The 461,373-nt window shown below is 34.8% G+C and carries 397 protein-coding genes, 6 tRNA genes, 2 other RNA genes and 1 pseudogene (2 of these 406 cut by a window edge); 172 read left to right on the top strand and 234 right to left on the bottom strand.

The window, feature by feature from the left end; all coding sequences use genetic code 11:
• A protein-coding gene (locus PBT91_RS05540) for a porin (protein ID WP_270060788.1) crosses the window boundary here: on the top strand, positions 1-1,054 show its 3' portion. 122 nt of this gene lie to the left of the window's left edge; the window shows 1,054 of its 1,176 coding nt (coding positions 123-1,176); the start codon falls outside the window, past its left edge; the stop codon is at positions 1,052-1,054.
• Between the two features lie 484 nt (positions 1,055-1,538).
• On the opposite strand, the gene PBT91_RS05535 is transcribed toward PBT91_RS05540, so the two are convergent.
• From PBT91_RS05535 to PBT91_RS05500, 8 genes are all read right to left on the bottom strand, one after another.
• The gene (locus PBT91_RS05535) at positions 1,539-2,321 is read right to left on the bottom strand and encodes a DUF4138 domain-containing protein (RefSeq protein WP_270060787.1); all 783 of its coding nucleotides are present in this window, start codon (positions 2,319-2,321) and stop codon (positions 1,539-1,541) included.
• A 95-nt stretch (positions 2,322-2,416) separates the two neighbouring features.
• Positions 2,417-3,394 (bottom strand): conjugative transposon protein TraM, encoded by a 978-nt coding sequence (gene traM, locus PBT91_RS05530; protein ID WP_270060786.1) that lies wholly within the window; start codon positions 3,392-3,394, stop codon positions 2,417-2,419.
• Between the two features lie 18 nt (positions 3,395-3,412).
• Positions 3,413-4,045 (bottom strand): conjugal transfer protein TraK, encoded by a 633-nt coding sequence (locus PBT91_RS05525; RefSeq protein WP_270060785.1) that lies wholly within the window; start codon positions 4,043-4,045, stop codon positions 3,413-3,415.
• Positions 4,046-4,066: 21 nt separating this feature from the next.
• Positions 4,067-4,942, bottom strand: a complete 876-nt coding sequence (locus PBT91_RS05520) for a hypothetical protein (protein ID WP_270060784.1) — start codon at positions 4,940-4,942, stop codon at positions 4,067-4,069.
• A complete protein-coding gene (locus PBT91_RS05515; RefSeq protein ID WP_270060783.1) occupies positions 4,942-5,481 on the bottom strand; it encodes a conjugal transfer protein in 540 nt (179 codons plus the stop codon). Before PBT91_RS05515 ends, PBT91_RS05520 begins: the two co-directional genes overlap by 1 nt.
• A 269-nt stretch (positions 5,482-5,750) precedes the next feature.
• Positions 5,751-8,153 carry a TraG family conjugative transposon ATPase gene (locus tag PBT91_RS05510; protein ID WP_270060782.1) on the bottom strand — a complete coding sequence of 801 codons (2,403 nt, stop codon included), beginning with the start codon at positions 8,151-8,153 and terminating at the stop codon, positions 5,751-5,753.
• The gene (locus PBT91_RS05505) at positions 8,140-8,442 is read right to left on the bottom strand and encodes a hypothetical protein (protein ID WP_270060781.1); all 303 of its coding nucleotides are present in this window, start codon (positions 8,440-8,442) and stop codon (positions 8,140-8,142) included. Before PBT91_RS05505 ends, PBT91_RS05510 begins: the two co-directional genes overlap by 14 nt.
• Positions 8,442-8,735, bottom strand: coding sequence for a hypothetical protein (locus tag PBT91_RS05500; protein ID WP_270060780.1), 294 nt, complete (start codon positions 8,733-8,735; stop codon positions 8,442-8,444). Before PBT91_RS05500 ends, PBT91_RS05505 begins: the two co-directional genes overlap by 1 nt.
• Positions 8,736-9,373: 638 nt before the next feature.
• Between PBT91_RS05500 and PBT91_RS05495 the strand changes: the two genes are divergently transcribed.
• Complete coding sequence (locus PBT91_RS05495; RefSeq protein ID WP_270060779.1) at positions 9,374-9,550, top strand: hypothetical protein; 177 nt, start codon at positions 9,374-9,376, stop codon at positions 9,548-9,550.
• Between the two features lie 184 nt (positions 9,551-9,734).
• Here PBT91_RS05495 and PBT91_RS05490 read toward each other — a convergent pair whose 3' ends face one another.
• From PBT91_RS05490 to PBT91_RS05400, 19 genes are all read right to left on the bottom strand, one after another.
• The gene (locus PBT91_RS05490) at positions 9,735-11,228 is read right to left on the bottom strand and encodes a calcineurin-like phosphoesterase family protein (protein ID WP_270060778.1); all 1,494 of its coding nucleotides are present in this window, start codon (positions 11,226-11,228) and stop codon (positions 9,735-9,737) included.
• 61 nt (positions 11,229-11,289) lie between these two features.
• Complete coding sequence (locus tag PBT91_RS05485) at positions 11,290-12,738, bottom strand: hypothetical protein (RefSeq protein WP_270060777.1); 1,449 nt, start codon at positions 12,736-12,738, stop codon at positions 11,290-11,292.
• Between the two features lie 19 nt (positions 12,739-12,757).
• On the bottom strand, positions 12,758-15,562 hold the full coding sequence (locus tag PBT91_RS05480) for a M16 family metallopeptidase (RefSeq protein ID WP_270060776.1): 2,805 nt from the start codon (positions 15,560-15,562) through the stop codon (positions 12,758-12,760).
• Positions 15,563-16,051, bottom strand: coding sequence for a hypothetical protein (locus tag PBT91_RS05475; protein ID WP_270060775.1), 489 nt, complete (start codon positions 16,049-16,051; stop codon positions 15,563-15,565).
• A complete protein-coding gene (locus tag PBT91_RS05470) occupies positions 16,038-17,459 on the bottom strand; it encodes a RagB/SusD family nutrient uptake outer membrane protein (protein WP_270060774.1) in 1,422 nt (473 codons plus the stop codon). Before PBT91_RS05470 ends, PBT91_RS05475 begins: the two co-directional genes overlap by 14 nt.
• A gap of 9 nt (positions 17,460-17,468) precedes the next feature.
• Positions 17,469-20,831, bottom strand: a complete 3,363-nt coding sequence (locus PBT91_RS05465) for a SusC/RagA family TonB-linked outer membrane protein (protein WP_270060773.1) — start codon at positions 20,829-20,831, stop codon at positions 17,469-17,471.
• A gap of 65 nt (positions 20,832-20,896) precedes the next feature.
• Positions 20,897-22,060, bottom strand: a complete 1,164-nt coding sequence (locus tag PBT91_RS05460) for a FecR family protein (RefSeq protein ID WP_270060772.1) — start codon at positions 22,058-22,060, stop codon at positions 20,897-20,899.
• 121 nt (positions 22,061-22,181) lie between these two features.
• On the bottom strand, positions 22,182-22,802 hold the full coding sequence (locus tag PBT91_RS05455) for an RNA polymerase sigma factor (protein ID WP_270060771.1): 621 nt from the start codon (positions 22,800-22,802) through the stop codon (positions 22,182-22,184).
• A gap of 199 nt (positions 22,803-23,001) precedes the next feature.
• Positions 23,002-23,661 (bottom strand): ATPase, encoded by a 660-nt coding sequence (locus tag PBT91_RS05450; RefSeq protein WP_270060770.1) that lies wholly within the window; start codon positions 23,659-23,661, stop codon positions 23,002-23,004.
• On the bottom strand, positions 23,645-24,322 hold the full coding sequence (locus tag PBT91_RS05445; RefSeq protein WP_270060769.1) for a hypothetical protein: 678 nt from the start codon (positions 24,320-24,322) through the stop codon (positions 23,645-23,647). The genes PBT91_RS05450 and PBT91_RS05445 overlap by 17 nt, the downstream gene beginning before the upstream one ends.
• The gene (locus tag PBT91_RS05440; protein ID WP_270060768.1) at positions 24,319-24,609 is read right to left on the bottom strand and encodes a helix-turn-helix domain-containing protein; all 291 of its coding nucleotides are present in this window, start codon (positions 24,607-24,609) and stop codon (positions 24,319-24,321) included. Before PBT91_RS05440 ends, PBT91_RS05445 begins: the two co-directional genes overlap by 4 nt.
• A gap of 937 nt (positions 24,610-25,546) precedes the next feature.
• Entirely contained in the window at positions 25,547-26,365 is an 819-nt protein-coding gene (locus PBT91_RS05435) for an endonuclease/exonuclease/phosphatase family protein (protein WP_270060767.1), read from the bottom strand.
• Between the two features lies 1 nt (position 26,366).
• Positions 26,367-27,140, bottom strand: a complete 774-nt coding sequence (locus PBT91_RS05430; protein WP_270060766.1) for a 3-keto-disaccharide hydrolase — start codon at positions 27,138-27,140, stop codon at positions 26,367-26,369.
• A gap of 10 nt (positions 27,141-27,150) precedes the next feature.
• Positions 27,151-28,506: a Gfo/Idh/MocA family protein gene (locus PBT91_RS05425; RefSeq protein WP_270060765.1), complete on the bottom strand. Its 1,356-nt coding sequence runs from the start codon at positions 28,504-28,506 to the stop codon at positions 27,151-27,153.
• 23 nt (positions 28,507-28,529) lie between these two features.
• Positions 28,530-30,170, bottom strand: a complete 1,641-nt coding sequence (locus tag PBT91_RS05420; RefSeq protein WP_270060764.1) for a RagB/SusD family nutrient uptake outer membrane protein — start codon at positions 30,168-30,170, stop codon at positions 28,530-28,532.
• A gap of 10 nt (positions 30,171-30,180) precedes the next feature.
• Complete coding sequence (locus PBT91_RS05415) at positions 30,181-33,498, bottom strand: SusC/RagA family TonB-linked outer membrane protein (RefSeq protein WP_270060763.1); 3,318 nt, start codon at positions 33,496-33,498, stop codon at positions 30,181-30,183.
• A 79-nt stretch (positions 33,499-33,577) separates the two neighbouring features.
• Positions 33,578-34,510 carry a FecR family protein gene (locus PBT91_RS05410; RefSeq protein ID WP_270060762.1) on the bottom strand — a complete coding sequence of 311 codons (933 nt, stop codon included), beginning with the start codon at positions 34,508-34,510 and terminating at the stop codon, positions 33,578-33,580.
• 105 nt (positions 34,511-34,615) lie between these two features.
• Complete coding sequence (locus tag PBT91_RS05405) at positions 34,616-35,200, bottom strand: RNA polymerase sigma-70 factor (RefSeq protein WP_270060761.1); 585 nt, start codon at positions 35,198-35,200, stop codon at positions 34,616-34,618.
• A 122-nt stretch (positions 35,201-35,322) separates the two neighbouring features.
• A complete protein-coding gene (locus PBT91_RS05400) occupies positions 35,323-36,069 on the bottom strand; it encodes an RteC domain-containing protein (RefSeq protein ID WP_270060760.1) in 747 nt (248 codons plus the stop codon).
• Between the two features lie 357 nt (positions 36,070-36,426).
• Here PBT91_RS05400 and PBT91_RS05395 point away from each other — a divergent pair, with 357 nt between their 5' ends.
• The 4 genes from PBT91_RS05395 to PBT91_RS05380 all read left to right on the top strand — a co-directional run bounded on the left by PBT91_RS05395 (position 36,427) and on the right by PBT91_RS05380 (position 38,786).
• On the top strand, positions 36,427-36,795 hold the full coding sequence (locus tag PBT91_RS05395; protein WP_270060759.1) for a DUF7793 family protein: 369 nt from the start codon (positions 36,427-36,429) through the stop codon (positions 36,793-36,795).
• Positions 36,796-36,830: 35 nt separating this feature from the next.
• Positions 36,831-37,784, top strand: a complete 954-nt coding sequence (locus PBT91_RS05390; protein ID WP_270060758.1) for a helix-turn-helix domain-containing protein — start codon at positions 36,831-36,833, stop codon at positions 37,782-37,784.
• A gap of 154 nt (positions 37,785-37,938) precedes the next feature.
• On the top strand, positions 37,939-38,436 hold the full coding sequence (locus tag PBT91_RS05385) for a MauE/DoxX family redox-associated membrane protein (RefSeq protein ID WP_270060757.1): 498 nt from the start codon (positions 37,939-37,941) through the stop codon (positions 38,434-38,436).
• A 95-nt stretch (positions 38,437-38,531) separates the two neighbouring features.
• Positions 38,532-38,786, top strand: coding sequence for a DUF6520 family protein (locus PBT91_RS05380; protein WP_270060756.1), 255 nt, complete (start codon positions 38,532-38,534; stop codon positions 38,784-38,786).
• A 58-nt stretch (positions 38,787-38,844) separates the two neighbouring features.
• Here PBT91_RS05380 and PBT91_RS05375 read toward each other — a convergent pair whose 3' ends face one another.
• From PBT91_RS05375 to PBT91_RS05365, 3 genes are read right to left on the bottom strand one after another with little or no spacing between them, the layout of a single operon-like run.
• Positions 38,845-41,709, bottom strand: a complete 2,865-nt coding sequence (locus tag PBT91_RS05375; protein WP_270060755.1) for a M16 family metallopeptidase — start codon at positions 41,707-41,709, stop codon at positions 38,845-38,847.
• Positions 41,696-43,090: a RagB/SusD family nutrient uptake outer membrane protein gene (locus PBT91_RS05370; protein WP_270060754.1), complete on the bottom strand. Its 1,395-nt coding sequence runs from the start codon at positions 43,088-43,090 to the stop codon at positions 41,696-41,698. The genes PBT91_RS05375 and PBT91_RS05370 overlap by 14 nt, the downstream gene beginning before the upstream one ends.
• A gap of 5 nt (positions 43,091-43,095) precedes the next feature.
• Positions 43,096-46,107 (bottom strand): SusC/RagA family TonB-linked outer membrane protein, encoded by a 3,012-nt coding sequence (locus tag PBT91_RS05365; protein WP_270060753.1) that lies wholly within the window; start codon positions 46,105-46,107, stop codon positions 43,096-43,098.
• A 575-nt stretch (positions 46,108-46,682) separates the two neighbouring features.
• Here PBT91_RS05365 and PBT91_RS05360 point away from each other — a divergent pair.
• The 6 genes from PBT91_RS05360 (at position 46,683) to PBT91_RS05335 (ending at position 53,661) form a co-directional block, all read left to right on the top strand.
• Positions 46,683-46,958: a helix-turn-helix domain-containing protein gene (locus PBT91_RS05360; protein WP_333474236.1), complete on the top strand. Its 276-nt coding sequence runs from the start codon at positions 46,683-46,685 to the stop codon at positions 46,956-46,958.
• A 208-nt stretch (positions 46,959-47,166) separates the two neighbouring features.
• Positions 47,167-48,768 carry a class I SAM-dependent DNA methyltransferase gene (locus tag PBT91_RS05355; protein ID WP_270060751.1) on the top strand — a complete coding sequence of 534 codons (1,602 nt, stop codon included), beginning with the start codon at positions 47,167-47,169 and terminating at the stop codon, positions 48,766-48,768.
• A 4-nt stretch (positions 48,769-48,772) separates the two neighbouring features.
• A complete protein-coding gene (locus PBT91_RS05350) occupies positions 48,773-50,167 on the top strand; it encodes a restriction endonuclease subunit S (protein WP_270060750.1) in 1,395 nt (464 codons plus the stop codon).
• A complete protein-coding gene (locus tag PBT91_RS05345) occupies positions 50,164-51,834 on the top strand; it encodes a restriction system-associated AAA family ATPase (RefSeq protein ID WP_270060749.1) in 1,671 nt (556 codons plus the stop codon). The genes PBT91_RS05350 and PBT91_RS05345 overlap by 4 nt, the downstream gene beginning before the upstream one ends.
• 55 nt (positions 51,835-51,889) lie before the next feature.
• Positions 51,890-52,894 carry a hypothetical protein gene (locus PBT91_RS05340; protein WP_270060748.1) on the top strand — a complete coding sequence of 335 codons (1,005 nt, stop codon included), beginning with the start codon at positions 51,890-51,892 and terminating at the stop codon, positions 52,892-52,894.
• A gap of 293 nt (positions 52,895-53,187) precedes the next feature.
• Positions 53,188-53,661 (top strand): hypothetical protein, encoded by a 474-nt coding sequence (locus PBT91_RS05335; protein ID WP_270060747.1) that lies wholly within the window; start codon positions 53,188-53,190, stop codon positions 53,659-53,661.
• A 5-nt stretch (positions 53,662-53,666) separates the two neighbouring features.
• Here PBT91_RS05335 and PBT91_RS17645 read toward each other — a convergent pair whose 3' ends face one another.
• The 5 genes from PBT91_RS17645 to PBT91_RS05315 all read right to left on the bottom strand — a co-directional run bounded on the left by PBT91_RS17645 (position 53,667) and on the right by PBT91_RS05315 (position 57,959).
• Positions 53,667-53,735 carry a hypothetical protein gene (locus tag PBT91_RS17645; protein ID WP_443089643.1) on the bottom strand — a complete coding sequence of 23 codons (69 nt, stop codon included), beginning with the start codon at positions 53,733-53,735 and terminating at the stop codon, positions 53,667-53,669.
• A 165-nt stretch (positions 53,736-53,900) separates the two neighbouring features.
• Positions 53,901-55,124, bottom strand: coding sequence for a site-specific integrase (locus tag PBT91_RS05330; RefSeq protein WP_270060746.1), 1,224 nt, complete (start codon positions 55,122-55,124; stop codon positions 53,901-53,903).
• A gap of 399 nt (positions 55,125-55,523) precedes the next feature.
• A complete protein-coding gene (locus PBT91_RS05325) occupies positions 55,524-56,735 on the bottom strand; it encodes a site-specific integrase (protein WP_270060745.1) in 1,212 nt (403 codons plus the stop codon).
• Positions 56,736-56,949: 214 nt separating this feature from the next.
• Positions 56,950-57,023, bottom strand: a tRNA-Pro gene (locus PBT91_RS05320).
• Between the two features lie 87 nt (positions 57,024-57,110).
• Entirely contained in the window at positions 57,111-57,959 is an 849-nt protein-coding gene (locus PBT91_RS05315; protein ID WP_270060744.1) for an aldo/keto reductase, read from the bottom strand.
• A gap of 165 nt (positions 57,960-58,124) precedes the next feature.
• Between PBT91_RS05315 and PBT91_RS05310 the strand changes: the two genes are divergently transcribed.
• From PBT91_RS05310 to PBT91_RS05300, 3 genes are all read left to right on the top strand, one after another.
• Positions 58,125-59,108, top strand: a complete 984-nt coding sequence (locus PBT91_RS05310) for a PAS domain S-box protein (RefSeq protein ID WP_270060743.1) — start codon at positions 58,125-58,127, stop codon at positions 59,106-59,108.
• A 118-nt stretch (positions 59,109-59,226) separates the two neighbouring features.
• A complete protein-coding gene (locus tag PBT91_RS05305) occupies positions 59,227-60,504 on the top strand; it encodes a YaiO family outer membrane beta-barrel protein (RefSeq protein WP_270060742.1) in 1,278 nt (425 codons plus the stop codon).
• Position 60,505: 1 nt separating this feature from the next.
• Positions 60,506-61,684, top strand: coding sequence for a hypothetical protein (locus PBT91_RS05300; RefSeq protein ID WP_270060741.1), 1,179 nt, complete (start codon positions 60,506-60,508; stop codon positions 61,682-61,684).
• Here PBT91_RS05300 and PBT91_RS05295 read toward each other — a convergent pair.
• From PBT91_RS05295 to recR, 17 genes are all read right to left on the bottom strand, one after another.
• On the bottom strand, positions 61,681-63,726 hold the full coding sequence (locus PBT91_RS05295; RefSeq protein ID WP_270060740.1) for an LTA synthase family protein: 2,046 nt from the start codon (positions 63,724-63,726) through the stop codon (positions 61,681-61,683). The genes PBT91_RS05300 and PBT91_RS05295 overlap by 4 nt on opposite strands.
• 125 nt (positions 63,727-63,851) lie before the next feature.
• Positions 63,852-65,201: a 30S ribosomal protein S12 methylthiotransferase RimO gene (rimO, locus tag PBT91_RS05290; protein ID WP_270060739.1), complete on the bottom strand. Its 1,350-nt coding sequence runs from the start codon at positions 65,199-65,201 to the stop codon at positions 63,852-63,854.
• A 95-nt stretch (positions 65,202-65,296) separates the two neighbouring features.
• Positions 65,297-65,548 (bottom strand): hypothetical protein, encoded by a 252-nt coding sequence (locus PBT91_RS05285; RefSeq protein WP_270060738.1) that lies wholly within the window; start codon positions 65,546-65,548, stop codon positions 65,297-65,299.
• A gap of 213 nt (positions 65,549-65,761) precedes the next feature.
• The gene (locus tag PBT91_RS05280; RefSeq protein ID WP_270060737.1) at positions 65,762-66,640 is read right to left on the bottom strand and encodes an aminotransferase class IV; all 879 of its coding nucleotides are present in this window, start codon (positions 66,638-66,640) and stop codon (positions 65,762-65,764) included.
• Between the two features lie 122 nt (positions 66,641-66,762).
• Positions 66,763-69,999 carry a S41 family peptidase gene (locus PBT91_RS05275; RefSeq protein ID WP_270060736.1) on the bottom strand — a complete coding sequence of 1,079 codons (3,237 nt, stop codon included), beginning with the start codon at positions 69,997-69,999 and terminating at the stop codon, positions 66,763-66,765.
• 415 nt (positions 70,000-70,414) lie between these two features.
• Positions 70,415-72,073, bottom strand: coding sequence for an amidase family protein (locus PBT91_RS05270; protein WP_270060735.1), 1,659 nt, complete (start codon positions 72,071-72,073; stop codon positions 70,415-70,417).
• 86 nt (positions 72,074-72,159) lie between these two features.
• A complete protein-coding gene (gene ftsY / locus PBT91_RS05265; RefSeq protein WP_270060734.1) occupies positions 72,160-73,110 on the bottom strand; it encodes a signal recognition particle-docking protein FtsY in 951 nt (316 codons plus the stop codon).
• A gap of 139 nt (positions 73,111-73,249) precedes the next feature.
• A complete protein-coding gene (locus PBT91_RS05260; RefSeq protein ID WP_084842706.1) occupies positions 73,250-73,399 on the bottom strand; it encodes a DUF4295 domain-containing protein in 150 nt (49 codons plus the stop codon).
• Between the two features lie 8 nt (positions 73,400-73,407).
• Positions 73,408-73,590 carry a 50S ribosomal protein L33 gene (gene rpmG, locus PBT91_RS05255; protein WP_270060733.1) on the bottom strand — a complete coding sequence of 61 codons (183 nt, stop codon included), beginning with the start codon at positions 73,588-73,590 and terminating at the stop codon, positions 73,408-73,410.
• A gap of 26 nt (positions 73,591-73,616) precedes the next feature.
• On the bottom strand, positions 73,617-73,856 hold the full coding sequence (gene rpmB / locus PBT91_RS05250) for a 50S ribosomal protein L28 (protein WP_013070732.1): 240 nt from the start codon (positions 73,854-73,856) through the stop codon (positions 73,617-73,619).
• Between the two features lie 141 nt (positions 73,857-73,997).
• Positions 73,998-75,248 carry a CinA family nicotinamide mononucleotide deamidase-related protein gene (locus PBT91_RS05245; protein WP_270060732.1) on the bottom strand — a complete coding sequence of 417 codons (1,251 nt, stop codon included), beginning with the start codon at positions 75,246-75,248 and terminating at the stop codon, positions 73,998-74,000.
• Positions 75,248-75,586, bottom strand: coding sequence for an Hpt domain-containing protein (locus PBT91_RS05240; RefSeq protein ID WP_270060731.1), 339 nt, complete (start codon positions 75,584-75,586; stop codon positions 75,248-75,250). Before PBT91_RS05240 ends, PBT91_RS05245 begins: the two co-directional genes overlap by 1 nt.
• Positions 75,587-75,600: 14 nt before the next feature.
• Positions 75,601-76,215 carry a fumarylacetoacetate hydrolase family protein gene (locus PBT91_RS05235; RefSeq protein ID WP_270060730.1) on the bottom strand — a complete coding sequence of 205 codons (615 nt, stop codon included), beginning with the start codon at positions 76,213-76,215 and terminating at the stop codon, positions 75,601-75,603.
• Positions 76,216-76,226: 11 nt separating this feature from the next.
• Positions 76,227-77,171 (bottom strand): carboxypeptidase-like regulatory domain-containing protein, encoded by a 945-nt coding sequence (locus PBT91_RS05230; protein ID WP_270060729.1) that lies wholly within the window; start codon positions 77,169-77,171, stop codon positions 76,227-76,229.
• A 2-nt stretch (positions 77,172-77,173) separates the two neighbouring features.
• Entirely contained in the window at positions 77,174-77,947 is a 774-nt protein-coding gene (locus PBT91_RS05225; RefSeq protein WP_270060728.1) for a 3'-5' exonuclease, read from the bottom strand.
• 95 nt (positions 77,948-78,042) lie between these two features.
• The gene (locus PBT91_RS05220) at positions 78,043-79,368 is read right to left on the bottom strand and encodes a dihydrolipoamide acetyltransferase family protein (RefSeq protein WP_270060727.1); all 1,326 of its coding nucleotides are present in this window, start codon (positions 79,366-79,368) and stop codon (positions 78,043-78,045) included.
• 184 nt (positions 79,369-79,552) lie between these two features.
• The gene (gene recR, locus PBT91_RS05215) at positions 79,553-80,170 is read right to left on the bottom strand and encodes a recombination mediator RecR (protein ID WP_270060726.1); all 618 of its coding nucleotides are present in this window, start codon (positions 80,168-80,170) and stop codon (positions 79,553-79,555) included.
• Positions 80,171-80,253: 83 nt separating this feature from the next.
• Here recR and PBT91_RS05210 point away from each other — a divergent pair, with 83 nt between their 5' ends.
• Entirely contained in the window at positions 80,254-81,717 is a 1,464-nt protein-coding gene (locus PBT91_RS05210) for a sodium:solute symporter (RefSeq protein WP_270060725.1), read from the top strand.
• On the opposite strand, the gene PBT91_RS05205 is transcribed toward PBT91_RS05210, so the two are convergent.
• Complete coding sequence (locus PBT91_RS05205; protein ID WP_270060724.1) at positions 81,688-82,050, bottom strand: CoA-binding protein; 363 nt, start codon at positions 82,048-82,050, stop codon at positions 81,688-81,690. The genes PBT91_RS05210 and PBT91_RS05205 overlap by 30 nt on opposite strands.
• A gap of 393 nt (positions 82,051-82,443) precedes the next feature.
• Between PBT91_RS05205 and PBT91_RS05200 the strand changes: the two genes are divergently transcribed.
• Positions 82,444-84,798, top strand: a complete 2,355-nt coding sequence (locus PBT91_RS05200; protein WP_270060723.1) for an outer membrane beta-barrel family protein — start codon at positions 82,444-82,446, stop codon at positions 84,796-84,798.
• A gap of 100 nt (positions 84,799-84,898) precedes the next feature.
• Here the strand turns inward: PBT91_RS05200 and PBT91_RS05195 are convergent, their stop codons facing one another.
• A complete protein-coding gene (locus PBT91_RS05195) occupies positions 84,899-86,515 on the bottom strand; it encodes an ABC-F family ATP-binding cassette domain-containing protein (RefSeq protein ID WP_270060722.1) in 1,617 nt (538 codons plus the stop codon).
• Between the two features lie 167 nt (positions 86,516-86,682).
• Here PBT91_RS05195 and PBT91_RS05190 point away from each other — a divergent pair, with 167 nt between their 5' ends.
• A complete protein-coding gene (locus tag PBT91_RS05190; RefSeq protein ID WP_270060721.1) occupies positions 86,683-88,098 on the top strand; it encodes a TlpA family protein disulfide reductase in 1,416 nt (471 codons plus the stop codon).
• A 124-nt stretch (positions 88,099-88,222) separates the two neighbouring features.
• Here PBT91_RS05190 and fsa read toward each other — a convergent pair whose 3' ends face one another.
• The 3 genes from fsa to ffs form a co-directional block, all read right to left on the bottom strand.
• Positions 88,223-88,879: a fructose-6-phosphate aldolase gene (gene fsa, locus PBT91_RS05185; protein WP_270060720.1), complete on the bottom strand. Its 657-nt coding sequence runs from the start codon at positions 88,877-88,879 to the stop codon at positions 88,223-88,225.
• 68 nt (positions 88,880-88,947) lie between these two features.
• Entirely contained in the window at positions 88,948-89,766 is an 819-nt protein-coding gene (locus tag PBT91_RS05180) for an SDR family oxidoreductase (RefSeq protein WP_270060719.1), read from the bottom strand.
• A 42-nt stretch (positions 89,767-89,808) separates the two neighbouring features.
• Positions 89,809-89,907, bottom strand: an RNA gene (gene ffs / locus PBT91_RS05175) — signal recognition particle sRNA small type.
• Between the two features lie 88 nt (positions 89,908-89,995).
• On the opposite strand from ffs, the gene PBT91_RS05170 reads away from it, so the two are divergent.
• Both PBT91_RS05170 and PBT91_RS05165 read left to right on the top strand, forming a co-directional pair.
• The gene (locus tag PBT91_RS05170) at positions 89,996-91,063 is read left to right on the top strand and encodes a glutaminyl-peptide cyclotransferase (RefSeq protein ID WP_270060718.1); all 1,068 of its coding nucleotides are present in this window, start codon (positions 89,996-89,998) and stop codon (positions 91,061-91,063) included.
• A 1-nt stretch (position 91,064) separates the two neighbouring features.
• Positions 91,065-91,478 (top strand): acyl-CoA thioesterase, encoded by a 414-nt coding sequence (locus PBT91_RS05165; RefSeq protein ID WP_270060717.1) that lies wholly within the window; start codon positions 91,065-91,067, stop codon positions 91,476-91,478.
• Here the strand turns inward: PBT91_RS05165 and PBT91_RS05160 are convergent.
• Together PBT91_RS05160 and PBT91_RS05155 are read right to left on the bottom strand one after the other, a co-directional pair.
• Positions 91,475-91,918 (bottom strand): hypothetical protein, encoded by a 444-nt coding sequence (locus tag PBT91_RS05160; RefSeq protein WP_270060716.1) that lies wholly within the window; start codon positions 91,916-91,918, stop codon positions 91,475-91,477. The genes PBT91_RS05165 and PBT91_RS05160 overlap by 4 nt on opposite strands.
• A complete protein-coding gene (locus PBT91_RS05155) occupies positions 91,908-92,489 on the bottom strand; it encodes an RNA polymerase sigma factor (protein ID WP_270060715.1) in 582 nt (193 codons plus the stop codon). The genes PBT91_RS05160 and PBT91_RS05155 overlap by 11 nt, the downstream gene beginning before the upstream one ends.
• 145 nt (positions 92,490-92,634) lie before the next feature.
• Here PBT91_RS05155 and PBT91_RS05150 point away from each other — a divergent pair, with 145 nt between their 5' ends.
• Positions 92,635-92,976, top strand: a complete 342-nt coding sequence (locus PBT91_RS05150) for a DUF6249 domain-containing protein (RefSeq protein WP_270060714.1) — start codon at positions 92,635-92,637, stop codon at positions 92,974-92,976.
• Between the two features lie 59 nt (positions 92,977-93,035).
• Here PBT91_RS05150 and glyA read toward each other — a convergent pair whose 3' ends face one another.
• Positions 93,036-94,310, bottom strand: coding sequence for a serine hydroxymethyltransferase (gene glyA / locus PBT91_RS05145; RefSeq protein ID WP_270060713.1), 1,275 nt, complete (start codon positions 94,308-94,310; stop codon positions 93,036-93,038).
• 108 nt (positions 94,311-94,418) lie between these two features.
• Here glyA and fahA point away from each other — a divergent pair, with 108 nt between their 5' ends.
• Positions 94,419-95,708 carry a fumarylacetoacetase gene (gene fahA / locus PBT91_RS05140; protein WP_270060712.1) on the top strand — a complete coding sequence of 430 codons (1,290 nt, stop codon included), beginning with the start codon at positions 94,419-94,421 and terminating at the stop codon, positions 95,706-95,708.
• Positions 95,709-95,762: 54 nt separating this feature from the next.
• On the opposite strand, the gene PBT91_RS05135 is transcribed toward fahA, so the two are convergent.
• The gene (locus PBT91_RS05135) at positions 95,763-95,978 is read right to left on the bottom strand and encodes a hypothetical protein (protein WP_270060711.1); all 216 of its coding nucleotides are present in this window, start codon (positions 95,976-95,978) and stop codon (positions 95,763-95,765) included.
• Between the two features lie 121 nt (positions 95,979-96,099).
• Positions 96,100-96,573 (bottom strand): bacillithiol system redox-active protein YtxJ, encoded by a 474-nt coding sequence (gene ytxJ / locus PBT91_RS05130; protein ID WP_333474231.1) that lies wholly within the window; start codon positions 96,571-96,573, stop codon positions 96,100-96,102.
• A 101-nt stretch (positions 96,574-96,674) separates the two neighbouring features.
• Between ytxJ and clpB the strand changes: the two genes are divergently transcribed.
• A complete protein-coding gene (clpB, locus tag PBT91_RS05125) occupies positions 96,675-99,278 on the top strand; it encodes an ATP-dependent chaperone ClpB (protein WP_270060710.1) in 2,604 nt (867 codons plus the stop codon).
• 80 nt (positions 99,279-99,358) lie between these two features.
• Here the strand turns inward: clpB and PBT91_RS05120 are convergent, their stop codons facing one another.
• On the bottom strand, positions 99,359-99,544 hold the full coding sequence (locus PBT91_RS05120; protein ID WP_270060709.1) for a CsbD family protein: 186 nt from the start codon (positions 99,542-99,544) through the stop codon (positions 99,359-99,361).
• A 114-nt stretch (positions 99,545-99,658) separates the two neighbouring features.
• Here PBT91_RS05120 and PBT91_RS05115 point away from each other — a divergent pair, with 114 nt between their 5' ends.
• Positions 99,659-100,759: an esterase-like activity of phytase family protein gene (locus PBT91_RS05115; protein WP_270060708.1), complete on the top strand. Its 1,101-nt coding sequence runs from the start codon at positions 99,659-99,661 to the stop codon at positions 100,757-100,759.
• Between the two features lie 3 nt (positions 100,760-100,762).
• Entirely contained in the window at positions 100,763-101,305 is a 543-nt protein-coding gene (locus PBT91_RS05110) for a SixA phosphatase family protein (protein WP_270060707.1), read from the top strand.
• 75 nt (positions 101,306-101,380) lie between these two features.
• On the opposite strand, the gene PBT91_RS05105 is transcribed toward PBT91_RS05110, so the two are convergent.
• Positions 101,381-102,781, bottom strand: coding sequence for an NAD-dependent succinate-semialdehyde dehydrogenase (locus PBT91_RS05105; RefSeq protein WP_270060706.1), 1,401 nt, complete (start codon positions 102,779-102,781; stop codon positions 101,381-101,383).
• A 233-nt stretch (positions 102,782-103,014) separates the two neighbouring features.
• Between PBT91_RS05105 and PBT91_RS05100 the strand changes: the two genes are divergently transcribed.
• Positions 103,015-103,776: a class I SAM-dependent methyltransferase gene (locus PBT91_RS05100; protein WP_270060705.1), complete on the top strand. Its 762-nt coding sequence runs from the start codon at positions 103,015-103,017 to the stop codon at positions 103,774-103,776.
• Positions 103,721-104,308, top strand: a pseudogene (locus tag PBT91_RS05095) (DUF4269 domain-containing protein). Before PBT91_RS05100 ends, PBT91_RS05095 begins: the two are co-directional and overlap by 56 nt.
• Here the strand turns inward: PBT91_RS05095 and PBT91_RS05090 are convergent.
• Positions 104,300-105,043 (bottom strand): DUF6503 family protein, encoded by a 744-nt coding sequence (locus PBT91_RS05090; RefSeq protein WP_270060704.1) that lies wholly within the window; start codon positions 105,041-105,043, stop codon positions 104,300-104,302. The pseudogene PBT91_RS05095 and the gene PBT91_RS05090 overlap by 9 nt on opposite strands.
• 143 nt (positions 105,044-105,186) lie before the next feature.
• Here PBT91_RS05090 and smpB point away from each other — a divergent pair, with 143 nt between their 5' ends.
• The gene (smpB, locus tag PBT91_RS05085; RefSeq protein WP_270060703.1) at positions 105,187-105,648 is read left to right on the top strand and encodes an SsrA-binding protein SmpB; all 462 of its coding nucleotides are present in this window, start codon (positions 105,187-105,189) and stop codon (positions 105,646-105,648) included.
• Positions 105,649-105,681: 33 nt separating this feature from the next.
• On the opposite strand, the gene PBT91_RS05080 is transcribed toward smpB, so the two are convergent.
• The 4 genes from PBT91_RS05080 to ruvX all read right to left on the bottom strand — a co-directional run bounded on the left by PBT91_RS05080 (position 105,682) and on the right by ruvX (position 107,756).
• Positions 105,682-106,026, bottom strand: a complete 345-nt coding sequence (locus PBT91_RS05080) for a hypothetical protein (RefSeq protein ID WP_270060702.1) — start codon at positions 106,024-106,026, stop codon at positions 105,682-105,684.
• Positions 106,027-106,248: 222 nt separating this feature from the next.
• Positions 106,249-106,671 (bottom strand): DUF5606 family protein, encoded by a 423-nt coding sequence (locus PBT91_RS05075; protein ID WP_270060701.1) that lies wholly within the window; start codon positions 106,669-106,671, stop codon positions 106,249-106,251.
• A 57-nt stretch (positions 106,672-106,728) separates the two neighbouring features.
• Positions 106,729-107,319, bottom strand: coding sequence for a peptide deformylase (gene def, locus PBT91_RS05070; protein WP_270060700.1), 591 nt, complete (start codon positions 107,317-107,319; stop codon positions 106,729-106,731).
• Positions 107,320-107,351: 32 nt separating this feature from the next.
• On the bottom strand, positions 107,352-107,756 hold the full coding sequence (gene ruvX, locus PBT91_RS05065) for a Holliday junction resolvase RuvX (RefSeq protein ID WP_270060699.1): 405 nt from the start codon (positions 107,754-107,756) through the stop codon (positions 107,352-107,354).
• 88 nt (positions 107,757-107,844) lie between these two features.
• Between ruvX and PBT91_RS05060 the strand changes: the two genes are divergently transcribed.
• Genes PBT91_RS05060 through PBT91_RS05050 form a run of 3 tightly spaced genes read left to right on the top strand, consistent with a single transcriptional unit; the run spans position 107,845 to position 110,773 of the window.
• Positions 107,845-108,660 (top strand): 2,3,4,5-tetrahydropyridine-2,6-dicarboxylate N-succinyltransferase, encoded by an 816-nt coding sequence (locus tag PBT91_RS05060; RefSeq protein ID WP_270061429.1) that lies wholly within the window; start codon positions 107,845-107,847, stop codon positions 108,658-108,660.
• The gene (locus PBT91_RS05055) at positions 108,660-109,712 is read left to right on the top strand and encodes a glycosyltransferase family 9 protein (RefSeq protein ID WP_270060698.1); all 1,053 of its coding nucleotides are present in this window, start codon (positions 108,660-108,662) and stop codon (positions 109,710-109,712) included. Before PBT91_RS05060 ends, PBT91_RS05055 begins: the two co-directional genes overlap by 1 nt.
• Positions 109,709-110,773, top strand: coding sequence for a UDP-N-acetylglucosamine 2-epimerase (locus PBT91_RS05050; RefSeq protein ID WP_270060697.1), 1,065 nt, complete (start codon positions 109,709-109,711; stop codon positions 110,771-110,773). Before PBT91_RS05055 ends, PBT91_RS05050 begins: the two co-directional genes overlap by 4 nt.
• A 5-nt stretch (positions 110,774-110,778) precedes the next feature.
• On the opposite strand, the gene PBT91_RS05045 is transcribed toward PBT91_RS05050, so the two are convergent.
• Entirely contained in the window at positions 110,779-111,534 is a 756-nt protein-coding gene (locus tag PBT91_RS05045) for a lipopolysaccharide kinase InaA family protein (protein ID WP_270060696.1), read from the bottom strand.
• Between the two features lie 84 nt (positions 111,535-111,618).
• Here PBT91_RS05045 and PBT91_RS05040 point away from each other — a divergent pair, with 84 nt between their 5' ends.
• Entirely contained in the window at positions 111,619-112,743 is a 1,125-nt protein-coding gene (locus PBT91_RS05040; protein ID WP_270060695.1) for a CDP-glycerol glycerophosphotransferase family protein, read from the top strand.
• Here the strand turns inward: PBT91_RS05040 and PBT91_RS05035 are convergent.
• Positions 112,718-113,533 carry a glycosyltransferase family 2 protein gene (locus PBT91_RS05035; protein WP_270060694.1) on the bottom strand — a complete coding sequence of 272 codons (816 nt, stop codon included), beginning with the start codon at positions 113,531-113,533 and terminating at the stop codon, positions 112,718-112,720. The genes PBT91_RS05040 and PBT91_RS05035 overlap by 26 nt on opposite strands.
• 211 nt (positions 113,534-113,744) lie before the next feature.
• Here PBT91_RS05035 and PBT91_RS05030 point away from each other — a divergent pair, with 211 nt between their 5' ends.
• The 5 genes from PBT91_RS05030 to PBT91_RS05010 are packed head-to-tail and all read left to right on the top strand — an operon-like array spanning position 113,745 to position 118,473.
• Positions 113,745-114,314, top strand: a complete 570-nt coding sequence (locus tag PBT91_RS05030; RefSeq protein ID WP_270060693.1) for an L-threonylcarbamoyladenylate synthase — start codon at positions 113,745-113,747, stop codon at positions 114,312-114,314.
• A gap of 3 nt (positions 114,315-114,317) precedes the next feature.
• Complete coding sequence (locus PBT91_RS05025) at positions 114,318-115,757, top strand: CCA tRNA nucleotidyltransferase (RefSeq protein ID WP_270060692.1); 1,440 nt, start codon at positions 114,318-114,320, stop codon at positions 115,755-115,757.
• Between the two features lie 45 nt (positions 115,758-115,802).
• Positions 115,803-116,828, top strand: a complete 1,026-nt coding sequence (locus PBT91_RS05020) for a COX15/CtaA family protein (RefSeq protein ID WP_270060691.1) — start codon at positions 115,803-115,805, stop codon at positions 116,826-116,828.
• Between the two features lie 24 nt (positions 116,829-116,852).
• Positions 116,853-117,365 carry an IS1096 element passenger TnpR family protein gene (locus tag PBT91_RS05015; protein ID WP_270060690.1) on the top strand — a complete coding sequence of 171 codons (513 nt, stop codon included), beginning with the start codon at positions 116,853-116,855 and terminating at the stop codon, positions 117,363-117,365.
• Between the two features lie 49 nt (positions 117,366-117,414).
• Entirely contained in the window at positions 117,415-118,473 is a 1,059-nt protein-coding gene (locus PBT91_RS05010) for a nucleoid-associated protein (protein WP_270060689.1), read from the top strand.
• 78 nt (positions 118,474-118,551) lie between these two features.
• On the opposite strand, the gene PBT91_RS05005 is transcribed toward PBT91_RS05010, so the two are convergent.
• On the bottom strand, positions 118,552-119,616 hold the full coding sequence (locus PBT91_RS05005) for a hypothetical protein (protein WP_270060688.1): 1,065 nt from the start codon (positions 119,614-119,616) through the stop codon (positions 118,552-118,554).
• A gap of 235 nt (positions 119,617-119,851) precedes the next feature.
• Between PBT91_RS05005 and PBT91_RS05000 the strand changes: the two genes are divergently transcribed.
• The 5 genes from PBT91_RS05000 to PBT91_RS04980 all read left to right on the top strand — a co-directional run bounded on the left by PBT91_RS05000 (position 119,852) and on the right by PBT91_RS04980 (position 127,503).
• Complete coding sequence (locus PBT91_RS05000) at positions 119,852-120,754, top strand: ABC transporter ATP-binding protein (RefSeq protein WP_270060687.1); 903 nt, start codon at positions 119,852-119,854, stop codon at positions 120,752-120,754.
• A complete protein-coding gene (locus tag PBT91_RS04995; RefSeq protein ID WP_270060686.1) occupies positions 120,754-121,587 on the top strand; it encodes an ABC transporter permease in 834 nt (277 codons plus the stop codon). Before PBT91_RS05000 ends, PBT91_RS04995 begins: the two co-directional genes overlap by 1 nt.
• Before the next feature lie 70 nt (positions 121,588-121,657).
• A complete protein-coding gene (locus PBT91_RS04990; RefSeq protein ID WP_270060685.1) occupies positions 121,658-124,069 on the top strand; it encodes a T9SS type B sorting domain-containing protein in 2,412 nt (803 codons plus the stop codon).
• Positions 124,070-124,135: 66 nt separating this feature from the next.
• Positions 124,136-126,142: an excinuclease ABC subunit UvrB gene (gene uvrB / locus PBT91_RS04985; protein WP_270060684.1), complete on the top strand. Its 2,007-nt coding sequence runs from the start codon at positions 124,136-124,138 to the stop codon at positions 126,140-126,142.
• A 131-nt stretch (positions 126,143-126,273) separates the two neighbouring features.
• Positions 126,274-127,503, top strand: coding sequence for a hypothetical protein (locus PBT91_RS04980; protein WP_270060683.1), 1,230 nt, complete (start codon positions 126,274-126,276; stop codon positions 127,501-127,503).
• A 146-nt stretch (positions 127,504-127,649) separates the two neighbouring features.
• Here the strand turns inward: PBT91_RS04980 and PBT91_RS04975 are convergent, their stop codons facing one another.
• The 8 genes from PBT91_RS04975 to PBT91_RS04940 all read right to left on the bottom strand — a co-directional run bounded on the left by PBT91_RS04975 (position 127,650) and on the right by PBT91_RS04940 (position 135,470).
• The gene (locus tag PBT91_RS04975) at positions 127,650-128,816 is read right to left on the bottom strand and encodes a sigma-54-dependent transcriptional regulator (protein ID WP_270060682.1); all 1,167 of its coding nucleotides are present in this window, start codon (positions 128,814-128,816) and stop codon (positions 127,650-127,652) included.
• Positions 128,816-129,721 (bottom strand): DUF6268 family outer membrane beta-barrel protein, encoded by a 906-nt coding sequence (locus tag PBT91_RS04970; protein ID WP_270060681.1) that lies wholly within the window; start codon positions 129,719-129,721, stop codon positions 128,816-128,818. Before PBT91_RS04970 ends, PBT91_RS04975 begins: the two co-directional genes overlap by 1 nt.
• A 1-nt stretch (position 129,722) precedes the next feature.
• Positions 129,723-130,616, bottom strand: coding sequence for a mechanosensitive ion channel family protein (locus tag PBT91_RS04965; RefSeq protein WP_270060680.1), 894 nt, complete (start codon positions 130,614-130,616; stop codon positions 129,723-129,725).
• A 1-nt stretch (position 130,617) separates the two neighbouring features.
• Positions 130,618-131,913 (bottom strand): ABC transporter permease, encoded by a 1,296-nt coding sequence (locus PBT91_RS04960; RefSeq protein ID WP_270060679.1) that lies wholly within the window; start codon positions 131,911-131,913, stop codon positions 130,618-130,620.
• Positions 131,906-132,835 (bottom strand): ABC transporter ATP-binding protein, encoded by a 930-nt coding sequence (locus PBT91_RS04955; protein WP_270060678.1) that lies wholly within the window; start codon positions 132,833-132,835, stop codon positions 131,906-131,908. The genes PBT91_RS04960 and PBT91_RS04955 overlap by 8 nt, the downstream gene beginning before the upstream one ends.
• 136 nt (positions 132,836-132,971) lie before the next feature.
• Positions 132,972-133,511 carry a fasciclin domain-containing protein gene (locus tag PBT91_RS04950; protein WP_270060677.1) on the bottom strand — a complete coding sequence of 180 codons (540 nt, stop codon included), beginning with the start codon at positions 133,509-133,511 and terminating at the stop codon, positions 132,972-132,974.
• A 209-nt stretch (positions 133,512-133,720) separates the two neighbouring features.
• Positions 133,721-134,848 (bottom strand): molecular chaperone DnaJ, encoded by a 1,128-nt coding sequence (gene dnaJ / locus PBT91_RS04945; protein ID WP_270060676.1) that lies wholly within the window; start codon positions 134,846-134,848, stop codon positions 133,721-133,723.
• Between the two features lie 34 nt (positions 134,849-134,882).
• On the bottom strand, positions 134,883-135,470 hold the full coding sequence (locus PBT91_RS04940; protein ID WP_270060675.1) for a nucleotide exchange factor GrpE: 588 nt from the start codon (positions 135,468-135,470) through the stop codon (positions 134,883-134,885).
• 168 nt (positions 135,471-135,638) lie between these two features.
• Here PBT91_RS04940 and PBT91_RS04935 point away from each other — a divergent pair, with 168 nt between their 5' ends.
• Positions 135,639-136,313 carry a YceI family protein gene (locus PBT91_RS04935; RefSeq protein WP_270060674.1) on the top strand — a complete coding sequence of 225 codons (675 nt, stop codon included), beginning with the start codon at positions 135,639-135,641 and terminating at the stop codon, positions 136,311-136,313.
• Between the two features lie 75 nt (positions 136,314-136,388).
• On the opposite strand, the gene PBT91_RS04930 is transcribed toward PBT91_RS04935, so the two are convergent.
• From PBT91_RS04930 to PBT91_RS04920, 3 genes are all read right to left on the bottom strand, one after another.
• On the bottom strand, positions 136,389-137,291 hold the full coding sequence (locus PBT91_RS04930; RefSeq protein WP_270060673.1) for a TIGR01777 family oxidoreductase: 903 nt from the start codon (positions 137,289-137,291) through the stop codon (positions 136,389-136,391).
• A gap of 72 nt (positions 137,292-137,363) precedes the next feature.
• On the bottom strand, positions 137,364-138,035 hold the full coding sequence (mnmD, locus tag PBT91_RS04925) for a tRNA (5-methylaminomethyl-2-thiouridine)(34)-methyltransferase MnmD (RefSeq protein WP_270060672.1): 672 nt from the start codon (positions 138,033-138,035) through the stop codon (positions 137,364-137,366).
• Positions 138,036-138,039: 4 nt separating this feature from the next.
• Complete coding sequence (locus PBT91_RS04920; RefSeq protein WP_270060671.1) at positions 138,040-138,567, bottom strand: DUF4920 domain-containing protein; 528 nt, start codon at positions 138,565-138,567, stop codon at positions 138,040-138,042.
• A 105-nt stretch (positions 138,568-138,672) separates the two neighbouring features.
• Here PBT91_RS04920 and PBT91_RS04915 point away from each other — a divergent pair, with 105 nt between their 5' ends.
• A complete protein-coding gene (locus tag PBT91_RS04915) occupies positions 138,673-139,740 on the top strand; it encodes a branched-chain amino acid aminotransferase (protein ID WP_270060670.1) in 1,068 nt (355 codons plus the stop codon).
• 305 nt (positions 139,741-140,045) lie between these two features.
• Positions 140,046-141,752 carry a hypothetical protein gene (locus PBT91_RS04910; protein ID WP_270060669.1) on the top strand — a complete coding sequence of 569 codons (1,707 nt, stop codon included), beginning with the start codon at positions 140,046-140,048 and terminating at the stop codon, positions 141,750-141,752.
• A 1-nt stretch (position 141,753) separates the two neighbouring features.
• Here PBT91_RS04910 and PBT91_RS04905 read toward each other — a convergent pair whose 3' ends face one another.
• Positions 141,754-142,140 carry a nucleoside triphosphate pyrophosphohydrolase family protein gene (locus PBT91_RS04905; RefSeq protein WP_270060668.1) on the bottom strand — a complete coding sequence of 129 codons (387 nt, stop codon included), beginning with the start codon at positions 142,138-142,140 and terminating at the stop codon, positions 141,754-141,756.
• A 281-nt stretch (positions 142,141-142,421) separates the two neighbouring features.
• On the opposite strand from PBT91_RS04905, the gene PBT91_RS04895 reads away from it, so the two are divergent.
• The 5 genes from PBT91_RS04895 to PBT91_RS04875 all read left to right on the top strand — a co-directional run bounded on the left by PBT91_RS04895 (position 142,422) and on the right by PBT91_RS04875 (position 146,869).
• Positions 142,422-143,468 (top strand): GyrI-like domain-containing protein, encoded by a 1,047-nt coding sequence (locus PBT91_RS04895; RefSeq protein ID WP_270060666.1) that lies wholly within the window; start codon positions 142,422-142,424, stop codon positions 143,466-143,468.
• Positions 143,461-143,835: a fluoride efflux transporter CrcB gene (gene crcB, locus PBT91_RS04890; RefSeq protein WP_270060665.1), complete on the top strand. Its 375-nt coding sequence runs from the start codon at positions 143,461-143,463 to the stop codon at positions 143,833-143,835. The genes PBT91_RS04895 and crcB overlap by 8 nt, the downstream gene beginning before the upstream one ends.
• Before the next feature lie 172 nt (positions 143,836-144,007).
• Positions 144,008-144,346, top strand: a complete 339-nt coding sequence (locus PBT91_RS04885) for a P-II family nitrogen regulator (protein ID WP_270060664.1) — start codon at positions 144,008-144,010, stop codon at positions 144,344-144,346.
• A gap of 33 nt (positions 144,347-144,379) precedes the next feature.
• Complete coding sequence (locus PBT91_RS04880) at positions 144,380-145,594, top strand: ammonium transporter (RefSeq protein ID WP_270060663.1); 1,215 nt, start codon at positions 144,380-144,382, stop codon at positions 145,592-145,594.
• 162 nt (positions 145,595-145,756) lie between these two features.
• Positions 145,757-146,869, top strand: coding sequence for a porin (locus PBT91_RS04875; protein WP_270060662.1), 1,113 nt, complete (start codon positions 145,757-145,759; stop codon positions 146,867-146,869).
• Between the two features lie 65 nt (positions 146,870-146,934).
• On the opposite strand, the gene PBT91_RS04870 is transcribed toward PBT91_RS04875, so the two are convergent.
• From PBT91_RS04870 to PBT91_RS04860, 3 genes are all read right to left on the bottom strand, one after another.
• Positions 146,935-147,546, bottom strand: coding sequence for a DUF1684 domain-containing protein (locus PBT91_RS04870; RefSeq protein WP_270060661.1), 612 nt, complete (start codon positions 147,544-147,546; stop codon positions 146,935-146,937).
• 6 nt (positions 147,547-147,552) lie between these two features.
• Positions 147,553-149,016 (bottom strand): hypothetical protein, encoded by a 1,464-nt coding sequence (locus PBT91_RS04865; RefSeq protein WP_270060660.1) that lies wholly within the window; start codon positions 149,014-149,016, stop codon positions 147,553-147,555.
• Between the two features lie 104 nt (positions 149,017-149,120).
• Positions 149,121-149,318 (bottom strand): DUF1328 domain-containing protein, encoded by a 198-nt coding sequence (locus PBT91_RS04860; protein WP_270060659.1) that lies wholly within the window; start codon positions 149,316-149,318, stop codon positions 149,121-149,123.
• A 190-nt stretch (positions 149,319-149,508) separates the two neighbouring features.
• On the opposite strand from PBT91_RS04860, the gene PBT91_RS04855 reads away from it, so the two are divergent.
• Positions 149,509-150,402 (top strand): class I SAM-dependent methyltransferase, encoded by an 894-nt coding sequence (locus PBT91_RS04855; protein ID WP_270060658.1) that lies wholly within the window; start codon positions 149,509-149,511, stop codon positions 150,400-150,402.
• Here PBT91_RS04855 and PBT91_RS04850 read toward each other — a convergent pair.
• On the bottom strand, positions 150,395-150,844 hold the full coding sequence (locus tag PBT91_RS04850) for an Lrp/AsnC family transcriptional regulator (protein WP_270060657.1): 450 nt from the start codon (positions 150,842-150,844) through the stop codon (positions 150,395-150,397). The two genes, PBT91_RS04855 and PBT91_RS04850, sit on opposite strands and share 8 nt — an antisense overlap.
• A gap of 118 nt (positions 150,845-150,962) precedes the next feature.
• On the opposite strand from PBT91_RS04850, the gene PBT91_RS04845 reads away from it, so the two are divergent.
• On the top strand, positions 150,963-151,346 hold the full coding sequence (locus tag PBT91_RS04845) for a hypothetical protein (protein WP_270060656.1): 384 nt from the start codon (positions 150,963-150,965) through the stop codon (positions 151,344-151,346).
• A 13-nt stretch (positions 151,347-151,359) separates the two neighbouring features.
• Here PBT91_RS04845 and PBT91_RS04840 read toward each other — a convergent pair whose 3' ends face one another.
• Together PBT91_RS04840 and PBT91_RS04835 are read right to left on the bottom strand one after the other, a co-directional pair.
• A complete protein-coding gene (locus PBT91_RS04840) occupies positions 151,360-151,974 on the bottom strand; it encodes a MarC family protein (protein WP_270061428.1) in 615 nt (204 codons plus the stop codon).
• Between the two features lie 188 nt (positions 151,975-152,162).
• Complete coding sequence (locus PBT91_RS04835; protein ID WP_270060655.1) at positions 152,163-155,609, bottom strand: methylmalonyl-CoA mutase family protein; 3,447 nt, start codon at positions 155,607-155,609, stop codon at positions 152,163-152,165.
• A 167-nt stretch (positions 155,610-155,776) separates the two neighbouring features.
• Between PBT91_RS04835 and purU the strand changes: the two genes are divergently transcribed.
• From purU to PBT91_RS04820, 3 genes are all read left to right on the top strand, one after another.
• A complete protein-coding gene (gene purU, locus PBT91_RS04830) occupies positions 155,777-156,628 on the top strand; it encodes a formyltetrahydrofolate deformylase (RefSeq protein WP_270060654.1) in 852 nt (283 codons plus the stop codon).
• 102 nt (positions 156,629-156,730) lie between these two features.
• Positions 156,731-157,435 carry a DUF4197 domain-containing protein gene (locus PBT91_RS04825; RefSeq protein WP_270060653.1) on the top strand — a complete coding sequence of 235 codons (705 nt, stop codon included), beginning with the start codon at positions 156,731-156,733 and terminating at the stop codon, positions 157,433-157,435.
• A 128-nt stretch (positions 157,436-157,563) separates the two neighbouring features.
• Entirely contained in the window at positions 157,564-157,767 is a 204-nt protein-coding gene (locus PBT91_RS04820) for a Lacal_2735 family protein (protein ID WP_270060652.1), read from the top strand.
• On the opposite strand, the gene PBT91_RS04815 is transcribed toward PBT91_RS04820, so the two are convergent.
• Genes PBT91_RS04815 through prfA form a run of 3 tightly spaced genes read right to left on the bottom strand, consistent with a single transcriptional unit; the run spans position 157,725 to position 160,454 of the window.
• On the bottom strand, positions 157,725-158,516 hold the full coding sequence (locus PBT91_RS04815; RefSeq protein ID WP_270060651.1) for an ABC transporter substrate-binding protein: 792 nt from the start codon (positions 158,514-158,516) through the stop codon (positions 157,725-157,727). The genes PBT91_RS04820 and PBT91_RS04815 overlap by 43 nt on opposite strands.
• A gap of 3 nt (positions 158,517-158,519) precedes the next feature.
• Positions 158,520-159,341 carry an orotidine-5'-phosphate decarboxylase gene (pyrF, locus tag PBT91_RS04810; RefSeq protein WP_270060650.1) on the bottom strand — a complete coding sequence of 274 codons (822 nt, stop codon included), beginning with the start codon at positions 159,339-159,341 and terminating at the stop codon, positions 158,520-158,522.
• A 36-nt stretch (positions 159,342-159,377) separates the two neighbouring features.
• Complete coding sequence (gene prfA, locus PBT91_RS04805; protein WP_270060649.1) at positions 159,378-160,454, bottom strand: peptide chain release factor 1; 1,077 nt, start codon at positions 160,452-160,454, stop codon at positions 159,378-159,380.
• 442 nt (positions 160,455-160,896) lie between these two features.
• Here prfA and PBT91_RS04800 point away from each other — a divergent pair, with 442 nt between their 5' ends.
• A complete protein-coding gene (locus tag PBT91_RS04800) occupies positions 160,897-161,547 on the top strand; it encodes an ATP-binding cassette domain-containing protein (RefSeq protein WP_270060648.1) in 651 nt (216 codons plus the stop codon).
• 13 nt (positions 161,548-161,560) lie between these two features.
• Here the strand turns inward: PBT91_RS04800 and PBT91_RS04795 are convergent, their stop codons facing one another.
• The 3 genes from PBT91_RS04795 to PBT91_RS04785 form a co-directional block, all read right to left on the bottom strand.
• Positions 161,561-162,250: a hypothetical protein gene (locus PBT91_RS04795; protein ID WP_270060647.1), complete on the bottom strand. Its 690-nt coding sequence runs from the start codon at positions 162,248-162,250 to the stop codon at positions 161,561-161,563.
• A 121-nt stretch (positions 162,251-162,371) separates the two neighbouring features.
• Complete coding sequence (locus PBT91_RS04790; RefSeq protein WP_270060646.1) at positions 162,372-163,550, bottom strand: AIR synthase related protein; 1,179 nt, start codon at positions 163,548-163,550, stop codon at positions 162,372-162,374.
• Between the two features lie 185 nt (positions 163,551-163,735).
• Complete coding sequence (locus tag PBT91_RS04785; RefSeq protein ID WP_270060645.1) at positions 163,736-165,922, bottom strand: glutamine synthetase III family protein; 2,187 nt, start codon at positions 165,920-165,922, stop codon at positions 163,736-163,738.
• Positions 165,923-166,147: 225 nt separating this feature from the next.
• On the opposite strand from PBT91_RS04785, the gene PBT91_RS04780 reads away from it, so the two are divergent.
• Positions 166,148-167,158 (top strand): glutamine synthetase beta-grasp domain-containing protein, encoded by a 1,011-nt coding sequence (locus PBT91_RS04780; RefSeq protein WP_270060644.1) that lies wholly within the window; start codon positions 166,148-166,150, stop codon positions 167,156-167,158.
• Positions 167,159-167,412: 254 nt separating this feature from the next.
• Here PBT91_RS04780 and PBT91_RS04775 read toward each other — a convergent pair whose 3' ends face one another.
• On the bottom strand, positions 167,413-168,360 hold the full coding sequence (locus PBT91_RS04775; protein ID WP_270060643.1) for a calcium/sodium antiporter: 948 nt from the start codon (positions 168,358-168,360) through the stop codon (positions 167,413-167,415).
• Between the two features lie 113 nt (positions 168,361-168,473).
• Between PBT91_RS04775 and PBT91_RS04770 the strand changes: the two genes are divergently transcribed.
• From PBT91_RS04770 to PBT91_RS04755, 4 genes are all read left to right on the top strand, one after another.
• The gene (locus PBT91_RS04770; protein ID WP_270060642.1) at positions 168,474-169,469 is read left to right on the top strand and encodes a carboxypeptidase-like regulatory domain-containing protein; all 996 of its coding nucleotides are present in this window, start codon (positions 168,474-168,476) and stop codon (positions 169,467-169,469) included.
• 79 nt (positions 169,470-169,548) lie between these two features.
• Positions 169,549-169,908, top strand: a complete 360-nt coding sequence (locus PBT91_RS04765; protein ID WP_270060641.1) for a BlaI/MecI/CopY family transcriptional regulator — start codon at positions 169,549-169,551, stop codon at positions 169,906-169,908.
• A gap of 47 nt (positions 169,909-169,955) precedes the next feature.
• Entirely contained in the window at positions 169,956-171,824 is a 1,869-nt protein-coding gene (locus tag PBT91_RS04760; RefSeq protein WP_270060640.1) for a M56 family metallopeptidase, read from the top strand.
• A gap of 70 nt (positions 171,825-171,894) precedes the next feature.
• A complete protein-coding gene (locus tag PBT91_RS04755) occupies positions 171,895-172,047 on the top strand; it encodes an SsrA-binding protein (RefSeq protein ID WP_270060639.1) in 153 nt (50 codons plus the stop codon).
• Here PBT91_RS04755 and PBT91_RS04750 read toward each other — a convergent pair.
• From PBT91_RS04750 to PBT91_RS04735, 4 genes are all read right to left on the bottom strand, one after another.
• On the bottom strand, positions 172,044-172,700 hold the full coding sequence (locus tag PBT91_RS04750) for a response regulator (RefSeq protein WP_270060638.1): 657 nt from the start codon (positions 172,698-172,700) through the stop codon (positions 172,044-172,046). The genes PBT91_RS04755 and PBT91_RS04750 overlap by 4 nt on opposite strands.
• Positions 172,685-174,712 (bottom strand): tetratricopeptide repeat-containing sensor histidine kinase, encoded by a 2,028-nt coding sequence (locus PBT91_RS04745; protein ID WP_270060637.1) that lies wholly within the window; start codon positions 174,710-174,712, stop codon positions 172,685-172,687. Before PBT91_RS04745 ends, PBT91_RS04750 begins: the two co-directional genes overlap by 16 nt.
• A gap of 135 nt (positions 174,713-174,847) precedes the next feature.
• Complete coding sequence (locus PBT91_RS04740; protein WP_270060636.1) at positions 174,848-175,051, bottom strand: hypothetical protein; 204 nt, start codon at positions 175,049-175,051, stop codon at positions 174,848-174,850.
• Positions 175,052-175,260: 209 nt separating this feature from the next.
• The gene (locus PBT91_RS04735; RefSeq protein ID WP_270060635.1) at positions 175,261-176,115 is read right to left on the bottom strand and encodes a M57 family metalloprotease; all 855 of its coding nucleotides are present in this window, start codon (positions 176,113-176,115) and stop codon (positions 175,261-175,263) included.
• Between the two features lie 194 nt (positions 176,116-176,309).
• On the opposite strand from PBT91_RS04735, the gene PBT91_RS04730 reads away from it, so the two are divergent.
• Positions 176,310-177,536, top strand: coding sequence for an MFS transporter (locus PBT91_RS04730; protein ID WP_270060634.1), 1,227 nt, complete (start codon positions 176,310-176,312; stop codon positions 177,534-177,536).
• Between the two features lie 163 nt (positions 177,537-177,699).
• On the opposite strand, the gene PBT91_RS04725 is transcribed toward PBT91_RS04730, so the two are convergent.
• The 6 genes from PBT91_RS04725 to PBT91_RS04700 all read right to left on the bottom strand — a co-directional run bounded on the left by PBT91_RS04725 (position 177,700) and on the right by PBT91_RS04700 (position 189,461).
• A complete protein-coding gene (locus tag PBT91_RS04725; RefSeq protein ID WP_270060633.1) occupies positions 177,700-179,802 on the bottom strand; it encodes a protein-disulfide reductase DsbD family protein in 2,103 nt (700 codons plus the stop codon).
• Positions 179,803-179,822: 20 nt separating this feature from the next.
• On the bottom strand, positions 179,823-181,229 hold the full coding sequence (locus tag PBT91_RS04720; RefSeq protein ID WP_270060632.1) for an alpha/beta hydrolase family protein: 1,407 nt from the start codon (positions 181,227-181,229) through the stop codon (positions 179,823-179,825).
• A gap of 6 nt (positions 181,230-181,235) precedes the next feature.
• The gene (locus PBT91_RS04715; RefSeq protein ID WP_270060631.1) at positions 181,236-183,215 is read right to left on the bottom strand and encodes a TlpA family protein disulfide reductase; all 1,980 of its coding nucleotides are present in this window, start codon (positions 183,213-183,215) and stop codon (positions 181,236-181,238) included.
• Between the two features lie 53 nt (positions 183,216-183,268).
• Positions 183,269-184,684 carry a RagB/SusD family nutrient uptake outer membrane protein gene (locus PBT91_RS04710; RefSeq protein WP_270060630.1) on the bottom strand — a complete coding sequence of 472 codons (1,416 nt, stop codon included), beginning with the start codon at positions 184,682-184,684 and terminating at the stop codon, positions 183,269-183,271.
• Between the two features lie 9 nt (positions 184,685-184,693).
• Entirely contained in the window at positions 184,694-188,236 is a 3,543-nt protein-coding gene (locus PBT91_RS04705) for a SusC/RagA family TonB-linked outer membrane protein (RefSeq protein WP_270060629.1), read from the bottom strand.
• 85 nt (positions 188,237-188,321) lie between these two features.
• A complete protein-coding gene (locus tag PBT91_RS04700) occupies positions 188,322-189,461 on the bottom strand; it encodes a FecR family protein (protein ID WP_270060628.1) in 1,140 nt (379 codons plus the stop codon).
• Positions 189,462-189,560: 99 nt separating this feature from the next.
• On the opposite strand from PBT91_RS04700, the gene PBT91_RS04695 reads away from it, so the two are divergent.
• Positions 189,561-190,148 carry an RNA polymerase sigma factor gene (locus tag PBT91_RS04695; protein WP_270060627.1) on the top strand — a complete coding sequence of 196 codons (588 nt, stop codon included), beginning with the start codon at positions 189,561-189,563 and terminating at the stop codon, positions 190,146-190,148.
• A gap of 102 nt (positions 190,149-190,250) precedes the next feature.
• Here the strand turns inward: PBT91_RS04695 and PBT91_RS04690 are convergent, their stop codons facing one another.
• From PBT91_RS04690 to PBT91_RS17640, 3 genes are all read right to left on the bottom strand, one after another.
• Complete coding sequence (locus tag PBT91_RS04690) at positions 190,251-190,691, bottom strand: DoxX family protein (RefSeq protein WP_270060626.1); 441 nt, start codon at positions 190,689-190,691, stop codon at positions 190,251-190,253.
• Between the two features lie 118 nt (positions 190,692-190,809).
• Positions 190,810-190,998, bottom strand: coding sequence for a peroxiredoxin family protein (locus tag PBT91_RS04685; protein WP_270060625.1), 189 nt, complete (start codon positions 190,996-190,998; stop codon positions 190,810-190,812).
• A 134-nt stretch (positions 190,999-191,132) separates the two neighbouring features.
• The gene (locus PBT91_RS17640) at positions 191,133-191,240 is read right to left on the bottom strand and encodes an IS3 family transposase (protein ID WP_443089642.1); all 108 of its coding nucleotides are present in this window, start codon (positions 191,238-191,240) and stop codon (positions 191,133-191,135) included.
• An 865-nt stretch (positions 191,241-192,105) separates the two neighbouring features.
• Between PBT91_RS17640 and PBT91_RS04680 the strand changes: the two genes are divergently transcribed.
• The 7 genes from PBT91_RS04680 to PBT91_RS04650 all read left to right on the top strand — a co-directional run bounded on the left by PBT91_RS04680 (position 192,106) and on the right by PBT91_RS04650 (position 199,338).
• Positions 192,106-192,645: a glutathione peroxidase gene (locus PBT91_RS04680; protein WP_270060624.1), complete on the top strand. Its 540-nt coding sequence runs from the start codon at positions 192,106-192,108 to the stop codon at positions 192,643-192,645.
• A gap of 158 nt (positions 192,646-192,803) precedes the next feature.
• Entirely contained in the window at positions 192,804-193,115 is a 312-nt protein-coding gene (locus PBT91_RS04675; protein WP_270060623.1) for a DUF6660 family protein, read from the top strand.
• A gap of 67 nt (positions 193,116-193,182) precedes the next feature.
• The gene (locus tag PBT91_RS04670) at positions 193,183-195,351 is read left to right on the top strand and encodes a TonB-dependent receptor (RefSeq protein ID WP_333474230.1); all 2,169 of its coding nucleotides are present in this window, start codon (positions 193,183-193,185) and stop codon (positions 195,349-195,351) included.
• A gap of 167 nt (positions 195,352-195,518) precedes the next feature.
• Positions 195,519-196,670, top strand: a complete 1,152-nt coding sequence (locus PBT91_RS04665; RefSeq protein ID WP_270060622.1) for a hypothetical protein — start codon at positions 195,519-195,521, stop codon at positions 196,668-196,670.
• Between the two features lie 122 nt (positions 196,671-196,792).
• On the top strand, positions 196,793-197,203 hold the full coding sequence (locus PBT91_RS04660) for a Fur family transcriptional regulator (RefSeq protein ID WP_270060621.1): 411 nt from the start codon (positions 196,793-196,795) through the stop codon (positions 197,201-197,203).
• Positions 197,204-197,300: 97 nt separating this feature from the next.
• Entirely contained in the window at positions 197,301-198,494 is a 1,194-nt protein-coding gene (locus tag PBT91_RS04655; protein WP_270060620.1) for a GTP-binding protein, read from the top strand.
• 34 nt (positions 198,495-198,528) lie between these two features.
• A complete protein-coding gene (locus PBT91_RS04650; RefSeq protein ID WP_270060619.1) occupies positions 198,529-199,338 on the top strand; it encodes a hypothetical protein in 810 nt (269 codons plus the stop codon).
• A gap of 177 nt (positions 199,339-199,515) precedes the next feature.
• Here the strand turns inward: PBT91_RS04650 and PBT91_RS04645 are convergent, their stop codons facing one another.
• Positions 199,516-200,928, bottom strand: a complete 1,413-nt coding sequence (locus tag PBT91_RS04645; protein WP_270060618.1) for an alkaline phosphatase — start codon at positions 200,926-200,928, stop codon at positions 199,516-199,518.
• Between the two features lie 284 nt (positions 200,929-201,212).
• Between PBT91_RS04645 and PBT91_RS04640 the strand changes: the two genes are divergently transcribed.
• Entirely contained in the window at positions 201,213-201,539 is a 327-nt protein-coding gene (locus PBT91_RS04640; protein WP_270060617.1) for a DMT family transporter, read from the top strand.
• Between the two features lie 427 nt (positions 201,540-201,966).
• Entirely contained in the window at positions 201,967-202,350 is a 384-nt protein-coding gene (locus PBT91_RS04635; RefSeq protein ID WP_270060616.1) for a DUF805 domain-containing protein, read from the top strand.
• 842 nt (positions 202,351-203,192) lie between these two features.
• Here PBT91_RS04635 and PBT91_RS04630 read toward each other — a convergent pair.
• The 6 genes from PBT91_RS04630 to PBT91_RS04605 all read right to left on the bottom strand — a co-directional run bounded on the left by PBT91_RS04630 (position 203,193) and on the right by PBT91_RS04605 (position 207,167).
• Positions 203,193-203,266: transfer RNA gene (locus PBT91_RS04630), tRNA-Arg, on the bottom strand.
• 185 nt (positions 203,267-203,451) lie between these two features.
• A complete protein-coding gene (locus PBT91_RS04625; RefSeq protein WP_270060615.1) occupies positions 203,452-203,721 on the bottom strand; it encodes an ATP-dependent Clp protease adaptor ClpS in 270 nt (89 codons plus the stop codon).
• Positions 203,722-203,777: 56 nt separating this feature from the next.
• Positions 203,778-204,611, bottom strand: a complete 834-nt coding sequence (prmA, locus tag PBT91_RS04620) for a 50S ribosomal protein L11 methyltransferase (RefSeq protein ID WP_270060614.1) — start codon at positions 204,609-204,611, stop codon at positions 203,778-203,780.
• 3 nt (positions 204,612-204,614) lie between these two features.
• On the bottom strand, positions 204,615-205,367 hold the full coding sequence (gene tpiA, locus PBT91_RS04615) for a triose-phosphate isomerase (RefSeq protein ID WP_270060613.1): 753 nt from the start codon (positions 205,365-205,367) through the stop codon (positions 204,615-204,617).
• Between the two features lie 132 nt (positions 205,368-205,499).
• Positions 205,500-206,594 (bottom strand): BT_3928 family protein, encoded by a 1,095-nt coding sequence (locus tag PBT91_RS04610; protein WP_270060612.1) that lies wholly within the window; start codon positions 206,592-206,594, stop codon positions 205,500-205,502.
• A 24-nt stretch (positions 206,595-206,618) separates the two neighbouring features.
• The gene (locus PBT91_RS04605; protein WP_270061426.1) at positions 206,619-207,167 is read right to left on the bottom strand and encodes a DUF1599 domain-containing protein; all 549 of its coding nucleotides are present in this window, start codon (positions 207,165-207,167) and stop codon (positions 206,619-206,621) included.
• Positions 207,168-207,258: 91 nt separating this feature from the next.
• Here PBT91_RS04605 and folP point away from each other — a divergent pair, with 91 nt between their 5' ends.
• Both folP and cdaA read left to right on the top strand, forming a co-directional pair.
• Positions 207,259-208,083 (top strand): dihydropteroate synthase, encoded by an 825-nt coding sequence (folP, locus tag PBT91_RS04600; protein WP_270060611.1) that lies wholly within the window; start codon positions 207,259-207,261, stop codon positions 208,081-208,083.
• 37 nt (positions 208,084-208,120) lie between these two features.
• The gene (cdaA, locus tag PBT91_RS04595) at positions 208,121-208,900 is read left to right on the top strand and encodes a diadenylate cyclase CdaA (RefSeq protein ID WP_270060610.1); all 780 of its coding nucleotides are present in this window, start codon (positions 208,121-208,123) and stop codon (positions 208,898-208,900) included.
• A gap of 31 nt (positions 208,901-208,931) precedes the next feature.
• Here the strand turns inward: cdaA and PBT91_RS04590 are convergent, their stop codons facing one another.
• From PBT91_RS04590 to truA, 4 genes are all read right to left on the bottom strand, one after another.
• Positions 208,932-209,741: a hypothetical protein gene (locus PBT91_RS04590; RefSeq protein ID WP_270060609.1), complete on the bottom strand. Its 810-nt coding sequence runs from the start codon at positions 209,739-209,741 to the stop codon at positions 208,932-208,934.
• A gap of 64 nt (positions 209,742-209,805) precedes the next feature.
• Positions 209,806-210,645, bottom strand: a complete 840-nt coding sequence (locus tag PBT91_RS04585) for a hypothetical protein (RefSeq protein ID WP_270060608.1) — start codon at positions 210,643-210,645, stop codon at positions 209,806-209,808.
• A 175-nt stretch (positions 210,646-210,820) separates the two neighbouring features.
• Entirely contained in the window at positions 210,821-212,590 is a 1,770-nt protein-coding gene (locus PBT91_RS04580) for an ABC transporter ATP-binding protein (RefSeq protein ID WP_270060607.1), read from the bottom strand.
• Positions 212,580-213,332 (bottom strand): tRNA pseudouridine(38-40) synthase TruA, encoded by a 753-nt coding sequence (gene truA, locus PBT91_RS04575; RefSeq protein ID WP_270060606.1) that lies wholly within the window; start codon positions 213,330-213,332, stop codon positions 212,580-212,582. Before truA ends, PBT91_RS04580 begins: the two co-directional genes overlap by 11 nt.
• Before the next feature lie 102 nt (positions 213,333-213,434).
• Here truA and PBT91_RS04570 point away from each other — a divergent pair, with 102 nt between their 5' ends.
• Entirely contained in the window at positions 213,435-213,932 is a 498-nt protein-coding gene (locus PBT91_RS04570; protein ID WP_270060605.1) for a metallophosphoesterase family protein, read from the top strand.
• 180 nt (positions 213,933-214,112) lie between these two features.
• Here PBT91_RS04570 and PBT91_RS04565 read toward each other — a convergent pair whose 3' ends face one another.
• Positions 214,113-214,523 (bottom strand): DUF4293 domain-containing protein, encoded by a 411-nt coding sequence (locus PBT91_RS04565; RefSeq protein WP_270060604.1) that lies wholly within the window; start codon positions 214,521-214,523, stop codon positions 214,113-214,115.
• A gap of 193 nt (positions 214,524-214,716) precedes the next feature.
• Between PBT91_RS04565 and rho the strand changes: the two genes are divergently transcribed.
• From rho to PBT91_RS04550, 3 genes are all read left to right on the top strand, one after another.
• Positions 214,717-216,387, top strand: a complete 1,671-nt coding sequence (gene rho / locus PBT91_RS04560; protein ID WP_270060603.1) for a transcription termination factor Rho — start codon at positions 214,717-214,719, stop codon at positions 216,385-216,387.
• Between the two features lie 119 nt (positions 216,388-216,506).
• The gene (locus tag PBT91_RS04555; RefSeq protein ID WP_270060602.1) at positions 216,507-217,220 is read left to right on the top strand and encodes a response regulator transcription factor; all 714 of its coding nucleotides are present in this window, start codon (positions 216,507-216,509) and stop codon (positions 217,218-217,220) included.
• On the top strand, positions 217,204-218,562 hold the full coding sequence (locus PBT91_RS04550) for a HAMP domain-containing sensor histidine kinase (protein WP_270060601.1): 1,359 nt from the start codon (positions 217,204-217,206) through the stop codon (positions 218,560-218,562). The genes PBT91_RS04555 and PBT91_RS04550 overlap by 17 nt, the downstream gene beginning before the upstream one ends.
• Positions 218,563-218,912: 350 nt before the next feature.
• Here the strand turns inward: PBT91_RS04550 and PBT91_RS04545 are convergent.
• Positions 218,913-218,985 (bottom strand) — tRNA-Gly (locus tag PBT91_RS04545).
• A gap of 394 nt (positions 218,986-219,379) precedes the next feature.
• Here PBT91_RS04545 and PBT91_RS04540 point away from each other — a divergent pair.
• Positions 219,380-219,928, top strand: a complete 549-nt coding sequence (locus tag PBT91_RS04540) for a ClpP family protease (protein ID WP_270060600.1) — start codon at positions 219,380-219,382, stop codon at positions 219,926-219,928.
• Positions 219,929-219,933: 5 nt separating this feature from the next.
• Complete coding sequence (locus tag PBT91_RS04535; protein WP_270060599.1) at positions 219,934-220,221, top strand: GNAT family N-acetyltransferase; 288 nt, start codon at positions 219,934-219,936, stop codon at positions 220,219-220,221.
• Positions 220,222-220,279: 58 nt separating this feature from the next.
• On the opposite strand, the gene PBT91_RS04530 is transcribed toward PBT91_RS04535, so the two are convergent.
• Complete coding sequence (locus tag PBT91_RS04530) at positions 220,280-221,041, bottom strand: murein L,D-transpeptidase catalytic domain family protein (RefSeq protein ID WP_270060598.1); 762 nt, start codon at positions 221,039-221,041, stop codon at positions 220,280-220,282.
• A 379-nt stretch (positions 221,042-221,420) separates the two neighbouring features.
• Between PBT91_RS04530 and gpmI the strand changes: the two genes are divergently transcribed.
• The 6 genes from gpmI (at position 221,421) to PBT91_RS04500 (ending at position 226,189) form a co-directional block, all read left to right on the top strand.
• The gene (gene gpmI, locus PBT91_RS04525; RefSeq protein ID WP_270060597.1) at positions 221,421-222,941 is read left to right on the top strand and encodes a 2,3-bisphosphoglycerate-independent phosphoglycerate mutase; all 1,521 of its coding nucleotides are present in this window, start codon (positions 221,421-221,423) and stop codon (positions 222,939-222,941) included.
• Positions 222,942-222,952: 11 nt separating this feature from the next.
• Complete coding sequence (locus tag PBT91_RS04520) at positions 222,953-223,501, top strand: thioredoxin family protein (RefSeq protein ID WP_270060596.1); 549 nt, start codon at positions 222,953-222,955, stop codon at positions 223,499-223,501.
• A gap of 55 nt (positions 223,502-223,556) precedes the next feature.
• A complete protein-coding gene (locus PBT91_RS04515; protein WP_270060595.1) occupies positions 223,557-223,967 on the top strand; it encodes a BT0820 family HAD-type phosphatase in 411 nt (136 codons plus the stop codon).
• Between the two features lie 12 nt (positions 223,968-223,979).
• Complete coding sequence (gene map, locus PBT91_RS04510) at positions 223,980-224,795, top strand: type I methionyl aminopeptidase (RefSeq protein ID WP_270060594.1); 816 nt, start codon at positions 223,980-223,982, stop codon at positions 224,793-224,795.
• The gene (locus tag PBT91_RS04505) at positions 224,788-225,354 is read left to right on the top strand and encodes an HNH endonuclease signature motif containing protein (RefSeq protein ID WP_270060593.1); all 567 of its coding nucleotides are present in this window, start codon (positions 224,788-224,790) and stop codon (positions 225,352-225,354) included. The genes map and PBT91_RS04505 overlap by 8 nt, the downstream gene beginning before the upstream one ends.
• 67 nt (positions 225,355-225,421) lie before the next feature.
• On the top strand, positions 225,422-226,189 hold the full coding sequence (locus PBT91_RS04500; RefSeq protein WP_270060592.1) for a class I SAM-dependent methyltransferase: 768 nt from the start codon (positions 225,422-225,424) through the stop codon (positions 226,187-226,189).
• Here PBT91_RS04500 and PBT91_RS04495 read toward each other — a convergent pair.
• The 8 genes from PBT91_RS04495 to PBT91_RS04460 all read right to left on the bottom strand — a co-directional run bounded on the left by PBT91_RS04495 (position 226,186) and on the right by PBT91_RS04460 (position 233,648).
• The gene (locus PBT91_RS04495) at positions 226,186-227,214 is read right to left on the bottom strand and encodes an FAD:protein FMN transferase (protein WP_270060591.1); all 1,029 of its coding nucleotides are present in this window, start codon (positions 227,212-227,214) and stop codon (positions 226,186-226,188) included. The two genes, PBT91_RS04500 and PBT91_RS04495, sit on opposite strands and share 4 nt — an antisense overlap.
• Entirely contained in the window at positions 227,192-227,551 is a 360-nt protein-coding gene (locus tag PBT91_RS04490; RefSeq protein WP_270060590.1) for a Na(+)-translocating NADH-quinone reductase subunit F, read from the bottom strand. Before PBT91_RS04490 ends, PBT91_RS04495 begins: the two co-directional genes overlap by 23 nt.
• Positions 227,552-227,647: 96 nt before the next feature.
• On the bottom strand, positions 227,648-228,934 hold the full coding sequence (gene nqrF / locus PBT91_RS04485; RefSeq protein WP_270060589.1) for an NADH:ubiquinone reductase (Na(+)-transporting) subunit F: 1,287 nt from the start codon (positions 228,932-228,934) through the stop codon (positions 227,648-227,650).
• A gap of 16 nt (positions 228,935-228,950) precedes the next feature.
• The gene (gene nqrE / locus PBT91_RS04480; protein ID WP_270060588.1) at positions 228,951-229,565 is read right to left on the bottom strand and encodes an NADH:ubiquinone reductase (Na(+)-transporting) subunit E; all 615 of its coding nucleotides are present in this window, start codon (positions 229,563-229,565) and stop codon (positions 228,951-228,953) included.
• Positions 229,566-229,589: 24 nt separating this feature from the next.
• A complete protein-coding gene (locus PBT91_RS04475) occupies positions 229,590-230,348 on the bottom strand; it encodes an NADH:ubiquinone reductase (Na(+)-transporting) subunit D (RefSeq protein WP_270060587.1) in 759 nt (252 codons plus the stop codon).
• Positions 230,349-230,350: 2 nt separating this feature from the next.
• Positions 230,351-231,094 (bottom strand): Na(+)-translocating NADH-quinone reductase subunit C, encoded by a 744-nt coding sequence (locus PBT91_RS04470; protein WP_270060586.1) that lies wholly within the window; start codon positions 231,092-231,094, stop codon positions 230,351-230,353.
• A gap of 5 nt (positions 231,095-231,099) precedes the next feature.
• Complete coding sequence (locus tag PBT91_RS04465; RefSeq protein ID WP_270060585.1) at positions 231,100-232,290, bottom strand: NADH:ubiquinone reductase (Na(+)-transporting) subunit B; 1,191 nt, start codon at positions 232,288-232,290, stop codon at positions 231,100-231,102.
• Between the two features lie 11 nt (positions 232,291-232,301).
• A complete protein-coding gene (locus PBT91_RS04460; RefSeq protein WP_270060584.1) occupies positions 232,302-233,648 on the bottom strand; it encodes a Na(+)-translocating NADH-quinone reductase subunit A in 1,347 nt (448 codons plus the stop codon).
• A gap of 167 nt (positions 233,649-233,815) precedes the next feature.
• Between PBT91_RS04460 and PBT91_RS04455 the strand changes: the two genes are divergently transcribed.
• The 3 genes from PBT91_RS04455 to apaG are packed head-to-tail and all read left to right on the top strand — an operon-like array spanning position 233,816 to position 236,575.
• Positions 233,816-235,069 (top strand): type IX secretion system plug protein, encoded by a 1,254-nt coding sequence (locus tag PBT91_RS04455; RefSeq protein WP_270060583.1) that lies wholly within the window; start codon positions 233,816-233,818, stop codon positions 235,067-235,069.
• Between the two features lie 17 nt (positions 235,070-235,086).
• On the top strand, positions 235,087-236,181 hold the full coding sequence (locus PBT91_RS04450) for a DUF3667 domain-containing protein (protein ID WP_270060582.1): 1,095 nt from the start codon (positions 235,087-235,089) through the stop codon (positions 236,179-236,181).
• Positions 236,182-236,188: 7 nt separating this feature from the next.
• Positions 236,189-236,575, top strand: a complete 387-nt coding sequence (gene apaG, locus PBT91_RS04445; RefSeq protein WP_270060581.1) for a Co2+/Mg2+ efflux protein ApaG — start codon at positions 236,189-236,191, stop codon at positions 236,573-236,575.
• Here apaG and PBT91_RS04440 read toward each other — a convergent pair.
• Positions 236,567-237,286, bottom strand: a complete 720-nt coding sequence (locus PBT91_RS04440; protein WP_270060580.1) for an NRDE family protein — start codon at positions 237,284-237,286, stop codon at positions 236,567-236,569. The two genes, apaG and PBT91_RS04440, sit on opposite strands and share 9 nt — an antisense overlap.
• 138 nt (positions 237,287-237,424) lie before the next feature.
• Here PBT91_RS04440 and pruA point away from each other — a divergent pair, with 138 nt between their 5' ends.
• Positions 237,425-239,053 (top strand): L-glutamate gamma-semialdehyde dehydrogenase, encoded by a 1,629-nt coding sequence (pruA, locus tag PBT91_RS04435; protein ID WP_270060579.1) that lies wholly within the window; start codon positions 237,425-237,427, stop codon positions 239,051-239,053.
• 282 nt (positions 239,054-239,335) lie between these two features.
• Positions 239,336-247,759, top strand: a complete 8,424-nt coding sequence (locus tag PBT91_RS04430) for a LamG-like jellyroll fold domain-containing protein (protein ID WP_270060578.1) — start codon at positions 239,336-239,338, stop codon at positions 247,757-247,759.
• A 36-nt stretch (positions 247,760-247,795) separates the two neighbouring features.
• Here the strand turns inward: PBT91_RS04430 and rsmG are convergent, their stop codons facing one another.
• Positions 247,796-248,425 (bottom strand): 16S rRNA (guanine(527)-N(7))-methyltransferase RsmG, encoded by a 630-nt coding sequence (rsmG, locus tag PBT91_RS04425; RefSeq protein ID WP_270060577.1) that lies wholly within the window; start codon positions 248,423-248,425, stop codon positions 247,796-247,798.
• 103 nt (positions 248,426-248,528) lie between these two features.
• Between rsmG and PBT91_RS04420 the strand changes: the two genes are divergently transcribed.
• Positions 248,529-249,635, top strand: coding sequence for a fatty acid desaturase family protein (locus PBT91_RS04420; protein WP_270060576.1), 1,107 nt, complete (start codon positions 248,529-248,531; stop codon positions 249,633-249,635).
• A 24-nt stretch (positions 249,636-249,659) separates the two neighbouring features.
• Positions 249,660-250,850, top strand: a complete 1,191-nt coding sequence (locus tag PBT91_RS04415) for a pyridoxal phosphate-dependent aminotransferase (RefSeq protein WP_270060575.1) — start codon at positions 249,660-249,662, stop codon at positions 250,848-250,850.
• 79 nt (positions 250,851-250,929) lie between these two features.
• Here the strand turns inward: PBT91_RS04415 and PBT91_RS04410 are convergent, their stop codons facing one another.
• Positions 250,930-252,426 (bottom strand): TrkH family potassium uptake protein, encoded by a 1,497-nt coding sequence (locus PBT91_RS04410; RefSeq protein WP_270060574.1) that lies wholly within the window; start codon positions 252,424-252,426, stop codon positions 250,930-250,932.
• Entirely contained in the window at positions 252,426-253,775 is a 1,350-nt protein-coding gene (trkA, locus tag PBT91_RS04405) for a Trk system potassium transporter TrkA (protein ID WP_270060573.1), read from the bottom strand. The genes PBT91_RS04410 and trkA overlap by 1 nt, the downstream gene beginning before the upstream one ends.
• A 137-nt stretch (positions 253,776-253,912) precedes the next feature.
• Between trkA and ubiE the strand changes: the two genes are divergently transcribed.
• A complete protein-coding gene (gene ubiE / locus PBT91_RS04400; protein WP_270060572.1) occupies positions 253,913-254,644 on the top strand; it encodes a bifunctional demethylmenaquinone methyltransferase/2-methoxy-6-polyprenyl-1,4-benzoquinol methylase UbiE in 732 nt (243 codons plus the stop codon).
• A gap of 4 nt (positions 254,645-254,648) precedes the next feature.
• Positions 254,649-255,368, top strand: a complete 720-nt coding sequence (gene porT / locus PBT91_RS04395) for a type IX secretion/gliding motility protein PorT/SprT (RefSeq protein ID WP_270060571.1) — start codon at positions 254,649-254,651, stop codon at positions 255,366-255,368.
• Between the two features lie 147 nt (positions 255,369-255,515).
• On the opposite strand, the gene PBT91_RS04390 is transcribed toward porT, so the two are convergent.
• Complete coding sequence (locus PBT91_RS04390; protein WP_270060570.1) at positions 255,516-256,238, bottom strand: TrmH family RNA methyltransferase; 723 nt, start codon at positions 256,236-256,238, stop codon at positions 255,516-255,518.
• Between the two features lie 38 nt (positions 256,239-256,276).
• On the opposite strand from PBT91_RS04390, the gene tamL reads away from it, so the two are divergent.
• The 6 genes from tamL to PBT91_RS04360 all read left to right on the top strand — a co-directional run bounded on the left by tamL (position 256,277) and on the right by PBT91_RS04360 (position 264,915).
• Positions 256,277-258,844 carry a translocation and assembly module lipoprotein TamL gene (gene tamL / locus PBT91_RS04385; RefSeq protein WP_270060569.1) on the top strand — a complete coding sequence of 856 codons (2,568 nt, stop codon included), beginning with the start codon at positions 256,277-256,279 and terminating at the stop codon, positions 258,842-258,844.
• 45 nt (positions 258,845-258,889) lie between these two features.
• Positions 258,890-259,957, top strand: coding sequence for a class II fructose-bisphosphate aldolase (gene fbaA / locus PBT91_RS04380; RefSeq protein ID WP_270060568.1), 1,068 nt, complete (start codon positions 258,890-258,892; stop codon positions 259,955-259,957).
• 116 nt (positions 259,958-260,073) lie between these two features.
• Positions 260,074-260,937, top strand: a complete 864-nt coding sequence (gene accD / locus PBT91_RS04375) for an acetyl-CoA carboxylase, carboxyltransferase subunit beta (protein ID WP_270060567.1) — start codon at positions 260,074-260,076, stop codon at positions 260,935-260,937.
• 112 nt (positions 260,938-261,049) lie between these two features.
• Positions 261,050-261,319: a 30S ribosomal protein S15 gene (gene rpsO, locus PBT91_RS04370; RefSeq protein ID WP_270060566.1), complete on the top strand. Its 270-nt coding sequence runs from the start codon at positions 261,050-261,052 to the stop codon at positions 261,317-261,319.
• Between the two features lie 244 nt (positions 261,320-261,563).
• A complete protein-coding gene (locus tag PBT91_RS04365) occupies positions 261,564-263,768 on the top strand; it encodes a polyribonucleotide nucleotidyltransferase (protein ID WP_270060565.1) in 2,205 nt (734 codons plus the stop codon).
• A 283-nt stretch (positions 263,769-264,051) separates the two neighbouring features.
• The gene (locus PBT91_RS04360; protein WP_013070425.1) at positions 264,052-264,915 is read left to right on the top strand and encodes a sigma-70 family RNA polymerase sigma factor; all 864 of its coding nucleotides are present in this window, start codon (positions 264,052-264,054) and stop codon (positions 264,913-264,915) included.
• A 151-nt stretch (positions 264,916-265,066) separates the two neighbouring features.
• Here the strand turns inward: PBT91_RS04360 and PBT91_RS17635 are convergent, their stop codons facing one another.
• Positions 265,067-265,168, bottom strand: coding sequence for a hypothetical protein (locus tag PBT91_RS17635; RefSeq protein WP_443089634.1), 102 nt, complete (start codon positions 265,166-265,168; stop codon positions 265,067-265,069).
• Between the two features lie 632 nt (positions 265,169-265,800).
• Between PBT91_RS17635 and PBT91_RS04355 the strand changes: the two genes are divergently transcribed.
• Positions 265,801-266,235 (top strand): BLUF domain-containing protein, encoded by a 435-nt coding sequence (locus tag PBT91_RS04355; protein ID WP_333474258.1) that lies wholly within the window; start codon positions 265,801-265,803, stop codon positions 266,233-266,235.
• Here the strand turns inward: PBT91_RS04355 and PBT91_RS04350 are convergent.
• Complete coding sequence (locus PBT91_RS04350; protein WP_270060564.1) at positions 266,232-267,230, bottom strand: lipoate--protein ligase; 999 nt, start codon at positions 267,228-267,230, stop codon at positions 266,232-266,234. The genes PBT91_RS04355 and PBT91_RS04350 overlap by 4 nt on opposite strands.
• 131 nt (positions 267,231-267,361) lie before the next feature.
• Here PBT91_RS04350 and rpe point away from each other — a divergent pair, with 131 nt between their 5' ends.
• The 3 genes from rpe to PBT91_RS04335 all read left to right on the top strand — a co-directional run bounded on the left by rpe (position 267,362) and on the right by PBT91_RS04335 (position 269,935).
• The gene (rpe, locus tag PBT91_RS04345) at positions 267,362-268,024 is read left to right on the top strand and encodes a ribulose-phosphate 3-epimerase (RefSeq protein ID WP_270060563.1); all 663 of its coding nucleotides are present in this window, start codon (positions 267,362-267,364) and stop codon (positions 268,022-268,024) included.
• Complete coding sequence (locus PBT91_RS04340; RefSeq protein ID WP_270060562.1) at positions 268,011-268,982, top strand: YpdA family putative bacillithiol disulfide reductase; 972 nt, start codon at positions 268,011-268,013, stop codon at positions 268,980-268,982. Before rpe ends, PBT91_RS04340 begins: the two co-directional genes overlap by 14 nt.
• A 206-nt stretch (positions 268,983-269,188) precedes the next feature.
• Entirely contained in the window at positions 269,189-269,935 is a 747-nt protein-coding gene (locus tag PBT91_RS04335) for a DUF1835 domain-containing protein (protein ID WP_270060561.1), read from the top strand.
• Positions 269,936-269,989: 54 nt separating this feature from the next.
• Here PBT91_RS04335 and PBT91_RS04330 read toward each other — a convergent pair whose 3' ends face one another.
• A complete protein-coding gene (locus PBT91_RS04330) occupies positions 269,990-270,349 on the bottom strand; it encodes a hypothetical protein (protein WP_270060560.1) in 360 nt (119 codons plus the stop codon).
• Between the two features lie 275 nt (positions 270,350-270,624).
• On the opposite strand from PBT91_RS04330, the gene PBT91_RS04325 reads away from it, so the two are divergent.
• Complete coding sequence (locus PBT91_RS04325) at positions 270,625-271,947, top strand: sugar porter family MFS transporter (RefSeq protein WP_270060559.1); 1,323 nt, start codon at positions 270,625-270,627, stop codon at positions 271,945-271,947.
• Between the two features lie 97 nt (positions 271,948-272,044).
• On the opposite strand, the gene PBT91_RS04320 is transcribed toward PBT91_RS04325, so the two are convergent.
• The 12 genes from PBT91_RS04320 to PBT91_RS04265 all read right to left on the bottom strand — a co-directional run bounded on the left by PBT91_RS04320 (position 272,045) and on the right by PBT91_RS04265 (position 289,518).
• Positions 272,045-273,013 carry a glycoside hydrolase family 43 protein gene (locus PBT91_RS04320; RefSeq protein WP_270060558.1) on the bottom strand — a complete coding sequence of 323 codons (969 nt, stop codon included), beginning with the start codon at positions 273,011-273,013 and terminating at the stop codon, positions 272,045-272,047.
• Positions 273,014-273,023: 10 nt separating this feature from the next.
• The gene (locus PBT91_RS04315; protein WP_270060557.1) at positions 273,024-274,025 is read right to left on the bottom strand and encodes a glycoside hydrolase family 43 protein; all 1,002 of its coding nucleotides are present in this window, start codon (positions 274,023-274,025) and stop codon (positions 273,024-273,026) included.
• A gap of 9 nt (positions 274,026-274,034) precedes the next feature.
• Entirely contained in the window at positions 274,035-274,235 is a 201-nt protein-coding gene (locus tag PBT91_RS04310; RefSeq protein WP_270060556.1) for a hypothetical protein, read from the bottom strand.
• Positions 274,236-274,320: 85 nt separating this feature from the next.
• On the bottom strand, positions 274,321-274,545 hold the full coding sequence (locus PBT91_RS04305) for a hypothetical protein (protein ID WP_270060555.1): 225 nt from the start codon (positions 274,543-274,545) through the stop codon (positions 274,321-274,323).
• Positions 274,546-274,891: 346 nt separating this feature from the next.
• Positions 274,892-276,031 carry a glycoside hydrolase family 43 protein gene (locus PBT91_RS04300; protein ID WP_270060554.1) on the bottom strand — a complete coding sequence of 380 codons (1,140 nt, stop codon included), beginning with the start codon at positions 276,029-276,031 and terminating at the stop codon, positions 274,892-274,894.
• Positions 276,032-276,046: 15 nt separating this feature from the next.
• Entirely contained in the window at positions 276,047-277,273 is a 1,227-nt protein-coding gene (locus PBT91_RS04295; RefSeq protein WP_270060553.1) for a DUF2264 domain-containing protein, read from the bottom strand.
• Positions 277,274-277,279: 6 nt separating this feature from the next.
• Positions 277,280-278,128 (bottom strand): glycoside hydrolase family 16 protein, encoded by an 849-nt coding sequence (locus PBT91_RS04290; RefSeq protein ID WP_270060552.1) that lies wholly within the window; start codon positions 278,126-278,128, stop codon positions 277,280-277,282.
• A 149-nt stretch (positions 278,129-278,277) separates the two neighbouring features.
• Positions 278,278-281,445, bottom strand: a complete 3,168-nt coding sequence (locus PBT91_RS04285; protein ID WP_270060551.1) for a glycoside hydrolase family 2 TIM barrel-domain containing protein — start codon at positions 281,443-281,445, stop codon at positions 278,278-278,280.
• Between the two features lie 32 nt (positions 281,446-281,477).
• Positions 281,478-282,722, bottom strand: coding sequence for a glycoside hydrolase family 88 protein (locus PBT91_RS04280; protein WP_270060550.1), 1,245 nt, complete (start codon positions 282,720-282,722; stop codon positions 281,478-281,480).
• Positions 282,723-282,737: 15 nt separating this feature from the next.
• Complete coding sequence (locus PBT91_RS04275) at positions 282,738-284,045, bottom strand: BNR repeat-containing protein (RefSeq protein ID WP_270060549.1); 1,308 nt, start codon at positions 284,043-284,045, stop codon at positions 282,738-282,740.
• Positions 284,046-284,269: 224 nt separating this feature from the next.
• Positions 284,270-286,264 (bottom strand): RagB/SusD family nutrient uptake outer membrane protein, encoded by a 1,995-nt coding sequence (locus PBT91_RS04270; RefSeq protein ID WP_270060548.1) that lies wholly within the window; start codon positions 286,262-286,264, stop codon positions 284,270-284,272.
• An 11-nt stretch (positions 286,265-286,275) separates the two neighbouring features.
• Positions 286,276-289,518, bottom strand: coding sequence for a SusC/RagA family TonB-linked outer membrane protein (locus PBT91_RS04265; RefSeq protein ID WP_270060547.1), 3,243 nt, complete (start codon positions 289,516-289,518; stop codon positions 286,276-286,278).
• A gap of 257 nt (positions 289,519-289,775) precedes the next feature.
• Between PBT91_RS04265 and PBT91_RS04260 the strand changes: the two genes are divergently transcribed.
• The 3 genes from PBT91_RS04260 (at position 289,776) to PBT91_RS04250 (ending at position 296,070) form a co-directional block, all read left to right on the top strand.
• On the top strand, positions 289,776-293,867 hold the full coding sequence (locus PBT91_RS04260) for a hybrid sensor histidine kinase/response regulator transcription factor (protein ID WP_270060546.1): 4,092 nt from the start codon (positions 289,776-289,778) through the stop codon (positions 293,865-293,867).
• A 25-nt stretch (positions 293,868-293,892) separates the two neighbouring features.
• Complete coding sequence (locus PBT91_RS04255) at positions 293,893-295,077, top strand: DUF4861 domain-containing protein (RefSeq protein ID WP_270060545.1); 1,185 nt, start codon at positions 293,893-293,895, stop codon at positions 295,075-295,077.
• 99 nt (positions 295,078-295,176) lie between these two features.
• On the top strand, positions 295,177-296,070 hold the full coding sequence (locus PBT91_RS04250) for an alpha/beta hydrolase (RefSeq protein ID WP_270060544.1): 894 nt from the start codon (positions 295,177-295,179) through the stop codon (positions 296,068-296,070).
• A 52-nt stretch (positions 296,071-296,122) separates the two neighbouring features.
• Here the strand turns inward: PBT91_RS04250 and PBT91_RS04245 are convergent, their stop codons facing one another.
• From PBT91_RS04245 to tgt, 6 genes are all read right to left on the bottom strand, one after another.
• On the bottom strand, positions 296,123-296,545 hold the full coding sequence (locus PBT91_RS04245; RefSeq protein WP_270060543.1) for a secondary thiamine-phosphate synthase enzyme YjbQ: 423 nt from the start codon (positions 296,543-296,545) through the stop codon (positions 296,123-296,125).
• A 43-nt stretch (positions 296,546-296,588) separates the two neighbouring features.
• Positions 296,589-297,836: an asparagine synthetase B gene (locus PBT91_RS04240; protein ID WP_270060542.1), complete on the bottom strand. Its 1,248-nt coding sequence runs from the start codon at positions 297,834-297,836 to the stop codon at positions 296,589-296,591.
• Positions 297,837-297,882: 46 nt separating this feature from the next.
• Positions 297,883-299,439 (bottom strand): replicative DNA helicase, encoded by a 1,557-nt coding sequence (dnaB, locus tag PBT91_RS04235; protein ID WP_270060541.1) that lies wholly within the window; start codon positions 299,437-299,439, stop codon positions 297,883-297,885.
• 168 nt (positions 299,440-299,607) lie between these two features.
• Positions 299,608-300,561: an acetyl-CoA carboxylase carboxyltransferase subunit alpha gene (locus PBT91_RS04230; protein WP_270060540.1), complete on the bottom strand. Its 954-nt coding sequence runs from the start codon at positions 300,559-300,561 to the stop codon at positions 299,608-299,610.
• Positions 300,562-300,646: 85 nt separating this feature from the next.
• Positions 300,647-301,723: an LptF/LptG family permease gene (locus tag PBT91_RS04225; protein ID WP_270060539.1), complete on the bottom strand. Its 1,077-nt coding sequence runs from the start codon at positions 301,721-301,723 to the stop codon at positions 300,647-300,649.
• 12 nt (positions 301,724-301,735) lie between these two features.
• A complete protein-coding gene (gene tgt, locus PBT91_RS04220; protein WP_270060538.1) occupies positions 301,736-302,866 on the bottom strand; it encodes a tRNA guanosine(34) transglycosylase Tgt in 1,131 nt (376 codons plus the stop codon).
• 174 nt (positions 302,867-303,040) lie between these two features.
• Between tgt and PBT91_RS04215 the strand changes: the two genes are divergently transcribed.
• The 3 genes from PBT91_RS04215 (at position 303,041) to PBT91_RS04205 (ending at position 305,585) form a co-directional block, all read left to right on the top strand.
• On the top strand, positions 303,041-303,886 hold the full coding sequence (locus tag PBT91_RS04215) for a transketolase (RefSeq protein WP_270060537.1): 846 nt from the start codon (positions 303,041-303,043) through the stop codon (positions 303,884-303,886).
• Between the two features lie 26 nt (positions 303,887-303,912).
• Entirely contained in the window at positions 303,913-304,866 is a 954-nt protein-coding gene (locus PBT91_RS04210; RefSeq protein WP_270060536.1) for a transketolase family protein, read from the top strand.
• Between the two features lie 125 nt (positions 304,867-304,991).
• Positions 304,992-305,585, top strand: a complete 594-nt coding sequence (locus PBT91_RS04205; RefSeq protein ID WP_270060535.1) for an outer membrane beta-barrel protein — start codon at positions 304,992-304,994, stop codon at positions 305,583-305,585.
• 67 nt (positions 305,586-305,652) lie between these two features.
• On the opposite strand, the gene PBT91_RS04200 is transcribed toward PBT91_RS04205, so the two are convergent.
• Positions 305,653-306,651 carry an FKBP-type peptidyl-prolyl cis-trans isomerase gene (locus PBT91_RS04200; RefSeq protein WP_270060534.1) on the bottom strand — a complete coding sequence of 333 codons (999 nt, stop codon included), beginning with the start codon at positions 306,649-306,651 and terminating at the stop codon, positions 305,653-305,655.
• Positions 306,652-306,732: 81 nt separating this feature from the next.
• Here PBT91_RS04200 and PBT91_RS04195 point away from each other — a divergent pair, with 81 nt between their 5' ends.
• Positions 306,733-307,131, top strand: a complete 399-nt coding sequence (locus PBT91_RS04195) for an RNA-binding S4 domain-containing protein (protein ID WP_270060533.1) — start codon at positions 306,733-306,735, stop codon at positions 307,129-307,131.
• An 11-nt stretch (positions 307,132-307,142) separates the two neighbouring features.
• Entirely contained in the window at positions 307,143-307,643 is a 501-nt protein-coding gene (locus tag PBT91_RS04190) for a phosphoribosyltransferase family protein (protein WP_270060532.1), read from the top strand.
• On the opposite strand, the gene PBT91_RS04185 is transcribed toward PBT91_RS04190, so the two are convergent.
• A complete protein-coding gene (locus PBT91_RS04185; protein WP_270060531.1) occupies positions 307,636-308,160 on the bottom strand; it encodes a shikimate kinase in 525 nt (174 codons plus the stop codon). The two genes, PBT91_RS04190 and PBT91_RS04185, sit on opposite strands and share 8 nt — an antisense overlap.
• Before the next feature lie 125 nt (positions 308,161-308,285).
• On the opposite strand from PBT91_RS04185, the gene PBT91_RS04180 reads away from it, so the two are divergent.
• The 3 genes from PBT91_RS04180 to PBT91_RS04170 all read left to right on the top strand — a co-directional run bounded on the left by PBT91_RS04180 (position 308,286) and on the right by PBT91_RS04170 (position 308,614).
• Positions 308,286-308,358 (top strand) — tRNA-Lys (locus tag PBT91_RS04180).
• 33 nt (positions 308,359-308,391) lie between these two features.
• Positions 308,392-308,464, top strand: a tRNA-Lys gene (locus PBT91_RS04175).
• Between the two features lie 66 nt (positions 308,465-308,530).
• A tRNA-Leu gene (locus PBT91_RS04170) sits at positions 308,531-308,614 on the top strand.
• A gap of 235 nt (positions 308,615-308,849) precedes the next feature.
• Here the strand turns inward: PBT91_RS04170 and PBT91_RS04165 are convergent.
• The 3 genes from PBT91_RS04165 to sbnA are packed head-to-tail and all read right to left on the bottom strand — an operon-like array spanning position 308,850 to position 313,133.
• Positions 308,850-310,292 carry a Y4yA family PLP-dependent enzyme gene (locus tag PBT91_RS04165; RefSeq protein WP_270060530.1) on the bottom strand — a complete coding sequence of 481 codons (1,443 nt, stop codon included), beginning with the start codon at positions 310,290-310,292 and terminating at the stop codon, positions 308,850-308,852.
• A complete protein-coding gene (locus PBT91_RS04160) occupies positions 310,282-312,093 on the bottom strand; it encodes an FAD/NAD(P)-binding protein (protein WP_270060529.1) in 1,812 nt (603 codons plus the stop codon). Before PBT91_RS04160 ends, PBT91_RS04165 begins: the two co-directional genes overlap by 11 nt.
• A 41-nt stretch (positions 312,094-312,134) precedes the next feature.
• The gene (gene sbnA / locus PBT91_RS04155; protein ID WP_270060528.1) at positions 312,135-313,133 is read right to left on the bottom strand and encodes a 2,3-diaminopropionate biosynthesis protein SbnA; all 999 of its coding nucleotides are present in this window, start codon (positions 313,131-313,133) and stop codon (positions 312,135-312,137) included.
• A gap of 485 nt (positions 313,134-313,618) precedes the next feature.
• On the opposite strand from sbnA, the gene PBT91_RS04150 reads away from it, so the two are divergent.
• From PBT91_RS04150 to PBT91_RS04130, 5 genes are read left to right on the top strand one after another with little or no spacing between them, the layout of a single operon-like run.
• Positions 313,619-314,512, top strand: a complete 894-nt coding sequence (locus PBT91_RS04150; RefSeq protein WP_270060527.1) for a MerR family transcriptional regulator — start codon at positions 313,619-313,621, stop codon at positions 314,510-314,512.
• 1 nt (position 314,513) lies between these two features.
• Positions 314,514-315,977: a phytoene desaturase family protein gene (locus PBT91_RS04145; RefSeq protein WP_270060526.1), complete on the top strand. Its 1,464-nt coding sequence runs from the start codon at positions 314,514-314,516 to the stop codon at positions 315,975-315,977.
• Between the two features lie 4 nt (positions 315,978-315,981).
• The gene (locus PBT91_RS04140; RefSeq protein WP_270060525.1) at positions 315,982-316,821 is read left to right on the top strand and encodes a phytoene/squalene synthase family protein; all 840 of its coding nucleotides are present in this window, start codon (positions 315,982-315,984) and stop codon (positions 316,819-316,821) included.
• Positions 316,822-316,837: 16 nt separating this feature from the next.
• Positions 316,838-317,293, top strand: coding sequence for a sterol desaturase family protein (locus tag PBT91_RS04135; protein WP_270060524.1), 456 nt, complete (start codon positions 316,838-316,840; stop codon positions 317,291-317,293).
• A 9-nt stretch (positions 317,294-317,302) separates the two neighbouring features.
• Entirely contained in the window at positions 317,303-318,445 is a 1,143-nt protein-coding gene (locus tag PBT91_RS04130; protein WP_270060523.1) for a lycopene cyclase family protein, read from the top strand.
• Here PBT91_RS04130 and PBT91_RS04125 read toward each other — a convergent pair.
• The 5 genes from PBT91_RS04125 to PBT91_RS04105 all read right to left on the bottom strand — a co-directional run bounded on the left by PBT91_RS04125 (position 318,442) and on the right by PBT91_RS04105 (position 324,980).
• Complete coding sequence (locus PBT91_RS04125; protein ID WP_270060522.1) at positions 318,442-319,005, bottom strand: TlpA family protein disulfide reductase; 564 nt, start codon at positions 319,003-319,005, stop codon at positions 318,442-318,444. The genes PBT91_RS04130 and PBT91_RS04125 overlap by 4 nt on opposite strands.
• An 86-nt stretch (positions 319,006-319,091) precedes the next feature.
• Positions 319,092-321,359 carry an aconitate hydratase gene (locus tag PBT91_RS04120; protein ID WP_270060521.1) on the bottom strand — a complete coding sequence of 756 codons (2,268 nt, stop codon included), beginning with the start codon at positions 321,357-321,359 and terminating at the stop codon, positions 319,092-319,094.
• 379 nt (positions 321,360-321,738) lie between these two features.
• The gene (locus PBT91_RS04115) at positions 321,739-322,692 is read right to left on the bottom strand and encodes an AAA family ATPase (protein WP_270060520.1); all 954 of its coding nucleotides are present in this window, start codon (positions 322,690-322,692) and stop codon (positions 321,739-321,741) included.
• A gap of 13 nt (positions 322,693-322,705) precedes the next feature.
• Positions 322,706-324,157, bottom strand: a complete 1,452-nt coding sequence (locus tag PBT91_RS04110) for a peptidylprolyl isomerase (RefSeq protein WP_270060519.1) — start codon at positions 324,155-324,157, stop codon at positions 322,706-322,708.
• Positions 324,120-324,980, bottom strand: a complete 861-nt coding sequence (locus PBT91_RS04105) for a peptidyl-prolyl cis-trans isomerase (protein ID WP_270060518.1) — start codon at positions 324,978-324,980, stop codon at positions 324,120-324,122. Before PBT91_RS04105 ends, PBT91_RS04110 begins: the two co-directional genes overlap by 38 nt.
• A gap of 250 nt (positions 324,981-325,230) precedes the next feature.
• Between PBT91_RS04105 and PBT91_RS04100 the strand changes: the two genes are divergently transcribed.
• Positions 325,231-325,788, top strand: a complete 558-nt coding sequence (locus tag PBT91_RS04100) for an OmpH family outer membrane protein (RefSeq protein ID WP_270060517.1) — start codon at positions 325,231-325,233, stop codon at positions 325,786-325,788.
• 67 nt (positions 325,789-325,855) lie between these two features.
• Here the strand turns inward: PBT91_RS04100 and guaB are convergent, their stop codons facing one another.
• The 5 genes from guaB to PBT91_RS04075 all read right to left on the bottom strand — a co-directional run bounded on the left by guaB (position 325,856) and on the right by PBT91_RS04075 (position 332,000).
• Positions 325,856-327,328, bottom strand: a complete 1,473-nt coding sequence (gene guaB / locus PBT91_RS04095; RefSeq protein ID WP_270060516.1) for an IMP dehydrogenase — start codon at positions 327,326-327,328, stop codon at positions 325,856-325,858.
• A gap of 75 nt (positions 327,329-327,403) precedes the next feature.
• The gene (locus PBT91_RS04090; RefSeq protein ID WP_270060515.1) at positions 327,404-329,293 is read right to left on the bottom strand and encodes a tetratricopeptide repeat-containing sensor histidine kinase; all 1,890 of its coding nucleotides are present in this window, start codon (positions 329,291-329,293) and stop codon (positions 327,404-327,406) included.
• A 61-nt stretch (positions 329,294-329,354) separates the two neighbouring features.
• Entirely contained in the window at positions 329,355-330,212 is an 858-nt protein-coding gene (locus PBT91_RS04085) for a hydroxymethylglutaryl-CoA lyase (protein WP_270060514.1), read from the bottom strand.
• A 107-nt stretch (positions 330,213-330,319) separates the two neighbouring features.
• The gene (locus tag PBT91_RS04080; protein WP_270060513.1) at positions 330,320-330,934 is read right to left on the bottom strand and encodes a LysE family translocator; all 615 of its coding nucleotides are present in this window, start codon (positions 330,932-330,934) and stop codon (positions 330,320-330,322) included.
• Positions 330,935-330,971: 37 nt separating this feature from the next.
• The gene (locus tag PBT91_RS04075) at positions 330,972-332,000 is read right to left on the bottom strand and encodes a quinone-dependent dihydroorotate dehydrogenase (RefSeq protein WP_270060512.1); all 1,029 of its coding nucleotides are present in this window, start codon (positions 331,998-332,000) and stop codon (positions 330,972-330,974) included.
• Positions 332,001-332,274: 274 nt separating this feature from the next.
• Between PBT91_RS04075 and pepT the strand changes: the two genes are divergently transcribed.
• Positions 332,275-333,507, top strand: coding sequence for a peptidase T (gene pepT / locus PBT91_RS04070; RefSeq protein WP_270060511.1), 1,233 nt, complete (start codon positions 332,275-332,277; stop codon positions 333,505-333,507).
• Between the two features lie 111 nt (positions 333,508-333,618).
• On the opposite strand, the gene yajC is transcribed toward pepT, so the two are convergent.
• The 4 genes from yajC to PBT91_RS04050 all read right to left on the bottom strand — a co-directional run bounded on the left by yajC (position 333,619) and on the right by PBT91_RS04050 (position 336,588).
• A complete protein-coding gene (gene yajC / locus PBT91_RS04065) occupies positions 333,619-333,927 on the bottom strand; it encodes a preprotein translocase subunit YajC (RefSeq protein WP_270060510.1) in 309 nt (102 codons plus the stop codon).
• Positions 333,928-333,945: 18 nt separating this feature from the next.
• Entirely contained in the window at positions 333,946-334,413 is a 468-nt protein-coding gene (locus PBT91_RS04060; RefSeq protein WP_270060509.1) for a DUF1573 domain-containing protein, read from the bottom strand.
• A 42-nt stretch (positions 334,414-334,455) separates the two neighbouring features.
• A complete protein-coding gene (locus PBT91_RS04055; protein WP_270060508.1) occupies positions 334,456-335,400 on the bottom strand; it encodes a transcription antitermination protein NusB in 945 nt (314 codons plus the stop codon).
• An 84-nt stretch (positions 335,401-335,484) separates the two neighbouring features.
• Positions 335,485-336,588 (bottom strand): Glu/Leu/Phe/Val family dehydrogenase, encoded by a 1,104-nt coding sequence (locus tag PBT91_RS04050; RefSeq protein WP_270060507.1) that lies wholly within the window; start codon positions 336,586-336,588, stop codon positions 335,485-335,487.
• A 138-nt stretch (positions 336,589-336,726) separates the two neighbouring features.
• Between PBT91_RS04050 and PBT91_RS04045 the strand changes: the two genes are divergently transcribed.
• From PBT91_RS04045 to PBT91_RS04025, 5 genes are all read left to right on the top strand, one after another.
• Positions 336,727-338,484 (top strand): ABC transporter ATP-binding protein, encoded by a 1,758-nt coding sequence (locus PBT91_RS04045; protein ID WP_270060506.1) that lies wholly within the window; start codon positions 336,727-336,729, stop codon positions 338,482-338,484.
• Between the two features lie 76 nt (positions 338,485-338,560).
• Complete coding sequence (locus tag PBT91_RS04040; RefSeq protein WP_270060505.1) at positions 338,561-338,938, top strand: PUR family DNA/RNA-binding protein; 378 nt, start codon at positions 338,561-338,563, stop codon at positions 338,936-338,938.
• 78 nt (positions 338,939-339,016) lie between these two features.
• Positions 339,017-341,536 (top strand): M14 metallopeptidase family protein, encoded by a 2,520-nt coding sequence (locus PBT91_RS04035; RefSeq protein ID WP_270060504.1) that lies wholly within the window; start codon positions 339,017-339,019, stop codon positions 341,534-341,536.
• Positions 341,537-341,759: 223 nt separating this feature from the next.
• On the top strand, positions 341,760-343,523 hold the full coding sequence (locus tag PBT91_RS04030) for a TrkH family potassium uptake protein (RefSeq protein WP_270060503.1): 1,764 nt from the start codon (positions 341,760-341,762) through the stop codon (positions 343,521-343,523).
• A gap of 7 nt (positions 343,524-343,530) precedes the next feature.
• Positions 343,531-344,238, top strand: coding sequence for a potassium channel family protein (locus PBT91_RS04025; RefSeq protein WP_270060502.1), 708 nt, complete (start codon positions 343,531-343,533; stop codon positions 344,236-344,238).
• Between the two features lie 5 nt (positions 344,239-344,243).
• Here the strand turns inward: PBT91_RS04025 and PBT91_RS04020 are convergent, their stop codons facing one another.
• Positions 344,244-344,579 carry a tRNA-binding protein gene (locus tag PBT91_RS04020; RefSeq protein ID WP_270060501.1) on the bottom strand — a complete coding sequence of 112 codons (336 nt, stop codon included), beginning with the start codon at positions 344,577-344,579 and terminating at the stop codon, positions 344,244-344,246.
• A 67-nt stretch (positions 344,580-344,646) separates the two neighbouring features.
• Between PBT91_RS04020 and PBT91_RS04015 the strand changes: the two genes are divergently transcribed.
• A complete protein-coding gene (locus tag PBT91_RS04015; RefSeq protein WP_270060500.1) occupies positions 344,647-345,207 on the top strand; it encodes a thioredoxin family protein in 561 nt (186 codons plus the stop codon).
• A gap of 154 nt (positions 345,208-345,361) precedes the next feature.
• Positions 345,362-346,003 (top strand): peroxiredoxin, encoded by a 642-nt coding sequence (locus PBT91_RS04010; RefSeq protein WP_270060499.1) that lies wholly within the window; start codon positions 345,362-345,364, stop codon positions 346,001-346,003.
• Positions 346,004-346,070: 67 nt separating this feature from the next.
• On the opposite strand, the gene PBT91_RS04005 is transcribed toward PBT91_RS04010, so the two are convergent.
• From PBT91_RS04005 to PBT91_RS03985, 5 genes are all read right to left on the bottom strand, one after another.
• The gene (locus PBT91_RS04005; RefSeq protein ID WP_270060498.1) at positions 346,071-347,003 is read right to left on the bottom strand and encodes a peptidylprolyl isomerase; all 933 of its coding nucleotides are present in this window, start codon (positions 347,001-347,003) and stop codon (positions 346,071-346,073) included.
• A 43-nt stretch (positions 347,004-347,046) separates the two neighbouring features.
• The gene (locus PBT91_RS04000) at positions 347,047-348,672 is read right to left on the bottom strand and encodes an amidohydrolase (RefSeq protein ID WP_270060497.1); all 1,626 of its coding nucleotides are present in this window, start codon (positions 348,670-348,672) and stop codon (positions 347,047-347,049) included.
• 95 nt (positions 348,673-348,767) lie between these two features.
• Positions 348,768-349,892, bottom strand: a complete 1,125-nt coding sequence (locus PBT91_RS03995; protein ID WP_270060496.1) for a hypothetical protein — start codon at positions 349,890-349,892, stop codon at positions 348,768-348,770.
• A gap of 215 nt (positions 349,893-350,107) precedes the next feature.
• Positions 350,108-351,841, bottom strand: a complete 1,734-nt coding sequence (locus PBT91_RS03990) for a TonB-dependent receptor (RefSeq protein ID WP_270060495.1) — start codon at positions 351,839-351,841, stop codon at positions 350,108-350,110.
• A gap of 33 nt (positions 351,842-351,874) precedes the next feature.
• Complete coding sequence (locus PBT91_RS03985; protein ID WP_270060494.1) at positions 351,875-354,898, bottom strand: tetratricopeptide repeat protein; 3,024 nt, start codon at positions 354,896-354,898, stop codon at positions 351,875-351,877.
• A gap of 252 nt (positions 354,899-355,150) precedes the next feature.
• Here PBT91_RS03985 and PBT91_RS03980 point away from each other — a divergent pair, with 252 nt between their 5' ends.
• Positions 355,151-355,834, top strand: a complete 684-nt coding sequence (locus PBT91_RS03980; RefSeq protein WP_270060493.1) for a cell division ATP-binding protein FtsE — start codon at positions 355,151-355,153, stop codon at positions 355,832-355,834.
• Between the two features lie 141 nt (positions 355,835-355,975).
• Here the strand turns inward: PBT91_RS03980 and PBT91_RS03975 are convergent, their stop codons facing one another.
• From PBT91_RS03975 to typA, 8 genes are all read right to left on the bottom strand, one after another.
• Positions 355,976-356,938 carry a transporter gene (locus PBT91_RS03975; protein WP_270060492.1) on the bottom strand — a complete coding sequence of 321 codons (963 nt, stop codon included), beginning with the start codon at positions 356,936-356,938 and terminating at the stop codon, positions 355,976-355,978.
• Positions 356,939-356,963: 25 nt separating this feature from the next.
• A complete protein-coding gene (locus PBT91_RS03970) occupies positions 356,964-357,818 on the bottom strand; it encodes a cytochrome-c peroxidase (RefSeq protein WP_333474227.1) in 855 nt (284 codons plus the stop codon).
• Positions 357,727-358,008, bottom strand: coding sequence for a cytochrome c peroxidase (locus PBT91_RS17605; protein ID WP_333474226.1), 282 nt, complete (start codon positions 358,006-358,008; stop codon positions 357,727-357,729). Before PBT91_RS17605 ends, PBT91_RS03970 begins: the two co-directional genes overlap by 92 nt.
• Before the next feature lie 88 nt (positions 358,009-358,096).
• On the bottom strand, positions 358,097-358,900 hold the full coding sequence (locus PBT91_RS03965) for an MbnP family protein (protein ID WP_270060491.1): 804 nt from the start codon (positions 358,898-358,900) through the stop codon (positions 358,097-358,099).
• 125 nt (positions 358,901-359,025) lie between these two features.
• Positions 359,026-359,397: a hypothetical protein gene (locus PBT91_RS03960; protein WP_270060490.1), complete on the bottom strand. Its 372-nt coding sequence runs from the start codon at positions 359,395-359,397 to the stop codon at positions 359,026-359,028.
• Positions 359,398-359,418: 21 nt separating this feature from the next.
• Positions 359,419-359,856 carry a hypothetical protein gene (locus tag PBT91_RS03955; RefSeq protein WP_270060489.1) on the bottom strand — a complete coding sequence of 146 codons (438 nt, stop codon included), beginning with the start codon at positions 359,854-359,856 and terminating at the stop codon, positions 359,419-359,421.
• 65 nt (positions 359,857-359,921) lie between these two features.
• Positions 359,922-360,257, bottom strand: coding sequence for a hypothetical protein (locus tag PBT91_RS03950; RefSeq protein WP_270060488.1), 336 nt, complete (start codon positions 360,255-360,257; stop codon positions 359,922-359,924).
• A 386-nt stretch (positions 360,258-360,643) separates the two neighbouring features.
• The gene (gene typA, locus PBT91_RS03945; RefSeq protein ID WP_270060487.1) at positions 360,644-362,446 is read right to left on the bottom strand and encodes a translational GTPase TypA; all 1,803 of its coding nucleotides are present in this window, start codon (positions 362,444-362,446) and stop codon (positions 360,644-360,646) included.
• A 399-nt stretch (positions 362,447-362,845) separates the two neighbouring features.
• On the opposite strand from typA, the gene kdsA reads away from it, so the two are divergent.
• From kdsA to PBT91_RS03890, 11 genes are all read left to right on the top strand, one after another.
• Positions 362,846-363,664 carry a 3-deoxy-8-phosphooctulonate synthase gene (kdsA, locus tag PBT91_RS03940; protein ID WP_270060486.1) on the top strand — a complete coding sequence of 273 codons (819 nt, stop codon included), beginning with the start codon at positions 362,846-362,848 and terminating at the stop codon, positions 363,662-363,664.
• A gap of 234 nt (positions 363,665-363,898) precedes the next feature.
• Entirely contained in the window at positions 363,899-365,818 is a 1,920-nt protein-coding gene (locus PBT91_RS03935; protein ID WP_270060485.1) for a TlpA disulfide reductase family protein, read from the top strand.
• A 148-nt stretch (positions 365,819-365,966) separates the two neighbouring features.
• Complete coding sequence (locus tag PBT91_RS03930; protein ID WP_270060484.1) at positions 365,967-367,130, top strand: porin; 1,164 nt, start codon at positions 365,967-365,969, stop codon at positions 367,128-367,130.
• A gap of 134 nt (positions 367,131-367,264) precedes the next feature.
• Positions 367,265-368,425, top strand: coding sequence for a hypothetical protein (locus PBT91_RS03925; protein WP_443089633.1), 1,161 nt, complete (start codon positions 367,265-367,267; stop codon positions 368,423-368,425).
• A gap of 16 nt (positions 368,426-368,441) precedes the next feature.
• Positions 368,442-370,067, top strand: a complete 1,626-nt coding sequence (locus tag PBT91_RS03920) for a BCCT family transporter (RefSeq protein WP_270060483.1) — start codon at positions 368,442-368,444, stop codon at positions 370,065-370,067.
• Positions 370,060-370,917, top strand: a complete 858-nt coding sequence (locus PBT91_RS03915; protein ID WP_270060482.1) for a universal stress protein — start codon at positions 370,060-370,062, stop codon at positions 370,915-370,917. The genes PBT91_RS03920 and PBT91_RS03915 overlap by 8 nt, the downstream gene beginning before the upstream one ends.
• Positions 370,918-371,028: 111 nt before the next feature.
• Complete coding sequence (locus PBT91_RS03910; protein ID WP_270060481.1) at positions 371,029-371,631, top strand: hypothetical protein; 603 nt, start codon at positions 371,029-371,031, stop codon at positions 371,629-371,631.
• Between the two features lie 22 nt (positions 371,632-371,653).
• Positions 371,654-371,959 (top strand): winged helix-turn-helix domain-containing protein, encoded by a 306-nt coding sequence (locus tag PBT91_RS03905; RefSeq protein ID WP_270060480.1) that lies wholly within the window; start codon positions 371,654-371,656, stop codon positions 371,957-371,959.
• Positions 371,960-372,005: 46 nt separating this feature from the next.
• Positions 372,006-372,323 carry a hypothetical protein gene (locus PBT91_RS03900; protein ID WP_270060479.1) on the top strand — a complete coding sequence of 106 codons (318 nt, stop codon included), beginning with the start codon at positions 372,006-372,008 and terminating at the stop codon, positions 372,321-372,323.
• A gap of 2 nt (positions 372,324-372,325) precedes the next feature.
• Positions 372,326-373,099 (top strand): oxygenase MpaB family protein, encoded by a 774-nt coding sequence (locus PBT91_RS03895; protein WP_270060478.1) that lies wholly within the window; start codon positions 372,326-372,328, stop codon positions 373,097-373,099.
• A gap of 54 nt (positions 373,100-373,153) precedes the next feature.
• Positions 373,154-373,630: a hypothetical protein gene (locus tag PBT91_RS03890; protein ID WP_270060477.1), complete on the top strand. Its 477-nt coding sequence runs from the start codon at positions 373,154-373,156 to the stop codon at positions 373,628-373,630.
• 90 nt (positions 373,631-373,720) lie between these two features.
• Here PBT91_RS03890 and PBT91_RS03885 read toward each other — a convergent pair whose 3' ends face one another.
• From PBT91_RS03885 to PBT91_RS03875, 3 genes are all read right to left on the bottom strand, one after another.
• Positions 373,721-374,545: an endonuclease/exonuclease/phosphatase family protein gene (locus tag PBT91_RS03885; RefSeq protein WP_270060476.1), complete on the bottom strand. Its 825-nt coding sequence runs from the start codon at positions 374,543-374,545 to the stop codon at positions 373,721-373,723.
• Between the two features lie 157 nt (positions 374,546-374,702).
• Positions 374,703-376,727 (bottom strand): M13 family metallopeptidase, encoded by a 2,025-nt coding sequence (locus PBT91_RS03880; protein WP_270060475.1) that lies wholly within the window; start codon positions 376,725-376,727, stop codon positions 374,703-374,705.
• Between the two features lie 59 nt (positions 376,728-376,786).
• A complete protein-coding gene (locus PBT91_RS03875) occupies positions 376,787-377,986 on the bottom strand; it encodes an NAD(P)-dependent oxidoreductase (protein ID WP_270060474.1) in 1,200 nt (399 codons plus the stop codon).
• A gap of 430 nt (positions 377,987-378,416) precedes the next feature.
• Between PBT91_RS03875 and ssrA the strand changes: the two genes are divergently transcribed.
• The 3 genes from ssrA (at position 378,417) to PBT91_RS03860 (ending at position 383,929) form a co-directional block, all read left to right on the top strand.
• Positions 378,417-378,818: a transfer-messenger RNA gene (gene ssrA / locus PBT91_RS03870) on the top strand.
• A gap of 307 nt (positions 378,819-379,125) precedes the next feature.
• Complete coding sequence (locus PBT91_RS03865) at positions 379,126-379,449, top strand: hypothetical protein (protein ID WP_270060473.1); 324 nt, start codon at positions 379,126-379,128, stop codon at positions 379,447-379,449.
• Between the two features lie 1,231 nt (positions 379,450-380,680).
• Positions 380,681-383,929, top strand: a complete 3,249-nt coding sequence (locus PBT91_RS03860) for a T9SS type B sorting domain-containing protein (RefSeq protein ID WP_270060472.1) — start codon at positions 380,681-380,683, stop codon at positions 383,927-383,929.
• A gap of 263 nt (positions 383,930-384,192) precedes the next feature.
• Here the strand turns inward: PBT91_RS03860 and PBT91_RS03855 are convergent, their stop codons facing one another.
• The 8 genes from PBT91_RS03855 to PBT91_RS03820 all read right to left on the bottom strand — a co-directional run bounded on the left by PBT91_RS03855 (position 384,193) and on the right by PBT91_RS03820 (position 402,858).
• Positions 384,193-385,212 (bottom strand): family 43 glycosylhydrolase, encoded by a 1,020-nt coding sequence (locus PBT91_RS03855; RefSeq protein WP_270060471.1) that lies wholly within the window; start codon positions 385,210-385,212, stop codon positions 384,193-384,195.
• Between the two features lie 81 nt (positions 385,213-385,293).
• On the bottom strand, positions 385,294-389,328 hold the full coding sequence (locus tag PBT91_RS03850) for a two-component regulator propeller domain-containing protein (RefSeq protein ID WP_270060470.1): 4,035 nt from the start codon (positions 389,326-389,328) through the stop codon (positions 385,294-385,296).
• 26 nt (positions 389,329-389,354) lie between these two features.
• The gene (locus PBT91_RS03845; protein ID WP_270060469.1) at positions 389,355-392,321 is read right to left on the bottom strand and encodes a glycosyl hydrolase 115 family protein; all 2,967 of its coding nucleotides are present in this window, start codon (positions 392,319-392,321) and stop codon (positions 389,355-389,357) included.
• Between the two features lies 1 nt (position 392,322).
• Positions 392,323-393,390 (bottom strand): acyltransferase family protein, encoded by a 1,068-nt coding sequence (locus PBT91_RS03840; RefSeq protein WP_270060468.1) that lies wholly within the window; start codon positions 393,388-393,390, stop codon positions 392,323-392,325.
• Positions 393,391-393,467: 77 nt separating this feature from the next.
• Positions 393,468-395,693, bottom strand: coding sequence for an alpha-N-acetylglucosaminidase (locus PBT91_RS03835; protein ID WP_270060467.1), 2,226 nt, complete (start codon positions 395,691-395,693; stop codon positions 393,468-393,470).
• 44 nt (positions 395,694-395,737) lie between these two features.
• The gene (locus PBT91_RS03830; RefSeq protein ID WP_270060466.1) at positions 395,738-398,047 is read right to left on the bottom strand and encodes a GH92 family glycosyl hydrolase; all 2,310 of its coding nucleotides are present in this window, start codon (positions 398,045-398,047) and stop codon (positions 395,738-395,740) included.
• 98 nt (positions 398,048-398,145) lie between these two features.
• On the bottom strand, positions 398,146-399,777 hold the full coding sequence (locus PBT91_RS03825) for a RagB/SusD family nutrient uptake outer membrane protein (RefSeq protein WP_270060465.1): 1,632 nt from the start codon (positions 399,775-399,777) through the stop codon (positions 398,146-398,148).
• Between the two features lie 21 nt (positions 399,778-399,798).
• Positions 399,799-402,858 carry a SusC/RagA family TonB-linked outer membrane protein gene (locus PBT91_RS03820; protein WP_270060464.1) on the bottom strand — a complete coding sequence of 1,020 codons (3,060 nt, stop codon included), beginning with the start codon at positions 402,856-402,858 and terminating at the stop codon, positions 399,799-399,801.
• A gap of 531 nt (positions 402,859-403,389) precedes the next feature.
• Between PBT91_RS03820 and PBT91_RS03815 the strand changes: the two genes are divergently transcribed.
• Positions 403,390-404,898 carry a S41 family peptidase gene (locus tag PBT91_RS03815; protein WP_270060463.1) on the top strand — a complete coding sequence of 503 codons (1,509 nt, stop codon included), beginning with the start codon at positions 403,390-403,392 and terminating at the stop codon, positions 404,896-404,898.
• Between the two features lie 228 nt (positions 404,899-405,126).
• Here the strand turns inward: PBT91_RS03815 and PBT91_RS03810 are convergent, their stop codons facing one another.
• The 19 genes from PBT91_RS03810 to nusG form a co-directional block, all read right to left on the bottom strand.
• Positions 405,127-407,493, bottom strand: coding sequence for a GumC family protein (locus PBT91_RS03810; RefSeq protein WP_270060462.1), 2,367 nt, complete (start codon positions 407,491-407,493; stop codon positions 405,127-405,129).
• Between the two features lie 12 nt (positions 407,494-407,505).
• Positions 407,506-408,267: a polysaccharide biosynthesis/export family protein gene (locus PBT91_RS03805; protein ID WP_270060461.1), complete on the bottom strand. Its 762-nt coding sequence runs from the start codon at positions 408,265-408,267 to the stop codon at positions 407,506-407,508.
• 41 nt (positions 408,268-408,308) lie between these two features.
• Positions 408,309-409,088, bottom strand: coding sequence for a glycosyltransferase family 2 protein (locus PBT91_RS03800; RefSeq protein WP_270060460.1), 780 nt, complete (start codon positions 409,086-409,088; stop codon positions 408,309-408,311).
• 10 nt (positions 409,089-409,098) lie between these two features.
• Entirely contained in the window at positions 409,099-410,064 is a 966-nt protein-coding gene (locus tag PBT91_RS03795) for a UDP-glucuronic acid decarboxylase family protein (protein WP_270060459.1), read from the bottom strand.
• A gap of 15 nt (positions 410,065-410,079) precedes the next feature.
• Positions 410,080-410,673, bottom strand: a complete 594-nt coding sequence (locus tag PBT91_RS03790; protein WP_270060458.1) for a WcaF family extracellular polysaccharide biosynthesis acetyltransferase — start codon at positions 410,671-410,673, stop codon at positions 410,080-410,082.
• On the bottom strand, positions 410,639-411,838 hold the full coding sequence (locus tag PBT91_RS03785; protein ID WP_270060457.1) for a glycosyltransferase: 1,200 nt from the start codon (positions 411,836-411,838) through the stop codon (positions 410,639-410,641). The genes PBT91_RS03790 and PBT91_RS03785 overlap by 35 nt, the downstream gene beginning before the upstream one ends.
• Positions 411,816-412,997, bottom strand: coding sequence for a glycosyltransferase family 4 protein (locus PBT91_RS03780; protein ID WP_270060456.1), 1,182 nt, complete (start codon positions 412,995-412,997; stop codon positions 411,816-411,818). Before PBT91_RS03780 ends, PBT91_RS03785 begins: the two co-directional genes overlap by 23 nt.
• A gap of 6 nt (positions 412,998-413,003) precedes the next feature.
• On the bottom strand, positions 413,004-414,320 hold the full coding sequence (locus tag PBT91_RS03775; RefSeq protein ID WP_270060455.1) for a hypothetical protein: 1,317 nt from the start codon (positions 414,318-414,320) through the stop codon (positions 413,004-413,006).
• Positions 414,321-414,329: 9 nt separating this feature from the next.
• A complete protein-coding gene (locus PBT91_RS03770; protein WP_270060454.1) occupies positions 414,330-415,571 on the bottom strand; it encodes a glycosyltransferase family 4 protein in 1,242 nt (413 codons plus the stop codon).
• Between the two features lie 22 nt (positions 415,572-415,593).
• Complete coding sequence (locus PBT91_RS03765; protein WP_270060453.1) at positions 415,594-416,733, bottom strand: hypothetical protein; 1,140 nt, start codon at positions 416,731-416,733, stop codon at positions 415,594-415,596.
• Complete coding sequence (locus tag PBT91_RS03760; RefSeq protein ID WP_270060452.1) at positions 416,690-417,208, bottom strand: acyltransferase; 519 nt, start codon at positions 417,206-417,208, stop codon at positions 416,690-416,692. The genes PBT91_RS03765 and PBT91_RS03760 overlap by 44 nt, the downstream gene beginning before the upstream one ends.
• A gap of 100 nt (positions 417,209-417,308) precedes the next feature.
• Complete coding sequence (locus tag PBT91_RS03755) at positions 417,309-418,400, bottom strand: glycosyltransferase family 4 protein (protein WP_270060451.1); 1,092 nt, start codon at positions 418,398-418,400, stop codon at positions 417,309-417,311.
• A 1-nt stretch (position 418,401) separates the two neighbouring features.
• Positions 418,402-419,505, bottom strand: a complete 1,104-nt coding sequence (locus PBT91_RS03750) for a glycosyltransferase family protein (RefSeq protein ID WP_270060450.1) — start codon at positions 419,503-419,505, stop codon at positions 418,402-418,404.
• 12 nt (positions 419,506-419,517) lie between these two features.
• Positions 419,518-420,465 (bottom strand): NAD-dependent epimerase/dehydratase family protein, encoded by a 948-nt coding sequence (locus PBT91_RS03745; protein ID WP_270060449.1) that lies wholly within the window; start codon positions 420,463-420,465, stop codon positions 419,518-419,520.
• Positions 420,466-420,491: 26 nt separating this feature from the next.
• Positions 420,492-421,346: a glycosyltransferase family 2 protein gene (locus PBT91_RS03740; RefSeq protein WP_270060448.1), complete on the bottom strand. Its 855-nt coding sequence runs from the start codon at positions 421,344-421,346 to the stop codon at positions 420,492-420,494.
• Between the two features lie 21 nt (positions 421,347-421,367).
• The gene (locus tag PBT91_RS03735) at positions 421,368-422,246 is read right to left on the bottom strand and encodes a putative nucleotide-diphospho-sugar transferase (RefSeq protein WP_270060447.1); all 879 of its coding nucleotides are present in this window, start codon (positions 422,244-422,246) and stop codon (positions 421,368-421,370) included.
• Position 422,247: 1 nt separating this feature from the next.
• A complete protein-coding gene (locus PBT91_RS03730) occupies positions 422,248-423,141 on the bottom strand; it encodes a polysaccharide pyruvyl transferase family protein (protein WP_270060446.1) in 894 nt (297 codons plus the stop codon).
• Positions 423,113-424,429: a lipopolysaccharide biosynthesis protein gene (locus PBT91_RS03725; protein ID WP_270060445.1), complete on the bottom strand. Its 1,317-nt coding sequence runs from the start codon at positions 424,427-424,429 to the stop codon at positions 423,113-423,115. Before PBT91_RS03725 ends, PBT91_RS03730 begins: the two co-directional genes overlap by 29 nt.
• Before the next feature lie 47 nt (positions 424,430-424,476).
• Positions 424,477-424,950, bottom strand: a complete 474-nt coding sequence (nusG, locus tag PBT91_RS03720) for a transcription termination/antitermination protein NusG (RefSeq protein WP_270060444.1) — start codon at positions 424,948-424,950, stop codon at positions 424,477-424,479.
• A gap of 462 nt (positions 424,951-425,412) precedes the next feature.
• Between nusG and PBT91_RS03715 the strand changes: the two genes are divergently transcribed.
• From PBT91_RS03715 to PBT91_RS03655, 13 genes are all read left to right on the top strand, one after another.
• A complete protein-coding gene (locus PBT91_RS03715) occupies positions 425,413-426,132 on the top strand; it encodes an energy transducer TonB (RefSeq protein WP_270060443.1) in 720 nt (239 codons plus the stop codon).
• A gap of 143 nt (positions 426,133-426,275) precedes the next feature.
• Entirely contained in the window at positions 426,276-426,698 is a 423-nt protein-coding gene (locus tag PBT91_RS03710) for a hypothetical protein (RefSeq protein WP_270060442.1), read from the top strand.
• Between the two features lie 93 nt (positions 426,699-426,791).
• Positions 426,792-427,412: a TetR family transcriptional regulator gene (locus PBT91_RS03705; protein WP_270060441.1), complete on the top strand. Its 621-nt coding sequence runs from the start codon at positions 426,792-426,794 to the stop codon at positions 427,410-427,412.
• Positions 427,402-428,730 carry a TolC family protein gene (locus PBT91_RS03700; protein ID WP_270060440.1) on the top strand — a complete coding sequence of 443 codons (1,329 nt, stop codon included), beginning with the start codon at positions 427,402-427,404 and terminating at the stop codon, positions 428,728-428,730. Before PBT91_RS03705 ends, PBT91_RS03700 begins: the two co-directional genes overlap by 11 nt.
• Positions 428,731-428,744: 14 nt before the next feature.
• Positions 428,745-429,827, top strand: coding sequence for an HlyD family secretion protein (locus PBT91_RS03695; protein ID WP_270060439.1), 1,083 nt, complete (start codon positions 428,745-428,747; stop codon positions 429,825-429,827).
• A 3-nt stretch (positions 429,828-429,830) separates the two neighbouring features.
• Entirely contained in the window at positions 429,831-431,426 is a 1,596-nt protein-coding gene (locus PBT91_RS03690; RefSeq protein WP_270060438.1) for an MDR family MFS transporter, read from the top strand.
• A 195-nt stretch (positions 431,427-431,621) separates the two neighbouring features.
• Positions 431,622-432,035: a response regulator gene (locus PBT91_RS03685; RefSeq protein WP_270060437.1), complete on the top strand. Its 414-nt coding sequence runs from the start codon at positions 431,622-431,624 to the stop codon at positions 432,033-432,035.
• 4 nt (positions 432,036-432,039) lie between these two features.
• A complete protein-coding gene (locus PBT91_RS03680; protein WP_270060436.1) occupies positions 432,040-432,600 on the top strand; it encodes a heme NO-binding domain-containing protein in 561 nt (186 codons plus the stop codon).
• Positions 432,578-434,947 carry a PAS domain S-box protein gene (locus PBT91_RS03675; RefSeq protein ID WP_270060435.1) on the top strand — a complete coding sequence of 790 codons (2,370 nt, stop codon included), beginning with the start codon at positions 432,578-432,580 and terminating at the stop codon, positions 434,945-434,947. The genes PBT91_RS03680 and PBT91_RS03675 overlap by 23 nt, the downstream gene beginning before the upstream one ends.
• The gene (locus PBT91_RS03670; protein ID WP_270060434.1) at positions 434,944-436,083 is read left to right on the top strand and encodes an FIST signal transduction protein; all 1,140 of its coding nucleotides are present in this window, start codon (positions 434,944-434,946) and stop codon (positions 436,081-436,083) included. Before PBT91_RS03675 ends, PBT91_RS03670 begins: the two co-directional genes overlap by 4 nt.
• Before the next feature lies 1 nt (position 436,084).
• Complete coding sequence (locus PBT91_RS03665) at positions 436,085-437,131, top strand: sensor histidine kinase (RefSeq protein WP_270060433.1); 1,047 nt, start codon at positions 436,085-436,087, stop codon at positions 437,129-437,131.
• A 7-nt stretch (positions 437,132-437,138) separates the two neighbouring features.
• On the top strand, positions 437,139-437,465 hold the full coding sequence (locus PBT91_RS03660; RefSeq protein WP_270060432.1) for an Hpt domain-containing protein: 327 nt from the start codon (positions 437,139-437,141) through the stop codon (positions 437,463-437,465).
• 10 nt (positions 437,466-437,475) lie between these two features.
• A complete protein-coding gene (locus PBT91_RS03655; RefSeq protein ID WP_270060431.1) occupies positions 437,476-438,186 on the top strand; it encodes a LytR/AlgR family response regulator transcription factor in 711 nt (236 codons plus the stop codon).
• Between the two features lie 503 nt (positions 438,187-438,689).
• Here PBT91_RS03655 and PBT91_RS03650 read toward each other — a convergent pair.
• From PBT91_RS03650 to PBT91_RS03615, 8 genes are all read right to left on the bottom strand, one after another.
• Positions 438,690-439,103, bottom strand: coding sequence for a hypothetical protein (locus tag PBT91_RS03650; protein ID WP_270060430.1), 414 nt, complete (start codon positions 439,101-439,103; stop codon positions 438,690-438,692).
• 144 nt (positions 439,104-439,247) lie between these two features.
• Positions 439,248-440,096: a 3'-5' exonuclease gene (locus PBT91_RS03645; RefSeq protein ID WP_270060429.1), complete on the bottom strand. Its 849-nt coding sequence runs from the start codon at positions 440,094-440,096 to the stop codon at positions 439,248-439,250.
• Positions 440,093-442,531, bottom strand: a complete 2,439-nt coding sequence (ligA, locus tag PBT91_RS03640) for an NAD-dependent DNA ligase LigA (RefSeq protein WP_270060428.1) — start codon at positions 442,529-442,531, stop codon at positions 440,093-440,095. The genes PBT91_RS03645 and ligA overlap by 4 nt, the downstream gene beginning before the upstream one ends.
• A gap of 20 nt (positions 442,532-442,551) precedes the next feature.
• Positions 442,552-442,917, bottom strand: a complete 366-nt coding sequence (locus tag PBT91_RS03635) for a DUF1304 domain-containing protein (protein ID WP_270060427.1) — start codon at positions 442,915-442,917, stop codon at positions 442,552-442,554.
• 16 nt (positions 442,918-442,933) lie between these two features.
• Complete coding sequence (locus PBT91_RS03630; RefSeq protein WP_270060426.1) at positions 442,934-443,584, bottom strand: VOC family protein; 651 nt, start codon at positions 443,582-443,584, stop codon at positions 442,934-442,936.
• Positions 443,585-444,193, bottom strand: a complete 609-nt coding sequence (locus PBT91_RS03625; RefSeq protein WP_270060425.1) for a TIGR00730 family Rossman fold protein — start codon at positions 444,191-444,193, stop codon at positions 443,585-443,587. It abuts the gene before it with no gap.
• A 14-nt stretch (positions 444,194-444,207) separates the two neighbouring features.
• The gene (gene prmC, locus PBT91_RS03620) at positions 444,208-445,059 is read right to left on the bottom strand and encodes a peptide chain release factor N(5)-glutamine methyltransferase (RefSeq protein WP_270060424.1); all 852 of its coding nucleotides are present in this window, start codon (positions 445,057-445,059) and stop codon (positions 444,208-444,210) included.
• A 214-nt stretch (positions 445,060-445,273) separates the two neighbouring features.
• Complete coding sequence (locus PBT91_RS03615) at positions 445,274-445,759, bottom strand: GNAT family N-acetyltransferase (RefSeq protein WP_270060423.1); 486 nt, start codon at positions 445,757-445,759, stop codon at positions 445,274-445,276.
• A gap of 29 nt (positions 445,760-445,788) precedes the next feature.
• On the opposite strand from PBT91_RS03615, the gene ribD reads away from it, so the two are divergent.
• Genes ribD through PBT91_RS03600 form a run of 3 tightly spaced genes read left to right on the top strand, consistent with a single transcriptional unit; the run spans position 445,789 to position 448,083 of the window.
• Positions 445,789-446,829, top strand: a complete 1,041-nt coding sequence (gene ribD / locus PBT91_RS03610) for a bifunctional diaminohydroxyphosphoribosylaminopyrimidine deaminase/5-amino-6-(5-phosphoribosylamino)uracil reductase RibD (RefSeq protein WP_270061423.1) — start codon at positions 445,789-445,791, stop codon at positions 446,827-446,829.
• Positions 446,822-447,433, top strand: coding sequence for an HAD family hydrolase (locus PBT91_RS03605; RefSeq protein WP_270060422.1), 612 nt, complete (start codon positions 446,822-446,824; stop codon positions 447,431-447,433). Before ribD ends, PBT91_RS03605 begins: the two co-directional genes overlap by 8 nt.
• Positions 447,434-447,468: 35 nt before the next feature.
• Positions 447,469-448,083, top strand: a complete 615-nt coding sequence (locus tag PBT91_RS03600) for an IMPACT family protein (protein ID WP_270060421.1) — start codon at positions 447,469-447,471, stop codon at positions 448,081-448,083.
• A gap of 257 nt (positions 448,084-448,340) precedes the next feature.
• Here the strand turns inward: PBT91_RS03600 and PBT91_RS03595 are convergent, their stop codons facing one another.
• A complete protein-coding gene (locus tag PBT91_RS03595) occupies positions 448,341-448,733 on the bottom strand; it encodes an acyl-CoA thioesterase (RefSeq protein WP_270060420.1) in 393 nt (130 codons plus the stop codon).
• A 207-nt stretch (positions 448,734-448,940) separates the two neighbouring features.
• Here PBT91_RS03595 and dnaA point away from each other — a divergent pair, with 207 nt between their 5' ends.
• Genes dnaA through PBT91_RS03580 form a run of 3 tightly spaced genes read left to right on the top strand, consistent with a single transcriptional unit; the run spans position 448,941 to position 451,618 of the window.
• Entirely contained in the window at positions 448,941-450,368 is a 1,428-nt protein-coding gene (gene dnaA, locus PBT91_RS03590; protein WP_270061422.1) for a chromosomal replication initiator protein DnaA, read from the top strand.
• A 54-nt stretch (positions 450,369-450,422) separates the two neighbouring features.
• Positions 450,423-450,893, top strand: a complete 471-nt coding sequence (locus PBT91_RS03585; protein WP_270060419.1) for a low molecular weight protein-tyrosine-phosphatase — start codon at positions 450,423-450,425, stop codon at positions 450,891-450,893.
• Positions 450,893-451,618, top strand: a complete 726-nt coding sequence (locus PBT91_RS03580) for an SAM-dependent methyltransferase (protein WP_270060418.1) — start codon at positions 450,893-450,895, stop codon at positions 451,616-451,618. The genes PBT91_RS03585 and PBT91_RS03580 overlap by 1 nt, the downstream gene beginning before the upstream one ends.
• 11 nt (positions 451,619-451,629) lie before the next feature.
• On the opposite strand, the gene PBT91_RS03575 is transcribed toward PBT91_RS03580, so the two are convergent.
• From PBT91_RS03575 to dapF, 4 genes are all read right to left on the bottom strand, one after another.
• Positions 451,630-452,301, bottom strand: coding sequence for a peptidoglycan-binding protein LysM (locus tag PBT91_RS03575; RefSeq protein ID WP_270060417.1), 672 nt, complete (start codon positions 452,299-452,301; stop codon positions 451,630-451,632).
• Between the two features lie 213 nt (positions 452,302-452,514).
• Positions 452,515-453,558, bottom strand: a complete 1,044-nt coding sequence (gene mltG, locus PBT91_RS03570) for an endolytic transglycosylase MltG (RefSeq protein ID WP_270060416.1) — start codon at positions 453,556-453,558, stop codon at positions 452,515-452,517.
• Complete coding sequence (locus PBT91_RS03565; RefSeq protein WP_270060415.1) at positions 453,548-454,081, bottom strand: GNAT family N-acetyltransferase; 534 nt, start codon at positions 454,079-454,081, stop codon at positions 453,548-453,550. Before PBT91_RS03565 ends, mltG begins: the two co-directional genes overlap by 11 nt.
• Entirely contained in the window at positions 454,075-454,866 is a 792-nt protein-coding gene (gene dapF, locus PBT91_RS03560) for a diaminopimelate epimerase (RefSeq protein WP_270060414.1), read from the bottom strand. Before dapF ends, PBT91_RS03565 begins: the two co-directional genes overlap by 7 nt.
• Before the next feature lie 137 nt (positions 454,867-455,003).
• Here dapF and PBT91_RS03555 point away from each other — a divergent pair, with 137 nt between their 5' ends.
• The 6 genes from PBT91_RS03555 to PBT91_RS03530 all read left to right on the top strand — a co-directional run.
• The gene (locus PBT91_RS03555; RefSeq protein WP_270060413.1) at positions 455,004-456,401 is read left to right on the top strand and encodes a S1C family serine protease; all 1,398 of its coding nucleotides are present in this window, start codon (positions 455,004-455,006) and stop codon (positions 456,399-456,401) included.
• 255 nt (positions 456,402-456,656) lie between these two features.
• The gene (locus PBT91_RS03550) at positions 456,657-457,247 is read left to right on the top strand and encodes a hypothetical protein (protein WP_270060412.1); all 591 of its coding nucleotides are present in this window, start codon (positions 456,657-456,659) and stop codon (positions 457,245-457,247) included.
• 45 nt (positions 457,248-457,292) lie between these two features.
• Complete coding sequence (trmD, locus tag PBT91_RS03545; protein WP_270060411.1) at positions 457,293-457,973, top strand: tRNA (guanosine(37)-N1)-methyltransferase TrmD; 681 nt, start codon at positions 457,293-457,295, stop codon at positions 457,971-457,973.
• Between the two features lie 117 nt (positions 457,974-458,090).
• Positions 458,091-458,444 (top strand): 50S ribosomal protein L19, encoded by a 354-nt coding sequence (rplS, locus tag PBT91_RS03540; protein WP_270060410.1) that lies wholly within the window; start codon positions 458,091-458,093, stop codon positions 458,442-458,444.
• 195 nt (positions 458,445-458,639) lie between these two features.
• Complete coding sequence (locus PBT91_RS03535; RefSeq protein WP_270060409.1) at positions 458,640-460,862, top strand: NADP-dependent isocitrate dehydrogenase; 2,223 nt, start codon at positions 458,640-458,642, stop codon at positions 460,860-460,862.
• Between the two features lie 164 nt (positions 460,863-461,026).
• On the top strand, positions 461,027-461,373 hold the start of the coding sequence (locus PBT91_RS03530; RefSeq protein ID WP_270060408.1) for a multidrug effflux MFS transporter. Its footprint extends 877 nt past the window's final position; only the first 347 of its 1,224 coding nucleotides appear in the window; it begins with the start codon at positions 461,027-461,029; the stop codon falls past the right edge of the window.

Genomic DNA, 461,373 nt, shown 5'->3' with positions numbered 1-461,373 from the left:
ATATAACAATTTATTACAGAGTAATCCGGATTTAGGCTGCCAGCAATGCGATGAACATTGGGGAGATGATGGCGGAGGACTTTCCCTTAGGCGCGTTCGATTTAAAATTAAAGGACAAATTACGCCACGTATATTTGTTTACTTTCAGCCTGATTTCGCTAAATCTATTGAAGAGGATCATCATGTAGGAAAACTCAAAGATGCCTATATTGATGTCGGTCTCGATAAAAAAAATGAATTTCGTATCCGCATAGGTCAAAGTAAAGTGCCATATGGCTATGAGGATATACAATCCAGCAGCAATAGACTTCCACTAGATAGGAACGATGCTTTTAATAGTGGTGTAAAAGACGAACGTGATTTAGGAGTCTTCTTTTATTGGGCGACTGAGGAAAAAAGAACGCTTATCAGCCATTTAAGAAAGGCGGGGTTAAGCGGTGGTGATTTTGGCCTTTTCGCTTTAGGGTTTTATAATGGACAAACTGCAAATCACTATGATGAAAATGATAATTTTCATATTGTATCCCGATTTTCCTATCCAATACAAATAGGAGATCAAGTTATAGAACCAGGTATTCAAGCTTATACCGGCAAATATGTGATTATGAAACATAGTCCAGAAATTGCGGTAAATCCAAAAGGTTATATTGATGAAAGAGCAGCATTATCATTTATCCTTTTCCCTCACCCCTTCGGTATTCAAGCTGAGTATAACATCGGTCGAGGACCAGAGTTTGATAATTCAACCAATACCATTCAAGTCAAGAGACTGCATGGTGGCTATGCTACTTTTTCATACTTTTTAGAAAAATGGCATCAAAAATTTTATCCATTCGTTCGCTTCCAATATTATAATGGAGGAAAAAAGCATCAATTAGATGCCAGAAGCTTTAAGGTGAAAGAAACCGAAATTGGTATCGAATGGCATCCTTTACCCCACTTCGAATTTTTAGCTGAATATACAATATCTGATAGGAGATATGAAGATTTCCAAAACCCTATCAATCATCAAGCAGGCAACCTAATGCGATTACAAGCGCAGGTCAAATTTTAAATCAACAAATGGTATCCCATTAAATCTTCAAAATGTTGTAAAAAAACAAATCAATTAAAATGATTTACTGAAAATTCCTACCAATGATTATTGATCATTGTAGGAATTTTCTTTTTTCAGACTAAATATCTCTAGAGTCGTTTTTAGTATCAATAAAATATCAACTTTGATTTTAGGAACTCTAAAAATACGAACCACAAAGACTGATTTGTATCGCCAACAATTAATAACTCAGAAACGGGAAATTGAAAATTAATATTCAAATTCTAACACCTTTAGTTTTTGCCCAAGACTCTAATTCAAAAAAAGTAATGATTTTAAACCGCTTTAGAGCTTTTTTTATTTTTATAAGAATTATAATCATCAAAGACCAAGTTTATTAAAATAGATATATAGGCTTTCGTTAGTACTGCTTTGAGTTTTAAAAACGAGTCGAGCCTTGCACCGATGCTCATATGAATGTAATGAAAACCAGAAGATAAGGCTATAAAACCTTTTTCTTTACTAGCTGAATATTCCTTCGTCCACCGTTTTCTTTTATTTCAATACTAAGTTGCCAATTTTTAGGTATAGTAAATTTTGGAACCATAAGAATGAAATTAAATTCATCTCCTTTATACATAATTTCAGGAACCTGAAGCTTGTAATTGATTGGCAAAAGCTGGCGCTGCATAGATTTTCGTTTAGCCTGTTTTCTGGTTTCGATTGAAATTGTAATTTCTCCAGGTCTAAAACTAACCTTAGATCTATTGCTCAAATTTATTTTCATAAAAGCTTTCTCATTAAAATATTGAACGGCAAACAATTTCATTTGAATCCCATCTTTATGCATTCTTTTCATCACTTTTAGATCACGATCCAGGAGATAGCAGGCAAAATTCTTAAATGCGCTCAAAGAATCAGAAGATGCTATTTGCAAATTGCTTGATGAACTTTTTGGAATCAATGTATCCTTTAGCTTAAAAATAGCATCTTCGGGTGTAAAAAAGTAGTTCAGGGTCGAGAGTTGCGACTGATATTTTAGCAAAAAGGAATAGACATTTTGATCCTGATCAATCACCAGTAGATTACTTGATTTTCCGGGAGTAGCTTTTAAAACCCCAAAGCGCTGAGGATAGTCTTTATTATAGGTAAAGTTCATTTGCGAAGCGCCAGTAATAGCTTGTTGTATAGGTTTTGGAAAAAATAGTGCTACCTGCATCTGCTCATTGGCGTATAGGGTATCTATACTTTTCATTTGAGCAGTACCAAGGTATGGTGCTGTCATCAAAAGAAGTAAGAAACAGAAACGACCATAATGACGCAGATAAAAAGACGAATAAAAAAAAGAATAAATGAATTTCATAATTTTAAATTTGAAGGTTAGGGTTTTAAAAGCAGTCGATAATGATTTGCGATGGTCACTTTAATATTGCGATTATGCTTACGGAAAAGATTTTTCAGTCCCCCCACCTGAGGTACGGAGGGGATATTAATATCTTGAATAACATCATCTAATATTTCGCGAGAAGCTTCAGCTCGAAAGTTATTTACTACATAAATCCCTTCATTACCATCTTGCAGATCATAAGCGCTTAAGCTTACGGGATCTGCCATTATATTTGTTATTTTTAGGAAAACCCGGTTTGGACCAAAACTCACAAACCCATAAATTGGAGTGAATGCAGGATATACTTTTCCTTTAAATTGAATTTCCCGGAGCAGGTAAAGCTCTACTCTTGAATTGGATTGTACCTTCTGCGTTTTGGAAACCGCTACAGGTATAGGTGAAATCATGGTATTCTTTGCGATAGTGGTATTCACATGATTATAGCTAAACAAAGCTTCCTGACGAAGCCTGATCTCCTGTTGCCATGATTTTGTTATGGCATTAGAATCAGCATCATTATTAAATCTTTTTTCCGAGGAAACATTATCCGCTGCTGTCGAAGGAATTTCAGCTGCACTCAACGTATCCTCTTGCTCCTGAAAACTCCAGGAATCCATAGTCCAACCCGGCTGCTTTTGCTTTTCTTCTATTGAGTTAACCTGATCTTTCTGCTGCTGCTCATTATTGTCAGATTCATAAGGCAAAGAATCCGGAGTCTCTTCAATCTCGTCATATAGACTGGGCACAGTGGAAGGTTTCTTTTCTTTAAGTTGATCCACAGCTTCTCTTCTGGAATTAAAGTCGTTCTGCGGATCTTTTAGCGCCGGTATATTTGGATTTTTTGGTACATTATCTCTAGTTTGCTCTTCGGTATCCTCTGTCCAGACCAACACCGTGTAGGCGAGAGTAAATAATAAAATACAAAGCAGTACCGATCCAAAAACAATGGTCTTTTTATCAAGTTTTATCATGGCATAGGATTTATAGGTTTATTTATTTTCAGTATTCGTTCTTTTCTGTAATCGGTTTTCGTAGAATTCTGTAATCATAAGGCCATGAGGGTTCCTGGGAAAACTTCGTTTTACCGGCAACAATTTACCAGAGGTCGTAAGCAAATAGTGCTCTTTGACATTTCCACGGTGAATACTAAAAAATACCTGAGTACGGAACGGATATGGAGCCTGCTGGGAATCCAAAGTAGATTTTATACTATCCACCTTTTGTACCAGTGCATATTGCAGGATGCGATTGTAAACACCATCGGCTTTTTTCTGTCTATAGACTTCATCTACTGAAGAATTTCCGAGCCATAATGCTTTTTCCAGTTGATCCTCATAGGTATCTGGAGTCAGACCATAAAAAGCATAATGAAAGCGCTCTAGATGTGCTTTAGCTTCAATTTCCAACTGCTCGCTTCGTTCTTGCCACAGCAAGGGAATTACCTGTCCACTTTCAGTAATTGCAAAGGCATTATGCAGTGCTTCCTGGTGCATTTTATAAACCAAAAATCCGGAAAGGATGCAAGCCGTAAATGCGCCAATACTTACACAAATACTAACCAGTCGATTGATACGCAATACGGAGTAAATATTTTGATACGGAGATTTTTTTGTATAGTTCATTACAATAGAATTAAAAAGTTATCAGTCTGTAAATAAGCGCATGGTAAAAGAGGTTGCTCTTTTATAGAGTTTAAATTTGAGCAAAACAATAAAGGCAACTGATGCTGCTTCGATGAGTCTTTTTATGATCACATTATCAGGAACGGTTCCCAGCAGGTATTCAAAGAAATCCTGATTGATAGCGACATACAGGGTATTAATAAAAATATTGACTAAGAAAAATGCAGGCACTAGCATATAGACTGCGATATATAAACGGAAAAATGTATACGCCATTCCTCGGAATTTTTCAAATACGCACAGACTAATAATCAGTGGAAAAAAGACCTGAAGCAGCCCAAGAATGAAAAAGCGTTCTGCCAAGAAAAGCGGATAAATAAAAAGATCTAATATCCATAGAAACACCCCAGAAATAAAGGACAGCACCTGCAGTGCATAAAACGGACTCATTAAAGCTTCATAAATTGCGGTCATGGCTTTAGTCATGGCATCGAAGGCGCCGATCTCTTCCTCCATTTCGACTTCCTGCAATTGCATCGGCACCAGTGCCGGAGTGGTCTCCAAAAATTCTGTTTCTATACTCACGAGCACCCCGTCCAATAAACTAAGGATCTGAGGCGCTATAAAAACCAGGATTACAACCCCAAAATTCCTTATTAAATCCGTAGGTTGCAATCCCCAGGTGGTTCCCTCCTGTTTAGCTGCACCTTCCTGATATTTTTTGAGAAGGTTGACCAGAAATAAGAGCACTGCCAGTGTTTTCATACCTGTAAGGGTATAGCTAATCAGATTGGTTTCTTTAAGAATTTGAAAAATGCTATCGATATACTCCAGACCTAAATTCATAATGGGAAGCAGATTATAATGTTGAACAAAAGGCAAAAGATTTGCAATCATTAATTCTTGGGAACTCGGGTATTCACTATATCCTGAAGCTCCCTAAAAGCGATAATATTTCGGTAGCGTCGTAATTGCTGTTTAGCCTGAGCAAGTACTTCCCGGGATTTTTGCTCCTTCTTTTGCAGTAATTGCGTGCGATCATTATCGCTCATTTTAAATACATTACTGGAGAGTACCTGATCAATAAAATCCAGATCTTTCAAGGAGAGTTCAATCATGGCCTCAAAATGGTCCGAGATACGACGAGCCTCATTGGGATGCATAAAAGGAGAATCAATAAGCTCCCTAACATCAGTTCGTATGGTTTCATACAATCGTTGATGATTATTGGTGAGCTCACGAACCGCCTGAAGCTGCTGCACTACCCGACTGACTTTTTCAATATTTTCCTTTTGCTTCTTTAAAAATTCTACCGTTTTTAAAAGATTTGAAGTTTGCTTAGCCGATTCGATTAATTGTTTGGCCAGGCTAAGGAAATTTGTGTTATCATAAACAGGCATTCCCTGAGAAGAAGCCTTATTTGAAATCAAAAGCATAAGGACTATCATAACAGTGGCAAACATCGATTGGAAACGAGATCTGCATTCCGATGAAGTTATCCAATGAATTGATCGACCAGCACTGCTAAAAATGTGCATATCCTTAGGGTGAGGGTTTATTCTATTTTTGAAAAATAAAGTCATGACAAATAAGGTTTTAAAAGGTTCATAACACAAGAAACAGGTTATACAAAAAAGACGTAGAGTTCGTCATCAAACCCAAAAAGGGATGTTATGAAGCGAGTAATGTGATGTAGATGATCTAATTAAGATGAAGGCTTTGATAAAAACTCAAGGATGGCCTGTTCCATATTTCCTAACTTACGAAACTGTCTTAAGATTTCTTCATTCTCTTTCCCATCGGTCAGGTAGGCGGCATAAGCCTCGGGAGGCACTTCTAATCGATAGACATTACTTTGTCTTCCTATTTTGATAAATACTTCCGTATATTTTTGCTTTCCGCTTAGCTTATTGGTAATCGATTTTAGCTGGTTATGGTCATGCGATGATAATTTCAATCGGGATACCAATTCCTCATATCCTTTCTCATTACGTAAGCTGTAAATCACCTGTGTATTCTCTAGAATACTAGCCGCTGTACTATTATGAGGAAGCTGATTTATAGACTGTAAAATGATACCAATGGCGCCATTTTGTTTACGTATAGCCTGATAATAGAACTCTACACTTTCCAGTACATTTGGAAACTTTAATTGTTTAGCAAACTCATCAAACAGTATAATCCCTTTTTCTTCCCGCTTGCTCCATATCGAACGCTGCACTGCGGTTTTAATAAGCTTTAGCATGACTGCCAGAATCTCTTTGTTATCTCTCACCTCATCGAGTTCAAAAATGATCAGGCGTTTATCTTCCAATCGATACTCCTTGATTCCCGGCTCGAACAAATAACTATAAATTCCATCCCCGACATACTCCGAGAGAATATGCAAAAATCGTTTACGATCAAGAAAAGTATCTTTATTAGCTGATGTAGTCATTTCATCAGTAACATTCTTCTCTCCCATTTGCATCAGAAAGTGATAAAAACTGTGCATATTATAGGGAGCGGTCTTATTCTTATAATAGCTTCTTAGCCAGTTTTTCAGCGTTACACTTTGCGCTTTAGAATTGGTATCAAAAGCCGTTAGTTCCAGTAGGAATAAACTTAGTTCTTCCAATAGTTCTGGGGAAGGATGCCCATCATCACAATAAAAAGGATTTATTCCGAGAGATTTTCCGGGCTCATAACGTAAGATCAGATGCTCCTCCGGATATAATTGGGCAAATTTTGAATAGGAACCTCCCAGATCAATAATCACCAGCCGGATACGTTCTTCAAAATACTGGCGAAGAATATTATTCGCCAAGAAAGATTTCCCCTCTCCAGTTGGTGCAAAAATTGCAAAATTTCGAGCTTTAATTCGTTTTTTAGCCTCATCCCAAACATCCTTTTTAACCGGGAGGTTGTACTGCCGATCATTAAAAATGATGCCGGTGGCATCGGACTCATAATTTCCGGTGTGAAGCCAGAGACAGAGGGCATGTTTCAAATCTGTAACATAGGTATCAGACATTCCGAAGTTAGAGGTAAAACCAAAATAACTATTCAATACGAAATGTGGAAGCGCCTGACCTGAGGGCAGATAAGGACGAATATCCAACTGTTTACATTCCGCCATTAGTTTCCCGGTTATTTCCTTAAGATACTCTTTATGCTCATGCCAGAAAACAACATTCAACTGACCACGTATCAATCGAGATTGCTCATCGCGCACAATAGTATCGAGCACGGCTTCCAGTTTCTCACAGGTAATCACATTCTGGGAGCTAAAATTAGCACTCTTCTTTAAAGATTCTATGCGCTTCTCCAATGCCCGTTGCCATTTTTTAGTATCTTCAATAATCAGCAATTGATTAACCATATGGTGCTCATAAAGCTGTAATCCAAAGCCATCTATAAACCCCTGATAAAAATTAAAATCATCAGCCGTAAATGTCGCATGTGGACGAGAACTTTTAAGCTCATCCTGAAAGCAGGATTCATGCTGGAATACCAGTGATTGAAAGTACTGATTTCCTAATTGAAGTGCATTAGAGCTGATTTGGATATCAGTATCATAATCGGCGACAAAGCCGTTCCAAAAATCTTTACTAAAGCCTCTTATTTCCTGAGCAATCATTCGTTCTACTTTTAATTTTCCCGATTGATTCAAATAGGCTACGACATCGAGGACATGGCGTTCAAAATGTTTCCATTCCTGATTGGATTGGTCTACTTTAGCTTTAGACAGTGCAGCAAAAGGATTTCGATATTTGGAACCGGCCAGTTTATTGTTTTTCGGCAGACTAAAAAAAAGCAAACATTGATGATCCAGATGTTCCCGTCCTTTAAAATAATCATGGGTTGCCTGTTGCAAAAAACTTTTCATTGGGAGATCATTTGCCTGATAAGCTTTTTTCAAAAACACATCCTGTTTATGAATATAAGTTCCTACCGGAAGACTTTTAATCGTCTGAAACCAACTAGAGTGTAACTGATCAAAATCAGTTTCAGACAGCGAATAAACCTCTGGCAAATGCACCCGATAAGCCAGACAAAAATTACCATTGGCAAAAAATACAGAATTGTTCTGCACATCAGCGATAGGGGGATATTTATAGAGATTCATAGGGTTCGATAAGTTTTTGATGAAACACCGTGATTTGTTTAGTACTCAAGTGCTTAGGAAATACGTGAAAAAACTGCAGGTTGGCCATGAGTTTCTTGAGATTCATTAAAATCAGGTACAGCAGGATATTGCTGCTGCACCCGATAATCAGTGTCATCCAACCGAAAGCAAAAATAATGATCAGTAAGCCAATGATGACGGCGATCATTTGCACGGCAAATAGGTAGACGGGAAGTCCAAAGATGAGTGCCTCCTTTCGGATATCACGGTATGGTATAAATTTTTTCATTATACCGCCATACTGATCAGATACGTAAAGATGCCCACTACGGCACCCGTAATCAGTACGAAGACCAGCACCCGACTGATTCCTTTTTTGAGATCAGCATTTTCCCCAAAGAAGTGTCCTGCGTTGAATAGAAAACCTACCAGGAAGATAACCCCGAGAAGAATGGGAAAGATTGCTCGGATCGTATCTGAAATTTCTGCAACAGAATCTTCGATACCTCCAATTTGGGCAGAAGCCGAGGATGTAAAAAGCAGGCTAAAAATAATAGTGCTAAAGGATAGTAATTTTTTCATGAGTACAAGGTTTTAGGTGAAACAATAATTCATAAATGATTTACTGATCTTAAGCTACCAAAACCAAGTACTCAAATCATGACACTTTATTAATCTGTGAATAACATAATTTTTGATGGTATTTGACAAGAAATAATGGCAATCGAATACAAATTATAGCTCCCCAAACGAAAATTTTGTTAATAACTAAAAATCAAAGAATTGTAATCCAATCATAAAACGTCGAATAGGCTTTTTCTAGCGCTAAAAAAACTTCGATTAGTCATTAAAAATAAATCATTTATTTACCAAAAAATATTCTTTATCGCTTTCATAAATTTTAACTTTTAGAGGTAAAATTTTTCATAACATCATTAAAATATTTGATATTTTTAGCTCAATAATTGTTCAACAAAATGAACCTATATTTATGAGAAACAAATCAATAGGACTTCTATTCATCCTTTTAGGTTTAAGAACTTTAGATTGTGAAAAAAGATGATATTGAGAATGAACAAGACAATTTTTATCGTAATGCGTAGTAGTAATCTATATACTATAAGCGAAAATGATTAATTCATGAAACAACGGAACAAATTAATTATTCTTCTGCTTCCGCCTGGTCTGATACTAAAATTATACCCCCACAAGGAAATGTTATGATTAATATTTCCGAAAACGCAGTTTATTCTTCTGATCATTTCAAGCTATTGGCCTCATTTAAAGAGCCGTATTTCCTTCCCAGTCTAAGTCGAAATGGCAAAGTGATTTACGGAAGCAACAATAATCCGGAATGGTTTCCAAATGAAGAATCAGCACATGAGAAGGTAGCCTAAATTTCCAACTAGCAAACCAAAACATTATCCAGCATTTCAACATTAGGATATCCTATGCTCATTTTTGAAAGTAATAGAGGAGATATTATAAGTTTATCAGCAGGAATGAAACGAGATAAACTAAGCACAGAAGTTCCAAAGCCAGATTTATTCGTTGAAATAATAAAGTAATAATGATTCAAAATTACATCCTGCTATTCCAAAAATTAACAGAATAATTAAATGATTCTATGAATGGATCGTTAATTTCGATTCTCAATGAATTAAATTCTTCAGATTTAAGATTCTTCATATCCATAGTCCAAATGTGAGAAGAAGGTGTACTCAAATATGGAGATTTTTTACTCAGTTCATTAGGATAAATATTTTCATCCTGAAATCTCTTTATACGAGCTATATAAGGATCTACCATTCTATGCTTTTCCATGTTACCTATATGATGATTTCCAGAATACACTTTAATTTCAGTTTTTTCGGAGCCAGCAAAAAAGTTTAGTATAAATTTATTGCTAATAGAATCTATAGTGTTTGCGACGAACCTATTATTTAAAGATCCAAACCAGAAATTCATTTGCTTCCCGGGATCCAATCCTACAGCTTTATAGTTTAATTTATAATTGTTATCAAACACTGAAACCTTAAAATAACCTCTTGGCGATCCATCCTTCATTAATGCTAAGGGAAGAGCTTCCCAATTTTTCTGACCTGTCCACCAGTTTCCGGACACAGCCCCACATACTACTTCCTGAATATCTGATCTACCATTTCTTTCATAAAAATAACGACTAATACTATGGGTATGTCCGCTAAGCACTAAAACCTCATGGTCTATATTAAGCAAATCCAAAAATTCATTTTTATTTTTCATCCAGCGTAATGGGATGTGCTGGTTGATGATAATCAATTGATTTTTCTTAAGCACCTTACCAAGAAGCTCTTTAACAAAAGAGATGGTCTCAGCCTTGTAAATCCCTTTATATCCATATTTCCCAACCGGATAAATTGAATTTAAGGTAATAAAAAGAACATTACCTCTTTCAAATGCATAATTTTTAGGACCAAAATCAGTCTCAAAAGGTTTATCCTGTAAATCATGTGATGCACCATGCTCCCAGTCATGATTTCCATAGACTACTCTATATGGTTTGGAAATGCTGTTCAAGGATTGTAATAGAGGATGAAAAATTTTTGTATTATCATTCACCAAATCTCCAAGATACAATCCAAAATCATAGTCATCCCTATTAGCTATTTCACGAAAAAAGCTGACATCAGCCATGTTCATTTCTTCTCTGGAGCCTACCTGTACATCTCCTATAGCTAGGAAATTAAAATTTTTATCTTGACTTTCTTTCTGAAGTTCGAAATTTATTTGTTCCCCATCCTTTGGAATAGATCGATACCATGAGGTATTGTCCATTTTATAGCCACCGGGAACTATGACAAAAAAAGGTGATTCTGATTGTATTTTAGCATTAAAATTTCCGGATTTATCTGTTTTAAAAATATGTTCTCCATCGGATAAATAGATCCCAGCTATTCCCCTGGCCATTGTATTTTGCAGATGATTATTCTCTTTGAGATATACTTTTCCACTTATAGTGCGGTATTCCTGAGAAATTAGTGCATTAACACTAAATCCAAAGAAAAATATTAAAATGCATAGTTTTTTAATCATGGCTATTATACTAGAATATAAAAGGCGGAAAAAATCCGCCTTTTTATATCATTAAATTAAATTACTGATTATCCGGAGAATCATATTTATGCAAATAAAGTTGATTACCTACTGTATAAGCAGCATATCCTATTCCATTTGCGGCATATTCCAATTCTAAATCATCAGCTTCATTATTTGATAATACCACTGGAGAAGCCCAGTTGTTCACTTCATCATCAAATGCTAGTGTTGTAGGATTATCAGATGCATTTCTATATAAAACCATCGGGTTATCATAAGCATCAACAGCGATATCAAATGATCGGTAAGAAGCATCTGGAAGAACATCTCCTAAAATTGACCAAGAATTACTAGCTGCTGCATACTTTTTCACTTTAACCTGATAATCTGTTCCTGCAGCTGCATCATCTTCTGCATATGCTAAATAAACATTTCCTTCAGTATCCACATCCATAGCTATTCTGTAAGTTCTTATAGCATTTTCAGGAGCTTCTTTCATTTGATCTGCCAGTGTCGTCCAGTTTCCGTTTTCATACTTGAATACAGATACACTCTGAAGAGTCGTTCTGTCTATTGTTGCTACGTATAAAGCACCATTTTCGTATACTACATCAAGATCGACACTTGGAGAATTTACTCCTGAAATGGCAATAGTATTCCATGCAGTCCCATCATAAGCTTTTAATTTTAGTTGACGCTCATTATCTATGTAAAAGTTATAAATAGTGCCATCTTCCCCAGTTACTAATGCTGATTCTCTATAACTTCTTTCTCCTTCGGAGATACCAGGTTGACCTACATAATTCCAGGAATTCTCTGTATATTCCATTAAAGAAACCTGAGATGGATCCAGTGAATAATCTCCAAAAGATACTATTGCATTACCCTCATTTGAGAAAGCAAGATCAGGATCTGCTGCTCTTGCTGAATTAAAGTCAGCTGCACCTATTTGACTCCAAACATCATTCTGGTAAAAAATAAGGTTTAATCTTCTATCCTCATATTCCTCTGGATTCGAAATAAACCCGATATAAGGCATAGCATTTGTAGGGTTGATACTTAAGGCAATATCTCTCACCTCTTGGTCGTAAGCGGCTAATTGAGACCATACCGCATTAGCCATTTTTGTTACAGTCACCGTGTATATTTCATTGGTATTTTCCTCACTAAGAAGATATTCTACCGCTGCACTATAATCATTTGTAGTCTCTCCACTGACTTGTGTAGCGCCTCCAACGGTCACAATATCATTTTCGGTGGTTGTAAATCTGGCTACCAGGTTTGTTACATCAACCTGTTCAGGCAGAGCGAAACTGATTGATTTTCCTGATACATTTTCCAGGATATAATCCTGAACTAATTGATCATTATCTTCCTGATAAAAGCCGAAAGACATCATTCCCACTTCTGCAGGCTCTGGTGGCAAAGCATCGTCATCACTGCTACAAGAGTTTAAAAATCCTGTACAGGCTATTAAAAGTAAAAGTAAATTAATTTTAGTTTTCATAAAGTTTAAATTAGAGTAATTATTGATTATTATTCGATTCATTTTCAGGCCATAAAATTGCTTTAATAGTTGGTGATTTCTTAAAGTACACCTGTATGGCTTCAGCAATTTCATTCTTACTTAGGGAATCTATCCATTCCTTGTAATGGGTAACGGCCTCCCAATTTGGAAAATGGTTGAAATAGTGTTCCCGTATTGCTTTTGTCCAATAGGTATTTCGCTGCTTTAGCAAATCATCCATTTTCTTTAGGTTCGTTTTTATTTTTAAAAGTTCTTCCTCCGAAAAATTTCCTGCAGCCATAGCAGAAAGAATTTTTTCGGTTTCATCAATCAATTTATCTACATCTTTTGGTTCGCAAACAAAACTAATACTCTGTCTACTCAACGTTAGGGGTTGTTTAGTAGAGCTTGCCGAAACCGAAACGCTATACACGGCTCCCATTTCTTCCCTAAGCTTTTTTAGTAAACGATTTCTTATCAGGTTTTTAACCACTTGATTCAAAAGGTCAGTCTCGGGCAAAGATTTCAGAATAGTATTCTGCTGATAAATCAATGATACGGTCGCTTTTGGACTATCACCATCTTTTTGTTCTACCACAACATCATCTTTCAAGACATGACTTGGCTGATATCGGTATTTAGTAGCTGCTTTTCCTTTAGGTAAAGTACCTATGTATTGCAAAACATCGGATTTAAGATCTTCGAAAGGCTGATCTGATATGAGACTAATATTATAATCTTTGGCATTACCAAAAAACTGATGGTACGTATCTATAATTTTCGAAGCATCCAACTCAGATTCGATCTCTTCTGCTTTCAATTTTCTGGTGACATAGTCTTCCCCCTTTAAAGCTTTTTTTATTTTTTCACCAAATAAGTCTCCTGGTTTCGATATTTCATTTTGTTTGGCTTCGATTGTTCGTGATTTAATTTCTTCGAAAATTTTCTCATCCATCCTGGGAGCCGTCCATTTTAAATACAAAAGTTGAAATACTGTTTTTTGATCTCTTTTATCGGCGCTGGCATAAAAACCCGTTCTGGTTTTATCTGCTAGTAATGTAGCCTTAGCACTATTCCCGGCAAGAAACTGACTTAAGGCATCTCTGGTAAAATCACCATAACCACTAAGAGAAATTACAGGAGCCGCATAAAGTCCGGTGATATAATCTCGTTCTTTAAGTGCGTAATATCCGCCTTTTCTGAACCCACTAATTATAATTGCATTTTTATCCAGGTCAGTCTGTTTATAAATTAATTTCACTCCATTAGACAGTAAATATTCTGTAGCATCAACTTCAGGAATATACTTTTTCGAGGTAATTTTACCTGGATCAGGTATTGTAGAGAGTAGGTTTTCTGGTACATCTAAATTTCTTTCGTAAGTTTGAATCTCACTATCTTCAAAATTTAAATACTTAAAAAATTCCGATACTTTCGGTAAAATCTGTTCATCCGCTTTATTTGCAGTCAAAATGTATTTTGTTTGTTCCGGTTTTCTTATCTGTTTCAAGTAGTTTAATAAACTTAAGGAATCAACAGATTTTAAACTTTTTTGGGTTAATTCGAACTCTTTTTCCGGGGTCACTATAGCGTTTCCATAGAAAAATTTCTGATACATTTCCTTAATCATTTTTCCTGAAGACGGCTGCTCTTTATTTTCAGCGTTATTTCGTAATTGTTGTAGCAGTTGTTTTTTAATCTTCGAAATCTCCATGGAAGTAAAGCCGTATTGAAAGATTTGCTCCACATCATACCAGTACTGTTCCAATCCTTTAGCGACCGAATCCTTCTGAAGCTTTACTGTATACATAAGTGCAGCTTTCACGGGGAAGTAATTTCCCAGGCTTATACTTGCTCCTTCGTAAGCAGGATTCAAGAAAGACTTATTATCCAGACGTTCCTGAAATAGATCATTAAGCAGATTTTTTTGAAGAAAGAAATAAAACTCATTTTCAGTTTTAATATCTCTAAAGGGTTCTAATAACTGAACACCTGTGAGTTCAATTTTCTTGGTTCCCTCATCAGTTATCACGGTATACTCAAATTCTTCGAAATCATTTATGGGATAAGAAGTATCTGTGATATTCTTAGAAGGGATATCCTTAAAGTTTGTCTTAATTTGTTTGAGCACATCATCAGTATCAAAATCACCAGCGACTGCTATAGCCATTAAAGAAGGATCGTACCATGAATTATAAAAATCAAGAATATCTTTCCTATTGAAGTTTCTCAACGTGGTGGTATCACCGATTACTTTTCTATGGCTATACCTGGAATCATTCAATAACAGCTCTAAAAAAGCTTCATTTGTTTTCTGACTAGCGTTTTGTTTAGAGAGCCATTCAGAAAGTACCACTCCCCTTTCCTTCTCAATTTCAAGACTATCTAAACTTATTCCTTCTATCCAATCTTTTATAATAACCAGCGTAGAGTCAACGACACTTTTCTGTTTTGTTGGAATTTTTAATTTATAGATAGTTTCCCCGTAGCTAGTATGAGCATTAAGATCATGACCAAATTTAGCTCCATTACGTTCCAGAAAATCAATTAGAGTATTCCCCGGGAAGTGTTTAGATCCATTAAAAGCCATATGCTCCATGAAATGAGCAAGTCCTCTTTGCTTATTGCTTTCCTGAAGTGAGCCTGCCTTTAGAAACATCTGAAATTCTGCCTGTCCCTTTACTCTATCGGTTTTGTATAAAAAGTACTGTAAACCATTATCTAATTTTCCCGAAATCAGATTAGAATCCTCCTCTAGTTGTTGACCGAGAATAACAGTGGGGTACAGTAAAAAAATGAAGATTAATTGTGTAAAATATCGCATTTAAGGGTTTACTTTTTGTATTAGAAATGCACTTTGATTTTTTGCTGGGCCTGGCAACCCTATGGCAACATTATCAATATTTGTATTTTCTATTGTGATGGTTATTGTGTTGTCCAAGCTTTCATCTAGTTCACGTTCCAGCCATCTTATTTGAATAGGTCTTTGATATACTCCTGATGGAAAACGTAGCGGATTTTCAGTAGTAATAACCTGATAATCTCTACCTTCCTTAAGTCCATTTCCAGGCTCAATTCTATAGTTCACCATAAGATCTTTATTAGTGGCAGGTGTACTATAGTAGATATAGTAAGTAGCAATATCCTTTCTATTGGAATTTACAGTGATAATATTAGACTCATTTTGCATGATATGTACATACGCATCTTGAAAGTCTTCTATATTATCTTTATTACAGCCTATCAATGAAACTATACCCATTGCATAAACAACTATAAAAAAGAACTTTAAAGCACATTTAGTAACCTTCATTTTGTATAATATTTTCGTTAGCATTAATTTCCCTTAAAGGAATGGGCAGCGCAAAAAGGTGGCTGGGATAGGCTAATTCTTTGACATTGGAAGGGGTGTTTTCATCCCTGTTCAGGTTGTGGTGCCATCTGGTAATATCAAAAAGTCGCTGCCCTTCAAAATTTAGTTCCTTTATTCTTTCTTTTTCTAAAACCGCTAGTAATTCATCTTTGGTATTTAGATTAATTTCTAAGCTATCCTTCGGGACACCTAAAGCCCTTGATTGAATTTGGATAATATCTTCTTTCGCCGCCACGAAATCATTCAATTCTATGGCTGCTTCAGCATGTATCAATAAAATTTCAGAAGCTCTTAAAACATAAAGGTCACTTCCATATTCCGTCTGATTAACATCGGGACGAGAATATTTCAATGTTTGATAAGTACCCGATTTCTCACGTAATAAATCCAGTCTTACATCAGATGTATCAGAAAACACATCTATTAATTTTGATGAAGCCGTAGCGACAGGATCGGCGGTTGCATAAAATAATCCTACACTTGATTTTTTTTGTTCACCGCTCAACATAAAAATAGCCTCAGCTCCAGGTTCTAAGGTTCTGAACATTTCGACATATTCATCATGGACTGTTAACTTCATAGTACTTAATACAATATTTGCTTGCTCACTTGCACTCTCCCATTCATTCATATAAAGAAAAATCTTTGAAAGTAAAGATCTCGAAGCCATTTCAGATCCTCTATAAGGCATAAGTTCCGTTTCCGGGAATTCCGAAAAAAGATCAATTGACTCCTGTAAATCGGTAATGATTTGATCATATACGATAGCTGTTGTATTTCTGGCATTCAACTCATTTTCTGCCGGTGTTAAAGTAAGAGCTGGAATACCAATATGAGATGCATCCTCAGTATAAGTATAAGTTTGTGCATACGTTCTTACTAAATCAAAATGAATCAAGGCTCTTAAAAACAAAGCTTCAGCTCTAATTATTCGCAAATCATCGGAACTGTTTGGGAATTTTTCCAACAAAACAGGTTGGTATTCGAGTATATTATTCACATTAGCCAAGGCTTCATAACCTTTTGCCCAAATATGTCCAACTGCTGTTGCTTCCTGATCTGGTTCAGAGACAAAATTATATTGCGAAAACATTTTTACATTTTCTCCTATAGCACTTAGCTGTAATAAATCACCAGCAACCTCCGGATAGAGATAAAATTCAGAATCATAATACTCATATACCCGGCTATAGCTTCCAATAATAGCTGACGTTATACCATCAACATCAGAAAAAAACACAGGGATTGAAGCTCGACCAGCATTATCTCCTTCAAGAAAATTCTCACATCCTGAAAATAACAGAAGGTTGAAAAATACAATTGCGCCAAATTTTAAATTTCTTAGCATAATTCTTTTTTAAAATTGAATATTTGCCCCTAAAGAAATCATGGTCTCTAGTGGATATCCACTCATGTTATTTCGATAGGAGTTTTTATTATTATTATCATATGGTGTCCAGAGCCCCAGGTTATCTCCAATTAGGGACAACCCAAATTGCTGAACACCTAATTCTTGCGTTATTTTATCTGGAAAAAAATAATTTAACGCTACGTTTTGCAATCTAATATTGGTTTTATTAAAGAGATATCTAGTAGAGTTCATAGTCGATCGCGTACTTACTCCCCACATTAATTGCGGAATAGAAACAACATCTCCAGGACGTTGCCATCTGTTTAACTGATCAATAGATTGATTTCCATCCATAATATTTAAACCATCAGAATTCACATCCCTTCCAAAGGGGCTGAAAGAATAACCTCCAATTGTATATGATGCTTGAATTGATAAGCTAAAGTCTTTATATTTGAAAGTGTTTCTCAAACTTCCATATACTTCTGGTGTCGAACTTTTATATTTCACCCTATTATTGGCACTATACTGTCTGGTTACGTTGCCTTCAGTGTCATACCACAATGGATATCCATCTCTGGGATCAACTCCTGCCCATCGAATTAGATAGAAAGTATTTATATCAGCTCCCTCTTCCCATCTTGTTGTATTATTATTTTTAGGTATATTATTGTATAATTCTAGAATTTTGTTTTCATTTCTTGAAGCGATTAGTGTGGTATTCCATTGAAACTGATCGGTTATTATATTTTGAGTTCTGATCGTTGCTTCCAAACCTTTATTTTCAATAGAACCAACATTCCTAAAAATTTTTAATGCTCCGATAGTCCTACTTACATCTAACTGGCTCAACAAATCAACTGTTTTATTTCGATAGCCTTCCAGAGCCAGATTAATTCGCTGATTAAATAATCCTAAATCCAAACCTAGATTGGCCATGTAAGTAGTTTCCCAACTTAGATTAGGATTTGCAGGGGTAGTCATAGTAGCTCCTGGCTTACCATTATAATAATAACTATCCCCAATATCATATACCCCATTCGATTCCTGTGAACCTATACGGCTGTTTCCATTACTTCCGTAAGAAGCTTTAAGTTTCAAGAAATTAACAATTTCGCTTTCAAAGAAGTCCTCATTATGAATATTCCATGATACCCCAGCTGATGCGAATTCAGCCCAGCGAACATTTTTTCCGAAATTAGAATTTCCATCCCGTCGAAAACTCAAGCTAGCATTGTATCGATCATTATAATTGTAGGACATTTGAGCCAAATAAGAGAGGCTATTTCGCTCATAATAATTACCGGATCCAAATCTATCTTCAGCCAGAGAAACTCTTCTTAGATAGTCATTAACAAATCCTGTACCTCTTGCACCTGTAAAATTATTTTCGGAAGAATTCATTTCAAATCCTACTACTCCACTAATATGATGCTTATTTAATTGTTTCTGAAAATTCAGTCTATGAATCATTGTCCAGTTCAAAAAATTGGATTGGTTACTATAGGCCTCACCAAGCGGGTTACCATTAGCATCCTTACCTGACCAATTTTTGATTGACCTATAGATCTCCTCTGTGTTGCTCTGATAATCCACTCCAAACTGTCCTGTATATTTTAATGCTTCGATTGGAGTATAAGAGAATTTGAAATTTCCCTGAAAAGCAAAAGCTTTTTGATTATTATCATTTTGTTCCCGCTCTGCTAAAGAATTATAGAATCTCTTATCTACCCATTTTGGAGAACCATCAGGGTTACTACCTTCAATAACACTATAATATTGTCTAAAAGTCCCATCAGGATTATATGGTGAAATTATTGGAAGATTTTCATAGTAATCAGATCCCGGATTAAATATTTGGTTCAGGTTATAGGAAGCCGACAACGAAAGATCTATATCCATCTTAGAAGTGATCTGGGCAGTATTACGGGTACGTAAAGCGAAACGCTGTGTATCATTACCAACCACTGTACTTTCATCGTTGAAATAAGAACCTGAAATATAATATGTCCCCTTTTCATTCCCTCCTTTTGCCGATATATTCAATAATGAATTACTCCCTATATCATAGAATGTATCGTACCAATCGGTATTTGTGGTACTATATTGGTTAGATTCATTATCTGTAAAAGGAAAATACCGCATATCATTCCCAGCATTTTCAAAAGACTCACGAGCTAAATCCAAATATTGATTTCCATCGAGTACTTTAAAACGAGTAGCATCATTAATGAGTGATTGTCCTCTGCGAAGCGATACATCAAATTGCAATTTACCGCTCGATCCTCTTTTAGTTGTAATAAGAATAACACCATTAGCCCCATCTGCACCATATATAGAGGTGGCTGCAGCATCCTTCAAAACTCTGATACTTTCAATATCTTGGGGGTTGATGTACGAAAGAGGACTTACGCTAGTGCTAAGCCCAGTAATCATATTAGTTTTTCCTCCCGTATGCATTCTGGTTCCATCGATTATCCAAAGAGGCTCATTAGAAGCGCCCAATGATGCTTCTCCCCGAATAGTTACTGAATACCTTGATCTAGTACTACTCGCGCTTTGACTTTGCGGGTTATACTGTAAACCTGGTACGATCCCATCCAACATCTTATCGATTCTTTGCTGAGGCAAACTTTTTAGTTGCTCAGCCTCAACTGTATAGCTACTGCTAACTTCGTTTTCTTTTTTCACCTTGGTCCCATAGCTACTAGTAATGATCACCTCTGACAATTGTGATCCAATCTTCATTTTCACATCAAATTGAGATTTAGTACCCACCAGTATTTGTTGTTCTTTATAACCAATAAAACTAAAAACAAGAGTATCGCTTGGCATCGTTCTTATATTAAACTCGCCATCCATATTCGTAACGGTACCCCGGCTGCTTCCTTTAACGATCACATTAACCCCGGGGAGCAAAAAATTTTCTTCATCTTTTACTACCCCCTTTACATTCTTTTGTTGCTGAATTAAGTTGATACTTGAATCAGGCCTATTTTCCTGAGCTGTTTTTTTACGTATAATAATTTGACTTTTGAATCTTTTAAAAATCAAATTATCGTTAGGAATAATTTGATTAAGAAGGCTAATGATTTCTATATCTTCAACATTGACATCAACCTTTCTTTTAATATCAAAATCATCTATACTATAAACGAAGCGATAATCAGTTTCCTTCTCAATTCTGTCAAACAAATCCTGAATACTGATTTGTTTAGCTTTGATTGTTATAGATTGATTTTGAAGTTCTTTCGAGTAAGCGTTATTACTGGTCATAAAAGAAAAGACCAGTACAAAAACACCAACTATTTTACCAAGAATTTGAACAATAGTCGTCCAATCTACTTTAGAAAGTAGAGATTTTTTCATATTTTTATTTTTTATTATTTTGCTTGCTACAAGCATTTTACCAATAGGGAATGAGCCACCATTCCCTATTTTTCTTTGATTGTCACCAGATTATTATTAATTGTATATTTAAATCCATAGATTTCACTTAAATATTTCATGACTTCATCTATAGGTTGATCTCCAAAATTAGCATTTAGCGTTTTAGATTCAATTTCCTTATAATTATTATCAATTTGTATATTAAAATGCCGTTCTAACTTTGTCAGTAAGTGCTTTACCTCCACATTTCTATAAACTAAGTTATCGAACCTCCAGGCCACATAATTCTGCACATTATCTTCTTTCGTTTGGATTCCTTTATCTTCTTTGCTATAATTTCCAACAAACCCTGGACTTAAAATCTTAGCATATTCATCGGTATTATTCTGTTGATTAAACATTTTTACAGCACCTTCCAATAAGGCTACGGCGATATTCTTATTTTCCTGATAAGCATTAATATCAAATTTTGTCCCCAGGACCTGTACATTCAGTTCATCCGTTTTTACTATAAAAGGCTTTTGTACATCATGGGCGATATCAAAAAAGGCCTCACCTTTCAGTTCTACCATTCTTTCTTCAGATTTGGAGAAGTTTATCGGGTAGGTTAACGATGAACCAGAATTCAGATGAACGATGGAACCATCAGAAAGGGCTACCTGAAAAGTTTTGCCAAACGGCACGCGAATAGTATTGTTTCCTAAAATCTTCGAATTTTTGTCATATCGTATTAAATTCCCCTGTGTGATCCTAATAGTATCACCTGCAGAGGAAATTATTTTAGTTGACTTAAGCGTATCCAAAATTAATTGCTCACCATTCTGCTGCTCTAAAACAACATGCTCAGAGGAAAAACTATTGCTCGTATTGTTCTCATTCTTCCATTGATTCCACAGACTGCCCCCTATAAATAAACCTATAAAGATAGCGGCAGCACTAAAAATTTTACGCCGCGTCCATCTTTTCCTAAAAACTTTCTCTTTATGGGCATGTTTCAAAATATTTTGAAAAACTATTTCCGATGTTTCTTTAGAAATAGTATTATTTCTCTTTTCTTCCAGGAGATGATCGGAAAGCTCTGATTCCTTCAGGTAATTTGCACAAGCAGGATCTTGAAGTAATTCAAAAAATTCATCAAACTCTTCCCTTGAGCAGGAATTATTGAGATATTTTTCTAATAGATATGTAAACCTTGCGTTCTTATTCATTTATTAACAGCTTCATTAATAATACAATCAAAAAAGAGATAAGGGTGATCGAGGAAAGAATATTTTTTAAAAAAAATTAAAAGAAATCATACAACTAATTAAAAATCAATTGTTTAATTAGTTAAAAAAATATAAAAAAAAGTAAAAAAATAAGGTCTATATCTGTATTTTTTGAAAAATATTCTCTTATACTCTGGAGTGCTTTTTTTATCTGAGTTTTTACAGTATTGATAGATATATCCAATTCCTCACTAATTTCTTGATAAGATTTTCCTTCTTCTCGTGACAATAAGAATATTTTTTTTCGCCCGGAGGGTAATGAAGCAATTGCTTTATTCTTCAGCTCTTCATATTCCTTACTAAGAATATATTCATTCGTAGTACTTCTTTGCGTTTCTAAATTTTCGTAGATCTTATTTCTAAAATTTAAATCGGTAGCTGCTTTATTTAAGATATTTAGCGAGAGATTTTTGGTGATCGTAAGAATAAAAGACTTAAAACTTTTAGTCTCATCTATGGCATCGCGAGTTATCCATATTTTCATGAAGACGTCCTGAACTACTTCCATCGCATGATCCTTTGATTTAAGTAAACTCAAGGAAAAATGGTATACATCCAATAGATATTTATCGTATAATCTATTAAAAGCTTTTTCATTTCCCTTTTTCAATTGGAAAATTAAAAATTTATCATCCTCAGCATCATAGCTCATTTGCTCTTCTTTAATACCAAAACTTTTCAATATTACTAATTTTCATAAAGTTGAGTTGCACTATGCGAATGATTCCCTTATAATTTATTGAATATGTTTTTTTTGGTTTAAAAATTAAATATATTTTAAATATACTAGGATATTATTTAAAAATTAATTTTATTATTTCAACCTAATTACTTCATCATTTTCTAAAAATTTTAAAATTTAAAGCTGTTTTATTTTAATATTATCGTTTATCAGCACTCTCATTATTAAAAGATATCAGATTAAATAGCTCTCTCATTCGGCTACGTACCCGATTGCCATAACGGTCTTCAAGTTCTGCTGCGTTAAGGTTCGTTGTGGCATATGTTTTTAAACGTCCTTTTGTATGTATAAAAAGCTCGTATCTGGAAAGTAACACCTCGCCCATCACGTTAGCATCTTTTCCATAAAATCGTCCAAAAGGTTCGAGCCCCAGATCATCAAAACAAAAACTTCCTGAATCCCCGTACTCCTGTACGGTTTTAAAACCCAAATGATTGAAACTAAATACAACATTTCGTGAGGGAATCATTTCGTAAGGCATTTTTTTCGGAACGATATAGCGCAATACTTTCATTAAGCTGGTTTTTCCACATCCCACAGGACCACTGAGCAATATTCCTTTTTTAAGAATTATATTATAGCGCTTACAGGATTTTTGATCGTTGATAAAATAGGCGCATAGTTTTCGGATCAAGGGACGATCTTTTTTATAGATTTTAAAATCCTCACCGTATAGCATTTTTCCTTTTACTTCCAAATATTGAAGTATTCTATAGAAATCATAATGTATGGTGGATCCATCAAAATCACCCAGGCTATAGGTTACGCCATTTTCCACAATATTAGAGGGGTTGTTCATAATTTTTATTTTTCGAGGTTTTCAAATAATCAGGTTGTTCCTTTTTTTCTTTTCGCCAGCGATAACAGCGGTTCATCCATTTTTCGGCGGCTCTTTTCCAATCAGTGATAAAAATCCCTTTGGCTGTTTTCCAGTGTTCTTTCTGGTAATAAGCATAGTATTTTTCTGCTTCTTCCAATGGCCAGTTTTGAGTTTTAAAAAACTTATAAATTTCATTTTCAACGGGGGTGGTCGTACTGTTTATGTTTGTTATCGTTTTATGTTTATTATTGTTTATATAAGGTTCGTCTACTGGTTCATATTTGGGATAGTAGTGTTCTGCTACTTGTTCCAATATGGGATCCCTGTGATCTTGTACTGGTTTGCTACTTGTCCTAAAAGTGAACATCTTCACGCGGCTCCCCTGATAAGGATTATGCGAAGGCATATATTCCAGATAGCCAAAACAATCCAGTTCGCGGATGCAGCGATGATACCCGGATCTGGATCGAACCTTGGAAGATCGCATCAGTTGTTGCCGATTGATAAAGAGTTCTTCCGGGAATCTTGCTGCATTCCATTCCTGAAATAGCGCCATATAAAGGCTAATATGCGATGGATTCAGGCGTTCATCTTCCAAAAACTGCTGGTACACCAGTTGAAGGTGTCGGATATAGTTCATTTGGAAAAACCGGTATTACGGTGGATACGGTGGGCATCCATTGCCTTTTGGATATCTGCAGCTTCATAATAGATCAGCCCTTTGATTTTCACGAATGGCAAAGTACCATTGATCCGAAGCTGCTGTAAAGTTCCGGGGCTGATTTGCAAGAGATCCATGACCTCCGAAGATTTGAGATATTTTTTAAGTGTTCCTCCTTCTCTTTTTTTCATTAACTCGCGGAGTTCTTTGAACAGTTGTCGTTTAAACTCCCGGAGATCATCAGTTGTAAGAATTGTTGCTGGCATAAGTTTAAGTTTTAAAAAATCCCACCGTCTATTTTAAAGATCTTCACATCAAAACGGTGGGATAGGTTGATTTGACTTTCATTACAAAGCTGAAAAGAACAATTAGAAATCTTTCGTAGTACGAAGCGCACTACGATAAAATTTAACATTATAGCAAATGATACTAAATGTGTTTGTTCAATAACTAAACTAGGCTAAAACATCACTAAAATCTCTCATAATAGAAAAAACGCATCTATAGAAATAATTTGCGATAATTATCGTAGTACGAAAGAATTTAATATTCAAATGATTATGAACGACTAGTTAATTTTGGGCTCTTAATAAAAAGCTTCCACTAGAAGAAATCCGCGTATTTTAGCCTTCTAAATCCCCTATGATCCATGAGTACTATTCAAAAGATCAAAAAATCAAAGCATTTTTAGCGGTGCACCCCGATGCCACCGTGAGAAACGAATTTCATTTTCCAGAGCATCAATATCAGCATAAGAGCATTACTTTTAGAGAGTTATGATGAATTGGAATTTTTTAGTGATCATATAGAGGCTTATGATTTAATTTCGAGCAGTAAATATGAGGCTTTGTTCTCCAAGCATGTAAACTTATCTATACGCAGCCAGCCAAAATTGAATTTCTATACCGAACCTCCGATGAATTAGTTTACTAAAGGAGCCTTATAAAAAAACTCAAAATTTAAACTTTAATCGCAATAATTTCTTAAGGTTTGCTGGTATCGCGCTTCGATAGCATTTTCTGCTTTATCTTCCAGGTTCGCTGTAAATCTTGATTGACAAATTTCCTTTTTTATGACTTAAAATGAAATAACTTCAAAGGCTTTTCAAATTTTCATAACTTCCAACTACCGTGCATAAAGATTTTAAAAAACAGTAAAGCCAGTTAAAAAAACTGGCTTTACTAAGTGACACAAAAGTAAATTCTAATAAAATAACAATCTGGACAGAACAGGTAAATGATCCGATGGAAATGGCTCCAATAATACCTGATGATTTATACTTCGTAATCCTTTTCCTGCGTACAATATATAATCAATTGTTTTTGAAGGAGAATTTGAGGGTGAAGTAAAAGCACATTGATTTTTACAGGTCGAAGTAAATTCTTCGAATATAAACTCCATAGAAGCACTTGAAGGCACCACATTAAAATCCCCGGTTAAGATCGTAGAAATATCATTCTGAGAAAGATGATTTCTAATAGCTTTGACCTGGTCAAGATTATTCGTCTCATTGGTATAATCCAGGTGCGTATTTCCAAAGCGCAGCTTTAAACTATCATTCAAATGTACCGTAGCAAGGGATAAAGATCGAGGTTCTGCATTTTCAGGATTTGGCAAGGCTAGCGTAAGGGTATCCGAGATAGGAAATTTTGAAAGAATCGCTGTTCCATAAGCGCCACCTTGAAAATCAATAGATTTTGAAAAATACCAATATGTGAATCCAGCCAATTCTGCCAAAGAGCGCGCCATATGCAATTGCTTCCCCGAACGTTCGGTATAAACATCTACTTCCTGCAAACCTACCACATCTGCTTTACTCTGTTTTAGAACGTCAGCTATGGCATTTAAATTTATAATATCAGATTGAGAAGGTGGATTTGAATGATGAATATTATAGCTTAGAACTTTAATTTCAGTGTTCATATCGCTAAGATTTCCATCTTCATTGATCTCATCCGGACTACTATCATGACAACTATATACTAGTAATATACATGCCAACAATTTTGATACAAATTTCATACTAAAGTTCCTTTATCCTAATATTACGAAACCAAATTTCGCTTCCATGATCCTGTAGACCTATAAGTCCTGTTTTGGATTGTCCGTAATGTGGATAGTTCTTCCATTTTCCTTCAGATTTTCTTCTTTTCCAATCTTCCGTCCATGGCCTAAAACTCAGGGTTTTCTTTCCATTTAGCCAATAGGTAACTTCATTGGCTGTAAATCTGATTGTAGAGGTATTCCACTCACCCGTTTTCTTCAAGTCCTTTTCCTCAAATTTAGGATTATACATGGCATAATCTGCACCTATCGATTGCCAGGGTTCCAACTTTTGAGGAAAACCTACCTGATCTATAATTTGATATTCAGGAGCAGTATAATATGGTGCTTTATAAGCATCAGCTTCTAAGATGTGATAGAATATACCGCTATTTCCACCTTTGGATAATTTCCATTCTAATTGAAGTTCAAAATTATCAAACTCTTTTGATGCAAAGACAATATCACCGCCAATATCCGCTCCTTCTCCACTGGAATAAAGCTCTCCGTCTTTTATAGACCATCCCTGGGGTAATTTTTTCTCTGTAGAATTATACCCTCTCCAATGGTGCTGATGTTCTTCATCCAGTAGATTTATCCATTGCTTTGAATCATTTAAATCTGCTGTATCACTTTCAAAATCATTAGTTATTGCAGAAGCTTTAACTCCGTTTTTTTGTTCCTTTTCGTTATTATTTTTACATGCACCTAGTGTTATGATACTTAGACACATGATTAATCCACTTATTCTCATTAGTTTATTTTTATATTATTTTCATTTTTTCAGGATCCCAGCCTAAAATTTTATTTTCCAAATAACTTTGATTACAAAGCAAAGCAGGAGCTGCGGCACGAAAACCAAACTCCGGATCTTCTATAAGAGTATTTCCATTCCTAATGGCCTCAAAGAAATTGGAAAAATGATCATAATGTGCTCCCTTATATCCTTTCTCTGCTTCATAAATTATTTCTGGTGGCGGAAGCATTTTTTTTCGTTGCTCGGAGGTCACAACCTGGCCGGATTTTTCTTTTGAAAATGGATCATCCATGGATATCGGCTCGTTCTTTCTAAGCACCACCCGGTCCCATTCAATATCCATAGCTCCTTTATCCCCTACTAGCCGTAGATATGTATTTCCACTAGTTCCGTCTACAAAATTGCATCTTAATGATAAATTAAATCCTGGATGCTTTTTTGTTGATGGATAATCAAACATTCCAAGTAATACATCGGGCACTTCCCTTCCATCTTTCCAAAACCGTAATCCTCCCATCGCAGCTATTTTGGTGGGGCCTAAAGAATTTGTTATAAAATGAAGGCTTGAAAACAAATGAACGAATAGATCTCCCGCCATACCAGTTCCATAGTCCAGATAATTTCTCCATCGAAAGAAACGAACGGGGTCGAATGAATGATTTGGTGCCTCTTCAATAAACCGTTTCCAGTCAATATTATCCGGTGAAGCATCTTCGGGTATAGGGTATTGCCATGCTCCAATAGGAGAATTTCGCGCCCAAAACCCTTCCGCATAATTCAGATTTCCGATAACGCCTTCTTCAAGCAATTCCTTAGCTTTTTCATTTCCCAATGAAGATAATCCCTGGCTTCCCACCTGATACATCTTTCCTGATGTTTTCCAGGCTTCTACCAGCTCATTTCCTTCATTTATACTATGAAGCATGGGCTTTTCACAATACACATGTTTATCGGCTTTTAAAGCATCAACACTAATTTTCTTATGAAGGTGATCTGGTGTAGCAATAATTACGGCATCTATATCCTCATTTTGCAGAAGCACATTATAATCTGTAGTGGTCAAGATAGTATTTCCCCACAATGACTTTGCCTTCTTTAGCCTTTCATGATATAAATCACAAACTGCAATCAAACTAATTTCCGGAACCTTTAAAGCCGTTCTCACATCTGATATTCCCATACCACCTGCTCCAATTAAGCCAATTTTAATCGGTGTTTTTCCTTTTACCCGGAATTGATGATTTGGAATTACTAAAGTTTGCCGATTCATTGATTTTTCTCTTGAATGGATCAGCTGCGTAGAAGCTCCGGCCGCACCTAAAACCCCTAAGTCTCTTATAAACTTTCGTCTATTATTTTTCATTTTATTAAGTTTAAATTGTTAGCTTACCAACCCGGGTTTTGTTCCAAATCGGGATTTCTTTCTAATTGAGGTAGCGGTACCGGCCATAAATAATGTCTCTCCGGATCGAAAGTTCTTCCTGTATGAGCTATCAAAAATCCATTACTATCGGTTCGAAGATTGGATGCTGCTTCCGGGTTTGGCAACCAATTAATATTAGTTCCCTTTACATCCTCTCCTAAAACATCTGCTATTCTCCAACGTTTTAAATCAAAATAGCGTTGTCCTTCAAGTGCCAGTTCTATTCTGCGTTCTCTACGAATTTCATCCTCTAAGTTTAATCCATTCTGTTCTATTTTCTGGATATTCATAGGGATCATACCTACTCGTGCTCTCAACAAGTTGACAGTATTATCCACATCTTTTTGAGTTAAGGTACCCAGTTCAAGCTTGGCTTCGGCGTAAGTCAACAATACTTCTGCATATCGTAGAAGATGAATATCATTATCATCCCTGTTATAAGTAGCTACAGCATCAACATCAGCATACTTAGTGAAATAATAACCTGTTAAGGTCACCGCCCCCCGTCGATCGGACTGAAATTTAGGTACTTCAAAAATTTCAGGATTATCATTCTCCTCCCGACCATCATAGCGACCTCCCCAAAGACTACCGGGCTCAAGGATTGTTTGGGTCATCCTGGGATCTCTGTTTTCAAAAACATCTTCGTAGGAACTTATATCATATAGTGGTGATTTTTCAATAGGCAGTCCATCTGCCATAAGGTAATCATCAATTAAAGATTTGGTAGGATTCCATCGAATGACCTGATCTGGCACTTGAATTTCACGACTTAAATTATGCATCGCAACGTCAGATAAAGCCAATCTAGCAATAATAGTTTCCCGGTTATTACCGACAGATAATTTTCCTCGATCGGTAAAAAGAGCATTATAATTTTCCTCCGGATTATCGATATCAAACAATTCGTATACCCCCATTTCCATCACTCTACGTGCAGCATCTTCTGCTACATCATATCTTTCATTATATAAAGCTATACGCGCTTTTAAAGCAAGAGCAGCACCTCGGTTCATTCTCCCTAAGTTCTCTCCTGTTGGAATTTCAATTGGTAGCGCTTCTGCAGCTACTTCTAAATCTTCCATAAGAAAATCAACAACCTGTTCTTTCGGAGTTCTGGCGACCATTAATTCATCAATATTCAAGGTTTGGGTCACCAGAGGAACATCTCCCCAGAAATTAACCAGGTAACTATACATTAAAGCTCGTACTACACGAACCTCTCCGGCCAATCTTTCAGCCAGTTCTGGATTGACATTTGCCTTATGATAATTTTCCAAAAAAGCATTAGCCTGGCGTACTCCGCGGTATTGAGTGGTCCACTCTGTATTAATTGTATTTTGATCGGGACCGTAGTTACCACTGCCAATTTGCTGATATTGTGTACTTGATGGCCATAAGGTATTATCACCCATATTTTCCATATCTACAGTATTCTTCGCTTTTACATTCGCATATAATGCATTGGCAGCTAAAATCAATTGTTCTTCATTCTCCCAAAAATTAGCATTGGTCAATTGATCCTGAGGAGGACGTTCTAAAAAGTCATCATTGCAGGAAACAAAGAAGGAAATGAAAGTCAGAAAAAATATTTTTTTAATCATGACGATATTGTTATTGTAAATTAATATTCAGGCCTAAAACAAAAGTTTTTAATTGCGGATAAAAGCTCCCACTACTTACCGGGGATTCAGGATCATTTCCATCGAAATAATTGGTTATGGTTAATAAATTATCCGCAGAAACGTATGCCCTTAACTTATTGATTCTAAATTTTCGAGTTAATGAAACCGGTAATGTATATCCTAATTGAACATTCTTTAAACGTATATAGGATGCATCTTCCAACCAATGAGTTGATAAGCGCTGATTATAAGATTGCTGATAGGTTAATCGAGGATAACTTGCGCCGGTATTTTGAGGTGTCCACCGATCTAAATGTATATCCTGAGGCATAGCACTTTCCGTAATGAATGCGTGACGCGCGGGACCTGTCAGAAGTCCATCGACTTTCCCTACCCCTTGAAAGAAAAAACTGAAATCTATCGCTTTATAATTCATTCCGCCGCGAAACCCGAAAGTAAACCTTGGAATATGACTACCAATAACCTTACGATCATTTACCAGATCCACTTCTCCATCTCCATTTAGATCACTGTAAATCAAATCTCCGGGCTGAACAGGATCTCCTTCAATAACCGGAAAATTCGGTGTATAGGTATCGGTTGCCGCATCATATGTAAAATCAGATTCCTGAGCGATTCTTTCCGCAACTAACCCGTAAAATGCATCGAGAGGTTCGCCTATCATTCTAACACGATCTCCGACCGTTGGCTCTGTTCCCCCCAGATCGGTGACCTGATTTTTTACATCAGAAAAATTTATATTAAAATTATAATGAAAATCTTTAATCTGATCCTGCCATCCTAATTGTATTTCCCAACCTTTATTTTCTACAGCTCCAGCATTTTGATAGGGATAATCCGGACCGCCAAATACATCAGGTATTGGTAATCTAAGTAGAATATTATCAGTTTTATTCACAAAATAGTCACCGGTAATATTAAGCCTTCTATCAAAAAAAGCCAAATCCATTCCAATGTCCAATTTCTCTGCAGATTCCCAAGTTAAGAGTTCATTACCTACACTTGTCTGACGGTATCCAATGGTTAATTGATTCCCAATAGGCATCGTACTAACCGGTCCTAAAATATCCAGGTAAGCCAAATCGGCAATACGATCATTTCCCTGGGCACCGTAGGAAAATCTTATCTTACCGAAATCCAAAACCTTTGTGTTTTCAAAAAAGCTTTCCTTTGTAAAAACCCAACCAGCAGAAGCAGCTGAAAATAAATCCCAACGAACATCATCCGAAAATCTTGAAGAGCCGTCATATCTAAAATCCAGTTCTAAAAGGTATTTATCATTGAAGCCATAATTGAATCGGCCAAAAACCGATCTTAAAGCATTTTCGGCATGTCCTCCGCTGTTCAGTTGATTTTCGGTACCAAGATTTATGTGTCCATTTGAAGAGGAAGCAACATTAGTTCTGGAAGCATTTAAATCATCATTGATTGTTTCCTCCTGGGAAGCCCCTGCTAACAGCTTAATTGCGTGCTTCTCTAAAGTTTTCTCATATTCCGCCGTCCCGATTAAGGTCTTATAGATTCCCTTATAACTACTTGTAGTAATTCTATTGGGATATCCCGTTTGCCATAATAAGTCTCCGGTTTCCGGACTATAATAATTGATGGTTTTTTCAAAAACATTTCTTCTCGAATTATATTTTACATGTCCATATCTTGCTTTCAATTTAAAATCATCAGTGATATTAAGAATAGCTTCTATATTTCCAGTAAATTCTTCCGAGTCAAAATCATTGGTGCCAGCGTCATTTGCGACCGCTACCGGATTGCTTGATCCTCCAATATATCCCCAACCTCCATCAGTATTTCTTACCGGCACCAAAGGTATAATAGTGAGCGCATTATAAAGTGGCCCCGTACCATTGGAAGAGCCTGTATATGTTCTATCAATATAACCTATATTGGCATTGATATCAAGACGGTCAAAAACTGTTGTATTCAACTTTAACCGCACGTTATGACGTTGAGATTTAAAGTTATCACCAATAACCAACCCACCTTCCTTCAAATAGCCATAGGATAAATAATAGTTAACATTATCCTTTCCTCCATTAACTGTGAGGTTGTGGTTTTCCTGTGGTGCGTAATCTTCATAGACCTCTTCGATCCAATTGGTATTGGCATAGTTATTTGGATCACTTCCATTCCTTGCAATTTGAATTTCCTCCTCGGTATAAGTTGGATTTCTACCCACATTTATCTGGGATTCATTAAGTAATTCCATGTACTCTGGAGAACCCAAACGAGTTGGTAATGCGGTAGGATTTTGAAAACCATAATAAAAGTCATAAGTCAGGTTTGGAGCGCCGGTGTTTCCTTTTTTTGTAGTTATAAGAATCACCCCGTTTGCTCCCCGAACTCCATAAATCGATGAGGAGGCTGCATCTTTTAATACTGAAATACTTTCAATGTCTCTAGGATTTAAAATATTCATGTTCCCTCCAGGAATACCATCAATTACAACCAAAGGATTCGAATTTCCCCAGGTACCAATACCTCGAATTCGAATACTGCCTGCATTATTTCCGGGGGTGCCTGAAGCACCGGTAATGGTTACGCCCGGCATCAATCCCTGTAAGCCTGAATTTATATTGGTTATCGGTCTACTTTCAAGATCTTCTTTAGTAACCTGGGAGACGGCTCCGGTTAAATTTGCTTTTTTTTGCGTTCCATACCCGACAACCAACACTTCGTCCAATGAATTCTGATCAATTGTCAGACTTACATTTACCACGTTACTTCCTTTTAATTCAATTTCTTTTGTGACATAACCTACATAAGAAAATTCAAGAATCGCATTCGGATTACTAACCTCAATATTAAAATTACCTTCAAAGTCCGTTACTACGCCATTTTGAGTTTCTTTTTCTCTAATTGTAACCCCTGGAAGTGGTAAATTTTGGTGATCGAGGACATTTCCATGAATAGAATTCTGTTCTAATTCTGTTTTTTTATCTTTTTTTACGGGCAAAAGATAAATTTGACTTCCTACAATCTTGATTTCTAACTTAAGTTCATCCTTTATTTTCTTTAAAAATTTATCCAATCTATATTTACCTGCAGGTAGATCGAGCAATCCCTGTAAATCAATTTCATCGGTATAGGCAAAACTGGCAGGTATTTGTTTTTCTATTTCACCAATAATATCCAGGAGCCTATTTGTAGAAATTTGAATCTCATATTTTTCCGGATCCAAAGTTTGGCTTGCATAGCCATAATTTATCCCGTTACATAGAACAAGGCCAGTAAAAAGGATAATAAATTTTTGCATTACAAAATTCTTCATAATTTTGTTTTAATTGTTTTTTGAGGGGAGTTTAAAGCCGCCAAGCATAATACTCCTCTCTTCTTTTTAAAATTTAATTTTAACGAGTTTGAATTTTTAATTCCTGCGATTTCACGTCTATTTCATATTGATAGGGGGTTAAAAGGGTTAAACCATCGACTATTTCATAAATACTTGTTGTTCCACTATAGCTTGCTGTTATTTTTTTCTGAAGATTTAGAGAAGTCTCATTTGGTACCACAAGCGTAAGATTATATCGCGCGCTTATACTGTCAAGAGCTGCATCCAGTGTTATATTTTCAAAAATCAATTTTTTGGGGCTCCAATATCCTTTATCGGAAAATGCTTTGATTCCTTTTTTTATTTTCCCAGGTAGTATTTCAAGGTAGGTGTTCGCTTTTAGATCCACATTATCAAAACCGGTATTGGAACTCACCCGCACGCTTCCTTCCTTAACGGCTACTTTCTGTAGTATTTTATTCCTATTACTAACGGAAAATTTCGTACCGGTCACCAATACTTCGTGCTGATCGAAATCAACTATAAACGGTTTATTTGCATTGCGTTTAACATTAAAAAAAGCTGCTCCATCAAGTTCTATTTTCCTGGAAGTAGTAAAACTTTTATGATAAAAAAGCTTTGAATGGCTATCAAGCCATATTGTGGAACTGTCGGGTAGGATAAAGTATTCAGGAGAATCTTTTGTCTGAAAGCTTAGCCGGCTATTATTTAATATAGGATAATAGTATAGTGTCAAAAAAGCAGTACCAATCAGAATCGCTATCACGGCAGCAATCCTAAGCCATGGGAATCCTGATTTATGAACATTTCTATTTACAACCCGATAAATTTCATTTTTGATCCTGCTTTTATGGTCTTCATCCTTAAAAACATTGGATTTATTCCTATCAAACAGGAAATTTTCAAAGTCTTCAATGTATTTGTATTCCTTTTCACTAGATTCCTTTTTCAGGAACTTAGTAATAATTGATTTAAAAGATTTCTCATTCATGCGATGGTGCGTTTACTCTTAAATACCTTTCGGTAAATAGAACTCACACCAATAATCTGACACTTAAAATTTTGTTAACAGCAGATAGGATAGCTTAACAATTAATTAAATCAGGTATAATGAAAATATAACAAATGCTAATTCATGTCCTTTCAGATCGACACGTAATTTTTTTAAAGCAATAGAGATTTGATTTTCAACACTTCTTTTGGATATATTTAAGGACTGCGCTATCTCATCATTTGTATAGCCTTCCATCCTACTCATTTTAAATATAGCTTTACAGCGCTCCGGTAAATTGTTAATAGCATCTTCCAGAATTTTCCCTAACAATTTATCTTTTTCTAATCCATCTATAGAAAATTCGTCTTCCTGGATGAATTGATCAAGAGCTTCAACATGCACCTTATTGAATTTTGTATTTCGCAAGTAATTCAGGGATTTGTACTTGGCAGCCTGAAAAAGATAGGCACGTATATTTATGGGAGAGATCGTTGTTTTACGATTCCAATAATCTATCCAAATTTCCTGAAGTATATCCTTGGCTGCATGTTCATCCATAACAATGCTTTGCGTATGCCTGTATAATGGCTCCCACAGCGAATCGAACAATTTCTTATAAGCCAGAGTACTTCCATTTTTTACCTGGGAGGCTAATAAATTAAAATCATTTATTTGGATCGATTTCATTGGCAACAAATAAAATAAAATCTCTCAAAATCCATATTAAGGATTTGTAAACTTCAAGTAATGAATTAGCATTCCGGGCTAAAGGAGATATAGATTACCAATAAGTTAATATTATAGTTCCCTCACCTACCATCCTCCGCTTCCATCTTTAATTGAAATTTAATTCCCAGTTCATCCAGATATTTGGTTTTACTTCCTTTACGAGCTTTAATTTCCATATACGTCTTGGAAATATTATCCAACCGAATATTGAACACCTCTTCCAGGGCATGGGTGATTGTATTGAGATCAGATTTACCATAATTAAAAGCTTCGTTATTATGCAGCGCATAGATGAGTTCTACCAGAGCCGTTTTACTATTGGTCCAGACCAGCACCCGATGCTTTTTATCAATCGAAAATTCCAGGTCTTTCCCGTGGAGTTTTTGGAGTTGTTCCCGCAGGTAATGAATATAGCGATATACTGCTTGAATTTTTGCCCAAAGCAGATCATGAGAGGTTGTAAAATCCGGATCGAAATACTGGTTTTCTGTAGGATCCATAGGAAACTTTTCGATTCCACGACGGGTAAAGAAAGTATGATCCAAATACGTGTAGCCCTGTTCCATATAGTAAGTAAAGTCCGTATTTTTCGCGAAGAATTTATTGACTTTTCTCATCTCTTTTTCCAGAAATCGGATTTTATATTGTTTTCCGGCCTTAGGTTTATGGAGCTCACAGCTACGGACGTAAGTATAATAAATTAAGTAGCTCATGGGTTGAGGTTTGATTTCTTTAAAGAAATGGATTTCTTCCGGTACACTTTCGAAGTCTTCTTCCTCCACCTGACTTTTCAATTCTATCAGTATTTCCCGACAAAACTGAATCATTTCAATGGAGTGTTTCAAATAATCCTGGGTGCCTTGCTGTTCTTTCCTCACCTCATCATGAAATCTCTGCAGTATCATTTCAAACATGACATAAGCATTTAAAAATTAGACATTCATCCTATTGTTTAACATTAAAAAAAGGAAATCATAAAGTATATAAAAAGTTTGGGCAAACGTTTAAAATAACCTGTCCGAACTAATAAATTGACCTAATTAGAATATTTTTTAGACCTAACAGATAATAAGAAGTAGGGATATCAAAATCGGTTAAATAAATAAAATTTATATATTTATGAAGGAATTTTCTCTCACCCAGGTATTAAAACACATTAAATACTGTTTTTAAATCCATGAATTATGCGGAAGGAGACGAAGTATACGGAAATGTGGATTAATGATGGAATTTTATATTTTAAATACAAACCGATTCCAGAAATTAATCTCCGAAAAGCAAAGGTTATTGTTGCTCAAAGATTGTTGTTTCAGAATGAAAAACTATATCCTATTTTATGCGATATGCGCAAAATAGGTAACATCACCGATGAGGCCATGTCATTTTTAGCCAGTGATGGCACTGTGATGATAAAAGCTTTAGCCATTATTGCACACTCCTCTTATGAGCATTATATGGGGAAAATTTTTATCGATTTTCATCACCCCCATATTCCTACCAAGTTATGTTTCAAGCAGCATGAAGCAATAGAATTTCTTAAGCCTTTTAGGTAATAAGTTTATTTCTCTAATCGCAAAATATCAAGGCTATGCCAAAGCGACTATTTTCAGACCCAAGATATCATCTATTGGTAGAAGCACTACTGAAAGCCTCTTCTGGAACATTCTCTTACAGACTTCCGATTTCAGAAAAGAAAGATGAGATTGATACACTATCATTACTCTTCAACCATGCAAGTTTATATCTGGCAAAAATGTTTAGAGATTTACAAACCAAATCATATCAATTCATACAACCACGTCTTCTCATCCAAATTGACCATAATCATATGATTGAAGGGTACATAGGAAATGAAGATTTTTTATCCAAGCCTGATATAGAATCGCCACACTTACCACAGTATTTAAGTAAATCCTCCCGGAAAAAATACAAACGTTGTTTTAAAGGAGTTCCGAAATCCACTAATCAGGGATTTGATTTTGGAATTTTAGATTTCAAAAGCCCAGCTGGTCTACTACTTCCATTAAAAGTACAGGTATGTAAACTTAACATGTGGAATCAGAAAAACCGATATATCATCACAGGCTACAATCCTGAAGAGGATATCCCTGAAGTCAATATTAATTCAAAACATTCCATCCATTCCAAAGCGCTAGCTTCTCCCCTTGCTCTAAAGGTCATGGAAAGTGATTCTAAGAATATTTATGACTACCAGTTGGCTCAAAAATTACATCGTATTATTATGGATGGATTGCATCATACCATCCCTTCACTACCCGATATAGCATTTAAAGCCGGAGCCAGTCTTAGTAGAATCAAACGAGTTTTTAAAGAACATTACGGTAAATCGATTCTTCAATATGACATGCAAAAACGTTTAGAAGGAAGCCTGGTCATACTTGAAGGAGGAGGAATGAGTATTAAACAAATAGGGAATCATTTTGGGTTTAAGACCGCCGCCCATTTCACTCAGCGCTTTAAACGACATTTTGGAGTTACTCCATCTCAATATCGGAAAGATTACTTCAGCGGAAGAAATTAAAGCTGCACAAGTCTCGTATTGAATTTAAAAGCCAATCAGGACAATCGCACCCCACTCCGCAATAGTTTAAATCATGACATTTACTAACAAATAGTATGGAAATGCATCAGTATCAATAGAAGCATCCATAGACCTGATATAAAAGTAAATGATCATGAGCGACAATCTATTGCAGCACAATGACAAAGATGTTAAGACTGGGAAAGCAAAGCTTTATCAAATTTTCCGTGGTGTTTTATTATTCTATTTTGTTGTCTTGTTAAGTTATGCCGGTATCAGTAAATTTATTGAAGGTAACAGTCTATATATCGCACTGATCAATGCTCCATTATATCTTAATAAAGCAGCAGCCGATCTTTTAAAATGGTGGATACCGATCATAGAAATTTTACTAGCCATAAGTATAAGCTTTAAAACTACTCGAAGGATCGGCTATTTAAGTATTGCTTTATTATTTATTTTTCTAAGCCTTTATGCCGGCTGGATTACCTGGTTTTTACCCAACAAGCCCTGTAGTTGCGGGGGACTGATCTCCTTGTTGAGTTGGAAGCAACATGTGGTATTTAACCTGGTTAATCTTATACTAAGCTTAGTAGCCTGGTATATTACGAAACGACCGGTTAAGGTGACTACCAAAAAAATACAATCATAAAAATAAAACCCTATAAAGAATTTCACGCGTGAGTGCAGCGAGAAGGTCTATCTGTTTAAACTAGGACTATTTTATAAATTCAAAACTTACATGTTATGAAAACCAAATTTTTAATCCCGGCACTAGCCTTTGTTAGTGCGATCGGAATGTCGTTTACAACAGCGAATCAGCAAGAAAGCGATTATATTCGTGTTGATGATCAATGGGAAGCTATTCCTGAAATTAATTGTTCGCCACAATCCAATGATTGTTTAGTGACAAGAAGGGGTGAAGGACCATTTGATGTTTATGATACCATGGATTTAAACTCCAAGAAAGAAGGAGACGGTAGCATTACTGTTTTACCTTAATAATAATCTAATTTTCTAAAAAATGAGGCACACTACATCACAGTGTGCCTCTTATTGTTTAATACATAGTAAATTTAAATAGGTGTTCTTCCTTCAAAAAATCTTCAGCAAAGCTTTTAATTTCATCAATGGTCAATGATTGCAGAAATTCAAGTTTCTCCGCTTTTTTAAGAAAATCTTCTTGATAGTAATTCTTGTTATAATACTGATAAAAATCGTTTAATGAGCGCGGACTTTCTGATGCTAAACTGATTCTTTTTTCAATTTCCTGGTATACTTTCGTATATAAATGATTTTCTATTTTTCCTGCCCGTAAGTCCTTAAAAATTATACCGGTAGCTTCTTTAACCTGCTCAAATTCTTCCTGGGTACAATCCATTTTTGTCATCAATTTATATCGGTGTAGTACGTCATCATAAAACCCACCCCCTATAAGATCATACAATGCGAAATCTTTATCGAATCTCAGCGCAAAAGTCTTTTCTAGCAGGATATTCCCAAGAAATTGAACTTTTAAGTTTTCTTTCCAGGAGAAGGGTTTAGGCTCAGTAAAAGATATCGTAGAAAATATTATATTATCACTAGGCTTGAAGGACTGAAATTCCACTTCATGACTTTTTAATGTCATAACATCCTTTCTATTGTAAATATTAATTTCTTTTAATTTTACAGGAATTACCGGTAAATTCCCCAAATACTTCTGTGACAATTTTAGCATAATTTCTTCATCATAATCCCCGTAAATGATGTAGGTGAACCGCTCACTTTGCAAAAACAATTTGCTGTACGCTTCTAGCATTCTACCCAAATTAAGTTTTTGTACCTGTTCTACAAAAGTACTTCCCATATGGAAAGCGATATCGTGGGTTTTCATATATTCCTTAATATGATTTGAAAAGTTAATTCCACGCAGGTTGTATGTAGGATCTAATAAGCTTTTTGCTATGCTGTTCTTCCAATCGTCAAATGCAGCTTTATCCTTACGTGGTTTGGATACGGATAAAAAAATCAGTTGCATTAAATTTTCAATATCTCTACTATTTGCTGTAACTTTTATGCCTGTCTCATTGGGATTTATATACTGGTAGTAATTTAACCCCTTATATTTGTTGGTAAGATGCTCTAGTTGAAATTTATCAAAATTTCCAATCCCGGAATGTTTTACCAATCTGGGGGCATACGAAGCAGCGTAAAAATCTCGCTCCGGCAAGCTTAAGGCTCCTATAGGGCTAAAGCCATGAATTTCAACTTTGTTTTTTAACGTGGTATCGTTAACCAAGATAACCTCTAATCCATTATTTAACCTGTAGCGATTATATTTCGTGGAATCCTGAATTTGGGTATATGCCTTTGGCTCTAAACTTTGTTTCAGTGAATCGGACATTAGAACTTCAGAAATTTCATTGTTTTTTCTAATTGAAGTTTTATGTTCTTTCAGTGTGTTGTCAATTAGGTTTGATATATAATTTTTAGCAATAGATTTCTTGTGCCCCTTAGCCACCATAATCATCATATTCTTCGGTTTCTTTCCAAAAAAAGTTTCTATTTGGGAATTAAAATCCCTGTATGACAATTTTTGCAACCAGTACTTAATCATTGTTTCCTTTCCATCGACAAGCAATTCCTCATGCAAGAAATTATTTAGGATTTCTTTTTCCCAATAATATAGTGGTGCATTTTCCTTCTTTTTGAGCATTGATAATTTTCGATTTTTAAGAACATCCCACTCTTCCTTTGAAACCCCAAAAGATCTAAACATATTTATGTTGTCAAATACCGTTTCCAAGGTGTATTCTACATCCTCGGGATCTGTCATAATCTCCATCCAGATCAGTGATGGTGAGTTCATAAAATTAGAATAGCCCTTTATTAAAAAGTCAAATTTCGGGTTATATACTTCTCTCAAAGATGCCATTTCCTTTTGGAAGGCTTCGGCCATTAATTCTTGTATAATTTTCTGTTTTAATCTATCGATCCTTTCCTGAGTAGATATTGGTTTATCCTTATAAGGCTCATCTCGATAAAACAAGTTTATGCTGACCCTGTGATCATCTACCTCTAAGGGTACCAAGCGTTCCAAAACTTCAAATTGTGACACTCCGGATGGATCAATAACACTGCAAGCTTCTAATTTTACTTTGGAATTTGAGTTTTTTAATTCCCCAAACATGAGTTTGATCTTGTTAATAAGGATTTCCGGTTCTACCACATTCCCTACGATTCTTATGGCCAGGTTTTGTGGCTGATAATAATCCTTGTAAAACCTTTTAATGTCACTAAGTTGTACAGCATCTACTTTCTTATCATATTCATATTTATTGGCCATACAAGGAAATACATTCTGAAACAAAAGAGATTTATTGACCGATTTAGCGGAGGATTTAAGCGCATTTTCCTGCTTAACTAATTCCTTCTCAATTCGTATATCTTTTGAGGATAATTTCAATCCCTCTGCGATATCCCTAAACCAGATGAGTCCCGTCTCCATACTTTGATAATTTCCGACATTTGCGTTATATGTATAGGAAACCTCTTCATAGCCTGTAAAAGCATAAAAATCTCGTCCAATACCTCGATTGCCTATTGCCGTGAGTAAACTATCGGAATTTGCGATGCCATTCGGAAAATGTTCACTTTCCCTTAATGACAAATGTTCAAGAAGGTGGGCTACTTCGTACTGATTTTTATCTTGAACTATCGATCCTGCTTTAACTATAAGATTCATATGCAATTTAGTTTCCGAAGGGATCGATTTTATATAATACCGTAAACCATTGGATAGACTTCCCTGAATAAGGTTATCTTTAGCTTTGGTCACCTGGGCTATGCTCTCCACCGGAAAAACCAATCCTAGTATCATCCAAATTGAAATAAACCAACCTATGTATTTATTTACTTTGCGCATCATTCTAGTATCCCTCATTTTGAGTTAAATTGGAATTTATCCGGCGTTCTTCAGCAGGAATTGGATAGTAACTATCAGTGGATTGCCAGGAGGTTTTCTTAGGGGATAACACCTCGGTAGTTTTATTCATTCTTTTTAAATCAAACCATCGATGTCCCCATTCGGTAAAAAGCTCCCTTCGTCGTTCTTCCAGTATTAGGGATTGTAGGGTTTCCATATTCCAAGAACTATTCTTATCTAAAGCCTCAATACCTGCCCTAGTTCGTATTTTGTTAATATCATCTATAGCAAGATTGATCTTATTCTTCATTGCCCTGGCTTCGGCACGAATTAAATATTGTTCGGCCAAACGAAGAACCATTGAATATTCGGTAACATTCCCGGTGCTGTAGCGATCTTTATATTTATGTGCGAAATAGACAGACTCTACTTCACTAAAGTCTATCCATTTAATCAGCCGCGAATCATTTTCCGCAAACGTATCTATTAAATCCTGGGTAAGTGCCAGATTATAACTTGCTGATGCTCCCGGCTCAATAATGTATAGCGCTCCCTCATAGGTCTGTGTAGTAACCTCGCCATTTCCCAATGGCGAAATTTGCCATATGGCTTCCCTATTATTCATCAGAAACACTTCATTTAAATCAGATAACAATTCATAAGAACTTGTTTTTGAGATCACGCGATTACTGTAATCTAATGCCATTTCCCAGTTTTCCAGGTATAAATAAACCCTGGCCATCAAAGCATAAACCACATTTTGATTAACGTAGGTTCTTTGATTCTGAACATATTCCTCGGAAAGCAAAGACGCTGCATCTTCCAAATCTCTAATAATCTGATCATATACTTCCGTTGCTGAAATTCTTGGAGCTTGAGCATTATAAGTATAGTCTGTAGTTAACAGCAACGGTACATCTCCATACAGGTTCACCAGATTGAAATAGGTGAACGCTCGAATAAAAAGAGCCTGTCCCTCCACAGCTTGCTTAAAGTTTTCATCTAAGGAGGATTCTTCTAAGCCTTCCAGTAAGGAATTAGTTAAATAGATCAAATTATATGCACTCGACCATAAAGAAAGATTTCTGCTATTATCCGGTAAAATTTCATTTTCCTGAAACTCTAAATAAGTAGGATTACTTTCACGAATTAATCGAAGATTATCAGCGGATAATGCGGTGAGATTGGTGACGCTATTCTCAAATCCATTACTAAAAGCAAGTACGAAAAGTTGATTATATATACCTTGCATAGCACTTTCGGCAGCGGTTTCATCTTCGAAAATATCAGCTCGCACCATTTTGTTGTTTGGTGCCTCGATACTCACAAAGTCTTCGCAGCCTGCCAGGATTACACATAGGACTATAGCGATATATTTTGCAATGTTTTTTGTATTCATAATTATTAAAAATTAAGTTGAATTCCAGCTGTAACGGTTCTAAGTCCCCCATAGGAATTCCCTGTCTGGGGTCTTTCCGGATCAAGACCTTTATACGGCGTGATGGTAATTAAATTTTGTCCATGAATAAATAGATTCGCTTGTTGTATGGCCAAAAACTCCAATATACTCTTTGGTATTTTATAATTAAGAGAAAGCGTTTTTAGCCTCAGAAAAGAGGCATCTGTATAGAAAAAAGGACTGTTCTGTACATTGGCATAAGCAATAAGACCAAATATCGATTGTGAGGCCATTTGATATGGGCTGTCAGCATTTAAAGTTTCCAATGCCTCCTGGCGTTGATTACCAATTCGACCAGCGTCCATAAAAAGGAGCGTTCCCTCCTGCTTTACAAACTGCCACAAAAAGTCTAAAGAAAAATTTTTATAGGTAATCGAATTGTTTATTCCACCATAATATTCCCTTACCAGTGCTTTAGATTCTATACGGTCATTATAATCATAACGACCATCACCATTTATATCTGCAATAGCATAGTATCCCGTCTCAGGATCTATACCTTCATATTGGTAAAGCCACCTAATACTTAAAGGTTCTCCAATCTGATAGGTGTTCTGATAGCTGGAATTTTCCAGATCGGGAAAAGCGATAAGCTTGTTTTCCGGGAAACTTATATTAAAGGAAGTTTGCCAATTGAAGCCTTTGGATTGAATATTACGCGTATTCAATTCAATCTCCCATCCCTTATTCTCTACTGTCGCCGGCAAATTGGCCTGAACAGAATTAAATCCCGTCATTGCAGGCAGTGAAAGCCCTACCAATTGATTAGAAGATCGATTTCGATACCAGCTGATGGCCAAATTGATTCGGTCTTTTAAAAAACCGAGCTCGATTGCCAGTTCTAACTTTTTATTGGTTTCCCAGGAATAGTTAGGATTAAAAAGTTGTGTAGGATATAATCCCGAAGGGCCCATGGTTACTTCATAAGCATCCAGGTATCCATAATCCCCAATCTGATCATTCCCTGTCGTACCGTAACTTCCTCGAAGTTTTCCAAAACTTAACCAGGAAAGTTTATTTCTAATCAATGACTCTTCTGAAAAAATCCAGGCAGCCCCTATTGCTCCAAAATTAGCAAAACGTTTTCCGGGACCAAACCGAGAAGAGCCGTCCCTTCTTCCAGTTAAGTTCAGGTAATATTTATCCTGCCATTTAAAACCAAGGCGACCAAAAATTGCATTGTACTTATACTCTGTATCCAGATAAGAATTTCCTGTGATAGATTCTGCCGCGGCCAGGTTTCCGATAAGAACATCAGAAACATAGCCAACACCTGTTAGTTGCTCCGAATGACCGGCATTCTTCTGGAATGTCGTTCCTAAAATGGCATTTACTGTTCCTCCTAAAATGTTCTTTTCATATAATAACTGAGGCTCAATAATCCAGGAAGATCGGTTAACATTCGTATGTGTTGATTGGTGTGCTCTATTATAATTGGGATTGTAAGAATAAGAAGGCATTTTTTGAATTTCCCGGCTTTGCAGATCGGTATATCCCATACTGGTTTTAAAGTTTAATCCTTCCAGCAGTCGATAGGAAATACTTAGATTAGCCATAAAGTTATTCACACGGCTTGTAGTATTATTAAAATAACCTGATAGTGGATTATTTTGTCCAACAGCGAGCCAGTCATCCCAATTAAGACTACCATCTTGATTTAATACTGATGGCGCGTTAGGCGGAATCGAAAAAGGAAAAGATAGAAGGCTAGTTGCTCCTACCAGATCGTTACGGTCAATCCCATAATTTACGGCAAGGTTAAGCTGAAGTTTATCATCTTTGCTTCTATGATTTAGATTTAAATTCCCTGTTACTTTTTCATACTTAAAATCTGTAGGATAAATCGTTCCCTGGTTAAGATAGGTTCCTCCAAGGCGAAAACCAGTTTGACTACTTCCCCCCGAATATTGCAAACTCGCATTAGTAACCGGGGCGGTACCCCCTAAAAAGTATTCCTGCCAATCGGTATACCCATTTTGCTCCCATACTAAAAGATCGTAAGCATTCGAGTTGGTAGGTTCTACCCCATCATTTTCAAAAGCAGCCTTTCGCACCTTTAAATATTCCTGGGTATTAAGCATTTCCATAGGATTGGGAAGACTTGACGCTCCGGTATAAAAACGCGCTTCAAGCTGACCTTTAGCGGTCGTTCCTTTTTTAGTTGTTATAAGGATTACTCCATTAGCACCCCGGGAACCGTAAATAGCGGTAGCATCAGCATCTTTAAGCACTTCAATACTTTCGATATTAGACAGTCCAATGGTATTTAATGGATCTGCCCCTCCTCCATATTGGCCTATCAGAGAAACGCCATCAATTGGCGCTGAATTAATGGGAATACCATCAACTATATAAAGAGGCAGATTCCCCTCTTCCCTAAGACTATTAGTCCCACGGATTTGAATACTTGAAGATGCTCCTGGAATCCCTATAGTTGGTGTAATTTCTACCCCGGCCATTCTACCCTGTAGGGCCTGCAAGGGATTAACTAACGGCTGATTTTCTATCTCAGCAGCACTTACTTTTACGATATTCCCGGTACGTTCCCGCTGGGTGGTATTATAATACCCGGCATTGATGACCACTTCCTCCAGCGCATCAATAGAACTTACTAAAGTGATATCACCAGAAAAGGTTTCAGTTACCTGAACTTTAAATGCTTTAAATCCAATATAAGAGTACACCAGGGTATCCCCTACACTGGCGGTAATGGTATATTCACCATCCAGATTGGTCATAGTACCGGTAGATGATCCCGAGACAATGACATTAACTCCGGGAATAGGAACACCTTCCTTATCTGTTACGGTTCCGGTAATTTGTTGTTGAACAAAAAGTTTAGGTTTATAAGTAGAAAGATGATAAAAAGGGCTTGCATTCATCTTCCCTAAAAAGAAAAATGAACATAAAAGGGGTATTAGCACTGCAATATTGCAGCGCTTGTAATTATTTTTCATAATTTCGCTGTGGTTTTGTGTTACTTTAATAGTTCATCAAGCCATAAGCCTTCCCCAATGCTTCCAACACGCGGGAAGGCTTTTTTTAGCTTAAAGCCTAGCCTAAGGCTAATTCAAATGTGTGGTTTTGCTTTCTTTTATTCTTATAGATTTTATTTTAGATTACACAATCATTACATCATTTTAGGGCATACCTCACCCACCCATCACCACAGCAAAATTTAGGGTTTGCTGCGATTCCCGGAATAACCACTAGGAAGCTCCCAATGGATTACCAATAAAAAAGTAGGGTCTTAAAACTGCAAAACCAGTATTAATATTTATAAGAAGAAAAGCTTTGAATGAAGTCTAAAAAAAGAAAGGGCATGGTGACTTACTTATGCTATTGAGGCACTGGTATACCTGTGTACAATAAGCAAGCCCACGCCCGGGTCGTGAGCATTATGCTTATCCTCTCGTACACATAAAAATTACCAGTTTTCAATAGCGAGATTCAAAGCGAATGCTTCTAATATTTTACTTTAAGAAGTTTCGCAAATTAATAATTCAATGCTAATATAGCAATTTTATTAATTATGCGGATTTTTGTCCGCATAATTCTTATGTTAAAATTTTTCTTTTGTTCTATGCAAAAGATTTATAGGGACATTAATAGTTGTATTTCAGTTTGGATTAAAAATGCCAAATCAAATCGTGAATTTGCAATAAGTCATAATATTGATGAAAAAACAGTAAGACGATTATTAGATGAAAAAGAATATCGAATATCCATTGGTACTCTGCAGAAGATATGTGAATCCAGAAATCTTTCCCTTTCCGATTTTTTTAAATTAGTTGAAAAATTACGGTAAAATAAACGTTTACATGATTTTATAATTAATAACTTTTCATGTTTGTTGATTATTAAATTTTAAAATTCTTCTGTCAAAACTAAATATTACATTTAAATTATTCATTTTCTTTCCCGAGATTAGGATCAGTCGTTCAGTTTAGTAAATTTGCCTTTAACCAACTTTAGGTTTAAATACTAAAGGGCTTATTATTTCTAATCTGTAATATATGCTTTCAAGAGAAATACAAAATAAAGTTCAAAACTTATGGGATCGTCTCTGGTCGTCTGGATTTGCGAATCCTATATCAGCCATAGAACAAATTTCCTATTTGTTATTCATGAAACGATTGGAAAATTTCAATTCTTCTGTTGGTGATAATTATAAATGGAGTAATTACAGTAAACTCAAAAATGACAATGAGTTAGTTAGTAGAGTTAAAAATGTCTTTCAGTTCATTAAAACTGAATTAAGTAAGGAGGATGAACCTTTTGCTCAAGCAATGTCTAACGCTTCATTTGACATAGATAATCCAAACTTGCTTAGAAATGCTATTGAATTTATCGATTCTATATACGAGGATATCGATAATGAAATAAATAACAAGAATCAGCACTTTCATGATATACAAGGTGATGTTTATGAGCATCTTTTAAAACACACATCTGAGGCAGGAAAAAATGGGCAATTCCGAACCCCTCGGCATATCATTCATATGATGGCTGAATTACTTGATCCAGATTTGGATGGTAAAATTTTAGATTTAGCTTCTGGTTCGGGAGGTTTTTTGGTTGGAGCTTTTCAGTACCTAATCACCAAGTATTCTAAATCTGTTAAACCAGATGATGATGGTTTAATGAAAGGAACAGACGGAAGTAAACTAACCAAAAACCAAAGAAAGAAATTAGAGGAAGAGACTTTTTACGGTTTTGATATTGACCGAACTATGGTTCGTATTGGTGTGATGAATTTAATGATGCACGGCATCTCAAAACCTCATATTGTTTACTTAGATTCTCTATCTACTGCTTACGAAAAATGGGAAGCCGATCGTCTATCCATTACTTTAAATATAAGAGACAAAAGTTCTTTAGCAAATCCAGCTTTGCAAGGACAGTTTAAGTACATAATGGCAAACCCTCCATTTACAGGAAAAATTGATAGTCCTAGAGTAAGCGAAAATTTAGATCGTATTTACCCGCCTGCGTATGAAGATAGAGAAGAAACTAAACGCAAAAAACAAACAGTACAGTCTGAATTGCTATTCTTGGAAAGGATGGTTTACATGTTGGAGGAAGGCGGACGAGCTGCTGTTATTGTTCCGGAAGGAGTTCTGTTTAATTCAGGAAAAGCACACAAAGCGGTGCGTGAAGTTCTAATGACTGACTGTAATTTAGATGGTGTAATCTCAATGCCAAGTGGAGTTTTTCAGCCTTATACTGGGGTAAAAACTTCTATCCTATTATTCACAAAACGTAAATGGAAAAACGGTTCTGACAAACCACAAAACACAGAGGTATGGTTCTATGGAATGGATTCAGATGGTTACACCTTGGACTCTAACAGAAAAAGATTGAAGGAGTCTCCTTTACCCATGGTTATAGAGCATTGGAATAACAAACCGCGAGAAAATCAATCAGATAGAAAATTGATTCATTTTAATATTCCTTTCAAAGAAATTAAGGATAATGGATTCGAATTGAATTTCAACTTGTACAAGGACTTTATTTATGAACCACAGGAGTTTGAACCCTCTGAAAAGATTCTAAAGAAGATCACGGAATTGGAATTAGAGATTAACCAAGGACTTGAAGAGTTAAGAAATTTTTAGTGCTATGGAGTTTGTAGAATATACTATCGGTGAGCTAGCATTAGAAGTGAAAACAGGTAAAACACCTCCGACCTCCAATCCCGAGTATTTTGATGGAGAGAGACCTTGGATTGGTCCATCAGACTTAAAAGGACAGAAACTTGCTAACGATTCTGAAAGAAAAATTTCTGAAATAGCCTTGGAAGACAAGAAGGCGTTTTTATACCAATCAGGAACAGTCCTTATTTCTACGATAGGAGATATCGGGAAAACGGCAATTGTAAAAAAGCCTGTTGCGTCAAATCAGCAATTGACAGGAATACTAGTGAATGAAGAAATCATTCTTCCTGAATTATTTTATTACTGGATTAGATTGAATAAAAGGGTTTTGGAAAACAAGGCCAATACTTCAGTATTGTCAATGCTTAACAATAAACTCATCAAACGAATTAGAGTTGTTTTCCCAAAAGACTTTGAAGATCAATACAAGATTGTCGGTCGACTTAATAGAATCCAAGAACTCATTGATAAACGAGTAGATACAAATCAATTACTTGATAAATATATCCGATCTGTTTTCCTAGAGATGTTTGGTGACCCTGTTTTGGACAATAAAAAGATCGGAAAGAAGCCTCTTTCCTTTTTTGGTGAATGGAAAAGTGGAGGAACCCCTTCCAAAGACATTCCTTCCTTTTTCACAGGAAATGTACCATGGTACACATCTGGAGAATTAAATAATACTTTTTTAAAGGAAAGTCTAAAGAGAATTAGTGATGAAGCAATTTCAAACTCAAGTGCAAAATATATACAAAAGAATAGTTTATTGATTGGTATGGTTGATACCGCAGCCTTGAAATTAGGCATAACTACAACTATATCTGCATGTAATCAAAATGTAGCCTTTTCAAAATTAGATCCTAGCAGATGTACGACTGAATTCATCTATTATTCTATTCTTTTGGGTAAAGAATATTTTTTAACCAAAAGAATTGGAGCAAGGCAAAAAATATTAAGTGTTTCAAAAATTAAGAACCTTGAAGTCACAAATCCCAGTTTAGAACTTCAAAAAAGATTTACACATAAAAATGATTCAGTTGAAAAAATGAAAGGTTTATTAAACCAATCACTGAATTCATTAAAAACCCTTTTTCAAGCAACACTTCAAGATTCTTTTAATGAAGAAAGTCAAATAAACGAAGAGGAAGTATTTGAATCTCTTTTGCAAACATTCACTAAAGAAGACTTAAAACAAGGCGAACGTTTAGAACACCTTTTGAAATGGATTGATTGTAAAGAACCTCGATTCTCTGAGTTTGAATCTTATGATCTTGCTTGGGACAGGTTAAGAGAGTTGCTAGAAGATGGAAGCATTGAACAGGTATTGGATGGAAATGAAATAAAACTCAAAGTTGTAGAATGAAGCTTCTAAAATTACATATCAATTCAGATTATGGAAGTATTAAAGAAGGCTTTAAACTACAATTCAGAACTCCATATGAAGATCAAATTCCTAGTCAACTAGATTGGACTGATTTTCACCCTTTCTGTTTCGCAGGACTAAATGGAAGCGGCAAATCAAATGTTTTAGAAGCACTTGCTAATATCTTCTATCATATTGAGAGTTGTGCAAATGTCAATCAACCCGAAAACTTTCAAGACAATTTTAGGCCTGAAATCTGTAAACCCAATGCTTTTGGATTGGAGTATTATATATGTCAGGATAAGGAATATAAAATTGAGAATTTAATCAAGGTTTGTATTAGCAAGAAAGAAAAAAGAAAAAAGGATGATGGTCTTCCGGTAATGACTTATCAGCCCTTTCCCTTTGACAAGGAGCCTATACCCGTTTCAGTCGTTGCAGAAAAGTTTGCTTCCAAACCTGCACCTGCTAAACGTTATTTACCAGATTTGGTAATTGGGTATTCTTCGGGTGAAAATGAAATTTTAAGTATTCCGTTTTTGAAGACTCGTCTTCTTCACTTTGATGAATACCGAGTTGCTCTAGAAAAGAAAGCAGAATATAAAGAGCCCGAAAGTAGCTTGCTATACGTTGATTATGAAATGAGTCAAGCTGTTCTTTTAGCTAATTTAATATTTCAGAAAAAAGAAGTCCTAGAACCTTTGCACAAAGAATTGGGAATTGCTGATATTATTCGTTTTCGAATGAATCTTAATCTACATCTCCATGAGAACAAGAGGATTCTTGAACAATACAAAGAAGTTATAGATGCTTTTAAACGGTGTGCTACGACATGCTACGAAGAGAAAGATAAACTGACTCTAGATTTTTGGATAAACTCGGCTAGTAAAGAGACTTTCAAAGCCAACTTTTCAAACAACCCTTTTAAATTATTTCAGGCTTTTCAAATTCTTTATACCCTAAATTATCGAACCGTAAAACCTGAAATTAAATCAGATGTATATCAATCTAAAGGATTTTACACGGATGGGAAAGTACCAAATCCTGAACCTCAGGAAAAAGTATTCTTTTTTCTAGACTACTATATCAAGAAAAAATATCCTGATTCTAAAGAAGCTGTTCCATTGCTCATGAAAAATCTTTCAGATGGCGAACAACAATTTCTTCATACAATGGGGATTTGTCTGATGCTGAAAGACAAAAGTGCTTTGTTACTATTAGATGAACCTGAAACGCATTTTAATCCTGATTGGCGATCAAAGTTTATCCGAACTCTAAAGAAGAGTTTGGATCACTCACAAAGTAACAACCTTATGACAGATATTCTGATAACATCTCATTCGCCTTTCATTATTTCAGACTGCTATCCTGATAAGGTAATTGCTTTTGAAAAGAATAAACAACCGATAAATGCAAGGGATATGAACTTTAGAACGTATGGTACTTCCGTTGATATCATCATGGAAAACATTTTCAAAAAGCGAAATACAATTGGTGATCTTTCCAGAAAAGAAATAGAAGACATACAGAAGGATATTGCAAAAAGAAAGAAATTATCCCCTCAAGAAGTTCAGGAATATAAATTGCTTACAAACCATCTTGGTGATTCAATGGAAAAAATACTATTGTTCGCACGACTAAATGAATTAGAAGATACTGATGCTTAGAGTCTATAAGTCCATATCACATGACATTTACAAAGCTCATAACTTGATCGAGTATTTGGTTAATGAGGTATGGTGTAAGGCAGATAAAAAGCAATGTAAGAGCAAACTCAATGATGAACTAAAAGCCTTATACGAAGATCAACCCTGGTTTCAAGAACAGGTTAAGGCTATTTACAAAGTTTGTAAATCACTAACAATTCAGGAAAAAGAGGATTTTAAAAATGCATTTGCCCACAATAATAGGATTGAAGAACTATGTGCTGGAACAATTACTCCTATAGCCCTGAGTACTCTAAATGAAGGTCTAATCAAAGTCCTAAAACCTTTCTTCAAAGAGCTATACACCAGATTTTTAGGTTGGAAAGTAATTCGGGATACATATGGAGAAAAGAAAACCTACTATGATGAATTGAACTTGAAGAATGGTTTCGTTGATTGCCCTTGCTGTGGTTTCGGGGACTTGAAGACAATTTACTCAAAAGGGAGGTCAGCATTTGACCATTACCTTCCACAAAAACACTATCCCTTTTCTTCAACGAATTTTAACAATCTGGTTCCAATCTGTACAACTTGCAATTCAGATGAAAAAGGAGAAGTAGATGTACTCAAGGAGGGCAAACCAGCTTATTATCCCTTTGCTAAAACTCATCCAAGTATTGAAGTAACTGTTAATGTGGACAAAAAAGCCTTAAAAAAACTAATTGAACCAACAGACGATCTAAAAAGTAAAATCACCAAATCGGAAATCAAAGTAGATTTTAATTTGAAAGATGATAAAACTGAATCGTGGGATAGAATATTTGACATCAAATCAAGATACTTTGAAAGAATTAGCAGTAATAGAATTGGTTGGTTTACTAAAGTTGACAAACATTACAGAAAGTATAAAGAAAAGATTAATAATTACTCAGTAGAAAATGCCTTTGATGACGTAATAGAGGATGATTCTGATGATCAGTTGGGCTTCTTAAAAGCACCTTATTTAGAAAGTTTAAAATCTAATAGGCATTTAGTAAAAGCGATTGGAGAGGTGGCTGGAAGCTCGAAAATTAATGATTAGCCAACGCAAGTTCAAGCACATTGCATTCCTCGTTCCTGCGGTTGCAAAGAGCTTTCTCGCCAACGCTAGAAACGAAATTAAAGAAATAAACAAAACTACAATTTAGACCATAACCGCATTTTTGGCTTAACCAGCTTCTTTAGAGATAATAATCTTATTGCAGGTAGTATTATAGAAGTTGAGGTATCCCAAGAACAAATAAAAATTAAACTAAACAACATTGAGCCAGTATTAGAGAACGAGGAAGAAGAGGACGATGAAACTTTATCGATATGTCGGGCTTATCCTCCCAAATGAAAGGTAATATTGGCGAAGATTGGGCAAAAGAAATCATTTTATTGTACAGCCAGGGCTTGCTCAATGTCTACAAACCTGTAATTGATGATAGGGGGATCGATCTCATCGTATTAAAAGAAAAGCTCTACACACCAATCTATTTACAGGTAAAAACACGCTTTAATGTACACAAACGTAACCGTTTAATCTTAACCATTAACGGCAACACCTTCAAACCCCATCATTCCTATTATATCGTTGCATTTAGCTTCGATCAAAGCAAAATGAAAATGAGTGATAAGATACTACTTATCTCTTCGGAAGAAATCCCAACTTTAGGCAGTCAACTTTCAGATGGTAATTGGCGTATTAGCGTGTCTATGACCGGTGGCAAAACCACCGGGAAATATAAAAATTATTTAGTGAGCAAAGAGGAGTTTGTAAACACACTTTTAGAACGTATAGAAACCATTAGTTCGATTATAAAGTAAATGTTCTATTTATAAAGACTAACAGCCGATTCTAGCTTCCTTTTGATGTTTCTTCTAAGAACCCGTGGTGCCAATACTTCCAGGCTATCACCAAAACCTAAAAGCTATCGCTCCAATTAAAAGTTATGATTTACTACATCATACCTATCTATTTTAAAAATGATCATTGAAATTCTTTGAGTTCTAACTTAAATTAAAATACACTCAGCCTCACACATTGAGGCTTAGCAATTAAAATTTCAACTATCAAGCCTCTTTCTCAAATCCTCCATATCCTTACTTATTTTATCTTCTAAAACACGAGCATAAATTTGTGTCGTTGCTATTTTGGTATGTCCCAATAGTTTCGATACTGTTTCTATAGGCACTCCGTTGCTTAAGGTTACTGTGGTCGCAAAAGTATGTCGAGCCATATGAAAGGTTAAGTTCTTTTTAAGGCCGGCAAGAATAGCAAGTTCTTTAAGGTATAAATTTACTTTTTGATTGCTGCATTGTGGTAATAACGTATCAGTAACCTGGGTAATAGGATGATCTCTATACTTTTCTAAAATTTTGAGAGCTGGTGCTAGTAAAGGTACTTTAACAGCGCTATTCGTCTTATTCCGTTTTGTTATAATCCAGGCTTTTCCATCTATTCCTACACTTATTTCATCTTCCAATAATTCTATCAAATCTCCGTAGCTTAAACCTGTATAGCAACTAAAGATAAATAAGTCCCGAATGCGATCTAGCCGATCAAGCGGAATCTCCATATGTTGTAGATTTGACAATTCGTTCTTAGAAAGAAAATCCCGCTCCCTTTTTTCAAAGGTCATTTTCCATCGTCTAAAGGGATCTTTATCGAGCCATTCTAAATGAAAAGCCAAGGTTACCATTTTACGCAAGCGCTGGATATGTTTCATCACCGTATTATGGCTCATCGCTTTATGATGACCTTTGGGATAGTAATTAAAAAGAAAAGCTTCAAAATCACTCAGAAACTTATAGTCTAATTGTGAGAGGTAAATATTTGTTGTCCGCAGCCTTTGATGTACATATTCCTTAATATACTTCTCACTTACTTTAAAATTCCGAATACTCCCGGCACTATGCGTATTCCTAATTTTATCCTGATGATATTCGATAAGCTCATTTAAGGTTTTGGAACTCCCTCCTTCCCCATTGAATTCAGCTTTAACCAAATCTGAAGTAATCAACTTTCCTTTGAATTTAAGATCTTGATAAATTTGATGGAATCTTGCATAATTCTGATCTAGGAATTCATTGATCTCAAGGGTTTTCTTAGAATTCCCTTTTAAGCGCTTCGTTTTAGAATTCCAAAGATCTATTGAAGCATATCGCTTTAAACTAATATTGGCCCGTTTCGAATTTACGGTAATACGGGCATAGATTAGACTTTGATTATTTTTGACTTTCTTTTTATTAAGCCAAAAAACTACCGAAAATGTTTTTGATGTACGCATAATAATGCATTTTTAAAGTGAATAATTCAGTTTCTGGAAGTCAAATCCACCTTTAAAAATTATAACATCTAAAATCTATAAAATACACCTGAGGTGTACTTTTAATTTAGAGGTATACTTTAGCTACCAAATAGAATGAAATCATACCATTTTAAATGTTCCTCTAAAAACGCGAAAACCACGCAATTCCTAGGATTTGCGTGGTTTTATAATCATTTATCTTCTTCAAAAGTGACCCCCGCAGGATTCAAACCTGCAACCTTTATTATTTGATTTCATTTAAAGATAAATAGGTCAAATGAATTTAAAAATCATCATAAAAAAAGAAACACAAAAGGACTTCCTCATATATTGAAAAAAATATCATCCGTTTAATTTTAAATCAACAAACATCAGGATTTATAATATATCTTTCAACTTCTCCATATCGTCCGAAATTTTGGAATCAATTACCCTTGCATAAATTTGAGTTGTGGAAAGCTTTGTATGTCCCAGAAGTTTAGATACTGTCTCAATTGGGATTCCGTTTGACAAAGTTACCGTGGTTGCAAAAGTGTGACGAGCTACATGAAATGTAAGCCTCTTTGATATTTTGGATTGCTTTGCTAACTCTTTTAAATACTGGTTGATTTTCTGATTGGAATATACAGGGAGTAAAAACCCACTGACTTTAGATTCACTTTGATATTTTTTGAGAATGGCTTTTACCCTCGGCAGCATCGGTACTTTAAAAAGTTTGCCGGTCTTTTCTCTCTCTTTTACAATCCAATTATTCCCATCAATACCTTTTACAATATGTCTTCGTTCCAATGATTTAGCATCGCCATAAGATAATCCGGAATAACAGGAAAATATAAAAATATCTCTTGTTCTGGATAGGGTTTCTCTTTCCAGATTTAAGTTTGCCAAAGTTTCAATTTCTCTTTGAAGCAAATAATCTCTTTCCTTATTCTTAAAATGCAACGAATATCTCGCAAAAGGATCTTTTTCGATCCATTCCATTTTTAAAGCAAGATTGCTTAGCTTTTTTAAGCGTTCCAAATGTTTCATCACCCCATTATTGGTTGGTCGTCGTCGATGTGTTTTTGGTTTATAATTGCGAAGGAAATGTTCAAAATCAGTGATAAAACGATAATTAAGTTGTTTTAGATAAATATCTTTGGTATTCATCTTCTTGTTCAGGAATTCTAATACGTACTTTTCAGTCGTATAGTAGTTTTTCATCGTTCCTGGTTTTAATACCGAAGTCATTTTGGTATTATGATAGGTCATAAGTTCGGCTAAAGTCTTATAGGAATCATCTAATCCCAAATAACGAGCTTTAATGCTTTTAGCGCTTAAATGCTTATTTTCTTCCTGAAGTTGCCTAAAGGCCTCGTAAATTTTATTGAAGATACGATCTAAGGATTTGTTAACCTGTAAACTCTCTTCGCTATAGCCTTTTAGTCGGCTACGCTTCTCATTCCAGAGGTTTAGAGTAATCCTGCGTTTAAGACTGAGTTCAATACGTTCTCCATTTACGGTAATCCGTGCATACAACGGAGCAGTACCATTTTTTGCTTTTGACAATTTTGGAGTAAAAATAATTCCAAAACTTACGGCATTTTTCATAGTGTTTCGTTTTCAAATTAGACAAAAAGGCGTGAAAACGAAAGTCAAATCAATATGAGCTACAATATACTTAAAAAAAGGTCACCGAATAGGTCACCGAATCGGACTCATTTTTAATGATTGCAAATGATATGATAAAGTACCTTAAAAGTAAAAAAACCTTGAAAATCAATAGATTAACAAGGTTTTTGATGCCATTTATATATGGCCTAAGTCGGGATGACAGGATTTGAACCTGCGACCCCACGCCCCCCAGGCGTATACGCTACCAGACTGCGCCACATCCCGATTTAAGAAGCACAAATTAAATAGTATAGTTTATATTTTCCAAAATATTTTATAAAGATATAATTGAAAGATTTTAAAATTATTTTATTACTTTTTAGCAAAATGCTCCATAAAATGATCGGGATGTGCGCCTGTTCTTTCATTATTGTCTAACGAATCAATTTCCTTCACCTCATCTACCGATAATTCAAAATCAAAAATAGCAGCATTTTGTTCAATTCGATCTTGATGAACACTTTTTGGAATAGTAATCACTCCTTTTTGCAAATCCCAGCGAAGGACTATATGGGCAGGCGATTTTCGATGTTTTTCAGCAATATTTTTAATAATCTGATTATCTAAAATTTGTCCACGCATTAATGGTGACCAGCCTTCGTACTGAATGTTTTTTTCAGCGCAATAATCAAGCATATTTTGCTGAAGCAATTTTGGATGAAACTCATTCTGCAGCACCATTGGTTTTATACTTCCGTTTTCGATAACTTCATCCATTTGATGTTCTACGCAATTACATAAACCAATAGCTTTCACTTTACCAGACTTGTAAATTTCTTCCATTGCGCGCCAAGTTTCAGTTAAAGTATCGGGTACCGGCCAATGGATTAAATAAAGATCCAAATAATCCAAATTCAATTTTGCCAAGCTTTTATCAATCGCTTTCAAAGTACCTTCATAACCTTGATCATCGTTCCAGACTTTACTTGTTATAAAGACATCCTCCCTATATAATCCGCTTTCTTGAATGGCTTCTCCTACACCATCTTCATTTTTATAAAAACTAGCTGTATCGATATGGCGATATCCAGCATTTAAAGCGTAATTTATAGCATTTTTCACCTCTGCACCATCTTTAGTTTTATACACCCCCAGCCCTAAATAAGGCATTTTTAAACCATTGTTAAGACTTACAGTCCCATTCACATCTGTAATTTTCATATACTTTTTCTTTAGTCTAAGATCGAAAATTTGGATTGAAAATTAAAATGATATATTAACAGATAAATGCATCGCACACGAGTAATTATTCGTTTTTTTGTTATCGCTTTAAAATGAAACAATTCTTGCTATCTATTCTACATTAACGATGTTATGAACAAAAGTATGCCCTACGAAATACTTTCGATTTCTAATCTCGATAATAAGCCATTAAACCTGGGGTATTATTTAGACAGTGATATTATCTCTACTAAATTAAATTGCGTATATAATGCCGAGCAAGCGATCTCCTTCATTAAAAAATTTAGAACACATATAATTTTTATAGACCTAGATAGTTTTAAAGACGATGGTTTAGAAGAACTGGAAAGCATTTTTTCGTTTACCACCGCCATTCCGATTATAATTATTAGCAATAAGCTAAATCAAAAATTTAGAATGTTATGTTTAGAAAAAGGTGCATCAGACTATCTTGTAAAAAAACATTTAGATTCATTTGCTATTTACAATGCGCTGAGACAAAATATTGATCGTCCCAATTATTTTAATGCCTTAGAAGAAGCAAAATCGAGCTACAATCAATTATTTCAATTGTGTCCTCAGCCAATATTTGTTTACGATCTTGAAACTTTACGTATTATTGATATTAATGAAGCCGTTCTAAGAAAGTATGGGTACACTTATCAGGAGTTTTTATCCAAAACAATGGATGATATTCGATCTGATGATACAATCACTGAGACGGTAAAAAAAGCATATGAGAATAATAAGTATTTAAGAAAAAGCTACCGTGGCATTTTAAAGCATTGTACTAAAAATGGTGAATTATTAGATGTAGAAGTGCATACCAGCATAATCACTTTCGGAGGAAAACAAGCAAGAATCGTAATTGCGATCGATATAACAAAACAACTTACTTACATTAAAGCCATAGAAAATCAAAACAAAAAACTAGAAGAAATTGCTTGGACCCAAAGCCACGTAGTTAGAGCTCCTTTAGTAAGAATGATGTCTTTAGTGTATATGCTTGGCGAGAATTTTGAAGATAATACCGATTTCTATTTAAAAGAAATAACCAAATCTGCTGAAGATCTTGATCAAATTATTCATGAAATTACGGCAAAAACAAATCCAGATTTTGAAATTTAGATAATCTAACAGAAAATTCCCTTCAAAATCTCTAATTAGAATCCTTTATCTAATAAATTTACTCATTAAATTGTTATAAATTTTTATATTCATAGTACCCAAATTTCATGAGTAAACTATGTATGCTACCAAAATGAATCTATTAAAGAAATCTACCTTCAATTACTTAACAGTAATTTTATTTTATTTATGCTTGCAAACTAATGCATTTTCGCAGAATTATAGTTCAGATGAATTGTTTACAATGGCTAGAGAAGCTGCTTTTGAGGAAGACAATTATCCAAAAGCAATTAAATTATCTAAGCAAGCTCTAGTTCAAAGTCCAAATTATACGGGTATTCGTGTTTTTTTAGGTAGATTGTATACTTGGAGCAAGAACATAGATAGTGCTCGTGTTGAATTTGAGAAAGTCCTAAAAAACAATCCAGGTCACGAAGATGGATCTTTTGCTTATGGAAGTTTAGAATACTGGAATGATGACTCAAAAAAAGCTTTAAATATTATAAATAATGGTTTAGAAGCGCATCCGGATTCTGAAAATTTATTACTACTGAAAGCAAAAGTACTTAAAGATCTAAAAGAATATAAATTAGCTCAGGAAGCAAATAGCCGACTTTTAAAAATCAATCCCGGTAATACTGAAGCTCGTTCTTTAAGTCAGCGCTTAACGACTCTTTCAGCAAAAAATCAAATTGGATTAACTTACGATTTTGTTTATTTTGATGAGCAATTTGATGATCCATGGCATCTTTCCAGTATCGATTATAGCCGGCAAACAAAATTAGGGTCTGTAGTTGCAAGAGTAAATTATGCAAACAGATTTCGCACCAATGCTTTTCAGTTTGAAGTAGATGCTTATCCCAGTATTTCTAAAACATTTTATGCATACGTAAATGCAGGAATTTCAGATAAAGAAGGAATATTCCCAGACTATCGCGCGGGATTTTCATTATATGCTAATCTCCCATGGGCAATGGAAGCAGAGGCTGGCTTTAGACTCCTTGGCTTCGATGATGAAACTTGGATTTATACCGCTTCTGTAGGGAAATACTATAAAAGCTTTTGGTTTAATTTCAGGACTTTTTTAACGCCTTCAAACAGTTCAGTATCTCAATCTTTTAGTTTAATTACTCGTTATTATTTAGGAGGTGCTGATGATTATCTAAATTTAAGAATTGGTACAGGTCTTTCCCCAGATAATCAAACCAACAATATTTTATATAATAACGGAAATCAATATCGTTTAAAATCGAATAATATTTTTCTGGGCTATCGTAAGACATTATGGTCTACAAATGTAGTTTTTATTGAAGGCGGACTAGAGAATCAGGAATATAGACAAGGAGAAACTGGCAATCAGTTTACAATTGGAGTAGGATATTTAAAACGTTTTTAAAATGCTAAAAAAGCGTTTAAAACACATCATCTTAATTTTAATATTATTAACTCCGGTTTTTATGTTTTTGGCGTGGTTTTTTACGCCCAAAACAAAGATGGTTGCAGCCATTATAGATAAAACTGTTTTAACTAAAGAGGGCCAGGAACATATTTCTTTAGACTGGATTCTTAATTATAAAAAATACACCAAAACTTCAACCAAATTCTATAAAAGAAGCGCAGATTATTTTGGTTTTTTCCCGAAACAAAATGAAGAATTTGAACTTAAAGGTCTAGAACGATTCCCTTCAAACAAAATTGAACAACTAAGCAATGATGCCGATTTGGTGTATTTTACTGATACCTACGGAATTTATACCAACGAGTGGTATGAGCAAAAAAATCAAACAGAGCGATCGGGTATTGTGTATGGCGGATTGAAGGAGAATGATATGGAGTTGCTTCAGAAAATGAAAGATAAAAACAAATTGGTTATTACCGAGTTTAATACGTTTGCATCCCCTACCGCTTTCGATATCCGTAGAAAATTTGAACGGACTTTTGGTATCCAATGGACAGGCTGGACTGGTCGTTATTTCGATAATCTGGATACTTTGGTTAACAAAGAATTACCGCGTTGGCTTATTAAAAATTACTTAAATCAACATGGTAATAAATGGCCGTTTAAAAAATCGGGAATTGCTTTTGTACACGAGAGTGACCAGGTAACCATTTTAGAAGACAGTATACACTTAGAACGTGAAATCCCGCAGATTTTAAGTAATGACTACGGAAGAAAACGCTTCTCCCTGCCAGAGGAAATGAAATATCCATTTTGGTTCGATATTGTTCAAAACAATTCGGCAATCAATAAAACCGCTGCAAATTATAAGCTTTTTACCACTGAAAAAGGCAGCCAGGAATTAAAGAAATATGGTATTCCAAATTCGTTTCCAGCGGTAACTTATCATGTAGATAACGATTACGAATTTTATTATTTTTCCGGAGATTTTTGCGATAATCCAATTACCATGGGAACCTCATATTTTAAAGGAATTGGTGTTTTTAAGCGATTATTTTATAATGATAGGGATAAAACTGAAAGAGCTAGCTTCTTCTGGAAATTTTACCGCCCAATGCTTCAAACTATTTTAGAAGATTACCAAGCAAAAATTAGCAGCAAAAATAACGAATCTTAGTTGGCATATTTCGCATAAACTGAATCCGGAATTATTTTCCCTCCGTTGGTAATTATCGCGTTCTTTTGCTTAAATCCATTGTAAGCATCCAAAATGCTTTGTTGCTGCTCGGGATCGTTTACTGGTCTCGATCCCATATTTTCAAGAATCTCATACAGGCGATCACCATTAAGATGGTATTTTCCAACTATGTAGTCTTTCATATTTACTTTTGTTTGGATTAATGGAATGCGATGAACATTTCTAAAATTTACCACAGTGTCTAAGCCTTTTCCTAACCAACTATAGTTTTCGGGAAGATCCATTTTATAATTCGATTTCAGCAAATTTAAAAGACTGGGGGTAACATCTTGGTGTGAGGATATCGAAGCTATTTCTGAAGTTCTGCTAAGCATTGGAGAATACATAATTAAAGGTACATGATATCGATCTATAACAGTAGCCATCGGGATTTCGGGTAAACGGTGATCGCCTGTTATTAAGAAAATAGTATTCTCAAAATCTGGTCTTTTCTTGTAGCTATCAAAAAATTCTTTCAGCATTTCATCGGTATACAAAATACTGGCGTATTGATCGCGATAAGAACGGTAATCTTGCTTTTGAGAATCGGTAAACTCCAATTGCTCCATACGCTGTTCAAAGCGATCGTAATACTCCTGCTGATGATTAATTTTAAAAGGGTTATGGGACGATACTGTAAGTAAAACGCCTAATTGTGGCTTTGCAGCGCTATCTGAAGGTCTTGTTTTTAAATATTCTGTATAAAGTGCTTCATCATCATATCCCCAGGTAAATCCGTTTATTTCTGGTAATAATCCTTCTTTTGTAGAAAACTCATCTTTGTCGATTAGATCATCAATATTATTTCTTCTTAAATACAGTTCCATATTATCGAAACTCGCATTACCACCGTAATAAAAAGAGGTTTCATAACCATTATGCTTTAAAAGATTAAGTAACGAAAGCTGATCGGGCATTTGTTCTCCCAATCCCAAATAACCACTTTGCGCAAATGGCAGTGATCCCAAAATAGAAGGTAGTACAGCAAAAGTACGCCCACCCTGACTAAGAAAATTTTTCCAATACAAACTCTTAGTAGAAAGCGAATCTAAGAAAGGCGTCCAGTTTCCTAAATATGCACCTTTATTTGTAAATGCGCGTCCTAAACCTTCGACCAAAACAATAATAATATTCGGCTTTTTTTCATTCAAATTAAAAAACGGAGAAAGAACATCGCTATCTAATTCGATGTGATAAAATGGATAATTTACTTCATCTAAATATTCAAATGCGACAATCGAGTTATCAAGATTATCGTAAATACCAATATAATTATCAGCATAAATATCTACATCGTAATCTGTTTTTGGGAAAAAGTAATAATAGAAGCTCGTAAAAAAATAATCAGATTTATTGGTGACCAGATTACTAGCATAAGTGGTTTGTAAACTTATCTGCTCCCATCCTGAAATGTCTGGTGTAAAAAATACAATAACAGAAGCTAAAGGATAGATCACGGAGACAAACAATGGTAATTTTATGAATTTTGGTAACCACCACAAAATAGCTATACAAAAACCAATAACGACTAAAAATTGAAGTATCGCTATAAAACTCAATCCACCAGAAGCTCCCAATGTTTGCTGAACATCTCCTAAGGAGTAACTAAAAAGATCTGCCCCAAGTAAGTTTAAAGAAGTAGTAAAATATAAAACCAAACCGGTTTGTATAACTGCTGCGATACAAATAAAAGTTTTAAAAATAGCTTTAGCCGATTTAGGATGAATTACATAAAGAATCGCATAAAAAATATAACAGAAAACGCCCAATTTCAGCCAAAGTAGAACATCCATCCAGCAGCTGTAAAACAGTAAATCGAAGAAGTTTTCTGGTAAAGAATGCAATGCTTCATTGTACAAAAGCTCTAAAATACTTAGCAGAAATAACAACAAAAGCCAAACTAGTGAAATTGAAAAAAAATCTCTGGTAGCATTTATCAATTTCTCTCTAAAACTTAGATGTTCAAATTGTTCCTGGTACATGCAAGTATTTTGTATACTACCAAAATATTAAAAAAACACCTCAATGTTAAAGAAACTGCATAAAAAAAAAAGGATTCCGACCTAAAAAAATCGAAATCCTTTAATATTTCCTATAATAATTTACGCTAAACCGTTTTTACTTTTAATTCTTTACGGGTTGGTTTTGCTTCTGCATTAAGAGGCGTTCCGTACAAATCAAAGTCGGCAGCATCTGTTATTTTAATATCGTAATATTCGCCAGTTTTCAGATAAATTTCCGTAGCATCAATTAAGACTTCATTATCTACATCTGGAGAATCAAATTCGGTTCTACCAATAAAATAATTTCCTTCTTTTCTATCGATGATCACCTTAAAGGTTTTCCCAATTTTCTGCTGATTCAATTCCCAGGAAATTTGAGACTGAATTTCCATGATCTCATTAGCGCGCTCTTGCTTAACGTCGTCTGGAACATCATCTTCAAGATTATAAGCATGTGTGTTTTCTTCGTGAGAATAAGTAAAACAACCCAAACGCTCAAAACGCATTTCTTTAACCCATTCTTTTAATTCCTGAAAATGTGCTTCGGTTTCTCCCGGATAGCCAACAATAAGAGTTGTTCTAATCGCCATCTCTGGTACTATTTCACGGAATTTATATAGAAGGTCTGTGGTTTTTTTGTGAGTAGTACCTCGACGCATCGACTTTAATAGCTCATCTGAAATATGTTGTAACGGGATATCAAGGTAGTTACAGATCTTAGGCTCACGCTTCATGATCTCTAATACATCCATAGGGAAACCGGTTGGGAAAGCATAATGTAAACGAATCCATTCAATACCTTCAACTTTCACCAAATTCTCTAGTAATTCAGCCAAATTTCTTTTCTTATAAAGATCAAGACCATAATAAGTAAGATCCTGCGCGATAAGAATTAACTCTTTTACACCGTTTGCCGCCAGTTTTTTAGCTTCAGTCACCAAATGTTCGATTGGCGTAGATTTATGACCACCGCGCATTAACGGGATAGCACAAAAACTACAAGGACGATCACAACCTTCAGCAATCTTTAAATAGGCATAATTTTTTGGTGTTGTAGTTAAACGCTCACCAATAAGCTCATGTTTGTAATCGGCTTCCAAGGCTTTTAGCAAACCAGGAAGTTCTGTAGTACCAAAATATTGATCTACATTAGGAATTTCCTTTTGTAGATCTGGCTTATAACGCTCACTTAAGCATCCGGTTACAAAAACCTTATCTACATCGCCCTGCTCTTTTTTCTCTACAAACTCTAAAATTGTGTTTACCGATTGTTCTTTGGCATTGTCTATAAATCCGCAAGTGTTTATTACTACGATGTTACCTTCTTGCTCGTGAACAACCTCTTTATTATTCGCTTTTAACTGCCCCATCAACACCTCGCTGTCGTAAACATTTTTACTACAACCAAGGGTTACTACATTTATCCTGTTCTTTTTTAGCGATTTAGTCCTCATGTACAATCTTCGTTTAGGAGTGCAAAAGTAGTGAAGATGAACGAAATACTAAGGATCTCATGGAAAAATTAGCGCTTTCACTCTATTTATAGCTTTTAATCTTCTTCAGTATTGGATTCTTCTTTTGGTTTCTTCCAAAGGCTCAAGCAAATACCTGCTGAAATTAATAAGGAAACTACAATGCCTACAATTAAAATTCCGTAGCCATCTCCTGTTAAACGATCCATATCGTAATCCATAAATAGAAATAGATAGCCAATAAAAAGTATATCCAGAGTAAGTTGTATAATCCAGTACGCAGTTTTTCCTTTACGGGTTAGCTTTTTAACGATAAGTAGGTCTAACATAAAATAATTCTAATCTTTGATTTTGGTTTCTTAAAACGGTGCAGAAATTCAATTATTATTTAAGAAAATAAAAAATCAATTTATCAACCTTCTAATTTTAACTATCTCATTGTAAATTAAATTAGCTAAGGCATACCCATAAAACATTTATCAGAAAATTATTCAATATTTCGAGGCAAGCCCCGTAGCATTTGATCACGATTATCGAGTAAACTATAAAATAGTTATTCCTAGTTGCTTTTTAACTTCTTCGGAAAATAATTGCTGAAGTCTTTTGGTTACTTTCCCAATTTCATCTCCAAAATTCAAAATTTTATCTGGAAAATGTAGATTCTTAATAGCAGTGATCTGAGTAGTTGTTCCGGTGATAAAAACTTCGGTTACTTCATCTAATTCTGAAACCGAAAGCGCTTTTTCAACAATTTCAATATTGTTCTCTTTACACAATTTTATCAATAAATTTCGGGTAATTCCCGGTAAAATAAAATGTCCTTTTGGATGCGTATAGACCGTTTTATTTTTGACAAAAAACAGGGAAGAATGCGAACCTTCAGTAAAAAAACCGTCTCTAATCATTATATTTTCAGCAAAACCACCTTTTTTAGCTTCGGTATTAGCAAGAATATTGGCCATTAAGGAAACCGATTTTATATCGCAACGATGCCAACGCAGGTCGTTTGACACCACCACATCCTTAAATTCCTGCTGAAAACCTTTAAGATTGGTTTTATAGGCATACATAAGCACTGTAGCATCGTATTTTTCAGGAAAAGAATGTGTTCTTGGCGCCATTCCCCTGCTCACCTGAATGTAAATTGCGCCGTCTTCCTGGTTTAATTCAGCCAGATCGATCCCTTTTAAAATTAGTGCTTCAAAATCACCAATATTGCATTTCAGCTCGACTTCATTTAGAGAATATTTTAATCGGTCTAAATGTTCCTTCAGCAAAAACAACTTTCCGCTGTAAAAAGGAATGACTTCGTAAATGCCGTCACCAAACAAAAAACCACGATCAAAAACAGAGATTTTCGCCTCTTCAGGCTTCAGCCATTCTCCATTTAAATAAACTTTGCTGGGGTAAGTTAGCTTCATATTGAAATGCAAAACCTAAAAATAAACTATTGTTGGGTATAAAAAAACTGCCCCGTAAAAAATTTTACGAGGCAGTTCTTAATTTTGATTTTAGATCGAAATCGACTAAGTTTTTAAAAATCTTATTCGGTTTCCTTTAAAAGTTCTTTTACCGCGGTTTGCAGCTGTGGATCTTCTCCGCTTAAAAATTCGTTATAAGGTAAAGCTACTTCGATATCAGGCTGCAATTCCATATTTTCAGTTGGTTCTCCTTCGGCTCCGATAGTGGCCACCATAGGGATCCCAAAAACGATCGAAGGATCTATTTGTCGCTCCCACCAAACTGCCGTACCGGTGCCGGCAACAGGCATTCCTACCAGTTTGCCAATTCCGTTTTGTTTGTACACATAAGGGAAGATAAAAGCATCACTATAGTTTCCTTCGCTCATTAGAACAATGCTTGGCTTTGTCCATCTAGCCATTGGTTCACCACCGCTAATCACTTCTCCCTGTGGCGCGAATTTTAGATATTCTTCTCCGCTTAAAAAAGTATTAAGATCGTCGTGTAACCAACCACCACCATTAAAACGAGTATCTACCACAAGACCTTCTTTTTCTAAATTCTTACCAAGTGCATTTTCAAAAACATCTCTAAAACTTCCGTCATTCATTCCCTGAATATGTACGTAGCCCAATTTACCATCACTAAGGCTATCGGTTTTGCGCTCCATAGTTCTTACCCAACGTTTATACATTAAACTACGAATAGCTCCTTCTGAAACCGGTTTAATAGTTTCTTCAAAAGTTGAATTGCCACTCCTAATCGTTAGCAGTGTATTTTTATCCTGAATATTATTTAGATACTTATTCCAGTTTTCATCAGATTCGATGGTTTTGCCATTGATCTTTGTAATAATATCACCAGCTTTTATTTTACTATCGGCATTATCTAGTGGCCCTCCAGAAATAACTTCGGAAATTTTAATTCCGTCGCCCATATAAGATTCGTCATATAACAATCCTAAAGAAGCAGTGTGATCTCCGTTAGCGCCTGAAGCATAATAACGCCCACCGGTGTGGGACGCATTCAATTCGCCTAAAAGTTCACTTAACAATTCCTGAAAATCGTAATTATTGTTGATATGCGGTAAAAACTTAGCGTATTCATCATGGTACATTTGCCAATCGATACCATGAATTTCTGGATCATAGAATTTCTTGGTTACTTGTCTCCACATGTGTTTAAACATATATTCTCTTTCTGCAGCAGCATCTATTACCATATCTCCGTTAATGGCAATATTATCTACTTTACCACTTTCAGCATCCACTTTTACCAATCTGCCGTTATTACTCAAAAATAATGATTTCCCATCTTCGCTAATTTCGATTCCGCTTGGCGAACCGCCCATTTTAGCCAAGATCTTAGTTTCTCTTGTTCTAGGTTCAGTTACCCAAAGGTCATATCCTTTTTCAAATGAAGCCAGGTAAAAAACCTTACTCGCATCTTTATTTAGCACATAATCACTAATGCTAGCCGAATTGATCGTAAGTTTTACTTTACGGATATCCAGATTATCAAAATCGAGCTTTAAAGGCTCGTCTTTTTTATTATCTTTCTTCTTTTTAGACTTTTTATCGTCTTCTTCAGCTTTTTCCTTTTCTTCTTTCTCCTTTTTCTCACGCTCTTCTAAAAGCTTGAATTCTTCTTCGCTTAAAGTGTAACGATCGTAAGCTTTTTGGTCGAAAAAAACCGCATAGATATCCTGCTCTGTACTTCCCTGTAGTGCTAAAGATTTTCTACCTTCACGACTACTGGCGTACGTCATCATCTTACCATCCATTGCCCATTTGGCATTCGATTCTCCAAATCCGCTATTCACTGGATGAAAAATTTTACCACTACCATCAGCTTTGACCAAGGCGGTATTGTTAAGGAAGAAATAGCCTTTTTGATCGTCTACCATTAACCAACGGCTATCTGGACTCCATTGAAAAGACCAGTCTCCATCGCTGTAAGAATGATTTCTACCTTCAGGAAGAATAACTCTTTTCTTACCCGATTTTAGATCCATTACCTTCAAGATATTTCGCTCTTCTACAAAGGCGATTTTGGATGAATCTGGGGCTATTTTTGCCTGAAATTCTTCAGCTTCAGTATTAATTAATGGCTTGATATCTACAATGGTCGAAGCATAAAAATATTCTTCCTGAGGTCGATTTAACGTCGCTTTATACACATTCCAGCTACCATCCCTCTCTCCGGAAAAAATAAGTTCTTTTCCATTTGGAGACCAACTGATCATTCGCTCTTGCGTAGAGGTATTGGTAATTCTTTTGGTACGAGAATCATCTACACCCGTAACAAAAACTTCCCCACGGTTTACAAAAGCAATCTCTTTATTGTTCGGACTAACAGCAAACTCGGTTACGCTGCTTATATCCATATTTTTGATAGCTTCAAAAGCAGCATCATCCAAAACTTTGATCGCCAATTTTTTAGGCTTAGATCCTGGCATCAATGTATAAACCTCTCCTTTCCAAGAAAAAGACAGTTTATCATTATCTGAAATACTTAAATGACGAACCGGAAAATCTTTAAAATTTGTCAGTTTTTCTTCTGAACCGGAATTTAGGGTTTTCACGTAAAGATTTTGTGTACCGTCTTTTTCATTCAGATAAAATACTTTTGAAGCATCTGTACTGAATACCGGCTCGCGATCTTCACCTTCAAAATCACTAATTTGCTTATACGAATCATTTTCTACATCGTACAACCAAATATCCCTGGTCACTGCTGAAGTATGATGTTTTCTCCAGGCATCTTCGTAACCTTTTCTATCCTGAAATACCAAATGCTCTCCATCTTTACTGAAATGAGCTTCTTCAGCTCCTGCGGCGGTAAGCAATTCTGGTCTTCCTCCTTTTACAGGAATGGTATATAAATTTTGAAACAATCCCGGATTAGGAAATCTTACACTGGAAGCTGGTGCGTTGCGCCCACTTCCGTAGAGAATTTTATCATCTTGTGGTGTAAAATCATAAGGAAAATCATTGGCGCTATTAAAGGTTAATCGTGTTGGTGTGCCGCCAGTTGCCGGCATGGTATACACATCAAAATTTCCGTAGCGATCACTAGCAAAGGCGATACTTTTACCATCATTACTCCAAACAGGACGCATATCGTAAGCATCTCCTGTAGTTATGGCAATAGCCACACCACCATCGCTACTAACGCGATAAAGGTTTCCCATGTATCCAAAAATGATGGTCTTACCGTTCGGCGAAATCGACGGATATCGTAGCCATTTTGCATTTTCTTGTGCCGAGACTGCCAGGCTTACAAACAGTAGCAGTATCAGCAAGTAAAATTTTCTCATAAAGTAATTGAATTATATTTAGATAATTTTCAGAGAGGCACTAAGATAGCAACTATTGCAAATTAATTGTAATAAAAAAAACCATCAAAACTTTCGTTAAGATGGGTTTTCCTTGTAAAACGATATGATTTTAAGCTTTAAGTGCTAAAATATTCATGCAGACCTAATAACCAGCCTTGTTCATAATACCTAATAATACTTATAAGAATTGCAGAAATGATCACATATAGCCAATTGTACTTTTTAATCTTTACAAAATAAGCTCCTAATAGCCCCAATATTAACACCGGAAAAGCCATAATTAGATTTGCATAAAGCCAAGCACCTTGGAAAACGGCTAAAACTTTCATGAAAACATAAAAAAGACAGTAAATAAATATTAATTTGGATAATATTATCAAATATCTTCTTTTCATTATTTTATATAATCTTTTGGAGGTTTACGTTGTTTAGATTCCTTTTCATAGGCATAAGCCCAACGTAGCAAATTCTGCTCTGAATATGGAACAGAGATAAACGTTAAGCCTTTTGGTTCTCCATACTTATCGTACCCCATCGGTAACGTAATTGCAGGATATTCTGCTGCTGCTGCAAAACCGGCATGATAATTATTGATAGAGACAATACCATCTAGTTGGTGCTTTTTCATAGGTGCATTGAAAAATTTTCTACCTCTTGACTTTAGCGTATCTTTAATTGCCTGTAATTCTTCTATTGAAGCTGAATCTTTTACAACACCTTCGAGTAAAGCTTGTCCATATGGAATGCGCTGTACAGAATCTTCTGTATTAAAAACAACAATATCTTCTATAGTTTTTACATCTACTCTCTTCGCGTAGCGTTCTAAATAGGCTGATAAGTCGTTTTTCATATCCAGACTTAAAAGTCTCTTAAAATCTGATAATTCGACATTCTCGGCTTTAAAAATAACGATTTTAGCTCCTATTTTTTTAAGTTCATTTAAAGCTTTGCTATAAAGTGAATCCTTCATCAATTCTTTAATAGCACCTAACCTTACTCCTCTAAGACTCGTAGTGTCTGTTAAAGCTGAATAATAATCTTTTTTGATTTCAAGAGAATCAGCATACACCTTACTATCCAAGGTATCTCTTCCGGCCATTGCGGATAGTAGCACTGCATTATCTCGTACTGTTTTGGTTATTGGACCGGGAGTATCTAAGGTACTTGAAATTGGAACAATCCCTCTTCTACTTAACAAACCTACCGTTGGCTTTAATCCTACAAGACTATTTTGACTAGCAGGAGAAAGAATAGAGCCAGAGGTTTCTGTTCCTACAGCCAATGGAGAGAAATTGGCAGCAACAGCAACTGCACTACCAGAGCTTGATCCTCCGGTATCAAAAAGTCTCCTACCATATGGATTTAAAGTTTGTCCTCCAATTGCAGAATATCCACTTGGGCAATCGTTACAGAAAAAATATGCCCATTCACTAAGGTTCGCTTTCCCTAATATTAAAGCGCCCTCCTTTTCTAATTGAGCTGCAATGAATGCATCTGGAGTGGTATTACCTTGCAATGCAACGGCACCGGCAGTTGTTGCCATGGTAGCGGTATTAATATTATCTTTTAACAAGACCGGCATACCGTAAATCGGGCTTTTATCTTTAGTATTTTTGTAATTTCTATCTCTTAGACGAGCATTACTTAAAACATCTGGGTTTAATGCTATAACAGAATTCAATGCCAGTTCATTCTCTCTATCCAACTTACGCATTCTGTAAAGATAGAATAAGGTTAACTCCTCATAGGTGAGACTGTCTTGCGCAATACTATTTTGTAATTCTGCAATATCTTTTTCTAGAATGATTGTTTTTAAACTATCATATTTTTTCTCAGTTATCTTATATAATTCAATCTCAAAAGGAGACCACATTACATTTTTTTCAAGATATTTAGAATCTAAAACTTTAAATTGTAAAATTACATCACCTTGATAATCGCTTGTTCCGGTTGAATCTGAGACAACGATATCTTGCGTATCTTCACTATTTTTTTTATCCTTTCCGCAGCTTATTATAGCCAATATCATACATAAGAATAAGATCTTTTTCATATGGGGTTTACTTAAATTGTTTGGGTTATTTGCTAATTATTAGATCTTTATTCTCGTTACGGAATAAATAGTTAAAATCACTGATATTATTTAAAGAAAGAGTCTACGAATTCAATTTTATTAAAAACTTGTAGATCTTCTACACGTTCACCAACACCGATATATTTTACCGGAATCTGAAATTGATCGCTTATACCAATTACTACTCCGCCCTTAGCGGTACCATCTAATTTGGTTACTGCTAAAGAGGTAACTTCGGTAGCTGCAGTAAATTGCTTAGCCTGCTCAAAAGCATTTTGACCAGTAGAACCATCTAAAACTAATAAAACTTCGTGTGGCGCATCTGAAATTACTTTTTGCATTACTCGCTTCACCTTAGAAAGTTCTTTCATCAGGTTAATTTTATTATGCAGCCTTCCAGCAGTATCTATTAAAACAACATCAGCATCCATTTGCACAGCTTTTTGCACGGTATCGAAAGCTACGGAAGCCGGATCACTGCCCATTTCCTGACGTATAATCGGTACATCTGTACGATCGGCCCAAACTTGTAATTGATCTATAGCTGCAGCTCTAAAGGTATCGGCTGCGCCTAATACAACCTTTAAACCTCTATTTTTAAATTGATTGGCAAGCTTTCCTATTGTAGTTGTTTTACCAACACCATTTACCCCCACAACCATCATCACATAAGGTTTCTTATTCGGGATAACAAAATCAGTCGCCTCACCAGAATTTGTTTCAGAAAGTAAACCTGAAATTTCTTCTCTTAGAATTTTATTTAGCTCTTCTGTTCCTAAATATTTATCTCTGGCAACACGATCTTCTATACGATTTATGATTTTTATCGTAGTAGCAACTCCTACATCACTGCTTACTAAAACATCTTCAAGATCGTCTAAAACTTCATCATCCACCTTAGATTTACCAGCAACAGCTTTACTCATTTTAGATAAAAAGCTGCTTTTACTTTTCTCCAGCCCTTTATCTAGAGTTTCTTTTTTTTCTTTCGAAAATATCTTTTTAAATAAACTCATTTTTCAAAGTTGGTTTTAATGAGAATAGTCTTTTTAGCCAAAAGACTTTGTAATTAGGGGCAAATATACATAAAAAGAAAAAGCCGTCCCGATAAGAAATCAGAACGGCCTTTTAAAAAAATTATAATTTTTTATCCAATTACTTTTTCAAGTAATCGTTAACTTCTTCAGGAGCCATAATAGCTTCAACGAAAGTATATGCACCTGTTTTAGGAGATTTAACCATCTTGATAGCTTTAGTTAATCTCTTAGATCCTGTTTGTAATGCTGCTACTGATTTCTTTGCCATGACTCAAATTATTTAATCTCTTTATGAACCGTCATTTTTTTCAAGATTGGGTTAAATTTCTTTAACTCCATTCTATCCGGCGTATTCTTTTTATTCTTAGTAGTAATATATCTAGATGTACCTGGTTTACCAGAACCTTTATGCTCAGTACACTCTAAAATAACCTGTACTCTGTTTCCTTTCTTTGCCATCTTACTTTATTTTTATAGGTAAAGGATTATTTCTGAAGAAATCCTTTTGCTCTAGCCTCTTTGATCACGGCAGAGATTCCTTTTTTGTTAATATTTTTAAGCGCAGAGGTAGATACTTTTAAAGTAATCCATTTATCCTCTTCAGGAATAAAAAAACGTTTTTTTACCAAATTGGCGTTAAATTTACGCTTGGTTTTATTCATTGCGTGAGAAACATTGTTCCCAACCATCGCTTTTTTACCTGTAAGTTCACAAACTCTTGACATTGCTCTATACTTTATCTCGTTATTTCAAAACAGGGTGCAAATTAACGGTTTTTCTACCTAATTCACAACACATTTTGAGAAAAAAATTTACATTTTTTATTTCTTCAATATTGAGTATTAAATTATTGGCTAAAAACCAAATTATTTAAGAGCGTAAATTTCATCTAATATGAGCTCTAAGCTTTTATTTACAGCCTTTCCAACGACCTTTTCACGATGGTTTCCAAAGCTATATTCTTTTGCGTAAACAGTTTCTGGAGTGGCTATCGCTATAAAAACCGTACCTACCTGAGCATTGCTATCCCCCTTCTCGGGACCCGCATTGCCGGTGGTTGCGATCGCATAATCGGTTTGGTATAAAGCTTTTACTCTTTTTGCCATTTCACAAGCCACCTGAGTACTAACTACGGAATATTCTTCAATAAGTTTTTTGGGAACTCCTAAAATATTCACCTTCGCTGAAGTTGCGTAAGCTACCACACTACCTTTAAAAAAGGCTGAAGATCCAGGATACTCTGTAAATAATGAGGCTAATCTCCCACCGGTAAAACTTTCAGCAGTAGCTAAGAAAGCATTTTTTTTCTTCAGTAAATTACCAATTTGAACTTCTATTGGATCTTCTTCTTCAATTCCTCTTATAATCTCTCCAATAATATTTTTTAAAGAATTTATCTGCTCATCAATCTCTTGCTCCATTTTGGCAAGATCCTTTCCTTTTGAACTCAGCCTTAAACGTACTTTACCAAGATTTGGCAAATAGGCTAAACGAATATGCGAAGGCAAAGCATCTTCCCAGGCTTCAATCTTTTCAGCAATTGCGCTTTCCCCCATTCCGTAGGTAAGTACGGTTTTGTGCAAAATCACCGGTCTTTTAAATCGATCTATAATTCGTGGAATCACTTCGTCCTCCATTAAAGATTTCATCTCGTAAGGAACACCAGGCATGGATACAAAGATTGTTTCACCTTTTTTAAGCCACATTCCTGGAGCAGTGCCAAACCTATTCATAAGCACTTCAGCTTTAGAAGGAACTAAAGCTTGCATTCTATTTAAATCTGAAATTGGAGTGTCTATATATTTCTCAAAAAGCTCCTCTACGTGAGCAAGAACTTTCTCATCTTGCACCAACTCATCATCAAAAAACTTACAAAGACATTTTTTAGTAATATCATCTTTTGTTGGGCCTAGACCTCCGGTGATAATTACAATATCTGCTCTTTGTTGTGCATCTTTGAGTGTGTCTAAAATATGATCCCAATCATCTTCTATAGAAGTTATTTGATGAATACTTACGCCTATTTTATTAAGCGATTTGGCAATATATACCGAATTAGTATCGATAATTTGGCCGATAAGAATTTCATCGCCAATGGTTATAATTTCTGCGTTCATTACAGATTAAAATCTTCTTTTAATTCTTTACATACCTGATCGACCTTGGTAGTTATAATGCTACCTGCCTCTGGTACATCTTCATTATTTTTTCCTTGTTTAGACCAATGCTCTATAGTTGTGATTTGTGGCATTAGATCTAAGCCAAACAATTTAAGGTTTGGTTTCATTTTGTGAGCATATCTATAAGCCAGCGTTGCATTACCGTTAGCTATAGCTTCATTCATCGCGGCTGCATCTGGCGGAACTTCTTCAAGAAATGTTTGCACAACAACCAGTAGAAAATCCTGATCGCCATCTGCCATTTCTTCAACATCTTTTAGATTATAGGTACTCATAAGGATTATAGAGTTTATTTGATATTTATAGAGAAAATTTCTTCATTTTCAATAAAACCTGTTAACTGATCTTCTGGAGCCACTGGCCCAACTCCTGCGGGCGTACCGGTAAAGATCACATCACCGATCTTAAGGGTAAAGTATTTTGAAATATAAGAAATTAGTTCATCAATCTTCCACAACATCAACGAAGTATTACCTTTTTGAACAATTTCTTCGTTCTTCTTTAAGCTGAAATTAATATTATTTAAATCTGAAAATTGATTTTTATCCAACCATTTTTCTCCTATCACTGCTGCTCCATCAAAACCTTTTGCTTTTTCCCACGGAAGGCCTTTTGCCTTTAATTGAGATTGAAGGTCTCTTGCAGTAAAATCTATTCCTAAGCCTATCTCGTTATAGTATTTATGAGCAAATTTAGGCTGAATATGTTTCCCTACACGTACAATTTTAACCAAAAGCTCTACTTCGTAATGCACATCATTAGAAAAATCTGGAATAAAAAATGGCTGTTTTTTTAACAATATCGCCGTATCTGGTTTCTGAAATACCACCGGATCATCTGGCTTTTCATTTTCCAATTCAGCAATATGATCGGTGTAATTTCTACCTATGCAAATAAGCTTCATCTACAATTCTTTTAATCTGTTAATATAATTTTGAATGCTGGTACAGGTAATTTGCCTGAAAATGCATCATTCGAATTATCTAAAGTATTCATTTTCCTCCAACCACTGGTGTCTTTGTAATATGAGCTAAAATTAGGAGAATACTCTTCTAAAACTCCTTTAAAAACTGGCCCGTATTTTCGTAATTCTACGTTTTTATAAATTATCGTATCATTTACACGATAATCTTTCTTTTCGTAATAACTATTCTCCTTTATAAAAAGATGCTCTACAGCTACAAAAAAACCACTTTCCGGAACAGGAATTTTATAAGGAAGCATATCAATTTTTGTCTTAAATTGATTTGGTGCTTTTTCTATAATTATACCATCACTTAAAAGATCATAAGATGGCTTTCCATTTTGATCTACAGCCATAATTCGCAAACGATACTTTGCGTTTCCGTAAAGTGTTTCTTCTACTGAAAAATATCGTACTTCAATTTGTTTTATAAAACACCCCTCTTCAAATTTAGCAGGTTTCTCATAATATCTGGCCACGATACTTGGATATTGACCGCCGCTAAAGTTTCCCAAACCTATTGATTCCCCGATTCTAAAATCGTTGATCCTCTTTGTTTTTTTATTCTGAATCGTATATAAATAGACCTCAGCCAAACCATCTATTGATGGCGATAACTTAACAATCTTCCCTTTTAAATCTTTTAATTTAACGTATTTAGATTGGTAACCAACATAACTAAATTTGGCTTCAGTCTTATCTGAAATATCCTTTATTACAAAAGTATACCTTCCTTTTTCGTCGGTGGAAATTCCTTTTCTTGCTTCTTCCAAAACAATATTAACGTAAGGTAAAGGTTCTAATGTTTTAGTATCTACCACCTGCCCTACTGCTCTAATTGTCTGCGCAAAACTGCTAACAGAAATAAATAAAAATACAGTGAAAAGGGGACGCATCTTTAAAGTTTGGTATTTAATTTACGCAATTTGATCGCCGTTAGTACTTTTTTTGTGTACAAAGGAAAATCTGCATTTTGAAGCCAGCCAAAATAACCTGGTTCTTTTTCTAAAACTTCTTCTACCAGTTTGCCACGATACTTCCCAAAGGAGAAGACTTCCTGACCTTTTTTATTGAACGTGATAAAGCCTGCAAAATCTGCAAAAGTTTTTCTAGCACTATATTTAGACAACCATTTGATATCGTTTTCTAAATCGTCGTATCTATCTAGCTGAGACTTTAAAACTTCAAAAGTAGCTTCAGTATCAGCAGCGGCACTGTGCGCATCGATAAGATCTTTTCCGCAGTAAAATTTAAAGGCGGCTGCTAAAGTTCGCTGTTCTTTTTTATGGAATATGGTTTGAACGTCTACAGCCAACATATTCTTCATATCAAAATCGATATCTGCACGTAATAATTCTTCAGCAAGAAGCGGAATATCAAATCGGTTCGAGTTATAACCTCCTAAATCGCAACCTTTAATCATATCGTAAACTTGCTTAGATAATTCTTTAAAAGTAGGTTCGTTGGCCACTTTTTCATTTGAAATACCGTGAATATCGATAACCTCTTTAGGGATTTCCATCTCAGGGTTTACCAGCCAGGTTCTACTTTCTTTATTTCCGTTAGGAAAAACTTTTAAAATTGCGATTTCTACAATCCTATCTTTAGCCAAATTCGTTCCTGTGGTTTCTAGGTCGAAAAAACAGATAGGTTTTGTAAGGTTTAATTCCATGATATTTTTTTGTTTTCTTAATAGCAAGATAAAAATAAAACCGGAACCACTTGATAAAAGCAGCTCCGGTTTTTAATCTAATTCTTAATAATTAATTATAGTTCTCTGTTTTTATCGAATCCTTCCAAATATTGTGCTACTCTTTGTACAAATTGGCCTCCAAGGGCTCCATTTACTACACGGTGATCGTAGCTATGGGATAAAATCATTTTATATCGAATCCCAATAAAATCTCCTTCAGGAGTTTCGATCACTGCCGGCATTTTACGAATGGCTCCTAAGGCTAAAATTCCTACCTGAGGTTGATTAATAATTGGTGTCCCCATAATGCTTCCAAATGTTCCTACATTGGTTACGGTATAAGTCCCGCCTTGTATATCGTCTGGCTTCAGTTTATTTTGTCGCGCTCTACTTGCAAGATCATTCACTGCTTTTGCCATTCCTACAAGATTCAATCGATCGGCATTTCTGATAACCGGAACTATAAGATTTCCATCTGGAAGCGCTGCGGCCATACCAAGATTTATATCTTTTTTCTTAATTACTTTGTCGCCATCTACAGAAATATTGATTAGTGGGAAATCGCGAATAGCTTTTGCAACGGCTTCCATAAAGATTGGTGTGAAAGTTAGCTTCTCCCCTTCTTTTTTCTGAAAAGAATCTTTATGCTTATTTCTCCAATTCCAGATATTTGTTACATCGGCCTCTATAAAAGATTGTACATGGGCTGAAGTTTGCACACTATCAATCATGTGCTTACTAATCATTTTACCCATTCGGCTCATCTCGATAATTTCATCTTCTCCTGAAGCCACTACGCTTTCCTGATTTTTAAAAGCAGGTTCTAATTGATTTGAAGAGGAAGACGAAACTTTTTCAGCGCTCTTGTTCTCTGTTTTATTTGATCGATTTTCAACGTAAGCTAAAATATCGTCTTTAGTTACACGTCCATCTTTACCAGTACCCTCTATACCCTCTAATTCTTCGAAGCTAATATTTTCTTCTTTAGCTATATTTTTAACTAGCGGAGAATAAAAACGATCTGAATCTGAGTAATCTTCACTGCCTGCTGTTTCTTTTGCAGTTTCCACAGCGCTTTCGGCTTGTGCTGCGTGTTGCTCTAAATCCTCATCTTCCTTGGTATCTATCTCAAATTCGTCTTCTTCCTGCTCAATTTCACTTTCTGTTTCAATAATCGCGATGGTTTGGCCAACTTCAACTACATCATCGGTATCAAAAAGTATTTCTAATATTTTGCCATCAACCTCACTCGGCACTTCGCTATCAACCTTATCGGTCGCAATTTCAAGTACAGGTTCATCAGCTTCAACGGTATCGCCTACTTCTTTTAACCAGCTGGTTATGGTTGCCTCAGCAACACTTTCTCCCATTTTAGGTAATTTCAGTTCAAATTTTGCCATATCTATATTCGAAAGCTATTTTTTATTATTTTGTTTGCGAATTTACTTAAAATAAAGGTTTTTAAATATTAAAAAATCAATAAAATATAAATTCACTGAAAATATTTTTACGTCTATCTTAAAAAATTTGCTGTGTAAAATTACAATTTCATCTATCAACCCAAAAATAATAGACTTATACATTTTAATTTTTTAGACTATTTTCAAAAGGTATGCGATTAGTAATACTCCTACCTAGTGTAACCTCATCGGCATACTCCAATTCATCACCAACACTAATTCCCCGTGCAATGGTGGACGTCTTTACGTTGGTACCTTCAAGCTGTTTGTAGATATAAAAATTGGTGGTATCACCTTCCATTGTACTACTTAAGGCGAAGATAATCTCTGTTATCTTTCCGTCTTTCACTTTATCTATCAAAGGTTTAATAGTAAGTTGCGAAGGTCCTATCCCATCCATAGGACTTATTTTTCCGCCTAATACATGGTACATCCCGCGATACTGACCCGTATTTTCTATAGCCATAACATCACGTATATCTTCTACCACGCAAACTACTTCTTCCTGTCTGGAAGGATTGGCGCAGATATCGCACAATTCGGTATCGCTAATATTAAAGCAATTTCGACAACGTTTTACTTCCGATTTCAGTTTAGATAGTGCCTTTGTTAACTGCTCAGTTTGTGTTTCTGGCTGCCGTAATAAATGTAATACCAGCCGTAAGGCGGTACGTTTTCCTATACCGGGCAACTGTGACATTTGATCTACAGCCTGCTCCAATAATTTCGAAGAAAAATCCATAGCGACAAATTTACGATTTTTAAATCGATGCTAATAGTTACGATTATGCTAAGTTTGCAAAGCATTTGGTTAAATTTATAGATATGGAGCCCATACACATTGTCCTGCTTATCGTTATTTATTTTGGAGTTTTAATGCTCATCTCTTATTTCACTGGTAAGGAAGATAGTAATGAAGCTTTTTTTAAGGCTGAAGGTAAATCGCCATGGTACATCGTAGCTTTTGGTATGGTTGGCGCTTCTCTATCTGGCGTGACATTCATCTCGGTTCCCGGTTGGGTTAGAGATTCCCAGTTTAGTTATATGCAGGTAGTAGCAGGTTATTTATTTGGCTATCTGGTTATTTCATTTGTATTGCTTCCTATTTACTACAGCCTCAATGTAACTTCAATTTATCAATATTTGAATAACCGATTCGGAATTGTAAGTTACAAAACCGGTGCTTTTTTCTTTTTTATATCTAGAGTTTTAGGAGCTTCATTTCGACTTTTTCTGGTAGCTACCGTATTGCAATACTTTGTTTTTGAAGCATGGAATGTTCCTTTTGTGGTAACCGTAGTCCTTTCTATATTACTTATTTGGATCTATACATCGCGAGGCGGTATTAAAACAATTGTTTATACCGATACGCTACAAACCTTATTTATGCTAGGTTCTGTAGGTATTGCAATCTATTTTATTTCAACCGAATTAAATTGGACGTTTAACGACTTTTTTACCGCACCGGAACTTGCTCCTTACACTGAAACTTTTCATTTTGATAACTTCCTTGAAAAGGATTATTTCTGGAAAGCTTTTTTTGGCGGTATGTTTATCACAATTTGTATGACGGGACTCGACCAGGACATGATGCAGAAAAATTTAACCTGCAAAAGCCTAAAAGATGCTCAGAAAAACGTGATGTCCTACAGTTTAGTATTTATTCCGGTTAACATATTATTTCTTTTTCTAGGAGCCTTATTGTTTATTTATGCTGAACAAAATGGGATTAATATTCCTATGCTGGATGGTAAAGAAAAAACCGATCTTCTTTTTCCCGAAATTGCTTTAAATGCTGAAATGGGAATAGGACTGGCCATTATCTTTTTGCTTGGCCTTATTGCAGCTGCATATTCTAGCGCCGATAGCGCACTTACCAGTTTAACCACCAGCTTTTGTGTAGACTTTCTGGATATAGAAAAACGAGAAGTAAGTGACCAAACCGGTATTAGAAAGCGAGCACATATTTTAATAAGCATACTGCTTGTAATTGTGATTATGGCTTTTAAATATCTTCTAGACAGTAGCGTGATTGATCTTTTGCTAAAAGCGGCTAGTTATACCTATGGCCCTCTACTTGGACTGTTTGCCTTTGGGATTTTCACCAAAATGAAAATCAAAGATCACCTGGTATGGATCGTTGCCATAATCTCTGTAGCCTTAACTTTTGTAATTGGTAATATACCACCAGAATATCTTGGCGGTTATGTATTTAATTATGAATTGCTAATTGTAAACGGCGCAATAACTTTCTTAGGTTTAGTATTGATTCGTACCAAGCATCACTAAAGTACAGGCATTCTGAAATTCTATATTATTTTGTTTCAAAATTTTATATAATTCAGGATTTTCTGTCCCAGGATTAAAAATTACTCGATTTGGATTTAATGCTACCAGATACTCGTAATATTCCGGCTGATTTCTTGGTCCAACATATAATGTGACCGTATCAATATCAGAAAAAATTATTTTTTCATTTTCGATCTTTACTCCATCAACTTCGCCTTCTCTTAATCCAAGAGCTACTGTAGGTTGCTGTTTGCTTTTCAACTTTTTAATAGCCATATTAGAATATCTGGCTGGATTAGTTGAAGCGCCTATTACTAAAGTCTTTTTCTTCATATTATTAATTAACTAAGGGCAAGCCCATGATTTTTTTGTAATTTATTTTTATGTCGAGGCAAATCTCAACATGTCATCTCGATTATCGAGTAAAAATACTTTTTAAAAATTACTGTAACAAGTTTAAAACTTATCAGTCTTTATAGTAAGACTAGTCTAAAAATGCTGTTGCTATCTTTTTTTGATGGTTAGAAGATAGCAATGCTTTTAAAGTTCGCGCTGGTTGCAAGGCGCGAACTTTTTTTTAAAAATTAATTCAGGTTTTCTGTAACATTAATTTTTTAGCGTCGTCTTTATAGTAGAAATCATCAATATTATAAAAATATACGTGTTCGTATTATGTAATACAAAGTATTATCTATAACAAAACAACATCAAAACATCAATCAAAAAATGAAACAGTTTTTCGTAATCATCATCCTTACATTATCCTCTTTTCATTCAGTTGCAAATAATGATCCATTTGCAAGAATTTCAGGAACTATTATGGATTTAGACTTACAGGAACCTGTTCCTTATGCCACAATTAGTTTACAGGATACCGAAGGAAAAATCATCACAGGAACTACATCAGAGGAAGACGGGTCATTCATCATCAAAAAAGTAAAACCGGGCAATTATACGCTGGGGATTCAATTTATCGGTTACAACAAATTCTCAAAGGAAATTGAAATCACGCGAAATTCCGGAGCAATAGATTTAGGAATCATTAACCTTGAAGCTGCTGTTGCTGAAATGGATGAAGTAACCGTGGTAGGCGAACGCTCAACGATCGAACAGCGAATTGACCGCAAAATTATTAATGTAGGGAAAGATCTAACCACTACCGGAGCCACCGCTTCAGAAATAATGAATAATGTATCATCTGTAAATGTAGATCAGGACGGTAACATTGCACTTAGGGGAAATTCTAACGTAAGAATTTTAATTGATGGCAAACCAACAAATATGGATCCTGCCCAGTTGTTAAAGCAGATCCCTTCTACTTCAATCAAAAAAATTGAATTAATCACTAATCCTTCAGCAAAATATAATCCTGAAGGTATGAGCGGAATAATCAACATTGTGCTGCATAAAAATGCGAATAACGGATTTAATGGAAATTTAAATACCGGACTAACCTATGGTGAAAATGCACGTTTAAATGGTTCTTTGGATCTCAACTATCGCCAGGGAAAATTTAATTTCTACGCCAACCTAGGAAGCAATTTTGGAAAACGCGAAAACATTAACAATATCAATCTTGTAGGAAGAGACGCGAAGCAAAACCTGGATATGCTGAACGATAACAATTCTTATATCTACAAAGTTGGCGTTGATTATTTTTTAGACGATAATAATACTTTTAGCTTTTATACCAATCAAAACATTTTTGATGGTGGCCTAGATGCCACAATTAATGCAATATATCTAAACAATCCTTCTAATAGTTTTGACCAGCTTCTAAATATTGATTTTGAAAGTAATAATGCTACTTACAATTTCGCATATAAGCATTTGTTTGCTAAAGAAGGTCACGAAATTCTATTTGAAGCAGATTATAATGATTATGACGGTAATGAAGATTTTACTGCAAATTTCAGCGAAAACGCTTCTTTTGATTCTTATACTGAAGATGTAATTGAAGATCGAGGAACTTTAATCACTAATATTGATTACACCTTACCTATTGGAGAACGTTCTAAATTTGAAGCAGGCGCTGAAGCAAGAATCCTAAATAACGAACAGGATTATGATACTAATAATCCATTAGCACAAGATTCAGACTATAGCTACGATCGTAATATCTATTCGCTTTACGGCACATTTGGCCAGAATTACGAGAAATTTTCTTATCAAGTAGGAGCGCGTTTAGAAAGTTTTGATATCGATGCAGAGGTATATGGAGAAAACGTCTTTGAGGATGATTATATCACATTGTATCCTTCTGGGTTTTTCAACTATACGCCAAACGAAAAAAACACCTATCAGATAAGTTATAGTCGAAGGATTGATCGCCCGAGTTTGAGCCAGGTAAGTCCCGTAAGACAGATTAGTACTCCTACAATTACAGTTTTAGGAAATCCAGATTTACAACCACAGTTTACAAATTCGATAGAATTCAATTATACCAGAAATCTTAAAAACGGAAGTTTTACGGGAGGTGTTTTCTTCAGAAATATTAATGATAATATTAATCAACTAATTGAAGAAGATCCATCAGATCCTGCAAGCCTATTTATTTCCTTTGCTAATTTTGATGACACGAATGCTTATGGTGTTGAATTATCTTCTAACTATAAATTTACTGAATGGTGGAGCGCAAATGGCAGTTTCGAATTGTACCAACAAACCCAAAGTGGTGTCGTAGGAAGCGATTTTGTTGAAGTAGACAATACTGTTTACACTGCCAGAATTAATAATAGCTTTTCTGTCACCGAAGATTTGACTTTGCAGTTATTTGGTTTTTACAGAGGCCCAAGCCAGGAACTTCAGTTTAAAAATGAAGATGTATTTTTTGCGAATATTGGCGGACGCTATTCGTTTTTGGATAACAAAGCTACAGTTAGTTTAAACTTTAATGATGTTTTTGGAACGCAAGAATATAAGTTTAGCACTACCAGACCTTACGAACAAAATGGAATTTTTAAAAGTGAATTTCAAAACGTATATGTAGGATTCAGCTATCGTTTTGGAGGTAATAATGCTAAGAAATTAAAAAGAAAACAAAGAGATAACGATGAAGCCCAAGGCGGCGGAATGTTTTAAAAAAAACAAGTTATATCATTTGATAAAATTTGTTTGTTTAGCCAGAAAAGCCTGAAGTAGAACTTCAGGCTTTTTATATTTTATAGTCAAATTCCTTAATTTAAGAATACATTTTATCACGTTGTTCTTTAATTTTAGAATCACTCATATATTCATCAAAAGTCATATAACGATCTATTACCCCGTTTGGCGTAAGCTCTATAATTCTATTTGCTACAGTTTGTGCGAATTCGTGGTCATGAGTGGTAAGCATTACTGTTCCTTTAAAATTCTTCAAAGAATTATTGAAAGCGGTAATAGATTCCAGATCCAAATGGTTTGTTGGCTCGTCTAACATCAACACATTGGCTCTCATCATCATCATTCGGCTTAACATACAACGTACTTTTTCACCACCAGATAATACGTTACTAGTTTTTAATGCTTCTTCCCCACTAAACAACATTTTCCCCAAGAAACCACGAATAAAAACTTCTTCTCTCTCTTCTTCTGTTTTGGCATATTGTCTTAACCAATCGACAAGGGTAAGATCGTTTTCAAAAAACTCTGAGTTATCTAGGGGAAGATAAGATTGTGAAGTAGTTACACCCCAATTATATTTTCCTGAAACTGGCTCTTCTTTTCCGTTTATAATTTCGTAAAACGCAGTAGTTGCCCGGCTATCTCTAGAGAAAACAACTACTTTATCTCCTTTAGATAAATTAATATCTACGCCACTAAATAAGGTTTCTCCCTCGATAGAAGCTTCGAGCTTTTCTATATTTAAAATTTGATCTCCTGCCTCGCGATCCCTATCAAAAATAATAGCAGGATAACGTCGACTAGAAGGCTTAATTTCTTCAATATTAAGCTTATCGATCATTTTCTTACGAGAAGTTGCCTGTTTCGATTTTGCAACATTGGCACTAAAACGCTGGATAAACTCCTGAAGCTCTTTCTTTTTCTCTTCAGCTTTCTTATTCTGCTGAGCACGTTGTCTTGCAGCCAATTGTGAAGATTCGTACCAAAAAGAATAATTACCACTAAAGTGGTTTATTTTACCAAAATCAATATCAGATATATGAGTACAAACGGCATCTAAAAAGTGACGGTCGTGAGACACCACGATAACAGTATTATCATAATGAGCAAGGAAATTCTCCAACCAACTAATAGTTTCATAATCCAAATCGTTAGTAGGCTCATCCATTATTAAAACATCCGGATTACCAAAAAGAGCCTGTGCTAATAACACACGTACTTTTTGCTTACCATCAAGGTCTTTCATTAATGTGTAATGATGCTCAGTTTTAATTCCTAAATTGGATAAAAGCGAAGCGGCTGCACTATCGGCATTCCAACCATCCATTTCTTCAAACTGCACCTGCAGTTCTCCAATACGTTCGGCATTCTCATCTGAATAATCTGCATATAATGCATCGATTTCAGTCTTGATTTCGAAAAGTGGTTTATTCCCTCTCAACACAACTTCTAAAACCGGGTAATCGTCAAATAAATTGTGATTTTGCTCCAGTACAGACATCCTTTTACCAGGCTCTAAATGTACATGCCCAGAGGTTGGATCTGATTTCCCTGATAATATTTTTAAAAATGTAGATTTACCGGCACCATTGGCACCAATAATTCCATAGCAGTTCCCTTCAGTAAAAGTGGTATTCACTTCATCAAAAAGAACTCTTTTACCAAACTGAACCGAAAGATTTGAAACTGAAAGCATAAATTCCTTTAAATTTTTGGCAAAAGTAGCATATATTGTACACTTTCTAAAAGATTAACGTTTATAAAATTCCTTTTAACTCGTACTTAACATGCAAGGTTTTTGGCACAATCTATATTTGCTGTTAATAGAAATCAGTTTTAGCTATGGTTATATAATTTTTTAGGATGAGAAAATTTTTACTTTTCAGTATTATTTCTTCAGTGATCTTTTTCATTAGCTGCAAAAATGACAGAGCTAGTAATGAGAACATTTATATTGGGGGTAAAATTATTAATCCAAATACTAATTATATAATAATTTCTAAGGGTCAAAAACCGGTAGATACCGTCCAGCTAAACGAAAATAACGAATTCGGAAAATATCTTCCCAAACTAGATGCCGGGATTTACACTTTTCAGCATAATCCCGAAAATCAGATTGTATATCTAGAACCCGGTGATAGTATTATTGTATGGGTTAATACTTACGATTTTGACCAATCCCTTAATTTTAGCGGTAGAGGAAGCGAAGAAAGCTCTTTTTTACTTGATTTATTTTTAAGGAATAGAGCGAACAACAATCTGGTATTAGACTACTATAAAATTAAACCTGAAAAGTTTAAAAAAATTAGCGATTCTATACATAAAACCAGAATGACTGAATTTAACCAAAAGGTTAAAGATTACGATCTAAGCGAAAACTTTTTAGAATTAGCGAAACAAAGTATCGATTACGAATTTTACGACCTACGCGAGCGCTACACTTATCTTATCAAGAAATATAATTCAGATTATACAGATCTTATTCCCGAAGATTTCAACAGCTATAGAGATTCTATAGATTTCAATAATAAACTTCTTCAAAATTACTACGTTTATACCAATACGATTGATGATTACCTGCGTACAAGAGCTTTGGAATATTGTATAGAAAAACATAAAGATAGAGATTGTTACAATATTTCTAATTTCCAAAATGTAAAACGAAGAGCTACGCTTATAGATTCACTTTCGAATACACCTTCAATCAAAAATAAATTTCTTGATATACTTCTGAGTAAAGCAGTTACCATGACTTCTAATGAAGAAGACTTGGAAAGGGTGTTAAATTTTGCTAAATCGATAAATTATGCAAATCTTGCTGAAATAAATAAGCTTGCTGAAATTCAGACCAATTATTTTATAGGAAAATCTATAGCAGATTTCACTATCCTAGATGATAATGGAAAAGAGATGACTTATAAGGATATTATAGATAGAAAAACAATTGTATACTTTTGGTCCACCAATAATGCGAGACGTTATTTATGGCAATTTAAAACCATACAAGATTTGCGAGAAAAATATCCTGAATTAGATTTTATAGGAATAAATCTAGATATAGGACAGCATAAAAAATGGCTACAGGTTATGGAAGAAAATAATTACGATACCTCCAACCAATATCAACTATCAAATAGATCATTTGATGAGCATGTTGCTACTAAATATTTATATCGAATTAACTTCTTAGACAAAGATGCCGTTATCGTAAAAGGTGATGAAGCACTAAGCACCTCAGCTGAATTTGAATCTAAACTTCTGGAATTTATAAATAACTAAAAAAGAAAATTACTTATAAACTTCACTTTTTAATTAACTTACAACAAAACTGATTAATTAAAAAGTAGCATATAAAAAAAGCTGCCAAAAGGCAGCTTTTTCAATGTATATATTTGAGTAAATACTACTCGTTTCCTTTTTTATAATCAGCTAAGAATTTCTCCAATCCTATATCTGTTAAAGGGTGTTTTAATAATCCTTCGATAGAAGAAAGTGGTCCTGTCATTACATCTGCTCCAATTTTTGCACAATCAATAACGTGCATGGTGTGACGTATTGATGCTGCTAAGATTTCTGTTTCATAACCGTAGTTATCATAAACCAATCTAATTTCTTCAATCAAGTTAAGACCATTAGTAGAAATATCATCTAAGCGACCAAGGAAAGGAGACACATAAGTTGCTCCCGCTTTTGCAGCTAATAACGCTTGTCCTACAGAAAATACTAAAGTACAGTTAGTCTTAATCCCTTTATCGCTAAAATATTTAATAGCCTTAATACCTTCTTTAATCATTGGCACTTTAACGATAATCTGATCGTGAAGTGCAGCAAGCTCCTCACCTTCTTTTACAATTCCGTCAAAATCTGTAGAAATAACCTCAGCACTAACATCACCAGTTACGATTTCACAGATTTTTTTATAATGATTAATAATGTTTTCTCTTCCAGTAATTCCTTCTTTAGCCATCAAAGAAGGGTTGGTTGTTACACCATCTAAAACACCTAATTCTTGAGCTTCTCTTATTTGATCAAGATTAGCTGTATCAATAAAAAATTTCATATTACAGATTTTTTTAAGTTTATTATCAATTCAATTTAAGTGTAAAAATAACACTTTATCTATACAATTTATAATTTGTAATGATTCATTAGCATCTTCTCGTATGCTTTGTCTGGTAAAAGCTTTTTAAGAACAATACTTGCTTTTTGTAATAAATCACCAACTTTATAATGTCCTTTAGGCTCTTTTTCTTCTATAATTTTTAAAACAGCCTTGGCCATCATTTCTGGGTCCTGACCTTCATCCACATGCTCATTCATCAATTTAAGAGAATCTCCATAAGATTTAGCATAAGGGGAATCTTCTAAAACCGGGGCATGATATCGACCAGAAGCGATATTAGTCGCAAAATCTCCAGGAGCAACACACGTCATTTTTATATTAAACCCTTTCACTTCCATCCTAAACGCTTCTGTAGCAATTTCTAATGCCGCTTTAGAAGCCGAGTAGATTCCGCGATAAGGTAATCCCATATATCCTGCTATCGATGTTATATTAATTATAAGGCCATTGTTTTTTTTGCGCATAGCTGGTAAAACCGCTTTACAAACATTTATAGGACCGTAAAAGTTAGTTTCAAAAGCGTTACGAATTTCCGATGTCGGGGTTTCTTCTATAGGCCCTGTAATTCCTACACCCGCGTTATTAATCAAAATATCAATTCGACCTTCTTTATCTAAAACTAAATTTACTGCTTTAAAGATACTATCTTCCCGAGTAACATCTAAATCTATTAGATTAAAATTTGATGATTTTCCGGTAGAATTTCTACTAGTGCCGTAAACCTTAAAATTATGCTGAGTTAGATAGTCTCCTATTGCTTTACCGATACCTGAAGATCCGCCGGTAATTAAAACTACTTTTTGAGAGAAAGTATCTGTTTTCATAGCGCAAATATGCGATTATTTTTCTTAAATCCCAGATACAAAAAAAGGCAAGTAACCCACATCACACCGCTGCGACCACTTACCCTTGCTGCGTTCCCGCCCTGGGGGATTCAGCAGGAGCTGGTTGTGTGGGACTTGCCGGGTGCAAATATACAATCTTTAGTACTTCTGGCAAGCATTTTTTAAACAGAATTAGTTAATTTAGCCATATAAAATAGGACTTTAAAAGATGATGAAATTTAAATCTCTGTTAATCTTAACATTAGCTTTTTTATATTTTTCCTGCGGAAGCAATTCGGGATCAAAAAATTCTTCATTTAAGATAAAAATTGAAGGAAATAAAAAAGAATTTAAACTCGGCGAACGCATTTCAGGACAAATTGAAAACAAAAAAGAGTTCAAAATAGATTCAGTTGTTGTGCATTTAAATACTGAAAAGGCTACCGCAAAAGCACCAAACTGGTCATTTAATTTTTCTTTGGAAGACGAGAAATTAGGTAATCAAACCCTAGAAGCTGAAGTTTTTTATGAAGGTAAAAAGGATACCACTACCAAATCGATCAAAATTTATAATAACGCAGCTCCAAAAGCTTACACTTTCGAAATCGTAAATACCTATCCTCACGATCCTGAAGCTTATACACAAGGTCTAGAATTCTTAAACGATACTTTATATGAAAGTACCGGCGAATATGGCGAATCTGATCTTAGAAAAGTAGATCTAAAAACCGGGAAAGTTCTGGAAATTATAAATCTGGACGATTCAGTTTTTGGTGAAGGGATGACCATTTTTAAAAATCAAATTATTCTTTTAACCTGGAGAGCAAAAGAAGGTTATATCTATAATCTGAATACTTTTGAGAAAACAGGAACCTTCAGTTACAATCAAAGTAAAGAAGGCTGGGGATTATGCCATGACGGAGAACACATTTATAAAAGTGATGGTACCGAAAAAATCTGGTTACTAAATCCTGAAACTTTAGCTGAAGAAGATTACATACAAATTGCTACTCATAAAAATATTGTTTCTAAAATGAACGAATTGGAATGGGTAGATGGTGAAATTTATGCCAACACCTATCAAAAAGATGGTGTAGCAATCATCAATCCTAAAAATGGTGCTATAGATGGGCTTATCGATTTTAGAGGCTTAAGAGATAAATTAGGAAACAAAAACGAATTGGATGAAGCGAATCATGTTCTAAATGGTATCGCTTACAATCCTCACACCAAGCAATTATTTGTTACCGGAAAACATTGGGATAAATTATTTGAAGTGAAAATCATAGAAAAATAAAATGATTACCAAACCCCAAATTTTTGAACTAGAATTAAAAGTTACTGAATCTGATCTTGATGAACAACAGCACGTAAATAACGTGCAGTATGTGCAATGGATACAGGATGTAGCAAAAGGGCACTGGGAAGATCGAGCTTCCGCAGCTCAAAAAAAGGAATATTTTTGGGTGGTCGTTAGGCACGAAATCGATTATAAGCAACAGGCTTTTCTAGATGATGAGATTTTACTACAAACTTATGTAGATGAAATTACCAATGTCACTTCCATTAGGCACGTACTTATCAAAAACAAAAGCACCGATAAGGTTTTGGTAAAAGCGAAAACAGTTTGGTGTTTACTAAAGCATGGTTCTAACAGACCGGCAAGAATTGATGAAGAAATGAAACTTTTATTTCAGGAAAAATCAGTTTAATTAAATCGTTTATTTATTATCCAGTTATTCAGTAGAAAAATTTCGAGTAAAAAATAACTCGTAAAAAGTGCTACGGAAATTGCCAAAAGATCGCTATTTAAGATATCGATATTAGACATTTCAAAAGAGAAATTAAAAACAGATTTAAATTCACTCCATTTATTGATCAATTTTTCTGAAGCTCCTACTGTTGAAGAAAAATACGAAGAAAGCAATAATATCGCCACAAAGGCTGCGATCATTACCCAACCTTTTTTAGAAATTAGTGGTTCATATTTAATTTTATTTGCTGAAGTTTTGCCGGTTGTTGCTTCGGCTATTTTAATTTCAGGAAGATTGGTCATTACCTTATCGGTAAAATTATAAGAAGGAGTTTCCAGGCTGGATCCCTTGAAAATTTTCTTCGTAAATTCGTCTAATTTCCTTTCTTTATTTTCCATAATTCAGCAACATATCATTCGACAATCTTCTCTTTAAAATAACCGCTAATTGCTTACGGCTTCGGTATAATTTCACTTTCACGTTGGATACAGAAAGATTCATGATTTTAGCTATTTCTTTAACCGACTGATCTTCGTAATAATGTAAAGTTAGCAAAAAAGCATCGTCTTCATTCAGCATATTTATACAGCTAAGAATAGCCATTTTCCGCTCTTTTTCTTCTAAATTATTAATCGCATTATCAATATCTTCAATTTCAAAACCATTGTAAGCATCTACACTTAACTCTTTAAACCTACGCTTCTTAGCCTTTAGGAAATCGAGACAATTATTGTAAGTTACTCGATACACCCAGGTCGAAAATTTTGCCTCTCCTTTAAATTTACTCAAGGATTTATAGATTTTCACAAAACTTTCCTGCGCCACCTCTTCGGCTTCTTCCCTATTTTTAAGCAATCTTAAACACAAAGTAAAGACCATATTTTTATAACGATCTACCAGCACCGAGAATAATAGCTTATCTCCGCCCAGGATTTGATCGATGAGTAATTGGTCTTTTTTGATGGTCATTTAATTGTAGGACGACAACTAGGTAAATCTGGTTACAATAAATTTCTTCTTTCTTTTTCGAAATTATTTGTAACCTATTTTTGTAAAGTATCGTCTTAATTTTAGAAAGCGCTTAAAAATTCATTAATCATATAAAATTAAAAATATGGAACCTGTTATTATATGTATTTCCCTTTTTGCCTGCATCTTTGGTATTTTCTTCCTCTTTTTTCAAACGAGAAATAAAGAACGTCTTGCCCTTATCGAAAATGATAAAGATGCTTCGATATTTAAAGTAAGAAAAGATAGATCGTCACCTGTTTGGGCAGTTATCCTACTTAATTTGTCACTTGTTTTAATGGGTGTAGGTTTTGGTTTTCTAATAGGTAACTTATTCGAAGCTTATACGGTACTAAACGATGATTTAGCATATATTGCCAGTTTATTCTTTACTCCCGGAGCATTTTTACTTTTAGGTTTTTACCTAACGCGTAAGATGAAATTATAAACGAACAAAAAAAGCTACCAAATTGATAGCTTTTTTTATATAATATCGACAAATATCGCTTAAGCTTTAAATAACGGACGACCGTGCATTAAAGAATTTACTTCAGATTTTACTTCAGCTAATTTTGCATCATTATCGATATTCTTAATTACTTTATCAATCAATTCGACAATCTTAGGCATATCTTCTTCAATCAATCCTCTAGTGGTTACCGCCGCAGTACCAATTCTAATTCCTGAAGTTACAAAAGGGGATTTATCATCAAACGGCACCATGTTTTTGTTTACTGTGATATCGGCTTTAGTCAACGCTTCTTCCGCTTCTTTACCACTTACTTCTTTGTTTCTTAAATCGATAAGCATAGAATGGTTATCGGTTCCGCCAGAAATGATCTGATAATTTTTTTCAACAAAAGCCTCCGCCATTTTCTTTGCATTTTTCTTAACCTGCACAGCATAATGTAAAAACTCATCTGTAAGAGCTTCTCCAAAGGCTACTGCTTTTGCGGCAATAATATGCTCTAAAGGCCCACCCTGGTTTCCTGGAAAGATGGCACTATTTAAAAGTGAAGACATCTTTTTAAGATTTCCGTTCTTCAACTTCAAACCAAATGGGTTATCAAAGTCTTTACCCATCATAATAATTCCACCTCTTGGCCCACGAAGTGTTTTATGAGTTGTAGAAGTTACGATATGGCAATGTGGCATTGGGTCTCCAATTACGCCTTTTGCAATAAGCCCGGCAGGATGTGCAATATCGGCGAACAAAATAGCACCAACGCTATCTGCAATTTCTCTAAAGCGTTTATAATCAATTTCACGAGAATAAGCCGAGGCACCAGCAATAATCATTTTTGGCTTTTCCTTTTCTGCAATTTCAGCTACTTTATCATAATCGATAAGTCCGGTTTCTTTATCTACTCCATAAAATACAGGTTCGTATAATTTACCAGAAAAATTTACAGGAGAACCGTGTGTTAAGTGTCCACCGTGAGAAAGATCAAAACCTAAGAATTTCTCACCTGGTTTTAAACATGCCTGGAAAACTGCAGTATTGGCTTGTGATCCAGAATGTGGCTGCACATTTGCATACTCTGCTCCAAAAAGTTCCTTTAGGCGATCGATGGCTAACTGCTCTACTTCATCTACAACTTCACATCCACCGTAATATCTTTTACCGGGATATCCCTCTGCGTATTTATTGGTAAGTACAGATCCGGCAGCTTCCATTACCTGATCACTAACAAAGTTTTCACTCGCAATAAGCTCTAAACCATGCAGTTGACGTTCTTTCTCCTTCTCGATTAGATCAAAAATTTGTGTATCTCGTTGCATCTTAATTATTTACGTTAAATATTAATCAAAAGTAATAAATACATTCGGTTAATTACAGGAAAATAATATATTTGAATCAACTAGATTTTAACAAATTCTCATTTTTATATGTCTATTACCGCAAACGATCCTAACAGAAAAACCTGGCTAGATATTTCAAAGGATACCGATTTTCCAATTCAGAATATCCCTTTTGGTGTTTTTTTAACCAGAGATGATATTATCACTATCGGAACCAGAATTGGGGATTTTGCGATCGACCTTGGTGCATTACATCAACTAGGCTATTTTGAAGGTATTCCTTTAACCGATGATATTTTTCTTCAGGATACTTTAAATGATTTTATTTCTGATGGTAAAAAAACTTGGCGATTGGTAAGAAATCGTATTGCTGAGATTTTTGATGAGAAGAACGAAACTTTAAAAAATAATCAGGAACATCGCAATGTGGTTCTATTCACTTTAGATGAAATAGAAATGCAAATGCCCGTACAGGTTGGTGATTACACCGACTTTTACTCCAGCAAAGAGCACGCTACAAATGTAGGCAGTATGTTTCGTGATAAAGAAAATGCGTTATTACCAAACTGGCTGCACATTCCTGTAGGTTACCATGGTAGAAGTTCCTCAATAGTAACCAGCCACATCCCGATTCATCGTCCTAAAGGACAAACAATGCCTGAAGGTGCAAGCGAACCAGTATTTGGCCCCTCTAAGCAAGTAGATTTTGAAATGGAAATGGCTTTTATTACCACCGATGCCAATTTGCTGGGAGAACCAATTCCTGTGGATGAAGCTGAAGAATATATCTTTGGAATGGTAATGTTTAATGATTGGAGCGCACGCGATATCCAAAAATGGGAATATGCTCCACTAGGTCCATTTTTAGCCAAAAACTTTGCCTCTTCTATTTCGCCATGGATCGTTACCATGGATGCTTTAGAACCCTTTAGAACTGAAGGACCAAAACCTGAAAAAGAGTTGATGTCTTATCTAAAATATACTGGAAATAAAAGTTTTGATATAAAACTGGAAGTATATTTAAAACCAGAGAACGGAGCTGAAAATTTACTTTCTAAAACAAACTATAAATACTTGTATTGGAATATGAGCCAACAATTGGCGCATCACACTATTAATGGATGCCCGGTAAATTCTGGCGACATGATGGCTTCAGGAACTATTTCAGGAGCAACACCAGATACCTATGGCAGTATGCTGGAACTTTCCTGGAAAGGTGAAAAACCAATAGCTTTAGCAGATGGCAGCTCACGCAGTTTTATTAAAGATAATGACACCGTAATTATGCGAGGACACTGCGAAAATGAAAGTATAAGAATAGGTTTTGGTGAAATTAACACCAAATTATTACCAGTTTTTGAACCTAAAAAGAAGTAATATAACTTTAGTATATAAATAAAAAAAGCTGCCAAATTTGGCAGCTTTTTTTATTTATCCGATTCTACTATAGCTTCGAAATTCTCTCGACTCGCGCATGGTAGCTTCTAAAGCTTTTTTATCGTCGATGCTTCCACCACTCTTTCTATCCTCTGGAAGATTTACTTCGCTGTGGTCTTGGAATTCTCGATCTTCTCTATTGGTTTCTTGACTCTTTTTAATGGCTTCCCATCTTTTTTCAAGTTCCTTAAAATCTATCTCTTTATCCATAACTTTGATTAATCTTTTTCGTCTGTTCAAAATTACGAATGATCATAATTTTTGCCAGATTGATTAATAATGTTTAACAATGGTTTCTAAAAATAAATTAAAAAAACTAATTATTCAAATTTTATAAAAAATCTTTAATATTCTGCACTTCTATATCTTGATGCGAACTGTGATGAACAACTTTTTTGCCCTGAAGTACGATGAGCTGTGGGCTTTCGTGTCTTACCTTAAATCTTTCTGCAATTTCGTTAGAAATATCACGATGACTTAGCAGGTCTAAAAAGTATAATTTCACCTCTGCATCTTCAGGAATATCGTAAGAATTTTCGAATTGTTTTAACACCATCCGGCTAATTCCGCAGCGAGTAGAGTGTTTCAAAATCGCCACCAATTGGTGTTGAGATTCCATTTCTGCAACTTCTAATTGTGAAATATCAGTTAATGCAGTCCAATTCACCTTAGATTCATTTTTCGATTCCTTATCGCCTGCACCAAACATTTTATCAAAAATTCCCATACTTGTTTTTTTTGCAAAGATAAAACCTTCAACCCGAATGCTTAACCCAAAAACCAATGTTTTATATATAATTAGCATTTATGACGTTTTGTCTTAAAATTCATTAAAAATAATGCCATTTTGTCTAATTATCGTTAGGGTATAGCATTTGCTATTTACAATCTGAAAAAGAAAAGACCATGAACTTTAATAATTTTACCATAAAATCACAGGAGGCTATCCAGCAAGCGCAACAGCTTACTCAGGAGATGGACCATCAGCAAATTGAAAATGAACATTTGTTTAAAGCAATTACCATTGTAGATGAAAATGTAACGCCATTTTTGCTGAAAAAATTGAACATTAACGTTAACCTTTTTACGCAAATTCTGGATAATACATTACAGAGTTTTCCAAAAGTTAGCGGCGGAGATATTATGTTGAGCCGAGAAGCCGGTAAAACAGTAAATGAAGCATCTAGCATCGCCAAAAAAATGAACGATGAGTATGTTTCTGTAGAACATTTAATTCTGGCTATTTTTAAATCATCTAGTAAAGTTGCACAAATTTTAAAAGATCAAGGTGCTACTGAGAAAGGATTAAAAGCAGCTATTGAAGAACTTAGAAAAGGAGACCGTGTAACTTCCCAAAGTGCAGAAGAGACATACAACTCCTTAAATAAATATGCAAAAAACCTTAACCAATTAGCTGAAACGGGGAAGCTGGATCCGGTAATTGGGCGTGACGAAGAAATTCGTAGAATTCTACAAATCTTATCGCGTAGAACCAAAAACAACCCAATGTTGGTTGGGGAGCCTGGTACCGGTAAAACTGCAATTGCAGAAGGTTTAGCGCATCGTATTGTAGCTGGCGATGTACCCGAAAATTTAAAAGACAAACAAATTTTCTCTTTAGATATGGGTGCCCTTATTGCCGGCGCTAAATTTAAAGGAGAGTTTGAGGAACGCCTAAAAGCGGTAATTAAAGAAGTTACCGGCAGCGACGGAAACATTGTTCTTTTTATTGATGAAATTCATACCCTTGTTGGTGCCGGTGGTGGCCAAGGTGCTATGGATGCAGCAAATATTTTAAAACCAGCACTTGCCCGTGGTGAGCTTAGAGCAATTGGTGCGACCACTTTAGATGAATATCAAAAGTATTTTGAAAAAGATAAAGCATTAGAGCGTCGTTTCCAAAAGGTAATGGTAGCAGAACCCGATACGGAAAGTGCAATTTCAATACTGCGAGGTATTAAAGAAAAGTATGAGCAACACCACAAAGTACGCATTAAAGATGAAGCTATTATTGCGGCGGTAGAATTATCGCAACGCTACATCACTAATCGATTTTTGCCAGATAAGGCTATTGACTTGATGGATGAAGCTGCTTCTAAACTTCGGATGGAAATTAACTCGAAGCCGGAAGAATTAGATGTGCTAGATCGAAAAATCATGCAGCTGGAAATTGAGATTGAAGCTATTAAGCGTGAGAAAGATGAAACAAAATTAAAATCATTACACGCCGATTTAGCCAATCTTAAAGAAGAACGCAACGAAATTCATGCACAATGGAAAAATGAAAAAGAAGTTGTAGATAATATTCAGAATGCAAAAACTGAAATCGAACAATATAAGCTTGAAGCCGATAAAGCGGAACGCGAAGGCGATTACGGAAAAGTAGCTGAATTACGTTACGGAAAAATAAAAGATGCGCAAGAAAAATTAGAGCGTCTTCAAAAAGAAGTTCAAAAAAAGGAAAGTGGTAAATCTTTAATTCAGGAAGAAGTTACCAACGATGATATTGCTGAAGTTGTTGCTAAATGGACAGGAATTCCTGTAACCAAAATGCTGCAAAGCGAACGCGAAAAATTACTTCGACTAGAAGATGAATTACACCGCCGTGTTGTTGGACAGCAAGAAGCTATAGTAGCTGTAAGTGATGCAGTACGTAGAAGCCGTGCCGGTTTACAGGATCAAAATAGACCTATTGGTTCGTTCTTATTCTTAGGTACAACCGGTGTAGGTAAAACGGAGTTAGCCAAAGCACTGGCCGAGTATTTATTTGATGACGAATCGGCCATGACTAGAATCGACATGAGTGAATATCAGGAACGCCATTCGGTAAGCCGATTGGTTGGTGCACCTCCGGGATATGTGGGTTATGATGAAGGCGGACAGTTAACGGAAGCAGTGCGACGCAAACCCTATTCAGTAGTTCTTTTAGATGAAATTGAAAAAGCACATCCAGATACTTTTAATATTTTATTACAAGTGTTAGATGAAGGGCGATTAACAGATAATAAAGGTCGTCTGGCAGATTTTAAAAATACCATCATCATTATGACTTCAAATATGGGAAGCCAAATCATTCAGGATAAATTTGAAAATATCCCTGATGTAGAAACTGCCATGGAAGCTGCAAAAACAGAAGTTCTTAGCTTATTAAAACAAAGTGTTCGCCCAGAATTCATCAACCGGATCGACGATATTGTGATGTTCTCTCCATTAGCGCAACAGGACATTAAACGAATTGTTGACCTTCAATTAAAAGGCGTGAAGAAGATGCTGGCAAAACAGAATATTGTTTTAGATGCTACTGAACAGGCATTGGAGTTTTTGGCCAAACGAGGATTCGATCCGCAATTTGGTGCCAGACCAGTAAAGCGAACCGTACAAAAAGAGGTATTGAATAAATTATCGAAAGAGATTCTTTCAGGAAATATAAGCACAGATAGTATTATTCTCTTAGATGAATTTGATGATAACTTGGTGTTTAGAAATCAGGAAGAATTAACTGAATCTTAATTTTTATAAATTAAAAGATTAATCATAAAAAAGGGATCGCGATTGCGATCCCTTTCTTTTTTTAAGACTATCCGTCTTAATTACCACCTGTCAATTTCAGTTTTCAATTCTTCTTTAGATTTACCGGTTCTCTCCTGTAATCTACCAAGCATTTCATCAAATTTCCCTTCAGAATAGGTTGCATCGTCATCGGTTACTTTACCGTACTTCTGTTTAAATTCACCTTTTATCTGCTTCCATTTTCCTTCTAACTGATCATTATTCATAACATTTGTTTTTACTGGTTAACACTATAAAAGTACAACTAGAATTAACTGATTAATCATAAGGATTCGCCATATTTTACTTAAGCTTTTGTTATTTTTACCCTGAAAAAAATTATGATGAAGAAATTACCAATTTTAGCCATTTTAGGACTCCTTTTTTATTCCTGTGCCACAACAAATAAAATCGAAAATGATAGATTAAAAATCCGCTTTTTAGATGAATATGTAATCGATAAAGATCTAAAGGTAGATGGCACTAAAGTTGGCGGATTATCTGGAATCGATTATAAAAATGGCAAATATTACCTTATAGTTGATACACCCTCTGATGCGCGGTTTTACGAAGCTGAAGTTGATATTTCTTCAAATAAAATTGATACGGTAAAATTTAATAAAGCTGTTTTTATTGAAAAATCGGCTGATTTTTTTAAAGATCATCCCTTAGATCCCGAATCAATTCGGTTTTTACCAGAAGAAAATCAGGTTTATATCACTAGTGAAGGGAACATCAATAACATACAAGATCCTTCTATTTTTATCTTAAACGAAAATGGAAATTTTGAAGACGCCTTTAAAATCCCAGAACATTTTACAGCTACTGGCGAGCAGAAACCAAGACATAACGGTGTCTTTGAAGGTTTATCTGAAACAATAGATAAAAAAGGCATCTGGGTTTCTACAGAATTACCTTTAGAAAAAGATGGGCCTAAGCCAAAATTATTCCCTACAAAATCATTTACCAGAATCACATATTTTGATAAAGATTCCAAAAAAGCCAGCAAACAATTCGCTTATAAACTAGACGGAATTTCTAAAATCCCTTGGCTATATTTTGCAATTAATGGCGTTACCGAAATTTTAGAATATAAAAAAGATAACTTTTTAGTTTTAGAACGTGCTTATTCAGCAGGACATGGCTCTAAAAGTAATACCGTAAAGATATTTGATGTTGATGCTGAAAATGCTACTAATATTTTAAATCAAAATTCATTAAAAAAAGGCAATTTCAATTCTGCTAAAAAAAGATTAGTTTTTGATTTTAAATCGGTAAGAGATCAATTAACAGATAAGATTATTGATAATATTGAAGGTATTTGCTTTGGACCAAAATTACCGAATGGTAAACAGTCTCTACTTTTAATTTCAGATAATAATTTTAATAGCTTTACTAAGCAGCTCACACAGCTGATTTTATTAGAAATAGATATAAAATAAATCATGACCAGATCGATCACGTTATTAGTGCTTATGCTCACATTTTTGTTTTCCTGCCAAACTACGCCCGGAAATAAGAATGATATTAGCCAAAATAAGTCAGAGAAATCAACAACGTATTATTTTATAAGACATGCTGAAAAAGATACTTCAGACGCTAATAACAAAAACCCTGAATTAACTGCGGAAGGAAAACAGAGAGCTGAACATTGGAAGAATATTTTTGCTGAAGTAGACTTTGATTCGATCTATAGTTCAGATTTCATTAGAACAAAAGAAACAGCACTTCCTACTGCTGAAAGTAAAAATCTTTCAATAAAAATCTACGACCATAAAAATCTGAATTCAGCAGAATTCAGAAAAGCAACATTGGGTAAAAAAGTATTGGTAGTTGGTCATACCAATACTACTCCATATTTTGCCAATCGCACTTTAGGATACGTTCATTTTGAAACTGATATTGACGAATCTGAACACGGCAAATTATTTATCGTACAGGTTAATCCTAACGGAAAAAATTCTATCCAGAATCTTACCGTTAACTAAAAAAGCCGTGATATAGATCACGACTTTTTTCCAACCAATTGCGCTGCAACTAAATCCAGCGTCTTTTTATTTAGATTATCCTTCTAGGATATTGATTGCCTTAGTATTTACAAATTCTTTAATACCAAAACCTCCGTGTTCTCTACCATAACCAGAATTTTTAACTCCTCCAAAAGGCATATTTGGTTGTGCTACACCAAATGAGTTAATAAACACCATTCCGGTATCAAAATGCTTCTCGGCTAGTTCGATCGCTTTTTTCTCATCTTTAGAGAAAATTCCGCCACCTAGTCCAAATCTACTATCGTTAGCAATTCGCATAGCATCTTCATCATCTTTTGCTTTAATTACAGATGCTACTGGCCCAAATAATTCATCGTCGTAAGCAGGTTGTCCTGGATTTACGTTCGCCAGTACGGTTGATGGGTAAAAGAATCCATCACCATCTGGAATTCCGCCACCACATAACACTTTGGCTCCGTTCTTTACACTTTCTTCAACTTGGTTGTGTAATTTCTCTCTTAGATCTTCACGAGCCATCGGTCCAATATCAGAATCTTCATCTGTTGGATCGCCCATTTTTACATTCTTCATTTTCTCTACAAAAGCTTCTAAGAAAGCATCATAGTTTTTCTCTGTAACTACAAATCTTTTTGCTGCAACGCAAGTCTCACCATTATTATAGGTTCTACCCTTTGCACTCCAATTTACAGCAACATCGATATCTGCATCATCTAAAACTAAATAAGCATCATTAGAACCAAGCTCTAGTACTGTTTTCTTTAAGTTTCCTGCTGCTTTCTTAGCTACAGCCCTACCACCGTCGGGACTTCCTGTAAAAGTTACACCTCTTACAAAGTCATTATCAATAATATCATCAGACTGATCGTGATCGATAATCAATACAGTAAATAAGTTTTTAGGCAATCCGGCTTTTTCAAAAATTTCCTGAAGCATCAAACCAGATCCTGTTGTACCCTCAGCATGCTTAAGCAATACTCCGTTACCTGCCATCAAATTAGCAATAGCATAGCGCACTACCTGATATGCAGGGAAATTCCATGGTTGGATTCCGTAGATCACACCAATAGGAGAATATGTAATTATCCCGCGTCCTCCTCCTGGAAGTTTGCGTTCTGGCTCATTCGCCAATTCTTTTTGTCCGGTTTCTGCAGTATAATCACAAATACCTGCGCAAAGTTCAATCTCTTCTTGTGCCTGAGAAACAAGTTTTCCCATCTCGCTACTCATTAGCTTAGAGAACTCATCTTTATAGTCTTTTAATGTGCTTCCTATCTTTTTTAGAACTTCTGCTCTATCGGCTAAAGAATAATGTTTCCATTTTACAAAAGCTTCGTGACATTTTTTAACCGCTTCACTCGCTTCTTCATTCGTCATTAACGGATAATCCTTAAGACTTTTACCAGTCGTTGGATTAACCGTTGTAATCGTTTTGTTTTCAATTAATGTACTCATAGCTTTTCAATTTTTTTCTAAATTACGCCGAAGTGAGTAGCTTTGCTTATAAAGCCCCGTTAAAGCTTTTTGAAATTGAAGTTAATTGAGATTTATTAACATAAAACGCACGTTCCTTAAATCTTATTTTGGATAATGAAGCTCGGTATTTTTGCTTAATTTGATTTTATATAAAACACGGAATTTCTAAAAGAGTTCCTCTATACGATACTCTAAAACTTAAATTTAAAAACATGGCAACCTGGGATGCAACCTTATATAACACAAAGCACGATTTTGTTTTTCACTACGGAAGTTCACTAATCGAACTTTTAAAACCGAAAGCAGGAGAACAAATTTTAGATTTAGGATGCGGAGCAGGACAACTAACCCAGCAAATTGCAGATGCCGGTACTAAAGTTATTGGAATGGATGCTTCTGAAACGATGATTGAAAATGCGAAAACTCATTTTCCAAATATAAAATTCGAAGTTGGCGACGCAGCAAACTTTAGGTTCCCTAAAAAGTTCGATGCCATCTTTTCTAACGCTACCTTACATTGGGTGAAAAATTACCGTGCTGCAGCAAATTGCATGTTTGAAAACTTAAAGAAGAACGGCCGACTAATAATAGAATTTGGAGGTAAAGGAAACGTACAGAAAATCGAGCAAACATTAAAAAAAGTTCTGTTAGAAAAAAACTATTCTAAACAGGCCAATATCGAGTTGTGGTATTTCCCCTCTGTTTCTGAATATACACAGATTTTAGAACAGGCTGGCTTTGAAGTACGCTTAGCAGAATTATATGATCGTCCCACAAAACTGGCCGATCCTGAAAGTGGAATTACAGATTGGCTTTCAATGTTTGGCAAAACTTTTTTTGAAGGTATTCCTGAAAATGAATGCGACATCATCAAAAATGAAGTACAATCCAGATTACAGTCTGAACTTTTAAAAGAAGATGGCTGGTATGCCGATTATCGCCGATTGCGAATTATTGCTTACAAAAATAGCTAATATCGATTTTAAGGATCTGGAATATTTAAGGACTGGAAGTGAAATCCAAAAGCTTGCGTATAAGGAAATTTTAGATCTAAAAATCATGGCCATATTAGGCGAATTTCAGCCTGTACTTACAGGAACCATCCCATTAGATATTGCGATCGCTTCCAGTGACCTTGATATTTCATGCTATGTAGAAAACCATTCTGAATTTCAGGAAAAACTAATCGCTAATTTTGGTAATAAGGATGACTTCAAATTATGGGAAACTTCAAAATTTACAGAATTAGCCACCGTTTGCAGTTTTAAAACTCGCTGTTTTGAAATTGAGATCTTTGGCTAAAATCTACCTGTAAATCAGCAAAATGCTTATCGGCACATGGTTATTGAGCATAAGATGCTTCAGGAAAAAGATAAGAACTTCCGAAGCGAAATTATAAAACTTAAAACCGAAGGCTTAAAAACCGAACCTGCTTTTGCAAAATTACTTCAACTGGAAGGTAATCCCTACCAATCTTTATTAGATATCGAAAATCAATTATTCTGAAAGATCAACTTCAATATCTTCAGTAATAATTTCAGAAAATAATTCGAGTTCCCCAGCCTGATACAGATCGTCCAACTTTTCTAAAGGCGTAGAAAGATCTTTTTCAGCATAGTTTTTATAATCTACAAATCGCAATCCGTTAACTACTCTTGGATTAAACGCTTCTCGAAATCGTATCCCACCGCCATTTACATGATAACTATAGGCCAGATAATCTACGGTGAAAGAATCGGTGTTTATCCAATACATATATTCGTCTTCGTAATCGGTGCCGCCACCTTCCTGATCAAAACTTACTTTAATTTCGTAATACTCCTTATTTTTAATGCTATCCTTACCTATTAATTCTTTGTTTACAGCATCGCCTTCAAGTCCAAAAGGTAATTGCACAAAATAATGCACTGAATTTACTGAATTGGAGTACTTTTTAATTTCACGATTAGATAAAGAAACTGTGGTATCATTTACAATTCTTACAAAACCTTCATTACTTAAACGATCTGAAATAGTGTTCCCTAAAGAATCTATATGAAAACGGTCTAACTGATATTCTCCATTTTTCCGTTTACTTCTATATTTTTTATCTCTAAACTGAAATGTTATTTCTGCAGTTTTATAATTAGCTCCTCCAGAAGCTTCTATGGCTTTATTTACAATCTGAGCCGGGGTAAGTTTTTTTTGATTGCAGGAAACAATAAATAGGATAACAATTATAAGTAGGGTATTTTTTCTCATAGACTAAAATTGTCGGCAAATATAGTAAATCCTTTCAGCAGACTTATATTTGAATTGAAATCGACCAGATTTATTACTTTTGTTTGTTACGATTTTTGTAAAAAGACCCAATATTCGTTTAAAGCTTAGTATTTTTGCTGACTATGAAGCAGGCAAACACAATCAATATAAAAAACCGTAAGGCTAAATTTCAATATGAGTTTCTGGACAAGTATGTCGCAGGAATAAAATTAGCCGGAACTGAAATAAAAGCTATTCGACAGGGTAAAGCTTCAATTGCCGAGAGTTTTTGCGAATTTCAGGATGGCGAGCTATATGTAATTAACATGCATGTAGAAGAATACTCGCACGCGACGCATTTTAATCACAATCCAAAAAGTGAGCGTAAACTCTTATTACAAAAAAGAGAACTTAGAAAATTAGAGAAAGAAGTAAAAAATGGTGGTTTAACGATCATTCCGCTTCGCCTTTTTATAAACGATCGCGGCCTTGCTAAATTACAAATATCCTTAGCTAAGGGTAAAAAGCTCTATGATAAACGTGAGACTTTAAAGGATAGAGACAACAAACGGAAATTAGACCGCATAAAAAAGGAGTATAATTAAAACTATACTCCTTTTTAGTTTGGAAAAAATAATCTACTCTAACTCTCCGTAACTAAAAGCTTTTTCTAAATTGGCTTTTAATGTTTTACGATGGATAAAAAAGTCTTTATCATCAGTTCTTTTTAAGACCGCATAAGTTCCTTTTCTAGTCTCTTCTAAAGAAACAACTTCTACTTCAAGACCATTAAGTTTCTTATAATTTGGTCGTTCTCCCTGTTTAACTAAAAAATTAAGCTTCGGAAGTTTTAAAGATTGAAATTTCACATTACTTGATGATTTTAAAGTAAATGTATCTCCTTTTTCTACATTTTCAGGCTGCTGTGCAAAACCTAAGCCTGAAACAATTAAACATAAACTGAATAAAATTATAGTTCTCATTGCCTTCTTGTTTTAAATCAAAACTAACCGTCTAAGCTTAAAATATTATTGGATTCAGATTAAAATAACATTAGAAATCGTTAATTTATTAATAAAATAAAGTAATTTTTATCAAATCATCAACATTAAAGAATATAAGTGTTTGACTTTCAGTTAAATAAAAAACCTGCTTTAGTTTTCACTAAAACAGGCTTTTTGCTGTCTTGAAATCGATTTTTAGGTCTATTCCTCTTCGTCTTTAGTTTCTACATTTTCTTCCTTAGAAAAATCTGTAAAACCATTTTTAGTAAGAAGATTATACCATTGGATGATCTTTTTTATATCACTAATATACACGCGATCTACGTCATAATCTGGCAATACTTCAGCAAAGTAGCTCTCTAGTTCATTTTTAGAAGATTTGTGGCTAATGGCCTCTCCCCCATCTTCTTTTTCTTTTATATTTTGTAGAACCTGGCCAAGAGGTACTTCCTCAGTATATGTATAAATTGCAATTTCGCTAAGAATGCTCACATTGTGACGCATATTTACAGCAATTTTCTTTCCATCCAAGATTGATTTTGCAATAAATCCACCTCTAGTTTGTGCAGCAAGCTCATACAAACCTGGTTTTCCTGATATTGCTAAAATTTTATCTAATCCCATATTGTGTTTTGAATTTGGGTGGCAAATATCACACCCCGCTTTAAAATATCAAAAATATTAACGACCTTTTTTTGCGCTTGGAAAACGCATTCTATAGTCAACTTTTATTTTTCCTGAAGAAATCTTTTTTAAACGCCCGTTAATCAGTCGTTTTTTAAGACTTGAAATCTTTTCAGTAAAAAGAATTCCCTCGGTATGATCGTATTCGTGTTGAACTACACGAGCCGCTAAACCGGTAAAAGTTTCTCTCTTAGTCTCAAAATTCTGATCCTGATATTCTATAGTTACTTCAGGTTTTCTAAAAATATCCTCTCTTACATCTGGAATACTCAAACATCCCTCAGAAAAAGCCCACTCATCTCCTGTCTCTTCGATGATCTGGGCATTAATAAATACCTTCTTAAATGACTTTAATTGCTCTTTTTCAGAATCACTTAAATCGTCATCTTCAGCAAAAGGAGCAGCATCTATAACGAATAATCGAATTGGCACTCCCACCTGTGGTGCAGCAAGACCTACGCCGTAAGCATTGTACATGGTATCCCACATATTAGCAATTAGTTCTTCTAATTTGGGATAATCTTTATCAATTTCTTTTGCCTTCTTTTTTAAAACGGGATCACCGTAGGCAACTATTGGTAAAATCATATAATTATAATCTTTAATGTCTTTATTGTACCTTAATACAGATAGGATTGAAGTATTATGGTAGCACTTACTTCGTCTACTAAAGCTTTATCCTGACGCTTCTTTTTCTTGAGACCGCTATCGATCATTGTTTGAAAAGCCATTTTACTGGTAAAACGCTCGTCTACTCTTACAAGTTTAATGCTTGGAAATTTTTCAGTAAATTTCTTTAAAAATTCTGTAATAAAAACTTCACTTTCGCTGGCCGAATTATCCTTTTGTTTAGGCTCTCCTACTACAACAGTTTCTACCTTTTCTTTTTTGAAATAATCTTCCAAAAACTTCAAAAGCTCTGAAGTAGCTATTGTTGTAAGACCACTGGCAATCATTTGGAGCTCGTCGGTAACAGCTATTCCCGTTCTCTTTACTCCGTAATCCAATGCCATTACTCTTGCCATACTTCAAATTTTATGCAAAGGTAAGGTTTATATCCATAGCGCCCCAAAAATTACAATGAAGCTGTTATATTTGCTAAAAATAAGATTTATGGATCACTTAAAATCGAAAATTGAAGCAGCCTGGGAAAACCGTGAGCTATTAAAAGATAAGGAAACTACCGATGCCATTAGAGAAGTAATTACGCTTCTTGATGAAGGTAAACTAAGAACTGCCGAGCCAATTGAAGGTGGATGGCAAGTTAACGAATGGGTAAAGAAAGGCGTTGTACTTTATTTCCCTATCCAAAAAATGGAAACTTTAGAAGCTGGTATTTTTGAATATCACGATAAAATGCCATTAAAAAAAGGCTACAAAGAGAAAGGAATCCGTGTAGTACCAAATGCTGTGGCAAGACATGGAGCTTATATCTCTAGCGGAGTGATAATGATGCCTAGCTATGTAAATATAGGAGCCCATGTTGAAGAAGGTACAATGGTAGACACTTGGGCTACAGTAGGTAGCTGTGCACAAATTGGTAAAAATGTTCACCTAAGTGGTGGCGTTGGTATTGGTGGTGTTTTAGAGCCATTACAAGCATCTCCTGTAATCATCGAGGATAATGCGTTTTTAGGCTCACGTAGTATCGTTGTAGAGGGTGTTCGTGTAGAAAGAGAAGCTGTTCTTGGAGCTAATGTTGTTCTAACAGCTTCAACAAAAATAATTGATGTTACTGGCGACGAACCTGTAGAGATGAAAGGTATTGTTCCTGCAAGATCTGTAGTTATTCCTGGTAGCTATACTAAAAAATTCCCAGCAGGAGAGTATAATGTGCCTTGCGCTTTGATTATTGGGAAACGTAAAGAAAGCACCAATAAAAAAACTTCTCTAAACGATGCGCTTAGAGAATATGATGTCGCGGTGTAATGAAAATACTGGTAATACAGCAAAAAATGATTGGGGACGTTCTTACGTCCTCAATCTTATTTGAGGCACTCCGGGAAGCTTATCCCGAAGCGAAGTTGCATTACCTAATTTATCCACACACTAAAGCGGTTGTAGAAAACAACCCATTTATTGATAAGCTGATATTTGGTAAAAATGAACTTCCTTTTTATAGATTATTGCAGGAAATTAGATCTGAAGAATACTACGCTATTATCGATGCATATTCTACGGTAAAGACTTCAATTATCACCAATTTATCTGGTGCGAAATACAAAATTGGATTCGATAAAAAATACACCCGGCCATTCTATACACATATTTTTAGTAGAAATATACAGGCGAAAACAAATGCGGGCGCAGCAATAGAAAAAAGGATGCAGTTACTAAAACCCATCATCAAAGATGCGCCAATCCAAATAAAGCCTAAAATATATTTGAGTACTGCTGAAAAGGACAAAGCAAAGGAAAGGTTAATTAAGGGAGGAATAACACTTACAGATTCAATTTATATGATTGGAGCTTTAGGAAGTTCAGAAAAGAAAACCTATCCCCTCCCCTATTTGGCCAAGCTTTTAGACCAGATCGCAGCCAAAGAAAAAACGGCTATTTTATTCAATTATATCCCAAGCCAAAAAGAACAAATTTCAACATTAATTGGCTATTGCAATGCGCAAACCAAACATAAAATCTATCTTGATATCTACGGAAAAAGCCTGAGAGAATTTTTAGCGCTAACCAGTTTTTGTGACGCAATCATTGGGAATGAAGGTGGCGCTATAAACATGGCAAAGGCGTTAAATGTTCCATCTTTTGCAATATTTTCACCTCCATTAAACAAAGCGAACTGGAATATTTATGAAGATGGAAAGCAGAATGTTTCAGTTCATTTAAAAGATTTTTCTCCGGAATTATTTGCTGAAAAAAAAAATCAGGATGATTTGCACAAAGATGTGTTTGAGCTTTACGAGAAATTTTCACCCGCTTATATTGAAGAACATCTGGATCAATTCCTAAAACTGAACACTAAATGACCTATCGCTTTTTAATTTACATAAGTCATACTTACGCGTTGCCGATTGGTTTACCGCTTCAGGAGGAAATCAGGAAAAGAGACTATGAGGTTAAATGGTTTACAGAGCTAAATCCTCCAAAATCCTATTTTCCTGAAAATGGTGATTTAATAGAACATATAGATGACGCTATTAAATACGAACCGCACATCGTCCTTTGTATTACAGATGTTGTTGCCGATTTTTTACCCGGTTTGAAAGTTCAAATATTCCATGGATTTTTAGCCAACAAACATAGCGATGCAAAAGGGCATTTTAGAATTAGAGGGTTATTTGATCTTTATTGCACGCAAGGACCGTCGACTACTATTCCTTTTAAAGAAATTCAGCAGAAAAAGAAACATTTTTTAGTACGCGAAACGGGATGGTCTAAAGTAGATCCATTATTCAAAATTGAAGAAAAAGAACGACGTAAGCCTACTATCCTTTTGTCTTCTACCTTCTCTCCAAAATACAGTTGGTTGTATAATGAAGAGGTGATCGCTGAAATAAAAAGATTATCTAAAACCGGCGAATTTGAATTTCTGGTTGTGCTGCATCCTAAAATAGCTAAAGAGAAAATTGAGATCGTTAAAAAAATGCAGCACGAAAACTTCAAATATTACGATACCACAGATATTATTCCGCTGTTTCGCCAGGCAGATATCATGTTTTCAGATACTACCTCAGCGATAACAGAATTTATTCTTCAGAAAAAACCAGTAGTTACTTTCAGAAATAATAAACCCGCTCCTCACCTTATTAATATTACCAATCCTGGAGAAATCGAAGATGCAATACGAAAAGCTATATCATATCCAGAAGAACTACTAACTAATATTGATGCTTACATCCATGAAACTCATCCCTACTTTGACGGTAAAAGCAGTGAACGTGTGATTTCGACTTGTATTGAAGTATTGCACGCCGAAAAGCCAGATTTAGCAAAAAAACCACTGAATTTAGTAAGACGATATCAACTAAGAAAAAAACTAGGGTACTTTACATTGAAAAGCTATAGGAAACCTTTTACGCTAAATTAAAAAGATTAGTTTTTCCAAAACTTAAGCTGTTTTTTTAGTCGTTTCTTGCGATAAAATTTCTCCTGAAATTCTTGTGTGAATTGCCACATGGTTTCAAATACTTCTTGCTCGTTCCAGGCGGTAAGTGTAGCATATTCGTTTGCTATGATTTCAATAATTTCCTTGCTTGGCGTTAAACGTGAGAAATTTTTCATGCGCTGTTTAAAATCTAGACGCTTAAAATTCATTCGGTTTAAATCAACCAAAAAGAATTCAAAATGATCACCATTTATACGTATTAGTGTATTACCTGGAGAGTGATCTAGAAACTCAATATTTTTTTCATGGATATCGTAGGTAAAGCGTGTAAAGGCTCTTAAAACCTCTTCTTTTTGTTCTTTATCTTCAAAATTTTCGATATCCCTAAAGGTGAAATCGTATTCTAAGTGATCACAAATATAAAAGCTATGACCTAAGCTTAACCATTTACATTCTTCGGCATAAGCTACGGGAAAGGGCGTTGCTATTTCACGAGATAGGAGATATTGTGCATAGCTAAAACTACGCTCTGCTTTTGATTTACGAAAAAATCGATAAACAATTTTATTGATTAGATTTGGGACTCTAAAAGACTTTACGTTTACTTGCCTCCCATTTAGATCGAAGGTTTTAATAGTATTTCGGCCGCTGCTAAGAGTTTTTCCGCTTTCAGAAAAATCAGCTAAAATTTGTTCTATTCTTTTTGCTTCCCCCTTAAAAGCATCTGCATATTCGATTTTCATACTACAAAATTATAATTATAAATTTGTATCCATACACAATTGGGCAATATTTCATTTATTTATTACTCTTTTAAAATCGCTTAGATGCAAAAATTAAAAATTGCTTTTCTTTTTTTAGATGAAATTCATCATGTTTCTCACTTTATCAGTGTGGCTAAAGAATTATCTAAAAATCATGAAGTAAAGATTCTTACTTATAAAAACGCAACTCAATATTTGTACGACAGAGTAAAAACTATAAAGGCTGAAGATGTAAAAATTGAAGAGCTACCCACCAAGCGATTTCGGGCATTTACAGATAAACTAAAGGATATAAAAATTCCCAGAAAAGGATTCTGGATAAAGAAAAACCTGGATTATCTACTACAATTTGATGCTGTAATTTTTACAGATTATTTTCACAAATATTTACAAAAAGCACGTGGCGAAAAAAAACACCCCAAAGTAATCAAATTAAATCACGGCATACCGGGAAGAGCCTACGCATTTAAAGCAGCCCAAAGTGAGTTTGACATGCAGGTGTTAGTAGGAAGTTTTCAGCAAAAAGTTTTAAGCGAGAAAAATATATTAGCTAAGAATCATGCAATTGGCGGTTACCCCAAGTTAGATGTGGTTAAAGAAATACCTGCAAAGCGCTATTTTGAAAACGAAAAACCAATAGTTCTATATAATCCTCATTTTGATGCTGAATTTAGTAGTTGGGATAAATTTGGAGTTGAAATTCTGAAATACTTTTCTCAACAAAATACTTACAATCTCATATTTGCTCCACATTTACATTTATTTCAGCAAAAAAAAGGAAATAGAAATATAGATGAAATCCCTCAGGAAATTTATGATTTTGGAAATATCTATATTGATCTTGGCAGCAGCGATAGTGTAGATATGCAATATACCCGTGTGGCAGATTTATACCTTGGTGACGTGAGCAGCCAGGTTTACGAGTTTATAATAAATCCCAGACCTTGCTTATTCCTGAATCCTAGCGCTATCAATTACGATAATAAATTTGACTATCGATTTTGGCAAAGTGGACCGGTTATAGAAAATTTAGAAGATTTTACTTCAGCTCTAAAAATGGCTTTCAAAACTTTTAAAGATTTTGAACCCATTCAGTCCAAATTAAATTCTGAAAACTTTTTTATACCGAAAGATAAAACCGCTTCAGAAAATATAGCTGAAATTATTTCGGAATACTTGAAGGAGTAGCATTTTCTAGATATTTAGAAACTCCATTTTCGCATCTTTTCGATCGATTTTCTATAGATTCGGCTTGAATTTTTGTGTTCACCACTTCTTTCGCTCTGCATGCATTTTTATGCCAAATATGGTACACAATGGCATTATAACGCATTCGCTTACCATAAATATTATTGTTAAGTAGCCTTATCACAAATTCAGAATCTTCTTTTCCCCAGCCGGTCATATCTTCGTTATAACCGTTCACTTTTAAAAAATCCTCGCGCCAATAAGAAATGTTGCAACCACGAACTTTAGAACTCAACTCTGGGGATTCTTTATACAATTTCGCTAAGAAATCAATATGTAAATTTCTGGTACGTTTTGTAATTCGTTGATCAAAGAAATCAAATTCAGTTTCTTTATTTTTAAAAATTTCTTCCAAGCAACTCTCTTTAAGATTAACTCTACTCCCAAATAGAAATCTATTTTTCTTTGCATGTTGAACATGATCTCGCACAAAATTGTGGTGCATTATACAATCACCATCTAATTGAACGATGTAATCTGCATTTGTAGCGGCCAGAGCTTTATTTAAAATCACTGTTCTCCTAAAACCTTTGTCCTCATGCCAAATATGCTTTAGTGGTAAATTGTATTTCTTTTGATATTTGGTAATAATAGACTTGGTTTTATTTTTAGAACCATCATCGGCAATCAAAATCTCATCGGGCATAAGGCTTTGTTTAGCAGCACTTTTAAGTACCAACTTCAATGCTTTAGGCCAATTATAAGTAGAAATAAGAAGAGCTATTTTCATTAAATTTTAGATTCTAATCTTTTTATCGATTAAGTAATAAAAGGTACAAATTTATAATCTTTGTTTAAAAATTTAGAAATACATTTCTCCAATTTAATTTGTAAGGACTTAATATCGATTGCTTCTAAACCTTCAAACTAAAGCTTTTCTTACAAAATCCCTGCCTTTTATTTTTTCTGAAGTACCTTTGCAGGTCGTTAGCAAGGAAATTATGGAAGATAAAAAGACTGAAATTCAAAATTGTTTAGCCATTTTAAAAAAAGGCGGACTTATTCTTTACCCTACAGATACAGTTTGGGGGATTGGCTGTGATGCCACCAATGCAGATGCTATTGATAAAATTTTTGCACTTAAAAAAAGGGCAGAAAGCAAATCTATGATTTGTTTAGTTTCAGATTTTAAAATGCTGAATGAGTATGTTGAAGAAGTTCCTGAAGTAGCTTATGATATACTGAAATATGCCGCAAAACCAACTTCTATTATCTACGATGATCCCATTAGAGTAGCTGAAAATTTAATTGCTGAAGATAATTCACTTGCAATACGAGTTACAAAAGATCCATTTTGTAAAGAACTTACCAGAAGATTTCGACGTCCAATAGTTTCTACATCTGCTAATATTAGTGGAGAAAACACACCAAATTCATTTTCGCAAATTAGCCCTGAAATTTTAAAAGGTGTGGACTATGTAGTAAATTTGCACCAGTCTAAAAAATCATCAAAACCTTCAGCTATAATAAAACTGAATAATGATGGAAAGGTTAAAGTGATACGGAAATAAAACATGCCCAATTTACAGAATTACAAAAAAGCTTTAGATCATCAGATTTTTAAGGTAATTTCTCAGGCTGCCGAAGAACTACAATTAGAAAGTTACGTTATTGGTGGTTTTGTAAGAGATTTTATCTTGCAACGCGGCAATGCCAAAGATATTGATATTGTTGCCGTAGGCAGCGGTATCGATCTTGCATTAAAAGTATCAGAACTTCTACCGCATAAACCCAAAGTACAGGTTTTTAAAAATTACGGTACGGCAATGCTGCGTGCTTTCGATATGGAAATCGAATTTGTTGGCGCAAGAAAAGAAAGTTATTCTGAAGATAGCAGAAATCCCGTAGTGGAAAACGGAACGCTGGAAGACGACCAAAATCGCCGTGATTTTACCATAAATGCATTAGCATTAAGTTTGAACAAAAGCAGTTTTGGCGATTTGCTTGATCCTTTTAACGGACTCGAAGATTTAAAAACACAATTACTTAGAACTCCGCTAGAACCAGGAATCACTTATTCAGACGATCCTTTGCGAATGCTAAGAGCCATTAGATTCGCTTCACAACTTAATTTTATTATTCAGAAGAAATCATTAGATGCTATTAAAGAAAATTATAAGCGCATCAAAATCATTTCTAACGAAAGGATTACTGAAGAGTTACACAAAATATTATTATCCGACAGACCTTCTAAAGGTTTTGCACTTTTACATAAAACTAAGCTTTTAAAAATTATCCTTCCTGAACTTACTGCTTTAGAAGGAATCGATGAAATTGAAGGCCAGCGCCATAAAGACAACTTTTGGCACACTCTTGAAGTAGTTGATAACATAAGCGAGAACACCGATAATCTTTGGTTGCGATGGGCTGCTTTGCTACATGATATTGGTAAAGCGCCCACCAAGAAATTTCATAAAAAGATTGGATGGACATTCCATGGGCATGAATTTATTGGTTCTAAAATGGTGTTTAAATTATTTAAGCGCCTAAGAATGCCATTGAATGATAAAATGAAATTTGTACAGAAAATGGTGTTAATGAGTTCGCGACCAATTGCGGTAGTAGATGATAATGTAACCGACTCTGCAGTGCGCCGTTTAATCTTTGATGCCGGTGAAAATATAGACGATTTGATGACCTTGTGCGAAGCCGATATCACCACTAAAAACCCTCGTCGTTATAAAAAATACCATAACAATTTTAAAATTGTTAGACAGAAGATGAAAGAGGTTGAAGAACGAGACCATGTTCGCAATTTTCAACCACCGGTAAGTGGTGAAGAAATTATGGAAACCTTCAATATAAAACCTTGCCGAGAAGTAGGTATTATAAAAGATGCCATTAAAGAAGCTATTTTAGAAGGTGATATCCCAAATGAGCATGCCGCTGCAAAAGAACTTATGCTTAAAAGAGGTAAAAAACTTGGATTAAAAGAAATATCAAAACAAGATTAAAATATCAGGAAATTCCCAATAATTCACTTTTAAAAAATTGAAATTGTGTATCGAAATTCGGTAAAAATTGCACTGGTTTTAGTGTACCTTGTGATCATCGCAGGTGCAGTGGTAAGAATGACGGGAAGCGGAATGGGATGTCCAGACTGGCCTAAATGTTTTGGTTATTACATCCCTCCTACCCAAGAATCTGAACTTCTTTTTCAGACAGATCGAGATTATGAAAAAGGGCAGGTAATTATTGTAGACGAAAGTTTAAAAGTTGCCAAAAGCGATTTTACTTCCGCAGAAAATTATAATCCTAATAATTGGGAAAACTACACCAAACACGATTACGCAATATTTAATCCGCTGCATACCTGGACTGAATATATTAACCGATTAGTGGGCGCTTTAGCCGGTTTTGCTGTCTTAATCATGGCCATCTTATCTTTTAGAAAATGGAAAACCAGAAAACGGCTTACGATCCTATCTTGGCTTTCAGTTTTTTTAATGGTATTTCAGGCCTGGCTTGGTGCTACTGTAGTGTATTCAGTTTTAGCGCCAGTTAGAATTACCTTACACATGGTAATGGCGCTGGTAATTGTAGCGATCTTATTCTATATTCTGGCAGATTCTTCAACAAAAATATACGACTTCAAAGTTTCTAAAACTTTTAAAAAAGTTGTACTTATTTCGATTATTTTGAGTTTGATCCAGGTAGTTTTAGGAACACAGGTACGACAATTTGTGGACGAGCAGGTAAAAATTTTAGGATACGGAACTCGCGATCTATGGCTTAACAATCCTGATGTTTCATTTTATATTCACCGCTCATTTTCGATTTTGGTCTTTTTAGTGAATCTTTTTATCTGGTGGAAAAACAAGCAAAAATTTTACAATCTTAACTTAACCAACTGGATCCTTTTTCTAATTGTGATCGAAATTTTTACGGGAATGGCCATGTATTATCTGGATTTCCCGTTTTTAAGTCAGCCACTACACCTGGTAATTGCTTCGGTATTATTTGGGGTACAGTTTTATTTATTATTAGAATGTTTTAAAAGTGGCAAAACGCTTAAAACTTCTTAACTTTGACGCTCAAATTTTTCAATTATGGTTTACAGATTTAGAGTAATTCTCGACACGGCAGAAGATGTTTTTAGAGATATTGAAATTTTAAAAACCGATACGTTAGAAGACTTACATAACTCTATTGTACAGGCTTTTGGCTTTGATGGATCTGAAATGGCTTCTTTTTATATAAGTGATGATGAATGGAATCAAGGAGAAGAAATTCACCAATTTGACATGAGTGGTGCCGATAATGATATCCGGTTAATGAACGAGACAGCTTTAGACAGTGTACTTTCTGAAGACCAGACCAAACTGCTTTACGTTTACGATTTCTTCAATATGTGGACCTTTATGGTAGAACTTGCTCAAATTGCTGAAGTTGAAGAAGGTAGAGATTATCCTAATTTGATGTTTGTACACGGGCAAATTCCATCAAACGCACCAGATAAAGAATTTAAAGCGGAAGGTGATCCTGAAGCTGATGAAAACTTTAATGATGATTTTGATGTAGACGATTACGACAGCTTTTCTTTTGACGAGAACTGGAATTAATACGCTATATTTTTCTAGCTAATTTTATCGATTTTAACTTTTACACGAAATGATCAATTTATATAACGCCCAGATAGAATCTCTATCGATTCATCGTGTGGGTAACAAAAGTCGTAATGAAAATATCTTTCTTTCGGCTGCACCCTTTCAGTTAAACGACGAGATCACCCCTTTAATCAAGGAATATTTCTTAAAACCCTTCAGAGAAAAAGAAGAGAATTATTACAAATTTCAGCATGAAACAGATATAGAGTTCAATGAACTTTATAATCTTGCGAATGCGATTTTTGATAATCCTGAAAATATCCACGAAGCTTCAAAAAAAATAACAACATTACTTTTTGAGCAATCTGCACATCCTCACATTAAAAGTGGTGAAGTATATGTGGTTTATTTTGAAAATGCACAGCTGGATAACGAAAAACTTCCTGCGATTGGAATTTTTAAATCTGAATTGAAGCATGATTTCTTGCAATTTCAGGAAAAAGGAAGCATTCTCGAAATGATTGTTCAGCAAGGGATTAATCTTCAAAAATTAGATAAAGGCGCCTTAATCTTCAACAAACAAAGAGAAGAAGGATACAAGATTTTATCGATCGATTCTAACAAATATGACACTAAATATTGGTTAGAAAACTTTTTGGGAGTTGATGTTATGGCAGATGAAAATTACTACACTAAAAAGTATTTAAAATTCTGCCAGAATTTTGCTAAAGACGTGGTGTTGCCTGCGGAAGATAAAAAAGAGGAAGTGATGTTTATGAACCGAAGTATGGATTACTTCGCAAAAAACGACGATTTTGAAGAATCAAATTTCCTTAATTCGGTGATCGATAATCCAGATTTGGTTCCTGAATTTCAGAATTATAAAACAGAAAAAGCACCAAAATATAAGATCGAAGATCTAACCACATTCCCAATTGCGAACAAAGCGGTAACCGATGCACGTAAAAAGCTGAAAAACGTAATTAATCTAGATACGAATATTCAAATTAAAATGGATTTTGTAAATGCAGATTCTGCCGACAAATTCGTTGAAAAAGGTTGGGACGAAGAAAAACAAATGTATTATTACCTGGTTTATTTCAACAAAGAAGAAAAAAGCTAGATAATTAAATAGCGAAAAAACAAAGGCCGAAATTATCGAATTTCGGCCTTTGTTTTTTTAGAATTTATAAAATGTGATTTATTGCAATAGGCGTTTCATATTTACATCCTCATAATTTCGTTGGACAAAATCGAGAGCGGTTCTTAAAATCTGTCCCATCGTACTGGCGCGCTTAAATTTCACATCTTTGGTAAAATGATACAACTCTGTTCGCAGCTGGTGCACATTTTCTTTTGTAGAAACGTGATCGTTGCTCATACACTTTATCAATCGCTTAAACCTTGCCTGCGTGTTTATCATTCTTTTGGCCAAAAGTGAGCGCTCTTCTTTTCGATACTGCTCTATAGACGATAATTGCAAACGTTCTGAAACTAATTTTACCATCTTATAATTCTCTTTAAAGAACTGTGGACGGTAAACCTTAAATTTTCCTTCAAAACATTGTTGATCAAAATCTATTGCTCTTATCTGGTATTGCACGTGATCAAAATCATGCGTTGGAATCACGACATAATTATAAGACCGCATATCGCCCAAAAGCCTTACCGTACAGCGTTCGTTAAACTTTACAAATTGTTTGGCGATCTGTGCTTTTTCCCATTCGCTTAATTTTGGTAAATGATCTTCTATAAAAACATCACCGGGAATTCCTGCAATATGAGCTTCAATTAATGTGTCTTTATAGACCAAGAATGTGATTCGATGCGGTGAAAGCAAATGCTCTAATTCGAGACCATAAATTCGGGAAGCATCAGCTTTTTTCACGTAAAAATAAGTGAAGACGTCATTCAAAATATTCCGTACTTTTATACGAAAAGGTTTAGAATTTCCAAAGGTGCAATAATCTATCGCATCCACCGCTAAAAACTCTAACATGTCGTCACTACCATCAGAATGCAAAATGTTATAAATCTTTTTCAGACTTTCATCAATCTCCTGCCGCTCAAATTCAGGATAATAACAGCGCACCCAAAACGTATCTTCATCATCTTGATCGTAAACGACTATCGAGCCTGAAAATCGCAATAAATCCTCGTAAAAAACAGGGATTTTCGTGTTTCGATTATAGCGTGCCAGATATTTATTGAAACGTTCGTTTACGGCAAAAGAAGGTTTCTTTTTAGACATCAGTTTAGGTTCCATATTCTTGCGCTTTGATTAAACTCTTCCGTAGAAAGTTTATAAAATTTTAAGTATAATACAATTCTTAAATTGGATTAGAGCCATTACTAGAAAAAACGTTTTTAGAAAAATATTGTTCAAGACTTTTTCTTAATCCCGTTTAACTTTCTATTATCGAGTAAAAATAACGATACTACTGCGGATAATGTAACAAAAATGTATATTAGTCGTCGTACAAGAAAAGAAACCATCTATTTTGGAAACAATCCTTAGCATTAATCAATTAACAAAAGTCTATGGGCCGTTGAAGGCCGTAGACAATCTTTCCTTTACAATAGAGAAAGGAAACGTGTACGGAATTTTAGGTCCTAACGGAAGTGGAAAATCGACCACTTTGGGAATGGTACTTAATGTGGTGAATAAAACCTCTGGAGATTTTAAGTGGTTTGAAGGTAGCGAATCTACACACGAAGCCTTGAAAAAAGTTGGAGCTATCATCGAGCATCCTAACTTCTATCCTTACATGACGGCATCTCAAAACCTTAAACTGGTTTGTAAAATTAAAGGTGTTCCCGAGCATAAAGTTGAAGAAAAATTAGAAGTTGTAGGACTTTTAGATCGAAAAGACAGCAAATTTAAAGCTTTCTCTTTAGGGATGAAACAACGTTTAGCCATTGCCTCTGCGCTGTTAAACGATCCTGAAATTTTAATTTTAGATGAACCTACTAATGGATTGGATCCACAGGGAATCCATCAAATTAGAGAAATAATTCGAAACATTGCTGCTGGCGGTACTACTATTTTATTGGCTTCGCATCTTTTAGATGAAGTTGAAAAAGTGTGTAGCCACGTGGTAATTATTAGAAAAGGTGTAAAATTATATAGTGGCCCGGTAGATGGAATTAACGCCAGCCATGGCTTTTTTGAATTGGAAGCTGAAAATACCGAATTACTTCAGCAATTGCTACGTGAACATCCATCCATAGGAAAAGTAACGCTAAATGGCACCCTTGTGACTGCCATCATCGAAAATCCTATGGGAGCTTCAGAAATCAATAGTTATCTTTTCGAAAAAGGACTTTCTTTAAGCTACCTGATTAAGCGTAAAGAAAGCCTGGAAGAACAATTCCTTCAACTAACCAATCAAACTACCGCGTAATGTTACGACTCTTAAATATAGAATATCTTAAACTTAGATATAGTAGATCTTCGAAGATCTTGATTTGTACCTATTTTATTTTAATCACTTTTATTGCCCTCATAGCCTCAATCGAATTTCCTATTGGGCAAGTTAATTTTAGAATTGCCGATCAAGGAATTTTTAATTTTCCATTTATATGGCATTTCAATAGTTATATTGCTGCGACTTTGAAATTATTTTTGGCAATTGTGATTGTCTCGATGATGTCTAATGAATACAGCAATAGAACGCTGAAACAGAATCTTATCGACGGCCTGTCAAAAAAAGAATTTATTTTATCGAAATTCATCACGGTAATGGTATTTTCTATAGTTTCGACCATTTTCCTTTTTGTAGTTTCGTTGATTCTAGGACTTTCTTTTTCAGATTACAATGAGTTTTCTATTATCTTTTCTGATCTTGAATACATCTTGGCATACTTTGTAAAATTAACCGGATTCTTTGCATTCTGTTTGTTTTTGGGAATTTTGGTAAAACGCTCGGCATTCGCGCTTGGATTCTTATTTATCTGGTGGATTATAGAAAGTATTTTATACGCTGTTTTAAGATGGAAAATTTTTGGAACTGAAATAGCAGATAAAATCGTTCAGTTTTTTCCGCTAGAATCAATGAGTAATTTGGTGAAAGAACCATTTTCCCGACTGAATGCAGTACAATCTGCCGCTAATCAATTAGGATCTGCTTTTGAAAAAGATTATTCTATACACTGGTATCAGATTTTTATCGTTTTGGTATGGACTGCTCTCTTTGTCTATTTCTCTTATGCTTTATTAAAGAAAAGGGATTTATAGACTAAAACGTTAATTTTTCAAATTTTTAATTTTCCTTTTATAACTTGAGGAGTTATCTAATTATTTGTCGATGCCCAAAGTTTACACGCTCCTAATCGTTATATTATTAGGAGCATTACCGCTAGTTTGTAACGCTCAAAATAAACTGCCCAACGATTGTAGTAACGCTATTTTAGTTTGTGGCAATGGGGCGATATCTTCTAATGCTATTGGAGCCGGCATAGAAGAGATCAATAGTTTAAATAGCTGCAACAGTTACGAGCATAACAGTATCTGGTTAAAAATTGAAATTGTCCAAAGCGGTACTTTAGGTTTTACATTAACACCTACCAGTAGAAATATTCAAGTAGATTACGACTTTTTTATTTTTGGCCCTAATGCCACCTGTGATAATTTAGGAACAAGTATTAGATGTTCTACTACCAATCCCAATGCAGCAGGAAGTTCGAGTAATATTACAGGAATGAACGAAACCAGTCCTGAATATTTTGAAGGTCCGGGACCCGACGGCGATAATTTTGTTAAAAATTTGGAAGTAAAAGAAGGGGAAACTTATTTTCTAGTGATAGACAGGCCTATAGGAAACAGCACTTTTGATCTGGAATGGAATGGTACTGCTATGCAAGACGGAAATGCATTCCCAGAAGGTGTGACAGCAAATACCCCAGATCCCATGATAGCTTGTGCTATCGAAAATCAAGCTGAATTTGATCTTTTTAGTAAAATAGATGAGATTAGAACAAACAAGACTGATAATGTTATCTTCTATTCTTCTCTAGCCGATGCAAATGATAAAATCAATGCTCTCGATCAATATTACAAAACTGCCAATTCTACCACAATTTTTGCTAGAGTTTCTAATCCACAAGTAGAATGTTACGAAATTGTGGAGTTAGATCTTGAAGTAAATCACGGTCCCGTTGTGCAGGAGAATGTGACGCTCACTACATGCGATATTGGTAATAATGGCGAAGAAATTTTTGACCTGAATTCTATTTCATCTGAAATTTTAAATAATTTAAACAAAAATGATTATCACGTAAGCTTTCATAAGGATAGTATTTCAGCAATAAATAATACAAACTTGTTAGCAGAAAATTATACCGCAAATCCAACGGAAATTTATGCTCGTGTTACTGAACTTGATGATTTGGGTTGTTTCAGTATATCAAATATTTCTTTGGAACTCACCCCTACTCCGATTGTTAACGATTATACGTTAATTCAGTGCGATGTAGATTTGGGAAATTCGACAGATGGCCTTACTCGTGTTAATTTAACTGAAGCTAATAGCTTTATAGCTTCTTCAGATTCTTCGTATGTTTTTTCATTTTTCAAAAACCAGTCTGATTTTAATAACAACAATCCAATAGAAAATCCTGAGCGTTTTTCAAATAATATTCCTTTTCAACAAAATCTGTTAGTGCAAATTTTAAATGAGAAAACTGGTTGCTTTTCTACATCAAACTTATTACTTCAGGTAGAACCTACTACTGCGAGCTTACCAGAAATCGGCCCGTATTATAGCTGTAATATTAGTGAAAGTGATGAACAAATTTTAGGCATTTTTAATCTGGACAAAATTGCTGAAAGCTACCAAAACTTAGAAGTCAATTTTTATGAAACTCTTGAAAATGCTTCGCTAGAAATTGATGCTTTAGGTAATGAATTTATAACAAGCACCACAAGTATTTATGCAAGATTAGAAATAGACAATCAATGCCAGGGTATCGAAAGTGTAGAATTAATTGTACGCGAAAATCCTAAAATTCAATTAAAAGATCTTTATAATTTGTGTCTAAATAAAGGTAATTTACAGATAAAGGCGGCAGACTTTATTAGCTACGAATGGCAAAAAGAATCTTCAGGATCATTTATCAGTTTAGGTTCTGGAAGTTCTATAAATATTACAGAAACTGGCACTTATCGATTGATTGTTACAAATACAGCTAACGGACTTTCGTGTTCTTCAGAAAAAGAATTTAAGGTAGAGGTATCGAATATTGCCAAAATAGCCAGAGATCCAGAAGTAAAAGATATCTCAGATAATAACATCGTTACAATATTTGCAGAAGGTGAAGGTAACTATGAGTATGCTATCGAGAGCCCAGAAAATTTTCAGGATCATAATGTTTTTGAAAATGTTCCTTCGGGATTTGTTACTTTTTTTATTCAGGATAAAAATGGTTGCGGAATTATAGAAACTGAAGTGGCTATAATAGGCTATGATAAATTTTTCACACCTAATAACGATGGCAGTAATGATTATTGGAGGATAAAAGGAATAAATTCTAAAATAGAAGCCAAAAGCGACATTCAGATTTATGACAGGTATGGTGTTCTGGTCGCAAGATTACAACCTGGAGATGAAGGATGGGATGGAACTTTTAAAGGTAAAACACTTCCGGAAGATGATTATTGGTTTAAGGTAGAATTAGAAAATGGGAAGATTTTTAAAGGTCATTTTAGCCTAATACGATAAATTTCTAAGCCGTATTTGAATAGGCACATTTATTGCTTAACTTCGTAAGGCTAAGAAAAAGAACGCATGAAATTTAATATTGAATCTGAATATAAACCTACCGGAGATCAACCCAACGCGATTAAGCAATTGGTAAACGGAATAGAAAGAAACGACCAGTTTCAAACTTTACTTGGTGTTACCGGATCGGGTAAAACTTTCACCGTTGCAAACGTTATTGAAGAAGTGCAAAAGCCTACCCTGGTGCTAGCCCATAACAAAACACTTGCAGCCCAGTTGTATTCAGAATTCAAACAATTTTTCCCAAATAATGCGGTAGAATATTTTGTTAGTTACTACGATTATTACCAACCGGAAGCGTTTATTCCCTCATCTGGTACCTATATTGAAAAAGATCTTTCGATAAACGAAGAAATTGAAAAACTACGATTAAGTACCACTTCTTCTCTACTTAGCGGAAGGCGTGATGTGATCGTTGTCGCTTCGGTTTCCTGTCTTTATGGTATTGGTAACCCGGTTGAATTTAAAAAGAATGTAGTTTCCATTGAAAGAGATATGGAAATTTCCCGAACCAAATTTCTGCACAGCCTGGTACAGAGTCTATACTCTCGAACCGAAGCAGAATTTGTTCACGGAAATTTCAGAATAAAAGGCGATACCGTAGATGTATTTCCTAGTTATGCGGATAATGCTTTCAGAATTCATTTTTTTGGAGATGAAATTGAAGAAATAGAAGCTTTTAATCCGGCTACTAATGATATTCTTGAAAAATACGAACGATTAAATATTTACCCTGCAAATATGTTCGTAACTTCACCTGATGTTTTACAAAATGCAATACGTAGCATTCAGGATGATTTAGTAAAACAGGTTGATTATTTTAGAGATATTGGTAAACATCTTGAAGCGAAAAGACTGGATGAAAGAACCAATTTCGATCTTGAAATGATTAGAGAACTTGGCTATTGCTCGGGTATAGAAAACTACTCTCGTTATCTTGACGGTCGCCAACCGGGAACCAGACCTTTCTGCCTTTTAGATTATTTCCCAGATGATTTTTTAATGGTGGTAGACGAGTCTCACGTAACCATACCGCAAGTACACGCGATGTACGGTGGTGACCGTTCTCGAAAAGAAACATTAGTAGATTATGGATTTAGACTTCCCGCAGCGATGGACAATCGTCCATTGAAATTCGAAGAATTTGAGATGCTTCAAAATCAAGTGATTTATGTAAGTGCTACTCCTGCCGACTATGAACTTCAGAAAAGTGAAGGTGTTTACGTGGAACAGGTGATACGACCTACTGGATTATTAGATCCAGTTATTGAAGTGCGTCCCAGCCAAAACCAAATTGATGATTTAATTGAAGAAATTCAAATAAGGGTTGAAAAGGATGAAAGAACTTTAGTTACGACCTTAACTAAAAGAATGGCGGAAGAATTAGCTAAATATTTAACCAGAATCGATGTTCGATGCCGCTATATTCATAGTGATGTAGATACCTTAGAGCGTGTTGAAATTATGCAAGATTTACGCCGTGGCTTATTTGATGTTTTAATTGGAGTAAACCTTTTAAGAGAAGGATTGGACTTACCTGAAGTTTCCCTTGTTGCCATAATTGATGCTGATAAAGAAGGATTTTTAAGAAGTAATCGCTCGTTAACGCAAACTATAGGACGTGCCGCCCGTAATGTTGAAGGAAAAGCTATTTTGTATGCTGACAAAATTACAGATAGTATGCAAAAAACTATGGACGAAACCGAATATCGTCGTACAAAGCAAATAAATTATAACAAGGCTCATAACATCACTCCTAAACCGCTAACGAAAAAATTAGAGACGTCCACTCTTGTAAAGAAGAAACTAGAGATTTTTGAAGGTGATAATAAGCCGCCAATGCAAGCTGCAGAAGAAGAAGGTGCTTATTTAACAAAACCGCAAATCGACAAAAAAATAAAAGAAAAGAGAAAAGCCATGGAAACTGCTGCTAAAGAACTTGATTTTATGGAAGCCGCCAGATTGCGAGATGAAATAAAAATTCTTCAGGATAAATTGAAGGAATTAGCATAGTTTTATAAAAAATTAAAATAGAATTAACGCACAACACATTGATTAGAAGGTTTTTATAATATAAATTAGAAGAAATTCTCTGCATTACCCAAAAAACCGAGGCTTTATAAGTAATTTAAAATTAACTACTTATGAAAAGTCAATTCTTTATTTTTTCGTTGTTCGCTCTTATTATTTCCACTAATGCTCAGGTAGGTATAAATACAGATGATCCTAAAGCTTCTTTAGATATTAAAAGTTCAGATGCGAAAAATCCTTCTGTTACAGACGGAATATTGATTCCGCGTATATCTAAATTTCCCTCTAATAATCCCGCCGATGCACAAGATGGAATGCTCATTTATCTTAATACCGATATTCAAAATTACGCTAAAGGCTTTTACTTTTGGAATGCTGAAGAGATCACATGGGCACCTATAAAAGGTAAATTTTCTGAAGCAAATTTTTACGGAATTGACACCTCGGAACCCCCAAATAATATTGAAGATCCTCTCTATAGAACCGGAAATGTTGGTATTGGCACCGATGAAGTTGAGTCTAAAATACAGATTGAAGTGCGCGAAAACGAAGATGATTCTATAAAAAAAGGAATAGAAATAGACAATCAAAATTCTGAAGAAAATGTAAAGACCACTTATGGGATAGAAAATACCAACCGAAGTGCTACTAACGGAACAAAATACGGAATTAAAAATAACGTAAACGGAACAGGATCTGGAGTTCATTACGGTATTTTCAATGAAACTTTTCAGAATACAGGAACAAACGACATCTATGGATTCTTTAATCGCGTTGGGCGTACATATGGAGCGAAAAGCAATAACTATGGCATGTATTCAATAATTGGAAGTTCAACCGCACAGGGTAATATTTACGGAGTTTATGCAATGGCTGAAGGCGATCGGAACGCTAATGTGTTTGCAGGCTATTTTGCGGGGCGATTAGGGATTGGTGCAACACCTTCTGTAGAATATATTTTTCCTGCGGAAAGAGGATTAGAAAATATGATCTTAGCACTTGCTGAAGATGGAAAATTAAGATGGCGACCACCAACTTTCTACCCGTACGTCTCTTCAACCAGCACTACCGGAACTTTTATTATACAAGAAGATCTAGGTGCTTTAAGGATCAATAATAGTTTAAGTAGCATCAGAATTCCCGATGCTTCAGAAAATAAAGGCAGAACAATTATTTTGGCCTGCTGGTCTACTACTTCCGATAAGCCATTGGATTTTGTTAACGGAGATGACTTATTTGACGTTACCACTAATAGTACAGTTTCAAACATAGAAGGTGGAACTGTGCTAACCATTTTGAGTGCAGGCAATAGGTGGATAGTAATTAATAAATACGCTCAGTAAATTTCTCCGGGGCAAGCCCACGGAGCATTTTAGCTGAACGCGTTTTCAAACTTTAAAAATTTACTAACGAGACAAGTCTCGGGGTATTTATCCTCCTAGAATAAAAAAGCCGAATCTTAAGATTCAGCTTTTTTATTTTTTATAGATCATACTTTACTCGCGAAGAGACTTACATCTTCTTCTGTAATCTCTTTACCACCAAGAATTAATAAACGTTCTACAACGTTTCTTAGCTCCCTAATGTTACCCGTCCAATCGTATTGTTTCAATTGATTAAGTGCCTCTGTAGTAAAAGTCTTTTTATTGGTTCCTTGTTCCGTAGCAATCTTTTCAGAAAAGTAATCTATTAGCAGCGGAATGTCTTCTCTTCGATCATTAAGAGATGGAACTTCGATAAGTATTACCGCTAACCTGTGATATAAATCTTCCCTGAATTTTTTTTCTTCAATCTCTTTCTTAAGATCTTTATTGGTAGCCGCCACCACACGTACATTTACTTTTATATCCTTATCACTACCAACTCTGGAAATTTTATTTTCCTGCAACGCACGAAGTACTTTGGCCTGTGCAGAAAGGCTCATATCTCCAATTTCATCCAAAAAAATGGTACCGCCGTTAGCAGCTTCAAATTTTCCCGCGCGATCTTTATTTGCTGAAGTAAAAGCTCCTTTCACATGACCAAAAAGTTCACTTTCTATTAATTCTGAAGGTATCGCCGCACAGTTCACTTCAATCATAGGACCTTTAGAACGATCACTCTTTTGGTGCAACCAATGTGCAACAAGTTCTTTTCCGGTTCCGTTTGATCCTGTAATTAATACTCGGGCTTCAGTAGGCGCAACTTTTTCAATAATATCTTTAATTCGGTTAATCTCTTCAGATTCACCAATCATTTGGAAGTTCTTGCCCACTTTCTTTTTAAGTCGGGCATTTTCCTGTACCAATTCTTTTCTATCTAATGCATTACGAACAGCATTAAGGAGTCTGTTTAAATCTGGCGGTTTAGAAATATAATCAAATGCGCCCATTCTCATGGTTTGTACCGCAGTATCTAAATCCCCATGTCCAGAAATCATTAGAAAAGGAATTTCAGGCTTTATTTTATTTGTTGCTTCTAAAACCTCTACGCCATCCATTTTAGGCATTTTAATATCACAAAGTACAAGATCAAAGTCTTCTTTTTTGATCAATTCCATTCCTATCAAACCATCTTCGGCTTCAGTAACGTTATAGTCTTTATTTTCTTCGTGTAGAATTTTAACTAGCACCCGTCTAATGGCTGCTTCATCTTCTATTAATAAAATTTTTGACATTAAAATAAGCTAAATTTAAGTCCGCTTCGTGCATAAAAAGTATTTACATCATTAATTGTATAAACATCTTCTCTATCATCATCACGTAAGCGAATATCATTCATAAGTGTATGGCCTGCATAAATATAAAAGGCTAGATGCTCTGTGATACTATATTCGTATCCTAAACCTGCCAAAACAATTGTCATCGACATACTATTGGCATGATTATCCCCTTGATCAAAAGGAGTAGCATCAAAATTATCCTGAACGTTTGCATAAAAGCCATCTAAAGTTACAAAAGCCTGCAAGACATTTTGGTCATTTAGGTTATATTTTATATTAGTTTTAGGAATTCCAAGCATGTACGACCATTGGGGTCGAAATTCTTTGTAATAATTGACTACTGGTAACGGAAATGGAAATCCTGCTGTTGTAGAATAATTTAAGCCTAAAATTAATCGAGTAGGCTTTTCGATATTTTCCCCTTTTTTAATTTTAATCAGATAAATGGCTCCTTTATAAATTAAATCATCATTGAGCAGTTTGTTTGTAGAAAAATTTGAAGCTGCCTTCGCTCCGGTTTGTATGGCTACTTTCCAGTTTTCATTCCAATTAAAAACATAGCCGAGCGTTGCGGTAAAAGATTGAAATCTATTTAGATGATAGGTTCCAAAATCGGTATTATCTTCAAACTTAAAATTTACATTTCTATATTCTAAGCCGGGTACTAAATATGTTCCTTCTTTACCTAATTCTATGGGGAAATTGGCGAATGTTCTAAACCTTCTAAAAGAATTATCTGAGCTTGATTGTGGAAAATAAGTATATTCTACTCTAGCCAAATCAGATAACTGAGCCTTTGCTGAAATTGAACCAAACACAATCAATGCTAAAAATAAAAGCTTCTTTAAAGGTTTTTTCATATCATTCTTTTTCGGTATTATTTGGATAGAACATGTGGACATCTCTTTGCGGGAACGGGATTGTAATGCCGTTTTGCCTAAAACTGTCGTCTATTTTAAACCGTAATTCACTTTTAACTTTAGGATCTGTGAAACTATCACTTAAATAAAAGTAAAGCCCGAAGAGTAAAGCTGAATCTCCAAAATCTTCGAATAGAACAAACGGTTTTGGAGTTTTTAGGATACCTTTTTGTTTTGCAACACAGTCTAACAAAAGTTGTTGCACTTTCTTAGTATCGCTACCATAGGCAACACCAACCTTTACATTCTCTCTTGTTGTTCTATGATTTTGGGTATAATTATAGACTGTATCGCTAATAAATTTATGATTGGGGATAATCATTACCTTATCGTCCCTTGTAAGTGCACGAGTGGTTCTTAATTTAATTTCGAAAACTCTGGCCACTTTATTATCGACTTCGATAATATCACCAACCAATAAAGATTTATCTAAAATGATAAAAATACCACCAATTATATCCTGAAATAATTCTTGCAATGCAAGACCAACACCAACAAATAATGCAGCTGAAGCAGTAAGTAATATCGAAATATCAATACCGGTAGAGCTCAAGGTGATTAAAATTACGATGAGATAAACCACATATTTTACAAACTTAAAGACACTTATAAACTTTAATTTATCCTCATCTAAAAGTTTCCCAGCAATGAAATTACGAATAACACGCAATAACACTGAGGTTAATACGAAAACAAAAATTACTAGAATCACCGTACCTACGGTTAATTCAAATGGTTTTTGAAGTATAGGAAAATTTAAGAAGTTTTTGATATTACCCCAAATGTCCTGCTCTAATACTTCAGAAATTTGATTTGCTGTATCGTTGTTTTGCATTTTAATATTTCAACCACTTGTAAATTTCTTTATAACTGGCTTTTTTACCATACATTAATATACCAACGCGATAAATTTTAGCTGCAAGCCATACCACTCCGGCATTGGTTATAAGCAATATAAGAATAGAAAGTGAAATTTCCCACCATGGCACGCCAAATGGGATACGCATTAACATAACAATAGGAGAAGTAAGCGGAATCATAGAAAAAATGGTACTTACCGTTCCATGCGGATTTTCAATAACCGCGAAAAAACCAACATAGATCCCCAGCATTAGCGGAATAATTACCGGAAACATAAACTGCTGCGTATCGGTTTCACTATCTACCGCAGCTCCTATCGATGCATAAATAGCACTATACAAGAAGTATCCTCCCAAAAAGTAGATAAGAAAATAAATGATTAAACTCAAGATTGGCAGATTGAGTACATCTGCTACAATTTGGTTTATTTCCGGAATATTTATTTCATTAAGGTTTGCTTGCGAAGGTTGCGCATTCATTAGATCAATCCCGAAGTATAAACCAGCAATAGTATACAAGATTCCTCCTAAAATCACCCAAATTGTAAACTGTGTAATTCCTGCTAGAGATGTTCCCAATACCTTTCCTAGCATTAGCTGAATTGGTTTTACAGAAGAAACTATAATTTCTATAATACGGTTGGTTTTCTCTTCAATCACCGAACGCATTACCATATTCCCATAAATAATAATAAACATCATTAGTAAATAACCAGCTGCACCACCAAAAAACATCCTGAGGTAATTCACCATTTTCGAAGTACGCTCTCCCGAGAAATTTTGTATTTCTACGTTCACTTTTGTTTTTGCTGAATCGATCTGACTTACATCTATACCTCTAGAAATAAGTTCATTTCGTTGCAATTTATCTGCAATTATTTTCTCGATATGCTGTACGGTTCCTAAACCTGGCGATTCTTCACCAAAAAATTCAACCTTACCGGTAAGCTCATTATGATTATCGGCGTTAGGAATATGGATAAGACCATAATATTCATTTTCACGAACAATTTTTTTAGCCTCTGTTAATTCTTTATCTGAAAAATTCAGGTATTGCAAGTTTTCATCATCCTGAAATTCCTTCAGAAACAAACCTGTTTCATCATGCAATCCTATGATACGCTGTTCGCTGCTATTCAACATACTCAAATAGGCAATCAATGCAAACATTCCCACTAAAATTACAGGACTCAAGAATGTCATTACAATAAAAGTTCTATTGCGAACTCTTGCTAAATACTCTCTTTGTATGATAAGTTTTAAACTACGCATTATGGGTCACTGTTTTGATAAAGATATCGTTTACAGAAGGTATAACTTCTACAAAATGATTTATTCTAGCTTTAGTTAACAAATATTGAATTAAATCATTAGGATTATCCATGGGATTAAGTTGAATACTAATTTTTAAATCGTCGTTTATACTTTTAAAATTCGCTTTCCCAATTTTAAACTTATCCTGTAATTCTTGCAATAGTGCTTCTTCATTATTGGTTTCCAACCCAACCTCGAAAGTATTATTTTTATATTCTTTTTTAATTTCTGAAACTTTACCGTCTAGCAATTTATTGGATTTATTAATCAAAGCCATATAATCGCAAAGCTCTTCTACACTTTCCATACGATGGGTAGAAAATAAAATTGTTGCTCCCTTTTCTTTCAGCTCCAAGATTTCACGCTTTATAATATTAGCGTTTACAGGATCAAATCCACTAAAAGGTTCATCAAAAATCAATAATTTGGGATCATGTAAAACGGTTATCACAAACTGAACTTTTTGTGCCATTCCTTTAGATAATTCCTGAATTTTTTTGTCCCACCATTCGGTAATCTCCAATTTTTCGAACCAGTATTTTAAACGCTCTTTTGCTTCAGCTTTAGAAAGTCCTTTTAGTCTCGCTAAATACATGGCTTGCTCTCCAACCTTCATAGATTTATAAAGGCCCCGCTCTTCCGGCAAATAACCGATATGCCGAATATCATCTTGATGCAAAGGTTTTCCATCTAAATATACGCTACCTTTATCTGGCATCGTTATTTGGTTAATGATTCTAATAAAAGTTGTCTTACCCGCTCCATTTGGCCCTAGCAAACCAAAAATGCTGCCTTTTGGTATAGTAATCGAAACATTATTAAGTGCAGTATAACCTCCAAACTGTTTGTAGACATTCTCTGCAACCAAGAGATTTTCCATAAATTTATTTTGAAGGTGTAAAGATATTCAAATCCTCATAGACACTTAAAAAATGCATGGAATATTTAATTTCAGCATTAAATAAAAAAACCTGCTCTGTGAAGGAGCAGGTTTTTTTATCTAAATTTTTAGAATTTTAGTAAGAACTTGAGAAATAATCTGTTGCAGTTAGCAACTGATCGATCACATGTATTATTCCATTGTTGGTTTCGATGTCACTGCCTATAATGTTAGCACCCCCGATTGATACACTATTTCCATTCATCTCTGTATTAATTTTAATGGCTTGATCGTCTGACACACTAATTACCTGGGAATCGTTAAATTGATTCTTATACACCTTTTCTGGCACAATATAATGCTTTACAAATTCGATCAATTTCGCTTTATTATCGGCACTTGTAAGTTCTGACAATTTATTCACTTTCATCTCGCCAAAAGCATCATTGGTGGGCATAAATATTGTAAACCCATCAGCATACTCCATGGAAGTATCTAAACCAGATGCTTCTAAGAAACTTAAAAATATAGAAAATTGATCGTCATTTTGTGCCAGTTCTAAAGCTGAATAATTTTCAGTATCATCTACAGAAGAGAAGAATTCTTTTTCCTGAGCGAATGTAAGAGTTGTTATAAATCCTAACAACATCGTTAAAAGTAAAGTTTTCTTTTTCATGATTTTATTTTTCAGGAAATTAAAAAACAAAAACCATTAAAAAAGAATTTTTAAAGCAGGTTTATAATAGGTTTAACGAGATTGTTAAAAAACAAAACCCACCCTCAAAAAAATTAAGGATGGGAAAAAAATTGCTATGAAAAAGAAAAATTATCACTAAAAGTCTTAGTGAGAATCAAATATATAAATTTTTTCTTAAAATCAAGGTTCTAAGAAAACATATCTTTAACTTTTTCAAAAAATGATTTATCACTTTTTTCGGGATTTGGCTGAAAGTTCTCGTCATTAGCCATCTTCTCGAAAAATTCTTTTTGTTCTTTTGTTAGCGTTTTTGGCGTCCAAACATTTACATGAACCAGTAAATCCCCTTTTCCGTAACCATTCAAATTACTTACACCTTTGCCTCTTAACCTAAGTATTTTTCCAGACTGAACTCCGGGTTCTACTTTAATTCGTACTTTACCATTAACGGTTTGAATTTCTTTGGATGCACCTAATGCAGCTTCAGAAATACTTACATAGAGATCGTAATGCAAATTATCACCTTCCCGTTGAAGGCTATCATGTGGTTTTTCTTCTATAGCTACTAAAAGATCTCCTGCAATACCATTACCTGGCGCTTCATTACCTTTTCCAGAAACTTTTAATTGCATCCCATCTTCAACACCAGCAGGTATTTTGATAGAAACCATTTCTTCCTGTACTTTTAGACCTTGTGCATCGGCATCAGCAGGCTTTTGATCAATCATTTGTCCACTACCTCCACAAGTTGTACAAGGTGAAGCAGTTTGCATTCTTCCGAGGATAGTATTGGTTACACGTGTTACCTGCCCTGTACCATTACAAGTTGAACAGGTTTTGTAGGTTGTGCCAGCTGCCTGAACTTTTCTCTTAACTTTTATCTTTTTCTCGACACCATTAGCGATTTCTTCTAAGGTTAGGGAAACACGAATTCTTAGATTGCTACCTTTGGCACGACGTTGACCACCGCCGCCAAAACCACCAAAACCAGAGAATCCGCCGCCGCCAAAGCCGCCGCCACCGAAGATATCACCAAATTGGCTGAATATGTCGTCCATATTCATACCACCTCCGCCGCCTCCGCCGAAGCCGCCGTCGAAAGCCTGATGACCAAATCGATCGTATTTTGCGCGTTTTTCTTCGTTTCCTAGAACTTCGTAAGCTTCAGCTGCCTTTTTAAATTTATTCTCAGCTTCTGTATCACCTGGATTTTTATCAGGGTGATATTTGATCGCCATCTTTCGATAAGCTTTCTTTATTTCAGCTGCAGATGCCCCTTTACTTAAACCTAATATGTCGTAATAATCTTCTTTCATGTCTAAAATTTGTTATTTTTCAAGCTGTTTCGGTTTACTTACCGGTAACAACTTTTGGATAACGAATTATGCGCTCCCCTAATTTATATCCTTGCTCTACAACATCAACGATTTTACCTTTAAGATCGTCACTAGGAGCCGGAATTTGAGTTATCGCCTCGTGAATATCAGCATCAAAAACATCTCCTTTATTGACTTCTACAGGTTCTAAACCTTTATTTTTAAGCGTTTCACTAAATTTAGTATGAATAAGCTCTACGCCTTTCAAAAGGTTTTTGTCTTCTGTCTTTTTAATTTCAATTAAAGCTCTATCAAAATCATCTAAAACTGGCAACATGGCAATCATTACTTCTTGATTGGCGGTTTTAAAAAGCTCTAATCTTTCTTTAGAAGTACGCTTTTTGAAATTTTCAAATTCAGCAAAAAGGCGTAAAAACTTGTCCTTTTCTTTTTGTACTTCTTCCTTTAATTTATCGGTTTCAGAAATTTCTTCTTCAGCATTATCGTTATCTTCAGCCTTTTCGACTTTCTCGTTCTCTACTTCTTCGATTGCTTTATCGATATTTTCCTCTACCTGATCTTTTACAGAATTTTGATCTTTATCGTTAGCTTTCTTTGTCATTGTCTTATATCAATTTTTTGATGCAATAGTATAGACAAATTTATTGCCATTCCTAGGATTGTGTCAAAATGTCACAGATATTTTTTAATATTATTTTAGTACTATTATTTTTATTTCATTGTACTTTTGCCGCTCAACCAAATTGCAAAAAACTAAATTTCTAAAAAGATGAAGAAAAACATTGTAAAAGGATTTATGGCGTTAAGCCTTATCGTAGGTCTAGGAAGTTGTAAAAATAACAACGGCCAAGAAACATCTGCTGAAGATGCTAAAGAAGCGGCAGAAGCAACTGCTGAATCTATGGAATATACAGTAGATACTACTGCATCTACAATTAGCTGGATTGGAGAAAAACCAACTGGACAACACACTGGAACTATCCAGGTATCAGAAGGTACTTTTATGGCTAATGATAGCATTATCGAAAGCGGAAACTTTACTATCGATATGACTTCTATCGAAGTTACGGATTTAGAAGGTGACGATAAGAAAAGCTTAGAAGCTCACTTAATGGGTACTGTTGAAGGTAAAGAAGGTGATTTCTTTAACGTGAACGAATATCCTGATGCTTCTTTTGAAGTAACTGGAATTTCTGAAACTGAAGGGAAAATGATGTTAGAAGGTAATCTTACAATCAAAAATGAAACTAAAAATATTTCTTTCCCAGTATCTATTAACAAAACTGATAACGGATACGAGATCTCTAGCGAAGAGTTTAAAATCGATCGTACAAACTGGAATGTAAATTACGGTTCTAAATCTGTATTTGATGGTTTAGGTGATAAATTCATTTATGATGACATCACTTTAAAGCTAGATATTAAAGCAAATAAGAAAGCTTAATTTATCTAAGTTAAGATTATAAAAAAAGGCTAGTAATTTAAATTGCTAGCCTTTTTTTATTACTATTTTTTGAATTTAGAGTAAATCATGTAAAGCGGGTTGTAAATGAAGGTATTGAAAATGGTACCCCTGCTCTTCGATTTTCTTACTACTTACTAATTGGCTGGAAAGTAAAAGCGTTGCCATTTCACCAAAATAAGTTTTTAGCACAAAACCGGGTACACTAGGCAACCAAAGTGGTTTATTTAATTGTTTAGCCACCTCTTTAGTCATTTCTTTATTAGTCACTGGATTTGGTGCTACACCATTAAATGTTCCAGTAAGTCCGTTTTCTAGAACATACATAAAAATATTTGTTAGATCACTTATATGAATCCAGGATTGCCATTGTTTTCCATTACCTAAAGGAGCGCCTATATTAAAATTCACAGGTTCTTTAAGCCTTTCTAGCATTCCGCCATTTTTCGCCATTACAAGCCCAATTCTTATCTTAGAAACTTTTAAGCCCAAATCTTTAAAGTTGTTCACAGCGCTTTCCCATTTAACCACAACTTTACCTACAAAAGAGTCGTCTACTCCATCTTCGTCCTCAAAATAAAGTTTCTGTAAAGAACTTGGATAAACTCCAATAGCGCTGGCAGATACTATTTGCTTGATTTGATGCTCGTTTTTAGAAAGCGTGTCGAACAAAAGATTGGTGCTTTCTACCCGACTATCTAAAATTTTACGCTTGTTTTCATCTGTCCATCGTTGTGCTATACTGGCGCCAACCAAATTTATGATAGCATCTACATTTTCAATCGCTCGCTTATCTATTTCACCTTTTTCAGGATTCCACAAAAATCCACGATAATGATCTTTATGCTCAATTTTATCTTTGCTTGTCGTAAGATAATTTACATCAATGCCTTTCTCATGACATAAAGATGAAATTTTAGACCCGATAAGACCAGTCGCCCCAGTTATTAATACTCGCATTTTTTTCTTTTGAAGGTAGTGCTTATCAATTAATTTTAAAATTGATTTAGCGAGGTTTAACAGCTAATGATCTCAATTTTTAACGGCTCTTAACATTTCCCTTTTTCCTGGAGGACCAGGCAAACGCTCTACCTGAAATCCTACGGCCTGCATAGCTCTACGCACACTACCTTTAGCAGCATAAGTAACCAAAACACCATTAGTTTTTAAGGCCAAAAACATTTTCTCAAAAATAACATCGGTCCATAACTCTGGCTGCACTCTAGCGCCAAAAGCATCAAAATAGATAAGATCATAAGATTCTTTATCTTTGATTTCCTGAAATGTTTTTTCCTGTTTTCTTAAACTGAAATTTGATTCTATCTCACTAAATTCTTCCCAGTTTATTTGATGCATTTTATCGAAAATACGTTCAGCTTTTTCAAAATTTGGTAAAACTGATGCATAGTCTAAAACCGCCAATTCTTCAGGTTTTACCGGATATGCTTCAACTCCCGTATACTGCACTTTAAGATTAGTGCTATATAAATTAGTAAGTAGCGCGTTTAAACCCGTGCCAAAGCCTATCTCCAAAATAGAAATTTCAGATTTTTTATTTTCGGCAACCCAAAAATCCAAGCCCATTTTAATAAAAACGTGCATTGCCTCCTGCAAAGCTCCGTGTTTAGAATGGTATTGCTCATTCCATTCTGGGATATGGATTGTAGAAGAACCATCGCCGGTTTTTATGATCTTTCGCTCCAAAAAATTAGTTTTTTAAAAGAACACCGTTTGCCATAAAAGCAAATTCGTGCTTAGGTTCTTTAATTGCTTCAATCTCTTCTTCAGTTTTCCCCGCATCTTTTGCATAATGCTTTTGATCTTCAACAGAGACTTCCTGAATAAATGCTACCCCTTCAACTACAGCTTCTTTGCCTTCTATATCTTTTGGTACAAAAAATCCATAATCTTTAAATTTTACACTCACAACTTCATCCCCGGGAATTTCTAAATTCATCCAACAACCCTTCTTTTTGCAAACCGCGTTTACTGTAGATCGAAAGCTTGTAGCAATCGTATCGCCGGGTTTCAGCTTTTTGTAATCGGCAGCAATAGCTTCTGCATCCAAAGCATCTTCCGCAGAAATTTCTTCTCCATAACTTGCGTATGCAACATCTTTAGTTTTTTCGTTTTCTGAAACTTCGACGCTGTTTGTATCTTCAACTTTATTTTCTTCTGAATTTTTGCAAGCTAATATCGAACAGAAAATCAGTGCTGAATAGATTATTTTTTTCATTGGTAAAATGGATTATTAAGCAATTAATAGCATCAAAATTACCAAAACTTTAGATTTTAAATTTGTTTTTATTTAGGTAAATTTGAAGTTCTTAAATAAAACACAATGGAAAACATCGCAACGAAAGTAAAAATCACAAAAACATCTACTTCTAAATTATCTGAAACAGATTTTAGCAATCTTACATTTGGTAAAGTATTTACCGATCACATGATGGTTTGCGATTATAAAGATGGTTCCTGGCAAACTCCTGAAATAGTCCCTTATGGACCTTTATCCATGGATCCATCTGCAAAGGTTTTTCACTATGGCCAAGCTGTTTTTGAAGGTATGAAAGCCTATAAAGACAATGATGATCAAATTTGGCTTTTTAGACCAGAGCAAAACTTTGAACGAATTAATAAATCTAGTAATCGTCTTGCAATTCCTGAATTTCCTAAAGGTCATTTTTTTAATGGTCTGGAAGAATTATTAAAATTGGATAAAGAATGGATCCAAAAAGGATTTGGAAATTCGATGTATTTACGTCCTTTTGTAATCGCAACCGAAGCTGGAGTTTCTGCATCTCCCGCAAATGAATACAAATTTATGATCCTATGTTCTCCCGCTCAGGCTTATTATAGCGGAGAAGTACGAGTTAAAATTTCTGAAGATTACAGCCGTGCTGCCGATGGTGGTGTTGGTTTCGCTAAAGCAGCAGGTAATTACGGAGCTCAATTTTTCCCTACAGATATTGCGAATAAAGAAGGATACCAGCAGATTATCTGGACCGATGCAAATACCCATGAATACCTGGAAGAAGCAGGAACAATGAATGTTTTCTTTAGAATAGGAGATAAATTAGTAACTGCACCTACCAGCGATAGAATTCTAGACGGTATAACCCGTAAAAGTATTATCGATCTTGCAAAAGATGCTAATATAGAAGTTGACATTAGAAGAATCAAGGTTTCTGAAATTATAGAAGCTGCTAAATCTGGAGAGCTTAAAGAGATTTTTGGATCTGGAACTGCAACGGTTGTTACTCCTATTTTAGGATTTGGTTATAAAGGTGAGAAATATGAGTTACCTAGCATAGAAGATTCTTACGCGAAATCTTTTAAAGATCGCTTATTAAAAATACAATACAATCAGGCTGAAGATAAATTTGGATGGAGACATGCTGTTAAGTAAACCTGATTTTAAGTTTTCTATTAAATGCGCTGAAATTCAGCGCATTTTTATTTTAAATATCATTCCAGGCTTTAACATAGACTAAATATTTCGATTAGAAAAAATTACATAAGTTTGTCGCGATATGGAAAAAGGAATATGAGTTGAGATACGCTTTTATATTAATATTATTCTGCTGCTTTTCGGTATCTGCCCAAAACGACAGTTTAAGTCGTTTTCCCGTTCGCGATTCTACCCAATTAGCAAAAGATCTCAACTTTTATAAACGACTGCAAGAAAGAACTAAGAACAGCAAATTTACTCGTATGCTTTACGATTTGATGTTCGATCCTGTAGATCCCGCAAATTCTAAAAAAGCCGCAAAAAAAATAGAAAATCAATTACAGCGGGATTTCACGCAGTATCAGGGTAAAATAATAAGAGATATAAAAATTAACTCTTTAGACCCTTTTGGCTATAGCGAAAAAGATACTACCGTACATCCTACAAAGGGGATTCAAAAAATAGGAAACGTATTGCACGCACGCACCAAAAGTTTTACTGTAAGAGGGCTTTTGCTTGTTGAAAAAAATACTAAACTGGATTCTTTACAAATATTGGAATCGGAGCGTGTACTAAGAGCTCAAAAATACATAAGAAGAGCGTTAATTAGACCTGTTCTTTTGGACGAAGATCCTAATAGTGTAGATCTATACGTGTATGTTTTAGATAGCTGGAGTTTATCTGTAGACGGAGATATTTCAAGCCATAAAGGAGAATTACGACTTCGGGAATATAACAGCTTTGGTCTGGGACATCGCACTACATTAGCCTACAAACAAGGCTATGATGATGAAATAGGCATTGGATATACCATTGGTTATCGAGCGCAAAATCTATTCGATACCTATATTAATGCTGAAGCCCTAAGAGATCTGGAAGTCGATAAATCATATAAAAACTATGCTAGTATAGATCGAGAGTTCTACTCTCCCTACGCACGATGGGCCGGGCAAATTAGTATTGGCGAAAATCTTTACAAGGAAGATATTTATCATGAAGAGCTGGACACACTTTTAAGAGAACCTTTAAAATTTAGAGACTTTAATATATGGGGTGCTTACGCTATCCCTATCGCTAATAAAGATTCTGAAAAAAAATTACCTACTAACTTAGTTGTTTCAGGGCGATTTACGAAAAGATTCTATATGGACAGGCCTGGGGAGCAAATCGATTCTGTTTCTTATTTTACAAACAGTAACGTTCTATTAGGATCTATAGGAGTTAGAAATATAAATTTTGCGCGTGATCGCTATATATTTAGAAATGGAGATATTGAAGATATTTCCCTTGGCTACAGTTACATTCTGAATGCAGGAGTACAACGAAATTCGAATACTCAAAATTTTCTCTATCTGGGAATAGATTTAACTTTTTCAGATTATATAAAAAACTTCGGATATCTGGCGACCAATATTGGCTACGGAAGTTATTTTAGAGATGGGGCCGCGAGACAATCCTTATTCAGACTAGAGAACACCTACTTCACCCCTATTTTTAGGATCGGAAGTTGGTTTTTTAGGCAGTTTATTAGAACAAATATGGTGGTAGGCATCAAACGGAAAGATTTTATTAATGATAGAATATCAATAAATGACAGGGACGGAATTTATGGTTTTGATACTCATGAAGTCTACGGAACACGTAAATTTGTTTTCAACTTTCAAACACAATCTTACGTACCATTTAATTGGTTAGGTTTTAGGATGAGTCCGTTTGTTAATTTCGATCTTGGCTTTATCGGTGAAGAACCTGCTCCTTTTTTTAAAAATGATCTCTATACCAAATTTGGATTAGGAGTTTTAATAAGTAACGATTATTTTGTTTTTGATAATATTCGCCTATCCTTCGCCATATTCCCAGAGATTCCAGGAAGAGGTCGTAACGTATTAGATTTTGATGTAAACACCGATAATCAATTTAGATTAGAGAATTATCGCTACGAGCCTCCGCATATTTTGGAATTTCGATAACTTATTTATCCAAGATGGCCTTAATATTGGGTTTAAAGTAATTTGGTCCTTTTAAAACTTTCCCATCTTCACGATATATTGGTTTTCCATCGCTACCCAATTTGCTCATGTTGCTTTTCTGGATTTCTTCAAATACTTCTTCAATTTTATGCTGCATTCCGTGCTCTAAAATAGTTCCGCATAAGATATAAAGCATATCACCAAGCGCATCTGCTACCTCAACGAGATCATTATTTTCAGCAGCTTCTAGATATTCTTCATTTTCTTCCTTCATTAATTCAAAACGAAGTTTGTTTTTTGCTTCGCCCAAACTGGCTTTTGGATGTTCACTAACACCTAAACCAAATGCATTATGAAATTGCGTAACATCTTCGATTCTTTTTTTCATGTCTTTTTTAGCTTATTCATTTAAATTTGCATAAAAATAGACAAAATGTTTAGTACAGGACAGTGGATATTTGCAGGGCTTTTTCTGGTTACTTTTATAGTAGTAATGGTCTTTATGTATCGGAAGGATTTAAAACTACACCGGAAATACTATAAAAACAGTATTTTTATTTTATTAGGATTTATTGCATTTATAGCTTTACTCTTTATAATTAAGGTATATCTGAATGAGTAGGCTATCGGCTATTTTCTTATATTAGCAGTAATTGTGATATCGTAACTATGAAGATTTTTAAATATCTACTATTTCTACTTCTAATTGTTCTTATAGGAGCATCTATATATATAGCAACTAAAGATGGAAATTTTCAAGTTGAAGAAACACAAATATTTGACGCTCCTCAAGAGTTAATATTTAACGAGGTTAACAATTTTGAGAATTGGCAATATTGGGCACCCTGGTCTACAACTTCAAAAGCAAATATTAGTTTTGGGGATACGATTAAAGGCGTTGGGGCATCTTACGCCTGGGAGAAGGGACCTATTGGTGAAGGGCGCTTAAAAACCATTGAATCAAAACCATTTTCAGAAATTACTCAGAAAATTAAGATTTCTAATTTATTAGGAGAAGCTAACAATAAGGTTTCATGGAACTTTGATCCTTTGGAAAATAACAAAACCCAGGTGACATGGACTATTAAAGGTTCGCAAAGTTTTAAAGAGAAATTTTGGTCGTTGTTTGAAGACCAAACTTTAGCTGAAAGAATTCAACCAGAAATAGGCAAAGGATTAGCGGCAATGCAAAAAGTCATCGATAACAAAATGAACGAATATAGCATTACCGTGGATGGTGTCGTTAATCATGGTGGTGGTTATTACATGTATATGACTACTGCAAGCAAAATAAGCCAGGTAAACAGTAAAATGCGACCAATGATTACTGAAGTTTCAAATTTTATGGAAACTCAGGGTTTCGAGAAATTAGGGAACCCGGTTGTAATTTATAATGAATGGAACCAATCTAACAATTCTGCTATATTTTCGGCAGGATATTTTACTCCGAATGAAGTTCGTACACCAATAGATGCTGATGTTCTAAATGGAGGTATGCCTAATCAAAAAGTATTGAAAACGGTGCTTAAAGGTAAATATGATAATATCGAAGAAGCCTGGAAAAAAGCATATGAATATATTGACGAAAACGGATTAGAAATCGCTCAAGATGCTAAAGCCTTTGAAGTATATATCACCAATCCCATAGAAACTGTTAATCCCGCCGACTGGATTACTAATATCTACATCCCTATAAAGGAAATAAAAAATGATTAAAAGTGCGTTGCTGGTATTTTTAGGAGGTGGCTTAGGTAGTGTTTGCCGTTACCTAATTAGCAAAGCACTGAACAGTAACGGAACTGTCTTGCCCTGGGGAACATTTGCCGTAAATATTCTAGGTAGTTTTTTAATTGGATTATTTCTGGGCATTGCTATAAAAAACAATACACTTAACAGCACTACAAACTTAATTCTGGCCACTGGCTTTTGTGGTGGATTTACCACTTTCTCTACCTTTTCTTTTGAAAATCAAGCACTTTTAAGATCCGGCGACTATTATAATTTTGCGATTTATGTGCTTGCAACACTAATTATTGGAATTTCTTCAACATTTTTTGGCCTATTTCTTTCAAAAATTAGCTAATAGCCATTATTAACTTTCTACTGAAAACTTCAAATTTGACTTTTTAATTACTTACCCCATAAAATGAATGGGGTTATATTCTCATATTCACATTAATTTAAGCTTACCCCCTATTTATTTAACTTTATTTAAGAATTTTTAATACTTTTAAATCACTAAACCTGAAATTCTTATGAAGAAAATTGAAGCTATTATCAGAAAGTCAAAATTTGACGAAGTAAAAAAAGCCTTGCACAGCTCTGAGGTTGTCTTTTTTACGTACTGGGATGTAACAGGGGTCGGAAACGAAAAACAAGGACATGTATATCGAGGGGTTTCTTACAGCACCGCTGATATACAAAGAAGAAAATTGTCCATTATCGTTTCGGATGAATTCCTGGACAAAACTGTAAATGCCATTTTAGAATCTGCTTATACCGGTTCTGTTGGCGATGGTAAAATTTTCGTATCTACAATCGACGAAGCTTACCGTATACGTACGAAAGAAAAAGGAACCGACTCCCTTAAATAATTAACAAACTAACAAAGAAATAACGAAATTATTATGGAAACAGATGCTGTATTAGATTTAATGTGGATTGTAATTTGTGGAATACTTGTTTTCTTTATGCAGGCAGGTTTTACCCTAGTAGAAGCTGGATTCACGCGAGCAAAGAACACCTCTAACATCATCATGAAAAACCTTATGGATCTTTCTGTAGGATCTTTAGCCTTTTGGGCTATTGGATACACCATTATGTATGGAGATTCAATTGGCAGCTTTATAGGAACACCTAGTTTGTTCTATAACGTGCGTGACGATATGCACAATTTATTCTTCCAGACTGTTTTTTGCGCAACAGCCGCAACAATCGTTTCTGGTGCTATTGCAGAAAGAACAAAATTCTCTACGTACTTAATTTTCTCCTTATTACTAACAACTATTATCTATCCTATTTCAGGACATTGGGTATGGCAAGGGGATGGTTGGCTAACTGGTCTTGGATTTATAGACTTTGCAGGTTCTACCGTTGTACATTCTGTAGGTGGCTGGGCTGCTTTGGTAGCTGCTGCTTTAGTAGGGCCACGTATTGGTAAATATACCGATGGAAAATCAAATGCGCTACCAGGTCACAATATGCTATATGGTGCACTTGGGGTATTTATCTTATGGTTAGGTTGGTTTGGATTCAATCCAGGTTCTGAACTTGCGATTTCTGGAGATAGTGCATATAATGTGGCTGGTATCGTAATCACCACAAATCTTGCAGCTGCAGCCGGAGCTGTAGTTGCTTTATTTTTAACTTGGATTAGATATGGCAAAGCCGACATTTCTATGACTCTAAACGGTGCTTTAGCCGGTCTTGTAGGCATCACCGCAGGATGTGCAGCTGTAGACCCTATGGGTGCATTTATTATAGGAATTATCTCTGGTATTGTTGTAGTATTCTCTATCGAATTTATTGATAAAGTACTTAAAATAGATGATCCTGTGGGAGCAATCTCTGTACATGGGGTTGTTGGTGCTGTTGGTACATTATTGGTAGGGGTTTTTGCTACTGATGGCGGACTGCTTTACGGTGGAGGATTTGCACAACTTGGTGTACAGGCCATTGGTGTAGTATCTATCGGTGCCTGGGCAATGATAACAACCTTTATCTTACTTTCTATTCTTAAAGCTGTTATGGGACTAAGAGTTACTGAAAAAGAAGAGCTTGATGGATTAGACATCCACGAACACGGTATAGATTCTTACCCAGAATTTGGAAGAGATAAATAAAGTATCTATTTAATTCCACTTTTATAACATAACAAACACACGTTTACTTTTACAGACTGAAAAATAAAAAAGGAGCACTTGGCGGAGTGCTCCCGTTTTAAGAATTTTTCTTTCTGCTTACTATTAATTCATTTTTTGTCGAACAAACTAATTCATGTAAACATGTCAAAATTCAATTTTGCAAATATCCGACTTTTTCTAGTATTATCAATGGTAGCCGTACTAAATGTAGATGTACAGGCTCAGGAAGAAGAAGAGGAAAGTTTTTTATCAAAAATCAGTATTTCAGGTACTGTAGATGCTTATTACCGAGCTAACTTTAATGGCCTTAATAAAGAAGATGTAAATGATGCTGGTGAAGAATTTCTTGGTACCGCACCGGGTTCTTCTTTCGCAAATTTACCAGGATTTGCTTTAGGTATGGCCAACGTTATTATTGGTTATGAGGGAGAAAAAGTGGGTTTTGTAGCCGATCTTGTTTATGGCCCAAGAGGAGCCGATGCGGTATTTAATTCTCCACAAGCAGGAGATTTTTATAGATCTTCGAACATTATCAACCAATTATATATGTACTACAATGTAAGTGATAATGTTAGATTAACTTTGGGTAACTTTAATACCTTTCTTGGTTACGAAGTAATTTCTCCCGCAGCTAACTTCAACTATTCAACCTCTTATTTATTCTCTTATGGGCCGTTTTCTCATACTGGTTTAAAAGCAGATTTCACCATAGATGAAAATTGGAGTGCTATGTTAGCAGTGATGAATCCAACAGATTATACAGAATATAATCCAATAGGAAAATATTCTTTTGGAGGTCAGTTAGGTTATTCGAACGATGCCGGTAGCGCCTACCTTAATTTAATTTACGGAGAACAAACAATGGCTGATGATGCATTGTTTCAAATAGATCTTACTACAGGTTGGGACTTGAGTGATACATTCTATTTAGGTTTTAATGGTTCTTACCAAACAACAGACGGTGCAGGTTTTGCAGGCGCCGCAATTTATCCACAGATTTCCCTTACAGAGAATTTTGGACTGGGGCTTAGAGCTGAATATTTTAATGAATTAGAAGATGGCGGAGTGGTTTACGCAGAAGATGCAACTACGACTGCATTCACTTTAACTGGAAGCTATACTTACGGAAATTTAATTGTAAAACCTGAATTAAGATTAGATAGCGTAGATGGTGCTGAACCATTTGTAGATTCTGATCTTATGCCACAGGATAATTTATCATCTTTTTTAATTGCAGCGATTTATTCATTCTAACGATCAAAAATTAACAATTAACTAACCAATTTACTAATGCATATTAATGTGCACCCTGTCATTGCTTAATAAGCCTTTACTCCTGCTGAGATCTTCAAATCAAGATGATTCTCAGCAGGAGGAACAGGACAGGAATATCCTCCGCTGTAAGCGCAGTATGGATTATAAGCTTTATTAAAATCTAATATTATTTTTTTAGTTCCTTCTTTAGGGATTTTTAAGTCTATATACCTTCCTCCAGCATAAGAACCCTTTCCGTTGGTATCATCAGTAAAAGGCAAAAATAGATAATCAAAATATTTAGGGTCTTCCTTTAAAGTTTGACTTTGGTAAACAGCTAGTTTTAATTCTTTACCCTTCAGTGTAAAATATAAATCGGCATACTTTACATACATTGGTCGACGATCAGATGATGTTTGCATTCTGAAAGGAGACTCAAGAGCTGTTCTTACAAACGCTGCTTCAACTATAAATGAGGTATCGACTTCATAAAACCTATGTCCTTTGAACGTTAAACGCTCTTCTTCAGATAAAGGCGACTCTTTAGGGTTAAGGTATTCTTCATTTAATTGTTCCTGAAATTCTTTTATCTTATCAACAGGATCTTCATTTTTTTCTTGGCTGAAACTAGAAAAAATAGTGCCGAATAAAATAAAAATTAATACCAGCTTTTTCATCGAATATTAATTTTGCTCCGTTGAATTTTCTTCCGACTGATCTTCTGTATCAAAAACAAGATACTTCGCAGTTCCACCATATTTTTCAATAAGCTGATTAAACTCATTACTCATCTGAAGATCAAGAATTCCTTCAAGTTCATAAAGCTTTTGATAATCATCGTAGCCTGTTTTTAATAAATCTTCCAGATATAAAATGGCAGTTTGATAATCGCCATCGTGCCCTGCTAACTTTATAATACTTAAATAACCTTCAGGATTTTCCTTTTCAACAATTGTCGCTAATATCGAAATGTAAATTTTTAGATCTAAACTAGCTTTAGAAGAAATTAAATCTTTATAGGCATTACTGACGATCGCTTTTAAGTAACCTTCTAGTCGAAAAGCTTTATTCCGTTCTAATAAATCATTATTAGACTTTCCTTCTTTAAGATTATCCAACTGAGATGCCCACCAACCTATATTTTCAAAATTTGCGGTAAATACGTCAGTCTCTAAAAAATAGGTGTAATCGTCACGTTGCAGCATCTCTTCTTCTTTTAAAGTATACCAATTTCGGCGCTGCTGCTTAAATGCTTTATTTTTCCTAATACTTTTCTTTAATTCTTTTAATTGATCATCAAAACGATCGTAGTCATCAAATTTATCTTCTGCTTTTTTAAGCTGTAGCCATGCGGTATAATAAGAACGTTCTCTGCGCAAAGCTTCAATCGCAGCAACTTCATTTTCAAAAATGCTATTTACCAAAGTAGTGTCTTTTTGGCGTTTTCCTTCTTTAATGGCATTCAGTGTAAAACTTGCAACAGCATTATAAATCGTATTGGTATCTGGCCAGCTTTCAGGACCGTCTTCAAAATAATTAATTTCTGAAGGGAAATTTTCATCATCCAAAAAATCAATAATATCTTCTATAGCATAGCGGGTGTAATCTTTAGTTCCAACAATTGCTGAAAAAGTATATGGTATTTTTCTATTTTCAGCAAATTCTGGATTGATCCAGGCATTGTTAATCGCTAAAACTCCAGTAACTCTTTCATTTACCAAAGGCAAAGCCGAAGCAATCTGGCCGGCTTCATTAAAACCTGCTACATATAAAGAATTAGGATCTACCGGTACAGTCCTAAAAAATCCATTCATAAATTCAAGCACCTGCTTTATATTATTTTCTACGGAAGCAGCATCGATCTTTCTATTACTTGAAGCGATCACGTAAGATTGCTCTTCAGCTGTTTTTCGAAATAATTGAATAGATTGCTTACCATCTCCATCTGGATCTAAAATAAAAATTACCGCAGGTGGATTTTTAGCATCATAATTCTGTGGAAGGTAAACAGCATAGGTTTCTTCTATAGAATCATTTAATTTTATATTATCGGTAACATCTCCTTTTTTCAGTCTAATCTCCTGCGCACTCATCACCGCAGAAAAAAAGAAGCTAAAAAAAACTAATATGGTTTTTCTAAAATACATAGGTGCATATTTAATTCTAGTAAATATAGTATGTTTTAAATTTAATGCATAAAAAAAGCTTTCACTAAAGTGAAAGCCTAAATTCTCTTTAAAACTATTGTATTTTATCTCTTTTTAACTCGTTGAAGTTTTAATTTCTTATTGGGGAAAAACATTTCTGAAAGCAAAGAAATTACGAAAAGGTCGGCAGTAATTAAGCAAACAACACGTATAACTTCAATCCCCGTAAATCGTAGTCCTGTAAAACCTACTAATCCAGTAGTAATGGCAAGAACTAAAAACAACACTGTATACTTTTTCATAACAATTTTTTATTTGTTCAAAGATACAACCAGAATGATAAACATTTTATTAAAAAAAATTCAATTCGCCTAAATTTAACTAATGCTACACAATAATTTAACATTGCAAAATTAAAGACATTAAAATGCTAAATTCGGCTTTGTGAGAAACTGAACTCTAAAGTATATTTGCAAGACTAAAATTATCATATTGCAACAAGGACACTCTCATAATTATTTTGGATCATATCGCGATTTTTGGTGGAACAAAAGCTTTCTTGATCTTACGGCAAAACGATTAGAATTAAATAACTATTCTAATATGTTGGATGTTGGATGCGGACAGGGTCATTGGACTAAAACATTAGCTCCTTATTTAGCCGCAGAAGCAAAAATTACTGCCATAGATAATGATGAGAACTGGTTTAAAAGTAATATGGAATTAGAACATTACTTCAGTATATCTCAAATTGATTTTAGTTTGAAGAAAGGAGATGCCGAGGACATTCCTTTTGACGATGAAACTTTTGATCTGGTAACCTGCCAAACCGTTTTGATTCATCTTAAAAATCCAAAAAAGGCTTTAAGCGAAATGAGTCGTGTACTAAAGCCAAATGGATTACTACTTTGCGTAGAGCCAAATAATATCGTACAAACGCTTACTAAAAACTCCATTTCGCAAAACGACAGTATCGATGAAACTTTAGATCATATAAAATACCGACTGATTATCGAAAAAGGAAAGAAGAAACTGGGAGAAGGAGATAACTCTTTGGGAGATTTGTTGCCCGGTTGGTTTGCTATGGAAACCATGAAGGATATTCAGGTACGTTTATCAGACAAAGCAATAGCGATGTATCCACCTTATGATAATAAAGAGCAAATTGCTACGCTAAAACAATGGATGCAGGGCAGCGCCTGGAAATCTAACACTCGAAAAGACATCGATTATTTTAATGCTGCCGGAGAAGAATATATGCCTTTTTATTTTGAATATCAGGAAAAATACGACACTAGATCAGATCACATTATGGGAGCCGTGCAAAGAGAGCAATATCATGCTGCCGGAGGTTCTTTAATGTATCTTGTAAGCGGAATTAAGTAATATTCCGGTTTCTTACTGGTGCGTGTTCAATCACATTAGATAAAATAATATGGGTTTTGGTCTCTCCGTAAGTGATTAGCTTATCGATAAAAACTTCTAAATGCCCCTGATCCAGGAATATTACTTCCATTATAATATTCTCATTACCTGTAATTCGGTAGCAATTAATTACTTCTTTAAACTCGGTTACTTTTTCTAAAAAAGGTTTTAGTCTACCCATAAAAGCACGCAACGTAATAATCGCTTTTAAATGATGTCCTGTTTTTTGGTAAGAAACTTCGGTTTTATAACCTTTGATCACGCCGGCATCTTCCATTTTCTTAACACGCTCGGCTACTGCGGGCGAGCTTAAACCTACTTTTCTACCAATTTCAGAAAACGAATATCTAGCGTTCTGCTGAAGTAAATCGAGAATAGCCCAATTCAATTTATCTACATTCATATTTAAAGCATTTTAAGCAAATATATTTAAAATATAAGGTAAATTATAAATTTGGCTTTAATATTCAAATATAGATTAGTCGAATTCTCGGTAATTTTATAGTAGAAATTCCCGAATTATGAATGCTTACCAGCTGCCCGTTTATCAAAAAGCGCTTGAAATTTTTAAATTATCAAGTGCAGTTTCTTCCTATTTTTCTAACAATAGTCACGTTCTGGAAATGGAAATTTCTTCAATTCCGGCTCATAACTATGCAGGAAGATTAGTTACAGAATCGCTACAGCTAGCACCAGGTATAGCCGGAGTAATAACGGCGCGAACTATTGAGGTAAAGAAAAAACGTATAGAACGAATAAAAAATGCGGCAAAAAGAATTAAATCTAATTGCCGCAGTATTGAGATTACCGGTATTAAAGAAACCGAATTTTTAGATTTACTTCGAAAAGAAATTCATCATTTTGAGCATTTAGTTTCAGATTGGTTACACCAGGAGCACAAATAATATTACTTAAAAATTATTCAAAAAAGGCCAATTTAATACCTTCAATAAGCATATTAGTACCAATAATTGCAATAATAAGTCCCATAATCTTTTCTACCACTATAATCTTGTTTTGACCAATATAACGTACCAAATAGTCACTAGATAAAAACGCAAGATGATTTAACCACATAATAAGCCCGAACATTACTAAAATTACAAGCAATTCTAGATAATCTGCGTTTGTCGTATAGTTCATTGCGGTTACAATAGATCCAGGACCAGCCAAAATCGGAATTGCTAACGGAGAAGTAGAAATACCTTCGTTAAAGTTTACCTCTGTTTGGTTATCAATACTGGATTCTTGAGCTCTAATCATTTCGAAGCCTACAAAGAAAATAAGTAAGCCTCCCGTAATTTTAAAGGCCGGAATTGTTAAGCCAAAAAGGCTAAAGATATATTTACCTAAAATTACAAAGCCAGAAACTATGATAAAAGCCGTAATCGTGGCTTTTTTTGAAATCTTTTTACGTGTTTTACGATCGGCCTGCTTCGTTAAACTTATAAAAACAGGTATGTTACCAAGTGGGCTATTGATTGCAAAAAAACCGGTAAAAACCGCAATTGCAAATAACCAAACATTCTCTATCACTACAAGTTGTTTTAAAAAAATTAATATTAAAAATCCTTTCCAAAAAGCCGGCAAAAGTAGATTGGAATTATCGATTTACAAACAAAAAAATCATCTTTTTTCAATATGAAAAAAAATGATTTTTAAGACTGATTTTCAATAAGTTTAATCCGGTAATAATATTGATTTTTTTTCGTTATTCAAGCTTACATATTTCTGCGGTATTGGCCGCCAACTTCAAACATAGCATTTGTGATTTGCCCAAGACTACAAACTTTGGTCGCTTCCATTAAAACCTCAAAGATATTCTCATTTTGCACAGCGGCTTTTTTGATTGTTTCTAAAGCTTCTTCGGCTCTGGTTTCTTTCGCTTTATGTAAGGTTTCTAAAGTTTTAATCTGATTTTGTTTTTCATCTTCAGTAGCTCTAATCACCTCACCCGGTGTTACCGTTGGCGATCCTGTAGAACTTAAAAAGGTATTTACACCAATAATTGGATAATCTCCATTATGCTTCAAGGTTTCATAATACAAACTTTCTTCTTGAATTTGCCCCCGCTGATACATGGTTTCCATTGCACCAAGCACTCCTCCTCTCTCGGTAATTCTATCAAATTCAGCATACACCGCTTCTTCAACCAAATCGGTTAATTCTTCGATAATGAATGAACCTTGAATCGGATTTTCGTTTTTGGCTAAACCTAATTCTTTATTGATAATTAGCTGAATTGCCATAGCACGTCTTACCGAAGCTTCAGTTGGTGTCGTAATCGCTTCATCATAAGCATTGGTGTGTAACGAATTACAGTTATCGTAAATCGCATAAAGTGCCTGAAGCGTTGTCCTTATATCATTAAAATCGATTTCCTGAGCATGCAAAGATCGCCCGGAAGTCTGGATATGATATTTCAGCATTTGCGCTCTAGGGTTGGCTTCGTACTTATTTTTCAAAGCTTTAGACCAGATTTTTCTTGCTACACGACCAATCACTGCATATTCGGGATCTACACCGTTACTAAAGAAAAACGATAAATTAGGCCCGAATTTATTGATATCCATGCCACGGCTTAAGTAATATTCTACATACGTAAAACCATTCGCTAAGGTAAAAGCAAGTTGTGTAATTGGATTTGCTCCTGCTTCAGCAATATGATATCCTGAAATCGAAACGGAATAAAAATTACGAACTTTTTCTTTAATGAAATATTCCTGCACATCGCCCATTAAGCGCAAAGCGTATTCCGTAGAGAAAATACAGGTATTTTGCGCCTGATCTTCTTTTAAAATATCGGCCTGAACCGTACCACGCACCGATGCCAGGGTATTAATTTTAATTTCCTGATAAATTTCCTGCGGAAGAACTTGATCGCCGGTTACTCCTAATAATAGTAAGCCTAAACCGTCATTCCCTTCAGGCAATTCTCCTTTATAGGTTGGTCGTTCGATATTGTTATCGTCGTAAAGCTCTTTTAATTTAGCTTCAACTTGAGCTTCCAGACCATTTTCTTTTATATATTTCTCACATTGCTGATCGATCGCCGCATTCATAAAAAATCCGAGCAACATCGGCGCTGGCCCATTAATCGTCATACTCACTGAAGTATACGGATGCGCTAAATCGAAACCAGAATACAGTTTTTTAGCATCATCTAAACAGCAAATCGACACTCCGGCATTCCCGATTTTTCCATAAATATCTGGTCGGTGATCGGGATCGTTCCCGTAAAGCGTAACCGAATCGAAAGCAGTAGATAAACGCTTCGCGGGCAAACCTAAACTTACATAATGAAACCTTCTATTGGTTCGCTCTGGCCCACCTTCCCCGGCAAACATTCGGGTAGGATCTTCTCCCTGTCGTTTAAATGGATATAATCCTGAAGTATACGGAAATTCTCCCGGTACATTTTCTTGCAAACTCCATTGTAAAATATCGCCCCAAGCCGAATATTTTGGCAAAGCAACTTTAGGAATCTGAGTATGTGAAAGTGACTCGGTATGCGTTTCTATCTTAATTTCTTTATCGCGTACTTTAAACGAATAAATTGGATTTACGTATTTATTTACTTTCTCCTGCCATCCAAGAATAACTTCCCAGTTATACGGATCTAAATCCATTTTTACACGATCGAACTCTTTAAATAATAAACCTAAAAATTCATGATTTTCAGTTTGATGGTCATCTAAAAATTCTTCTTGTAAAATTCCGTTTTTATCTAAATGCGTATTATATTTTTCTTCGGAAATATTAGCAACACTCAATATCGTTTTATAAATACCGTAAAGTTTTTGTGCAATATCAGCTTGCTTTACCGCAGTTTCATTGTATAATCGATTATTATCGGCAATTTCAGAAAGATATCGTGTTCGTTTTGGCGGAATTACAAAGATCTTCTCGCTCATTTCGCGAGTCACTTCAAAAGTAGATTTTAATTTTGAAGCTGTTTTTTCATCAATAGTATCCATAATCTTCCGGTATAAGGTATTCATACCGGGATCGTTAAATTGCGAAGCGATTGTACCAAACACAGGAAGTTTTTCAGCATCTTCATGCCATAATTGATGATTTCGCTGGTATTGTTTTTTTACATCGCGCAAGGCATCCTGTGCGCCACGCTTATCGAATTTATTAATCGCAACAAGATCTGCAAAATCTAACATATCGATCTTCTCTAACTGCGTTGCCGCACCAAATTCAGGCGTCATTACATATAAAGAGACATCTGAATGATCGATAATTTCGGTATCAGATTGACCAATTCCTGAAGTTTCCAATACAATAAGATCGTATTCAGCTTTTTTCAAAACTTCAACAGCTTCCTGAACATATTTAGACAATGCTAAATTACTTTGCCGAGTGGCTAAAGAACGCATATACACATTCGGATGGTTGATAGCATTCATTCTTATACGATCCCCAAGCAAAGCGCCACCAGTTTTCTTTTTAGAAGGATCTACCGATACAATACCAATATGTTTGTCAGGAAAATCGCTTAAAAAGCGACGAACCAACTCGTCGACCAAGCTCGATTTTCCGGCACCACCTGTACCGGTAATTCCTAACACTGGAATATTTTTTTTGGTTTTAGGAATCGCTTCAAAATGTGTCATAAATTCATCATGCTTATTTTCAGCCAAAGAAATTAAACGAGAAATTGTGTTACTATTTTTCGATTTTAAACTTTCAGCTACATCAATAGTTTCAGAAAGTGATGGCACTTCAGTATCTACCGTTTGTACCAAATTATTAATCATTCCTTGTAAACCAAGTTCACGACCATCGTCTGGAGCATAAATTCGAGTAATTCCGTATTCCTGTAATTCTTTAATTTCTTCAGGAAGAATTACTCCACCTCCACCACCAAAAATCTTAATCTGGGCAGCATTTTTTTCCTGCAATAAATCATACATATATTTAAAATACTCGGTATGCCCACCTTGGTAGCTCGTCATGGCAATGGCATGCGCATCTTCCTGAATTGCACAATTCACCACCTCTTCTACACTTCTATCATGCCCCAGGTGAATTACCTCTACTCCTGTAGCCTGAATAATCCTACGCATAATGTTTATGGCTGCATCATGACCGTCGAACAGCGAAGCGGCAGTTACAATTCTTATTTTATGCTTAGGGATATAGGGGGATTGTTGTTCCATTTTCAATAAAGTCTTAATTTACAAGCTGCAATTTACGAAAATTGTAAATATTTTTTGATTATTATGAAAAAAGCACAAAACTGAATTCATATTAGTCCAATTAAAGTGATTAAGGTAATTTTATTATTTATCAGGCTTTGGATTTTAGGGCCTTTAATATTGAAATTATGGCGAAGGTTACTTTACTTATTAATTGTAAAGATAAAAGCGGAATAATCGCAACGGTTACTAATTTTTTTCACGCAAGAAAAGGGAATATCGTTTACATCGATCAATATGTGGACACCGAAAATGGTATATTCTTTATGCGTTTAGAAAATGAATTTTATACGGAATTTGATATTACTGAATTAAGAAGAGAATTTGGAAAAGAGATTGCCGAAATTTATAATATGAATTGGAAGCTTTTTGCTGAAGAACGTATCCTGAAAATGGCAATTTTTGTTTCTAAATACGATCATTGTCTCTATGATATTTTAGGGAGATACAGGGCTGGAGAATTAAATGTTGAAATTCCTTTTATTTTAAGTAACCATACCGATCTGGCTCCCATAGCAAAAGCTTTTGAAATTCCTTTTTATCATGTACCGGTTACTAAAACCACGAAGGCCCAGACTGAAGCAAAACAATTGGAACTTTTGCAGCAATTTGAGATCGATTTTATCGTCCTTGCGCGTTATATGCAAATTATTTCAGATCAATTAATTAGTGAATATCCCAACAATATTATAAATATTCATCATTCATTTTTACCTGCTTTTGCTGGGGCAAAACCTTATCATTCTGCTTATAAGCGCGGAGTAAAGATTATTGGTGCTACTTGCCATTATGTTACGGCAGAACTTGATGCCGGACCAATTATCGAACAGGATATTGCTCGCATTTCGCATTCGCACTCCATTAAGGATTTGATATTAAAAGGTCGAGATTTAGAAAAGATTGTTTTTAGCCGCGGGATAAAACTTCATATTCAACGAAAAACGATGGTTTTTAATAATAAGACGATCATATTTACGTAAGGACTAAATTTTTATTTTAAGCAGCGAGATCATTTATTGCACACTCAAAAATTAAATAATTTTATAGTAATCTTTAAAAACTATATTTGCAAAAAATACTTCATGAAAAAAATAGTTAGCATATTTATAGTATTTACTTTACTATCCTGTTCTGAACTTCAAAATATTGCAAATCAGCTACCACAAAGTGGTTATGGTGTTACTAATAACGAAATTGCTTCTGGATTACGACAAGCTCTAGACTTTGGGATCGATAAGCAGGTAACTAAACTAACGCAGGAAGATGGCTTTTTTAAAAATGAACTAGTTAAAATTGCGCTTCCGCCAGAATTACAAAAAGTAGATAAAACTCTAAGAGATGTTGGTTTAGGAAATTTGGCAGATCAAGGATTAAAGGTTTTAAATCGCGCTGCCGAAGATGCTGTAAAAGAGGCAACTCCTATTTTTGTTGATGCAGTAAAAGGTATAACTTTTAATGATGCCCGCACTATTCTTCTTGGTCAAGAAGATGCGGCTACCCAATATTTAGTGGGTAAAACAAAAACGCAACTATACGGCAAATTTAATCCTGTAATAACTAATTCTTTAGAAAAAGTAGGAGCCATTTCAATCTGGAGCACAATTATCGAAAAATATAACAGTATCCCCCTTACCAGAAATGTAAACCCAGATCTTGCAGATTACGTTACTTCACAGGCATTGGAAGGTGTTTACACAATGATTGCAGTAGAAGAAAAGGATATTCGTACCGATCTTTCTGCAAGAACCACTAACTTACTAAAACGCGTATTTTCACTACAAGACTAGGGAGTCAAAATTTATTTAACAGTTTCGGTAAACTTATCCTAAACTTTAAATTAACATTAACTGGTAATTAATAATTCTTAAAACAACCTCCTTGTATCTTTGTGCTATTGATGGAGAAACTTAGGAGAATGTTTAGAATACTTAGACAAAAATCGAAGGAAGAATGCATGTGTGCTAAATACACGCAATTAATGCATAAAGCTTATAAGCTTGCGCTTGTAGACAAAGATCGTAGTGATAAAATAAATGCTAAAGCAAAGAAAATATTACAGGAATTAAGAAGAATGCATTATTTGGAGGTTGAAAATTGGGCTACCGAATCATTAAAATAATCTATAGCCTTTTCTAATCTAGAGCCATACCAGCTAAAGTATTCTCCATCTACATTTATAGCGTTAAAACCATTATTTTTTAAATCTTCTACATGATTATCTTTAAAAGGATAAGGTTCGCTAGACAGCAAAAGCAAATCTGGTGAATACGATTCTAACTGTGCTAAACTAACTTCAGGGTATCTCGTTTGTAAGATTTTATTCTTCAGTTTATTAAGTAATAGTAATTCATTTATAAAGGTATCGCTTCCTGCGGCCATGTAGGGATCTTTCCAAATTAGATATACGCAGGACTCCCATTTTTTATCTTGAAGTTTTTCTGAAAGATTTTTTAATTTATTTTCAATCTTACTCACCAAAGATTCAGCTTCCTCTTCTACATTGAATAGTTCACCATAATCGACTATTAGTTGAAGCGATTGAGATATACTCGAAACATCAGATACATGAACAGGAGCAATCTTCTCTAAAGTTGCGACCATTTCTTTTGTATTTTCCTCTTTATTGCAAAGAATTATATCTGGTCGTAGAGCTCTAATCCTATCTAGATGAATTGTTTTTGTGCCTCCAACAATTTTTTTTTCTTTTCGAAGCTCTTTTGGATGAACACAAAACTTAGTGATTCCCTGTAAAGATTCTTTTAAACCAAGGTCTATAATAAGCTCAGTTTGGCTAGGTACCAAAGATATAATACGCCTGGGAGTATCTTTTAAAAATAATTTTCGGCCCAAATGATCGAAAATGACCATTTTTTATTCAAATTTCTTTAATTCTTCAGCCATCTGCTGTTGTAAAATTTCGGCTTTCGCTGCCGCAACTTCAGCAAAATTATTATTGGTAGAGGCGTAAATAATCTTACGTGAGCTGTTAACTAAAAGACCAACATCCTTAGTCATTCCATATTTACAAACATCTTCTAGTTTACCGCCTTGCGCCCCAACACCAGGAACAAGAAGGAAACTTTCAGGAATAATATTACGCACCTCAGCAAGATATTCAGCTTTAGTTGCACCAATTACGTACATTAAATTTTCTGAATTTTGCCAGGTTTTAGAAGTTTCTAATACTTTCTTATAAATCTCTGTACCATCTGTTGTTAACGTCTGGAAATCGAAGGCTCCTTCGTTCGAAGTTAACGCCAATAAAATTGTGTGCTTATCATCAAACTCTAAGAAAGGTTCTACTGAGTCTTTCCCCATATAAGGAGCTACAGTAACAGAATCAAAGCCCATATCCTTCAAAAAAGTCTTTGCATACATTTTAGAAGTATTCCCGATATCACCACGTTTAGCATCAGCGATTGTATAAATCTCTGGATAATTATCATGTAGATATTCGATGGTTTTTTCCAATGCACTCCAGCCCTTTAAGCCGCATGCTTCATAAAATGCGGTATTTGGTTTATAGGCCACGCAAAACCGGTGCGTGGCATCTATAATTGCTTTATTAAAACTAAAAATAGGATCTTCTTCGGAAAGCAAATAAGTTGGAATTTTTTTAAGATCCACATCCAGACCTATACATAAAAATGATTCTTTTTTTCTAATCTGCTCAACTAATTCCTGGGTAGTCATATTTAGTTTTTAAGGACATTACTAAAATGTCGAATATTAAAATATATCTGAGTTCTCTTTAAGCTTCTCTGTATTCTCGACTAATCGAAGTTCGTCAATTATCTTTTGTATATCACCATTTACGATGTTCGATAGATCATAAAGTGTTAGGTTGATACGGTGATCGGTTACACGACCTTGCGGGTAGTTGTAGGTTCTAATTTTTGCACTACGGTCTCCACTGGAAACCATCGAGTTTCTTTTTGCCGCATCGGCTTCCATCTTTTTAGCAAGCTCCATCTCGTATAAACGAGAACGCAACACCCTAAAAGCTTTTTCCTTATTTTTATGCTGAGATTTTTGATCCTGACACTGCGCCACTAAACCTGTTGGTTCGTGCGTTAAACGCACCGCAGAATAGGTTGTGTTTACCGATTGCCCACCAGGCCCAGAGGAACAAAAATAATCTATACGAACATCTTTAGGATCGATTTCTACATCAAACTCTTCAGCTTCAGGTAACACCATCACAGTTGCTGCAGAGGTGTGAACACGCCCCTGAGTTTCGGTTTGCGGCACACGTTGCACACGATGTACACCCGCTTCAAACTTCATGGTGCCGTAAACATCTTCTCCGGTAACTTCAAAGATCATCTCTTTAAAACCGCCACTGGTTCCTTCACTAAAATCCACTATATTATGGCTCCAACCTTTACTTTCTACATATTTAGTATACATTCTATAAAGGTCACCTGCAAAAATACTAGCCTCATCACCACCAGTACCTGCTCTAATTTCAAGAACAACGTTTTTAGCATCTTCAGGATCTTTAGGTACCAGCATCATTCTTATCTTCTCCTCTAAAGCAGGTAGTTCTACTTTAGCTTCCTCTTGCTGAAGTTTTGCCATTTCAGTCATTTCAGGATCGCTCCCATCTGAAATTATTTCTTCAGCTTCCTTAAGGTTATTGGTAAGTTCAATATATCTTTCACGCTCGTCCATTAGCGCTCTAAGATCTTTATATTCTTTATTTAATTCCACATAACGTTTTTGATCTGAAATTATATCCGGCTGGATAATCAAATCATTTACCTCATCAAAACGTTGCTTAACAATATTCAGCTTCTCTAACATACAATTCTTAAGAATTTAATATAGCAAATTTACAATAATTTGATTGAACTTTTATCTTCTCTAAACTTTACCTGATATTTTTCTTAATTTAAAAAATATGACAGTAAAGTTTTTTTCGTTATTATTTTAAAACCATCGTCAATCACCAAACGATTTTCATGTATCACAATTTTATAGTCTTTTTACAGTTTTATCGAAAGTTTTTGATTCCGTCGATACTACTCAATTTTTTAATTTTAGCAATAGGAAATCCGCTATTCGTAATTTTTCTAGATAAAATATTTATCGCATTTATTGTTTATCTTTTATATCGATTTACGTCTATTAAAAAAGAGCTCATCTTTTACTATAATCTTGGTTTTAGTAGATTACAATTGTTTGTTTTTGCTGTTCTAGCCGACATTTTGCTTCTTAGTCTGTGTGCTTCTATAAGCTTTTTTATATGATTTTTGAAATTGATAATATTGAGTTATATTTTGATGATAAGCCTATTCTTAAAGCGGCTTATATAAAGGCCGAAACCGGAAAAATAACCGGATTGTTAGGTCGAAACGGAAATGGAAAAAGCAGTCTTTTAAAAATTCTCTTTGGAACCTTAATACCGAAGTCTAAACTGCTTCGTATAGATAAAAAACCTATCCTGAAGCGCTTTTATAAAACCGGAAGAGTTGCCATGCTCCCACAGTTTCCTTTGCTTCCGCCCACAATTAAAGTAGAAAAAGCCTTTAAAATCTATAATATTGATTTTATCGATTTTTGCAGTGTTTTTCCAGAAATGATTTCTATAAAGCAACAGAAAATACGCGAATTATCTGGCGGGCAGCGAAGAATCATTGAAATCTACTTAGTTTTAAAAAGAGCGGTTGATATTGTTCTTTTAGACGAACCTTTTGCTCAGCTTTCACCTTTAATGATCGAAAAACTTTCAGCAATAATTCAAAAAGAAAAAAAACAAAAAGCGATTATAATTACAGATCATCGTTACGAAGCGATATTGGATATTTCAGATAAGATTTATTTATTTCAGAACAAACAATGCAAAGTGGTAAACTCTAGAACAGATTTAGTGGATTGGGGTTATCTAACAAGTTAACTTTTAGTTAGGATTAAAAGAATTCTAATTTCTCCTTGTAAGTGGTCGTGGCAAATAGTGCTAGAAATCCAGATCCCAAAATATTAAATATTCGATCTGGATAATAAAATTCTGTAAAACCTAAATAATAGGCGATAAAAAAAGAAAGATCAGAAAGGATCATCCATAAAACGGTGCCTAAATAAAATAAACTTTTTTTATTATTGTATCTATTATTATACGATACCGCAATGATCATCGTAATAATTGTTATACCTGCAAAAATATAGAAAGATAGCTGCTCTAGTTGTTCGTGATTTTGAAGACTCATCATACTTTCCAACTCAAACAATAGGAAACAATTAAGTGCTATTAGAAGAAGCCCAACCAATAACTCGACTTTAGAAATCCGAAATCGCTTTAATTTCACAAATCCAATACTACTCACGGTTACAAAAGCTAAACCTCTACTAACGAAGGCTGCTGTACTGAAAATCGGATCTTCGTAATAGATTACCGAAAAGTCACAAATAGCAAATAATAAAAAAGCCAAGAATAACCGCCAATCGAAAGTTTTTATAAAAACTAACGCAATTAAATAGAATGCAGAAGTAGTAAAACGCATCCAACGCCCAAAATTATCGTCAAAAACTAATAAAGTTGAAATATTTAATATTATCCAAAAAACTATAGATAATGTTATAAACTTTCTATTCTCTTCCATTTATCTGCCTCGTTTGGAGGCAAATATAAAAAAAGCATTAAGATGAAAAAGCTAATAAATTAACGCAACAGCCATTTTTTTTTGGCATTCATCTTTATTTTTAGTGTAAAAAATTAAATTATTAGTAATTAAATTCTCCAAGTTCACTATTTATGGTAAGTGACTTATTCTTTGAAGCTTCTACCCTTCCAACAATCTGTGCATCGATATTAAAAGATTTAGAAATTTGAATAATTTCTTCGGCATGTTCGGGCTTAACATAGATCTCCATACGATGTCCCATATTAAATACCTGATACATTTCTTTCCAATCGGTTTTGCTCTCCTGCTGAATTAATTTGAAAAGCGGAGGAACATCAAAAAGATTGTCTTTTATAATATGAAGATTATCTATAAAATGAAGAATTTTGGTTTGCGCACCACCACTGCAATGCACCATACCGTGAATTTCTTTATTACTGAATTTTGATAATATTTTCTGAATAACAGGAGCATACGTTCTGGTAGGCGATAATACTAATTTACCGGCGTCAAGCGGAGATCCTTCAACCTTATCGGTTAATTTTTTACCACCAGAATATACCAAATCACTTGGAATTGAAGCGTCAAAACTTTCAGGATATTTTTCAGCTAAAATCTTAGCAAAAACGTCGTGACGCGCCGAAGTTAAGCCATTACTGCCCATACCTCCATTATATTCCTTCTCGTAAGTTGCTTGTCCATAAGAAGCTAAACCAACAATCACATCGCCAGGAGCAATATTCTTATTATCGATCACATCACTGCGCTTCATTCTTGCAGTTACCGTAGAATCTACAATAATGGTTCTTACTAAATCACCAACATCTGCAGTTTCTCCGCCGGTAGAATGAATTTCTACACCAAATTCCTTAAGATCGGCAATTAACTCTTCAGTTCCATTAATAATGGAAGAGATTACTTCGCCAGGTACTAAGCTTTTATTTCTACCTATAGTTGAAGATAACAGAATTTTATTGGTAGCACCCACACAAAGTAAATCGTCAATATTCATAATCAGTGCATCCTGAGCAATACCTTTCCAAACCGAGAGGTCTCCGGTTTCCTTCCAGTACATGTAAGCTAAAGAAGACTTTGTACCTGCACCATCGGCATGCATTATCACACAGTAATCCTCATCACCAGTTAAATAATCGGGAACTATTTTACAAAATGCTTTAGGAAAAAGTCCTTTATCTACATTTTTAATAGCGTTGTGCACATCTTCTTTACCTGCTGAAACACCACGCTGACTATACCTTTTACTTACGTCCTGACTCATGAATTTGGTTTAGGCCTCAAAGATAAACAGTTTTAAATTCTTTAAGAAAGTTTATAAAAAGAAAAAGCTCTGCGAAACGCAGAGCTTTTAAGATTAAGTTATCTAATCCTGTTTCGTAAACCATCTATAGGCGACCCCATGACTAGATACTTATTGCAAGGCCAGCCTTAAAAGTTTATGCTCGATTATCGAGTAAACAATAACTCTCTATATTTAGTAAGTGGCCAAATTTCGTTATCAACCAGCAATTCTAATTTATCGCAATGGTAACGAATTTCATCAAAGAATGGTTTTACTTCATTACAATAAGATTCAGCCTTCTTCTGTATATCGTCGTATTTATTGGCTACTTTTCGAGCTTCGATCATAGCACTAACCTTACTATTAATAACTGCGATATGGTTAGAAACTTTTTCAACAAGGTCTAATTGCTCTTCAGCATATTTTTTAAAATCTTCACCATAGATACTTTTTAGACCGGTAACGTTTTTAATTAGAACATTTTGGTATCTAATTGCTGTAGGGATTACGTGATTTCTGGCAATATCACCCAGCACTCTGCCTTCAATCTGGATACGCATTGCGTATTCTTCCAATTCGATTTCGTGACGAGCTTCAATTTCTACCGTGTTCATCACTCCTAATTCCTCATAAAGCTTAATTGCTTTTTTGGATATTTGAGCTTTTAATGCTTCTGGAGTACTTTTATTGTTGCTTAAACCACGCTTTTTGGCTTCTTTCTCCCAGGCTTCTCCATAACCATCTCCTTCAAATCTTATCTTTTTACTTTTCTTTATGTATTCTCTAAGAACGTTGAAGATAGCATCATCCTTCTTCATTTTCTTATCCTTAATAAGCTTATCAACCTCAACTTTAAAGTCTTTTAGTTGTTTAGCCATTATGGCGTTAAGAACTGTCATAGGATTTGCACAGTTGGCGGTAGATCCTACGGCTCTGAATTCAAATTTATTCCCTGTAAATGCAAAAGAAGAAGTACGGTTACGATCGGTATTATCTAAAAGAATTTCTGGAATTTTCCCTACTACATTTAGTTTTAATTCTGTTTTTTCCTGAGGAGATAATTTTCCAGAAGTTACTTTTTCCAGTTCATCAAGTACCGCTGTTAGCTGACTACCAATAAATACTGAAATAATTGCTGGAGGTGCTTCGTTGGCTCCTAAACGGTGATCGTTTGATGCACTGGCAATAGAAGCTCTTAATAACTCTTCGTTATCACAAACTGCTTTGATTGTATTGATGAAGAAGGTTAAAAACTGAAGATTCTTCATAGGAGTTTTCCCAGGAGACAAAAGATTAACACCAGTATCAGTTCCTAAAGACCAGTTATTATGTTTACCACTACCGTTAATTCCGGCAAATGGTTTTTCGTGCATTAATACTACAAAATGATGACGCTCGGCAACCTTATTCATCACATCCATAATTAATGAATTATGATCTACCGCAAGATTCGCTTCTTCAAAAATAGGAGCTAATTCAAATTGATTAGGAGCAACTTCGTTATGCCTGGTTTTCACTGGAATTCCTAATCGCATACATTCAATTTCCAAATCTCTCATATATGCCAGCACACGAGAAGGGATAGATCCAAAATAATGATCGTCCAATTGCTGTCCTTTTGCTGGAGAGTGTCCTAGAAGGGTACGCCCTGCTAACTGAATATCTGGTCGCGTAGCTGCTAAAGCAGAATCTACAAGAAAATATTCCTGCTCCCACCCTAAGGTGGCATTTACCTTAGAAACATTTTTATCAAAATATTTTGCAACATCTGTTGCAGCCTGATCTACTGCCTGCAATGCTCTAAGAAGTGGTGTTTTATAATCTAAAGCCTCACCTGTATAAGAAACAAAAACGGTAGGAATACATAAGGTAGTACCCCAAATAAAAGCAGGAGAAGTAGGATCCCATGCGGTATATCCTCGAGCTTCAAAGGTATTTCTTATTCCACCATTCGGAAAACTGGAAGCATCTGGTTCCTGCTGAACTAAAGATCCACCTCCAAATTTTTCTATCGCTAATCCTTCACCTATAGTTTCAAAAAATGCATCATGCTTCTCTGCAGTTGCTCCAGTTAAAGGCTGAAACCAGTGAGTATAGTGTGTAACTCCTTTATTGATAGACCATTCTTTCATCCCGGCGGATATATGATCGGCCACTGTTCGGTTAATTTTTGCTCCGGTTTTCACAGCATCCATCACATTATTATATGCTTCTTTGGTTAAATACTGCTTCATAACCGACTCATTAAAGACATTACTTCCAAAAACCGCTGAGCGTCTTCCTGGCTCTTCGATATTTACAGATTTTCGGTTAAAGGTTTCTTCTATTGCCTTAAATCTAAGTGTTGACATGTTAAGCTATTATGATTAATAAAATATTACGACCAAATTTAAATATTTCTCATTACAACACCTTGAAAAAGATTAAATAATATACACCCCCTAAAAAATAAGGGCTGTATTTTGTAAATTGAAAATTATTATCAAATCACCCCTATAAAAATACACTTTTAAATCAAAAAATTATACTTTTGTTAACCTTATACGTTCAATTTTTTAAAAAAACCGAATTAGATTATGACCAAATCAAAACTGGAGTATATATGGCTTGATGGTAGTAAGCCAACTCAGAAGTTACGTGGTAAAACTAAAATAGTAACCGATTTTTCTGGAAAATTAGAAGACTGTGAAGTATGGTCTTTTGATGGTTCTTCTACGGGACAAGCTGAAGGAAACTCTTCTGACTGTCTATTAAAGCCGGTATTTATATGTCCAGATCCACAACGTAAAAACGGATTCCTAGTAATGTGCGAAGTACTTAATGCAGATAGTACACCGCACGAAACTAATGGAAGAGCTACCATAGACGATGAGGACGATGATTTCTGGTTTGGATTTGAGCAAGAATATTTCCTTATCGACACTGAAACTGGTAAGCCTCTAGGGTTCCCAGCTAATGGATATCCAAGACCACAAGGTCCTTATTATTGTTCTGTTGGCGCTAATAATGCCTATGGTAGAGCGATCGTAGAAGAGCACTTAGATGCTTGTCTTGAAGCTGGACTAAATGTAGAAGGTATTAATGGCGAAGTTGCCGCTGGACAGTGGGAATATCAAATTTTCGCTAAAGGTGCTGCTGCTGCTGGTGACGAAATCTGGGTGGCGAGATACCTTTTAGAAAGAATAGGAGAACAATATGGTGTATCTATCGATCTACATCCAAAACCATTGGGTGATTTAGACTGGAATGGTAGTGGTATGCACGCCAACTTCTCTAATTCAACATTAAGAAATGCTGGAAATCGTGAAACTTACGAGAAAATTTGTGAGGCATTCCGCCCAGTTGTAAAAGAACACATCGACGTTTATGGTGCAGATAATCACATGCGTTTAACCGGTAAGCACGAAACTGCTTCTATCCACGACTTTAGCTACGGAATTTCAGACCGTGGAGCATCAATCCGTATTCCAATTGCAACTGTAGAGCGCGGATGGAAAGGATGGTTAGAAGATAGAAGACCATCATCTAATGGTGATCCTTATAAAATTGCAAGCCGTATTATTAAAACGGTTAAAAATGCAGAATAAATAATAGATTTAGGCTAGATTGTAATAATCTTAGATTAGGCGTTTCTTTTAGAAACGCCTTTTTTAATATTTTCAATTTATCAAATGCTGAAATAAGACTTTTTTAAACAATTTTTTCGGTAACAGAAAATTTAGTACAGAGTAACAAAAACCAGCAATCTTATCATAAATCGAACGTAAAACATAAATCAAGATTGATACTTCAGAGGACTAATTTATGACGTCTTATGCTTTTTTCTATTATCTATTTTCTATTACTTAAAAATCGTGATATAAAGAAATACTGAATATCCTGTTAAAATAACCAAGCCTTTAATTCTTCCAAATAGAAATTTCTTCGGAATAAAAGCCATAGGAACCAATATAAATGAGAAAGCAATCATCCAATAAATATCATTGGTCAAAACTTCCTGAGATTGCATTACAATTGGTTTTATTAAAGCAGTTATCCCTAAAACTGAAGCAATATTAAAAATATTAGAACCTATCAAATTACCAAAAGATAAGGCTTTCTCCTTTTTTAAGGCGGCTATTACCGATGCAGCAAGCTCGGGAATACTAGTTCCTATCGCGATCATCGTTACTGAAATAATACGCTCACTCACGCCTAGATCTCTAGCAAGCGAAACAGATCCGTCGACTAACAATTCTGATCCCCCATACAGTGCAGCTCCACCGATTACTAACCAGATAATAATCTTAAACCAAGAAGTGCTTTTTAAACTATCATCTACCTCTTCTACCACTTCTTCTTTTACTTTTCTACTACGAATAATCAAGAAAAGCAAGTAAATTAATAGTCCCAAAACTAAAGCTCCTCCCTCTAAACGGTCTATATCTTCCCCATTTAATAAAAAGAAAAATAAAGCAAATGAAAAAATCATCATTACCGGCCAATTGAATTTATAGAAATCGCGATCTACGGCAATAGGAGAAATAAGTGCTGTGATTCCTAATACTAATCCAATATTTGCAATGTTGGATCCTATAATATTTCCTAGTGATATATCTGAAAATCCTTCCATGGCTGCCTGTAAGCTCACTAATAATTCTGGTGCTGAAGTCGCAAAAGAAACCACAGTTAACCCGATGACCATTTTTGAGATATTCATTTTGAAAGAAAGAGCGACAGAAGATCGTACTAAAAACTCACCACCTACCACTAATAACACCAACCCAATTAGTATGTAAACAATATCCATAGGACTTTTTTATGCTAATATAACTTAATCTTTAAAGCTATCGCATTAATGAAATAATGAATTAAAAACTAAATAAATAGTTTTAAAACTAATAAAATAGTTATATTTACTATATGAAATATGTTTTATTCTTAAGCCTGTTATTCTCCTTGCAACTTCATGCTCAAGAAGTATATACTGGTAGAATATTAAGCGCAAAAGATTCGACTGCTCTACAAGGAGTTTCCATTTATTTTGATGGCACTAGCTTAGGAACCGTAAGTAATACTAAGGGATTCTTCAAAATTCAAAACTCGGCTTCTAATATTTCACCATTAATTTTTAGATCTATTGGATATAAAACAAGAACTGTTTCTAATATTTCAGTTTTTAAAGAAGAAAATTATCCCATCGTGTTTCTTGAAGAGAGTATGGATGAGCTAGGCACGGTAATATTGGAAACCGATCCTTGGTCTCGCAAGAGGAAACTTAATTACTTCCGCAGAGAATTTTTGGGCAATACAAAAGCTTCGCTAAAATGCAAAATACTTAATGAAGATGCTATAAAACTTAAATATAGCCCTTCTAAAAACGAACTTATGGCATACGCAGAAGAGCCTATATTAATTAAAAATAATCATTTGGGATATTTTATAGAATATGAGCTTATAGATTTCACCATCAAATTTAGCATTGGTAGTTCTGGCCTTAATTTAATTGAATACACCTTTTACGAGGGAAGCAGTTTCTATAAAGAATTAAAGGAGAAACCAAGAAAACGTCATCTAAAAAATCGCGAAGAAGCTTTTGAAGGTTCACTACTTCAGTTTATGAGATCACTTGCTAAAAAAGAACTTGCCAAAAATGATTTTAAGATTTTTTATGATAGATTTCAGGTTCCGGAATATAAATATTTTGATATTCAGCAAGAACATCAATTTACTAAAGTAGCGATGACTAAAGACACGATTAGCATATTACATAAAAATAATCAATCTGGTCTTATATATAAAAGTCCGTTTTACATCGACGAATTTGGAAACTTCACTCCTACTCGAGCTTTTAATATTTCTGGCGTAATGGGACAGGCGAGAATGTCTTTATGCTTACCACTAAATTACGCGCTTTAAAATAATTACTACTTTTTTAGTTTGAAAACTATTTTTTTCGTTATATTTATCATCTACATATCTGAAGACAGACAACGACATGGAAAAGTTAACCAATAAAGAAGAAGAAATTATGAGGATCATATGGAAGCTTGAAAAAGCTTTTGTAAAAGAAATTATACCTCATATCAAAGAACAGAAATTGCACTACAATACGGTCTCGACCATTGTAAGGAATCTCGAAGAAAAAAAATATGTTTCTTATAAAGCTTATGGCAAGACGCATCAATATTACCCTATTATTACCAAAGAAGCCTATAGAAAACAGTTTATGAATATCGCTACTAAACGATTTTTTGACAATAGCTATAAAAGCATGGTTTCCTTTTTTGCGAAAGAAGAAAAAATTAGTGCTGAAGAACTTAGAGAAATTTTAGAAATCATTGAAAATAAAAAATAGCGCTAAGCAATTTATCAATCAAAAAGCGAACAATCAATCATTCCTGTATGCAAGAATTTATATCCCATCTGTTAAAATCTTCAGCATTAATTGCTATTTTCTATTTAGCCTACATTACTCTGCTAAAACAAGAGACTAGTTTTATGCAAAACCGCAAGTTTCTATTAGTAGGTTTGGCGACTTCTTTAATTTTGCCACTTATCTATCTCACTCAGCAAGAATACATAGAATTACCATCCACAGAAATACCTTATACTGTTATGAATGCTGACATTCAGCAAGAAAATGTGGTAATTGAAGAACCTACAAATTGGTGGCAAATTGGTTTGTATGTTTACCTATTTGGTGTATCACTAATGAGCTTACGATTTGGTTTTCAGATCTACAGCCTAAAAAAGATTATTAATTCCGGATTCTTAAAAAAATACAAGAATTTGAAATTAGTTAAAACGAATAAGGATATAAAACCATTTTCCTTCTTCAACAATATTGTTTACAATCCTGAAAAACATCATCAAAAAGACCTAAAACTAATCCTGAAGCATGAGCAAATTCATGCAAAGCAATGGCATTCTTTGGATGTGATCTTCATTTCTGTACTCTGTGTAGTATTCTGGTTTAATCCGTTTATCTGGCTGTACAAAAAAATTATCGTCCAAAATTTAGAATTTCTAGCCGATCAAGATGCAGTAGCAACAATAGCCAGCAAAAAAGAATACCAAAAAGCGCTGGTTATGGCCAGTGTAGGTTTGCAGCCGGCTATGACTAATCAATTTTATCAATCATTCATCAAAAAACGTATTATTATGCTTAACAAATCGAAGAAGAAAAACACCTCGTGGAAAACCCTTGTAGTTATTCCGTTTTTATGCTTATTCCTGTACAGTTTTAACCTGAAAACAAAAAGTATTGTTTTAGAATCTTCAGAAGTAGAAAATTCGCAACAACAAAACGATAAAGTAGAAATCGTTGATGAAAAAACAATTATTCAAAAGGAAAATTCAGTAAAAAAATCTAAATCTGATGTTTTAAGTTCAGAAAAAACTTCAACTCCAAACATTCAGCAAAAAGAAAATGAGGAAACTGCTATTTCTGGCAATGCGACTTTTCATGCTCAGAAAAACTCCTTGAAAGTATTAAAGGACACCTTGTATATTTTAAATGGAATGCCGCAGCCCAACAAGAATTTCCTTAGCAGAATAGATAAAGATAACATCCAAAATATAACCTATCTTAACGGGAAAAAAGCGGTGGCGCTTTACGGTGAAAAAGTAGCAGATTATGGCGTTAAATTATATACCACCAAAACGCAAGGTGATAACTTAATACTGAAAAAGCCAAAAACTACAGATAATACTAGAATTTATTTACTTGGCAAGACCAAGGTTACAAAATCTGGTGACGGATTTACACTAAAAAAGATTAATCAAGAAAATGCTCCTTTAATAATTATAAATAACAAAACTGCTTCAACTGAAGAATTGAATAATTTATCTTCAATAAAAATCGCCTCTATTAATGTACTAAAAGGCGAAAAAGCAGCTGAAAAATATGATGATAAAAATACCGAAAATGGTGTAATCGAAATATATACCAAAAACTATAAAGGTAAATTACCTCAAAAATCTACCACCTTCGTATATACCATTCATCCTAATGAAACAGATGCCGCCATCCAAAACATGGTCAAAACGATCCAAGAAAAGTATAATATTGAAATTGATATTAAAAAATTGAAGCGTGATGATTCAGGAATGATTAATAGTGTAAAGATCAAAGCCAGACATAAGGGTTCTTCTTCCTGGAATGTTACGTATAGCTCGTCTAGTAGTGATACGATTGATGAGTTTTATATGATTATGGACACAAAAAAAGATGATTTCAAGATTACTAGTGAGAAACCTAAAAAAATATAGACAATCTTAAAACAGCTTCTTTTTCATTGAACGTCAATATTTTAATATCTTTGATATAAACTGACTAAAAATGAAAAAGAAGTTTTTTAAATCTTTGGCAAAACTCAACAAAAAAGTCTTACCAAGTTATTCTAAGAAAGAATTGGATTTGGCCAAAGCTACAAAACTGCAAATGGCCATTATTGGATGGAAAACTTGGGTTACTAAAAATTCCTTAGATTAAAGAAACCCATATTCTTCAGCTTTCTCTAAAATCAATTTATCGCCAGATTCTTCTATTTCAAAAAGCTTCCTAATATTTCTTTTTCTTTTTTCGATGGCAGCTAAGGATAGCGGAATGTAATCTACCAAATTCTTTGTTTTTGTTCCTTTAGAGAGGTAGTATAAAATCTTCCGATCATTTTCATCTAAAGTGATATCTCGTGTCATTTGTTTTCTAAATAATTCACGCACCGTCTTACTGTAAAAAGGAATTCCGTTGCTAATCGATAAAATTGCAGCACAAAGTTCTGTAGAACCTACATCGCTTTTAATCATAAAAGCTTCAGGATTTATACTTTTTAGAATATTCTGAAGTCTATATTTCTCATTGAACATCGTAAGCACAACCAACTTAGAATGAGGTGAAATTTCGCGAAATTTCACCCCCAAATCTTCTCCGGAAATTATTCTACCATCCTTAGAAGCTGGAATTTTAATATCCAAAATAATTATATCGAAAACTTTTTCGGCTTTATTCACTTGTTCTAAAGCTGTATCTGCATCGCTAGCGGTTTGTATAAGCATGTCGTGCTTGCAGGATTGTAATGTACTTTTGTAACCTTCTATAATTATGGGATGATCATCTACAATCAATACTTTTAAGCGGTTAGCCATATTCTATGATTTTGATTAATAGGTATCTGTATACTTATCGCAGTTCCTTCTTCACTAGTCTTGAAGTTTATTTTACCATTTAGATTATTGATCCTGGATTTCATATTCTTTAATCCTATTCCTTTTGAGTTGGCATCAAGGTCAAAGCCTTTTCCGTCGTCTTTGATCATTGCAAAAAGATGAGTATCCTGTTTTCTAAAAACTACAATAACTTTTTTGGCCTGAGCATATTTTGTAATATTATAAGTAGACTCTTGCATAACCCTAAAAAGATTAATCTTGATTTTACTACTTATCTTATCCCATTCGATATTAGGATCATTATTTAAAACAGCTTCAAATTTACCTAAAGTAGACTGTTCATTCAATAGCTCGTTTAACATGCTTATAAATCCAGAACGTGAATCAAAAATATTAGCATCCAAATCATGAGATATACTGCGAACCTCTTCGCCTAGCATTTTCAATTCAGCGATGTAGTTTGATCTGGTTTCAACCGAATCTGCATCAACTTTATCATTCAAACTACTCAATATTAATCGAATACCGAAAATCTTCCCTAAAATCCCATCATGCAATTCAGCAGCAATGCGTTTCTTTTCTTTTTGACGACCTTCCTCTAATTTATTTTGCTGGTCTATAAGTAAATTATAGATTTCTTCATTGGATTGTTGCTGCAGCTTTTCTAATTTTAACTGCCTATTTTTAATCTTTTGATGCCGTACTACAAATCCTAGTATTACGATAATCAGCAAAAATCCAGCACCTAATATTATCCATTTTCGCTGTGCATTTAAATATTTGTTCTGCTCGATAAATTCATCGGTCTCGTAACGTATTCTTGCAAATTGATTACGGGCGGCTCGCTCTTCCCTCTCCAAGCTATCTTTTAGATAAATATATCGCTCAAGGTGTTCATAACTGTTAGCTTTATCCAAACGCGCTTCTAATCTTAAAGATTCCATTAGCCCTTGCATATGCTCTCGTCGCCGTGCTAATTTTTTACTCTTTTCTGCATATTTCAAAGCTTTACTTTTATCTATATTTTCATAATATTCAGCCAGATGAATACTAGAAAAAATAGCGCCATCTTCATCACCAATTGATTCCCTTAGTTGCAAGGCTTTATAGAAGTCTTCAGGAATATGTTCTTTTTTACCAATTTTAAATTCAGCAAACGCGCGATTATCGATAATCTTAGCATAAACCTGAGGTTCTTTATTTTCTAATTCTGAAAATTCTAAAGCTTCAGCATAGGCATTTAGAGCATCATCAAATCTCCCCATATTTTCATATAGAACACCAATATTATTTAAAGTTGAAGCTTTTTGATAAATATTATTTCCCAATTGCTTTTGAATTTCGTAGGCTTTCATGTGATATTCTAATGAATTTTCGAAATCATTCATTTGATTATACGCAACTGCAAGATTATTATAACATCTATAAACATATTCTTTTGCATCTAGAGGCTTTAAAACTTTTAAAGCCTTAACCGTTGTTACTTCGCTCCCCACATAATCTTTAATATCAGATTGAAGAATCGCCATGTTTATCAGCAATCTCCCTCCCAATACTGGCTTGTCGTTTTTTAAATAAAGTTCACTTGCCTCTTGATAGGCGTCGTAACTTTGGCGATATCCACCAATTTCTGAATAGAAATATCCGCGATCCCAAAAAGCCCCGGCAAGCCCTAAACTATCGTTTAGCCGTGTTGCATAAGCTATAGCCTTGGAATTGGCTTCTAAAAATAAAGCAGAATCTATTGAAGCTGCGTAATAAGAAGCATGCAGGTAATTTTTCTTTTTAAGCGTATCATCATTAAGTTTTGAAGTCTGATTTAAATATGTTTTCAGTTTCTCCTTTCTAACTTCTAGATCTATAGAATCCAGCTTAAAATCATCTGAAATTTCGATAGCTTCTTTAGAAAATGACTCATCCTGTGACTGGTATAGATCACAGGATGAAAGCATTAAGACTAATAGTAAAAGTAAAAAATAATTCTTCTTCAATATTCAGTTGTTTAGATGCCCAAACTCTGAACTTAGAAATAGTAATTACGTCTTGTATTGAAATATGTAGAATTGGGCATCGATCAATTTAAGAATTTAATCATACATTTCTCAAATTAATTTTAGTTTAGAAGATTAATCTTGCTCGTCCTCTTCAGGCGGATCTCTTCTTTCCTGTTCATTTTCCTCTCGTCCAGAAGAATCGGAATAAGTATCGATATCGATTATTTCAGATTCTTCATATGTTTCGGCATTAGATACAGGTAAGGCTTCCGGTTCGCAAGAATAAGTTACTGCCATTAAAGTTCCTAAAATTAAAAGTGTAAATAAATTTTTCATGGATGATTGTATAAAGTATTATTAAAAAAGTGAAGACATTCTCTCACAAAAGGATATTCTTGTTAGAGACAAAAAGGATAAATAAGATCACCCGGCAATTAGGCCTTAAAGCCATATTGATAAGTAGATTTGGGGATTTCTAAGAAAATTATCTCGCCGGATGAAATAGTTGGGCTAACTACATTAAAATAATAATGCAACTTCTGAGCTTAGTCGTACAACTCTTCTAATGCGATCTTGTCGTAATAACCAAAATTGCCGCTTTCATTGGCGCTAAAGCATGCTAGCATCACAGAATTAGCATCGTATCCTGTAGGTGTATTAGGAATATGTACTGCTCCATCTGGATTGGCCGATTCACCACTTTGGCCACAACTTTGTCTAGAAAACCAATCGGTATGACGTAATCCCAGAGTATGCCCAATTTCGTGAGTGATTACATGTTCGTTGGTTGCAGTACTATAACTTTCCATTCCTGAAAAAATCTGAACCCATTTGTAAGGATTACCCCCTGATGGGAAACCGGCTACTCCACCAGCCTGTCCATTGCTAGTTTTATAAACAACAATATCTGAAGAACTATAATTAGTACCGAAACTAAGATTGAAGGTTAGACCAATACTTAAATCGTTATAATTCGCTACAGCTCTTTCTAATGCCTGTTGCATTTTGTTGGAAAGATCTTGCCCATAGCCAGTCCCCGTATAACCAATAACATTGATGGTTCTGGGACTACTAACCAAATTGTAAGTACGATACTGCTTACTGGTAATATCTGCGGTGCTTAGCTTATCTAATTGATCGGCAGACATTGCAATATCATTTTCAATTAAATAAGTGGTTTCAGTAGCACCTCCAGGTAAAGTAAGCTCGAATGTTTCAATATAATCTGAATTGAAATGTAAATTGCTCACTTTTTCTATTACCTCTTTAGGAATTTGTGATGAAGTTGGAGCCTCATTATTCAGCAATTCCTGAGTCTCTGGTGTGGTTTCATCTTTTTGACAGGAAGTAAAAAACAGTCCTGTTGCTGCCAAAACGAGTGGTAGTTTGTTTAAATTCATTTAAGTAGGTTTTAAATTACACCTCAAATTTAACCTACTAGTTTCCAGATATTTGAAATTAAACCGTATAATAAGTAAGGGAAAACCGTAATATAAAATTCTCCAGTTTATACTAAAACTGAAAGCAAAAGCGCCAGTTTTCGACTACACTTCAAAAATTTATAAATCCCCTACCAAGTCAACTTTTCTAACCAATGCACTTAAGACAAGCCTCTGAAAGACGAAAACAAATTGCAACGATAATCACCTTTTTTACCATTCCACTTTCTGGGTTTATGACAGATATTTATTTACCGTCATTTCCATCGATGGCAGAGAATTTATCGGTTTCAGAAAAAAGTATTCAGCTTACCCTTACTTGCTTCTTTTTAAGCTATGGTTTTGCGCAGTTGTTTGTAGGAAGTTTATTAGACAGCCTAGGGCGATATAAACCTGTATTGTTTTCCCTAATAGCTCTAATTATTAGTAGCCTTGCCATTACATGGACAAATCAAGTTTGGGTTATTTGCTTTTGGCGAATCGTACAGGGATTAGGAACCTCGTTTATCGTGGTGGCAAAACGAGCTTATTTTGTCGATCTCTATGATGAAGTAAAACGAAAACATTTTTTAAGCTTTTTCACCATCGTATGGTCTTGTGGACCGATAATCGCTCCTTTTCTTGGTGGTTATCTGGAAAGCTTGTTTGATTGGCAGGCAAATTTTTACTTTTTAGCGATATATGCCACAATTCTATTTTTTGCTGAATTAATTTTTAGTGGAGAAACGATTAGAAATGTTAAGAAATTTAATTTGAAGAAAACCTCAATGCTTTATGCCGTAATGCTGAAGAATAAGCCATTTGTTTTAGGAATCTTGATTTTGGGATTAGCTTATTCAACCGTGATGGTGTTTAACATCGCTGGCCCGTTTGTGGTAGAACATCATTTTGGATTTGATGCAGTAACGACGGGTTATTGTACACTTATCTTAGGAATATCATGGATGATTGGCGGAATTTTAAGTAAGACCTTTGCTAACAAAAATTTCCCTCAGAAATTACGAATTTCAGCTTTTGCGCAAATAGTGCTTTTAATCGTGTTTATCGTCGCAGCATCACAATTAGATCATCTTTATCTTCTAGTCGGTTTCGCTTTTGTGATCCATATTGTTTCCGGGTTTATTTTTACCAATTACTTTACCCAAAACATGATTTATTTCCCTAGCAATGCTGGTATCGCTGGTGGACTTATTGGCGGATTGCTTTATATCATTACATCAATCTCCAGTTTCGTAATATCTTCTTCAGGTGAAATCGCCACTACTTTCGATATGTCGCTACGTTACCTTGGCGTTGGTATTCCATTAGTTTTGGTTATTTTTTACTCAGCTTTTTTAATTCTGAAAAACAATAAAAGAAAACTGAAATTGCAGAAATTCTAGAGTAAACTACCCCAGAGCAAGACCATGAGGCTTTCGCCGGAAACGAATGTTCAATTTCGAGGCAAGCCTGGGAGTATAAAACCCTTTGGCGGTGCCAATAAAAAAGGGATCGAAGCTTAAAAGCAACGATCCCTTTTTTTAATATCTAAAATCGATTATTCTTTTACTTATAATTCTGCAAACCTTCTTGTAACCATCCCAAATAAGATTCTATATCTGGATCGTAAGCCGTTGGTTTATTTAAGTTGTTCCCTTCATTATCAATCAACACATAATAAGGTTGAGCATTGGCTTTATAATTTTTTATCTGAAAATCACTCCACTTATTTCCTATAGTTTCAATTTCTTTACCTGTCGTTTCAGAAACATATTTTTCTTCTTCAGGCAATTCTTTTTTATCATCAACATATAGCGAAATTAGCACCACATCGTTTTTAAGGATTTGGCTTACCTGAGGATCTGGCCAAACGCGTTCTTCCATTTTACGACAATTAACGCAAGCGTAACCCGTAAAATCCAACATCACCGGTTTGTGCTGACTTTTAGCATAAGCCATTCCTTCTTCATAATCCTTAAACATAACGATGTCTAAAGGACCAAGCTCGGCATTAGGAGGAAGTTCTTCGGCTGGACCACTAACACTTCCTTTGCTATTTCCTACACCGTACGGAGATTCGCTATACTGCATTGGTGGAGGGAAACCACTAATCCATTGCAATGGAGCGCCCCAAAGCCCCGGAATTAGATAAACTACAAAAGCTAATGTCAATAATCCTAAAGTTAACCTTCCTACGGAGATATGCGGTAAAGGACTATCATGTGGCAATGTAATTTTCCCGAATAAGTATAATGCAAGTCCGGCAAATACTGCAATCCAGATCGCTAAAAATGTTTCTCGTTCTAACAAATGAAGTTGCAAAACCAAATCGGCATTACTTAAAAATTTAAATGCTAGTGCAAGCTCTAAAAATCCTAATACTACTTTTACTGTATTTAGCCATCCACCAGATTTTGGGAGCGAATTTAACCAACCTGGGAATGCTGCAAATAAAGCAAATGGCAATGCTATTGCGGTTGAAAAGCCAAGCATTCCTACAATAGGTGCAATACCTCCTTTAGATGCTGCTTCTACAAGTAAAGTACCTACGATAGGGCCTGTACAGGAGAAAGAAACAATAGCTAATGCCAACGCCATAAAAAATATACCTACAATCCCACCACGATCGGCTTGCGAATCAATTTTATTAGCCCAAGAATTTGGTAACATGATCTCGAAGGCTCCCAAAAATGAAAAAGCAAAAAAGATCAATAAAATAAAGAATATCACATTGAACCATACATTTGTAGACAAGGCATTAAGCGCATCTGCGCCAAAAATACCGGTTACTACAGAGCCCAAAATCACATAAATCACGATAATAAATAGCCCATAAAAAATGGCATTTCTAATTCCGGAAGCACGACTTTTACTTTGTTTGGTAAAAAAGCTTACCGTCATAGGAATCATAGGGAAAACACATGGGGTAAGTAAAGCTGCAAAACCACCTAAAAAACTTAGTATAAAAATGGACCAAAGACTTTCTGAACTCTCGCTTTCTTCAATTTCATCATCATTTTTAGTGATATCTTTTTTAACATCTGCATCACTTTCATCAGTTTTGGAAACAGCATCAACCATATCTCCAGAAACCTGCGGACTAATATCTTCTTCAACGGATTCTTTATCTTGTTCTACAGATTTTTCAGACTCGTTTACATTTTCTTTGTTATCGGGTTCTTCCTCTAAATCTGCAGCGGGAGCGGCTTCCGAATTATTCAGTTTAGAAAATTTGAATACTACATTTTTCTGTGTAGGTGGCAAACAACTTTCATCGTTACAAACCATAAATTCTACCGAAGCATTTATTTGAAAAGCATCTTGAGATTTCCGTTCTATAATTTGCTTAAAAGTTGCTTCATCTGAAAAATATTTAATTTCCATTTCAAAAATAGGATCATCTATAACATGACCTGCTGGCTCTACAACTTTGCCTTTTAGAGCATAGCTATCATTAGATGAAAACTGAAATGAAGTAGGAATAGGACCACCAGAAGGTACGTCTTGCGAATATAAATGCCAACCGGGTTCTATGGTTGCATTGATGATTAAGGCGTACTGATTTTCGTTTACTTTTTCAACATCAGTTTCAAAAGATACAGGATCATAAATTTGAGCCTGTGAGAATGTTGAAAAAAATAGAAGGATACTGGCAATAACTAGTTTCATTGAAGACTATTTAATTGTAATTACTTTGTTTGATCAACGCTATGTATCCACTTGGTGATATCTGCAAGAACTTCAGGCGCGAAAACTTCTTCAAGCTCGCTTTGTTCTGAAGTAGTACAGCTATGACAGTGTTGATACATATGGTTTAGGTTTGGATAGATTTTCGATGCAAAATTAGTGGATTTTGAAAGATATTTCCGGAATCCGGCGATATTTTCTTCGGCAGGAACCTGCACATCCTTAGCTCCATTTAAAACCATTACAGGAATTTCAATTTTAGGCAAATATTCTTTAGGATTATAACGAATCATGTATTGATATGCATCTTTTTTTGCTTCCTTGTGAAATCTATAGATCAAATTTTTTTCTCGTCCATCAGCCAATCCCATACTTTGTAGTAAATCTCCATCTTTATCCTGCATCCAATTATTGACCGCCTGTTCTAACTTCAGTTTTAAATTATCTGCTTCATGATGATTATAAACCGTTTTAAATAAAGAATTATACAATTCCATGTAATGATCTATCAGGGAGTCTTCAATATTCATAGATTTTAAAATCGCTGTGTTCTGGAGATTCAAAATTTTTAATCCTGTAACGCCCACACCAGAGAGACTCAGCATAAACTTAAATTCTTTATCTCTGGAAGCTGCTATAGAAGCCACTACTCCACCTTCACTATGTCCTATTATTCCCATAAAGGAGTGATCTATATTTTCCTGAGATTTTATAAACGAATTTGCGGCTTCAAGATCCAATACAAAATCTTCAATTGTTGCATTCTCAAAATCGCCGGTAGTTTCTCCAATTCCACGATCGTCGATTCTAAAAGAAGCTATGCCTTTTTTGGCCAAAGCATCCGCCAGCACGGTAAAAAACTGATGCCCGGCATAGGTGTAATTTCTATCTTGCTGTCCACTTCCATTCAATAAAAAAACTAATGGATAATGATTTGTATGTTTAGGTAATACTAAAGTTCCACCATAAGTTATATCTGTTTTCTCACTATAAAATGTTACTTCTTTATTGATATAAGGCAATTTTCCTTTGGGATGCTGTGGAAAACTAAGCGGCTGTAAACTATCGGTTTTAATGAAATTTACTGGATGAATCCCGGTATAATCGACATAATTAGCGACTAAAGAATCCTGGCTTAAATCCCCCAATATCGTCTTGATTTTGAGACGGATATTATAATTTTGGTTCATTAAAAATAAAGAATCCCCCTTCTTTTCTTGTTGAAGGGGGAGTTTTTTATACATATGCTCTGGACTACTTAAAAAAATTGAGTCTGGGCCATCTGAAATTATTACTTTTTCTAATAAAAGCCTTTTTGAATTATACTGCCCCTGCCATAGTTGTTGAGAATGGCCAAAAGCTGAAATACAAAAAATTGAAAAAATTACAAGTTGCTTTACTTTAAGCATTAGGATTTATTTTTCAGATTTTAAATACTCGATGATGATAGAAATTTCGTCAGCCAGTTCGCTTGGGCTTCCGGAGTAACCGGTAGATCGCCACCTTAATTTTCCATGCTGATCGATAATCATTTTTTGTGGAATTCCTGAAAATTCGAATGCCTTTGAGTATTTAGCATAAGTATCGTCGAACTTTCCTGATTCAGGATTTTTAGCATCGTAAAGAATTTCGAAAGGATAATTATTTTCCTCGATAAATTCTACTGTTTTCTTTTTGTAATCTGAAATATATTCTTGAGTATCTAAGAAGTAAAATTTTACATTTTTATCTTCAGCATACTTATCTACCGCCATCTTCATCCCGGGCATTGCTTTTTTACAAGGAGCACACCATGTAGCCCACATATCGATAATAACGATTTTCCCTTTTTGATCGGATAGTTTTACCGTTCCGCCTAAAGAACTTTCCAGTTCAAAATCTTCAATAGGTTTGTTAATTATTTCAGCAATCAATTCTTCTTTAAATTGATTTTGAGCATCGCCAGATTTAATATCGCTTATATACGCTTCAAAATTGGCATTATTTCCATTCTTTGCTAAAAAATTTTCTTTCAGTATAGAAAGCATTTGCGCTGTAGTATTATTACGGGAAAGACTTTCTTTAATAAAATCAATCGCTTCTTCTTTATTATTATGCCTTCTTAAATAATCTACATAAAGCTCATTAAAATCTGTATTTTCATAGCTATAAAATGGTTTTACTTTTTCTAAATAATGATCTTCAGCTTTATAATCTTTTAATTCGTTGAGAATTTTAGCATAGGTTAAATATTCTCGCGCAGATGCTTCCTGTGCTTTTTGTTTCCATTCTTGCAGTGATAATCTCCCTTCGTATTTTTTAGGAATTTCATTTTCCCATACTTCTAATTCGGGTATGATTTTGCTTGCAATGGTATTTAAACTATCCACTGCTATAGATTCATTATTATAGGGAATACTTACAAAATGCCAGCTATAATCTACCAGATTATAAAAACCTGCATCTTTAAGGTTATCGAAAACAAAGCTATAATCTCCGTTTTCTGTAATATATCTATAAGCTATAGTTCTGTATAATTTGTCGTAATATAAGTCTTCGGTAAAGGTAAAGACCTCTTTAAAATCTTCTTTGGGAAAGTCAGATTGAAATTCTTCAAATTCGCCAATCTTTTTCTGAACATCACTTTCGGTAAATAAACGCTTAATTTCGTTATCTCTAGCTAAAACTCCTTTAGGATATCTTTTCAATAAAACGTCATTTACAGAATCAATGAAAAATTTAGATTTTTCTTTATCTAATAACTGAAGTGATTGCTGAAGTTTATATTGCTGAAGTTTAGAAAGATCCTGTTCTAAGACATACCTAATTTCATTCTGAATTCGGTTGCTATGCTCGCCTTCTTTAGAATCTTGCATTAATTTTAGCCCTTCATAAAAATATAGATTTCGGCTTTCAGGAAATTTCTCTATTTCTTTATTGATCCACATTAATCCAACCTCGCTAGAGATATAGGCACTATCGCTTACTATTGCAATACTTTCCTCTTGCAAAATTTTAGACCTTAGGATACCCCAGCTAGCATAAGAGCCCGGCTCTTTATCGAGCAACCAAGAATACGTAGTTGCTCCACCTTTATCTACTAAAGTATCCGATTTAAATACGCAGCTTATAAGAGCTGTATTCTCAGGTAATTTATATGAGGCCTTCCAATGATTATCTTCGGTTTCTTGAAAATTTAGATCGCTAGCCGACCATTTATGATCTGCATTTATGTAGATCACCGCCTGAATCTCTTTAGCATCTTTTAATACTGTATTCTCTGGATTATAGTTTAAGGTAACCTGATCTCCTGGATTAGGTAATTTTGGACTTACAGAAAAAATTTGCTCGGTTTGCTGGGCATTTATAGTGAACTGCACTAATAATATACCTAGCAATATTCTTATTTTTCGCATTTTTTTATGAATCTAATTAAGCCCCCGATTAATCTCGGGGACTGTTAATTGTGTTATGGATTTTGCTCTAAATTGGGCGCATACTGAAATAAAGTGGAAGCGAAAGGAAATTGATATCTATCACCTCCCGGCTCTAACGTATAGGTTTCATTTAAATATTCATGCTCCACAGTTTTGGCAAATCGAGGTTCTTTATTAAGACGTTTTAGATCGAAAAACCTAAATCCGCCTTTTCCCATAAGTTCACGTCTTCTCTCTGCAAGCACTTTTATTAAAGCATCTTCTGCATCGCTTGCACTTAAATCATAATAATCTTCTGCTCTAAAACGCGCTTCTCTTAGTGTATTTATAGTTTCCATCGCTGCATCTGTACTACCGGCACGAGCTAAACATTCTGCTTTAATTAAATACATTTCTGGCACTGTTGGCCCGGCATTACGATTTTCGCCGGTTAATCTTGCTTTACAATACGATCTTCCTTCAGAAATAGATCCATAAGAAAGCTCTTCATTAGATCTTGTATAAAGTTGATAGCGTAAATCGGTATTATCAAAACTATTTAGTAATTCGTCGCTAAGCGATAGTAAAGTTGGCAGGTAAGCATAAGATCTTATGGTCGTTTTCGATAAAATCAATTCGGGATCTTCTATTCTGCGAGGCCAACTAAAATCTGGTGTCTGTGTATAATTCTTTAAATCCAACAATGTATTTTGTAACGCAAGGCTTTTTTCAGCATTTTCTAGAGCTTCAGTGTAATTTCCCATATATAAATAGGTTCTTGCCAATAAAGCATGTGCACTGGATTTAGACGGAAAACCAACTTCAGTACCACTTCGAACCCCAGGCAAGCCTGAATTGGTTGCTTCGGTTAAATCAGAAATTATTTGATCGTAAACTTGCTGAACTGTTGCTCTTTTTATATCTCCATCTGAAGTTGGCTCAGTAAATATCGGAATTCCTAAATCTGTACTGGCCGTGCTGGCATCGTATGCTTTCCCAAATGTATTTACCAGATTAAGAAATAAATAGGCTCTATGCACCAATGCTTCTCCCCTTAAGGCTATTTTCTCTTGCTCAGTACCACTTGTACTTTCTAAAACTTCAGTAATAACCACATTGGCACTATAAAGACCTTCGTACATGGTTTTTATTTCACTATCTGCTTCACCCGTATGATAAATAGAGTCTGCAAAAATATAAGTATCTTTAAATGGACGATTAAACTCTGAATTTGCTGCATTTTCTTCAAAATATTGAGCATGATCGTAGCGCATAGAAATATCATCTGATGGTACATCTACCAGGCTATATGAAAGATCGTAAATAGGGGTATTATTTAATAAGTACCTATAATTTTCGGTATCTTCAGGATATAAAATCCCTTCTGTCTTTATATCGACATAATCATCACAACTCACTAATGTTGTAACTATGATCAATAAAAAGGTATATATATAATTTAATTTCATAATATCGAATTAAAAGTTAACATTTAAGCCTATAGAATACATCGCTGTAGGTGTAGGTCTTATTTGATTTCCTGTAGTGTAGGGTAAAAAATCTGGATCTATGTCGTCGTTATTAGCTCGCCATAAAAGTCCAAGATTACGAGCGGTAAATGATAAGGAAGCTCCTCTTATAAAGCTTTCTTGCAGTACTTTAGAAAAATCATAACTAAGGGAAATTTCTCTTAATCGAATATGATCCCCAGAGATTACCTGATCTTCACTTAATCTATATCTTGAATAAGAGTATCCTCCTAAACCTAAAACACCCGGTATATTTGTAGAATTTTCATCTCCCGGTTCACGCCATCTATCGGCAATATCTGTATTCAAATTATAACCGGTAAATTCATTAAAACGTGAAATGTAATTATCGAATGTAGGCTTAAACAATTTATAACCCATTTTATAGGTAGCTAAAACATACAACGAAAATTGCTTGTATTTTAGCGTTGTATTTAGACTTCCGTAATATTTAGGTGTTCTAGTTCCCATATATTTCATATCCTCTATTTCCGTCAATAACTCATTAGGCCCAACAATTTCATCATTGCGATCGTAAACCTGGAATGCTCCATTTTCATCTAATCCAGCAGAGCGAAACGCAAATACACTATTTAATGGATAATCGACAATTGGAGGAGTACTTCCTGAACCGTTTAGATACGTTGAATAATTTTCGAAACGAGAATCGGTAACTTCATTTGTATTATATGTAAAAATGAAATTAGAACTTGCTGTGAAATTTTTGGATTGTATCCAAATACCATTCAGGCTTAAATCTACTCCTTTCCCCTCTAAGGTTGATGTATTTCTTGTAAGTGTACTATTCGGAACTCCATAAAATTCTGATACCGGGAATTCCTGAATTAAATCATCACTATTTTTTTTATAATATTCTAAACTTCCTGAAATTCTATTGTCTAATAATCCAAAATCAACACCAATATTTAATATCCCAGTTTTCTCCCATCTTAAGGCAGGATTGGCAGCTGCAGATACAAATGCATAAGGCAATTGCGAAAGATTATAATCGGTATTGGCAATTGAAATTTTAGTAAAAGGAAATGTTGTTAAACTTATATTTCCGTTAAAACCATAGGAAGCTCTGAAACTTAGATTATTTATTACTTCTATATTTTTTAGGAAAGATTCTTTACTTGCATTCCATTTAAGACCGGTAGACCATAAAGGTGTTCTTCTATAACTTTTATCTACTCCAAAATTGTTATAATCATCCAGTCTGGCGCTACCTGAAATCACGTATTTTCCCTTATATGTATAGGCTGCATTTCCATAATAAGACAAAAATCTTCTTCTTTGGTCCGTTAAGACATTACCATAATTTAAGGTTGAATTCCACCCCTCTACGGTAGTATAATTTAAAGAAACCACATCTACCGAAGTTTGCGTTTTTTCGTTATAACCGTATAAGGTCCCTGATGATACTTCTTCCCTGGTTTCTCTAAATTCTATGCCGGCAATAGCATCGATTGCATGATCCTTAAAACGTTCATTATAATTTAATTGCGCTCTTGTAGTCTGGCTTGTTAAAATACTTCGGTTTGTTCGATAAATTGAACCTAATGGCAATCCTCTAGTAATAGAATTGGTAGCAGGATCTAAATAAGTTGCACTATTTATAGCATTTCTTGTGTAGTACGTTTCTTCATTGTATAATGTAGGTCTACTTCTGTTAGAACGCTCTATCAAATACGTTCCAGATGCATTCAATCCTTTATATATAGGTAGGGAAACCTGAATATTAGCAGAATAGTTTTGCTCCTGAGCAGTTGAGTTTTTGTTTTCTAATTCATTTAAATAACTGTATTCCCAAGGTAAATAACCCGCATCTTCAAATTCTGTAATTTGATCACGATAAAATTCACGGGCAAAACTAACATTATTACCATTTTCATCACGAAGTCTATCATAAGGTAAGTAAGAATAACGCTGCCCAGCTAATGGTTGTAAACCTATCCCGTTCTCATCAAAATTAAAAAAGGAACCTTTAAGGCTAGTGCTTACATCTGCATAATCAAACAGTTTAAAATTTTGATTTATGGTAAATGTCATTTTCTCACCTTCTGAACCTTTTCGTTGTGTTTCTTCTTTTGAATAAGATGCCGATGTGAAATAATTATAATTATTATTTCCTCCACTAAGTGATAAATTATAAGTATTAGCAGAGGCCGGTTGCATTAAATATTTGGTGATTTGATTATAATTATTTCTTTCTCGCAAATTATTTAAACGCGCTTCGCGCTCTTCCAAACTAATATTTCCACGTTCGTACTCCAACATATTCTCTACTCCTTCACTTACAGGATAGGAACTATAAAGTGCTCCTGCCTGTGCAGGATCTGCAATAATATTCTTATCTACAAGTTCCTGTTCCAAATCCAATATCTGGCTAGAATTCATTAAAGGAAGACCTGATATAGAAGGTTTTGTTGAGAAAGTATTGGTATGAGAAAAATTAATTCTCATTTTACCTTTTTTGCCTTTTTTAGTATCAATCACAATTACTCCATTTGCAGCCCTAGCCCCATAAATAGAAGCAGCGGCAGCATCTTTTAGAAATGTTATATTCTCGACATCAGCACTATTTATATTTTTTATATCCAGCTCGGTTGGGGCGCCATCAATAACAATCAGCGGACTTGTATTACCATCAATAGTCGACTGGCCTCTAATTTGAAAATTATAGCTGGTATTCCCCTCCTGTTCTCTTTCAAGATTGTCGTAAACAAATGTATTATCAGATTCTAAAATTTCGATTTGCAAACCAGGAACTCTCCCTTCCAACTGATGCATTACATTGTTTACTGGTACTTCTTGAAGCTCTTCGCCGCTAATCGTAGAAAACGAACCTGTTGCACGTTCTTTATTGATTTTTTGATAACCGGTAGAAACCACAGTAACTTGATCTAAACCACTAACATCGGTTTTTAGTTGGATAACTAAGTTTTTTTCGTTTCCCAGCACATGCTCTTTGGTTTTAAAACCTATAAAGCTAAAGACAAGTGTATCGCCAGTAGCAGCCTGGATTCTAAATTTACCGTCTTCATCTGTAACTGCACCTATCCGAGAATTTTTTAACCATACTGTTGCTCCCATAATAGGAAAGTTGGTTTCATCTTTTACGGTACCATCGATAAAACCTTGCATATCGGCGCTACTAGTTGTAGATGATTTTTCTTTTTCTTTGAGGATAATTTGCTTTTTCTGAATTACGAAACTTACCGGGAAATTTCGAAATAACTGATTTAAGACCTCATTTATATCTTCACTATCGCTATGAATGTCTACCTTCCAGTCTTCATTAATCACATTATCTTTATAGAAAAACTTATAATCACTTTGTTCCTTAATCTGTTCTATAACCTGGGTAACCTTAACCCCATCCAGATCGATATTAAATTTTTGCGCCAGGCTTTCTAATGCAGAAATCTGAAAAACACAAAACAAGGTTAAAATGAATGAAGCTTTCATCTTCAAGTACTTTATTTTCATAATTTTGAATAACTTTTAATTGTTTATAGGAAATAATTGACTGTTTGAGGGAATGTTGGCGCATTCCCTTTTTTTAAACGCTATATCATTCTTTATTTTTAATGGTTACTATATTATTTTTGTATGTATATTCGAAAAAGTCTACTGCTTTAAAGGCATTTAAAACATCCTCTATATTTTCTGAATTAATATCAAAATCTCCGTTAAACCTCACATCGTTTAACTGTTTGTTATTGTTGATTATCTGAACGCCATAACTACGTTCTATTTTCTTCTGAATTTCTGAAAAAGTCTCGTTTATAAACAATATACGATCGTCTACCCAAGCCATTTTGTTAGCTACATTTACTTTTTCTACCTGAAGAATATTTGTATTCTTACTTAAAATCCCTGCTTCACCCGGTTCTAATCTAAGAACTTCATTTTCGTAATTTAACTGTACCGATCCTTCTGCCAGTGTAGTAGAAATTTGTTTAGATTGAGGATAAGCATCTACATTAAATCGTGTTCCTAAAACTTCTATTTTCAGCATCCCCGCCTCAACTATAAAAGGTTTTAAAGAATCTTTACTTACTTCGAAAACCGCCTCGCCAGTAATACTAACCTTTCGTAACTGTTCTGCTTTTGGAAAGTGAGAAGGAAATCGTAGCGAACTTTCAGAATTGAGGTATACTTTCGTTCCATCTGATAACACTAATTGTATGCGCTTTCCTTTAGGCACATTAATCGTGTTATATGCTAATGTCTTACTGTGATTTTTGCTAGAATTAGGATTCTTTTTTACTTGTGATCCCAAGTTTGAAACTTCTCCTTCTTCATTATAAACAATCTCTTTAATTTGATTATCTACTGTTATTTTCTCACCATTTTCATTCGTAATAATAATCTCTCCGGGTACATAAGTAGTTTCTGCGGAATTAAAAAAGTAAAAATATACCGTAGTGGAAGCTATAAGTGCTACAATAAAAATAGCTGCAAATTTCATCAAATTTGCTCGTCGTTTTCTCGCTTTTAAAATAATTATTGGTTTTTTTAGATTTGATAAATTCGGAATTTCTTCTTGCTTTCGGTAAAAAGATGAAATCAAATAGTCATTCTGAACACTGTTTTTAAAATAATCCTTATTATATTCACTATCTTTCACCCAATTTTCAAGTTCAGATAATTCTTCATTACTTATGCTATTATTTTGAAATTTATCTATTAATTTATCTATGTTACCCATCGTATATACACTATTTTACAACTTAATGACGAAAAAAATCAAAGCTACCCTTAAAGAAAAATTAATTTTTTTTTAACCTTTGAAGTTTTTTAATGTTAGATGACCAATACTGAGTTAAATAATTTATGGAAGAAAGGGGATGAAGAATCATTCACCGTGCTTTTCAATGAATTGTATCAACCATTGGTAGCCTACCTTTTACAATATACTGATAAACCGGCTGATGCCGAAGATATCGCTCAGAGCACATTTATTAAGTTGTGGGAAAAAAGAAGTCATATTAATTTAACAATTTCAATAAAAAGTTATCTATATACATCAGCGTACAATTCTTATGTGGATAACTTCAGAAAAGAAAAAAAAAACAAAAGTTATTTAGAAGATCTTAAACATCAAGCTTTACAATCATTAGTAGATGAGCCTGAGGAGGAATTTCAGAAAAAAATAAAATTAATTCAAAAGACTGTAGAAGGCCTGCCCGATCGCTGTAGAACAATATTCAAATTACATAAAGAAAAAGGTCGTTCTTATAAGGAAATTGCAGATAAATTAGAAATTTCTGTAAAAACCGTAGAAGCGCAGATGAGTATTGCTCTTAAACGGATTAGGAAAGAATTTAAAGAAGAAACAGATCTATTGCTAATACTCTGTTTTGGAAGAATTGCATCTAAAAATAACAAAGCTTGATTAATTAACATCCAGCAATGTAGCAAACAAAATATGATAGCTACTTCGCATGTATAATCTATTTTATCAAGTTGAATTAATAATCTTTTAGTTTAATATCTTCTAATTCTCAAGACAGTTTTGAAAATCGCATTTCTCTGTTAAAAATTTGTCCGCTCCTGTTGTCCATAATGCTCCATAAATTAAAATGGGTTGAAACAATAATCTAACAAGGCGTTTTGTATCGCTATCTAAGCCAAATGCATTTATTCTATTTTGATATTGGGAAATATTACCGGGAAAAATAAGAATATAAAATAAAGCCAACATTAAGCCAGTAGTAATTTTCTTTTCCTTCCATAAAATCATTAATAATCCTAATGAAATTTCTACAATACCAGAACTGAGCACAGTTAAATCCATGGTTTTTTGATCTGTTGGTAACCATCTTGGCACCTGTGCCTGAAATTCCTTTCGTTTAAAAGTAAGATGAGCAATACCCGCAAATACCATCGCAGATCCCATCACAATCCTTAAAACACTTTTAGCTCCTATATTTCTCATAACCTCTTTTTCCTCTAAAAATACTTAGGATTTAAGGTATTAGCAATTATAGAACAGGCTTTATCAAATCTTTGACATTATTGTTAAGCTAATTGAAATGGGAAAATCTGATTCAATCCTATTCGTATATATCTGCCAACTTTTTATCTAAAGATTCTTCATCGTCTTTACTTCCCTCGTAACGCCCAACTATTTTTCCATCGGGATTTACTAAGATCTTAGTCGGTAAAGAAGGAATATTGTATCCTTCTGTAATACCCTGATCGATTATTTCTTCTTGAGTGAATTTTTCTATTTCATAAAGCATATTTTCGAAGCATATATACGATTTTAGATGAGTTAATATAAATTGTTTCACAAGCTCTTTTTCTTCTTCTTGGACTCGCAACTGAATGTGATACAGTTTTTTAAGACCTATGCTACATCATTAAATTAATAAAATTATTGTTCTACTTCATAAGGAGTTTTGTATCCCAAAAAGCAGTGTATTCGTTCCCGGTTGAACCATATTTTGATGTACTCAAATGCAGCGGACTTAGCCTGCTCTATAGTTTTAAAATTATCATCATAAATAAGTTCTACTTTTAAGGTTAAAAAAAGGATTCAGCAACTGAATTATCCCAACAATATACCATTCTACTCATAGATTGGGTCACCAACGGGTTAGATTTAATAAATGTTCTAAATGTCGTTGAGGCGTATTGTATCCCTCGATCTGAGTGGAATAGTAAATCCATACTTATATTGCGGTTGCTTACAGCCAATTTTCATGCAGGAACAATAGTTTGATTGGTGTGCAGGCTTGTACTCTATAACCAACCTATTACCTTTCTGTCAAAGAAATCAATAATAGTGGTCAGGGAACACCCAGCCTTGATTGGTATGAATTTAAGTAATATCACTGACCCAAGCTTAATTTAACCTGGTTTTTCAGGCTTAGACAACGTAGCTGTTTTATCTAATCAGCGTATATCTGCTTCAGACGCTGATTCTCTTCCTGGAGCGATTCAAGCTTCTTGAGTTGTTGGGCATCCATACCACCAAACTTATGGTACTAGCTGTAAAAGGTTGCCGTGGTACTTCCTCTGTCTTGTGAAATGTCGATAACCTTCATTGCAGATTCGTAAGGTTAAATCATTGCTATAGTTTGTTCTTCTGTAAATCTGCTTTTCTTCATGACTTAAAAATAGTTGATTTTTAAACTGTAAGAAAAACAGGGAAGCCTTCAAAACGGGTAAGTCTTCACATTCTCAACACTATAAGGCTTGTTTTTTCCTCAACATCTGATTCAGATATGTATATTTAATTTCGATCTACATCTACTTTTTCCGAATACATAAAAAATTTTCCGTGTAGTCCACATATTTTCACCTTAAATAAATAGTTACCTTAGTACTCAAAATAAAATTTAGCAATGAAAAATTTCTTCATAGTATTAATAATGTTATCAGGCAACTTCTTAATGGCCCAAAATCAGGAAGTGATTTATAATTATAAAGTAAAAGATATAGACGGAAACGAGTTCGATCTTAGTTCTTTAAAAGGAAAAAAAGTAATGATCGTAAATACCGCTAGTAAATGTGGATTCACGCCGCAGTACGCTTCTCTTCAAAAATTATATGAACAATATAAGTTTGATGATTTTGTGATTATTGGTTTTCCATCCAACGATTTTGGAAATCAGGAACCCGGAAGTAATGAAGAAATCGAAGAATTTTGCCAGCAAAACTATGGCGTTGATTTTCCGATGATGTCGAAAATTACTGTCACCGGAAAAGACATGCATCCGTTATATAAATTCTTAACGCAAAAAGATAAAAATGGATTTAAAGATTCTGAAGTAAAATGGAATTTCCAAAAATATCTAATTGATAAAAATGGAAAACTAGTGGCTGTACTGGAATCTAAAAAACTCCCTAACGATCCTGAAATTATCAGTTGGATTAAGGAGTAGAAATTCTTCGAATTATCGATCATCTATACTACAATGAATTAGGTAAACTATCTCAGAACAATTCCATGCGCTATTAATTAAGACATTTTTAAATTCAACGTTTATTTTTTTTATTTATATCATATAAATAAAAAGGCAATTATGTAGCTTTGTAAGTAATGAAGATTGTAGTACTAATAACATCAATTTTAGTCATTATTCTATCCATAATACCCTGTTGCTCTTTTAAGATTGATAGGAATGATGAAATTTGCGTTAACTCCTTAGAAACAGAAGAAGACGACCATAATGCTTGTGATGAACCCTGCTCTCCATTTTTTAACTGCGGAAGTTGCACAGGTTTCGCAATTCAGCAAAATTTGGAAATCAATTTTATCCAAGATGATGTAGAAATCATTGATATTATTTCTTACCAAAATTCACTTACCAATTCTTATCAATATTCTGCATTTAAGCCACCAAAAGTTTGATTAGGTAACATTTGTTTTCCACGTTAGTGGGTCATTTTTTTATTTAATCATTCTTAAACATAACAATTTGAAACATCTTTTTTTAGTGTTACTGCTAATGGCAGGTAACATTATTATAGCTCAAAATACTTTTGAAGCTACCATCCTTAATGCTGAAAATCAGAAGCCACTTTTTGGTGTATCTGTAAATATTGAAAAATTAAATTTAGGTGCTGTTTCTGATATCGAAGGAAAAGCTGTTATAAAGAAAATTCCGGATGGCGAATACACTATAGAAATTAGTTATATAGGCTTTGAAACCCTTAAAATAAATAGAATATTTCCTTTATCTGAGAGGTATAGAACAGAGCAATTTTTGCTTCATGCGTCTGAAGAGCATATGGAAACTATCATTTTAAAATCTACCAGAAGTTCAAGAACTTTTCGGGATATTCCTACACGTGTAGAATTTATCGCGGGAGAAGAGCTTGAAGAAAAAGGAAATATGAAGCCAGGGGACATTCGCATGCTACTAAACGAAAGTACTGGTATTCAAACGCAACAAACCTCTGCAACCAGTTACAATTCTAGTATTAGAATCCAGGGGCTTGATGGAAAATATACGCAACTCTTACGAGATGGATTACCTTTATATTCAGGATATTCTGGAGGACTTAGTCTTATGCAAATTGCTCCATTAGACCTTAAACAAGTAGAAGTGATTAAAGGAGCTTCTTCCACGCTTTATGGCGGGGGAGCTATTGCAGGTTTGGTAAATTTAATTTCTAAAAAGCCTGAAGAGGAGCAGGAACTCAGTTTTATGGCTAACGGAACTTCTGCTTTAGGATTAGATCTTAGCGGTTTTTATGCTGAAAAATTTGGAAAAATAGGAACCACGGTTTTTGCGTCCTATAATTTAGGTACTCCCTACGATCCGGCAGATAACGGATTAACCGCTATTCCGAAATTCGAAAGGTTTACACTTAATCCAAAATTATTCGTAGAATTTAATAAGAAAACAGATTTTAATATAGGGTTTAATTTAGTTAGCGAAGATCGTTTGGGTGGTGCTATGGATTATGTGAAATACGATAAAGATAATGGCTATTTTGAAAAGAATAATACCGAGCGTTTTTCAACCCAATTACTGGGAAATCATCACATCTCAAACAACACTACACTTAAGGTTAAAAATAGTATAAGTATTTTTGAACGCCAGATTGAAGTACCTAACTATCAATTTAAAGGAAATCAAATCTCTTCTTTTTCAGAGATCAACCTTTCTACCGTAAGGGATAAAACTGAATGGATAGGCGGAGTAAATCTTTGGACTGAAGATTTTACTCAACAACAGGGAGATCCAAATCAAGATTTAAGTTTTAAGAATTATACCATCGGAATTTTTGCTCAAAATATCTGGGATATTTATCAAAAATGGACTTTAGAAACTGGTTTACGTGGAGATTATCAAAGTAACTACGGGTTCCATGTACTTCCCAGATTTTCTTTGATGTATGAACCTTCAAATCAATTAACTTTTCGATTAGGAGGCGGGATGGGATATAAAACACCTAGTATATTTACAGAAGATGTAGAACGACTTCAATTTCAGAATGTACTTCCCATAGATGTAGATAATTCTAAGGCAGAAAGTTCCATAGGTTTTAATCTGGATGGTAACTACAAATGGGCTATAACTTCCGATCTAAATCTTTCTACAAATCTTTTAGTCTTTTATACCAGGATTAGTGATCCCTTAATTCTTAACCAAAATTCGGGTAGATTCTATGAATTCTCTCAGCCCAATGGATACTTAGACAGTAAAGGAATCGAGGCCAATATGCGATGGAGCTATCACGATTTAAAATTATTTGTAGGATATACTTTAGCAGATGTTAATCAACATTATAATGGAGATACCCAGCAATATCCTTTGGTAGCCCAACACCGCTTAAACAATGTCCTAATGTATGAAAAACATGAAAACTTTTGGATAGGACTAGAAGGCTATTACTACAGTTCGCAGAAACTAAACGACGGAAGCACTGGCCAACCTTATTGGATACTTGGCGTAATGACAGAGAAAAAGCTGGGAGAACATTTTTCTTTATTCCTAAATTTTGAAAATATCCTTGATACGCGCCAAAGCCGGTTTGATAGTGTATTTACAGGAAATCTAAATGATCCAAACTTTCGGGATATTTATGCACCGGTCGACGGATTTGTAATTAATGGAGGATTCAAGATAAATCTATAAACATAAACTACTTAGTATTAAGCAAATTATAGTTATCGTATTCTTACTACAGTAAAGTTATCTAAGACCAAGAGTAAACCTTCAATAAACGCAACAATATTGCATTATTTAATGCAATATTGTTGCGTTTATAATTTAGAAGTACTATTCTTGCAAAAAAATATCCGATGACTAAATTTTATTTAAAAAGCATGTGCCTGTTGGCAAGTATGCTATTGCTTTTTGCTTGTGATAGCGATGATGATTTTATGGTAGATACCTCCAAAAAAGACGAACCTGAAAAAATAGATCCCGTAGGTTACCTAGCACCTTTGCAAGTTCCAGATACCATTAAATTAACTTATGGTAGGAATTTTACAGGTGCATTACCTGAAGAATATCAATCTCAAAATGTGAATTTTGAACTAGATTTTGATAATGAAAATATAGCCATTACTACTGAAAAGACGTTGCAGGATGTTCTCGCGCAAGGCGTTTATATCGATTCCAATGCCAATCAATTAGTTGTGGACAGTCAGCAGTTGTATCCTAATAATTTTAGTTCTTCTATTAATGCTAGTAGATTACCAGAAGCTTATATCGTTACACTAACCGCAAATGCAGAAACTTATTTACCTGTAAGCAAAACATTTTATATTAAAATACGTACTGCTTCTCTTAAAATTGAAGAATTGGATAACGATCTTGATATTCCTTTTACCTATCAAATGTACAGTGATGCCGCTTCAGCAGCATTTCACGTTTCTGCAGAAGATTTAAATTTAGAAAACACACAATGGCAATTACATCAGAATGGTAGGCCAGATCAAAAAGTCTTAATTGATGGAAATGTAATTACATTTGCTGAAAATCCTGGTGATCCAGAACAGGAAGCAGAATGGACTTATGATTTAATTTCTTCTTTAGAACGTGATGGGTTTACAGTAGCCAGAAGACAATTTCGTGTGAGATTTATTCCTGAAATAAAATTTTTATACGGAATGTACTATCCCGATCTTGATTTAACCATTTCAACCAAGAGGTTGCATATAGGTTTACACCAAACCTATCAATCTGCTGCTCCACAAGTCTATCCTGAAAAATATAAAGAATCTTTTTCTATTCTTTCCATAGAAAAAGACGGTAGCAATTTTGAGAATGAGGAAGGAATTATTTCTATAGAGGCTGAATCAGGAAAAATAAACGTAGCACACAACCATAGTTTAACCGAAGGTGAATATCTAATAACGGTAGAGGCCCAAACCAACACCGGTTTAACCTTTGAAGCTGAAGTGACCTTGGTCATGAACGAAGTTAATGACGATAACCACCAACATTGAAAAACGTAAAGTAACTATAGAAGAAGCAGGCTTTCGCCTGCTTTTTTGTTTCATTTGTCACGATAAATAGACTTTTTTTTCATTTCTAGAATGCCTAATTTTACATTATAAATTTGAAGGAAATGAGTAGGATTGAAGAGAAAAAAACTAGAAATACTAAACATCAACAAGCAGTATTAGATCTTTTACAAAAAGCAACTAAAACACTAACTGCAGATGAGATTAAGGAACAAATAGAAGATAACATTAATAAAACAACCGTTTACCGGATGTTAGATCGTTTTGTAGATGCCGGAAAAATCCATTTTGTAACCGGGCAAAATGGGAAATCTTACTACGCACTTTGTAAAGATTGTGACCAAGAGCCAGAGCAACATATCCATAATCACTTACATTTTCAATGTGAAAACTGCGGTAATGTAGAATGTCTTCCGCAGACTTTAGAAGTTCCTACACTTAAAAACTACCAGATTAAAGAAACGCAATTATTGCTGATTGGTATCTGTAAAACCTGTACCACTGCAAACTCTTAAACTTCAGTAAAAAATAAATTCAGATCAACTTTAATGCAACTTAATTGCTTTAATTAAAAATTCTTTTATACATTTGGTATATACTTAACCAAATAGTATGAAAAAACTACCAGTTACTGTACTTAGCGGATTTTTAGGAGCTGGAAAAACAACCCTCTTAAACCATCTACTTCACAATCGTGCAGGAATGAAGCTCGCTGTAATCGTAAATGATATGAGCGAAATTAATATCGATGCTCAGCTTGTCGAGAATCAACATACACTCTCTAAGACTGAAGAAAAATTAGTTGAGATGAGCAATGGATGTATTTGCTGTACGCTTCGGGAAGATTTAATGATTGAAGTTGAACGTCTGGCCAAAGATGGGCGGTTTGATTATTTAATTATAGAAAGTACAGGGATTTCTGAACCTATACCGGTAGCTCAAACCTTTAGTTTTGAAGATGAATTAGGCCACTTCAATTTAAAAAATATCAGCTACATAGATTGTATGCTCACTGTGGTTGACGCATTCAACTTTTTGAATGATTTTTCTAGCGCTTCTCTTTTAAAAGATCGTCAATTGGCAAGTGACGAAGAAGATCAAAGGAGTATTGTTAATTTACTCACCGATCAGATAGAATTTGCTAATGTTATTCTTATAAATAAAATAGATCTAGTTACCGCTGAAGAATTGCAGCGCGTTAAATCCTTTGTTAAAGCACTTAATCCGGAAGCAAAAATAATACAAGCTCAAAACGCTGAAATCGATTATAACGAAGTAATTAATACCGGAAGTTTTGATTTTGAACAAGCTGAAGCTTCTGCAGGATGGATAAAAGAATTAGAAAATGAACACATTCCTGAAACTGAAGAATACGGGATCACTTCACTAACTTTCAAGCAACATCTTCCTTTTCATCCAGAGCGCTTGTTTCAGTTTTTAATGCAAAATTTTCCACAGGGAATTATAAGAAGTAAAGGCCTATTTTGGTTAGCATCTCGTCCCGAACAGGCTTTAATTTGGAGCAGTGCCGGGGGATCTTTTAAGGCCGATTCTGCAGGCGTCTGGTGGGCTTCTATGCCATTTAACGAACGTATAGACCATCCTGCATTTATGGAAAATCAGGACATTATAGAAAAAGACTGGGATGCATCATTTGGTGATCGTAAAAACGAACTCGTTTTTATAGGAATGCATTACGATAAACACCAGTTGGAAGAAAAACTTAATGCCTGCCTTCTTAATAAAGCTGAACTAGAAGCATGGCAATTAGGTTATCTTGAACTTCATGATTGCTGGCCGGTTTAAAACTTAGAATTAGTAATACTAAATAAAAATAGTTATGAATTATAGAATCTTACCACTATACGCTGTGGTAGCACTACTAAGCTTTTCCTCTTGTAAAAATCAGGAGAATAATGAGGAAGAAGAAAATAAAACAGAAAAATCAGTCCGAGACACCGAAAGTCAAAATATAAATATAGAGCCTTTAAAAGAATCTCCGGCATATCAGGATTCAGGTTTAAGTCTTATTATTCCTGAAAACAATCAGTTTACGAAAAACACCGTTGAATTCAAATTCAACGTGGATAATTACGAATTAGGAGCGCAAACAACAAAGAATGAAATAACCTCGAGACTTGCAAATTCTGATAAAGGACAGCACATTCATTTTATTGTTGATAACGAACCCTATTCAGCACATTACGAAACTGAATTTTCTAAAGATTTTTCTGAAGGCACACATCATATTGTTGCTTTTTTAAGCAGATCTTATCATGAATCTGTTAAAAATGATCAATCTTTTATTACCAAAACAATCAAAATTGGTAGTAGTCCTGACGAACGATCTAATGTAGATTTTAAGAAGCCCACATTAATATATAGCCGACCAAAAGGAGAATATTCTGGAAAAGATATTGAGAATTTATTACTTGATTTTTTTCTATTGAATACCACTTTGTCTGAAAACGGCAATTATGTGAAAGCTACTATAAACGGTGAAACATTCAAAATTACAAAATGGCAACCTTATATTATAAAAGGCCTATCAAAAGGGCAGATTGATATTAGACTGCAACTTTTCGATAATAACGATCAACCAATTAAAGGTGAATATAACGACGTTACCAGAAGTGTACTATTAAAATAAGAATCTCTTTTATAAGAATGCCGGTGAAGTTTAATAATGGTTGGTTTTGTGATTATTATTCGACCATCTTTGCCGGTTATTTTTTGAAATTTAATTAACTAGAAAAAGCTTATAAAAAGCCATTAAGAAATAGCTAATATTAGCTATTTCTTAATGGCTTTTTATTTTTAAACAAAATCAAAAGTTATCTTCTACTTCAGCAGATTGTAGCATAAACTGATGCAGCTCATAATTCTTTACGAAAGGTTTAAGCTCATCGCTTCCTGGGCCAAAAGCAGCTAATTCTACATAATCGCCAGAATGGTCCATACTTATCCAACCTATAGACGTATATTTCTTTTGCATTTCGGCGAGCGGGCCGTAAGGTAAATTACCGGTATTATATAATCCACCATTATTTTTATTGTAAAAATTCAATAATATTTTGGCTTCTTCGTCTGTAATTGTTTTATCTCCATTAGCATTTGCGATCATTTCGCGAATTGATGAAAAAGAATTTGCTTTCATTTTTATCTGCTGAAGCAACCAATCATTGGTATGGGTAAAATTTTGCAAATAGCTGAAATTTTTATCTACGTCATGACTTTTAATAAGTCCGGGATTGGCGTTTCCATGATCTGTTGTAATAATCACCAATGTTTCGCGATCTTTTTCAGCAAAGTCTATAACCTCTTTTATGGCTTCATCAAAAGCTATTTGATCATATAGTAAACCTCCTGCGTCATTAGCATGAGCTGCCCAATCTACCTTTCCCGCTTCAATTTGCAATACAAAACCTTCATCATTATTTTTGGAAAGATGTTTAATAGCATGCTTAGACATTTCAGCTAAAGTAGGTGTTGACTCCTCTAATTCTTTATCATTAGACCTATCCAATGCATAAGGAAGACCACCATCAGCAAAAACACCAAGAATTTTTTGATCTGATTTGGATGCTAATAAGTCTTTTCGATTTCTAAAAATGGTAAAGTCCTTCTGTTTAAAACTCGCGTAAACATCTTTTCCGTCTGCTCTTTTACTAGAAGAAAAATAATCGTTACCACCACCCATCATCACATCAAATTCCAGATCCAGATATTTTAAAGCGATCGCTTCTTGATCTCCTCTATCTTTTTGCATTACTGAAAAACCAGCTGGTGTAGCATGCGTAATTGGCACTGTTGTTACACAACCTACTTTTTTACCTGAACTTTTGAATTTTTGAAGAATGGGTAAATGTTTTTCTCCATTTGCTGAAACATTTAATGATCCATTAGGGACACGCTTTCCCCCACCCCAAGAAGAACTCCCTGCCGCAGAATCTGTTACTAGCGAACTTGCTGAAGCAGTATCCATTAAAGCTCTATTAATTTTACCCTCTCGATATAAATCTAACCAGTGACTTCCTTTGCCGTTGCTAATTTGTAAAAGCCTATCAGCCATATTTAAAGTGCCGGTACTCATCCCGTCACTCACCATAAAAATGATATTTTTGGCTTTTTTAGTTTGAAAATTGTTTTTGCTATTCATCCAAATATCTGAATGAAACTGGCTTGCAAGGCTTCCAAACGCAAAAAGACTACTGTTTTTGAAAAAATCTCTTCTTTTCATTTAACGCATATTAGTTGCGTTAAATATAAAGTATTTTTTATTAGTCTATATTATCTTGAAGTTAACTTACAAATCTTTATTTTAAAATGCCTATCAACGTTTGAAAGAAAGATAGGAATAAGCATCGTAGAAATATTCAATATAAATATCACAACTATTCATTCTAATGTATTTTTATGGTTTTGAATGATCAAAAAAAGAATTAAATATCACCGAATTTGAATATCGATTCTTATCGAGATTTTATTCATAATTGTTTCTATTTTTACTGAAAATCTATTGTTATGAATTGGTTACTCCTGATTATCGCGGGCTTATTTGAAATGCTTTTTGCTTTATGTCTTGGCAAAGCTAATCACACTGAAGGAATTACCTCTAAGGTTTGGTTTGGCAGTTTTTTACTATGTCTTTTCTTTAGCATGAGTTTACTTGTAAAAGTTACAAAAACACTTCCTATTGGCACTTCTTATGCTGTCTGGACGGGAATTGGAGCTGCCGGAACCGTACTTTTGGGAATATTTGTTTTTAAAGAACCAGCCACATTTTGGAGGTTATTTTTTATAACTACACTTATTGGTTCTATCATTGGTTTAAAATTAGTTTCCCAATAATAAAAAGCAATAATAAAAAACAATAATTCTGAAATCAGTGATCTAAAATTATCGGTCTTCCTATTAAAATGATAAAACTTCTTTACATAGATAATCAAAAAGGGTATCAATTAAAACCCAAAATGAAATAGTAAAAAAATTTTTTTTCGTCCAAAAAATCTTCAAAAATTATCCACAACTTAATTATTAGTTTATAAAATTTAGTAAGCTAAACTACTATTCTTTAGTCCGTAAAATAAACTGACCTACTGTTTTCAGGGAGATACATTTCACGGCTTACCGTCTACTGCAGGATCCAATTCCTAAAGATATTTGCATGAAGTTAAACTTAAATGGGTAAAACACGAAGTCTGGTAGCAGTTTCAGTCAAAAATATAATTCCCCATATTTTCTATTTATAATATAAACAAAAATTAAAAATTCAATTATGAAATGGTATTTAAAAGCATTCCGTCAATATTCAGATTTTAACGGTAGAGCAAGAAGAAAAGAATATTTTATGTTTGGTCTATTTAACGCCTTATTTACGATACTTTGTATTGCATTAAGTTCTGCACTTAGTGCATGGCTAGAAACTCCTGCTTTTATTGGTATTTATGTCTTATACATGTTGGCTACTTTAGTTCCATCAATTGCAGTATCCGTGAGACGTTTACATGATATAGGTAAAAGTGGCTGGATGCTATTAGTTAACTTTATCCCATTAGTCGGGCCTATTTGGATGCTAATTTTATTAATTACAGACAGTGATCCTGAAAATAACGAATATGGTGCAAATCCAAAGCAAGAATTTATTATACAAGACATCTAATATTTGGAATATTAATCCCGAGTAAGATTATCTCAGATTTTGAATTGTAAGGCTAAGAGAACTTTTTCACAAAGATTTTTCTTAGCCTTTCTTAAATCGGATTTTCGGAAATTAGTAATTAAAATATAATAGACTTGCAAACCAATGTTTTAAACTATGCAGGAAACTTATTATCTACTATGTAATTTTTGGTCTTTTGGGGGGTATTCTATTTAGAAATCCTTAGATAGTAATTTTTCATAGGTTAAATCTTTTCGATAGACCTTTTCCTGTTCTTTTTCAAAAAGCTCATCTCATTTCTCCTGGTTTCTGGATAATTTTCAAAAAAATAAACGGTTAATTTATGGATATGAAGTTAATTAAAAAATCTACGATGAAATAGCATGACCTAAAGTGTGGAAAAATAGGATTCGTAAAGGGCAAGCAATCTGGATAATGGTGTACAGTGTAATTTTTAGAAAATTAAAAATCTTTTTAATATTGTTTACAATACAAGTTATTTACTTCCAATATTAGGAGGGCAGGGACATAAAATACTATAGTGCTATTAGTAATGCTTTTTTCATCTTCTCTAATTTTATTTTAAAGCTAACATCAATTCAGGAATTTATATTAGGGTATAATCAGTTGCTCATAAATCCGTTTTATTGCTTATAGTTGGGAACCATTGGTTCAACTTCCAATAGAATATCAAATGATCTGCTATATGATATATTTACACATTTGGCCCTTTGTACTAATTTTTATCCGAAATAGTTTATTTAACGGCATCCCTAAAACTGCGAAAACCACGCAATTCCTAAGATTTGCGTGGTTTTGTAGTCTATTATATTCTTTAAAAGTGACCTCGGCAGGATTCAAACCTGCAACCTTCTGAGCCGTAATCAGATGCGCTATTCAGTTGCGCCACGAGGCCTTTATTTGTTTCGCTAAAGGCAATAACCTTAAGCGGGTGCAAATATATTCTTTATTTTAAATTCAGAAAAACTTTTTTGAAACTTTTTTCAAGAAAAATATAGGTCGAAATTGTAACACATTAATGCCTAGCGAACAACAATTCTTACAACCTAAAATTTCGCACTGTAAATCACCTATTCTTATCTAAACAATTTCTGCACTTAATCCTGCATCTAAAAGTTTAGAGCATCTTGGTTTTAAATCATTAAAAGCTCCGGTCTTTACCGTACATTTTCCTTTATAATGCACTAAAATAGAACATTGTTCTGCCTGTTCTGGAGTGTGATCGCAGGCGTAAATTAAAGTCTCGATTACATGATCAAAGGTATTGTAATCGTCATTATATAAAACAATCTCATTTTCTTTATCAACTTTAGTTTCTACTTTCTCTAATACTTCTTCTTGTGTACTCATAGGGTATTAAATTTAATTCGGAGACCGCAAAAATACAAAAATAACAGTTAAACAACTCAAAAAGAAAACTTTACCGCAACCCATTTATCCTTTTCAAGATTTTCCTGAAATTTTAATCCCAGCTTTTCGCAAGCTTCTCGGATAATAGGAATGTCTTCTTTATAAAATCCGCTTAGATATAAATCACCGCCAGACTTTAAAACCGAAAGATATTTCGCCATATCGTTCAGCAAAATATTACGGTTAATATTCGCTATTATAGCATCATATTTTTTGTCACCTAATAAGTCTGCTCCTCCTTCTTTAACGTTAATTTCGGGAACATTATTACGTTCGATATTTTCAAGTGTATTTAAATAGCACCAGTTATCAATATCAATGGCTTCTACAGGATTTGCACCTTTTTGTGCACTTAGTATTGCCAAAACTCCGGTTCCGCAGCCCATATCTAGGACAGCTTTACCTTTCCAGCTATTCTTTAAAATAAACTGAATCATCATATGCGTAGTAGCATGATGTCCAGTTCCAAAACTCATTTTTGGCTCGATAACAATATCAAATTCGGTTTCTGGTTTTGGATGGAATGGTGCACGTACACTACAGATATTATCAACCACAATAGGCTGAAAATTTTTCTCCCATTCTTCATTCCAATTAACTTGTTGTATCTCGGAAGAAGAATAGGAGATTTCAAATTCATCAGAATCTAATATCTGAACCTCAGCCAGCATTTCTTCCTGAAATTCATCTTTCAGAATATATGCTGTTACACCATCTTCATTTTCCACAAAACTTTCAAATCCTAAAGCGCCCAATTCAGCAATTAATATTTCTGAAGCAGGAACTGGTGGATTTATTTTAAACTGAAATTCAAGATAATTTGATGCCATTTTTTAAAATGAGTTCACAATTGCTAAAAAGTCTTCTGCCTTAAGGCTTGCTCCACCTATTAATCCTCCATCGACATCTTCGTTTGCAAAGATCTCTTTAGCATTTCCTGGCTTACAACTACCTCCATAAAGTATAGAAACCTCATCGGCTACTTCGCTACCAAATTTATCTGCAACACTTTTTCTAATAAATGCATGCATTTCCTGAGCTTGTTCTGGCGATGCAGTTTCTCCTGTACCAATAGCCCAAACAGGCTCGTAAGCAAGGATAATACTTTTCCAGCTCTCTTCAGGAAGATGGTATAAACTTTCTTTTAACTGACGCTCCACAAGATCAAAATGTTTATCTGCTTTACGATCTTCTAATTCTTCACCAAAGCAAAAGATCACGGTCATATCATTTTCTAAAGCTACATCTACTTTCTTAGCCAAGAGCTCGTTTGTTTCATTAAATTGAGCACGTCTTTCGCTATGTCCTAAAATCACAGTCTCTACTCCTACACTTTTAAGCATAGCTGCAGAAATTTCTCCTGTAAAAGCACCGTTGGCCTCTTGATGCATATTTTGAGCTGCAACGATAACAGGGGTGTCTTTTAAAGCTTCAAACGCAGGATAAAGATTTGTATATGTTGGTGCTACCATGATGGTTGCTGCCGGCTCGCCAGACATTTGTTTTTTTAGATCTGCAATAAGTTCCTGGGTTTGTGCCAGGTCGTTATTCATTTTCCAGTTTCCGGCTACAATATTTTTTCTCATAATTAAATATTCTAAGATTGTTTAATTTTTAAGCTGATTTATACAAATATACCGATTCAAAAACACATAAAGATATTGTAAGCAAGGCTTATATTGCTTTTTATCATTCTTCTAATACTTTTTAAAATTTGCTTATAATTTTATAGCCGAAGCATCAGACCAGTGCTTTTTTTGTGTTATCGTTCCTTTTTCTAAAACTAAAATTCCGGGATTAGCTCTTACTACTGTTTTAAGTGCGGTGGCATCGGTTTGATAAAATGGAAAATTAAGGCTGAATTCATCTTTAATCTGTGATTTTAAAGCATCTCCTGAAGCTGTTAATCCAACCACTTCATAACCTTTACTCTTAGCTTCTCTTTCCAAAAACTTTATAGCTTCGTATCCTTGTTTCTCTGTAAGATTTAGATCGTAAGCCACAATTAATAATACTTTTTCGGCTTCAAGAATTTCAGCAGTAATATCATCTCCATCATCTAAGATTTGGAAATCGTGAATTGGCGGTACATAGCCTTCTTCAATCATTTCTGTATCAACTTCAATAAATTCACCTTCGTGCTGCGGATAACTTCCATCGGTCACTACCACTTCTTCTTTACCATCCACATTAAATTTCCAATGATATTCAAAAACATCGGTTGCAGCGCCTTCAGGAATATCTCGTAATTCCGGAATGTTATTTCCCACTTTGTAAGGTCTAAAATCGATAACCGGTAAATGCATCAACACGTAATATGCGTATAAAAAACATAGCATATAACTTAAGAAAATGATCCAACGATGGCTTGCTGGAACAAAAACCGGAGTAATCATCTTGCTATTAAAAAACAATATTAAAATGAAAACAAGTAAAATGAGATCTTTCGTAAAGCTTTGCCAAGGTGTAAGCGGGATGGCATCGCCAAAACAACCACAATCGGTCACTTTATTAAAATATGCTGAATAAAATGTGAGAAAGGTGAAGAAAACGATCATCAGCAACAAACTCCACACCGTGAATTTGGGTAAATAACCAATGAGCAGCATTATTCCCAACACCAATTCGAAAACACAAATTAAGATAGCAATTACCAATGCAAAAGGCGATAAGAAAGTTAAATCTAAAACCTCTGGCGAAAAATATTCTTGAAGTTTAAAAGAGAATCCAATAGGATCATTCAGTTTTATAAATCCTGAGAAAATAAAAAGAATACCTACAAAAATGCGGGCAAATTTCACTAATAACTTCATCTTAATATTGGTGGTTTTTGGATATTATTTTTCTTCAGCTTCAGCAAAATGAATCATTGCAAATACCGCATAATTGATCATGTCCTGATAGTTAGCATCAATACCTTCGCTTACCAAAGTTTGTCCTTTATTATCTTCAATTTGCTTTACACGCAATAATTTCTGAAGGATAAGATCGGTTAACGAACTTATACGCATATCACGCCATGCCTCGCCATAATCGTGATTTTTATTCATCATCAATTCCTTGGTTGCAGTGATCTTTTCGTCGTAAAGTTGTGAGGCTTCTTCTGCATCTAAATCTGGCTGATCTGCAATTCCTTTTTCAAGCTGAATAAGTGCCATGATCGAGTAGTTGATAATGCCAATAAATTCAGATTTCTCGTCTTCATCTACTTTTCGTACTTCATTTTCCTGAAGTTTTCGTATTCGTTGCGCTTTAATAAAGATTTGATCTGTTAAGGATGGCAATCTTAAAATTCGCCATGCACAGCCGTAATCCTTCATTTTCTTGGTAAACAAACTGCGACAAATTTCGATTACCGCATCGTATTGTTTCGAGGTGTCTTGCATAAAACCGTGGTAATTTGCGTAAATTTCGGGCAAATATTCCAGCTGGTCAAAATTATTTTGAACTGCCCTAATTTTTAAAACTTCTAAAGACATGACGATCAATTGCAAAGGCAAGCTTATCGATCTTTCTTCTCCCAAAGTGATGGGAATTTTAAATATTACGCCAGATTCGTTTTTTGAGCATAGCCGAACGCAAACTGAAGGCGATATTCTTAAAAAAGCTGATTTAATGCTGAAGCAAGGCGCCACCTTTATCGATATTGGGGGTTATAGCAGTAGGCCAGATGCAGAGGATGTAGCTGAAGAGGAAGAGATAAACCGAGTAGTACCAGCAATAGAACTTTTGGTAAAAGAGTTTCCTGAAATTTTAATTTCTGTAGATACCTTTAGAAGTAAAGTTGCTGCGGAAGCTATTGAAGCCGGTGCGGCGATGATTAATGATATTGCTGCTGGTAATCTTGATGAAAAAATGATGGCTGTAATTGCGCAATATCAGGCACCATATATAATGATGCATATGCGTGGCACGCCTAAAACCATGAAACAATTAACCGAATATGAGGATTTGGTAAGTGACATCACTTTCTATTTTTCAGAAAAAATTAAACAAGCAAGAGCTTTAGGTATTAACGATCTTATTTTAGATCCCGGATTTGGTTTCGCAAAAACAACCGAACAAAATTTTGAATTATTGAAAAAATCAGATCTTTTTTCAAGCTTCAAACTTCCAGTGCTCATTGGTATTTCAAGAAAAACAATGATCCACAAAACATTGAATATCGATCCAACTGAAGCACTTAATGGTACAACCGTGCTTAATACTTTAGCACTAACCAAAGGTGCATCGATTTTAAGGGTTCATGATGTTAAAGAAGCTATGGAGTCTATAAAATTGGTAGCGCATTTAAGCAAATAATCTTTTATTTTCTATTTTTACATAAAACCTCGCAAATTTGGATATTTTAAGTATTCGCTTCCTGGATATTCTCGATATAGTTCTTATCGCAATTCTGCTGTACTATGTATATAAACTAGTGAGAGGAACGGTTGCGGTAAATATCTTTATAGGTATTGTGATCATCTATCTGGTTTGGAGACTTACGCAACTACTTCAAATGGAACTTTTAAGTAGTGTTTTAGACCAGTTTGTTGGCGTAGGAATGTTTGCTTTAATCGTGGTTTTTCAGCAAGAAATCAGGAAGTTTTTATTGATGATTGGCTCGGCCAATATTACTAAAAACGGACGTTTTTTTAGAAGTTTAAAATTTACCAGAAACGACGATTCTGAGGATGGCGCTACCAAAGTAGATATAATAGTAGATGCCTGCGAATCTATGGGAAGAACAAAGACCGGTGCTTTGATTGTAATTAAGAGAAGTACAAAACTTGATTTCATAAAGAATAGCGGTGATGAGATGAATATAGAGCTAAATCAGCCAATTGTCGAATCGATATTCTTCAAGAACAGTCCGCTGCACGATGGTGCCATGGTGATCGAAGAAAATAAAGTAACTGCTACTCGCGTGATTTTACCGGTTTCTAATGATCGTTCTATCCCACTCCGTTTTGGTTTGCGCCACCGTGCGGCTGTTGGAATTACTGAAAAAACAGATGCTCTGGCTTTAGTAGTTAGTGAAGAAACAGGTCAAATCTCTTATATCCGCGATGGGGAATTTACCATGTTTGAAAGTAATGAAGAACTAAGAGAACGTATTAAAGAAGATTTACGATAAATTTTAATCTACATTTATTTAAGAATCTTTTTTAGGGCAAATATATATTCTCTAAACTAAAATCTAGTTGCTTTATCGCTGCATCGTTTTCTAGTATAACTTCGATATAACTTCCCGCTGTAGGCGCTTCACTTAAATTAATTTGATAAAGATTTTCTACTGAAGCAGAACCATAAGAAATCACCTGATCTTTTTCATTAAATACTTTAATACTATAAAAGTTTTGTGGAGAAGGATCTATTTTAAAATTAATGAAATTAGCGCGATTATCTGTTCCTCTTCGTACAATATCTTTTAGGATTCTTCTAGAAAGTTTTCTGTCTAAAACCTCCTGTTCACTCAATTTTACGCTAGATTCTTCTAGTTTCTTGGTAATTCTTTTATCAATTTCAACTTGTAATTTAGAAAGTTCTGTAGGCGTTAAAATGCTAAGTTTTGCATTCTCTGGATGCTCTTTGAGGAAATTTTCACCGCTACGCTCTACGAAATTATCGATACGTGCATAAGCTTTATTTTGCTGATTGGGCGTAAAATAGCTTAAACTACCTGAAATCGTAATACTTTTGGCTTGCCGGCTTGGAGTTTCTAAAACGATCTCTTTGGATTTTCTTGAAGAATATTCATCAATTCTAGAAGTACCAATAAGCTGCAATACTTCGCCTTCATCGTCTACCACATTAAGATTCTGTAATTTTATCAGATGATTTTTGTCTAATTTAATACCGTTTACAGAAGTAAGGATTTTAAGCTGATTAACCGCTTTATCCCTCGTATCATCTGCAAAAACCGTCGTCCTGATTTCTTGGATATCCTGGACAAAAACATGAAATTCTTGTGCCATTATTTGACGACAAAACACCATACTTATAAATACAAAAAACAAAAGATTTTTCATCCTGAATAATTTAAGGAAGTGGGATATTTTTTAAATCGAGCTCCACTTTATCGAGAGCATCGGGATGCTCATACATAATTTCTAAACGCGTATTTTCGTCTGGTGCTTCAGCTAAATACACCACAATTTTTTCATGCGCATAAGAATATCCAGTATTTATTTTTTCGCCTTTGCCATTAAAAATATAGAATCTGAATATTTTATTTTTAGGATCTTTTTTGTAAAAAAATAAATGGCTTCCCTTATCCTCGTAAGAAAAATAGAAAAGAGTTTCTACAAAGCGCTCAGCTTCTTCCAACGCGCTTCCTATATCAAGATTTTCATGTAATTTTTCTATATAAGGTTTGTACCCCGATTGACCTCGTAACTCTTTTAATGTTTCAAAATCAAGTAAAATTAATTTAGCTTCTTTATCCAAATGAGATAAAAAATTAACCTCTTTTTTTTGCAATAGATTTTCAATAGATAGTAAAGAGTTTTTCTCTTTCGAAACGCTAAAATGTTGTATTACTGCGGAAAGTTTTTCTATAGACGTAGCATCTCTTGATGGTGCCTGAAGATTAAAATTAACATATCTGCTTCTGCTCCACTGCCCTTCATTAGGATAGCTACTATGCCAACCCAAACTTTTGCCCGTATTATCTAAAGCTGAATTTACTTTTTGAACTCGTAAAAAATGTAGACCATCTTCTTCAAAATTGTCAACCTCCATTTTTAATCTTAACAAACTTTCTTTAGATCCATTGTACCGAAACTCCTCGATAGCATTTAAATTTACGCCTTGCGAGAATCCAGGATTTATGATCCCAAAAAGTAAAACGGTTAAAGTAATAATGATTTGAAATCTCATTTTTGAAGAGATGCACTGAATCAGCTTATAATCTGAATGTTTCATTTTTTCAAAACTTCAAGATGGTTTTAAATACAACGCACATTTTATTGAAAATTGTCATTTTTACCTAAAAAAATCAACTCCATCAAAACCTTAGCAAGTAAGAAATTAAATTGTCGACTAAAAAAAGGATTTATATTGATTCTTCAGCCATAAACTGAACTTCATAGAGTTTACGATAATGACCATTTTCTTTAAGCAATAATTCATCGTGAGTTCCCATTTCTACAATTTCCCCACTATCCATTACCATAATTTTATCGGCTTTCTTAATTGTTGCCAATCGGTGAGCAATAACAATCGAAGTTCTGCCTTTTGTTATTTTATCGGTGGCATCTTGGATAAGCTGTTCGCTATACGTATCTACTGAAGATGTCGCTTCGTCTAGAACCAGAATACTAGGATTACTTACATACGCTCTTAAAAAAGAAATTAATTGGCGTTGTCCCGAACTGAGCATCGCACCGCGTTCTTTCACGTTGTAATTATAGCCATTTGGCAAACTGCTAATAAAATCATGGATTCCAATTTGTTTAGCTGCGTTAATTACATCTTCTTCAGAAATTTGCGGATTATCAAGTTTGATATTGTGCATAATAGTATCAGCAAACAAAAATACGTTTTGAAGAACTACAGCAATTTCAGCTCTTAAAGATTTTAAGGTTGCTTGCTTAATATCTATACCATCTACTGAAATTGTTCCGCTATCGATCTCATAAAACCTATTCAGTAAATTAATGATTGTAGATTTACCGGCTCCGGTTGCTCCAACAATAGCAATAGTTTCACCAGCTTTTGCGCTAAAGTTTACGCCACGCAATACTTCCTCACCTTCTACATAACTAAATCGAACATTATCAAATTTGATATCTCCTTTGATCAATTTAAATTCTTTTTTTCCATTATCTGTAATGGTAGAATCTGTATCCAAAATCCCGAAAACACGATTAGCTGCGACCATCCCCATCTGTAGGGTATTAAACTTATCGGCAATTTGGCGTAATGGTCTAAATAACATTTGTGATAACTCTATAAAAGCTATGATCACACCAAGAGTAATATTCGGGTTATCATTTACAGCCTGTAATCCCCCAAACCATACAATAAGACCCACAGTGATAGAGGTAGACATCTCTGCAATTGGGAAAAAGATAGAGTTATACCAAACAGTAGTTACCCAGGCTTTACGGTGCTTATCATTGATATTTTTGAAATTTTCGTATTCGGCTTTTTCGCGATTAAAAAGCTGGACTATCTTCATTCCGGTAATACGCTCTTGCACAAAGGTATTTAGGTTGGCAACTTGTGTACGAACTTCCTCAAAAGCAATTTTCATCTTCTTTTGAAACACCCTAGTAGCATAAATAATAAATGGTAATACCGTAATGACCAAAAGTGTTAACTGCCAGCTTTTATAAAACATAAATCCTAAAACGACCAGCATCTTTAAAAGATCACTGATAATCATAAAAAGACCCTGACTAAAAATACTCGATATAGTCTCTATATCACTAACAGCGCGTGTTACCAAACGACCTACAGCAGATTTATCATAATACTTCATTTTAAACTGAAGCATATGTTTAAATAAATTCACTCGAAGATCACGAACTACATTTTGACCTAGCAGGTTGGCAAAATAGATAAAGAAAAATTGTGAAGTTACCTCCAAAATTAAAAATCCGAGCATCAAAGAGATATAGAAAATTAAATTCCCATTATCTTTTGGTGTGATCGAATCATCTATGGTAACCTGCAATAAATAAGGTCTTGCAACGGCAAAAAATGATAATAATATAGCGGTTATCGCTACAAAATAAAATGTTGATTTGTAGGGTTTAGTATATCTAAGCAAACGCTTAAAAAGATCAAAATCAAATGCATTTCCGGTTTTAGAGGCCATCAAAAAGTGCTGTTTTAGGGTATTCTATTTTGGTTAAATATAAACCGTGAGCAGGAACCGAAGTTCCAGCCATACTTCTGTCTTCACTTTTAAGAATTTCTTTCAAAAATTCAACTGAATTTTTACCATATCCAATTTCTAATAATGTTCCAACAATAGCTCTTACCATATTTCTTAAAAAACGATCTGCCGTAATATGAAATATTAATTGATTATTGGTTTCTTCCCAAAATGCTTCAGTAATGTTACAATTATACGTTTTTACATCGGTTCGGCTTTTTGAAAAGCACTTAAAATTAGTGTAATCTTTCAGCATAGCAGCAGCACGGTTCATTTCTTCAACATCCAGTCGATTTATAAGATAATAAGCAAGATTGATCTTGAAAGGATCTTTAAAATTTACAATATGATATTCATAACTTCTACTGGAAGCATCAAAACGTGCATGGGCTTCAGGCTGAACCTGGAATATTTGCTGAATCGAAATATCTTTTGGTAAAAGAGAATTCAGTTTAAACTGAAGTGTTTTTTCATCAAATTTCAGCTCGGCATCAAAATGAGCAAATAATTGTCTGGCATGAACTCCTGCATCGGTTCTACCCGCTCCTACCACTTCTATATCTTGCTGAAGTATTCTGGAAAGTGCCTGCTGGATTACCTGCTGAACGCTTATAGCATCTGGTTGAATCTGCCAACCGTGATACGCAGTTCCCAAATAGGCTAAATCTATAAAATACCTCAAAGCTAAACTGAATTTTCTAAATTTGCAGCGTACAAAGATAAGGTATTTATTCTGCTAAATTGTACTTAAGCGAAAGCTTTAACCCTTGAAATAAAAGCTATTTTGAAAAAAATTTTATTATTAAGCGATAACCATAGTTATATTGATGATCGTATTATTCATTACGCCAAGCAAGCTGACGAAATTTGGCACGCGGGTGACATCGGAGATTTAAATGTTACTGATAAACTACAAGCCACCGGCAAACCGCTTATTGGTGTGTATGGCAATATTGATAATGCTGAAGTTAGAAAAGAATTTCCACTGCATCAACGTTGGATGTGCGAAGATGTGGATGTCTGGATGACGCATATTGGTGGCTATCCCAAAAAATACAATCCTGCAGTTAGAGAAGAGATTCAGCAAAATCCGCCTAAATTATTTATTTGCGGCCATTCTCACATTTTAAAAGTAATGATGGATAAAGACCTGGGATTATTACATATGAATCCCGGAGCGGCAGGAAAACACGGCTGGCATAAACAGCGTACCATGCTAAGATTTACAATCGACGGCAAAGAGATTAAAGATTTGGAAGTTATAGAACTGGCGGGTAAATAGTTTTTAATCGATAACTTCAGTTGGCAGTGTTGATGGATAACATAAAAAATACGCAGTTAAAACGTCCAATATTAACTTTAGTTTCAGCAAAAACTATTTGTTATTAAACAATTGAAAATAAAAAAACCCGAAGTCTTCACTTCGGGTTTTTAACGCACTAATACTACTAAGATTATAGGCTTATCGTAATCGGTCTACAGATTTTACAAGATCTTCGTCCTTTTTGATGGCTTTATTCGCCAGAACTAGAAAAACGATAGAAATGATAGGAAGAAACATCCCAATACCCTTCTCTGAAATATTCATTTCTCCGGGTAAGCTTAGTGACCAATAAACAAACACTCCTAGTAAAAAAAAGTTTAATAATATATTGATACGCCCCAATACAAATTGAAGCTTTCTATTTTTAAACATAAAAATACTCACCAAAGATAATAATCCAGAAGCAATAAACATAATAAATACGGTTAATTGATCCTGAGCGTATATTGCGCTACCTTCAGCATTTTGCCATAGAGCAAATAAAAATATAAGCCCAAGGCTAACTATTGCTGCGATTAATAAATAAACTGTTTGTATACGTTGTAGCATTTTCTCTTCGATCTGGCGACAAAAATAAAATAAAGTTTTCAGAAAAAAAGGATTATTTTATAAATAAAGTTGTATAATTGCAATCACATTTCGTAACCAGTTCTTTACAGGTTACTTATGACTCCAAAAATATTTCTATTCTTCCAAGAGAAGTTGATCATTCAATCCAAACAAAATTTATTCTTGACTATTCATGTTTGAAATTTCTGAATTAAAAGCTAAAAAACTACCTGAACTTCAGGAGATTGCTAAATCCCTAAACGTTCCAAAGTTTAGAAGTCTTAAAAAATTAGATCTAGTTTACCAAATACTGGATTATCAGGCTGCTAACCCAAAGAAAACTCAAGAAGCACTCCAAGAAGAAAAGGCCGAAGAGAAAACAACCGAAGATAAGCCAAAAAGACCAAGAAAAAAAATTGGCAGTGACAAGAAACCTGGTAGACCTAAAAAAGAAGAAGTAAAATCTTCAGAAAAAAAGGATGAGGCGGTCACTAAAGATACAACAGACAAACCCAAGCCTTCTGCGCCTAAGCAGCATAATAAGGAGCAAAAGAAAGATAAGGAGCAGGATTCGCTTAAAAGCAACGATAATTCTTCTAAGAGTAATAATCGCGGAAACAATAATCGCAAGGATACCAGAAACACTCCTAACAACAGAAAAGATAATCGAAATAACGATAATAATAATAATCACAAAAGTGGTGGTAATCGCGACAACCGCAATCGCTACCGCGAACCAGATTATGAATTTGACGCTATTATCGAAAGTGAGGGTGTATTAGACATCATGCAAGACAACTACGGTTTCTTAAGATCCTCAGACTATAACTACCTTACTTCTCCAGATGATATTTATGTATCACAATCTCAAATTCGTTTATTTGGATTAAAAACAGGTGATACCGTATTAGGGCAAATTAGACCTCCAAAAGAAGGTGAAAAATATTTCCCATTAATCAAGATTAGTAAAATTAACGGCTTAGATCCTCAAGTAGTTAGAGATCGTGTTTCTTTTGAGCATCTTACACCGCTTTTCCCAAAAGAGAAATTCAACTTAGCCGAAAAGCAAAGCTCTATTTCAACCAGAGTAATGGATATGTTTGCTCCTATAGGAAAAGGACAGCGTGGCATGATCGTTTCTCAACCAAAAACGGGTAAAACGATGTTACTAAAGGATATCGCCAATGCTATTGCAGCGAATCATCCTGAAGTTTATCAAATAATCCTTCTAATCGACGAACGTCCTGAAGAGGTTACCGATATGCAGCGTAACGTCCAAGGAGAGGTTGTTGCTTCTACTTTTGATAAAGAAGCACACGAACATGTTCGTGTAGCTAATATTGTTTTAGAAAAAGCAAAACGCCTTGTAGAATGTGGTCACGATGTAGTAATTTTATTAGATTCTATTACTCGTCTTGCCAGAGCATACAACACCGTACAACCAGCAAGTGGTAAAGTTTTAAGTGGTGGTGTTGATGCGAATGCATTACACAAACCAAAACGTTTCTTTGGTGCTGCTCGTAATATTGAAGGTGGTGGTTCTCTTTCTATAATTGCAACGGCCTTAACAGAAACAGGTTCTAAAATGGATGAGGTGATCTTTGAAGAATTTAAAGGTACTGGTAATATGGAACTTCAATTAGATCGTAGAATTTCTAATAGAAGAGTATTCCCTGCTATCGATCTTATTTCTTCAAGTACGCGTCGCGATGATCTTTTATTAGATGAAAATACCATCCAACGCATGTGGATAATGCGAAAATATCTTGCCGATATGAATCCTGTAGAAGCTATGGAATTTATTCAGCAAAAGATTAAACAAACAAATAACAATGAGGAGTTTCTTATTAGCATGAACGGCTAATCACATAATTCTCCTATTTTTTATAATAAAAGCGGCTAAGATTAGCCGCTTTTTTATTGTTCGCAATTATGTGTATAGTTGATAAAATTCTTGTTACTTTAGACCTACGATGATATGATATGGATACTAAAAACTCAAAAATATTACTAGTAGAGGACGATGCCAAAGTTTGTTCTTTTATTAATAAAGGACTTACTGAAGAAGGTTTTGAAATGAGTATCGCTCTAAATGGTAAAGAAGGATACCAAATGGCTACTACAAACGAATTTGATCTTCTTATACTTGATATTATGCTACCGGAAATGAATGGCATGGAAATCTGCAAAGCTATTCGTGAAGAAAATAACCAGATTCCTATCCTATTTCTCACCGCTTTAGGAAGTTCAGAAAATATCGCTATGGGATTAGATAGCGGGGCAGATGATTACCTTGCCAAACCATTTAAGTTTATCGAACTTACAGCTAGAGTTAAAAGTTTATTACGTCGATCTAAGAATTTCAACCTAATTACACCAGATGACAGTTTTAATTTTGCTGACGTTAAGCTGAATGACACTTCTAAAACAGTTACCAGAAACGATAAAAAGATTGCCTTAACAACTACCGAATACAAATTATTATTAGCTTTCTTAAAAGCGCCAGGTAGAGTTATCTCACGTACAGAATTATTGGAAAACGTTTGGGGCGTTAATTACGATATTGGCACAAACGTGGTTGATGTCTACGTTAACTACCTGCGTAAAAAACTTGAAAAAGACAACAACAGTAGACTAATACATACTATTATTGGTATGGGCTATGTTTTAAAAATAGACGATGAAGACACAGAATAAAATTATTCTTTTTCTTACTTCTATATTTCTAGCTTATATTCTAGTTTTTAGTGGCTTCATCTACTTTTCTATTAGTGATTATTCTTACACCGATTTTTATAAGCGACTAGAAATACGGGCCATTACAATGGCAAAAATCGAATTGGAAGACGATCAGGATATTAACGCTGTTAAAGAAATTAGGCAGGATTTTCTAGAAGAATTACCTAATGAAAAAATTACTATTATCGATCTTCAAAAGTTCGATATACATACAAATTCTAATTTAAGTCTTTCAAAATCTTTTTTAGAAGACATCGTTTCACAGGAAAGGGCATACTTCAAAGAAAACAATACATTTTATTCAGGAATCAAATATCACAATCGCGGTAAAGATTATCTGGTTATTGTTTCTGCTGAAAATTACTATAATACGCATCATATTGTATATCTAAGAAACCTGCTTTTGATAGCGCTGTTAATTTCTATCTTGATTATTATTTTTATTGCGTGGTTCTTTTCTAGGAAGGTTTTACAACCAATACAATCCATTATTGGTGACATGAAAAAAATTAATACTGAAAATTTAAATTTTCGACTTAAAGAAACCGAAGATAACGAAGAACTTCGCAGCCTTACTGCCACCTTTAACAATATGCTTAATAGATTAGAAACTTCATTTGAAACCCAGAAGAACTTTATAAGCAATGCCTCTCACGAATTAAATACTCCTTTAACCTCCATTATTGGAGAAGCTGAAGTTACTCTTGCTAAAGAAAGAGCTAAAGAAGAATACATAGTTTCCCTAAATACGATACTAGAAGAAGCCGGAAAGCTCGACAAGAAGACAAAAGCTTTGCTGTTTTTAGCTCAAACCGGCTACGACGGAAAAGCACAGACGCTTAGCCCGCTTCGCATTGACGAGTTAGTTATAGACGTTAAAGAAACAGTTGAAAAAATATATCCAGAAGCTGTAATTCATTTGGATTTTGATTTATTACCCGAAAATCCCGAAAAACTTTCCGTTAATGGTAACGGTCAATTATTACACCTAGCAATTTCTAACGTAGTGATGAACGCTTGTAAATATTCTAACAATGAAAAAGTGATTTTTGCACTTTCAGCTTCAGATAATGAAGTTATAATTAGAGTTGAAGACCAAGGCATAGGTATTCCTGAAGCTGATCTTCCTTATATTTTCGATCCATTTTTTAGAGCAAGGAACACAGAAAATTTTCATGGCTACGGGATTGGTCTCCCTCTTAGTCGCAACGTGATTAAAATGCACAAAGGTAGTTTAATAGCACATTCCAAAACAAGCCGCGGAACATCCATAGAAATTAGACTACCTATAGGATTCTAATTCTAATGCAATTTTAATCTGTTATTAATCTATCTCTAACAATCAAACAATAAGTTTGTTGCGAATCAAATCATAATATAAAAGATTTTGGTTGTTAGTTAATAGGTTAATTCTCGGCTAGGGTGATCTCTGTTATTCTTTCATTATAATTTTGCGTTCACTTCTAATACTCTTAACATTTGGTTACCCTTCGCCGGGAATTTTAAAAAATCTATTTTCTGAAAGAACAAGCTAGAATAACAAATATTTCAGGAAGAAAAAGCATGCAACCAGCTGCGCTTTTTTCAAAATCATTAAAGACAAATATTTCTAAAAAAGAAAACCCTACTGTAAAACAGCAGGGTTTTGAGAGCGGGAGACCGGGTTCGAACCGGCGACATTCAGCTTGGAAGGCTGACGCTCTACCAACTGAGCTACTCCCGCCTAAAGCGATTGCAAATATAAATTAGTTTTGTAGTTTTCTCCAAATTTTTCATGAATATTTTTTTGTAAATGGTCTTCAACTCAAAACAGCGGTTTGATTCATCTTCATAATTAAGATTTAAAAGTCTTACCTACCACTACTAGATGACTTAGTAAGTTGAAATTCAAAAATAATTTTATCGACATCCCATAATTCAAATTTCACAATTACAATAAAGATTTTCAAAACGTTCTTTAAATCTGAAAAATCCATCTATTATAGACTGCTGCGTAACTGTGATAGCAAAAGATAATCTTCTTCTAAAATCCTGTTAAATGAAAGCTTCAAATTTTACTTTTCTTCAAAATTAATCCTATTTTTATGTGATAATAATTTTTTTGAAAAGAAAGCATAATGAAAGATAAACCAGGAAAAATTCAGGATAAAATAGACGCTAAATTTCTAGAAGAACGTAAAATATTCTTGTGGGGGCCTGTAGACGATAAATCTGCAAAGCATGTTATAGACCGTTTACTTTATCTTGATTTGGAAGGAAAAGAAGAAATTCAACTTTACATCAACAGCCCAGGTGGATATGTAACCGATGGTTTTGCCATTTATGATACCATCCAGGCGATTGAAGCTCCAGTATCTACTATTTGCACAGGACTTGCTGCATCTATGGGTTCTATTCTACTTTCTGCGGGTAAAAAAGGAAGACGCTTTATACAACCTCATGCTAAAGTAATGATTCATCAACCATCTGGTGGCGCAAGAGGTCAGGCTTCAAATATTGAAATTCAAGCTACTGAAATTTTAAAAACTAAAGAACTGAGTGCTGAGATTCTAGCTAAAAACTGTGGCCAAAGTGTAGAAAAAGTAATGAAAGATTTTAATCGTGATTACTGGATGGACGCTAAAGAATCTCTTGAATATGGCATTATAGATGATATTTTGAAGTAAAAGCGATGGAAAAGCCTATAAAACATAAGGACAATGATCGAATGGGCATGTTTTACTTGGAAGGTGAAAAAGGTATTATTGCTGAACTTACTTACACCAAGAAAAACGAACATGTGATCACTGTAGATCATACTGAAGTAAAAAGACAATTTGAAGGTCAAGGCATAGCCACAAGATTGGTTAAAGAAGCTGTGAAATTTGCAAGAGATAATAATTTAAAAATTGATCCGCTTTGCCCTTTTACTGAAGTTATGTTTGATAGAAATCCAGAATATTCTGATGTTAGAGCATAAAAAGAAAGCCTCGAAATAAAAATTCGAGGCTTTCTTTTATAATTTTAATTCTATTTTTTTAAGCTTTTTTACTATTTAAATACGAGCTGCTTTCTAGGTATTCCTCATAACTTTTGTTTATATAAACTACAGAGTTACCTTTGATAGTATTGATTATTTTCTTAGAAATAATTCTTGGCACTGCAGGACATCCATAACTACGGCCAGCCCTACCTCTACTAGTCACAAAACTTTCATTAACATAATCAGAACCATGAATTACTACGTAACGCTTTCTAGCATTGCTATTAAATCCTTTTTCCATACCATCAATAAAAAGTGAAAGTCCGTTTTTACCATAATACGTTTCACCAGTAACATAAAAACCTAAACTACTTTTATGACTGTTTACTGCATTTGAAAAACTTTTAGCAAACTCCCATCCCGAATTTTTACCATGCGAAGTGTACGTATTAAAAAGCACATCTTGATTTTCCATGTCTAAAACCCAGAATCTTTTCTTTTTAGAAGATAGATCGAAATCTATAATTGTAAGTAATTTATTTTTAACTCTTCCTTCATCTTCCAATTTGTAGTAACCTTTCATAGCGTTTTGAAAAGCCTCTACTTTTGGCATACTTTCATTTTTATCTTTAAAAGTGTCGTAAAGCATTCCTACTTTTTCTTCAAAGGAAAGTTCTGTCTTCTCAATTTCAAAATGATCTAATTCAGCTAATAAATTTTCATCTTTTGTTAAATGAAGTTCGGTGCTTGGGGTAGAACCCGAAAAGGCCGTTGAAAACATTAAAATTACCGCTACAGCCATCAATCTTCTCGTCATACAGGTGTGTTTGTTAATTTTTTCTAAATATTTTGCCAACATACAAAAAATAATAAACCCTAACAATTTATAGGATAATTATTTGATGTTTACCATTTTATCTCTTGAAATCAAAAGAGACACGAATGAATTTTATTAACGTTGATTTTAATGAAATATTACAAAAGCTGCGCCAAGAAATGTTAAATTTCGAATTACGAAGCTCTTAATTTCTTTCCAATATCGAATTCTTATGATTTTATAACGTTTTCGTAAAGTTTTATTCTTAGTTGTCAATTTTATTCGTCAAAAAGTGCTTAACTTTAATAAAACATTAAGGTCAGAGCATTTATCAAAAATTTATTTTGTTTTTATATTTATCAAAAATTTACACCAAACAATGAATAAGAAGGTATTATTAATGATTTTGGACGGTTGGGGACAAACTCAAAATGCAGAAGTTTCTGCCGTAGCAAAAGCCAAAACTCCATTCATAGACGAAATTTCAGAAAAATATCCTCACGCACAACTTAGAACTGACGGTATGAACGTTGGTCTCCCTGAAGGACAAATGGGTAATAGTGAAGTTGGCCACATGAATTTGGGTGCCGGTCGTGTAGTATACCAGGATCTTGTAAAAATAAACCAGGCAGTAAAAAATGAATCCCTTATAGAGGAGCCTGCTTTACGTGAAGCTTTTGAATATGCCAAGAAAAACGATAAGCCTATACACTTTATGGGGCTTTTAAGCAATGGTGGTGTTCATTCACATATCAATCATATAAAAGGACTTTTAACCGCTGCTGAAAACTACGGAATAAAGAATAAATATCTGCACGCATTTACAGATGGGCGTGATGTAGATCCACATTCAGGAAAAGGTTTTGTAGAAGAAATCCAACAACATTTAGATAAAACTAATGGAGAATTAGCTTCTATTATTGGACGCTATTTTGCGATGGATCGTGATAAGCGTTGGGAACGTGTAGAAAAAGCTTACGACCTGATTGTTAAAGGAGAAGGTAAGAAAACACAAGATCCAGTACAGGCTGTACAAGAAAGTTATGATAACGATATAAGTGATGAATTTATAGAGCCTATCGTTGTGACTAAAAAAGATGGCACGCCTGTTGCTAAATTAAATGAAAAGGACGTAGTGATATTTTTCAATTTTAGAACAGACCGTGGACGCCAACTTACTCAGGCATTAAGTCAAGACGACTTCCCGGAGTATGAAATGAAGAAAATGCCATTTTATTACGTTACTTTAACAAAATATGATGACAGCTTTGAAAATATCAATGTGATTTTCAAAAAGGATAACATTAAAAGTACCCTAGGAGAAGTTCTGGAGTATGTCGGTAAAAAGCAAATCAGAATTGCTGAAACTGAAAAATATCCACATGTAACTTTTTTCTTTTCTGGTGGTCGAGAAGAACCTTTTAAAGGAGAAAGTAGAATTATGTGTAATTCTCCAAAAGTTGCTACTTACGACTTGCAACCAGAAATGAGTGCTTATGAAATTAGAGATAAAATTATTCCTGAATTGAATAAAAAATCGGCTGATTTTATTTGCTTAAACTTTGCAAATCCAGACATGGTTGGTCACACAGGAGTTTTTGAGGCTGCCGTTAAAGCCTGCGAAACAGTAGATGAATGTGCTAAAGACGTTTGCACAGCTGCTATGGATAATGATTACTCAGTAATTGTTATTGCAGATCACGGTAACAGTGAAACAATGATTAATGAAGATGGTTCACCAAATACAGCGCATACTACGAATCCAGTGCCTTTAATTCTTTTAGATAAAGATATTAAAGAAATTAAAAGTGGTAAATTAGGTGATATTGCGCCAACAATATTAAAATTAATGGGGATAGAAAAGCCAGAATTAATGACGCAAGATTCCCTTGTAGATTAAATCAAAACATAATGATAAAATTTATTCCATTTCTAGCTGCCGTACTTTTAGGGTGCGGCAGTATAGTAAATAGTAATAGCAAGAATAGCACCGGTACGGCAGAAAATACGACCGTTCAGCAAAGTATGCTTCTAGGAAAGTTCGAAAAAGCTGATCTTATGCAAAAGCCTTATTCTTCGTGGTTTGAGCCTCGCTACAAACAGTTTTCACCACAAGAGGATGCTATGGCTACCATCAAAGAAAATATTAATGATTACGAGATTAAAATCTTTATGGGTACTTGGTGTGGTGATAGCAAAAGAGAAACTCCAAGATTTTTTAAAATTTTGGACGAGGCGAATTACGACATGAGCAAATTGGAAGCTGTAGCGGTAGATTATAGCAAATCTACTCCAGAAAAATACGAAGAGAAAGTAAATCTAAATCGCGTTCCGACCATGATATTCTATAAAAATGGTAAAGAAGTAAATCGATTTGTAGAATTTGCTCAGAAAAGTTTAGAAGAAGATATCGCTAAAATCGTTAGCGGAGAAGATTACGCCAATTCTTACGCCGAATAAATAAGTATTTAAAAACGGATAATTAGCTGTTATTCATTTAATTTTGCTGAACGTTATGCCCCCTACACTAACAATAGCGATAGATTTTGATGGTACTATTGTAGAAAATAAGTACCCAGACATAGGAAAGCCCTTATTGTTTGCTTTTGAAACATTAAAAAAGCTTCAAGACGATGGGCATAACCTTATTCTATGGACTTACCGTAAAGGCTCACGTTTAGATGAAGCCGTAAGCTTTTGTAAAAAAAATGGTATTGTATTCTATGCCATTAATAAAAGCTATCCTGAAGAAAATTACGATGAAAGTTTAAGTCGGAAGATTTTAGCAGACATTTTTATTGATGATCGTAATATTGGTGGCATGCTTGGTTGGGGAGAAATATATCAAATGCTCTCTAGCGACGAATCTAGCAAAGCAAAACAAACTAGTAAAAAGAAAAAAAGCCGATTTTTCGGTAGATTATAAAGATTAATACTGATGATTATACCTAAGACAAGGGAAGAGATTGAATTAATGCGTGAAAGCGCACAAATCGTATCGAAAACTCTTGGTATGTTAGCGCCAGAGGTAAAACCTGGAGTAACTACCTTACAGTTAGATAAACTGGCTGAAGAGTTTATTAAAGACCATGGAGCCCACCCTGGCTTTTTGGGAATGTATGATTTCCCAAATTCATTATGTATGAGTCCTAATGCGCAAGTAGTGCACGGGATTCCTAGCGATACTCCCCTTGAGGAAGGTGATATTATTTCTATTGATTGTGGTGCTTTAAAAAATGGTTTCTACGGAGACCATGCCTATACTTTCGCAGTTGGAGAAATTGCCCCTGAAACACAAAAACTCTTGGAAGTAACTAAAGAATCACTTTATATAGGAATAAGAGAATTTAAAGCCGGCAATCGCGTCGGTGATGTTGGCTATGCCATTCAGAAATATACTGAAGACCATGGCTACGGAGTTGTTCGTGAGCTTGTTGGCCACGGCCTTGGCGCTAATATGCATGAAGACCCTGAAATGCCGAATTATGGCAAACGAGGTCGAGGAAAAAAGTTTGTAGAAGGAATGGTCGTTGCGATCGAGCCTATGACTAATTTAGGTACACGTCGTATAAAACAGCTTCCCGATGGCTGGACTATTTTAACTGCAGATAATAAACCAAGTGCTCATTTTGAACATGACGTAGCTTTAATTGACGGCAAACCGGAGCTGTTGTCTACCTTCAGTTATATCTATGATGCTTTAGGCATAGAGAGTAATGAAGAAGATGAATTTAGAGCAAAAACCTATGATTAAAAATTTCAGAGGAGAGGTTTGGAAAACCCTACACAAAGAAGAATGGGAAGACCGTTTTGTCTACAAAGTATCTAATTACGGTAGACTGGTAAGCTTCCTTAAAAACAAAGAAGAAGGCGAATTAATGCGTGGTGGCCGTGTTGGCGGTTACCTCAATTTCGCTGTAAAGTTGAAGTCTGGAAAATCCAAGACATATTACATACACCGTATAGTAGCAGAATTATTTCTGGATAAAAAAGAAGGTGATAAGTATGTGATTCATAAAAACTTTGAAAAAGACGATAATCGCGTCGAAAATATTGCTTGGGCTACTAAAGAAGAGTGGGTAGCACATCAATATAATAGCCCTAGTGTAAAAGAAAACAAGAAAAAACGGAAGCTTAGAAAAGTAACGTCGTATTCTAAATTAACTTATGCACAAGCTGTTATTCTTAAAAAGAAACTTTTAGATCCAAACAGAAAAACAAGAATTCGGGTTCTTGCGAAACAGTTTGGTGTTTCAGAAATGCAGTTATACCGAATTAAATCTGGCGAGAATTGGGGAGATATCGAAGTTTAGATTCGATATAAAATCCCTATAAAAGCCTATAATTTCAATATCTTTGGCTCCGGAAAGATATTAATTAATGAAAAAGCTTTTTAAAAAAATTCTCAATACAGTCCCAAGACCGTTATTAATACGTCTTAGCTATTTTGTTAAGCCTTTTTTGGTACTAACCTTAAAGGGTAATACTTACACAGATCCTATTGATGGTAAAAGCTTCAAAAAGTTTTTACCTTACGGCTACGAGCATCAAAGGGAAAATGTATTGTCGCCTTCTACCTTATCATTAGAACGTCACAGGCTTTTATGGCTATATTTAAAGCAAGAAACTAATTTCTTTAAAGCCGATATCAAGGTATTACATTTTGCTCCTGAACAGGCTTTCTATAAAAGATTCAGAAAACTAAAGAATCTTGATTATACCACAACAGATCTTAACTCGCCATTAGCAGATGTAAAAGCTGATATCTGTAATTTACCATTCAAAAATGGCCAATATGATTTTATATTATGTAATCACGTATTGGAGCATATTCCAGATGATACGAAAGCCATGCAGGAAATTTTCCGCGTTCTAAAGCCTGGTGGAACCGCAATTTTACAAATTCCGCAAGAATTAGATAGAGCAACTACTTTTGAAGATGATAGTATCACCGATCCTAAAGAAAGAACACGCATTTTTGGACAATACGACCATGTACGTGTCTACGGTAGGGATTATTTCGACAAACTAAGAAGCATAGGCTTTAGCGTTGATGAAGTCGATTATACCGATGAAATTTCTTCAGAAGAAGTTGATAAATATCGTTTAGCTAAAGGAGAAATTATTCCCGTTTGCAAAAAGGTTTAATCGAGTAAAACTTTACTAAAACCTTCTGAAGTATACACCTTAGTTGAATCATTTTCAGCATAAATAAGATATACATCGATATTATCTAATTTCGCTGCAACTTTTTTAGACTTTTCTAAACCAAGAGCCATAAATGCTGTGGCATAACCATCAGCCAACATACAATTTTCAGCAAGTACAGATACACTTAACAAATTACTTCTTTCTGGTTTACCCGTAAGCGGATTTATAGTATGTACAAATCGTTCTCCAGTAATAGAATCTATTCTAAATTTTCTATAATTACCAGAAGTAGCCATGGCCTTATTTTTAAGCTCTAATGTTGCCTGAAAGGTTCTTTCACCTTCTTCCTGTCTTGGGTCGTCTATGGCCACGACAAAAGGTTTCTGTTTAGTGATATGCTCTCCCCTACTTACTAATTCTCCACCCAATTCAATTAAATAGTTCTTTACCCCAAGATGATCAAAAAATTCGGCGATAACATCTAATGTGTATCCTTTTGCGATCGCATTAAAATCGAGATAAATTTCAGGATCTTGCTTTATAATTTTTCCTTCAGAAGATAACTGAATTTTATCTAAGCCAACATATTTCAATAATGAATCTATTGTTTGATCTTGCAAACGCTCTAAACGTTTATCCGGTCCAAAACCATAGGCATTAACCAAATTTCCAACCGTTGGATCAAAATATCCATCGGTTTCCTCATAGATCTTTTTAGACCCTTTGAAAACTCTTTTAAAGTTCTCGTCTACTATAATAGAATCTACTCCTTTATTTATAAGTGTAATATCTGAATCTTTCCAGTAAGTACTCAAAGACTTATTGATAACCTGAAAAATACTATCAAGACCTTTATCAACTTTTAAATCTTCTTTACCGGTAAAGATTTTAATATGATAGGTAGTTCCTAATGCAGATCCCGAGTAATTCTTTTCTTCAAATTCGTTTCCCTCACATCCAATTAATAATAGGCCAATTATTATTGTTAGTACTGTAAATTTAAACTTCTTGCCAACCATCATAGTTTATTATATAATTATCATCGTGAGTTACTGGTAATTCGTAATCTTTAGCATTTGCGATTCCTACCCCGGCATAAAAAGCACGAGCCTCAAATTTAGACGCATGATCTTTCATGGTTTCCATATAGATTCTATCCATAACTTTAGGATTCTTAGGATACTGAATAGCCCGAACAACAACAAAATGAAGCTTTTTATTTTTTAAAGCTACAAATTGCGGATTTGCTTTTATACTACTATTTACGCCAAGAAATTCGTATCCATTCTTCTCCAAATCTTCCCCAACTACATTCATTGCAAGGTTATGTAGTTCTTGTTTTGTCAATTCGTTCGCCATAGTACAAAATTACAAATAGATGCCTAAAGCTACACCAATTGGACATAAAAAAAGCCGACTAAAATTAGTCGGCTTTTTTATACTATTAATTAAGGATTAACCTCCAAAATCATCGAATCTTACATTCTCTCTTGGAACTCCAAAATCTTCGGTCATCTTCTCCACTGCTTTGTTCATCAATGGTGGCCCACAGAAATAATATTCTATTTCCTCTGGTTCGTCATGATGACTTAAATAATTATCTATCACTACTTGGTGAATAAATCCTACAAATCCGTCTCCTTCACCGTCGATACCTTCTTTTACTTTCCAGTTATCCTCTTCCATGGGTTCTGAAAGGGCAAGATAAAATTTGAAGTTAGGAAAATCTCTTTCTAATGCTCTAAAATGTTCTGTGTAAAACAATTCACGCTTAGAACGACCACCATACCAATAAGTCACTTTTCTTCCAGTTTTAACTGTACGGAAAAGGTGATAAAGGTGAGAACGCATTGGTGCCATACCGGCTCCACCACCTACATAAAGCATTTCTGCCTCACTTTCGTTAATAAAGAATTCACCGTAAGGACCTGAAATTGTTACTTTATCTCCTTTTTTCCTTGAGAATATATAAGAAGAAGCAATACCAGGATTTACAGACATCCAATCGTTTTTACCACGATCCCATGGCGGGGTAGCAATACGAACGTTCAACATAATTTCGCGTCCTTCCGCAGGATAAGAAGCCATAGAGTAAGCACGCTCTACAGTTTCATTATTCTTCATCACTAATGGCCATAAATTAAATTTATCCCACTCAGCCTGGAATTTATCCGGAGTTTCATGTTCTTCCGGGTGCGCTGTGATATCGATATCTTTATAAGGAATTTCACATTTAGGAATTTCAATCTGGATATAACCACCAGCTTTGTAATCCATATCCTCTGGAATCTCTACTACAAATTCTTTAATGAAAGAAGCAACATTGTAATTTCTCACTACAGTAGCTTCCCATTTCTTGATACCAAATACTTCTTCAGGAATCTGAATTTTCATATCCTGCTTTACTTTTACCTGGCATCCAAGTCTCCACCCATCAGCTATTTCTTTACGGGTAAAATGCGGCTCTTCTGTAGGTAAAAGTGTTCCTCCTCCTTCTTTAACGATACACTTACACTGAATACATGTACCACCTCCACCACAGGCAGATGGAAGGAAAAGCTTTTCTGAGCCTAAAGTTCCTAAAAGTGTTCCACCTGAACTTACTTCTAGATCTTTTTCTCCGTTTACATTAATTTTAACAGGTCCCGAAGGTATTAGCTTCGCTTTAGCTCCTAAAAGGATAGAAACTAAAAGAAGAACCAAAATTAAGAATACAACGATACTTGCAATTATAACTGTCATTGTTGTTGTTTTTCTTTTATAATTTAATACCCATAAAACTCATAAATCCTATTGCCATTAATCCGGTAATGATAAATGTAATACCAAGACCTTTTAATGGTGCAGGAACATTAGAGTAGGTTATTTTCTCTCTAATAGCAGCGATAGCTATAATAGCAAGGAACCACCCGATTCCACTACCTAAACCATAAGTTACTGCTTCTCCAATTCCTCCAAAATTCTTTTGTTGCATAAAAAGAGATCCTCCTAAAATCGCACAGTTTACTGCGATAAGTGGAAGAAATATCCCTAAAGCACCATAAAGAGCAGGAGCAAATTTTTCAACAATCATCTCTACTAATTGTACCATAGATGCAATAACTGCAATAAACATGATAAAACTTAAGAAACTAAGATCTACGTTTGCATATTCTGGACTTAGCCATGCCAATGCACCAGGACTTAATAAGTATTGATCTAATAGAAAGTTGATAGGCACCGTTACAGTAAGTACAAAGATAACTGCCGCTCCAAGACCAACAGCCGTATTCACTGTTTTTGACACTGCTAAATAGGAACACATTCCTAAGAAGTAGGCAAAAATCATATTTTCTACGAAAATACTTCTAACAAATAAATTTATATATTCCATAATAATATATTTCGCTGTTGTTATTTATTCTTCGATTAGTTTACGGTTTCTTGCACGTTGTGCCCAAATAATAATCCCAACAATGATAAGCGCCATTGGTGAAAGAAGCATCAACCCGTTATTTTCGTAACCTAACGCATACAATCCAGTAGATTCTGCCATAGTTGGTGCTTTATGCCCTAAAACTTCAAATCCAAAAAGTTTGCCAGAACCTAACAATTCTCTAAAGAATGCTACCAAAATTAGTATAAAACCATATCCTGCACCGTTTCCTATACCATCAAGGAAAGATTTGTAAACTCCATTTCCTAAAGCAAAAGCCTCTAAACGTCCCATTACAATACAGTTGGTAATAATCAAACCAACGAAAACTGAAAGTTGCTTACTAACATCATAAGAGTAGGCTTTTAAAACCTGATCCACTAATATTACAAGAGAAGCTACTACTACAAGTTGTACGATAATTCTAATTCGGTTAGGAATCAAATTTCTAATTAAAGAAACAATTACGTTAGAAAAAGCAACTACTACAATTACAGCTAATGCCATTACTAAGGCAGGTCGTAATTGAACAGTAATCGCTAATGCAGAACAAATACCTAATACCTGAACGGTAATCGGGTTATTGTCATCAAACGGATCTGATAATAATTTTCTGTTATTCTTAGACAGAAAATGTTCTTTCTCTTCTGAACTTGATAAGAACAGAATCATTTCATCTTTTTTCTTCTCAGCAGCACTTTTAGTCGACTCTGTAGAAGTTTTTGTGTTATCTGTCTTCATAATTATTTAGTTGCTACTTTAACGTCAGTTTGTTGCTTAAAATAAGGAAGATAATGCTTAAGTCTTTCTGAAATCATATCTGAAACTCCGTTTCCGGTAATAGTAGCTCCAGAAATAGCATCCACCTCATTATTATCCTTACTAGAACTTGCGTTACCACCTTTTACAACAGACACACCAACTAAATTTCCGTTTTCATCGAAAATCTTTTCATCAGCAAAACGCTCCTGAAACCATGCCTGTGTAATCTCTGCACCTAAACCAGGTGTTTCTCCTTTATGATCAAATACAGCTCCTTTGATGGTATTTACATCATCTTTTAAAGAAATATACCCCCAGATTGCGTCCCAAAGACCTTTACCTCTAAGTGGTACAATATAATATTTAGCACCTTCTATATTAGCAATGTACAAAGGGTATATCTGCTCGCTTACTGGTTTACGTAATTCTTTGGTAAGATCTACTTCAAAAGCGTCTGCAGATTTATCAACAGAACCATCTTCGGTTAAAGAAATTGTTTCTGTTATATACTTATCATATAAGGCCTGCGCGCTATCTCTACTAGTTTGTATACCTACAGTAGCAAGAATATTCTGCATTTTTTCATTACGAACATTTTCTGTCTGCAATGGTTTAAGCGAGGTCGCTGTAAATGCAAGTACACTGGCTACTACCAACACCATAATAATGGCGAATAGAAAGGTATAACCGTTAGTATTTGTTTTATTAACTGTTTTCTCTTCCATAATAACTAAGCTGTTTTCACTTGTTGTTCTTTAACTGTAGCTAATCTTTTCTTTCTCTTCTTCACATTGCCCTGGATCACGTAGTGATCGATTACCGGCGCAAATACGTTCATTAATAAAATAGCCAACATAATACCTTCTGGATAGGCGGGATTGAAAATTCGAATCATTACTGCAAACAATCCGATTAAAAATCCATATATCCATTTCCCTTTCATGGTTTGTGATGCAGAAACAGGATCAGTAGCCATAAATACAATTCCAAAAGCCAAACCTCCTATTACAAGATGGTTATACCAAGGGAAATTTGTAAGAGGATTTCCTTCTATACCTAAAGATGGTAGTGAATTAAAAATTAATCCCATTACAGCTGCTCCGGCAAAACCACTTAAAATTATTCTCCAGCTTCCTACTTTTGTAAGTATTAGCAATAAAGCTCCTGCCAAAATACATATTGTAGATGTTTCGGCAACAGAACCTGGTATTAAACCAGAGAACATATCTAGTGTGCTATAAGGAACATCTGTATCTGAAGCTAACTTCCCTAGGATAGTTTCTCCAGAAACTCCATCTACTTCATAAGCATTATGAACCCAAACAGTGTTACCAGACATATAAGTTGGGTATGCAAAAAATGCAAAAGCACGAGCTGTTAGCGCAGGGTTTAGAATATTCATCCCTGTTCCTCCAAAAGCTTCTTTACCTATTATTACTGAAAAAACTACAGAAACACCAACCATCCAAAGCGGTATATCAATTGGCATTACCATAGGAATAAGTAAACCAGTAACTAAGTAACCTTCGTTTACCTCGTGACCTCTATAAATTGCAAAAGCAAACTCGATACCAAGACCTATAACATAAGAAACTATGATCATAGGTACAATTTTAGCAGCTCCTTCTAAAAACGCATCCATAAAAGGAACGCCATCTGCATATTCTGGTAATTGATGTAGGTATTGATAACCTCCATTCCACATACCAAAGATCAAGGCTGGAATTAAAGCCAATACCACTGTTATCATTGTTCTTTTTAAATCTACACCATCACGAATGTGAGCACCAGTTTGAGTGGTGTGATTGGGTGTAAATAAAAAAGTATCAAGAGCATTTACGGCAGGGGCATATTTTTCAAGCTTTTTCCCTTTACCGAAAGGCTCTTTAAATTTATCTAATCGTTGTCTTATCCATTCCATAATTAAACTTTTTATCCTACTTCAGTAATCATTAAATCTAATCCTAGACGAATAATTTCCTGAGCTTCTAATTTAGAAGTGTTAACATAATCTATCAACGCAAAATCTTCAGGCGCTACTTCGTAAATCCCTAAGTTTTCCATTTTTTCGATATCCCCTGCCATACATGCTTTAAGCAATTGCATTGGATATATATCCATAGGTAAAACTTCTTCCATTTCCCCTGTAACTACCAGCGCACGCTCCTCACCATGTAGGTTTGTTGTAGGTTCGTATTTTCTATTAGGAAATAACCAGGATAATGAAGTTTTGGAATTAGAATGAATGTTATTGTAAGTAAACGGCAGCCAGCCAAACATTCTATAATTATTACCTTCAGGAATCAAGGTTAAGGTATTGTGGTAAAAACCTAAATAGTGATTGTTACTAATTCGATCTCCCGTTAACACATCACCAGAAATGATTCTTACATCATCTGGGATTTGATTACCAATTAAATCTGCAGAATTAGCTCCCACAATTACTTCGTAATATTTTGGGTCTTTCACTTCACTACCAGCAACTGCTATCGCTTTTTTAGCATGCAACTTCCCGGTTAAAAACAAATCACCAATCACCGGTACGTGATCTGCGCCCACAACCCAAACACGCTCGCCCGCATTTACAGGATCAATTTTATGGATTTGAACACCAACGTTACCTGCAGGATGAGGACCGCTAACTTTATGTAACTCTACACCTTTTATATCCTTTAAAATTGGATAGGAAGAATCATCTACTGATAGATGAACTTTTCCTGGTGTAAGTTTTTGTATAGCGTAAATTCCTTCCTGAAAAGATTTCACTTTATCTTTTAAAACAAAGCCTAGATCTGCTGCTAAAGGTGCGGTGGTTACTGCTGAGATAAAAATGGCCTTAGGCGTATCTTTAGGGTCTGCTACAACATCGTAAGGACGTTGCATAAAAAAAGCTCCGCAGCCACTTGCAAGGATTTTTTCACTAACAGCTTCAGCCGGAGCGGTTGCTGCATTAAGTGTTCCAAAATCTTTGTAAGCATCTGTAGCATCGGCTTCGATAATTACCTCAACTATTCGGCGCTTTTCAGCTCGTTTAATTTCCTTCAGGGTTCCGCTAACAGGCGAAGTAAACTTAATCTCTTCAGCATATTTTGAAAAGAAAAGCACATCTCCGGCTAATACTTTTGCTCCTTCTTTGAGCACCATTTTTGGAACAACTGAATGAAAATCTGGAGGTTTAATCGCATAGGTCTTGGACCTTGGGGCCTCAACTATTTGTTTTTCCGCCTCCCCTTTTAATCGTAGAGTAAGTCCTCTTTTTATTCGAATGTCTTTTGACATAGGATGGAGTGTATATTATAAAGTTTATTTAAAGTCGTGCAAATTTATGTTTTTCACGCCATTTTTCCCAATAAAGTACTCTTTTTTCGAGCTGATGAATTGTTAAAATAAAGACCTTCCAAATCAGGTATATAATTTGTAAGTACATTTACCGATATTATTTTAAAATGAAGCGATTAATTTTTCTTATTTTCAGTGTCTTTTCTATAATCCCTATGTGTAGCCAAATAGCGGAAGAAACACTACCTCCAAACTTTATAAGAACCATTCGGTTATTTGGTGACTCTAACAGCACCAAGGGAAATCCTGCAATCCCGATCAACGGAGTGTTAAATTTAACATTTGATGACATTATTGGAGACGAAGCAGATTACTATTACCATATTGAACATTTTGATTATAATTGGCAACCTACACAGCTATCTAAAAACGAATACCTAGACGGCCTTGACGATATTAGGGTTATGAATTACCAAAATTCGTACAATACACTTCAACCCTACTCGCACTACCAATTACAAATTCCTAATCAATATACCAAAGCCTTAAAAGTCTCAGGAAATTATATGATTAAAATCTATAATGAAAACGACGAATTAGTGTTTTCCAGAAAATTTATGGTTTATGAAAGTAAAGTAAGTGTTGCTGCCGCAATTAAACGTACTAGAGATTTAAATTATATAAATACGAAACAGGTGGTTAATTTCAAAATTAGTTCTCCAGATCTATTACTTCGAAATCCCGATAAAACTGTAAAACCACTCATTATTCAAAACCATAATTTAAAATCTGCCATTAAAAATATCGAACCTCAATACACCGTTGGGAATGAGCTCATTTACCGTTATGACCTGCCAACTTCTTTTTGGGGTGGTAACGAATATCTTCAATTTGACACCAAAGATCTTCGCGCAACCACAGCAGATATTGGAAAAGTAGATATTGATGAGCTATATCACCATTATTTAAATATGGACGTATCTAGAGAAAGTACTCCCTACACCTACAATCCAGACATTAATGGAGATTTTGTGGTAAGACAACTAAATGCTGATAACTCTAATATTGAAGCGGAGTACACCTGGATTCATTTTACATTAAAAAATTATGAACCAATAAATAACGGGACACTTCATATTTACGGAAATTTTAATAATTTCACCATAGATAATAGCACCGCGCTTCATTATAACGAAGAAACCGGATATTACGAAAATGCTCGCTTATTTAAACAGGGATTTTACAATTACAAATATGTACTTGTAAATGATAATGATAGCATTGACGAAGGTTTTATTAGTGGCAATTATGACGAAACTGAAAATGAATATACCGTATTAGTTTATTATCGTGAAATTGGAGGAAGGTATGATAGAATTATTGGCCTAGGAAGCGAAAACTCCAGCAATATTAGCAACTAACCAATTGCCAGTAAATAATGAAATCTAAGCGATCTTTAATTGAATATCGCGGTGAAGAATGCCTTAACTGCGGAAAAACTTTAGAGAAAGAACAAAAATATTGTCCCGAATGCGGACAGTTAAATTCTACAAAAAAATTAGCCCTTGGTGATTTCTTTTCTGAATTTTTTTCAGGATTGTTTGCCTACGATTCCAGGTTTATAAGAACGATGAAAATACTTCTTTTTAAGCCCGGTAAAATTTCCAAAGATTATATTGAAGGTAAACGTATGCGTTACGTAAACCCCTATAGATTCTTTTTAACTACCTCCATTATCTTTTTTATTATCTACGGATATGATTTTTCTTTTGAAGGAATCAATTTAGATCAAGAACCTGAAGAAGTCGCTAGAAACCTGGAAGAGTTTAATGAGAAAAATAATACAAATATTGAAGTTAAAGTTGAAAATCCTTTTCAAAACCTTGATTCAATTATCAAAGCCAGTTCTAAGGACAACTTAAAAGAAAAAGAAACCTACAGAGATCACCTTATTACAGAGCAAGAATTGGACACCATGTCTTTTATAGATGCTTTAGATGCAAAATCCAAGCTCTTTAGTTCCTATTTCGAAGAAACAAAGAATAATATCCCAGCTGATGCGGTTACAAAACTTGATCTTAAGAATTCTGGATACAATCACTGGCTTTACAAGAAAGTAGTCGATTATAATTTGGTAAAACAAAACCCGCAATTGTTCATAAATTATCTAATTAGTAAACTCCCGTTTATCATTTTTGCTTTCTTACCTATCTTTTCTCTTTTTTTAAGCTTGTTGTATATTCGTTCTAAGTACAATTATATGGAGCATCTCACATTTGCATTTCATACGCAAAGCATGTGTTTTATTTTGTACAGCATAGCTTTAATTATAGATTTGATTACCGGAGATAGCTTCGGAGTTAATTTTGCGCATCTTATTTTTATTGGGTATTTATTTCAGGGATTACGTAAATTCTACCAGCAGGGAAAACTAAAAACCACTGTTAAATTTATGATTCTCAACATTATATTTTTTACCTTAGCCATAATTGTAGGGCTAATATCAATATTCGGCTCTTTTGCAGTTTTTTAAAAATCCTATGGTTCAACAAATAACAAAAGGCATAAAAATCTCGGTTCATACTTTTTTCGACGGCATCATCTACGATCGCTATCAAGTAAAATATGCTTTTGGTTATAAGATCACGATCGAAAATCAAAGTAACGATTCGGTTCAACTAAAATCAAGATTCTGGAAAATAAAAGATGCCTTGAATAAGACCGAAACTGTAGAAGGAGAAGGCGTTATTGGTAAAAAACCAGTTATAAAACCAGGTGAAAAACATACTTACCAGAGTGGCTGCCTTTTAAACACCCCTTTTGGTGCAATGATTGGTCATTATAACATGATTAACTTCACTAATACCAGAAGATTTCGAGTTCAGATTCCTTCCTTTAAATTAAGCGCGCCTTTTGCTTTAAACTAGATCTTGAAGATTTATTATTTTTAAACTTCCGGTTGCTAACTCTTCGTATTTAAATTGCTTCCGTTTTTTACTAATTTCAATCTGCGAAATACTTTGTGTTTTTAAAAATCCTCGATCTACGATAAGATCTATAGTTGCATCTCCTACACCTGCGTTATGATGAAAATCCCAAATACTTTCCGCAGAAATTTTTGTTTCTTTTTTAAATTCATCAAACCATTCTGTCCTATTTTTCTTCATTGCAGAATCATACAGCGGAGATGAAGACCAAATTTGAGGTTTTAAGTGAACATTTTTTATATGCAACTGCTTTGCATCCCAAACCATTTCAGTAATTGTTAGATCTGAAGACCAATCAACACAAAGCATTGTAAAAGGCTCGATACCTTCAAAATCGTAGTTTTCAGCATACATTTTTACATCTTCCATAGCTAGAAATTCTTTTACCACTACACCCCTGCTTTTTCGATAGGGAGGATTGCGTTTATGTGCTTTAAATTCTCCGTTCATGATCCCAATTAAACGTTTATGAGCACTTACCCCTAGCCAAGTACCCCCAGCAACGGCATCTTTTGGAAAAATCATTTCACATCCATTAACATTTTCCTTTTTGGGAGGTAAAGTTTCTCGTTCTATCGCCTCGTCCCGGTTGAAGCTTAATATGAAAGAATCTGAATGCTTTCCTTTTGGAAAAATACTTACTGTACACATAATTTTATCTTAAACACGTAGCTGAATTTACGAAAAAAGTTAAGCTTACTTAAAACCTAACTTAGAATTCACTATTCCCTATTATTTTTTTTACCTTTAAAATGAATTAAAAACCAAATAAAACAAGCATAAAACAATATGGGAAAAGGATTTTTTCACGTTCCGAAAGCGCAAAATGAACCAGTAAAATCATACGCTCCTGGAACTCCAGAAAGAGAAGAAGTATTATTAACATATAAGGAGTTGTACAATACCAAAGTAGATGTACCACTTTACATAGGTTCTGAAGAAATTAGAACCGGAAAAACATTAAATATAAATCCGCCTCACGACCATCAACACGATTGCGGTGTTTACCATTTAGCCGAGAAAAAACATATAGAACAAGCGATCGATACTGCATTGGAAGCTCGTAAGAAATGGGCGAAATTAGAATGGGAACAAAGAGCTGCGGTATTTTTAAAAGCAGCAGATCTAATTTCGGGACCTTACCGTCAGAAAATGAATGCTGCTACTATGATCGGTCAGTCTAAAACTGTCTATCAGGCAGAAATTGATGCGGCAGCAGAGATTTGTGACTTTTTACGTTTTAACGTAGAATATATGTCTGATCTTTATAATGAGCAACCAAACTCTTCAGACGGAAATTGGAATCGTATAGAATATCGCCCATTAGAAGGTTTTGTATATGCGATTACACCATTTAATTTTACAGCGATATCTGGTAATTTACCAAGTAGTGCTGCATTAATGGGTAATGTTGCCGTATGGAAACCTAGTGACAGCCAAATGCTTTCTGCACAAGTAATCATGGAAGTATTTAAAGAAGCTGGTGTACCAGACGGCGTGATTAATATGGTACAGGGTGATCCAGAAATGATTACAGATACTGTATTGGCCAGCCCAGATTTCGCCGGAATCCATTATACTGGTAGTACTGAAGTATTTAAGAATATTTGGACTAAAATTGGTAATAACATTCACACATACAAGTCTTACCCAAGAATTGTTGGAGAAACAGGCGGAAAAGATTTTATTGTTGCACATCCAACCTCGAATGCTAAGCAAGTTGCTACAGCGATTACTCGTGGAGCATTTGAATATCAGGGACAAAAATGTAGTGCTGCATCCAGAGTTTATTTACCAAAAAGTTTATGGCCAGAAATTAAAGATTACGTTATTGAAGACGTAAAATCAATAAAAATGGGATCTCCGGAAGACCTTACTAATTTCTTCTCTGCCGTAATACACGAAAAATCATTCGATAAATTATCTTCTTATATCGAAAAAGCAAAAGAAGATGATGATGCTGAAATCGTGGTTGGTGGTAATTGTGATAAATCGAAAGGTTATTTTGTAGAACCTACTGTAATTTTAGCGAAAGATCCTCACTATACAACAATGGAAGAGGAATTATTTGGCCCAGTTGTAACCATTTACGTTTATGAAGATGATAAGTGGGAAGAAACTTTACATACTGTTGATAATACGAGTGCTTATGCCTTAACTGGGGCTGTATTTTCTGCCGATCGTTACGAAGCAGCAAAAGCTACTGATATCTTACAAAACGCTGCTGGTAATTTCTATATTAACGACAAACCAACCGGAGCCGTTGTAGGCCAACAACCATTTGGTGGAGCAAGAGCTAGTGGTACTAACGATAAAGCAGGATCTAAACTTAATTTAATGCGTTGGATTTCTCCTCGTTTAATTAAGGAAACTTTCGTTCCAGCTACCGATTATAAATATCCTCATATGAAAGAATAATCTTTCAATAAATATTTTTAGAAAAAGGCTACTTTAAAGTAGCCTTTTTTTATGACTTAAAATGACTTTTAATGTTTTACAATAAAAATTTAAGGCACAGATTTTGTTATCTAATATTACTTTCACCGCTAAAAACCAACCTTTTATCGGTGTTTTATATAAAAAAAGAGTAAATTTGCAAGGACGAATAATGATGAGAGCTAATTTGAAGACCCTACAAAAATTTGAAATTAGAGTATCCTATTGTAAGAAGGCTAAGAAAAGTAGTAAAATATAACGCCTATGAAGAAAACTACTTTTCCCGGAGCCGTTATTATTTTAGGGATATTTATAACGATTTTTTTCATCAACCAATCAGAATCTTTCGGGTTGGAAGAGGATCTTATTATCACATCTTCATCTACAAATCTAACTTGCTATAATGCCGACAATGGCGCTATAGATATTGATGTTTCCGGAGGAAATGGAAATTACTCATATCAATGGACTGGTCCCAACTTCTTCACTTCCTCTACTGAAGATATTTTTAATCTTGCAGCGGGAACTTATACTGTTTCAATCACAGACGATGCTGGAAACTCAGGTCGTGAATCTATTATTATATCTCAACCAGAAGAATTAGTTCTTGATAGTTTTTCTACCTCTAATGTGAGCTGCAATGGATTTAATGACGGCGCTATAATAGCAGAATCGGTGTCAGGAGGTACCGCACCGTATCAATATTCGATTGATGGAAATAACTTTTCTGCAAACTCAAATTTCGATAATCTTTCCGCAGGAAATTATACCTTGACGGTTCGTGATGCCAATAACTGTTCGATTTCAAGGAATATTGAAATCACGCAGCCTGATCAATTGACAATGACCGCACCTTCTTCACAAAACGTTTCTTGTTTTGGTGGAAATGATGGCAGTATTTCAGCAGGTTCAGTTTCGGGTGGAACTAGTCCGTATCAATTTTCAATTGATGGAACGAGTTTTTCTACGAATTCCAACTTTCAAAATCTTTCCGCAGGAAATTATACGTTGACGGTGCGCGATGCCAATAACTGTTCAATTGCTACGAATATTGAAATTACGCAGCCCGATCAATTGGAAATGACCGCGCCTTCTTCACAAAACGTTTCTTGTTTTGGTGGAAATGACGGAAGTATTTCAGCAGGTTCCGTTTCGGGTGGAACTAGTCCATATCAATATTCGATCGATGGAAATAACTTTTCTACCAGCTCCAACTTTCAAAATCTTTCCGCAGGAAATTATACGTTGACGGTGCGCGATGCCAATAACTGTTCAATTGCTACGAATATTGAAATTACGCAGCCCGATCAATTGGAAATGACCGCGCCTTCTTCACAAAACGTTTCTTGTTTTGGTGGAAATGACGGAAGTATTTCAGCAGGAAATGTTTCGGGTGGAACTAGTCCATATCAATATTCGATCGATGAAACTAACTTTTCTACCAGCTCCAATTTTCAAAATCTTTCCGCAGGAAATTATACGTTGACGGTGCGCGATGCCAATAACTGTTCAATTGCTACGAATATTGAAATTACGCAGCCCGATCAATTGGAAATGACCGCGCCTTCTTCACAAAACGTTTCTTGTTTTGGTGGAAATGACGGAAGTATTTCAGCAGGTTCGGTTTCGGGTGGAACTAGTCCGTATCAATATTCGATTGATGGAAATAACTTTTCTACCAGCTCCAACTTTCAGAATCTTTCCGCAGGAAATTATACCTTGACGGTTCGTGATGCCAATAACTGTTCGATTTCAAGGAATATTGAAATTACGCAGCCCGATCAATTGGAAATGACCGCGCCTTCTTCACAAAACGTTTCTTGTTTTGGTGGAAATGACGGAAGTATTTCAGCAGGTTCAGTTTCGGGTGGAACTAGTCCGTATCAATATTCGATTGATGGAACGAGTTTTTCTACGAATTCCAACTTTCAAAATCTTTCCGCAGGAAATTATACGTTGACGGTGCGCGATCAAAATAACTGTTCAATTTCAACGAATATTCAAATTACGCAGCCCGATCAATTGGAAATGACGACTCCGAATTCACAAAACGTGTCTTGTTTTGGTGGAAATGATGGCAGCATTTCGGCAGGTTCAGTTTCAGGTGGAACTAGTCCGTATCAATATTCAATTGATGGAACGAGTTTTTCTACGAATTCCAACTTTCAAAATCTTTCCGCAGGAAATTATACGTTGACGGTGCGCGATCAAAATAACTGTTCAATTTCAACGAATATTCAAATTACGCAGCCCGATCAATTGGAAATGACAACGCCTTCTTCACAAAACGTTTCTTGTTTTGGTGGAAATGATGGAAGTATCTCAGCAGGTTCAGTTTCAGGAGGAATTAGTCCGTATCAATATTCAATTGATGGAACGAGTTTTTCTACGAATTCCAACTTTCAAAATCTTTCCGCAGGAAATTATACGCTGACGGTTCGCGATCAAAATAACTGTTCAATTTCAACGAATATTGAAATTATCCAGCCTGATCAATTGGAAATGACGGCTCCAAATTCGCAAAACGTTTCTTGTTTTGGTGGAAATGATGGCAGCATTTCAGCAGGTTCAGTTTCAGGTGGAACTAGTCCGTATCAATTTTCAATTGATGGAACGAGTTTTTCTACGAATTCCAACTTTCAAAATCTTTCCGCAGGAAATTATACGCTGACGGTTCGCGATGCCAATAACTGTTCGATTGCTACGAATATTGAAATTATCCAGCCTGATCAATTGGAAATGACGGCTCCAAATTCACAAAACGTTTCTTGTTTTGGTGGAAATGATGGCAGCATTTCAGCAGGTTCCGTTTCAGGCGGAACTAGTCCGTATCAATATTCGATCGATGGAACGAGTTTTTCTACGAATTCCAACTTTCAAAATCTTTCCGCAGGAAATTATACGTTGACGGTTCGCGATGCCAATAACTGTTCGATTGCTACGAATATTGAAATTATCCAGCCTGATCAATTGGAAATGACGGCTCCAAATTCGCAAAACGTTTCTTGTTTTGGTGGAAATGATGGCAGCATTTCGGCAGGTTCCGTTTCAGGTGGAACTAGTCCATATCAATATTCGATTGATGGAACGAGTTTTTCTACGAATTCCAACTTTCAAAATCTTTCCGCAGGAAATTATACGCTGACGGTTCGCGATGCCAATAACTGTTCGATTGCTACGAATATTGAAATTATCCAGCCTGATCAATTGGAAATGACGGCTCCAAATTCGCAAAACGTTTCTTGTTTTGGTGGAAATGATGGCAGCATTTCAGCAGGTTCCGTTTCAGGTGGAACTAGTCCATATCAATATTCGATCGATGGAACGAGTTTTTCTACGAATTCCAACTTTCAAAATCTTTCCGCAGGAAATTATACACTTACGGTTCGCGATGCCAATAACTGTTCGATTGCTACGAACATTGAAATTACGCAGCCTGATCAATTGACAATGACCGCACCTTCTTCACAAAACGTGTCTTGTTTTGGTGGAAATGATGGAAGTATCTCAGCAGGTTCAGTTTCGGGTGGAACTAGTCCGTATCAATATTCGATTGATGGAATTAATTATCAATCGAATAGAAAATTCAGCAATTTATTTGCCGACACATATTCTTTAACAATTTTAGATAATAATGGTTGTACTATTAGTCAAACTATACGAATAACTCAACCAAATGATCTTACTGCTTCATCTCCATCGGTAACAAACGTAAATTGTTTTGGAACTTCTACGGGTAAAATAACCGCTGGAGAGGTTAATGGCGGAACAGCGCCATTTGAGTATTCTATCGATAATACTAATTTTCAAACTGATAGAAATTTCACCGGCTTGAGCGCTGGTACGTATACGCTTTTTATTAAAGATGCTAATGCCTGCGGTATCCAGCAACTATTCACCATAGAACAGCCAGACGAACTTATTTCTAATTATAATAAAACCGATGTTAATTGCTATAAGGAAGACTCAGGTATTATTCAGTTTACTAAAACATCTGGCGGTAGCGGTAGTTTCGAATTCAGCATTGATAACGGTTTAAATTGGTCAAAATCGGCTATTTTTGAAAATTTAAAACCAGGTTCATATACGCTAAAATTAAGAGATCAAAACAATATAAACTGCCAAAAATTAATCGCAGAAAATATAATAATAAGTGAGCCAAGTGCTCCTGTAGAAGTATCTGTTTCTACCACCCGAACTACAGTTTTTAACTCTAAAACAGGAACCGCCGAGGCCAATCCAACCGGAGGAACTCCTGGTTATACTTACGAATGGCGAGCTGAAGGAAATTCTACAATATTAGCTACAACAAAAAAAGCAACAAATCTTGCTGCAGGTAATTATAAGCTTAGTGTATATGACAAAAATGGATGTACCAAAACTATTGATGTTGTAGTAAATGAATTACTAAAGGCAGAAATTTTACCAACTTCTATTTGTGAAGGAGAAAACAATGTTCGGGTAAGTTATTTTGAAGTAGCAAATGGTACGGCTTATGGAGGCGTAGCGCCATACTCATATACCTGGGATTTCGACAACGATGGAACGTATACGACAGATACCGGATTAGGTCCTCACAGAGTGACCTACCCATCTGAAGGAAACCGAATTATCACATTAACGGTCACCGATGCTGAAGGGTTTACCCAAGATTTTATATACCAACAATACGTTGGTGAGTGTTATGTAGACAACTGCGGATCTAATGATTTTGGTATTGCGGGATATTATATTGGAGATGCTTCAGGTACAGAAATAACCTCTGAAAATTGCAACGATGGCGTTCAAAAATATATTTATGTTCAACTAGATCAGAATACTTCGCGTTACTCTCTTTATACCGAATTCACGTACAGTGTTAAAAGTCTGGAAACTAATGAGACTACCATAATAAGAGAATTTGGATGTTTTTATGAGCGAGAAGAAATACCTATTAATGCTCGTGCTATACCAATTAATTATCAATGCGGTGACGAGGTTTCGATTGATAATATTTATCTAACATTCTCAAATAACAAAAAGAATGCCTGCGGACAGAGTAGTAAATCTAAATGCTTTTCTACTAACAATCAGGAAATTGTTTTCACTCCTTTATATGCTAAAGCAACACCTAATGAATTGGAATGTTATGATTCTGAATTAGGAACCATACGCGTACAGGCATCAGGAGGGCGAGCACCTTACAGTTACAGCATAACTAGTGCTACTTCAGGCTACCAAAAGGAAAACTTATTCGAAATTTTAAAAGCTGGATCTTATGATGTATGGGTAAAAGATTCTGAAGCAAATATTTTTAAAATTCCTTCCGTAGTTATTACTCAGCCAGAGTCTCCTATCACAATGGATTTTGAAATTCAGCAACCCGTTTGTCCTGGCGATAACGCAACAGTAACGGTAAATTCTTCGGGAGGCACTCCAAAGATTGGAGATGAGGAGACGGCTTACGAATATCTTTGGAACGACGCATCTGGGTCTACAACAAAAACCTTAAATAATCTAGAACCAGGACAATATACAATTACCGTTATTGATGCTAATCAATGCCAAGCTATACGCACAATAAATATTACTGAACCAGAGCAATTAACTACAGCTATTACTGGCGAAGATAAAGTGCTGGGGTGTGGCTATTATCAAACTACATTAGAAGCCAATACTCCAGAGTTTGGTTCGGGCATATGGAGCGTGGTGAGTGGACCAGCAAATTATAACTTTATTAATCCGAGTGATCCTAATACCAATTTTATAGGTGATGAAGGCCAATATGTTTTAAGATGGACGGTATTTAATGAAAATTGTTCTAATTATGATGAGCTAAATCTTACCATTTCAGCGAATTGTAATAGCCTAGATTTTGACGGAAAAGATGATCATATTTTAATAGGCGACTCCTTTGGCATGGAGGATAAAGAAAGTTTTACTATTGAGGCATGGATTAAATCTGAAAGCAATACCGGAATTAAAACTATACTTTCCAAAAGAGATATTCAAAATATAAATGCCGGCGGGTACGATTTCATAATTAACTCAGGTTCCCCAACCTTTAGATGGAATGGAAATTCTGTTTCAACTTCACATAAAGTTGGCGAAGGTATTTGGCATCATGTTGCGGTTATATATAAAAACGGAAATATAAAATTATATGTAGATGGTATTCCTTTAGCCAACAAAGATGGGAATCTTCCTACTGCAGTACCTTATCCATTTATAATTGGTGCAGTGCATAATAGTACAAATCCAGACATTCCTTCTAATCATTTTGATGGTTGGATTGAAGAACTTAGAATTTGGAATAAAAGTCTTACTGAAAAACAACTAAGATTTTTAATGAATCAGCATATTGCCATTGCAAGTAATCCTTTACGTGGTAACGCTATACCTATTAATGTTCCCGGAAGCTTAAATTGGAATGATCTAGAAGCCTATTATCAATTAAAAGGTAACCCAGAGGCAATTGCAGAGGGATTAACTCCAGAAATTACTGGTAATCACAATAACGGTCTTATTCGAAATATAACCTCAACACAAGAGAACACGGCTCCGCTTCCTTATATTTTGAATGAGGAAAATCAAGATTGGACAAATCAAACCACCTGGTATTTACCTACATCGGTTAATGATTCTAAAGTTGCTGAAAGAGAAGTATGGAAAGTCCCCGGAAGTTATGGTATTGATGGACAGACGACCATAGATTGGAATATTGTTGAAATTTCGAAAGACATATTTTATCCCTACGCAAATTCAACAAAACCCTTACAAGTACTTGGGTTAATTTCTAATGCCGGTGTTTTAAATATGATGGGGATTAATCCTCCCGATGGCGGAACAGGAAATCCCTTAGTTATTACTGATTATTTAAAATTAAATGGAATTATAGATTTAAATGGCGAATCTCAATTAATACAAACTGATGGCAGCATTTTAGATCCTAATAGTACCGGATTTATACAAAGGGATCAACAAGGAACGGCGAATTCTTTTAATTATAATTACTGGTCTTCTCCTGTGAGTTCCAATTCTGTTAATTCTGGCTTCACTATTGGAGAAGTTTTAAAAGATGGTACCGATCCAGATAATATTCAGGATATTGCTTTTAAAAGACAATTTACCTGGGCAGATTCTAAAAACTATACAGGCCCAAAAAGAATTAGCACTTATTGGTTAAATAAATTCCATCAAATAGCTATATACTCAGGCTGGGAACAAATAAATGAAAATACCATACTAAAGCCAGGTGAAGGCTATACGATGAAAGGAACCTCGGGTTCTGTAGATATCTATTCTTTACAAAACTACACTTTCAAAGGTTTGCCCAATAATGGAAATATAACTTTAGGCATCGAACCTAACGAAATTTACCTAATGGGTAATCCCTATCCTTCCGCACTAGATGGGGAACAATTCATTCTTGACAATCTTGATAAAAAACAGGTAAATGGTGCTACCGGAGATAAAAACCTTTTTAATGGTGCCATCTACCTCTGGGATCACTTTGGTGATAGCAATTCGCACTATTTAAAAGACTATGTTGGTGGTTATGCTACGCTTAATTTAATAGGAAGCGTCCCCGCAATTGCTACAGATGAGCTTATTAACGCCAACAATACACAAAGTGATAGAAGACCGGGTAAATATATTCCGGTAGGGCAAGGATTTTTTGTAAATAGTTATCTAGATGCAGAAATAAGTGGTAATATCACCATTAGCTCGGGCGATATATTATTTAGAAATGAACAACGAGTTTTTGCTAAAGAAACAAATTCTTCTGAATCTCATTTTTTAAAACCCGAGATAAAATCAAAGAAAACTTCAGAAAATAAAACAATTACCCAGGCTGACACTCGACAAAAAATTCGATTAAACTATAAATCTCCGGGTGGGATGTACCGCGAAATTGTCGTAGGTGCAGATGAAAATGCAACATCTGAATTTGATCTTGGTTATGACGCCCCTCTTTATGACATGCAAAAGGAAGATATGTTTTGGCTAATGAAGAACCAGGCGCTGGTAATACAAGGAGTTCCAGATTTCAATAGTGACCGGGTTTTAGATCTTGGTGTAATTGTGCGATCTAGTGCCGAATTTTATATTGAAATAGACTCTTTAGAAAATATTTCTTCTGAAAAGGAAATTTACTTATTAGATCGCCAAGACAGCACGTATTTCGACTTAAGAGCTGAAAAATTTGTTGCAACTATAGATAGCGGTTATTACGACAAAAGATTTGCTATAACTTTCCAAAAAAGAGAAGATCCAACCGACGAGGAACAAGAAAATGATGACGACGATATTCCCGAAGAGGATGAGGATACAGAAGGCAATGGGGATGAGACAGATGGTGAATCAGATGGAGAACAAACAGAGGATGATGAAGACGAGGCTATCGATGATGATGAAAAACCTGAACCTCCAGAAACTCCAGAAGAAGATGACAGCTATCTAAGCGGGAAATTCCGAATTTTGTATTTGCGCGAAGATGATGCTGTTTATATAGAGAATCCAGAACGTATTGAAATTAACAATATTCTTCTTTACGGACTTAACGGTAGCTTTATAAAAGAATTTAAAAATATCCCTTTAGTGGAAGAAATATACATTCCGCTCGAAAAAGAAATGAGCAGCGCAGTATATATCCTAAAAATAAATACCACAAAAGGAGTTACCAATTTGAAGTTTGTAAGAAAATAGAATTAAAAAAAAGTGGAGCTGATAGCTCCACTTTTTTTAACCTTTATATTTTAACGGTAAATGAACCACCTTTTTTGTCTCGAAGAAATCTTCTTCAAAATAATCTGTTAGATTGTATATTTTCGCAGTTTGATAATCATTAAGCTCTTCCGATAGATCACCGCCTTTTAAATACAATATTCCGTTTTTAAGGTCATGATTGTTCTTTTTTGCAATTTTTCCTTTGGTCCATCTCACAAAAGTTGGCATAGCAGCAACAGCTCTACTTATAATAAAATCGTAGTGACCATCTATATTCTCAACTCGATCATTAGTTGTTTTAACATTTTGTAATCCTAAACCTGCAGTAACTTCCTCTACTACTTTCATCTTTTTACCAATAGAATCTACTAAATGAAAATTGGTTTCAGGAAAAAGAATTGCTAATGGAATCCCCGGGAATCCACCACCAGTGCCAACATCAAGAATATTAGCATTTGGTTTAAATTTCTGAACTTTTGCTATTCCTAAAGAATGCAGAACGTGGCGTAAATATAATTCGTCTATATCTTTTCTACTTACCACATTAATTTTGATATTCCAATCTTTATAAAGTTCTTCCAACTGCTCGAAATGAGCAATTTGCTGCGGACTAAGTCCATCAAAGTATTTCCTGAGTAATTCCAACTGAGCTATTTTTAAACAAAATTAGAAATTTAGTATTAAAGTGACTATTTAATTCGTTTCGAAAGTTTAATATTTTACCTTTGAAGATAGTTTAATTTTACACATGGATTTATCACAACCTAATATACGATTCTCGAGAATAGATTCTGCTAAATTTTTCAGAACCTTAAATAAACGAGTAAATACTTATTTTAAAGAAAATAACCTTAAGAAAACAGGAAACTGGAAATTGCACTTAAAAACTGCGGTTATGTTTTGCATGTTTTTATCTCCTTATTTTATTATTTTAACCTTAGACATCTCACAATGGTGGATGCTTTTACTTACTGTTGTAATGGGTATAGGCATGGCTGGAGTTGGAATGAATATTATGCATGATGGTAATCATGGATCTTATTCTTCAAAAAAATGGGTAAACAAATTTATGGGCGGCACCATTTATATCTTAGCAGGGAACGTTTACAACTGGCAGGTTCAGCACAATGTGCTTCATCATACATATACCAACATACATGGGCACGACGAAGATCTGGATGCCGGAAGGATAATTCGGTTCTCAAAACATGCCGAATGGAGAAGATTCCACAAATTTCAGCATTATTATTCTATATTTCTATATGGTTTATTAACCTTTAACTGGGCGATTACAACAGACTTTAAACAATCCAGAAGATATTTAAAAAGAAAACTTTCTTACGGAAAAATGCCAAATCCCGTAAAGCAATGGAGTACAGTAGCGATTACCAAAGTTATTTATTTGGCAATTTGGATTTTGCTGCCGATGTTGATATTATCCATTTCTTGGTGGAAAATATTAATTGGATTTTTTGTGATGCATTATGTTGCTGGATTAATACTAAGCATTGTTTTTCAATTAGCACATGTTGTTAAAGATACCGATATGCCTTTACCAGATGATACCGGATCTATGAAAAACACCTGGGCAATCCATCAATTATTTACCACGGTTAATTTTTCAACTAAAAATAAAATAGTAAACTGGTTTACCGGTGGATTAAATCATCAGGTAGAACACCATATATTCCCTAATATTAGTCATATTCATTATGATAAGATTGCCCAAATAGTGAAACAGACTGCACAGGAATGTAATTTACCTTACAACGAATACAAAACCACACGCGCAGCAATTATAGCTCATTTTAAATATTTAAAAGAAATGGGTGCCAAACCTGCAATATCGTCTTAATACTTATTTATTAATCATTTTAAAATGCAAGAAAAACTCTCTAACAGAATTAACAATTTAGCAACTTCGCAAACGCTCGCTATGGCAGCTAAAGCGCGTGAATTAAGAGCAGAAGGTAAAGATATTATTGGCCTTTCACTTGGAGAGCCCGATTTTAATACGCCAGATTTTATCAAAGACGCTGCAATTAAAGCTATAAATGATAATTATAATTCCTACACACCTGTAGATGGATATGTAGAACTTAAGGATGCTATTATTACTAAATTCAAAAGAGATAATAACTTAACCTACACCCACCCACAAATCGTTGTTTCTACAGGTGCAAAGCAATCGCTGGCTAATGTTGCATTAGCAATGTTAAATGCGGGCGACGAAGTTATTTTACCATGTCCTTATTGGGTTAGTTACGCTGAAATTGTAAAACTTGCAGAAGGCGTTCCTGTTGAAGTTCCTACAACTCTAGAGTCTAATTTTAAAATGACTCCAGAACAACTTGAAGCTGCAATTACACCTAAAACAAAAATGCTTTGGTATAGCTCACCATGTAACCCAAGCGGGATGGTATACACCAAAGAAGAGCTAAGAGCTTTAGCCGATGTTTTAGCTAAACACCCTGATATTATAATTGTAAGTGACGAAATTTACGAACACATCAACTACATTGGTGGTCACGCTTCTATGGCAGAATTTGAAGATATGTACGAACGTACCGTAACTGTTAATGGTGTTGCAAAAGCTTTCGCCATGACAGGATGGAGAATTGGATATATTGGAGCGCCATCTTGGATTGCTCGCGCTTGCAACAAACTACAGGGACAAGTTACCAGCGGTGCTAACTGTATTGCTCAACGAGCTGTAATTACTGCTTTGGAAGCTCCGGTTAGCAAAATTAGCTATATGGTAGATAAGTTTAAATCTAGAAGAAAATTAATTCTCGATTTACTTAATAATATCGAAGGATTTGAAACTACAGAGCCAGAAGGTGCTTTTTATGTATTCCCTAATATCTCTCATTACTTCGGAAAAACAATTAAAGGACATGCCATAAACAATGCTACAGATTTCTCTATGTTCTTATTAGAAGAAGCATTAGTAGCAACAGTTACTGGTGATGCTTTTGGAAATCCTGAATGTATTAGAATTTCCTATGCAGCAAGTGAAGAACAAATTGAAGAAGCTCTAAAAAGAATAAAATCAGCGTTAGCTGAATAATATATTCTAAACATAAATTTTAAAAACCGGCCTAGTGCCGGTTTTTTTTATGGTATATCTAAGTTTAATTATAATATATCTAGCGATTCCTCCAGAAAAACGGAGTTAATATTATAAGTACCGTAAAGAGTTCTAATCTACCAATAAGCATTAGAAAAGAACACCACCATTTCCCAAAATCAGGTAATAAATCAAAATTGTTTACAGGGCTAAGAGCTCCAAATGCCGGCCCAATATTCCCTAAAGAGGAAGCAGCGCCACCAATCGCAGTTTCGAAATCTAATCCCAGTGCCGCTAAAACAACCGCTCCGATAATAAAAGATAACATATAAAGGATAAAGAATCCCTGAATATTAAATACAATATCGCTGTTTATGGATTTTTTATTGAAACGTACAGGTAAGATCGCATTAGGATGAAGCGTACGCTTAAATTGGATAAATCCGTTACGGATCATTATAATATGTCGCATCACTTTTACACCACCAGCCGTACTTCCGGCAGAGCCACCTAAAAAAAACATTCCGAAGTAAAAAATGGTTAAAAATGGTGTCCACATAGTAAAATCTGCAGATACAAAACCAGTTGTCGTAATCACGGTTAACACCTGAAATAAGGAATGTCTAAATGCACTTTCACCCTCTCCCCAAACCATTGGGTGATCTATAGAAGATAATGAAACATCTGCTTTAAAATATACAATTAAGGCTGAGATTAAGGTAAAGATACCTACAAAATAAAAATACCATTTAAACTCATCATCCTGTAAAACACGTTGTACTCTTCCTTTAAACGCAAAATAGCTCATCACAAAGTTACTTCCGGCGAGGAACATAAATAAGATAATTATGTATTGAATCATTGGATTATCATTCCAATACGCCATGCTTGCATTCTTTGTTGAAAATCCTCCAGTTGACAATGTACTAAAAGCATGATTTATTGCATCGAAAAAATCCATCCCGGCTAACATCAACAAAACCGTTTCTAGAGCGGTATAACTTACATAGATAAGCCATAATCGCTTTGCAGTATCCGTGATTCTTGGCTTCAGCTTATCAGCGCTAGGACCCGGTGATTCCGCAGCAAATAATTGCATCCCTCCTATTCCTAAAAGGGGCAAGATAGCAATCGCTAAAACGATAATACCCATTCCACCTATCCAATGGGTTAGACTTCTCCAAAATAAAATTCCTTTAGGAATCGACTCAATATCATTTAAAATAGAAGCGCCTGTCGTTGTATAGCCAGACATGGTTTCGAAAAACGCATTCGTAAAATCGGGAATTGCTTTGGTCATCACATAAGGCAGGCAACCACTTAAGGTCATAAATATCCACCCGAAACTCACAATAATATAACCTTCCCTAACTTTCACCTCTTTGCTATGCCCACGGGTAGTAAACATTAATAAGGTCCCTATTAGTAAAGTAACTAATGCCGCAGAAGATATACCTAAAGTAACCCCATCTTTATATAAAAAACTAATGAGAACCGATAAAAGCATGAAACCACCATTACAAATTAGCAGTAACCCCATGACATGTAGAATAACCTTAAAGTTAAGTTTCGGCATTATAGGAATAATTTTTCAACCTTCTTAATCGAACGCGGAAGACAACATACCACTATACGATCTCCGGGCTTTATTAAAAATTCACCTAAAGCAATTATTCCCTCTCCATGACGAATAATACCGCCAATAATTGCTGAACGAGGGAAATCAAGATTTTTAATCTTTTTATCGGCTACCTGAGAGCCAGGTTTCACGATAAACTCTAAAAGCTCAGCATTCATATTGTTAAGCTTAGTCATCGCCACTACCTCTCCTTTACGTATATATCTAAAAATATTATTTGCGGCCAATAGCTTTTTATTAATTAGCGTATCGATTCCAATAGAGTGGCTTAGCTGAAAATAATCCATATTTTCTACTAAAGAGATTGTTTTCTTAACACTCTTAGACTTTGCAACCAGGCAGGACATAATATTTGTCTCTGAATTTCCGGTAACAGCAATAAAAGCATCCATATCATGGATATTTTCTTCTTCCAATAACTCTACATTTCGGCCATCGCCGTGAATGATCAATGTATTTGGCAGTTCATCGGCGAGATCGTAAGCTTTTTCTTTATTCGCTTCAACAAGCTTTACATTAAAATTATTACGACATAGATCCCGGGCAGTTTTTCTTCCAATCTTACTCCCCCCAAGAATCATAACACTTTTAATTTCCTGTTTAGTCTTACCAGTAAGTTTATAAAGCTCTTCTACCCCACTCTTAAGTGTGATAAAATATACCTGATCGCCCTCTTTAAATTGCGTATCTCCACGAGGTATTAATGTATACTGTGTTCCAAAACGCTGGATTGCAATGGGTACAAAGTTTAGCTGCGGAAATATCCTAGCTGCTTCCTTTACCGTTTTCCCCACAAAACGAGCTGTTCTAGACAAGCTTAAACCAATCATGGTTAGCGCCCCATCTTCAAACTCGTAACTATCATTAAATGCAGACTGATTTAATAATAAAGCAATTTCTCTTGCTGCCAAGGCTTCAGGAGAAATAAGCTCGTCTATACCAAATTGGGTGAATCCTATTTCTTCTTTTTTTTCTAAAAACTCTGTATTAGAAATACGAGCGATGGTTCTTAAGGCCCCAAGCTGTTTAGCAAGCACACATACCGTAATATTAGTGGCTTCGCTAGATGTCACACTAATTAACATATCGGTGTACTTAACCTGGGCATCTTTTAAAATTGCGATAGAACTGGCATCTCCTTTAATCGTTCGGATATCCAGATGTGTATCTGCATATTGCAATCGATCTCTACTTGGATCAATCAGCGTAATATCCTGTGACTCAAAAGAAAGTAATTTAGCTAAATGAAAGCCCACTTCACCTGCACCGGCGATAATTATTTTCATATAACAGCTTCAAATTGTAAGAGGTGCAAATGTAAGCTATTTTTGAATAAACCTAAAACTGAGTGGATAAGAACAATTCAGAAATCTTTATATACTAATTCTTCTATAAAACTTATCTTTGAACCAAAATTGCAGAAATGAGCAAAAAAATTACTCCTTACGATGGTTCTCCCCAAAGTAAAAAGCAGCAGGTAGAGCAAATGTTCGATAAAATCTCTGGCAAATATGACGGGATGAATCGTGTTATTTCTATGGGAACCGATGTGAGCTGGAGAAAAAAGGTTGTACAAATGGCCAAAAATCACCAGCCAGAGACGGTCTTGGATATTGCTACGGGAACAGGAGATCTTGCTATACAAATTGCTGAAGCTGCCGATGCTAAAAAAATCGTTGGATTGGATTTATCTGAAGGAATGCTGAAAGTTGGACGTAAAAAAATTATGTCTAAAAATCTGCAAACCCAGATAGAAATGATACAGGGAGATTCTGAAGCTTTACCTTTTGAGGATAATTCTTTTGATGTAATCACGGTTGCATTTGGAGTTCGTAATTTCGAGAATTTAGAACTTGGCTTATCAGAAATTTACCGTGTCCTTAAAAAAGGAGGATTATTTATCGTCCTGGAAACTTCTGTACCTACCAAATTCCCTTTTAAACAAGGATATAAATTTTACTCTAACTTAATTTTGCCAACTATAGGAAAACTTTTTTCGGAAGATAAAGATGCCTATAGCTATTTAAGCAAAAGTGCGGCAGAATTTCCTTATGGAGAACAATTCAACAATATTTTAAAGAAAATTGGGTTTATATCTGTAGCAAGTGCTCCACAAACTTTAGGAGTTGCCACAATATATAATGCATCAAAGTAATTGTATGAAGCGATATTTTATCCTATTCATCATCATATTTTCTCTAAAACCAATGCAAGCTCAGCTCTTTTCAAAAGAAAAGGTGCAGCAAAGCGTCGATATTGATAATAAAAGGTGGTCTTGGGGTTATTTTCTTGGATTTAACAGCTACGACTTTCATTTCGATTACAAAGACTACGATTCAAACTCAATTACAGGTCGCGAAATAGCAGTAGACAAAAACATCGGTTTTAATGTTGGATTATTAGGAAACTTAAAACTGCATAAAAATGTAGATTTAAGATTACAACCAGGTGTAAATTTCACTTCCAGAGGGTTTTATTTTACACCCGGAAATGGAGTTAATGCAGATAATAGATATCGCGAGATCAATTCTACTTATATACACGTCCCGTTATTATTAAAAATAAACACCAATCGTTTAAATAATTTTCGCCCTTTTATTCTAGGTGGATTTTCTTATTCTACAAATCTATCGAGTAACGAAGACAATAAAGATGATAATTATGCAGGGCAATTTAGAATGACCACTAATAATTATAATTGGGAAATTGGATTTGGTATTGACTTTTATCTTTACTACTTCAAGTTCACACCTTCTATACGCGGTGTTTTTGGTTTGAATGACGAACTGGTTCGAGATGATATCCCTAACAGTATTTACACAGGAAATATTGATAAAATGACGACCAGAGCTGTCTTTTTAAACTTTACTTTTCAGTAAAAAATCACTTCAAGATAATTCTAAAATTAAAATTTATCAGAGAACTTTTGTTTACTCTTATGCCAATAAGATTATAGGATTTCATCTAGACGAGCAAGCAAGATTCGATAAAATTCAAGCCTTTTTTTTTTAAAAAAAACTTAAAGATTATTTTCTTCGGAATTCACTTAGAAAAATTGCTGTGGCCGTTGCTACATTTAAACTTTCAGTTTCCTGAGATTGGCCAAATTGAGGAATACTTATTTTTTCTGAAATCAACTCTTCTATTTCTGAAGTAATCCCGTTTGCCTCGTTACCCATTACCAAAATAGATTTTTGCTGAAGTTGCTTTTGGTAGACATTCTCGCCTTCCATAAAAGTACCATAGGTTACTAAATCCTGATCTTGTAAAAATTCAGTGAGATTTTTATAAATTACATTTACACGAGTAATCGATCCCATCGTAGATTGTATCACTTTTGGATTGTAACAATCTACTGTGTCTTTAGAACATACTAGATTCTTAACACCAAACCAATCGCAAAGTCTTATAATCGTACCTAAATTTCCTGGATCGCGAACGCCATCTAAGGCAATCGTTAGATCATCCAAAACTTCTAAATTTTGCTGCGGAATTTTAAACAACGCCAATGCAGTTTGTGGCGTTTTAAGAAAACTGATTTTCTTTAATTCTCGTTCTTCAGCTAGAACAAACTGTTCTTCAGGAATATCGAAAACAAATTCGGAAGCAAATAAATTTACTAACTGAAAATCAGAATTTAAAAATTCGCGAATCACCTTGATTCCCTCAGCAACAAAGAGTCCGTTTTTTTGTCGGTACTTTTTTTGTCCCAGGCTCGTTATTAATTTAATTTGGCTTTTACTAACCATCCAAAAAATGTATTTTTGATCACTTTAAAACCTACTGTTTGAAAAGGCTTTTCGCAAAAATATCATTATTTTTTTTAGTAACCCTTTTTCTGTTTTCCTGTGATGCTGTAAAGCGCCTAGAGGAAAAGCAGCAGCTTTTGGAACAAAACGACATTTACGTTAATGGCGAAAAAACCAATCAAACCAGCATTTACGGGCAGCTAGATCAAGAACCAAATACAAAATTACTGGGCATACCTTTGCGTTTGCATTTCTATAATTTGGCAAGACCTCATATCGATTCTATTTTGAATGAGAAATATATTCAGGATTCGGTAAAATTTCGAAGGCTTGTAAATCGGCTTTCCAGAAAGCAATTTGATCAATTAATTCAGAATAAAAAAGATTTTAATGCCTGGTTAAAACGTACCGGCGAAGCTCCTGTGATCTTAAAAAATAAAGACATTCAGGATTCCGAAGAGAATTTAAAATCATATTACTGGAATAATGGCTGGTTTAATGTAAAAACATCTTCAGAAATTGTTCCTTTAGACAAAGAAAAAAGAGCTCGAGTAGAGTATTTTGTAGAAACCGGAAAGGCTTATGATGTAGATTCAATCAAAACAAGGATCAGTTCTCCAGTGTTAGATTCTATTTATAATGAGCACGATCAAAATTCGATTATCAAATCTGGCAAACAATACAAAACCTTAGATTATAATGCTGAAAGGGATCGATTAACTTCCCTTTTTAGAAATAACGGTGTTTATAATTTTGAACAGGAATATATAAGTTTTGATGCAGATACAATTAATACCAATTATAATGTAAACACGAGTGTAATTATTGGTGATTTACCTACTGCTGAAGAAGATACGGTAAAAAAGAGCTTCAAAATTCATAAAATTAGCCGTGTAAATATTATAACCGATTATAAATTTACCAATAAAAATAGACCTTTATTAGACAGTGCACAGGTAAAAGGAGGGTACTATCTCTATTCTTATGATGAGTTAGACTATAAACCTGAAGCAATTACCGATGCCGTTTTTATAAGACCTGGAAGAATTTACCGGGATATCGATCGTACCAGAACCTACAGCCGTTTAAATTCGTATAGAGTTTTTAAATACCCCAATATTCAATATATGCCAGATCCCGAAGATAGCACGGGAACCGATTTAATTACCAATATTTTCTTAACACCACAACAAAAGTATTCTTTGGGTTTTAATTTTGATCTTTCTCAATCTAATATTCAAAAATTTGGGATTGGCTTTGGTGGCTCGCTATTGATTAGGAACATATTTGGAGGTGCTGAAAATTTTGAAATATCGGCAAGAGGAAGTATTGGTTCTTCCAAAGATGCCGTAACCAACAGCAGCGAGGATCGCTTTTTCGATATTACTGAAATTGGTGCTGATGTTAGTTTAACTTTCCCACGTATTTTCTTTCCTGTTAATACAGAGAAGCTAGTTCCTAAATATATGTCTCCGTTTACGTCGCTAAGTATTGGAGTTAGTACGCAAACTAATATTGGGCTCGACAAGCAAAATATTACCGGAGAATTAAACTATAAGTGGACTCCTTCTAAAAAACTTACAAATAGTTTTGATTTACTCGATATCCAGTATGTAAGAAATTTAAACGCTGCCAATTACTTTAATGTTTATAGAAGTTCTTATCAAGACTTAAATGAAGTCGTAAATTCGGTAAATGTAGTGACAGATCCTGCTTACTTAAATGGTAATGGAGATCTTACAATTCCTAAAGGTGCTAATGCTTTTATTAGTGACATTAACAATAATAGAAGCACAACTACGGGGCTAACAACTAATCAATCACAACTTGTAAGGAATATTGGCGAGCGAAAACAACGTTTAACAGAGAATAATTTAATATTTGCATCAAATTTCACCTATTTATGGAATACTAAAGATAATCTTTACGACCGTGAATTTACCCGTTTCCGAATAAAAATAGAAACCGCCGGTAATTTTTTATATGCGGTATCTGCTCTTGGTGGTCTAGATAAAAATCCTAGTGGGAATTACGATATTCTTGGCGTTAATTTTTCGCAGTATGTAAAACCCGAAGTTGATTTTATTAAGCATTGGGATTTAGGTCATCAAAATATCTTTGCTATAAGAGCTTTTGGTGGTATTGCGATTCCCTACGGAAATGCCAATAGTATCCCGTTTACAAGAAGTTTCTTTGCCGGTGGCCCTAATGATAATCGCGCCTGGCAAGCCTACGATCTTGGCCCCGGAAGCAGTGGCGGTCGTAATGAATTTAATGAAGCTAATATGAAATTAGCTCTTAATTTAGAACATCGGTATAATCTATTTGGTTCTTTAAACAGTGCATTTTTTGTAGATATTGGAAATATTTGGAATGTCCTGGATATTGTGGAAGATGAGGCATCAACATTTACCTCTTTTTCCGATTTAAAAGATATCGCTATAGGCTCTGGCTTTGGCTTGCGTTACGATTTCAACTTTTTTATTTTAAGGTTTGATATCGGCTTTAAAACCTATAACCCAGGCAGATCTTTAGGCAACAGATGGTTTAAAGAATACAATTTTGGGCATGCGGTTTATAATGTTGGGATTAATTATCCTTTCTAAGCCAGTTTATTTTATTAATTTTGTAAACCTAATTCAACTTAAATTATGAGTCACAATATCAAACCAGGTGTAGCAACCGGAAAAGAAGTACAAGAAATATTCAATTACGCGAAAGAAAAAGGATTTGCCCTTCCTGCAGTAAACGTAATAAGCTCTAGCAGTATTAATGCTGTATTAGAAACTGCTGCTGAATTAAATTCTCCTGTAATTATTCAGTTTTCTAACGGAGGTGCACAGTTTAATGGTGGTAAAGGTCTTTCTAACGAAGATCAAAAAGCTGCTATCGCCGGTGGTGTAGCTGGCGCGAAGCATGTACAAACTTTGGCTGAAGCTTATGGTGCAACTGTAATTATGCATACAGATCACTGTGCTAAAAAACTTTTACCTTGGATCGACGGATTATTAGACGCAAGTGAAGAACATTTCGAAAAAACTGGAAAGCCGCTTTACAGTTCTCATATGATCGATCTTAGTGAAGAGCCTATTGAAGAAAATCTTGAGATTTGTAAAAAATATCTTGAGCGCATGAGCAAGATGGGAATGACTCTTGAAATTGAATTAGGTATCACTGGTGGAGAAGAAGATGGTGTTGACAATAGTGATGTTGATGCTTCAAAATTATACACACAACCAGAAGAAGTAGCTTACGCTTACGAAGAACTAAGTAAAGTTAGTGACCAGTTTACTATTGCTGCTGCCTTTGGTAACGTTCATGGTGTTTATAAGCCAGGAAACGTAAAACTAACTCCTACGATTCTTAAAGACTCTCAGGAATATATTACTAAAAAATACAATGTTGAAGAAAACCATATCGATTTTGTTTTCCACGGGGGTAGTGGTTCTACTGTAGAAGAAATTCGTGAGGCTATTGGATACGGAGTTATTAAGATGAATATCGATACCGATCTTCAATACGCATACCTTGAAGGAATTAGAGACTATATGGGGGAGAACAAAGATTATCTTGCTTCGCAAATTGGTAATCCTGAAGGTGAAGATTCTCCAAACAAAAAATATTACGATCCAAGAAAATGGGTACGTGAAGGAGAACTTACTTTTAAAGCTCGTTTAAAGAAAGCTTTCGAAGATCTTAACAACGTTAATACTTTATAAGAAAACGCTAATAAACAGCTGAAATTCTTTAATTTCGGCTGTTTTTATTTTTAGATATTAATTGCTCTTTTGTAAATGAAGTAGATTGAACAAAGGAGATAAAAACTTGAAATACTATGGCTGCTGCTTGGTTTAAAAGAACACAGAAAGGTATCCAAACCCCTACTGAGGAGAAAAAAGATGTTCCAAAAGGCTTATGGTATAAGTCCCCAACAGGAAAGATCGTTGATGCAGAACAACTAGAAAGCAATTTCTATGTAAGTCCTGAGGATGGTTATCATGTAAGAATAGGAAGTAACGAATATTTCCAAATTCTTTTTGATGATAATAATTATAAAGAATTAGACAAGGGACTTTCTGCCAAAGATCCACTTAACTTTAAAGATACTAAAAAATATACCGATCGATTAAAAACCGCTCAGGATAAAACAGGACTTAAAGACGCTGTAAGAACAGCAGTAGGAAAATCTAAAGGAAAAGAGTTGGTTATCGCATGTATGGATTTTAAATTTATTGGAGGTTCCATGGGATCTGTAGTTGGTGAGAAAATCGCTCGCGCTGCAGATTATGCGATTCAAAATAATCTACCTTTAATGATTATCTCTAAATCTGGTGGTGCAAGAATGCAGGAAGCTGCGCTTTCTTTAATGCAATTGGCCAAAACATCAGTAAAATTAGCACAGTTAGCTGAAGCTAAATTGCCATACATTTCTCTATGTACAGATCCTACCACAGGAGGAACAACAGCTTCCTTTGCGATGTTAGGAGACATTAATATTTCTGAACCGGGTGCACTTATTGGATTTGCAGGTCCTCGAGTGGTAAAAGATACCACTGGTAAAGATCTTCCAAAAGATTTCCAGACTTCAGAATTCCTGAAAGAACACGGCTTTTTAGATTTTATCACCAAAAGATCTGAACTTAAGAACAAGGTGAACCTTTATCTGGATCTTATTCAAAATCAACCAGTAAGAGCTTAATTTTCAGAAAAAGAATTTTCAAACAATACCTAGTAATTGTACAAAAAAGTAGTACATTTGCGGCCTGACAGATAAACTGTCAATACATAAAAATCATTTAAATAATATTGGAATGTATTTAACTAAAGAAAAGAAGGAAGAAATCTTCGAAAAGTACGGTGAAGGAAAATCCAACACTGGTTCTGCTGAAGGACAAATTGCATTATTTACTTACAGAATCTCTCACTTATCAGAACACTTAAAAAGCAATCGTAAAGATTTCAATACAGAGCGTTCTCTAGTAAGATTAGTAGGGAAAAGAAGAAGTCTTCTTGATTACTTAATGAAGAAAGATATCATGAGATATCGTGCGATCATTAAAGAATTAGGATTAAGAAAATAATTTTCAGGGGGCTTTTTGCCCCCTTTTTTTATACAGCATGGGTAGCTGCAAATACCCAAAAATTAGTTCTTTACAATTTAAGATTACTTCAATCTATAAAATTGTCACCCAAAAAGGGTAGTTTTTCATTGGTCTGCCTGCAACGACAACAACACAACTCCTGGCCGTCCAGATAAAGACGGAAAGACCAAATGTTTAACTAAAAAGATCTGGTGAAGTTATTCAGATCAAATATTCAAAATTTATGATTCCACAAACATTTAAAGAGGTTATCGATCTTGGGGATGGAAGAGAAATCTCTATCGAAACCGGAAAACTAGCAAAACAGGCACACGGTTCTGTTGTTGTTAGAATGGGAGACGCGATGCTTTTGTGTACGGTAGTATCTTCGTATACGCCTACAACAATGGATTTTTTCCCACTTACATTAGATTACCGCGAAAAATTTGCTGCAGCAGGACGTTTTCCTGGCGGATATTTTAAGCGTGAAGCAAGACCTAGCAGCGAAGAAATTTTAGTGATGCGATTAGTAGATCGTGTACTAAGACCCCTTTTCCCTAAAGATTATAAATTCGAAACTCAGGTAATGATTCAGTTAATGTCTCATGATCCTGAAGTGATGCCAGATGCACTTGCTGGTTTAGCTGCTTCAGCTGCGATTCAAGTTTCTGATATACCTTTTGAAGCTCCAATTTCAGAAGTAAGAGTAGCAAGAATAGACGGTGAATTGGTAATCAACCCAAGTTTCGAACAGTTAGAGAAAGCCGATCTTGATATTATGGTTGGTGCTTCTGCAGATTCTGTAATGATGGTTGAAGGTGAGATGGATGAAATTTCTGAAGAAGAAATGGCAGAAGCCATCAAATTTGCGCACGAAGCAATAAAAGTACAGTGTGAAGCTCAATCTAGATTAAGAAAAGCCGCTGGAAAAACTGAAATTCGTGAATACGAAGTTGCTGAAGCTGACGAAGATTTACAACAAAAAATACATGATGCTGTTTACCAAAAAGCTTACGACGTAGCTAAACAGGGAAGCACAAAACAGGAAAGAACCGAAGCTATTTCTAATTTAAAAGAAGAAGTTTTGGCGATGTTTACTGAAGAAGAGCTTGAAGAAAAGCAAAAGCTTATAAGCTCTTACTTTGCTGATGCCCATAAAAAAGCAGTTAGAGATGTAGTTCTTAAAGAAGGTATTCGTTTAGACGGTAGAAAAACTGACGAAATTAGACCAATTTGGTGTGAGGTAGATTACTTACCCTCTCCACACGGTTCTTCAATTTTCACCAGAGGGGAAACTCAGGCGCTAGCTACCGTAACTTTAGGTACATCTAGAGAATCAAATCAAGTAGACCTTCCAACATACCAAGGCGAAGAAAAATTCTACTTACACTATAACTTCCCTCCTTTCTCTACCGGTGAAGCTTACCCAATTAGAGGAACTTCAAGAAGAGAAATTGGGCACGGTAACCTTGCACAAAGAGCGTTAAAAGGAATGATTCCAGAAGATTGTCCTTATACAGTTCGTGTTGTTTCTGAAGTTTTAGAATCTAACGGTTCTTCTTCTATGGCAACTGTTTGTGCTGGTACAATGGCATTGATGGACGCGGGGATTCAGCTTAAAAAGCCGGTTTCTGGTATTGCTATGGGATTAATTTCTGATGGAGAAGATTTCGCAGTTCTTTCCGATATTCTTGGTGATGAAGATCACTTAGGTGATATGGATTTTAAAGTTACCGGTACAGAAGATGGTATCACTGCTTGCCAGATGGATATTAAAATTAAAGGACTTTCTTACGAGATCTTAGTAAAAGCGCTTAAACAAGCACGTGAAGGTAGACTTCACATTCTTGGAAAATTAACCGATACTATCGCGCAACCAAATGAAAACGTAAAAGGACATTCTCCAAAAATTATTACCAGAAGGATTCCTGGTGATTATATTGGCGCTTTAATTGGTCCTGGTGGAAAAGTGATCCAAGAATTACAAAAAGAAACCGGAACAGAAATCGTGATCAATGAAGATCCTGTTACTGAAGAAGGAATCGTAGAAATTCTTGGAACTAAGCAAGAAGGTATCGATAAGGTTCTTGCCAAAATCGATTCAATTACTTTTAAACCTGAAAAAGGAAGTGTTTATGAAGTGAAAGTAATTAAGCTTCTAGACTTTGGGGCAGTTGTAGAGTATCTTGACGCACCAGGAAATGAAGTATTACTTCACATCTCTGAACTTGCTTGGGAAAGAACAAACAATGTTACAGACGTTGTTAACCTTGGTGATGTTATCGATGTAAAATATTTTGGTGTAGACCCAAAAACAAGAAAAGAGAAAGTTTCTAGAAAAGCTTTACTTCCAAGACCTGAACGTACAGAGCGTCCGGAACGTAAAGAAGGTGGTGATCGTAATCACACTAAACGTGAAGACCGTAAACCAAGAGGAGACAAAAAATAGTTATAGTATTTTTTTAATAAAAAGGCATCGTAAATCGATGCCTTTTTTATTTTATAATCATTTTTATTATTAAAAATTAAAATTATCTATTTCGTTAGGGATTAGCGTGTAAAGCCCGTAGTTACTGAAATCAACGCAAACTTGAAGCAGAAAGCCCAACCCGAAATATCATTTTTGGATAGCATCTTATTAAAAATACATAAACATTTTGTAACATTTTTTAGTCTTCCTACGTATAACTATATACAAGAGCTATTCACAATTAAAATCCAGGAGAAGATAGATGAGACAACTTAAAATTACGAAGCAGGTAACTAACCGTGAAACTGCTTCGCTAGATAAGTATTTGCAAGAAATAGGTAAGGTAGATTTAATTACCGCCGATGAAGAGGTAGAATTAGCACAAAGAATTAAAGCAGGTGATAATCGCGCGCTAGAGAAATTAACAAAAGCAAACTTACGTTTCGTTGTTTCTGTAGCAAAACAATATCAAAACCAGGGATTAACCCTTCCCGATCTTATTAACGAGGGTAACTTAGGACTTATTAAAGCTGCGAAACGTTTTGATGAAACTCGTGGTTTTAAATTTATATCCTATGCCGTTTGGTGGATTAGACAATCTATTTTACAAGCGCTGGCTGAGCAATCTCGTATTGTACGTTTGCCACTGAACAAAATTGGATCTATTAACAAGATCAACAAAACCTTTGCTTTCTTAGAGCAATCTCACGAGCGCCCACCAAGTGCTGAAGAAATTGCAAAAGAGCTTGACATGACTATTAATGACGTAAAAGAGTCTATGAAAAACTCTGGTCGTCACGTATCTATGGATGCTCCTTTGGTAGAAGGTGAAGATTCTAACCTATATGATGTATTACGATCTGGTGAGTCTCCAAACCCAGATAAAGATCTTTTACATGAATCGTTAAGAACAGAGATCGAGCGTGCTCTAGAAACGCTTACTCCTCGTGAGGCAGACGTTATTCGCTTATATTTTGGATTAGGAGATCAACATCCTATGACGCTTGAAGAAATTGGCGAGACCTTTGATCTTACTCGTGAGCGGGTAAGACAGATTAAAGAAAAAGCGATAAGAAGATTAAAACATACCTCTCGCAGTAAGATTTTAAAAACCTATTTAGGTTAAAAATATTTAAGATGACAACAGTTTAGTGGCGGGAGTGATGACCCGACCATAAAAATAACTGTTCGTTTTTTGATTGATGAATGACCCCGGAGTGATGACCGGGGTCGCTTCATTTTTGGGCATATCTGAATTGTTTTCAAAATCCGAATAATTAGCTTTTCGTAAATACACTACCATTAACTAAAGAAGCTTCAGGAGAACATAAGAATAATACAGGATGAGCAACCTCATTTGGTTCTGCAGGGCGTTTCATGGGACTATAATCCGTAAGTGCCTCACTAATTTCCGGATCATCTAACCAAAGACTTCATTATGTTGATGAAAATTATAAAGAATAGATTTCACTTCAGAATGTTTCCTAAAAACATGGATTTTCGGTTAAAAATTTAACTCGACTTTTTAAACAGGAAATGATCACTCTTAACCATTATTTAAATTACGTTCATTACAATGTGGGGTATAATGCTCTAAGTAATTTAAGTAGAACTTTTAAAAGGTTTAAAAATCTCCCAGAACATTTATTCAAACTAATAAAACCGGTACATTTTAAGGTCTAATAGCAATAACGAAACATAAATTGAACCTTATAAATATTAAACTTAAATTAAAATCTATTTTTTCTAAGTAAAACTTTTTACATTTGCTGACTATATTTAATAGCAAAAGCTTTTGAATTTATTTGATGAAAAATCAAATATCGAAAATATTTAAGATGACAACAGTTTAGTGGTGGGAGTGATGACCCAACCATGAAAATAACTGTTCGTTTTTTGATTGATGAATGACCCCGGAGTGATGACCCGGGGTCGCTTCATTTATAAGCATTCCTAATCAATCTTTAAGTAAAAGGATAGCAGAGGGATCATTTTATTTTAGTACTTTAGTATTCAACCAATTAATACCAATATAAAAAGATGGGCTGTATGTTATGTTAGTTCGGCCGCTCCGTCTCTTAATGAAAAAGACGTGGACAAAATACTCTCTTGGACACAGTCCTGGAATGCAGAACATAAGCTAACTGGTCTACTTTTGTATTCTGATGGGAATTTCTTTCAGGTAATAGAAGGAGAAATGAATACGGTCAAAAATCTATTCAACAATATTTGCAATGATACGCGACATCATAATCTGATAAAAATCTTTTATAAGGAAATTGAAAAGAATTCGTTTGAATTTTATGAATCAAATTTCATCTCTAAACGCTCTAAAAATTTAAATCATGAGGACGTACCTTATCTAAAATGTCTAAAAACCTTAGATCAATCTTCACAAAAGGCAGTTCGAAATATTCTAAATGCTTTCCACAGCGATAATTTTTAATCTTCGCCATAAACAAGGTTTATAAAATCCTCTTTTGGCAAATCTCCAAAATAAAATTTAGTATCGATATCGGCTAAAAGAGATTCTATTTCTGGCTTATCGTAACGCGCGCCAATTAGTTTATTTTCGATATTAGCAACGGGTTCTTTCCCAAAGAAATCGCCAAAAATCTTAAACTCTTCAATTCGGCCTTTATCCACAAAAATCCGAAGATCGATCTCCCCTATTGGGAATCGCCTTGTTCGTTGAATATTAAATTTAGGTGACCGTCCATAGTTCCAATCCCAAGAGTTATACTTTTCAGCTTTCAGTTTATGCACCCCTTCCCATTCTTCCGGGCTTAGATGATAAGTTTCAAATTCTTCACGCTCTTCGTAAAGTCCTTTTAAAATAATACTTCTAAAGGTTTCGATATCTAAAGGTTCTTCCAAGAACTCACTAATATTAGCTACACGACTGCGCACAGATTTGTGGCCTTTAGACTGAATTTTACTCATTTTCACCTGAAGTGCTTTGGTTACTTCATCCAAATCTGAATCTAGCAGCAAAGTTCCGTGGCTAAACATTCTTTTTACACTACTAAATTGGGCATTTCCAGAGATCTTTCGATCGTTCACTACAATATCATTACGACCTTTCAGCTCGGCTGACACACCTATTTTATTTAGTACTTTAATTACCGGCTCGGTAAACTTTCTAAAGTTGTTTAGGCTTTTTACATCATAATCGGTAATAAAACTGAAGTTTAAATTCCCAAAATCGTGATAAACAGCACCGCCCCCAGAAATTCTACGTACTACTTTAATGTTGTTTTCTTCAACATAAGAATGATTAATTTCTTCAAGCGTGTTTTGATTTCTACCAACAATGATCGAAGGTTCGTTGATGTAAAACAACAAGTAATCCTGACCTTGTTTAAAATTCCGAAGTATATATTCTTCTAATGCCAGATTTAAAAAAGGATCGTTATTTCCTTCATTTTCGATAAAAATCATGCTCTTTTTTCTTTAGTTTTTTCAAAGATATTCAATTAAAGATCGATAAAGAAGTCGCGTAAGCTTTTCCTTATAATCTTTACACGTCAAACATATTCTTAGTATTTTTGTTAGAGAAACATACTGTAACAATGAAAGAAAAAATAATTGCCCCTTCCCTACTCGCGGCAGATTTTGCAAACCTGCAACGCGATATCGAAACAGTGAATAATAGTGAAGCACAATGGTTTCACATCGATATTATGGATGGTGTATTTGTTCCCAACATTTCTTTTGGAATGCCGGTGTTACAGGCGATTAAAAAACATGCTAAAAAACCTTTGGATGTACATCTAATGATCGTTGATCCAGATCGATACATCAAAGATTTTGCAGCGCTCGGAGCAGCTCATTTAACCGTACATTACGAAGCCTGTACCCATTTGCACAGAACTTTACAGGCGATAAAAGCTGAAGGTATGAAAGCCGGTGTCGCTATAAATCCTCATACTAATGTCGATTTATTGAAAGATGTGATAAAAGATATCGACATAGTTCTTATAATGAGCGTTAACCCAGGTTTTGGCGGGCAATCTTTTATCGAAAATACATACTCTAAAGTGAGAAGATTAAAAGAAATGATCCTTAATAATAATGCCGAAACGCTAATCGAAATCGACGGTGGGGTGACCAATAAAAATGCTTTAGAACTTACAAAAGCTGGGGCAGATGTTCTAGTTGCCGGTAGTTTTGTCTTTAAAGCTGAAAATCAATTAGAAACTATTAAAGATCTTAAGAATCTTGCAAACCAATAACGATACCTACGACATTGTAATAATAGGTGGTGGTCCTATAGGAATTGCATGCGGATTAGAAGCCGAAAAACACGGTTTATCCTATGTGATCCTTGAAAAAGGTTGTTTAGTAAATAGCCTTTATTACTACCCTACCAATATGACTTTCTTTTCCACTTCTGAAAAATTGGAGTTGGACGGAATCCCATTTATAAGCACCAATCCTAAACCACGAAAGGCTGAAGCTTTAGAATATTATCGCAGAATTGCTACTTCTAACAAAATGAACATTCGTCTTTTTGAAAAGGTTACTGAAGTAAAATCTGATGCTGAAATAAAAGAAGTAATCACTACAAAAGCTTCTTATAAAGCTAAGAATGTTGTGGTTGCTACCGGTTTTTACGATATCCCAAATTATATTAATGTTCAGGGAGAAGAACTCCCTAAAGTAGCGCATTACTACGACGATCCTCATTATTACGCTACGCAAAAAACCATTGTTGTTGGTGCTAGTAACTCGGCTGTCGATGCTGCTTTAGAAATATATAGAAAAGGCGGAGACGTTACCATGATCGTTAGAGCCGAAGATATTGGACCGCGTGTAAAATATTGGGTTAGACCAGATATCGTAAACAGGATCGAAGAAGGAAGTATTAAAGCATATTTTAATTCGAGCATCAAAGAAATCAAGGAAAACGAGGTGATCGTGCAAACGCAAGATGGCGAAGAGCATATAGAAAATGACTTTGTGTTGCTTTTAACCGGTTATCGACCTAATTTCGAGTTTTTAAATAAAATAGGAATCGCTTTAAAAGACGAAAGCAAGCGAATCCCGATGTATGATGAAAATACAATGGAAACCAATATTCCCGGGATTTATCTAGCCGGCGTTATTTGCGGTGGGATGGAAACTCATAAATGGTTTATAGAAAATTCACGCATTCACGCAAAACTTATTGTAGCCAACATTGTTGGATAAAATTTAACATCTCGTTGCAAGCTCTGAAGTTTGAATCCGAAAATCTTTTTTACAATTTCAAACCAAGCCTCTAAGAATTAAATATTGATGATCGATTATAAAATCTAATCCCAGATTATACAATTTCAAGATTTATTTTTTCTGAATTTGGGATCTCTTTTTTTTAACTTAAAATAAATTAACTCTAGGTATTCATTTTTTCTCCTATGCCAGTTCAATATCATATTCTAAACGGCGATGCCTTAAAAAATCAATTTCCTAAAGCGATTACAGGCAAATTAATTATCGCCCGTGAGTGTTTGATTGAAGGGCCCACGCAGGAAACTGATTTTGACGATTTTTTTGCGAGTAGAGCAACATTTATTTGTAAAACTCATACTGAAACTGAAGAAAATTACATTAAAAACGTAAAATCTGAGTTTCAGAAAATTCTCAATATTACGCAAGACTGCGAAATTAATCTTTGGTTTGAGCAAGATCTATTTTGCCAGGTAAATTTATGGTTTGTAACTTCTTTAATCGCTAAAAATCCACATTTAAACAAGGTTTTTTTAGTGATGCCCAACGAGCATAGCCCATACACCTTTGGCAAATTAGGTGAAGCCGAATTAATTAAAGCCTACAAAGATCGCAAACCAATTAATAAACTCGAGAATTTTGCAGAACTCTGGCGACATTATCAAAATAACGATCTGGAAAATCTTAGACTACTAGCTGAAAAACTTCAAAATAAATTTCCATTTTTACTCCCAGCGATTGAAGCTCATATAGCAAGAATTCCAAAGAAAAATAATCCCGGTCGTCCCATAAACACTATTTTAGAAATTATGACTGACCTGAAAACTGAAGATTTTTCTTCTATTTTTAGAGAATTCTGTAAACGCGAAAGCATTTATGGTTTTGGTGACCTACAGGTTAAAAAACTACTTGAAAAAGCAAAAAAACTTCAATAAAAAACAAAACCCCGAAAGAAACTTTCAGGGCATGTATCACAACATTTTAGTATGTTAAATCAGCACCAATTCCGAGGAACTGATAATTTCATTTCTATTCAATAATTTTCCGTAAAATTCAAGATCATTTTTATCGCTTTTAAACGATTCGTCAAACCATTCTGAAGCCTTATTTACCGGAAAACTAAACACTTTTATGTTCGGATATCCAGAAGGCTCTGACCCTTGATTGATACCAATTTCAATAGCTTCCTCTTTTTTGTTATAAAAAACAAATTTTGCTAAAAAATTATGACGTAGCAAATCAATAAAATCCTGTGGGATTTGTTTACAATCCTTGCATTCCTCGATATATTGATTTACCAATACTCTCAATGATGTTTTAATCTCCTCCGTTCTTAAATAAGATGCCATAGTTTTTAGTGTTTTTTGTTGTTAATACTCAGCGAAAATAATTTCAATCCATAGACTTAAAAAAGCATTTATGTAAGGTTTAACTCGAAGATATAAAACTTTCACAATATCGTTTTCGTGAGTGTCTCAATTTTAACCTACCTAAAATCAGAATCAAATAATTGCTTATTTTCCATAAACTTCTGAAATACAAATTCCTGAAATTTTAAAGCTTAAATTATCATTTCAATAAAAATGGCTATATTTTAAAAAAATTTGAATTTTATTTTAACAAAATGAATAAAATAGTTCTCTGGTCACTTTGTGCTGCATTCGCAGGTTTTTTATTCGGATTTGATACCGTAGTAATATCGGGAGCTGAGAAGCAATTACAACAAGTATGGCAAAGCTCTGATGCTTTTCATGGTACATTTGTAATTGGTATGGCATTATGGGGTACGGTAGCGGGAGCACTTTTTGGCGGTTTCCCTACTAATTTCTTCGGAAGAAAGAAGAGTCTCTTTTTTATAGGAATCTTATATGTAATTTCGGCACTAGGATCTGCTTTGGTAGACGATCCTTATACCTTTGGGATATTTCGATTTGTTGGTGGCCTGGGCGTTGGCGCTTCAACCATCGCTGCACCAGCTTATATTTCTGAAATCGCTCCTGAAAAAGATCGTGGCCGCCTAGTTGCTTTTTACCAATTCAATATTGTTTTAGGGATGTTAGCCGCTTATGCCTCAAATTATCTCTTACGGGAAACTGGCAGCGAACCCTGGCGTTGGATGGTTGGTATGGAAGCTTTACCTGCCTTGATCTATACTTTTTTGGTACTTATTATTCCACAAAGTCCGCGCTGGTTGATCTCACAGGGTAAGATCGCAAAAGCAAAATCTATTTTATCCAAAATCGACACTTCTAAAGATCTGGATGCAAAGATTACTGAAATTAAAAGACAGGCCGATCACGGAAGATCTTCAAAAGAAAATATTTTTATGAAGAAGTATAGAAAACCCTTAATTCTGGCTTTTCTCATTGCTTTTTTTAATCAATTTTCTGGTATAAATGCACTGCTATATTACGCACCAAGAATTTTTGAGGAAGCAGGATTAGAGGAAAGCGCTTCACTTATGAGCAGTATTGGCGTTGGAATAACAAATATCATTTTTACATTTATCGCGCTCTTTCTTATCGATAGATTAGGACGAAGAACTTTAATGTATATCGGCTCGATTGGTTATGTCATTTCTCTGGCAATGGTTTCGGCCGCATTCTTTTTGGATTGGGGTGGATTAAGCGTACCTATTTTTATCTTTATATTTATAGCCGCTCATGCTATCGGGCAGGGATCTGTAATTTGGGTTTTTATTTCTGAAATTTTTCCAAACCATTTACGCGCAGGCGGGCAGGCATTTGGATCTTCTACGCATTGGGTATTGGCTGCTATTATACCATCTTTGGTGCCCATTTTATTTGGAAGTATAGGGCCTGGTTGGGTATTTGCCTGTTTTGCGTTTATGATGGTATTGCAATTACTGTTCGTAAAATTTATGATGCCAGAGACCAAAGGAAAATCTTTAGAAGATCTTGGCCTAGGCCTTTCTGAAAGAGAATAATTTATTGGCTCTACCAATGGGTAAAATACCCCGAGGCTTGCCTCGAAATTAAAAATTTATATTCAACGAATGCCTTACGGGCTTGCCCTAAGATAATTTACTCTTCTTCATAAATTCCTTTAGTGGTCATTACAATAGGTTTTATAGTGCCATCTTCGTTGTATTCCATTCTTTGAATACAAACAGATCGGCTATAACTTGAACCATCATTTTGAATCCCACCATTATGGTAAATAAAATACCATTCGTCATTAAAATCTACTATCGCCTGGTGGTTGGTATTGCTATTTCCTGCAATTTCATTTAAAATACCTTTGTATTCGTAAGGCCCTTCAATATCATCTGCCATGGCGTAAGCAATCTTTTCGGGGAAACCAGTAGCATATGTCAAATAATATTTTCCATCTTTTTTATGGACCCATGGCGCTTCAGTAAACTCAAAACCTTCAAAATCGATTTTTTTAATTTTACCGTCAATTTCTATCATATTATCTTTAAGCTTTGCATAGTAGCAAACCCCATTACCCCAAAAGATCCAGGGTTGATCGTTGTCATCGATAAATATCGCAGGATCAATGCACGTCCAGGAGTGGGTTGAAGCAAAACAATCTTCATTAGTTAATAATGGTTCTCCCAATGCATCCTTATAAGGCCCTTCTGGTTTATCGGCTACGGCAACACCAATACCATTCCAGTTGGTACTTATGTACCAGTAATATTTTCCGTTTCTTTTCTCTACATGACCGGCATAAGCATCACCACTGGTGGCCCATTTAAAATCGGTGACTTTTAAAGGTATAGGATGTTCTTTCCAGGTTTTCATATCCTTTGTAGAGAATACTAGCCAATCTTTCATTTTATAACCTTTTTGACCACCTTCGTAATCATGGCCGGTAAACAACCATAAAACATCATCCTCTACAAATGCTGCGGGATCTGCCGTATATTTATGTGTGAAAATTGGGTTCTGATTGGGTTCAAAAATCATAGATGAATCTTGCTGTGCATAAGTATTCACTGCAAAAAACAAACATATCACCACTATAAAAATGCTTCTTATTATCATTAATCTGAATTTATTCTTTTTCGGGTACACCGCCCCACTTCTTATTAATACGTTCTAATTCTTCTTTGGTTATGCCAATTACGCTACCATGACGGGGAAAAAAGTCTTTTGTAAAACTTTCTGTTTTTTCTGAAAAATTGAAAAGATCTGTACTACGCTGAAATTCGTAACGACCATTTGAATACAGATCGTACATTAAGATGTATTCGTCACTATTATTCAGTTTAAATACAGAAGATCCCTCAACATTTATTTTTGTGTCTGCATAAGCATCTAAATACTTAAAATCTTCTTTCCAAGGTCCACTCAAAGATTTACTAATAGCTTGCTGAATTCCGTTTTTAAATTCTTTACCGCTGCTATCTTTAGTATTTCCCTTATAGAACAAATGGTAAATCCCATCTTTATAAATGATATCACCATCGATTGCACCATATTTTGCGCGAAACATTAAAGTAGGTTCATTTTCAAAACCGCTGAAATCTTCGTTAGCGTAAGCGCTATAAAAATCAAGATTATCCTGCCCCTTAAACCGAATCGTAAAATAAATGAGATATTTATCTTTAGCCTTATCGTAAAAAGTTTGTGGAGCCCATACCCACTGTACATTTTCAAAATTTTTAGGGTATTCTTTTCTAAAATCTATTGCTGTACTTTTCCAATCGATCAAATTATCAGAATGCATCAAAACAATTCCGGGATTACTTTCCCAGCCATTTTTTACAGTAAACATATCTGTAGCTACTATAAAAAACTTGTCGTTATTTCTTAAAATATGAGGATCACGAATACCTCCGGAATTCGAAATACTATCTGAACCTATTATAGGTTGATTATTATTTACAGCTTTCCAATTTTTAGCATCTTTGCTTACTGCAAATCGCAACTGCTCTTGAAGTTCGCCTTTTCCTGTTCCTTCAAAATAGGCAAAAAGATACGCCTGCATGTTATTTTGGGCAATCGATATTTGCGAAAGCAATAACAAGACTAACAATCCCAATTTAAATTTCATACTTCAGTTTTAAAAATCGAAATTCCACTGATCAGCTAATATTTCAGCTTCATTTTTAGTAAGATGAATCACAGCACCGTGCTTTGGTGAAGAAAAATTAGTGGCTTTCATCGCTCCTTCATTAAAATAACCAAGATCTCTGAAATTTTCAAAATCTGAAGTTTCCAAAAATCCAAAGTTATGCGGCTGAATTCCGTAGATATCATACATCAAGATCCATTTATCTTCGCCATTAACTTTCCAAACGTTTGGGGCTACACTGGCTTTAGTTTCTTTATCTATCCATTTTTCTTGATTATTGATAACCTTGATTAATTTCTGAAGAAATTGCCTGCTTTATTCCTGGAGTGCCATCATGCGGAGTACAAAACATATGAAATTTATCGCCAATTTCACTAATATCAGCATCGATATAAGATACATCTTTTGGATGAACGAAGATTAATTTTGGCGGACTTAGCAAACTATCAAAGTTGTCGTTCACATAAGAATAATACATCCGATTGCGCTTATTTCCCATTCTCTAGTATAATACAACATCAATTTACCTTCTTTCGAATCAAATATCGTCTCTGCGCCCATGCTGTTCCAACTTCTTTAAGACCAGGAAACGAGGCATCTAGGCGAATGTTAGTTTTACTCCAATTAATTAAGTTACTGTACTTCATAAGAACGAATCCATGGTTATTCCCCAAAAAAATATTTTTCGCCATCACGCTGCCATTTTTTCTGCTTTAATTTCATTATTTTCATAGGTATTTTGATGTTTTTCAGATGTAGATCCACGCTAACATACCGAATACAAAAACCACTAAAAAACTTGAAACAAAACCACTTTTTTGCATGCTTAATTGTTAAATACAATTTTATTCGAATACAGATAATTCCCACTCATCTTTCCAGCGAATAACTGGTTTTTCGTCCTTCCACTCTATAGGCAACCAGATATAGCGGCCATCAATATGATTTTTAGGTTTCCAGCGGTCTGCCATAAAGATAAAACTATCTTTTTTTCCCTGTACTGGTAACACAAAAGTACTTTGTGAAAAGAAAGTTTTGTCGGCATCCTCTCCAACAGCCGGGTTACCTAATTTTTCCCAGGGACCCATGATAGATTTTGCTCTAAACGAACGAGCAGCATTGGGATCCCAACCGGTTAACCCGGAAGTAATCATATAATAATAACCATCTTTCTCGAAAATCGCAGGTGCTTCATTCTGTCCACCGGGTTGCATCCTCACCCACTCTCCGGTAAAATTAAGGTAATCATCGGTTAATTTTGAAATATGCAACGTCTGGTTTTCTTCCGAAGAGGTAATATGATATGCCGTACCATCAGTATCGATATAAACCGTCATATCACGGGACATTTGTCCTTTATCAAAATCACGTCTAACAAACATTCCTTCAGCTAAAGCTTTTCTCCATTTTGGCGTCCACCATTTTTCTGGATCTCCATTTTCAGGAGTATCTTTCCACTCTTCTTTAAAATTTCGCGGCCATTCTTCAGCATTGGGACGATACGATTTTAAATAAGTAAATGGTCCTGTTGGCGAATCGCTAATGGCTACTCCTGTTCTTGCTGCGGAATATCCTTGATCTTTTAATTCCAGATGAAACCACATTACATATTTATCTGTTTTTTCATTGAAAACCACTTTTGGGCGTTCCATAACGCTTCCCGAAGTAATTTCTGAATTTGGATCTTTTGCTACTGAAAGCGCTACGCCTTCATTTTTCCAATTATATAAATCTTCTGAAGTATATACTGTTATCCCAACTCGTGCTAAACTAGATTTTCCTTTATGCTCGCCATACCAATAGTAAGTTCCGTCTTTAAATAAAATTCCACCGCCATGTGCATTGATGTGTTCACCATCGGTATCCTTCCAGATTTCTCCTGGATAGAATGCTTTATAATTAGGTGAAGAAAATTGCGCTTTTAACCCAAATTGGCTAAAAACCAATACAAATAAAATGAGGTAATTAATTTTTGGATTTTTCATATTTCGTGGGGGAAATTAATGAGCATGATCGATTGGAATAGTATGCCCACTCCAAATTTTCTTTTGTGTCCAGGCTTCGGCAGGTGCCGTCCAGAATTCATCTTCAGAAGAAAGTCCTAAAACTAAAAATGCTTCTGTACTTAAATACAAGCTGCCGGTAGAAATATAACCTTCACCGATATTATTCTGATGCCCCATAAGACCAACCTGAAGCCAACCTTCTTTATCAAAAGTTCCTTCAGCTTCAATTTGATTTTTAATTACTGCATATAATGCCGACCGTACTTGTGCAGGATTGAGCTCTTCACTCAAATTTTTCCATAAAGCTACTTGAGAAAGCGTCTGAAAAGCACCAAATCTATACGCTAAAGATCGTCCTATTGGCGGATAAGTTCCGTTAGGAGAAATTAATCGTTCCTGAATACTGGCATAGCGTTTGGCTCTGTATTGTACTTTTTCAAAATCTTTTTCACGACCAATACCTTCTTCTTCCATCGTTTTTAAAATATCCATTAGAAAAGGTTGAATCACGAAACTATTGTAATAATCCCAATGGAAATTAGGGCCATCACCATACATTCCATCTCCTAAATACCATTCCATATGCTTATTGATAGGGTAAGCTAATCGAACTACATCAGCTTTTCCATCAAACTTAAGCAAAGCAGCTTCTACCATTCCGGTAAATAATAACCAATTGCTGTAGTAAGGCTGAATATCGCGGGAAGATTTTAATGCAGCGATTACATTTTGCTTCGTTTCTTCTGAAAGCGGATCCCAAAGCTGGGTAGGCGCTCTAAGCAATCCCTGAGCAAAAAATGCAGCATCTACCAAAGGTTGTGCATCTTTATTGAAATTCATAAAATCTGGTGATTCGGGATCTGTTGCTTTATCAATCGCTTTTCGAGATAATTCGATATATTTTTTTCTTAATTTTCCTTCTTTGGTATTATCTGGTCCCAATTCTAACCAAGGCGCAATACCCGATAAAGTTCGGCCAAAGGCTTCTAAATAAGTTACATGTTTACGATCGTCCCAGGCTCCCGGTGAACGCTCTACCGGCATATTTGCTTTAAGCTTTCCTTCTGCCAAATTGGTTAATACAGGATCGGCTATTTTTACAAGCGATTCTACATAAAATTCACGTACTTTTTCAGGTTTAGGCTGATCTAACTCTTGCGCCAATAAATTACCTGTACATATAAAAAAGACAAACAATAATTTAATATTCGATATTTTCATAATCTATTATTTCGGTTGATAAACTCGTACATAATCTATTTTATAATATTTTGGGAATGCTGTTGTTTCAGGGTTGCCTCCATTACTTCCAATTGCTAAATTCAACAGTAAATAATGCGGTTGCTGAAAAGGATTAAAACCATCTGGATTTGTTGCAGTTGCAACATCGATTGTATTGAGCAATTCCTCATCTAAATAAATAGTAATCGCTTCTGAAGTCCACTGCATTTTCCAGATATGAAATTTATCTGCCCAGTTTGGATCTTTTTCGAGGAACTTTGAAAACGGAATTTTTTCACTATCCCAAGCCACGTAATCGGTTTGGCCTTTCCATGCTGCATTTGCTAAAATTGCAGGCTTTTGATCGACCAAATAATATTCCATCACATCAATCTCTCCATTAGAGGGCCATCCTTTTTCGATACCAAGCGTCCAGATTGCCGGCCACATTCCCGTGGCGGTATCTATTTTAGCTTTTACTTCTAAAATTCCGTATTTAAAACTGAATTTCCCTTTGGTATTTAAACTTGCAGAAGTGTATTCGGCAAACGCTCTGTTTTCTTTCCAGTTTTCACTTTCAGCCTTAAAATTAGGATTTTTTATTTTTTCTCGTCTTGCTTCAATCATTAAAAATCCATCATTTACAATAGAATTTTTAGCCTGATACCATTGTAATTCATCATTCCGAACAAATCCTTTTTCGTACGACCAATATTGAATATCTGGGTTTCCTGCTTTATCAAACTCATCTGCCCATATCAACTCATAATTTTCGACTTTCTCTTTGCTCTGCTGGGAAAAGCAACCTGAAAATGAAAACATTGAAATGATTAAAAAGGCTAATTTTAATTTCATTTTTTTAATATATCAGTAAACCACTGAAATTTAAAAAGAAGCTACCCCTTATAAAATAAATTCAAAAAAGGGATAGCTCTCAACTCACACTGTAATATTTTAATTCTCAGTTTGGATATAACTGAGTGCTATTTATATAGAATTTCAAACTATTGCAGCAAAGAAATTATATACGTATAGCTGTATTTATTATCTTCTAAACGATATTGTCTATGCGGATACTGCCCCCAACTGTTATCTCCGCCTAAACCACGTTGATTTAAATCTACATGAAGAAATACCTTATCCTGAACTTTAACATCAGTAGTATGTCGCTGGGCTTTATACTCTCCCGGATCCAAATCTTCTGTAGCAACATTTAAAGCGCTAAAACCTAATGGCTGTTCTCCGATGATTTTTAGGCCTTTTCCATTTTTATTTTGAAGTTGAATCCAACGCGCATCGGTTTTATAACCGGCCTCTTGCGGGCGAATATAACCCCAGGTAAACTGATTTTCGACTTTGTCTTCATAGATTCCTAAAAACGCTGAAGTATTTCTATCGGAATAGTTTTCCAATGGACCACGACCGTAATATTCCAAATTTTCATAATCTCCCGGTAAGATCATGCGCATTCCAAAACGTGGAAGTTCAGGTAAATCTTTTTCAGAATTTAAGTTGGCGGTTACTCTAATGTCTCCGTTGTTTTGAATATGATATTCAACTGTATAGGGAACATCAACTCCGGCTAACTGATAAGTCACGGTGATCAGCTGACCGTCTTTTGCTTTTTTAGCAACCTCAACATTTGTCACTTCTGAATTATGCGTCGCCTCTTTCCAGGCTTTTAATCTTTGTGGCATGTGATTACCAAAATCATTATCGGTAGGCGCTCTCCAAAAATATGGCTGTGGAAATACTGATATTGGTGATTTTTCACTGCCTTTTAAATGATAGGCTTCAAAGCTTCCGGTTTCAGTATTAAAAACACCTTCCACCATATCATTTGAAAATTGAAGTTTATCACCTTTCTTTTTAACTTTTAACTTACCAGAAGTTTCAGTTTTGGTTTCAGTAAAAAATGTATTCTCACCAATTTTGAATTGTTCTCTGGCAATTTCGTGCCCCGCAGGAACCATTGCTTTCGTCTTTTTAGTATAAGCGTATACACTTAGGAAATATTCTTTATCCTGAAGTTCTGGTAAATTCACAGAAATCGATTTTGAAGTATTTGGAGCTACTTCAATAGTAAACTTTCCGGTTTTTGCAACTTCTCCATCGGCAAGTAATTCCCATTTAAAATCGAAAGCATCCAAATTCGTAAAATTGAACTTGTTTTTTATCGAAAGATCATTTCCATCTAAGTCAAATTTGATGTTTTGATATACTTTTTTCACTTCCTCTAAAGCCGGATGAGGTTCACGATCGGCAGTCACGAGTCCGTTAGCATTAAAGTTCTGGTCGTTTTGTAGATGCGCTGCACCAAGATCTCCACCATAAGCCCAAAACTCACGTCCATCTTCGGTTTCCGTTCGTAATCCCTGGTCTACCCAATCCCAGATAAAGCCACCTTGCATGTGATCGCTGTTATCGATAATATTCCAATATTCCTGAAAGTTTCCGTTACTATTTCCCATCGCATGAGAATATTCACACATTATAAAAGGACGTTCTTTGGTATCATCCTCAGCATATTTTTTCATATGCTTAATGCTTGGATACATAGGGCACACGATATCGGTATTGCGGTTTTCACCAGCCTGTTCAAATTGCACTTTACGGGTAGTGTCCCGCTCTTTAATCCAGTCGTAAGCATCGTAAAATACGGGGCCATTTCCACTTTCATTACCCAAAGACCAAACAATGATTGAAGGATGATTTTTATGAAATTCTACCATACGTTGAATTCGGTCCATATGCGCCGGTGCCCATTCTTCTAAATAAGCTGGATGCTTAGATTTGTCGAAATTACCCTGCCACTCTGCTCCCATAGCATGAGTTTCGATATTCGCTTCATCAACAATGTACATTCCGTATTCATCAGCCAATTCATAGATATACGAATCGTGTGGATAGTGACTCATTCGAATCGCATTGACGTTATTCTTTTGCATTACCTCGATATCCTTACGCATCATTTCAGGATCTGGCGTATGGCCTTTATCGGGATGATGTTCGTGTAAGTTCACTCCATTTACCGTAATAGCCTGTCCATTCACCATCAGCTGCGCATTTTTGATTTCCACTTCACGGAAACCAGTTTTACCAGCAATAGCGGCAACTTCATTGTCTTTTTTATCTAATAAAGCAATCGAATATTGATAAAGATTTGGAAATTCGTTACTCCATTTTTGAACCTCAGCAAGATTTTTACTGAAGCTAACTTCTGTTGCTTTTTTATCTAATGCTTTGGTTTCAGTATAGACTTCTTTACCAGAAGGATCCATTAATGTGAATTTTACTTTTGGCTTTTTGATGCTTCCTTTATCAAAATCTTTCAATTTTATGTTGGCGTTTAATTCGCCGTCAGTATAATCGTTACTCAAGCCACTGGTTACAAAGTAATCCCAGATCGTTGTTTTAGGAACGGCCTGTAAATATACATCACGCTCCAAACCACTTAAACGCCAAAAATCCTGATCTTCGAGATAGCTTCCGTCGTGCCATCTAAAAACCTGAACCGCTAAAAGATTTTCACCATCTTTTAGAAATTCAGTAATATCAAATTCAGCCGGCGTTTTAGAAGCTTTGGTCATTCCTGCTTCTTCACCGTTTACAAAAATTCTGGCATAACCAGAGATTGATCCAAATCGAAGAATAATCTCGTGGTTGTCCCACTGCTGCGGAACAGAAAAAGTTCTGCGATACGTCCCTACCGGATTATAAATTTCTTCATCACCATCTTTAGAGTTTTTGTTGATGATTTCTCCACTTTCGGTTTTTTCTTCCGAAGGAAATCCGATATAAGGCGGATTTTTAGGATGCGGATAAGTTACATTGGTATAAATAGGAAGATCAAAGCCTTCTAATTCCCAATTAGAAGGAACCTTGATATCGTCCCATTCACTGTCGTTTAGTGATGATGAATAAAAATCTTTTGGTCGCTCGCTAGGATGTTGAACGATATTAAATTTCCAGGTTCCGTTTAAACTTTGGTATAAATCGGATGATTCCGGTTCGTTTTTTAAGGCTTTAGAAGCTGAAGTGTAAAGCACAAAATCGCTACGCCCTTCCAGTTTATTTCTATCTACTTTTGATGGATTTTCCCACTCGTTTTGCTGCGCATACGTGGTTGTAAATAACAGTAAACCAAGAAGGCTAAAAAAGGTCTTTTTCATATTTTTAGTAAATCAATTTTTTATTTTGAATTTTAAAGTTCTTCGTACCTTTTTAAAGCTTCAACAAAATAATAATCTCCATAGGTTAATGGTACATCTACCTCAGAATTTGCCGGTTTACTACCCACACCGTGTTTCAAAAGAAATCCACCCAATTCATTTTGTTTGGCTAAATATTCATCTGACATCAGGCTAGACAACATTTTTTCAGCAGCATTAAAATAGTTCTCGTCGTCAGTATATTTGTACAATTCTAATAAAGCAGAAGCAATAACCGCAGCGGCGGAACTATCGCGTAAATCATCAGGGATGTCTTCAGCATCAAAATCCCAGTAAGGCACCATATCTTCTGGCATATTTGGATGCTCTAAAATGAACTTTGCAATATTTTTAGCCTGATCCAAATATTTTTGGTCTTTGGTTTCACGATACATTAAGGTGTACCCGTATAATCCCCACGCTTGTCCACGAGCCCATGAAGATTCATCTGCAAAACCTTGTGCGGTAATTTTTGATTTCGCTTCTCCGGTTTGTTCATCATAAATTAATTCATGATAAGTACTATAATCATCTCTAAAATGATTTTTCATGGTAGTGTTGGCGTGATTAATAGCTATTTCGCGATATCGCTCATTACCGCTATGATCGGCAGCCCAAAAAAGAAGTTCCAAATTCATCATATTATCAATTATGACTACCAAATCTCCTTTTTCTGCTTTATTCCAAGGAGCACTATCCCAAGACCGGATTGCTTTTACGGTATCGTTGTAGCGAGTAGCTAAAGATTTAGCGCTTTCCATTAGAATGTCATTATACTCTGGTTTTGGATCGATACGGTTGGCATTACCGAAACTACAATACATCATAAATCCTAAATCGTGTGTACTGGTATTTTTAGCTTCTCTTTCTAAATGTGCAAGAATACGCTCTGCTTCTTGTTTTAAAGTATCTTTTCCTGTTTCTTCGTACAAATAAAGCAATGTACCTGGATAAAATCCACTAGTCCACCAACCAGAATTACTTGCTTCAAATTCTTCTTTTTTAGGGTAAAAAGTTTTTGGATACTCTCCCTCTACAATTTTGCCAGCCATCGACAAATATTGATTTGCTGCTAGTTGCGTAACCGAATCAATTTTTTCTTCTGAAATTGATTTCGTCAATTTATTTTCCACTGCTTCGGTCGCTTCAGAAGAAGTTTTATTTTCTTCCTGATTATCTTTACAGGAGATCGCTGCGCAAAGCACAAACGAAAGACCTAATACTTTTAATGAATTCATGATTATATTTAATATTTATTTTAATGGTAAATTTTTAATTTCAAGAACACGGATCATCGTAGGTTTAGCGGTTGCCACGCCCTCCCCATCAATCTGATAAACTTTTTGTGCAAAAACATGTAATTTCTCTTCTCGCTTCCAAAGTTCTAAATCGTAATTTGGCTCCCATTCTCCTACAGATTCTTTAGTTAAATCGATTACATTCCATGACTCTTTGCTACCAATTTTATTGTAAGCCATAGAAATTTTATTTCCTCTTTCGGCATCCCTAAAAAGAAGATAAAAAATTGGCTTATCTTGAGTTTCTTTCAGCAAAATTTCAGGTCTGGAAATTGGGATTTTCTTTGTTCCTCCTCCACCTAGCCGAAATGAAGAGTCTCTGAAGTTTGTATTTTCATGCTTCCATTTTCCTTCTTCAAGATAAATAATTTGATAATTTGTTTTATTATCTTCAGTCCAATAGGTTACAATATAAGGATTTCCATTTTTATCTGCAGTCATCGATGTTTGATTGATCAATTCACTTTTCTGCGGAATTTTCCAGGCATATTCTGCAGATGATGCGGTAATTGGTAAATTGTATTTTTTTCCATTAGAACGTTCCCAAGTTTTACCACCATCTTTAGATCTCGCATATGCCATATCATGATTGGTAGAAACATCCCAACTCTCTCGCCACACCCAAGATAAATGAATTGTCCCTTGTGAATCTACACAAGCCTGCCAATAGGCATTACGTTCTCCTTCGCCATCGATTAAATTATCTTGTAGATCTTCCCATTGCTGATTTTCGATATTATACAATTTGGAAACTAACTTTCCTTTTCCAGACTGGCCTGATCGATATAGAAAAAAAAGATTTCCGTTTTTAAGATTGTAAAATTGAGGATAAGAAAGTTTATTTTCATCCTTACCTGTCATATTTTGTTTGTCTCCCAACTGCGTACTTAAAGCAGCTATACCCATTGCATAGTTCAACGGATTATCATGATGGTCCCAGCTAGCGTGGAGTTTATTATTACCATCTAAGGCGATGCTAATTGCGTTATGAGCATCTTTTGTGTTTCCGGTAAAATCACTATTAGCTAAATCGAAATTTGATGAATTCAGCTTCCTTTTAGCGATAATCATTTTTCCGTTTTCATCATAATAAGCTAAAAACTGATGCGTGGAATCAGAAGTAATTGCATTCTTACGGAAAATCACAGTATTTATTGAGTTGTTTGCCCAACCCTCGCCTACTTCTACAACCGTACTACTAATTGAAGAACAAGAAGCCAAAAGAATTATAGAAAGGATATAAAAAATGATGTTTTTCAACATTTAGTAAGACTGTATTTGCGGTACAATATTTCTTTTTTTATAAGATTTTATATGGCATAAAATGACTTTTTAAGAGGGGCAAATGATTCAAATATGAATTACAACCTATTATATCAAGAAAATTATGGTATAATATAAAAAAGTAGAGAATAAAAGATTTAATAACTTAAATTCTCTACTTAAGATTAACAAAGATAAATTGCCTATATCAATAAATTATTATATCAATCAACATTATCCTCATCTTCAACGGCACTTTCCCAACTATCCCAAACTTTCACACTTGAATCGTAGCCATCGTAACCATAGTTTTGACTCAATTGTCCTTTTGTATTGGCTGTTATAGCACTATTGGGTATTGGCCAGTATACATTTCTCTTATCCATAGTATAATAAAGTGTATTATTAGGTACTACTATTCCCTCCGGATACTTATTATATAGTGTATAATGGATTATTCTCTGATACCAGTAACTTCCCCCAGATTCATCTGTTCCAGACTGCTGATCCCAAGTATCCAGACTATAGGTATTTCCCCATTCATCTGGCATTCCACTCATGGCTAAGCAGTGTGAAATTCGGGTTAATTCTACATTTCTCCATTCTTCCAAATATAGTTCTCTCCCCCTTTCAGCACAAATATCTCCGATTGTTACATCAGTATACAACTGAGAAGCATTGGCTCTTTCTCTAATAGTATTAACATCTTGTGTAGCACCAGCTATATTTCCTTGATAAAATCTTGCTTCTGCTCGCAATAAATAAGTTTCTGCTAATCTATAAAGATACCAGTGAGCGGAACTTCCCGTTGAAGCACCGTAAAAGCTATTTGAATTTGGGTTACTTTCATTAACTACATCATGTAAGTATATTTTATATAGCGGAAAATCAAACCAATCACGAATCGTATCTCTAGTTAATAAATTACCACTCTCGCTGTACATTCTGAAATTCTCTCCATAATCTTCTGAAGAAGGATCACTATATTCCAAATCCTCCATATTAACCCAATTTCCTACCTGACTATTATGCCTCAAATCTTGCTCATCTTCAACTCCATTAACTACCCACATCGGTTCTTGCGAATAATAAGATGCACTAATTGTGGCTATTCCACGACCAAAAGCTCGTGTGTAGTCATAATTTGGATCATAATTTGAATTATTCAAAGAAAATCTATCGGCAGCTCTTTTGCCATCGCTAGGAGTAATGATATTTGCTGAATTCCAAAATGGACCGAAAATACGCATAGAATTAAACGGAACAAATGATTGTGCACCTCCATTAGGAATAATCATTATGGCTTCAGTATTTGCTGAAGTTACTTTGTTTTCAGGTCTATGTAGATCCCAAACAACATTTCTGGTAATCTCCCAAGTGTTTGCATTTCCTCCTTCATCAAAAGTTCCAAAAGAACTTTGCATAAGCGCATAACCAGATTCATTAATTAAAATATCTGCTTGCTCTTCAGCCTCTGCAAAGCGGCCTGATGCTAGATAGCATTTTATCAAAAGTTGCCTACAAGCAGCCTTATTTACCTGCCCTAAATAATTTAAACTCGATTGTTCTGGCACCCATTCTACTGCTTTTTCCATATCTGAAGTAATCATCTCTATGATTTCTTCCTTTTTAGTGGAATAATAATTTTGTTTCGGAACCTCCAGTATTTTAGTAATCAAAGGAATATCACCGAACTGATAAACTAAATTAAGGTATCTATAAGCTCTATGAAAATAAGCTTGTCCTCGGTATTTATTTTTCACTTCTTCGCTTAATCCATCTACTTCATCGATATAGGTTAAAACTGTATTCGCATATTTAATTCCATTGTAACCTTCATCCCAGTAATAACCAAGATAAATCCAATCGGTAGTAGCCGTTGAAAAACCTCCAGTTGGTACAATAGTATTTGCATAATCTGCAGCTGTAGGGCTATTATCTGTTTTACCGTATTTTGCCATATCCGAGAATACATATTCTGTCCCAATTGGCACACTATTGGACGCATATTCATAGTGAATCCAGTACCCTCTAAGTGATTTGTCCGCCATTGCAATTGTTGCTTCTAAACCAGATTCTGTTGAAAAAGTAGCTTCTGGTTCATAAAAGGATAACGGATCTGGTTCAAGAAAGTCTTCAGAGCATGATGTAATCATCATAGTCGCTAGAACTAAAGCTGCAACCTTCGCAATCTTATTTTTATTGAATTTTTTCATCATTATAGCTTTTCTTAAAGGGTTAAATTCATACCAAAATTGAACATACGTGTAGCCAGTCCTCCTGTTTCAGGATCTCCAAAGTATTCCCAATCAGCAGCCCAGGTAGCTACATTTCTAATCGAAGCAGAAAATTTTACTCGTTGGACATTCCATTTCTGAGTAATTTCAGTAGGCAGAGTATAGGCAAGTGAAATATGATCTAATCTTATAAAATTACGATTGTATAATTTTGGTGCACTTGCACCGGCAGGAGCTATAGCATCTAAGCGTGCCCAATCGTTAGTTGGATTATCTACCGTCCAATAGGGATTTACAAATGGATTGTAATTATTGGTATATAAACTCCCTGAGTTATAATTATTCATAAAACGACCACTCACAGATTTATGGCCCATGTATGAGTACATGTTTATGGCCAGTTCCCAATTTTTATAGCTAAAATCATTACGGAGTGACCAGTTTACTGGTGGTGCTGTTTGTCCCAAAAATACCTTATCATTGTCGTTATAGACCGGTGTTCCATCTTCTTTATCATCCTCAGTGTAGTTATTGGCTATTTTTGGATCTCCAGGTCGCTGACCATACCTTGCAGCTTCTTCCCATTCATCTTTTTGCCAAATTCCTGTTACTTCATAATCCCAAATTGTGGAAATTGGTTTTCCAATAAACCAACCATTTGATAGATCATCTGCCTCTTTTCTTCCAATCACATTTCCATTGGCATCAATAATATCCTCCATATTTCCATAAAGAGAATTGATCTTATTCTTATTATAAGAGAGTGCGAAACTAGTTCTCCATTCGAAATCTGAGTTCCTTATATTTACAGAGTTTACACTAATTTCCAGGCCTCTATTTTGAACTTCACCAAGATTTGTTGTAATAGATCCAAATCCAGAAAATCCTGGTAATCGCTGCCCCATAATCATATCATTTGTTATCGTGTGATACACATCGATAGAACCATAAATTCGCTGATCTAAAAAGCCATAATCCAAACCAATATTCGTAGAAGTCGTTTTTTCCCATCGTAAATTTGGATTAGCCATTCTATCTATACCCAAGTATTTTACGTCTACAATCTCTCCAGAAGAATCTATGTAACCCATTGTAGCTCCTGAACCAGAACCTAAATTGGCCAAACTAACATAAGGATCTGAAAGTGATCTATTACCATTCTTCCCCCAAGAAACGCGTAATTTTCCAGTGCTCATAGCATCCCATTTAAACCAGCTTTCATTAGTGAAATTCCATGCCACAGAAACAGAAGGAAATGTTGCATAAGGATTAGAAGCTCCAAAGGCCGAATACCCATCTCTTCGAACAGTCCCTGTAATTAAATACAAATCATCGTAAGAATAAAATAACCTTCCCATTAATGCATCAGCAGTTTGGTGAGAATCGTTAGTTGAAAAACCGCTATTATCTAATGTTGCATTCGAGGTATTATGAAAACCTAAAGCATCAGAGGGCTGTATGTTACGAGCATCAATATTATCTGACCAATACTTACGTTCTTCCGCTTCCTGAACAAAAGTAGCTATTATATGATGTTTATCATTTATATGATAGTCCCATGTAATATTGTTATTGAGATTATAGTCAAAATTCTTACTATGGTCTCTATCTACACCTATATTGGCTGCATTCCAGCCGGCATGTTCTGATGACTGAAAATAGCGATTATAATAGAATTGGTATCTAGGTGAAATATTAAAAGAATAAGTAATACCGAATGGCAGCGTAACTTTTGTATTGAAGATAGCATTTAATACAGTAACACCTCGCTCTAATTCCATAAATTGGCGGTCATAATAAAAATTATATCCTCCTATATCTTCACCCATTGGTTGCCTTTCATATTCCCCCATTTCATTTCTAAAATTTCCAAAAGGACTAATTCTAAGCATATTCGAATCCCAATAATTAGTACCCGTACCTACAGTAATATCTCCATCTGTACGATCTTGAAAATTAACATTAGCACCAATTTCTAGCCAATCCGTAATTTGTCCGTTAATCTTCATATTAGCACGAAAAGTGGAATAGTCATTCCCTTTTACAGCACCTTCAGCACTTAGATAACCCATAGATAAATAATAATTTGCTTTATCACCTGCTCCAGAAATACTGGCATTTAAATCTTTATTTATCCCTGTTCTAAACGTACTATCATACCAATCATGCGTTTTTCCATCGATAAAATTATTTAGTAATACCCCCTCTTTTATTCCTAAACGACGTCCCCAAACCTCATTTAAGCTTCTACCTTCAGTTTCAGATATATCTTGATAAGCTAACCACTCGTTTTGTGTTATACCATAATCACTTAATCGATTAGGATTCGAAAAATACCCCAACTGACCCGGTCTATTATTTACATATGCTTCGTATTGACCTGTCTCTTCATTCACCCCGTAAGTTTTTGCAGTTTCCCAATCTTCTCTATATTTGGTATAACCATCTGGGCTATATACTTCGCGATAAGCACTTTTTCTATTGATTGTAATATCAGAATTAATATTTACTACCGGCTTACCCTTTTTTCCCTTTTTTGTAGTTATAATTATAACACCAGCCGAAGCTTTTGATCCATAAACCGCTGTTGATGATGCATCTTTTAAAATATCTATTTGATCTATATTATCAGGATTTATTTCTGACAATTCACCATAAAACTGCATACCATCAAGAATAATTAATGGTGAGTTGTGGCCTCCTTCAGTATATACTGATGTCTGACCACGCACTTGTAAAGATCCTCCTCCCTTGGCATCTGCTGAATAGCCAACTTTTAATCCGGGTACACCACGCAAAACATCTTGAACTGTCTGAGGGTTTTGATTTTCGAAATCATCTGGTTTCACCTGAACAACAGATCCTGTTAAATCCTTCTTTTTTATTTTTCCATAACCAATAACAACAACTTCTTCAAGTTGGTCTGTATCTGTTACCATAGATACTTCTAAAAAAGCCTTATCTCCTACACTAACTTCTTTACTTTCAAAACCCATGAAAGAAAACATTAAAATGTCTTTGGGATTAGCACGAATAGAAAAAAATCCATCGAAATCGGTCACTGTTCCTCTAGAAGTGTTTTTAATACTCACTGTTACACTAGGTATAGGAACTCCTTCCTCATCTACTACTTTCCCTTCTATATTCTTCTCTTGGGATTGCATAGCAAAACTCAATAAAAATAAAAGCGAAAATGAAAAAGCGAAAACATAAAAATTATAATAGTTGTTTTTCATATTGATTATTAAATGTTAGACATAAAATTAGGATCGAATCCTTATATTTTTTATTTATGTAATAAATACGTTTATTTTAAAATCTTTAAATATTTTTAAGATTTCATATTATTTTAATAGAAAAAAGAGCAGATTAATTGATTTTAATTTTCCCTATCATTTAGACAAAATTCCTATTAATTTTGCAATCGATTGGAGGGTATACTGATAGATTTAGGGCTATAAATGGATCAAAATCCAATTAAATGAAATTTTAAATGAAAATTTTACTAAGTGAAAAATTAGAGATCATGCCTTTAAATTTTATAAAAACATTAAGATTTTTAGGTATTTTTATTTTAACGTCCTTAAACTTAATTGGGCAAAATCAGAAGCATTTAATTCATAAAAACAATCTCAAATTCTACCATTATGATACCTCCAACGGATTATCTAATAACATGGTAAGTTCTATTACTGAAGATGAATTTGGATTCATTTGGATAGGAACAAATTCTGGATTAAATAGATTTGATGGTAATGAATTTGAAAATTTTGACAAGGAAAATTCAGGACTAACGAATAACTATATTCAACAAATTGTTCCCTCTAAAAATGGAAATTTATATCTGGCAACAAACCACGGATTACACACCTACCGGATTGAAAAAAATCTATTTTCTCAAAATAGCATACATAACTCTCATTTGTCTGATGGAATTACAAGCATTCTTGAACTCCCAAATAATTTACTAGCAATAGGCGCTTATTCTTTTGGAGTTCATTTTATAAAAGACAATCGACAAATCCCTCTTACTTATCAAAATAAAAGAAAAAATATTTTACTTGAAAAGTATAGAATTTCGGCTTTAGCATTAAAAGATAAGAACACTATACTGGCAGGAACTTATAGTAATGGTATCTACTCGATCTCTATAAAAGACACAAGCGTAACAAAAATTAAAAAGCTATTTTCTGGTAGAATTAATGTTATTTATAAAGACTCAGAAAATCAACATTGGGTTGGTACAGATGAAGGATTACTACTTATAAAGAAAAACGACGAAGTTCTACATCTCACAACAAATAATAGCCCGCTTAACGATAGTGCGATTAGAAGTTTGGTTGAAGACGATGATGGTTTTTTATGGATAGGAACAAGTAACGGCGGCATTAATATTTTAGATCCCAGCTCCGTGTTTGCAGGAGCAGATAAAATTAAGGTTCAAAAATTCTTACCACATACCGATGATAGTAGTGTACATAATAGAAATATTCTAAGTCTATTTAAAGATTCCAATGGAAATATTTGGATTGGTACTGAAGCAGGATTGGATTTTGTAGATCCTAAAGGTGAAGTTATTCAATTATTCGATTACAAGCCAAATGATAATTCTCAAATTTCACATGATAGGGTTAAAGCTATTACCAAAGGAAATAATAACAACATCTGGATAGGTACAGATGGAGGTGGAATAGACAATTATGCTATAGCATCGAAAGAATTCTCTCATTTAAACATCAATTTACATAGTAACTTAATATTATCTCTTTTAGAAGATGATAATCGCAATTTATGGATAGGAACTTATAGATATGGGATCATTAAATACAATCTTAATACCGGAAAATCAAAAGTGTACTTAGACACCAAAGTTTCTGAAGGTAGTGATGTAAGAATAATTTTTGAAGACAGACAATCCAATATCTGGGTAGGCACCAACCGTGGCGGACTTTATAAGTATAATAAATTGAATAACTCTTTTAATTATATAGAAGAACTAGGTAAACTAGACATTCGCGATATTAAACAAAAAGATGAAAATGAAATATGGTTGGCTACTTACGGTAATGGAATAATAAACTACAATTTTGAAACCGGAAAACGAGTTGATTTTCATACTGCTAACACTAATTTCCCGATCAATATCATTTTTAGTTTTGAGTTTATAGACAAAAATACGCTATTGGTTGGAACGATGAACGAAGGTCTCTTAAAATTTGATATCAATACCAAAGCTATTGATCGATTTACCACTCACGACGGACTAAGCAATAATACCATAAATTCGATAACGCGTGATCTCTCGGGTAATTTTTGGATAGGAACAAATGATGGCATCAGCCTTTATAACACTACTTCAAATACCTTAAAAAACCTCAACAATTTTAATAATATTCAGGAAAGTGAATTTAATATTGGGGCCAGTCTGGTGACCGAGCACGGAGACCTTTTTATTGGAGGTAATAAAGGACTTAATATCTTCAATACCAAAAATTTATCCAATCCTGAAAAAGAAACATTTCCTACGGTTTTTAAGAATCTAGAAATCTATGGTAAACCTTTAACTGTTAATGAGTCTGCACAAACAGTGCTTGATAAAGCCATCTCCCTGGCAGATACTATTACTATTAATTATAATCAGGCTTTATTTTCCTTAGATTTTTCAGCATTAAAATATCCAAAATCATCGAATATTGAATACTCCTATATCCTAGAGGGTTATAACGACCACTGGATCAATATTAAAAATGCCAATCGAATAAACTTTAGCCAGTTACCACCTGGTGATTATAATTTAAAACTCAAAACAAACGATAATGATTACTTAGAATCTTCTAACCAACTACATATAAGCGTAGTCCCACCATTATGGAAAACACCGGCTGCTTATGTATTTTATCTATTTCTAGCTTCCTTTATAATATGGTTTAGTTTAAAATATTATACAGACCGTATTAAACTGAAACAGTCTTTAATATTTGAAAAAAGCCAGAGAGAATTAGAGCAAGAACTTAACGAAGAGCGTTTACGTTTTTACACAGGATTTTCTCACGAACTAAAAACACCGCTAACCATGATTCTTGCTCCGGTAGAAACCCTACTTACCGAGATAAGAAAAAAAGAACATAAAAACAGTCTAAGAATTATCGAAAAAAACGCAAAAACCTTATTGCGCCGTATTAATAAATTACTGGATTTTAGACAAACTGAAGAAGGCCTAAACAAACTACAAGTTAATAATTACGACTTAAAGTCATCCTTAAAACATTGGATTAAGATGTATGAGCCAATTGCCCCAAAAAAGGGAATTAAAATCATAACATCCTACAATAATGACAAGTCTACTATCTATTGTGATATAGAAAAAATCCAGATCGTTTTCAATAATATTATGTCTAACGCCATAAAATACACTCCTACTGGGGGAAGTATCAAGATAAAACTTAAAGAAAAGAATAATGGATTTCAATTTTCAGTAAAAGATACCGGAACCGGAATTCCACCAAAAACCCTTCCCCATATATTTGATTGGTATTACCATTCAGATGAAAAAATAAAAAAAGAAGGTAGTGGTATTGGGCTGGCTTTATCTAAAAGATTTATTGAAATACATGGTGGAAAAATAAGCGTTAAAAGCAAGGAGAATAAATACACAAAGTTCAAGGTTTATCTACCGATCACAAATGAAAAGGAATACGAAAATGATATAAGCGATAAAGAAAGCTTTTCAGAAATTGAACGTTTTACTAAAGAACTGCTTAACGAAAATAAACAATTAGAAAACAGAGCGCTATTAAATCCAGATTCTAGCCGTGAGCTTCTATTATTAATTGATGATAACCCCGATATTCATCATTATTTATCTTCAATTTTAAAAGAAAAGTATGATTTATTACATGCGCTGAATGGCCAGGAAGGCATCAACATGGCAAAAAAGCACGTTCCAGATCTTATTGTTTCAGATATTATGATGCCAGAAAAAAGCGGTATCGATTTAACCAATACCTTAAAAACTAACAAAGAAACTACTCATATTCCTATAATTTTATTGTCGGCTAAAGATACTAAAGAATCTATATTAAGCGGTTATACGGAAGGTGCAGACGATTATATCACCAAGCCATTTAGCACCGCAATTCTTCAAGCAAGGATTAAAAATCTTTTGAATAAAAAAATCAGCTTACAAAAAAGTCTTCAGCAAAATGAGGATTCTGAGATATCAAAGAGCGATACCGAATGTAAACAAATTAAAATTGAAAAGGAATTCCTCAAAAAGTTTGAAAAAACCGTCCATGATAATATTCAGATCCAAGGTAAAATGGTAGAGTTAATTTCCAAAGAAATGGGGATGAGCCGAGCTTCTTTATATCGAAAAATCAAAGCACTTACCGGTAAAAGTATAAATGAATATATTCGTGATATAAAACTCGAAAAATCCTTAAATCTAATAGAAAAAGAGGGATTCAATATATCCACGGCCGCTTTCGAAGTTGGTTTCAATAATATGAAATACTATAGAAAAATTTTCAAAGAAAAATTTGGTAAATTACCGTCAGAATTTTCATTGAAAAAAGATCTTACCTAAACCACAAACCTTAACCACAATAATTATGAAAAGCATTTTCACCACTTCTTTACTTGGTCTTCTATTGTTCACCGGATGCCAATCTGAAAAAGAACAGGAAACTACTGTATCTTTGAATGTAGTTAACGATCTTGATTTTGCAAGAACTGAAATTGTTAGTTTTGACGCTTCAAAAATACTTTCAAAATTTGAAAAGGCTTCCTTAGATCATATCCATATTAAAGATTCTTCGGGACAAACTTTAAGACATCAATGGATAGATTATAACGACGATGGTACACCTGAAGAATTTTTGTTTCAGGCGGAAGTTGCAGCAAATGCTTCAGCAAAATATAAGCTTGTAAATGATAGCACAAGCACAGCTCCACAGAAAGACGCGGTAGCGTATTCTAGATTTGTTCCTGAAAGAACCGATGATTATGCTTGGGAAAACGACAAAGTAGCCTTTAGAACTTATGGTCCAACAGGGCAAAAAGAAGCTTTAGAAGGCGTTCCAGGCAGCACCCTTTCCAGCGGAATAGATATTTGGCTAAAACGTACAAAAAAACCGGTTATTAATAAGTGGTATGCTGAACATGTTAAAAATCCCGGTTATTACCACATTGATCATGGTGAAGGCTACGATCCTTACCATGTGGGTAAAAGCCGAGGTCTAGGTGGTATTGGTGTTTTTGAAAATGATAGCCTTTATGTATCCCAGAATTTTATGGAATACAAAACCATCGCCAGTGGACCGCTAAAAACAGTTTTTGAATTAACATATGATCCCTGGGGACCCTACAATGCAAAAGAAACTAAGAGGATTAGCCTGGCTTTAGGATCCAATTTCGCTAAATTTGAAATCGATTTAAAGGCAGACGATAGCATACCAAATTACGCTACCGGTATTACGCTGCATAACAACGAGGGTGAATACCAAATTAATAAAGAAGAAGGTTGGATTATGCATTGGGAAAAAATCGATGACGCCAATGTAGGTGAAGGGATTTTAATGGAACCTGCAGCGATAGATTCTGCATTTGCTTTCAAAAGTAAAATTCCAGATCAAAGTAATTTATTAATAACTACGCAACCAAAAGAAACTTTCACCTACTATGCAGGTTTTGCCTGGGAAAAAAGCGGTGATGTAGGGAGTAAACAAGAATGGATTAAAATGTTAGATAAACAAGCCAAAATCATAGCTTCACCTTTAGAGATTACCGTAGAATAAAAACATATTTTTTTCTAAGTTTTAAGATGAAATGCAAAAACTTTAAAATTTAGTTATAAGAATAATCCTCGTTGAAAACTTATTTTGCTGAAAAAAGGCATGAATAATACTACGTCAGAAATTCTTGAAATCACTAATGATAAAATTGAAGTAAAAGCATACGAAAATATCACTTTTGCACAGCCTTTAATACATTTAACAGATAGATCCATAAATCTGAAAATGGACATTTTAAAACCACAGATAGATAAAAAACTACCTGTGGTTTTATTTATTCCGGGTGGAGGTTTTTTACGCTCCAACAAAGCAAGTTTTATACAACAACGTTTGGCCTTAGCCGAAAAAGGTTATTTAGTAGCCAGTATGGAATATAGAACTGTTCCTAACGGAAAATTCCCTGATGCTCTGGTAGATGTAAAAAGCGCTATTCGTTTTTTAAAAGCTAATGCTGAAAAGTATGGTCTCTCAAGAAATAATATAGCTGTGATGGGGGATTCAGCCGGTGGTTATCTTGCGGCTTTAGCCGGAACTACTAATAATCATACCAGCTTTGATATAGGTGATTTCCTAGAAGAGAATAGTAATGTAAATGCGGTAATCGATTTGTATGGTGTATCGAATTTGGGTGAAATTGCTAAAGATTTTTCAGAAGAAACCAAGGAAAAACACCAATCTCTGGCTTCTTCCGAATATTTATTCCTAAATGGAACTCCACCATTTGATGAAGTTGAAAAAGATTTAAACAAATCGATCGCAAAAAGTGATCCAGCTACATATATCTCGGCAGATACACCTCCATTTTTACTTATGCATGGCGATAAGGATCAATTAGTATCTCCTAGCCAAACCGAGTATTTGTACGATGCTTTACAAGATGCAGGTATCGATGCTAAAAGATATGTTGTTAAAAATGCAGAACATGGAGGAGCATATTGGGTGCAACCTCAAATTATAAATATTATGACCAGTTTTTTAAACGAACATCTTACCTGAATAAAAGCTAGGCGATCCAAGCTTTTTGATTTTTGAAAGACTTTGCGAATTATTAGGCTCCCATTAACGTTAACACTAATTTTCGAGAACCTCCATGATTTCTATGTTCGCATAAATAAATCCCCTGCCAGGTTCCTAAATTTAGTTTGCCGTTGGTTACTGGGATTTGCACCGATGTTCCCATAAGTGAAGCTTTAATATGGGCAGGCATATCGTCTGAACCTTCAAAAGTATGTTTATAATATGGCTGATCTTCTGGAACCATTTTATTAATATGGCTTTCAAAATCATCTCTTACCGTAGGATCGGCATTTTCATTAATAGTTAATCCTGCGGAAGTATGTTTTATAAATACCTGAAAAATTCCTTGCTGAATTTCACCAATCTCAGGAAACTGATCTACAATTTCTCTAGTTACTAAATGAAATCCTCTAGATCTCGCTTTTAATGATATTTGTTTCTGAAATGTTTTCATATTTTTTTCTAATAAAATAAGCAGAAATATATACTATATCCACTTAAGTTTTCTTCTTTTTCTTTTTAGCGGCAGGAAATAAAACATTATTCAATATTAAACGATAGCCCGGTGAATTTGGATGTAATTCCAGTTCTGTTTTTGGATCTCCTACTCTATGCTGGTAATCTTCTGGATCGTGCCCACCATAAAAGGTAAAAAATCCTTTGCCCTTAACTCCGTGAATATATCTGGCTTCACCGTTTACTTTATTCTCTCCCATTACCAAAACATTCGCTTTTATATTTTCAGGATTAAAAGCGGTAGTTTGCCCCATAAATCCTTTAACCAATCTTGTATGATTTTGAGTTAGCATGGTAGGAATCACGTCCCATTTTGCCGAATAATCCATTAAAGTGAAATAATCCTTCTCTGTCGGAACTGCTCTTTTAGACGTCATATCTATAGAAGAGAACTCGTAAACCATTGGATCTCTTTCTAAAATAAAATCTGTAAATGCAAAAGCATTGGTATAGTCTAATTTTGACTGATAGCCGGGATCACTGGGATCGCCATCAAACATAGGTTCAGCAATATCTGTATTTTCCGCAGCTAAGGCGATATCAAAACTATCTGTGGCACTGCACATCGCGAACATAAATCCACCCCCAACTACATAATCTCTAATTTTTAAAGCAACAGCTAATTTTTCTTCTGAAACTTTTTTGTACCCCAGGTTTGCTGCTAATGCTTCAGCGTTTTTTTTATCTTCAATATACCAGGGAGTAGTTCGATAAGCTCTATAAAATTTCCCATACTGCCCGGTAAAATCTTCGTGGTGCAAATGCAACCAATCATACAAAACAAGCGCATCGCTTAGAACTTCGGTATCATATATAGTTTCATACGGAATTTCAGCATATGTAAGGGCCATCGTTACTGCATCGTCCCAGGGTTTATTTCCCTTTGGTGAGTACACAGCAATTTTAGGTGCTTTTTCTAAAATTACGCTTTCCATATTTTTAGAAGGACTCGAAATTTCATCCAAAATGGCCTGTGCATCATTATCGGTTAAAATTTCAAAAGAAACGCCTCTAATTTTACATTCTCGCTTTAAGCTTTCTTCAGCATCAAAAAGAAAAGAACCTCCTCTATAATTTAATAACCACTGCGCGCTAATTTGATTTTCTAAAGCAAAGTAGGTAATGCCGTAAGCTTTTAAATGATTTCCCTGAGCTTCGGGATCCATAGGTACTAAAATCTTATTGGCAAAACCTGTAATTCCTAAAAAGAAAAAGACAGTAAAAAGCATAAAAGCTTTAAACTGTCTTTGGTTATTTTTTATCGTAATTCTAAATTTAGAACGGAACGTCGCTATCATCATCCTGATTAAAATCATTCATCGAACTTCCAAATGCTTCATCGGCGCTTGGACTTGGAAGATTTGCACTTCCAAACTCGTTATTATCATCACCATCGTTCATCTTAGAATGAAATTCGAATGGAGAATCAAAGTCTTCTAAGTTATCAAATTTACCTAGATGACCAATAAATTTAAGTCGGATATTTTCTAAACCACCATTACGGTGTTTTGCCACGATAAATTCTCCTTGTCCTTCTGTTGGAGAACGTTCTTCGTCATCCCACTCTTCAATTTTATAATATTCTGGACGATAAATGAACGAAACAATATCGGCATCCTGCTCGATCGCTCCAGATTCCCTAAGATCTGAAAGTAATGGTCTTTTACTACCTCCACGAGTTTCTACCGCACGCGATAGCTGAGAAAGTGCAATTACCGGAACGCTCAATTCTTTTGCCAGGGCTTTAAGGTTTCGCGAAATGGTAGAAATTTCCTGTTCACGGTTTCCTCCTTTTTGCGTTCCACCGGCTGTCATTAACTGCAAATAATCGATCACTATCAATTTAATCCCAAATTGAGAAGCTAATCGACGGGCTTTTGCTCTTAAATCGAAAATCGATAAAGATGGAGTATCATCTATAAAAAGTGGTGCTTTTTCAAGATCTTTCACTTTTACATTTAACTGCTCCCACTCGTGTTTTTCAAGATTCCCAGTTCTTAATTTTTCTGAAGAAAGTCCTGTTTCCGAAGAAATTAAACGAGTAATTAACTGTACTGAGGACATCTCTAGAGAGAAGAAAGCCACTGGAATTCCTTGTCCTACAGCAATATTTCTTGCCATAGACAAGGTTAGTGCCGTTTTCCCCATACCGGGACGCGCTGCAACAATAATTAAATCTGAAGGTTGCCATCCCGAAGTTAATTCGTCTAATTTATCGAACCCTGAAGGTACACCACTTAATCCTTCTTTATTAGAAATCTCTTGAATTCGTGCTTTTGCCTGAATAACTAAGCTTTGTGCAGATTCGGTAGATTTTTTAATATTTCCCTGAGTTACCTCGTATAATTTTGCTTCAGCTGAATCTAAAAGATCGAAAACATCAACACTTTCGTCATAAGCTTCTTCGATGATTTCCGAAGATATTTTTATTAAACTACGCTGTATGTATTTCTGAAGAATAATACGAGCGTGAAACTCGATATGCGCTGAAGATGATACTCTTTGTGTAAGCTGAATCAAATAATAATCCCCGCCAGCTTTTTCAAAATTTCCGTCTTTCTTAAGTTGATTAGAAACGGTTAATAAGTCGATCGCCTCGGTATTTTCAAAAAGTTTGAAAATAGCCTCATAAATCAGTTTATGCGAATTTTTATAAAACGCATCGGGATGTAAAATATCAATGATCTCATCTACACCTTTCTTATCGATCATCATAGCACCAAGCACAACCTCCTCTAAATCAACCGCCTGAGGAGGAATCTTTCCTTTTTCCAGGCTAATGACATTAGCATTTTGATTATTGTATCCTTTAGATGTTGCGATTTTTTCCATAGCACGAAAGTAACCAATTTGTTAACTAGACCTTAAGAAATTAGAAATTTCTAGTTCACTAGTAATGAACAATATGGTTGTTGAAAACTTTATTTTTTTGTTGATAAGGCCAAAAAAATCCGAAACTTTTGTTTCGGATTCTTCTAATATCCTATGATAATGAATGGGTTAGTCTTTGTAAACTCCCATGTCCAAATATTTATCCATTCTTGTACTTATCAAATCTTCCTTTGATAAGTTTTTAAGTTCTTCAAAAGCATCTAAAATAGATTTTTCAACTTCTTTAAAAGCACCTTCACGATCGCTATGCGCTCCTCCTAATGGCTCTTTTACAATCTCGTCAATAAGCTTTTGCTTTTTCATGTCTTCCGCAGTAAGTTTTAATGCTTCTGCAGCTGTTTCTTTATATTCCCAGCTTCGCCATAAGATTGAAGAACAAGATTCTGGTGAGATTACAGAATACCAGGTGTTTTCTAACATTAAAACCTTATTACCAACACCAATTCCTAAAGCTCCTCCACTGGCACCTTCACCAATAATTACAACAATAATTGGTACACTAAGGCGTGTCATCTCCATAATATTGCGAGCGATAGCTTCACCTTGTCCTCTTTCTTCAGCTTCCAAACCAGGATAAGCCCCCGGAGTATCAACGAAACATACTACAGGTAAATTGAATTTTTCTGCAGATCTCATAAGACGTAAAGCCTTACGATAGCCTTCTGGATTTGCCATCCCGAAATTTCGATATTGCCTAGTTTTGGTATTGAATCCTTTTTGCTGACCAACAAACATAAAACTTTGATCACCAATTTTACCAAGGCCACCAATCATTGCTTTATCGTCTTTTACACTTCTATCCCCGTGTAATTCTAAAAAAGTATCACCACAGATCGCATTTATATAATCCAGCGTGTAGGGACGATTAGGATGTCGTGACAATTGTACACGTTGCCAGGCGGTAAGATTTTTATAAATCTCCTTCTTCTTTTCCTTTAATTTTTTCTCGATTTGCTTGCATGTAGCAGTCACATCAACTTCACTTTCTTCGCCAATATTGCAGGCGCGATCGTACTGCTCTTCAAGTTCTTTAATCGGTAATTCAAAGTCTAAATATTCCATAAGTACCTATGGTTGTTTTATTTTGAGCCTACAAATATAACAAACTTTAAATCGAAGAATTAAAGCCTTTGCTCAATTATTTTTATTAACGTTTTGCTTTTAACAGTAGAAAGACCGCTAATATCCCAAATGAGATATTAGGAATCCACACTGCAAGTAATGGTGAAAATGTTGATTGCTCGGCAATTGTACCAAATATTTTATCGAAAAAGATAAATAGAAAGGCCAGCGAAATTCCTACGGCAAGATTAATTCCCATCCCGCCACGACGCTTCATTGAAGAAACTGCCACAGCGATAATTGTTAAAATAAATGCTGAAACCGGAATACTTACACGCTTGTAAGCAGCCACCAGATACATATTCATATTTCCAGATCCACGTCGACTTTCTTTTTCTATAAATTCATTTAATTCTGAAAAATTAAGCGTTTCAGCAATATAGGTTTCCGGGGTTAACTCATCAAACTCAAATGGCAAAACAGTATCTAAGATGGTTTGTTTGGTGATAATATCTCCATTTTCACCAACCACTCTTTTATCAACATTCGATAAAGTATAGGTAGAATCTTCTGTATTAAATTTTAATCTGGAGGCGCTAATTTTAAACTTCATCTCATTCCCTTCAAAATGTTCTAAAGTAAAATTACTGGCGGTATGGGTTTTTGGCCTAAAATGGCTGGCATAAATAACTTCGTTATCATTAACCTGCCGATACACGTCTTTAGTTTCTTGAGTTTGATGCCCTCTTTTTAGATACTCATATTTAAATTCGTTAAATCCCTTACTTGCCTTTGGTGCAAGGAACATACTTAAGCCTAGTGCTGCAATACAAACAATTGTAGCTCCTATAAGATAAGGTCGTAGAAATCGATAGAATGACACTCCACTACTTAGAAAGGCAATAACCTCTGTATTGTTCGCTAGTTTTGAAGTAAACCATATAATAGATAAAAATAGGAAAAGCGGAAATAAAAGATTGGCAAAGTAGATCGTGAAATTCAGATAATATTCGGCCACTTCAACAAAAGGCACCTCATTCTCAAGAATCTTATCTATTTTTTCAGCTAGATTTACAGTTATCCCAATTGGAATAAAAAGTAACAGCATCATGCTGAATGTTCCTAAATAGCGCTTTAAAATATACCAATCTAATATTTTCAAACTACGATTTTTTTATAATCTTTTATCCATCTGTTTTACCATCATATCTTTCCAGGCTCTAAAATCTCCTGCTAAAATATGCTTTCTGGCTTCGCGTACCAACCAAAGATAAAATCCTAGGTTATGAATAGTAGCAATTTGTTTGCCAAGCATTTCATTAACGCTAAATAAATGACGAACGTATGCTTTAGAATATTGAGTATCTACAAAAGTGATTCCCATCTCGTCTATAGGTGAAAAATCATCTACCCACTTTCTATTTTTAATATTTATCGTACCATGAGCAGTAAATAACATTCCGTTTCTAGCATTTCGGGTGGGCATCACACAATCGAACATATCTATACCTAATGCAATATTCTCTAAAATATTAATAGGAGTACCTACTCCCATCAAATATCTTGGTTTTTCTTCAGGAAGAATCTCGGTAACCACTTCAGTCATCGCATACATTTCTTCAGCGGGTTCTCCTACAGATAATCCTCCAATAGCATTTCCTTCAGCATCACGAGAAGCAATATATTCTGCAGATTGCTTTCTTAAATCCTTATATGTACTTCCCTGAACAATTGGAAATAAAGTCTGATCGTATCCATAAAGCGGCGGAGTTTCAGCAAAATGTTTTATACAGCGATCCAGCCAACGATGCGTCATTTGCATCGATCTCTTTGCATAATTATAATCGCAGGGATAGGGTGTACATTCATCGAACGCCATAATGATGTCGGCACCAATTTCTCGCTGAATTTCCATCACATTCTCTGGAGTAAAAACATGATAAGAACCATCGATATGCGATTTAAACTTTACGCCTTCTTCCTTTATTTTTCTTCTTTCTGACAGAGAATATACTTGGTAACCACCACTATCGGTTAGAATATTTCGATCCCAATTCATAAACTTATGGAGTCCACCAGCTTTTTTCAAAATTTCGGTTTGTGGCCTTAAATAAAGATGATAGGTGTTTCCTAAAATTATATCTGGATTTATTTCCTGTTTTAATTCTGTTTGATGTACTCCTTTTACCGATGCTACTGTACCAACCGGCATAAAAATAGGCGTTTCAATTACGCCATGATCGGTAGTAATTTTACCGGCCCGGGCTTTACTGGCGGGATCGGTCTTTAAAAGTTCAAATTCCATATTCAGATTTAGTGGATGCAAAGATACTTAACATTTCTGCAAATTAAAGAATTATGATATTTCAAAAATAAAGTGTAAATTTAACACTTATCACAATACTCATGCGCTTTCGTTTTGAGAAAGCATAATATTGACTTATTTTAGCAATAAATATTCACAACAATAACTATATAAATGGCAAACATTGAAGAATTAAAAAGTTTTGCTACCCAGGTACGCAGGGATATTGTAAGACAAGTTCATAAAGTAAACTCTGGCCACCCAGGAGGTTCTCTTGGTTGTACTGAGTTTTTTGTAGCGCTCTATCAAGAAATTTTAGAGCATGATCCTAGCTTTAATATGGACGGGGTTGGTGAGGACTTATTTTTCCTTTCCAATGGTCATATCTCCCCTGTTTTCTATAGTGTACTAGCACGTAGTGGTTACTTTCCGGTAGAAGAATTAAGTACGTTTAGAATGATCGATTCTCGCCTACAAGGACACCCAACTACTCACGAGGGCCTTCCGGGAATTAGAATAGCTTCTGGATCTTTGGGCCAGGGAATGTCTATAGCTTTAGGAGCGGCACAAGCTAAAAAATTGAACAAAGACAGTCATTTAGTTTTCTCTTTGCATGGTGATGGAGAATTACAGGAAGGACAAAACTGGGAAGCGATAATGTATGCCGGTGCAAATGGTGTGGATAACTTAATTTCTACAGTAGATGTAAACGGCCAACAAATTGATGGTAGCACAGATACTGTTCTTAATATGGGCGATCTAAGAGCTAAATTTGAAGCTTTTGGATGGGATGTTTTAGAAATTGCTGAAGGTAATGATATCAAAAAAGTAATCGAAGGACTTAACGAAGCTAAAGAACATACCGGTAAAGGAAAACCTGTTTGTGTGCTAATGACTACCATAATGGGTAATGGTGTAGATTTTATGATGCATACGCACGAATGGCACGGTAAAGCTCCAAATGATGAACAATTAGAAAGTGCCCTTGCACAAAACCCGGAAACTTTAGGCGATTACTAAACTCGTGTTTTCCAAAAAAGAATACAATGAAAAAATATACATATACAGAAAAACAAGATACTAGAAGTGGTTTTGGTGCCGGGCTGGCAGAGCTTGGAAAAACTAACGAAAAAGTAGTTGCACTTTGTGCCGACCTTACCCCTTCATTGAAAATGGCCGATTTTATCGAAGCCAATCCAGATCGCTTTTTCCAAACAGGAATTGCAGAGGCAAATATGATGGGAATGGCTGCTGGATTGACAATTGGTGGATATATTCCTTACACAGGAACATTTGCTAACTTCTCTACCGGTCGTGTTTACGATCAAATTAGACAATCTATTGCCTATTCTAATAAAAATGTAAAAATTTGTGCTTCTCACGCTGGTTTAACACTTGGAGAAGATGGTGCTACTCACCAAATTCTTGAAGACATTGGTTTAATGAAAATGTTACCTGGGATGACAGTGATTAACCCATGTGACTACAACCAAACTAAGGCTGCTACAATTGCTATTGCAGAACACGTGGGACCTGTTTATTTACGATTTGGACGACCAAAAGTGCCAATATTCACTCCTGAAGATCAAAAATTTGAGATCGGAAAAGCTATTATTTTGAACGAAGGTACAGATGTTACCATAATTGCTACCGGTCACTTAGTATGGGAAGCTATAAAAGCTGGCGAAGCTTTAGCTGAAAAAGGTATTAGTGCTGAGATTATTAATATTCACACAATTAAACCTTTAGATGAAGAAGCGATCATCAAATCGGTTAAGAAAACCGGATGTGTAGTTTCTGCTGAAGAGCATAACTTCCTTGGCGGTTTAGGAGAAAGTGTAGCCAGAACTTTGGCAGAACACCAACCAGCTCCACAAGAGTTTGTAGCTACTAAAGATACTTTTGGAGAAAGTGGTACTCCAGAGCAATTAATGGAGAAGTATGGTCTTAACGCCGATGCGATTATAGCAGCTTCAGAAAAAGTTATAAAACGTAAATAAAAGCTTAAAAAGCGTTAAACTTTTATAAAACAAAGCCTTTTAAAGTCATTTTAAAAGGCTTTGTTATTTTCAGCCAAAATTTAAGATCTTAATTTACGTTCGATATAGAAACTAAAACTATTATTATGAAAAAAATTTTAATCATTATGCTCTGTCTAACATCAACAGGCATATGGGCGCAGTCATCAGAATTTGGAATAAAAGGAGGATTAAATTATGGATCTACTGGTGACATCAATGGCTTTGATGAAGCTAGAGAAGATTTCCCTGATTTAAAGAATGGAGAATCTAAAGCGGGGTATCACTTTGGTGTATTCGGAAAATTTGGAATTTCAGGAGTTTTCATTCAGCCAGAACTTGTTTACACCAAACTAACTACCGATTATGGTGCTTTTGATTATGATCTTAATAAAATAGACCTACCGGTTTTATTAGGAGTCGATATCTTAGGCCCGTTAAATGTAAAAGCCGGGCCATCGTTTCAATACATCACGAACAACGAAATCGAAAATGGAACATTTAAAATAGGAAATGTTGATAAAGATATTACAGTAGGATATCAATTAGGAGCAGGTCTAAACCTTGGCAACTTGGGAATAGACGTTAGATATGAAGGTGCATTTACAGATAATACTGCTTTCAGTGAAACTGCAGAAGAAAATTTCTCTATAGATTCAAGACCTTCACAATGGATTTTGAGTTTATCTATAGCGCTCTAAATAGTATTCTATAAATAAAAAAAGCTCCTTCTTTAGGAGCTTTTTTTATTTACTTTTTTTTATATTATTATTCCTCACCTACAGGTTGAAAATAATCTGGATCCAAGTGATTTGAAGTGCCGTTGTTATTAGAATCCGGGAAAGTTATCGTGCCATCTGCATTAATAATAATTTCCTGGCGTGTTGGTAAACCATCACCATCATCATCATTATCAGAAAAATTAGGCAATCCATCCCCGTCGGTATCATCGTCATATAAATCTCTATTTTCATTTATGTCTTCCATCCAGCTTGGGATACCATCTCCATCATGATCGGCTTCATTTACATTCAGTAAATCAAAGGTGAAAATCAACGGGCTATATTTGCTTCCTCCGGTCGCACCATTAAAATATCCTAATCCAGATGGAGCAAACAAGGCTCCAATACCATAATCATTAGACCAGTTAACCGTGTTATCGCCATTAACGGTATAGCTAGAGGCTCCTTGAAATTCAGTCATAGCTTCTCTAAATGCAGGCACTACACCACCTCTTCTAGTACGCTGAACTTGCCCTGCATTATTTACCTCCTCTACAACATAACCTACAAGATCAAACCATACAGGAGAATTAATGCTATTATCAAACACTTCAGAATTCAACAATTCTCCTTTATATCTTACATACGTCGAGTCTGAAAAGTGAGGACGCTCTCCTTCCCCCTCCCTAACCTTCAAAATGTATAGATTATAGTCCACCTCTGTTTCGTTAACCCGATAAGGTACCTTTTTAGTTTCCAGAAAATCCGATTCAAATATCGATTCTTTATCACTATTTTCTCCAGCAATTGTATCAAAAACGATTCTATAATCGAAATCTGAAGATGGATTTTCAAATTCCTCATAATTATAAAAATGCGTTTGTAGATATTCAACAATACTATCATCATCTATTAAGGCCTGCTCGGTTTCATCCCTAAGCTCCTCTCGAGGTATATTCCTGTTATTATCATCGTCGTCGTTACAGCTGGTAAAAGAAAGACTAGCCAAAGTAATTCCGGCTAAAAAGTATTTATTCAATCGCATTGTCTCGTTTTTAAGGGCGCAAGATACAATAATCTTGTATTTTTGTTTAAGATAATAGAACAGTTTTAAGGACCATTTATTATGAGAGTTGATAAATTTTTATGGAGTGTGCGGTACTTTAAAACCCGAAGCATCGCAACCAATGCATGCAAGCAGGGTAAAGTAAAAATGGAAACCACCAATGTTAAACCCTCTAAAGATATTTTCCCTGGCGATAGATTGGTTGTTAGGAAGAATCAAATAAACTACGAAATTGAAGTTTTAGATCTTCCAAAAAGCCGAGTTGGAGCAAAGCTTGTGAATATTTACGTACAGGATCACACCCCTAAAGAAGCTTTTGAAAAACAAGATCTTCTTAAATATTCTAAAGATTATTACCGAAAAAAAGGCACGGGACGACCAACCAAAAAAGATCGAAGAGATATTGATGATTGGTTTGAAAATGCCGATGACAAAGAAAACAAAGACCAAACTACCTAAGACTTTATAAAATGAAAGAAAGAATTCAGATTTTAAACGATACTGAAATTGCTCAAAAAATTAGAAGAATAGCATTTCAGATTTATGAAAGTAACATAAATGAAGAAGAGATCGTATTGGCCGGTATTGCCAGAAAAGGTTTTAAACTAGCAAAAAGGATCCAGGAAGAACTCGAAAAAATATCTCCATTAAAAATTATCTTATGCGAAGTTCATGTAAATAAGAAAAGTCCAAGAAATAAAGTAACTACTTCTATTCTTCCCGAAAACTATAATGAAAAATCCCTAGTCTTAATCGACGACGTATTAAACTCGGGCACAACTTTAATATACGGTGTACGTCATTTTTTAGACGTTCCATTAAAGCAATTCAAAACAGCAGTACTGGTAGACCGCAATCATAAAAAGTATCCTGTAAAAGCCGATTTTAAAGGAATTTCACTTTCCACCTCCTTAAGCGAAATGGTAAGAATAACCTTCGAAAAAGGAAATGATAGAGCAGAGCTTATTTAACTAGCTTAGCTCTTATTTCTTCAAGAATCTTCGTGGGTGTAGAATGATCTACATCCACAATAATTTTAGATTGGTTATAATAAAAGGCCCGTTCAAACAAATGCTTTCTAATAAACTCTTCTAACTGTTCTTTGGTTTCTAAATGACTAATAACCGGTCGATGAACTTTCTCTAAAAACAAGCGCTCGGTTAATACTTCTACTGAAGCTTTGAGGTACAGCGTTTGATTTTCTGCATCTGCTTTTATAAGCTCAAAATTATTACCGTAGCATGGAGTTCCTCCTCCTAAAGAGATAATCATATCAGATTTTGAAGCTAAAATATCTTTTAAGACTTCATTTTCGAGTTTTCTGAAATATAATTCTCCTTTTTTTTGAAAAATTTCATGAATCGTCCTACCCTCCATAATTTCTATCTGACTATCCATATCCACAAATGTATAATCCATTGATTCAGAAAGTTTTTCACCGATATAAGACTTACCGCACCCCATGTAACCATTCAGGAAAATTTTCATTTTATGTTTATTTTTTTGAAGTTATTTTCTACTAAAAGCAAATTTATATCAAAATATGCTTGAAAAATAAAAAATAGATTATATATTTGCACCCGCATTCGCAAAAAAACGCATGCATTTTTATTGATCTGGTAGCTCAGTTGGTAGAGCATCTCCCTTTTAAGGAGAGGGTCCTGGGTTCGAGCCCCAGCCAGATCACATAGATGTTCTTTTTTTATAAAATTCAAATTTGATCTGGTAGCTCAGTTGGTAGAGCATCTCCCTTTTAAGGAGAGGGTCCTGGGTTCGAGCCCCAGCCAGATCACTTTTTTATTTTATAGATTTATGAAATTGTGAAATACAAAGGCCCGTTATTTTTAATGGCGCATTTGCCCAGGTGCTGGAATTGGTAGACAGGCATGGTTGAGGGCCATGTGTCCATTAGGGCGTATGGGTTCGACTCCCATCCTGGGCACTCTATTATCCTACGACCCTACTTTAAAATTTCCGCAGTCAACATCTAGTCAACTTTCTACTTTAGATTCCCCAAAAACATATTAGTCTTTTTCTTCTAAAAGATTTCTGAAATTATTCAATACAAAAAAAATTCAAAAGGATTTAAGAGTGTTTTTGCTATCCTGTAATAACTAAAATGTTTTTGATTTCAACATGGAGCAAGAAATATAATCTACCTTCCTACTCCATGAATTTTATAGCATATCATCATTTACAAAATCTACTACAGTTAACTTTTCAGAATTATTGAAACTAAGATTTGTAGATAGCTCAAAAAGATGAGCTTCGGTTTCAAAAAAGTGCATCATATAACCAGCTGTATTCACAAAGGCCACCAAATCTCCGATTTTAGGTAATTGCGGCAAGGTAATTTTGCGTTTCAATAGCACATCTCTTTCTAAACAGTATGCACCCGTAAAAAAAACGTCCACAGCCGATTCTTCAGAAAAATCATCTTCATAAATCAAATAAGGATCAAGAAGAAAATCTGCACTAGAACTCATCATCTGGCTCATATTCATTTCTAATCCAACCAACCATTGTCCTTTTGCATCTTGTTTACGATGGGCAACTTTAGCGATCGTCATTCCTATTTGATTGAGCAGTGATCTACCAGGTTCAATTCGTATTTCTATATTGTTTTTTTGCAGTCTCGAAAAATTAGGCGAAGACTCGGCAGATTCTTTATACTCCAGTACTTGTTTTAAAAAGTCTACGCCATTTACGTTGTTATAATATGGATATGTTTTCAGGGAACGTTCTACATTTCCGTTTATAAGTTCATATCCCAATCCATTTTGATTAAAGGTTAGATTCCCCTCTCCCGAAGCGACTTGTACCCTTAATTGCTTATCAAAATTGCTCCATTCCTGTTCATCTTCCAGATAATTAATCAATATGCCACCTCCTATATCAATGAAGTCTAAATTAAACCCAGCTTCGTTTAATTCACTTAACATACTTATACAATCACTTAAAGCTTTTCCACGCTGATGGGTTGAGTAACCGTCTAAATGAAAGTGTAAACCTGCAATATTTAAGTTTTTGTATGTACCTTCTGCCCCAAGGTTTTCAAGAATAAACTGTTTTAGCAATTCTATATCGAATCCAAAACGGCTATAAAGTTTTTTATCTTCAACTTTAAATCCGCTTACTCTAAAACCTACAATTGCAACTTTCCCCAGTTCTACAGCAACGGTATTAGCTAGTTCGCACTCATCAACATTATCTAAAATAATGGGCACTTGTTCTTTAATGGCTAAAGCATATTGCTCTTTGGTTTTGATAGCTGATGTAAGTACCAAGGTTTCCCCAGTACCTCCCAGCGCTAATGACTGTTCTAATTCTCTAAAACTTGCGGTATCTACCCCAATCCCAGATTGCAAAGCTTTTTGTACAAGTGCTTTGCTTTTGTTTGCTTTACGGGCATAGTAAATTTGATGTCTTAAACCATATTGGGCAAAAAGTTCGCGAAATCTTTCAATATTACTTGAAAAAGTAGGCAAATGGTGAAGGTTTACCGGAGAGCCATATTTTGAAATCAATTGTTCAATCAAAGATTTATCGCGCATAACTTCTTCCATCCATTCACTGGTTATTGGTGTTAAGCCATTTATCTTATTCGCCTTAGTGTACATTAATTGTATTATTAAATAAGTTCTGTTTATTTTTATTTTGAATATCCTGAATTACATTTTGAGCCCATATAGACGCAAAATTATTTCGAGTTCTGGATAACGTATCATTATCTAGCGTCACTCCTTCTGTTGGTGTTCCATAAAGTGACAGGTTATCTTCTAAAGTTCCGTTTGCATTGATGGCTTTACCAGATTTATTAATATCGACAGCACTAGCCTCGTAATAGCCGTTATTCTTATTTTTAAAACTGCGCAGAAGACCTTTAGTCAGCAAATTGCTAAATAAGGATTTAGGTCGTCTATCTATACCGCGTGGTATTCTTGCGTCGATAACGGTATCAATCTTTATTTTACCAGTGTCATAATTTTCTGCATTTCTTCTGAATGAACTGGATTTTTTATCCAATATTAATTCGTACCCATTTTTTTTATTATGAATAATCTCTGCATTTCTTACTCGGCTGAAGTCTATAAGACCTCCTTCAGCTAAAGCAATCAACTTTTCAGTATTTATAATTGGTGGGCCGTAAGATAGACGATTGAAAAGACCAAAATAATCTCGATCAAACAATGCATGTGATTTGGCATCCAGCCTTCCAAAACTATAATATTTATTGAAGATCGGACTAATTTTTCGCCAAGTGCCCACAGCTGCCATAATGGGACTTGCGTGCACACCCTTTTTTGCTTCTGAAATTAAAAATTTTAGATATTCGATTAATTGATCGTTATAAATTGTGGCTTGACCATGAAATGGATCTATTAATTGATCCCAACAATACTTTTCTTCTTCAGGAAATTTAGAATGAAATTCGGTAACCTGAGCAGTTACAGTTTCAAAATCTTCATCAAATTTCAACTCAAGATTCTTGATTTTAAATGCAATTTTGTAATACTGAAAATAAAATTCCTTTTTAATTAAAGGTAAAAACAAATCAACAAAAGATAATTTTAATGCTGCCTCGATATTTTCTTCAGTAAAATAAACCAATCTTTCAATCTCCTCTTCACTACTATTTCTAGGAAACATTGGTAAACCTGATCTTGAAATAATGTAAATACAATTTGGTTCTTTACCCGATGGCAAATACTTCATTTTATTTGAGGATCCAGATTTAAAGATACCCGCTCGCCCTTCAGTTAGTTCTAAAACGGTATCAATGCAGGTTAAACCAAACCCACGGATAACAACCTTACCCGTCTTTACATCTTTTAGTTTAGTTTTCGTAGGATACACAAAATTAATAAAAGATGAAGCCGGTTGTTCTGAAATAAAATCTGCTCCTGCCCCAAGATGACCCGTGGTTAGTAAAACATTATCGATTTTATCACTAAGATAATTTGAATCTGATTGTTCTTTAATCTGAAATTTATCGCCTGTTTTTTTTATATCTGCAACTATATTTGGATGAAAGTAATAGCTAATGCTCTCTGGCGAGTTACTCACTAATTCCTTAAAAACAGTATTTAAATATTCTCCAACTATCGCACGTGGAGCAAAATCGAGATATGAATTTGAACGCTTATCAACTTTATTTTCTTTTAACCACTCTATAAAGCTTAATGGTTGCTGTACTATTGGCTTTGGCGTTTCATCTATCCAGGCATTTATATTACTGCTTGCATAATTCATAATCAGATAAGATGGTTGATTTTTAGCGTAAACATTGCCCGAACCAAAATTTTCATCAGCATTAAATATATGCACTTCGATACATTGATCTATTGTATTATATTTAATTTGAGCTAATAAACGCTCTAGGGCATACAGCCCTTTAGGCCCCATCCCTATTATCGCCACCTTATACTTTTTGGTTTTATAAATTTCAGAATTACTGATACCTACCACCCGATTTCCGAATTTTCAATTGATTTATAATCTGGAAAGTTTACTTGTATCCAATCTGGATTATAGATCGTATCTAAATACCGCTCGCCCTTGTCACATAAAAGAAACACACAATTACTTGAATCATCAATCTTCGCAATATAGTTTTTAATGGCGGTAACCACACCTCCTGTAGAACCACCGCACAAAATTCCTTCAGATTTAAGTAGTGACCAGCATCCTTCTATACAATCTAGATCGCTTACCGCTAGATAATCATAAATTCTTTCTTTCCGAAGAAATTGTGAAGGCACTGCAGCCCCATGACCTGGGATTAATCGTTTTTTAGCCTCTCCTCCAAACAAGACGCTTCCCTTTGCATCTACAGCAATTAATTTGGTCTTAAGATTATTTTCTAAAATATAATCTGCATATCCCATTAAAGTACCACATGTACTCGCAGAAACAAATATATAATCTACATCACCTTCTAATGCGATCATAATCTCTTCTATCGTTTTATGATGCGCCAAAGGATTATCTGGATTTCCGTATTGATTTGTCCAAAAACTATTTGGAATAGCTTTTAAAAGCTCCTGTACTTTGTCTAATCTTGCAGCCAGAAAACCTCCTTTTTTGGATGGTTTGGTAACATATTCAATCTTTGCGCCATACGCTAAAAGCAATTTTTCAGTATGTTTATTAATATGTGGATCTACCACTACAATCAATTTCAGTTTCAAATATAAACATGCCTGCGCCAGGCCTAAAGCCATATTCCCAGAGCTAGATTCGATTACAGTATCCCCTGGCCTAATTTTACCTTCCTCTAAAGCATTTTGAAGAATAAAAGCAGAAGTTCTATCTTTAAGACTACCAGAAGGATTCGCTGCTTCTAATTTTCCATAAAAATTAATCTTAGAGTCTAAGAACATTTTATGAAGATGGATTAATGGAGTATCGCCAATAGCATCTATTATACTATGATTGTTTTTGATTTTATCTAATATCATACAAAGCTTTTATGCGATTTCTTTCTCTTAAAATACGCAAGACAAGAAACCTTATCTAAAGGTCATATTAATAATTATCTCTTCATAATCTATTTTATATATATTAACTAGAACATCGAATGATATCTTAAAAAATGGCTTGAAATTGCAAGTGCACTGAAGCTTAAGATAAATTAAATTTTAAAAAGACTATCCGTTATTTTAATCATTGAAATTTTTGCAATTCCGCACTTAATACAGAATCTCATATAGATTTAAAAAACAGCACTTAAACGATGAGACCGTTAATCAATTCCGATAACAATCGAAACCGCATGACGTCATTCTAATGATTCATTCCGGATACTAAATAGGTACAAAATGAAACTCAAAAGTTTGAAAATTTATTTTGTTTAATCAATTAACGACTACATTAAACATTTTAACTTTTTCCTATATAAATTGCGATTACAATTTGTATAGATTTGTTTGGTATCATAGTTTATATGGAATTAATCAAACAAAGCTTTAGCATAAAAGATCTCGAAAACCTTAGTGGTATCAAAGCACATACCATAAGGATGTGGGAGAAACGCTATAATATTTTAACACCACAGCGTACAAAAACTAACATACGCATGTATGATAGTTCTTGTCTACAAAAGATTTTGAATATCTCTTTCCTTAACGAAAATGGATACAAAATATCGCGAATTTCTAAATTAACGGAAGAAGAAATTTCGGGAATGGTTCATCGAATTACTTCTAGCATAAGCGAAGAAAATCGAGCTATCAATCAATTTAAGATGGCTATGATGAATTTTGACGAAAACCTTTTCAATCAAACCTATAACTCTTTATTAAAAAAGAAGAGTTTTAAAGCTATATTTAACGACATCTTTTTACCTCTTTTAAATGAGGTCGGGCTCTTGTGGCAAACCGATACTATAAAACCAATACACGAACATTATATTGTCGATTTGATAAAACAAAAATTATATCTCAATATAGCAGATATAAAAGCTTCAAAAGAAGCTACCAAAGAAGATATTTTTATATTGTTCCTACCAGAAAATGAAATACACGATTTAAGTATTCTGTATATTCAATATTTACTATTGCACTCAGGCTATCAAACTATATTTCTTGGTCCAAGCTTACCACTTTCTAATATGAAATTTCTATTGGAGCGCTATTCCAATGTAAAGTTTCTGAGCTATTGCACTATTGCTCCGCTGAATATTGAAGATTTCATACAAGAATTTCAAGAAATTATATGCGAACATCGCCCATACGAACTTAATTTATTTGGACACAAAACAAACAACATAAAAGAAATGCCTTTACCCGAAAATATAAAATTTCACCAAGAGTTAGATAACTTTATAAAAACCCTTTAACATGAAGCAAAAAATTGCCATAATAGGATCTGGATTCGCTTCTTTAGCAGCTTCATGTTACCTGGCAAAAGACGGTTATGACGTTACCATTTATGAAAAAAATGCGGAAGTTGGCGGTAGAGCCAGACAGTTAAAAAAGAATGGCTTCACTTTCGACATAGGACCAACCTGGTACTGGATGCCCGATGTCTTTGAACGCTTTTTTGCCGATTTTGATAAAAAACCAGAAGATTTTTATACACTTATAAAATTGAATCCTGCTTACCGCGTATATTTTGAAGAGGGTCACCATATTAGTATAGAGAATAGTCTTGAAAAAATATATGCTGCTTTTGAAAAAGAAGAAGCAGGAAGCTCTAAAGCACTAAAAAAGTTTATAAAAGAAGCGCAGGAAAATTATGATATTGCGATTAAAGATGTAGTTTACCGTCCTGGCGTATCTCCGATAGAATTAGTTACTCCGCAAACTGCTGCCAGAATTGGACAATTTTTCAGCACAATTTCAAAGAAAGTACGAAAAGAGTTCAATAACCAAAAATTGATCAAAATCCTTGAATTCCCTGTGTTATTTCTAGGCGCCAAACCTACCGCTACTCCTGCATTTTATAGCTTTATGAATTATGCAGATTTTGGTCTGGGAACTTGGCATCCTAAAGGCGGAATGTATGAAGTTATAAAAGGCATCCAATCACTTGCTGAAGAATTAGGTGTAAAAATCCAAACAAACGCCAATGTAACGAAAATAGCTGTTGAAGATAACACCGCTAAAGGCCTTTACATTAATGATGAATTTATCACTAGTGATATTGTACTAAGTGGAGCAGACTATCATCATAGCGAACAGCTACTACCAGAGGCATCAAGACAATATTCAGAGAAATACTGGGAAAATCGAACATTTGCACCTTCAGCTTTACTATTTTATGTTGGTTTTGATAAAAGATTAGAGGACGTAGCTCATCATAGCTTATTTTTTGATACAGATTTTGATGTGCACGCTAAGAATATTTATGATAATCCTAAGTGGCCGGAAGATCCTTTATTTTACGCCAGTTTTCCTTCTGTAACAGATACTAATATTGCTCCGCAAGGAAACGAAGCAGGTATATTTTTAATTCCATTAGCTCCCGATATCGAGGACACACCACAGCGCAGGGAAAAGTATTTTAATAAAATTATAACGCGCTTTGAGAGGATAACAAATCAAAGTGTTAAAAATAATATTATATTTAAAGAGTCTTTTTGTGTTAATGATTTTAAAGAAGCATATAATTCTTACAAAGGAAACGCATATGGTCTCGCCAACACTTTGCTTCAAACAGCATTTTTAAGGCCTAAACTGAAAAGCAAAAAAGTTAAAAATCTATTTTTTGCAGGACAACTTACGGTACCCGGCCCGGGGGTTCCGCCATCATTAATCTCGGGAAAATTAACCGCAGGTCTAATTAAAAAGAATAAAATTTAGTGCTATGAAATCTATTTTTGACGTTGTCTCGCGAACGTGCAGTAAAGAAGTTACCAACGCCTACAGTACTTCTTTTTCTTCTGCAACAAAAATGCTAGCTCCAAGTATACGACAAGATATTTACAATATTTACGGCTTTGTACGATTTGCAGACGAAATTGTGGACAGTTTTCATGGCTACGATAAAGAAGTACTTTTCAACGATTTTGAAGAAGATTTATATAAAGCTTTAACGCAAAAGATAAGTTTAAATCCAATTCTTAATGCTTTTCAAGAAACGGTACATAAATATGATATAGACGAAAAACTTTATATCGCTTTTATGAAGTCTATGCGGTTAGATCTTTACAAATCAGATTATTTAACTGTAGACGAGTATAAAGAATATATTTACGGCAGTGCAGATGTAGTAGGGCTAATGTGTTTAAAAGTATTTGTAAAAGGCGACCAAAAAAAGTATAATGAACTTAAAGAATCAGCGATGAGTTTAGGTTCAGCTTTTCAGAAGGTAAATTTTCTGAGAGATTTAAAAGCCGATTTTGAAGATTTAAATAGAAGTTATTTTCCGAACACTAATCTCGAAGAGTTAGATGAAGAAAGTAAAAAGAGGATTATCGATGAAATTGACGAAGATTTTAGAAAAGGATTAAACGGAATTATTCACCTTCCCGTTGAAGCAAAATTCGGCGTATACACAGCATATATTTATTACAAAAAATTACTTTACAAACTCAAACAAACACCCTCTTTAGAGATTAAGAAAAAGCGAATTAGAGTATCAGATTATCAAAAAGCAGGACTGTTGGCAAAATCTTATATTTCTTGCCGTCTTAATCTTATATAATTTGTAAATTTAACCTATGACTACAATTCTTTGGATCGCGATATTTCTGGCTACTTTTATTGGTATGGAGTTTATGGCATGGTTTACGCATAAATACATAATGCATGGTTTTTTATGGAGCCTGCATAAAGACCATCACCAAAAAGACCACAGCAGATGGTGGGAGCGTAACGATTTATTTTTTGTTTTTTATGCAGCTGTAAGCATTGGTTGTTTTCTACTATGGCGTTACGAAGATGTATGGTACACCTTGCCTATTGGCCTTGGCATTTTAGCATACGGAATCGCCTATTTTAGCGTTCATGATATTTTTATACACCAACGTTTTAAAATTTTTAGAAATGCCAACAGCACCTATGCTAAAGGAATAAGAAGAGCACATAAAATACACCACAAACACATTGGTAAAGAGGACGGCGAAAACTTTGGGATGCTGTTTGTTCCTTTTAAATATTTTAAAAAATCCAGATAATTTTAGTGTATGCTAGGCCCGGTATATTATTATGTAATTGTTGGCGGTGGATTAGCAGGACTTCAATTGGCTTTACGCCTTAAAGACGATGTTTTTTTTAAAGGAAAAAAGATTGCCATATTAGATCCTTCATTCCAAATTAATAGAGATAAAACCTGGTGCTATTGGGAAAAAAACCGTGGTCGCTGGGATTTTTTAATTTCTGCAGACTGGTCTAAAGGTAAATTCATTTCGTCTTATACTGAAAAAGAACTTGAGCTTTCTCCCTATTCCTATAAAATGCTGACTTCTGAAGCTTTTTTTGAATATGCTTTGGATGAAATTTGTAAATCTGAAGATATTTCTTTAATTGAAGACGAGATTACTGAAATAGATACCGTAAAAATGAAAGCTATAGGAAAGCAAAACACCTATAATGCCACTCATTTTTTCGATAGCAGAGTACCATCAGAATATTTAGAAACTAAAGATTACACAAAAATTTTTCAGCATTTTAAAGGCTATCATCTAAAAACAAACCAACCTGTTTTTAATCCAGATCAGTTTACGATGATGGATTTTAGACTCACCTATAAAAACAGTACAAGTTTTACTTATATTTTACCTTTTTCAGAGACAGAGGCTTTAGTTGAATATACTTTTTTCACTCCTTACATTACTGAAGAAGCTATTTACGATACACAACTTAAAAAATATATTAAAGAGTATCTTAAACTAGACTCCTACGAGGTTCTTAGAGAAGAACAGGGAATTATACCAATGACAGATTTTCCTTTCGATAAAGAAAACACTGCTGAAATCACCAAAATCGGCACTGGTGGCGGTTGGGTTAAAGCTTCAACCGGCTATTCTTTTAAGCACACAGAAAAGAAAGTTTCAAAAATTATAAAAAACATAAAATCTGGTCATCTCCCTTCAAAAGATCTTTTCAGAAAAAAATTCAAACAATACGATAGTATTTTTCTGGATGTCTTAGCCAGAAGAAATGAAAAAGGCGAGCAAATATTTACTAATTTCTATGAAAAGAATTCGGTAGAAGAAATTTTCGCGTATTTAGATGAAGAGACTTCAAGAAAAACAGACTTAAAAATTATGTTTAGCCTTTTTGATCCTGAATTTATCACCTCATTTTTCAGAAAATTGAAGCTCTAATTTTTTAAAAGCTGATCTAGAATATTTCTAAAATTAGCACTATTCCAATTTGCCGCTCCTTCTTTTTTAATAACGATAGTACCATTTTTATCTATAAGATATGAGGTAGGCAGTTTGTAACCTTCCAGAGGATCGGGGTAATTCGTTTTCATACAATAAACCGGTAAATTATAGCCTTTAGCATTCATAAATCCCTGGCTGGTTTCTAATCCTTCTCCGCTTATAAAAAGAAACACGACTTTTTCTTTATAATCTTGATACAAATCGTTTAAACTCGGCATCTCGGCAATGCAAGGAGGGCACCAGGTTGCCCAATAATTTATAAGAATAACTTTATCCTGAAATTGGGCAAAATCTACATTATTACCAAAGCGATCTTCAAGAATCCAATTGTAAGATTCAATTTGCTGGCGATCTTCTTCATCAGTAAGTTTAGGACTGGAAGCAATAAGTTTATTAAAAACAATCGCAATCGGCTTTCTGGTTTGCGGTAAAACCATCGCTAAAATAATCACGACAAGAATAATGTTTACCCACTGATTTTGAAAAAGCTTCTTCATTCTATACTAATTTCAACACAAATATAGTTTTAAACAAAAAACTCCCGCAAAAAGCGGGAGTTTTTGAATAAATTAAAAACAACTAATTAAGCTACATTTTCTTTCTTAATTAAATTTAAAGCTGAACCATGTTTGTACCACTCAATTTGTGGTTGGTTGTAAGTATGCTCAGCTTTGATCGTATCTTTAGAACCATCTGCGTGAACGATCTCAATTGTAAGATCCTTGTCTGGAGCAAACTCCTCAAGATCTATAAAATTGAATGTATCGTCTTCCTGAATTAGATCGTAATCTTCTTCATTTTTGAAAGTAAGTCCTAACATCCCTTGTTTCTTAAGGTTAGTTTCGTGTATACGAGCAAAAGATTTTACTAATACCACTTTAACACCTAAGTGACGTGGCTCCATTGCAGCGTGCTCACGAGAAGAACCTTCACCATAATTGTGATCTCCTACTACAACTGTAGGAATTCCTTCTTTTTTATATTCTCTCTGTACCGCAGGTACACCGTCATATTCTCCGGTGATCTGACTTTTTACAAAGTTTGTTTTCTTATTGTAAGCGTTTATAGCTCCAATTAAACAGTTGTTAGAGATATTATCTAAATGACCACGGTAACGTAACCAAGGACCAGCCATAGAAATATGGTCGGTAGTACATTTACCCCAAGCTTTGATAAGAAGTTTAGCTCCTGTTAGATTTTCACCATCCCAAGGTTCAAAAGGAGTTAATAATTGTAAACGTTCACTATCTTCAGCAACTTTTACTTCTACACTACTACCATCTTCTTTAGGAGCAACATAACCTGCATCTTCTACAGCAAAACCTTTTGTTGGAAGCTCGATACCTTTAGGCTCGTCTAACATTACTTCTTCACCATCCTCGTTGATCAATTTATCACGAGTTGGATCAAAATCTAAACGACCTGAAATTGCAATTGCTGCAACCATTTCTGGAGAACCTACAAAAGCATGGGTGTTTGGATTACCATCGGCACGTTTAGAGAAGTTACGGTTAAAAGAATGCACAATCGTATTCTTTTCTTCACCTTTACGATCACTACGATCCCACTGTCCAATACATGGTCCACAAGCATTGGTAAATACAGTAGCATCTAGATCTTCAAAAATTTGAAGTAATCCGTCACGCTCTGCAGTAAATCTAATTTGCTCTGAACCTGGATTAATACCAAAATCAGATTTTGCTTTTATTTTCTTATCAACTGCCTGTTGTGCAATAGAAGCAGCACGAGTCAAATCTTCATAAGAAGAGTTAGTACAAGAACCAATTAGTCCCCAATCTACATTTATTGGCCAGTCGTTTTCTTTAGCTTTCACTCCCATTTCAGAAATTGGAGTCGCTAAATCTGGAGTAAAAGGTCCATTTAAATGAGGTTTTAATTCTGAAAGATTAATTTCGATAACTTCATCAAAATATTGCTCAGGATTTGCATAAACTTCATCATCACCTGTTAAATGCTCTTTAACAGCATTAGCTGCTTCAGCAACATCTGCACGGTTTGTAGCTTTTAAATAACGCTCCATAGATTCATCATAACCAAAAGTTGAAGTTGTTGCTCCAACTTCAGCTCCCATGTTACAAATAGTACCTTTACCAGTACAAGACATAGAACGTGCACCTTCACCAAAATATTCAATAATTGCACCAGTACCACCTTTTACAGTTAAGATACCTGCAACTTTAAGAATTACATCTTTTGGAGCTGTCCATCCAGACAGTTTTCCAGTTAATTTTACACCTATAAGTTTAGGGAATTTAAGCTCCCAAGGCATACCTGCCATTACATCTACAGCATCGGCTCCACCAACACCAATAGCAACCATACCTAAACCACCTGCGTTAACGGTGTGAGAATCGGTACCAATCATCATTCCTCCTGGGAATGCATAATTTTCTAATACTACCTGATGAATAATACCTGCACCTGGTTTCCAGAAACCGATTCCGTATTTATTAGAAACAGACTCTAAAAAGTCGAAAACCTCACTACTAGATTTATTGGCACTTTGAAGATCGATTGCAGCTCCCATTTTTGCCTGGATAAGGTGATCACAGTGCACTGTAGTTGGCACAGCAACTTTCTTTTTACCAGCCTGCATAAATTGCAATAAAGCCATCTGCGCAGTTGCATCTTGACAAGCAATTCTATCTGGAGAGAATTCAACATAATCTTTCGCTCTCTCATAAGCAGTAGTTGCTTCACCATCCCATAAATGAGAATAAAGAATTTTTTCTGCAAGTGTTAAAGGTTTACCCACAACATCACGTGCTTTAGTTACACGATCTGCCATATGGCCATAAACCTTCTTGATCATATCAATATCGTATGCCATTGTTTCTATAATTTTTGTTCTAAAAAAGTCTAGCAAAAGTAAGAAAAATAGCCGGATATTGAAAATCTAAACTACTCCTAAAAGGTTTGAGTAAAAGGGTTTAGATTAAATTGCAGAAATGTAATTTTTTCAACAATAATCAACATCTTATTAATTTAAAAATGATGTTCACAAAAAGACATCTCGATTTCTAAGAATTTGGCAATTAAACATCATTTTTATTCAGCATTAGTTTTATTTATAGCCATTCTTAATTATCTATTTATATTTTTTTTAAGAATTTAAAATAACAAATGATATCTAGAATAAAGATTGTTCCTAAATCTAATACCCTACATTTATATTAAAAGATAGCAAATAAAATATTGCTTATTAGGCTTTAGAAAAGAGCTCTGATCAAAGATTCCAGAGTTACACCTTCTGCTTCTGCTTTATAGTTTTTTATTACACGATGGCGAAGTATGCCTATCGCAACCGCCTGAACGTTTTCTTTATCTGGTGAAAATTTCCCATTCACCGCAGCATGAGTTTTTGCTGCTAATATTAGATTTTGTGAAGCTCTTGGCCCTGCTCCCCAATCCAGATAATTTTTAACAAGCTCTGGTGCAGCATCTGTATTTGGCCGAGTTTTACCAACCAGTTTTACGGCATATTCTATCACATTATCTGCTACTGGCATTTTTCTAATTATATGCTGAATTTCACTAATCTCGTTTGCAGCAAATAACGATTTAATTTCATATTTTTTATCTGTAGTCGTGTTTTTAACCACATTCACTTCTTCCTCGAAACTAGGATATTCTAAATTTATGGCAAACATAAAACGATCGAGCTGAGCTTCTGGCAAAGGATATGTTCCCTCTTGCTCTATTGGGTTTTGTGTCGCCAATACAAAATAAGGAGAAGCAAGATCGTAACGTCTTCCCGCTACTGTAACCGATTTTTCCTGCATGGCTTCTAAAAGCGCAGCCTGGGTTTTAGGCGGAGTTCGGTTAATCTCATCAGCTAATAATATATTAGTAAACACAGGCCCTTTTAGAAATTTAAATGTTCGATTTTCATCCAGAATCTCAGAACCCAGGATATCGCTCGGCATTAAATCTGGAGTAAATTGAATTCTTTTAAAATCTAAACCCAAAGCCTTTGCAATAGTATTTACCATTAGCGTTTTTGCCAAACCCGGCACCCCTATTAACAAAGAATGCCCCCCGGAGAATACGGAGAGCAATATTTGATCTATTACATTTTCTTGTCCAACAATTACTTTTGCTATTTCATTTTTTAAGCTTTGATGCTTTTTTACAAAATTTTCTAGTAAGTTAACGTCAGACATTCAGTAGTAAATTTTATTTTTTTAACCAATTGCTAGTATACTCACAATCTCGGTATTTTCCGCTAACTTTAACGTAAGTATCCTGAATTTTTTCTTTCTGCCACTCCTGGATTGCTTTAATTCTTTTATCCTGTAGTGCAAGCTCTTTAATTTTCATATAATCTGAACCGTAATTGGCAGTGTGCTGCGGAATTCTTTTGTCCATTTTGATAATCTTATAAAATGGACGCCCCATCCTATCCTGCTCCGTAATTCTATAAGAAATTTCGCCTTCTTTTAAATCTGAAATTTGATTATATAATTTGGTATCTAATTTAGTTTGTTCAAATCTGGAATCTCCTGTGGTAGGATTTCTCATTTTACCACCGTCAGCTTTTGTTTCCTCTCGATCCGAAACTTCTCTGGCAGCTTGTGCAAATTCGATATCTCCATTCTCAATTTTCTCTCTTACTTTATCAATTTTTTCTTTCGCTTTTTCCAGCGCATCGTTATTTACATCTGGAATTAACAGAATATGGCGCACATCGATTTCCTGACCTCTAATTTTAACCAACTGAACAATATGATATCCAAAATCCGTTTCAAAAGGTTCGCTAATTTCTCCTTCTCTTAAAGAAAAAGCTACATCTTTAAATTCTTTTGCAAAAGGATCTTTTCTACCAAAACTTAAAATATCACCGCCAGTTTGTGTATCATCTGAATATAAAATGGCTTTCGTAGCAAACTTAGACCCATTCTCCAAAACATCGGTTCTAAACTGATTTAATCGATCGATCGTTTTTTGCTTTTCTTCTTCAGGAACTTCAGGTTTTATTACAATTTCTGAAATTTCTACTTCGTCCCCAAAAATAGGCAACGAATCTTTAGGAATCTCATCAAAATACTGTCGAACTTCTTCAGGGGTTACCTCAATATTTTCAACAATCTTCTGTCTCATCTGTTGCGCAAGCTGGCTTTGCTTGTTCAGCTCAAATAATTCATTTCTAAATTCTGCTTCAGAATCTCTTTTGTAAAATTCCAGAACATCATCCATACTTCCCAACTGCTGCACCATTCCTGCAATCTGCTGGTCGATATAATTATTGATTTGTGCATCTGGAACTACAATACTATCCTGTATAGCCTGGTGAGCATAAAGCTTATTCTCCATCAAAGAACCTGCTAGTTGGCAGTCTGTAACATTCGCTGTACTTCCTCCCTGTGATTGAATATCTTTTCTTGTTAAATCGACATCACTATCAAGAATAATATAATCACCAATTACTGCGGCTATACCATCTACTTTTCTACGAGAACCTTCTGCCTCAGATAAAGGCTGGTTTTGTACCAACTCATCTTCTGGCTGTATTGATGTACTATCGGTCACGATAATTTCTTGTGCTCCTGCATTTATGCCCAGCACTAGCGCTCCCAAAATCAAAGCTTTCTTAATTGTAAATTTCAAATTGATTGTTTTTAATTGCATCTTTAGTAATATCCTTTTCTAGTTGCTTAACCAACTCCAACTTTTGCTTATTAAGCAAAATCTGTTCCACGGTTCGTTTTGCATATTCTAATGGCGCCTCATCATTTTTCTTAAGCGCATCATTTACATAGATCAAATAAGTTTCTACTGAATCTTTTAATTCTATGTATTTTTCCTTTTGTAATAATTTTGCTCGATCTTCTATACTTAATGGTACTATTTTATCGTAAACAGTTAAAGTTTTCACCCAAACAGAATCATTAAATGAATAATTTTTAAACTGAAGTGCATTTTCCTGCAACTTCTTTCTATCCTCTTCATTAAAACGAACAAACCACTTTTTAATTTTATCCAGATTCGTATTATTCGATTCTAAATTTATATAGCGTAACTTTACGAGATCCTGACTCAATTTAAAGTTTTCTTTATGCTCTTTATAATATCCTGAAATAACGGAATCATTAAAAACAGAATCTAATTCTTGTGAAACTATAGCATCGCTGTATGCATTGGTGTACAACTCGTTTCTATAATTCTCAACCAATTCATTAAATTCACGTTGCTGTTCTTCAGGCAAATTTAACTTAGCCCTATCTATAAGTAATTGCTGCGTCGCCCATCGATTAATATAACTATTTACAATAATCGAACTATCTTCTGCAGATATGCCTTCACCTACAAGCTCTGCTATATCTTCCTCATACAAATATGAATTATTTACCCGCACCACTATCTTTCGGTCATCCTGAGATTTAAAAAGATCACAAGAAATCACCAAAACTAATACAAAGCTTATAAAAATGGCTTTAACTCCTATTCTCAAACCAGGTAAATAATTCTTTCAACTTCAGTAAAACGCTTTTTCCTGAAATTTCTTATTAAGTGGAGCAAAAATAAGAATTCCTAGAGGTTCTGCAAGATATAACATTACTGATTATCAAGCAGTGCTTGTTTTTTTCTGAATATAATCTGAAGTGAAACTAATTTGAAATAACGCAAAGTACCATTTTCGCAAAATTTTCTATGTTTTATTACTACTCCCTATTATATTTGCGCAAAACAAGAGACAAAAAATGAAGAAATTTAGCGTATTAATCACATTTTTATTTTTAGCAATAGCCGCTAACGCACAAACTAAAATAGGCACTATAGATGCAGAATATATCATTTCTAAAATGCCTGAAATTAACAATGTAAATGACGGAGTTAAAGCATATAATGAGTCTTTGCAGGCTGATGTTGAAAATGCCATACAAGCCTATGAAGGTCTAATTAAAAATTATCAGGATAGCACTGCTGTTTTTACTGAAGACGTTAAAAAACAACGTGAAAATCAAATTCTTGGTCTGGAGAATGAGATTAAACAATTTCGCCAACGTTCACAGGTAATGATGCAAATGAAGCGTAATGAGCTTACCCAACCATTATACAAAAAGATCGACGCTGCAATGCAAGAAGTGATCAATGAAGAAGGGTACACCCAGATTTTCCATGCAGGCGGTGGTGCATTAGCATACTCACAACAAGGAAGCGATATTACCGAAAAAGTAATGGAAAAATTAGGAATATCTATTGAAGAAGTAAACACTACGCAACCTTCTGCAGATAGTAACAATGCAAATTCAAACTAAATATTGCAAGCATAAAACAAAAAAGCCCGCAATTGCGGGCTTTTTTTAAATCTAACAATAAAGAAACTTATCGACTATAATTTGGAGATTCTTTAGTGATTGTAACATCGTGAGGATGACTTTCGTGAATACCTGAAGAAGTTATTTTTACAAATTTGGCATGCTCTTTCAAGGCTTCAATATCTTTGGCTCCACAGTAACCCATTCCAGCTCTTAAGCCTCCTACAAATTGGTGGATACTTTCTTCTAATTCTCCTTTGTAAGGTACACGCCCTACAATTCCTTCAGGAACTAGTTTTTTAATATCATCTTCGACATCCTGGAAATAACGATCTTTAGAGCCTTTCTTCATGGCTTCTACAGATCCCATTCCTCGGTAAGATTTAAATTTTCTTCCTTCGTAAATAATAGTTTCTCCCGGGGATTCTTTAGTACCTGCTAAAAGTGAACCAAGCATTACACAATCGGCTCCTGCTGCAAGTGCTTTAGGAATATCTCCTGTATAACGAATACCTCCATCTGCAATTACGGGAACACCTGTTCCTTTAATGGCTGCTGCAACTTCAAGCACTGCAGAAAATTGAGGAAAACCAACCCCGGCTACAACTCTGGTTGTACAAATAGAACCTGGCCCTATACCAACTTTTACAGCGTCAGCTCCTGCTTCTACCAAATATTTAGCGGCTTCGCCTGTGGCTATATTACCCACTACTACTTCTAACTCAGGGAATTTAGCTTTTACTTCTTTCAACACATAAACTACTCCTTTGGTGTGCCCGTGTGCAGTATCAATGATAATTGCATCTACACCTGCGTTATAAAGTGCTTCAGCTCTCTCTACAGCATCGCCGGTTACTCCGATAGCCGCAGCAACTCTTAATCTTCCGTAGCTATCTTTATTAGCGTTAGGCTTTTGTGTTAATTTAGTGATATCTCTAAAAGTGATTAAACCAACCAGTTTTTTCTCTTTATTGATAACCGGAAGTTTTTCAATTTTATTTTCCTGAAGAATATCTTCTGCCTGATCTAAAGAAGTTCCTTCTGCAACAGTAACAAGATTTTCTGAAGTCATTACCTCAGCAATGCGCCGCTTATGATTTTTTTCGAATCTTAAATCACGGTTAGTTACAATACCAATTAGCTTTCCTTCATCATCAACAATAGGAATACCGCCAATACTGTGCTCTTTCATCAAATCTTTGGCGTCCTGTACAGTAGAGGAAATTGGTAAAGTTACAGGATCGATAATCATACCGCTTTCAGCACGTTTTACTTTACGCACTTTTAAAGCTTGCTGCTCTATCGTCATATTTTTGTGTAGAACACCTATACCTCCCTCTCTAGCCATGGCAATCGCCATACGAGATTCTGTCACGGTATCCATCGCTGCTGAAACAATAGGAACGTTGATCGTAATGTTTTTGGTAAATTTTGTCTGGATATTTACTTCGCGCGGTAAAACCTCAGAGAAGGCAGGGACTAAAAGAACATCATCATATGTTAGCCCTTCTCCCAGAATTTTGGATTCGTGTGCAATCATGGCAATTAAGAATTTAATTGCATGCAAATATACACAGTTTTAGGCAGAATGCATTAGGCTAAAGTGAATAAATCATTAATCTGTCTTTTTTCTGAAACGAATAATAAATTCTGAGCCTTCTTCAGGATAGCTTTTAATATCGAGAGTTGCTTTATTCAGTTGTAAAAATTGCTTTACTAACAGCAGTCCTATACCTGTTCCGGTTTCCATGTTTGTACCTAATTCAGACATTAACTGGGTATTAAAATTTTGTATTTGTGCTATTCGCTCTTCAGAAATCCCCTCGCCACCATCTTTTATTTTAAAATAAACAAACTCTTCATCCTCCTTATAATGGATTTTAATTTCTTTATACTGATGTGTAAATTTTATGGCGTTACTTACTAAATTATGAAGTATGATAGATAAATGACCTTTATCCACAACAATAGCACTTAAACTCGCCGGTATATCATGTTTTATCTGAATGCCTTTAGATTTTGCTACCAGATAATGAGCTTCCATAATTTCTCGCACTCTTTTTGGCAGCACCACTTCTTCCAAATGCATTTTAGAACCTTCTAATTGCGAATTGGCCCATTGTAATAAATTTTGCAGCATGGTAGAGGTTGCCGACACCTGTTTAAGCATTTCATCAAGCAACTCTGCCTGTTCTTTTTCAGAGAATTCTCCTATTTTAATAAGTTCAAGCAATTTTTGTATAGAACCAATGGGCGACTTTAAATCATGTGACAAGATTGAAAATAATCGATCTTTACTTTTATTAAGATTGGCTAGCTCTTTATTACGTTCTGTAATTAATTTATTTTTCTGAACAATTAATTCGTTCTTTTCTTCTACTGTTTTTCTAAATTTCTCTTTTTGACGATACGTTTTTATCCTAAAAAACAAAATAACCTTCAGCACAACGCCCACCCCAAGCAGGATAGCGATAATTAATTTATTACGGGAAAGCTCTCTATCCTTCTCCATTCTTTCTAATCGCAACCTACGATTATCTTCTTCTTTACTTTCCAGATTAAGAAGATCGATAGATCTTAAACGCTTTTGATTATACAGCGAATCTCCATAAATATTATGCTGTTTCGAATATTGTAGCGCTTTGTTTGATTCTCCTTTTTGCTCGTAGATATTGAAAAGAATTCCTGTAATCTTTTCTAATTCATAAAACGAATCATTTATTTCAGCAAAATTTAAGGCTTCAAGTGCATTTTTTTCAGCTTTAGCCAGATTGCCTCGATAAAAGTAACTCTGTGCTAAACCAAAATATGCAAAAGATTTCTCCCAGTTATTTGGTGAAGTTTTATCGTTCAATACGTTATCGAAATAATTTATTGCGGAAGGAATATCTTCTTTTTGATACGCTAAATCCCCCAGGTGATTCATCGTTAAGTGTTCAATATCTTTTCTATTCGCGGCTTTAGATATAATTAGCGCACTATCCAAAATGGTCTTGGCTTCCTCTAGATGTCCTAATTTTAATTTAGATATGCCAATATTGATCACGGCCGGTGCGGCTGCATATTTTTTTTCAGATTGATTATAATATTCAATTGCCTGGCGAAAATATTCTATAGCAATATCGTGCCGATCCATCCCTTGCTGGATCAACCCAAGACCATTTAAGCATTTTCCAACACCTTCATAATCATCGATTGATCTATATATCTTTTCTGCCTTTAAAAAATCTTTTAAAGACTTATAATAATCACCTTTCACATAATAAGCAATAGCCCATTTTCTAATAATTTCTGCATGTAGTTTGGGATTATCAAGATCTTTTGCAAACTTATCACACTTTTGAAGATCGATTATTGCTCTATCAAAATCGTTGAATATAGCGTTATCTGTTTGCTTTAAATAATAATTAACCGAGTCGGTTTTTATTTGAGTTGAATAATCTGACTGCGCTAGAGAAGAAAAATTGATAAAGAATAGAAAAATACCTAAAAAACTAACTTTCAAAACGATAAATTATTGATTGCAGTAGGCAATGATATGAAGAAAAGTTAAAATATTATGATTGCTATTTCCTGAAAATTTCAGTAGCCTTATTGAAGGAAGCTTCAAAACTCCCCATTCTAATATTTGAACTTTGCTTTTTTGTGTTGAAATAGGAAACCATTTTTTCAGTAGGCATATTTCCCGTAAGTTCGTCTTTAGCCATTGGGCAACCACCAAACCCCTGAATTGCTCCATCAAATCGATAGCATCCTGAAGTAAAGGCAGCATCAACTTTCTCAAACCAGGTGCTTGGCGTAGTATGCAAGTGCGCACCAAATTCGATATTAGGAAATTTTGGAATTAATTCTGAAAAAAGATAACTAATCACATCTGCTGTTGAAGTTCCCACCGTATCCGAAAGTGATAAAATCTTTACACCCATATTCGAAAGTCGCTCGGTCCATTCTCCTACGATCTCTACATTCCAGGGATCTCCGTAGGGATTTCCAAATCCCATAGAAAGATACGCTACAACTTCTTTATCAGATTTAGCTGCGATATCTAGTATCGTTTTTAAAATATCAACTGACTCCTCAATTGTCTTGTGCGTATTACGCATTTGGAAGTTTTCTGAAATTGAAAATGGATATCCTAAGTAATCTATTTCAGGAAACTGAGAAGCATCCTCAGCGCCGCGAGTATTGGCAACGATCGCTAATAATTTACTTTGGGATCTACTCAGATCTAGCTTAGAGAGTACCTGTGCAGTATCTCGCATCTGCGGAATGGCTTTTGGAGAAACAAAACTCCCAAAATCGATAGTATCGAAACCACATTGCAATAATGATTGAATGTATCTTGCTTTGGCTTCAGTAGGAATAAATTCTTTAATTCCCTGCATGGCATCACGCGGACATTCGATAAGTTTAATCTCTCCCATATTCCCAAAGATACCTTTTAGATTTTGATTACGAAATCTAAATACTGTCAAGAAATATTAAAATGATGTGAATATTGAAAAACTCATTTCAATAAAAATGTAATAAACTATAAAAGAATAAAAATCCCGATTCCAATAAAAACAGCAACCTGCGTCCATTTTAAAACGACACCTGAATTTCGATGTTTTTGAAGATATTTTGAAATGCTTCCTGCAAGAATCGCTACCAAAACAAAAATCAAAAATCCCTGAAGCATAAAAAGAGCCCCTAAAACATAAAATTGCAATACTGTATTTCCTTCAGGATCCCATAGAAAGCCAGGAAAAAGTGCTAAAAAGAAGATGGTTACTTTAGGATTTAGCACATTCATTATAAATCCCTGTCGATACAAACCAAACAAACTTTTTTTCTTAATTCCTTCCGTAGAAAAAGCAATTTCAGGATCACTTTTAAAAACTTTGTAAGCTAAATAGAACAAATAAGCAGCTCCAGAACATTTAATTATCAAATAAATGGTTTCCGATTGTTTTATAATCGCTGAAACTCCAAAAGCTACCAAACTGGTATGCACCAATACACCAGAGACTAAACCTAAAGCGGCAATAATAGCTTGCTTTTTACCATTCGCCATTCCCTGCACTAATACATAAATAATATCTGGCCCAGGTGCTAAGGTTAGTAAGATTGTAGCCGTAATAAAAGGAATAAGCTGTTCTAGCAAACGGTTTTAATTTTAAAGCTGAATAGAATTTTCAAAATTATGATTTTGGATATTTTTTGAGGATTTTAGTATTGATCGCTTTGATAAGTGCAGGACCTTCGTAAATAAAACCGGTGTATAATTGCACTAAACTTGCTCCGGCTTCTAACTTTTCGATAGCATCGTCTGCACTATGAATACCACCTACACCAACAATAGGAAAGGCTTTATTACTTTTTTCTGAAAGAAAACGAATCACCTCTGTCGATCTTTTGGTTAAGGGTTTGCCACTTAAACCACCAGCTTCATCTATATGTTCAGAAACCAGACCTTCACGACTTATGGTAGTATTGGTTGCAATTACCCCATCGATCTTAGTTTCTTGTACAATTTCAATTATATCCAATAATTGAGAATCTGTAAGATCTGGGGCAATTTTTAGCAATATGGGTTTTTGTTTTGGCTTTGCATAATTAAGCTCCATCAAAGTTTTTAGCAAATGCGTTAAAGGTTCTTTATCCTGTAGCGCTCTCAAATTAGGTGTATTTGGCGAACTAACATTTACCACAAAATAATCTACGTAGTCGAATAAGGCTTCAAAACAAATTTTATAATCTTCAACGGCTTTTTCATTTGGCGTAACTTTATTCTTTCCAATATTACCACCAATAAGTACATCGGTATTCTTTTTAAGGCGTTGCACCATTTCTTCAACTCCGCCATTATTAAACCCCATGCGGTTGATAATAGCCTGATCAGCTTTTAACCGAAACATCCTTTTTTTCTCATTACCAGGCTGTGGCTTTGGCGTTACCGTTCCTACTTCTATAAAACCGAAACCAAGATTAGATAATTCTTTATATAATTTCGCATCTTTATCAAATCCTGCTGCTAGTCCAACAGGGTTTTTAAACTTCAATCCAAAAACTTCACGCTCCAGACGAGGATCATTATTACTGAATTTCGATTTTAAAATTGAAGCAACACCCGGAATTCTATTCAGGTTTCTTATACTATTGAAAGCGAAATGATGAATCGCCTCTGGATCGTATTTAAAAAGTATTGGGCGAATTAAAGACTTATACATAAACGGCTGATTTGTGCAAAAATAAATGAATTGTAAAAATGAACACACTAAATCTTAAAAGGTTTTGCCCCCGGAAGTCAATTCGCTAATTTTGACTCGATAACCGAGGTTGAATCTTTCGAAGAAAGCCTCGAAATAAAAAATAAATTTTCAATAAACGTCTAAGGAGCGCGCTCATAGGCAGTTTAAGATATCAATAGGAGTTTATTCAGAATTTATTTCAGAAAAACTTCTGAAAAAATCAACCAATTTTAGACAACTAACACCAAAAAATATGATCAATAAACAAGAAGTTTTAGATCGATTTATAAGCTACGTAAGTATCGATACGCAGAGTGATCCTGAAAGTGAAAACACTCCCAGCACCGAAAAACAATGGATTCTTGCCAATAAATTAGCAAAGGAACTAGAAGTAATGGGAATGCAAAATGTAAGCATCGACGAGAATGCTTATGTTATGGCTACTTTACCTAAAAATATCGAAAAGGAAACGCCAATTATTGGCTTTGTTTCTCATTTTGATACCTCACCAGATTTCAACGGGGAAAATATCAAGCCGCAGATTATCGAAAATTATGATGGCGGTGATATCATTCTTAATACTGAAAAAAATATCGTTCTTTCTTCGGAATACTTTGAGGATTTAAAGCAGTACGAAGGACAAACCATTATCACTACAGACGGGAACACGCTTTTAGGAGCCGATGATAAAGCAGGAATTACTGAAATTATGACTGCGATGAAATATCTAATTGATCATCCTGAAATTAAACATGGCACTATAAAAGTTTGTTTCACCCCAGATGAAGAAATTGGTCGGGGAGCGCATAAATTTGATGTCCATAAATTTGGCGCAGACTGGGCGTACACAATGGATGGAAGCCAGATTGGTGAATTAGAATACGAAAATTTTAATGCAGCCAGCGCCAAGGTTACCATTTCAGGAAAAAGCGTTCATCCCGGTTATGCAAAAGATAAAATGGTGAACAGTATGTATATCGCTCAGGATTTTATTAATTCTTTACCACGATTAGAAACTCCTGAACATACTGAAGGTAGACAGGGATTTTTTCATCTTAGCAATATTAAAGGTGATGTAGAAGAAACGATTTTGCACTATATAATTCGTGATCACGATAAAAAGCATTTCGAAGCGCGTAAAAAAGTAATTGCAGATCTTGGTATAGAAATATGCAAGCAATACGAAAGTGACTGCGTACATGTTGAAGTAAAAGATCAATACCGCAATATGCGTGAAAAGATCGAACCGATGATGCACATTGTTGAGTTAGCCAAAGAAGCCATGGAAAAAGTTGACGTAAAGCCGATTATAAAACCAATAAGAGGAGGAACAGACGGCTCACAGCTAAGTTTTATGGGACTTCCTTGTCCTAATATTTTTGCAGGCGGGCACAATTTTCATGGAAAATATGAATATGTCCCTCTAGAAAGTATGATTAAAGCAACTGAAGTAATTATAAAAATAGCCGAACTTAATGCTCGATAAAAGCTTTTAAACCCGAGCCGATTAAAAAATTAATAATTCTTCAAAAAATAGTTACAAAAAATCCCTTTAGAAAAATTTCTAAAGGGATTTTTCTTTTTAAAAGAGATTGAATTACTTCTTCTTCTCTTCTTTTTCAGTTTTAGCTGGCTCATTAAGCTTTTGGCTCATTTCCAACGATATTGAAGATTTATCGAAAGTGATTTTTCCTGCACCGGTTTCAATAATTACCGCATTATTTTTATCACTAAAATCGATAATTTTACCATGCATTCCGCTTTTGGTAACTATTCGATCTCCTCTTTTTAATTCTTTAATAAAATTCTTTTCCTGTTTAGCCTTTTTCATTTGCGGGCGTATCATAAAAAAATACACTACCGCGAACATTAAGATTAAAGGAAGACCCTGTTGTATTTGATCCATATAAATTAATTCTCGCTTTTAACTTGCGTTTTCTGGGGTTTCAACAAAAGCTTTAATTTTAATACGCTCTTGTCCATTTTCTGTATTAGCAGAAATTGTTACTGTTTTTTGCACTTGTCCTCTACCAGATCCATTAAATTTTACGCGAATCTCACCAGTTTCTCCCGGTTCTATAGATTCATTTTTATGATAATCTGGCACTGTACATCCACAAGTACTTTTGGCATTAGTAATTACTAGCGGTGCTCTACCTGTATTGGTAAAGGTAAATACATGTTCTACAGGATTTCCCTGAGGGATATTTCCAAAATCAAATTCAGTTTCATCAAAACTTAGTTCAGGATAAACCGTCGCTTTAGAGTCACGCGCTGCAGCTGCATCTACGTTTTCAGCTTTTACTTTTTCTGAAGCGTTGTCACCGCCGTCTTTACAGGAAGTAAAGAACATTGTTCCCACTGCTGCTATTAATAAAATTCCTTTTTTCATAATACTACAAATTTGAGGGTTAAAATTAAGAAAAAATCTAGACTACATAAGGCCGCGCCCCATTTTATTTAGTTTTCCGTCGTTTTTATACTCTTTAGAAAGCTTATCAAGAATTCCGTTTATAAAAATACTACTTTTTGGAGTACTATATTCTTTACTAATTTCTAAATATTCGTTTATCGTCACTTTCACAGGAATCGAAGGAAATTCTAAAAATTCGCATATCGCTAATTTAATAAGTATAGTGTCAATCTCTGCAATTCTATCTTTATCCCAATTTGGTGTTTTTCCCTGCATTTCTTCAGAAAGCATACCATCTTTCAGATAAGTTTTTCTAAATAAGCGAACGGCAAAATCTTCATCATCTACAGATTTAAATAACTTCGGAAGCTTATCCTCTGCATCTGCTGTTTCTTTTAGCTTCTGAAGCATTTTTACTACTGCCGTGTTAACTATCGGAAGATCGTCTAACCACGTAAGCTTCTTATCTTCAAAATAATCGTAAATCTTATCGTTAGGCGCAATTACTTTCTTAAATATCGCAATAGCAAAATCTTTATCTTCTTTAAAAGAATTATCGCGAGTTTCCATATAATCGGCAAAAGCTTCACTTTTCTTGATCTCTTCCCATAGAATAGCGATATACTCATCATCGAACTTCCAATGGTTGAGCTTGCGCTCATCGATTAACTGCTCTAGCTGCGTATTTTGCTCTAAAATTTCAAATACTGAATTCTGAACAAATTTTCTATTTGGATCTTTTTCTTCCTGGGTAGCAAGATGTTTTTGCTGGGAGCGCTCTAAAAAAGTTTGGGCATGTGCTTTAATTTCGATAAACAAACTTAGCTGAAGCAGAAAAAGATCGTACATCTCTTCCATACTTTTTAGCAGGAATTTCTCCTCGCTAGCAAGATTGTCATTTTCACTTTGGATGAATGCGTATAAGGATTGCATTACCTTAACTCGAATATGTCTTCTTGTCAACATAACTGTAAAAGAACTTTTTTAGAATTTAAAAAGGGCGAAAGATTATTCTTTCGCCCTGCAAAAATATCAATATTTTGATTCTGGCTACTTCAAACTTGATTTTTTTCTATCATCAATTCTTTGCTTCGCAATTTTAAGCGCTGCAAAATGAGTCGTCATGTCTTCCCTTGCCGCTGTTTCAAGGATTTGCAAGGTTGTATTATAAATATTTTCTGTTTTAGAGATAATTTCCTGTTTGCTGTATTTTTCCAATTCAGCATACACATTTATTATTCCTCCGGCATTAATCAGAAAATCTGGCGCATAAACGATTCCTCTTTCGCGCAAAATCTGGCCATGTTTTACCTCATCTGCTAGTTGGTTGTTTGCCGCACCTGCAACAACTTTACAGTTTAGACGATTTACAGTTTCATCGTCGATTGTAGCTCCTAAAGCACATGGTGCATAAATATCTACATGGGCGCTATAAATATCGGCTTCATCAAAAATAATTGCACCATATTTATTACGTACTTCCTGCAAACGTTCTTCGCTAATATCGGTAATATAAACTTTTGCACCGTCGTTTGTTAAATACTCTACTAAAGCTTCACCTACGTGACCTATTCCCTGTACTAATACAGTACGATCTTCAAGTTCATCTGTACCAAACTTATATTTAGCTGCTGCTTTAATTCCCATAAACACGCCATAAGCAGTAACTGGTGAAGGATTTCCTGTCCCTCCTCTTTCTTCAGAAATTCCCGCAACATAAGGAGTTACATCTCTTACAATATCCATATCTGAAGTTTCCATACCAACATCTTCAGCTGTGATATATTTTCCGCTAAGAGAATCTACATATTGCCCAAATCTTCTCATTAACTCTGGAGTCTTTTGAGTTTTTGCATCTCCCATAATTACCGCCTTACCACCACCAAGGTTTAAACCGGTAATTGCGCTCTTAAATGTCATCCCACGAGATAAACGTAATACATCATTTAATGCCTCCCATTCGCTGGTATAATTCCACATTCTTGTACCACCAAGCGCCGGTCCCAAAACTGTATTATGAATACCTATTATTGCTTTTAATCCTGTATCTTTGTCGTTACAAAATACAACCTGTTCATGATTATCGAACGAAAGCTGTCCAAACACTGGTGCAGCTTTTTTAAGTTCTTTAGCATTTAAAACATCAACTTGCATAATTTGCGGGTTTTTAAAATTAATGTCATTTTTGAATTTCATAAAAATGACGCTGCAAAAATAAGAATATTTTAATTTAACATCATTAAATAATGGTTAAAATATCATATTCTTAAAAATTAGAGATCTATTTTAAGGATGAAACATTTAAGAACACTCAATAAATTCTTTCTAAAATACAAGTGGAAATTGCTAATCGGATTGGTGGTTACGATTATTTCGAGAATTTTCGGGCTATATTTTATTCCACTTGTTGGTAATTCTACCGATGCTATCGAGCAATATGTTAATGGTGAACTTACCAATTATGATACGTTAAAAGCAGAGCTTGTTAAGAATATTTTATTGCTGGTTGGTTCTACCCTAATTTCTGCGTTTTTTACTTTTTTAATGCGACAGACTTTTATCGTAGTTTCCAGACATATTGAGTACGATCTTAAAAACGTGGTTTTTAAACATTATCAGGAATTATCGCTTAATTTCTATAAGAAAAATCGTACCGGAGATTTAATGAACCGGATAAGTGAAGATGTTACCAAAGTAAGGATGTACCTGGGGCCTGCTATAATGTATACGGTAACTACACTTACCTCTACCATCGTAGTATTAATCTTTATGATACAGGCTGCACCTATTTTAACGTTGTACACGGTGATTCCTCTGCCAATACTATCGTTTGCCATTTACAAACTTAGTATTTCAATCCAAAAACGCAGTACAGTTGTTCAGCAGTATTTATCTAAACTTAACACCTTTACACAGGAAAGTTTTAGCGGAATTGCGGTTATTAAATCGTATGGACTCGAGCAGCAAACCGATGATAATTTTACCGATCTTTCTAATACCAGCCGAGATAAAAATATTGATCTTGTAAAAGTTCAGGCATTTTTCTTTCCGTTAATGGTATTACTTATAGGTATTAGTAATGTACTTGTAATTTATATCGGCGGGAGACAATATATTACAGGACAAATTGATAATCTTGGTATTATAGTAGAATTCTTACTGTACGTAAATATGCTTACCTGGCCGGTAGCTTCTATTGGATGGGTGACGTCTTTAGTTAAACAAGCCGAAGCTTCACAAGAACGTATAAACGAATTTTTAGACAGCGAACCCGAAATTAAAAATCACAAAGAAACCGAGGATGAAATATTGGGTAAAATAAACTTTAAAAATGTGACCTTTACCTACGACGACACAAATATTACCGCTTTAAAGAATATTTCTTTTGAAGTAAATCAAGGAGAAACTTTAGCGATTATTGGTAAAACAGGTTCTGGTAAATCTACGGTACTCGATCTTATTGGTCGCCTGTATGATGTAGATGAAGGAGCTATTGAAGTAGATGGCAAAAATGTTCAGAATTTAAACTTAGATAATCTAAGACGCAGTATTGGTTATGTACCGCAAGATGCTTTCCTATTTAGTGATTCTATCGGTAATAATATCAAGTTCGGAAAAACAGATGCTACCGACCAGGAAGTTGTGAAAGCTGCAAAAACGGCTTCTGTTCACAAAAACATAGAAGGATTTAGCAAAGGATACGAAACGGTACTTGGCGAACGAGGGATCACCTTATCTGGAGGACAAAAACAGCGAGTTTCCATCGCTAGAGCTATTATTCAGGATCCACAAATTTTGTTATTTGACGATTGCCTTTCAGCCGTAGATACGGAAACCGAAGAAGCAATACTTAACAATCTATTTCAGATTTCAAGAGAAAAAACGACCATTATCGTTAGTCACAGGATTTCTTCAGCAAAAAATGCCGACCGAATAATTATCCTAGAAGATGGCGAAATTTTGGAACAGGGCACACATGATGAGCTAATTAAAAAAGAAGGTTATTATAAAGAACTGTACGCAAAACAGTTAAATGAGAAAGAAATGTGAAAATTACTTGTAAAATGTTAATTTTTTTTAGATTTTTGAAGGCAACTTTACTAAACCATTTAAAGAATTTTATTTTATGAGCGACAAGGGATTGATGGAGAAAGAAGAAATATTCTCTAAAGTATTAAGAGCAGGAAGAAGAACTTATTTCTTTGATGTTAGAGCGACTCGTGCCAACGACTACTACCTAACCATTACAGAAAGTAAGAAATTCACTAATGATGATGGATCTTTCTATTACAAGAAACACAAAATCTACCTTTACAAAGAAGATTTTGCAGGATTCAATGAAATTCTTCAAGAAATGACAGATTTTATTCTTGATGAAAAAGGCGAAGAAGTAATTAGTGAGCGCCACCAGAAAGACTTTAAACCAACTTACGAAGGTACTGGTGCTGTAGAAGCAAAAGCTGCTCCCGAGAATTTTACAGATGTTAGCTTTGACGATATTTAAAAAAAGTTTCTATAAATTACAAACCGCTTCCTAACCAGAGGCGGTTTTTTTGTTTCATACCTCAAACCAAATAACATTATGAGAAGAGTTATTACACTTTTATTAATTATTTTCTCTATTGCTTCGCAGGCACAGGACTTCGATACCTTAACACTCGATTACTATTTGCCAAAAAATATTACTTACAATCCTACAATCCCCAAACCTCAGGATGTGATAGGTTTTGTACCTGGCCAATGGCATGTTAGCCACGACAGATTGGTGAATTACATGAAAAAACTTGCTGAAGTATCCCCACGCATTAGCTTAGAAAATCGTGGCACCACTTACGAAGGCAGACCTTTATTGTTGTTAACCATATCTTCGGAAGAGAATATTAAAAACATAGATCAAATTCGCCAAAATCATAAAGCTTTAGTGGAAGCAGGATCTGAAGATATTAATACTGAAGATATGCCGATTATAGTGAATCAGGGATTTTCGATTCATGGGAATGAACCCAGCGGCACCAATGCTGCTTTGGTTGCTGCTTATCATTTGGCTGCGGCTGAAGGCGAAGAGATTCAAGAATTATTGGAAAACACCATTATTCTTTTTGATCCCTCTTTTAATCCAGATGGTCTGCAACGTTTTGCCTACTGGGCAAATACCAATCGTAGTGCAAATATTAATGCAGATCCACAAGATCGCGAATACAACGAAGTTTGGCCTGGTGGGCGTACCAACCATTATTGGTTCGATCTTAACCGAGATTGGTTGCCAGCACAATTGCCAGAATCTAGAGCGAGAATCAAAACATTTCACGATTGGTATCCTAACATTTTAACCGATCATCACGAGATGGGCTCTAATGCTTCATTTTTCTTTCAACCGGGAATTCCATCAAGAACACATCCATTAACACCAGATTTAAACCAGGAATTAACTCGGGAAATAGGAAATTATCATGCCGAAGCTTTTGACAAATTAGGAAGTTTTTATTTTACTGAAGAAAGCTATGATGATTTTTACTACGGAAAAGGCTCTACATTCCCAGACATCAACGGAAGTATCGGAATCTTATTCGAGCAGGCTAGTTCTCGTGGCCATGCTCAGGAAACCGATAACGGAATTTTGACTTTTCCTTTCACCATTAGAAACCAATTTACCGCAGCACTTTCTACTTTAAAAGCAGCCAAAAACATGCGAGTAAAATTGTTGAATTATCAGCGTGATTTTTATAAAAACGCCAGAAATTCTGCCGGTAAAGGAGCCTGGGCTTTTGGTAGCAGTAAAGATGCAAATTCAGCTTACTACTTAGCTGAAATTATGAAAAGACACCAAATTGAAATTCATCCTGTAACAGAAGAATTTACCGAGAACGGAAAAACCTACAAACCAGGTTCTTCTTATATCATTCCAAAAAATCAACGTCAGCATCGATTGGTACAAGCCATGTTCGAAAAAAGAACCAGTTTTAAGGATAGCTTATTCTACGATATCTCAGCTTGGACATTTCCTTTAGCTTTCAATGTAGATTATACCGAAGATGCTTCTTTAACAAATGCAGGAAAAAGAATCACTGAATTAGAAAAACCAGCGATTCCTTCCGTAGAAAAAAGCGATTACGCTTACGTTATGGAATGGCACGATTATAATGCGCCAAAGGCGTTAAATATGGTCTTAAATAAAGGATTACGAGCCAAAGTAGCGATGCAGGAATTTGGAACAAAAAATAAGCAATATGACTACGGAAGTATTATGATTCCGGTTCAGAACCAGAAACTTAATAAAGAAGAGCTTTTCGATTTTATCAAAAACGTTGCTGAATCTTCTAATATTGAAATTGATGCGGTTGGTACAGGATTAACTTCAGGAATTAATTTAGGAAGTCGATTTTTCCTTCCGTTAGAAAATCAGGAAATCGCGCTTTTAGTTGGTGAAGGTGTTACTCCTTATGATGCCGGAGAAATTTGGCATTTATTCGATCAACGCTACGATATTAAAGTTACAAAATTGAATACTCGTAATTTTGGAAGGGCAGATCTTAGCCGTTACACCGATATTATTTTAGTGAATAGTTGGGGGGCTGCATTAGGCGAAAGTGACACTGAAAAATTAAAAACCTGGATCAAAAACGGCGGAACTTTAATCGCTTACAGAAATGCTGCTAGATTCTTAAATGCTAATAAACTTTTGGATTTAGAAATTAAAACTAATGATCTTGAAGCAAAAAACGTAAGCTTTGAGCAACGTCGTGATTTTTATGGAGCACAGGGAATTGGTGGAGCTATTTTTAAAGCAAAGTTAGATCGTTCTCACCCTATCGCTTTTGGTTATACCAGCGATCATTTAGCTTTATTTAGAAATACCACTACTTTTATCGAAGCAGATGATCAAAGCTATAATAATCCCATCCAGTATACTAACGATCCCTTATTGAGTGGATATATTAGCGAAGAAAAAAATGAGGAAATCAAAAACACCGTTCCATTCAAAAAAGGAAGCCTTGGCAGAGGAAACGTAATTTATTTTACAGACAACACCAATTTTAGAGCTTTTTGGTACGGAACCAATAAGTTACTTATGAATGCAATTTTCTTTGGTGATCATATGTAATAGAATTAGAATACTGAAAATTAAAATTAGATAAAAAAGGGGGCTATATTTCGATAGTTCCCTTTTTATTTTTTTACCGTAACTCGTAATTCGGATTTAATTTTTTGTTTTATTTAAAACAAACTTCCTCGCTATTTATGCATTTCTCTTTATCTTGCGCTCAATTTAAAAGTCTTCTTAGCACTTATTAAACCAACTGAAAACTACCCAATCTAAGTAGTGTATGAGTAAATTTAAGATTTTAAAATACCTAAGAAGGTTTTCTTTTTGGCTAAGCTTTTTTGCGGTAGTTGCTGTTATTTTCGATTTAGGTTTTTCGCACGATAAATTTATTCAGGTTGAAATTAGGACATTTTATTTTATTGCGCTTCTCTTAGGAATACCTTCAATTGCTATAAGATATTTTATCTCTAACGAAATATTTGATAAAAAAGTTAAGGTTTTCGATACCGTTATTTTCAGTCTCTTTAGTTTGCTTGCCCTTGCTCAAGTTAATTTTATACGAGAAAATATCATTTTCTTTGAGTTCTTTAATAAAATGGGATGGATCTATCTGGTTCTTATCGTTTATTTTGTCCGGGAACTTTCGCGATTTGAATTGAAAATAAACCGCAAAGACATCAATCCTGCGCAACTTTTCATATTAAGCTTTTTGATACTAATTATATTGGGTACTCTTTGCCTTATGTTGCCAAAGGCTACTCATGATGGAATTTCTTTTCTTGACGCATTATTTACATCTACCAGTGCTGTATGCGTTACGGGATTAATTGTTGTAGACACAGGTAGCTATTTTACCCTTTTTGGACAAACGATTCTTTTAATTTTGATACAGCTAGGCGGACTGGGAATTATGACTTTCGCTAGCTACTTTAGTTACTTTTTTCGAGGAAGCACTTCTTACGAAAATCAATTAATGATGAAAAACGTAACCGATTCTGAAACTATTGGTGAAGTTTTTTCTGCTTTAAAAAAGATCTTATTTATAACTTTTATATTCGAGTTTATTGGCGCTGTATTTATTTATTTCAGTCTGGATCCAAAATTATTTGATACTATAGGAGATCGTATTTTCTTCTCGATTTTTCATACAATATCAGGATTCTGTAATGCTGGTTTCTCTACTTTAGAATATAGTTTATATCAACCAGAATATCGCCTAAACTTTCCGCTACATATCATTCTTGCAGTACTGTTTATTTTAGGTGGTTTAGGATTTCCAATTGTTTTAAATATCTACAAATTCGGAAAATATTTTGTGAAAAAGAATTTCCTACGTTTACAACGACCAGATCAACCGGTAAATATGCCCTGGGTTTTAAATTTAAATTCAAGAATCGTGCTAGTTACCACAGCTGTGTTGTTAGTAGGCGGAATGGTATTTTTCATGTTTTTTGAATACAATAATACCTTAAAAGATTATAATTTCTTTGGAAAATTAGCAGCCTCATTTTTTGGATCTTCCACTCCCAGAACTGCCGGTTTTAACTCTGTAGACATGGGCGCACTTAATTTCTCTACCATTATGGTTATTATGTTTTTAATGTGGGTTGGAGCCTCGCCAGGATCTACAGGTGGTGGTATAAAGACTAGTACCATAGCTATTGCAACTCTTAATTTCCTGAGTTTGGCAAAAGGAAAAGATCGTGTAGAAGTCTATAACCGGGAAATTGCAAATAACTCATTACGTAGAGCTTTTGCTATAATGAGCTTATCGATGCTTTTTGTTGGTTTCGCTATTTTATTAATTTCTTATTTCGATCCTGAAATGCACCTTTTGGACGTCGCTTTCGAATGTATATCGGCATATAGTACCGTGGGATTAAGCTTAGGGATTACCGGAAGCTTTTCCAGCGCTTCAAAAATAGTATTGGTAGCAACCATGTTTGCCGGCCGAGTAAGCATGCTTACTATCATGGCAGCATTTCTTTCCGACGTTAAACACTTAAATTACAAATACCCTACAGAGGAAGTTTTAATTAACTAATAACATTATGAAATATATCATTATTGGATTAGGAAACTTTGGTTCATCTTTAGCTCAAAAGCTAACCGCACTAAATAATGAAGTTATTGGCGTAGATCTGCGCATGGATCGTATAGAGGCCATTAAAGATAAGATTACGCATGCTATTAATCTTGACGGAACAGATTCTGCTGCAGTATCCAATTTACCAATAAGAGATACAGATGTGGTTGTAATAGCTATAGGCGAAAATAAGGGCGCCAATGTTATGGCCACTGCATTGATGAAAAAGCTGAATGTTAAAAGACTTATTAGCCGGGCACAGCAAGGTTTGCAGGAAATGGTTCTTGAAGCTATGGGCGTAGATGAAATTATACATCCTGAAGAAGAAACTGCCGAACGTTGGGCTAAGAAACTAAACATGCGTGGTGTAATAGATAGTTTTGAGCTTAACGAAGATTACGGTATTATCGAAATTCAGGTGCCTAAACAATACGACAATAAGATGTTGAAAGATATTCGTTTTAGGGAAGATTATAATTTGATAATTCTTACAACAATGAAAATCACCGAAGGCAAAAACGACCTTGGTGCACCTAAAAAAATCACCAATATCAAAGGAGTTGCTTCAGCAGAGACCAAATTATATAAAGATGATATTATGGTGATCTACGGCAACAAAAAAGACATGAGAAAACTTTTAGAAGATCAAGAGAAAAACGAGAGAAATCTATAAGCTTATTAGCCAATTCTTAGTCCATTCTCTACATGCAAACCGGGTTCGATTAATGTGATGTCATTATGATCGCCAACGGCGCCCATAACCAAACACTCACTCATAAAATTTGCAATTTGCTTATCAGGAAAATTAACCACAGCAACAACCTGCTTTCCCATTAAGTCTTGTGGTTTGTAGTTAGTGGTGATTTGGGCAGAAGTCTTTTTAAAACCAATATGTTTTCCAAAATCGATTTTCAATTTATAGGCTGGTTTTCTAGCCTCGGGAAATTCTATAACTTCAATAATAGTCCCTACTCGCATTTCCACTTTCTCAAAGTCTCTCCAACTTATTTCCATAGCATTTGTATTTCTCTCGAAATTTAAATATTCTAGAGTACAAATTTGTAAATTTAAAGTAAAAAATATGGCACGTACACCATCAAATATGCTGGACCTTGGAACAAAAGCGCCAGCCTTCGAATTACATGATACCGTAACCGATAAAACATTCGATTTAGAAGCGCTGAAAGGCCCCAAGGGGACTTTAATAATGTTTATCTGTAATCACTGCCCCTTTGTTAAGCATGTAAACAAAGAAATCACGAAACTAGGTGAAGAATATCAGGGAAAAGGATTCGGAATCGTAGCAATTTCCAGCAACGATGTAGAAAACTATCCACAAGACGGTCCTGAATTAATGAAACAAAATGCTAAAGATGAAGGTTATACTTTCCCGTATTTATATGATGAAGATCAAAGTGTAGCCAAAGCTTACGATGCGGCTTGTACACCAGATTTTTTTCTTTTCGACGAGAATTTAGAACTCGCTTATCGCGGCCAGTTAGATGATTCTAGACCAGGAAATGAAAAACCTGTTACAGGGAAAGATCTAAGAAATGCAATGGAAGCCATCCTTGCAGGTAGAGCAGTTTCTGAAGATCAAAAACCAAGCATTGGTTGTAATATTAAATGGAAGCAGGCTTAAATTTCTAAACGAAAAAGAACCAAAATTAACTAGCCCTCTATTAAATATCAAGCCTAGGTTAAATTTTTCATAAATCATCTTTATCCTATCGACTTAATAGGTTATTTAATTGAATTTTCTTTAATTTTGAATTCAAATTAAAAAAGATCAGATTATGAGCAATATAAAATTAGGGGATACAGCGCCAAATTTTGACGCGGAAACCACAGAAGGCAAAATCAACTTTTACGATTACTTAGGTGATAGTTGGGGAATCTTATTTTCTCACCCTTCAGATTATACGCCAGTTTGTACAACCGAGTTGGGAACAGTGGCAAATTATAAAGCTGAATTTGATAAGCGAAATACAAAACCCATTGCTTTAAGTATTGATGATTTAGAATCGCATAAAGGTTGGGTTAAAGATATCGAAGAAACTCAGGAAGTTAAGCTTAATTATCCAATTATAGCGGATGAAGATAAAAATGTATCAAGCCTTTATGGGATGATTCATCCTAACGAAGATAATAAAGCTACCGTAAGATCTGTTTTCATTATCGATCCAGACAAAAAAGTAAAGTTAACGCTCACTTATCCACCAAGTACTGGTAGAAATTTTGAAGAAATCTTACGTGTAATCGATTCGTTACAATTAACTGCATATCACAAAGTAGCCACTCCAGCGAACTGGAAACATGGTGAAGATGTTGTTATTAGTCCGGCAGTTTCTAATGAAGATGCTAAAGGCCTTTTTCCTAAAGGGTATAAAGAAGTAAAACCATACTTAAGAATGACTCCACAACCAAATTTGGACTAATTTTTAGGAATCTGAAATAAAAAAAGCTGCTCGATCGAGCAGCTTTTTTTTTATGCTTATGTATATACTATTTAACATCCATCAATTCTACATCAAAAACCAGCGTAGCGTTTGGAGGAATTACACCACCTGCACCACGTTCACCATAACCAAGATGAGAAGGAATAACAAATCTTGCCTGGTCGCCAACCTTTAGCTTTAATATACCTTCATCCCAACCAGCGATTACGTGCCCTACTCCAACAGGAAATTCAAGAGGTTGATTTCTTTTGTAAGAAGAATCGAAAACAGTACCATCTGCTAAACGACCTTTGTAGTGTACCAAAACGGTTTTTCCTTTTTCTGCTTTTATACCATCTCCTTCTTTTTCGATTTTAAAACGTAAACCGCTTTCAGTTTTTTCGAAACCTTGTGCTAATTCACCAATCAATTCTTCCTGTTGCTTTTTAGCTGCTGCTTCACGTTCTGCCTTTGCACCATTAAATTGGCGAAAGCTTTCGACAGCATTCCAGTTCTTAGCATCTTCGCCTTCACGAATAATTTCTAATTTTTCTATTTTATCGCCCTGCGCAATTTTATCTACGATATCCTGTCCTTCTACTACACTTCCAAAAACAGTATGTTTCCCGTCTAACCAAGGAGTTTCTACATGCGTAATAAAAAACTGACTTCCGTTAGTTCCAGGACCTGCATTTGCCATTGATAATTTTCCAGGAGCATCATGCTTAAGTTCTGGATGGATTTCATCTTCAAATTTGTATCCAGGACCACCAACACCAGTTCCCTGAGGATCTCCTCCCTGCACCATAAAATCAGGAATTACACGGTGAAATTTCAATCCATCGTAATATGGCGTTCCTTGTGGTTTTGCTCCGTTTTCTAAATTACCTTCAGCAAGACCAACAAAATTTCCTACCGTACCTGGAGTTTTTTCATATTCTAATGCTACTAAAATTTCACCTTTAGTGGTATGAAACTTAGCGTATATTCCGTTATCCATTTTTTTCTTTTTAATTTCAGCAAAGATAATGTTTTCTATTTTTTTAAAATACTTTTTCTCCGCCTACGTAAGTTCCTATAACTTTTATGTCTGGAATTTCAGTTACATCAACTTCCATAATGTTCTCATTTAGGATTATAAAATCGGCAAACTTACCCTTTTCTATACTCCCCTTTTCATTTTCTTCAAAATTGGCATAAGCAGCCCAGATGGTCATCCCCTTTAAAGTTTCTTCACGACTTAATGCTTCTTCAATCATAAAACCATCCTCAGGATAATTATCGATATCTTTTCTTGCTACGGAAGCATAAAAAGTTAGAAACGGACTCACCTTCTCTACCGGAAAATCTGTTCCTAAAGCTACTAATCCTGCCTTATTCAATAATTTTTTATAGGCATAAGCACCTTCTTTTAAGCGATCTTCACCCAGTCGATCTTCTGCCCAATACATATCGCTAGTTGCATGTGTTGGTTGTACTGAAGGAATTATATTTTTGCTGAAATATTTAAAATCATCCTCATCAATAATTTGTGCATGCTCTACTCGCCATCTTCTGTCAGCTTCATTTTTCAATAAAGAGTCATAAGTTTTTAAAACTACATAATTTGCTGAATCTCCAATGGCGTGTGTATTTAATTGATATTTAGAGTTGGCTACTCGAGCTGCTACTTTTTTAAAATCTTCAATAGGAGAAAGTAACGCTCCAAAATGACCGTGACGATCGCTATATTCCTCCTTTAAAGCTGCCCCACGCGACCCTAACGCTCCATCTCCATAAAATTTAACCGAACGTACATTCAAACGATCAGATTTATATGGCTCTTTATCCAGATAATAGTTCAGGTTCTCTTCAGTATTGCTAATCATCGCATAGATTCTCATTTTAAAATCATCATGCTTTTGCAAGCTATCCATAAGTTCTATAACATCACGATCTATACCCGCATCTACAACTGTAGTTAAGCCATATTCAAAACACATTTTTTGCGCGGTTAGAAGTGCTAGCGCTATGTCTTCTAAACTAGGTTCTGGTTGCGCATCAAAAATTAACTGCATGGGGTTATCTACTATAATCCCGGTTAATTCACCATTTTTCTGTTCGATATCACCACCTTCAAAAGTAGTTTCTTTAGTAATCCCTGCTTTGTCTAAAGCTGCCTGATTCACTAAAAGCGCATGGCCATCTATTCGGCTTATAGCGATAGGCGTATCCGGGAACAATCGATCTAAAGTATCCTTGGTTGGAAATTCTTTATTCTCCCAATCGTTTTGGTCCCAACCGCCACCGGTTATGAAATCTTTTCCATTTTTTTGCTGAAATTCAACAATTCTCGCTACTACATCTTCAAATCTTTTAGTACCAACCAGATTGACCATTTGCTGCTGAAGACCCAATCGATAAAAATGTGCATGTGCATCTATAAAACCGGGATATACCGCTTTTCCTTCTGCATCTACTGTTTTCTGAGCTACGTATCCTGAAGTAATTTCTGAAGTAGTTCCAATAGCTTCAAACTTGCCATCTTTCACTGCAAAAGCTTCAGCAATAGAAAAACCTTCATCAACAGTATATATTTTTGCATTAGTTACAATCAAATCTACTTTCTGTTTAGAATTACAGGAATAAAGGCCAATTGCTAATATTAAAATTGTAAAAAATTTATGCATAGTTTAATTTTAGATAAATGTAAAAATAAAAAATGCACCTCAGCTAAGGTGCATTTGATTGAAATTATATGTTTTCTAAGAAAATGTTTGAGAATTTAGCCCGCTATACCTGCAAAGATTGCATCCCGAATGCTCTTATTTGCCGCTGCTGCCAGAGCTACCGAAATAATTAGCCCTAAAAAGGCATAAGCAAAATCTCGACCTATTAATCTAAAAGCCTTATTTCTATGCTTCTTTCCCTTTTTCTTACGAGCAAGACTTATCGCAATTTCACGACCACCAATAACCCCAAGGAATACCCAGGTAGTACTCATAGGAACAGTACTAATAAATAGTTTATAAATCAATAATATTACATAGGTTAAATCTACCAGTGTAGCTGCACGAATATCAGAAATTCTTGACTTTTCGCTAACCACTTCCTGAATACGATCGCCACGTAAATAAAAAAGCAAACCAAGTCCCAAAAATATAGTGGTTGCAAATATGATAAACTGAAATACACTTTGATGTCTTGGTAAAAATACCGCAATATTAGCACCATCCTGCATTACCCATACGGCCCAGAGTGAACCGCTTACAATCCATTGTATTGCCATCCATCCAGTATGGGCTTTTCGGCTCTTAAAGAATTTTCTAATTGCATTGTAAGACAAATACCATACTGCAAAAGACAAAATAAAAGCCATAACATAGCCTGATAAACTTTTACCTATCACAGAGGTTATCCCTGATGTATCGGCACTAAAAACGCTTAAAATAAGGAATGTAGTCGATACCGGCATTCGCATTCTGGTAAGAATAAGAAGTACCAATGGAGCAATGATCTGGAAGAAACTAAATTTCTCTGGATGGGGATAATCTGATGTACCGTCTGGATTTAAAAGACGCTGATAGGTAACATCTCCATCGTAATTAATAAAACTCCACGTAACGGTTATCAAAAAGATTGCCCCTACAAAAAGCCAGAGAATCCACCATTTTCGAGCCTTATTACTCTCTATAAAAGTTCCTAATGATTGGATACTATCATTGGCAACAGTAGCGTATGCCGCAAAAAAGAAACCTACCCACATCGCTGCTCTACCATAACCAGTAGAAATTCCTGCAACGATAATTCCCACCATAATAATCCCCAGGAACGTTCTTTCTTTTACAAGAAAATCCAGGATGTTTAGATAAGGACGATCCCGGTTAATTCGTTTGAATTTCTTAGCCATTAAATTCTCTTACGTTATTGACAAATTTGGATGCAAATTAACATACAAACATTGTTAATTTTATTGATCCAATGTTTTGTTATTGTTATCAATTTACGGCAAAACTAAGAAGTTTTTAAATTGATTGTAAGAATTATAGCAGATATTTATAGTCTTCTAAAATAAAAAAGGCGACCAGTTACCTGATCGCCTATTCTCGCTTAAATTACAAGATCTTAATTATAATCAAATTTGTAGGTTACTCCACCTAGAACTTGAATTCCCTGAACCTGAAAATCACTCCATTGTTGATAATCATTATTTAAAAGGTTACTACCTTTTACAAATGCAGTAAATTGATCGTTGATGCGATAACCAAAATGAGCATTTGCATCAAAATAACTATCCAAAGTGATTGGCTCCCTATCGATACCTGCATCTACGGGACGGTTATCTACGATACCCATCGCTTCTCGCTGCCCTACTAAAAATAAATTTGCGCCGGCATACCACTTATCTGTGATTTGATAATCGGCAGTTAAATCGGCATTATATGCTGGCAGGTTCCAAGCTTCATCTTGAATATCGGTATCGTAATCAAAAAATTCTCCGGTAATACCCAATCTAAAATCATCACTTACATCTACACTAACATTTGCGTAAAACGAAAGCGTTTTTACATTGTCATAAACTACACCAAAAGAGTTTCCATAAGCATAACCTTCACCAATAGTAGGATCATAATTATTCTTTACAAAAAGTGGTTTAACATCTTCTGCATTATACCCTCCTCTAAAATTATAGGAAATTGTATTAGTCAACTTCCCTTTAGCTCCTAGATAAAAATTGTAAAGATTATCTGTTGGTGCCACCATGGATGTGGGAGACACATATGGATTTTGTTGTACAAAATCGTAATACGAATTTTGTTTCAACCCACCTTCTAAACCAGCATATGGTGTAAAATAATCTTCTACTAATTTATAACTTGCCGTTACTTTTGGATATAAATAAAAATTGCCATCACTATTCTCTATATCTGAACTATAGAAAAACGCTGCTCCTATATTTAAGGTTAGGTCATTTCTCAAAATCAATAAACTTGGATTGATTCCCACGTTCAAAAAACTATATTTATTTTCTATATCAGCAGCATAAAATCTATCTGTAGATCCATTCAAAAAGTTAGCCTGAATATCTGTGGTAATTAATTCATCTGCGATATTAAATTCGAGCGTACTGTTTAAATCTATTTTTTGTTCTGAAGTGCCAGAAGCATCACCTGTTTGTCGAATTTCAAGATCAGCTCTTTTGAAAAAAGAATCGTAAAATTCAATATTACCGCCACCAAATACCGAATAATAGTTTTGCTGGGGATCTATAGAAAGAATTTCAGTATCCGTTAGTGGTAATTCTTCAGAAACCCCATACCAATTATATAATTGATGTTGAACACCAAGCTCTGTATTCCAGGAATAATCACGATCCTTACTTCCGTAGTTAAGATTCAGTGAAGTATTGTAGAATTTATTATCCAATAATACTCCATCTATACCTCCCTGAGACGAATTATGAAGCAAATAAACCCCGAAATTCTGATCGCGATTTACTTCGATATTACTATAAAATTCAGCCAAAACATTAGTATAATTACCTAAGCCTAAACTTGCATAATTGTCGTAAGCTTTGGGCGCACGTTCACGCTCTACTCTGGTTGCTCTACCTTTAACCGGTGTAAAAGTTGATGCTACCGGAACAGAAAAAATATTATATTTTACTGATTTTTTTGTGGTACTAACCGAATCGGCTTTTCCCGGTACTGCTTTTATTTTGGAAGCTTCCCTAACCGACGGTGAATAGGGTTTCACCACCGTTACTGTTTCGCTGTCGATTGGATCCTGAGCAAATGCAAAGCCGCTCACTAAAAACAGACATAAAAACAAGCTTCTTTTTATTGAAACAAATTTCATATATGATTGCTTAAATTGTTGTTAGGTTATATTTTAATTGTTTCCGGTTTGTACTGAAGAATTAGTTTTGGCCTCTTCAGCTTTAATTTTAGAAAGCTCTTGTTTTGCTTCCTGAACGATTTCCGGATATTGGGCAAAATTCTTAACTACGTTATCTAAAACGTAAGTTGCCTGATAAGCATCCCCAAGGGCATAAAAATTCTTCGCCATAAGCACTAAACCTTTCGCTCCCCATTTTTTATATCCTGAAAAATCTTTGGCCAATATCTGTACCGCAGCATTTGAAGCTTCGTAGTTATTGCTTTTATTTTTGAAATAAGCATCATAATATAAAGACTCGGCCGCTAATTCTCCTGTAGCTGTTTTTTGAACTTCAGCATAGGCTTGTTTCGCTTTAGCTTCGTTACCAGATTTAATTGCAGATCTCGCAACGATTAGCTGGGCATCTGTTTTTGCCTGTTTATCTGCTTCAGTATTCGATAGCACTTTATCTGCATACGCTGCAGCCTCGCGAGGTTGATTCATCTCGTCGTAAGATTTCATCAAATTCGATTGTGCATAAATCGTATTTTGGGTATCCCCAGCCACTTTTTCTAAACGCTGCAATAATGGTACTGCTTCCCGATATTTAGACTTTTCAAGATAAATTTGAGAAAGTCGTGCTAAAGATTGTTCAGTAAATTCGTTATTTGGTTTATCAATTACATATTTAAAATGAGAAACCGATGCATCTTTTGCACCTTCCCGATATTGAATCTCTGCCAAATAATAGTTTGCATTTATAGCGTGGATTCCGTTAGGAAAACTTCTTAAATACTTTTCAAAATTAGATTTTGCCTTAGAAGTATTGTTGGCTAAATATTGATTTTCGGCAGCTTCATAGGTAGTATTATCCAAATCGGCATCGGTTACTTCAACAAAATCAATCTTCTTTACCCAACTCGCATACTCATCGGTTCTTCCTAAATCTACATACACATTTCTGGCGGTAGAGACCGCTTCCATAGCTTCTGGAGTATTTGGATAATCGTTTACTACTTTTTTAAATCGGCCTAAAGCTTTTTCGCCTTGGTTTCCATTATAGTAAATTAATCCCTGTCTCAACATTGCTTTTGGTACTAAAGCACTTCCCGGCACTTCTCTAATTAAACGATCGTAAGTTGAAATTGCCTGAGAGGTATTATTGGTGGCTACGTAGGTATTCCCTAATTCGTACAGGGCATCGTCACGAAAAGCAGATCTTGGATAACTACTATTAAATCCTGAAAGATCTTCAATTTTACGTTCATTACGATCTACAAATCCGTAACTAATTGCTTTTTGGAATGCTGCATAATCTGCATTACTTACGCCATTTGCGATCGCAGAATTATAAGATTCCATTGCTGGCCAATACTGGCTGTTTACAAAATAGCTATCTCCCAATCTTAAGTACGCATCGTTTCTTTTAACCATGTCATTTTGGTTATTTTCAGCATACTTTTTAAAATAATCGATGGCACGTGCATATTCGTTTTTCTTAAAATACGCATACCCAATATTGTAATCTAAATCGGCTTTTTCTTCGGTTCCGGCTGCGGCGCTCATTCCGCTAAATTCCTTATATCCGATAATGGCATCGTCGATTCTATTCACATTAAACTCGCTTTCAGCTTTCCAATAGGTTGCTTTTGCAGTTATTTTTGGATCACGAGGTTCTTTTAAAGCTTTATCAAGGTTCTTGATCGCTTCATAATAATCCCCTTCTTCGTAAAGTTGGATTCCGTAGTAATAAGCAACTTTCTGATAGGCTACTTTATCAGCAAAATTTCTGTTATTTTCTAAAAGCTGCATCGCTTCTTCAAAATTCCCAGAGGTGATAAACGAATTAATTAAAAGTTCTTCTGCTTCAGCCTTATTTGCCGAATTTGGATACGTTTCTAAGAAAGTGATTAGAACTTTCGACGGACTCTCATAACTATTCCCTATTTCGTATCCCAATTTTGCGTAATTCAGCATCGCATCTTCTTTTATTTTCGCATCAAAATCCATTTCACTGGCATTTTTAAATGCGTTTAAAGCTTGCTGTTTTTGCCCAGATTCTAGATAAGATTGCGCTAAATGATAATACGCATTTTGAGCAATCGCATTTTTCCCGTCAATAATTTTATTGAATTCTGAAATCGCATTGGCATAATCACCCTGCTTATAATACGCATAACCTAATTGGTAATAATCGGTGTTATTCCACTTTCTTCTTACGCCTTCGTATTCCTTTAAATAAGGAATTGCCTGATCGTATTGTTTTAGGTTGAAATAACTTTCCCCTATAATTTTATTAAGCTGTGATTTTTCCATCACATTAGATTTTGGAAGCTGCTCTTTACCAAGCTGTATGGCTTTCTCAAAATTCCCTAACTTAAAATTCATATCGGCCTGGTAATAAGAAAGTTCTTTACCATAACGAGCATCACCTTTTACCTCATCAAAATATTGATTGGCCTGATCGTAATCATTAGCCTCATAAGCCATGTATCCTATATAATATTTCGCTTGCGCGCCATATTCTTTAGAATCTATAACACGATTAAAATAGTTTTTAGCCTGATCTAGATCATCGGTTTGAAAATAAACATATCCTTTATTAAAGTAATATTTATCCATGTCGCCACGGCTTATACTTTTTTCGTCTACCATATCATACCACTTGCGTGCTTGTGGATATTTACCGGTATTAAAATAATACGTCGCCACATCTTGATAGGCTGAATTTGTTTTTGTACTGGTAGGGTATCGGGAAACAAAACGTTGCATAAGTTCATCTGCTCCGGGTTGGTTAAGCCTTACAGCAGCATTAGCCACATAGTATGCACAGTCGCCTTTAATTTTCTCGTCAGTTGCTTCTTCTTTTACATCTGCAAAAATCTTTTGGGCCGCCAAATACTGCTCGTTATTGTACAGTTCTAACGCCTTATTAAATTTTACAAGATCATTGGTGTAAATGGCCGATTGCTGAGAAAAACCAAAGCTAGCCACGAAAAAGAAAACAACAAATAGGTAAGATTTGCCAGTTGTCATTTATAGTTTTTTAAGTTTGATGATCAAAGATAATTTAATGCTTTATTTCTAAACGCCATTTAAACACTATAATTATGTTAATGGTAAAAAAAGTAATTGCCCAGTGTACTAAAACTGTATATTTACCCGTAATTTTATAATCTGAAGTCAGTTTTTCGACTTCGATTATCCAAGGCTGAAATATCATTAAGATTAGAGAAACTAGCAATGTATTTTTTAGCCTGAATTATGTATTCTGAAAAGTTTTGATGTATGTCTAATGTTGTTCTTGAATTGAAAAATGCGGCAATCTACCAAAGAGAGAATCTTATTCTTTCTGAAGTTGATGTGACTGTAAATAAAGGAGAATTTGTTTATCTTATTGGGAAAACCGGTACGGGTAAAAGTAGTTTTATGAAAACACTATACGGGGATTTACCTTTAACTGAAGGCGAAGGAAGTATCGTAGACTTTAATCTTAGAAAACTTAAAGAAAAAGATATCCCATATTTAAGACGAAAATTAGGGATCGTTTTTCAGGATTTCAAATTACTTACCGATCGAAATATTAAAGACAACCTATTATTTGTTTTAAAAGCGACCGGCTGGAAAGACAAAGCCAATATGGATCAAAAAATTGACTTTGTTTTAGAAAAAGTAGGCATGAAAACCAAAGGATTTAAATTCCCTTATCAATTATCTGGTGGAGAACAACAACGCGTTGCCATTGCCCGTGCACTTTTAAATGATCCTGAATTAATCCTGGCAGATGAGCCTACCGGAAATTTAGATCCGCAAACCTCTGTAGAAGTGATGCAGGTTTTACAAGAAATTAGCCGAAATGGAAACACTATTTTAATGGCTACTCACGATTATGCGCTATTATTAAAATATCCTTCTAAAACCCTGAAATGTGACGGCCAACGTGTCTTTGAAGTCGTGCAGAAAACAGTTTAAGTTAGAAATTAGATATTGGATCGCTTCGCTGTTAGAAGCTAGTAAACTATTTATTCCAACTTTCTAAATTTGAGAGACGATTTTATATAAAAAAGCTGCTAATTTTAAAATTAGCAGCTTTTTTTATTCAATTTTATAAAATTACAATACGAAATTCAGGTGAATTCCTAATCGCATTTTAGCTTCAACATTTCCTGCATTTAAGTTTTGACTCACAGGCAGCATAAGATTTACGCCTCCTGAAATTTTACCATAATTAGATTCTACGCCTATTCGGCTAAATAAAATATCGCCTTTGGTGTCTTTAACCGGCAAACCATAACTTTTATTTTCGCCAAAAACCTCCCCTGAGAGACCCAAAATCGGGGTAATAGATATTGGCGTAAACGTCTTTGCATTCATGGTGATAAAACTGCGGTAAAGATTTATTCCATAAGTAAACTGATCTCCAAAATGATATTTTTTTTCGTTTTCAGTCTTAATGGTATAATTTGCAAGAGCTCCCAATCCCCAATTATTATAAGAAACCGAATAGTTGCTTGCAAAAAGAATATCCCAACTTCCTGTTCCTACCTGAAAACTTGGGTTAACACTTCCCTCATTATTGGATCGTTCGTATTCTCCCGTAGGCAATTTTACTCCGGCTCCAACTTCAAGATTATGCTTAAATTTTGTTTGTTGTTCAGGTAAAAATCCATCTAATTTTGGTGAAATCAACTTATAAAAACCAAGAATACTAATATCTCCCAAGCCATTAATATCCTGAGTGCTTCCGTCGTTAAACTCACGATTATGGAAATGGTATGGCACAATTACATTGACTTTAATTTTTCTAGTCACCGGAATTCTTGCCCAGGCTTGCAGCGTATTAAAATTTTCATCGATCCATGGGGAATTATTATAAATCCCGTCTTTAGATTTATATTGCTGATGAATATAACGTAGACCTACAAAATCACCATTTCCAATAGTACCATAACCCATACTCCCGCCACTACTACCGCAACCGCATACGTCACAATCGTCGTATTCAAAATTGAAATTAGAGAATACGGCAGTAGAATCTTTTGATGTTTCAGCTTTCACTAAATAAAAGCAAAACATTATTATTATTATCGATAGTGTATATTTAATATTCGGCAAATCGTTTATCATTTAAATATTCGTCGTCGGTTAGTGTGTTCAGAAAAGCAATTAACGCGGCTTTTTCTTCGCTGTTCAAATCGATTCCTAATCGATTGTTTTGTTTTAAAATAGGATCTAAAGTTTCTGATTCCTGCACACCGTTATCGTAAAAATTAAGTACAGATTCCAGACTCCCAAACCTACCATCATGCATATAAGGTGCGGTAATCGCTACATTACGTAAGCTGGGTACTTTAAATTTATAATTATCGGCAGCGCTTCCAGTTACTTCAGCTCTTCCAATATCATTAATTCCTGGATATGGTGGCAATCCGTTATTTCTAAAAGCATCATCAGTAAACAGATCCATTTTATGGCAGGTAGCGCATTTCTGTTTAAAAATACCAAGACCTAATTTCTCGGTTTCAGAAAATGTACCGCCTTCTTCTTCTCTAACATATTTATCATATTTAGAGTTTGATGAAATCATCATCACCATAAATTGCGATAAGGCTTTAAAGAAATATTCGTTATTTACCTCGCCGTTTTCAAAAGCCTCAGCAAATAATCGAGGATATTCGCCATCAGACTTTAGTTTAGCAATCACATTAGAGACAGTTTCTCCAATTTCGACCTCGTTGGTAATCGGGATAATTGGAAATAAGTCTAAATGTGAAGTGGCACCATCCCAGGCATATTCTTTCTGAAATGCTATATTCTGAACTGCAGGAGCATTTCGCGTTCCCTCCAGATCATCAATACCGTGGCTAAATTGATGGCCGTGATGCGTAAAAGCACAATCGCTGCTCGTGACAAAACCCACAAGAAATAAATCCGTTTGTGGACAGTTTCCCATCATAAAACAATTTTTTGCCCAGCTCAAATCCTTTCTCGGTTGGCAGGTTTGCACTTAGATCGTATTGAATAGCAGGGAAATTTGAAGGTATATTTACATCCAACTCGCGATTGATGGCAACATATTCACCTTCATCATCACTACAAGAGAATAGACCAAAAATCACCAATATCGGCAATACGATTTTCTTCATATTATTCATCATTTTTTTAAATATTTTGAAGCAAACCAAGGCATTCTGTAACAGAACAAAATGCCAGATCTGGTTCGCTCAAAGTTTATTAATGCTGAATATTTTCTCCGTTATGTATATGATCTACGCGAAACATACTGCTAACATTTTCTGAAATTTGCGGACTTTTAACTTCATCAATCATCACTATCGCTTTCTCTGAAAGTTTGATCTTGTTCTTACCGTCTAAAATTTTATTCGCATCTACGGCCATGTGAATTACCGGGCTCAGCTTATCGCTAACCAATGCTCTCGATGGTAAATCTAAAATCACTTCACGATAGTTATCTAAACTACTACCGTGGCTTCCCATATGGATTTTGAAGTTTGTTGCTTCAGTAACAGTTTCTGAGGTGAAAGTTCCTTCAAAATTCAAAAATTTATAACCCGCTTGCCACGACCACATCATCTCGTTGTTCTCTGCAATCTCTAAAAAATCACCTTGTCCTTCAGCACCTTGTTGATACTTTTCTTGATCTACTCCTACACCAAATTTGACAGCTACATACTCTGCCGCAGGAATGTTTTTTAGACTCACTTCAGTAAGATCATTTTCTTCACTTATCACAAAATAACTTTCATCTTTAGGATAAGTATATTCATTTCCTTCAGCATCGATTAACACAAAATTACTGACAATGTAATTGAAACGATTTATAGTTAAAACTTCACCGTTAGAGTTTGTATATGTAGACGAACCTAATAAAAGATCATCACCATTAACGCCATTATCAAACCCGATTCTAACTTCATTTTCACCCGTTGCGGTATCCACAGCATCATCGTCTGATGAGCATGCAGCAAAGGAAACAACTAAAAAAAGAAGACTTATTTTTATATAATTAAAATTCATTTTTTTCAATTTATACTGCTATCAATTTTATAGGTATAGCAGCGATTGTTTATTAAAATTTGGACATACCAGTGGCTCTCGACTCTAAGTTTAAGAATCAATATTGCCAATTTTATAAATGAATTTTAAGCAATTGGAGGCTTAATATCGTCTTTGGAAAACAAGAAACTATAAGAAGCAAAATACGGCATCGTAACTTTAGCCTTATTTATGGAAACATCCGTCAGATTATCGAAAATTGACTGATGATCTTCAAAATAAAGCACGGGAAGCTTATACCTACTTTCTAAGTTTGCTTGTTTTTTATCGTGCTCTTTATTCGCCTCTTCTGCCAGCGATTGCATTAAATAGCATTTACCGTTACAAGCCAAATCTGGGCGATCACGGTTAATACATAACTGGGTTACTATATAATCATAATTGAAAATATAGTCCACAACCGGCAATACTGGTTTCAACAGGATAAATAAGACCACGAAAAGGCCTAAATATCGCATGTAGAATCGATAAAAATAGGATTATTGAATAAGATTCTCTGCGTTTTCGATACTGGAATCTACTTTCTCCTGCATCGCCTTAACGTCCTCTAGCTCTTCTTCTAATGCATCAATTCGCTGCTGAAGTTGCTCATTGTTCATTTTCTGAACTTGCGCTTTATCCTTCACAAATTCGTCGCTAAAGCTATGCATCCAATCCATCATCACTTTGTCTGCTTCTTGAAGCTTTTTTTCAGCTTGCATATATTTTTCTGCGGAAGCACTAGTATCTGCGATGGTTTTAAGTTGCTTCGACAGTTCAGGAATATCAGCCATCTTTGGCATTACTTCATCGTGAATATCCAAAACCTCATGGAATAAATTATCGTATTCTTTTTTCTTTGCTGAAGTATCTTCTGCACAAGAATGGGCAAGTGTGGCAAAACTAAGTAGTAATGCTGCTTTATAAATAAGTTTCATTGAAAATCTTTAAGTTTAATATTGAATAAAAATCGAACCGAATTTTAGAAATTCAGCAATTAAACTTAAACAATGGGAGGATGGAAAAATTCCTGTGAATTCTGAAAATGGTAAAACTGAGGTAGAAATATAAAGCTATGCGCTACCATTTCAGTTTCCTGATTGTTATTTATTAGCACGACTTTCTCTGTATAGAAAAGAGGAATGTCTACTTTTTTAATTGAAGATTCTTTTTTCTGTTCAGATTCTTCTTCTGAAGCTTCTGCAAGCGCCTGCATTAAATAACATTTCCCGTTACAGGCCAATTCTGGACGCTCTTTGTTTTCGCATAACTCTTTAGCGATATAATCGTAATTAAGCACGTAGTCCACCACCGGAAAAACGGGCTTTACCAAGATCAAAAAAGCGAATATGGGAAACAAATATTTCACGCTGTAAAAATAGGCAAAACGGTATTTCTATTCAACTTAAACCCTGATTTTATAGACTTCATATTAGTTAAAATTTAGGTCTTTTTTCTAGAGATCAGAAGTGAGAAGTTAGATATGGATAATGTAATGATGTGACAATGCGGTGATTCGATAATCTATCTATGTTGAATATTAAATTTTGATCGCTGAAAGCTGAAAAATAAATTTGATAATTTGAAAATGTGATGATTGTTCAGTTAATCAAATATTGAATTTTGAATGAAGCTGAAGGCTGACAGCTGTAAACCGTCGACCATAAAAAAACCTCACAAGTTTAGGACTGTGAGGTTTCTTCTATTTCAGTATAAAACTATCGATTAGATAATTTTATTTCTTTTTCTGTCATTTTCTGTTAGATAAATCTTTCGAAGTCTTAAATGATTTGGTGTAACTTCTACATACTCATCTTTCTGAATGTATTCTAAAGCTTCTTCCAGAGAAAACTTAATTGCTGGTACAATTTTCGCTTTATCATCTGCTCCTGAAGAACGAACGTTAGAAAGCTTTTTAGTTTTAGTGATATTCACAACCATATCGTCCTGACGTGAGTTCTCACCAATAACCTGACCTTCGTAAATATCTTCACCTGGATCTACAAAGAATTTACCACGATCCTGAAGTTTATCAATAGAATAAGGAATTGCGGTACCTTTCTCCATAGAAACTAAAGATCCATTTAAACGCTCTGGAATACCTCCTTTTAATGGTTGATATTCTTTAAATCGGTGCGCCATAATAGCCTCACCAGCAGTAGCAGTTAATAACTGATTACGTAAACCGATAATTCCACGAGATGGAATTAAAAATTCACAAACCATACGCTCACCACGAGCTTCCATAGATAACATTTCTCCTTTACGAAGTGTTACCATTTCTACCGCTTTACCAGAAACATTTTCTGGAAGATCGATAGTTAATTCTTCAACCGGCTCACATTTAACACCATCAATTTCTTTGATGATTACCTGTGGTTGCCCAATTTGAAGTTCATATCCTTCACGACGCATAGTTTCGATAAGTACAGACAAGTGAAGTACACCACGTCCATAAACTAAAAATTTATCAGCACTATCTGTTTCATGAACTCTAAGCGCAAGGTTTTTTTCTAATTCTTTGGTAAGTCTATCTTTAATATGTCTTGATGTCACAAATTTACCATCTTTTCCAAAGAAAGGAGAGTCATTAATCGTGAACAACATACTCATTGTAGGCTCATCAATAGCGATAGTTTTAAGACCTTCGGGATTTTCTAAATCAGCAATAGTATCACCAATTTCAAACCCTTCTAAACCTACAACCGCACAAATATCACCGGCTTCAACTGTTTCCACTTTTCTACGGCCTAAACCTTCAAAAGTATGAAGCTCTTTAATCTTTGTTTTCTTAATAGAACCGTCTCTTTTCACCAAAGAAACATTCATTCCTTCATTTAAAATTCCTCGTTGTAAACGACCAATTGCGATCCTTCCTGTAAAAGAAGAGAAATCTAAAGACGTAATTAGCATTTGCGGCGATCCGTCTTTATCTACTTTTGGAGAAGGAATATGCTCGATAACCATATCTAATAATGGTTCGATATTTTCTGTCTGGTTTTTCCAGTCTTCACTCATCCAGTTGTTCTTTGCAGAACCATAAACTGTTGGGAAGTCTAACTGCCACTCCTCTGCTCCAAGCTCGAACATAAGATCGAATACTTTTTCGTGAACCTCATCTGGAGTACAGTTTTCTTTATCAACTTTATTTACCACAACGCAAGGTTTTAAACCTAGATCGATTGCTTTTTGTAATACAAAACGAGTTTGTGGCATAGGCCCTTCAAAAGCATCTACTAAAAGTAAAACACCATCTGCCATATTTAACACACGCTCTACCTCTCCACCAAAATCGGCGTGACCAGGAGTATCAATAATGTTAATCTTTGTATCTTTATATACTACAGATACGTTTTTAGAAGTAATGGTAATACCACGTTCTCTCTCAAGATCGTTATTATCCAAAATAAGGTCACCAGTATTTTCGTTTTCTCTAAATAAACGACAATGATACATGATCTTATCAACCAGGGTAGTCTTACCGTGGTCAACGTGTGCAATAATTGCAATATTTTTAATAGCTGCCATAAAAGCCTGTTTTTAAAGGGCGCAAATATACAGCTATTTTTCGCTATATAAAGCCTAAATTTATATTATTGAAAAATAATGATCCAAAAGTAACAAATTGTTTTACAATTAGTTACAATCAATTTAAGCTTTTAATTGTAAAATAGCTAAAAATAACCAGATAAATAAATCCAACAAACAGAAATAAATAAGCAAAAAAATTAATTTCATCATTCTGATTATAAGCTAAAAAGCTTCCCATGCTAACCAATATAATTCCGCTTAAAAAATAGACCTTTGATCGTCAAAAAACTTACCATGTCCTTTTTCATAAAAAGTGCTGAATTTCGCCATATATATGGTAAAATATAATTAGTGGATTTTAAAATCTTATCTTTGCTGAATTAATTAGTTGAACCAATGAAGTTAGAAAACATACCACAAATACATAATGCCAAGTCAGACAACTTTTTCCTTCTAGCCGGTCCTTGCGCTATTGAAGGTGAAGATATGGCTTTGAAAATTGCTGAAAGAGTTGTTGAAATTGCCGATAAACTGAAAATTCCTTACGTTTTTAAAGGAAGTTTTAAAAAAGCAAATCGATCTAGAATAGACAGTTTTACCGGGATTGGTGATGAAAAAGCACTTAAAATTCTAAGAAAAGTTTCAGAAACTTTTAAAGTCCCCACGATTACCGACATTCACGAAATAAACGATGCAAAACTAGCTGCAGAATATGTTGATATTCTACAAATTCCTGCATTTTTAGTAAGGCAAACCGATCTTGTAGTAGCCGCTGCAGAAACTGGTAAAACTGTTAACCTTAAAAAAGGCCAGTTTATGAGCCCAGAAGCTATGCAACACGCTGTGAACAAAGTTACCGATTGTAATAACGAACAGGTTATGGTAACCGATCGCGGTACCATGTTTGGCTATAAAGACATGATTGTTGATTTTAGAGGAATTCCTACCATGCGAGAATTTGCACCAACGGTTTTGGATGTAACCCATAGTTTGCAACAACCAAACCAGACCAGCGGTGTTACTGGTGGTCGGCCAGATATGATCGAAACTATTGCCAGAGCCGGAGTGGTGAATAATGTAGATGGTTTATTTATTGAAACGCATTTTGATCCCGCAAATGCAAAAAGTGACGGCGCAAATATGCTCGACTTAAAATATTTGGAAAAGTTGATGACTAATCTTGTTGCTATTCGACAAACCATTAATACGTTTTGATAGGCGATATTTAAAGACATTTAAATTTTCATTAAAATATGATAAATAAGGGCTCTAAGAAATTTAGAGCCTTTGTGCTTTTATCAAAAATCGAAGCTATTTTTAATTGTTATTCATCTAGCTTAATTTATTTTATTGAAAATTCAGTCTAAATGTTAAATAAACGCTTATGCATAAAATAGTTATTCATTTTAACTATTTTCAACCTTAAACCACTTATAAATCACCAACATAATGAAAAAATTAGCATTGCCCGCTTTGGCTTTATGTGCAGCGCTTACTTCTTGCGAGAATAATGAGCCCGAAGATCAAGGAAAAGATATAGGAGCGTTGCATATTAGTAAAGAATTCCCGCAACCGGGAGACGACATAAAAATTAGCTACACCGCTAAAGATAGTATCCCACAGGCCGAAGACGAAAAAGTAAAAGGCACCGTTAACTTTATGACCAGTAACGGCATTTACCCACAAGATTTAGACCTTAAAGATTCTGCTAACATGTATTCTTCAAGCATAAAAATCCCGGATACAGTTACTGCAATTTCTTTTCAGTTTAAACAATATGGTATAGAAGACAGTAATAAAAAAGACGGTTATGTTCTTCCACTTTATGATGAAGAAGGTAATGCTCTTACCGGTAGCAATGCCCAAATTGCAAATTTGTATAGCCAGGGCGATCGCTATGGCAATATTGAAATGCCAGAAGATTCAATCACTTCTAAGTTTGAAGCCGACTTTAAAAAAGATCCCCAATTAGAAAAAAAATGGAGCAGCAACTACGTTAGCCTTATCAAATCTGATAAAGAAAAAGCAACTGCATTTGTAGAAAAACAAATGATGGCAGCAAAAGATAATGATTCTTTAACTGAAGATGATTATACCAATCTGTATAGAATGAATTCTATTGTTGGTAATAAAGAAGCCGCCGATTCGCTTCAAAATTTAATTCCTGAAAAATTCCCAAAAGGAACCATGGCTAGCCAGGCTTTTTATTCGAAAATGTATCAAGCAAAAGGAGCTACGGAAAAAGAAAAGGTTTTTGAAGATTATCAGGATAAGATTGGCAAAGACAATATGTTTAGAGATTACATGCTGTCTATGCTTGCAACCGAATTAGCTGCTGAAGGTGAAATTGATAAAGCAGAAGATTATGCTTCAAAAATAGGTATGAAAATGAGATCTGCTTCAGTTTATAACAGCATTGCATGGAAGCTAGCTGAAGAAGATAAAGAATTAGATAAGGCGCAGAAATTATCCAAAAAATCACTAGATCTTATGGATAATATTGATGCCAAAGATAAGCCAAATACACAATCGGCTTCACAGCATTCTAGCAATATAGATTATAGCAAAGCAATGTATCAGGACACTTATGCAACTATAATGTATAAGCAAGACCAATTAAAAGAAGCGATAAAATATCAGGAAATGGCTACAAAATCGAAAATGGCCGATGCTGAGATTGCTGAAAAATACATTCAATATTTAGTAGAAGACGAACAATATGATGTCGCTAAAGAAAAAGCTTCAGCTTTTATTGCCGAAAATAAAGGTTCTGAAAAATTAAAAGAATACTATAAAGAAGCCTATACCGCTACTGGAGACACTTCTGGCTTTGAAGAAGAACTTGCGATGCTTGAAGAAAAAGGACATGCTAAAGCTAAAAGCGATTTAAAGAAGAAGATGATCGATGAAGAGGCGAGCAAGTTTAAACTTAAAGACCTTGACGGTAATGAAATTGCTCTAAGTGAATTAAAAGGAAAAACCGTGATCCTAGATTTCTGGGCGACCTGGTGTGGGCCTTGCAAAAGCTCCTTCCCGGGAATGCAAAAAGCTGTTGTTGCAAATCAGGACAATCCAAACGTAAAATTCTTATTTATCGATACTTGGGAAAGACAAGCTCCAGATGCTCGTATGAAAGAAGTTACCGAATTTATCGAATCTAACGAATACGACTTCCATGTTTTAATGGATGAAAAAGTAGAAGATAGCAACGATTTTAAAGTTGTCGATGCTTATGGCGTATCGGGAATTCCTACGAAATTTGTTGTAGGACCAGATGGCCGCATCAAATTTAAATCTGTAGGATATAATGGAAATCCAGATAAACTTGCTGAGGAAATTGAAATTATGATTGAACTTGCCAAATCATAAAGTAATTGAGATAGTTTATTTCAAAAATTATATCGAGGCCTTCTTTTTAGAGGGCCTTTTTTATTGAAAAAACTTTAATTAAATATTAAAATCACGCATTTAATGCTGAATTAATTTATTTCAGTGTAACTTAAAAAAAACCGAATAAATGAAACAAAAACTACCTCTAAAAAACTACTGCATTGCTTTACTTATTTTATGCTTTTTACCACTTCAGGAATGTAATGCCCAGGAAAAAAGCGATGAAAAACCGAAACCTAAATTAGATATAGGAGGTGCCCTCCGCTTCAATTACAACTTATCTTCCTGGAAGCCAGAAATGAAGGAAAGAGGAGGCGATTTTGGTTTCGATCTATTTCGTCTTGCTGTGCAGGGAGAGTATAAAGATCTTTATATAAATGCAGAATATCGATTTTACTCTGAAGCATTTGGGGGAAATTTTTTAAAACAAGGTTGGCTGGGATATCATTTAAATGAAGAGCAAGAAATTCAAATTGGCTTATTACAGGTTCCTTTTGGGATCGAGCGTTATAACTCTCATAACTGGTTTTTAAATCTTCCATATTATGTAGGTCTTGAAGACGATTACGATATGGGAGTTCGATATTCATATAAAGGAGATATGTTTGAATACTATGCTGCTTTTTTCAAGAATGGTGAAGAATTGACCTTTGGTAATAACTCCGCTGCATCATCTAGTCGATATTCGTATGATATTGTAGGAAAAAATAAAGAAGTCAACCAAATTAACGGAAAAATAGTTTACAAGCCCAATCTAGACGGCATGCACAAAATTGGACTTTCTGCGCAATATGGCGGCATTTACAATATTGAGACCCAGGAAACCGGAGATCGCTATGCTCTTGCAGTCCATTATGAATTTAGAACCGAAGATTGGTTTATAAAAGCACAGGCAACTAAAGCCGAGTTTAATCCTGAAAATGCTCCCGGCAATTCCAGAGATATTATACAAATGGGTGCGTATGGTACGCCTTATGAAGTTGCTACAGATTTTGAAATTTATAACTTTGGAATTTCACGCCTAATTAACATCGACAGAGATTTTGTAGAAAAAATTGAAATTTATAACGATTTTGGATATATGCACAAAAGTATTGATGGCTTTGCAGAATCGTATATGAACGTCTTTGGAGTTCTTATAAATTCTGGACCTATAAGCACTTATATTGATTATGCGGCCGGATACAATCATTCATGGCTGGGTGGTGATTTTGATAACGAATTTTCTACTGGTGATCCTGGTGTAAAATGGGAAGCTCGTTTTAACATTAACGTGGGGTATTACTTCTAAAAAACTAGATGTATAATGTTTATTTGGAAATAATTCTATAAATTCCTCCTAAAGATGATCTAAGAATTTACTAATTTTTAGGTTTTTGAGGCAGTTTTTTATTGTTTCGCAAAAATCATTTAAAACCATAGTGAATGAACAAAAATTTACTTTCTAAAACTTACAAATTACTCTTAGGCACTGCATTTCTTTTCTGCTTTTCCTCGGTGATGGCGCAAAATGACAACGAAGCCGAAAAGCCCAAGTTGGATATTGGTGGCGCATTACGTTTTAATTACAATCTCTCCAGTTGGAAAGAGGGACAAAAAAAACGTGGAGGCGATTTTGGCTACGACATGTTCCGTATTAATGCAAAAGGATCTTATAAAGACATCTTCTTAAATGTAGAATATCGACTGTATTCTGAGTCTTTTGGCGGAGGATTTCTAAAACAAGGATGGGTTGGTTATAATTTTAACAAGCAGGATCAAATTCAGGTAGGACTTACTCAGGTACCATTCGGACTTCAGCAATACAATTCTCATAACTGGTTTTTCAATATCACTTATTATGTTGGCTTAGAGGACGACCACGACATGGGAATAAAATATATGCATGATTCAGAGGATTTCCAGTATCAATTTGCTTTCTTCAAAAACGCAGAAGAATTACGATTTGGAAGCAATACAGAAGTATCTCCTTCTAGATACTCTTACGATATTGCTGGCAGAAATAAAGAAATTAATCAGTTCAACGGTAAATTTATTTATAAGTTTGGCAAAAATAAAAATCACCAGATAGGAACATCTGTACAGTACGGTGGTATTTATAATATTGATACTGAAGAAACAGGAGACCATCATGGTTTTGCCCTTCATTATGAATACTTGGGTGAAAAGTGGAATGTAAAGGCACAAGGGATGATTATCGAACATAACCCCGCTACACCAGATACCGTGAATAGCAACGTTTTAAAATTCGCAGCATATGGCGCTCCATACGAGGTCGCAGCAGATTTTAATATGTATACGCTAGCAGTTAGCAGAAAAGTTCCTGTTGAAATAGGACCAATATCAAATTTGGAATTCTATAATGATTTTGGTTTTATGGATAAAGCTGAAGAAAGTTTTGGAGACTCATTTATGAATGTAACCGGAATTTTAGTGACCGCCGGTCAGATTTATACTTACATCGATTATGCCGCTGGTTACAATCATTCCTGGCTTGGAGGAGATTTTGTAGATGATTTCTCTGTGGGAACTCCCGATGCCAAATGGGAGGCTCGGTTTAATATAAATATAGGATATTATTTTTAACAACTAACAATTTAGTATGGCAGAAAAAGTAAAAAGAAGTGATGAAGGAAAGTCCCTTTTTGGGCTCGAAGTTAACGGTCCGGTTTTCTTTACATCCACGATTATTATTATTGCGAGTATTATCTTGACACTTATTTATGATAAAAAAGCAGAAAAAATATTCGAAAATGTACAAAATTACGTAGCCAACAACGGAGGATGGTTTTTCATACTCGTAGTAAACATTTTCCTAGGCTTTATGCTTTATCTCGCATTTAGCAAATTTGGAAACCTAAGAATTGGTGGGCAAAATGCAAAACCTGAATTTAAAACAGGTTCCTGGTTTGCGATGCTTTTTAGCGCAGGTATGGGAATTGGATTACTATTTTGGAGTATTGCAGAACCTATAAACCACTTTAACACGCCACCAATGGCGGAAGGTGGTACCGTTGAAGCAGCTCGTGAAGCGATGAGTTTCACCTTTCTTCACTGGGGATTCCACGCCTGGGGTATTTATGCTTTAGTAGGTTTAGCTTTAGCTTATTTCACCTATTCTCGAGGTCTACCGCTTACTATTAGATCGGTATTTTATCCATTTATTGGCGATAAAATTCACGGATGGATTGGAAATATTATTGACATTTTCGCTGTTTTAGCCACACTTTTTGGTCTTGCAACCTCGTTAGGATTTGGAGTGCAACAGATTGCTGCGGGTGTAGAACACGTTTTTGGAATCACCAACGATATTACTACTCAGGTGATATTAATTGCAGGTATTACTGCCGTCGCCACCCTTTCTGTAGTTTTAGGTGTAGATAAAGGTGTAAGAATTTTAAGTGAATGGAACATGCGTATTGCGGTTGTTCTATTATTACTGGTTTTAGTATTAGGACCAACTATTTTTATATTTCAGTCTTTCGTACAAAACACAGGAAACTATTTTTCTGACTTCCTTATGATTTCTACCTGGACAGAAAGTTTTACCGGCACAAAATGGCAAAACGACTGGACAGTATTTTACTGGGGTTGGTGGATTGCATGGTCTCCTTTTGTGGGAACCTTTATTGCTCGTGTGTCTAAAGGTAGAACCATTAGAGAGTTTACATTAGGTGTACTTATCGTTCCTTCTCTAATTACTTTTTTCTGGATTTCAGCTTTTGGTAGCGCATCTATCCAACAAGTTTTAACCGGTGATAATGCTATTGTTGAAGCAGTAAACGATGATGTTGCTACAGCCCTTTTCGTTTTCTTAGAACAGTTTCCATTAGCTACCGTACTTAACGTAGTTGGAGTGATCTTGATTGCAGGATTCTTTGTTACCTCTTCCGATTCTGGTTCTTTGGTAGTAGACAGTTTAACTTCAGGAGGAAAAATTGATTCACCAATTAGTCAACGAATTTTCTGGGCATTCGCCGAAGGTACGATTGCAGCCGTTTTACTTATTGGAGGTGGACTACAAGCCTTGCAAACAGCATCGATTGTAACAGGTCTCCCCTTTGCTTTTATTCTGCTCATCATGTGTTACTCTTTATACAAAGGACTTAACGAAGACATGAAAAAACTAAATAAGAAGAAAGAGCAAAAACAAAAAGAAAATTACGAAGAAGTAGTTAAAAATATAGTACAAAAAAGAAACCTGAAAAAAGCCGATCAAAATGACTAACATTAATAATATACTGGTAGGGCTTGATTTATCACCAATGGATGATCACCTTATTAAATATGCTTCTTTTTTAGCCAAAAAACTGAACATAAAGAAGGTTTACTTCACTCATAATGTAAAGAAATACGCGATTTCTGAATTGTTTCAGGAGCAATTAAAAGATTTGGATCTGGAACAAATTATTGGTGATGAACTTAGCGAGAAAATAAACAGCAGTTTTGATGCCGATGTAGAATGGGACACACTGATTGCTGAAGATCCTTACACAGAATCCATATTTAATCATATCGTAAACAAATACTATATCGATATGATTCTTGTTGGTAATAAAATCGATTATGAAGGTGCTGGCGTGCTTACCGACAAATTATTAAGAATGGTAAAATGCCCTATAATCATTATCCCAGAGACAACTCAAAATAAAATTGAAAATATTTGGATAGGGACCGATTTTTCAAGAAGCTGTATGAAAATTTACAATAATGTAGATTATATTCAAAAAAACACTGATGCTAAGGTTACGGCTGCCCATGTTTATCATATACCTGCGCAGTTTTCGCCGTATGTATCAGACGAAACTTTGAAGTCTAAGATTAAAAAACATAGTGAAGAGCGCTTAGAGAAATTTGTAAAGCGCTTGCATAAACCATATGATATTGCAAAGTATTCTTTAGAAAGTAAAGAATCTAGTATTGCTGAAAAGCTGGTTGAATATTCACAAGATCGTGGCGCAGATTTACTGATGGTTGCAGATAAAGGAAGTAATAACATTTCTTCCCTAATGCTGGGAAGTGTTACCGATGAGCTTTCGACTTCTAATGCCAAAATCCCAATTTGGATAGTGAAGTAAAGAGAAGATATTTTGATTAAATTATGCAACTGTTTTTTTAAACTATAATTTCAAAATTCAGTTGCATAATTTATTTTTATACACTTACTTTGTAATTCAAAGTACTTTAATATGAATAAAGATTATTCACAGGATTTATCTGAAATCCGGAATTTAATGAATCGCTCTTCGCGCTTTCTTTCTCTAAGTGGCACGTCGGGAATTATGGCCGGCATCTATGCGATCCTTGGAGCAGGTATTGCTAAAATATTCTTTTTATCGAATGTATTAGAAGATCAAAATGTGGCCAACCCAGAAGTTCTATTACCAATAGTGATTATATTAATGCTAGTTTTAATGTTTAGTATAATTACCGCATACTTTCTTTCTGTAAAAGAAGCGAAGAAAAATGATGAGCAGATCTGGGATGAAACCGCAAAGCGATTAGTCTTCCATTTTTTGGTTCCGTTACTTACCGGTGGTGCTTATATTCTTTTAAAATTGAATCAAGGCCAAATTGAAGCTGCGCCTTCGCTGATGCTTATTTTCTATGGACTGGCCTTGCTAAATGCTTCAAAATATACGATTGGCACCATTAAATATTTAGGAATTTCAGAAATAATAATTGGATTAATTTGCGCTTGTTTTCCTGGATTCGGATTTTGGTTTTGGACGATAGGATTCGGACTTTTGCATATTATCTACGGAAGTTTAATGAATTTTCAGAAAAAATAATTTCCGAAGAAAAATTCTGCAAGTGAGTATTATAGAAAATATAAATAAACTTTTTGATCACCGAATTCGTTTGGGCATCATGTCGGTTTTAGTGGTAAACGAAAAAGCGAGTTTTAATCAGTTAAAAGAACTTTTAGCAGTGACTGATGGTAATCTTGCCAGCCATATAAAAGCGCTTGAAAAAGCCGAATATCTTGAGGTTCAAAAATCTTTTGTAGATCGAAAACCAAACACCAAATACAAAGCGACCAAACTTGGGAAATTAGCATTTAAAAAGCATATCGATGCGTTGGAAAGCATTATAAAATCGAGAAACGAGCTAAACTAAATTTTTTTATTAATCTACTTTGAAATTCAAAGTAAAATTATGTATTATGACTATAGAACATCCATTGAAATTAAATTACGCTTTGGCCTCTAAACGAGCACTTACCGGAGCAGGAATTGCATTACTCTTATTGGCAGTCATCTTATTAATAGTTGGCGAAATTGAAAGCTGGGTGTATATCCCTATAATTACCACTTCGATTGGTGGTGCCTGCAGTGGTTTATTTTATTACCTGATCCATGATTTATTTTTTAAAGACCATAAATACGGAAATATAATTAACCTTTTCTGCGGATTTTGCTTTCTCTTCATCTTTTGGTTAAGCCTTGTTTTTGCATTAGCGCAAGTAGGACTTTGGGATTAGTTATGGAAACCAAATATTTCACAAGCAAACAATCTATCGTTAGGGAAATTTGGGGTAAGGCAGATACTATACTTTTTATTTTTGCCGGAGCTGCTGCAGAATTTGCATTAAATAAAGCGGTAGACTGGTTGTATTACACCGGCAGGCTTCCAAAAGATCCTTTAGGTCGCCTCTTCTCTACCGTGAATTATGCAAAACTAATTGTTTTTGCTGAAGAAAAAGCTGCTTTCCAGGCGATTGACCAGATGAATAAAATTCATGGTCAAGTTGAAGAAAATCGCGGTGCTAGAATACCAGATTGGGCATATCGGGATGTACTTTTTATGCTTATTGATTATTCTATAAGAGCTTTTGAAGCACTGGAACGTAAACTGACTTTAGCTGAAAAGAATGAAGTTTTTGAAGTTTTCTCGAGAGTTGGCAAGCAAATGAAGATTGCAGGCCTACCTGAAGATTTTTTAGCCTGGGAAAAACAACGCGAACTTCAGCTGAAACAGAATTTTGAATATAGTAAATACACCGAAGATCTTTTTATTCAGTACAAAAAGAATTTGGGTGCCATCCGCTATTTTTTATTATTAGAGGCGCAAACCTTAATGGCTCCTGCCAGGGTGAGGCATTTACTAAACTTCAAAAATAAATCGCTGCTTATTGGTGTACTTCCTTTGTATCGCCTAAGCAAAATTTTCAGAATGAATTATGTATTAAAAGAACTTCTACTTCCTAAGAAGTATAAAAAAGATATAAAAGCCTTAGATCATTCCACCACTCATTAATCAAAAAATTTTACTCATTTACTTTGTTTTTCAAAGCACTTTAAATTAATCAATATGCGAAAGAAATTAATTCATTGGTTATTCGATCAAACTCAGAAAGTATACACTAAATGGCTAAAACGCGATCATATTCCTTGGAATATTAGCACCTCTGATCTCCTAAAATATCCCCAAGAAAGTTTTGGATATCATCTTGGTCACTTTCTGAATAAAAATAATTTTGAGCTAATCGCAAAAGTAGAGCGTCATGATGCCTATCATACACTTTGCGGTTACGGAACCAAGGTTGAAGATGAAATCGCGCTACAATATTTATGCTTGGGTAACGGTAAACGCAGTCCTTATATGTTTGGAGCGATCATTTTGGGAAAATTAATTCTACCCGATTACTTTAGGTATTATTATCGCTCATTCCATATTGGTAAAAATGCGAATACTTTTCATCACTATGATTTCAAGCAAATTCTTGAGCTTAATTTTGAAGATTTTAGGCAAAGGATTTTTCAAGCGTCGGTAATTTTCAATAATTGAGAGGTAATTCAATCGCGATCTGATTCTGAATTTTAGAAATTAAAAAAAGCTATCCAAAAGATAGCTTTTCATATAAACTCCATTACTTATTTATTCTAAAATCACTAGCACCGGTAAATGATCTGAGGGATAATGTAAATCTTTCGAATCACTTAAAACAGCATGTTTCTTTACTTTGAATCCATTTTTTGAAACAAAAACATAATCAAGTTTTGTGGTTACCGGTTCTGAAAAATTAAATCCGTTATAAGTTCCTGTGGGACCAAATACAAGTTCAGCTACACTTTTAGCATTAAGCATTTTTTCAGATAAATACTGGATACTTTTTGTTTCTGGAGTTAGATTTAAATCGCCAGTTAATACCACAGGATAGTTTTCGGTATTCAACTCCTGAATTTTAGCGAAAATAAGTTTTGCGCTTTCCTGTCTTGCTTTTACACCAACATGATCAAAATGCGCATTAAAATGCCAGAATTTTTCTCCGCTTTCTTTATTTTCAAAAAGTCCGTATGTGCAAATTCTTGGCAAAACAGCATCCCAACCTTTCTTGATTTTGGTTGGATTTTTATTTAACCAAAATGTATTGCTTTTTAAAACTTCAAATTTGTTAGTATTATAAAATATCGCACTGTATTCTCCTTTTTCTTTTCCGTTGTCACGACCTACGCCAATATACTTGTAATTAGGCATCTGTTCATCGAAATATGCAATCTGCGTATGCAGTGCTTCCTGAACTCCAAAAACATCGGGTTCGTAAAACTTAATTTGATTGGTAATCCAATCTTTGCGATACGACCAGCTATTTTCACCATCGTTTTCATTGGCATATTTGATATTATAGGTCATCAATTTAGTTTGAGCAAATGCGCTGGTTAAGCAACAAATTAGCATTAGGGCACTAAGATTTCTTTTCATTGTTTTGGGTAAATTTCAACTATTTAAACAAATGTAGATAGCAATAAACAAGGACTGGTTTATTCAATTTTAACCAATCCTTATTTTTTGCAAATTATGATCTATTTTTTTTCCTGGTCATCGTTTTCGTGTTAACGGAAGATTAATTCTGAAGAAATTACCAAATCACAATTCTGTCCACTTCCTTAACGTATAATGAATCCTCTGGTTTCACATCGAATGCTTCATAAAACGGTGTACTATTCATCAATGGACCATTAACTCTCCAGGATGGTGGCGAATGCGGATTATTATTAATCCATAATCGTAAAAATTCATCTTTCATTTTTACACGCCATATTTTAGCTACGGAAAGGAAAAATCGCTGATCGGGAGTAAACTCACCAATTTTAGTTGTATCCTGTCCCTGCTCTGTCATCTTAAATGCATCGTAAGCAACGGCCACTCCGGCAATATCAGCAGTATTTTCTCCAACCGTCATGGCGCCTTTTATATGAAGCGAATCTAATACCGTAAATTCACTGTATTGATCGATCACCTGTTGAATCTTCGATTTGAATTTCTCGTAATCGCTATCTGTCCACCAGTTTTTTACATTCCCTTCTTTATCAAATTGCGCTCCCTGATCGTCGAAAGTATGGGTTAATTCGTGCCCAATTACCATTCCTATCCCACCATAATTTAAAGCATCATCAGCGTCGTTATCAAAATAAGGAGGCTGTAAAATTCCTGCCGGAAAAACAATTTCGTTTGCTGAAGGATTATTATATGCCGTTACCGTTGAAGGTGTAGTAAACCATTCTGATTTATCTACCGGCTTTACTAGCTTTTCCAGATTACGTTGATACGCTGCGGAAGAAGCAGAAACAATATTCTCAAAATAAGCGTCCCTATCGATAGTCACATTATCGTAATCTTTCCAATGATCGGGATACCCTATTTTCTTCGTGATGGCAGCCAACTTTTCTTTTGCTTTTATCTTGGTGCTATCACTCATCCACTCCAAATTCTCGATTCTTGCCGCGTAAGCTTTCTGTACATTATCAACCAGTTCCTGCATACGCTCTTTAGCTTCTTCAGGAAAATATTTCTTAACGTATAATTGGCCTAAAGCTTCGCCAAGATATCCATCTAAGGCACTCGCCATTATTTCCCCACGTGTTTTCTGAACTGCCTGCCCCGAAATCACTTTAGTAAATTCGAAGGCAGCATCTATAAAAGGTCGACTTAAATTATCGGCATAATTCTCTAAAGTATGTGCTTTTAAATAAACCTTCCAATCTTCTAACGGAACAGATTTTAAAAGTGAATTCAGCTTTTCATAATATTCCGGTTGCCCAATATCGATTGAATCGGTTTGTGCGTTGAAATCGTCTAAAACAGATTTCCAGCCAATATTAGGTTGTTTCCGAGCAAGATCGCTCACCGCCATCTTATTATAATTCGCTTTTACATCTCGGCGCTCAATCCTGGTTCTATGTGAATCGGCAATCTGTTTATCGATATCGTATACCAAATCGGCTTTCTTTTTAGCTTCAGTTTCGTTAACTCCGGTAAGTTCAAATAATGTTGAAAGATATTTTTTATAAGCTTCCTGAATCGCCACGGTTTCTGAATCTTCGCTGAAGTAATAATCCCGATCTGGCAGGCCAATTCCTGTTTGACCGGCATGCGCAATATTCATCTGACTATTTTTATCATCTGGCCCAACATAAAAACTTAAGATTGAAGTATTTCCCGATATCGTGGCTTTAGCTACAAAATGCATCAAAGCAGAAATATCGTTAATAGCATCAATATCATTTAAAATTGGTTTCACAGGCTCGAATCCTCTTTTGTTGATTGTTAAAGTATCCATCCCCGAAGCATAAAAATCGCCCACTTTTTGAGCAATACTTCCTTTAGGATTTTCACTTTGTGAAACGCTATCCAGAATTCCTTGTAAGCGAAGTCGCTGCGGATAGTTCATAAACATGTACGCTCCTGCCCCAGCCTGTGTTTCTGGAATCGATACCGTATCGTACCATTTGCGATTTGCATACCTAAAGAAATTATCGCCAGGTTCTAAACTATGATCGACACCGGTAATTTCGATAAATTCTTTTTCAGTAGGTTCTTCCTTTTTACAGGAGGCCAGAGAAAGCAACCCCAGAAGAAGTAACGTAGTTTTTTTAATTTTCATAAAAAGTAGTGATTAAAATAATGTCCTTATAAGTTACAATATTGGATTAACTTTACATTTTAGCTCACAAAATCCTGTAGGTAGCTGTATCTAGGGGTTAGTTTGCCATCTTTGGTCATTCTTGCGCGTTCTAAAATTCCGTTTTTATCATTATTAAAAAATGCCGGTAACACATGTTCTAAAAACATTTCGCCAAAACCTTCACTGGCGTCTTTTGGCAATTCGCAGGGCAAATTATCGACCGCCATTACCGTAATTGCTTCAGGATTTTTGTAATCGGTTTCCTTTTCGGTTTTAGGGTCATAACCATAAATAGGATCGGCGATTGTGGAAGCACGTATGGTACTGGGGATTGGTTTGGCAATATCACAGGAAATATCTGCAATATATTTTATTCTGAAATTAGGGGTTTTCGCCTCTTCTTTTGTGAAAAACACAGGAGCGCCCTGCCCATAAAAATGGCCTGCGATAAAGAAATCGCTACTTACTGCAAAACGCCAAAAATCTGATTCGTACAACTCGGGATTTTTAAAAAATTCTGGAATATTACCTTCTTTGCCATCCAAGCGTTTGTTATAATCTAACACATCGATATGGCAATAAACCGGCTCTTGAAATTCTGAAGCTAAATATTCGGTAACCTCAGCTTGTCGTATTTTTAGGTGATCTAAAATTTCTTTAGCGCCACGGGCTACTTTTCCGCTACCGGTGAGTACTATTTTTAAATTCGGAACTTTAATTTTATCTAATTCGGCCAACATTGCATTTAGATCTGGAAGATCGTCAGCTTTTGGTAAATTGAAAATTTCGTTTTTGAGTCCGATCGCTCGAAATCCATTATAAGCTCCAACCAACCCCGCGTAACGTCCAAAACCAATAAGTCGTATTCCGCTTTCACTGGTAATCACCTCGTGATCAAAAAGCTCGATGTTTTTATCCAAAATCGCCTTTAATAAATCACGATTATAAGGTTGCTTTTTGATGGTATGGGAAAAGAAAAGATATTTTTTATTCGGAATTAAACTTTCTATCGGCACTTCTTTTACACCAATCATCACCTCACAATTACTAATATCGTCTGAAACCTGAAATCCTTCGTTTTGATATTCTTGGTCTTTAAATATTCGAATAGCTGAAGTCTGGACCTTAAATTGAGCTTCGGGAAATTGATCTTTTGCTTTTTTGAGATGTTTTGGGGAGAATACTACACGACGATCTGGTGGTGTTTTTTCTTCTCGAATGATAGCGAATTTGAGCATAGGATGGTTTAGGTTTTGTTCAATATTTAGATGGCTTTAAAGTCCAGATTTGCAAAAACAGCGGACTTTTTTTAATCTCGTACTGCGTTTAATCTATTAAGTTTAGTTTATCTAATTTAAAATTAATGATCTAAACTTTCTATTTTGAGATCGAATACTTTTGTGGGTTTTCAAAATGTTACAAAATATTTAAAATCTCGATTATTAAGTAAAGATATAAATTTAATAGTACCTTTGCAGGCCTTACTGTTTTATAAACGGTAAGATGAATTAATGTTCTTTGTTTGATTGAATTTCGATTTTGCGTTAGGGATAGCAGCGGTTAGCTTTTTGTAAGGCAACGAACAAAAACTAAAAGCGAATAGCCCGCCGTTTGGCCGATAGGGCAAACGGAACGCCCACATACAAAGTACAATGTTCTTTACATAATGGGGTCGACTTGGTTTTGACAGCGAGTCTAATTGAGTTGTAAGCACGTCGAGCGCTGGGATATAGCTCGTAAATCTCATATTTCACACTTTTTTAAACGGCGAGAATAACTACGCCTTGGCTGCGTAACCGAATCATAGTAGGTTTGCTTAGTCCCTACTAGGTAGGGAGCCGAGATGTCTCGTGGAAGCCTTGATTTACGGCGTCCACACCAGAGGCACCGATAAAGTAAATATAGGAACTGTAGGATCTTGATGCAGTTCTGAAACTTAATTGAGGATACGGAAAAGATTAGGTCGTTTTCAGCCAGATTTTTTCCCGACAATCCAAGTGAAAACTAAGCGTGTAGAAAGCTTCTGAATTGCTTGTTTGGACGAGGGTTCGAACCCCTCCGACTCCACTTTTTGAGTATTAAATTCAAACAAAAACCCCGAAATCTTAGGATTTACGGGGTTTTTATTTATTGGAATATGTTTAATATCCAATAATTGCATACCAAAAAAACTTTAAATTTTAGCAATACCATAAAGCCTATAGAGTTATGTAGTGAAAAGGTTATCAAACCAAAAATAGATTACATCCATAATAATCCTGTGTTAAGTGGCTTTGTAACTAATACTATAAATTGGAAATACTCAAATATTAGGAATTACCAAGGTGATAAAAAAGTTTTAGAAATAAATAGAATTTGAATTACTAATTTTATAAAAATGACAAAGAAAGAAAGACAAGTAAGAATTCTTATCTTAATAATAACGCCTCTCATTTTTGCATTTTTTATTATAAGATCCTGTGTAAGATTTGAAATTTATAAGTCTACAAATTTTCAGGGTAGAATATTAGAAATAAAAGATTCTCGAATGGGAAAGATATTTAGAGTTTCTGGGAGTAATGAATTCGAGGATATATATATTGATGGAAATATTGAAAGACTATTGGAAATAAGAGATTCTATTAGTAAGCCTAAAAATGCAAAAGAAGTTAAGGTTTATCGTAATAATCAACTTCTAGGACGTTATCCCATTATTTACTAGAAGAAAAAACAAATTAAAATTTCGTGCAATTTCCAATAGTATTTGCAATTTAGTGGAATTAACGTTTTTATATGATCGATTTATTTTTAGTATATATGTTTTTTAGTTTAATGGTCTAAATTGATATTATATTTCTTTATAAGCTTTATGTTGTGGGCTTTCATTGGTTATAATCAAATAGAAAATACCTAAATCGTAGAAAAAATCTTTGCATCTGTTAGCAGCGAATCCAAGATGAATTTCAACCCTGGACAAGTTTCATGAATTTAAATTTTTTAAATGAACAAAGTCTTAAATATAATTGGAATGTAATGGGAGAGAAACATATTTTGGCTCAATTTAAAGATTTATTAAAAATTGTGATCCTGAAGCCCTGAAAATAGCTGTACTAGAAAAGAAAGAGTAGAATCAGGCTATAGTTGCAGAAATACCTTTAGTTGAAAGCAACGAAATAAATCAAACAAGTCTAAGAATATCGAAACCGCTATTTTGTGATAACAAAAAATGGGGTTTGATTTGTACTCCCTATATTATCACTTCACCTTCAAAAGAAAAAGTTCAAAATAATTACCTTCGTATATACAAACAGAAAGACGAAAATTGGATCTTAATAAAATTAATTCAATTAGGATTTAATTAATGATAATACGATCAATATCGTCGCAAAAAATTATGTTATTTGAAAACTAAGCTCACTACAAATCCCTGTAATCCCTAAATTTACAGTTTTTCTTATATTCTAAGATAGATAATTTTGTAGAAATTGATTTAAAGATTATCCGAAGTTTTACGGTGCAACCACAAAATCAAACCTTGGATTGGTTTCCCACGGAGCCGTACGTAATCTGAATTATAGTCAGCACAAACTTAATCTGGCGAAAAAGGCTGACGAAGCTAATTTTAAGTAAGAAACAGCAGATTTGGATATTCGGTTTTTCTCAAACGAGATTGACATCTCTGAACTGCCAAGTGCCTAAAAATCGGCGGCAACATTGCGTGAACAAATGCAGAAATAAAACTTAGGAACCATACTCGATGAAGTACTAGCCTACAGCTGTATTATGGCAGGCGACTGTCATAAGGACGCACACTGGCGAAAAAGAGACGTAAAGGGCGAAAGAATTAAAATGTTAATTAAACCCTGCAGTATTGATAGGGTTTTCTATTAATCATAATTTTAAATGATTAAATTGGAAAGGAATGATTATTTTTCAGTTTTAAATCAAATCATTTGAAAAAAACACTGTTATTCCTTTTCTTCTTGTCATTACAGTGCTTAACTGCACAAATAACATTAGACCATAATATAGGCACTAATCTTATAGATTCTGGAATGCCATCATGTGAGGAAGATGAATCATGGGCACGTATCTTTAAAGTATCTGATTTTGGCGTCGGTCCTGGAGAGCAACTACTCATTCGATCTGCTGAAATAGGGCTACTGCAAACAAATCCCGGAGCATCTATGTATTTTAGTGTAGGAGGCTTTGTAGATTATAATGGTAAAACGCCAGGCTATGAAAACCCTTATAATAGTCTGGGGCAGCGAGGTCTGGGCAGCCCCCCGATTGTTACAGGAGTACCTGAAATATTCTCATATCAATTTGAGCAACCTATCGTGGTTCCCGCAAATTATGAATACATAATTCTAATTTTTCATAAACAAGATGACCACTACAATCCCGAATCTTCATTGTTTAAAGTAGCAGGTACAGCCAATGATACCGGAGAATCCTGGTATATGGGTTGTGACCAGAGATATCTGTGGCGAAACACGAATGAGCTGCCAACACCGATTCCTAATGCTAATTTTTATATTAATGCTAAAGCAGACATCGTTCCGTTAGAACTTACGGGCTCAACCACCCGTCTCAGTCACAATACCTGTGATGACATTATAGAGACCGATATTTACTCCTGTAAAGACAGCTTTATTTATTGGGCCAGAGACTTTCAACTTGCAGAATATGGCATTTCAAATGATGAAGAATTTGTTATCAAATCTGGACAAGTAGCTGTTAATAAAACTGGGTGGACAGCCAATTTAACCTTTAATATATACGAGATTGACGATAACTTTCCCTATTCGTTTTCTGAAGACGATTTAATAGGTAGTAGTCAAACAGAACGGCTACAGCCAGATATAGGGCGCTCATCTCAGGTTATTACTATTAACTTTGAAACTCCGGTTACTGTTCCTTCAGGCGTAAAACGAATTCTTGTAGAAGTGCATAAAGGTATAATTGGTGGTCAAGGTGTAGCATTTATAGCGGGTTCTTCTCAAGATACAGGCACTTCATGGCAACGCAACTGTACACCTAATCATGATAATATATACAGATCAACAGCAGACTTTGGATTTCCTGACGCAAATTTTTACATCAATGTTACTGGCGATGTAAAACATAAATCAAATACTTTCTCTATGAGTATTTCGAATATTTGCTCAGAGTTTTTAAAAGAATTCAGCATTGAGGATGACGTACAATTGGCTAGCGTACAATGGGACTTTGGAGATCCGGCATCAGGTACAGATAATACCTCAAATCAGCTTTCACCATATCATGATTTTTCACAGGATGGCACCTACACTATAACCGCACGGGTTACCGGTAAAGATGGTCGCATAGAATCCCTGTCTGAAACCATGGATGTAAAAGAACCCCCTACCGCTTACGGTATCAACGATGTTTATACCTGTGAAACAACAGCCGGCACAGGAATTTCCAATGGTTTTGATTTAAGCAATGTTGAGCAGCAAGCCCTACAAGGCCAAACAGGTAAAGTTATAACTTATATTGACGGTACCGGTACAAGCTATGATGCCTTACCTAATCCCTTTACCAATAGGGTTATAAATCGAGAGACTATTAAAGTACGTGTGGCTCATGCAGATAATCCGTGTTGCTATTCGGAAACCTCATTTGATCTTATTGTTAACCCATTACCTCATATAAACCCTATTGATGATCTTGTCTTTTGTGATACCGACACAGACGGATTCACCACTTTTGATATATCTAGTTTAAGAAACAACCTCTTGGGTAGCCAGCCTGATCTTGAGCTTACTCTAATACACGAAGACGGCCAGCAAATCATGGAGCCACTTCCACAAAAGGTGTCCAATAAGGTTTCCAATCAGGAAACAATCAGGGTTCAAGTGTTAAACACGCGTACTGGATGTTCTTCAGAATCATCACTTAAACTTATTGTGAGTAATATACCAAATATTGGAAGCCTCCCCGATCTCATTGGTTGCGACGACAATAATGACGGCATTTCCGAATATTTTGATACCTCGCAAATTGAAAGCCTGGCGCTTAACGGGCAAACCGGAATGGAAGTTACCTATTATGATGCATCTGGAAATACGTTATCAAACCCATTACCCAACCCGTATACCAACAGCATTCCCAACACCGAAACCCTTACTGTACGGGTAACCAACTCCCAAACAGGTTGCTACGCAGAAACAAAATTAAACCTCATTACATCTGCTAAACCTCAAATCAATCAACCCACAACGCGCTTTGCGTGTAATGCCGGGAACGGGTATTCCACTTTTGATTTAAGTAGTCTCGAACAAGAACTCATTGGCTCGAAAACTGGATTAAGTATTTATTACTTTGATAAAAACGGAACAGCATTATCATCGCCCCTTCCTGATGATTTTCAGAATACTTCAGCCTGGTCGCAACGTATTGCTATACGTGTTGAAAACAGTTCAAACCCGTTGTGCTTTACTGAAACCTTTTTAGACTTAAAAGTAAAAGAACTTCCAGAACTAGACATCGCTGAAAATTTTGTGATTTGTGACAATGAACCCGGTTTACGACTTTCAAGAAGCGAAACCTTTGACAGTTGGCAATGGGAGGATCCCACAGGTACTATCATTTCCAATTCTTCAGAAGCTTACCTAAGTCTTGAAGGGGATTACATACTTACCGTTGGCGAAAACCAAGATGGAATAATGTGTACCAATTCTTATGCTTTTAAATTGAAAAGGTCAGAACCACCAGCCATTCAGAAAGTAGATTTTGCAGATTGGTCTGATAACAACTATATAAAAATCCAAGCCTCAGGGGAAGGAGATTTTGAATACAGTATAGATGGCATTAATTTTCAAGACAGCGAACTATTCCCATTCATTTCGGGTGGTGTGTATGATGTTACAGTACGCGATAAAGCCGGATGTGGAACGGATTCTAACGAAGTGATTTTAGTTGATTATAAAAAATTCTTTACCCCTAATGGCGACGGCTTTAATGACTACTGGCAAATTGAAGGCATCGATGCATTTCCCTATGCTACAATAAGTATCTACGATCGCTATGGTAAACTACTTAGACAACTCACTCCTCAAGATACAGGTTGGGATGGCACGTTTAATTCCGGTCAAATGCCTTCAGATGATTATTGGTTTCACGTTGATTTAGGAAATGGACGAGTTTATAAAAATCATTTTACGCTGAAGCGTTAATTCAGATTATTCCAGAAATTCATATCCTTGCTGGTTATATATTCATTTTATAATTATACACCTAAATCCATCAACCTATATATCAAAACGTTAATTTTATTAACGGGTTACCAATTAGGTATCCATGAAAATTTATAGGCTAAGGAAGCCCTATAAATACTGGTAATATCAAATTCTGAGCGTTCACTCCGACTCCACAATAAAAAATCCCGAAATCTATATAGATTTCAGGATTTTTTGGTTATGTCAGATTATAGCTGAAATTACATCTTCGAAAAAACTACACCTGAAGGATTTACTTTTTTTATTTTACCGTTATTATCAAAATTTAAACTATCGATTGCAAGCTCTCTAAATAACTCGTCTTCGTTATTTTTTATTCTATGGTAAAGAATATAGTGCTGATCACCTTCTTTAAAAACAGTATGATGCCCAGGTCCTAAAGTGGTTTTATCTTCTGATGTAGTTAATACCGGACTATTCTCTCCTTCTTTCCATGGTCCATATGGTGTGTCGCCAATTGCATAACGTACTTTATAAGTTTCGTTAGTACATTTACCATCAGAATACATTAAATAGTATTTGCCGTTTTCTTTTAGCATTAAAGGTGCTTCAAAATAATTTGGAGGGGTTACATCTTTTATTTCCTCTTTATTGAAACTCTTCATATCGTCTTCTAGCTTTACCACAAAGCAATGCCCATTAACCCAATTTAAACCCGAGCCCCAATAAAGGTACACCTGCTTATCATCATCTATAAATACCTCAGCATCGATCATGTGATATTCAGGAAACATATCTCCTTTAATTAGTGGTGAGTTATCTTCTTTCATGTTTTTCCAGGGTCCCAGTGGATGCTCACTAACTCCTGCCCAAACTTCACTTCCTACTGAAATATACATGTAAAACTTCCCGTCTTTACCCTGAATTACGGAAGGTGCCCAAACTTTACTATCATTTGAAGTAGGACTTGTACAAAGCGTTTTAGTAGGCCATTCTATATGTTTTTGTTCCCAATTTTTGAAATCTGAAGATTCTAATACACCTAACTCCTCCCCGCCCCAGGGATCGATGGTTGCATAAATATAGCATTTACCTTCGTACTTAACAATAGATGGATCTGCAAAATCACCATCTACTACTGGATTGTTTATCATTACAGTTTCTGGAGATTCCTTAAGCTGATCTCCGGTTTGTTTTTCTTCAGCAGCTTGCTTGCACTGAATTAATGATAGCGATATTATAAATATCGCAATGGAACTTAAATAAGATTTATTTTGCATTTTTTTAATTTTTAAATGTAATGTTAGATTTATTATTTAGATTAAAGGATTTACAAATTATCAGTCATAGTTACAGCTTCATTATTTTATAAAACTACTAGGAGATTTACCAAACTGCTTTTTAAAACATCGGCTAAAATATAAAGGATCATTAAAGCCTACCATTGTGGCAACTTCACTCACATTATAATTTTTTGTCTTTAAAAGTTCTATAGATTTTCTTAATCTAATAATGCGAATAAGCTCATTTGGCGTAACATCGGTAAGTTGTTTTATTTTTCTGTAAATCTTTGAGGAACTCATTGCCATAGCATCACTTATGAAACTAGGCGTAAGCTTTGGATTATTGATGTTTTTATCTATTAATGCTTTGATATCTGTGATGAGATCTATATCGATTTGAGAGTGAGCAAGCTTTAGAATATCTATCTCTTCGTCACCAGAAAATTTTTGTTTAAGATCATAATATATCTTGATAATATTTTCAATTCTGGTTTTTAGCAACGAAGGATCAAAAGGCTTAACTAAATATCCATCTACCCCAATTTTATATCCTTTGATACGGTTTTCATTCTCTGCTAATGCGGTTAATAAAATTACTGCAATGTGACTGGTATTTTCATCTGCCTTCAGAGCCTCTACAAATTGGAAACCATCCATAACTGGCATCATAACATCTGCAACGCATAAAATAGGTTTTTCATTTTTACAGATTTCTAATCCTTCTTTCCCATTTTCGGCTTCATATACTTTATAAAAAGGGGAAAGATATTCAGCAATATATTTTCTTAATTCAGCATTATCATCTAAGATTAGAATTTTATGCTTGATCACAGGATCGATCTTTCTTACAGAGGGCTCAAATGAATTTTCTATTTGCGTAATTGGCACAAATTCTTCATTGGCAACTTCTTTAGGCACAGAATCAAAAATATCTTCTGTATTGTAAGCATCTTTCTTTATAGGAATTTCTACTGTGAAAATGCTGCCTTTGCCAGGCTCACTTTTAACGAAAATGCTGCCTTTATGGATTTCTACTAATGCTTTTACTAAAGACAAACCAATACCTGTCCCGGTTGTATTATCTTGACTATTCTCTGCCTGATAAAATCTCGAAAATATTTTCTCCTGACTTTCTGGAGGAATCCCTATACCATCATCGCTAATCTCTAAAAAAAGATATTCGTTATTTTCTCCTTTGTAACTTAGATAAAGATCAACATTACCCTGATTATTCGTAAATTTAATAGCGTTGGACATTAAATTATAAAGCACTTTTTTGTATTTATCCATATCGATCCAACAGATTATCTGTTCTTCTTCGACATTTAAATTCAAGTTTATGCTTTTTGCATGAGCCATTTCTAGAAATGAATTGAAAATATTCCTGGTACTAACCAAAATTTCAGACTGTCGGACTCTTAATTTTAATTCTCCAGTTTCTGCCCTCCTAAAATCTAAAATCTGGTTGACCAATCTAAGTAGTCTATTTGCATTTTGATAGATAAGATTAGCTCTGCTTTTTAAATATTCGTCTTGATTATTTAAATCTAATATTTGTTTTACCGGACCTAAAATAAGAGTTAAAGGAGTTCGCAGTTCGTGAGAAATATTAGTAAAAAATCTAAGTTTATCATTATTCAGCTTTTCGTCTCTTTCTCTTTTTACCTTTTCCAATAGCAATTCACGCTTTAGCGCAATTCTTATTTTTACTTGTTTTCTTATAAAATAGAAAAGAATTCCTATAAAAAATAAGATAAGAAGTACACCTTTAAAACTGAGCCAGAATGGATGATCTACCTCTATATTGTATTCTGAAGTTTCACTCCATATACCGTTGCTATTACTAGCTCTTAATTTAAAAATATAATCTCCAGGGTAAAGATTTGTATACTGAACAGTTCTTACATCACTACCTGTTTCGATCCAATCTTTATCAAAACCTTCTAATTTATATTGAAATTTATTAAGACGTTCATTTGTAAAAGAAGGCGTCGCAAACTGAATAGAAAAACTTCTGTTGGCATATTGCAATTTTACTTTCTTACTTTTATTGATATCTTCTTGTAACGGCACATGCCCATCTATCTTAGTTCCTGGTATTATTTCTTTATTCTGAACTTTAAACTCTGTTATAATAGGTTTAGGACTGAATAGATTTTCGCTAATTTGATAAGGTGTAAAATAAATAATCCCATCTTTCCCTGCTAAATATATACTCTCGTTATTGAAATTGAAAAATCCATTTGAGCTAAAAATATCTAATCTATTACCACTTCTTACATTATAAATCTTGGTCGTATTTTGTGCAATATTATATTTTGCTATACTATTATTATTTTGGTTAAGCCAAAGATCTCCTTGGGGTGTAGCCACAATATCTGTGACCCATCTGTTGGTTAACGACTTTGGTATTTCCTGATTAGAAAAGTGATCTTTTTTAGCATCATACCGAGCTAAACCCAATCGTGTGGCTGCCCAGATCGTATTATTTTCTTCATCGATTAGTATATCACTTACATTGTCATATGGCATTTCTGGATGCGAGGTAATTTGCTCATATTTGTTTATTGCTGCTGTCTTTAAATTGTAGGCAACTACTCCGGCCTCTGTAGCCACCCAAATTTCATCTTTATATTTTTTTATTTTATTAATATCGTAATCAGGCAATAGAGGTTCAATATCGCTTGGAGTAAAAGAGCTGGCATTGATAAACCTTATTCCCTCACCAAAAGATCCAATTACTAGCGTGTTATCGTACTTCAAAATACTGAGTATCGGTGCATTTTTAAATCCAACATCTATAACTCTTTCAAAACCGGTTTTATAATTATAAACAAGTAGTCTTCCATCCCATAAACCACAATAAAAGTGAATACCGTCTGCTGAATAAATACTTGCTATATTTTCTTTTATTCCATTAAGTGGTTTAACGCCATCGTTTGCGTGAGTAAACAAACCATTATGCCATGTTGCTACGATAACCTTATCATCATAGGTGCTGGCAAATCCCCTAATTCGCGGCGCCTGCCCATTGATGAATTTAGAGATCTCCCTACTAATTTTAAACTCATTCACATAAGGATCATATTTATCTAATCCATCTTCTGTACCAATCCATAAAACGCCGGAGGCATCAAAATAAAGTGAATAAATTAGATTATCGGTTATGGAACTATCATCGGTAAGTGTTTCATAATTCCAAGAAAAATCTCCTTTACAGATATCTTCAAGCGCTTCACACACCAAAAGCCCTCCTAAAGTACCTAACCAATATTTGCCATTTGGAGCTTTTGCAACAGATAAAAAATAAGGACCAAGCTTTTCTCTAATTACTGGATCTTCTATGTATAAATTAGTAAAGGAATTAGTTTCGCCATCAAATTTATATAATCCTTTACGCGTACCGGCAAAAAGATCGCCTTTTGCATCTTCGTAGATAAAGTTTATATACGGATTTAGTTCTTCTGAATTAGGAATTGGTAAATTATAATACCGAATATGTTCAATTGAACCGTCTTCTTTTCTGCTAATTTTAGCAATACCAACATTGCCAAAACTACCAATCCATAAATTCCCTTTACTATCCTCAAAAATTTCTTTTACATACTCAAAACCTGATAATTGTATTTTGATAAATTTTTCTTCAGATGGGTTAAATAAAAATAGACCTGATGTTTTAGTACCTACCCAGACATTATTTTGCCTATCTGGATACACTGCTCTTATTTCTTCATCTGGTAAACTGTGGGCGTTGGATTGATCGGGAAGAAAAGTGGTGAACTTTTGTTTATCCAGATCTAGTAATGTAAGTCCTTTTCGGGTTCCTATCCACAAATTATTCGTCTGGCTATTAAATTCTAATGCCGTAACGTCGTCGTGCAATAAGCTATTACTTCCTTTATCGTCACTTAAGTAAGACGTAAATTGATAACCATCAAACCTATTTAAACCTCCAAACGTACCTAACCATAAAAATCCATTATCATCTTGTACAATATGTCGCACAGAATTATGAGAAAGCCCATAGGTATCATTGTAATGTTCAAATTTTAAATCCTGAGCAAAACAAATTTGAACAAATAAAAAATAAAATAAAACAGCGTATTTAAGCATAAATTTCAGGGAACTATCGTTCTGACTTATTTACTTTTAGTTTCCGCAGGAAAAGCATAAGCATTTTTAAGTCCGCCTAAATCTATTAAAATTTGATCAATCATAAGTCCGGGATCAATGATATAAATTTTTAAAGTATGCTTTCCAGGTTTATTTAAAATTGAAGATATTGACTTAACCGTTCGGTTTCTTAGAACATTTTCCTTCCAATCTTCACTTCGTCCTTGTGTTTCAAAATCGATTATTTCTGGAGAGTTGTCATCTATAGCTACCGCACATCGAACTCCGTAATTTTCATTTAAAGGATGAGTGGGCAAACTTGCTAAACGGATAGCTACTTCACCATAATTGAAGGTGTAGAAATCATAAGATAAGATTGCGCTGTTTTTTAATACTGAATCATTTATCGCAATTGGCGCTGCTTTATAAGGTTTCGCCTGCATTACCTTTCCAGTATATCCCAGATTCTGAATTGGCTCCCAGAAAGTTTCAGTTCCTTTTTTATTTTCAGTAGGATTTTCTGCATTTATAACCACAAAACCTTTGTCTTCAATAAAACCATTATATTCTTTGAGTTCTTTTAATTCTGGATTAAAAACAGATATTCCAACCGTCTTTTTTTCGCTATTCGCAAGAATATCTAGCGTTGTATTTACCTTAAAACTTGGTGGAATTAATTGATAATCGTGACCTAGTGGCGCTTCTTTTTTATCTTCACCTTTTGGCACTAAATCCCAATCAATACTTACTATTATTCGATCTTCAGGATTTTCAGTAGAAAGTTTTCCTTCGGTTTTAGATAATTTCAACCACGGAACGTTAGTTTTAGTGCTCCAATTTTGTGCTTCTTTTCCTTTTAAAAACACATCTATATAATAAGAATTATTAGTATACGCATTAAAAACAGGTAACACATCAGAATGCGCATTAGTTGTGTTTTGATTATACTCCATTTCGTGACCTTCAAGGGAGAGACCTATACCTGATTCTTGTGAAGAGTTAACACCCATATAAGCTGGCTGATCAAAAACCGGAAGATTACGAGGCGACTTATTCATTATATATTTCCACTTTGCATTTTGAATGGAATCATTATAACATGATGTCATCTGCGCTATAGCTTCATAAGCTTCCGCAGATTTTTGCGCATAATATTTAGCACTTTCTCTATTTTGTGTGGCAACAAATTTATTTTTATAAGCGTAAAGCCACATTTTGTTTAAAGCCGCAGCTGCTTTTACCGGATAATAAACAAGTTCATAAAAAGCATCTTTTCTATTATTAGTTATCTGATTTTTAATGCTATCTACGGAAGCAACTAATTGCTGATATTGATTTATTCTCGTAGTAACCTCATCACCATAATGTATCGAAGATAACTGTGTTTCCTTATTTTTAGTCACAGGCTCTACCTGGCTCCAAGCCATAAACTCCGGTTTTCTCTGAAATGCTAGATGATAATAACTTTTCATAATTTCACTAATCGCGGAAGAAACTTCTTTACCAAATTCTCTTTTGGCCCAAGACAACTGATGGCTTTCAACTTTTTCAGATTTCTCAAATGCTGAAATATCCCAGCCCATATCCATAAAAAGCTCAATATTATATTCATGTGGCTTAATATCTCCACTATTTAAAATCCACATTTCTCTGGCATTTAAAGAATAAGCTTTATGAAGCTCTTCCCACATAAGTACCGGATTGGTAGAATTTAACCACAAATAATCATGTGGTCTTCCCCAATAGGAAGTATGATAGTAAACACCCGATCCTCCTTTACGATTTTGCTCGCTTTCGGTACTCAGTTGTCTTATATATCCATAATTATCGTCTGTCCAGATTAGCGTTACATCACGCGGAACTTTTAATCCGTTTTTATAATAATGCAGCACTTCTTTATACGGAACAAAAGCCTGAGGAGTATTTGGATAATCTGCTTTATATTTTTTCAGGATTTCGCGCTGATCGTTAATTACATTTTCCAATAAACTTACTTGTGAAGCTACATCTTCGTTACCCACAATCATTGGAGAGTCGTGTTCACCACGCATTCCCAGCGTATAAATACCTTCGTAATTTGCAGTCGCTTTTGTTCTTTTTTCGAAGAACTTTTTTATACTCGAAGCATTGGTATCGTAACGATAATCCCCCATTGTTTCATGATCCCACTCTGCATTGATATTGCTTAACATAGGCTCTGCATGAGAGCTTCCAACAACTATTGCATAATCGTCGGCTACTTTTTTATTTTCTGGATAGTGATAGAAAGCTTTGGTACTAGAATGCATTGCCGGCCAAATGGTATTGGCGCGCAATCTTAATAACAATTCAAAAACTTTAGCATAGGTTTTGGGACCAATATCATTAGTTTCAGGCTCAAAAGTATTCGCAGCCCAGGGTTGAAGTCCCCAATCTTCATCATTTAAAAAAATACCTCGATACTTTACTGATGGTTCTCCAAAAGTTTCCGAAGCGATATTTAGCTGAATATTTTGCGATTTTTCAGGAACTACATCTGCCCACCATTCCCATGGAGAAACTCCTATTTTTCTTGAAATTTCTAACAAACCATAGGCAGTTGCTCTTCTATCTGAACCTATAATAACTAATGCCTTTTTCACCTCATCAAATGGATTCTCTACGACGAGAATTTTATAAGTTTCCCACTTTCCTTCAATATCAGAGACATCTATTTTGTTGGAATAAACAAGTTGCTTAATCCACTTGCTTTTGCCTAAGGTTACTGCTAACACTATATTTTCTTCGAGTGAATTTCCTAAATTTGGGATTTTTCCGCTGATATTTTTGATATCATTTTTCAGAAGATTTCCTGCAATTTTAACCACTTCGGCTTCAGAATCATCGATTACAATAGTCGATATTTCATTCTCATCTACTAAACTAAATGAATTCACTTCTTGCGCCCAAATCTGCATTTGAGAAATGAAAAAGAAGATTGTAAGAAATAAACTTACTTTTTTTAAAACCAACATATTATAGCTTTATATATATTTTATTTTTATCTAATATCCACCCCAAAAGCCAACAAACTCCCATGATGAATAAAGCGGTAAGCAAGGCTCCAAAACTCCCTGAATAAATATTCTGAAAAACATGCTGACTCAACCAATCAAAAACTCGTTCTCCTGAAGGGGTATGAATTAAGCACAGGCTTATAAAAAACAATTCTGAAAATAGATAAATAAACAAGGGATTTTTACCAAAAACAGTGAAAAAATAGGTGCCAAATTTGATGTTTTTTAATTCAATTATAAATATTAAAAAACCAATAATACATAAATCGATACCCACAGTATAAAGGGTGAAAGAACTTGTCCATAATTTCTTTGAAAATGGTAAGAATTCATTCCAAAATAAGCTTAAACCAATTAGCATCACTCCAATAACTAATAATTCAGCTACAGTTCTATGCGTTTTTTCATGTTTTCTTATCAAAACACCAGCTAAATAACCACAAATTACATTCACTATGGAAGGCAGCGTGCTTAAAATTCCTTCAGGATCAAAAACTATTCGGTCTTTTTTGTACATATGGGCTTCACCAAGAATCTTTTGATCTAACCATGTAACACCATTAGTTGCCATTTCTAACTCCCTGCCGGTTTCGCCTAAGAGATACAATAGTATCCAATAAATAATTAATGTTGCTACAGCGATGATTGCTATGGTTTTTCTCTTGAAATAATAAACCAGAACTGCTACAACAAAATAACAAATAGCGATGCGTTGCAACACTCCCATTATCCGAGTTTGCGATATTGGTTTTAAAACTAATGCATTTTCCTGGTCGAACTCAAAAAACGGAAACCAGTATAGCAAATAACCAATCAGGAAAATCAGTAAACTTCTTTTAATCGTTTTCTTCCAAAAAATTTTTGAGTCGCCATTTTTGAACTTCGGAATAGAGAATGCCATCGCATTTCCCATGGCAAAAAGAAAAGAAGGAAAAACCAAATCTGCTAATGAAAATCCAAACCAACTTACATGAGTTAATGAAGCATAAAATGGCGCACCCGTTCCTGGGGAATTTACAATAATCATGAAACATATCGTTATTCCCCTAAAAACATCGAGCGATAAAAAGCGTTTGGATATTTTATTTTTCAAAAGCATTTTTTCTAATAGTTATATTCTATCGGTTTCATCTTTTCTGTTAGCGGTACAATATCAGTTCGATACTTCTTATATAGCTCCTTCGCTTTGCCAATAGCGCTTCCAGATGGTTGAGTAGGAAATTCTTCTTCCGTTTGCACCCAATTCCACTCCCATTCTTTGATTTTCTCATCGAACTGTGACTGATCAAACTTCGACCAGTCTTTCTTTACAGCTTTAAAATATTGTTCCCATCTGGGCTTATAGAAGTCGGCCATAAGTCCGCTCCATTGTCGATTACTATATTCGTGCAACCTGTTATCTTTTCCTCCCCAAAGCGTAATAAGATCGCGGGCATTTTGTTCGTACAATGCTTTTTCTTGCGGATCTGTTCCCCATTCCCTTGCACTAGCTAGCCAAGGACCTAATAAGAAATCCTTTTGAGTAGCCAATAATTCATCGAGACCGTGAATAAGATCTAGAAACTGATTGCTATACTTGTCAAAATCTTCCTTATCATTATTTTGATAGGCGTAGCTAATTTGTTGTTGTAACGGTAAGGCATAATTAGCCAAGATCTGCCGTGTTAGATCTACAAGATCATACTTAAAACCTTCAGAATCCTTATAATTATCGGCTACTTCAATAAATTTATCCCAAGCCGGTAAAAGTTCCTCGGGTTTATAATTTAGTTTTGTTCTTGCCCATCGCCTATAGCCTTCCATAGTTGGACGCGCCACGATTATAGATTCAGCTCCATCTCTAATCACTTTTCCGTTATATGCCGTATTTACTAAAGTATCCCAAGCCTGTAAAAGTTTTTCATCTTCTTTTCCGTAGCGATTTTTAGTATATTGTTTTAACCAGTCTTTTAAATCTATTGGTTTATTACGCCAAACATTATCGGCCATTAATTCATATAAAACAGGGTTTTGCTCTATCGCCTCCATAGTTAGCCCCAAACCTTTTAGTTTCCCAGAGTCTTTACTATTTAATGCTTCAGCCGGAGCAGTAGCTACCGTTTCTATACGACCAAACATGGTGATATTACCTCCAAAATTATGTAGCATATTCCAAATCCATTGTTTTCCGTAGAAAGCATCAGTTCTTTTCCATACAGGTTCTATTTCTGTAGCCAGATCTAGAATAATCATAGAATCATCGGGTACTGCATCCAACAAGCCTTTTATTTGTGGAGCTTGCCAAAAATCACGATGACTATAAAACAGCCAGCCTTGCATTACCCAAACCGCATCTTTATCTACAGTCTTCATACTTTCGTAAACCTTTTTACTGAGTTTGGCTAAATCTTCAGGATCATTAGACGGTGGAGTATTTTCGTTAAAAGTATCGGCTGAGTATAGATGATCGGTGCCATAAACCTCTGTTTGAACTTCTAAAAATCGTTGACCAATTTCTGAAAACAAAGGATCATTACTATCCAAAATAAAAGTATCCTCAAAATCGTTGCCCCAATTGGTTTGTTTTAAAGTAGCATTGGGAAAAACCTTTTTGAAAGATGCTGGGACGTGACCTGTAAAAGCGGGCAAAACGGGCGTCATTCCTAATTCACGTGCTCTTTTTAATATTTTTAGCTGAAGTTCTTTGTGACTTTCTTTCCAACTTTTAGGTAAAGGACCACCCCAACCGTCTAGATTTCCCATCCAAAACCAAGAAAAATAAGAAGGGCCGCTAAAAAATGGATCTAAATCTTCATCTTCAAATCCATAAGATCGATATACTTTATCCCAAATATAAGATTCACCGGTAATGGCTAATGGCATATTGATTCCATGAAGCGCCATCCAGTCTAATTCTTTTTCCCATCGCTCCCAATCCCACCAACTCATCGTGTAATTGAACGTGCAATAATTTAGATAATATCGATAATCGTAAGGTGTTTTCTTATAAATAGGTTGAGAAACTAAGGGAAGTTCTTCTGGTAAATTTAGATTAACACCGTTCCAAGTAATTTGCCCATTAGTAACGTTTTTGATGTAATAATAGAGAGCAGAAGCAATTGAAACTCCATTATTTCCTTTCAACTGAATTTTATCTTCAGAAGTAGAGATTTCAAAATAATCATCCTGACTTGTGCTATCAATAATTACTTTAAATTGAGAGGCATGATCTGGAAGTATTCTCTTTAATAATTCGTATTCAGCTGTGCTTTCGTGATGTTGCTCTTCTTTTTGAGTACAACTTAAAAAAAGTATCATCACTATTACAGAACAAGTAAAAAAATATCGCATACCAATATTATTTAAATTCTTATAAAATTCTCAATTTTCTTCTATTATTTTTTATGCCTTGAATTCGTCATGTGTAATCTGATTTCTCCACCCTTTATTAAATCGCTATGTTTAATTTCAAGAGAATCTAATTTCCTGTTATTAAATTCAGCACTCTCTATATAAATGTTTTTCTCAGAATTGTTATTAGAAATGATACTGAGTTCTTTCCCTTCGTAAAAATCGGAATTTAAATCGATCGTAATTTTGTCGAATATTGGACTCCCTATTTGGTAAGCAGGATCTTCCTCTGTTCCTCCGTTCATCTGAAAAAGTCCCAATTTCATTAATACAGCTAAACTTCCCATTAATCCCTGATCTTCATCTCCGTTATATCCTCTGGATGGAGATAGATCTGAAAAAACAGTATTTACAATCTTTCTAGACCAATATTGGGTTAATTCAGGATTTCCCAATTTGGTAAAAACAAAGGCGGTTTCTATCGAAGGTTGATTTCCGTAGTTAATAGGTATTCTACTATATTCAGGATGTAATTCTGCATCGTGGGAAGTTCCCGAGGTAAAACCTAATTTCTCTGCTTCTATAAACTGATTGTTTAATTTCGAAATTGCTTGCTTTTTTCCTCCCATAAGCAAAGAAAGACCTTTTAAATCGTGTGGAACAAACCAGGTTGCTTGCGCAGCATTCGCTTCTACAAAACCATTCTCGTATTGATAAGGATCGAAATTGTCACTATAACTACCGTCCACTTTTCTAGGAGACATCCAACCCACATTTTTATTAAAGACATTCTTATAATTTTTCGATCTTTTTGTAAAATAAGTATAATCCTCCAGTTTTTCTAATTTCTTGGCGAGTTGGGCTAGCGTATAATCTTGATAAGCATATTCTAAAGTCATACTAGAACCATCTTTATGAATTCCGTATTCATCCTCTGGTACGAGCAATGGGTAAGGAACGTAGCCTTTATCTAAATAATAATCTAAGCCACCACCAATAGAAGTTTCATGCTCATAACCTGCTTTAGCCATAATTCCGCCAGGCATATGGTTCAATTTTAATGCCTGGTAAATTTTATCTAAGTCTTCAGAAATTAATCCTCTTTGTATAGCACTTACTATAAAGGGAGTTGAAGATGCCCCCGTCATTACATGGGTGTAATTACCTCCTGAAGGTCCTCTTGGAATATAACCGCCATCTTTGTAATACTGCAATAAGGACATTATAAATTCTTTCATTATGCCTGGATATACAAGTCCCCACAACGTATTAATAGTCCATTGTGCTCCCCAGAAAGAATCTGAATTATAATGATTAAAAAGTGGACTTCCAGTCTTATCTAATGGCAGCTTTCCTATTCTAAAATTATCGCCGGTATTATCTGGATAATCCCCATTACAATCACTAATGATTCTTCTTCCTTGCAAAGCATGCCACAAATCGGTATAAAATCGATTTTGTTGTTTTTTATCGCCACCTTCAACACGAATTCTTCCTAACAATTTGTTCCATTGGTCTCTTGATTCCTTTACTACTTTATCGAAATTCCAATGATTTAATTCTGACTGAATATTTAAATTGGCATTCTCGGGTGAAGTATATGAAATTCCTACTTTAGCCATTAACTCGCCAGCATCCTCTTCAAAAGTCACCAAATAATTTCCGGTATTATTATCTTTTTTAATTGAGGCCACCGGTTTATTAAAATGCACTTTAAAATAAGTAATTAAAGCTTTTGGACGCCTACTAGTAGGTGTCATTTTAAATGAACCTGATACTACTTTTTCACTGTCTAAAACCAACGAACCTTCTGCATTATCACAAGGTCCTAAAGTGGTATTGAGATTGAATAATAAAGCCTGAGAATTACTATTTTGATAGTTATATTTATGAAATCCTACCCGAGTAGTACTGGTTAATTCAGTTTCAATTTGATATCTATCTAAAAAAAGTTTGTGATATCCTGGATGTATTTCTTCAGTTTTATGATCGAATTTCGAATAAAAATCAGTAAAAATTTTATCGTCATCAGCTTTCGCAATAACTGGCATCATAGAAAGTCCGGCCATTTGCCAAGCGTGTATATGACTAAATCCCTTAACAGTATCGGTATTGTAACGATATCCACTACCCCAAGCCCCATCGATCTGGGTGTCTGGGCTAAGATTAACCATCCCAAAAGGTCTGCTGGCAGAGCTAAAATAAAACCATCTAGAATTTTCAGTATCTAATAAGGGGTAAACTTTATCGACATATTCTTCTGAAGCTGTTTTTTCTGTTTTACTGACTTTGCAGGAAAGCAACAAGAGTAATAAACAGACTGTGAGAATACGCCGGAAATTTTTAAAATTCATATTCAAAAGTATTGGGGTACCAATGTATTAAACTTATATAATAATTCTTTTTTTAAAATAAAAGCAGGCATTACTGCCTGCTTTTATAGATTACAATATTAGTAACCAGGATTTTGGGTTATAGAGCCTCCAGTATTATCAATCTCTGTCTGAGGGATTGGTCTTAAAAGATGTTTTTCCTGAATAGCGTTATTTAAAGCGGCATGCGGATTATGTTCTAATACACGTTCTATTAATTTGCCCGTACGTTTTAGATCCATCCAACGATTTACTTCTCCAACAAGTTCTCTTGCTCTTTCATCTAGGATCAAATCAATATCCACATCTTCAGAAGATAAAGAAGAATCCAATCCTGCTCTAGACCGTATTGTGTTTAAACGTTCTGCAGCTGTAGATTTATCGTTTAGTTGCAAATAAGCTTCTGCAGCAAATAGATAAGCTTCACCTGAACGCATTATAACCATGTCTCTTTCTCCTTGCGAGGTTTGATCTGGCTGCGTAAATGGTATCGTAGGATCATCAAACTTTCTAAACATTGGATAGTGTACTGGTGTTACGCCATCATTTTTGAAGTAAGTCCCCGGATTGATTACAGCATAAGGTACGGCATCAATTTCAGCTTGTGTCCACGCTGTTTTTGGAAAATATATAGCAGTATCTCCAACTGCAATATTAACTTCAGTATCATTTACTTCTGCTACATCTTCTTCGGTAGCGTATAAAACTCTTTTGTATGTTGCTGCTGCACGCTCATCCTCTTCAGAAAAAAGACTATAGAAAAATGGGGTTGGCATTGGGCCTAAACCTTTTACACTTCTGGTTAACCCCGGATAATCAAAAAATCGAAACTTATATAACATATGTTTTGAATTACCCCATCCCCTAGATACTGCATTTCCTCCAAATAGGTAGGAAAAAATCACTTCTGAATTCCTTTGATTTTCTATGCTTACCAAGCTCTGAAATGAAGAAACAAGTTGGTGATTATTAATTACAGTTTCAGCATAGGCAGCTGCCTGAGTAAAATCATTATCATCCCCAAAAGATTTGTAGCCCTTAGTAAGTAATACTTTAGACATAAAATGTCTAACGGCATCCTTAGTAAGACGACCATAAACTTCTGTACTTTCGGGAACTCCTGCCAGAGCTTCTTCAAGATCCATTAATATTTGGTTATAAACTTCTTCTTCAGTATTACGCGGGTAATCTGTAGATATATCAGTTACTGCATTCAGCACTAATGGTACCCCTCCGTAATTTTCTACAAGCTTAAAATAAGCCATTGCTCTAAAAAACTTAACTTCAGCAAGACCTTTTGTTTTTTCATCCTCTGGTACATCTAATATAAGCGGGGCATCATCTATTGCTAAATTAGCTGCAGCGATAACGCTATATTGGTTAGCCCAATATACACCAACCGCCCAATTGAGAGAATTGAAATTGACGTAATCATTTAGATCACTAGTCCCGGTAATAGGAGTATTACGTGTAACGATATCTGTACCTAGATCTTCTAAAGCATAATAAAGATCTGAGGTATAAACCGTAGTTGTTTCTCTCGCTCTTTCGTAAACTGAAGCTACCAATTGATTGAAAGTCTCTGGATCTGTATTTGCTGTTTCGATACTTAGAGAGGTATTATTCTCTTCTTCTAAATAGCTATCGCAGCCAATACTTACTGCTCCTAAAGATATAAGCAGTACAATCGCTTTATAGTTAAAATATCTCATTTTCAATATATTTTATAATTTTTAAAATGTAAGGTTTATCCCTGTCATATAAGTACGCGCCATAAACGCAGCACCGTATTGATTTCGACCAGCATTCTCTGGATCCCATCCATCGTAATCGCTAAAAACAAAAGGATTTTGAACAGTTCCATATATGCGCAGACTTCTTACACCTATTTTTTCAAGTAAATCGCTAGGTAGCGTATATCCCAAAGTCATATATCCTACTTTTACGAAAGAAACATCCATATAATGTGCTGCACCTTGATAAATACCACCATTCCCTGGCTGATACCAATCGTTAGTTGGATTTTCTGGAGTCCAATAATCAGTTCTATAGCCGTTAAATAATCGAGAAGGTTGATCGGCATATCCCCAAGCGTAATTACTGTGAAATACACTTCTATAAGTACTACCCTGACTGATGTTGATCAAGAACCCAAAATCAAAATTCTTGAAAGTCATATTGCTAGTGATACCACCTGTCCATTTTGGCGTTACCTGGCCTATAACTTTACGATCCTCATCAGGTGTAATTTCTCCGTCTCCGTTAACATCGGTTACTCTTACCTGCCCTGGACGTTGCCCATAAACAGCTGCTTCTTCAACCTCATCTAATTGCCAAATTCCATCATACTCATAATCATAAACTGCTCCTATTGGTTCACCTACACGGTGAATAAGATTGGTTCCATTCACATTAAAAATGATTTCATCCAAACCTCCGTAAAGTTTATCTAAGGTATTTTTATTCGATGCAAAATTGAAGTTGGTCGTCCATCTGAAGTCTTCGCTATTAATATTGGTAGTATTTAAAGCTATTTCTATACCGCGGTTGGTAGATTCACCTACGTTATCATATGTTCCTCCATATCCAGTAACACTAGGAAGCGGAGTATAAAATATGATATCGGTATTTTTTCTTTCATATAAGTCGATAGAACCTGAAATTCTATTATTCAAAAATCCAAAATCGATACCAAGATTGATTTCTGTTGTGCGTTCCCAAGTTAAATCCTGATTTGCTAATCCGGTTAAATATGCCGTAGAAACAGAAGCATCTCCCAAGTTAGTAGCACTTGCACCTAATAAGGACTGAGATGCCAACGGCGCTAAACCTCCACCAGAACCATTATTCCCCGTTTGTCCATAACTCACTCTTAGTTTAGCGTTAGAAAAAACATTTTGCTCTTGCATAAAGTTCTCATCTATAACCTGCCATGCAAAAGCTGCTGAAGGGAAAAAGGCCCATTTGTTATCGGCAGAAAGTATGGAAGAACCATCATAACGACCTGTGGCTGTAAATAAATATTTGTCTGCTAAAGTATAATTAATTCTTCCCGTATATGATTCTAAAGTTTGTTTAGAAAAACCACTCGAAAGATCTCTAATATCTAAACCAGCTCCTAAGTTATAAAAGCTATACTCGTCTGTAGTAAAATTACGTACCTGGTTGTAATAACCTTCAGATCGTTCCATAAAACGGGAAACTACACCAGTAAACTTAAAGGCATGCACGCCACTTTCAAAATCATAATTTAAAATATTATCCCATGAATAAGAGAAGTAGTTTGAATTATCTACTTGGGCTCTTCTATTCGCTACGTTTCCACTACTACTTTTTGTATATAGTCCGCGATATTCTCCATAACGCTGATATTTAATGTTTGGAGAAAATTTTGTAGTCAGCATTAGATTTTCTAAAGGCTCGATCTTTAAGGCAATATCTCCTATATATTGTAAAAATCGAGTTTCTCTTATTTCATTCTGAACATCGAATAATGGATTTGTTATCTGTGTTTCTTTTTCGATTGGTCTAAATCGAAGTGAACCATCTTCGTTGTAAGGTCTTCCTATGGGTTTTAAGCGATAAGCACTTCTAAACGCCTCATTACTTCCCGCATTTTGCTTTGCTGAAGTTAAGTAATTGCTCAAACTGATATTTAACCAATCTGCTAGATCGCTATTTAAACTAGCCCGAACATTATACCGATTGAAGTCTTCTCCTTCAAAATTCCCTTCATCTAGCGTATAAGCCAGACCGGCAGAATAAGTTGTTTTTTCTGTACCTCCACTTAAATTAATAGTGTGATTGGTTTGAAATCCTTTTTTAAGTAATAGATCTACATAATCTGTACTTACACCATCGTTTATGTTCTGAAGTTCTTGTTCATCTAGATAATCTGAAATATCTACATCATTACGTCGTGTACTCAAGTCACCGTCATTACTGGCAAAAACCTGTCCTACTGCTACATCTCTCAATAACTCAACATAACCTGGACCATCGTAAACCGGAGGCAAATTATAGGCTTCTCTAAATCCTACATATCCGCTATAATCGATCTTTAACTCTCCGTTTTTCCCTCTTTTAGTTTCAATTAAAACGACTCCGTTACTACCTCTAGAGCCATATATTGCTGTAGCTGAAGCATCTTTCAAAATATCCATGCTACTTATATCGGCAGGATTCAAAAAAGAAATATCATCTACAAATATTCCATCCACAATAAACAATGGGTTTTGACCAGGATTAAATCCACCACCACTAGCCGTCTCGCTAGAATTTATGGTACTAGCTCCTCTTATTCGAATATTAAAACCACCAGATCCTGGTTTATTATCTGTTCGTTGAACCACCACACCCGGTGCTTGTCCTTGCAATGCAGATACCGCATCTACTTTATTAGCTTTTTCAATATCTTTAGCGCCGACTGATGCTACAGATCCCGTTAAATCCTTTCTTTTTACGGTACCATAACCAATAACAACTACTTCTTCTAGCTCTGCACTATCTTCTTCTAGTTGTACATTTATTGTTTCCTGCCCTGTGTATGTAACTTGAGAAGACTTATAACCCAAGAAACTAAAAGTTAAGATATCGTTTTCGTAAACTTCGATAGAAAAATTACCATCAAAATCAGTAACCGCACCTACAGTGGTTCCTTCACGAATAACATTTACTCCGGGAATAGGAATATCATTAGCATCTGTAACAATACCTGTTACCGTCTCCTGCGCAATTCCAGGAGTAGCAATACCAAGTAATATGACAATTAATAATAGTTTAAGTTTTTCCATTATCATTTATTTAGTTAATTGTTAACATTAATTAAGTAATTCGAGAAGTAAAATTACCCACGTATTGCTTTCAACTAATGGACAAAATGATCAAAAACATAGAAAATAACACTAAACTATAACGTTGTAAATATTAATCAAAAAACGAAAAAAGCATGTATATTGAAGAACATAAAAAACTTATTTACAAATACTTATTGAAATATTTGACAAAAAAATCCATATTCTAGGCAATTATATCCATGCAGTAAAAAACCGCTTTAAAAAAAATAAACCTTTATCTTGTCAACTAAAACCTACTAATAGAATTATTAAGTATTCATTCTTAATATAAATTCGTTTGCTTAAAAAGAAATTATAGTAATACTCTTGAAAGATTCATCACAATAATTATATATTTCTTGAAAATTCTTTTTTCAGCATCTACAACTAAAAGACAACCAAAGTATTAGTTTTAACGTATATAATTGTATAGAAGATAAAATGATGGCACAATTACTGATAATTTTAAAAATATTAAGAGTTAACTCTATGAAAAAATACTTTTTAATAATATGGTTTCTAGGAAGCATATTTGCATTTAATGCTTGCTCTAGCGACGATATTGAAGAAGATCTGGTTGAAGTAAAAGATAAAAACGAAGATCCCGAACCAGAAGTCGATGATGGGGATGTTATAGATGAAGAGGTAAATACTGATCTTCAAATAAAAAGTTTTATTTATCGCGGCTTAAACGATGTATACTTATACAAATCTGATGTTGTAGAACTTGATGATGATTTTTTTCAAAATGATGAAGAAGAAAAGAATTTTTTAAACAACTTTAATTCTCCTGAAGGACTTTTTAACTCATTACTATCTAATCAGGATAGATTTAGTTACATAGTCGATGATTATCAGGAACTGGAAGATCAATTCGATGGGATTAGTGGCGCTACAGGTATAGACTTTGGTCTAGGGCGAATAAGTGGAACAAACAATCTTTTTGGATTTATAAGATACATCTTACCCGGCACTTCAGCCGAAAAAGCCGGTCTTGAACGTGGTACTATTTTTACCGAAGTTGACGGAATTGCACTCACTGAAGCTAATTACTTTGATTTACTTTCAAGAGAAACGTTTACTATCGATATAGCCTATGTAGAAAATGGAGCACTCCAGTTAACAGATGAGACTGCAACCCTATCTGACGATCCCTATACAATGAATCCCGTTTTTATCACTAAAGTATTAGAGATTGAAAATCGAAAGATTGGCTATCTAATGTATAATAGTTTTATAGCGAATTTTGATGAAGAGTTAAATGCGGCCTTTGCAGAGTTGAAGTCTGAGGGAGTAACAGACTTAATATTAGATCTTCGTTACAATGGCGGTGGATCTGTAAATACGGCTACCGCTTTAGCAAGTATGATTACCGGCCAGTTTGAAGGAAAGATATTTGCAAAGGAAAGGTGGAATGAAGATTACCAGAACTACTACGAAAATTTTGCACCGGACCGATTGATTAATGAGTTCGACTCACAATTAAATTCTGGAGAGAGCATTAATAGTTTAAATCTAAATGAAGTGTATATTCTCACCACAGGATCTACAGCTTCAGCTAGCGAATTAATTATAAATGGCTTAAGTCCGCATATTAATGTAGTTCAAATTGGTGGACAAACAACTGGTAAATTTCAGGCTTCTATCACACTTTACGACAGTCCTAGCTTTGGTAAAGAAAACCGAAGTGAAGAGCATACCTACGCCATGCAACCTTTAGTTTTAAAAATGGCTAATGCTGATGGATATACCGATTTTGTTGATGGCCTTACTCCAGACATTTTTATAGAAGAAGAGCTAGGTAATTTAGGAATTTTAGGCGATCCTGAAGAACCATTTCTTGCAAGAGCAATTGATGAGATACTTGGGAGAACAAGCGTACGGTCTAAAAGATTTTCTACTAACAGTTTTAATTTTAAACAAATTGGGGAAAGTGGTATGATGAAACCCAACTATCAAAAAATGTATATAGATAAAATTCCTGAAATTAGGGAATAAATAAAAAAGCCCCTTCAGTCGGTACTAAGTACTTTCCTAAGGGGCTAACATCGCTAGCAGCAAAATTTTTAAAATAGATAAAATATCTAACGCTCAAACTTTTGAAACTTAACTCTCGATAACAGTTCATTGTAAAATGCTTATTTCATTTTTTTGTAAGCAATTCTCAAAACCGTATTTTATATTATTTAAAGCTGAAATTGAGCTAAAATATAACTCTATATTTTGTCATGAAATCATATTAGCCGTTTCCTTTTTAATTTCAGGTGTTACCTTTCTTCTTTTTTCTCCGTAACCATATCCATACTTGTTGCCGTATCTTAAATTAGCAAATTGGACACAATTTAATACACAACAGATATTCTGTAAAGTACCATCATTGGCATCCTGAATAAAATCTAAACTTTCTTTCTTTGTACTTCCTGCCTTTATTAGGTATAAAGTAAGATCTGAAAATTCACTAAGAATAGCTGTATCTGCTACCAACATTAATGGAGCGGTATCTACTAGAATAAAATCATATGTAGCTCGAACGTGATCAAAAAGCGTTCGTAATTTGTCCTCTCTTAATATTTCAACCGGATTATGAGGAATGCTTCCCGAGTAGATTATATCTAGATCTTGATGAAAACTTGGTTTTCTTACAATATCATCAACGGTCGCATTATCTGAAAGGTATTCACTTAATCCAATAAAATTTTTAGGATCATCTGTATATCTTTGTAACTGTGGATTCCTTAGATCTGCTCCAATTATTAAAACGCGCTTTTTACTATTAGCAAGGGTAATCCCAAGGTTTATAGTAGTGAAGGTTTTTCCTTCTCCTTTAGATGAAGATGTTAGAAGAATCACTTTTGAGTTTTGATTATCAAATGTCTTTTTTAAATAGGCATTTAAATTTGTCATTAAAATCCTAAAAGATTCCGCTAATACAGATCTATCTTTGCGCTGTATCAAAAAATTCTTTTTTAACCTTCCCAAAGTTGGAATTTCAGCAATTAACGGAATTTCAGCAGACAAATACTCTTGTAAATCTTGTTTACTTCTAACCTTTCCATCTAACGTCTGAGAAGCAAAAATAATCGAAAAAGGCACTAGCAAACCTAATAAAATTGATCCCAAAAAAATACTTCTAGGATTGGGAGCTACAGGAATGCCCGTGCTATAAGCTTCGTCTACAACTTTTGCTTTGGGTTCTGTTACGGCTAAAGCTAATGTATTTTCTTCCCTTTTTTGCAATAAGTATAAATATAAAGATTCCTTTATTTTCTGCTGTCTTTCTATACCTCTATTTTGCTTCTCCTGAAGAGGAATTTCTGAAATCTTAGAATTAATATTATATGATTGTCTTCGTAAATCATGTAAAGAAATTTGAAGACTGGATCTAGACTGCTTTAAAGATTGAATTATATTATATTTAATCTGAACTATATTATCATTAATCCTTTTTACCATAGGATTCTTTTCCGTAGAACTGTTTAATAATCTGTTGCGGTCTAGAATCGATGTATTATATTCTGAAATTTGTTGATTTACAGCATTAGCTTCAAGTCCTAGATTTGCAGGAATTAAATCATCATTATCGGTGGAAGCTAAAAATTGTAAAATAGTATTAACTAATTCTAGCTGAGTTCCTATTTCTTGTTTTCGTTTACTGTATTCACTTGCATTTTGAACAAACATTTCAGACTCCGATGATAAATCGGTTAGACGATTCTCTTTCTTAAATTCTACTTTTCCCGTTTCTACGGAATCTAATTCGGTATTGATAATCATTAAACGCTCATTTATAAAACTCGCCGTATTTTCAGCAATTAAATTTTTATCTTCAATAGCATCCTTATTATATTCTAAAATGAGTTGATCTAAAACATGTTTGGCTCTGTTTGGAACGGCATCTGCAAGTTCAAACCTTATCACGTTCGAGCTATTTTCACCTTGCATTAGTGCTACTTTATTACCGTAGTTAGCGGCTACAGATTCCATTGAATTAAAATTTACATCTACCGGCAAATTCAGTCCACCAGATTTTGGATTCGTAAGAATAATCTTTGAAAAGCCAATATCAATAGGCTCGTTACTCTTTACTCTATATTCTTTTAAGTCCTTACGATCTAAAATTTTAAATTCATTATTCCCTAAATAAGTAATGCTAAATTGATTGGAATATATATTAAGTTTTTTAGGATCATATGTCAACATTTTCACTGTAAACGGCTTATCATCATATAATTCTATAGTGCGAAACCTACCCTCAATAGCATATGAAATATTTAAGTGAAGCGCCTTAACCACTTTCTTCATTAAGTGTCTTGATTTTAAAATAGAAACTTCACTCTCTATCTTTTGCGATCCTAGTCCGAATAAACTAGCATCGTTAATTCCATAAGCTGCTTCAGAATTTCCTTGTGAAGCATCATTTTTTATAATAATGCTTGCTGTTGCCTTATAGATCGGCGTAGAATATTTTAAATAAAAATATGCGCCACTCAAAGTAATAATTAAAGCTAGTATAAACCAATACCAAAATTTGGTGTATTTTTTTATTTCAGAACCAATTTTTTTCTGGTGATTACTTTTAATATTGTTATTCATAATGACCAAAATTTAATTATTAGTTATCAAAACAATTGTTGAAATAATTACGGAAGCTAATGATAGATAGCTGGAAGCCGTACCAAGAAAACTAGCTGACTGTCTTCTTGCACCCACGGGTTCTACATATACAATATCATTTTGCTGAAGGTAATAATAAGGTGAACTTACTACATCAGCATCACGCAAATCCACATACTTTCTTACCTGTTTCCCTTTAATTTGCCTTGCTACTAGGATATTTTTTCGTTTACCATAAATCGTCATATCGCCGGCTAATCCTAATGCTTGTGGCAGGGTAATATGATCATCTTCAATAACAAATGTACCAGGACTATTTACTTCTCCTAAAACACTTATTTTAAAATTAAGAATACGCACATTTACGATGGCATCTTTAACATAGTCGCTGATTTTAGTTTTAATTCGTTCGGCTAGTTCGATATTTGTCAAGTTCGTGACTTTAATTTCACCAACCACAGGAAAAATTATATTTCCTTCATTAGAGACCAAGTAGGTTTCTAATTCGATATTTCCCGGAATTCCGGTTTGGCCTGCAGATTTAATCAAGTTAAACGGAATTGCCGCATCTGGTTCTTCCGTAGATACCCGTATGGTCAAGACATCATCGGGTTTAATTTTTACGTTATTTTCTAGGTCTAAATTTTGCTCACCTTCTCCTTGCAAATACGCAATTTTTCTGCGTGAAACACAGGAAGAAAAGGAAAGCATAACTGTTACCAATAAAATAAATGAATTTGCTGCTAGTTTCATTACTATTTATTTAAAGGTTAATTATGTTTTGATTCCTAATTTTAGAACCAACGATATAAATTTTTGGCGTCTACCATTCTAGGAATAAGATGGTGTGGGATCTTTCTACCAATTTTAAACATAAGTGTTAAATACCCTGCGAGTTTATGATATTTAATAATCTTAATATCTTCAGATGATTTTTTTTTCTGTAAAGCCAGAGTTGTACTTTTCCCTCCTAACCTCATTTTTACTATCCAGTCCTTTAGATAAAATTTTTCAATTTGCTGATTTTTAAACCATCTCAAAGATATATCGTAATCACCGGCTATAGAGTAATTTTTATTGTATAAGCCATATTCTTCATATATCTTCCTCTTCACATAAATTGTAGGATGTAATGGAATCCATCCAAAAAGTAAATGAGTATTCTTAAAAGGATTAGAAGGATAGATTCTTTTAATTACATCTGGGTTTTCTTTGCTCACAAATACGCCTTTCCCGTATACTAGATCACTACCAGAAACTTCAAAAGCTTTTGCTATTTTTTCGATAGTTTTTTCAGAATGAAAAAAATCATCAGAATTTAAAATACCAACTACATCGCCGGTTGCACGTTCTATACCTTTATTATAAGCATCAAAAATTCCCGAGTCAGATTCTGATATATAACAATCAATACGGCTTAGGTAAGGCTTAATTTTTTCCTGAGTACCATCTGTCGAGTTCCCATCAATTATTATATACTCTATATTATGATAGGTTTGGTTTAATACTGATTCTATACATTCTGTTATGGTATCCTCATTGTTGTATACCACTGTTATTATTGAAATTTTCATAATATACTATTTATTGGATCATAGTTAAGTTTTGCTCTTGTTGTAATAGCTGGTCGAAATAAGTCACCGTTTTTATCAATCCTTCTCTTAATTGAATTTTAGGTTCCCATCCGTTAAGATTCTTTTTGGCTAAAGAAATATTCGGTCTTCTTTGTCGAGGATCGTCTTTTGGCAAAGCTTTAAAGCTTAATTTTGATGAAGATCCTGTTATTTCTATAATAGTTTCTGCTAATTCTAACATGGTAAACTCGTGAGGATTCCCAATATTTACGGGTCCTGTAAATCCTCTCTGGGTATTCATCATTCTCACCATTCCTTCTACTAAATCATCTACATATTGAAAGGATCTTGTTTGATTACCATTTCCAAAAATGGTTAAATTTTCACCTTTTAAAGCTTGTACAATAAAATTAGACACTACTCTACCATCGTTTGGATTCATATTAGGTCCATACGTGTTGAAAATGCGTACAATTTTTATATCGATATTATGTTGATTATAATAATCCATGAACAAAGTTTCTGAACATCGTTTACCCTCATCATAACAAGATCTTGGCCCAATAGTATTTACATTTCCCCAGTATTCTTCTGGTTGCGGATGAATATTAGGATCTCCATATATTTCACTAGTGCTGGCCTGTAATATTTTTGCTCGTACTCTTTTAGCTAATCCTAGTGTATTGATCGCCCCCATAACAGAGGTTTTCATTGTTTTGATAGGATTATACTGGTAATGCACGGGAGATGCGGGACAGGCAAGGTTATAGATTTCATCTACCTCAGCCATAAACGGCTCCGTAACATCATGTCGTACCACTTCAAAATATGGATTATGCATTAAGCTTACGATATTTTGCTTACTACCGGTGAAATAGTTATCCAAACAGATAACTTCATTTCCTTCATTTAATAATTTTTCGCATAGGTGCGATCCGATAAAACCAGCTCCGCCAGTAACTAAAATTCTTTTCATGTTTTAAATTTTTACTTAAACTTTATTCAATATTTCTTGATTCCATCGAGGTTTTTCGAAATCCAAATTTGTTTTTCTACACACTATATTTGGTTTAATATTCGAGGTAATAACAGATCCTGCCGTAATAACCGCATCTGTACCAATAGATACATTAGGACCTATAAAACTACAAGCGCCAATCCAACATCCATTATTTAAATAAATAGGACCATTGCGATAAGGCATTGATGGTATTCTATAATCATGATTTCCACCACATAAAAAAGAGCGTTGTGAAATACAAACATTATTACCTATTACCAGTTTTTCAAAGTTTAAAAGACAACTTTCTTCACCTATCCAAACATGATCACCTATTTCTAATTTCCAGGGAAAATGAATATTCACTCTCGGTTTTAAAGTAATATTGGTGCCAACTTGAGCTCCAAAAGCTCTTAATAGGAAAACTTTTAAACTTGAAGGGCAAGGAATAGCGGATAGAAAAATGGTAATTTTAATAAAATACCAAATTATTTCTTTGAACTTACTAGCGCCTCTATCCAAACCTAATTTTGCATCGAAATCCGCAAGTCTAACCCTCGACTGAATATTCGAAGTATTTTTCATTCATAGAATTATTTAGTTCTATAATTTTCTCTGCTATAGATTGATACTGAAATAATTCTTTAAAACATTTTTCAGCATTATATGTCATCCTTTCTTTATTTTTACTCGAAATTATCATCCATTTTGAAAGCAAATTCAAAACGCCTTCAAGGTTATCTTCTTCTACCAAACCTGCTTCAAAAGCAACTATTTCGTTATGAATATTAACCTGATTTGAAATCAAAACAGGCTTACGACAAGCAAGAGCTTCTACCGTTGCAATACCAAAATTTTCTTGATGACTTGGCAATATAAAAGCTTCGCAAGCATAAAACGCACCCCATTTTAAATCGCCAGTTAGCATGCCTGGAAAAATAAAATGAGACTTAAATTCTGGCCTAGTCTTAATTAGATTGATAATTTCTAATCCGAAATCAGAATCGATTCCCGGTCCTGCAATGACTAATTTTGGCATTTGTATGTTGTCCAGTAATTGTAAAAAGGCTTTAACAAGTAAATCGAGTCCCTTTTTTCTATTTATACGGCCTAGAAAAAGTAAAAAATCATCAGAATTAGTTAGTCCTGTTTTATCGTAAAACGCATTAACCATTGAGGTTGTACACCTCGGAGGTGCCTTTATACCTAAACCAATAACTTTTTCAATTTTAGGCTTATAGGGTTTAAACGGTAATTTTGCGAGATCTAATTCTGTTTTGCAAGTAAATAATAGCGCATCGCATCCATTTATCACATGCCTTTCAATGATTTGCCAATAAATTTTATTTCTAATTGCTTTTAACTTTCTATCTGGAGCATTTTGAAAATAAGGATCTAACATCCCGTGAGGCATTACAAATACTGATGGTTTTTCACCATTTCTTTCTTTTAATGCTTTATAAGTTGCAAAACTGTAATATTGCCATAAGCCATGTATAATCACTGTATCGTAATTCCCAAGATTACATATTAACCATGGTAATAGTTTTTTGGAATATTGCCATGGATTTTCTGCAGGACCAAAAGCCAAAATTTTAAAATCATCTTGAAACTTCATTTTTGGGTCGTCTACCGAAACAACATCACTTTCAACATTTCTATGCTTTAAAGATTCTATAATCATCCTTATGGCCTGGCATACACCTCCAGCTTTGGGATCCATACGATCAACAATGTGAAGTATTCTCATGATTTTCTAAATAATAAGATTGGTATAAAACTTCTATCGAATCCAAGGCAATTTCACTATCAAATCGCTTAGCATTTTCGATACCTTTTGAAATTATTTCTTTTCGATCTTCTGAACTTAAAGAAATAACTTTTTCGATCGTTTTTGCTCCAAGATCAAACCATCTATTTTGATCTTTAGTTGATCGCTTCGGAATATAAAAAGCGGCTTCTGCCCCTACTTCGGTCATAGGTGCTTCGCCGGTTGTTATTACGGGACAACCTGAAGCCATAGCTTCGGCAATTGGCCAGCCAAATCCCTCTGTATAAGATGGAAATAAAAGAAACGTAGCTGCCGCATACAATTGCTTAACCAGCTTATCTTCAACATCATTAAAAAACAATATATCGTTCGAAAAAAAAGATTTTTCAGTTAAAAAAGATTGTTCCTCCGTTGGTTTTGGGCCAACCATTACTAGGGGTAAATTATGATCATAATTAGTACGCCAATAATCGTATAATTTAATTACACCTACTCTATTCTTATACCATTCGTTATTTCCTATGTGGAAAATAAAACCTTCTGATAAATTCTGATTTAATAATTTGCTTAAATAATATCGAATTTCATTAACCGAATTAGTTGGATTAAAATCCTGATTCAAACCATTATAAACTACTTTAGTTGCAGAGTTTTCAATAGGAACTATCTTATGTAGATCCTTTCTAGTTGTTTCAGAAACAGCTATAAAATTTCTGGCTTTAGTAAATCCATTTTTAATAATTGCTTGATACACTTTACCTAATCTACCAACTTTAAAACCTTCGATCCCGTCCTTTGCTGCTTTTTGAGCTATAAAATCATGACAATGAACTACGTGCTTACGATCTTTCAAAAAATTCATCCATGGTCCCAGAGCATGATCGGTTAATACATGTAAGCCTTCATCCTTTTTTCTTATTTTTTTTTTAGCCTGTAAAGGAAAAATCAGTAATTGGTCTATATATCCCAAGTACTTTTTTAGAGTAGCTTTTTTTGATAAACCTGCGAATACTGCAGAAGGATACCAAATTTCTACATCGTGTCCACGTTTAGCCATTCCTTTTGCCAACATCTGGGTAAATCTGGGCATACTTTGATGCCCCAAAAAATTGGGGTGTGAATAAAATATGAGTTTCATTTGATATTATTTATTAGAATTAATAGCAGCCATAATGAATCCTCCTACCAAAACTCCAAATCCTAATGCTGTAGGTTGGGCCCATTGCCCCTGAGGGATTATTAAAAGCCCAATACTTAAAAGCATCCAGGCTAAGGGTTGGCCTAAAACTAATTTAGCGTATGCTTTTAAAGTCATGGAAACGCATAAACCTAATCGAATAAAAATAACTGCCAGACCAAACAAAATTCCCATTTCACCAACCAAACGTCCCCATTCCTCTTCTGCAATTAAAAAAGTAGTTTCACCAGTAAGCATCATACTACCAGCATTGGTTCCTAATCCTAAACCATAACCAAAAAATGGTAAATTTTGTGAAGTAGAATGCTCTATTGCACCTAAAAGCCCGCCTAAATAGCGATCGAGTAAAGTACCTTCAATCCCACCTTCAAATTTACTGGCTGATTCTATTCTAGTAGAAAACACTTCTGTACTTTTTTGAAAAACTTCTGTAGTTGCAATTAGGCTAAGTGCTATAACTAAAAGTAATGCGGTTGCTACTATCCTGCCTGAAAATTTTCGGTTGATTATTCCTGTCATGCATGCAAAAAAGAAAGCGATTACAACCTGAAATAACAGTGTTCTACTTATTGAAAGTGGAATTGCGATAAACAAAGAAATTGCAGAAAAAATTAATAACCATATATTTATTTTGTTACGCTCTAAAAAAAAATAAAATATAAATGCTGCCAATACCGCATAAAACATTGTATTTCCAGTAGTAAAAGAAAACGTGCCCGGCGGACGAAAATATCCCATAGCACCACTAAATCCTGCGCCTTCCATATCGCCACCAACACCTCGGTTTACCCAGGCAGATTGTGGACTATAAAATTGTAATGCTATTAGAATTGTCATAGGAATTGAAAGCCAGAGCATTACTTTGCCAACTTTTACAACATCACTGGTTGTAAAAACCTCACCGATGATAAAGATAAGCGGGAAATGTAAAATCAAAATTCTGGCGCCATACAAGGCTACAAACATATTGCCATGACCGGTCAAAAAAGTAGTAGTTAATGACAGTAAAGCAGTAAATACCATTGAAACCAAAAATGACGAATATGGTATTAGGTCACGCTTCCAGGCTGCATAAATTAACCAAATGGCTATTGGATCTCTTACAATTAATAGCGGAGCCGATAACGAAGGGAAGACCCATTTTCTTAAGGCTCCTTCAAATAAAAGTAGGATAAAATATAACCAAATTCCTTTTTTAAGAATTAAATTATAAGCATATGCAACTTCCTTACTATCGGCTATACTTAGCGATAAATTATTCATTATAATTAATTAAAAGTGATCTCTCATTGCCTGAGCAAGTTCTTCTCCATATTTTTTCCATGGTCTGTTAAATGCCGATTCTAAGGCATTTTTTCCTACCTGCGCTATAATTTCTTTGTTTTCCAGAATTTCTTCAACACAATTTTTTAAACTCACTGTAGAACCCGCCTTCATTAACCAGCCATTTTCTCCGTGTTCAATCAAATCTGGCCCGGCAGTCCTTTCGGTAGTAATTACCGGTGTACCCTGCGACATTGCTTCAGTTATCACCATACCAAAACCTTCAAACAAAGAAGGAAATAAAAGAACGTCGTGCTCTTTCATAAGTTCAAGAACTTTTGCATGAGGGATACTAGAAATCCAATGATGTCTTTTTACGGCTGAATTTAAAGCTTCACAATCTTGTGTTGGTTTTTGCCCAACAATAGTTAGGCTTACATGATTCTTTAAGGCATCTGCTACCTTAACAACATCTCCAATACCTTTTCGCTGCTCTAGCCTTCCTACAAAAAGTAATTTCAACTTATTTCTTCTTTTAATATTTGAATAGCTTCGTTTGGTGGTAGGGTTTGGAAAACCATAGGGAACAACCTTTACATTGCTAAGAATTCCGCCGAAATCTATAAGGCTGTTTTTCGTAAAAGTACTTGCCACAAAAATTTTATCTGCTAATTGTAATTCTCTATCTTTTTTTGCCATTTTTTTAGGAGAATCTTGTAAGCCGGTAAGCGTAGCTACCCACTCAGGAGATCTTTCATGTTCTTTCTCCAATAACTTTCTGGCATGTTTCCAATAGCCAATAGGCAAATCGTAAAAACAAGTAAGTCCCAGCTTTTTGGCTTCTAAAAATGTATTAAGCGCGCCATCTTCGTAAGCATAAACCCCTTTTGCTCCGTTAAATTTTGCTTTTTTAAGTCTTGATTTTGTTTTAAAATCAATATCTCGGTATACCGAATCTACAGAAAAAATTCCTGTTTCGTGTTTAACCAAAGATTGAAAACCAAACTTACCAGAAACGATTCTACCGGTTTCTAACCAGGGAGAACATTTTGTGAAAGGTTGTAAATTAGAAACAAAGCTTCTTCTTTTTATTTCTGAAAATGTTTTAACGTTAGAAAGTTTATCTAAAAAACTACCCGGAAATGATGCTACCGAAGTATTAAACTCTTGCAGCATATTTTTATCTAATAAACCGTCTAACGCCCAACGATTAAACTGATTACTATTGGGATGAGAAACAATTATTTTCATATTATAAATTTTTGTGATTAATTTATGCAAGCGTGGTTTGCTGTATTTCTACCTTTTTTATGGTATCAAGAAACATTTCAGCAGTTAAGTGTACTCCGTTATACGTTTTTTTTCTTCGGAATTTATTTTCCTGTTGCTGCCATGGGATGTCTAAACTAATTTCATCTATAAGATGAGGATCATTAAATGTCGAAAAGCTTTCGTCTTCTCCTGCTAAAATTATAGGCAGACCGTGTTCTCTATAGGCCGCTACGACCCCACTTTTTCCTAAAATTTGAGGCGGAGTAAGTGCCAATCCAGCATCTGCATATTGGAGTAATGCTGAAATTTGTATTTTATCGAGTTCTCCAAAAGAAAAAATATTCAGATCTGATTTTAAATTCTTTAATTCATTTTCCAATGCCTTCGCATTATCTTGATCTGATCTTCCTGCAACTAATAAGCTTATTTCTCTTTTCCCTATCCAATTAAGAAATTCTCTTTTTTTCCAAGCGAAAGGTATCCTCCCAAAAAGTAGAATTTTGGTAGATCTTTCAGGAATAATAAACTGCTTGCCATGTATAAGCATTGGAATTAAATCCAAGGCATTTTCGCAAAATGGAATATTACTAAAAAGCGGCAACACTTTATTTCTTATCCCACTTTTACTTAATAAGTCACTAAATGCTCTATTACTTGTAAAAACTCTAATTGGCGCAATACCATTTATGAGTTGTTTTATAATAATCTGTTGAAAATATCCAATAATTTTATGCCGAATTAAATCTTCTTTTGATCGTCCTATCCAGGGCTCATGCATCATGATACTTACTTGATGAGATTTTAATGCTTCCACCAAAAATTTATGAGCCACAATAGGTAAACCCTTTTTATGATAAGCATAAATAACATATTGAAAACTTATATGGTCAGGACTAACGGTATCGCATATATTTTTAAATGTTCGATATTTTTGCTGCCAGTTTATTTGGGCAGGAATTCTGCAAATCTGAATGTCTTCTCTATTTTCTTCTCTAAAAACTTTAACAAATGAATCGTTCACACTTACTAAAACAACTCTTACTCCTAACAGTTTAACCGCTTTAGCCAAATTGAAAGAATAATCGCCTATACCATCCTTAGAAGGTTCCAGACAGCCGCATGTGATTATTAAACTCTTCATTATTTCTACTACTAATTTTTTTTGCGGGGATTCCGCCCCAAATTTCCATTGAAGGTATAGATGTGGTAACCACAGATCCAGCAGCTACAATGGCTCCGTAGCCAATGGTAACTCCTTTTAACACGACAACATTAGTACCCAGCCAAACATCATCTTCAATTTTTATAGCCTCGACCTCTGGTGGTTGTAGTCTAATTTTTTGATCTATGCGATGATATCCATGATTGTGATCTATAAATTTACAGCCAGATGCAATAAGTACATCTTTACCTATATTTATATGATCACAAATATTAAATTCTGAATTTGATCCAATATAAACATTGTCTTCAATAACTATAGAAGGCCCTGGACGCCATATCCCATCATATCTAAAATTCACATGGTCTTCACAAATACAATTTTCCCCTATACTAACTTGGTGTGGCCAAGTGAAATAAGCTTTTTTTATTACACTCTTAGATCCTATTTTCAAACCCGCCAAGACTGCCGGGAGGAGACATATCTTAGCCCGCCAAAAGTGATAATAAATTGAAAACTTAAAAAGAATCTTATGAATTAGCATTAAAGTGATACTAAGCTATTTGCTCAATTTGCCTTACCACTTCTTTAGAAACAACATTCCATTTCCTATCTATCACGCTCTCCCTTGCATTTTCGCCCAATTTATTTCTGAATTTTGGATTGTTGATCGCTAATTCTATTTGATCTGATAGATTTTCAAAATCTCCGGTTTTAAAAAGTAGTCCGTTTATTCGATGCTGAATTAAATCTAATTGTGCACAATTATCTGAAGTGATACAGCATAACCCAGAAGCCATTCCTTGTAAGAGTGCCAAAGATTGACCTTCAAAAAAACTTGGAAGAATAAATATATCGCATTTTTCGTATAAGCTTTTTTCTTCATATTCATTGAAAGTTGAAACGATATCGATCTTTGAATGCAGTTCTGTTGGAAACTCTTTTAAAATATCTTCCTTTGGAAAAACTGTTCCAAATAATAACCATTTCACATTTATATCTTGGTCTGCTAATTTTTTTGCCACTTTTGTAATTAATCCAGTTCCCTTTCTTTTAATCCAGGTCGCAGCAAAACCTATAACACATTCTCCGTTTTTTTCTTTCGTTATACAATTTGCAAGAAAATCTTCCTTTACTCCATTTCTGAAAATGACAATATCATTAAATTTTCTATTATATTTTTGGATCCCATAACTCTGATCCTCCTTGTTAGATAAAAGTAACAAATTAGCTTTTTTCAGCCCTTTATTACAATTTACTAATCGCCACACCGGAAATAATATCTTGCTCTTAAAACTAACTGGATCATGAAACTGTTTATAAGCCTTATTTCTTAAATTCCATTCTCGCTGCTCAATTCCATGACTAAAAAGGGCTACCGGAATATTTTTTCCAATAAAGATACCTGATACCGGCTCATGAGCTAAAATAACATCAGGTTTTTTAGCAGCATACTTTAACCTGAAAAGTTTATAAGCTTGCTTAGGGAATTGCGATGGATGATTTGTCTTAACCTCTTCTTTTCCTAAATGAATAAATTCGTGACCGGCTTCTTCAAAAGCCTTCTTCCAGAAATAAGCAATTCTGCCCATCCCTGAAAAAGGATCCAATTTTATATCTGCTACATGTAGTATTGTTAGTTTCATATTATTTGGTATAAAATTTAACGTTTAAAAACACAATTCTACCTAGGTTTTTAAATACATAGAAGGATTTATTATATCTAGATTTCAGCAATAGCATCCCGTATTTAATTGCTTTAGTTAATTTTCTGCGATGAGCGTAATAAGCAAAAAACACTTCATTAATTTCTATATCTGTCCATTTCTTGGCAGGAGCCAATTTGATGCTATTATTTTGATGAACAGCTTCCCTTATCTTTTCAACACGGTTTGAAAAATCGTGGTACAGATTAACCTGCTTATAGCCCTGCAACGCAATTCGATTTCTTTCTTTGTCATTTTCTAAATAGTATTTGATCTTTTGCAGCAACTCTTCTGTAGTTGTATAGGTTACAAAATGTTTTCCTGCTACAAGACCAATTTCATTTAATTCTGTTGGCTTTTTAGTTATTAAAAGTGCTCCAGCGGCTAAAATCTCGAAACATCTCAGATTAGCATCAATCATATAGTCGTCCCTAGAAATATTTATTGCAATCTTAGAATTGGTGTAAATCGATATTAGTTCATCTTGATTATAAAATTTATTAATATCGTTCGTCTTAAAATTTTCGCTGATAGCTTCTACCTGTTCTTTTCTTATTTTATAAAACGAACCATCTAGTCGACCAACCCAACCTACATCAAATGCTCTATCTGCTTTGAAATCTGGATAAAGATTCGTCTCGACCGCATGTGGTAATAAAGTAACACTTGGATGACCTTTCTCCGCGAGCAATTCATCATACTTAGGATGGAAAATAAATGCATGATCAAAAAGCATTGCTTCGTTAAACCTTGCACTAGTACCGTCGTAGGTGTCTATTTGAAAGCATGCGGTTGGATAATTTAACTTTAAAATATTTTCAGGAATAATTGCTTCACAGGGATCTGGATAAAGAATTAAAAAAATCTCACCCTGCTTCTCCATACATTCAATAACGCTGTTTAATTCATAATCCAAACAGCAGACTATATTATAATCTTTTCTGAAAGCATTTAAATATGCCTTCCGCTCTCTGATAATATCATTATCTGAAGATAAGAAAATGATAATTTTCTTAGCCGGGTCTATAACTCTTATACAATGCATTTTTTCTCTTTTTTAAACCCACATTACTCTTTCAATTGATTTGGCATTGTAATCTTTTAGACTATGATTCCAATATTCTTTTATCCCGTCTTCCAATGTTATTTGAGAATGCCATCCTGTATCGCTTTTTAGTTTAGAGCTATCTAGGACATTTTTTCTAACATCAAAAGGTCTTAATTTTGCGTTTTTCACTTTAGGAACTATATAACCAGCTTTTGCGGCAACCTTAGAAATATAATCGAATACGTATTTTGTAGTAACTCCCCTGCCTGTACCAATATTATAAGTTTCACCTATCTTTCCTTTTTTCAGGGCGGCTATAATACCTTCTGCTACATCTTTAACATGAATATAATCTCTTACCGTACCATTTTTTCCAAAAATCTTCATCTCCTTTTTTTCTAAGATGGAATATGTTGCGGTAGCGATAAATCCCTGTCCTAAGAAAGGCGATTGCCCAATACCATAAGCATTACCTGGTCGCACGGTTATTACAGGTAATTTTTTATGACCATAATACATCGCTGCATATTTTTCTACCGCAAGTTTGGTAATTCCGTAGGGAGAAATAGGATTTGTAGCCGCAGTCTCAGATATTGGATTTTCATTCGTATTTCCATAGATAGCACCACCAGTGGAAACCATTACAATTCTTTTTACAGAAAACATGCTCATCCATTCAAGAAAGTTTATTACTGAAGGTAAATTATCCTTAATATCTGTTATAGGATCATCGAAGCTTGTTTTTGGTGTAGATGCATAAGCCAGATTTATTACACCATCTACTTTTTCCATTATTTGCTCTAGTTTCAAATAGGTTAAGCCACCCCAATGATAATAGTCTTCGATATTTCTCATTTTCGAACCAATCACAACAACTCGATGACCTTCAGATCTTAATTGATTTACTATATACTGACCGATAAATCCAAATCCGCCAAAAACACAATATTTTTCCATGCCATTATATTTTAATAAAATCGTTACTAAGCTGTTTTTCTTATTTGCTTTTGATTTTCCACAACTTTAAAATGAATTACAAAAGCGCTCTTAAATTCATATAATAAATCCATCAAGGCATAATCTATCCCTCGAAATCTAAACTTAAATGCATCTCGAAAAAGGCTGAAACTCATCATAGTTATGATTTTTAACCGTGTAGATAAATTATAATGCTTTTGGTGATCGGGATGCTTATCAAGAAAAATAAGCACACTTTCATATTCCACTTTGTATCTATTGTTAATAATACGCCATGGATGACATACATGAGCTTTGGGTACAAAAATTATAGGTTGTTTATCTTTTTGTACACGAGTTCTAAACTCTATATCTTCTAATTCAAATTTGAAATCTTCACAATATCCTCCTAACTTTAAATAATAGGATTTTCTAACCATTAAGTTGCAACTCCACAATAATCCACCCTCTGCATTTATAGGAGCTACTTCGTTAAAGCGCCTTTTTATTCGATCGGCCTCGGTTTTGCCTTCAAAAACATTTATCTCTGGATTAGCTTCGATAGCCTCGTTAAATGATTTTAACCAGTTTTTGGAGGGTAGACAATCATCATCGGTAAATGCAATCCAATCAAATTTAGAATATTTCACGCCATTATTCCTATTAGCCGCAGGACCTTTGGCCGGTCCCTTAACCCATTTCACCCAAGAAAACTTATTTTGAATTAAAGATTCTGCCGTACTCTTGTTTCCATCATCAGATACAATTATTTCGTAAGCTTCAGCTGGATAATTTTGCTCCTCTGGTGAAAGCAATTTTAAGCATTCTTCTAAATTTTTATTGCGATGTCGTGTTGGAATAACTACAGATATATTATTCATTTTCAATTTATTGAGGTTTATTTAAACACTTTCGAGCGCTTTTTTAAATCGGTGAATTTTAATCTTAAAATTTCGGAGAGAAATATTCTTGTTTTGTTGTTCTTCTTTGGCGATGTAATCCAGCCATTCCTTATATTCTCTTGGGTTGAGAAATTTTGTAAAATATTTATTTACCGGTAATTTTAGAAACTTGGGAACACCTGCCCAATGTATGATGTAAGGTTTATGATCTTCATCTCTCCAGTAAAGTTCCTCAAAATTAGACTCTACATAGTCTCCTGCCCAGGTGGACTGCATATTCGTAGGAGGCAACGTGAGATTGGTAACTTTAACATTCGATAAGCTTACCAGAAGGTTAATTGCTACCTGATCTTTATAGATATTAATTTTATCTAATAATGTTTCTTTAAATGTTCCGGAAGAGGTTTCTTTTAGACCTTCTAGCGTGTACAATGCTTTATCGCAAGCAAATTGACCTGCATTAAAAATAGAATTTTGCCAAATGGTACTTTTAGACTTAAAATATTGCTTTGTTTGGGCATTATAAGTATGATCTGGATTATTCCAATGCGTACAAGAGCTTATAAATCCTTCGTAATTTTTTAAAACTTCTTCCGGGTTTCTAATAAAAATAATATCAGAATCAACGTACTGATAGTTTTGAGTAAAAAAACACTGATATTTACGGCACATTTCAAAAATGTTGTTCTCCTTAGCCCATTCAATTAGCTGATTTTCTTCCCACCAAAAAGAATTATTGGGAAGATCAAATTTGTCGTCATTAAACGGAATAACCCATATAGGTAAATTGCAACCTGTTGCTCTTAAAGAACGTTCCATGGCAGAGAATTGTATCTTTACATGAGCGTTGGCAAGTGTAATAATTTTTTCTAATTTCATATCACAACGTATGGATTGAACAATATTTGCTTTTAAACAATTCTACTTTTTCCTGAAGTTGCTCCACTTTATTATCCAAGATTTTTTCATTACTCAAGAACTGTGGTGCATAGGCCAATTTTTGAAATTTTCCAATAAAACGATCTCTCTTCAGCAATTCGTTATACTTGAAATGTGCTTTAGACAATCCTTTCAGCAATACACCATTATCAATATTAAACCGCGTTGCAATTTTTTCTGATGTGGTTTGTAAATTGTAAGGAGCTTTAATATAATTGGCTTCATATTGCATATCTAGAGACGATGTCCAGTCGTTCCATTTAAGTTCATTAATAGAAGGATACATTTTAAGAGGTATCCAAGGAACTCTTAGCGTATCTGCAACTATAGCTGCATGCATCGCTTCAGCTATGATAACCTGCGAAGACTGTATGGCATCTATAACCTCTAAAAACGGAGAAAGAGGATTAATATAATTGAACCCAACACGATCGCAAATCTTCTTCCAATCATAATAGCAATCGCTTTGATGATGTGGCATAAATGACACTTTAAATTTCTTTTGCTTTATAGGAAAGTCAAAATCTCTAAGTAAAGCAGCACCATCTGTAATAGCTAATTTTGGGTCTACTCCAATTTTTTTTGCAGTTATTGGACCTCTTACACAAAATACATCATATGTTGAATCTATTTTAGGAACCTCTCCATAAGCAAAACCAGTACTAAATACTGCTTTTTTTTGAGCTTTTGGGAAATTGAACTGAAGTATTGAGCCAATACCTAAAAAAATTGAAGTTGGATCCTCATCAAAAAAATTAGGGATCAATTTATTGAAGATGTACGGATTTAGCGCGTCTCCAAAATTCTTATTCTTTTGGTAGTAAATTAATTTCATTTTTTGTCTTATTTAAGCCAATTATGGTTACCAGTATTTTATTTAAAAGATTGAAAACACTTAGTACAATACTAAAAACCAATACATTATAAGTAGAACTTAAATCCATAGTATAAATCATAATAATCTGTAATAGAACATTCGATGAAATACTTACTATAGGGATCCACGACCATAACCATTTTCGCGAACAATTCATATCCCACATTAAAACATTTATAAATAGGATACTAGAGTTTAAGATCAACAATCCTACTTCTTCTCTCAAATGAGAATATTTTTCACCCATAATCCAAAGCAAAGGCTTAGGAAAAGAGAAACCAATAGTTATTAAAACAATTGCAATACAGCTTCCAATAGCCAATATTCCCAGTATTTTTTTACCTAGATTTTCTTTTGATTGTCTGGCCAAATAAGGAACTATTAAAGTTGAACTAGCCATATTAAAAATCACAAAAATTTGTCCTAATCTTCCTAGTGCACCAACCTCAGCAATATTTTCAGAAGCTCCAAAAATCCCAATAATAAACAACGAAATTTGGGCACTAAAAGCGGAATAAACTATTCCCGGAATTACAGGTTTTACATAGCTTAAAATTTCTTTCCTAGTTTTAGGATCGCTAGATACAGGTTCTTCTATAAACTCCTGCGATTTTTTTCTAAATCGTTCTCCATTATAAAAAACCCCAACACATGTAGTGAAAGCAGCAAGCCATGAATTTATAACTGATAAGAGATATGCTGCCCACAAAAACAATAGTCTAAATAAACCGCTAGTAAGCTGAACATTATACATTTCTTTCAACTTCCGATGAATCATTAAAGGGGTTATATAAAAAGCTGTATTTCCTGTAAAAAATAAATTAAGCAGTATACACAACAATAACAATAGTGTTATATGTAAAGGCCAGCCATGCTGCAAAGTCATATATGGAAATCCAATTATACATATAAGACTAACTATAAAGAACATTCTATTTCTAAAAAATTTTCCTCCTTTTATATAATTACCTAAAACCTTTTTATCATGTATTCTATTGCCAACTAGAGCAACAACAGAACCAGAAACGCCCAGTTCGACCAGCACCTGTGCTGTACTCTGAAAAGCGAATGCAATACTATACTGCGCGTAATCTTCTACGGATAACCAATGGATTAAAAAAAAACCGCTTAACAATTGTATAAGCTGTACTGCCCCCTGGCCTATTATAAAAACAAAAAACACCTTAAACCAGTTATGATATATAATATTAGAAATACTAATATTTGCAATTAGTTTGTTTATCATTTAAATAAAAAATTGAAAGTAAATAGGCATAACGGTTAAAGATAAAACTAAACTAAATTCATGGTTTTTATAACGACAGAACATCCAAGATCTGCTAATATGAGTTTTACTGAATTTTTGTAAACCTCTTTAATTACACCTTGATGACCTTTTAAAATTCCTTCCTTAATCTTCATTCTATCACCTGCCGTTAAGCTAGCTATCGTACAATCCTCTATATCTTCTCCACCCAACCAATCTTCTATGGTATCTATTTCTTCCTGCCTTACAATCGCAGGTTTTCCTAACCAATAGAGATACTGTACCACACCAGAGACACTCATAACCTCTGTTTTAGGATTTCCAGAATGCCTAATAAAAACATACGATTTAAACAATGGATCTTTGATAAGTTTTGTTCTATCAGACCATTTACTTTGTTTTTCCACCAAAGGGCAATACACCTCGTAATTTAAATTTCTTAAGCGTTCAGCAACTTTTTTTTCAAATCTGCTTTTGGTATATAACACAAACCATTGCATAGCATAATTTTTTTAATTAATAAAAAGTATTTCGCTAAAGTATTTTGAGTAGGATATCGTAGGGGATGTTGTATGAGCGATATGAATACTGCTTCGCCTCGTCACTCCCTTTTTATCGGGACCAACTAATAACATTTATTATTTGAAAGCTAATTAAAGAATTATTACAATAGAAGTTAAAAATTTAATAAATTTTTCGATAAAAATCATAAAAAGCTCCATTAAGAACCAACTCAGCCTTACAAACACACAAATACTTATAAATCAGAAAAATATACAAAGAATTATATCCTTAAAACTTGTTACAACACCATTTCATCGATAAAAAATTTTATTAATACTTTGTTAAATAATTTAATTAGGCACTGAAATTGATACTTAAAATTTAAGTATTCCCCAATATACCAGCATTTCCAGCAGGTTCAAGTTGTAACATTTTTTATTAACATAAATATCTTTATTATGAAACCAAAGAAAAATCCAAAAGCCGATCTTCGGAAAAAAACCGTATTCTTTTTACAACTTGGGCTAATTGTTGTCTTACTTTTTACGTATTTCATGATCAACTTCAAAACTTACGATAAAGAGCAGGCAACTAAAGAAAAATGGGAACCTGTAGATCTCACTACTGAAAAAGCAGTACCCATAACCAAGGTCAAAGAACAATTGCCACCGCCCAAACCAAAGGATCCAGTAGAAATCGAGCCGATAGAAAATGATTCACCTGAACCTGAAGACAGTATAAAAACTACAGAGACAAGTCTTGATGATATCGTCGAAGTAGACGACATTATCGAAACCCCAGACTATGAACCTGTTGTTGCCGTGCCCGTCGAATTTATTGAAGATGTTCCTATTTTCCCTGGATGTGAAAGTCTAGATGATAACGAAGAACGTAAAGCTTGTATGAGTGAAAAGATTTCCAAATTCATCATGAAAAGATTTGATACCGGGCTTGGAGAAGATTTAGGCCTAAGCGGTATAAATCGTGTAATTATTATGTTTGAAATTGATAAGAATGGCGAGGTTAATAATGTGCAAGCTAGAGGACCACACAAAGATCTAGAGAAAGAAGGAATTAGAGTAATCAATCTTTTACCAAAAATGGAGCCGGGAAAACAGCGTGGCAAACCAGTCCCTGTTCGCTACACAATTCCTATAAATTTTAAAGTTCAAAATTAGACAATATCGATACATATTATACATTAACTAAGGCCGTTCAATTTGCGGCCTTTTTTTTTGAAGTTTCAGTCTCTAAAAACGCATCCCTCAATTTCCAATTATAAATTTAAAATAGTAATTTAATATGCTTAAAATGAGGATAAATGAATTTTGAAGATTCAAAATACGCTGACTTGGTTTTGGAAAAAATAGAATATGAATTTGGAAGCATATATTTTTTAGAGGATATTTTAGTTTCTGAAATCAACGAAGGTGTAATATTTAATTGGAAATGCGGCGAGAAAGTTGTAACAGATGCTCGGGGTTTATTTGGTGACGATTACACACCACATTATATTTCAAATAGAATCTACAAATATTATACAGTCTCACAAGACTGGATTTATTTCTTCAAAAATCGGTATTTTATTAAAAGCTTTTCAGTGATTGCCTTTCATTCTCACGAAATGATGAATCTAGTTTTCGAACGAATGTTTTATAAAAGAAAAATATATGTAGTCAATTCAATAGACGAAGCTTTTAAAAATATCTATGAGCTTAAAAAGTTAGAATCCGACAATAAATAGTTCCGAAAACCTTATATGTTAAAATAGAATTTAAACAATCGTTTAATTTAAACATTTGTTTAAATTTGTGCTCTTTTTCAGAAATCAGAAGAAATGGAATTGAGCGAAAAACAATTGGAAATCCTTAAAGTAGCTGAAGAACTTTTTTCTAAAAATGGTTTTGACGGTACCTCGGTAAGAGCCATTGCTAAAATGGCCAATATCAATATTGCCATGATCTCTTACTATTTTGGCAGTAAAGAAAAACTTCTAGAGACACTGGTGTCTTACAGAATCTCTAATTTTCAGGTGGCTGTAGGACAAACCATCGAAAGCGAGTCCACGTATATAGCCAAAATAGATGCTGTTATTGCGCTTTTAATAACGCGTATACACGAAGGAAGAAAGATTCACAAACTTGTGCATTTTGAATTTTCAAGAGAAGATAAAAAAATTGATTTCACAAATTACCTGAAAAAGAAAGATGAAAACATACAGCTTTTCACCAATCTTATAAAAGAAGGACAGGCCGATGGTGCATTTAGTAAAAATGTAGATGTCGAGCTTATTGTTCCTACTATTTTAGGAACCTATTTTAATCTATACTATAATAAGAAGATCTATGCGCAAACCCAAGGCCTTTTTGATGAAGAGAGCTTTGACCATTTCGTTTTAAATAATTTAACCCAACATATTCAAAGAACAATAAAAGCACTTTTAACTTATGAAGCGTAAATTTCTATTGCTCGCAGTTTGTTTATTTATTGGCTTATCTGGATTCTCCCAACAGCACAAAACGTTAAGTCTCGAAGAAGCGGTTGGTGTCGCACTTAGCAATAGTGATGATGCGAAACTGGCTGAGGCAAGTATTAAAACAGCTTCGGAAGAACTTAAGGTTACTAAAAATAGTCAATATCCAGATGTTTCAATTTCAGGGCAATATCAATATCTAACCAGCCCAGATATAGATCTTCAATTGGCGCTAGGCAATCCTAATCCTACTGAAGGTGAAACCCAAGAAACAGGAACACCAGATATTAACCAAATTCTTTTGGGGCAAGCAAGCGTGTCTATGCCTATTTTTTCCGGATTCAAAATTAGAAACGCTATAAATGCTGGAAAAAACAATCTTGAAGCTGTAGCACTCCAAGCTGCCAGCACAAAGGAAAAAATTGCTCTAAAGACAATCGACATTTATCTAAATCTTTATAAAGCCCAGCAGATGGTAGACGCTATTATAGAGAATCTTAAAAGCGCTAAGCAAAGAGTGAGAGATTTTAGCGCTATGGAAGATAACGGACTTTTAGCTAGAAATGATTTATTGAAAGCACAGTTACAAGAATCAAACATTGAACTTAGCCTACAAGAAGCACAAAAAAATGTTCGAATATTAAATTATCGCCTGGCCACTTTTCTAAAAATGCCAGAGAACACTACTTTTAAGCTACCAACCGAAACTTTTGCAATTACTCCTTCTGTAGAGACTACACAAATTGATAGAGCCGATATTGCAGCTTTAGACTACAAAAAGCAAGCATCTGAAAACAATGTGAAAATGGCGAAAGCTGCCTATTATCCTGCTATTGCTATGCTTGGCGGTTATGTTGCACTTGATGTAAAAAATGCACTTACAATTTCAAACGCAATGAATATAGGTGTAGGCGTAAGCTATGATTTATCAGATATTTTTAAAGCTAAAAATGAAGTAAAATTAGCACAACATAAATCTGAAGAATTAGAATATCATATTTCTAAAGCTAAAGACGAAGTAAAAATACAAGTAGAAAATGCGAAAGAAGAATATCAACTTGCCTTAAATAAAGATGAAGTTTATACCCAATCTCAAAAACAGGCTGAAGAGAATTATCGCATCGTTAAAGACAAGTATGACAATGGTTTGGTAGACACCAACGATCTTTTGGAAGCCGATGTAGACCAACTTCAGGCAAAAATAAACAAGACAAACTCAAAGGCAGATATTAGCTTAAAATACTATCAATTATTACAAGCCAAAGGTTTACTCACAAATAAATTCAATATCAAAAACAACTAATCTTTTTTACTAAAATGGAAGAAAAGAAAAAATCCAATAAAAAATTTATCATCATAATCGGAGCGTTGATCCTTGTAGGTATCGTTTACGGTGGTTACAAATTTATACATTCGCTATCCCACGAAGAAACCGATGATGCGCAGGTAGAAGCCAACATGAATCCCATCATACCACATGTTAGCGGTTATGTGGAAAAAGTATATGTAAGCGATAATCAAAAAGTAAAAAAAGGCGACACCTTATTAGTTGTTGATAATCGTGATTACAATGTAAAATTACAGCAAGCCAAAGCAAATCTAGCTGCTGCAAAAAGTCAGGTTGGTGTTGCAAAAGCAAGTATTGGCTCTTACCAATCGAATGCAGCTGCTTCAAACTCTCAATTTAAATCTGTTAGCGGAAGTATTAAATCTGCGGAAATAAAATTATGGAGAGCCACTCAGGATTTTAAACGTTATGAGAATCTTTTTAAAAATCACTCGATTACAGAGCAGCAATACGAACAGGCATCAGCTGCTAAACAAGAAGCTGAACAACAATTGGAGATTCTAAAAAACCAGGAGAAAGCTTCTGCCAGCCAACGCAATGCAGCAATTTCTCAAACTGAAATTTCAGAAAATCAAGTAAGTGTCGCTGAAGCCAATGTAGAAAGCGCGAAGGCTGCCTTAGATGCTGCAAAATTAAATATGGACTATACGATAATTACTGCTCCTATAGATGGGCAACTTTCTAGTGTAGATATCGAACCAGGACAGTACATCCAACCAGGGCAATCCTTGTTTTACTTGGTAAACACTAAAGATAAATGGGTTACTGCCAATTTTAAAGAAACCCAGCTTGAAAAAATGCGAATTGGGCAAAAAGTAGGGATTGAAGTAGATGCTTATCCAGATTACGAATTTGAAGGTGAGATCACTGCTTTTTCACCAGCAACGGGTGCACGATTTTCTTTATTGCCACCAGATAATGCGACAGGGAATTTTGTGAAAACGGTACAAAGATTACCCGTGAAAATTGAATTTTCTAAAGAAAATGACAAAGAAAAAATGCAGCGTCTACGTTCAGGAATGAATGTTTTGGTAGATGTACATTTAAAATAAATTATGGCTGAAGCACAAGCGCAAATACAAGACGAAGACAGCCTGGTTGAATATGGTTTTAGAAGAGTAATTATTACCATTACTGCAGTTTTATGTGCTCTTCTAGAAATCATTGATACTACCATTGTAAACGTTGCTTTAAACGATATGCGTGGTAGTCTTGGGGCAACACTTACCGATATTGCATGGGTAATTACTGCTTATGCAATTGCTAATGTGATTATAATCCCAATGACAAGTTGGTTATCTAAACAGTTTGGCCGTAGAAACTATTTTGCGGCGTCCATCATTATATTTACGGTCACCTCTTTTCTTTGTGGAAATGCAACAAATATTTGGGAACTCGTAGCCTTTCGTTTTATCCAAGGTATGGGTGGTGGCGCACTTCTAGTAACGGCACAAACAATAATTACTGAAAGTTATCCTGTGGCTAAGCGAGGAATGGCACAAGCTATTTATGGAATGGGAGTAATTGTTGGGCCTACACTAGGACCTCCATTAGGAGGTTATTTGGTAGATCATTTTTCTTGGCCCTATATTTTTTACATCAATATACCCCTAGGCATAATCGCAACTTTCCTAACGATATTATTTGTTAAAAGTCCTAAGTATGGAGATAAATTAAAAGCCAACCAAGTTGACTGGTGGGGAATTATACTCTTAACCACTTTTATAGGCTCGCTTCAATTTGTTTTAGAACATGGCCAGCAGGACGACTGGTTTCAAAATAGCACCATTATTACTTTATCGGTTATGGCTGTTTTTGGTCTTGTTTTATTTATTTGGCGTGAATTAACTTACGAGCACCCAATCGTAAATCTTAGAGTATTGCGAGATACTAACCTCAGCATAGGTACAGTGCTCACATTTATATTAGGATTTGGCTTATTTGGCTCTACTTTTATAATTCCTATTTACACACAATCTATTTTAGGATGGACCGCGACAGATGCCGGTCTGTTACTTATCCCAAGCTCGATCACAACTGGTTTAATGATGCCTATTATAGGAAAACTATTAGAGCGAGGTGTTCCACAGAAAATTTTAGCAGCTGCAGGTTTTGGAGTATTTTTCTTATATAGTTTATGGATGTATCTATTAATGACTCCAGATACAGGATCTGAGCATATGTTTTGGCCGCTTGTAGTTAGAGGTGTTGGGTTAGGATTATTATTCGTACCTATCACCACACTTTCTTTATCCACGCTTAAAGGAAAAGACATTGCCGATGGAGCGGCGTTTACAGGAATGATGCGACAATTGGGTGGGTCTTTTGGTATTGCAATTATAACCACCTTTGTTTCAAGATTAACACAGCAGCATCGAGTAGATTTAATTCCGAATATTAGCCAGATTAACTTTCAGGTGCAACAGCGAATATATGGTCTCCAACAAAATTTTATTCAAAAAGGATTTAGCATTAATGAATCTTTAAATAAAGCATATAGTGTTCTGGATGGTAGCATTATGAAACAGGCCACTGTACTTTCTTATATGGATATATTTCTATACCTAGGGATTTTGTTTCTTCTATGTGTTCCTTTCGTTTTAATGATTAAAAAGGGAAAACGAAAAGTAGACACTAGTGCGGTGCACTAAAAATATCACAATATCCTGCCTTTTATTAGGCAGCTAAAAACCGTCGGATGCCCCCAAATTCCGGCGGTTTTTTTATTATATTCCATTCAACTATTCAAATCAACCGCTTAACGACACTAATATATAATTAGACGAATACTATATTTTATTTCCCTAAAATATGGCAAATTTGTTCTTATAAGACACCAAAATAAAATGAAAAACAAGCTAACAATCCTTTTTATCGAAGACGATATGATCGAAGTGATGAAATTAAATAGAACAGTTTCGTCCTTGTCCTTACCTCACCATATCATTGAAGCGAAAAATGGTGAAGAAGCACTGCAAATCCTAAATCAAAAAGATCGTTTACCAGATATTATATTTTTAGATTTAAATATGCCTAAAATGAACGGAATAGAGTTCTTAAAAATTTTAAAGGCAGATGATGTTTTAAAGTACATTCCAACGATTATCCTAACTACTTCCAGTAATCGAAGAGACTTATTAGAATGCTATAAAATTGGTATTGCTGGCTACATTATTAAACCTCTGCGTTACGAAGACTATGTTTCTAAATTAAACAGCGCTTTAGATTACTGGAGCCAAAACGAATTAATTAAAGGATAATATTATGAAAGGTATTGTATTTACAGAATTTCTGGATATGGTTGAAGAGAATTTCGGGATCGAAATTGTAGATCATATAATTAATGAGTCTAAACTTCAATCTGAAGGTGTTTATACTTCAGTAGGAACTTATGATTTTGTAGAAATGCAAAGCCTTTTAGTAAATCTTAGTAAAAAGGTAGATATACCATTAGATGATCTTATCTATAGTTACGGGCTATACTTTTTCAGAGTACTTACTACATTGCATCCAGGCATATTCGCATTATATAAAGATCCTATAGAATTAGTATCTTCTATAGAAAATCATATTCATGTTCAGGTTCGTAAATTATATCCTGGAGCCGAGCTTCCCACGTTTAAAGTTGAGAAAAAGACAGAAGATCACCTAGAAATTTTGTATTTTTCAGATAGAGCAATGTATATGTTCGCCAAAGCCCTAATGGAAAAAACTTTTGAACACTACGACCGTGATTCCGAAATTAAGATGGAAAAATTAGCAGAGGACGGAACACAGGTCAGATTCCTGATCACTAAAAAACATGGAGCCTACCAAAAAAATTGAAGTATTAGAAAGAGCATTAGAAAGAGAAAAGAAGGCAAGAAAACTTGCAGAGAAAATTCTGGAAGAGAAATCTACCGAATTATATGATCTTTCTGAAGCCTTACGACAGTCCAATAATCGATTAAAAGAATTACTCAACGAAAAAACCTCGCAGCTAGAAGGAGTATTTGTAAATATCATCGATGCGTATGTAATCATGGATATTGAAGGTAATGTCCTAAAAATGAATCACGCTGCGAAAGAAATGTTTGGGTATGACAATGAAGTAGAGGCTGTAAATCTTCTAAGCATGGTACATCCAGGCTATGTTGATTATACCACAGCAGCCTTTAAACAACTTTACCACACTGGTAGTTATAACGATTACAAAGCGTTAATAATCACTAAAAGCGGCTCTGAAAAAATTGTGCAGATTAACGCCAGTATTATTTATGATCGTACAGGAAAGCCTGTTGCCGCACAAGGAGTTGCCAGAGATATCACTGAAGAAATTGCCATAAAAAAACAGCTCGAAGATCAAAACAAACAACTCGATTTGATTTTTGATAATTCCCCCATTGGTATTTCGCTTACCAATAACAATTTTAAAGACCTTATTAAAATCAATAAGTCGCTTATTAACATGTTTGGGTACTCTATCGAAGAGTTTAGGAACCTTACTATAGCAGATGTAACCCATCCAGATGACGAGGAACATGGTCGTCATTTAAAAGATATGGTAGAGGGCAAAATAGACTTTTATACCATAAATAAGCGATACATCAAAAAAACTGGAGAAACTCTTTGGGCAAAAACCAGAGTTGCAGCAATTAGAGATGAAAATGGAAAAATCCAGCATCAGGTAGCAACTATAGAGGATATCACGAAAGAAAAAATAGCGCAAGAAAAAATTGAAGAATCTGAAAATAGACTTTCAACCTTAATAGTTAATCTTCAAACCGGAATATTGCTGGAAGATGAGAACCGAAAAATACTTTTAACCAATAAAAAATTCTGTAATATTTTCGGTATAGATGCTGACCCCGATCTTTTAAAAGGTGTAGATTGTTCTAATTCAGCCGAAGAAAATAAAATATACTTCAAAGATCCAGAACAATTTGTTGATAGGATCGAAAAACTGCTTCAGGAGAAAAAAATTGTAATCGCGGAAGAATTAGAACTAGTAGACGGCCGGATTCTTGAGCGCAGCTATATTCCTATTTACTTCGACGGAAAATATAAAGGTCACCTTTGGAGCTATGACGATGTAACCATTCAAAAAAATTATAAAGACAGTCTTAAAGCGCAAAAAGAAAAATACAGTAGCATTATCGCTAACATGAATTTGGGCCTTATGGAAGTCGATCTTAACGACAAGATCTTAATGGTAAACCAGAGTTTTACCGATATGAGTGGATATTCCAAAAAAGAACTTGCAGGTAAAAAAGCATCTGAAGTTTTTCTAATTCCAGAATCGGCAGCTGATTTCACCAAAAACGATAAGTTTCGAAAAAAAGGAGTTTCAAATTCCTATGAAGTTAGAATAAAAACCAAAGACAATAAATTAAAATATTGGCTGGTTAGTGGTGCGCCAAACTATGATGTTAATGGCAAATTGGTAGGATCTATAGGTATTCATCTAGACATTACAGAGATGAAACTTTTGGAAGCACAAAAAGAACAACTTCTCAAAAACTTAGAGCAACAAAATGAACATTTAAACGAATACGCGCATATTGTTTCTCACGATTTAAAATCTCCACTAAGAAATATTTCTGCGCTACTAAGCTGGACAAAAGAAGACTTTAGAGAAAAATTAGGAGAAGAAAGCTTAATGAACCTGGATCTTATGCAGGGGAAAGTTGAAAAAATGGATCATCTTATAGAAAATATACTTAGATATTCCAGTATTGAAGACGGTAATATCCAAAATCAAGAATTAGACCTTCAGGAACTTGTAACCGAAATTCTTGAAATGATTTATATTCCAGATCATATAACTGTAAGCATTTTAAATACTCTTCCGGTTATTCAAGGTGATCGCACTAGAATTCAGCAATTGTTTCAAAACCTTTTAAGCAACGCCGTAAACTACATTGATAAAGAAAAGGGTTTTGTTGAAATTGACTATACTGAAAATACTACTCATTATACTTTCAGCATAAAAGATAATGGTATTGGTATAGAAAAAGAACATCATCAGCGCATTTTTAAAATTTTTAATGCGCTTGGCACACACGAAAAATCTACTGGTGTTGGTTTAAGCATTGTAAAAAAAGTGGTGGATTTATACGAAGGTGATATTTGGCTAGATAGCGAAGTTGGGCAGGGAACTGTATTTTTCTTCAGCTTAAAAAAACAATCATGAAAGTAATTCAGGCTCTTAAAAAAATAAATTCTGATTGGAATTATAACGGCGTATCTAGCAAGGAGCATCTAAAAAATCCATTGGTTTTTATTTTTGGAGAACGCAAATTATTACAAGATCCTGTAGTTTTAGAAGACATCCGAAAAGAATTCCCGTATCCAGATCTTATATTTGGAACAACTGCTGGAGAAATTATTGGAGAAAAAGTAAACGACAATTCGATCGTTGCTACCCTTATTCAATTCGATAAAGCTCATTTTGAAGTTAAAACCGCAAATATTCTCGATTACGATAAAGATGGCGAAGCGCTAGGATTTGAACTGGCAAGCCAATTCAATAAAGAGAATTTAAAACATTTATTTATAATTTCTGAAGGTAGCTTTGTAAACGGGAGTGCTTTAATAAAAGGCGTTGAAAAATTCACAAAACAAGAAATTATATTAACTGGTGGCCTATGTGGAGATGGTTCCAGATTTGAAAAAACAATGGTATCCTACCAACAAAATCCTAAAGAAGGCGAAATTGTAATGGTTGGCCTGTTTGGTGAAACACTAGAAGTTAGTTATGCCAGTTATGGAGGGTGGATTCCATTTGGACCAGAGCGTCTAATTACAAAATCAAAAAATAACATTTTAATGGAACTTGATGATCTACCGGCTTTAGATCTTTACTCTAAATACCTGGGAACAAAAGCGAGCAAGCTACCAGAGGCCGCTTTATTATATCCATTAAATGTAAAAGAGAAAGACGATAACTTCAGCTTAGTACGTACCATTTTAAATATAGATAAAGATAACAAAAGCATGATTTTGGCTGGTGATATTCCAGAAGGAGCTCATGCACAATTAATGATGGCCACCGTAGATGGTATTGCTGAAGGAGCTGCAAAAGCCGCCGCAGATGCAATGAAAAATCGTTCAAAAAAACCCCAATTAGCGTTATTGGTGAGTTGCATTGGACGAAAAATCGTAATGGATCAACGCGTTGAAGAAGAAATTGAAGAAGTTTCTGAAATTTTAGGCCATAATGTTCCTGTAGCTGGATTCTATTCTTACGGAGAAATTGCTCCATTCTCAACAAGCACAGCCTGTAATCTTCATAATCAAACCATGACGTTAACCTTAATCAGCGAATAAAATGAATTCTTTATTAAAACGGCAAATAAGAAAATATTTCCCAGCAGAATTTTTAAACGATGAAAGATTCGAAAATTTTTTTAAGGCCGTAGAAGAATCATATAAAACAAACAACGAGCAATTAAGCATGATTCAACTAGCCATGCGTATAAGCTCCGATGAATTATTTAGCGCCAACCGCAAATTGAAAGCTGAAGCTGAAAGTCAAAAAGAAATTATAGATCGGCTTAAATCTGTGATGAAAACTTTAGACATCAAAAATATAGCCGACAAAAATCAAAATGATGAATATATCAATGTAGCCAACCTTGCTACTTACATCGAGGAACAATCCAAGGAGATCACTAAAATCAATAAAGATCAGGAAATACTTTTAAAGAATTTAGAAAAAAAGAATCAGGTACTATCAGATTATGCGCACATGGTCTCGCACGATTTAAAATCTCCTTTAAGAAGTATTAATAGCCTAGTTACCTGGATGAAGCAGGATTATGCTGATAAAATTGATGAAAACGGAGCAAAAAACCTCGACATAATTTTACAAAGCGTAGAAAAAATGGATGCGCTAATTTCCGGTATTTTAAATTATTCGACTATAGATCAAGAAGATTTAGAGTATTATAAAGTAGACACCAATCATCTGGTTAATGAAATAAAACAAATTATTTATTGTCCAAAAAATGTCAAAATTGAAATTTTAAATGAACTTCCCGTAGTTAAAGGAGATAAATTTCGATTGCAACAGCTCTTTCAAAATCTAATTCAAAATGCTGTTAAAAGTATTGATAAACCTGAAGGATTGGTTAAAATTGCAGTTAAAGAAAATAGTAATTTCTTTAAATATTCGATAGAAGACAACGGAAAAGGCATTAAAAAGGATCATTTCTACAAGATTTTTCAGATATTTGAAAAAATTGATAACGATTTTTCTTCAACAGGAATTGGTTTATCCATCGTAAAAAAGATCATTGATTTTTACGGAGGAAAAATTTGGTTGGAAAGCGAATTATCAAAAGGCACCATATTCTACTTTACATTACCTAAATAAAATTATTATGGAAGAGAAACCTAACTACTCTTACATTAGCCAATTATCTGGTGGCGACAAAGCTTTTGAAGAGCAGTTGCTGGATGTCGTTCGATTAGAACTTCCGCAGGAAATTGAAAACTACAAGAAACATTTAGAAGGCAAAATTTTTAACCGTGCTGCAGATGATGTTCATAAGATTAAACATAAAATTAGTATTTTAGGCTTAGAAAAAAGTTATCAGGTTGCTATTGATCATGAAGACCGTCTTAGGGAAGAAACTTTAGATAAAGTTTTGTACCTAAAATTTGAAGAGATTTTAGAAGCTATGATGACGTTTATTAAAAAAGGCTAAAATAAATACTATGCAATGTATTATTGTAGATGATGAAACAGCAGCGAGAGTAATTTTAAAAAGATTAGGTGCTAATAATAAAAACTTAGAGATCCAAGCCGATTTTTCTAATGCAATTTCGGCTATCAAGCATTTAAACCATAATGAGGTCGATTTAATTTTTCTGGATATTCACATGCCAGATTTTAATGGGTTCGATTTTATTCAAACTATAAAAAATCCTCCAAAAATAATACTCTCTACATCAGATCGAAATTTCGCCATAGAAGCATTCGAATACGATTGTATAGTAGATTATTTAGTTAAACCAATTACACAAGAGCGGTTTGACAAGGCGGTAAAAAAAGCTTTAAGTTTTACTACTTCCACTACCCTAACAGATGCGGTAGATGGCAATCCTAAAGAATCAGGAAATGATCTTTATGTAAATATCGATCGCAGATTGATAAAAATCGATATTCCCAGTATTTATTTAATAGAAGCCAGAGGAGATTACATTTTAGTTAAAACTTCTGGTAAAAATTATACGGTACACTCTACCATGAAGAAAATCGAAGAAAAATTGCCAGAAAATCTGTTTTTAAAAATTCACAGATCCTTCATTATAAACGTCGATAAAATTATCGATATCGAAGATAATAGCGTTTTAATTGAAAAAGACGTAATTCCCGTGAGTCGTTCTAATAGACCAGAATTAATGAAACGGCTTAATCTTCTATAATTAAAAGTTCCATATCAACTAAACGAAACTTTTTTACCATCCGTCTACACTTTAAAATTCTTCATCGATTAACCAAAAATTCAGCTCTAAACCTAACGTATATTTGTGGTGTAGTTAAGTGATAAGCTTATCAGTTCTCTACCAGTTGTTTGAAATACGTTTTGTTTTTGAGTTTTAATTTCAAAGTCAGTTTTTTCATTTTGCCCTACACAAAAATTAAAAACTGACTTCTGAAAAAGGTTTTGGAATCAGCCTGGAGATTAATCTCTGGTACGATAAATGAAGAATAGAATTGTGTGGCTGAGACAAAACCTTTATGATTAGTAAAGAATATCTAATAATAATTGTATTACTATAATTCTAAAGTAAAGCGATAAAAGTTATTAAGAGATTATGAATTAGTTGGATTATAAGATTGGTTAGTTAGTTGGTTAGGTTAGATTGAAAATGCCGGGAGTGGTTACCCGGCATTTTCTTATTTATTTAATACGTACAATCAATAATTAAAAATAATGCTTTGAAATTCCGCCCATTTCTTTCAAAAATTCATTTTTTTCTTCTTGGCTAAAATTTAAACAGCGTGAAATTTGAGGGTTTGAAATTATTATCCTATAAATATATTCGGAAAGTAAAACAATTACATCTCGATGTGTACCGTTTAAAGTAGTAGGACTCACCATAATTGAATTTGATTTATTGTTTATCTTTATTCTGGTAAAAGGATTAAAATGTAATTTTACTTTAATTTGCTTATCGTTTTCTAGCAATTTTTTAAATATCCCAAAATAGCAACCGCGATTATTTTCTATCAGATATTTTCTAAGTTCTGAGATATAGAACGGACTCTCAATGATTTCATTCGCTCGATTTACTATAGCTTCTAATTTTGAATGATTTCCAGAATAATGTAGTTTCATAAGGTATTGTTGTGGTGATCATAAAGCAATACCAACAAAATGATTGGGTATTAGAAGCAAAATTAATATGAGTAAATCGATTTAACAAGTAGTCCAATAGATTTACTTACAGCGTTTATTGAAGAGAATGAATTATAAAATGAACTAATTTACTTTCAAAAAGTTCATCAATGCTTTTTCAGAAATTATCTCAGTGCCAGCAAATGTTGCTTTCTCAACTTTTGCTTTCCCAGCTTCGCTACCGCAAACTAAATAATTGGTTAATCCAGAAAACGATCCGGTTACGCGCCCCCCATTCTGGATAATAATTTTCTGAATTTCCGTTCGCGAAAAATTCTGAAAATTTCCGGTAATTACAAATCGTAAACCTGAAAAAACGTCACTAGAACTAGCCATGGCTTTACGTCTAATTTGTACATTTTGCCCTTGCTTTTCAGCAATCCAATCTAAATAACTGGACGGAAAATCTACGCCATGCTCTTCTTGCAATTGCAACTCTTCTTCTATCCGATTCAGTTTTAAAAATAGTTCTCCACAAACAAAAGCATCTTCCAAAGCATTGTGATGACGATACTGCGGTACTTCAAAAAATCTCGCAAGCGCACTAAGCTTGTAGCTTGTCAGATTGATAAGTTTACGTGCCCGCTGCAAGGTGCAAAAACTGCTATATACGGGAAGCTCCAAACCGTAGCGCTCTAGAGAATAAAGCAATACAGAATTATCGAATTTCGCATTATGCGCCACCAAAGTTTTCCCTTCAATAAAAGGAATCATCTCTTCCCATAACTCAGCAAAATTCTTTTCGTATTGCACGTCTTCATACGTAATTCCATGAATTTGTACCGCGAATGGATTAAAATAGGCGACTTCAGGATTTATTAATTCATAAAATTCGCGATATTTTTTCCCATTTTTATATTCTACCATTCCCAACGAGCAGGGATTTTTCCCGCTCGCGGTTTCAAAATCAAACGCCACAAAATCCTCTATCATTCAATCATCTTAAAAAATTCTTCTTCACTAATCATGTTGATGCCTTCTTTTTCAGCTTTCACCTTTTTACTCGGCCCCATTTTTTCACCAACAATTAAATAATCAGTGCTTTTTGAAAGTGCGCTTAAATTTTTACCGCCATTTTCTTCGATATGCTTTTTAAGCTCATTTCTAGAAATAGAAAAGGTTCCGGAAACAACGAAACTCAGTCCCTCCAATTTATTCGAAGCAGTTTCTTTTTCTTCCATTTCAAACTGCAAACCTTTTTCACGTAAACGATTTACAATCTTCAAGTTTTCTTCATCAGTAAAAAACTCGGTTATACTTGCCGCCACACGCTCACCAACATCTCGAAGTTCGATAAGTTCTTCTACACTTGCTTCCATTAGTTTATCAATATTCCCAAAATGCTCGGCTATTTTTCTAGCACTTACTTCACCAATATCTCGAATTCCCAAAGCAAATAACACTTTATCAAACGTCCGCTTTTTAGATTCTTCTACGGAATTTAATATATTTTCTGTGGTTTTCTTTTGAATACTAATTCGGCTTCGATCTGAAATTTTAGTGATAAAATCATCGAATTTAGGGTAATCCTGAAAGCTTTCATTCCGAAGTAACTCATCAATATAATCGGCATTTTTAAGTGCTTCTTTAGCCGGCCGGTTTTCCTGATGATCTGGAAACTTAAGATCGATCAATAAATTCACCGAAACACAATCTTCCATCGAAGTATATGCTGAAACATCTACACGTTGCATGGCCGAATTCAATTCATTTAAAAATCGCTTAAATTTCTTTTCATCAACAGCTTCAACTTCAGCAATATTCAAACTGAAAAGTTCCTCTAATTGTACAATTTCAGCTCCTATTTTTTCTGAATCTGCTCGGGTAATACTTCCCCAACCCTGACTCAACGCATAAATCGCCTGATCTAGTTTTACCTGAAGTTCGCCTTCTTTTTTAATTCCGGCTTCTTCGTTATCTAACCAACGTTCTTGCCCAATAATATCATCGTACGTAAGAAAATAAAAATCGGAGTAATTATTTATAATTTCATTATAATATAGAATTTCGATTGTGCCTTTTCCCAAACCATCGATATCCATGGCTTTTCTGGACACAAAATGTTCCATTCGGCCAATAATTTGCGGTGGGCAGCCCACGTAATTTGGGCAAAAATGTTGTGCTTCGCCTTCTTTACGTTGCAATTCGGTTCCACATTCCGGACAGTGAGTGGCATATTTTGTAGGTTCAGAATCTGGATCGCGTTGCTTAAAATCGACTCCAACAATTTTCGGAATAATTTCTCCTCCTTTCTCTACAAAAACCTTATCACCTTCACGAATATCAAGCTTTTCAATTTGATCAGCATTATGCAAAGACGCTCGTTTTACAATAGTTCCCGCCAATTGCACAGGTTCTAAATTCGCTACCGGAGTAATCGCTCCTGTTCGGCCAACCTGGTAAGTGATCTTATTCAGCTTAGTAGTTTCCTGCTCGGCTTTAAATTTATAAGCCATTGCCCAACGTGGCGATTTTGAAGTATTACCAAGTTCTTCCTGCTGACTAAAATCGTTCACTTTTACCACCACTCCATCGGTCTCATACGGTAAATCATGGCGATGAATATCCCAATAATTGATGTATTCTAAAACCTCGTCGATATTATTTTTCAGTTCACTTTCTGCCGGAACTTTAAAGCCCCAATCACGTGCTTTTTCTAAACTTTCAAACTGCGATGAAATGGGAAGGTTTTCGCCTGCAATATTGTACAGCAAACAATCTAAAGGGCGCTTAGAAACCTCAGCGCTGTTCTGCAATTTCAAACTTCCAGAAGCCGTATTACGCGGATTCGCATAGGGTTCTTCTCCATTTTCTACACGTTCTGCATTTAGCTTTGCAAAACCTTCAAATGGTAATACGATCTCTCCACGAATATGGAATTTATCAGGATAATCACCTCGCAACTTCAAAGGAACAGATCTAATGGTTTTTACGTTATTCGTTACATCATCTCCCTGAAAACCATCCCCACGAGTAACTGCTTTTACCAATTCGCCATTCTCATAAGTAAGACTCATTGAGGCTCCATCGTACTTTAGCTCACATGTATATTTTATATCGCCATCTACTAATTTACGAATACGAGTTTCCCAATCTTGTAACTCTTCTTTTGAATAGGAATTAGAAAGCGAATACATTCGGTATTCGTGAACCGTTGTTGCAAAATTTTTAGTTACCGCACCACCTACACGTTGTGTTGGAGAATTCGGATCGTCAAATTCGGGATGTTGGTCTTCTAATTCCTGAAGCTCCTTAAGCTTCATATCAAAATCATAATCACTGATTTCAGGATTATCCAAAACGTAATATTGGTAATTATGATGTTGTAATTCTTTCCGAAGTGTATTTATTTTATTTTCGATATCCATTTATACTAAAATTAAGAGGCTCATTGTGCAATAAAAATTAATATAAGAGCAAGTATTGCCGGTAAAGCCTGTACAAAGAATATTTTCTTTGCAGCAGTTAATGCTGCGTAAATTCCGGCTACTGCGATACACAAAAGAAAAAAGATAGAAATATTTTGTTGCCAATAGCTATTCTCTATAAAAAAAGTCCATCCCAAACCTGCCGCCAAAAAACCATTATATAAACCTTGATTAGCTGCTAACCCCTTTGTTTTTGGAAAAAGATCTGTGGGTAAGGATTTAAAAGTTTTTTTACCGACGGTTTCCCAGGCAAACATTTCAAACCAAAAGATATAAAGGTGTTCAATAACTATAATAGCCTTTAAAATAACTAGTACCAACCCCATACTTCCCTATTTATAATTATACTTCTTTAGATATAAAACTAAATGCCTTACCTTGATGTTTAAATTTAATTTTAAAATCGGCTTCAAAAGCAGTTTGATTGGTAGGAAACCATTCCTTTTTATTTTTATCGATGCATATTAGCAAACCTTTATCATCACCTATGGCACAAAATCGTTCTAAATTTCCGTCAAAAATAGCTAAATTGAAATGATCATGTAAATAGTTATAAAAAGGTTCTATAATTTCAACAGCCAAACCAACTTCAGCAACTCCTAGTATAGAATTTACACTGAAAGTATTTTTTTCTGAAGGATATAGATGACTTCGCGAAATGAATTCTAAAATATTATCATCGGCATCTTTAAAATAAACCGATTTTGCATTCCAGTTCTTAAAATCAATTATTTCTTCCGTACCATCTTTTTCAATATTCACTCGCTTTTTTAACCATTCTAAAGCTAACTTTTCCTGATTAGCCGGAATATGAAATGCAATATGGTTTAATTTTGCTTCCTTTTTATACTGAAAGCAAACTTCGGTAAAACCTATTTTTATAGTAAAGCTATCTTCTACATTTTCAGCCAAAGAAAAACCTAATACATCACGATAAAATTGTGCCTGCTTTTGAAGTTGCGACGTATAAAGTTGCAAATATTCAATCTTCATTTAGGTCTGACTTTTAGTAATCCATTTTGGAGTTGGCAACGGTTTAAAAAACCTCATTTTTTCATATAATTCTTCGATAGTTTCGGCAATTATAAGCAAATCGAAGTTCTCTTTTTTTAGCAGACCTTTATCTACCATCTTGCGAAGCATGTTAATTAGATCATCGTAAAAACCATTGACATTCAGCAATCCAATAGGTTTTTGATGCAAGCCCAATTGCGCCCAGGTGATGATTTCAAAAAGCTCCTCGAAAGTTCCAAAGCCTCCCGGAAGCGCAATAAATCCGTCACTTAAGCGATGCATTGTAAGTTTGCGCTCGTGCATATCCTGTGTGGTGATCAATTCATCCAAATTGGTATGCACTACTTCTTTGATCTTAAGAAATTCTGGGATCACGCCAGTCACTTTCCCCCCATTTTCCTGAACTCCCGCTGCAACATGCCCCATCAGTCCGCGTTTACTACCGCCGTAGATCAAACGAATGTCGTTTTTGGCCAAAAATGAGCCCATTTTTTTTGAGGTTTCTATAATTTCTGAATCGTTTCCATCGCTGCTCGCACAGAAAACGGCAACGCTTTTTAAAGAATTTTGCACAGTCTTTTCTTCCAAAATAGCAGATTTTTTTAGTGTTTTTGGGCTTTTAGCATTCTAAAATTACCATACATATCTTTGCGAAGTTCAGTTTTAAAACCATGATCTTTAACCATTGTTTCTGTTTCTTCGCCCAGGTATTGGTTAATTTCAAAAAACAACAAACCATTTTTGGTAAGCCCTTCTTTTGCTAATTTCGTGATTTTCTTATAGAAAAGTAAAGGTTTTTCGTCTTTTACATAAAGTGCAGTTTCCGGCTCATACTGCAATACATTTTGCTGCATTTCGGCTTTTTCTAATTCCCGAACATACGGCGGATTTGAAACGATAATATCAAATTGCTGCGGAAGTTTTTCTGCGGAAAGAATATCCTGCTGAATAAAGTCTACTGAAACTTCATTTTGTTCCGCATTAATCTTAGCGATTTTTAAAGCTTCTTCTGAAATATCTATTGCTGAAATTTGAGCTTTTGGCAGGTGTTTTTTTAAACTAATCGGGATACAACCACTCCCCGTTCCTATATCTAAAATTTGCAAATTTTGGATCTGCTGAAGTGAAACCTCATCTAAAATCCATTGTACCAATTCTTCAGTTTCCGGCCGCGGAATTAAAACGCCGGGTGCGACTTTAAAATTCAGACTAAAAAATTCAGTTTCTCCAATAATATATTGAATAGGTTCAAACACATTAAGTTTCTCTAATGCACCTTGAAATTGGCCAACTTCAGCATCGCTTATTTCCTTATTTGGTTCTAAAGCCATTTGCAATCTGCTCCTCTTTAAAATATGCTCTGCCAACAAATTAAAAAAAGACAGAATTTCCTCTTTTGGATATTTGCCGCCAAGATCTTCTAAGAATTGATTTTTGAGTTGCGTGGTGGTCATTGTTTTAATTTACTTGACGGTTTAGAGATTTCATTCAGCATTCAGCTATTCTTTATTTCATCAATTCAAATTCAGAGTAAAAAAATTAAATAAAATCACGAATATCATATTGCATCCTGACTCTTGGTTCCTAACCTTATTCAAAATTCAGCATTAAAAATAAGAGTGCTACTATCTAAATTCTAACAGCGAAGCGATCTAATCTAATTTCTAATTACAGATCCTTTATCATCCAAACCGTACAATTATAATGGCCTGTATTTCCAAGGGGTTTATCTAATTCTTCAAAACCGGTTTTCTTATACAATTTACAGGCATCTTTCATGTATGGCAAAGTCTCGATATAGCATTTTTTGTAATCCTGATTTTTCGCGAATTTCAAACAAGTATCCATCATTTGGGTGCCAAGACCTTTTCCGCGAGCTTCAGGTAAAAAATACATTTTTTGCAATTCACAAATCTCGGTTTCAAATTCTGGTAACGGCCCAATACCACAACAGCCAATAATTTTGCTGTCTTCTTCAATCACAAAATATGCTTTTCGATCTGCTTTATATTCCGCAGTCATATCGTCCAAAGCTTTATCTTCGTAAGCAGTTCCTACTTTTGGAACTCCCATTTCAACCAAAACATCCTGGATAACTTTTTTAACCTGCTGATTGTCTTGCTGCTGAATTTCCCTAATTTTAAGCCTACTCATTCTTACTAATTAATCCTATTTTTGTGGCTGTGAATATACAGGAAAAATATATAAAACGTTGTTTGCAACTCGCCCAAAACGGCTTGGGAAGTACCTATCCAAATCCCATGGTTGGCAGCGTTATTGTTTACAAAGACAAGATCATTGGCGAAGGATGGCATCAAAAAGCTGGGGAAGCTCATGCCGAGGTTAACGCGGTAAATTCAGTTAAAGATCCAGAGCTTTTAAAGAAATCGACCATTTATGTAAGCTTAGAACCTTGCAGCCATTTTGGAAAAACGCCGCCTTGCAGCGATCTTATTATAGCCAAAGGAATTAAAAAAGTGGTAGTAGCCACGGTAGATCCTTTTGCTGAAGTTGCCGGGCGAGGAATTAAAAAACTGATGGAAGCTGGTTGCGATGTAACAGTTGGTGTTTTAGAAAAAGAAGCACAAAATCTTAACAAGCGATTCTTTACTTTCCATAACAAAAAGCGCCCTTATATTATATTGAAATGGGCGCAAAGTGAAGATGGATTTATCGCTCCGTATAAGCGTGAAGATCGTGCTCCCGTTTGGATTAGCAACCGCTATTCTAAACAATTAGTGCATAAATGGCGGGCTGAAGAACAATCGATCTTAGTGGGAACCAAAACCGCCATCGACGACAATCCAAAACTGAATACGAGATTACACGCGGGAAACAATCCCGTACGGGTAGTGATCGATAGATCTGGAAAAATCCCAGCAGATTCGGATCTTTTCGACGGAAGTATTAAAACCATTGTTATTACTGAAAGTATTCCAGAAAAAGACGCTAAGAACATCGAATATCGTCAAGCTGATTTTAACCAAAATTTACCGCAGCAAATTGGAAAGATATTATTTCAGGAAAATTTACAATCGGTTATTATTGAAGGCGGCTTGCAAACACTTCAGAGTTTTATTGATGCTGAATTATGGGATGAAGCTCGAGTTTTCACCGGAAATATTCAGCTTAAAAAAGGAATTTCAGCTCCTAAATTTCAGGGAAAATTAATTTCCGAAGAATACATAGAAGACAATATATTAAAGACCTATTTAAATGATTAAAACCATAATTTTCGATTTTGGTGATATTTTTATCAATCTTGATAAATCGGCTACACCGGCGCAATTAGAAAAATTCGGCATTGAAAATTTACCAGAATCGATCGTTGCGACGAACCAGGAATATGAAAAAGGTCTAATTTCTTCAGAAGATTTTTTCAACAGCTATAAAAAGCAGTTCAGCACGGTCGAAAAAGAGCAATTTCTTGATGCTTGGAATGCGATTTTAGTAGATTTTCCTAAATATCGATTAGAGTTTATAAAAAAATTAGCTTCAGAAAATAATTATCAACTTATACTTTTAAGCAACACTAATGAAATTCATATTGATTGGGTAAAAGAAAATGTAGCTTTTTTTGAAGAATTTCAGCAATGCTTTGATGCTTTTTATTTGTCTTACGAAATCAATTTTAGAAAACCAGACGCCGGTATTTACGAATATGTGCTTAAGCAGCATGATTTAAAGCCAGAAGAATGCCTTTTTATAGACGATACTAAAGAGAATACCGACGCTGCCGCTGCTTTAGGAATCAATGTTTGGAATCTGGAACCTACTCGAGAAGATGTGATTGATCTATTTACCACCAAGAAAGAATTATTCTCTTAAAGGCGATTTTCGTTTAAATTCCTTAGTTTACTAAAATGAAGGACACCTACAAAACTATCACTAAAGCGTCTGAAGAAGTTTTATTTAAAGACCGAAATTCGAAGTTTTTTGGCTATGCTTTTCCTATTAAAAATGAAGAGGAAGCCAATCTTCACCTTGAAGAATTAAAATCGAAACATCATAAAGCGCGGCACTGGTGTTATGCCTGGCAAACCGGTAAAGAAGAACAGGATATTTATTATCGCGCTAACGACGACGGTGAACCATCCAACTCGGCCGGAATGCCTATTTACGGACAAATCCAATCTTTTGAAGTTACTAATATTCTTATTGTCGTTGTTCGCTATTTTGGCGGTGTAAAATTAGGTGTGGGCGGACTCATAAACGCATATAAAACCGCTGCACAAATGGCGCTGGAAAATTCAAATATTGTAAAGCGCACCATCGATGAGGTTTTTGAAGTTCATTTTGATTATCCTGAAATGAATATCGTAATGCGATTAATCAAAGAAAATAACCTGAATATTCTAGAACAAAAGCTTGAGTTAGACTGCAAGATCTATTTATCGGTAAGGAAAAAAGAAGCCGAGGCGATTTTCGATAAATTTGATACCACTTATAAGGTAGAAATAAAAAGAATGGAGAGTTAACAAATTTAGTCGGCAGTCGCGATAAGCAATTAGCAATTAGCAATTAGCAATTAGCAATTAGCAAAATAAGCTATTCCTTTTTCATCAATCCAAATTCAGAATAAAAAAATCTTTACTTAAATAGTCAACATCATCTTGCGTCCTAATTCTTGGTTCCATTCTCATTCAACATGTAGAAGTCAAAATAAAAAGTCTATTCTCTATTTTCTAAAATCTAGAGTCTAAAATCTAAAGCAATTCGATCTAAATTCTATCGCTTAAAGTTTTTCCAAAACATATTCTGGGCATCGAATTGGGCGCCTCGTTTTTGCATCCATAAAAACCAAAATTGTACTTGCAGTTGTTAACAACTCATCCTCTTGATTGTATATTTTATAGTCGAAAATTATCTTGACATCGGGCGTCTTTCTTAGGCTTGTATAGATCTTCAAATTATCATCAAAGAAAGCCGATTTGATAAACTTAAAATTCATTTCATAAACAGGCAGCATTATACCATTTTTTTCCATACTTTTATAGGAAATACCAATTTTTTCAAGCCACTCAATTCGCGCAATTTCCAGATACTGAGCGTAGTTACCGTGATGCACTACCCCCATTTGGTCTGTCTCTGCATATCGTACTTTAAGTATGGATACATGTTCTGTCATTGCTGAATTTTAAGCTTTAAATTGAAAATAAATTTTGTGATTTGATCCTTTATAAGTATGCGTAAAATATTCTAAAAATTCAATACCCAATCGGTTTTTTTTTTACATTTTTTGTTCACATATTTGTCCTCCTTAAATTTGAAAGGAATACTCTTATCAGGAGATAATTCGAAAGATCTAATAACCTATAATAACGTCACACGAAGCATGTCGAAAACTGCGCAATCAGTTTGGAATAGCTGTCTAGCTTTTATTAAAGATAACATCTCGCCACAGGCCTACAAAACCTGGTTCGAGCCAATTCAAGCAGTAAAACTTACAGATTGTGCTCTAAGCATACAGGTACCATCTAAGTTTTTTTATGAATGGTTGGAAGAGCATTATGTTAAGCTTTTAAAAGTTTCTTTGACTAGAGAGCTAGGAGAAAAAGCCAAATTAGTGTACGTTATCAAGATGGAAAACACCTACGGTAACAAGTTGCCTTTTACCGAGAAAATTCCTAGTACACAACGATCAAATATGTCTTCACAGGAAGTTGATGTTCCCGTGAAAAATAAAAATCCAGAACTTAAAAATCCATTTGTAATACCGGGGATTAGAAATGTAAAAATTGAATCACAACTAAACCCTAGTTACAATTTTGAAAACTTTTTAGAAGGAGATTCTAACAGGTTAGCAAGATCTGCTGGTTTAGCAGTGGCAAATAAACCGGGAGGAACATCTTTTAATCCGCTTCTTATTTTTGGAGGTGTTGGTTTAGGAAAAACACACTTAGCACACGCTATTGGTGTAGAAATAAAAGACAAATATCCAGAAAAAACGGTGCTTTATATTTCTGCGGAAAAATTTACACAACAATATATTGAATCGGTTAAAAAGAATAACAGAAACGATTTTATCCATTTCTACCAGATTATAGATGTCTTAATTGTAGATGATATACAGTTATTATCTGGGAAAGCAGGAACTCAGGATGTATTTTTCCACATTTTTAATCACTTGCATCAAAACGGAAAACAGGTAATTCTTACCAGTGATAAGGCTCCAGTAGATATGCAGGATATCGAGCAACGCTTGCTTTCTCGATTTAAATGGGGACTATCCGCTGAATTGCAACATCCAGATTTTGAAACTCGTGTCTCAATTATAAAAAATAAACTCTATCGTGACGGTGTAGAGATGCCCGAAGAAATAGTTGAATTTTTAGCTAATAACATTAAAGCTAATATTCGGGAATTAGAAGGTGCGATTATTTCGCTAATCGCTCATTCTTCGTTCAACAAAAAAGATGTTACTATAGAGCTTGCTAAAAAGATTGTTGACAATTACGTTAAAAACACCAAGCGAGAAGTAAGTATCGATTATATCCAAAAAGTGGTAAGTGATTACTTCCAGATGGATGTTGAAACACTACAATCTAAGACAAGAAAAAGACATATTGTACAGGCCAGACAATTAGCAATGTTCTTTGCTAAGAAATTTACCAAAGCCTCACTTGCAAGTATTGGTTCACAAATTGGAAGTCGCGATCACGCAACAGTACTGCATGCTTGCAAAACGGTAGATAATCTATCGACAACAGATAAGCAGTTCAAAAAATTTGTAGAAGATCTCAATAAAAAATTAACGATTTAGAATAATAAAGAGCTCTTTTTAAGGGCTCTTTTGCATTATAATATCTTCTGAAATATGGAAAAGAAAAGAATCTTAATGGTTTGCCTGGGTAATATTTGCAGATCACCACTTGCTGAAGGGCTTCTAAAATCTAAGGTAAATCCTGAAGAAATTTATGTAGATTCTGCGGGAACAGGAAATTATCATATAGGTGATCTTCCCGATCGTAGATCGATTGCAACGGCAAAACAACACAATCTTGATATTACCGACCAACGAGGACGACAATTGAGTACTGAAGATTTAAACTCTTTCGATCATATCTTTGTGATGGATAACTCTAATTATCGCGATTCTATTGCGCTAGCAAAGACTGAAGATCAGAAAGAAAAAATAAAGCTCATTTTAAATGAAATCTTCCCGGGAGAAAATGTAGATGTTCCCGATCCTTATTTTGGTGGTGACCAGGGTTTCGAAAATGTGTATCAAATGCTTGACGAGGCGACAACTAACATCGTAGAAAAATTAAATAACGGAACATATTAATGGCTTCAAACTTTTCATTTTCCGGCAAATTATACTTAATCCCGACAACTTTGGGAGAATCCAATCCTATTGAAGTGCTTCCGCTTACCGTAAAAAAGCATGTTGAAAGAATTGATCATTACATCGCTGAAAATGAAAAAACAGCTAGAAGAGCTATCAAAAAATTAGTTCCGCAGAAAAAACAACAAATTTTAAAGTTTAAGACTTTAAATAAATTTACTGATGTTACTGAAATCCCTAACTTTCTTGATGCCTGTAAAAAAGGTTTCGATATGGGATTAATTAGCGAAGCCGGAGTTCCCGGGGTTGCCGATCCCGGTGCTGAAATTGTAAAACTAGCACATCAAAATGGTATTCAGGTTGTTCCGCTTGTAGGGCCTTCTTCTATTTTATTAGCAATGATGGGAAGCGGAATGAACGGACAATCGTTTAGTTTCAATGGTTACTTACCTATCGATAAAAAAGAAAAGAAGCAGGAATTAAAGAATCTTGAGCGTATTTCTTCTGAAAAGAATATGGCGCAACTTTTTATTGAAACTCCCTATAGAAATAACAAACTTTTAGAAGATCTTATCCAGACTCTTCATCCTTCTACTCGCCTCTGCGTTGCTTGTGATCTTACTTTACCTACAGAATCTATAGTTACGCTTTCTATAAACGAGTGGAAACAAAAAAAGGTAGACCTTCATAAAAGACCTACCATTTTTGTTATTCAAAAAGATTAAATCCTTTTAAACTATATTTCAGATAATTTTGAAAAATCAACTCTAGGATTTTTCACTGGTTCAATAAACGAGGTGTCGTAACCGGCAAAACGCTTCATGTAATATTTAATGCTTGTACCAAATGCATCATTAAACATTTGAGCACCATAACTTCTTAAATATTTTTTCACACTACCGGGACCAGCTAAATGTGCAGCTGCCAGAATACCAGATTCTGTAACCTCTACCCCATTAATAGTTTTTCCTGAAAAACGCTTAATATCACGAATCAGGATCCATTTGTTACGAGAAGCATTGGTATAAAATGTTGCTTCTTGAAGTTCTGGACGCTCCAAAAACTCCTGAGTATTATAAACGCCTAATAGATTTAAGGTTCCTTTACCAAACTGGTATTTCCCCATGTATCCATATTCGTTAATACTGCTGTAATCTCCTCTCGACTCTTTAAAGCCAATAGCTTCTTTAAAACCCGTGTAAGACTTCCCTAATTTAGGGAGTGCCTTAGCCGGCGCCTTAGAAGCTTTTAACGGTAATGCATCTACAGATACCGTATAATTTAATTCAAGATGAGGAGTAGTAAAACCTTCTATCTCTAGATCGGCTGCTTTCTTTGTGCTGAAACTAAAAAATAATGATCCTGCAACAACGGGCAACCAGGAAAGCTTAACAATTTTCTTACTCATTCCAATTTGTTTCTGAAGAGTTTTTATAAATCAAATATTATCTCTATATTTATAAACTTGACTTCTCTTCAAATTTGCGAGTGCAAATGTACAACAAATATTAATAATCTGAACTACAAGCTGTTAAACCTTTTTTAAAGCTATGCCCTGACTTAACATCGCACTAAGATTCAGGCTTCCATAACGTTAGACTTTCCTTAAATTCAGAAAAAATTATCTTTTTATTCCTTTTTTATTAATCCAGCGAACATATTCTTGCTTATTGCGGTTATGCTGAGCAAGGGTTTTAGCGAATTTATGATAGCCAAAATTTTCTACGTTGGCAACAAAATAGAAGTATTCATGATCTTCGTAATTTAATACGGCATCGATAGAAGAAATATCGGGCATTGCTATGGGACCAGGTGGGATTTCACGATACTTATAGGTATTATACGGAGAATCCAACTCTAGATCCTTATATAAAACTCTTTTTATGATGGTATCAAAATTTTGTGTTTTCTGTTTAATCGCGTAAATCACTGTAGGATCAGCATCAAGCTTCCAGCCGCTTTTATAACGATTCATATAAACACCAGCTACTTTTGGGCGTTCATCTACTTTCGCAGTTTCTTTCTGAACGATAGAGGCAATTGTAATTACCTGTCCCGGTGTTAAACCTATTTCTTCAGCTTTTTGCAATCGGCTTTGTGACCAAAAACGATCGTATTCAGTTTTCATTCGCGCTCGAAATTCTTCAGCAGAAGTATTCCAGAAGAATTCATATTTATTCGGAATATACATTCCCAAAGCTGTAGCTTCATCCAAATTATTTTCAGCAAGAAATTCCTCATCGCGCATTGCTTCTAACAAACTTAAGCTATCAGCTTCAATTTGACTAGAAATTCGACCGGCAAGATCTTCCACTCGTTCCTGGTTATTAAAACTTATATTAATAGGAACATTGGTACTTCGCAGCGTATTTACAATCTCATTATTATTCATCCCTTTTTTCAGAATAAATCGTCCTGCTTTTATATTGCCGGGATACTGCTTTTTTTCAGCAACAATATTAAAACTACTAAGGTCTTTAACCAATGGGCGAAGACTATCTAAAACAGTTCTATAATCAGCATTTGTAGGAATTAAAACAATTTCTTTTTCTGAAGCGAATTTGGTGTTTTCTCCTAAAATGCTTTCGTAGATATAATAACTAAATATACCTACTCCAACAAGTCCTAAAATCGCTATGGCTACTAAAATCTTTTTAATGTACATTCTTATTTATTAGTTGATATAAATATTCGTCTTTAAAACGTCCATCTATAAACGTCCATTCTTTCTTTAAACCGGCTTGTGTAAATCCGCAATTTTCAAATAACCGCAAACTTCGCTCATTATCTGCAGTGATATTGGCATAAACCTGATGTAAACCCAAATGTTTGAAACAGTATTTACACACTAAAGACAAACTCTCTGCCCCAAATCCTTTTTGACGCTCTTCGGGCTTTGCTATTAAAATACCAATTGCTGCTCTACGATCGCGAGGTTCGAAATCGAAAATATCAATTAAACCAATGGGGTGTTTTTTTAAATTACAGATTACTAAACGTAATTGTTTGACTTCGTAAATATCTAAATGAGAATTTTCCAGATACTTTTTTAAAATGAATTTTGAGAATGGAGCCTGGGTGGCACTAACTTCCCAAAACTCTTCGTTATTCTCCAAATCGTGAAGAAATTCTAGATCTTCTGGTTCTAAAGCTCTTAAATAGAGTTTTTCTCCTTTTAAGGTTAGCATTCTATCTCTCCTTTAAAAACAAGTTTTGCCGGACCTTTGAGCCAAACATCTGTATAATTTTCTCCATCTGCTTTAAAGCTAACTGAAAGATCTCCACCGGGAACCTTCAATTTTACTTCATTGGCTTTAGTTCTATGGCTATTAAAGGCAGCAATTGCCACGGCGGTTACTCCGGTCCCGCAGGCCAAAGTTTCATCCTCTACGCCACGTTCGTAAGTACGAACTATAAAAGTATCGTCTTGCTCGGTTTTTTCAACAAAATTTACGTTTGTTCCTTTTTCTTTATAATCTGAAGAATATCGAATTGCTGAACCTTCTTCTTTTACATCCATCTCTTTGACGTTTTCAGTAAAAACAATGTGATGAGGAGAACCGGTGTCTAAAAAAGCAATGTTACCCGCTTGATAAATATTGGATACATCTTGCATTTGCAGATTAACAATTCCATCATTTCCGATCGATGCTTTATGAGCTCCATCGATAGCCGTAAAATTTGCTTTCTCTTCAATGATACCCAAAAATTTAGCAAAAGCTACCAGACAGCGACCACCATTACCACACATACTACTTTCATTTCCGTCGGCATTAAAGTAAACCATTTTAAAATCGTCTCCTTCCACCTCGGCATTTTCAAGTAAAATTAATCCATCTGCTCCTATGCCAAATTTACGGTCACAAAGTCTCTCAATCAATTTGGTATCGTTTTTGGATACTAAATTATTGCGATTATCAATCATTACAAAATCGTTACCTGTACCCTGGTATTTGAAAAACTGAAGTCTCATTTTTAGCAGATTTTAACGCCTCAAATATACAATTTTAGAACTGACTTCGGCGTTTTTAACTATTAGTTGACTTACAGGAAAATAGAATTTTTAATAATTATAATTTTAAAGTTGAACAATAAATTTTTCGAAAAAAGATGAAAAAATTAGCAAGTTTACTTATGGTTTCCATCCTGGGTGGAGCATTAACTTTAGGAAGCTACAAGCTGTTTTTTGAAGAAGAAAATGTTTCTTTTTTGAAAAATGAGCAAAGTGCTGCCCAAAATCTAATTAACGCCAATTATAATGCCGAACATACTTATGGCACGAACGTAGATTTTACCGCCGCTGCAGAAAAAACCGTACACGCCGTGGTACATGTTAAGAATGTTGCCGTCTATAATGGCCCTCGCAGTTGGGCAGATATTATGCAAGGTAGAACAGAATCCAGCAAATCCTTACGCGGAACTGGGTCTGGAGTAATTATTACACCAGATGGATATATCGTAACAAATAATCACGTTATCGAAGGCGCCAGCGAATTAGAAGTTACTTTAAATAATAACAAAACCTACAAGGCAAAAGTTATCGGTGCAGATGCTATTTCTGATATCGCTTTAATAAAAGTAGAGCCAGATGAAGATTTGGAATATATTCCTTTTGGAAATTCGAACAACGTAAAAATAGGAGAATGGGTTTTAGCGGTTGGAAATCCATTTAACCTAAAATCTACCGTTACCGCAGGAATTGTTAGTGCTAAATCAAGAAACCTTAACCCTGCTGCAACAGGACAATCTTTTATACAAACAGATGCAGCGATTAATCCAGGGAACAGCGGTGGTGCTTTAGTTAATATTAATGGCGAATTGATAGGTATTAATACTGCTATCACATCCATGACAGGAAGTTATGTTGGCTATGCTTTTGCAGTACCTTCTAACAATGCTAAAAAAATTGTTGATGATATTATGGAATATGGTGATATCCAACAAGGAATATTAGGTATACGTGGAAGCGATTTCAATCGAGTTCCAGAAATGAGTGAAGAATATGGTACTACACAAGGTGTTTTTGTTAGCGAAGTAACTAAAGGTAGTGGCGCAGAAAAAGCAGGTATCCAAACGAAAGATGTTATTAGAAAAATCGACAATATTAAAGTCAACAAATTTTCAGATCTTACCGGTTATATAAATACCAAACGACCTAACGACACGGTTAATGTTACTGTTCTTAGAAATGGCAAAGAGAAAGAAATTGCTGTAAAATTAACCAAGCTTAATGTTGCACAACTACCTATAGGTTTAGAAGTGACCAACGCCTCTAAAGATGAACTTAAATTTTACCAGACAGAAAACGGAGTAAAAATAAGCAAGACGTTAAGTGACCAATATCCTGAAGAAGAATTTGTTGGTGCAATTATTACTGAAATAAATGGCGAAAAAATCTTTAGCATTCGAGATGCGGAAGAAGCTTTTAAAGCTATAGAAAGAGGACAAGGTTTAAGCATGACTTTTATAGATAAAACAGGCCAAAAGCAACGTGTTATCTTTAGATAATCTCTTAATATTAGATATATAAAAAGCTCTCGTAAATTCGAGAGCTTTTTTATTACAAGTATCTCAAAACGACTATTCAAAAAAATAATTATTAATAAATCGATTTTACGACAACAAATAATTAGATCGAATATTGGTTGTGAGTAATTTGGAATCTTCAGACATTTGCCTGCTAAAAAACTTTACTCCAAAAACAATAAAATACTATTTAGAGGGTTAGGTTGATACTAACAAACTAGAAAACTTCATTTAAAAATGAATAAGCTACTAATTACACTATTAATTTTTTCAGGATTTACATTTACAGGAAATGCACAGGATAGTATTTCAAAAACTAATCCCATTCAAAAAGAGTTTCAAGAATTAATCGAATCTTCCAATAATTACCAGGAATATAAGGTTGTAAATTATGATGAGCTAACAAAGCTTCGTGATAATACCAATGCTTACATTCAGGAATTAAAAGATCAAATTACGGTAGATAAAAACACTGCCAATCAACAAGAGGAAGAGATCAATAATCTAGAAGCAGAACTTAAAACAACTCAGCAAGATCTTCAGGAAGTTAGAGAAGAAAAAGACAATATTGTCTTTCTTGGCTTGCCCCTAACTAAAGGCACCTATATGGCGATGATGTGGGGCATTGTAGGGATACTTATTTTAGCTTTACTTTTCTTTATCTATAAATTTAAAAACTCTAATGCGGTTACTAAAGAAGCAAGAAAACGCTTGGATGATACCGAAAGGGATTTTGATGAGTACAAGAAAAAAGCGCTGGAAAAAGAACAAAGACTAGGACGCCTTTTACAAGATGAAAAGAATAAGCAGAATAAAATGAATAGCTAAAATGGGCTATTATTAGCATATTTATAGTCTTAAAATCTAAGTACAATGCGAATTGATATTATTACCGTAGTGCCCGATATTCTTAAAAGTCCATTTGAAGCTTCTATTTTAAAAAGAGCTATAGAAAAAGGACATGTAGAAATTCATTTACATAATCTGCGGGACTACGTAACCGATAACTATAAGCAAATTGATGATTATCAATTTGGCGGAGGTGCCGGTATGGTAATGATGATTGAGCCAATCGACAAATGTATTTCTAAACTGAAAGAGGAAAGAAATTATGATGAAGTTATTTATATGACTCCAGATGGCGAAACCTTAAATCAAAAAATGGCAAATCGCATGTCGATGTTTGAAAATATAATTATTCTTTGCGGTCATTACAAAGGTGTAGACCAGCGAGTGCGTGATCATTTTATTACTAAAGAAATTTCTGTAGGGGATTATGTACTTTCTGGCGGAGAGTTAGGTGCTGCTATTTTGTGTGATGCAATAATTAGATTAATACCTGGTGTTTTAGGCAACGAAACTTCCGCGTTAACAGATTCTTTTCAGGACAATTTATTAGCACCACCCGTTTTCACTAGACCGGCAGAATACAAGGGATGGAAAGTACCAGAAATTTTAACTTCTGGAAACTTCCCAAAAATCGAAGAGTGGCGTGAAAATGAAGCATTTAAGAGAACGAAAAAACTTCGACCAGATCTTTTAGAAGACGAATAAAATTATTCAGAAAAAGCTTAAATTATAAAATTAAATTTATAATTTTGCATCCGTTCTAAAATAACCTCTGGCGAAAACCGTGAATGTTGTTTTAGCCTGTATTTTAAATATTTAACTATGGAATCGTTAATTAAATTCGTTCAAGACGAATTCGTTACCACAAAAGATCTTCCTGAATTTTCAGCTGGAGATACTATTACTGTTTATTACGAAATTAAAGAGGGTCAAAAAACCCGTACACAGTTTTTCCGTGGAGTTGTAATCCAAAAAAGAGGAACTGGAAGCTCACAAACTTTCACCATTAGAAAAATGAGTGGTACAGTTGGTGTAGAACGTATCTTCCCTATTAACTTACCTGCGATCCAAAAGATCGAAGTGAACAAAAGAGGTAGCGTTAGAAGAGCTAGAATTTTCTACTTTAGAGAACTTACTGGTAAAAAAGCTCGTATTAAAGAAGCTAAAAGATCTTAATTTTACAGCTTACGATACATTATTTAAAACTCCGTTTTTCAACGGAGTTTTTTTATGCCTTATTTTAGCATTTCTTAACAGGCTTTGCTGCGCGTTTTCTAGCAAAAATGCCTAAATAATAGTATATTGCGAATACATCAAACCCTCTAATACCAAAGGGTTTCTTCGAAATTTGACAAATCAAAAAATTGAATAATGGCAGAAAACACCAAGATTTTTTACACCAAAACAGATGAAGCACCGGCTTTAGCCACATACTCATTACTTCCAATCGTTCAAACCTATACCAAAGCAGCAGATGTTGTTCTAGAAACAAAAGACATTTCTCTTGCGGGACGTATTCTTTCTCAATTTCCTGAATTTTTAGAGGACGATCAAAAAGTTAGCGATGCTCTTGCAGAGCTTGGCGAACTTGCAAAAAAACCGGAAGCTAACATTATTAAACTTCCTAATATAAGTGCTTCTATTCCGCAGCTTAAAGCAGCTATAAAAGAACTTCAGGAAAATGGTTATAAGCTTCCCGATTATCCAGATGAACCTGCAACTGAAGAGGAAAAAGAAATTAGATCTAAATACGATAAAGTTAAAGGTAGTGCTGTAAATCCTGTTTTACGTGAAGGTAACTCAGATCGTAGAGCTCCAAAAGCAGTTAAAAATTTCGCTAAAAAGAATCCACATTCTATGGGGGAATGGAGTTCAGATTCCAAATCTCATGTTTCCACTATGGAAGACGGCGATTTTTATCATAATGAAAAATCTGTTACTTTAAATGAAGATGACAGTGTAAACATTGTTTTCACTTCAGAATCTGGCGAGGAAACAGTTTTAAAGAAAGATATTAAGTTACTGGCAGGAGAAATAATCGACGGTACTGTGATGCATGTCGATAAATTACAGAAATTCCTTCATGAACAAGTTCAGGATGCTAAAGATAAAGGAGTTCTTTTCTCTTTACATATGAAAGCTACTATGATGAAGGTATCAGACCCTATCATATTTGGTCATGCTGTAAAAGTATTCTTTAAAGATGTTTTTGAAAAATATGGTGAAGATATTAAGAAAGCCGGCGGGAACCCAAATAGTGGTTTAGGTGACGTTTTAAGCTCTCTTGATAATCTCCCTGAAGACAAAAAGAAAGAGATTAACGATGCGATTCAGGCAGATTTAGAAAATGGTCCTGATATTGCAATGGTAAACTCAGACAAAGGAATTACGAATTTACATGTTCCTAGTGACGTTATTATCGATGCATCTATGCCAGCGATGATTAGAACATCAGGACAAATGTGGAATAAAAACGACAAAACTCAGGATACTAAAGCCGTTATCCCTGATAGTAGTTATGCTAGCATCTATCAGGCTACCATAGATTTCTGTAAAGAAAATGGAGCTTTTGATCCTACGACTATGGGAACTGTTCCTAATGTTGGATTGATGGCTCAAAAAGCCGAAGAATACGGTTCTCATGACAAAACATTTGAACTTCCTGAAGCCGGGACGGTAAAAGTTGTAGATCTAAAAGGTGAAACTTTAATCGAACACAAAGTTGGTGCTGGCGACATTTGGAGAATGTGTCAGGTAAAAGATGCACCTATTCAAGATTGGATAAAATTAGCTGTAAATCGTGGAAAATCTAGCGGAATGCCAATTGTATTTTGGCTAGATAATGAAAGAGCTCATGATGCGCAGTTAATTGAAAAAGTTCAAAAATATCTTCCACAACATGATACTGAAGGTGTTCAGATAGAAATTATGCCTCCTCTAGAAGCTACTGAATTTACACTTAAAAGAGTAAAGGATGGAAAAGACACAATTTCGGTTACCGGAAATGTGCTTAGAGATTATTTAACCGATCTTTTCCCTATCCTAGAATTAGGAACGAGTGCTAAAATGCTATCCATTGTTCCTTTAATGAATGGTGGAGGATTATTTGAAACAGGTGCCGGTGGATCTGCTCCCAAGCATGTTCAGCAATTCTTAGAAGAAGGACATCTAAGATGGGATTCTTTAGGTGAATTTTTAGCTTTAGCGGTTTCTTTAGAACATTTAGGAAACAAATATGATAATAAAAGAGCTTTAGTTCTAGCCGACGCTCTAGATGCTGCTACAGAAAAATTCTTGGCAAACGGTAAATCTCCTTCAAGAAAAGTAAATGAACTTGATAACCGCGGAAGTCATTTTTATTTAGCAATGTATTGGGCTGAAGCTTTAGCAAACCAGGATAAGGATGCCGATTTAAAATCGCATTTTGAAAAAATAGCTTCAGAACTTAAAGAAAATGAAGAAAAAATTCTTGAAGAACTTATAGAAGCTCAGGGATCTGCTCAAGATATCGGAGGTTACTATAAAATGAATGATGAAAAGACTAGTAATGCAATGTTACCTAGCGAAACTCTAAACCAAATTTTAGGAAACTAATTTTTGAATAAATTTTAAGTTAAAAGAGAGTCGGAATATTATTATTCCGACTCTTTTATTTTACGGTAAATTCCAAATTTATCCGATTTAGAATCGCGTATTAATCTTTCGTTAAACCGAATTTTCCTTAATGACAGAAAGATTTTCTTACCGAAATTTGCAAGATGAATTATACCCCCGGAGAACGCAATAAAAAGAAAGAGTATATAATTTTAGTAGTTTTAGGAACTCTTATTGCCTTAGGACCTTTTTCCATAGATTCTTATCTACCAGGATTTGAAAATATAGCTGAAGATTTTAATATAACAGTATCCAAAGTAGGATTAACACTTACCAGCTACTTTATAGGAATTTCTTTAGGACAAATGGCTTACGGCCCAATTATGGACAAATTTGGCAGAAAGCGTCCTTTACAAATCGGCCTACTTGTATATATATTAGCAGCAGCAGCATGCTATTTTTCTGGTAATTTAACTTCACTTATAATCGCCAGATTTTTCCTTGCATTAGG

It is taken from the genome of Zunongwangia sp. HGR-M22 (genome assembly GCF_027594425.1).
Taxonomy (GTDB): domain Bacteria; phylum Bacteroidota; class Bacteroidia; order Flavobacteriales; family Flavobacteriaceae; genus Zunongwangia.
This window is presented reverse-complemented; position numbering and strand designations above follow the sequence as displayed.

Bases quoted from the DNA above. Each gene is read 5' to 3' on its own strand.
- PBT91_RS04015 (WP_270060500.1), top strand. From the start codon at position 344,647: ATGGCACGTACACCATCAAATATGCTGGACCTTGGAACAAAAGCGCCA.
- guaB (WP_270060516.1), bottom strand. From the start codon at position 327,328: ATGATTGCACACGAATCCAAAATTCTGGGAGAAGGGCTAACATATGAT.
- prfA (WP_270060649.1), bottom strand. From the start codon at position 160,454: ATGTTAGAGAAGCTGAATATTGTTAAGCAACGTTTTGATGAGGTAAAT.
- PBT91_RS04815 (WP_270060651.1), bottom strand. From the start codon at position 158,516: ATGGTCATTTTCGATCATTTGGGCCGAAAATTATTTTTAAAAGATACT.
- PBT91_RS04865 (WP_270060660.1), bottom strand. From the start codon at position 149,016: ATGTATTTTAGAAAAACCATATTAGTTTTTTTTAGCTTCTTTTTTTCT.
- PBT91_RS03865 (WP_270060473.1), top strand. From the start codon at position 379,126: ATGACAAAGAAAGAAAGACAAGTAAGAATTCTTATCTTAATAATAACG.
- PBT91_RS04350 (WP_270060564.1), bottom strand. From the start codon at position 267,230: ATGATTTTTATCGAAAATGAAGGAAATAACGATCCTTTTTTAAATCTG.
- PBT91_RS03765 (WP_270060453.1), bottom strand. From the start codon at position 416,733: ATGAAGAGTTTAATAATCACATGCGGCTGTCTGGAACCTTCTAAGGAT.
- PBT91_RS03930 (WP_270060484.1), top strand. From the start codon at position 365,967: ATGAAACAAAAACTACCTCTAAAAAACTACTGCATTGCTTTACTTATT.
- PBT91_RS03985 (WP_270060494.1), bottom strand. From the start codon at position 354,898: ATGACAACTGGCAAATCTTACCTATTTGTTGTTTTCTTTTTCGTGGCT.
- PBT91_RS05505 (WP_270060781.1), bottom strand. From the start codon at position 8,442: ATGAAAAAATTTATACCATACCGTGATATCCGAAAGGAGGCACTCATC.
- pyrF (WP_270060650.1), bottom strand. From the start codon at position 159,341: ATGACTACCCAGGAATTAGTTGAGCAGATTAGAAAAAAAGAATCATTT.
- PBT91_RS04500 (WP_270060592.1), top strand. From the start codon at position 225,422: ATGAAAAAGCTTTTTAAAAAAATTCTCAATACAGTCCCAAGACCGTTA.
- PBT91_RS04850 (WP_270060657.1), bottom strand. From the start codon at position 150,844: ATGAATGTAGATAAATTGAATTGGGCTATTCTCGATTTACTTCAGCAG.
- PBT91_RS05090 (WP_270060704.1), bottom strand. From the start codon at position 105,043: ATGAGAAAAAATACCCTACTTATAATTGTTATCCTATTTATTGTTTCC.
- PBT91_RS05285 (WP_270060738.1), bottom strand. From the start codon at position 65,548: ATGTTAGACCTACTTATCGTTAAAAAGCTAACCCGTAAAGGAAAAACT.
- PBT91_RS04530 (WP_270060598.1), bottom strand. From the start codon at position 221,041: ATGACGAGAAGATTGATGGCTGTAGCGGTAATTTTAATGTTTTCAACG.
- PBT91_RS05205 (WP_270060724.1), bottom strand. From the start codon at position 82,050: ATGAAGAAAAAGACTTTAGTAATAGGCGCTTCAACTAATCCAGCCAGA.
- PBT91_RS04645 (WP_270060618.1), bottom strand. From the start codon at position 200,928: ATGAAAAGAAGAGATTTTTTCAAAAACAGTAGTCTTTTTGCGTTTGGA.
- PBT91_RS03885 (WP_270060476.1), bottom strand. From the start codon at position 374,545: ATGAAAAGAAATCTTAGTGCCCTAATGCTAATTTGTTGCTTAACCAGC.
- PBT91_RS04460 (WP_270060584.1), bottom strand. From the start codon at position 233,648: ATGTCAAAAGACATTCGAATAAAAAGAGGACTTACTCTACGATTAAAA.
- PBT91_RS05385 (WP_270060757.1), top strand. From the start codon at position 37,939: ATGAGCGACAATCTATTGCAGCACAATGACAAAGATGTTAAGACTGGG.
- PBT91_RS03585 (WP_270060419.1), top strand. From the start codon at position 450,423: ATGGAAAAGAAAAGAATCTTAATGGTTTGCCTGGGTAATATTTGCAGA.
- PBT91_RS04250 (WP_270060544.1), top strand. From the start codon at position 295,177: ATGAATAATACTACGTCAGAAATTCTTGAAATCACTAATGATAAAATT.
- PBT91_RS03855 (WP_270060471.1), bottom strand. From the start codon at position 385,212: ATGCAAAATAAATCTTATTTAAGTTCCATTGCGATATTTATAATATCG.
- PBT91_RS04710 (WP_270060630.1), bottom strand. From the start codon at position 184,684: ATGAAATTAAATTATATATATACCTTTTTATTGATCATAGTTACAACA.
- PBT91_RS04410 (WP_270060574.1), bottom strand. From the start codon at position 252,426: ATGCCGAAACTTAACTTTAAGGTTATTCTACATGTCATGGGGTTACTG.
- PBT91_RS04825 (WP_270060653.1), top strand. From the start codon at position 156,731: ATGAAAAAAATAGTTAGCATATTTATAGTATTTACTTTACTATCCTGT.
- PBT91_RS05415 (WP_270060763.1), bottom strand. From the start codon at position 33,498: ATGAAGAATTTTGTAATGCAAAAATTTATTATCCTTTTTACTGGCCTT.
- PBT91_RS04125 (WP_270060522.1), bottom strand. From the start codon at position 319,005: ATGAAGAAGCTTTTTCAAAATCAGTGGGTAAACATTATTCTTGTCGTG.
- PBT91_RS05225 (WP_270060728.1), bottom strand. From the start codon at position 77,947: ATGGAATTAAACCTTACAAAACCTATCTGTTTTTTCGACCTAGAAACC.
- PBT91_RS05375 (WP_270060755.1), bottom strand. From the start codon at position 41,709: ATGAGGGATACTAGAATGATGCGCAAAGTAAATAAATACATAGGTTGG.
- PBT91_RS04845 (WP_270060656.1), top strand. From the start codon at position 150,963: ATGAATGCTTACCAGCTGCCCGTTTATCAAAAAGCGCTTGAAATTTTT.
- PBT91_RS04150 (WP_270060527.1), top strand. From the start codon at position 313,619: ATGGAATTAATCAAACAAAGCTTTAGCATAAAAGATCTCGAAAACCTT.
- PBT91_RS04260 (WP_270060546.1), top strand. From the start codon at position 289,776: ATGAAAATTTTACTAAGTGAAAAATTAGAGATCATGCCTTTAAATTTT.
- PBT91_RS03990 (WP_270060495.1), bottom strand. From the start codon at position 351,841: ATGAAATTTGTTTCAATAAAAAGAAGCTTGTTTTTATGTCTGTTTTTA.
- PBT91_RS04265 (WP_270060547.1), bottom strand. From the start codon at position 289,518: ATGAAAAACAACTATTATAATTTTTATGTTTTCGCTTTTTCATTTTCG.
- PBT91_RS05405 (WP_270060761.1), bottom strand. From the start codon at position 35,200: ATGAAATCGATCCAAATAAATGATTTTAATTTATTAGCCTCCCAGGTA.
- PBT91_RS04305 (WP_270060555.1), bottom strand. From the start codon at position 274,545: ATGGGAAATAAGCGCAATCGGATGTATTATTCTTATGTGAACGACAAC.
- ruvX (WP_270060699.1), bottom strand. From the start codon at position 107,756: ATGGCAAGAGTAATGGCATTGGATTACGGAGTAAAGAGAACGGGAATA.
- pepT (WP_270060511.1), top strand. From the start codon at position 332,275: ATGATCAATAAACAAGAAGTTTTAGATCGATTTATAAGCTACGTAAGT.
- PBT91_RS04470 (WP_270060586.1), bottom strand. From the start codon at position 231,094: ATGGAAGAGAAAACAGTTAATAAAACAAATACTAACGGTTATACCTTT.
- PBT91_RS04700 (WP_270060628.1), bottom strand. From the start codon at position 189,461: ATGGGTAACATAGATAAATTAATAGATAAATTTCAAAATAATAGCATA.
- PBT91_RS04565 (WP_270060604.1), bottom strand. From the start codon at position 214,523: ATGCTACAACGTATACAAACAGTTTATTTATTAATCGCAGCAATAGTT.
- PBT91_RS04315 (WP_270060557.1), bottom strand. From the start codon at position 274,025: ATGAAATTTAAATTGGGATTGTTAGTCTTGTTATTGCTTTCGCAAATA.
- PBT91_RS05200 (WP_270060723.1), top strand. From the start codon at position 82,444: ATGAAACAGTTTTTCGTAATCATCATCCTTACATTATCCTCTTTTCAT.
- traM (WP_270060786.1), bottom strand. From the start codon at position 3,394: ATGATAAAACTTGATAAAAAGACCATTGTTTTTGGATCGGTACTGCTT.
- PBT91_RS04270 (WP_270060548.1), bottom strand. From the start codon at position 286,264: ATGATGAAAAAATTCAATAAAAATAAGATTGCGAAGGTTGCAGCTTTA.
- PBT91_RS04690 (WP_270060626.1), bottom strand. From the start codon at position 190,691: ATGAGAAATATAGGAGCTAAAAGTGTTTTAAGGATTGTGATGGGATCT.
- rpmB (WP_013070732.1), bottom strand. From the start codon at position 73,856: ATGTCAAGAGTTTGTGAACTTACAGGTAAAAAAGCGATGGTTGGGAAC.
- PBT91_RS05420 (WP_270060764.1), bottom strand. From the start codon at position 30,170: ATGATTAAAAAAATATTTTTTCTGACTTTCATTTCCTTCTTTGTTTCC.
- PBT91_RS04950 (WP_270060677.1), bottom strand. From the start codon at position 133,511: ATGAAAAAGAAAACTTTACTTTTAACGATGTTGTTAGGATTTATAACA.
- PBT91_RS04605 (WP_270061426.1), bottom strand. From the start codon at position 207,167: ATGCAAGACACCTCGAAACAATACGATGCGGTAATCGAAATTTGTCGC.
- PBT91_RS04880 (WP_270060663.1), top strand. From the start codon at position 144,380: ATGGAAACAGATGCTGTATTAGATTTAATGTGGATTGTAATTTGTGGA.
- PBT91_RS04050 (WP_270060507.1), bottom strand. From the start codon at position 336,588: ATGCAAGTTGATGTTTTAAATGCTAAAGAACTTAAAAAAGCTGCACCA.
- PBT91_RS03960 (WP_270060490.1), bottom strand. From the start codon at position 359,397: ATGCGATATTTAGGCCTTTTCGTGGTCTTATTTATCCTGTTGAAACCA.
- dnaJ (WP_270060676.1), bottom strand. From the start codon at position 134,848: ATGAAAGAAGATTATTACGACATATTAGGTTTAAGTAAAGGGGCATCT.
- PBT91_RS03975 (WP_270060492.1), bottom strand. From the start codon at position 356,938: ATGTTTTGCTTTTATTTAGTGAAAGCTGAAACATCAAAAGATTCTACT.
- PBT91_RS04685 (WP_270060625.1), bottom strand. From the start codon at position 190,998: ATGCTTTATGAAATAGAAAAATTCACTCAAGAAGAAATAATCGATCAG.
- PBT91_RS05395 (WP_270060759.1), top strand. From the start codon at position 36,427: ATGCGGAAGGAGACGAAGTATACGGAAATGTGGATTAATGATGGAATT.
- PBT91_RS03875 (WP_270060474.1), bottom strand. From the start codon at position 377,986: ATGCTCAAATTCGCTATCATTCGAGAAGAAAAAACACCACCAGATCGT.
- PBT91_RS04800 (WP_270060648.1), top strand. From the start codon at position 160,897: ATGATTTTTGAAATTGATAATATTGAGTTATATTTTGATGATAAGCCT.
- PBT91_RS03715 (WP_270060443.1), top strand. From the start codon at position 425,413: ATGAAACCAAAGAAAAATCCAAAAGCCGATCTTCGGAAAAAAACCGTA.
- PBT91_RS05135 (WP_270060711.1), bottom strand. From the start codon at position 95,978: ATGGATAAAGAGATAGATTTTAAGGAACTTGAAAAAAGATGGGAAGCC.
- PBT91_RS05155 (WP_270060715.1), bottom strand. From the start codon at position 92,489: ATGACCATCAAAAAAGACCAATTACTCATCGATCAAATCCTGGGCGGA.
- smpB (WP_270060703.1), top strand. From the start codon at position 105,187: ATGAAGCAGGCAAACACAATCAATATAAAAAACCGTAAGGCTAAATTT.
- PBT91_RS04905 (WP_270060668.1), bottom strand. From the start codon at position 142,140: ATGAAAAAAAGAATCGAAGATGTTACGCAATTTCATAATGCATTTGGT.
- PBT91_RS04295 (WP_270060553.1), bottom strand. From the start codon at position 277,273: ATGAAAATATCGAATATTAAATTATTGTTTGTCTTTTTTATATGTACA.
- PBT91_RS05050 (WP_270060697.1), top strand. From the start codon at position 109,709: ATGACCTATCGCTTTTTAATTTACATAAGTCATACTTACGCGTTGCCG.
- PBT91_RS05350 (WP_270060750.1), top strand. From the start codon at position 48,773: ATGGAGTTTGTAGAATATACTATCGGTGAGCTAGCATTAGAAGTGAAA.
- PBT91_RS04300 (WP_270060554.1), bottom strand. From the start codon at position 276,031: ATGAAAAATCCAAAAATTAATTACCTCATTTTATTTGTATTGGTTTTT.
- PBT91_RS05485 (WP_270060777.1), bottom strand. From the start codon at position 12,738: ATGAAAACTAAAATTAATTTACTTTTACTTTTAATAGCCTGTACAGGA.
- PBT91_RS04870 (WP_270060661.1), bottom strand. From the start codon at position 147,546: ATGAAAAAGCTGGTATTAATTTTTATTTTATTCGGCACTATTTTTTCT.
- PBT91_RS04310 (WP_270060556.1), bottom strand. From the start codon at position 274,235: ATGTATGATATCTACGGAATTCAGCCGCATAACTTTGGATTTTTGGAA.
- PBT91_RS05010 (WP_270060689.1), top strand. From the start codon at position 117,415: ATGATCAATTTATATAACGCCCAGATAGAATCTCTATCGATTCATCGT.
- rpmG (WP_270060733.1), bottom strand. From the start codon at position 73,590: ATGGCAAAGAAAGGAAACAGAGTACAGGTTATTTTAGAGTGTACTGAG.
- PBT91_RS04675 (WP_270060623.1), top strand. From the start codon at position 192,804: ATGAAGATTGTAGTACTAATAACATCAATTTTAGTCATTATTCTATCC.
- PBT91_RS03825 (WP_270060465.1), bottom strand. From the start codon at position 399,777: ATGAGATATTTTAACTATAAAGCGATTGTACTGCTTATATCTTTAGGA.
- PBT91_RS04205 (WP_270060535.1), top strand. From the start codon at position 304,992: ATGAAAAAAATTTTAATCATTATGCTCTGTCTAACATCAACAGGCATA.
- PBT91_RS03680 (WP_270060436.1), top strand. From the start codon at position 432,040: ATGAAAGGTATTGTATTTACAGAATTTCTGGATATGGTTGAAGAGAAT.
- PBT91_RS03655 (WP_270060431.1), top strand. From the start codon at position 437,476: ATGCAATGTATTATTGTAGATGATGAAACAGCAGCGAGAGTAATTTTA.
- PBT91_RS05160 (WP_270060716.1), bottom strand. From the start codon at position 91,918: ATGGAAAATAAAGAAAGGAAATTAGACGAATTTACGAAGAAAATTTTC.
- PBT91_RS04255 (WP_270060545.1), top strand. From the start codon at position 293,893: ATGAAAAGCATTTTCACCACTTCTTTACTTGGTCTTCTATTGTTCACC.
- PBT91_RS03920 (WP_270060483.1), top strand. From the start codon at position 368,442: ATGGCAGAAAAAGTAAAAAGAAGTGATGAAGGAAAGTCCCTTTTTGGG.
- PBT91_RS05380 (WP_270060756.1), top strand. From the start codon at position 38,532: ATGAAAACCAAATTTTTAATCCCGGCACTAGCCTTTGTTAGTGCGATC.
- PBT91_RS05270 (WP_270060735.1), bottom strand. From the start codon at position 72,073: ATGAAAAAGATCTTATTCTTATGTATGATATTGGCTATAATAAGCTGC.
- PBT91_RS03965 (WP_270060491.1), bottom strand. From the start codon at position 358,900: ATGAATTTTAATTATATAAAAATAAGTCTTCTTTTTTTAGTTGTTTCC.
- PBT91_RS03970 (WP_333474227.1), bottom strand. From the start codon at position 357,818: ATGATGGGAAACTGTCCACAAACGGATTTATTTCTTGTGGGTTTTGTC.
- PBT91_RS05500 (WP_270060780.1), bottom strand. From the start codon at position 8,735: ATGAAAAAATTACTATCCTTTAGCACTATTATTTTTAGCCTGCTTTTT.
- PBT91_RS03755 (WP_270060451.1), bottom strand. From the start codon at position 418,400: ATGAAACTAACAATACTACATGTAGCAGATATAAAATTGGATCCTTTT.
- yajC (WP_270060510.1), bottom strand. From the start codon at position 333,927: ATGGATCAAATACAACAGGGTCTTCCTTTAATCTTAATGTTCGCGGTA.
- kdsA (WP_270060486.1), top strand. From the start codon at position 362,846: ATGAAGTTAGAAAACATACCACAAATACATAATGCCAAGTCAGACAAC.
- PBT91_RS05410 (WP_270060762.1), bottom strand. From the start codon at position 34,510: ATGAATGAGAAATCTTTTAAATCAATTATTACTAAGTTCCTGAAAAAG.
- apaG (WP_270060581.1), top strand. From the start codon at position 236,189: ATGGTTCAACAAATAACAAAAGGCATAAAAATCTCGGTTCATACTTTT.
- PBT91_RS05195 (WP_270060722.1), bottom strand. From the start codon at position 86,515: ATGCTTTCAGTTTCAAATCTTTCGGTTCAGTTTGGTAAAAGAGTTCTT.
- PBT91_RS05295 (WP_270060740.1), bottom strand. From the start codon at position 63,726: ATGTACCAGGAACAATTTGAACATCTAAGTTTTAGAGAGAAATTGATA.
- PBT91_RS03595 (WP_270060420.1), bottom strand. From the start codon at position 448,733: ATGACAGAACATGTATCCATACTTAAAGTACGATATGCAGAGACAGAC.
- PBT91_RS05015 (WP_270060690.1), top strand. From the start codon at position 116,853: ATGGTTTACAGATTTAGAGTAATTCTCGACACGGCAGAAGATGTTTTT.
- PBT91_RS04130 (WP_270060523.1), top strand. From the start codon at position 317,303: ATGCTAGGCCCGGTATATTATTATGTAATTGTTGGCGGTGGATTAGCA.
- tgt (WP_270060538.1), bottom strand. From the start codon at position 302,866: ATGGAATTTGAACTTTTAAAGACCGATCCCGCCAGTAAAGCCCGGGCC.
- PBT91_RS04835 (WP_270060655.1), bottom strand. From the start codon at position 155,609: ATGGAACAACAATCCCCCTATATCCCTAAGCATAAAATAAGAATTGTA.
- trmD (WP_270060411.1), top strand. From the start codon at position 457,293: ATGCGAATTGATATTATTACCGTAGTGCCCGATATTCTTAAAAGTCCA.
- nqrF (WP_270060589.1), bottom strand. From the start codon at position 228,934: ATGACAGTTATAATTGCAAGTATCGTTGTATTCTTAATTTTGGTTCTT.
- PBT91_RS05245 (WP_270060732.1), bottom strand. From the start codon at position 75,248: ATGAACGCAGAAATTATAACCATTGGCGATGAAATTCTTATCGGCCAA.
- PBT91_RS05345 (WP_270060749.1), top strand. From the start codon at position 50,164: ATGAAGCTTCTAAAATTACATATCAATTCAGATTATGGAAGTATTAAA.
- PBT91_RS04515 (WP_270060595.1), top strand. From the start codon at position 223,557: ATGCCCCCTACACTAACAATAGCGATAGATTTTGATGGTACTATTGTA.
- PBT91_RS04245 (WP_270060543.1), bottom strand. From the start codon at position 296,545: ATGAAAACATTTCAGAAACAAATATCATTAAAAGCGAGATCTAGAGGA.
- PBT91_RS05435 (WP_270060767.1), bottom strand. From the start codon at position 26,365: ATGAAATTTGTATCAAAATTGTTGGCATGTATATTACTAGTATATAGT.
- PBT91_RS04055 (WP_270060508.1), bottom strand. From the start codon at position 335,400: ATGTTGACAAGAAGACATATTCGAGTTAAGGTAATGCAATCCTTATAC.
- PBT91_RS05025 (WP_270060692.1), top strand. From the start codon at position 114,318: ATGCCCAATTTACAGAATTACAAAAAAGCTTTAGATCATCAGATTTTT.
- PBT91_RS03840 (WP_270060468.1), bottom strand. From the start codon at position 393,390: ATGATTATTGTAAATTCCCCAGGAACGGGTGCGCCATTTTATGCTTCA.
- PBT91_RS05425 (WP_270060765.1), bottom strand. From the start codon at position 28,506: ATGAAAAATAATAGACGAAAGTTTATAAGAGACTTAGGGGTTTTAGGT.
- PBT91_RS03735 (WP_270060447.1), bottom strand. From the start codon at position 422,246: ATGAAATTAGAAAAAATTATTACACTTGCCAACGCTCATGTAAAGATA.
- PBT91_RS04935 (WP_270060674.1), top strand. From the start codon at position 135,639: ATGAAGAAAAACATTGTAAAAGGATTTATGGCGTTAAGCCTTATCGTA.
- PBT91_RS05470 (WP_270060774.1), bottom strand. From the start codon at position 17,459: ATGCTAAGAAATTTAAAATTTGGCGCAATTGTATTTTTCAACCTTCTG.
- PBT91_RS05430 (WP_270060766.1), bottom strand. From the start codon at position 27,140: ATGAGAATAAGTGGATTAATCATGTGTCTAAGTATCATAACACTAGGT.
- PBT91_RS04635 (WP_270060616.1), top strand. From the start codon at position 201,967: ATGAAATGGTATTTAAAAGCATTCCGTCAATATTCAGATTTTAACGGT.
- PBT91_RS05490 (WP_270060778.1), bottom strand. From the start codon at position 11,228: ATGATTAAAAAACTATGCATTTTAATATTTTTCTTTGGATTTAGTGTT.
- PBT91_RS04420 (WP_270060576.1), top strand. From the start codon at position 248,529: ATGGATTTATCACAACCTAATATACGATTCTCGAGAATAGATTCTGCT.
- PBT91_RS05055 (WP_270060698.1), top strand. From the start codon at position 108,660: ATGAAAATACTGGTAATACAGCAAAAAATGATTGGGGACGTTCTTACG.
- PBT91_RS04335 (WP_270060561.1), top strand. From the start codon at position 269,189: ATGCCAGTTCAATATCATATTCTAAACGGCGATGCCTTAAAAAATCAA.
- PBT91_RS04680 (WP_270060624.1), top strand. From the start codon at position 192,106: ATGAAAAATTTCTTCATAGTATTAATAATGTTATCAGGCAACTTCTTA.
- gpmI (WP_270060597.1), top strand. From the start codon at position 221,421: ATGAATAAGAAGGTATTATTAATGATTTTGGACGGTTGGGGACAAACT.
- PBT91_RS05035 (WP_270060694.1), bottom strand. From the start codon at position 113,533: ATGAAAATAGCTCTTCTTATTTCTACTTATAATTGGCCTAAAGCATTG.
- typA (WP_270060487.1), bottom strand. From the start codon at position 362,446: ATGGCAGCTATTAAAAATATTGCAATTATTGCACACGTTGACCACGGT.
- PBT91_RS03605 (WP_270060422.1), top strand. From the start codon at position 446,822: ATGATTAAAACCATAATTTTCGATTTTGGTGATATTTTTATCAATCTT.
- PBT91_RS04540 (WP_270060600.1), top strand. From the start codon at position 219,380: ATGAAAGATAAACCAGGAAAAATTCAGGATAAAATAGACGCTAAATTT.
- PBT91_RS04725 (WP_270060633.1), bottom strand. From the start codon at position 179,802: ATGAAACTAGTTATTGCCAGTATCCTTCTATTTTTTTCAACATTCTCA.
- PBT91_RS04285 (WP_270060551.1), bottom strand. From the start codon at position 281,445: ATGAAAAAGACCTTTTTTAGCCTTCTTGGTTTACTGTTATTTACAACC.
- PBT91_RS03845 (WP_270060469.1), bottom strand. From the start codon at position 392,321: ATGTTGGTTTTAAAAAAAGTAAGTTTATTTCTTACAATCTTCTTTTTC.
- PBT91_RS04165 (WP_270060530.1), bottom strand. From the start codon at position 310,292: ATGTACACTAAGGCGAATAAGATAAATGGCTTAACACCAATAACCAGT.
- PBT91_RS04440 (WP_270060580.1), bottom strand. From the start codon at position 237,286: ATGTGTACAGTAAGTATTTTTCCAAAAGGAAAGCATTCAGATTCTTTC.
- PBT91_RS05280 (WP_270060737.1), bottom strand. From the start codon at position 66,640: ATGAAGCTAACTTACCCCAGCAAAGTTTATTTAAATGGAGAATGGCTG.
- fbaA (WP_270060568.1), top strand. From the start codon at position 258,890: ATGAGTCACAATATCAAACCAGGTGTAGCAACCGGAAAAGAAGTACAA.
- PBT91_RS03665 (WP_270060433.1), top strand. From the start codon at position 436,085: ATGAATTCTTTATTAAAACGGCAAATAAGAAAATATTTCCCAGCAGAA.
- PBT91_RS04185 (WP_270060531.1), bottom strand. From the start codon at position 308,160: ATGAAAATTTTCCTGAATGGTTACATGGGGTGCGGTAAGTCTTATATC.
- PBT91_RS05365 (WP_270060753.1), bottom strand. From the start codon at position 46,107: ATGAAAAATAATTACAAGCGCTGCAATATTGCAGTGCTAATACCCCTT.
- PBT91_RS03910 (WP_270060481.1), top strand. From the start codon at position 371,029: ATGAATAAAGATTATTCACAGGATTTATCTGAAATCCGGAATTTAATG.
- PBT91_RS04990 (WP_270060685.1), top strand. From the start codon at position 121,658: ATGCCCAAAGTTTACACGCTCCTAATCGTTATATTATTAGGAGCATTA.
- PBT91_RS04760 (WP_270060640.1), top strand. From the start codon at position 169,956: ATGCAAGAATTTATATCCCATCTGTTAAAATCTTCAGCATTAATTGCT.
- PBT91_RS04940 (WP_270060675.1), bottom strand. From the start codon at position 135,470: ATGACAAAGAAAGCTAACGATAAAGATCAAAATTCTGTAAAAGATCAG.
- sbnA (WP_270060528.1), bottom strand. From the start codon at position 313,133: ATGATATTAGATAAAATCAAAAACAATCATAGTATAATAGATGCTATT.
- PBT91_RS04495 (WP_270060591.1), bottom strand. From the start codon at position 227,214: ATGATGGTTGGCAAGAAGTTTAAATTTACAGTACTAACAATAATAATT.
- PBT91_RS04715 (WP_270060631.1), bottom strand. From the start codon at position 183,215: ATGCGAAAAATAAGAATATTGCTAGGTATATTATTAGTGCAGTTCACT.
- PBT91_RS04705 (WP_270060629.1), bottom strand. From the start codon at position 188,236: ATGAAAATAAAGTACTTGAAGATGAAAGCTTCATTCATTTTAACCTTG.
- uvrB (WP_270060684.1), top strand. From the start codon at position 124,136: ATGAAATTTAATATTGAATCTGAATATAAACCTACCGGAGATCAACCC.
- PBT91_RS05515 (WP_270060783.1), bottom strand. From the start codon at position 5,481: ATGCTTTTGATTTCAAATAAGGCTTCTTCTCAGGGAATGCCTGTTTAT.
- PBT91_RS04665 (WP_270060622.1), top strand. From the start codon at position 195,519: ATGACTAAATTTTATTTAAAAAGCATGTGCCTGTTGGCAAGTATGCTA.
- PBT91_RS04330 (WP_270060560.1), bottom strand. From the start codon at position 270,349: ATGGCATCTTATTTAAGAACGGAGGAGATTAAAACATCATTGAGAGTA.
- PBT91_RS05045 (WP_270060696.1), bottom strand. From the start codon at position 111,534: ATGAAAATCGAATATGCAGATGCTTTTAAGGGGGAAGCAAAAAGAATA.
- PBT91_RS04550 (WP_270060601.1), top strand. From the start codon at position 217,204: ATGAAGACACAGAATAAAATTATTCTTTTTCTTACTTCTATATTTCTA.
- PBT91_RS03935 (WP_270060485.1), top strand. From the start codon at position 363,899: ATGAAAAAATTAGCATTGCCCGCTTTGGCTTTATGTGCAGCGCTTACT.
- PBT91_RS03565 (WP_270060415.1), bottom strand. From the start codon at position 454,081: ATGCTAACCTTAAAAGGAGAAAAACTCTATTTAAGAGCTTTAGAACCA.
- PBT91_RS05060 (WP_270061429.1), top strand. From the start codon at position 107,845: ATGGATCACTTAAAATCGAAAATTGAAGCAGCCTGGGAAAACCGTGAG.
- PBT91_RS04275 (WP_270060549.1), bottom strand. From the start codon at position 284,045: ATGTTGAAAAACATCATTTTTTATATCCTTTCTATAATTCTTTTGGCT.
- PBT91_RS03705 (WP_270060441.1), top strand. From the start codon at position 426,792: ATGGAATTGAGCGAAAAACAATTGGAAATCCTTAAAGTAGCTGAAGAA.
- PBT91_RS03685 (WP_270060437.1), top strand. From the start codon at position 431,622: ATGAAAAACAAGCTAACAATCCTTTTTATCGAAGACGATATGATCGAA.
- PBT91_RS03635 (WP_270060427.1), bottom strand. From the start codon at position 442,917: ATGGGGTTGGTACTAGTTATTTTAAAGGCTATTATAGTTATTGAACAC.
- PBT91_RS04455 (WP_270060583.1), top strand. From the start codon at position 233,816: ATGAAGCGATTAATTTTTCTTATTTTCAGTGTCTTTTCTATAATCCCT.
- PBT91_RS04735 (WP_270060635.1), bottom strand. From the start codon at position 176,115: ATGAATTTAAACAAACTACCACTCGTTTTGGCAGCAACAGGACTGTTT.
- PBT91_RS05030 (WP_270060693.1), top strand. From the start codon at position 113,745: ATGGAAGATAAAAAGACTGAAATTCAAAATTGTTTAGCCATTTTAAAA.
- recR (WP_270060726.1), bottom strand. From the start codon at position 80,170: ATGGATTTTTCTTCGAAATTATTGGAGCAGGCTGTAGATCAAATGTCA.
- pruA (WP_270060579.1), top strand. From the start codon at position 237,425: ATGGGAAAAGGATTTTTTCACGTTCCGAAAGCGCAAAATGAACCAGTA.
- PBT91_RS03980 (WP_270060493.1), top strand. From the start codon at position 355,151: ATGTCTAATGTTGTTCTTGAATTGAAAAATGCGGCAATCTACCAAAGA.
- PBT91_RS04240 (WP_270060542.1), bottom strand. From the start codon at position 297,836: ATGCTTTTTACTGTCTTTTTCTTTTTAGGAATTACAGGTTTTGCCAAT.
- PBT91_RS05165 (WP_270060717.1), top strand. From the start codon at position 91,065: ATGATTACCAAACCCCAAATTTTTGAACTAGAATTAAAAGTTACTGAA.
- PBT91_RS05315 (WP_270060744.1), bottom strand. From the start codon at position 57,959: ATGAAAATTACAGATGTGAATGGGACTGTAAGTCTTAACAATGGTTTA.
- PBT91_RS04365 (WP_270060565.1), top strand. From the start codon at position 261,564: ATGATTCCACAAACATTTAAAGAGGTTATCGATCTTGGGGATGGAAGA.
- PBT91_RS04975 (WP_270060682.1), bottom strand. From the start codon at position 128,816: ATGTCAAAAATTTTATTAATAGAAGATGAAGCAGCCATTAGACGGGTG.
- PBT91_RS05310 (WP_270060743.1), top strand. From the start codon at position 58,125: ATGCCCTACGAAATACTTTCGATTTCTAATCTCGATAATAAGCCATTA.
- PBT91_RS05120 (WP_270060709.1), bottom strand. From the start codon at position 99,544: ATGAATAATGATCAGTTAGAAGGAAAATGGAAGCAGATAAAAGGTGAA.
- PBT91_RS04190 (WP_270060532.1), top strand. From the start codon at position 307,143: ATGAAAGAAAGAATTCAGATTTTAAACGATACTGAAATTGCTCAAAAA.
- PBT91_RS04885 (WP_270060664.1), top strand. From the start codon at position 144,008: ATGAAGAAAATTGAAGCTATTATCAGAAAGTCAAAATTTGACGAAGTA.
- PBT91_RS05360 (WP_333474236.1), top strand. From the start codon at position 46,683: ATGCGGATTTTTGTCCGCATAATTCTTATGTTAAAATTTTTCTTTTGT.
- trkA (WP_270060573.1), bottom strand. From the start codon at position 253,775: ATGAAAATAATTATCGCCGGTGCAGGTGAAGTGGGCTTTCATTTAGCT.
- PBT91_RS03795 (WP_270060459.1), bottom strand. From the start codon at position 410,064: ATGAAAAGAATTTTAGTTACTGGCGGAGCTGGTTTTATCGGATCGCAC.
- PBT91_RS04650 (WP_270060619.1), top strand. From the start codon at position 198,529: ATGAATTATAGAATCTTACCACTATACGCTGTGGTAGCACTACTAAGC.
- PBT91_RS04230 (WP_270060540.1), bottom strand. From the start codon at position 300,561: ATGGAATATTTAGACTTTGAATTACCGATTAAAGAACTTGAAGAGCAG.
- PBT91_RS03575 (WP_270060417.1), bottom strand. From the start codon at position 452,301: ATGAGTAAGAAAATTGTTAAGCTTTCCTGGTTGCCCGTTGTTGCAGGA.
- PBT91_RS03805 (WP_270060461.1), bottom strand. From the start codon at position 408,267: ATGAAACTAGCAGCAAATTCATTTATTTTATTGGTAACAGTTATGCTT.
- PBT91_RS04040 (WP_270060505.1), top strand. From the start codon at position 338,561: ATGAGCGACAAGGGATTGATGGAGAAAGAAGAAATATTCTCTAAAGTA.
- rho (WP_270060603.1), top strand. From the start codon at position 214,717: ATGTTTGAAATTTCTGAATTAAAAGCTAAAAAACTACCTGAACTTCAG.
- PBT91_RS05355 (WP_270060751.1), top strand. From the start codon at position 47,167: ATGCTTTCAAGAGAAATACAAAATAAAGTTCAAAACTTATGGGATCGT.
- PBT91_RS04075 (WP_270060512.1), bottom strand. From the start codon at position 332,000: ATGTATAAGTCTTTAATTCGCCCAATACTTTTTAAATACGATCCAGAG.
- PBT91_RS05180 (WP_270060719.1), bottom strand. From the start codon at position 89,766: ATGAAAACAGATACTTTCTCTCAAAAAGTAGTTTTAATTACCGGCGGA.
- PBT91_RS03740 (WP_270060448.1), bottom strand. From the start codon at position 421,346: ATGAATAATATATCTGTAGTTATTCCAACACGACATCGCAATAAAAAT.
- PBT91_RS04010 (WP_270060499.1), top strand. From the start codon at position 345,362: ATGAGCAATATAAAATTAGGGGATACAGCGCCAAATTTTGACGCGGAA.
- PBT91_RS04780 (WP_270060644.1), top strand. From the start codon at position 166,148: ATGACCAAATCAAAACTGGAGTATATATGGCTTGATGGTAGTAAGCCA.
- PBT91_RS05525 (WP_270060785.1), bottom strand. From the start codon at position 4,045: ATGAACTATACAAAAAAATCTCCGTATCAAAATATTTACTCCGTATTG.
- PBT91_RS03820 (WP_270060464.1), bottom strand. From the start codon at position 402,858: ATGGAAAAACTTAAACTATTATTAATTGTCATATTACTTGGTATTGCT.
- PBT91_RS04465 (WP_270060585.1), bottom strand. From the start codon at position 232,290: ATGGAATGGATAAGACAACGATTAGATAAATTTAAAGAGCCTTTCGGT.
- PBT91_RS03660 (WP_270060432.1), top strand. From the start codon at position 437,139: ATGGAAGAGAAACCTAACTACTCTTACATTAGCCAATTATCTGGTGGC.
- PBT91_RS04965 (WP_270060680.1), bottom strand. From the start codon at position 130,616: ATGCAAAACAACGATACAGCAAATCAAATTTCTGAAGTATTAGAGCAG.
- PBT91_RS04520 (WP_270060596.1), top strand. From the start codon at position 222,953: ATGATAAAATTTATTCCATTTCTAGCTGCCGTACTTTTAGGGTGCGGC.
- PBT91_RS03710 (WP_270060442.1), top strand. From the start codon at position 426,276: ATGAATTTTGAAGATTCAAAATACGCTGACTTGGTTTTGGAAAAAATA.
- PBT91_RS04660 (WP_270060621.1), top strand. From the start codon at position 196,793: ATGAGTAGGATTGAAGAGAAAAAAACTAGAAATACTAAACATCAACAA.
- PBT91_RS04955 (WP_270060678.1), bottom strand. From the start codon at position 132,835: ATGGAAAATCTCTTGGTTGCAGAGAATGTCTACAAACAGTTTGGAGGT.
- PBT91_RS04215 (WP_270060537.1), top strand. From the start codon at position 303,041: ATGGCAAACATTGAAGAATTAAAAAGTTTTGCTACCCAGGTACGCAGG.
- ligA (WP_270060428.1), bottom strand. From the start codon at position 442,531: ATGGATATCGAAAATAAAATAAATACACTTCGGAAAGAATTACAACAT.
- ubiE (WP_270060572.1), top strand. From the start codon at position 253,913: ATGAGCAAAAAAATTACTCCTTACGATGGTTCTCCCCAAAGTAAAAAG.
- PBT91_RS05325 (WP_270060745.1), bottom strand. From the start codon at position 56,735: ATGAAAAATGCCGTAAGTTTTGGAATTATTTTTACTCCAAAATTGTCA.
- PBT91_RS04640 (WP_270060617.1), top strand. From the start codon at position 201,213: ATGAATTGGTTACTCCTGATTATCGCGGGCTTATTTGAAATGCTTTTT.
- PBT91_RS03650 (WP_270060430.1), bottom strand. From the start codon at position 439,103: ATGAAACTACATTATTCTGGAAATCATTCAAAATTAGAAGCTATAGTA.
- PBT91_RS05480 (WP_270060776.1), bottom strand. From the start codon at position 15,562: ATGCGATATTTTACACAATTAATCTTCATTTTTTTACTGTACCCCACT.
- PBT91_RS04360 (WP_013070425.1), top strand. From the start codon at position 264,052: ATGAGACAACTTAAAATTACGAAGCAGGTAACTAACCGTGAAACTGCT.
- PBT91_RS05075 (WP_270060701.1), bottom strand. From the start codon at position 106,671: ATGGGATTAGATAAAATTTTAGCAATATCAGGAAAACCAGGTTTGTAT.
- PBT91_RS05465 (WP_270060773.1), bottom strand. From the start codon at position 20,831: ATGAAAAAATCTCTACTTTCTAAAGTAGATTGGACGACTATTGTTCAA.
- PBT91_RS03535 (WP_270060409.1), top strand. From the start codon at position 458,640: ATGGCAGAAAACACCAAGATTTTTTACACCAAAACAGATGAAGCACCG.
- PBT91_RS04145 (WP_270060526.1), top strand. From the start codon at position 314,514: ATGAAGCAAAAAATTGCCATAATAGGATCTGGATTCGCTTCTTTAGCA.
- PBT91_RS05210 (WP_270060725.1), top strand. From the start codon at position 80,254: ATGGAGCCCATACACATTGTCCTGCTTATCGTTATTTATTTTGGAGTT.
- PBT91_RS03830 (WP_270060466.1), bottom strand. From the start codon at position 398,047: ATGAATTTTAAAAATTTCCGGCGTATTCTCACAGTCTGTTTATTACTC.
- PBT91_RS05220 (WP_270060727.1), bottom strand. From the start codon at position 79,368: ATGGCAAAATTTGAACTGAAATTACCTAAAATGGGAGAAAGTGTTGCT.
- PBT91_RS04655 (WP_270060620.1), top strand. From the start codon at position 197,301: ATGAAAAAACTACCAGTTACTGTACTTAGCGGATTTTTAGGAGCTGGA.
- PBT91_RS04590 (WP_270060609.1), bottom strand. From the start codon at position 209,741: ATGGCACAAGAATTTCATGTTTTTGTCCAGGATATCCAAGAAATCAGG.
- PBT91_RS04475 (WP_270060587.1), bottom strand. From the start codon at position 230,348: ATGAAGACAGATAACACAAAAACTTCTACAGAGTCGACTAAAAGTGCT.
- PBT91_RS03915 (WP_270060482.1), top strand. From the start codon at position 370,060: ATGACTAACATTAATAATATACTGGTAGGGCTTGATTTATCACCAATG.
- PBT91_RS03895 (WP_270060478.1), top strand. From the start codon at position 372,326: ATGGAAACCAAATATTTCACAAGCAAACAATCTATCGTTAGGGAAATT.
- PBT91_RS03850 (WP_270060470.1), bottom strand. From the start codon at position 389,328: ATGCTTAAATACGCTGTTTTATTTTATTTTTTATTTGTTCAAATTTGT.
- PBT91_RS04505 (WP_270060593.1), top strand. From the start codon at position 224,788: ATGATTAAAAATTTCAGAGGAGAGGTTTGGAAAACCCTACACAAAGAA.
- PBT91_RS04430 (WP_270060578.1), top strand. From the start codon at position 239,336: ATGAAGAAAACTACTTTTCCCGGAGCCGTTATTATTTTAGGGATATTT.
- PBT91_RS04045 (WP_270060506.1), top strand. From the start codon at position 336,727: ATGAAACATTTAAGAACACTCAATAAATTCTTTCTAAAATACAAGTGG.
- PBT91_RS04140 (WP_270060525.1), top strand. From the start codon at position 315,982: ATGAAATCTATTTTTGACGTTGTCTCGCGAACGTGCAGTAAAGAAGTT.
- PBT91_RS04100 (WP_270060517.1), top strand. From the start codon at position 325,231: ATGAAGAAATTTAGCGTATTAATCACATTTTTATTTTTAGCAATAGCC.
- PBT91_RS03835 (WP_270060467.1), bottom strand. From the start codon at position 395,693: ATGCGATATTTTTTTACTTGTTCTGTAATAGTGATGATACTTTTTTTA.
- PBT91_RS04765 (WP_270060641.1), top strand. From the start codon at position 169,549: ATGGAAAAGTTAACCAATAAAGAAGAAGAAATTATGAGGATCATATGG.
- PBT91_RS03550 (WP_270060412.1), top strand. From the start codon at position 456,657: ATGAATAAGCTACTAATTACACTATTAATTTTTTCAGGATTTACATTT.
- PBT91_RS04035 (WP_270060504.1), top strand. From the start codon at position 339,017: ATGAGAAGAGTTATTACACTTTTATTAATTATTTTCTCTATTGCTTCG.
- PBT91_RS03955 (WP_270060489.1), bottom strand. From the start codon at position 359,856: ATGAAACTTATTTATAAAGCAGCATTACTACTTAGTTTTGCCACACTT.
- PBT91_RS04755 (WP_270060639.1), top strand. From the start codon at position 171,895: ATGAAAAAGAAGTTTTTTAAATCTTTGGCAAAACTCAACAAAAAAGTC.
- PBT91_RS04795 (WP_270060647.1), bottom strand. From the start codon at position 162,250: ATGGAAGAGAATAGAAAGTTTATAACATTATCTATAGTTTTTTGGATA.
- PBT91_RS05110 (WP_270060707.1), top strand. From the start codon at position 100,763: ATGACCAGATCGATCACGTTATTAGTGCTTATGCTCACATTTTTGTTT.
- PBT91_RS04750 (WP_270060638.1), bottom strand. From the start codon at position 172,700: ATGGCTAACCGCTTAAAAGTATTGATTGTAGATGATCATCCCATAATT.
- PBT91_RS05080 (WP_270060702.1), bottom strand. From the start codon at position 106,026: ATGAGAACTATAATTTTATTCAGTTTATGTTTAATTGTTTCAGGCTTA.
- PBT91_RS05100 (WP_270060705.1), top strand. From the start codon at position 103,015: ATGGCAACCTGGGATGCAACCTTATATAACACAAAGCACGATTTTGTT.
- crcB (WP_270060665.1), top strand. From the start codon at position 143,461: ATGATTAAAAGTGCGTTGCTGGTATTTTTAGGAGGTGGCTTAGGTAGT.
- PBT91_RS05330 (WP_270060746.1), bottom strand. From the start codon at position 55,124: ATGCGTACATCAAAAACATTTTCGGTAGTTTTTTGGCTTAATAAAAAG.
- PBT91_RS05275 (WP_270060736.1), bottom strand. From the start codon at position 69,999: ATGAGAAAATTTTACTTGCTGATACTGCTACTGTTTGTAAGCCTGGCA.
- PBT91_RS04585 (WP_270060608.1), bottom strand. From the start codon at position 210,645: ATGAGATTTCAAATCATTATTACTTTAACCGTTTTACTTTTTGGGATC.
- PBT91_RS05335 (WP_270060747.1), top strand. From the start codon at position 53,188: ATGAAAGGTAATATTGGCGAAGATTGGGCAAAAGAAATCATTTTATTG.
- PBT91_RS05460 (WP_270060772.1), bottom strand. From the start codon at position 22,060: ATGAATAAGAACGCAAGGTTTACATATCTATTAGAAAAATATCTCAAT.
- PBT91_RS03995 (WP_270060496.1), bottom strand. From the start codon at position 349,892: ATGGCTAAGAAATTCAAACGAATTAACCGGGATCGTCCTTATCTAAAC.
- accD (WP_270060567.1), top strand. From the start codon at position 260,074: ATGGCTGCTGCTTGGTTTAAAAGAACACAGAAAGGTATCCAAACCCCT.
- PBT91_RS05390 (WP_270060758.1), top strand. From the start codon at position 36,831: ATGCCAAAGCGACTATTTTCAGACCCAAGATATCATCTATTGGTAGAA.
- PBT91_RS03775 (WP_270060455.1), bottom strand. From the start codon at position 414,320: ATGAATAATTTATCGCTAAGTATAGCCGATAGTAAGGAAGTTGCATAT.
- PBT91_RS03815 (WP_270060463.1), top strand. From the start codon at position 403,390: ATGAAAAAATACTTTTTAATAATATGGTTTCTAGGAAGCATATTTGCA.
- map (WP_270060594.1), top strand. From the start codon at position 223,980: ATGATTATACCTAAGACAAGGGAAGAGATTGAATTAATGCGTGAAAGC.
- glyA (WP_270060713.1), bottom strand. From the start codon at position 94,310: ATGCAACGAGATACACAAATTTTTGATCTAATCGAGAAGGAGAAAGAA.
- PBT91_RS05005 (WP_270060688.1), bottom strand. From the start codon at position 119,616: ATGGAACCTAAACTGATGTCTAAAAAGAAACCTTCTTTTGCCGTAAAC.
- PBT91_RS04020 (WP_270060501.1), bottom strand. From the start codon at position 344,579: ATGGAAATAAGTTGGAGAGACTTTGAGAAAGTGGAAATGCGAGTAGGG.
- PBT91_RS04490 (WP_270060590.1), bottom strand. From the start codon at position 227,551: ATGGCGAACGAATTGACAAAACAAGAACTACATAACCTTGCAATGAAT.
- PBT91_RS03675 (WP_270060435.1), top strand. From the start codon at position 432,578: ATGGAGCCTACCAAAAAAATTGAAGTATTAGAAAGAGCATTAGAAAGA.
- PBT91_RS03890 (WP_270060477.1), top strand. From the start codon at position 373,154: ATGCGAAAGAAATTAATTCATTGGTTATTCGATCAAACTCAGAAAGTA.
- PBT91_RS03725 (WP_270060445.1), bottom strand. From the start codon at position 424,429: ATGATAAACAAACTAATTGCAAATATTAGTATTTCTAATATTATATAT.
- purU (WP_270060654.1), top strand. From the start codon at position 155,777: ATGGCGAAGGTTACTTTACTTATTAATTGTAAAGATAAAAGCGGAATA.
- PBT91_RS04290 (WP_270060552.1), bottom strand. From the start codon at position 278,128: ATGAAATTAAAATTAGCCTTTTTAATCATTTCAATGTTTTCATTTTCA.
- fsa (WP_270060720.1), bottom strand. From the start codon at position 88,879: ATGAAATTTTTTATTGATACAGCTAATCTTGATCAAATAAGAGAAGCT.
- rpsO (WP_270060566.1), top strand. From the start codon at position 261,050: ATGTATTTAACTAAAGAAAAGAAGGAAGAAATCTTCGAAAAGTACGGT.
- PBT91_RS03580 (WP_270060418.1), top strand. From the start codon at position 450,893: ATGGCTTCAAACTTTTCATTTTCCGGCAAATTATACTTAATCCCGACA.
- PBT91_RS04115 (WP_270060520.1), bottom strand. From the start codon at position 322,692: ATGTCTGACGTTAACTTACTAGAAAATTTTGTAAAAAAGCATCAAAGC.
- PBT91_RS03630 (WP_270060426.1), bottom strand. From the start codon at position 443,584: ATGAAGATTGAATATTTGCAACTTTATACGTCGCAACTTCAAAAGCAG.
- PBT91_RS05260 (WP_084842706.1), bottom strand. From the start codon at position 73,399: ATGGCAAAGAAATCAGTAGCAGCATTACAAACAGGATCTAAGAGATTA.
- fahA (WP_270060712.1), top strand. From the start codon at position 94,419: ATGTCTATTACCGCAAACGATCCTAACAGAAAAACCTGGCTAGATATT.
- dnaA (WP_270061422.1), top strand. From the start codon at position 448,941: ATGTCGAAAACTGCGCAATCAGTTTGGAATAGCTGTCTAGCTTTTATT.
- PBT91_RS04210 (WP_270060536.1), top strand. From the start codon at position 303,913: ATGAAAAAATATACATATACAGAAAAACAAGATACTAGAAGTGGTTTT.
- PBT91_RS04995 (WP_270060686.1), top strand. From the start codon at position 120,754: ATGTTACGACTCTTAAATATAGAATATCTTAAACTTAGATATAGTAGA.
- PBT91_RS04770 (WP_270060642.1), top strand. From the start codon at position 168,474: ATGAAATATGTTTTATTCTTAAGCCTGTTATTCTCCTTGCAACTTCAT.
- nqrE (WP_270060588.1), bottom strand. From the start codon at position 229,565: ATGGAATATATAAATTTATTTGTTAGAAGTATTTTCGTAGAAAATATG.
- tpiA (WP_270060613.1), bottom strand. From the start codon at position 205,367: ATGAGAAAAAATATTGTAGCCGGAAACTGGAAAATGAATAACGACCTG.
- PBT91_RS03645 (WP_270060429.1), bottom strand. From the start codon at position 440,096: ATGATAGAGGATTTTGTGGCGTTTGATTTTGAAACCGCGAGCGGGAAA.
- PBT91_RS05190 (WP_270060721.1), top strand. From the start codon at position 86,683: ATGAGAAAATTTTTACTTTTCAGTATTATTTCTTCAGTGATCTTTTTC.
- PBT91_RS04030 (WP_270060503.1), top strand. From the start codon at position 341,760: ATGAGTAAATTTAAGATTTTAAAATACCTAAGAAGGTTTTCTTTTTGG.
- PBT91_RS05105 (WP_270060706.1), bottom strand. From the start codon at position 102,781: ATGAGTACATTAATTGAAAACAAAACGATTACAACGGTTAATCCAACG.
- PBT91_RS04980 (WP_270060683.1), top strand. From the start codon at position 126,274: ATGAAAAGTCAATTCTTTATTTTTTCGTTGTTCGCTCTTATTATTTCC.
- PBT91_RS05115 (WP_270060708.1), top strand. From the start codon at position 99,659: ATGATGAAGAAATTACCAATTTTAGCCATTTTAGGACTCCTTTTTTAT.
- porT (WP_270060571.1), top strand. From the start codon at position 254,649: ATGAAGCGATATTTTATCCTATTCATCATCATATTTTCTCTAAAACCA.
- PBT91_RS04535 (WP_270060599.1), top strand. From the start codon at position 219,934: ATGGAAAAGCCTATAAAACATAAGGACAATGATCGAATGGGCATGTTT.
- PBT91_RS03880 (WP_270060475.1), bottom strand. From the start codon at position 376,727: ATGAAAATTAAAAAAACTACGTTACTTCTTCTGGGGTTGCTTTCTCTG.
- PBT91_RS03800 (WP_270060460.1), bottom strand. From the start codon at position 409,088: ATGAAAATTTCAATAATAACAGTGGTATACAACAATGAGGATACCATA.
- PBT91_RS04915 (WP_270060670.1), top strand. From the start codon at position 138,673: ATGGAAAACATCGCAACGAAAGTAAAAATCACAAAAACATCTACTTCT.
- PBT91_RS04195 (WP_270060533.1), top strand. From the start codon at position 306,733: ATGAGAGTTGATAAATTTTTATGGAGTGTGCGGTACTTTAAAACCCGA.
- PBT91_RS04025 (WP_270060502.1), top strand. From the start codon at position 343,531: ATGAAATATATCATTATTGGATTAGGAAACTTTGGTTCATCTTTAGCT.
- PBT91_RS03600 (WP_270060421.1), top strand. From the start codon at position 447,469: ATGAAGGACACCTACAAAACTATCACTAAAGCGTCTGAAGAAGTTTTA.
- PBT91_RS03700 (WP_270060440.1), top strand. From the start codon at position 427,402: ATGAAGCGTAAATTTCTATTGCTCGCAGTTTGTTTATTTATTGGCTTA.
- PBT91_RS04005 (WP_270060498.1), bottom strand. From the start codon at position 347,003: ATGGATAACGGAATATACGCTAAGTTTCATACCACTAAAGGTGAAATT.
- ytxJ (WP_333474231.1), bottom strand. From the start codon at position 96,573: ATGCTAATTATATATAAAACATTGGTTTTTGGGTTAAGCATTCGGGTT.
- PBT91_RS04580 (WP_270060607.1), bottom strand. From the start codon at position 212,590: ATGGCCTCTAAAACCGGAAATGCATTTGATTTTGATCTTTTTAAGCGT.
- PBT91_RS05040 (WP_270060695.1), top strand. From the start codon at position 111,619: ATGCAAAAATTAAAAATTGCTTTTCTTTTTTTAGATGAAATTCATCAT.
- PBT91_RS04730 (WP_270060634.1), top strand. From the start codon at position 176,310: ATGCACTTAAGACAAGCCTCTGAAAGACGAAAACAAATTGCAACGATA.
- PBT91_RS05510 (WP_270060782.1), bottom strand. From the start codon at position 8,153: ATGAATCTCTATAAATATCCCCCTATCGCTGATGTGCAGAACAATTCT.
- PBT91_RS04280 (WP_270060550.1), bottom strand. From the start codon at position 282,722: ATGAATTCATTAAAAGTATTAGGTCTTTCGTTTGTGCTTTGCGCAGCG.
- PBT91_RS04820 (WP_270060652.1), top strand. From the start codon at position 157,564: ATGTTTAGAATACTTAGACAAAAATCGAAGGAAGAATGCATGTGTGCT.
- PBT91_RS17605 (WP_333474226.1), bottom strand. From the start codon at position 358,008: ATGAAGAAAATCGTATTGCCGATATTGGTGATTTTTGGTCTATTCTCT.
- PBT91_RS04910 (WP_270060669.1), top strand. From the start codon at position 140,046: ATGCTTTACGATTTGATGTTCGATCCTGTAGATCCCGCAAATTCTAAA.
- PBT91_RS04875 (WP_270060662.1), top strand. From the start codon at position 145,757: ATGTCAAAATTCAATTTTGCAAATATCCGACTTTTTCTAGTATTATCA.
- PBT91_RS05475 (WP_270060775.1), bottom strand. From the start codon at position 16,051: ATGAAGGTTACTAAATGTGCTTTAAAGTTCTTTTTTATAGTTGTTTAT.
- PBT91_RS04610 (WP_270060612.1), bottom strand. From the start codon at position 206,594: ATGAAGTTATTAGTGAAATTTGCCCGCATTTTTGTAGGTATTCTTTTT.
- PBT91_RS04695 (WP_270060627.1), top strand. From the start codon at position 189,561: ATGACCAATACTGAGTTAAATAATTTATGGAAGAAAGGGGATGAAGAA.
- mltG (WP_270060416.1), bottom strand. From the start codon at position 453,558: ATGTACATTAAAAAGATTTTAGTAGCCATAGCGATTTTAGGACTTGTT.
- PBT91_RS03790 (WP_270060458.1), bottom strand. From the start codon at position 410,673: ATGAAAAATACTTCGAATATTCAGTCGAGGGTTAGACTTGCGGATTTC.
- PBT91_RS03785 (WP_270060457.1), bottom strand. From the start codon at position 411,838: ATGAGAATACTTCACATTGTTGATCGTATGGATCCCAAAGCTGGAGGT.
- folP (WP_270060611.1), top strand. From the start codon at position 207,259: ATGACGATCAATTGCAAAGGCAAGCTTATCGATCTTTCTTCTCCCAAA.
- dapF (WP_270060414.1), bottom strand. From the start codon at position 454,866: ATGAGACTTCAGTTTTTCAAATACCAGGGTACAGGTAACGATTTTGTA.
- PBT91_RS03780 (WP_270060456.1), bottom strand. From the start codon at position 412,997: ATGAAACTCATATTTTATTCACACCCCAATTTTTTGGGGCATCAAAGT.
- PBT91_RS04450 (WP_270060582.1), top strand. From the start codon at position 235,087: ATGAAATCTAAGCGATCTTTAATTGAATATCGCGGTGAAGAATGCCTT.
- PBT91_RS04625 (WP_270060615.1), bottom strand. From the start codon at position 203,721: ATGAGTACACAAGAAGAAGTATTAGAGAAAGTAGAAACTAAAGTTGAT.
- prmA (WP_270060614.1), bottom strand. From the start codon at position 204,611: ATGGCATCAAATTATCTTGAATTTCAGTTTAAAATAAATCCACCAGTT.
- PBT91_RS04785 (WP_270060645.1), bottom strand. From the start codon at position 165,922: ATGTCAACACTTAGATTTAAGGCAATAGAAGAAACCTTTAACCGAAAA.
- PBT91_RS04320 (WP_270060558.1), bottom strand. From the start codon at position 273,013: ATGATAATAAGAAGCATTTTTATAGTGGTGATATGTTTGTTTTTTGCA.
- PBT91_RS04135 (WP_270060524.1), top strand. From the start codon at position 316,838: ATGACTACAATTCTTTGGATCGCGATATTTCTGGCTACTTTTATTGGT.
- PBT91_RS03810 (WP_270060462.1), bottom strand. From the start codon at position 407,493: ATGAATAACAATATTAAAAGTAATCACCAGAAAAAAATTGGTTCTGAA.
- PBT91_RS05240 (WP_270060731.1), bottom strand. From the start codon at position 75,586: ATGAGTACCTATAATCTAAAAGATGTTGAAGAAATGGCAGATGGCGAT.
- PBT91_RS04555 (WP_270060602.1), top strand. From the start codon at position 216,507: ATGGATACTAAAAACTCAAAAATATTACTAGTAGAGGACGATGCCAAA.
- PBT91_RS05445 (WP_270060769.1), bottom strand. From the start codon at position 24,322: ATGAACTATATCCGACACCTTCAACTGGTGTACCAGCAGTTTTTGGAA.
- PBT91_RS05520 (WP_270060784.1), bottom strand. From the start codon at position 4,942: ATGATTGCAAATCTTTTGCCTTTTGTTCAACATTATAATCTGCTTCCC.
- PBT91_RS05170 (WP_270060718.1), top strand. From the start codon at position 89,996: ATGATGAAATTTAAATCTCTGTTAATCTTAACATTAGCTTTTTTATAT.
- PBT91_RS05300 (WP_270060741.1), top strand. From the start codon at position 60,506: ATGCTAAAAAAGCGTTTAAAACACATCATCTTAATTTTAATATTATTA.
- PBT91_RS03750 (WP_270060450.1), bottom strand. From the start codon at position 419,505: ATGCATTGTATAAGAGTTATAGACCCGGCTAAGAAAATTATCATTTTC.
- PBT91_RS03770 (WP_270060454.1), bottom strand. From the start codon at position 415,571: ATGAAAATAATTGTTTCTCATCCCAATAGTAATCAGTTTAATCGTTGG.
- PBT91_RS05370 (WP_270060754.1), bottom strand. From the start codon at position 43,090: ATGAATACAAAAAACATTGCAAAATATATCGCTATAGTCCTATGTGTA.
- ftsY (WP_270060734.1), bottom strand. From the start codon at position 73,110: ATGAGTTTATTTAAAAAGATATTTTCGAAAGAAAAAAAAGAAACTCTA.
- PBT91_RS04390 (WP_270060570.1), bottom strand. From the start codon at position 256,238: ATGGTTAGTAAAAGCCAAATTAAATTAATAACGAGCCTGGGACAAAAA.
- PBT91_RS17635 (WP_443089634.1), bottom strand. From the start codon at position 265,168: ATGAAACGCCCTGCAGAACCAAATGAGGTTGCTCATCCTGTATTATTC.
- PBT91_RS04895 (WP_270060666.1), top strand. From the start codon at position 142,422: ATGAAGATTTTTAAATATCTACTATTTCTACTTCTAATTGTTCTTATA.
- PBT91_RS04325 (WP_270060559.1), top strand. From the start codon at position 270,625: ATGAATAAAATAGTTCTCTGGTCACTTTGTGCTGCATTCGCAGGTTTT.
- PBT91_RS03615 (WP_270060423.1), bottom strand. From the start codon at position 445,759: ATGAGTAGGCTTAAAATTAGGGAAATTCAGCAGCAAGACAATCAGCAG.
- def (WP_270060700.1), bottom strand. From the start codon at position 107,319: ATGATTTTACCAATAGTTGCCTACGGTGATCCCGTTTTAAAAAAGAAG.
- PBT91_RS04740 (WP_270060636.1), bottom strand. From the start codon at position 175,051: ATGAAAAATTTATTTACACTTTTAATTTTAGGAACTTTAATGGCAGTA.
- PBT91_RS05535 (WP_270060787.1), bottom strand. From the start codon at position 2,321: ATGACAGCACCATACCTTGGTACTGCTCAAATGAAAAGTATAGATACC.
- PBT91_RS03730 (WP_270060446.1), bottom strand. From the start codon at position 423,141: ATGAAATTAATTTACTACCAAAAGAATAAGAATTTTGGAGACGCGCTA.
- clpB (WP_270060710.1), top strand. From the start codon at position 96,675: ATGAACTTTAATAATTTTACCATAAAATCACAGGAGGCTATCCAGCAA.
- PBT91_RS04120 (WP_270060521.1), bottom strand. From the start codon at position 321,359: ATGGCATACGATATTGATATGATCAAGAAGGTTTATGGCCATATGGCA.
- PBT91_RS04415 (WP_270060575.1), top strand. From the start codon at position 249,660: ATGCAAGAAAAACTCTCTAACAGAATTAACAATTTAGCAACTTCGCAA.
- PBT91_RS04790 (WP_270060646.1), bottom strand. From the start codon at position 163,550: ATGAGTCAGGACGTAAGTAAAAGGTATAGTCAGCGTGGTGTTTCAGCA.
- PBT91_RS05440 (WP_270060768.1), bottom strand. From the start codon at position 24,609: ATGCCAGCAACAATTCTTACAACTGATGATCTCCGGGAGTTTAAACGA.
- PBT91_RS05450 (WP_270060770.1), bottom strand. From the start codon at position 23,661: ATGAACAACCCCTCTAATATTGTGGAAAATGGCGTAACCTATAGCCTG.
- rplS (WP_270060410.1), top strand. From the start codon at position 458,091: ATGGAATCGTTAATTAAATTCGTTCAAGACGAATTCGTTACCACAAAA.
- PBT91_RS04930 (WP_270060673.1), bottom strand. From the start codon at position 137,291: ATGCGAGTATTAATAACTGGGGCGACTGGTCTTATCGGGTCTAAAATT.
- PBT91_RS05230 (WP_270060729.1), bottom strand. From the start codon at position 77,171: ATGCGTCCCCTTTTCACTGTATTTTTATTTATTTCTGTTAGCAGTTTT.
- PBT91_RS04000 (WP_270060497.1), bottom strand. From the start codon at position 348,672: ATGCATAAATTTTTTACAATTTTAATATTAGCAATTGGCCTTTATTCC.
- PBT91_RS04920 (WP_270060671.1), bottom strand. From the start codon at position 138,567: ATGAAAAAAATAATCTATTCAGCACTGATTTTCTGTTCGATATTAGCT.
- PBT91_RS04860 (WP_270060659.1), bottom strand. From the start codon at position 149,318: ATGAAAAAGTATACAGTGTTGTTTTTAGTTCTTGCCATTACTACTGGA.
- PBT91_RS05400 (WP_270060760.1), bottom strand. From the start codon at position 36,069: ATGATTCAGTTTTGTCGGGAAATACTGATAGAATTGAAAAGTCAGGTG.
- PBT91_RS04970 (WP_270060681.1), bottom strand. From the start codon at position 129,721: ATGAAAAAACCTTTAAAGAAGCTTTTATTTTTAGCATTGATTGTGTTT.
- PBT91_RS05235 (WP_270060730.1), bottom strand. From the start codon at position 76,215: ATGAAGCTTATTTGCATAGGTAGAAATTACACCGATCATATTGCTGAA.
- PBT91_RS05305 (WP_270060742.1), top strand. From the start codon at position 59,227: ATGTATGCTACCAAAATGAATCTATTAAAGAAATCTACCTTCAATTAC.
- PBT91_RS04960 (WP_270060679.1), bottom strand. From the start codon at position 131,913: ATGCGTAGTTTAAAACTTATCATACAAAGAGAGTATTTAGCAAGAGTT.
- PBT91_RS04720 (WP_270060632.1), bottom strand. From the start codon at position 181,229: ATGCTTAAAGTAAAGCAACTTGTAATTTTTTCAATTTTTTGTATTTCA.
- PBT91_RS03695 (WP_270060439.1), top strand. From the start codon at position 428,745: ATGGAAGAAAAGAAAAAATCCAATAAAAAATTTATCATCATAATCGGA.
- PBT91_RS05150 (WP_270060714.1), top strand. From the start codon at position 92,635: ATGGAACCTGTTATTATATGTATTTCCCTTTTTGCCTGCATCTTTGGT.
- nusG (WP_270060444.1), bottom strand. From the start codon at position 424,950: ATGCAATGGTTTGTGTTATATACCAAAAGCAGATTTGAAAAAAAAGTT.
- dnaB (WP_270060541.1), bottom strand. From the start codon at position 299,439: ATGGAAAAAATCGCAACATCTAAAGGATACAATAATCAAAATGCTAAT.
- PBT91_RS04110 (WP_270060519.1), bottom strand. From the start codon at position 324,157: ATGCAATTAAAAACAATCAATTTGAAATTTACAATTAAGAAAGCTTTG.
- PBT91_RS03670 (WP_270060434.1), top strand. From the start codon at position 434,944: ATGAAAGTAATTCAGGCTCTTAAAAAAATAAATTCTGATTGGAATTAT.
- rpe (WP_270060563.1), top strand. From the start codon at position 267,362: ATGAAAGAAAAAATAATTGCCCCTTCCCTACTCGCGGCAGATTTTGCA.
- PBT91_RS03745 (WP_270060449.1), bottom strand. From the start codon at position 420,465: ATGGAAAAATATTGTGTTTTTGGCGGATTTGGATTTATCGGTCAGTAT.
- PBT91_RS04060 (WP_270060509.1), bottom strand. From the start codon at position 334,413: ATGAAAAAAGGAATTTTATTAATAGCAGCAGTGGGAACAATGTTCTTT.
- PBT91_RS04775 (WP_270060643.1), bottom strand. From the start codon at position 168,360: ATGGATATTGTTTACATACTAATTGGGTTGGTGTTATTAGTGGTAGGT.
- PBT91_RS05495 (WP_270060779.1), top strand. From the start codon at position 9,374: ATGATTAATATTTCCGAAAACGCAGTTTATTCTTCTGATCATTTCAAG.
- PBT91_RS03555 (WP_270060413.1), top strand. From the start codon at position 455,004: ATGAAAAAATTAGCAAGTTTACTTATGGTTTCCATCCTGGGTGGAGCA.
- prmC (WP_270060424.1), bottom strand. From the start codon at position 445,059: ATGACCACCACGCAACTCAAAAATCAATTCTTAGAAGATCTTGGCGGC.
- PBT91_RS03925 (WP_443089633.1), top strand. From the start codon at position 367,265: ATGAACAAAAATTTACTTTCTAAAACTTACAAATTACTCTTAGGCACT.
- PBT91_RS04085 (WP_270060514.1), bottom strand. From the start codon at position 330,212: ATGGGAGAGATTAAACTTATCGAATGTCCGCGTGATGCCATGCAGGGA.
- PBT91_RS04200 (WP_270060534.1), bottom strand. From the start codon at position 306,651: ATGCGATTGAATAAATACTTTTTAGCCGGAATTACTTTGGCTAGTCTT.
- rimO (WP_270060739.1), bottom strand. From the start codon at position 65,201: ATGAGGACTAAATCGCTAAAAAAGAACAGGATAAATGTAGTAACCCTT.
- PBT91_RS03900 (WP_270060479.1), top strand. From the start codon at position 372,006: ATGACTATAGAACATCCATTGAAATTAAATTACGCTTTGGCCTCTAAA.
- PBT91_RS03690 (WP_270060438.1), top strand. From the start codon at position 429,831: ATGGCTGAAGCACAAGCGCAAATACAAGACGAAGACAGCCTGGTTGAA.